Source organism: Klebsiella michiganensis, assembly GCF_002925905.1.
Taxonomy (GTDB): domain Bacteria; phylum Pseudomonadota; class Gammaproteobacteria; order Enterobacterales; family Enterobacteriaceae; genus Klebsiella; species Klebsiella michiganensis.
Genome location: NZ_PRDB01000001.1, coordinates 57,672 through 519,044 on the forward strand (window position 1 = coordinate 57,672; position 461,373 = coordinate 519,044).

The following is a 461,373-nucleotide window of genomic DNA, read 5'->3' on the forward strand; positions in this document are numbered from 1 at the left end:
TAAATGCCGTCAGGCAGGGCGTCTACGGCGGCATCGGGCTCCAGCTCAATGGTCGCCAGCACGCCGTCGGTGCCCGGCGTCACCGTCAGCGCCTGCAGCGTGCCCTGCGCCTGGTATGTTCCCCCCGGTACGACTGGCAGGATGCTCACCAGCTTGCCGCGAAAGACCTGTCCCGGCAGCGCGTTGAACACCGCTTCAGCATCGTCGCCCTTCTCCAGCCTGAGCAGCGAATTTTGGCGGAACTGCGCCACAATCAGCCGTTTTTGCTGGGGGATAAAGACCATCACCGGACGCAGCGGCAGCGAGGCGGCATAGGTCCCAGGACGAATTAACACCTGGGTGATATAGCCATCGCTGGGCGCGCGCACGGTCGTCTGATCGAGGTTATATTTCGCCTCCGCCAGCTGCGCGCGCAGGCTTACCACCTGCGACTGTTCGCCGTTTATCATGCTGTCGAGCTGGCTCTGAATTTGCGCCTGCTCCGCCACCGATCCTTTCACCATCGCATCCTGGGCGAGGTAGTTTTGCCGGGCATTATCGATATCGCTTTCCGAAAACGGATTGACCCGCGCCTGGCTTCCTTTCAGGTAGCGCTGATAATCCTTATACAGACGGTCGCGCTCCGCCGAAACGCGCGTGGTGTTGGCCTGAGCCTCAGAAAGCTGGGCTTTAAGGGTATTGATACTGTGCAGCGCGGTAACAAGGTCGGCCTGTAGCCGGTCCACCCGCGCCTGATAACGCACCGGATCGATGGTAAACAGCACCTCGCCCTTTTTAACCCGTTGATTTGCTTTATCCGTGACGCTGCTGACCACCCCGGTAACCTGCGGCGTAATAGGAATAGAAATAACCGCTTTTTGCGCGGTAAAGGTATACGGATGGTTGTAGTTCATTAATAAGATAAGCGCGCTAACAATAAATACGCCGCCCAGCGCCGCGGTGGGAACCGTCCATTTATTTACCGGGATCTTAAATATTTTAAATATCGACCAGGCAATCGCCACATAGGTCAAAATAATCAGCAGATCCATGAGTTATTTCTCCACCGAAGGAGGTTGAGCTGACGGTCTGAGACCGGTTATTTGCTGCTCGAGCGCGATAACCCGCCGGCGCAGTTCGCTGATGTCGTCCCCCTCTTCCGCCGCCTCAGACGGCGTCTCGTCCCGCCGATGCTGCATGCCCCAGCCGCGTTCTGGCCGGTAAAGCGTGGCCCAGATCCATAAAAACGGCCAGATGACGTGCAGCGTAAAAAGGCTCACCCAGCCCGCGACGTGAATCGCATCGGCATGCGGGTGATTACGTTTCTTCGCGATCAGGTAAGGAATATCATGAAGAATGATGATTCCATAAAAAATCACCAGAAATACAAAGATCAGAACGCCGAGCGCAAAATAATTGAGAAACATAATTTCCTCGGATTTACGCTAATTATTTTCAGGATGTGTGCCGGGCCGGATGAAAAAAAGGGCCGACAAAATGAGCATAATTCACCCGTATCATTTTCGCCATTGACGACTAAAATGTTCTTTAAGCGATTGCGTTACTGAGTGACGTATCGGCAAGCGGAACGCGGCATAACCTGCGCGAGATCACACCGGGCTAAATCCTGGTGAAAATATTTTGTGATGGACATCACAAACAAATAACAAAACGTCAAAGTAAATTTGTGATTTTCATCACATAAAAATGCATTATCCCCCCTTAAAACCCGGTCTGTTGTTTTTTTACACATCCATTTTGTGATTGAGATCACTACAAAAGACCGTCATCGCCCTATATTTGTGTGATCCAAATCACATAAAAATCCACCGACTGGACAGCTTAACGATTCAGTGCCAGATTTCGCACTATCACTCAGGGCCCGGCTACCTCTGCCGCCTTATTAACAACAAGCCTCGGGCTTTCAGCCTGCCGATAGCAAAAACAGAAGAAGGGGTGTTTTATGTCATCCGATATCAAGATCAAAGTGCAAAGCTTTGGTCGTTTCCTCAGCAATATGGTGATGCCAAATATCGGCGCGTTTATCGCGTGGGGTATTATCACCGCACTATTCATTCCGACAGGATGGTTACCGAACGAAACGCTGGCGAAGCTGGTCGGTCCGATGATCACCTATCTGCTGCCGCTGCTGATCGGTTATACCGGCGGTAAGCTGGTTGGCGGCGAGCGCGGCGGCGTGGTCGGCGCGATTACCACCATGGGCGTTATCGTCGGCGCGGATATGCCGATGTTCCTCGGCTCCATGATCGCCGGTCCGCTGGGCGGCTGGGCAATTAAAAAATTCGACGTCTGGGTAGACGGTAAGATCAAATCCGGTTTTGAGATGCTGGTGAATAACTTCTCCGCGGGCATCATCGGTATGATCCTCGCCATTCTGGCGTTCCTCGGTATTGGCCCGGCGGTTGAAGTCCTGTCGAAAATTCTGGCCGCAGGCGTTAACTTCATGGTGGCGCACGAGATGCTGCCGCTGGCCTCTATCTTTGTTGAACCGGCGAAAATCCTGTTCCTCAACAACGCCATTAACCACGGTATTTTCTCGCCGCTGGGTATTCAGCAATCCCACGAGCTGGGCAAATCCATCTTCTTCCTGATTGAAGCTAACCCGGGTCCGGGGATGGGCGTCCTGCTGGCGTATATGTTCTTCGGCCGCGGCAGCGCGAAACAGTCTGCAGGCGGTGCGGCAATCATCCACTTCCTCGGCGGTATTCACGAGATTTACTTCCCGTACGTGCTGATGAACCCGCGTCTGATTCTGGCCGTTATCCTCGGCGGGATGACCGGCGTATTCACCCTGACTATCCTCAACGGCGGGCTGGTCTCTCCGGCTTCTCCGGGTTCTATCCTCGCCGTGCTGGCGATGACGCCGAAAGGCGCTTACTTTGCTAACATCGCGGCGATTATTGCGGCGATGGCCGTCTCCTTCGTGGTCGCAGCCGTGCTGCTGAAAACCAGCAAAGTTAAAGAAGAAGATGATATCGAAGCCGCGACCCGTCGCATGCAGGATATGAAAGCGCAGTCCAAAGGCGGCGCCACGCCGCTGGCCGCTGGCGATGTCGCGAACGACCTGAGCCACGTGCGTAAAATCATCGTCGCCTGCGACGCCGGTATGGGCTCCAGCGCGATGGGCGCAGGCGTGCTGCGTAAAAAAGTGCAGGATGCCGGGCTGAGCAACATCTCCGTGACTAACAGTGCGATCAACAACCTGCCGCCGGATGTTGACCTGGTCATCACCCACCGCGACCTGACCGAGCGTGCGATGCGTCAGGTGCCGCAGGCGCAGCATATTTCGCTGACCAACTTCCTCGACAGCGGCCTGTACACCAGCCTGACCGAACGTCTGGTTTCGGCGCAGCGCCACACGGATAACGAAGAGAAAGTCCGCGACAGCCTGAAAGACAGCTTCGATGCGTCTGACACCAATCTGTTCAAACTCGGCGCGGAAAACATCTTCCTCGGTCGTAAAGCCGCGACCAAAGAAGAAGCGATTCTGTTTGCCGGCGAGCAGCTGGTGAAAGGCGGCTACGTTGAGCCGGAATACGTCCAGGCGATGCTGGATCGTGAAAAGCTGACCTCCACCTATCTGGGTGAGTCCATCGCGGTCCCGCACGGCACTATCGAAGCCAAAGATCGCGTTCTGAAAACCGGCATCGTCTTCTGCCAGTACCCGGAAGGCGTACGCTTCGGCGAAGAAGAGGACGAGGTGGCTCGCCTGGTTATCGGTATTGCCGCGCGTAATAACGAGCATATCCAGGTGATTACCAGCCTGACCAACGCGCTGGACGATGAATCGGTCATTGAGCGTCTGGCAAAAACCACCAGCGTTGAAGAAGTTCTGACGCTGCTGAAAGCGTAATCCGTCACCCGGCGGTACGCCGGGCAACGCCCCCCTCTCTCCTTATGCGTGGGGAGAGAGGGTTGGGGTGAGGGAAACGCCTGACCCCAGCCCTCTCAGGTAAAAACATTAATTGAAGGTTAATACTATGAAAGCATTACATTTTGGCGCAGGTAATATCGGTCGTGGCTTTATCGGCAAACTGCTGGCGGACGCGGGGATACAGCTGACGTTTGCGGATGTAAATCAGGTCGTGCTCGATGCCCTGAATGCCCGTCATAGCTACCAGGTTCATGTGGTCGGCGAGAATGAGCAGGTCGATACCGTTTCCGGCGTTGACGCCGTCAGCAGCATCGGCGACGAAGTTGTAGAGCTGATTGCCAGCGTGGATCTGGTGACCACCGCCGTCGGCCCGGTCGTGCTGGAACGCATCGCCCCGGCGATTGCCAAAGGCCTGGCCAAACGTAAGGCGCAGGGGATTACCGCCCCGCTGAATATCATCGCCTGCGAGAACATGGTCCGCGGCACCACCCAGCTGAAGGGTCACGTTTTTAACGCCCTCGCCGAAGAAGACAAAGCCTGGGTTGAAGCCAACGTCGGCTTCGTTGATTCCGCCGTTGACCGCATCGTTCCGCCGTCGGCTTCCGCCACTCACGATCCGCTGGAAGTCACCGTGGAAACCTTCAGCGAGTGGATTGTCGATAAGACCCAGTTCAAAGGCGAACTGCCGAACATCCCAGGTATGGAATTAACCGATAACCTGATGGCATTTGTCGAACGTAAGCTATTCACCTTAAACACCGGACATGCTATAACCGCCTACCTCGGAAAACTGGCGGGTCATCAGACGATTCGCGACGCGATTCTTGATGAGCACATTCGCGCCGTGGTCAAAGGCGCCATGGAAGAGAGCGGCGCGGTGCTGATCAAACGCTATGCCTTTGATGCGCAAAAGCACGCCACTTACATCCAGAAAATTATCGGTCGTTTTGAGAACCCGTATCTGAAGGATGACGTTGAGCGCGTTGGCCGCCAGCCGCTGCGCAAACTGAGCGCGGGCGACCGCTTAATTAAGCCGCTGCTCGGTACGCTGGAATACGGCCTGCCGCACCGCAATCTGGTGAAAGGGATCGCCGCTGCCATGCACTTCCGCAGCGAAGAAGACCCGCAGGCGCAGGAACTGGCGGCGCTGATTGCCGAGAAAGGCCCACAGGCCGCGCTGGCGCAGATTTCGGGTCTGGACGCAGCAAGCGAGGTGGTGGCGGAAGCCGTTAACGACTATAACGCCACCAAATGAGGCAAGACCTGGCGCGGTCCGAACCGCGCCCATTACTCATGTCAGATATGCAGGCAATAATGGAAGAAACACAGGCATTTGAAAACCGTGTGCTTGAACGTCTGAATGCTGGCAAAACCGTAAGAAGCTTCCTGATCGCCACCGTTGAACTGCTGACGGAAGCGGTCAATATTCTGGTGCTTCAGGTATTCCGTAAAGACGACTACGCGGTGAAATACGCAGTGGAGCCGTTGCTGGACGGCGACGGGCCGCTTGGCGACCTTTCTGTACGCCTGAAGCTGATTTACGGCCTTGGGGTGATTAGCCGCGCCGAATATGAAGACGCTGAACTGCTGATGGCCCTGCGCGAAGAGCTGAATCACGACGGTAATGAGTATAGCTTTACCGACGATGAGATCCTCGGACCGTTTGGCGAGCTGCACTGCGTCGCCGCCCTGCCGCCCACGCCGCAATTTGATGAGAGCGATGCTGAACTGCTGGCAATGCAAAAGCTGCGCTACCAGCAGGTCGTACGTTCCACAATGATGCTATCTCTGACCGAGCTGATTTCTAAAATCAGCTTAAAAAAAGCCTTTCAAAAATCAACGCTCTGATTCTGGCTCTTGCTGGTCGCACGTCGGCCGATAAAGCTGACGATAATACTCAAGACGCCGCAGAAATAGCGCTTCTTTATCTGCCGGGATATCCGGCGGTATATGCTGCAAACGCGGAGATTTTTTTAGATATTCCATAAAAGCCTGACTTGAAGCCATAAAATCTACGGCTTTATCAATAATGCGCGGTACGCTGTCGCCTATTTTCGCCATCACGCTCTCCTCTTTTGGGGGAATGATCCTATTAAGGATTAGCCAAAAACAGGGTTTCAGATGAGGAAAACGTGCTGAATGGCCGTCAGGCTTCACAGAAATGAATATTCGCCAACTCTGGATTAAAATAATTTTTATGTTCAATAAGTTATAATATGCCGCTGCGGTTGTTATGAGCAAAAAACGGCGACGTTTTGATAAATAACTACCCACAACCCAAGCGACAGCACATACTATAGTCTGATAACGCCCCTTTCTTAATAGATTAAGCCACCATGAAAGAAGTCGAAAAAAACGAAATTAAACGTCTGAGCGATCGTCTCGACGCTATCCACCACCAGCAGGCCGACCTGTCCCTGGTCGACGCCGCAGAAAAATACGCCGAGCTGGAAAAAGAGAAAGCCACCATTGAGACGGAACTCGTTCGCCTGCGTGAGGTTCAGGGCCAGAAGCTGAGCAAAGAAGCGCAAAAGCTGATGAGCATGCCGCATCGCCGCGCCATCACCAAAAAAGAGCAGGCCGATATGGGTAAGCTCAAGAAAAGCGTACGCGGTCTGGTTGTTGTCCACCCGATGACCGCGCTGGGCCGCGAAATGGGCCTTAAAGAGATGACCGGCTTCGCCAAAACCGCGTTCTGATATCTTCATCCCGTGAATCTCCCGGCTCGCGCTACGCTTAGCCGGGCTACGGGTTCACAGCCCTCTGCGAGAGGGTAGCCCGGACAGATGCGCAGCATCGCCTCCGGGACAGGCTCTGTTTCAAACGTCATTCCCCACTAATTGGCCCTACCAATGTTTTCTTAAATCGTCCAATGGTTCACATATCCATCATTTTTCGTCACAGACATATTGCTCATCAATAACATTTGATTAACCATTCGTTGTCGTTAATCCTACAATCGCAATTTGGCTGGGCCAATTTTACAAATGATGTGACCTGCTAAGAGCGCAAGACTCAGCACGACATCATAACGGCCCGATGGAGACCTGCATGAACCTCTGGCAACAAAATTACGATCCGGCCGGCAACATCTGGCTATCGAGTCTTATCGCATCGCTACCGATTCTGTTTTTCTTTTTTGCCCTGATAAAGCTCAAGCTGAAAGGGTACGTTGCCGCGACCTGGACCGTGCTCATTGCGCTCTCCGTCGCTCTGCTGTTCTACAAAATGCCGGTTGACCACGCGCTGGCCTCCGTCATCTACGGCTTCTTCTACGGCCTGTGGCCAATCGCATGGATTATTATCGCTGCGGTCTTCGTCTATAAAATCTCGGTGAAAACCGGGCAGTTCGACATTATCCGCTCATCGATTTTGTCGATCACCCCGGATCAGCGTCTGCAAATGCTGATTGTCGGTTTCTCCTTCGGCGCGTTCCTCGAAGGGGCCGCCGGTTTTGGCGCGCCGGTCGCCATCACCGCAGCGCTGCTGGTGGGGCTCGGCTTTAACCCGCTGTATGCGGCGGGCCTGTGTCTGATCGTTAACACCGCGCCGGTCGCGTTTGGCGCGATGGGCATTCCGATTCTGGTCGCCGGACAGGTGACGGGCCTCGACAGCTTCGAAATCGGCCAGATGGTTGGCCGTCAGCTGCCGTTCCTGACCATCATCGTCCTGTTCTGGATCATGGCGATTATGGACGGCTGGCGCGGTATTAAAGAGACCTGGCCTGCGGTCATGGTCGCCGGCGGCTCCTTTGCTATCGCTCAGTACCTCAGCTCTAACTTCCTCGGCCCGGAGCTGCCGGACATTATCTCTTCGCTGGTATCGCTGGTCTGTCTGACGCTGTTCCTCAAACGCTGGCAGCCGGTACGCATCTTCCGCTTCGGCGATATGGGCGCATCGCAGGTCGATATGAACCTGGCCCGCACGCATTACACGCCGGGACAGGTGATTCGCGCCTGGTCGCCGTTCCTGTTTCTGACCGCGACGGTGACCCTGTGGAGCGTGCCGCCGTTCAAAGCGCTCTTCGCCCCCGGCGGCGCACTGTACGATTTTGTGATTAATATTTCCGTGCCGTTCCTCGACAAAATGGTGGCCCGCATGCCGCCGGTGGTCAACGAAGCCACGCCGTACGCCGCGGTCTATAAGTTTGACTGGCTCTCCGCCACCGGCACCGCCATCCTGTTCGCCGCGCTGCTTTCCATCGTCTGGCTGCGCATGAAGCCAAAAGACGCGATCTCGACCTTTGGCAGCACGCTGAAAGAGCTGGCGCTGCCGATTTACTCCATCGGCATGGTGCTGGCGTTCGCCTTTATTTCCAACTATTCCGGTCTATCCTCAACGCTGGCGCTTGCGCTGGCGCACACCGGTCATGCATTTACCTTCTTCTCGCCGTTCCTCGGCTGGCTGGGGGTATTTCTGACCGGTTCGGATACCTCGTCTAACGCGCTCTTTGCCGCGCTGCAGGCTACGGCGGCCCAGCAGATTGGCGTCTCCGATATCCTGCTGGTCGCAGCGAACACCACCGGCGGCGTGACCGGGAAAATGATCTCTCCGCAGTCTATCGCCATCGCCTGTGCGGCGGTCGGTCTGGTAGGTAAGGAGTCCGATCTGTTCCGTTTTACCGTCAAACACAGCCTGATTTTCACCTGTATGGTCGGCGTTATCACCACGCTGCAGGCGTATGTCTTAACCTGGATGATCCCGTGATAGTGATGCCAAAACGCCTTGCCGACGACGTCGCCCGTCGCGTGCGGGCGCTGATTGAAGAACAAAAGCTGGAGGCGGGCATGCGATTGCCCGCCGAACGTCAGCTGGCGGCGCAGCTGGGCGTATCGCGCAATTCGCTGCGCGAAGCGCTGGCGATGCTGGTCAACGAAGGGGTGCTGCTCAGCCGTCGCGGCGGCGGCACCTTTGTGCGCTGGCAGCACGAAGCGTGGTCGGAGCAAAACATCGTTCAACCGCTGAAGACGCTGCTCTCCGACGACCCCGATTACAGCTTTGACATCCTCGAAGCCCGTCACGCCATCGAAGCCAGTACCGCCTGGCATGCGGCGATGCGGGCAACCGATGCCGAAAAAGAGAAAATCCGCCTCTGCTTTGAAGCCACCCAAAGCGAAGACCCTGACCTGGCCTCGCAGGCCGATGTCCGCTTCCATCTGGCGATCGCCGAAGCGTCGCACAACGTGGTGCTGCTGCAAACCATGCGCGGTTTTTTTGACCTTTTACAGTCCTCAGTCAAGGAGAGCCGCCAGCGGATGTATCTCGTCCCGCCGGTCTTCGCTCGCCTGACCGAACAGCACCAGGCGGTCATGGAGGCGATTATCGCCGGTGACCCGGAAGGTGCCAGACAGGCGATGATGGCCCATTTGGGCTTTGTTCACGCCACCATCAAACGCTTTGATGAAGACCAGGCCCGCCAGGCGCGAATTACCCGCCTGCCCGGTGACCATAACGAAAATTCCAGGGAGAACTTGTGATGATTATTTCCGCCGCCAGCGACTACCGCGCCGCCGCACAGCGTATCCTGCCACCGTTCCTGTTCCACTATATCGACGGCGGCGCTTACGCCGAGCACACCCTGCGCCGCAACGTTGAGGACCTGTCCGACGTCGCGCTCCGCCAGCGCATTCTGCGCAATATGTCGGACCTGAGCCTGGAAACCACCTTATTCAACGAGAAGCTGGCGATGCCAACGGCGCTGGCGCCGGTTGGGCTGTGTGGGATGTACGCCCGCCGCGGTGAAGTGCAGGCCGCCGGCGCGGCGGATGAAAAAGGTATTCCGTTTACCCTCTCTACCGTTTCCGTCTGCCCGATTGAAGAGGTCGCCCCGACCATTAAGCGCCCGATGTGGTTCCAGCTGTACGTCCTGCGCGACCGCGGTTTTATGCGCAATGCGCTGGAGCGGGCGAAGGCGGCGGGCTGTTCAACGCTGGTCTTTACCGTCGATATGCCGACCCCCGGCGCGCGCTATCGCGATGCTCACTCCGGGATGAGCGGCCCGAACGCGGCAATGCGCCGCTACTGGCAGGCGGTGACCCATCCGCAGTGGGCATGGGACGTCGGGTTAAACGGCCGTCCGCACGATTTGGGCAACATCTCCGCCTACCTCGGCAAGCCGACCGGTCTGGAGGATTATATCGGCTGGCTGGCGAATAACTTCGATCCTTCGATTTCCTGGAAAGACCTTGAGTGGATCCGCGACTTTTGGGACGGCCCGATGGTGATCAAGGGGATCCTCGATCCGGAAGACGCCCGCGATGCGGTGCGCTTCGGCGCTGACGGGATCGTGGTTTCCAACCACGGCGGCCGCCAGCTCGACGGCGTGCTCTCTTCCGCTCGCGCTCTGCCCGCGATTGCCGACGCGGTTAAAGGCGATATTACAATTCTTGCCGACAGCGGTATTCGCAACGGCCTTGATGTGGTGCGGATGATTGCCCTCGGCGCCGATAGCGTGCTGCTGGGCCGCGCTTATCTGTATGCGCTGGCCACCCACGGCAAACAGGGCGTCGCCAATCTGCTGAACCTGATAGAGAAAGAGATGAAGGTGGCGATGACGCTGACCGGCGCGAAAACCATCGGCGAAATCAGCCGTGAATCTTTAGTCCAGAACGCCGATGCGCTGCGGACCTTTGATGCGATCAAAGCGGGAAACGCGGCGGTTATCCCTGACCCTCTCCCACAGGGAGAGGGAACCGTCCGGCAGGCGGGTTAACGTCCTCATCAGGCCATCCGGCTCACAGGCCGGCGCCGGTTTTCTCCCGCCCCCTTTTCGGGAGAGGGGCGGGATGAGGGTTAACCAAATATCTGCTATCCTGCCCCCCGCAATTAAGGGGGCAGCATGCTTAACATCGTCTTATTCGAACCAGAAATCCCGCCAAATACCGGGAATATCATCCGCCTGTGCGCCAACACCGGCTTCAATCTGCATATTATCGAACCCATGGGTTTTGCCTGGGACGATAAGCGTCTTCGCCGCGCAGGTCTGGATTACCACGAGTTTGCCGCCGTCCAGCGCCATGGTGATTACGCCGCCTTTATTGAAAGCGCAAAGCCGCAGCGCCTGTTCGCCCTGACGACCAAAGGCACGCCGGCGCACAGCGCGGTAAGCTATCAGGACGGCGATTTTCTGCTGTTTGGCCCGGAAACCCGCGGACTGCCGGGCAGCATTCTTGATGCTCTGCCGGCAGAACAAAAAATCCGTATTCCGATGATGCCGGACAGCCGCAGCATGAACCTGTCAAATGCGGTGTCGGTGGTGGTCTATGAAGCCTGGCGCCAGCTGGGCTATCCCGGCGCGGTGCTGCGCAGCTGAGCTCGCTTTCTCCCGGAGGCGGCGCGTAGCGCCTGTCCGGGCTACCAGACAGCGCTCGGTTTTGTAGCCCGGACAGATGCGCAGCATCGCCTCCGGGAAATCAATCAAATACCGTCGCCGTACTCGAAGGTATGGTGTATGCCGTTAAAGTGCTGATCCATATCCATCGCGGGCTTATCGCTCTCCGGCTTGCCCACGATGCGGGCGGGAACGCCTGCGGCGGTAGTATGCGGCGGCACCGGCTGTAGCACCACCGAACCCGCGCCGATTTTTGCCCCGCGCCCGACTTCGATATTGCCGAGGATTTTCGCCCCGGCGCCAATCATCACCCCTTCGCGAATTTTCGGATGACGATCGCCGCTGGTTTTACCGGTACCGCCCAGGGTCACGGATTGCAGAATCGATACGTCGTCTTCAATCACCGCCGTTTCGCCGACGACGATGCCGGTGGCGTGGTCCAGCATGATCCCGCGGCCAATCTTCGCCGCCGGGTGGATATCCACCTGGAACGATACGGAAACCTGATTTTGCAGGAAGATCGCCAGCGCCCGACGCCCCTGATTCCACAGCCAGTGGCCGATACGATAGGCCTGCAGCGCGTGGAATCCTTTCAGATAGAGCAGCGGGGTGGAGTATTTATCCACCGCCGGGTCGCGCGTTCGCACCGCCTGAATATCGCAGGCGGCGGAGGCAATCATTTCCGGGTCGGCGGCGTAGGCCTCTTCCACCACTTCACGAATCGCGATGGCGGGCATGATCGGAGAAGCCAGTTTATTCGCCAGCATATAGCTCAGGGCGCTGCCGAGATTTTCGTGCTTGAGTAGCGTGGCGTGGTAAAAACTGGCGAGCATTGGCTCACAGTCAGCTAAAGCCCGAGCTTCGGCTTTAATATTATTCCAGACGATATACAGTTCTTCACACGGCATTGCTGACTCCAGACGATATAATAATGACCGGCCAGTTCTTTGCTGGCCGGGTCATTCAGGTGATCCAGGTTCCATCGCAGTTAGTTGCTACGCTCGTCCTTGCGTGCACGACCTAATAAGGTCAATGCTGCCTCGCGCGCAATTTTTCCGCAATACAATACCTGATAAATTTCCTCGGTTATTGGCATTTCGACGCCTAAACGCTGCGCCAGAACGCGAACCTCTTTGGTATTGCGATAGCCTTCAACCACCTGGCCAATCTTCTCCTGCGCGCTTTGCACATCCATGCCCTGACCGAGCATCATGCCGAAGCGGCGGTTACGCGACTGGTTATCGGTGCAGGTGAGCACCAGATCGCCTAAGCCCGCCATCCCCATAAAGGTCTCCGGATCGGCGCCCAGGGCCTCCCCGAGGCGCGACATCTCAACCAGCCCGCGGGTAATCAGCGCGGTACGCGCGTTGGCGCCAAAGCCGATGCCGTCAGACATGCCGGCGCCGATAGCGATGACGTTTTTCACCGCCCCGCCGAGCTGCACGCCGATAAAGTCCGGGTTGATATAGACGCGGAAGCTCTTGCCGCAGTGCAGCAGGCTTTGCAAATCGTCAGCGAACTGCGGATCCGTCGACGCCAGCGAGATCGCCGTCGGCAGGCCTGCCGCCAGCTCTTTCGCGAAGGTCGGGCCGGAAATCACCGCCAGGGGGATAGCGTCGCCCAGCGCTTCACGGGCCACGTCCTGCAGCAGGCGCCCGGTTTCCGCTTCCAGACCTTTCGTCGCCCACACCAGGCGAGCGTCGGGGCGCATCAGCGGTTTAATCTGCCGCAGCACCTGGCCGAAAACGTGGCTCGGCACGACGACGAGGATATCGCGGCTGGCCGCCAGCGCGGTCGCCAGATCGCTTTCCAGATGCAGCGTGTCAGGGAAAGGAACGTCAGGAAGAAATGCGGCGTTGCAGCGGTCGTGCTGCAGCGTCGCAATATGTTTCGGGTCATGGCCCCACAGCACAACGTGGTGGCCATTTCTTGCCAGGGTGATGGCAAGAGCGGTGCCGTAAGAGCCGGCACCGATCACAGTCATTGCAGCGTTAAGCGCGTTCATCAGGCATCCTGATGTTGTTCAGCACCTTCGCCAGCCTGCTGCTGCAGATAGTTCATAAACAGCGCATCGAAGTTCACTGGCGCAAGGTTCAGTTGCGGGAAGGTGCCGCGAGAAACCAGGCTGGTGATGCACTCACGCGCGTACGGGAACAGAATGTTCGGGCAGTATGCGCCGAGGCAGTGCGCCATCTGGGTGCCGTCGATGCCTTCGATGGAGAAAATACCGCCCTGCTGTACTTCGCACAGGAATGCGGTTTCTTCGCCCAGAGAGGCGGTTACGGTCACGCGCAGCACCACTTCATACACGCCTTCAGCCAGCTGGCTGGAAGCGGTATCCAGATCAAGTTTAACTTCCGGCTGCCAATCTTTCTGGAAAACTTGCGGCGCGTTCGGCGCTTCAAAAGAAATATCTTTGGTGTAGATGCGCTGAATCTGGAAAGTCATTTCGGTGCTGTTTTGTTCTGACATAGTAAAACCCTTTCGTGTTGTCCTTAAGTACGCCCGTCCAATGGGGATGAGCGCAAAAATTAGCGCAGGAGGGGATCGAGTCCACCACGTGAATCAAGCGCGTACAAGTCGTCACAGCCGCCAATGTGCTGCGCATCAATAAAAATCTGCGGAACCGTCGTTCGACCGCTGCGCTGAATCATCTCTTCACGCTTCGCAGCATCGCCATCGATAGGCAACTCGTTGAACGTCACGCCCTTGCTGTTCAGCAGCGCTTTTGCACGTACGCAGAACGGGCAGGTCGCTTTGGTATAGATATCAATATTGGCCATGACTTCACTCCTGTTTTTACCCCCGAGAGTTTTACGCCGCAGGCGTTGTTTTCCCGCTGACGAATAGCCGCCGCAGGGAAAACCGCGCTACGCCATAAAGACGCGGGTAAATTATTTACCGCGTACCAGCGGAAGGTTCTCGCCGCTCCAGCCAGCGATGCCTTCTTTCAGTACGAAGACCTTTTCAAAACCGGCTTTGTTCAGCGCGCTGGCGGGTTCTTGCGCCTGCATACCTGAGCCGTCTACCACTATAATGGGTTGTGCTTTGTGCTTTTCCAACTCGCCGACGTTATTTGCTTTGATATCGCTCGGCAGCAGGTTAATAGAACCCGCAATGTGGCCTTTACGGAAATCGTCACGCTGACGCAGATCGACAACCACGGCATCTTCTTTGTTGATCAGGCGCGTCGCTTCACCGCGGGTGATGACTTTAACTTTCGACATCAGCCCTTTAAAGGTGGTGAACAGCACCGCCACCAGCAGCGCGACCCACGCGATGCTCAGGACGGGGTGACGGCTGATGAATTGCATAATTTCTTGCATGGGGGGTTACAACTCCCGACTAAGTGATAAAAAAACCAGGGAAGGAGTATACCTGTGCATTGCGGCAAATACAGCCAGTGAGCGCGATGTAATGTATTTTCTGCGGCCCGTCACGAAAAAAAACCGCTCTCGCCGCGGCAATGCGCTCTGGCCGCCCTCTTTCTTTGATCTTTTACGGTGATTTGATCGATTCAGCTGTAGTAAAATTACGCAAATTTTCTGTCTTTGAGCATGAGGTTGTCGCAATGTCGGTTTCTAAAAAACCTATGGTACTGGTCATTCTGGATGGCTATGGCTACCGTGAAGACCAGCAGGATAACGCTATTTACAGCGCCAAAACCCCTGTTATGGACGCACTGTGGGCGAAACGTCCGCATACCCTGATTGATGCTTCAGGCCTGGAAGTCGGTCTGCCGGATCGTCAAATGGGCAACTCCGAAGTGGGCCACGTCAACCTCGGCGCGGGCCGTATCGTGTATCAGGATCTCACCCGCCTGGACGTTGAAATCAAAGAACGTACCTTCTTCGCCAACCCGGTACTGACCGGCGCGGTCGATAAAGCCGTTGCCGCAGGCAAAGCCGTGCATATCATGGGCCTGATGTCTCCGGGCGGCGTCCACAGCCACGAAGACCACATCATGGCGATGGTTGAGCTGGCAGCCGAACGCGGCGCGGATAAAATCTATCTGCACGCCTTCCTCGACGGCCGCGATACTCCGCCGCGCAGCGCTGAAAAGACGCTGGCGAAATTCGAAGACAAATTTGCCGCGCTGGGCAAAGGCCGCGTTGCCTCGATCGTTGGCCGCTACTACGCCATGGACCGCGACAACCGTTGGGACCGCGTTGAGCAGGCTTACGATCTGATGACCCTGGCAAAAGGCGAGTTCCAGGCCGATACCGCCGTTGCGGGCCTGCAGGCCGCTTATGCGCGCGATGAAAACGATGAGTTCGTGAAAGCGACCGTTATTCGCGCTGAAGGCCAGGCCGATGCGGCGATGGAAGACGGCGATGCGCTGATTTTCATGAACTTCCGCGCCGACCGCGCGCGCGAAATTACCCGCGCCTTCGTTAACGCCGATTTCGACGGCTTCGCCCGTAAGAAAGTGGTGAACCTCGATTTCGTCATGCTGACCGAGTACGCCGCGGACCTCAAAGTCGCCTGCGCTTATCCGCCGGCATCTCTGGTGAACACCTTCGGCGAATGGATGGCGAAGAACGACAAAACCCAGCTGCGCATCTCCGAAACTGAAAAATACGCTCACGTGACCTTCTTCTTCAACGGCGGCGTTGAAGAGCCGTTCAAAGGCGAAGAGCGCATTCTGATCAATTCACCGAAGGTCGCCACCTACGATCTGCAGCCGGAAATGAGCTCCGCTGAGCTGACCGAAAAACTGGTTGCCGCCATCAAGGGCGGTCAGTTCGACACCATCATCTGTAACTACCCAAATGGCGATATGGTTGGCCACACCGGCGTAATGGAAGCCGCCGTTAAAGCGGTCGAAGCGCTGGATGACTGCATCGACCAGGTGAGCAAAGCCGTTGAATCCGTTGGCGGACAGCTGCTGATCACCGCAGACCACGGCAACGCCGAGCAGATGCGCGATCCGGCCACCGGCCAGGCGCACACCGCGCACACCAACCTGCCGGTTCCGCTGATTTACGTTGGCGATAAAAACGTCAAAGCGGTCAACGGCGGCAAACTTTCCGACATCGCGCCGACCATGCTGACGCTGATGGGAATGGAAATCCCGCAAGAGATGACTGGCAAGCCGCTGTTCATCGTGGAATAATCCTTCCCCATGAGGGGAAAGGCGACGTATTCAACTACATGGATCGCAACGGCAGTTCGATCCGTCTTTTACGCCAGCGCGCTTAGCGCTGGCGTATTGCTGTGCGCCGCATCTGCTCACGCCGACGATCGCGACCAGCTTAAATCCATTCAGGCCGATATCGCCGCTAAACAACGGGCGATTAAGCAGCAGCAGCAGCAGCGCGCTTCCCTGGTCGCCCAGCTAAAAGCGCAGGAGGAGGCCATCTCCGCCGCCGCGCGCAAGCTGCGCGAAACCCAGGAAACGCTGAACCAGCTGAATAAGCAGATCGACGAAATGAACGCCGCGCTGGCCAAGCTGGAGCGTCAGCGCGCCTCGCAGGAGCGTAACCTTTCCGCGCAGCTCGACGCCGCGTTTCGTCAGGGGCCGCATACCGGCATCCAGATGATCCTCAGCGGCGAAGAGGGGCAGCGTAATCAGCGCCTGCAGGCCTACTTTGGCTATCTGAACCAGGCGCGCCAGGAAACCATCGCCCAGCTGAAGAAAACCCGCGAAGACGTGGCGGTGCAAAAATCGATGCTGGAAGAGAAACAGAGCCAGCAGCAAACCCTGGTGTACGAACAGCGCGCCCAGCAGAGCAAGCTGGAGCAGGCACGCAACGAGCGTAAAAAGACCCTCGCCAGCCTGGAATCCTCCATTCAGCAAGGCCAGCAGCAGCTCAGCGAGATGCGGGCTAACGAATCACGCCTGCGCGGCCGTATCGCCCAGGCGGCGGCGGCGGCCAAAGCGCGGGCGGATCGCGAAGCCCGCGAAGCGCAGGATGTGCGCGATCGCCAGCAGGAAGCCTCGCGTAAAGGCACCACCTACAAACCTACCGAAAGCGAACGCTCGCTGATGTCCCGCACCGGCGGACTTGGCTCACCGCGCGGCCAGGCATTCTGGCCGGTTCGCGGCTCAATTCTCCATCGCTATGGCGAACAGCTGCAAGGTGAACTACGTTGGAAGGGGATGGTTATCGCTGCGTCTGAAGGCACCGAGGTCAAAGCCGTTGCCGATGGTCGGGTTATTCTCGCCGACTGGCTGCAGGGCTATGGCCTGGTGGTGGTCGTTGAACACGGCAAAGGCGACATGAGTCTTTACGGCTATAACCAAAGCGCGCTGGTCAGCGTCGGCACTCAGGTCCGGGCGGGCCAGCCGATCGCTCTCGTAGGCAGCAGCGGCGGTCAGGGCCGTCCGTCGCTCTATTTCGAAATTCGCCGCCAGGGTCAGGCGGTCAATCCACAGCCGTGGTTGGGAAGATAAGTTTTGCTTCAATTTCGCAGAATTGCACTCGCGGTAACCGGTACGCTGGTTATGGCGTCCCCGGTATTTGCCGGCAAACTCTCCATTGTTATCGACGACTTTGGCTATCGTCCACAAACGGAAAACCAGGTGCTGGCGCTGCCAGCGACGATCTCCGTTGCCGTCCTTCCTAATGCGCCCCACGCCCGAGAAATGGCGACCAAAGCGCATAATCTCGGCCACGAGGTGCTCATCCACCTGCCAATGGCGCCGCTCAGCAAACAGCCGCTGGAAAAAGACACCCTCCGCCCGGATATGAACAGCAGCGAGATAGAGCGCATTATCCGTGAAGCCTACGGTAAGGTTCCGTACGCCGTGGGGCTGAATAACCATATGGGCAGCGCCATGACGTCGAATCTCTTCGGCATGCAGAAGGTGATGCAGGCGCTCGAGCGCTACAATCTCTACTTCCTCGATAGCGTCACCATCGGCAATACCCAGGCCATGCGCGCGGCGCAGGGCACCGGCGTAAAGGTGATTAAGCGTAAGGTTTTCCTCGACGATACCCAAAACGAAGCGGATATCCGCTATCAGTTCAACCGCGCTATCGCTTTGGCGCGGCGCAACGGTTCCGCCATTGCTATCGGCCACCCGCACCCGACGACGGTGCGCGTGCTGCAGCAGATGGTGTATAACCTGCCGCCGGATATCACTCTGGTTCGCCCGAGCAGCCTGCTCAACGAGCCGCAGGTGGATACCTCAACGCCGAACACCGCGCCGCCGTCCGTTCAGCCGTCGCGCAATCCGTTCCGCGGCGTGAAACAGTGCAAATCTAAGCGTCCGCCGGAGCCGGTCAACGCCAGCCGCTTCTTTACCATTCTGAGCGAAAGCATCACTCAGAGCACGCTGGTGCAGTATTACCAGCTGAAGTGGCAGGGCTGGGATAAGCCTACCAACTAAATCATCCGGGAGTCCGTGTGCTTATCCGCCGCGGATTCCGGCTTGTCCTGATGGGCATACCAGGCTTTAAAGTATTTAAGAAAGCTGTAAAAGGTCGCGTAAAGCCCGGTGACCACGCCAACCTTGCCCTTTCGCCACGCTCCGCTGAACAGGTACCACTTAAAGAAAGCGCCAACCGCGCTGATCGCTCCGCGCGCAAGAGACGGCCTGATTTTCTGGTGTTTAACCAGCCGCGTGGTGTAGCTATTGAGCTTACTAAACACTTCATGCAGGGAGTAGAAGGTATCGTGGCGCACGAATCCCGGTAGCCGGGCAGAGTGCGTAAAGCCAACCACCTGATCGTCTACCGGCCGATCGTTGAACCTGGCGACGGAGCGGTTAAACAAGCGAACCGGGAAATCCGGCGATGATACCGGATAAATGGTGCGCACCTCTTCACCCAGCACGAACCAGTAGCGCGGCAGACGCCATGCGCAGACGGGGTCCGGCTCATCGCCGGCCTTGAGCGCCAGAATTGCCGCCACCACCTCGTCGTCAAGGATCTCATCGCTGTCCACACACAGCACCCAGTCGTGGCGGGCCAGAGAGGTCGCATAATTCATCTGCGTACCGTGAGCGGTATAAGGATGATGGTGAACGGAGAGACCGAACTGTTGGCAAATCTGCAGCGTAGCATCCGTACTGCCTGAATCGATGACGATAAATTCATCAGCCACCCTGAGCAGCGGCGGTAATACCTCCCGTAATAAGCGGGATGAATTACAGGTCAATAAGCATACAGAAAGTTTAAGCATAATCTTTATAGGGTTAAACCATGGTTAAACTGACTGTATAAACGAATAGGCGAGAAAGCGATTTAGAAAAAGTGCGGAGTGGATTAAGTATCACAAAATTGTAGGATAACTCTCAAAAAAAGCGCCCGTGGGCGCTTTTTTAAACGGCAGACCGGGGCGGAATTAATCCCAGCTGAGAATGACTTTGCCAGACTGGCCGGAGCGCATCGCGTCAAAGCCCTGCTGGAAATCATCAATGCCAAAGCGGTGGGTGATGATCGGCGACAGATCGAGCCCGGACTGGATGAGCGCGGCCATCTTGTACCAGGTTTCGAACATTTCGCGACCATAAATCCCTTTGATAAACAGCCCCTTGAAAATCACCTTGGTCCAGTCGATAGACATATCCGACGGCGGAATACCCAGCATGGCAATACGCCCGCCGTGGTTCATGGTATCGAGCATGGTGCGAAACGCCGGCGGCGCGCCGGACATCTCCAGACCCACGTCGAAACCCTCGGTCATGCCCAGCTCGGCCATCACATCGTTAAGGTTCTCTTTCGCCACGTTCACCGCCCGGGTGACGCCCATTTTGCGCGCCAGCTCCAGGCGATATTCGTTAACATCGGTAATCACGACGTTGCGCGCGCCAACGTGTTTCGCCACCGCGGCGGCCATCACGCCGATCGGGCCGGCGCCGGAAACCAGCACATCTTCACCGACGAGGTCGAATGAAAGCGCGGTATGCACGGCGTTGCCAAACGGATCGAAAATCGACGCCAGATCGTCAGAGATATTGTCGGGGATTTTAAAGGCGTTAAACGCCGGGATCACCAGATATTCGGCAAAACAGCCCGGACGGTTGACGCCGACGCCCGTCGTATTGCGGCACAGATGCGTACGCCCGGCGCGGCAGTTACGGCAGTGGCCGCAGGTGATATGCCCTTCGCCGGAAACGCGGTCACCCAGCTTAAAGCCGCGAACTTCCTGACCGATACCCACCACTTCGCCGACGTATTCATGCCCCACCACCATCGGAACCGGAATGGTCTTTTGCGACCACTCGTCCCAGTTGTAGATATGCACGTCGGTACCGCAAATCGCGGTCTTGCGAATTTTAATCAGCAGATCGTTGTGGCCGACTTCCGGTTCCGGTACGTCGGTCATCCAGATGCCTTCTTCCGCCTTCAGTTTGGATAACGCTTTCATCTCACACCCTCAGGCAATGACGCCCAGTTGTTTACCGATGCGGGTAAAGGCTTCCACCGCACGTTCAATTTGTTCAGGGGTATGCGCCGCAGACATCTGGGTACGGATACGCGCCTGGCCTTTTGGTACCACCGGGTAGAAGAATCCGGTGACGTAAATACCTTCTTTTTGCAGCTCGCGCGCGAACTGCTGCGCCACGGTGGCTTCACCGAGCATCACCGGGATAATGGCGTGATCGGCGCCCGCAAGGGTAAACCCTGCCGCGGTCATTTTTTCACGGAACAGGCGCGCGTTAGCCCACAGGCGGTCGCGCAGCTCGCTGCCCGCTTCCACCATCTCCAGCACTTTGATGGAGGCGGCGACAATCGCCGGCGCCAGCGAGTTGGAGAACAGATACGGACGCGAGCGCTGGCGCAGCCACTCGACGACTTCTTTACGCGCGGCGGTATAGCCGCCGGACGCGCCGCCCAGCGCTTTACCCAGCGTACCGGTGATAATGTCGACGCGGCCCATCACGTCGCAGTACTCATGGGAGCCGCGGCCGTTTTCACCCACAAAACCCACGGCGTGCGAATCATCGACCATCACCAGCGCGTCGTACTTATCCGCCAGATCGCAGACGCCCTTCAGGTTGGCGATCACCCCGTCCATGGAGAACACGCCGTCGGTGGCGATCAGTACATGGCGCGCGCCGGCTTCACGCGCCTCTTTCAGACGGGCTTCCAGCTCCTGCATATCGTTGTTGGCATAGCGGAAGCGCTTCGCTTTACACAGGCGCACGCCGTCGATGATCGACGCGTGGTTCAGAGCATCGGAGATAATCGCGTCCTCTGCGCCGAGCAGGGTTTCAAACAGGCCGCCGTTGGCGTCGAAGCAGGAGGAGTACAGAATCGCATCTTCCATACCGAGAAAATCGGCCAGCTTCTTCTCAAGCGCTTTGTGGCTGTCCTGGGTACCGCAGATAAAGCGCACGGAGGCCATGCCGAAGCCGTGGCTGTCCATCCCGCTTTTCGCGGCGGCAATCAGTTCCGGGTGGTTCGCGAGGCCGAGATAGTTATTGGCGCAGAAGTTAATGACCTGGCTGCCGCCGACGGTGATATCCGCCTGCTGCGCCGAAGTGATGATCCGTTCTTCTTTAAACAACCCTTCCGCACGCGCGGTATCCAGGTCATTGGTTAACTGTTTGTAGAAATCCCCACGCATTGCAACTCTCCAGATTCGGCAAAATTTGGCACATATTACCCTAAATAATTCGAGTTTCAGGAAGGCGGTGACGCAGCGAATCCCCAGGAGCTTACTCTGGTAAGTGACTGGGGTGAGCGAGGAAAACCAACGTACCTGTAACTTGAAGTATGACGGGTATATTACCTAAAGATATACGCTGATACGAGATGATGCATTACTGCATGAATTATTTGCAGCATAAATCACGAGTCCCTCTCTACCTTATCGGCGAATGGCTGAAGCCTTTCCGATGTAGTGATATGATAGGAGTATTCATGTCCGGATTGTCTCTGGACTACCAACTTCAAAGGTTACAGTTATGATCATCGTTACCGGCGGCGCAGGCTTTATCGGCAGCAATATCGTTAAGGCGCTGAATGACCAGGGTATTACCGACATTCTGGTCGTAGATAATCTGAAAGACGGGACCAAATTCATCAATCTGGTGGATTTGAACATTGCCGACTACATGGATAAAGAAGACTTTCTGATCCAGATTATGGCGGGCGAAGAGTTCGGCGATATCGACGCTATTTTCCATGAAGGCGCCTGCTCTTCCACCACGGAGTGGGACGGCAAGTACATGATGGATAACAACTATCAGTATTCCAAAGAGGTACTGCACTACTGTCTGGAGCGTGAAATCCCGTTCCTGTACGCCTCTTCCGCAGCGACCTACGGCGGCCGCACCAGCGACTTTATTGAATCCCGCGAATACGAGCAGCCGCTCAACGTTTACGGCTACTCCAAGTTTCTGTTTGATGAATACGTCCGTCAGATCCTGCCGGAAGCGAACTCGCAGATTGTCGGCTTCCGCTATTTCAACGTCTACGGGCCGCGCGAAGGCCATAAAGGCAGCATGGCCAGCGTCGCTTTCCATCTGAACACCCAGCTGAATAATGGCGAAAGTCCGAAATTGTTCGAAGGCAGCGACGGCTTCAAGCGCGACTTCGTCTACGTCGGCGACGTCGCGGCGGTGAACCTGTGGTTCTGGGAAAACGGCGTTTCCGGCATCTTCAACCTCGGCACCGGGCGCGCGGAGTCTTTCCAGGCCGTTGCAGACGCAACGCTGGCTTATCACCAGAAAGGCAGCATCGAGTACATTCCGTTCCCGGATAAACTCAAAGGCCGCTATCAGGCGTTTACCCAGGCGGATCTGACTAACCTGCGCGCAGCGGGCTACGATAAACCGTTTAAGACCGTTGCCGAAGGCGTAACGGAATATATGGCCTGGCTCAATCGCGACAATCATGCGAATTCATAAAATCATTCGAGCGGTATCAAGGCGGCAACTCAGTGATTCTCCGGGAGCTGACTAAAGTCAGTGACCGGAGAGAACGCAGGCAGCCAACGCAGAGACAGCTTGAAGGATGGAATGAATGAAAATATTGGTGGTTGGCCCGTCATGGGTGGGCGACATGATGATGTCGCAAAGTCTTTACCGTACGCTCAGGGCGCGCTATCCCCAGGCGATAATCGACGTGATGGCGCCCGCATGGTGCCGTCCGCTGCTATCGCGCATGCCGGAAGTCAACGAAGCGATCCCGATGCCGCTCGGCCACGGCGCGCTGGAAATCGGTGAACGGCGTAAGCTTGGGCACAGCCTGCGCGAACGTCGCTACGATCGCGCTTTCGTGCTGCCCAACTCGTTTAAATCGGCCCTCGTGCCGTTCTTTGCGGGAATACCGCATCGCACAGGCTGGCTCGGCGAAATGCGCTACGGCCTGCTGAACGACGCCCGTAAGCTGGATAAAGACGCCTGGCCGCTGATGGTCGAACGCTACGTCGGTCTGGCCTACGACAAAGGCGTGATGCGCTGCGCGAAAGATCTGCCGCAGCCGCTGCTCTGGCCGCAGCTGCAGGTGCATGAAGGCGAAAAATCACAGGCCTGCAGCGCGTTTAATCTCTCAGCCGAGCGCCCGATTATCGGCTTCTGCCCCGGCGCAGAGTTCGGCCCGGCAAAACGCTGGCCGCACTATCACTACGCCGAGCTGGCGAAACAGCTGATCGACGAAGGCTTTCAGATCGTACTGTTTGGCTCCGCGAAAGACCACGAAGCGGGCAATGAAATCCTCGCCGCGCTCACGACCGAACAGCAGGCATGGTGCCGCAATCTGGCCGGCGAAACCCAGCTTGAGCAGGCCGTTATTCTGATCGCCGCCTGTAAAGCGGTGGTCAGCAACGATTCCGGCCTGATGCACGTCGCCGCAGCGCTGGACCGTCCGCTGGTGGCGCTCTACGGGCCCAGCAGCCCGGACTTCACTCCACCGCTGTCGCACAAAGCGCGCGTGATCCGCCTGATCAGCGGCTACCACAAAGTGCGTAAAGGCGACGCCGCCGAAGGCTATCATCAGAGTTTGATCGACATTACGCCGCAGCGCGTACTGGAAGAATTAAACGACCTGCTGCTGGAAAAAACGGAACAAGAGGAAGCCTGACGGATGCGGGTACTGATCGTAAAAACCTCGTCCATGGGCGACGTGCTGCACACGCTGCCCGCGCTGAGCGACGCCGCGCTGGCCTTTCCCGGCATTCGTTTCGACTGGGTGGTTGAAGAAGGCTTCGCGCAGATCCCTTCCTGGCATGAGAGCGTCGACCGGGTCATCCCGGTGGCGATTCGCCGCTGGCGCAAGGCGTGGTTTTCCGCGCCGATCAAAGCCGAACGCAAGGCGTTCCGCGAGGCCGTGCGCGCGGAAAAGTACGACGCTATCATCGATGCCCAGGGGCTGGTGAAGAGCGCCGCGCTGGTCACCCGACTGGCCCGCGGCGAGAAGCACGGTATGGACTGGCAGACCGCCCGCGAACCGCTGGCGAGCCTGTTTTACAACCGCCGTCACCATATCGCTAAACAGCAGCACGCCGTTGAGCGCACCCGCGAGCTGTTCGCGAAAAGCCTCGGCTACGCGAAGCCGGAAACCCAGGGCGACTACGCAATCGCCCGCCATTTTTTGCGTCAGGCTGACCCGTCCGCTGCGCCGTATCTGGTGTTCCTCCACGCCACAACGCGCGATGATAAACACTGGCCGGAAGAGAACTGGCGGGCGCTTATCGCCCTGCTTGCCGACAGCGGCGTACGTATCAAACTGCCGTGGGGCGCCCCCCATGAAGAGGCGCGGGCCGGACGCCTGGCGGAAGGGCACGATTTTGTCGACGTCCTGCCGCGCATGAGCCTGGAGCAGGTAGCCCAGGTGCTGGCCGGCGCGCGCGGGGTCGTTTCCGTCGACACGGGGCTGAGCCACCTCACCGCCGCGCTCGATAAACCGAACTTCACGCTGTACGGCCCGACCGATCCGGGGCTGATTGGCGGCTACGGTAAAAATCAGCACGTGGTGCGCCCGGAAAGCGGCAGCAGCACGGGAGATATTCCCGCGTCCCGGGTTCGGCAACTGTTGAAATCTCAGGAACTGGCTTAATGGGTTCATTATTTAAGCAGATCTATCGCTACACGCATCGACGCGCCTTTCGCCATAACGAAAATCTCTGGCCGTTTACCCATATCACGCGCGCGGCGAGCGGCGAAATCCGCACCCTGAAATACAAAGGGAAAGCGGTTCCGCTGGTCAATCTCAGCGAACTGAAGGATAGCGCTCAGGGCGAGGTGCTGCTGACCGCCACAGGCCCCTCTACGCGCCGCATCGATTTTACGCTGCTGCCGAAAAGTATTCCGGTGATGGGGGTGAACGGCGCCTGGCATCTCTCTGATAAAATTAAATTTTCGCTCTATACCATCGTGGATATGGAGTTTTACGATAAAAAACCGGACGTGATCCGTTCGGTGATTAGCCAGGCTGACATTGTGCTCTTCACCACCATGCACGGTATCGCCAAAATCCTCGACCGCCACGGCGCAGAGCTTCGCTGTCGTTTGGCATTAATTGAAGACGCCTGTTATAAAATTTATCAGCCTAAAGTCGCAAAAAACGCGATACAGCAGGCCTGGCGCGGCGTCCCCGCGCTACGCTTTCATCCGCAAAGGCAGGATATTTGCTTTAGCACCGACATTCGTCACGGCATTTTCGATGCCGGAACCGTGGTCTACTGGGCACTGCAAATTCTGATGTGGCTGGGATTTAAAACCATTCTGATAAGCGGGCTGGATATGAGTAATTTCAACCAGCCGCGATTCTACGAAACGGAACAGGATAAACTCCCCTCCTGGCTGGCAAATAAGGTGGATGACCTGGTCATGCCGTCCTTTTCGCACGCTGCCAACGTGCTGCAACAAAACCATATTCGGGTCGTCAACTTCTCTTTAGAAAGCGCGGTTCCGGAAACGATTTTCGAAAAGGTTTCTTTTGATGAGTACTTTAAAAATAAGTAATTACGCCAGACAGGGCTACACCGTTTTCTTCACTTTGTTTCTGTTTTTTAGTGCTATTTTCTGCGTATCAACCCGGACAAATAACCTCCTTCATTTATCTATTTTGCTCTTTTTGCTTTCACTGCTTAACAAAGACAACCGTCAGGCAATAGCGGAAAGCATCCGCCAGCGGTGGCCGGTTTATAGCCTGCTGGTCGTATTCTGCGTGTACTATGCGCTGAGCAATATTTGGGGGCAGACGCCGCAGCATATCGATTCCCCTCTGACCCACGGCACCTATTTAATTTTCTATCTTCTGCTGCTGACAACGCTACTTGGCCATCCCCGAACCCGACATCTGGCGCTGCTGAGCGTCGTGGCCGGGATCACGGTGCTCTCCGTCTGGACGATGGCGATCGACTTCACGCTGGTCCTCAAGGAACGCCTGGTTTCGCCGGAGAATCCCGGCCCGACCAACGTGATCGACCTCGCGGGCTATTGCGGTATCGGCATCCTTATTTGCGCGATGCTGCTGAAGGAGAAAGGCAGCCACCTGCTGTATGTGCCGATGGCCATCATGCTGGTGATGCTGTTTCTGACCCAAAGCCGCGGCCCGATTATCGCGCTGCTGGTGGCGTTTGTTTGCACCCTGCACCTGCACGTCTTTACCCGCCGCAACCTTCTGATTGTCGCCGCGTTAGCGTTGGTTCTGGGCGCGCTTTTCTTCTTTACGCCAACGGGAGACCTGCTGCTGGCGCGCTTTGAAGAGCTGGGCACCCAAAGCGGATTGCGCTTGAGTATCTGGCACCATACGGTACAGGAAGTGGCCAGCCAGCCGTGGCTGGGTCGTGGCTTTGACTACGAGCTGAACTTTACCAACTACAGCGGCGAGCATATCACTACCACCCACAGCGTCTATCTTGGTGCACTGTTGAAAGGCGGCATAATCGGCCTGGCGCTGCTGCTGGCGGTCATTGCCGGAGGGTTATGGCAGGCATGGCGTAAACAGCAGGATGGCCGCTACGGGCTGGCGATTTTTATCTATGCGCTGATTTTTATGGCCTCGCAGGGCATGTTTATCATCAGCAACCCTCGCGAAAGCTGGCCGCTGTTTTGGCTGCCGCTGGGCATCGCGCTGAGCGGCAGCCTGAAGGCGAAACGCTAAGAGAAGGGCCCGCAGCGGGCCCTTTTTTATGCCTGCTGGCGAGCGGCGATCAGGGCATCCACCTGCGCTTTGATCGCCGGCCAGACCGCGTCAATGGTCATGTCGGCGACGTTAGTCTCTTCGCAGACAATTTGTCTGGCCTTGTCATAACCCGGCGCCCAAATGGTATAGCCCGGCAAACCGGTATCTTTGAGTTTACGTTTGTTGTAAACCGCCACCATGGGCTTGTCGAACGCGCGAGCAATATGCACGATGGCGGTATCCGCCGTAATCACCAGATCGCAGTGGCGAACAATCTCAACCGCTGAATTAATATTGCTATCTGGCAGATGCAGCGCCGTTTCCAGATTAAGCTGACGAATTTTCTCGCTATGCCCGACCATCACGACGCTGATTTTATAAGGGAGCGTATATAAGCGTTCAATCAGAGCAGAAACCTGATGACGGCAAAAGTCTTTATCCGTTGAGGCGGTAAACGGGTTTATGGCAATACAGAGCTGACTCCCCTTGTGCTGAGCCAGCAGTGTTTTGACTCTTTCCCGCTCAAAAGCATCGCCGGGCAGATGATAGTGGTAATGAGGGTGTTCTATGCCAAATAGCCTGGCGACGGCTTTATAGCGCGCGGAAATATGGCTGCTGCTGTCCAGAAAAGGGATGGAGTGATCGTAAAGCTTATATTCTTGTTTATTAAAACCGATAACGCAGCCAAGGCGTAAATCAGCCAGCAGTTTAAAACGCTCGTAGGTTTTCACGTCATCAAAATCAACGACCGCGTCAAATCCTGCCGTACGCAGTGCGTTTAACGCCATCCGCGGCTGATATAAATAAACCTGCTCAAGAAAATCCGCACCGGCAAGCATCTGCTGACAGACCGGCCCGGTAAGCACCGAAACCTTAAAGCCCCGGTCAGCTAAAAGCTTTGCGCAGCCGGTCGTTACGACCATATCCCCAACTTTGTCATCCAGGCGCAATAATAAAACATGCTGAATCTTCGCGGTATTAAAGGGCTGGCGTGCGCTTTTATTTCTGTAACGATAGTTAATTAAATTAAACTTAATTTCGCGGAAGAAGGCATTTTTCTTCCGCGTAAACTGCTTCACGATACGCATACGGTACCTGGTTGTGATCTTTTATCGCTGTGTGAGTTTCTGTTGGTAGTACTCCGCCAACGTCATTCCCTTCACCTGCGGCGCCAGCCAGCTGAAAAAAGCGTCCAGATCGGCATATAAGCGCTCGATATCCTGCTCGTTTTTAAACGTTGGGCTGCCGCCGGGCATGTACTCTGAAGAGTGGAGCATATATTCGACGTAGTCATTACCCTGAGTCAACGTTTGTTCGACCACTTTTTTCATCGTCTCAACGTTGCCGCCCATCGGACGCAGCCAGTGTACCGACGGCGAGCGTACTTTGCCGCGCAGGCGATCGTAGCCCTGCTTCAGGCTATTCATCCACGCGGAATGCTTGTACTGAATGCTCATCGGCACTTCCAGCAGCGATGATTGCCCTTCACGACGGATATCATTCTCGTCAAGAAAATAGGCGTGCTGCGGGAAATGACGGTAATCGGTACCGCCGTCGCCCTGCGGCGCGCCTTTCGCCGTTTTCCAGTTCACCCTCGGGGTAACCGAGCAATCCACCAGATAGCCATACTCCACCAGCAGACGCGCGTAGCGCTCGTCAAACGCCCAGCGCCCGGCGCGATGGCTGACCATTTTGGTCTGAAAGGTGTCCTCCAGCAGGCGGGTCATATAGTCGACTTTTGCCCGCATCGCCGCATCGCTGTACTCGATCAAATACGGTTTATGTCGCCAGTCGTCATCGGTGAGCGGATCGGTCGGCGGGCTGTTCCACGCGTGGAGATGCATACCGATTTCCGCGGTTCCCCGGGCGATCGCATCTTTGGCAAATTCGATATAAACCGGATCGATGGCCATTTCATAGTTGGTCAACCAGACCGGTTTAAAACCATACTTTTCGCAAAGCTGCTGAAAACGCGGTAGATAGCGCGCATTCTCGGTGGTGATGCTGTCATGTTTTTGCCAGAGGTTATCACCCTCTGTATCAATGGTGATGAGAAATGCGGGTTTGTGCACGAAAACGTCCTCAGGCCATACGTATCGGGTCATGGTAGAGCAAGACAAGGCTTCTCTCAATCTATCTGATCCCCTAGAATCGGAGCCCTGCCCCTGAATGAAGAATAGAGAATGACGCCTGAAACCCGCACTTCCGGCCGCGTGAACCCGGCGCGAATCCTGGTTATTAAGCTTCGCCATCATGGCGATATGTTATTGATAACGCCGCTTATTCACGCACTTAAGCAGCAATATCCCGCCGCCAGCGTGGATGTGCTGCTTTATGAAGAAACCCGGGATATGCTCGCAGCGAATACGGATATCCGCCACATTTACGGCATTGACCGGCGCTGGAAAAAACAGGGCGCCGGCCATCAGCTGAAGATGGAGTGGCGGCTGATTCGCACGCTCCGCCAGCAGCGCTACGATATGGTGCTCAATCTTGCCGATCAGTGGCCCAGCGCGATCATCACCAAACTGACCGGGGCGGCCATCCGTATCGGCTTTGACTTTCCGAAGCGTCGCCACCCGGCCTGGCGTTTTTGCCATACCGCCCTCGCCTCAACCGAGCGGCATAACCAGCTGCATACCGTGCAGCAGAATCTGTCGATTCTGGCGCCGCTTGGGCTGGATATTGCTGACGCGCCGGCGACGATGGGCTACAGCGAGCAGGACTGGCGCGCCAGCCGCGCGCTGCTGCCGGCAGGATTTCAGGATAACTATATCGTCATTCAGCCAACCTCCCGCTGGTTCTTTAAGTGCTGGCGCGAAGGGCGGATGAGCGCCCTGATAAACGCGCTTTCTGAAGCAGGCTACCCGGTCGTGCTGACCTCCGGCCCTGACGCCAGAGAGAAGCAGATGATCGACACCATTATGGCGGGCTGCCCCAATGCTCGCCTGCACTCCCTCGCCGGGCTGCTCACCCTGCGCCGGCTGGCGTCCGTCATCGACCATGCCCGCCTGTTTATCGGCGTCGACTCCGTGCCGATGCATATGGCCGCCGCGCTCGGTACGCCGCTGGTGGCGCTATTCGGCCCCTCCAAGCTCACCTTCTGGCGTCCATGGCAGGCGCAGGGTGAGGTGATTTGGGCGGGTGATTTCGGATCGATTCCCGATCCTGACGACATTGATACCAACACCAACGAACGCTTTCTCGATTTAATCCCCACCGACGCGGTTATCGCGGCGGCGAAAAAGGTACTGGCATGAGTAAATTCAGGCTGGCTCTGGTACGCCAGAAGTATCGCCCGGACGGCGGCGCGGAGCGCTTTGTCTCCCGCGCGCTGGAAGCCCTCGACGACAGCGATCTTGAACTGAACGTCATCACCCGCGAATGGCAGGGGCCGGTGAAGCCCGAGTGGAACATCCACATTTGCAATCCGCGCAAATGGGGGCGGATCAGCCGCGAGCGAGGATTTGCCGACGCCGCCCGCCAGCTGTGGCAGCGCGAAGCCTTCGATCTGGTGCAAAGCCACGAGCGTATCCCCGGCTGCGACCTGTACCGCGCCGGAGACGGCGTGCACCGCCGCTGGCTGCAGCAGCGCTCGCGCATTTTGCCCGGCTGGAAAAGCCGCCTGCTGTTTGCCGACCGCTACCATCGTTATGTAATGCAGGCCGAGCGCGACATGTACCAGGACGCGCACCTGCGCGGCGTTATCTGCAACGCGGAGATGATTAAACGCGAGATTATTGAAGACTTCGGCCTGCCGGCGGAAAAAATCCACGTCATCTATAACGCTATCGATAACCAGCGTTTTCTGCCGCCGACGGAAGAAGCCTTTGTCGCGCTGCGCGCCAAATGGAATCTGCCGATCCAGGCGACCTGCCTGATCTACGTCGGCTCCGGCTTTGAGCGCAAGGGGCTGGATGCGGCGATCCGCGCCATCGCGCCGACCAACCGCTACCTGCTGGTGGTGGGCAAAGATAAAGAGCAGGGCCGCTATCAGCAGCTGGCGAAAACGCTGAACTGCGAGGAGCGGGTGCGCTTCTTCGGCATGCAGTCGGAAACCCTGCCGTTCTATCAGATGGCCGACGGCCTGCTGCTGCCGACGCTGTACGATCCGTTTCCCAACGTCATTCTCGAAGCGATGGCCTGCGGCCTGCCGGTGATTACCACTACCGGCTGCGGCGGCGCGGAGTTTATTGTTCAGGGCAGCAATGGCTACGTTTGCGATGCGCTGGATATCCCGGCCCTGCAGGAGTCGGTTAGCGCCCTGCCCACCCGGGCGTTAGGCTCTGCGCAAGGCGAACGCGCCCGCGAGCGCATCATGACCTGCACCAGCGAACGTCTCTCGGCGCAGCTGCTCTCCCTCTATCAGGATTTGGTGAAATAACGATGCGCATACTGTTTGTTATCGACGGCCTGCCCGGCGGCGGCGCGGAAAAAGTCGTGCTGACGCTGGCAGCGCATTTTCTTAGCCAGGGTGAACAGGTATCGCTTTTTTCCCTGCGCGACGTCTGCGATTATCCGCTGCCGGAAGGGCTGGATTATCAGGTCATCGACGATCGCTGCCGCAAGCCGTGGCGCAAGCTGACGGAGCTGTCCCGGCGCGCGCGCCAGCTTGATGCGGCAATCGAGAAAGCAGAACAGCAGGGCCGTTTCGATCTGGTGCTCTCGAATCTGCATAAAACCGACCGCATTGTCTCCCGCAGCCGCCTGCTGAACGGGCGCAACGTCTGGTTTTGCCTGCACGGCGTGTTCTCCGCGTCCTATCTCGGACACCGCAGCGGTTTTGACCGCTGGCTGAAACAGCAGAAAATCGGGCGCGTTTACCGGGGACGCAACGTCGTCGCCGTCTCCGATGCGGTAGGTCAAGACCTGGTCGAGCAGTTCGCTATTCGCCCTGCCCAGCTTAAAACCATCTATAACCCGTTTGATATCCCCGCGCTGCGCGCCGCGGCCGAAGAATCCAGCCAGCGCCCCGACGGCGACTATATTATCCACGTGGGCCGCTTTCATCCCGGTAAACGCCACGACCGCCTGATTGAGGCCTATGCGCAAAGCGGTATCGATGCGCCGCTGGTGCTGCTGGGGCAGGGAAAACCGGAACAAGAACAGCGCCTGCGCCAGCTGGCGCAGCAGCTACAGGTTGCCGATCGCGTCCTGTTTAAGGGCTTCCAGAAAAACCCGCTGCCGTGGATTAAAGGCGCGCGGATGCTGGTCCTCAGCTCCGATAGCGAAGGCTTTGGCAACGTGGTGGTTGAGGCGCTGCTGCTGGATACGCCGGTCGCCAGCACCCGCTGCCCGGGCGGCGTGACCGAGATCCTCACCGGCGAGCTGTCGCGTGGCCTGGCGGATCTCAACAGCCCGGCGCTGGCTCAGACGATGCAAAGCATTTACCATAGCCCGCCGGCCATCGACGCAGCGGCGCTGGAGAAGTTCAGCGTGGCATCGATTTGTCAGCAGTATCGTCAGCTGCGCAGCGCCTGACGCCGTTATTCAACCAGGATCGAATGAGTTATGAGTCAAACGCCTTTACTAAGCATCGTAGCCGCCGTCTATAACGGCGAAAAATTCCTTGCGCAATTCTTTGAGTGCCTTGAGCAACAGCAGCTGGAAAGCTATGAACTGATCCTGGTGAACGACGGGTCGACGGACGGCAGCCTTGCGGTTATCGACCAGTGGAAAGACCGCCTGCAAAACGTGCTCGTGCTGGAGCAGGAAAACCAGGGCGTGTCGGTGGCGCGCAATACCGGCCTCGCCGCGGCGACGGGTAAGTACCTGACCTTCCCGGATATCGACGATAAGCTTTACCCGGGCATGTACCGTACGCTTCTGGAGATGGCGGAAAAGGGCAATCTAGACGTCGCCACCTGCAACGGCCGCTACGTCTACGAGACGAAAAAAGATATCCATCCTATTTTCCCGCTGGACCGGCTACAGTCGACCGGCGTTTTGCCCGGCCACGTCTGGTTAAAGCAGGCGCTGGATTCTCGTAAGTTCCTGCATGTCACCTGGCTGAATATCTACCGCCGGGAGTTTATCGCCAGCCACCGCTTCCACTTTGAGCCTGGCCTGCGCCATCAGGATATTCCCTGGACCACCGAAGTGCTGCTGGCGGCAGAACGCGTGCAGTACACCAGCGAACAGTTCTACGATTACTATATTCACTCGGAATCGGTGTCGCATAAGCCGGACAACGACGACACGCTGATGCGTTCAGCGCGCCACTATATGAAGATTCTTGAGATGCTGGACGCCATCAACCAGCGTTATCCGGACAAGGTTCGCGATATTTCCGCCTGCCGCTGGCAGATCGCCAAAGAGGGGCTGGGGATTATTCATACCTTCGATAGCATGAAAGATGAGTCAAAAAAGCATATTATCATTAAAGAGTTCTTTGACCGCGGTATCTGGCGCCTGATCTGGAAAAACGCCCGTACGTTCCGTCTGCGCTGGCGTCTTGGACGCCGCTATCTGCGCATCAAGCGCTATCGCGACGCGGCTTAATACTGAATCCCTTAGTTTCCGCCAAAGAGATAGCTTTACGCGGGTTAAATGCTTAGAATTTGCCCGCAAAAACATAAATACGGATAAATCGCTTGGAATTGCTTTATACCGCCCTACTTTACCTCATTCAGCCGCTGGTGTGGCTGCGACTGCTGTTACGCAGCCGTAAGGCCCCTGCCTATCGTAAACGCTGGAAGGAACGTTATGGCTTCTGCCAGAACAAGGTAGAACCGGGTGGCATCCTGCTGCATTCCGTTTCCGTAGGTGAAACGCTGGCGGCGATTCCGCTGGTGCGCGCGCTACGCCACCGTTACCCCTATCTGCCGATCACCGTCACCACCATGACGCCAACCGGCTCTGAACGCGCCATGTCCGCTTTCGGCAAAGACGTGCATCACGTCTATCTGCCTTACGATCTGCCCGGCGCGATGAACCGTTTCTTCAATACCGTTCAGCCGAAGCTGGTTATCGTCATGGAAACCGAACTGTGGCCGAACATGGTCGCCACGCTGCATAAGCGTAAAATCCCGCTGGTAATCGCCAACGCCCGCCTCTCCGAACGCTCGGCGAAAGGCTATGCCAAACTGGGGAAATTTATGCGTCGGCTGCTGAGCCGCATTACCCTTATCGCCGCGCAGAATGAAGAAGACGCCAGCCGCTTTATCGCTCTTGGCCTGAAACGCAATCAGCTGGCGGTCACCGGCAGCCTGAAGTTTGATATTTCGGTCACGCCAGAGCTGGCGGCTCGCGCCATCACCCTGCGCCGCCAGTGGGCGCCGCATCGCCAGGTATGGATTGCCACCAGCACCCACGACGGCGAAGAACAAATTATTCTTCAGGCGCATAAGCAGCTGCTGGAGCGTTTCCCCAACCTGCTGCTGATCCTTGTCCCGCGCCATCCGGAGCGCTTCGGCGACGCCCGCGAGATGGTGCAGAAAGCGGGAATGAGCTACACCCTGCGCAGCACCGGCGAAATCCCGTCGAACAGTACCCAGGTGGTGATTGGCGATACCATGGGCGAGCTGATGCTGCTGTACGGTATTGCCGACCTCGCGTTTGTCGGCGGTAGCCTGGTGGAGCGCGGCGGCCATAACCCGCTGGAGCCCGCCGCCCATGCGATACCGGTACTGATGGGTCCGCACACGTTCAACTTCAAAGATATCTGCGCCAAGCTGCAGCAGGACGATGGACTGATTACCGTCACCGACGCCGACTCGCTGGTAACGCAGGTGTCTAACCTGCTGACCGATGAGGATTACCGTCTGTGGTACGGTCGCCATGCGGTGGAAGTTCTGCACCAAAACCAGGGCGCGCTCTCCCGTCTGCTACAGTTATTGCAACCCTATCTGCCGCAGCGGAGCCACTAATGTCGCCTCGACTCTCGGTCGTGATGATCGCCAAAAACGCGGCGGATCTGCTGCCTGATTGTCTGGCGTCGGTAAGCTGGGCCGATGAGATAGTGCTGCTGGATTCCGGCAGCAGCGACAACACCGTCGAACTCGCCCGCAGCCAGGGCGTTCAGGTGCATGTCGATCGCGACTGGCAGGGCTACGGTATTCAGCGCCAGCGCGCCCAGGCCTACGCCACCGGCGACTACGTGCTGATGATCGATACCGACGAGCGCGTCACTCCGGAGCTTGCGCAGTCTATCCGCAGCGTGCTGGCCGCGCCGCAAACCGGCGCGATATACAGCATCGCCCGGCGCAACTATTTCCTTGGCCGCTTTATGCGCCACAGCGGCTGGTACCCCGACCGCGTGATGCGCCTGTACGAACGCGACCGTTACCGCTATAACGATAATCTGGTCCACGAATCTCTCGACGCCCAGGGCGCGCGGGTTATCGAACTCGCGGGCGACCTGCTGCATCTGACCTGCCGTGATTTCTCCGGCTTTCAGCAAAAGCAGCTGGCCTACGCCGCCGCCTGGGCGCAGGAGCGCCATCAGAGAGGCAAAAAGACCTCGCTGGCCGCTATCTTCGGCCATACGCTGGGCGCCTTTGTGAAAACGCTGCTGCTGCGCGGGGGCATTCTTGATGGGAAACAAGGTTGGCTGCTAGCGGTGGTCAACGCGCAATACACGTTTAATAAATACACCGAGCTGTGGGCCCTGAGCCGCGGCTACTCGGAGAAAGTGTCATTATGAGCACAAAAGCGATCTATCCGGGAACCTTCGACCCTATCACCAACGGCCATATCGATATCGTCACCCGCGCGGCCAGCATGTTCGATAAGGTGCTGCTGGCTATCGCCGCCAGCCCGAGCAAAAAGCCGATGTTCACTCTCGACGAGCGCATCGCGCTGGCCACCCAGGCAACGGCGCATCTGGTCAACGTTGAGGTTATTGGCTTCAGCGATTTAATGGCCAATTTTGCCCGCGCGCAGCAGGCGAATATTTTAATTCGCGGCCTGCGGGCGGTGGCGGATTTTGAATATGAGATGCAGCTGGCGCATATGAACCGTCATTTGATGCCGACGCTGGAGAGCGTGTTTCTGATGCCGTGCAAAGAGTGGTCGTTTATCTCCTCTTCGCTGGTGAAAGAAGTGGCGCGCCACCAGGGCGATGTCTCTCACTTTCTGCCGGCAAACGTTCACCAGGCGCTGCTGAAGAAGCTGTAATCCTGCGCCATCGGGCTCTTCCCGGAGGCGATGCTGCGCATCTGTCCGGGCTACCGGACCAAGCGCAGCCCTGTAGCCCGGCTAAGCGCAGCGCAAGCCGGGTTCACGGCAACCCCCGCACTTTACTTCTGGCACTGGCGACAATAAAACGTCGCCCGTTGGGCGTGTTTACTGCCGATAACCGGCGTCCCGCAAATGCGGCACGGCTCGCCCTTGCGGCCATACACCTGCAGCTCCTGGGCAAAGTAGCCCGGTTTACCGTCGCTTTGCAGGAAATCTTTCAGCGTCGTCCCGCCCTGTTCGATGGAGCGCAGCAGGACCAGCTTAATCACTTTCACCAGCTGCTCGCACTCCTCGCGCGACAGCGAAGAGGCCAGCCTGTCGGGGTGAATACCCGCCGAAAAGAGCGATTCGCTGGCGTAGATATTGCCCACGCCAACCACCAGCTTATTATCCATTAGCCAGGGCTTAATCGCGGTTTTCTTCTTCGCGCACTTCGCCTGCAGATAATCGGCGTTGAACTCATCGCTCAGCGGCTCCGGCCCCAGATGCGCCAGCACCGGATGCCCTTCCAGCGCTTTGGTCCACAGCCAGGCGCCAAAACGACGCGGGTCGGTATAGCGCAGCACCTTGCCGTTACTCATCACCAGGTCCACGTGATCGTGTTTTTCCGCGGGCAGCTCTTCGCTCAGGATACGCAGGCTTCCCGACATCCCAAGGTGGACGATAATCCAGCCGTCGGGCAGTTCCAGCAGCAGATATTTAGCGCGGCGGCGTACGCTGAGCACCGGAACGTCGCTCAGACGATAGATCTCTTCAGAAACGGGCCAGCGCAGGCGCCCGTTGCGCACAACGGCGTGCAGGATGGTGGCTCCCACCAGGTGCGGCTCAATGCCGCGGCGGCTGGTTTCTACTTCAGGTAATTCAGGCATTCTTTTCTCGAACAAAAACGGCAGGATGCACTATCTTACCGCGTTCAGCGACGAGGTTCAGGGCAATTATTGTTCAGCATGCTCTTCCGCCTGGCGCAGGGGGTAAACGTTCGCCAGCGCCAACGGTGTAGACGGTAGCGTAGTCTTGATAACAAAAAACCCCGCCGAGGCGGGGTTTTTCTTTACAAGGAATCTAAAATTATTTGATTTTAGCTTCTTTGTATAAAACGTGCTGACGGACAACTGGATCGAACTTTTTCAGTTCCAGTTTTTCCGGCTTAGTACGTTTGTTCTTCGTGGTGGTATAGAAGTGACCAGTACCAGCAGAAGAAACCAGCTTGATTTTCTCACGAATACCTTTAGCCATGACTTATTTCCTCTAAGTACTTAGTACTTTTCGCCACGGGCACGCAGTTCGGACAGAACTGTATCGATGCCTTTCTTATCAATAACACGCATACCTTTAGCAGATACGCGCAGGGTGACAAAACGCTTCTCGCTCTCAACCCAGAAACGGTGAGAGTGCAGGTTCGGCAGGAAACGGCGTTTAGTCGCGTTCAGTGCGTGGGAACGGTTGTTACCGGTCACCGGACGCTTGCCAGTAACTTGGCAGACTCGGGACATGTCTATTCTCCAAAAATCAAATTAGCTCGAGCTTCGTATGGGGTATTGGCGCCTCGTCAGGCTTTACAGCCCGGTCATCGCAGTTCTAAGCGAACTCTCGATTGCCAGGCCCAAATGCCAAACCCGAGATTCTCAAAGGTGGCGTAGTATACGCTGACTCGGCGATGTGCTCAAGTCCCGAACAGACAAAGATCCCGATGGATCGCGCGATCGGGGCTAAATCCAGCCGCGTTCAGCAAAAGATACGTACGCTCCGCGGCCAATAACAAGGTGATCCAGCACACGTATATCCATGAATCGACAACATTTTATCACTCTTTCGGTAATCAACCTGTCGGCCTTGCTCGGCTCAGGACTACCGGATGGATGATTATGTGCCAGGATCACCGCGGCGGCGTTCACTTTGATGGCTTCGCGTACGATTTCTCGCGGATGCACCTCAACGTGGCTAAGAGTACCAGAAAAAAGGCGGCTATGTTTCAATACCCGGTTCTGATTATCTAAAAAGATCACCATGAAGATCTCACGCTCTTCGTCGGCCAGCTGGCTTTGCAGAAATTCCCGCGTCATCGACGGGGTAACCAGCGAGGGTTCTTCCGTCATTCGCAGGCTAAAATAGCGTCGCGCCAGTTCAGCAATCCCTTTTAGCTGCGCATATTTCGCCAGACCAATGCCTTCCACCTCTGCAAACTGCGACTCCTCCGCCGATAGCAGGCCGTACAGCGAGCCAAAACGCTGTAGCAGCTCCCGCGAAAATGTCATCACGTCCTGCGTGCGGGTACCGGTACGTAAAAATAGCGCCAACAGCTCAATATCCGACAAAACTTCGATACCGTAGCGCTGCATCTTTTCCCTCGGCATGAGGGATTCTTGTATTTCCATCGCGGCATCTCCTTCCCACTGCGCGCTATCCTGGCACAGCCTTTTTGCGCCGCCGAGACGCAAGTTTTATCCCTGCGTAGCGCCTCGCAAAGTGTATCTCCGCGAGGCACACGATGCCGTCAGGATTGTGATAAGATGCGCGAATTCTGGTGTACCGCAACAGGAAAAAATCATGATGAGTCTGGCTGGTAAAAAGATCGTTCTTGGCGTGAGCGGCGGCATTGCTGCCTATAAAACGCCGGAACTGGTGCGCCGCCTGCGTGACCGCGGCGCGGATGTCCGCGTCGCCATGACGGAAGCCGCAAAAGCCTTCATTACGCCATTAAGTCTACAGGCGGTATCCGGTTATCCGGTTTCCGACAGCCTGCTCGACCCGGCCGCCGAAGCGGCGATGGGCCATATTGAGCTGGGGAAATGGGCCGACCTGGTCATTCTCGCCCCCGCCACCGCCGACCTAATCGCTCGCGTCGCGGCAGGGATGGCCAACGATCTCGTTTCGACGATTTGTCTCGCTACGCCCTCGCCGGTCGCCGTCGTGCCCGCCATGAATCAGCAGATGTATCGCGCCGCCGCCACTCAGCATAATCTGGACGTCATTGCCGCCCGCGGTCTGCTGGTCTGGGGCCCGGACAGCGGCAGCCAGGCCTGCGGCGATGTTGGCCCGGGGCGGATGCTGGACCCGCTGACCATTGTGGATATGGCCGCGCAGCATTTCTCGCCTGTCAAAGATTTGCAACATCTGAACATCATGATTACCGCGGGCCCCACCCGCGAGCCGCTGGATCCGGTGCGTTATATCACCAATCACAGTTCTGGTAAGATGGGCTTCGCGATTGCCGCCGCCGCCGCGCGCCGCGGGGCGAACGTCACGCTGGTGAGCGGCCCGGTTTCGCTGCCTACGCCGCCGTTTGTACACAGAATTGATGTCACCACCGCGCTGGAAATGGAAGCCGCGGTGCAAAACAGCGCGCCTCAGCAGCATATTTTTATTGGCTGTGCGGCGGTCGCTGACTACCGTGCGGTCGCCATCGCCGAAGAAAAAATCAAAAAACAAGGTGATGAATTAACCCTGAAAATGGTTAAAAATCCGGATATCGTCGCAGGGGTCGCCGCGCTTAAGGCCAACCGCCCTTACGTCGTTGGGTTTGCCGCCGAAACAAATAATGTGGAAGAATACGCACGGCAAAAGCGAGCCCGCAAAAATCTTGATCTGATTTGCGCCAATGATGTTTCTCAGCCAAATCAGGGATTTAACAGCGACAGCAATGCATTACACCTTTTCTGGCAGGAGGGAGATAAGCGCTTACCACTTGAGCGCAAGGAACTCCTGGGCCAATTATTACTCGACGAGATCGTTACCCGTTATGATGAAAAAAATCGACGTTAAGATTCTGGACCCGCGTGTTGGTCAGCAATTTCCGCTGCCGACCTATGCCACCTCCGGCTCCGCCGGACTTGACCTGCGAGCCTGTCTCGATGACGCCGTAGAGCTGGCTCCTGGCGCAACGACCCTCGTGCCAACCGGTCTGGCGATTCATATTGCCGATCCCTCTCTGGCGGCGGTGATTCTCCCGCGCTCCGGACTGGGCCATAAGCACGGCGTCGTACTGGGTAACCTGGTCGGTCTGATTGATTCTGACTATCAGGGCCAGCTGATGGTTTCCGTCTGGAACCGCAGCCAGCAGAGCTTCAGCATCGAACCCGGCGAGCGTATCGCGCAAATGGTGTTTGTGCCCGTTGTGCAGGCAGAATTTAACCTGGTGGAAGATTTTGACGCCACCGATCGCGGCGAAGGCGGCTTCGGTCACTCAGGGCGTCAATAAGCCCGGCGATAGACAAAACTCTTTCGGGGCGCTGCCGGCAAAAGGGCTGCCTGAAGGATGAAGTGGAACCAGCATCGCAAAGCGCACTAATGCAATAACATCACCGCAGGCAACAGCTTGCGGTCGCTTTGTGGGTGCCTGCCTGACAAGTGCTTTTTTTCAGGGGTATTTTAAAACATGGCAGAAAAACAAACTGCGAAAAGGAATCGTCGCGAAGAAATACTTCAATCTCTGGCGCTAATGCTTGAATCCAGCGATGGAAGTCAGCGCATTACCACAGCGAAACTGGCGGCGTCCGTTGGCGTATCCGAAGCGGCTCTGTATCGGCACTTCCCGAGCAAGACCCGCATGTTTGACAGCCTGATTGAATTTATTGAAGACAGCCTGATTACGCGCATCAATTTGATTTTAAAAGATGAAAAAGACACCTCAGCGCGCCTGCGTCTGATTGTGCTGTTGATTCTTGGGTTTGGCGAGCGTAATCCTGGGCTGACAAGAATTCTGACCGGCCATGCGCTGATGTTTGAACAGGACCGTCTTCAGGACCGCATCAATCAGCTGTTCGAGCGCATTGAAGTTCAGCTGCGTCAGGTGTTGCGTGAAAAGAAAATGCGCGAAGGCGAAGGCTATACCGTCGATGAAGCCCTGCTGGCCAGCCAGCTATTGGCATTCTGCGAAGGGATGCTATCGCGCTTTGTGCGCAGCGAGTTTAAATATCGCCCGACGGACGATTTTGACGCCCGCTGGCCGCTGGTCGCCGCCCAGCTGAAATAATTCTCGCCGGTCTCTGTGCAGCCCGAAGGGCTGCATCTCTTCCCGCAGGAATGCCCGGCATTATCCGCATTGATACCCAGGCGCTCTTCTCGCCTCGGCTGGCCGTTTTGCCAGCAATCGACCCGACAGACCGTTGCCTGCCGGGCAGATGTTTATACGCCGTACGCTTCGCGATAGGCGCGAACGGCAGTCAGGTGTTCAGCCATTTCCGGCTTCTCTTCCAGATAGCTAATCAGGTCTTTCAGCGTCACGATGGAAATTACTTTACAGCCGTAGTCGCGCTCAACTTCCTGAATCGCGGAGATTTCGCCGCGTCCGCGTTCCTGACGATCCAGAGAGATCAGTACGCCGGCCAGCTCAGCGCCGTTGGCCTGAATAATTTCCATCGATTCCCGAATCGCGGTGCCTGCGGTAATCACATCATCCACCAGCATCACGCGGCCCTGCAGCGCACTCCCCACCAGGTTTCCGCCCTCGCCGTGAGTCTTCGCCTCTTTGCGGTTAAAGCAGTAAGGCAGATCGCGGTCATGGTGTTCCGCCAGCGCGACCGCCGTGGTAGTGGCGATAGGGATGCCTTTATAGGCCGGGCCGAACAGCAGGTCAAAATCAATCCCGGAATCCACCAGCGCTTCGGCGTAAAAACGGCCTAACAGTGCCAGATCGCGCCCGGTATTAAACAGGCCGGCGTTGAAGAAATAGGGGCTCTTGCGCCCGGATTTCAGCGTAAACTCGCCAAACTTAAGTACCTGCTTGTTAAGCGCAAACTCAATAAACTGGCGCTGATACGGTTTCATGGATTCGCTCCTCATCTTACTTTTCTACGGACAAAAAAAAGGCGACTTCTCAGTCGCCTTAAAAACTAGTTTTGCAACGCCGCCTTCTGCGTCGTGACAATGGATTCGATACCCCCCCGGGCCAATGCCAGCAGGGTGAGGAGTTCTTCATGGGTGAACGGCTCGCCTTCCGCCGTACCCTGCACCTCAATGATGCGGCCATCTTCGGTCATCACCACGTTCATATCGGTTTCCGCCGCGGAATCTTCAACGTATTCCAGATCGCAAATCGCTTCGCCATTCACGATGCCTACGGAGACCGCCGCCACCATTCCTTTCATCGGGTTGGTTTTCAGCTTACCGGCCGCGACCAGCTTATTCAGCGCATCGGCCAGCGCCACGCAGGCTCCGGTGATAGACGCGGTACGGGTGCCACCGTCTGCCTGCAGCACATCGCAGTCCAGAGTGATGGTGAACTCACCCAGCGCTTTCAGGTCAACCGCAGCGCGCAGCGCACGCGCGATCAGGCGCTGGATTTCCATGGTGCGTCCGCCCTGCTTACCTTTTGCGGCTTCACGCGCGTTACGCGTGTGGGTAGAACGCGGCAGCATGCCGTATTCGGCGGTGATCCACCCCTGGCCCTGGCCTTTCAGAAAGCGCGGCACGCCTTCATCAATAGAAGCGGTGCACAATACTTTCGTGTCACCAAATTCGACCAGCACGGAGCCTTCTGCGTGTTTTGTGTAGTTACGGGTCAGGGTTACTGGGCGCACTTGATTAGCGCTACGGCCTGCTGGACGCATGATGTTCTCCGGCTTGAAACGAATGTGGCTGCGCATTATACGGATAATGCGCGCTTATTCCTATCCTGATAAGGCCTCGAAAGCTATAATCCACCCCACTCTCCTTTAAAAACAGGAACGTCTATGATCCGCAGTATGACCGCCTACGCCCGGCGTGAAATCAAGGGTGAATGGGGTAGCGCCGCGTGGGAACTGCGCTCGGTAAACCAACGATATCTGGAAACCTACTTCCGCCTGCCGGAGCAGTTCCGTAGCCTGGAGCCCGTGGTGCGTGAACGTATTCGCTCCCGTCTGACCCGCGGTAAAGTCGAATGTACCCTGCGTTTTGAGCAGGACCCGAGCGCGCAGGGTGAGCTGATCCTTAACGAAAAACTGGCAAAGCAGCTGGTTAACGCCGCCAACTGGGTCAAAATGCAGAGCGACGAAGGCGAAATCAATCCGGTCGATATTCTGCGCTGGCCTGGCGTGATGTCGGCCCATGAACAGGATCTGGACGCCATTGCCGCCGAAATTCTGGGCGCGTTAAACGGTGCGCTGGATGACTTTATCGTCGCCCGCGAAACCGAAGGCCAGGCGCTGAAAGCGCTGATCGAACAGCGTCTCGATGGCGTGACGGCCGAGGTAGCTAAAGTACGTGCCCATATGCCGGAAATTTTGCAGTGGCAGCGCGAGCGTCTGGTTGCCAAGCTGGAAGATGCGGAAGTGCAGCTGGAAAACAACCGCCTCGAGCAGGAGCTGGTGCTGATGGCGCAGCGTATAGACGTCGCCGAAGAGCTGGATCGTCTGGAAGCGCACGTGAAAGAGACGTGGAATATCCTGAAGAAGAAAGAAGCGGTCGGTCGCCGCCTCGACTTTATGATGCAGGAGTTCAACCGCGAGTCGAACACCCTGGCGTCTAAATCAATCAATGCAGAAGTGACGAACTCCGCCATTGAGCTGAAAGTGCTGATCGAACAAATGCGCGAGCAGATCCAGAATATAGAGTAACGGTTTTTCGCTCGCCAACCCACGCACGGACAAAAGGCCATGGTAAATCATGGCCTTTTATTTTCACTGCGTTTCAGAAGGAATAGTTCTTATCCAATATCCGGCAGGTTAAAAATGCCCCTGCGGCGCACAGCAGCGTGGGGGCCAGATAGCTGTGATCCATGTGGGTGAACTCCATCACCAGCGCGACCGCCGTTAGCGGCATCTGCATGGATGCGGCGAGAAACGCCGCCGCGCCGACGAGAGCAAAACTGCCGTAATCTCCGCCGGGAAGCAGCTGTTGCCAGAGCATACACAGCAGCAGGCTGGTCAGGCCGCCGACCGCCAGCCCCGGCGTCAGCAGGCCGCCCTCCGCGCCGCCGCGCAGCACCGCCAGAATCACCACCATTTTCAGCGCCAGCAGCATCGCCGCCCTGGGGAAACCCAGTTCATCGCTGAGAGCCAGCTGCATAGGCCCTTTACCGTTTCCCGGAAGCTGGGGGAAATAGAGGCTGAGGACGGCAAGCAGGGAAAACGCCAGCAGACAGAAAACCGGCATCTGCCAGTTGCTTCGAACGCGCGAGCGGGCCGTGCTGGTCGCTTTGCGAAAGAGCCAGGCCCCGGCGCCAAGAATGGGGCCGGCGATAATCGCCCACCAGAGAAATGAATGCGGCAGGATGTCGGAAGTAAAATGGTATTGCGATTCCTCGCCTAACCCGAGCGTTGCCGTCCACGCGGCAATCGCCGAGGTGATAATCGCCGCCAGCGTTTTTTCCCAGCTAAACGACAGCAGCATTACCTCAAGGCTGAATAACGCACCGGCCAGCGGAACGTTATACACCGCCGCCAGGCCCGCACCGGCGCCGCAGGCAACCAGCGTTCGGGTTTCATCCGCCAGCAGTCCCAGCTTACGCGCCACCATCCCTGCCCCCAGCGCGCCCATTTCCCGCGGAGCGACTTCGCGGCCAAGCGGAGAGCCCAGCGCCACGGTGACGATCTGCAACAGGGCATGAATCGTTGTAGTACCCGCAGGCATTGCCACCGAAGGATTTGCCACCGCTGACGCTATTGAGACTCGCTTCTGCCCATAGCGCCCAAGGAGCCACCAGCCGAATCCTGCGATGGCTCCCCCCGCGACGATTGCCGAGAGGCGACGAGGCCAGGATGAATCCGTGACGCCCTGTAGAAATGACTCCGCGCTCACGATCTGCCCGGGGCTGTAGCCAAAGGCCAGGTGCTGAATCGCGTGTAAAATCAGCGCCAGAACCATGCCTGAGATGCCGGCAAGTAGCCCCGTCAGCACAACGGCAATCAGGCGGGTGAGATAGTTTTTATTGCCAGCTGCTGCAGTCATTTTCTCAGGCCCTGAAGGAGGAAAATAAAAGGATAAAGGTCGAGAGTTAAACAACAGGTATTCATCGCGTTTTCAATATCGATACGCATCGACGGCTTTCACATTACTTTTTATAATCACTAAAAATGAATAAATGACAAAGGAACCGTTAAATTCAGCCGATTTAAACCTATCATGCATTAGTTTAATCAGGTTAAATTCATTCGCTTTAGAAAATCTCAATCGTGATCTTGCGCACAAATCGTTAACCTTCCGCCATCACCGTGGGGGATTTATGCTGCTTCATATTCTTTATCTGATTGGGATTACTGCGGAAGCCATGACCGGCGCGCTGGCTGCCGGGCGCCGCCGTATGGATACGTTTGGCGTCATTATCATTGCCACCGCGACGGCCCTCGGAGGCGGTTCAGTGCGCGATATTCTGCTCGGCCACTATCCTCTGGGCTGGGTGCAGCACCCCGAGTACGTCATTATTGTCGCCATTGCTGCGGTCCTGACCACGATTGCCGCGCCGGTGATGCCGCATCTGCGCCGTCTGTTTCTGGTGCTTGATGCGCTCGGCCTGATCGTGTTCTCTATCATTGGCGCCCAGATCGCGCTGGATATGGGCCAGGGCCCGGTCATCGCCTCCATTGCCGCCGTCATCACCGGCGTTTTTGGCGGCGTGCTGCGCGATATGTTCTGCAAGCGTATCCCGCTGGTGTTCCAGAAAGAGCTTTACGCCGGGGTGTCATTCGCCGCCGCGATTTTATACATCGCGCTTCAGCATTACGTCAGCAACCACGATGTGGTGGTGATCTCTACCCTGCTGTTCGGCTTTACCGCCCGCATGCTGGCGCTGCGCTGGAAGCTGGGCCTGCCGGTATTTAACTACAACCATAGCGCACATTAATGCTTTCAGAATCCCGGAACGCGTTGCCCGCTTAGCCACTTCGCCAGTGCGGCAACATCCGGGTGATGTAAGAACGTCACCAGCTGCCGCGCTCTTTCCGCCCCGATCCCCGGCAGGCGCCGCCACTGCTCTTCGTTTCGCTCCTGCATCCGTCGCCAGTCATCCTCCTTCAGCCGGGCAAACGCCGTCTTCGGTATAGGGACTCCCATCGCCTGGATCCAGCGCAGAAAAGGCCGTTCGCGCGCAAGATTGAACTGGTGCCACAGCCTCTGCCCGCACAGCGTCGAGACCCCCGGTATGGCTTGCAGCCGCTCCGGCGTAAACGCCAGCCATGAAAAGAGATGCTCCATGCTGCGCGCGTCATGCAGGGACCGCCATAGCGCTTCTCCCGCGCCGTCAATATCGAGAACCGATCGGGATGAGAGCCAGACCAGCCGCGAAAGAAACTGTTCCGCACACTCGGGCGTGGCAAAATAGCAGGTTAAAGCATTGAAACGCGCCGCCGGTGGCTGGGGTTTATTACGCTGAGCCGTGCGCCAGACGACCGAATCGATGCGCGGTATCCCCTGCCCGGCAAGGCTGATTTGCAGCTGGTCGCCAATACCGATATCCAGATTGTACCAGCGGGATACCGAACCGACGCTCACCCGCTGCACGCGCTTATCGTCCAGCATCTGCGGCTCCAGATGCGCCACCACGGCTATTTTACCGCTGCGCCCGATGCTAAAGCTGATACGGCGAACCTCCATGACGCGTGAGGCGGGCGGGTATTTCCAGGCGATAACCCAATCGCCCTGACCCGGAACCCAGAAGCGCCCGGGAGATGCTTTTTCCCGCCGCACCACAACGCCATCGCTGGCAAAAGGCAGCGGTGAAGTGAACCAGCGCTGGCGCCACTGTTCAACCTGCTGCGCATCCGCGACAGGGTGCGAAAAAAGCGCGCTGTAAATAAAGCCGCCCTGCCGCAGCAGCGCCAGCCGCTGTTTCATATCCTGCGGCCCATCGGGCCATGCCCAGATAAAGAGACCCAGTTGATTAAGATCCGCCGCAGCCTGCTGGCGCATCATCATGCCGGCAACTTTTGCCCGCGCGTTCATGCCGCCCATCTGCTTTTGCACGTGCCCCTCGCGGAGCAGGAACAGCTCACCCTGTAGAACGCTATTCGCCAGTACGCCGTCAGAGACTTTAGGCACGGAGGGGATCTGCAAGACCCTGGCCGTCCAGTCTTCCCCGGCCAGGCCATTACCCCGGCTTATCGCCTGGGTCAGACGCCCCTGCCGATACACGAGCGTGACCGCGACGCCATCAACTTTAGGCTGCACCCACAGGCCGGATTGACCGCGCATCCAGCGCGCCACGTCGGCTTGATTTGCCAGTTTACGCACGCCGGTGTGCGCCACCGGATGTCTGGCCTCCCCTTTTAGGGGAGGAGACGCGTCGTGAGCGGGAGCCTCGCCGGTGAAGCAGCGCCGCCAGTACGCCAGCCGCTCCGCAAGCTGGTCATAGACCTCATCGCTTACCGTACTGCTCCCCTGCTGCCAGTAGGCGTTTTTCCATTCCGTTATCTGCTGGCTGAGACGTTCAATCTCCCGATCGGCCCTGGCCTGCGGCCATGCGGGGCAGGCTGCCTGCCCGTCTCCCACCAGCATCCACAGCACCAGCGCCCAGACTCCATTTTGCATCGCGATGCCCTCCTGTTTTCTCGTCACCAATTGTGCCGCAGGCGTATTTTCGTCCGCGAGGAGGGATTTTTAACGCTGCGAGCAGGCATCCAGGTTTTCTGCGTTGTTTCTGCAACGCCCGGAGAAATCAGGGAAACGGCAAGCAAAATGAAAGAAAGAACGCAAAAAGTGTGACAGGGACTGCGTCACGCGGTGCCGCCGTGTATAATAGGCTCGTATGTAAGCTCTATTTCGACCACCACATACAAAAGACACTCATGGCTCAAGGCACGCTTTATATTGTTTCCGCCCCTAGCGGCGCGGGTAAATCCAGCCTGATTCAGGCTTTATTAAAAACCCAACCGTTGTACGACTCTCAGGTTTCTGTTTCGCATACCACGCGCGCTCCGCGCCCGGGTGAAGTGCACGGTGAACACTATTTCTTTGTGAATCACGACGAATTCAGGACGATGATTGGCGAAGACGCTTTTCTTGAACATGCAGAAGTCTTTGGCAACTATTACGGCACCTCGCGCGAAGCTATCGAGCAGGTACTGGCGACCGGCGTCGACGTCTTCCTCGATATCGACTGGCAGGGCGCGCAGCAAATCCGCAACAGAATGCCCGGCGCGCGCAGCATTTTTATCCTGCCGCCGTCAAAAGATGAGCTTGATCGTCGCCTGCGCGGCCGCGGTCAGGACAGCGAAGAGGTTATCGCAAAACGTATGGCGCAGGCAGTTGCAGAAATGAGCCATTACGCGGAGTATGATTACCTGATTGTGAATGATGATTTTGATACCGCGCTGAGCGATCTGAAAATTATTATTCGCGCCGAACGTCTGCGCATGAGCCGCCAAAAGCAGCGACATGGCGCTTTAATCACCAAACTGTTGGCAGACTGAACCCACATTCAGTATCATGCCCAGTCATTTCTTCACCTGTGGAGCATTTTAAGTATGGCACGCGTAACTGTTCAGGACGCTGTAGAGAAAATTGGTAACCGTTTTGACCTGGTACTGGTCGCCGCGCGTCGCGCTCGTCAGATGCAGGTAGGCGGAAAGGATCCGCTGGTACCGGAAGAAAACGATAAAACTACCGTTATCGCACTGCGCGAAATCGAAGAAGGTCTGATCAACAACAAGATCCTCGACGTTCGTGAGCGCCAGGAACAGCAAGAGCAGGAAGCCGCTGAATTACAAGCCGTTACCGCTATTGCTGAAGGTCGTCGTTAATCACACTGCGGGTCGCCCTTGTATCTGTTTGAAAGCCTGAATCAGCTGATTCAAAACTACCTGCCCGAAGAGCAAATTAAACGTCTTCGGCAGGCTTATCTCGTTGCACGTGACGCTCACGAGGGCCAGACACGTTCAAGCGGTGAACCCTATATCACGCACCCGGTAGCGGTAGCCTGTATCCTGGCCGAGATGAAACTCGACCATGAAACGCTAATGGCCGCTCTGCTGCACGACGTGATAGAAGATACCCCCGCCACCTACCAGGACATGGAGCAGCTTTTCGGTAAAAGCGTTGCTGAACTGGTAGAGGGGGTGTCAAAACTTGATAAGCTTAAGTTTCGCGACAAGAAAGAGGCCCAGGCTGAAAACTTTCGCAAAATGATTATGGCGATGGTGCAGGATATCCGCGTCATCCTTATCAAGCTCGCTGACCGCACCCATAACATGCGCACGCTGGGCTCATTGCGCCCGGACAAGCGCCGCCGCATCGCCCGCGAAACGCTGGAAATCTACAGCCCTCTGGCGCACCGTTTAGGTATCCATCACATCAAAACCGAGCTCGAAGAGCTGGGCTTTGAGGCGCTGTATCCTAACCGCTACCGCGTCATTAAAGAGGTGGTTAAAGCGGCGCGCGGCAACCGTAAGGAGATGATTCAAAAGATCCTCTCCGAAATCGAAGGGCGCCTGCAGGAAGCGGGAATTCCCTGTCGCGTTAGCGGTCGCGAAAAGCATTTGTACTCCATCTACTGCAAGATGGTGCTCAAAGAGCAGCGCTTTCACTCGATTATGGATATCTACGCTTTCCGCGTGATTGTCCATGATTCCGACACCTGCTACCGCGTGCTTGGCCAGATGCACAGCCTTTACAAGCCGCGTCCGGGTCGCGTCAAAGACTATATTGCCATTCCAAAGGCGAACGGCTATCAATCTTTGCACACCTCGATGATCGGCCCGCACGGCGTCCCGGTTGAGGTACAAATTCGTACCGAAGACATGGACCAGATGGCGGAAATGGGGGTGGCGGCGCACTGGGCTTATAAAGAGCACGGCGGCGAGAGCAGCACCACGGCGCAAATCCGCGCCCAGCGCTGGATGCAGAGCCTGCTGGAGCTCCAGCAGAGCGCCGGTAGTTCATTTGAATTTATTGAGAGCGTGAAATCCGATCTGTTCCCGGATGAAATTTACGTTTTCACCCCGGAAGGGCGCATTGTCGAACTGCCCGCCGGCGCGACGCCGGTGGATTTCGCCTACGCGGTGCATACCGACATCGGCCATGCCTGCGTCGGCGCCCGCGTCGACCGCCAGCCGTATCCGCTGTCGCAGTCGCTCTCCAGCGGCCAGACGGTGGAAATCATCACCGCGCCGGGCGCACGTCCGAACGCCGCATGGCTGAACTTTGTCGTCAGCTCGAAAGCGCGCGCCAAAATTCGCCAGCTGCTGAAAAACCTTAAGCGCGACGACTCCGTAAGCCTCGGGCGCCGCCTGCTCAATCACGCCCTCGGCGGTAGCCGCAAGCTGGCCGAGATCCCGCCCGAGAACATTCAGCGTGAACTTGAGCGCATGAAGCTGACCACGCTTGACGATCTGCTGGCCGAAATCGGCCTCGGCAACGCCATGAGCGTCGTGGTAGCAAAAAACCTGCAGCAGGGTGAAACCACCGCCGTGCCTGTACAGCCAGCGCCTGTCGGCCATAATCATCTGCCGATTAAAGGCGCGGATGGCGTGCTGATCACCTTCGCCAAATGCTGCCGTCCGATCCCCGGTGACCCGATTATCGCGCACGTCAGCCCGGGCAAAGGCCTGGTTATTCACCATGAGTCCTGTCGTAACATTCGCGGCTATCAGAAAGAGCCGGAGAAATTTATGGCGGTCGAGTGGGACAAAGAGACGGCGCAGGAATTTATCACCGAAATCAAGGTGGATATGTTCAACCATCAGGGTGCCCTGGCGAATCTTACCGCGGCGATCAACACCGCTTCTTCCAATATTCAAAGCCTGAATACGGAAGAGAAAGATGGCCGCGTTTACAGCGCCTTTATTCGCCTTACCGCGCGCGACCGCGTGCATCTGGCGAATATCATGCGCAAAATTCGCGTCATGCCGGATGTAATAAAAGTCACCCGTAACCGAAACTAGCTCTTCCACAAAATCATTCGAATTGCGTCAAGGCGGCAAGCGAATGACAAATCTGCCGGGAGCAGATTTGAACGCTGCTTACAGCGGCCCCGTAAAGGGCAAGGCCCAGGAATGGGCCGCGTATTCCGCAGCGATTAAAGAGTCATTCGAAGGATGGAAGTATCATGAATTTACAGCGTTATGCGCGTATCTGCGAGATGCTCGCCAGGCGCCAGCCTGACCTGACAGTCTGCATGGAGCAGGTCCATAAGCCTCATAACGTCTCTGCGGTCATTCGTACCGCAGACGCCGTTGGCGTGCATGAAGTGCACGCCATCTGGCCAGGTAGCCGTATGCGTACCATGGCCTCCGCGGCCGCCGGCAGCAATAGCTGGGTGCAGGTCAAAACCCACCGTACTATTGGCGAGGCCGTCACCCATTTAAAAGGCCAGGGCATGCAGATCCTGGCGACCCATCTCTCTGATAACGCCGTCGATTTCCGTGAAATCGACTATACCCGTCCCACCTGTATCCTGATGGGGCAGGAGAAAACCGGCATTACGCAGGAAGCGTTAGACCTGGCGGACCAGGACATCATCATTCCGATGATTGGCATGGTGCAGTCGCTGAACGTTTCCGTCGCCTCAGCGCTTATCCTCTACGAAGCCCAGCGCCAGCGGCAGAACGCCGGCATGTACCGGCGCGAGAACAGTATGCTGCCGGAAGAAGACCAGCAGCGCCTGCTGTTTGAAGGCGGCTATCCGGTGCTGGCGAAGGTCGCTAAACGCAAGGGACTTCCCTACCCCCACGTCAACGAGCAGGGCGAAGTCGAAGCCGATGCCGCGTGGTGGGCCACCATGCAGGCGGCGAAGTAATCATGCAGGGCCGTCTGCTGGATGCGGTGCCGCTCAACTCCCTGACGGGCGTTGGCGCGGCCCAGAGCAGTAAGCTGGCAAAAATCGGCCTGCATACGGTACAGGATCTGCTTCTGCACCTGCCGCTACGCTACGAAGACCGCACCCATCTGTATCACATCGGCGAACTGCTGCCCGGCGTTTACGCCACCGTTGAAGGCGAAGTCCTCAACTGCAACATCACTTTCGGCGGCCGCCGGATGATGACCTGCCAGATAAGCGACGGCTCCGGCATCCTCACCATGCGCTTTTTTAACTTCAGCGCGGCGATGAAAAATAGCCTGGCAACCGGGCGCCGCGTGCTGGCCTACGGTGAGGCGAAGCGCGGTAAGCACGGGGCGGAGATGATCCATCCGGAATATCGGGTTCAGGGCGACATGAGTACCCCTGATTTACAGGAAACGCTGACCCCGGTATATCCCACCACTGAAGGCATCAAGCAGGCTACGCTGCGTAAGCTCACCGACCAGGCGCTGGAGCTGCTTGAAACCTGCGCGATCGCCGAGCTGCTGCCGCCTGAGCTGGCGCAGGGGATGATGAGCCTGCCGGACGCCTTGCGCACGCTGCATCGCCCGCCGCCCACGTTACAGCTTAGCGAGCTGGAAAGCGGCAAACATCCGGCTCAGCGGCGCTTAATCCTGGAAGAGCTGCTGGCGCATAACCTCAGCATGCTGGCGCTGCGGGCAGGCGCCCAGCGCTACCACGCCCTCGCGCTCAGCGCTAACGACACGCTAAAAGATAAACTGCTGGCCTCCCTCCCCTTTACGCCGACCGGCGCGCAGGCGCGCGTCACGGCTGAAATCGAGCGCGATATGGCGCTGGACGTGCCGATGATGCGTCTGGTGCAGGGGGACGTGGGCTCCGGTAAAACCCTGGTCGCCGCGCTTGCCGCCCTGCGCGCCATCGCCCACGGCAAACAGGTAGCGCTGATGGCGCCGACCGAGCTGCTGGCTGAACAGCACGCCAATAACTTCCGCAGCTGGTTCGAACCGCTGGGCATTGAGGTGGGCTGGCTGGCTGGCAAACAAAAAGGCAAAGCGCGCCTGGCGCAGCAGGAGGCTATCGCCAGCGGACAGGTACAGATGATTGTCGGCACCCACGCCATCTTTCAGGAGCAGGTCCAGTTTAACGGCCTCGCGTTGGTGATTATCGACGAGCAGCACCGTTTTGGCGTCCATCAGCGGCTGGCGCTGTGGGAGAAAGGGCAACAGCAGGGATTTCACCCGCACCAGCTGATTATGACCGCCACGCCGATTCCGCGCACCCTGGCGATGACCGCGTATGCCGACCTCGACACCTCGGTCATCGATGAACTGCCGCCGGGCCGAACGCCGGTTACGACGGTGGCCATTCCGGATACGCGACGCAGCGATATTATTGACCGCGTACGTCACGCCTGCACTCACGAAGGTCGCCAGGCCTACTGGGTTTGTACGCTGATTGAAGAGTCGGATCTGCTGGAAGCTCAGGCGGCGGAAGCCACCTGGGAAGAGCTGAAGCTCGCGCTGCCGGAGCTGAATATCGGCCTGGTGCACGGGCGTATGAAATCCGCCGAGAAGCAGGCGGTAATGAGCGCGTTCAAGCAGGGCGAGCTGCATCTGCTGGTCGCCACCACGGTGATTGAAGTCGGCGTGGACGTGCCCAACTCTAGCCTGATGATCATCGAAAACCCGGAGCGTCTGGGGCTGGCGCAGCTGCACCAGCTCCGAGGGCGCGTCGGGCGCGGTGCGGTAGCCTCCCACTGCGTGCTGCTCTATAAATCGCCGCTGTCAAAAACCGCCCAGAAGCGCCTGCAGGTTCTGCGCGATAGCAATGACGGTTTCGTCATCGCCCAAAAAGACCTGGAAATTCGCGGCCCCGGCGAGCTGCTCGGCACCCGTCAGACCGGCAACGCTGAATTTAAAGTCGCGGACTTATTGCGCGATCAGGCTATGATCCCGGAAGTTCAGCGCATCGCCCGCCATATTCACGAACGCTATCCCCAGCAGGCACAGGCGCTGATAGAGCGCTGGATGCCGGAAACCGAACGCTATTCCAACGCGTAGCGCGAACGTCATCTCGCCACGCTGCGCATAATTTTTATTCAGATGAGTGGATTATGAAACGAGAACTGGCCATCGAATTTTCGCGCGTCACCGAAGCCGCCGCGCTGGCAGGCTACAAATGGTTAGGCCGCGGTGATAAAAATACCGCCGACGGCGCCGCCGTCAACGCCATGCGCATTATGCTCAACCTGATCAACATCGACGGCACTATCGTGATTGGCGAAGGCGAAATCGACGAAGCGCCGATGCTGTACATTGGCGAGCGCGTCGGTACCGGCCACGGCGATGCGGTAGATATCGCCGTCGATCCCATTGAAGGCACCCGCATGACGGCGATGGGCCAGGCGAACGCGCTGGCGGTCATGGCGGTAGGCGATAAGGGCTGTTTCCTGAATGCGCCAGATATGTACATGGAAAAGCTGATTGTCGGCCCGGGAGCGAAGGGCACCATCGATCTGAACCTGCCGCTGGCGGAGAACCTGCATAACATCGCCCGCGCGCTGAATAAGCCGCTGAGTGAATTAACGGTCACCATCTTAGCCAAGCCGCGCCATGACGACGTCATTGTTGAGCTGCAAAAGCTGGGCGTGCGCGTGTTCGCCATCCCCGACGGCGACGTTGCCGCCTCTATTCTGACCTGCATGCCGGACAGCGAAGTTGACGTCATGTACGGTATCGGCGGCGCGCCGGAAGGCGTCGTTTCCGCTGCGGTGATCCGCGCGCTGGACGGCGATATGAACGGCCGTCTGCTGGCGCGTCACCACGTGAAGGGCGACAGCGAAGAGAACCGCCGCATCGGCGAAAACGAGCTGGCACGCTGTCAGGCGATGGGCATTGAAGCAGGCAAAGTGCTGCGCCTGGACGATATGGCGCGCAGCGACAACGTGGTTTTCTCGGCAACCGGCATCACCAAGGGCGATCTGCTGGACGGTATCACCCGTAAAGGCAATATGGCCACCACCGAAACCCTGCTGATCCGCGGTAAATCCCGCACTATCCGCCGTATTCAATCGATTCATTATCTCGATCGCAAAGACCCGGATATTCAGCTGCACATCCTGTAAAAACATTTGATCAATAGAGCTTTCCAGCCTTTTCGGGCTGGAAATCTGCTCTCGTCGCGGTGAAGATACGTTAACAGGATTGAGAGGAGAGTCGCTATGGCAAACTGGGTTACGGGCAAAGTGGTAAAAGTACAGAACTGGACTGATGCACTGTTTAGCCTCACCGTTCACGCGCCGGTTGCGCCCTTCACCGCTGGGCAGTTTGCCAAACTGGGGCTGGACGTAGACGGAGAACGCGTGCAGCGCGCCTATTCCTACGTCAACGCCCCCAGCAACCCCGATCTTGAGTTCTATCTGGTGACGGTTCCGGAGGGCAAGCTCAGCCCGCGGCTGGCGGCTCTGAAGCCGGGCGATGAAGTCCAGGTGGTCAGCGAAGCCGCCGGTTTCTTCGTGCTGGAAGAGGTGCCGGATTGCGACACCCTATGGATGCTCGCCACCGGCACGGCGATTGGCCCGTACCTGTCAATTCTGGAAGAAGGGAAGGACCTGGATCGCTTTAAAAACCTGGTACTGGTGCACGCCGCGCGCTATGCCGCCGACCTCAGCTATCTGCCGCAGATGCAGGCGCTGGAAGCGCGCTATGCGGGCAAACTGCGCATCCAGTCGGTCGTGAGCCGGGAAACCGCGCCGGGCATGCTCACGGGACGTATCCCGTTCCTGATTGAAACCGGCGCGCTGGAAGAGGCCGTCGGCCTGCCGATGAACGCCGAGAGCAGCCACGTCATGCTGTGCGGTAACCCGCAGATGGTGCGCGACACCCAGCAGTTGCTGAAAGAGACCCGGCAGATGAGCAAGCACCTGCGTCGCCGGCCGGGTCATATGACCGCCGAACACTACTGGTAATCAGGATTCCGCTTTCCAGCGCACGTCCAGCGTCTCTTTACCAAACTTATTCGCGCCCTGGGTACCGACAAACGCGCCCAGGTCGATCAGCATCATGACGATAATCAGCGTCGGTATAAACCGCCCGACGCCCCACTGCCAGACCCCAGGCAGCATCGACCAGTTGCCCGCCAGCAGCATCCACGCCAGAATCATCAGCAGCGCCCAGAGCCCGGATTTACCCCGATCGTGCAGGCGTTTAATGGTCACCGCCGCCGTCGGCCACAGCAGGCACACCAGAATAAAAGCCGCCGTCTGTAAATTGAGAAGGTTACTACCGGCCAGCGTGAACAGCGCGCTCATGGTCATTATCCAGATAGCGATCCAGATCCAGAAGTCGCGACGTCCAATCCGCCCTTTAATTGAGAATAGCCACTGCTGTAGGGTCATGTTTTATTCCTTATCATCATCACCGACGTAGTTTACCCTGAAGGCGTGACTTTTTGACAAGCGTGACGGTTCTCGTTTTAATCGTCAGCAGATAAAAAAAGGGAAGATGGGCATGAAGAAGTGGGCAACCTTATGTTTAATTGGGCTGGCGGCATTATCCGTCGGCCAAAAAGCGTTGTCCGCCGAGTCAGACGCCAGCGCTACGGCGCCCTATCTTCTCTCCGGCGCGCCGGCCTTTGATATTTCCATCAGCGAGTTTCGGGAAAAATTCAACAACGATAACCCGAAGCTATCGCTCAATGAATTTCGCGCCGTCGCCGCCAGCAAAGACCAGGCAAACCTGACCCGCGCCGCCACGAAGATCAATGAGAACCTTTACGCGTCGACCGCGCTTGAACGCGGCACGCTCAAAATTAAATCGATGCAGATCACCTGGCTACCGATTCAGGGGCCGCAGCAGAAAGCGGCGAAAGCGAGAGCCCAGGAGTATATGAGCGCCGTGATGCGCGCGTTCGTACCCACGCTCAGCCTGACGCAAAGCCAGCAGAAGCTGCAGAAACTGCTGACCGCCGGAAAAGGCAAACGTTACTTCTCCGAAACGGAAGGTGCTGTGCGCTATGTGGTGGCGGACAACGGCGAAAAGGGGCTGACCTTCGCTGTTGAACCGATTAAGCTGGCGCTATCTGAAACGCTGGAAAACAACAATAAATGACAAAAAGCAAAGCCTTTCCAGTGATGAATCTCTATACTGTTTCACAGACCATGCTGCCCGCGGGGGCGGCTATATTCCTTAATTCGCTTTAAAGCGTGGAGAATAAAAATGCGACATCCTTTAGTGATGGGTAACTGGAAACTGAACGGCAGCCGCCACATGGTAAACGAACTGGTCGCGAACCTGCGTACCGAACTGGCTGGCGTAACCGGCTGTGCAGTTGCCATTGCTCCGCCTGAGATGTACATCGACCTGGCTAAACAAGCCGCTGCGGGCAGCCACATTCACCTGGGCGCGCAGAACGTTGACCTGAACCTGTCCGGCGCGTTCACTGGCGAAACCTCTGCCGAAATGCTGAAAGACATCGGCGCTGAATACATCATCATCGGCCACTCCGAGCGCCGTACCTACCACAAAGAGTCCGACGAGTTTATCGCCAGGAAATTCGCGGTACTGAAAGAGCAGGGTCTGATCCCGGTTCTGTGCATCGGTGAAACCGAAGCGGAAAACGAAGCGGGCAAAACGGAAGAAGTGTGCGCGCGTCAGATCGACGCCGTTCTGAAAACCCAGGGCGCGGCGGCGTTCGAAGGCGCAGTTATCGCTTATGAACCCGTATGGGCGATCGGTACCGGCAAATCGGCTACCCCGGCTCAGGCTCAGGCTGTACACAAATTCATTCGCGACCACATCGCTAAAGCTGATGCGAAAGTGGCTGAACAAGTGATCATCCAGTACGGCGGTTCCGTTAACGCGGGCAACGCAGCAGAGCTGTTCACCCAGCCGGACATCGACGGCGCGCTGGTTGGCGGCGCATCCCTGAAAGCTGACGCTTTCGCGGTGATCGTTAAAGCAGCAGAAGCCGCGAAAAAAGCGTAATTCGCTTTAAGGCCTTTCCCCGGTCGCGCTTTGCAACCGGGGCTACTGACCAGAAATCTGCAATATTTGTAGCCCGGCTCAGCACAGCGCAAGTCGGGTTTTTTTACCTCGCTACAGTTTCCCCAACGCCTGATACCACAGGTAGTCCAGCGGCAGCAGAATCAAATAGCTTACCGCCGCCAGCGCGATACACAGCAGCATTCCCGCCCGCGCAGGCACTTTCCCTAGCCCCATCGCCACGACAATCGGTGACGCCTGATACGGCAGCAGCGGCGTGGAGTACCCCAGCACCTGAATCATAATCACGCTCAGCAGCGGGAAGCCGGTGGCATCGGAGAAGCTCTGCGCGAAGGTGGTATACAGCGCCGGTACGCCGTTAGCGGTCATGATAAAGTTCAGCGCGCTGGTAATGCCGGTCAACGCGAGAAAGCTGGTAAACGGGCTCTCTTTATCCAGCGGCATAATCTGCAGCAGGGCATTCCCCACCACGCCGCCGATACCGGTTTGCGTCACGGTGATAGCCAGCCCCAAAATCCCGGCGACGTAAATACAGGTGCGGATATTCACGCCGCTGGAAAACTCCTCGCCGCTGATAAAACCGACCCGCGGCAGCAGCGTTATCACCGCCGCCGCCAGCCCCGTCCAGGCCGGCCCCACGCCGTGCCAGCTCTCCGTCACCCAGAGCGTCAGCACTACCACCAGCAGCCACGCCAGGCGCTTCTCATCGCGGCTCATCGGCGGCAGCGGCGTCATGTCGCGCGGCGGGTACGGTTTTCCGGGAAACAGCCAGCATATCAGGGCGATCAGCACAGCCCCTTTGAGCCAGCCGAGCACAGGCGTATGCAGCAGTAAATAGGGAAGATAATTCAAATGGATACCATACGATCCCTCCGCCGCGCCGCTCATCACCAGATTCGGGACGTTGGCGGGCAGGATGGTGGCAGACAGCTGGAAGGTCCCGAACCCCACCGCCAGCGCCAGGCCAAACCACGGGCGCGTCCCCTCTTCAATGCCGGCACGCCTGGCCATTGCCGCCACAATCGGCATCAGCAGCGCGATACGCCCCATATTGGACGGCATCACAAACGCCAGCGCATAGCTGAGCAGCACCACGCTGCCGACCATCAGCGGCCAGGAGTCGGTCAGCCGTGACGAGAGCGACCGGGCCGCCCTGTCCGCCAGCCCGGTTTTGCGTATCGCGATCCCCAGCACAAATCCGCTGAACACCAGCCAGAACGCCGATGAGGCAAAGCCGCCAAAAATCACCTCCGGCGGCGCGATTTTGGCGATCATCGCTGCGGCAAAAAACAGCAGCGCAGTCATAAACTCCGGCAGTAGCGAAGTCGCCCAGAGGAGAATAGTGATGCCGACGATGATAGAAGGAAGGAACAGAGGGTGGGACAACCAGAGCGACATACCTGTCTCCTGTCGATTTTTTCAGCAAGAATACGACGGACAATAAGACAGGTAAACGCCAGATATGGTGGGGCTATTGCAGGATTGCGCAGCTGTGATCCTGAATCTCTTCCGCCGATGCGCGATTAAGCGTTAGCAGGTTACGCTCGGTGGCCAGCAGCACCAGCGAGCCATCGCTCTGCTTTGCCATCGCCAGCGCAAAACGGCCTATATGTTCACGCGCTTCCGGCACCTCTTCGGCCAGCATCAGGAACGGGCTGCGCTGCGCCAGCTCCGTTTCAGTGACCCGACGCGCCAGATATTCGTGGCCCAGTAGTCCGCCGGGCAGCGGCAACCAGCGGCTGCTGATAGCGGGTGCGTCCTTGTCCAGCTGGGTACGGACATCGGGACGCAGGCAGGAGATATGGATATGGAAATGATTTTGCGTGCGTCCGCTGCGCGAGTTGATGGTCAAGGAGACCGCGTCATCCGATACGGCGGAACCACGATGCTGGCTCATGATTTCGCGCCCCTGCCAGGCCTGCCAGAAGAAGTTCGGCGTCAGGGGATTAAGCAGCAGCGGACTTTCGGTGCCGTTAATACGGTAAGTCGGCATCAGCAGATACTGCAGCGGGCCATTGCGGTCTTTAAACAGCACATAGCCGCCCTTGAGGTTCACTTCCGCACAGGGCGCGGGATTCTGGTGCTGCTGTTGATTGGGGACGCACTGTTGCAGAACAATTTTGCGCAACGCATCAGGGTTGCCGGAATGAAGCCAGTAGTAGCCGCCGGCCATCGCCGCCACAACGACCACCAGCAGCGCTAATAAAAGGTATCGTACTCTTCGCATTATTTTTTCCTGTCTCAGCCAGAAACGGAAGAGTAACGCAGTTTGATGACCAAATGAAAACAGGAAGAGGTTCGGTGTGTTTTCCCGGAGGCGGCGCTACCAGACTTCTCAGCCCCGGGTCGCGGCTTACGTCTGTCCGGGCGACAAGAGTTGTATCCCCGCTAAGCGCAGCGCAAGCGGGGATAAGGATAGGCTATTTAACGCTGGTTTATCTGGTCGAAGGTGCCGCCGTTGGAAAAGTGCTCTTTCTGCGCTTTCGTCCAGCCGCCAAACACGTCATCGATGGTGAACAGCTTCAGTTTCGGGAACTCATTCGCGTATTTTTTCGCTATCTCAGGATCGCGCGGACGATAGAAGTTCTTCGCCGCAATCTCCTGGCCTTCCGGCGAGTAGAGGTACTTCAGATACGCTTCCGCCACCTGGCGAGTGCCCTTCTTGTCGACCACTTTATCCACCACGGAAACCGTCGGCTCGGCGAGAATCGATTCGCTCGGGGTCACGATCTCAAATTTGTCTTTACCCAGTTCGTTGGTCGCCAGCAGGGCTTCGTTTTCCCAGGCAATCAGCACATCGCCGATCCCACGTTCCACGAAGGTGTTGGTCGCACCCCGGGCGCCGGAATCCAGCACTTCGACGTTCTTAAACAGCGCTTTTACGAACTCTTGCGCCTTCGCCTGATCGCCATTGTTCTGGTGAAGGGCATAGCCCCATGCCGCCAGATAGTTCCAGCGCGCGCCGCCGGAGCTTTTCGGGTTCGGGGTAATCACCGACACGCCCGGTTTAATCAGATCGTTCCAGTCGTGAATCTGCTTCGGGTTGCCTTTGCGTACGAGGAACACAATGGTTGAGGTATACGGCGCGGAGTTATCCGGCAGACGCTTCAGCCAGTTTTTGTCGATTCGGCCACGCTCGGCAATCGCATCGACGTCATAGGCCAGCGCAAGGGTCACCACGTCGGCTTCAATGCCGTTGATCACCGAGGTCGCCTGTTTGCCGGAGCCGCCGTGGGACTGACGAATCACCACGTTGTCGCCGGTTTCTTGTTTCCAGTGCGCGCTAAAGGCTTTGTTGTACTGTTCGTACAGCTCGCGTGTTGGATCGTAAGAAACGTTTAATAGTTGAATGTCTTTTGCCAGAACGCTGGCGGATGCCAGCAACAGAGTTAACCCCACGCCCCACTTATTCATCGCACCGCTCTCTTTATGTAGTGTTGTGATGGATTAAGCGTGCCAGAAAGCGGACTGATGATTAAAGAATAAAAAAAGATTGGCTATAACTTGTGAGTATATAGAGCGGGGGAGAGTTTGCCCCCTCCCGAACGGGAGGGGGCGGGAAGCATCAGACTTCTTCCATGCGGCCCAGCAGCGCCTGCAGACGATCCTGCCAGCCCTGCTGCTGTTCTTTCAGCTGACCGTTTTCACGCTCAAGCTCTTCACGGCTGTGCTGCGCGCTCTGTACTTCCTGCGCCAGCGTGTTGTTCTTCTCTTTCAGCTCTTCGATTTCCATCTGTAACAGAGTGATGGTATCAATCGCCTGCTGAACTTTAGATTCTAATTTCTCAAACACTTCTAATGACATCGTCATACCTCTCCTGAACTTGCAAGGCGTTGATAGAAACCGTCCGTTTCGTATACGCGTTGACGCCTTAACGAAAATTAGCGCACTACAGTGGTGATGTAGTCGATTGTATGAAGCCCCGCCTCCCCTGTCCAGCGACAACCCGCGTAGATTGCGGTTTGCAACACTTTTCAGCCTTTACCTGGTCCGTTCGCCGCTTTTACCCGGTACTTTTTCGTAATTGTTAATCAACACGTAAAAAAATGTGCGGTGAAACGCTCCCGCAAAAGGCCGAACACGCGTTTATGGCGCGAAAACGCTCATTTTCTTGACGTGGTACACACATTTGAATTTCGATATTTCTCGTTTTTGTTCGTTAACGATAAATTAACACTATGCCTACATGGCAGCGTGGTCGCCTGCGACCTTCACACATACAATAATCATCACTACGCTTCAGGATTCGATTATGAGCCAAACATCAACACTAAAAGGCCAGTGCATCGCAGAGTTCCTCGGTACCGGGTTGTTGATCTTTTTCGGCGTTGGGTGCGTCGCTGCGCTTAAGGTCGCGGGAGCCAGCTTCGGTCAGTGGGAAATCAGCATCATCTGGGGTCTGGGCGTCGCCATGGCGATTTACCTGACCGCAGGGGTTTCCGGTGCGCACCTTAACCCGGCGGTCACCATCGCGCTGTGGCTGTTCGCCTGCTTTGACGGTCGTAAAGTTGTTCCATTTATCGTTGCGCAATTCGCTGGCGCCTTTTGCGCTGCGGCTTTAGTTTACGGGCTTTATTACAATCTTTTCTTCGATTTCGAACATACCCACAATATGGTGCGCGGTAGCGTCGAAAGTCTCGAGCTGGCAGGCATTTTCTCCACCTATCCGAATCCGCATATCAATTTTGTGCAGGCCTTCGCGGTAGAAATGGTGATTACCGCTATCCTGATGGGCGTCATTCTGGCGCTGACCGACGATGGTAACGGCGTGCCGCGTGGCCCGCTGGCGCCGCTGCTGATTGGTCTGCTGATCGCCGTCATCGGCGCATCCATGGGCCCGCTGACCGGCTTCGCCATGAACCCGGCGCGTGATATCGGACCGAAAGCCTTCGCCTGGCTGGCAGGCTGGGGCAACGTCGCCTTCACCGGCGGCAAAGATATTCCTTATTTCCTGGTGCCGCTGTGTGCGCCAATCGTCGGTGCTGCGCTGGGCGCATTCTGCTACCGCAAGCTGATTGGCCGCCACCTGCCTTGCGACACCTGCGTCGTCGAAGAGAAAGAAGCCGCATCCCCCTCTACGACGCAACACAAAGCTTCGCTGTAATCTGACTACGGGACTCATACTATGACCGACAAAAAATATATCGTAGCGCTCGACCAGGGCACCACCAGCTCCCGCGCCGTGGTAATGGATCACGATGCCAATATCGTCAGCGTTTCTCAGCGAGAATTCGAACAAATTTATCCGCGTCCAGGCTGGGTTGAACACGACCCGATGGAGATCTGGGCATCGCAAAGCTCTACGCTGGTCGAAGTGCTGGCAAAAGCCGATATCAGCTCCGATGAAATCGCGGCGATCGGCATCACCAACCAGCGTGAAACCGCCATCGTGTGGGAGCGCGAAACCGGGAAGCCGATTTATAACGCCATCGTCTGGCAGTGCCGCCGTACCGCCGAAATCTGCGAACAGCTCAAGCGCGACGGCATGGAAGAGTACATCCGCAAGGCCACCGGCCTGGTGGTTGACCCCTACTTCTCCGGCACCAAAGTGAAGTGGATCCTCGACCACGTCGAAGGCGCGCGCGAACGCGCTAAACGCGGCGAGCTGCTGTTCGGTACCGTAGACACCTGGCTTATCTGGAAAATGACCCAGGGACGCGTTCACGTGACCGACTACACCAACGCCTCGCGTACCATGCTGTTTAATATCCACGAGCTGGACTGGGACGACAAAATGCTCGACGCGCTGGATATCCCGCGTGCCATGCTGCCGGAAGTGCGCAAATCTTCCGAAGTGTACGGCCAGACCAACATCGGCGGTAAGGGCGGGACGCGTATACCGATCGCCGGCATCGCGGGCGACCAGCAGGCGGCGCTGTTCGGCCAGCTGTGCGTGAAAGAGGGGATGGCGAAAAACACCTACGGTACCGGCTGCTTTATGCTGATGAATACCGGCGAGAAAGCGGTGACGTCAACGCACGGCCTGCTGACGACTATCGCCTGCGGCCCGCGCGGTGAGGTGAACTATGCGCTGGAAGGCGCGGTGTTTATGGCGGGCGCCTCTATTCAGTGGCTGCGCGATGAGATGAAGCTGATTAGCGACGCGTTCGATTCCGAATATTTCGCCACCAAAGTGAAGGATACCAACGGCGTGTACGTCGTTCCGGCGTTTACCGGCCTCGGCGCCCCGTACTGGGACCCGTATGCCCGCGGCGCGATCTTCGGCCTGACCCGCGGCGTGAACTCCAACCATATTATTCGCGCCACCCTGGAGTCGATTGCCTATCAGACCCGCGACGTGCTGGAAGCGATGCAGGCTGACTCCGGGATCCGTCTCCACGCCCTGCGCGTTGACGGCGGCGCGGTCGCCAACAACTTCCTGATGCAGTTCCAGTCCGATATTCTCGGCACCCGCGTGGAACGCCCGGAAGTCCGCGAAGTCACCGCGCTGGGTGCAGCCTATCTGGCCGGTCTGGCGGTCGGTTTCTGGCAAAACCTGGATGAACTGCAGGAGAAAGCGGTCATCGAACGCGAGTTCCGTCCGGGGATTGAAACCACCGAGCGTAACTATCGCTACAGCGGCTGGAAGAAAGCGGTAAAACGCGCGCTGGCGTGGGAAGAGCACGACGAAGCGTAAGATGGGGGAAGTATTCCCGGCTGGCGGCGTAAACGCCTTAGCCTGGCTACCGCCCGCAGACCGCACAACCCCGTAGCCCGGCTAAGCGCAGCACGAGCCGGGGAGAAACCGCGTCGATATATAAATCCCGGGGTATCCCCGGGTTGCGGCGTAAACGCCTTACCCGGGCTACCGCCCGCAAACCGCACACCCCCGTAGCCCGGCTAAGCGCGGCGCGAGCCGGGGGGAAACCGCGTCGATGTATAAATCCCGGGGTATCCCCGGGTTGCGGCGTAAACGCCTTACCCGGGCTACAGCCCGCAGACCGCACACCCCGTAGCCCGGCTAAGCGCGGCGCGAGCCGGGGAGAAGCCGCGTCGACGCATAAATCCCGGGGTATCCCCGGGTTGCGGCGTAAACGCCTTACCCGGGCTACCGCCCGCAGACCGCACAACCCCGTAGCCCGGCTAAGCGCAGCGCGAGCCGGGGGGCAACCGCGTCGATATATATATCCCGGGGTATCCCCGGGTTGCGGCGTAAACGCCTTACCCGGGCTACCGCCCGCAGACTGCACACCCCGTAGCCCGGCTAAGCGCAGCGCGAGCCGGGGGGGAAACCGCGTCGATGTATAAATTCCGGGGTATCCCCGGGTTGCGGCGTAAACGCCTTACCCGGGCTACAGCCCGCAGACCGCACACCCCCGTAGCCCGGCTAAGCGCAGCGCGAGCCGGGGGGAAACCGCGTCGATGTATAAATCCCGGGGTATCCCCGGGTTGCGGCGTAAACGCCTTACCCGGGCTACCGCCCGCAGACCGCACAACCCCGTAGCCCGGCTAAGCGCGGCGCGAGCCGGGGAGAAACCGCGTCGATATATAAATCCCGGGGTATCCCCGGGTTGCGGCGTAAACGCCTTACCCGGGCTACAGCCCGCAGACTGCACAATTCCGTAGCGCACCGCCTCCGGGTTTTTATCAGCCAAATACCGGCAGCAGCAGATAGAGCTTAATCACCAGCGCGTTAACGATATCGATAAAAAACGCGCCCACCATCGGCACCACCAGAAACGCCATGTGCGACGGACCGAAACGGTCGGTAATCGCCTGCATGTTGGCAATCGCCGTCGGCGTCGCGCCGAGGCCGAAACCACAGTGGCCGGCTGCCAGCACCGCGGCATCGTAGTTTTTTCCCATCATCCGGTAGGTCACAAACACCGCATACAGCGCCATAGCCACTGCCTGAACCGCCAGAATAATAATCATCGGCAGCGCCAGCGACGCCAGCTCCCACAGCTTCAGGCTCATCAGGGCCATCGCCAGGAACAGCGACAGACTGACGTTACCCAGCACCGACACCGCGCGGTCGAACACGCGGTACAGGCCCAGCGCCGACAGGCTATTGCTCAGGATCACGCCGATAAACAGCACGCAAACGAAGGTGGGCAGTTCAAATACGGTTCCCGCCAGCAGTTGCGCAACGATCTTCCCTACCGTCAAACAGATGGCGATCAGCGCGATGCTCTCAATCAGCACCAGCGATGTGATCATGCGCCCCATATCCGGCTTTTCAAACGCGGTCGGCGCGAGCTGATCGTCCGGCGTACCGTCCGGGGAGGAAGAGTGCTTAACCAGATAGCGCGCCACCGGTCCGCCGATCAGGCCGCCCAGGACGAGGCCGAAGGTTGCGCAAGCCATGGCCACTTCGGTAGCGTTGGCAAAGCCATAGCGTTCAACAAACAATTTACTCCACGCCGCGCCGGTACCGTGGCCGCCGGAAAGGGTAATCGAACCGGCCAGCAGCCCCATCAGCGGGTCGAGGCCAAGCAGCTTCGCCATGCCGATTCCGAGCGCGTTTTGCAGCAGCAGCAGCCCCACCACCACAATCAGGAACGTCCCCAGCACTTTGCCGCCGGAGCGCAGGCTGGCGAGGTTGGCGTTCAGGCCGATAGTGGCAAAGAAAGCCAGCATCAGCGGATCTTTGAGGCTCATATCGAAATCGATTTCGATATCCATGCTTTTCTTTAATACCAGCAGCGCCAGCGCGACCAGCAGGCCGCCCGCAACGGGTTCAGGAATGGTGTATTTCTTCAGGAAAGGGACGGTTTGAACGAGTTTTCTACCCAGTAGCAACACGAGTGTTGCGGCAACGAGCGTCGATAAGGTATCGAGATGAAACATAAAAAAGAGCTCCTTATAGGCGCATGATCCATTCACACGCGACGGTATTCCCGGTGTCGATTGCTTCTCATCATGAGTAATCGGGAAGGGATTTTAAGCAGAAGTACGGAAAAAAGGACAGGAAAAGATATTTTGTAGGGATAATGATGCGATCAAGCATACAAAATGTTAATAAATATTTGACACTTATTCCCTGCTTAAATATTTGCCGCTAAAGAGTGGCAAACGTTTGCTTTTGGTCTACAGTCCGATAAAATCCCCGCTTTGCCACCTTTGGGATTGTTGTGATGTCCGTTAACACCGCAGAATCAGAAAATGCGCAACCGGTTGCGCATAAGCAAACCAGCGAATTAATCTACCGCCTTGAAGACCGCCCGCCGCTACCGCAAACCCTGTTCGCCGCTTTCCAGCACCTGCTGGCGATGTTTGTCGCGGTCATCACTCCGGCGCTGTTAATTTGCCAGGCTCTGGGCCTTCCGGCTCAGGATACGCAACACATCATCAGCATGTCCCTGTTCGCCTCCGGCGTGGCCTCCATCATTCAAATTAAAGCCTGGGGCCCGGTGGGGTCTGGTCTGCTCTCGATTCAGGGCACCAGTTTTAACTTCGTCGCGCCGCTGATTATGGGCGGGACCGCCTTGAAAACCGGCGGCGCCGATGTTCCGACCATGATGGCCGCGCTGTTCGGCACCCTGATGCTGGCCAGCTGCACAGAGATGGTTCTCTCCCGCGTTCTGCATCTCGCCCGCCGCATTATTACCCCGCTGGTCTCCGGCGTGGTGGTGATGATTATCGGCCTGTCGCTGATTCAGGTTGGCCTGACCTCCATCGGCGGCGGCTATGCCGCCATGGCCGACCATACCTTCGGCGCGCCAAAAAACCTGCTGCTGGCAGGGATCGTGCTGGCGCTGATTATTATCCTTAACCGCCAGCGCAACCCGTACCTGCGCATCGCTTCGCTGGTTATCGCGATGGCGGCCGGCTACCTGGCGGCATGGCTACTCGATATGCTGCCGGCCAATACCGCGCCGACGGAAAGCAGCCTGATTATGGTACCCACGCCGCTGTACTACGGGCTGGGCATCGACTGGAATCTGCTGCTGCCGCTGATGCTGGTGTTTATGATTACCTCGCTGGAAACCATCGGCGATATTACCGCCACCTCTGACGTCTCCGAGCAGCCGGTTTCCGGCCCGCTATATATGAAGCGTCTGAAGGGCGGCGTGCTGGCCAACGGTCTGAACTCGTTTGTTTCGGCGGTATTCAACACCTTCCCGAACTCCTGCTTTGGCCAGAACAACGGCGTGATACAGCTGACCGGCGTCGCCAGCCGCTATGTCGGTTTCGTGGTCGCGCTGATGCTGATCGTGCTCGGCCTGTTCCCGGCGGTAAGCGGCTTCGTGCAGCATATTCCTGAGCCGGTGCTCGGCGGCGCGACGCTGGTGATGTTCGGCACCATTGCCGCCTCCGGCGTGCGTATCGTCTCCCGCGAGCCGCTGAACCGCCGCGCGATCCTGATTATCGCCCTGTCGCTGGCCGTCGGCCTCGGCGTTTCCCAGCAGCCGCTGATCCTGCAGTTCGCCCCTGACTGGCTGAAGAATCTGCTCTCCTCCGGTATCGCTGCTGGCGGCATCACGGCGATTATTCTGAATCTGATTTTCCCGCCAGAGAAAAACTGATCCTTTCTGACGCTCCGGCCACGCGATGCTGGCCGGAGCGTCAGCATCATCAACCTCACATCATCTCATTACACAATTCCTGTCTTGAGGATTGCGCATAATTCGGGCATAACAGCCTTATGTGCCTCGCTCAGGATCGAAGACCATGAAATTTCTCAGAAAGCTGATTCTCTGGCTGCTGATTGCCCTGCTGGTGGTGATTATTGCCGCTTACTTCCTGCTGCAAACCCAGTGGGGCGGGCGCCAGGCCAGCGCCTGGCTAAGCGACGGTACCGGCTGGAAGGTCTCTTTCAACAAGATGGACCATAATTTCTCCTCGCCACTGCACCTGCAGCTGCAAAACGTCACCCTCGGACGCGACGGCAAACCCGCCACGCTGGTGGCGCAAACGGTGGATATCGGGTTTAGCAGCCGCCAGTTTAGCGACCCGCTGCATGCTGACGAAATCGTCCTCAGCGACGGCACGCTGAACTTCTCCCCTTCTTCCGCGGCGCTGCCATTCGCCGCCGACCGTCTCCAGTTGCGCAATATGGCGTTCAATAGCCCTGAGAGCGACTGGGATCTGAGCGCGCAGCGCGTCACCGGCGGCGTCAGCCCGTGGGCGCCGGAAGCGGGCAACGTGCTCGGCAAGAAAACGCAGATTCAGATGAGCGCCGGGTCGATGACGCTCAACGGTATTGAAGCCAGCAACGTGCTGATTCAGGGGAATATTGATAACGGCGAAGTGTCCCTCTCGACCATTGGCGCGGACGTCGCCCGCGGTACGCTCACCGGCACGGCGAAACGCAGCGCCGACGGCGGCTGGCAGGTCGATAATTTGCGGCTCAACGAGATTCGCCTGCAAAGCGATAAATCACTCGCCGACTTTTTCGCGCCTCTGACCACCCTGCCGTCACTACAGATTGGTCGCCTTGATGTGACCGACGCCAGCCTGCAGGGGCCTGACTGGGCGATCGCCGGCCTCGATCTTAACCTGCGCAACCTCACCCTGAGCCGCGGCGACTGGCAAAGCCAGGAGGGTACGCTGTCGATGAACGCTAACGAATTTATTTACGGCTCGCTGCACTTCCTCGACCCGATCCTTAACGCCGGATTCTCGCCGCAGGGCATCGCGCTGCGCCAGTTCACCTCACGCTGGGAGGGCGGGATGGTGCGCACGTCCGGCAACTGGCTGCGCGCCGGCCATGCGCTGGTGCTGGATGACGCGGCGTTCGCCGGGCTGGAATATACGCTGCCAACCAACTGGAAGCAGCTGTGGATGGCGCCGCTGCCCGACTGGCTGCAAAGCCTGACGCTGAGAAAGTTCAGCGCCAGCCGCAACCTGATTATCGATATTGAACCGGCGTTCCCGTGGCAAATCACCGCGCTCGACGGCTACGGCGGCGAGCTGCAGCTGGTGAAAAACCGCAGCTGGGGCGTGTGGAGCGGTAGCGCGACGCTGAACGCCGCCGCCGCGACCTTTAATCGTATTGATGTCCGCCGCCCGTCGCTGAAGCTGAGCGCCAATGCCTCCACGGTGAACGTTAACGAGCTCAGCGCCTTTACCGAGCGAGGGATCCTGCAAGCCACCGCGGCGGTGTCGCAGCTCCCGCAGCGCCTGGTCAACCTGAGCCTGAACGGTCGCGGCGTGCCGCTGAATATTTTGCAGGCCTGGGGATGGCCCGCGCTGCCGGTCTCCGGCGACGGTAACCTTCAGCTGACGGCGACCGGCAGCGTGCTGGCGGATGCGCCGCTGAAGCCGACCGTCAACGGCCAGCTGAGCGCGATAAATATGGAGAAACAGCAGGTGGCGCAGGTGATGCGCAACGGGGAGGTCACCAGCACCCAGCCCCCTTCAGCGCCGGCGACAACGACGCCCTGACTTTCCCCCTCCCTCTCCCCCACGGGAGAGGGGCCTGTTCCCTTCGCGAAACCTGTTGCCATTAAGCGGCTGTTTGTACCTATTTCCCGCAACCTGTTCCTTTCAAATAGCGGACTTGCTATAACAAAAATACTGGAAGTTAAAAAAATAATTAAAGTCCCTGAACCTACAAAAATAAAGGAACGACCATGTCTGTAATACGTCAACGTATTCTGGAGAATATGCAAAAATTCTCCAGAGCAATGATCGGTGCAGTATTGTTCTTGCCGGTCATCGGCTTAATTTTGGCACTCAGTTCAGTCTTAACTAACCCAACATTAATTTCGGAGACCAGTTTTTTACACCAGCTCGGACAGCTCCTCGGCGATACCTTCTGGCCATTATTTGGCAATCTGGGATTACTCTTTTGCGTCGGTATCAGCTATGGCCTGGCAAAAGATAAAAAAACCGAAGTGGCGCTGGTGTCGGTAATGTGTTTTATCATGTTTCTTGGCGCTAACCACTCGTGGCTGGAACATACCCACGGACTCGCGGAAAAAATTAACGGCGAATATTACGGTACCGGGCAGACTCAGCTGCTGGGGTTTGTGGTAGTCGATATGGGGGTCTTCCTCGGGATTATTCTCGGCTGCACCATCGCCTGGGTGCATAACAAAGTCTCGACGATTGAACTTCCCGGCGCGCTCTCCATGTACGGCGGAGCCAAGCTGACGCTGGTGGCGATGACCCCGGTCGTCATTTTCTACGCCATCGCCTTTACCTGGATCTGGCCGTTTATGACCCACGGCATCGCGGCGCTGACCGGCTTTATGAAAAATGCCGGCGTGGCGGGGGTCTTCGTCTATGGCTTCTTTGAAAAATTCCTCATCCCCACCGGCCTGCACCACTTCGTCTGGTCGCCGTTCCAGCTCACGCAAATCGGCGGTACGCTGAACGTCGACGGCCAGGTCGTCTCCGGCACCCAGGCGATTTTCCTCGCCTATATGCGCCACCCGGATTTAACCCCGGTGATGAACGAGGCGCTGCGCTTCTCGCAGCAGGGGATGACCACTATCTTCGGCCTGGCCGGCGCCTCGCTGGCGTTCTACCACACGGCGAAACCGGAGAAAAAAATGATGGCCAAAGCGATTCTGCTGCCGGCCATTATCACCTCCATGCTCACCGGCATCACCGAGCCGATTGAGTTTACCTTCCTGTTCGTTTCGCCGCTGCTGTGGGTGATCCACGCCACCTTAACCGCGGCCTCGCAGGCGATTTGCGACATCTTCACCGTGCGTCCCTGGGGCGCTTCCGGGCTGATTGAGTTCCTGATTTACAACCTGCCGCTGCCGGTCTCCCTGACGCGCTGGCCCGGCTACGTGCTTATCGGGATTGGTCAGTTCGCCGTTTACTACGTTATCTTCCGCACGCTGGTCGTTAAGTTGAATCTTAAAACGCCGGGTCGTGAAGACGATGAAAATGTGAAGTTATATAGCAAAGCTGATTACCGAAAAAAAATGGGCGAACCGCAGTCGGTGACCAACGAGATTATTAATGGTCTGGGTGGTAAAGAGAACATTATTTCCGTCGATAACTGTTTCACCCGCCTGCGCGTCGCTATTCATAATATGGATCTGGTTGACGATACGATATTAAAAAGCACCGGCGCAAATGGCGTAGTACGAAATCGAAATGAAGTTCAGGTTATTTACGGCGTCAAAGTGGGACAGGTTCGTTCCCGGGTTGATAGCTGGCTAGCAGAAAATTAATTGGGAGTGATTTATGAAATTAACCGTATTAGGCGGGGGCGGCGTTCGCTCTGCGTTTCTGGCGAAATCTCTGGCATATAACGCGCATCGCATTGGTTTAACGGAAGTGGTCTTTCTCGACAGCTCCGCGGAGAATCTGACAATATTCGGCGAGATCGCCCGCTATGTGTTTAATGCCATTCGCCCGGATATTCATTTCAGCGTAACCAGCGACCCGGTGCCGGCGCTAAAAAATAGCCACTATGTGATAACCACCCTGCGGGTGGGCGGCGATGAGAGCCGGATCCGCGACGAGCGTATCGCCCTGGCGCACAACACGCTGGGCCAGGAGACCACCGGCGCGGGCGGTTTCGCCATGGCGATGCGTTCCATTCCGGCGATTCTTCACTACTGCCGCCTGATTGAAGAGCACGCCGCCGAAGATGCCATTCTGTTTAACTTCACCAACCCGTCAGGGCTGGTCACCGAGGCGATTATCAAATCCGGCTTTAAGCGTCGGGTGTACGGCATCTGCGATGCCCCGTCGGAGCTGATTCGCGAGCTGCCCGAGATCCTCGGCTGCGACGAGCGCGATCTCGGCGTCGAGTGCTACGGGCTGAACCACTTCTCCTGGTTTACCCATTTCACCGTGCGCGGCGAGGATGTCACCGAGCGCCTGATCGCCAGCCCGGACCTGTATCGCAAGACGGCGATGCAGTACTTTTCGCCGGAGCTGGTTCAGCTATGCGATAAGCAGCTGCTTAATGAATATCTTTACTACTACTACTATCGCGAAGTGGCTTTGAAAGCGATTCAGAACGCGCCGGAAACCCGCGGCGAGCAAATTGCGCGCATCAATCACGATATGCGCGAAGCGCTGCTGACCGTTGATGTCAAAGCCAACCCGGAAGCGGCGTTTACCATCTGGATGAAGCACTATCTGCGCCGGGAAAATAGCTATATGCAGAACGAGTCGCAGCAGGAAAAATTCCATACCCGCGAGCCGTTGACCTTAAAGCAATTTATCGAGGAGCCGGATACCGGCGGCTACGCGGGCGTGGCGCTGGATATTCTGGAGGCAGTGAACAGCACCACCACCAAGCGCATCGTGGTATCGATGCCCAACAACGGCACGCTGGACTTCCTGCGCCCGGATGATGTGATTGAGATCAGCTGCGACCTGAGCAAAGAGGGCCTGAAGCCGGTGACGCCGAAGCATGTGCCGACGGCGCAGAAAAACATGATCGCCAGCGTGAAAGAGTATGAGCGGCTGGCGGTGGCGGCCATTCTGCAGCGCGATAAATCGCTGGCGGTACGGGCGCTGATGGCGCATCCGCTGGTAGGCTCTTATTCGCTGGCAAAAACGCTGGTTGAAGCCTATCTCGACGATAAGCAGTTCGCCGACTGGCAATAAACGCCCGGTGAAATCCCCCGGATGGCGGCTAACGCCTTATCCGGGCTACCGGATCGCAGCCGATAGCCCGGACAGGCCCTCAGGCGCCGCCTCCGGGGATCCCCGTCTGCATAAACCACATCTTCAGCAGCCGCTCAAAGCCGAGTATGCAGTAGCCAAAAAAGGGGTTACTCCAGTAAATATCATCATCGAACTTCTGCGGATCATGGATGATAAACGCCGTATCCGCCGCCTGCGCCAGCGGGCTTTGATAATCGCCGGTAAAGCAGACCAGGTTAATCTCCTTTCCTTCCAGCGCCTTCACCCAGTTCAGCGCCGAACTGCTGCGTCCGGATTTGGAAATAATCCAGATCGAATCAAATTTGGCGGCGTTCTTCTGCTCGAGGATTTCGTAATCCGGCCACAGCGCCAGGCTGGCATTCACCCCGGTCACCAAAAATTTATTATAAATATACTGGGCGATCAGCTGCGAAAAGCCGCTGCCGTGAATCAAAATGCGGTGATGTTGCAGGCTTTCCAGCAACGGCGTTATCCGCTCCACCGGCTGAATGCTCATATAATCGATGTCGTTGGTCACATCGAGTTTGGGCATAGTAATATTGAATTTAATAAAATAGACCAGCTCCAGCCAGCCGCTGAATTTCAGCTTTTTCGCCAGGCGTACCAGCGAAGAGGGATTGCTATAACAGTGCTCCGCCACGGCGCGGATCCCTTCGCGAACGCATTGCTCAGGATCGTTCTGAATAAAACGCAGCACGGTCATTTCCGTTTTGCTTAGCTTAACGTCACGAAAGATGTTTTCTAAATCCATACCGGGCTCCTCTCAGCGCTAAACTACGCTATCACCCGGCGGCGCTGGCGTCTGTGGCATCAATCACCAGAATGAAATGAACGTTACTTTTTTAGACAAAATGGAATAAAAAAACCCTCCGGTAAGGAGGGTGGTGGATTCGACAACGTCTATCTCTTTTCAGCGCCCGTACTCACTGCACAATAACCATTTTTTCGGTTCATCTTCCTGAATCATCGGGAAGCGGCCGCTATCTTCCAGAAAACGGTTGTCGCGCTTATCATCGTTCACCATCGAAATTTCCCAGCCCATCACCAGCGCGTTTTCAGCCCAAAAACGGTGGTACAGCGTGGGCGGCAGGCAAACGCCCTCCCCGGGGTTAAGAACCAGGGTTTCTCCCGGTTTCAGCGTGCGCTGGCGGCCATCAACCTCGACGCTCACGCTGCGCTGCATATCCAGCCGTTCATCTTCTGTCGCCCATGCCAGCTGCAGACAGAGCCGGCCGCCGCCGCGGTTCAGAATATCTTCCATTTTGTGATAATGAAAATGCCAGGGGGTTTGCTGATCCTGCTGAATCTGCAACATCTTCTCGGCGTAGGGCTTGGGATAGCGCGAATCGCCCGGCGCGCCGTTACGCAGGGTCAACAGCGTCAGTCCGGTTTCCTGAAAACGGCCGCTGCCAAAATCGGTAATATCCCAGCCAAGCTGTAGATCCCAAACTTCTCGCCACTCTTCAGTCCGCTTTTTCACCCAGATATCGGCGGTAAAGCAGGCAAACTCGGGTAAGCAAATGCGAAAGGACTCGGCGATAGCATGCGCTTTATCAATCGCGTAGTTAATCTGTGAACGTTTCATTTTCGACTCCGCTGCGGACGGCCAGCCAGGCTGCGCCGCGCATGCCGCTACTGTCACCATGTCGGGCAGGCACGATGGGGGTGGTGAAATGGTCGGTAAACACCAGCGGGGCGACATCCGCCTCCAGGTCGTTCACCAGCAGCGCTACGTTAGACAGACCGCCGCCGAGAACAATCACGCCGGGATCGATAAGATTCACCACCGTCGCCAGCGTCCGCGCCAGCTGCTGGCGAAAGCGCAGCACCTGCTCGCAGGCGGCATGCTCGCCCTCCAGCGCCCGGGCGATAATAGCCTGACTGCTGAGCGCCTGCCGGGTCATCAAACGATAGCGCGCGCTCAGCCCGGTGCCGGAAATAAAGGACTCGACGCAGTTATATTTTCCGCAGTAGCAGCGCTCGGGCGGCCCATCGTTGACCTCCTGATATCCCGGCAGCGTGATATGCCCGCACTCCGCCGCAATCCCTGACGCGCCGGGGAAAATCTGGCGATTAAGCGCAATACCACCCCCGCATCCGGTCCCCAGCGTCATGCCAAATACCAGCGAATAATCGGCACCTGCGCCATCGCAAGCTTCTGATAAGGCGAAACAGTTGCCATCGTTCGCCAGCACAACCGGCTGGCCCAGGCGCTGCTCAAGCTCATCCTGTAAGCGGCAGCCGTTGATGACCTGAATATTGGCATTGCGGATCTTGCTGGTCTGCGGGGAGATACTCCCCGGCAGGGCGATACCGATAGCCAAAGGCTGAGCCAGCTCATCCCCAATCGTGGTGATTAACGCCACCAGCGTTGCGATAAACTGCTGCCGGGTCTGTTTTCGCGTTTCAACGCGAAAACGCTTCCATTCATGGCCTTGTTCATCCATCACTACGGCGGCGATTTTGCTCCCGCCAATATCCAGCCCCAAATACTTCATACCGGCCTCCTTATTCATAGCGAGGCAGGTTTCCCCGCCCCGCCGGGGGATTAGTACAGGCTGGCCTTGCCGGTAGAGCCAAAGAGCTTCATTTTGTGGCGAATCACCTTCCGCGCGGCGTTAATCGGTTCCGGATAAATGACATTCGGATCCCACCATGTCTCTTTTGTCAGAATTTCGCGCACTTTCTGGAAATAGGCATATTTCATATCGCTGGAAATATTGATTTTGCCGACGCCAAGCGTAACGGATTCCGCAATTTCCGCATCCGGATTAGCCGAGCCGCCGTGCAGCACCAGCGGAATCGACAGACGCCCGGCGATATCGCGCAGAATGTGCATCTGCAGCTCCGGCTGCATCCCCTTCGGATAGATACCGTGCGCGGTGCCAATCGCTACCGCCAGCGTATCCACGCCGGTACGGGCGACGAAATCTTCCGCCTGCGCCGGGTCGGTATAGGTGACTTCTGACACGCCGCCTTCCACAGAGGTTCCGGTCTGGCCGATGGTCCCCAGCTCACCTTCGACCGACACCCCCACCGCGTGCGCCAGCCGCACCACTTCGCGGGTCAGGGCCACGTTTTCTTCATAAGGCAGCAGCGAACCATCGATCATGACCGAGGTGAAGCCACACTGAATGGCGCGCAGAACATGTTCCACCGAGGCGCCATGATCCAGATGCAGGGTGAAAGGCACGCGGCTGCGCTGGGTGATATCCCGCACGTAGCTAAAAAACGCGTCGCCAACAAAATCGTGCTCGCTGGGGTGAATGGAAATAATCGCCGGCGTATTTGTCGCTTCCGCCTCTTCCACCACGGCGCGAATAAAACAGCTATCCGCCACGTTAAATGCGCCGATAGCAAAACCATGTTCACGGGTGGGTTTAAGTAATTCGTGCATTGAAACTAACATCGTTATTCTCCAGTTTCAGGGTGTGGTAAGCCCTGCCAGGGCATACGGGCGCCGGCATGGAAGGCCTTACTGAGATTTAATCAGGCTTTGTTGATTGAGCCGGATGCGTGTAAATAGGGAACGATGGCGTCAGCGCTGGCCTGCTCCATCACCGATAGCGCATCGGCCAGCTCAATGGTGCTGTCGTGGCACAGGGTGTGCAGCAGCGCCGCTTTCCCCGCTTCAAATACCGCCGCCCCAACGTTGATTTTTGCGACCCCGAATTCCGGGCAACGTTGCAGCTGCTCGAACGGCGTACCGCTCCCGCCGTGCAGCGCCAGCGGCACGGATGACGCGCGCTGTATCTGCGCCAGGCGGTCGAAATCGAGCTTCGGTTTTACGCCGGGGGCGTACATACCGTGGGCGGTTCCCACGGAGACCGCCAGCAGATCAATCCCGGTCTGTTCGATAAAGGGAGGGACGTCCTGCGGCTGGGTCATTAAATCGGCATTGCTGGCCTGGTCGTAGCGCGGCGCATCCGCCAGGTGCCCCAGTTCGCCCTCCACGCACAGCCCAACGCTGGCGGCCAGTTCAGCGACCTCTCGGGTCTGGCGGATGTTCTCCGCCAGCGCGAACGCCGAAGCATCGATCATTAACCCGCTAAATCCGGCGCGGAAAGCCTGACGTATTTTTATCGGCTCTTTGCCGTGATCGAGACTTAACGTCACGGGTACGCTCGCTTCCTCCGCTAGTACCCTGACTACCGCCGCCGCCGTCGTCGCCGGAAAGTGCGACAGATGCCCCTGATACAGGTTGAGAATAATCGGCGCGCGATGTTTTTCCGCCACGCGCACCGCCGCGCGTGCGCTTTCCAGGTTCATGCAGTTAATCGCCAGCAGGGCATACCGTTCACGCCAGGCTTTGATCACCATACTTTTCATATCGGCAAACATAGGGCCTCCGTTTATTCGAGGGTAAAGGTGATTTCGTCGTCTTTGACCTTTTGGTCGTTCAGCTCATCAAACTCTTCATCGCGCTCGGTTACCGGCTTTTTCCACAGCGAGAGCATCACACCGCAAATCACGGTGCCAATCGCCAGAGAGAGGCAGAACAGCAGGGGATGCGTAAAGAGCGGCACCACAAACATTCCACCGTGCGGCACCGGACTCTCCACGCCCCAGGTCATGATCAGGCCACCGGCCACCGCTGACGCCACCACGCAGGATCCCACGACGCGCAGCAGATCGCGGGCGGCGATGGGGATCACCCCTTCGGTGATCATGCAGATCCCCATCGGGAACGCGGCCTTCAGGGCTTCGCGTTCAGCACGGGTATATTTATGGCGGGTCAGCAGGAACGAGAGGGTGATACCGAACGGCGGGATTATCGAACCCACAAACTTCACCGCTTCCGGGCCGTAAACGCCGCTGACCAGCAGACCATCGGCAAACAGCGACATGGTTTTATTCACCGGACCGCCGAAGTCGAAGGTCGCCATAGCGCCAAGGATGGCGCCCAGCAGGAAACGCGAGCCGCCCTGCATCGACTCCAGCAGGTGAATCAGCGCGTCCTGCAGCCAGGCAATGGGCTTGCCGATCAGGGTCATCATCAGCAAACCGCTAATGATGGTGCTTAATACCGGCAGCACCATAATCGGCATCAGCCCCTGCATCGACTTCGGCAGCCGAATATAGTGTTTTAGCGCCAGTACCGTGTAGCCCACGAGGAAGCCGCCCAGCATGCCGCCAATAAAACCGGTATGAATTTGCCCGCAGACAAAACCCACGATCAAACCCGGAGCGAATCCAGGACGATCGGCAATGGAGTAAGCGATAGCGGCGCAGATCAAGGGCACAATCAGCCCCATTCCCCAGCCGCCGATTTGGTTTAACATCCACGGAATGGTGCCGGTTTTCTCGCCAACGTTCGTCCCGCCAAGGACTTGTCCCAGCGCGATACAGATCCCGGCGGCGACGATCAGCGGTATCATCCATGAAATACCGGTTAATAAATGCTTCTTAATTTCCTGTGAGACGGGAATTTTATTCTCACTCATGGTAGATCCCTCCAGATTAAGGATCAGGCATTCGCTAAGGATTTTTCGACCTTTTCGATAAACTGAATCGGCGACTTAATCACGACTTCCGTTTTTACTCTGACAATCCGTTTATTTTTAAAACGCTCTTCGCCTTTAATTTTCACATCAATGGCAAGAATAACGACATCCGCAGCGTCAATATCTTCCGCCGCCAGTTCATTTTCAGTACCAATGGTTCCCTGGGTTTCGACTTTGACATTGTGGCCCAGCGCTTTCGCGCCTTTAATCAGCTTCTCACGTGCAATATAAGTATGAGCAATACCTGCGGTACAGGCAGCAACACAGACAATATTCATCTCGGACTCCGCTAGTTATTGTTAGTAAATGTCCGACTCGGCATATTGGTTAAACAGATCAATAATCCTCTGCGGACTGGTTTCTTTGAGCAGTTGTTCAATAATGTCATCATCCGCCAGCGCTCCGGCGACCTGGGACAACAGGCGAATATGGGTGGTATTTTGATCTTCCAGACGAACGGCAAATAAAATAATGCAGCGTACCTGGCTGCCGTCCAGCGTTTCCCAGGCGATATCCTGCCGGGTGCGACCAATGGCAAGGGTGGTATTAACAACGGCGGACGACTTTCCATGCGGGATCGCAATATGATTTTCAAACCCCGTTGAGCCTTCCGACTCACGCTGCCAGACATCCTGAATAAAGGTTTCTCGACAGCTTATCGCCCCGTCTTTTTGTAATAAGTCGGTTAACTCCTCGATGGCTTCCGCTTTATTCGTAGCGTGCATATCTAACAAAACGCGTTTGGTGTTTAAAATCCTGGTTATGTCCATATTCTTTACCTCATGGATATAAAACTTCATTATCTACAGCAGATATTGCCGCACGATGTAATTTGTCGGTAACGATTTTTTCCGTAACCCGTCGGATATCGGCATCATTAAAAAATGCGCTAACATAGACTACCGGCAAAGCTATTTCCGGCAGATTGATCGTCGAAATAACCAGTTCAATCTTGTCCTGCGGCTGAAGGGTATGCAGGCTGCTTGCCGAAACCACACCGACGATGGTCCAGTCAGGAAACGCTCTCAACACTCTACTTTTCAACAGGTGAGATGTGCCGATTCCGGTAGAACAAACCAGCAGAACTCGCTTGCTGGCGACCTGTCTTTCCATCGCCGCCTGGAAATGAACGGTGAGATAGCCAATCTCGTCGTCGGAAACCGCACGCTCGCCCCAGCGGCTAAAAACCTGATTGACCGCCCGCTGGGTGAGCGGCCACACGTCCGTCAGCTCGCCCTTGATATCCTCAAGCAGAGGGTTACGAATATAAATCCGAAAATTAAGGCGGTTAATGAGCGGCTTGATATGAATGAGCAGACCATCGTATAACGCGCGATCGGCGGTTAAATCGAGATCAATCATGGTGGAAAAAGCGCTAATCAGACGATCGGTAATTTGTCGGGCCTCATCGCTAGAATGCATATAGCGCACCATGCTGACATCATCTCGCTCTTCCACCACAACGCCAGAGGAGATGATGTACTGATAAATAAACCAGACTTCATCTTCCGGCAGCGAATGGTCAATACGGTGTTCAATTTTTCGCAGCATATTCTGAGCAACGCTAAATATCGTCTCATCAAAAATCTGCTGCCCCTGCTCACGCCGCGGTAAGGCATTCCCACGGGTAATGCGATACATCATAATGAGGATATGGGTAAAAATATTCACATAATACGGTTCGCCTAATGACCAGCACAGCTTGCGCTCCATTTCCTGTAATAATGACTGAACAAATAAAACGTCATCCTCACCAAAATAATGCACCAGCGCTTTATAGCTTCCTGAGTCCAGCCGGGAATGGATAATACAGCCGGGCTCATTATGATTAATCACTCCATTAATTAACGACGCCATCGCCTGGCGGACGCTGTTTTCGCTGCCTTCAATATGCGTCCCGCTCTGGCTACGAATCAGCGTTAAGCCGAGCGGAGCAATCCATGACTCAATAATTTTCAGATCATTAACGATAGATGCACTACTGATAAAATAACGCTCAGAGAGCTTATTAATTGATGTCTCCCGCGGAGTCTCACTTAAGAGCTGCGAAGCAATTTTCACGCGCCGGGAGTTATTCATCATGACATCGCTGTCCTCCCCCTCGTTACTAAGTAATTGGTCTAATTGCAGCAGATCCGTGACATTATCAGCGATCAGCATCACGCCGGTACCTGAGCGTTTGTCGATAGTCATTTTCCACTCAGATAACCACTGTTCTAAAAAGCGTAAATCACGCTGAACCGTTTTTTCTGACACATTTAAATATTCAGCAATTTTCAGCAGCGTAACGTATTCTCTGCGGGGCAGGAGAAATTTCAATAATCTGTTCTGTCGTGAGGTAATCATTTGCATTATTTACCCTTATTGCATACCAGATTAATGTCTGGAGGCCAGCGCGATACCACGCGAGCGCTACATAAATCATTGAGGATAAATATAAGTAGCAGAGGCGTAAACAACAATACTAAATTTTGTCCAGACATCCGGACAGAAATAAAACGAAGAGAGGGATTAAGGAATAATTATAATTCAGATCACATTTCAGGAAGAAATATACGTGATAGCGATCTCAATTCATCATAAGAATATACCCGGGAATGGTTAACCGCCTTTAGCCTGACAGCATTCCCGGAGGCGGCGCTTGACGCGCCTTGTCCGGGCTACGGCGTGCAGACGGCTGGAAACAGGTAGCCCGGCTAAGCGCAGCGCGAGCCGGGAAGCAGCTGCGCTGATGCATCAGGTTCGGCACCTTCCCCGGAGGCGGCGCTTGACGCGCCTTGTCCGGGCTACGGCGTGCAGACGGCTGGAAACCTGTAGCCCGGCTAAGCGCAGCGCTAACCGGGAAGCCGCAGCGCTGATGCAGCAGGTTCGGCACCTTCTTCCCGGAGGCGGCGCTTGACGCGCCTTGTCCGGGCTATCGGCGTGCAGACGGCTGGAAACCTGTAGCCCGGCTAAGCACAGCGCGAGCCGGGAAGCAGCTGCGCTGATGCATCAGGTTTGGCACCTTCCCCGGAGGCGGCGCTTGACGCGCCTTGTCCGGGCTACGGCGTGCAGACGGCTGGAAACCTGTAGCCCGACTAAGCGCAGCGCGAGCCGGGAAGCAGCAGCGCTGATGCATCAGGTTTGGCACCTTCCCCGGAGGCGGCGCTTGACGCGCCTTGTCCGGGCTACAAAGCGCTTACAGCGTAATCGTCAACGCATTGCCCTGCGCGGTCACCACCACGCCCAGCTCGCTACCCGCCTGAGCGCCGCCCTGCACGCCCGCCACCTGCTGGATGTTGCGCAGGCACAGCGTCCAGCCGCTGGCCTCGCCGTCACCGCTGACGGTGATGACGTTGCCCTGGCGTTTCGCCGTCAGGGTAAAGACCACCGACCCGTCCGCGGCCGGCACCTGACAGACGGCTTCGCGACCATCGTCGAGGCTAAACAGCTGGAAGGCGGTACCTTCGTTCCACGCGTAGTCTGGCTTCTGATCATTGTTTCCCAGCGCCAGCAGAGTGTTGTCACGCACGTACACCGGCAGGCTCAGCACATCGTGATTCTGCTTATGCCAGCGGCTACCCTGCGCTTCATCGTTATGCCACAGATGGGTCCAGCGGCCTTCCGGCAGCCAGAACTGGACGTCTCCCGCTTCGCTAAACACCGGCGCCACCAGCACGGAATCCCCCAGCATGTACTGCCGATCCAGATAGTCGCAGGCCGGGTCGTGCGGGAACTCCAGCATCATCGAACGCAGCATCGGCGTACCGAACTCATTGGCCAGCGCCGCCTGACGGTACAGATACGGCATCATGCGGCATTTCAGCTGCGTGAAGTGGCGCACCACATCGCAGGACTCGTCATCGTAGGCCCACGGCACGCGATAGGATTTGCTGCCGTGCAGACGGCTGTGGCTCGACAGCAGGCCGAAGGCGCACCAGCGCTTGTAGACGTGGGCGGGCGCGGTGTTTTCGAAGCCGCCGATATCGTGGCTCCAGAACCCAAAGCCGGACATGCCGATCGACAGGCCGCCGCGCAGGCTTTCCGCCATCGATTCATAGTTGGCGTAGCAGTCGCCGCCCCAGTGCACCGGGAACTGCTGTGCGCCCACCGAGGCGGAGCGCGCGAACAGCACCGCTTCTTTCTCGCCGACGGTCTCTTTCAGTACGTTCCACACCAGCTCGTTATAGATGAAGGCGTAGTGGTTGTGCATTTTTTGCGGATCGGAACCATCAAACCACTGCACGTCGGTCGGGATACGCTCGCCGAAGTCGGTCTTGAAGCAGTCAACGCCCATCGCTATCAGGCCTTTCAGCTTGTCGGCATACCACTGGCAGGCTTGCGGATTAGTGAAGTCATAAATCGCCAGGCCCGGCTGCCATTTATCCCACTGCCACAGCGAACCGTCCGGGCGTTTCAGCAGATAGCCTTTCTCCTGCAGCTCTTTAAACACCGGCGAACGCTGGCCGATATAGGGGTTAATCCACACGCAGACCTTCAGCCCTTTCTCTTTCAGGCGCTTAATCATGCCTTCCGGGTCAGGGAAGGTCACCGGATCCCATTCAAAATCGCACCACTGGAAAGCCTTCATCCAGAAGCAGTCAAAGTGGAACACGTGCAGCGGCAGGTTGCGCTCCGCCATGCCATCGATAAAGCTGTTAACCGTCGCTTCATCGTAGTTGGTAGTGAACGAGGTGGTCAGCCACAGGCCGAAAGACCAGGCCGGCGGCAGTGCCGGACGCCCGGTAAACCGGGTATAGCGGTTCAGCACCTCTTTCGGGGTCGGGCCGTCGATAACGAAGTACTCCAGGTATTCACCTTCGACGCTGAACTGCACCTTAGAGACTTTCTCGGAGCCGATTTCGAAAGAGACGCGCTCAGGATGATTCACCAGCACGCCGTAGCCGCGGTTGGTCAGATAGAACGGGATATTTTTGTACGACTGTTCGGTGCTGGTGCCGCCGTCTTCGTTCCAGGTGTCGACCGTCTGGCCGTTGCGCACCAGCGCGGTAAAGCGCTCGCCGAGGCCGTAAACGGTGTCGCCGACGCCGAGATCCAGGCGCTCAAACATATAGTTACGATGCGTTTTCGTATCCTGCACGTAGCCATCGTTTTTCAGCTGGCTACCGGTAATCCGCACGCCGTCGCGCAGGAAATCCAGCGACCAGAAGTCGCCTTTCGTGACGCGCGCGGTCAAATTGCCGCTCTTCAGCTCGGCATACTCAGCGCCGTTGTTAATCTCCACCTTGACGTCTTTCAGCACGTTCAGCGGATAGTGTGGGCCGTTGTTCAGCGCGCCCTGGAAGTGCTCCATGCGTACGCCGATCACCCCTTCCTGCGGAGAGAAGAAGCGCACGGTAAAGAGCGGAACGTCCAGCTGGGCGGCACGCTCGCGCACTTCGCGCGACGCGACGTAGACCACCATGTCGTTGCCCTGTTGCTCAACCTCGTACACCTGTACGGGTTGGATCAGATTGAGCCCTGGTTGAATAAGCCAGTTTCCATCACTGATTTTCATGAATAGCTTCCTCTTAGTTTTGCAATTCTTTGCCTGTCGGCGCTGAAGTGAAGTCGTGTTCGTTGCGGCGCGCGCCCTGAGCCAGCTCCGCCATCATCTTTTTCAGGAACGGGGTTTTCAGGGTGTAGTAGCGTTTCGCGATAACCGCGCTCAGCAGATAACAGACCGCCGGAGCGAGGGTGAACAATGAGATGATGATGGTGATAGTGGCGCTGTTCTGGGTTTTGGCCGCGGCATCGTAACCGCCGCCCGCCAGCATCCAGCCAATCAGCGCGCCGCCCAGCGCCAGGCCCAGCTTGAGCACGAACAGGGTGCCCGCAAAGCTGATACCGGTCAGGCGTTTGCCGTTACACCATTCGCCGTAGTCGACGGTGTCGGACATCATCACCCACTGAATCGGCGTCACCAGCTGGTGCAGCACGCCAATCACGAAGATAAAGGCGAACATGGTGATTTCGGCGTCCATCGGCACGAAGAACATCACTACGCTCAGCGCCGCCAGCAGGGCGTTAGTCCACCAGAAGACGCTGACTTTGCATTTCCAGTCGGTGAGCGGCTTCGCCAGCGCCGAGCCAATCAGGTTGCCGACGCAGTAGGTGGTGAGGAAGGCGGTGAACAGACCCGCGGACCCCATGATCCAGGTGGTGTAATACATCATCGCGCCGCCGCGAACGCAGACCGCGAGGATGTTGAGGATGGTCAGCAGACCAACGACACGCCACTGATCGTTGCGCCAGATATCGCGCAGGTCTTCCCGCATTGAGGTAGAGCTCGGCGGCGCTTCGACGCGCTCTTTGGTGGTGAAGAAGCAAAACGCCAGCATCAGGAAAGCGATCGCCGACAGCACCGCGATGCCGCCCTGAAAGCCAAAGGCTTTGTCTTCGCCGCCGATAAAGTTCACCAGCGGCATCATCAGGACGGTGGAGAGCATGCCGCCCGCCGTCGCCAGCACAAAGCGCCAGGACTGCAGGGAGATACGCTGCGTTGGGTTGTCGGTGATGACCCCGCCCAGCGCGCAGTACGGGATGTTGACCACGGTGTAGAGCAGGGTCAGCAGCGTGTAGGTGACCGCGGCGTAAATCAGCTTGCCGTTATGACTCAGGTCCGGCGAGCTGTAGGCCAGCACGCAGACGAGGCCGAACGGAATCGCGCCGAACAGGATCCACGGGCGGAATTTTCCCCAGCGGCTGCGGGTACGGTCGGCCAGCAGCCCCATGCAGGGGTCGGATATCGCATCCAGCGCGCGGGCCAGCAGGAACATGGTACCGACATAGCCTGCAGGAATACCAAAGATATCGGTATAGAAAAACATCATATACAACATGACGTTATCAAAAATGATATGGCTTGCGGCATCGCCCATGCCGTAGCCAATCTTCTCTTTGACGGACAAAATATGATCTTTCATCGCACACTCTTCTCTCAGCGCTGCCGCGGGTTGGTACCGGTTACATGCTTTGTAACCCATCCGCGCAGTAAGATGAATTGCGATATCTCATAATCAAATTACGTTTCTTGTTTTATGTGATCCCGGTAGCCTGAAAGAGTGTATAAAAGTGTAAGCCACGGATTTTGCAAGGAATTGTTTAAGAAGGTTCTGTAAAGTCCAGTTTTAACAGTAAAAAAGTGCGTTTGGGTATGTGGTTAATGCAGGAAAGTAGCTATAATGCGCCCCGCCTCCATGTAGCAATCGAGGCGCGGAAGATCGTCATCTCCGGTGAGGTGGCTGGACTTCAAATCCAGTTGGGGCCGCCAGCGGTCCCGGGCAGGTTCAACTCCTGTGATCTTCCGCCAGTTCAATCATTTTTATCCATGTGAACTTATCCAGAAAATCAGCCTTTCGGTTCAATACCTTTCGCTTTTAGCGCTTCTCGCCAGCTCTTTAAACCAGCTCGTAAGTCTCACCCTTTCCGGCAAGTGGTTACGCGCAGCGGGGTTCGATACCGGAAAGCGCTTCACGGTTAAGGTAATGGATGGCTGTATTGTGCTGCTGCCGCAGAGCGATAAGGAAGAAATGCTTAAAGCGGAGCTACTGCAAATTCAGCAATCCTTTAAAAGCGTCAACAACACGCTTCATCTCGTCTGACGCCCGGACATGTTCGCCTTCTGGATAGCCGCTCCCAAATGACGCCGGGTTAATCGTCCGTCTAATGAAATTTATGCTCTTCTGACATACTATGCGAACCAAAGCAGGTTAACCCGGAGGCTATATGGCAAATGAACATTTAACTTCGCCCCCAATAGGTGAATTCGTTATGTTTGCCAGCGGTGATGGGAAAGTACGCGTAGAATGCCGCTTTGAAAGCGATACGCTTTGTCTCCCTCAGGCATCCATCGCAAATCTTTATCAGATCACTCCCCAGGCAGTTACACAGCACATTAAAGCGATCTATGAAGAAGAAGAACTTGATCAAAACGCAACCTGTAAGTCTTACTTACAAGTTCAACAGGAAGGTCGTCGCCAGGTAAGCCGCAACCGGCTTCACTACAGCCTGCAAGTCATCCTTGCCGTTGGCTATCGCTTTTCATGCGGATTCTCCGCCAGCAGGCGAGAGCATAGCGCGGCGTTCTCACGCACATAGCGCTCGTATCCATCGCGCTGAATATATTGGCGAATATTTAAAATCTGCTCGCAAAATTCGCTATCGAGATCGATAAACCGGTAGCTCATCGCCTGCGCCAGCAGCGCTCCAACCGTGCTTTTTCCCACCCCGCCGGGGCCAATCAGAAATAGCGTATTCATCTTTATTCCTCGCGTCCGTGTGAAAGCATTATGTCAGCAGAATACGCCAAATAATGCCGCGATCGCGGCCGTTTTTTGTTCACTTTCATCTCCCCAGCCAATCATTTCCATCCAATGTTTGCGTTATTCCCTTCATCTTTAAATCCTTACACTAACGGGATAACGTGGCTTAGAAAGGAGACCAATGATGACACCCGAACTCGAACACAGCTTCTCTATCACCATTCAGGTAGACAAACCGGTCATCGTCTCCCGCAGCCCGCAGAGCGGGAAACGTCAGCTGATCCCAATCCTCAGCGGAACCGTACGCGGTGAGCTTAACGGCCACGTCTTACCCGGCGGCGTCGACAGCCAGATCGTCGAACCTGACGGCACCTGCCGCCTCTCCGCCCGCTATGCATTACACGTGGAAGAAGGCACCGTATACATCGAAAACAACGGCATTCGCCGCCTACCCGAAGAGTACATAGAGCGTCTTTTCGGCGACGATATGCGCTTTTTTAGCGATATTCCGCCGGAAGATATCTATTTTCTTACCGTACCGACTTTTGAAGTGGATGTGCCTGCGCTGCGCTGGCTCACAACCTCGCTGTTTATCTGTTCCGGCGGCCGCACGCAGGACGGCGTGATGCTCGATTTTTATCGCGTCCGCTGATTTTCACTTTTTCAATATAACTGTTATCGCCGTCGGGCCATTTTTCCCCCGCGTGCCGCGGTCTATCCTCAATACATTCAAACGATGAACCTTATTCAAAACCGGAGAGTGTATGAAAGCGATCGCCATTACCCGCGCGGCGGCAGAAGGCAGCAATATTCCTTTTTTAACCGACATCGAGCTGCCGCAGCCGGTTGCCGAGGGACATGACCTGCTGGTTGAAGTGAAGGCTATTTCCGTCAACCCGGTGGATACCAAAGTCCGCGCCGGGTTTAACGCCGATACCCCGCGCGTGCTGGGCTGGGACGCGGTGGGCGTGGTGAAAGCCGTCGGCAGCGCGGTGACGCTGTTCGCCGCGGGAGATGAAGTGTGGTACGCCGGCGCGCTGGGCCGTCCTGGCAGCAACAGCGAGTTTCAGTTAGTGGATGAGCGCATCGTCGCCCGCAAACCGCGTTCTCTGGATAATGCCGCCGCCGCCGCGCTGCCGCTCACCGCCATTACCGCCTGGGAGCTGCTGTTCCACCGTCTTGGCGTAGAGGAAGGCGGCAACGCGGGCGACACGCTGCTGATCGTCGGCGCGGCGGGCGGCGTCGGTTCGATACTGACCCAGCTCGCCAGCAAGCTCACCGGTATGACGGTCATTGGCACCGCCTCGCGTCCGGAAAGCCAGAAATGGGTACGGGAAGCGGGCGCGCATCATGTTATCGATCACAGCAAACCGCTCGCCGAAGAGCTGGCGCGGATTGGCGTCAAAGCGGTGACCCACGTCGCCAGCCTGACCAATACCGACCAGCACTATCCGCAGCTGATCGCCGCTCTCGCACCGCAGGGCAAGCTGGCGCTCATTGACGACCCGGAAACCCTCGACGTGGTGCCGCTGAAGGCGAAAAGCATCTCCCTGCACTGGGAATTTATGTTTACCCGCTCGATGTTCGCGACGCCGGACATGATCGCCCAGCATCAGCTGCTGACCCGCGTGGCGGCGCTGATAGACGACAACACCATTAAGACCACCCTCGGCGAGCACTACGGCGCCATCACCGCCGCCAATCTGCAAAAAGCGCACGCGCAGCTGGAAACCGGGCGCTCGGTGGGCAAAATCGTGCTGGAGGGTTTTTAAGATGAGCGGCGAGGCGATTTCATTTATCGCGGTGCTGACGGCGAAACCGGGCCACAGCGACGCGCTGCGCCAGGCCCTGCAGGCGCTGCTGCTGCCGACGCGTCAGGAGCCAGGCAACCTCGATTACGCCCTGTTTCAGCTGCGCGATGCGCCGGATACGTTCTATATGCGCGAATCCTGGCGCAATCAGGAAGCGCTGGACGCGCATATCGCCCTGCCTCACTTCCAGGATTTTATTGCGCAGATGGATAGCCTGCTTGCCGGGCCGCTGCGGCTGGATTATCTTACGCCCGTCGCGCCCTGATATTTTCTACATTCCATTTGCAGGGGTGAGCCTATCTTTAACCCTTTGAGCTCTCCCCCACCCATCGCGCCTCAACCAGGCTACGCTTGATCCTGCCGCTCAAAAAACGCTCTCCCCCCTCCGTTTTATTCAACGCCGTTATGTAGAAGAGGTTTTGCTATGCAGATCAACGCTATTGGAACGAACTCGGCCAGCCAGCCGTTGGGGTCTATGGCCATCACCCGCCGCGAACCGGGGCCGGACGATGTGCAGATCGCCATTGATTATTGCGGCGTCTGCCACTCGGATGTACACCAGGCCCGCTCCGAGTGGGCAGGGACGCTCTATCCCTGCGTGCCGGGCCATGAAATCGTCGGCCGGGTGACCGCTGTAGGCAGCCGGGTCTCCGGCCACGCCGTTGGCGATCTGGTGGGCGTCGGCTGTATGGTCGACAGCTGTAAAGAGTGCGAGGAGTGCCGGGACGGGCTGGAAAACTATTGCGATCGTATGGTGCTCACCTATAACGGCCCGACGCAGGACGCGCCCGGCCACACGCTCGGCGGTTACTCCCAGCAGATCGTTGTGCATCAGCGCTACGTGCTGCGCGTCCGCCATCCCAAAGAGCAGCTGGCCGCCGTCGCGCCGCTGCTGTGCGCGGGCATCACGACTTACTCGCCGCTACGCCACTGGAACGTCGGACCGGGCAAAAAAGTCGGCATCGTGGGCATTGGCGGGCTGGGGCATATGGGCATCAAGTTGGCCCACGCCATGGGCGCCCACGTGGTGGCCTTTACCACCTCGGAATCCAAGCGTGACGCGGCGCGGGAGCTGGGCGCGGACGAAGTGGTGGTCTCGCGCAACGAAAACGAAATGGCCGCCCACCTGAAGAGCTTCGACTTCATACTCAACACCGTGGCGGCGCCGCATAACCTCGATGCCTTCACCACCCTGCTCAAACGCGACGGCACCATGACGCTGGTGGGCGCGCCCGCCACGCCGCATCCCTCGCCGGAAGTGTTTAATCTGATCTTCCGCCGCCGGTCAATTGCCGGGTCGATGATCGGCGGCATCCCGGAAACCCAGGAGATGCTCGATTTCTGCGCCGAGCACGGTATCGTCGCTGATATTGAACTGATTCGCGGCGACCAGATTAACGAGGCCTGGGAGCGGATGATTAAAGGCGACGTGAAATACCGCTTCGTCATCGACAGCGCCACGCTCGGCAGCTAAGCCCCGCGACGAAAAGTGCGCCGCCACTCCGCCGGGCTGACGCCAAAGCGCGCTTTAAACTGCTGGCGCCAGGTTACGGCGGAGCGATAGCCCACTTCCTCCGCCACCTGCCCGACCGGTAAATCCCCGGCCTCCAGCAGGATCTGGCTGCGCCGCAGGCGCTCGGCGGCCAGCCAGTCGGCGATGCCCATGCCGGTCGCTTTGGCGAAATGGCGGGTCAGGGTTCGGCGGCTCATCGCCGCCACCTGCGCCAGCGAGTCGAGATTATGCGGTTCGCGGATGTGCTGCTGGAGATACTCAAGCAGGCCGTTTATCCGCGCGTCGCGGGTGTTTTTGGGTACCGGCTGAGCGATAAACTGCGCCTGGCCGCCCTCACGGTGCGGCGGGACGATCATCCGCCGGGCGATCTGATTGGCGACAAGGCTGCCAAAACGCTGGCGAATGAGATACAGACAGCAGTCGAGCGCCGCCGCGGTGCCCGCCGAGGTGATAATCCCCTCATCGTCAACGTACAGCGCGTTGATATCCAGCCGCACCTGTGGAAACAGGCGCTGAAAATCCTGCTCAAACTCCCAGTGGGTCGCCGCGCGCCTGTCGTCCAGCAGCCCGGCGTAGCCGAGTACAAACGCCCCGAGGCACAGGCCGACGATCTGCGCACCGTTATTGCGCGCGCGAACCAGGCCGTCAAGCAGCGGCTGCGGTGGGCGCTGATTCACCGCCCCCCAGTAAGGCACCACCACGATATCCGCCTGCGCCAGGAGGGAAAAATCGCCGCTGGCGTTCAGCGCGAAGCCGTCGCGGGCGCTGAGCAGCCCCGGCCGTTCGGCGCAAATATGCAGGTTAAAGCGTTTGGTTTCCGAGACCGTATCGCCAAACAGCATACAGGGCACCGAGTAGTGAAACGGGCTAAACCCGTCCACCGCCACAATCGCCACTTCCGTGAGTTTCATCGCCCGCTCCGCTTCTAAAAGACCATGCTTTCCCCATCCTGCGGGATGCTGACCGCTTCGGCAATCTGATTGTCAGCCACGTACTGGCGCAGCTCATCGCGGCTCAGCAGACAGTGGTTCACCGCGTCCATATGGCTGGCGACGATTTTGGCTTCCGGCAGGACGAAGTGCGCCTTCAGCACATCCTCTTTGCCCATGATGATCGGCCCAAAACCGATGACGTGCGCATACCCGGCATTCAGCACCACCACGTCAGGGCGCAGCCTGAGCATGTCGGCTTCCACTGCATCGCGCCAGATAGTGTCCCCCACCAGCCATAGGGTTTTCTCCTGCGGATGGCGCAGCACCACGCCGCAGGCTTCGCCCAGGCGCTCGGCCATTGCCGGCACCGCATAAGTGCGGTCGCTGCCGTGCTGGCCCGAGGTCGTTTTCACCAGCGCAACGTCAGCAAACGCGCTGTCCTCAGAGAGCAGACGAATATCGCAAAAGCCCTGGCCGCGCAGCAGCTGTCCGTCGGCATCATGCTGGACATAAACCGGCAGGGTTTTGGGGATCGCGGCGATCGCCGCCTCGTCCCAGTGATCCTGATGAGTGTGGGTGACGATAACCGCATCCACGTCAACGATCGTTTCGATGGAAAAAGGCAGTTCCACCAGCGGGTTACGCAACTCGCTGCGCGCGGTACCGGCAAAGCCCGCCCAGGCGCCCTTGGCTGAAAGCATCGGGTCAATCAGAAACTTTTTACCCGCATATTCAATAAGCTGGGTAGCATTACGCACATGGGTGATTTTCATGATGTTCATTCCTCTTCGCGGTTATCTGCTGAACATCGTACGTCCCACAAGCCTGGCGCAATATGGGCGTTTGGGCAATGAACGATGAAATCGGGCCAATCTGCGACGGTTGCCATCGGCTCCCGGCTATGGTGTGCTGAACGCTCAACTTTGAGGAACAGTGGCTACGATGAAAAAGAAACTCACCTCCGCCGATATGCACGATGTCGAGGTTCTGGCAGACACCCCATGGTTCAGCATGCGCAAGGTCGGAATTGATATGGCCCCCGGCGATCGGCGGGATTTTTACTCCATTCACTATCCTCGCCCGGCGGTGGGGATTGTGGCGATGCAGGATGACAAAGTGCTGCTGATTCGCCACTACCGTTACCTGATCGATCGGGTGGTGTGGGCGATTCCTTCCGGCGGCGTCGATGAAGGCGAAGACCCGCGCGCGGCGGCCCTGCGCGAGCTGCGGGAAGAGACCGGCTGGCAGGCGCAGCGCGCCGACGAAATTATCCGCTATAACCCCTCCTACGGCAGCAGCGACCAGCTGTTTATTACCTGGCTGGCCCACGATTTGACTTGGGTGGGAATGGATGAAGATCAGGATGAAGTGATGGAAACGGGCTGGTTTACCCTCGAAGAGATAGGCCAGCTGATCGCCCGCGGCGAGATGCCGGACGGGCTATCGCTGGTGCCGCTGCTGCATCTGATGGCGCAGCGGCGCACCGGTTTAGCGTAGCGGCTTCAGCATCCGCCAGCGGAACCACAGCTGAGCGACGAGGATCAGCAGGCCGCCGATAATTTTCTGCAGCGGTAGCTGTTCGCCGTACCACAGCGCGGCGGCAATCACCGTGAGCAGCGGTTCCAGCACCATAATAATCGCCGCGCTGGCGACCGCCGCGTACTTCTGCCCCTTCATTTGCAGGCCGAAGCGCAGGCTGGTGGCGATAACGATGCTGGCGAGCAGCCAGCCGAAGGTCGGCAGGGTAAACGGCTGAGTCCAGCTTTCAACGGCGGCGGAGATCCCCAGTCCGACAATGCCGGTAATGCCGAGCTGCACGGTGGTCAGCGGTATCAGCGGCACCTCGCGGGCGCTTTTGCTGGTGTAGCAAAACCAGATCGATTGCACCAGCGCGGTCAACAGGAACCAGCCCTGGCTGGGGTGAAACGCAATCGGCATATGCAGGCTGAGCAATCCGAGGCCGACAATGGCGATCGGCAGGCACTCCCAGTAGGCCCGCGCCGGCCGCGCCTTCATCATCACCCATGCGGTAAGCGGCACGAACAGCATCGACAGGCTCATGATAAACGCCCCTTCGCCCAGCGATGGGGTCGTTGATACCGAGTAGATCCACAGGCACAGGTTTAGCGCAAACCACAGGCCGCTGATAATCATGCGCGGCCACTGCTGCCTCTCGACGCGAAGGCCGCGGCAGAAAGGCAGCAGCAGCAGCGCGGCGAAGAAAAAGCGCAGGCCGAGGAAAGCGAAAACCGGCATGCCGGCAATCGCTTCCCGGGAAAAAATCCATCCGCAGGCGGCGATAACCGTCGCGGCTATGAGCAGCAAATCAGCCTGGCGTTGCCGGGTCATCGCCACGTCTCCTTGTGTGAGTGATTACCAGCCGGGCACCGCGCCGCCGTTAAAGATCGTCTCCGCCGCCTTCGCCACCTCCGGTGACTGGTAGGACTGGATAAACGCTTTGACGTTTTCCGCGTCTTTGTTGTCTTCGCGGGTCACGATGATGTTCACATAGGGCGAGTTTTTATCTTCAATAAAGATGCCGTCGCGTACAGGGGAGAGGCCGGTCTGCTGCAGGTAGGTAGTGCTGATGATCGCCACGTCGACCTTCGGGTCGTCGATGACGCGCGGCAGCTGTGCTCCTTCCAGCTCCATAATTTTCAGGTGATGCGGGTTGTCGATGATATCAACCGCCGTCGGCAGCAGGCCGGTGCCCGCTTTGAGGGTAATCAGCTTTTCCTGCTGGAGCAGAAGCAGCGCGCGGCCCAGGTTGGTCGGGTCGTTCGGAATGGCGATGGTCGCGCCGTCTTTCAGCTCGGCGACGGATTTTATTTTGCGCGAGTAGCCCGCCATCGGGAAGACGAAGGTGTTGCCCACCGCCACCAGGCGATAGTTGTGGGCTTTATTATCCTGTTCGAGGAACGGGCGGTGCTGAAAGACGTTGGCGTCCAGATCGCCGGCGTTGGTGGACTCATTCGGCAGCAGCGAGCCGCTAAAGCCCACCAGCTCCACGTCGAGGCCATATTTCTCTTTAGCCACTTTCTTCGCCACTTCCGCCACATCCTGTTCCGCGCCGTTAATCACGCCGACTTTAATGTGTTTCGCATCGCTGCCCTTCTGGTCGCAGCCCGCCAGCAGCAGGCCCGCCAGCACCACGGCGGCGGCTGTCCGTAAACGCAATTTCATTGTTATCACCCCGTCAGTCCATAGAAATCGTTATTATTTTTTCGTCTGAAACTATAACGACTTTGTGCTGGGGTTTTAAACGCAAAAACCGCAACCGGAAATAAAATCATCTTCCCCCTTTCTCCCGGGGGCGGCGCGATGCGCCTGCCCGGGCTACGGGTTCACCGTCGGCTGCAATCGAGTAGCCCGGACAGGTGCGCAGCGCCGCCTCCGGGGATCTCTTCAACGGTGAGGCTCGCTGCGCAGAACGGGGACGCGCCTTACAGCCCCAGCTCGCTCAGCCCCGGGTAATCGTCCGGGCGACGGCCCAGGGGCCAGTGAAACAGACGCTCGCTCTCGGTGATGGGCAGATCGTTGATGCAGGCGTAGCGCGTCTGCATCAGGCCGTGCCGATCAAACTCCCAGTTCTCGTTGCCGTAGGAGCGAAACCAGTTGCCGCTGTCGTCGTGCCACTCATAGGCAAAGCGTACCGCAATACGGTTATCGCTCCACGCCCACAGTTCCTTAATCAGCCGGTACTCCTGCTCTTTACGCCATTTCCGCTGCAGGAAGTCGATAATCTGCGTTCTGCCGTGAACAAATTCGCTGCGGTTACGCCATTCGCTCTCGACGGTATAGGCCAGCGCGACCTTAGCGGCATCGCGGCTGTTCCAGCCATCTTCAGCGGCACGGACTTTTTGTGCGGCGCTCTCGCGGGTGAACGGCGGCAGAGGCGGACGTTGTTCGGTCATCATGAATCTCCTGTATGAATACCCTTCATACTTCAAGTTGCTTATGTGTTGGCTACACTCGTTCACCCCAGTCACATAGTTATCTATGCTCCTGGGGACTCACTCCCTTGCCGCCTTTAAGCAACTCGAATTATTTTGGGTATATAAGCTGCTGCAGGCGCTGATTTTCCCGCTCCAGTTCGTCAATACGCTGTTGCAGCGTCTGGCTATACTCCGCCACCTGCCGGGCGGTGTAGCGGGGGGTAATATGCTGCGGGCAGTTCCAGTCAAAAGCCTGTAAGTGGAAACGGTAGATGCGCTCAATCCGGGCCCGATAGTTCTCCGGCGCGACCTGCGCCAGCAGCTGCGGGTCGGCATCCACCGCCACAACCTCTACGGTGGCGTAGATTTTCAGCCTGGCACGGCGCGGGTAATCCATCAAAAACAGACAGGCCCGATCGCTGCCGCGCAGGTTGCCGGTGGTGATGTACTGGCGATTACCGGAAAAATCCGCCATCGCCAGGGTGGTTTCATCCAGCAGATGCAGAAAGCCCACCGGGCCGCCGCGATGCTGAATATAGGGCCAGCCGGTTTGCGAAAGGGTGGCCAGATAGAAGCTGTCGCGGGTGGCAATCATCGCCTCCTCGCTGGCGCCGAAGCGCTCACCCCGGCGCTGGCGATGCGGCGACTGCCACAGCTCATCGCTGCCCATTTCATGCTGGACATCCATCACGTCCGGCGTCATGGCGATATCAAGAAATTCTGCTGGCATAGGTCCTCCCGATGCGTTGCGGCGTAACTCATCATGGACTGTGCTGACAGAAAAGATAATAGTGGCAATATGACAATCATCTTTCCGTAAAACGGGATAATTATGGACCGACTCAGCGCGATGGCGCTGCTGGTGAAAGTGGCCGAACTCGGCAGCATGTCGGCGGCGGCGCGGGCGCTGAATATGCCCCTGACCACCGTTAGCCGCCAGATTGGCGAACTGGAAAATACCCTCGGCGTGCGCCTGATGATCCGCACCACCCGCAAGCTGACGCTGACCGATGCCGGCGTCGATTATGTCGCCGCCGCGCGGCGCATTCTCGAAGAGGTGGAGAACGCCGAGCGCCAGGCGGCGGGCGAATATCAGGAGCCAAAAGGCGAACTGGTTCTCTCAGCCCCAACCATGTTCGGTCGTCAGCATGTTTTGCCGGTGGTGACGGATTTTCTCGCCCGCTACCCGCAGATTCGCGTCCGTTTACTGCTTAGCGACCGCAACGCCGATCTGGTGGGCGATCATATTGATTTAGCGGTGCGTATCGGCACGCTGCCGGACAGCGGGATGGTGGCCACCCGGCTGGGCGAGATGCGCATTGTGACCTGCGCGCACCCGGCTTTGCTGGAAAAACACGGCATACCCGAACGCCCGCGCGAGCTGGCCGCGCTACCGATCATTCGTATTGAATCGCCGATGCCTTATCGCGGCTGGCGCTTTAACGCCGAAGAGGCGGAGGACCGGCTGGTGGCGCTGCAGCCGGTGCTGTCGCTGACCACGCCGGAGAGCGCCGCCGACGCCGCCCGCCTGGGGGCCGGCGTGGCGCGCCTGCTGCATTACCAGGCGATCGACGGCCTGGCCCGCGGCGAGCTGAAGCTGCTCCTGCAGGCGATGGAACCAGAGCCTGCACCGGTGCACCTGCTGTACACCTCGCGGGATCTGGCTCCGCTTAAGCTGCGTAAATTTATCGATTTCGCCGCGCCGGCTCTGCGTCGGGCGCTGCTGCGTATTGCCGCCGCCGTCTAGCGTGTGCCGGTTTTCAGCGGCGCTTCTTTCAGTAGCCAGGAGAGGGCAAACGCCACCGCCATAATGCAGGCCGCCATCAGAAACGCCGCATGGATAGCGGACCCGAAGGCATCCAGATAATCGAGGCGGATCTCCGCCGGGAGATTCTGTACCGCCGCCGGGTTCAGCGTCCTCGGCAGCTGCGCGCCTTCCGGCAGCAGGCGCTGGAGATTGCTTTGCAGCACGTGAGTAAACACCGCCCCAAACAGCGCCACGCCGATGGAACCGCCAATCGATCGAAACAGCGTGACCCCGGAGGTCGCCACGCCGTACATCTGCGCGGGCATCGCGTTCTGTACCGCCAGCACCAGCACCTGCATCACCAGCCCCAGGCCCGCCCCCAGCACGCCGGTAAACAGGTACAGCTGCCACATCGCGGAGTGGATGGTGATGCGCGTCAGCAGCACCATGCCGACGACCCCCAGCAGGGTGCCGATAATCGGAAATACGCGATACTTGCCGGTGCGGCTGATAATGCGCCCGCTGACGATCGAGGTCAGCAGCAGGCCGCCCATCAGCGGGATCAGCTGCAGGCCCGCCTCGGTCGGCGTCGCCTCTTTGACCACCTGCAAATAGAGGGGCAGGAAGGTCACCGAGCCGAACAGCGCCATGCCGATAACAAAGCCAATCAGGCTGCACAGCAAAAAGCTGCGGTTGCGGAATAAGGAGAGCGGAATAATCGGCTCGCTGGCCAGCCGCTCTTCATGAATAAAGCCGACGATCCCGACCAGGCCAAACGCCAGGATGCACCACAGCTGCGGGTCGCTCCACGCGCGGACGCTGCCGCCCTCGGAGGTAAACAGGATGATGCACAGCAGCGCCATGCTGAGGTAAATCGCCCCCAGCCAGTCGATCTGGTGCTGGCTGCGCTTGTTGCTGCTGTGAAAAACCGCACCGATCACCAGCAGCGCAAACAGCCCCAGCGGCAGGTTGATGTAAAAAATCCAGCGCCAGGAGGCGTGCTGCACCAGGAAGCCGCCGATTAACGGCCCGATTACCGTCGCCAGGCCAAAGACGCCGCCGAACAGACCCTGATAGCGGCCGCGATTCGCCGGCGGGATGACGTCAGCCACCGCCGCCATGCTGATCACCATCAGGCCGCCGCCGCCCAGCCCCTGCAGGCCGCGCATCAGCACCAGCTGGGTCATATTTTGCGCCAGGCCGCAGAGGGCGGAACCGGCAAGAAACAGCACAATCGCCACCTGCAGAACGATTTTGCGCCCGAACAGATCGCCGAATTTGCCGTACAGCGGCACCGCGATGGTCGAACTCAGGATGTAGGCGGTGACCACCCAGGAAAGCTTATCCAGCCCGCCGAGCTCGCCGACGATGGTCGGTAGCGCGGTGGAAACGATAGTCTGATCCAGCGCCGAGAGCAGCATCACCAGCAGCAGGGCGCTGAAGAGCAGGCGGATCGAGGGCACCGCCGGTTGGCTGGCGATTTCAGATGTCATAGCATCACTCGCTTGAAATTAATTAAATGCATAATTAATATTTAGGGAAATGATGAATCTGGTCAAGGGATAGCCACAGGATGTCAGCACAAAAAGACAACGAAGCCCCGCGTCGTCCCGGTCGCCCGCGCGGGCAGAAATCCGGCTCCGCCAACCGCGAACAGCTGATGGATATTGCCCTGGCGCTGTTTGCGCGCCACGGGATCGCCCTCATTTCGCTGAACGCCATCGCCAAAGAGGCGGGGGTAACGCCCGCGATGCTGCACTACTATTTCAGCTCGCGCGAAGCGCTGGTGGAAAAGCTGGTCGAAGAGCGCTTTATGCCGCTACGCAGCGAGATCGGACAAATTTTTGTCGCGCACGGCGACGATCCGGTCACCGCTTTTACGCTGCTTATTGAAACCCTGGCGGCCATGGCGGAGAAAAACGCGTGGTTCGCGCCGCTGTGGATGCAGGAGATCATCGGCGAGATGCCGGTGCTGCGCCAGCATATGCACGCGCGTTTTGGCGATGAGAAGTACCACAAGATGCTGGAGACGGTGCGCCGCTGGCAGCGGGAGGGTAAGCTTAATCCGGCGCTCTCCCCGGAGCTGCTGTTTACCACCCTGATAAGCCTGGTGCTGGTGCCGTTTTCCCGCACCCACACCGATCCGCGGTTGCAATCGGTAGACCGGAAGATGATTGTCAGCCACGCCCTGGCGCTGATAGGCCGGGGGATCGGCGGCTAATTCCCCCGGCTCGCGCTGCGCTTAGCCGGGCTACAGGGCCGTGCGCTCCGGGGGTTTGGGGGTTCAAATCTGCATCCGCACTATTTCCTTCCCGGTGGCGCTGCGCTGACCGGGCTACAGGTTTACAGCCGTCTGTCAGGCGCACAGCGCCGCCTCCGGGAGGGTCTCCTGAAGCCAGGTTTACAATACTTTCGATAAATAGTGGCGCTGCATGCCCACGTGCGGAAAATCCGGCAGCGACATCTGCAGCTGATAGCCCAGCTTCTGATAAAACGGCAGCGCCTGAAAGCTGAACGTATCCACCAGCACGTGGCTGCAGCCGCGCGCCCGCGCCTGGTTTTCCGCTTCATACATCAGCTCGCTGCCAAGGCCGCTGCCGCGCGAGGCTTCGCTGACCCACAGATATTCAATACACAGCCAGCTGCCCTTGCGTTTGCCGATCAACCCGCCGCGCATCGCGCCAGCGTCATCGCGTGAATAAACGCCCAGCTCGCCGAACTGAGCCGGGTCCAGAAAGCGCAGATTGTATTCCCGTAGCCCCGCCAGCAGCTCTTCTTGATCGGCGGGATTAATGTTCTCTGTTATTATTAATGTCATTGATTATCTCCATCTTTTATTTTTCACAGACCATTCACCACCCTACTTTCACAAAATATCCTTTTTTTCTCCATTATTTCCTGACTAAATTCCCTGCACTAAATTTTGTGTAAAAAACCTTCCCATCATTCGGTACAGACGTATAATGGGGAAAAATGAGAACGATCATTCTCAAAACCAAAAACCATGGAGAACCCCACAAGTAATGCCCTGTAGCAGGCGTTATCGCTCGGTTCAGAGCCTGTAACCGCCGTCTGATGCCGTATTCGCCGCACGGGAAAATCTCGGAAAAACCGCTTAATCAATAGCGGTATTCACCGAGTTATTTACTGCAAACAGGAATATTTATTTCCCATTGGGTTATTTGTGCTTGCCCGGAGATGCATCATCGCCCGGCCCATCACCCCGCCAGTGAATTTGCGGGGCGGACGTCGTTCATCCTGAGAAAATATAATGAAATATACTTTAGCCCCCATCGCAGCAGCATTATTTCTCCTTAGCGGGTGCGATAATGCGCAAAACGCTTCCCCGCAGCAGATGACGCAGGAAGTGGGTGTCGTTACCCTGCACGGCCAGCCTGTCCCTGTGGTGAGCAGCCTGACCGGACGCACCACCGCCTCGCTTAGCGCCGAAGTGCGCCCGCAGGTCGGCGGGATCGTGCAAAAACGCCTGTTTACCGAGGGCGATATGGTCAAAGCCGGACAGGCGCTGTACCAAATCGACCCGTCAAGCTATCGCGCGACGTTTAACGAAGCCGCCGCATCGCTAAAACAGGCCCAGGCGCTGGTCATCGCCGATTGCCAAAAAGCCCAGCGCTACGCGGTGCTGGTCAAAGATAACGGCGTCTCCCGTCAGGACGCCGATGACGCGATAGCGACATGTAACCAGGATAAGGCCAGCGTCGAGTCGAAAAAAGCGGCGCTGGAAAGCGCGCGCATCAACCTGAACTGGACCACCGTGACCGCACCGATTGCCGGGCGCATCGGGATCTCTTCCGTCACGCCGGGCGCGCTGGTGTCCGCCGATCAGGATACCGCGCTGGCGACGATCCGCGGCCTGGATACGATGTACGTCGATCTCACCCGATCCAGCGTCGATCTGCTGCGCCTGCGTAAGCAAAGCCTGGCAAGCAACAGCGATACCCTTAACGTCACCCTGACTCTTGAAGATGGCAGCACCTACAGCGAAAAAGGTCGCCTGGCGCTGACCGAAGTGGCGGTGGATGAATCGACCGGCTCGGTCACGCTGCGCGCGGTCTTTCCCAATCCGCAGCACGTGCTGCTGCCGGGGATGTTCGTTCGCGCCCGCATAGACGAAGGCATCATGAACGATGCGATCCTCGCCCCGCAGCAGGGCATCACCCGCGATGCCAAAGGCGATGCCACCGCGCTGGTGGTTGACGCTAATAACAAGGTTGAACAGCGCAGCGTGGAAACCGGCGAAACCTACGGCGACAAATGGCTTATCGTCAACGGCCTGAAGAGCGGCGACAGGTTGATTGTCGAAGGAACCGGCAAAGTGGCGCCGGGCCAGCAGGTCAAAGCCGCCGAAGTCAAAAATGACGGAGGCAACGCCTGATGTTCTCCCGTTTCTTCGTGCGACGCCCGGTCTTCGCCTGGGTTATCGCCATTCTGATTATGCTCGCCGGGATTCTGGCTATCCGCACCCTGCCGGTCGCCCAGTATCCTGACGTCGCCCCGCCGGCGATAAAAATCTCCGCCACCTACACCGGGGCCTCTGCGGAAACCCTGGAAAACAGCGTCACCCAGGTTATTGAGCAGCAGCTCACCGGACTGGACAACCTGCTCTACTTTACATCCACCAGCAGCTCCGACGGCTCGGTCAGCATTACCGTCACCTTTGAGCAGGGTACCGATCCGGATACCGCCCAGGTTCAGGTGCAGAACAAAGTGCAGCAGGCGGAATCCCGTCTGCCGAGCGAAGTTCAGCAGTCCGGCGTAACGGTGGAGAAATCGCAGAGCAGCTTCCTGCTGATCCTCGCGGTGTATGACAAAAACAACAAAGCCACCAGCTCCGACATCTCCGACTGGCTGGTCAGCAACATGCAGGATCCGATGGCGCGTATTGAAGGCGTCGGCAGCCTGCAGGTGTTCGGCGCGGAATACGCCATGCGCATCTGGATGGACCCGACCAAACTGGCCTCATATTCGCTGATGCCATCCGATGTGCAATCGGCCATTGAGGCGCAGAACGTGCAGGTGTCCGCCGGTAAAATCGGCGCGCTACCCGCCTCCAACGCGCAGCAGCTGACCGCCACCGTGCGTGCCCAGTCGCGGCTGCAAACCGTCGCCCAGTTCAAAGAGATTATCGTCAAGAGCAAGAGCGACGGTTCGGTGGTGCGCCTGAGCGACGTCGCCCGCGTTGAGATGGGCAGCGAAGATTACACCGCCTCCGCCAATCTCAACGGCCATCCGGCTGCCGGGATCGCGGTGATGATGGCGCCGGGCGCTAACGCCCTGAATACCGCGACGCTGGTGAAAAACAAGATTGCCGAGTTCCAGCGTCAGATGCCGCAGGGTTACGATATCGCCTACCCGAAAGACAGCACCGAGTTCATCAAAATCTCGGTGGAGGATGTGATTCAGACGCTGTTCGAGGCGATTATCCTCGTAGTCTGCGTGATGTATCTGTTCCTGCAAAACTTCCGCGCCACGCTGATCCCGGCGGTGGCGGTTCCGGTCGTGCTGCTGGGCACCTTCGGCGTGCTGGCGCTGTTCGGCTACTCCATCAACACCCTGACGCTGTTTGCGATGGTGCTGGCGATAGGCCTGCTGGTGGATGACGCCATCGTGGTGGTGGAAAACGTCGAGCGTATCATGCGCGACGAGGGGCTGCCCGCCCGCGAAGCCACCGAAAAATCGATGGGCGAAATCTCCGGCGCGCTGATCGCCATTGCCCTGGTGCTCTCGGCAGTGTTCCTGCCGATGGCCTTCTTCGGCGGCTCAACCGGGGTGATTTATCGCCAGTTCTCGGTGACCATTATCTCGGCGATGATGCTCTCCGTGGTGGTCGCCTTAACCCTAACCCCGGCGCTGTGCGGCGCGCTGCTGAGCCATTCTAAACCGCATACCAAAGGCTTCTTCGGCGCCTTTAACCGCCTGTGGGGACGCACCGAGCAGGGCTATCAGCATCGTGTTGTTGGCGGCCTGCGCCGCTCGGCGATGATGATGGGCGCTTTTGTCCTGATTTGCGGCGGCATGGCGCTGGCGATGTGGAAACTGCCGGGCAGCTTCCTGCCGACGGAGGATCAGGGCGAAATCATGGTCCAGTACACGCTGCCCGCCGGGGCGACGGCGGTACGTACCGCCGAGGTTCGCCGCCAGGTCACCGACTGGTTCCTGACGAAAGAGAAAGCCAATACCGACGTGATCTTTACCGTCGACGGCTTTAGCTTTAGCGGCAGCGGACAAAACGCCGGGATGGCCTTCGTGTCGCTGAAAAACTGGTCCGAACGTAAAGGCGAAGAAAATACCGCTCAGGCCATCGCCCTGCGCGCCACCAAAGAGCTCGGCGGCATTCGCGACGCCACCCTGTTCGCCATGACCCCGCCGTCGGTAGATGGCCTGGGGCAGAGCAACGGCTTCACCTTCGAACTGATGGCCAGCGGCGGCACCGATCGCGATAGCCTGATGAAAATGCGCAGCCAGCTGCTGGCCGCGGCGAATCAAAGTACCGAGCTGCAGTCGGTACGCGCCAACGATCTGCCGCAAATGCCGCAGCTGCAGGTGGATATCGATAATAACAAAGCCGTGTCGCTCGGGCTGTCGTTAAGCGATGTCACCGATACCCTTTCCAGCGCCTGGGGGGGGACCTACGTTAACGACTTTATCGATCGCGGTCGCGTGAAGAAGGTCTATATCCAGGGCGAAAGCGACGCCCGCGCCGTGCCGTCCGACCTCGGTAAATGGTTTGTGCGCGGCAGCGACGACAGCATGACGCCGTTCTCCGCCTTCGCCACCACCCGCTGGCAATACGGTCCGGAAAGCCTGGTGCGCTACAACGGTTCCGCCGCCTTTGAAATCCAGGGTGAGAACGCCAGCGGCTTCAGCTCCGGCGCGGCAATGGACAAGATGGAGGCCTTAGCCAATAACCTGCCCGCCGGTACCACCTGGGCGTGGAGCGGCATGTCGCTGCAGGAAAAACTCGCCAGCGGCCAGGCGATGAGCCTCTACGCTATCTCGATTCTGGTGGTCTTCCTGTGCCTCGCGGCGCTGTATGAGAGCTGGTCGGTACCGTTCTCGGTGATCATGGTGATCCCGCTTGGGCTGCTCGGCGCGGCGCTGGCGGCGTGGATGCGCGGTCTGAGCAATGACGTTTACTTCCAGGTGGCGCTATTAACCACCATCGGCCTGTCGTCGAAGAACGCCATTCTGATCGTCGAATTCGCTGAATCGGCGGTGGAAGAGGGCTACTCCCTGTCGCGTGCCGCCATGCGCGCCGCGCAGACCCGTCTACGCCCTATTGTGATGACCTCGCTGGCGTTTATTGCCGGGGTGCTGCCGCTGGCGATCGCCACCGGAGCCGGGGCCAATAGCCGCGTGGCGATCGGTACCGGGATTATCGGCGGCACCCTGACCGCAACGCTGCTGGCGGTGTTCTTCGTGCCGCTGTTCTTTGTGCTGGTGAAACGTTTCTTCACCCGCCATCGTTCTTCTCAGGAGTAAGTTATGTTTCGTTTTACCTTAGTTTTTGTTGCGCTCCTGACGGCGGGCTGCGTCTCTCTCGACCCGCACTATGAACGTCCGGCCGCGCCTGTCCCGGCGACCCTGCCGGGTAGCCACGGCGAGGCAACCGCGGTAGTCAGCGACTGGCAGCAGGTAGTGAATGACGCTCGCCTCAAAAAAGTGGTGAACATCGCCTTGACCAGCAACCGCGACGTGCAGAAAGCGCTGGCCGATATTGAAGCCGCGCGCGCCCAGTTTGGCGAAACCCGCGCCTCGCTGTTTCCGACCCTCGACGCCGAGCTGAGCCATACCCGCAGTAAAACGGTGGCCAGCGGCCTCACCTCGTCAGCGGAAGCCGACGGCGCGGTTTCCAGCTTCGAGCTGGATCTGTTTGGCAAGAACCAAAGCCTGACGCGCGCGGCGCGGGAAACCTGGCTTGCCAGCGAATTCACCGCCCAGAATACGCGTCTGACGATGATCGCCGATCTGACCACCGCATGGATAACGCTCGCCGCGGACAACAGCAATCTGGCGCTGGCGCAGGACACCATGGCCAGCGCGGAGAACTCGCGCCGCATCGTCACCCGCCAGATGGAAGTCGGCACCGCCTCGGCAGGCGACCTGAGCGATGCCGAAAGCGTTTATCAGCAGGCGCGCGCCAGCGTCGCCAGCTACCGCACGCTGGTGGCGCAGGATAAAAACGCGCTCAACCTGCTGGCCGGAGAAACCGTGCCGGATAGCCTGCTGCCCGGCACGCTGGAAAGCCTTGGCGATCGGAGTATCACCCTGGTGCCGGCGGGCGTCTCTTCATCGGTACTACTGCGCCGCCCGGATATCCAGGAAGCGGAGCATAATCTGAAGAGCGCTAACGCCGATATCGGCGCGGCGCGGGCCAATTTCTTCCCGTCCATCTCGCTGACCGCCAGCGCCGGGGTCGGCAGCGACTCGCTCTCGTCGCTGTTCAGCCACGGCATGCAGGTGTGGTCATTCGCGCCGTCCATCAGCCTGCCGCTGTTTACCGGCGGCAGCAACCTGGCGCAGCTGCGCTATGCTGAAGCGGAGAAAAAGGGGCTGATCGCCACCTATGAGAAGACGATTCAGAGCGCCTTTAAGGATGTCGCCGACGCGCTGGCGCGCCGGGAAACGCTCAGCGAACAGCTGGACGCGCAGAATAAATACGTCGCGGCGGAGCAGAAATCGTTGAATATCGCGATGAAGAGCTATCAGGCCGGGGTCGGAGATTATCTGTCGGTGCTGACCGCCCAGCGAACGCTGTGGTCGGCGCAGGCCACGCTTATCTCCCTCCAGCAAACGGATCTGGAAAACCGCATTACCCTCTGGCAGTCGCTGGGAGGCGGCGCCAGCTAACGCTTTTGCCGGGCGGCAACGCCCGGTTTGATGACAAGGAGCCCGTTGATATGTCCCGAATTTCCCTCTCCTGGGTCGTGGTTCTCGGTTTGCTCAGCGCCATTGGGCCGCTGTGTACCGACTTCTATCTGCCCGCGCTGCCGGAAATAACCCAGCAGCTCAGCGCCACCGGCACGCAGACCCAGCTTTCGCTGACCGCGGCGCTGATTGGCCTCGGCCTTGGACAGCTGTTTTTTGGCCCGCTGAGCGACCGCATTGGCCGTAAAAAGCCGCTGGCGCTCTCCCTGCTGCTGTTTATCTTCTCCTCGGCGATGTGCGCGATAACCTACGATATCCATATGCTGATCGCCTGGCGCTTTCTGCAGGGCTTCGCCGGCGCGGGCGGCTCGGTGCTGTCGCGCTCCATCGCCCGCGACAGATATCAGGGTACGCTGCTGACCCAGTTTTTCGCCCTGCTGATGACCGTTAACGGCATTGCGCCGGTGCTTTCACCGGTACTCGGCGGCTGGATCATCACCGCCTTCGACTGGCGTATCCTGTTCTGGGCAATGGCGGCGATCGGCGTTGTCTTGCTGCTGCTCAGCCTGACGGTGCTGCACGAAACGCTGCCGGCCAAAAGCGCCGCCTCGGCTACGCGGCAGCAGGCTGATGCGCCGGTGCTGAAAAACCGCCGCTTTATGCGCTACTGCCTGATTCAGGCCTTTATGATGGCCGGGCTGTTTTCGTATATCGGCTCGTCTTCGTTCGTTATCCAGAGCGAATATGCCATGAGCGCGATGCAGTTCAGCCTGCTATTCGGCCTTAACGGTATCGGGCTGATTATTGCGGCGCTGATCTTTTCCCGCCTGGCGCGCCGCTTCAGCGCCGAAGCCCTGCTGCGCGGCGGCCAGCTGCTGGCGGTGGCGTTTGCCGCCATCACCCTGCTCTTCGCCTGGCTACCGCAGCCGACGCTGGCGCTGGTCGGCCTGTTTTTTACCGTTTCCATGATGAGCGGCATCAGTACCGTTGCCGGCTCGGAAGCGATGAACGCCATTCACGCCCGCCAGTCCGGCACCGCTTCCGCCCTGATGGGCACGCTGATGTTTGTGTTCGGCGGTATTGCCGCGCCGCTGGCCGGTCTCGGCGGCGAAACGATGCTCAAAATGAGCTTCGCGATGACCCTTTGCTATCTGGCCGCGCTGCTGATTGGCCTGAAAAAGCCGCGCCCCATCGCATAACCTCCTCCGGGGTAATAAAATATTCCAATTATATTACCCCTCTTTTTCCCGTCAGTACTGTAATCTCCTATTATTCCTTCAACACCAATCGTGATAACCTTCACAGGAAAGGAATAATTAATTCCTTATACTGCCCGCCACCGTGAATAAAGAGGTTCCTATGAGTATCGACCTGAGCAAACTGCTGACCGAGCGCCGCAACGCCAATAGCGCCAACATTGATATCCTCACCACCGAAGAGATGCTGACGGTGATTAACCAGGAAGACCAGCAGGTGGCTCACGCCATCACTCCCTATCTGCCGCAAATTGCCCAGGTGGTGGATAAGATCGCGGCGGCGCTGCAGGCGGGTGGTCGACTGATTTATATTGGCGCGGGCACTTCCGGGCGTCTGGGGATCCTTGATGCCAGCGAGTGTCCGCCGACCTTCGGCACCCGCCCGGAGCAGGTGGTGGGCATTATCGCGGGCGGCCATAAAGCCATACTGAGCGCCGTAGAGAACGTCGAAGACAACAAAGCGCAAGGGGCGATGGACCTGCAGAACCTGAACTTTAGCAGCCGCGACGTGCTGGTCGGCCTGGCCGCCAGCGGACGCACGCCGTACGTCATCGGCGCGATGGAGTATGCCCACAGCCAGAACGCTTTTGTCGCCATCGTCAGCTGTAACCCGCACGGCGAAATGGCCCAGCTGGCGGACGTCGCCATTACGCCGGTCGTGGGTCCGGAAGTGGTGACCGGCTCAACGCGCCTGAAGGCGGGCACAGCGCAGAAGCTGGTGCTGAATATGATTTCTACCGGGGCGATGATCCGCATCGGCAAGGTCTACAGCAATCTGATGGTGGACGTGGAAGCGACCAACGCCAAGCTTATCGAGCGCCAGGTGTCCATCGTCATGGAAGCGACCGAATGCGATCGCGCAACCGCCCAGAGCGCGCTGGAAGCCTGCGATCGCCACTGCAAAACGGCGATTGTGATGGTGCTGGCTGATTTAAGCGCCGCGGATGCCCAGGCGCTGCTGGCAAAAAATAATGGCTATATCCGCAAGGCGCTGAGCCACTCCTGACCGCTGACTCACGGGTAATCTGCAATGGCAAAAATAAATAAAGAGATGATAGCGCGGATCCTGCAGCACGTTGGCGGAGCCGGGAACGTCGCGCAGGCGGGCAACTGTATGACCCGGCTGCGCCTGACCCTGCGCGATGAATCACGGGCCGATAGCGCCGCCATCCGCCAGATTGACGGCGTAATGGGGGTGATCGTTAGCGATGAACAGTTCCAGGTCGTCCTTGGGCCCGGCAAGGCGCAAAGCGCGGCGGAAATGATGAATGCGTTACTGGAAGAGGCCCCGGCGGATGCGCCATCGCTGGCCGATGTCGCCGCCGAAAAGAAACAGGCGCTGAAGAGCAAGCAAACCAGCGGTATTCAAAAATTCCTCGCGAAATTCGCCACCATCTTCACCCCGCTCATTCCCGGCTTTATCGCCGTCGGCCTGCTGTTGGGGTTCGCGACCCTGGCGGAGCAGATATTTGTCCTCGAAAACGCGCATCCGAACGCGACATTGATGGCGCTGATCGGCTACATGAAGGTGTTCAGCAAAGGGATGTTTACCTTCCTGAGTATCCTGATCGGCTATAACGCCCAGAAAGCCTTCGGCGGCTCCGGGGTCAACGGGGCCATCATCGCTGCGCTGTTTGTTCTCGGCTATAACCCGGAAGCCACCAGCGGCTTCTATTCCGGGATTTCCACCTTCTTCGGCCACGGTATTGACCCGCGCGGCAATATTATCGGCGTGCTTATCGCCGCGATTATCGGCGCGTGGGTGGAACGACAGGTACGCCGCATCATGCCTGCCAACCTCGATATGATCCTCACCTCGGCGGTGACGCTGCTGATCATGGGCGCGATCACCTTTACCGTCATTATGCCTATCGGCGGCTGGCTGTTCACCGGGATGTCATGGCTGTTTCTGCACCTTAACGGTAACCCGTTCGGCTCTGCGGTACTGGCCGGCCTGTTCCTGCTGGCGGTGATGTTCGGCGTCCATCAGGGCTTCGTGCCGGTCTATTTCGCGCTGGTGGATGCGCAGGGGTTTAACTCGCTGTTTCCGATCCTGGCCATGGCCGGTGCCGGACAGGTTGGTGCGGCGCTGGCGCTGTTCTGGCGGGCGAAGCACGGTTCTCTGCTGCGCACGCAGATTAAAGGGGCGATTATTCCCGGCTTTCTCGGCATCGGTGAACCGCTGATTTACGGTGTGACGCTACCGCGCATGAAGCCCTTTATCACCGCCTGCCTCGGCGGCGCCTGCGGCGGTTTCTTCCTCGGGCTCATCGCCTGGCTGGGGCTACCGGTCGGCCTGAATACGGTATTTGGCCCGTCCGGGCTGGTGGCGCTGCCGCTGATGACCTCCGGCAGCGGGATCTACGCCGGAATGGCGGTGTATGCCGCCGGGCTGGCGGTCTCTTACCTGTGCGGCTTCGCCCTGACCTGGCTGTTCGGCAGTAAAAACGTTGATTTGAGCTAAGAGGCGCGTCCGGCGCATAAAAATTGAATCTTTTTTAACCCGCCGAATGGCGGGTTTATTTATTTCTGTGTAATCTACACGTGTAGATTACACAGGAGATTCCCTATGCCAGCCGCAAAACGCAATAAGCAGAACGTCAGCGTGACACTGGACCCAGGCCTGGTTAAACAGGCTCGTGAGGTCGGCATCAATCTGTCTCTAACGTTGACTAACGCTCTAAAAAGCGAAATCCACAGCCTCGAAATAGCCCGCTGGCAAAAAGAAAGTGCCCAGGCAATCGACTACCTCAATAATTTAACTGAGGAAAATGGACTTCTCTCTGATGAATACAGGACGTTCTAAATATGCAGTATTACGTTTATAAGAATACAGGTCGAATTGCTGCGTATCCTTACCTCCTTGATGTACAGAGTGACATTATCGGCAAGCGCAATACTCGGGTCGTGATTCCACTGTTTCCACTGAAAAACTATAAAGGTCCACGCGCCGATCGTTTAACACCGCTTGTCACCGTAGAAGGGGAAGAATACGTCGTGATGACTCACGAACTCGCCAGCATCCCACATCGTGTTCTGGGTGAAGAAGTTTGTAATCTGAATCACCAGCGCGAAGTCGTTAAAGCTTCAATGGATTTTCTTTTCGACGGGATCTAACTCGCTACAAGCTTACGCGTCAGATCGCCAAACCCAACGATCTTCCGCCGCAAGGGGCACGCAAATACTCCGACTACCCTTTCCTGCCCCGCTTCCCGCGCGTGCTCATGCTATGATACTGCTTTCGCGCTATTTTCACCTGAGGGAAAGATGGGCTCCAGCAAAAAAGGGATGCTGAACGTACTGATCGCCGCCGTACTGTGGGGCAGCTCGGGCGTCTGTGCGCAATATATTATGCAGCAAAGCCAGATGTCATCGCCGTTTCTGACCATGACGCGCCTGCTGTTCGCCGGCCTGATCCTTCTGATGCTCTCGTTCTTCCACGGCGATAAGATTTTCCGCGTCCTGCAAAACCGCAAAGACGCCGTCAGTCTGCTGATTTTTTCGCTGTTCGGCGCGCTTACCGTGCAGTACACCTTTCTGATGACTATCGAGCAATCCAACGCCGCCACCGCGACGGTGCTGCAGTTTCTGTCGCCGACGATTATCGTCGCCTGGTTTGCCATCGCCCGCAAAACGCGCCCCAGCCCGCTGGTGCTCGCGGCCATCGCCACCTCGCTGGCGGGCACTTTCCTGCTGGTGACCCACGGCAACCCGACGACGCTGTCGATTTCCCCCACGGCGCTGTTCTGGGGGATTGCTTCGGCGTTTGCCGCCGCTTTTTATACGACTTATCCTTCGACGCTGATTGCCCGCTACGGCACGCTGCCGATTGTCGGCTGGAGCATGCTGCTCGGCGGCGCGATGCTGCTGCCGTTCTACGCCGGACAGGGCAACCATTTTGTGGTGACCGGCGGCCTGCTGCTGGCCTTTTTCTACCTGGTGGTAATCGGCACCTCGCTGACCTTCAGCCTCTATCTGAACGGCGCGCAGAAGATTGGCGGCGCGAAGGCGGGGATCCTCAGCTGCGCGGAGCCGCTGAGTAGCGCCCTGCTCTCCCTGCTGCTGCTCGGCATCACTTTTACTCTCCCGGACTGGCTAGGCACGCTGCTGATTCTCTCGTCGGTGGTGCTGATCGCCATGGATTCGCGGCGGCGGGTTAAAACGGCCTGACGATTATCGGCCAGGAGATGCTGCGACCGGCGTTTGCAGCCTCTTCAGGTCGTCATCCGTCAGCTCGCAAGCCACCTGCACCAGCTCGCGCTCAAACCCCTGCTCCAGAAGTGAACGGGCAATACGCAACGCTTCTTCTAGTCTACCCTCTTGTTTACCTTCTAACTTGCCCTCCAACTTGCCTTCTTGTCTCCCTTCCTGCCGTAGCCTTTCCGCAATCGTCATGAGTACCTCCTTATGTTGAGGAACGCGCCGCTCGACCTCGTGAAGAAATTCACCAAAATGAGGCGCATCGCCGCACTGCAGCATGTAATTAAACAGCGCTTTCAACTGGCTGTCATTAGCGCAACCTTTAACCAACAGCTCGGCTAATCGCTCCACCAGGCCAAGTAAATCGCGCTGGCGAATATGCTTTTGAATCAGCTCCAGCAACGCCACGCGCCGGTGCTGCATAATGTCGTCATCCGGCACCACCGTAATATCCACCAGCGGGAAAGCGGCGGCATAAAGTCGTCGCGCTGTCTGCGTATCAGTAAACTCATCCAGCCAGCAAAGCGAGAAGGGATAGGGGCTTTTCGCGCCGTGATAAAACAGCATCGGCACCACCAGCGGCAACGTTTTATGCCCGGCATCCAGATGACGCTGCATCGCCGCCAGCGCGTAGCGCATCAGCCTGAAGGCCATATGCGCATCCGGCGTGCTCTGATGTTCAATCACCACATAGATATAGCCGTCACCGTCGCGGGTTTTCAGCGACCACAGTACGTCGGAGTAGCTGGCGCGCAAATCGGCCTCAATAAAGCTGCCGGACTCCAGCTTGAGCGTTTGCAGATTACACAGCTGGCGCAGCGAAGCGGGCAGATGAATCTCGATAAAATCCCTGGCGCACTCGGGATGCGATAAAAACTGTTTAAAAACCGCATCGTGTGGCGTCGAGGGGGTTCCTTTTTGCGTCATGGTCCGCCATCCCTGAAACGTAATGGCTGGAATATATCCGTCCCAAAAAGCGCAAACACCTGCGCATCAACGGCTTTGCTTGCCGCTACGAAAGATAAATTTCAGCGGCTGAAACAGACTCATTCTTATGGAAACCAGCGCGCAAAATGTTGGTTCAGGAATGCGTCTATAGTTAGAGGAACCCTTTAATAAAAATAAGGATATCCGTAATGAAGAGAATGAGTTTTGCGCTTTCGCTGGCAGCCAGTCTGATGTTCTCCAGCGTGGCGACAGCTGCACCGCTCTCCGGGCTGAAGTTTGAACAGCAAAAGCAGCAGATAGTGAAGGATGTGAGGAAAAATTGCCCTGCCAGCAGCGCGCTGGATGATACGCAGTTTGCTAACCGCGTGCTGGAATCAGCGGAAAATAAGACCGCCGTACAAAGCGCGACGCGGGCGCTGGATAAAAACAACAGCGCCGCTTATCAGAAGGCCATTAGCGGCATTCAGTGCCCAACGCCCTAGCACCGGGCGCGGAGGCGTCACCATTAGCGGTTCGGAATGATCAAATCTCCGCGCAGCGGGCTGCTAGCGAGCATTTGCGTCTTCTCGGTCAGCCAGTTGACTATCTGGCTGGCCATCGCGTCCATGGAATATTCAATCGCCGGAATCGTCGGAATACCGGGCAGCTGTAACGAGCCCGCCAGGCTGAACACCATGACTTTTTCCGGCACCGCGCGATTAAACGCCTGGAGCTGCGGCACCACCAGCTGCGCCTGCTGCTCGTTGGCAACCAATAACGCATTAAAATTCAGGGTGGTTGCGTTGTTCACCAGCTCCTGAACCGCCACGGACGGCGAATGGCTGTCGAGAAAAACCAGGTTGCGATTGAACGGCAGAAAATTCTTTTCCAGCGCGTGCTTGTAGCCCAGCAGAACCTGGTCAGCAAAGCCGTTAGCCTGAGGATGAATCAGCGCGATCTGCCGCCGCCCCTGGCTTATCAGATAGTTGCAGGCCGTTTCCGCCGCAAAGGCGTGGTCAAACTGAATGCTATTCGTTGCGTCGCTTTCCAGGCAGTCAATCAGCACTACGTCGGGCCGGTCGATATTGAGCGGAAACCGCGCGCCGATGATTAACACATTATCGCAGAGGCCGCAGGTCAACTCTTCCAGCGAATGGAGCACTCTGCCGCGGCTGTTGGCAAAACGCAGTAGCAGATGCATCTGGTGCTGGCTGAGCTGTTTTTCCAGCGCGTAGAGATAGCTGGTGGTTTGATTAATGTTGTCCTGGGCGCAAATGACGCCGATGCAGCCGGTGGTCTGACTCAGCAAAGATTGCGCGATCATATTCGGCCGGTAGTTAAGCGCTTCCGCCGCCTGCAATACCGCCTGTCGGCTGGCTTCCTTTACGCCGCGCGAACCACTCAACACCCGAGAGACTGTGGCTTTAGATACCCCAGCTAACCGTGATACATCGTTGATTGTAGACATTATTTTCCCCTGACAGGGCCAGTCCGATCCCTGTAAATCCTTAAACCTGAATCGCTTCAATAATAACCAGCGGCAGTATATCCGTTTCCCTTTTTATTTGGAAACCGATTTTCCGTTTCATGGAAAATCGTAGCAAAAACCAGGAAAATTTGTGAGCCAAATCTAATTAACACGTCCTTTGACTGACAGATCTTGACGGTTATCACAGTTCTGTTTTTTATAAATGGAAACCGGTTTCCGTCTGATATCAAATCATCCACGCAATAACTTTTTACATTTTGAGGACGATCGTCGATGTACAAGATTATGCTGTGCTGCTCTGCCGGAATGTCCACCAGCCTGTTGGTCAGAAAGATGGTTGATGCCGCGAAGGAACGTAACCTGCCGGTGCAGATTGACGCCTACGGAGTTTCCGAATTTGACATGCAGTTTCCGCAATACCAGGTGGTGCTTCTTGGACCACAGGTGAAATACATGCTGAAAAACTTAGCTGAGAAAGCCGCTCCCCTGAATATTCCGGTCCAGCCGATTAACGCCATGGATTACGGAATGCAGCGGGGAGACAACGTCCTGGATTATGCCCTGTCGCTGATTGAAGCGCATTAAGAGGTGTGCAAATGAGTTCTCTGTATCAGTCCATGATTGCCGCGATCGAGCAATCAATTACCCCGCTGGCAGGACGCCTTGGGCAGCAGAAATACGTTATCGCGATTCGCGATGGTTTCACTGCCGCATTGCCGTTTATGATCATCGGCTCATTCATGCTGGTATTTATCTTTCCGCCTTTTTCCCCGGATACCACTAACGGTTTCGCCCGCGGCTGGCTGGATTTCTCCCAGCAGTATCGCGAACAGCTGATGCTGCCGTTTAACCTCAGCATGGGCGTGATGACGTTCTTTATTTCGGTGGGGATCGGCGCCAGCCTGGGACGCCAGTTCCAGCTCGACCCGGTGATGTCCGGTCTGCTGGCGTTTATGGCTTTCTTACTGGTTGCCGCGCCGTACGCCGATGGCAAAATCTCCACCCAGTACCTCTCTGGTCAGGGTATTTTTACCGCCTTGATCACCGCCATCTATTCCACTCGCGTTTACGCCTGGCTAAAGCAGAACAACATTACGATTCGCCTGCCGAAAGAAGTGCCGACCGGCGTTGCGCGTTCGTTTGAAATCCTTATCCCGGTGCTGGTGGTGATCGCGACCCTGCATCCGCTGAATCTGTTTATCGAAGCGCAGACCGGTATGATCCTGCCGCAGGCGATTATGCATCTGCTGGAGCCTCTGGTTTCCGCCTCTGACTCCCTGCCGGCGATCCTGCTTTCCGTCCTGATGTGCCAGATCTTCTGGTTCGCCGGGATCCACGGCTCGCTGATCGTGACCGGCATTATGAACCCCTTCTGGATGGCCAACCTGTCGGCGAACCAGGCAGCGCTGGCGGCCGGTGCGGCTCTGCCGCATGTCTATCTGCAGGGTTTCTGGGACCACTACCTGCTGATTGGCGGCGTCGGCTCCACGCTTCCGCTGGCGTTCCTGCTGCTGCGTAGCCGCGTCACCCACCTGCGCACCATTGGCAAAATGGGTATCGTACCGAGCTTCTTTAATATCAATGAACCGATTCTGTTCGGCGCGCCGATTATCATGAACCCGATGATGTTTATCCCGTTCGTCTTTGTGCCGATGATTAACGCCGTTCTGGCTTACGGGGCGACGCGCCTCGGCTGGCTCAGCCAGGTCGTTTCGCTGACGCCGTGGACGACGCCGGCGCCTATCGGCGCATCATGGGCTGCAAACTGGACGCTAAGCCCGGTGGTGATGTGTTTAATTTGCATGGTGATGTCGGCGGTAATCTACCTGCCCTTCCTGCGCGCCTATGAACGCTCGTTAATGAAAACTGAAGTTGAAAAAGCAAAAGCCGCAGTGCCGGTTGCCGAAACGGTCAGCCAATAATTAATCTCTATATTTAATATTATATTTAAAATGACGGCATAAATAATGTGGAAAAGGGACTTTCACTGCATTATTTAAAGAATAAAGTTAATGACCTCAGGATCTATCATGATTGAATTAGAAGATGCGGTAATGGAAATTATCGTTAATGCGGGCCAGTCACGCTCATTATGTTTTGAAGCGCTCCATTGCGCCCGCAACGGTAATATAGATGAAGCGCGCTTGCTTCTGAATGAAGCCGATGGCTACGCCCGCCGGGCGCACCAGATGCAGACCCGGCTTATCGAGCAGGACGCTGGCGAAGCGCGCCAGCCGATGACGTTAATTATGGTCCATGCTCAGGATCACTTAATGAATTCACTGCTCGCCCGTGAATTTTCGGAAGAGTTAATTCATTTATACCAGCGTTAATTTATATCAATATTTAGCAACTGTACCCGAACTAAATATACCAGCTTATCCTGGCGGGATAGCTATTATCTAAATATATCCGTCATATTTCAAGCTGCATGTACGTTGGCTGCGCTCGCTTACCCGAATCACTTACCAAAGTAAGCTCATCGGGATTCACTCCCTTGCCGCCTTCCTGCAACTCGAACTATTTAGGATATATATAATTTATTAAAAGCGAGATAATGATGAAAACTGTAAAAATGCTGCCATTAACCATGGCGGTCGTCGCCGCGCTGTGCCCAATTTCCGTATTCGCACAAGAATTTACTCAAGAACAGATCGACGCCATTGTGGCGAAAGCCGTCGATAAAGCCCTGGCCGAACGCCAGGCGAAAATCGACGCCGCGGCTGATAAAAAAGTGGATGTTATCACCAACCCGCAGACCACCGCGGCCACGCCGGATATGGCGATCCCCTTCGGCCTGAAGTTCAGCGGCTACGCCCGCTACGGCGCGCAGTTCCAGACCGGCGATCAGAAGTTTGTCGGCGTGGATGGCTCCTATAACGGCGCTTCGGCGATCGGCCGTTTAGGCAACGAAGGCAACGGCGGCGAATTCCAGATAACCAAAGCCTTCAAGAGCAGTAAAGGCGCTATCTGGGATATCAACGTCATGTTTGACCACTGGAGCGATGAAGTTAACCTGAAAAAAGCCTACGTCGGCGTCACCAACGTGCTGGAGTCTAACCCCAACGCCTATATCTGGGCCGGCCGCGACTTCCATCAGCGCCCGCAACAGGGGATCAACGACTACTTCTGGATGAACCACGACGGCCAGGGCGCCGGGGTGAAGAACTTTGATATCGGCGGCGTGCAGTTTGACGTGGCGGGAGTGTCGCAGGTGGAGTCCTGTAGCCCGGAAGTGATGGCCGATGAGGCCAACCCGTCGCGCATCACCTGTACCGGCGGCTCCGGTACCGGCGATAACGGCCACTACGCCCTGACCACCAAAACCCACAACATCAAGGCCGGGCCGATCGACGTTGAGGTGTACGCCAACTACGGTTTCGATTCGAAAGCGGTGGACAGCGACGAACGTCTCGACGCCTGGCAGGGCGGGCTGGTGCTGAGCCACACCAACGACAGCGGCGTCAATAAAGTGATCCTGCGCTACTCCGATAACTCGGATAACAGCGTCTACAACAAAACCGATGACCTGACCGCGATTTACGCCAGCTTTGAAGGGCTGCATAAATTTACCCGGCAGGCGCAGATCGAATATCTGCTGGCCTTCCACGACTATGACAACGGCAAGGACAACACCGATAACCGTAAAAACTACGGCGCCATTGTCCGTCCGATGTACTTCTGGAACGATGTGCACTCCACCTGGCTGGAAGCGGGCTACCAGCGCGTCGATTACGACCAGGGCGGCGATAACCACGGCTGGAAGCTGACGCTGTCGCAGAACATCGCCATCGGTATGGGGCCGGAGTTCCGCCCGATGCTGCGCTTCTACGTGACCGGCGGCCAGGTGGATAACAAGCGCACCGCGAAGGTTAACGGCACCAAAGACGAGCAGCTGGATTCGCTGAACGTCGGCGGCATGTTTGAGGCGTGGTTCTAAGAGAGTGAAATCGCCCAGGGTCGCGGTGCCAGAGCCCGATCCGGGCTACCGCACTGTAGCCCGGCTAAGCGCAGCGCGAGCCGGGAAGAAGCCGCATCGATATATTCATCCCGGCGCATTCCCCGGGTTGCGGCGTAACGCCTTACCCGGGCTACCGCTGGCTTAGGTGATTTGCAAAAGTAACCGGAGATTACCTCTGGCTCATCCGGCGAGCGATGCGTTCAAGCTTAATCATCAGCAGCAACGTGACGCCCACCAGCACGATGGTCAGCGCCGAACCATCGGCAATATTGCCGCGATCGGTCAGGCTGAAAATCGTCACCGGCAGCGTTGTCCAGCCCGGCGGGTAGATCATCACCGTCGCGCCCAGCTCCCCCATCGACAGCGACAGGCTTAACGCCAGTGCCGAAATCATCCACGGCGTCATCAGCGGCAGCGTGACGTGGCGCAGACGATACCACGGCGATGCCCCGAGGCTGGAGGCGACGTTTTCAATATCAGCGGAAATCCGCGCCAGACCGGTGGAAACGTTGCTGAAGGTAAACGCGGAAATCAGCACGAAGTGCGCCGCCAGAACGATCCAAAAGGTGCCGTTCATCTGCAGCGGTCCCTGGCTGAAGGCCACCAGAATGCCAAGACCCACAGAAACGGATGGGATGGCGCTTGGCAGATAGAACATCAGCCCAAGGTATTTTTGCAGCTTCGCACCGTACTGCCGCAGGGACAGCGCAGCCCACATGCCGCACAGCAGAGCGAACAGGCTGGCGCAAAACCCGACCATCAGGCTGGAAAAGAGCGCATCCCACGCGGCGCCGCGAAACGCGTTAACAAAGTGTCCGAGGGTGAAGCCGGACGGCAGCAGGCCGTTCCACTGCTGGCTCAGGCTGGACATCAAAATCACCGCCAGCGGCAGGAAGAAAAACCCGGCAAACAGCGTCACCGCCAGCGCTCCCGCCGCCGTACGGCCTTTACGCGACCAAATCAACATCGTTAGCTCCTCACGCCGGTACGCGCGGCGGCCAGCCGATAGAGCATAAACAGCCCCAGCGACAGCAGAATATTAATCAGCGCAATCATGCAGGCGACGCTGTAGTCCGACTCGAGAATAGCCTTGCTGTAGACCATCATCGGTAGAGTATTTACCCCTTTGGCGCCGATAAACAGCACGATGCCGAACTCGTTGGTGGTCAACAGCAGACACAGGCTGCCGCCCGCCATTAGCGCCGGCAGCACCGCCGGAAAAATCACCTGGCCGATGACCCGCAGCGGATGCGCGCCGAGGATGCTCGCCGCTTCAAGCTGGCTTTTATCAATCTGCCGCAGCCCGGCCATCAGCGGGCGCATCACCAGAGGGGTGAAGACGGTCATTTCCGCCAGTATGACCCCCTGAATCGAATAGAGAAAATCCACCGGCGGCAGTTCAAAAGCAAATAGCGACATCAGCGTCCCGTTCAGCAGACCGGCGGAGCCGTAAATAAAGGTGAAAGCCAGGGTGATGAGAAAGGTCGGCAGCGCAATAAAGGTATCAATTATCCGGCTAATCAGCTGGCTACCGGGAAACGGGATAAACACCAGAATCAGCGCCAGCACGCTGCCGAGCAGCAGGCAGCCTGATGTCGCGATAACCGCGATTTGCAAGGTATTGAGCAATGCGCTGAGAAAGCGCCGGGACTCCACCACCTGCCAGAAGGTTTCAAGGCCCAGGTGGCCCTCGGTATCGCGCAGCGCCTGTTCGCCGATGAGCAGCAGCGGGTAGAAAAACAGGGTCGCCAGCACCAGCAGCGGCGGCAGCAGCCACAGTAAGGGCCGCAGATGAACAGAGCGGCGCGGGAGCGTTAAGATCTGCGACATTATGACACCTCAATCAGGACCGCATCGTTGGGTTCAAAATAGAGCGCCAGCCTGTCGCCCGCACGCGGCAGCGGATTCACGTGGGTCATCACGATACGCACCGCCTCCCCCGCCACGTCGCATAGCAGATGGGTCAAATCGCCCTGCCAGTGCACGGAGGTCAGGATGGCGTTCAGCCGGTTGCTGGTGGCCGATCGCGGCTCGAGACTCATATGCTGCGGGCGAATACACAGCAGCTTATTGTTGCCATGCTGGCCGCCGCGGCTGAACGCGGCGATCAATCCGCCGCCGCAGCTGACGCTGACCAGGCCAGGTCCCGCGGTATCTGTCAGCGCTGTCGCCTGCAGGATATTGGCACGCCCGAGAAACTCAGCGCTAAAACGATTAGGCGGATAGTGGTAAAGCTGATGGGTTTCGCCGTGGGCAATGAGCGAGCCGTCTTTCATGATGCCAATCTTGTCCGCCAGGGTCAGGGCTTCTGTCTGATCGTGGGTGACGTAGAGAATGGTCAGCTCCGGCAGTTCGCGGTGCAGACGGGCAATTTCCTCCACCATGTTGTGACGGATTTGCGCATCCAGCGCCGAGAGCGGCTCATCAAGCAGCAATACCCGCGGACGCACGGCGATGGCGCGGGCAATTGCGACGCGCTGCTGCTGGCCGCCGGAAAGCTGGTGCGGATAGCGGCTGGCGTAATCCGCCATGCCGACGATTTTCAGGGCTTCCTGAACCCGTTCAGCGATCTGCGCTTTGGGCTGCTTCTGCGCCCGCAGGCCGAAGGCGACGTTATCTTCTACCTTCATGTGCGGAAACAGGGCGTAGTTTTGAACCACCATACCAAGGCCGCGTTGATACGGCGGCAGGTGGGTGATATCCGTGTCGCCAAGCAAAATTCGACCACCGGCAGGCTGCACAAAACCGGCTATCGCCCGCAGCACCGTGGTTTTCCCGGAGCCCGAAGGGCCAATCAGCGCCAGCACCTCTCCGGGTTCAATGGTTAATGTCAGCGGCTTCAGCACCACGTTGCCGTGATAAGAAACGCGCAGCGCGTCGAGAGTAATTCCGGACGTCCCCGCCAGCGACGGGGTGGGGGCAACGGTCGTTTTCATTAACATCACGCTTACTCGCTGTCCGTCACTTTATGCCAGCGGGCAATATCCGCCGACAGCGAAACCGCAACGTCGTCCCAGTTGGGTTCCCAGCTTTTCACGCCGTCAAGCGCCGCTTTCGCCGCTTTAAAGTTAGCGTCTTCCGGCATCACGTCGCTGCGCACCGGCAGGCCCCAGGAGAGCGCGCTGACGCTGGACTGAGCGGACTTATCGAGCAGGAAGTTAATCAGCTTTTTACCGTTTTCGCCGTTCGGACCGTTCTGCACCAGGCCGATGGTATAGGGCAGCGCCAGCGCGCTGCGTTCGCCTTGCGCGTCCGCTGGCCAGAAGATTTGCACATTCGGATTACGCGCCATCTGCGACAGGTTCATTTGCAGATCGCCGTTAGCGATGTACAGCTCGCCTTTATTGACCAGCGCGGTCAACTTACCGGTGGAAGCAGACGGACCAACGTTATTGGCCTGGAGCTTACCGAGATAATCGAACCCCGCCTCTTTGCTCCCCATGCTGTGAAACGCCTGTAGCATGACCGCCGTACCGTCACCCGCCTGCCCCGGCGTCGAGTACTGCAGTTTGTTCCTGAAGCGGCTATCGAGCAACTCCTGCCAGCTGGCCGGTGCGGTTTTCAGCAGCTTACTGTTATAGATAAAGGTCAGATAGTTATTCACCAGCGGCGAGTAGCGGTCGTGTACGCCCGGGATCCGGGCGCTGTCCTGCGGCTGAAATTCGGCCAACAGCTGTTCTTTCGCGGCACGCTGGATAAACGGCGGCACCGTCACCAGCACATCGGCCTGAGGGTTGGTGCGCTCTTTTGCCAGGCGTTCAACAATCGCCCCGGAACCGCCTTCCACGTACTGCACCTTGATGCCCGTTGCTTTGGTGAAAGCGGCGAACTGGTGCTGGTACCAGCTGTTATCACCATCGTGCAGGCCGTCAGCGGAGTAAACCGTGACGATGCCATCTGCCCAGACCGGAGAGCTGGTCAGCGCGAACAGGGACAGCAGGGCAAGTCGGGAGAGTTTCATCGTATATGCCTCATCGGGTAGTTAGTCGTTCTGGTGTAGACCAGATTGTTTTCACGCTACCCGGGGTTTATGACAAAACGATGAATGAAGTGTGGCGAAAGGATGACGCCGGAGCAGAAGACTCCCTCCCGGAGGCGGCGCTTAACGCGCCTTTCCGGGCTACTCGTCCGCAGTCAGCGGTAAACCCGTAGCCCGGTCAGCGCAGCGCCACCGGGACGCCCGGCGCACACGCATTCAATACCTAGGCTTATCCCGGAGGCGGCGCTTGACGCGCCTGTCCGGGCTACCCGTCCGCAGACGGCGGTGAACCCGTAGCCCGGGTAAGGCGCCAGCCGCAACCCGGGAAAACGCTCGGGCAGGACCAATAAAATCAATGGGTATCGACTTCAATACGCAGGCTGTCGTGGCGCCAGTACTCGATATCGTAATCGAGAATTCGCCCGTGCTGATCGTAGTTGAGGCGGCGCAAGAGCAGCGCCGGCCGCCCTTCCATCACCCCCAGGGCTTCCGCGGCCTGGGGCGGCATTGAGGTGGGCCAGAACGACAGATGCATACTGGTATATATCAGGTCATAGTGGGTCTGATAAATTTCGGTCAGGCTGCCGTTTAAATCATGGCGCAGCAGCTCCGGAACCCTGGCCGGCAGGCAGTGATTTTCACAGTAGCAGATTGCCCGCCCGTCAGCATGGCGCAGTCGGGTGAGCAGGTAGATCTGGTCGAACGGCTGCAGCGCCAGCGGCGCCATAACGTCCAGCGGAACGGCGGCCAGACGACCGTCGAGCAGCACCGTTTTCGGCTCTCGTCCCTGTTCCAGGCACAGCTTGTGGAAGTTGGTATTCTGCGTCGGATCCAACCACAAGCGCTCCGGCGTAACAAACCAGCCGCGGCGGTCGGCGCGATAAATCACGCCGCTGGACTCAAGCTGCGCCAGGCTCTCACGCACCGTAATACGCGTGGTGTTGAACAGCGCGCACAGCTCGCGCTCGGACGGCAGCTTATCGCCGCTCTTCAACGCGCCGTTTTGAATACGCGCCTGAAGCTGCGCCTTGATCAGCAGATACTGTGGCGTCTCGCCAGAGGGTGATTTCATGTTCGCTCGCGGCCAAATTTGATGCGCTCATTATACATAACCAGATGAATTTTTTGTTGCAGCGCTACTTTCCCTTTGACCTTTTCGGGGCACGATCGTCATTATAAAAAACATCTGGTATAGACCAAATGGTGAAAACAATGACTTCGCGTAATTATCTGCTGCTGACGCCCGGACCGCTAACCACTTCCCGTACGGTAAAAGAGGCGATGCTGTTCGATAGCTGTACCTGGGACGACGACTACAATCTCGGCGTCGTTCAGGTCATTCGCCAACGGCTGGTGGAACTGGCGACGCCCGCTAACGGCTACACCTCAGTGCTGCTGCAAGGCAGCGGCAGCTACGCGGTTGAAGCGGTGCTCGGTAGCGCGATCGGCGCGCAGGGAAAAGTACTGATTATCAGCAACGGCGCCTACGGCGCGCGCATGATCGAGATGGCGAAACTGATGTGCATTGCGCACCATCCCTACGACTGCGGCGAAGTGGCGCGGCCGGACGCGGCGGCGATCGAACGGATCCTGCAAACCGACCCGGCGATCACCCATATCGCCATGGTGCATAGCGAAACCACGACCGGCATGCTCAACCCGATCGAAGAGGTCGCCGCGCTGGCGAAACGGTACGACAAACGCTACATCGTCGATGCCATGAGCAGCTTCGGCGGCATTCCCATGGACGTCGCCGCCCTGAATATCGATTATCTGATAAGCTCCGCCAACAAATGCATTCAGGGTGTGCCGGGCTTTGCCTTCGTCATTGCCCGGGAGGCGGAACTGGCAAACTGCCAGGGCCGCTCGCGCTCGCTGTCGCTGGATCTGTACGCCCAGTGGCGCTGCATGGAGGATAACCACGGCAAGTGGCGCTTCACCTCGCCGACCCATACCGTGCTGGCCTTTGCCCAGGCGCTGAAGGAGCTGGCGGAGGAAGGCGGCGTGCGCGCACGTCATCAGCGTTACAGCACGAACCAGCGCCGTCTGGTGGCGGGAATGCGTGCGCTAGGCTTTCAGCCGCTGCTCGACGATAGCCTGCACTCGCCGATCATCACCGCGTTTTACTCCCCGGATACGCCGCAGTATCGCTTTAAGGATTTCTATCAGCGGCTTAAAGAGCAGGGTTTCGTGATCTATCCGGGCAAGGTGTCGCAAAGCGACTGCTTCCGTATCGGCAACATCGGCGAAGTGTACGACGCCGACATCACCGCCCTGCTGGCGGCCATCAAAAACGCCATGTACTGGCAATGCTAAGGAACCGTCATGAACCGTATTAACGCCGTTATTCTTGATTGGGCAGGCACCACCGTCGACTTTGGCTCCTTCGCGCCGACGCAGATTTTCGTTGAGGCCTTTCGTCAGGCTTTTGCCGTGGAGATTACGCTCGAAGAAGCCAGGGTGCCGATGGGTCTCGGCAAATGGCAGCATATTGAAGCGCTGGGAAAACTGCCCGCCGTGGACGCCCGCTGGCAGGCGAAGTTTGGCCGGGCGATGAACGCTGCCGATATCGACGCGATCTATGCTGCTTTTATGCCGCTGCAGATTGCCAAAGTTGTCGATTTTTCTGCGCCGATAGCCGGGGTTGTCGGCACCATTGCCGCGCTGCGCGCCGAAGGCATAAAAATTGGCTCCTGTTCCGGCTATCCGCGTCCGGTGATGGAAAAGCTGGCGCCGGCCGCCGCCGCGCAGGGCTATGCGCCTGACCACTGGGTGGCGACGGACGACCTCGCCGTCGGGGGGCGGCCAGGCCCGTGGATGGCGTTACAGAACGTCATTGTCCTCGGCATCGACTCGGTAGCCCACTGCGTCAAGGTTGATGATTCCGCTCCCGGCATTACCGAAGGATTAAACGCCGGGATGTGGAGCGTGGGTCTGGCGGTTTCCGGTAACGAATTCGGCGCCAGCTGGGAGGAATATCAGCAGATGAGCGCCGAAGAGATCGCCGCCCGCCGCGAGCACGCCGCCGGGAAGCTGTACGCCGCCGGGGCGCACTATGTGGTGGATACGCTGGCGGATTTGCCGGGCGTGATTGCCGACATCAACCGTCGTCTGGCGCAGGGCGAACGCCCGTAGTTTTATTGACGATTCGCCTGACTGCGGCCCCATTACACTCGTACTTTCGTCGCCACCAGCAGGCCGGTCAGCAGCATCAACGTACCGGAGAGGACCAGCGGCGAGAGCAGACCAAGGTGATCCAGCGCCACGCCGCCAACCGCGGCGCCGCAGGTGTTGGCCAGCTGGATCACCGCCACCTGAATCGACCCGGCTTTCTCCGCCTGATCGGACAGGGAGCGGGTGATCCACGTTGACCAGCCAACCGGTATCAACGCGAAGGCAAAGCCCCAGATAACGGCAACCGTCGACGCCACGATTTTACTCTCCCCCCACAGCACCAGCACCGCCGCGCTGATGGCCAGCACCACCGGGGCAACCGCCAGCGCCGCTTTCACCGATCGTTTGAGCAGCATCGAAGAGAGCGAGGTGCCGACGAAGCTGGCAATGCCGAAGCTCAACAGCACCAGCGTCAGGCCGTCAACGTCAAAGCCCGCCAGCGTCATATACACCGGGCGAATATAGGTAAAGAAGGCGAACTGGCCGGCGAAGGCCATAAAAATGGCGCACATCCCGGCCATCACACCGGGGCGCTTTAGCAGGCCGAACATATTTTGCTGCGCCGAGGTGGACTCGCCCGGCAGAGACGGCAGCGCCTTCAGCACCCAAATCGTACAGACCACCCCCATCACCGCGGCGCCGTTAAAGACGTTACGCCAGCCGATAATCCCACCGAGGAAGCTGCCCAGCGGCGCGGCGATCACCAGCGCTATCGATACCGCGCCAAAAATAACCGACAGGGCTTTGGGCACCACGCGCATCGGCACAAGCCGCATGGTGAGCGACGCCGACATCGCCCAAAAGCCGCCCAGCGCCAGCCCGAGGCAGGCGCGGCCGAGCAGCAATAACGCAAAGCTGTTAGCAAAAGAGACCAGCAGGCAGGAAAGGGTCAGCAGAACCGAAAACAGAATCACCACGTAGCGGCGATCGGTACTGCGGATGATCGAGGTGATAAACAGGCTGGCGAACATCGCCACGAACGCCGTGGTGGTGACCGACTGTCCGGCAACCCCTTCAGAGATGCCTAAATCCTGCGCCATCGGTGTGAGCAGGCTTACCGGCAGGAACTCAACGGTAATCAGGCAGGCCACGCAGAAGGCCACCGCAAAAACCGCCGACCAGTTGGGTCGCGCCGCCTGATGAGCCTGTGGCGTAGAGGCATTCGAAGGAGTCATAAGTTACCTGCATGGTTGAACACGGGGAAGCCGCGCAGTGTAACATTTTAAATGTGACGAATTTAACGTTTTGACAACTTTTCAGACCTTGCAAAGCACCCGCGTAGCTGCTCGCATAACCGGAAAATCACGTTTTTAGGTATTTCAGAACAGTAAGAGGAAGAAATAACATAGCACTTGGTGCTATATTTATGGTTACAGGATGTCAGCCAATGCGTGTTTTTAAAACGAAATGGTTTACCAGGGAAGCCCGGGCCCATGCGATTGATGATGGCGAACTCTGCAAAGCGATTGAAGCCACTCTCCAGGGAAAAGCAGATAACCTTGGTGGCGGCGTTTACAAAAAACGCCTCAATAAAAATCGCGATCGCGCAATTATTCTGGCAAAGGGCGCTGAGCATTGGTTTTACACATTTTTATACGCCAAACAGGATATCGCCAATATCGATAACCGAGAACTCGCGGCGTTCCGTGAGTTAGCCAGGCATTATTCCCTTCTCAGCGAGGAGAAAATGGCGGCATTGGTTAAGAGAAAAGAATTGGTGGAGATTTGTCATGACTGCAAAAACTAAATTCAAAAGCCCCGCCTTTGAAGCTATCCATAGCGCTGCAGCAGGTTTATACAGTGTTGATGCGATCGCGCAGGAGACAATGCGCAGCTTTGATGAAACATGCATCAGCCGCGTAAGCGATTTCCAACCTGGTGAAATTAAGGCTCTACGTGACCAACTCAACGTCAGTCAGCCGGTTTTTGCCCGCTATCTGAACACCAGCGTTTCCACAGTCCAAAAATGGGAAAGCGGGGCAAAACGCCCCGGTGGGCTGGCACTGAAATTACTCACCATCGTGCAAAAACATGGGTTAGAGGTACTGGCATGATGGCTTTGTTGCGATGACTTATGCACCGGTGGCCCCGTCGGCGTGACGTTTAACGAAGCCAACAGCGCACCGGGAAGTGATATCAGTGCAGCCAGTGGACGCCATCCTCCGGTAAAAATAGCGCGTTATAGCGCTCCTGCAAAGCGTGCAGGTCGCTCACTTCCGGCTCCAGCTCGCGAAGAAAACCTTGTGCCAGGCGGATTTGCGCTTCGGTAATCGGCGCCGCGAGGCGGGACTTTTTCATCAACCGATACCAGTAGTGCAGGTTCTGCTCGCTGCCGTCGACGATAGCGACCTGCCAGATCAGCAGCACCTGCGCGGCATTTTGCAAATGCGCTTCATTCGGCCGCTCCAGGTAGCGCAGATACTCGTTGCCGGCGGTTTTTCCCAGCTGATCGATCATCGATTCCAGCGGTACCGGCGTAATGCCTAACCGTTCGCTCAGACGGCGAATCGCACGGCGTGAATCAGAGGTAAGTACCCGAAATCCCACAACAAATACCACTATCAGCGTGGCCAGTCCTAACCAGATCATGCATCCTCTCATTCAATCGCAGCCCCACTATCATAATGGGAAATTGCCCGCTGTCGACTGCCGGACGTACCAGAATGTGACTTATCGCGACACCGTCTCGCTATCATCAAACCGCCCGGCAAGAGGCATAAAAAAGCCCGGCGCAGGGGCCGGGCAACGTGACTCACACCCAATGACTCAGGCAGTCTGCAACGTTTGCGTCTTTTTCTGACGGCGGATTTTACGTTCCTCAAACACCGCGACGATGGCCATCAGGCAGATGCAGCCAATCGCCGCCGCATCCAGCGCCGCAAAGGTGCCCGCCCAGCCGGTGAGGCCGAAAATCGGCGTACCGTCGGCAATCATCCCGAGGCCGAGCTTGGCGAAGCTGTCGCCGATCAGATAGGCGAAGGTGCCCTTGATCCCGTCGGCAGCGCCAATCGCCTTTTTCGGCACGAAACCTACCGCGGCAACGCCGATCAGCAGCTGCGGGCCAAACACCAGGAAGCCCAGCGCAAACAGCGAGGCGAGATAAACGTACTGGTTACTGGCGTGCTGATAAACCCCCAGGGTGGCGATAATCAGCGCCAGCGCAATGCAGGCCACCAGCGCGCGACGACCGTTTGCCAGATCCGACAGCCAGCCCCACAGCAGCGTGCCGACCAGCGCGCCCACTTCAAACAGGGTAAAGCCCTGAATCGCCACCTCTTTGGAGAGCTTCAGCTCCTGGAAAGCGTAAACGGTGGACCACTGGTCGATACCGATGCGCACCACGTACAGGAAGATGTTGGAGAAGCACAGCAGCCAGATGACTTTGTTCTTCAGTACGTACTCGACGAAGATCTGCCATTTGGTCATGGCGTTCTCTTCCGTCTCTTTATCCTCTTCGCTGATCTCTTCGCCAAACAGCTCTTCGGCGTTACCGAGGCCGTAGGATTCCGGGGAGTCGCTGCCGAAGCGCAGGCCGATAAAACCGACGATCAGCGCGATAATCGACGGGAAGATAAACATCCCGATCACGTGGCCGTCGAACAGGTAGTTGGCGCCAAACAGCGCTACGCCCGCCGCGCCGGCGCCGCCGAGATTGTGAGAAATATTCCAGAAGCCGAGGAAGGTGCCGCGCTTACGGCGAGGCGTCCACTTGGTAATAGTCGAATAGCTGCATGAGCCGCCGGTGCTCTGGAAAAAGCCGCTCAGGGCGTAGAAGGCGATCATCAGGAACAGGCTGGTCGACCCCGCGCCCATGCTGGCGCTGAAGCCAAGCATACAGATGGCCGAAAGAATCAGCATAAACGGCAGAAACTGCTTGGTGTTCTTACCGTCTGCGTAGTAAGAAACCAGCGTTTTACCGACGCCGTAGGTGATTGAGAATCCGAGACCGATCATCCCCAGCTGCGTCATGCTCAGCCCGTAGGTGGAGATCATGTCGTTCTGCGCGATGTTAAAGTTTTTGCGGATCAGGTACATGGTCAGATAGCCGATGAAAACCACCAGATACGACTGCATGAACGGTTTGAACCACATTTTGCGCCGCGCTTCGAGCGGCAGGTCCAGGGTTGGCTTACGCACCTGGTTTAAGAAGGCCAGCATGATTGGGTGACTCCTGAGCTGATTTAGTACCTGCGAATGGCAGGCATTGTAAAAATCAGCCGGGAGACTCGCCTGAGACAGCGTCCAGGCGAAACCGGGAAAATTTCTTAGTTTTACGCCATTCGGCGAAGAAAGGTGAAGTGGGTCACGCTTCTCGCGGCGCCTGGGCGTTTAAAAACGGCAGCAGCAGCAGGGCGGAAATGCCGGCGGCAATGGCGATAACCACGAAAAAGCCGCTCCAGTGCCAGATTTCCATCACCTGCGCCAGCGGCCAGCCGGAGAGCGATGCGCCAAGATAGGCAAACAGGCCAACAAAGCCGGTTGCCGCCCCCGCCGCCTCTTTGTGCGAGCACTCCGCCGCCGCCATGCCGATCAGCATCTGTGGGCCAAAAACGAAAAAGCCGGTCGTGAAGAAGCAGGCCGCCTGCATCACGTAGCTGGCGAACGGCATCAGCCAGAGGCCACCCACCGACAGCAAAATACCGGCGGCGAAAATCAGGTTCATCGGCCCGCGGTTGCCGTTAAACAGTTTATCCGAGCCCCAGCCCGCCACCAGCGCGCCGATAAAGCCGCCCACCTCGAACATGGTGACCGCCGAATTCGCCGTGACCAGATCGACGCCGAGCGTTTCCGACATATACAGGTTGCCCCAGTCGTTAATCGCCGCGCGCACCACGTACACCAGCACGTAGCACAGCGAGAGCAGCCAGATATAGGGATTCAGCAGCACGTATTTGGTGAGGATCTCTTTACGAGTCAGGCCAGCCCCTTCCTGCTGCTGGGCAATCTCCAGCTCATCGTGCCGCCAGTCGCCCACGGCGGGCAGCCCTACCGCCTGCGGCCGGTCGCGCAGCCGCCAGCAGAGAAACAGTCCGGCGAGGATCGCCAGCATGCCGGCAATCATCATCCCCGTTCGCCAGCCGTAGTGCAGCGCCGCCGCGCCAACCACCATCGGGATCAGCGCCCCGCCGACGTTATGCGCCGTATTCCACAGCGCCCACCAGCCGCCGCGTTCGGTACGCGAATACCAGGTCGTCAGCAGACGGGCGCACACCGGCGAGCCCCAGCCCTGGAAGAAGGCGTTCAGCGCCCACAGCAGCGCGAAGGCCCACAGCGAAGTGGAAAAGCCAAACAGAATATTCACCACGCCGGTAGCGACCAGACCGATGCCCATAAAATAGCGGGCGTTAGAGCGGTCGCTGACGATACCGGAGAAAAATTTCGACAGCCCGTAGGTGATGTAGAACAGCGTTGCCAGCAGGCCGATATCGCTGCGCGTCAGCACGTTGCTGGCGAGGATTTCCGGCACGGCGGCGTTAAAGCTTTTACGCGTAAAATAAAACAGCGCATAGCCCAGCCAGATGGTCAGCAGAATATGCCGACGCCAGTAGCGGTAGCGCGCATCCAGCGCCGGTTTGTCGGTAATCGGCGGAGCATCGGGCGGGGATTTCAAAAAGGCAAACATCGTCGCTCCTCAGGCGTAGCGCAGCGGCAGGCTGACGCAGACGCGGGTGCCGTGGGTGCAGGAGATGGTTAAGGTGCCGCCCAGCGCGCTGACGCGCTCGCGCATGCCGGTCAGGCCGAAGCCCTGCTGACCGGAGCCCGGCGGCAGGCCGCAGCCGTCGTCCTCCAGCACCAGCATCAGCCGCTGCTCCTGCTGCCAGCCCTGCAGCGTGACGGCGCTGGCGCTGGCGTGTTTGACGATATTATTCAGCCCTTCCTGGCAGACGCGGAACAGGGTGACGCGCTGGTTTTCGCTCAGCAGCGACTCATCAATGCGCCACGCCAGATGGCTGACCATACCGCGGTCCTCCAGCTCCATTTCGCGCATCAGCGAACGCACCGCCTGTTCAAGCGTCAGGTCGTCCAGCTGGCGCGGGCGCAGGCGGCCCAGCAGACGGCGCACCGAATCATAGACGCCGAGCGAAAGCTGCTCAATCAGCTGGCCGCTCTGCCTGACGCTGGCGCTGTTGGGCGCCAGACGCTGGACGATCCCCGCCTGGGTGCGGATGGCGGTGATGGTCTGGCCGATATCATCGTGCAGCTCGCGGGCCACCTCGCGGCGCACGCTCTCTTCGGTTTCCAGCAGGCGTTCCGCCAGCCGCTGGTTACGCACCAGCTCGTTTTGCAGCGACTGATTCAGCTCGCGCAGCCGCTGAATGCCGGCGCCCAGCAGCAGGCCCGTCAGGCTTTGCGCCAGCAGCGAAAGCAGCAAATCCACCGGATGATCGTGCCAGCTCTGGCTGGCAATCAGCGCGATGGCGTTCATCAGGGTCGCGATCAGCGCGCCCTGCCAGCCGTAGTGCCAGGCCAGGGCGATAATCGGCAGCGCCAGGCAGAAGGGCGTAAATCGCGAGAGCTCGGCGGGCAGCCCCAGCTGGAGCCAGAGGCTGACGCTGAACAGCAGCAGATACCAGATAAGATGCCGCCCGCGCCAGTTTACCGGCTGCGAGACCAGCGATGGCCCCAGCGGCCGCCAGACGGTACTGGTAAGGTAGTGCCAGATAACCAGGCAGGTAGGCGCCAGCGTCAGGCCGCCGGTCAGGGTCAGCAGCAGCGCGTTCAGCCCCTCCTTGCCTTCCGGCAGCCACGGCAGCGACTGGAGCAGCGCAGCGGCGATCAGCGCCCCTCCCTGACGCAGCAGGGTGAGCCAGTCACGCTGCTGGCGATAGCGTGAGATCAGCGCCACCGGCAGCAGGGTCAACAGGCTTCCGGTCATCAATATTATCGGGTGCGCCAGCGCCACTTCCTGCGCCAGCCAGAAGATCAGCAGCCACTCAGCGCCCAGCAGAACCGGCCAGTAGCCGCGCGGACACTGCAGCATCAGGCCTAGACGCAGGCCAAAGGGGAAAAGCAGCACCGCAAGATCGGCACGCTCCACCAGGTGCAGGCTGATGCTCCACAGGCAAAACCACGCGGCGGAAAAGATAAAGCAACAGCCGATAACCGAGAGCAGCCGGGAGAGAAAGGCGTTCATTGCCAGCTATCGAACATGCGGCGCGCCAGCTCGACGTCGTTGCTGACGCCCAGCTTTTCCAGCAGATTGGCGCGATGAACGTGCACGGTTTTTGGCGACAGGCCCAGCTCGGCGGCAATCTCTTTTACCGCCATCCCCTGCGCCAGCTTTTCCGCCACCTCACGTTCGCGTTTGGTGAGCGGGTCCCGTCGCCCGGCCGCCAGCTTCATGGCGATATCCGGCGTCAGGTAGCAGCCGCCGGCCGCCACGGTGCGGACGGCGGCGATCAGCTCATCCGGGCTGCAGCGCTTGGAGAGAAAGCCGCGCGCGCCGGCGTTCAGCGCCTGCTCCACCAGCGCCGGGCTGTCGTGCACCGACAGCATCACGATCGCCATCCCTTTCGGCAGCTGGCTTAACAGCTCAAGCCCGGAGATATCCGGCATCGAGATATCGCAGATACAGACCTGCACGCCGCGGCCGGGCAGCCCCGCCAGCGCTTCGCGCCCGGAACCAAATTCGGCGACGACCTGAAAATCGGCTTCCAGCCCCAGCAGCTGGGCAAAGCCGGAGCGGACGATAAGATGATCGTCAATAAGGGCGATTGTGGTCATGGCGATTCCTGGGGAGGATAAAAAACGCGCTTACCTTAACGGTATAAACGTCATCCTTCAAGCTGCCTCTGTTCCCCCCAGTCACTGACTTCAGTCAGCTCCAGGGGGATTCTCAGAGTTGCCGCCCTGATGCGGCTTGAGTGATTTTGTTTATCGTGCGCAGCGGATCAAGCCGCGAGCGATTATTCGAAGAACACCGCGATTTTGCTGAACATAGAGGGATCGGACTGATTACGCACCACCTTCTCAACGTCTTCCAGCTTTTCGATCTGGCTAATCATCTGCCCGAGGCGCTGATCGTCGTTGACCAGTAGCCAGATGCGGCTCTGGTTGCTGTCCGGGATCGGCAGACAAAGAATGCCTTCCACGTTAAATGCGCGGCGGGCAAACAGGCCGCAAACGTGGGTCATCACGCCAGGATGGTTGCGCACGGTGAGCTGTAGAATAACGTTTTCATGAGTCGCTTGTTGCATGGCTTATTCCCCCACCATTTCAGTATTGGCCGCACCCGGCGGTACCATCGGATACACTTTTTCTTCGGCATCGATACGCACGTGGATCAGCGCCGGACCCGGGCGGTCGATAATCGCCTGCAGCGCCGCCTGCGGATCGGCTTCGTTATTTAAATCACAGGTTTGCAGACCAAAACCAGCGGCGATCTGCATAAAGTTGACCATGCCAGGATAGGTCGCGGCGAACACGCCCTGCTTATAGAACAGGCTCTGCTGCTGGTGAACCAGCCCCAGCGCTTCGTTATTCATCAGGATGATTTTTACGTCCAGCTGATTTTCCGCCGCGGTAGCCATTTCCTGAATGTTCATCATCAGGCTGCCGTCGCCGGAGAAGCAGATGACCTTGCGCTGCGGGTTAGCCAGCGCCGCGCCTATCGCGGCAGGCAGACCAAAGCCCATGGTGCCGAGGCCGCCGGAGGTCAGCCACTGGCGCGGACGGTTGAGCGGATACGCCTGCGCGACCCACATCTGGTGCTGGCCGACGTCGGTGGTCACGATTGCCTCATCGTCAACGCAGGCGGCAACGGCGTTAATCAGGCCATAGTGGGTAAGCGGGTCTTGCTCCTGCGGAATGGCGCAGGGGAACTCCCGCTGCAGATCGGCCACCAGCTGCAGCCATTCGCTGCGCGGCTGCGCCTCGACCTGCGGGATCAGCTGCGCCAGCACTTCGCCTACATCGCCCTGAATCGCCACGTGCGGCTGTTTGATTTTGCCCAGCTCAGAGCGGTCGATATCAACGTGGATAATTTTCGCGTTCGGGCAGAACTGCTCGGTTTTACCAATCGCCCGGTCATCAAAACGCGCGCCTAAAACAACCAATAAATCAGCCTCTTGCAAAATAAAATTGGTGCTGCGCGCGCCGTGCATCCCCAGCATGCCCAGCGACAGCGGATGCGCTTTCGGCAGCATCCCCAGCGCCATCAGGGTCTGGGTGGTTGGCAGGTTGGCTTTTTCCGCCAGCTGGCGAATGGGCTCAGGCGCGTTGATCACCCCACCGCCCAGATAGAGCACCGGACGCTGCGCGGCGTTAATCATCGCCGCCGCTTCACGCACGCTGGCGCTATCGAACGTCGGATGCGCCGTACGGGCGCCGGGTTCCGGCAGGGCGTCAAGCTCAATGGTCGCGGCCTGAACATCCTTAGGAATATCTATCCACACCGGCCCTGGTCGCCCGGACTGCGCGATGCGAAACGCGTCGCTTATCACCTGCGGCAGCTCAGCAATGTTGCGTACCAGATAGTTATGTTTCGTGATGGGGATAGAGATACCGTAGGTGTCGACTTCCTGGAAAGCGTCGGTGCCGATCATTGAGGCCGGAACCTGGCCGGTAATGCACACCAGCGGAATCGAATCCAGACGGGCGTCGGCGATAGCGGTGATCAGGTTAGTAGCTCCCGGGCCGCTACAGGCCATACACACCGCCGGTTTGCCCTCGGTGCGCGCCATGCCCTGGGCAATAAACCCCGCGCCCTGCTCGTGACGCGCCAGAATATGGCGGATCTGCGTGCTTTGGCTTAACGCATCGTAAATGGGAAGGATGGAGCCGCCCGGAATGCCGCTGACCGTGGTGATCCCCTGACGCTCCAGTAAATGAACGACTAACTGTGCGCCAGTGAAGCGCATTTTTTGTGATGTTGTGCCCGAACTTGCCATGCTCCAGTCCTTTTATTCTGGGCCGACTTACCGGGGGGCATGAAACGAAAAACCCCGCTCGGTTTGCGCCGGCGGGGTTTGGAATTCGTGTTGTTCCGGACCCTACGGCGCGTTGCCGACGACGACCACCACAGACACGACGACCACCGCGGCAGGCGCGGTTAGTAGTAGGGTCGAAGTCAGCGTGGTAGCGTTCATGAGGGACCTGTTGTCTCAAAAAAGGGAATGAATTTATACAAACACAGCTTTTGTCATTTCACAATGGATTTATTTTCAACCAGGAGAAACTGCGCGGAAGATCACATTAATTTGCGGCGGGATAAAAACAAAAAACCCCGCCGCGGCGAGGTTTTCTGTTCGGTGTTTTTACGGTTGGTAGCCGCAAGCACACTGTATTACGTCAACGAAAAAAGTATACGCGATCGGGGAAGAAGGCGCAATTTTCACGATGGTTTTCGCTGATTTAGAGTATGGATCGCGTATACAAATTTGTCCAAAAATGTCGCGGTAGGGATACCCGTTACCGGGTACCCCCCGCACAGATCCCGGCGTGCGCTATTCACGCACCGGGCTCCTGCCTTGGGTGTCTGGCGGTGAACCGCTCCACAGGCCATGGATGCAGAACCCGAACCTTCGGCAGCCATACGGCTGCCAGTCTGTTTGCTTTCGTCCATGTCGTATCATCCTGCTGGCTCCTGCGCCTCAGCGCCCGTCGCCAGAGGTCTGTTACGTATATCCTGAACTTCCGCATCATGGGATAGTTGCCCGGGACTGAGTGGTAGTTCAGGTATCCCTGAACCACTCTCCTGAGCCATTTTCCCTGTTCGGGGATTGAGTAATGCCAGCGCTTTCGTAGTCCGTCCTTGATCGCTTTCAGTGTCGCCGTCATCCTGTCCCGGCGTGTCTTTCGTATCAGCATGAACCTGCCACTACGATCTTTCCCACTGATATGCGTGAACCCGAGGAAGTTGAACGTTTCTGGTTTACCTTTTCCCCTGCTGGCGCGGTTTTCGGCTGCGAAGCGGCCGAACTCCATCAGTCGGGTTTTCTTCGGATGTACCGTGAGTCCGAACTCCTTCAGTCTGCGCTGCATGGCTATACGAAAGCATTGAGCGTCGATTCGCTTGTCGAACCCGATGACTATGTCATCTGCGTATCTGACCATGACCACATTGCCTGTGGCATGGCGGCGTCGCCACTGATGCGCCCACAGATCGAAGACATAGTGGAGGTAGATGTTTGCCAGCAGCGGCGAGATAACCGCACCCTGTGGGGTGCCTTCCTCCGATGCCCGCCATTCTCCTTCCTCTGAGGTCCCGGCTGTGAGCCACTTTCGTATGAGCCTGATTACCCTCTGGTCGCCGATTCTGTGTTCTATGAACCTGATTAGCCATTCATGGCTTACCTTGTCGAAGAACTGACTGATATCGGCATCCAGTACCCAGTTTACATTGGTCCGAACCAGCCCTGTGGCCAGTGCGTCCAGCGCATTGTGCTGGCTTCGCCCGGGTCTGAACCCGTATGAAAACCCCATAAAGTCATTTTCGTAGACTGCATTCAGGATCTTAACCAGCGCATACTGGACGATTTTGTCCTCCAGTGAGGCGATGCCGAGCGGGCGCTGTTTTCCATCCGCTTTCGGGATGTAGTGCCGCCTGCCGGGCTGAGCCCTGTAACTGCCCTGATGAAGCCTCCGGTGCAGATCTGCTATGTTGACCTTCAGGTTTTCGGCGTAGTCCTTCCACCTGACACCATCAACTCCGGCAGCCGCTTTCCTGCTCAGGGAGAGGAATGCGTTCTCCAGTGCCTCTGCTGTCAGGAGGTGGAACAATGCGGTAAACCGTTCTTTCTTCCGCTGCTTCGCAGCTTCCCGCACGCGTGACAGCCTCTGTGACATACTTTCCCGGCTCTGCGTCCGGCGCATGTGTGGCTGTTCCGCGTTTCCCTTGGCCCCGCTCCTTCGCTCCACTGACTCCGCTCCTTGCGGATTGTTCGCCAGCTTCGCAGCTACTATGAGCAAGTCCGACTTCTCCTCTCCGTACATCACCGGCTTCGGCTCCTCGCCTTCCCGGTGCGGGCCATCTCCGGCACTGGCAGATGGTCAGAGGGGAGATCTCCCGGTTCCCGCGTAAAGATCGTATTGACATGCCAGGGTCTCAGACCCCGCCGGGTCCATATGGCACTCGCAGTAACGCACCCTATGATGTTGCCTTCCGTAAACAGTACAACGTCGGCACCCGGGAATTTAATATACATTTCGTGGCTCAATGGCTGGCCTGTCAACACCCCTGTCAACGCTTCGCCCCATACCTCACGGTATACAACGCATGACTCAGGGACCCTGTGGATTGCTGGTCCTTCAATGGTCGGGGACTTTCACCCCTTGATCTTTACCGGTCTCCCGGCGCACACTGTTCATATATACAGTATTTATTCTATACTGAGGGGGTACGCAGGGGGAATCTGGGGCCGCACTTTTACCGGCGCAAAAAAGTCCTGGCTGAAACGGGTGGTGCCGTCAGCGCCTTAACCCCAGAAGAGCACACTGTGTTACGTCAACAAATACCCCGAATTATTGAGTCCGCCACCGGCAGGTGGCGCCTGAATATGACGGGTATACCCTGGCTGGCAACAGGCGGCGGAAAGGTACGCCAGCCGGTTGTGCTCCTGAACCAGAGGAGACGCGTATGGGCGGAGTGGATATCGTTGTTCTGATCCTGAAACTCATGGTTGCCGTGTTGCAACTACTTGATGCAGTCCTGAAGCAGTTCCGCTGATTCAGGTTCAAGTCGCACCTGAGAGGGGCGGGAAACCGCCCCTCTACAGGCTAACCTGACGGAGAAAAATTATGGCACCGTTGTTGATCGCCGCTATCACCCCGGACGAACCCGGTTTTTCGGCACTCCGCGCCGAAAGCCTGGCGCAAAACCTGAACATGCTGCGTCGCCTGGCGGAGAACTGGCAGAACGGGGAAAACCGTTTTAACGCGCCGGGAGAAAAGCTGCTGGGGGCTTTTGCGCACGGGCAGCTGGTGGGCGTGTGCGGGCTTAACATCGACCCTTTTAGCCAGCAGCCGCGGGCCGGTCGCATCCGCCATTTGTATATCGCCGAGCGCCATCGTCGGCAGGGGATCGGGCATCAGCTGCTGGTCTCGGTTATCACCCACTCCGGCAGCAGCTTTGATTTTCTCAACACCCATGCGCCGTCAACGGCCTGGTCGTTTTATGAAAATCTGGGATTTCGCCCGATATATGATGAACCCCGGGTCACCCATCGTCTGTTCTGTTCGCTCTAGCCGCCGCTGGCTGCTGAAGAGTGCGCATGTTACAGTCCGTTGACGATTTATTCCCCAGCGCCAGGCCGCAATGACCATTACCGTATTCTGTATTTTGCTGTTCGCCGCCCTGCTTCACGCCAGCTGGAACGCTATCGTTAAAGCCAGCGGCGATAAAATGTACGCGGCGGTAGGCGTTAGCGGCTCTGCCTCGCTCATCGCCCTGGTTCTGCTCCCTTTTGCCCCCCAACCCACGCTCGCCAGCGTGCCGTTTCTTGCCGTCTCCTGCGCGCTACAGGTGGTGTATACGGTGCTGGTGGCAAAAACCTATCAGGTCTCGGATATGAGCCAGACCTATCCGCTGATGCGTGGGACCGCCCCGCTACTGGTGGCGATAATCAGCGTCGCCTTTCTTGGCGACACACTCTCCCCGCTGGCGTGGCTGGGCATCGGCGTCATCTGCCTGGCGATTCTGGCGATGGCCTTTAACGGGCGCGCCAGTTCGAGCCAAGGTATCGTACTGGCGCTGATCAACGCCTGCTTCATTGCGGGCTACACGCTGGTTGACGGAACCGGGGTGCGGCTTTCAGAAACCGCGCTGGGCTATACCCTGTGGACCTTTTTTATGAACGGCTTCTGTCTGCTGGGCTGGGCGATGATTGCCCGACGCCCGCAGGCCAGCCGCTATCTGCGCCAGCACTGGAAGAAAGGCATGGTTGGCGGCGTCGGTACAATGGGCTCCTATGGCCTGGCGCTGTGGGCCATGACCCAGGCGCCGCTGGCGGTGGTGGCCGCCCTGCGCGAAACCTCAATTCTTTTTGGCGCGGTTATCGCGTTTATCCTGTTGAAAGAGAAGGTAGTTCCATTGCGCATCGCCGCCGCCTGCGGCATTGCCGCCGGGGCGATTCTGCTGCGGCTGTCTTAATCCACACATGGCAACATTAGTTGCCGACTTTCGTTTACAAAACCTGCCTGAGCATCCCCGACAATCCCCCCTTACAGGGTTGTTCTGTCATTTTTATGTGGTAGATTCCTCCATCGTTTAGCGGGTGTGCCAGTCACATATTCTTCATCTCCAACTTTATACAAAGTATTCATCGACATGAAACGGCATAAGAACTTCAATTTGTTGTTGATGCTGGTGCTGCTGGTGGCCGTAGGCCAGATGGCGCAGACCATTTATATTCCGGCGATTGCCGATATGGCGATAGCGCTCAACGTTCGCGAAGGCGCGGTGCAGAGCGTGATGGCCGCTTATCTGCTGACCTACGGCGTCTCGCAGCTTTTCTACGGCCCGCTCTCCGATCGCGTTGGCCGCCGCCCGGTGATACTGGTGGGAATGTCCATTTTTATGCTGGCGACGCTGGTTGCCATTACCACCCATAGCCTGCCGGTGCTGATTGCCGCCAGCGCAATGCAGGGGATGGGTACCGGCGTCGGCGGCGTGATGGCGCGAACCCTGCCGCGCGATCTGTATGAAGGGGCGCAGCTCAGGCACGCCAATAGCCTGCTGAATATGGGGATTCTGGTTAGCCCGCTGCTGGCGCCGCTGATTGGCGGCATTCTCGATACCTTATGGAACTGGCGGGCCTGCTTCGTATTCCTGCTGGTACTTTGCGCCGGCGTCACCTTCAGCATGGCGCGCTGGATGCCGGAAACCCGGCCCACCGGCGCGCCGCGTACCCGGCTCATCACCAACTATAAAACGCTGTTCGGTACCGGCGCGTTCAACTGCTATCTGCTGATGCTGATCGGCGGCCTGGCGGGCATTGCCGTGTTCGAAGCCTGTTCCGGCGTGCTGATGGGCGCGGTGCTGGGTCTGAGCAGTATGTCGGTCAGCATTCTGTTTATTCTGCCGATCCCGGCGGCGTTCTTTGGCGCCTGGTTTGCCGGCCGGCCGAACAAACGCTTCCCGACGCTGATGTGGCAGTCGGTGATTTGCTGCCTGCTGGCGGGGGTGCTGATGTGGATCCCTGGCCTGCTGGGCGTGATGACCGTCTGGACCCTGCTGGTTCCCGCCGCGCTGTTCTTTTTTGGCGCAGGAATGCTGTTTCCGCTGGCGACCAGCGGCGCGATGGAACCTTTCCCGTTCCTCGCCGGCACCGCCGGGGCGCTGGTGGGCGGGCTGCAGAATATCGGTTCCGGCGTGCTGGCGTGGCTGTCGGCGATGATGCCGCAAACCGGTCAGGGCAGCCTCGGCCTGCTGATGATGCTGATGGGATTGCTGATTCTGCTGTGCTGGCTGCCGCTGGCGTCGCGCTTTCATCAACACCAGCAGCCGGTTTAAGGCTTCTTTGCGGGTTCCCCGGGTCGCGACGCGGCGCGTCTTACCCGGGCTACAAAATGACGGACGCCGATGAACCCGTAGCCCGGCTAAGCGCAGCGTAAGCCGGGAAGCAGTGGCGAATTATCAGCCCCGGCATATTTCCCGGAGGCGGCGCCTGACGCGCCTGTCCGGGCTACCGGCACGCAGACGGAGGTGAACCCGTAGCCCGGTCAGCGCAGCGCCACCGGGATGAAACTAAGCCGGTCATCATAATTGCGCCTGACTCTGCAGCCAGTGGATAAAGGCGTCAATTTTCGGCCACTGGCGGCCCGGCAGGGTCGTCACGTAGTAGTGCTGATGGCACTTCAGGGTCATCTCGCCGAACGGTGCGATCAGCTCGCCGCTCTCCAGGCGCTTTTGCACCAGCCGCTTACGCCCCATCGCCACGCCAACGTGATTCATCGCGGCAATCACCGCTAAATCCGAACGATCGAAGCCAATACCCGACGATTGCGGCAAATCTACGCAAAATTTCTGCGCCCAGCTGAACCACTCATCGGTGCCGGAATCGTTGCTCCACGCCTGACGATCGTGCAGCAGCGTACAGTGACGAAGATTGCCGGGGTTCTGCTGTAGCTGATGCTGGCGCGCGTAATCCGCCGTGCAGACCGGTACGATGGCCTCATCCATCAGAAAATGGTGGCTCAGCTGCGAGGAAGGCGCATCATCGAAGTAGATTGCCAGATCGATGCCCGCGCGCTGCATATTGACGTTATCGTTGCCGGTCAGCACGGTAAGCGAGATCGACGGATAGCGGCGGGTAAAATCGCCGAGCGCGGGAACCAGCCAGCACTGGGCGATGGACGGGCGCGAATAGACCGTTAACGTCCCCGACAGCTCCTGGTTTTTAATATCCAGAATTTCCTGGTTCAGGCTATCCAGCGAGGACTTCAGCGCCCAGAACACCCGCTTACCTTCATGCGTCAGCTCTACTTTGCGGTGCGAGCGCACAAACAGCTGGATCCCCAGCTCTTCTTCCAGCTGATTGATACGGTGGCTCACCGCGCTGGGCGTCAGCGACAGCTCCTCCGCCGCCAGCGCAAACGACTCATGCCGGGCGGCGACTTCAAAGGTATACAGCTTCGATAGCTGCCAGCCGTTAAGCAGGCGAGTGCCTAACTCTTTTAGCGTCTCCATCTCTTACTCCTTCACTATTCCCCGCCGAGTGTAAGAAATTTTTCGCGCCAGCTGCGCGTTAAAGATGAATAAAAGTGATGCATAGCACACATAACAGACAATTTTAGAGCAAAATCACCTTTTTGATTCAATCTGATTCACCTGAAGGGCCATTTATATCGTTTGTCAGCGCGTGCCGTTTTTCTGTTCAATACCCATAGATTATTCACAGGCGAGGTGGGGTATGGAATCTCAGATCTGGGTTGTGAGCACGCTGCTGATCAGCATCGTGTTGATTGTATTAACTATCGTCAAACTGAAGTTTCACCCGTTTCTGGCGCTACTGCTGGCAAGCTTTTTCGTCGGCGCCATGATGGGCATGAGCCCGCTGGATATGGTTAACGCCATTGAGAGCGGGATTGGCGGCACGCTGGGCTTCCTTGCGGCGGTGATTGGGCTGGGGACGATTCTCGGCAAAATGATGGAGGTCTCCGGCGCAGCGGAACGTATCGGCCTGACGCTCCAGCGCTGCCGCTGGCTGTCCGCTGATGTCATTATGGTGCTGGTGGGCCTGATTTGCGGGATCACCCTGTTCGTTGAAGTGGGCGTGGTGCTGCTGATTCCGCTGGCGTTTTCCATTGCCAAAAAGACCAACACGTCGCTGCTGAAGCTGGCCATCCCGCTGTGTACGGCGCTGATGGCGGTGCACTGCGTGGTGCCGCCGCATCCGGCAGCGCTGTTCGTCGCCAACAAGCTGGGCGCGGATATCGGAACGGTGATCGTTTACGGTCTGCTGGTGGGCCTGCTGGCTTCGCTGGTCGGCGGCCCGCTGTTCCTGCGGCTGCTCGGCAACCGCCTGCCGTTTAAAGCGGTGCCGGCTGAGTTTGCCAACCTCGAAGTACGCAAAGAAGAGACCCTGCCGTCGCTGGGCGCCACGCTGTTTACGGTGCTGCTGCCGATCGGCCTGATGCTGGTAAAAACCATCGCCGAACTGAACATGACCAAAGGCGGCACGCTGTATATGCTGCTGGAGTTTATCGGCAACCCGATCACCGCCATGTTTATCGCCGTCTTTGTGGCCTACTACGTGCTGGGTATCCGCCAGAATATGGGTATGAGCACCCTGCTGACGCATACGGAAAACTGCTTCGGCTCTATCGCCAATATCCTGCTGATTATCGGCGCAGGCGGGGCCTTCAACGCCATCCTGAAGACCAGCGGTCTGGCCGATACGCTGGCGGTAATTCTGTCGAACCTCGATATGCACCCGATTCTGCTGGCCTGGCTGGTGGCGCTGATTCTGCATGCCGCCGTCGGTTCCGCCACCGTCGCCATGATGGGCGCAACCGCCATCGTCGCGCCGATGCTGCCGCTCTATCCCGGCGTGAGCCCTGAAATCATCGCTATCGCCATCGGCTCCGGCGCGATTGGCTGCACTATCGTGACGGATTCCCTGTTCTGGCTGGTTAAGCAGTACTGCGGGGCAAGCCTTAACGAAACGTTCAAATACTACACCACGGCGACCTTTATCGCTTCGCTGCTTGCACTGGCCGGTACATTCCTGCTTTCTTTCATCATCTGAGCGCAAAGAGACGTAATATGAAAAACGCTGACATGACCACTTTACTCGCCCAGTTTCCTCTACTGGAAGAGCTGATAGCCCTGAAAGAAACCACCTGGTTTAACCCGTCAACGACGTCGCTGGCGGAGGGGTTACCCTACGTTGGCCTGACGACAGAAGACGTTCAGGACGCCCACGCCCGCCTCGACCGTTTTGCGCCCTATCTGGCGGAAGCCTTTCCGGAAACCGCCGCCACCGGCGGTATTATCGAATCCGAGCTGGTGGCCATCCCGGCAATGAAGGCCCGGCTGGAAAAAACCTTTCGTCAGCCCATTGCTGGCGATCTGCTGCTGAAGAAAGACAGCCACCTGCCGATTTCCGGCTCGATTAAGGCCCGCGGCGGCATTTATGAAGTCCTGACCCACGCGGAAAAACTGGCGATCGACGCGGGATTGTTAAACACAGCCGACGACTACCGCAAGCTGCTGACCCCCGAGTTCAGGACGTTCTTCAGCCAGTACAGCATCGCCGTTGGCTCCACCGGCAACCTGGGGATGTCGATTGGCATAATGAGCGCGCGCATCGGCTTCAAGGTGACGGTCCATATGTCCGCCGACGCCAGGGCGTGGAAAAAGGCCAAACTGCGCAGCCACGGCGTGACGGTGGTGGAGTATGAAGAGGATTACGGCGTGGCGGTTGAGCAGGGGCGTAAAGCCGCCGAGTCCGACCCGAACTGCTTCTTTATCGATGATGAGAACTCGCGCACCCTGTTCCTCGGCTACTCCGTGGCCGGCGAGCGGCTAAAAGCGCAGTTTGCCCGCGAAGGGCGCGTGGTGGACGCCAGTCATCCGCTGTTTGTTTATCTGCCGTGCGGCGTTGGCGGCGGCCCCGGCGGGGTGGCGTTTGGCCTGAAGCTGGCGTTTGGCGATAACGTCCACTGCTTCTTCGCCGAACCGACCCACTCCCCTTGCATGTTGCTGGGGGTTTATACCGGCCTGCATGACCAGATTTCGGTTCAGGATCTGGGGATTGATAATCTGACCGCCGCGGACGGTCTGGCGGTAGGCCGCGCCTCCGGTTTCGTGGGTCGGGCAATGGAGCGACTGCTGGATGGGTTCTACTCTCTCGATGACCAGACCATGTACGATATGTTGGGTTGGTTAGCCGAGGAAGAGGGGATTCGCCTGGAGCCGTCCGCGCTGGCCGGCATGGCCGGGCCGCAGCGGGTCTGCGCCAGCCAGGCGTATCAGCAGATGCACGGTTTCACCGCCGGGCAGATGCGCAATGCGACCCACCTTGTGTGGGCAACCGGCGGCGGCATGGTGCCGGAAGAGGAGATGGCGCAGTATCTGGCAAAAGGACGGTAAACCTGCAGCCAGGGCAATACGATGGCGACGAAGGCTCTTTCGTCGCCATTTTTTTAGCGCAGCAGATGCATAAGCTCAACCGGCGAACGGTGCTGATTGAGTAGATCGCGCAGAACGCGCATATAGGGAGCGCTCCAGCTATAAAACTGCCGGTATCCTTCGCATAGCGCATTGGAGCCATCCTCCAGACGCAGCTGCGGGCAGCCCCCACCGCATAATCTTAGCCAGGCGCAGCCCGCGCAGGCTGGCCCCGGCGGATTGTTGGCATACTGCACAGACTCACCGCGCCAGGCGCGCAGCGTGGCCTCAAACAGCGGCACGACGATGCGGTTAGCATCTTCTTTAACCCAAATCGCAAACACCGCGCAGAGGAAATCCCCCCACAGCCGGGCGTCGGAAGGTTGCAGATGGGGAATAAACTTGATGGCCACGGCTCCCTGAGCGCTCAGCTGATGGTAGACACGCTCGGGGCGTTGGCACGCCTGACGATCGATAATGACTTCCTGTACCGGAAGGTCGCTCGCCAGCGATTTGCAGTTACCGCAGTGCCGATCGTCACCGTAATCGGCCTGACATCCTGTCATGTCATATCCTTAATAAACAAAATCACCTGTCGTATATGGGTTACAGCAAACAACAATGACAGGGAAAGTACTGCGAATGCGATCAAAAATTTGTCACGAACCGCCTGCGGCTGAGCAAAATCGCTTTGCTCAACGTTCATCAGATTGCGGCTGCGGGTATAGCGCCAGAGGATAAGGGCGGCGAACGGCAATATGCACAGCGAAATCCAGAATGCGATCCCCGCCTGATGCCAGTGGTGCTTAATCGCCAGCGCCAGCAGCGCGCCATAGCCTAAAAGGGTGCGAAACCAGGCCAGCGACGTACGCTCCGGCTGCAGGCCCGGATCGCTCTCGCGACGCGCCCGGCGATTATCCGGCATAGAGCACCAGCGCCATCACCACCACGATGACGAGGGTCAGCAGAATACTGATCAGCAGCAGCGTGCGGGTATAGGGAAGATCCTGTTTCAGCCGCATCGCCTTTTCGTTGCTCAGCCAGCGTATATAGCCGTAAATCGCCAGACCGCCGGCAAACAGGCACAGCAGCAGCGCCAGAATTTCGCGAATCATCGGCGTAGCGAAATCCGGCGCCAGCTGGTCCAGGCCGACGCCACCGGCTAAAAAGCCAAGCGAAGTGCGGATCCACGCCAGAAAGGTACGTTCATTCGCCAGCGAGAAGCGGTAATCCGGCGCTTCACCAAGGCGGGATATTTTCATCATGACTCCTTGATGGATTCCCGGTTGCGTAAAATACCGCCGATTCTACCTGACTGCCAAAGCGGAGGGCATTAATAATCGCCCCGTTTCAGAGGAAGCTCAGGCCTGATAACCGTATAAAGTCGGGCTATCAGGCCGATAAATGAATAACCGGCACCCTATGGCTGCCGGTCAGCAGGATTAATGCAGTTCCGGCCAGTACGCTTTATTGGCCGCAATCAGGTCATCAAGAATCGCTTTCGCAACGGATGCGCTCGGCACGGTTTTCGACAGCGCAATGGCCTGCCACAGCTTGTGATAAGAACGCTGTTCCCAGGCATCCACCACCAGTTTTTCCACCGCAACCTGCTGGCTCATCATCCCTTTCTGGAAGTGGGGAATATCGCCTACCGTCAACGGCTCCGGTCCGTTGTGGCCAACCAGGCACGGAATTTCCACCATCGCATCGGCGTCAAAGTTATGAATCGCCCCGTTGTTTGGCACAATCAGCAACATGCGTTCCTGAGTATTAAAGGCAATCGCCGCCGCCAGATCGACGATGTAGGACGCGTGTTCGTCAATTTCCAGATCGCCTGCGGAGGAGTGGCCCGCGGCAATAATGGCCCGGCAGGCGCTAAAGACGTTTTTCTCACGGTGGTCCATCACCTCGTTGGCGCGGGTGCGTTCCGGATTGGAGTGCGCCACGACGTAGTCCGGGAACAGATAATACTTAAGGTAAGTATTCGGCATCGTATCCGGATCCAGCGCCTGCACGTCCTTCGCCTTGGCGAAGGTGTCGTTCCAGCTCGCCTCGGTATGGGGATCGTTTGATGGCGGAACATAGCCGAATTTCGCCACATGTTCGCGCAGTTTCGGCATCAGATCGTTACCCTGTAGATCTTCAATCGAGGTCCACCAGCCGAAGTGGTTCAGCCCATAGTAGCGCACGCGCATCTGCTTGCGGTCCTTGAGGCCGACGATTTGCGCCATCCGCCCTTCGATACCGATCGGCATATCGCAAATGTTGAGAATTCTGGCGTTCGGACGCAGGCGACGGGTCGCTTCCGCCACAATGGCCGCCGGGTTGGAGTAGTTCAGCATCCAGGCGTTCGGCGAATATTTTTCCATATAGTCCACCAGCTCCAGGACGCCGCCGATGGAGCGCATACCGTAGGCGATACCGCCAGGGCCGCAGGTTTCCTGTCCCAGCACGCCGTGGCGCAGCGGAATTTTTTCATCTTTTTCACGCATCGGATATTTGCCCACGCGGATATGCGCCATCACGAAATCAACGTCGGTAAAGGCCGCCTGCGGATCAGTGGTGTAGCTGAACTCGATCTCCGGCGCCTGCTCTTTGAGGATCACTTTGCACGCCTCGGCAATGGTCTCCTGACGCGCGCCGTCGTTGTCGTAAAATTTCAGCGACCGCAGCGGGAAGCGATCCTGGTTCGCTAACAGCATCAGCACGATGCCCGGGGTGAAGGTACTGCCGCCGCCTGCGATAACAACTGAGAATTTTTTCATGATACTGCCTCCGTCATGGTGGTTTGTTCGGTCTGTAGAGAATCTTTGATGAGGGTTTCTAGCTGGTCGCGGACCTGAGGAACGTGCAGGCCGACGATGACCTGAATTCCGTTGCCGCGGCGGACTACGCCGTGGGCGCCCAGCGCTTTAAAGACGTCGTCGCTTTGCGTCTTCGCCATATCGACCAGCGCGATGCGCAGTCGGGTGGCGCAGTTATTGATGCTTTCGATATTGCCCGCTCCGCCCAGCGCCTGCAGGAAGCCGGCGGCCTGGCCCAGTTTGGTATCTGTAGTCCCCGCAACGCTGGTTTTTCCGCGCGCGGCCTGATAATCCGCTTTGCTATAGAGCTTAATTTCACTCTCTTCGCGGCCCGGCGTTTTCAGGTTCAGGCGCAGAATCAACGTGCGGAAGATGACGAAGTAGAGCGCGGTGAAGCACACGCCAACACCTATCTGGATAAACATCATTGAGGCGTGGTTGTGGAACATGGGGATCCAGTTTTGCGGCAGGAACTGGTCGAGCAGGCCGCCGCCAAAGTTGCCTACCACGCCGCAGATATACATCACCGTCGCCATAGTGGCCGCCAGCACCGCATGGACGGCAAACAGCAGCGGCGAGATAAACAGGAAGGTAAACTCTAACGGCTCGGTTATTCCCACCAGTACGGCGGTCAAGGTGGCGGGAATCAGCAGACCGGCGACTTTCACGCGATTTTCCGGCGCGGCGGTGTAGTAGAGCGCCAGCGCGATACCCACGGAACCAAAGACCTTCGAGTTACCGTGCAGCGCGAATCCGCCTTCCGGGAACAGAGTTTTCAGCGCCTCGGTACTCTGGCTGAACTCATGTAAATGCTGCGCCCAGTAAACCTGAATACCGCTTTCCACTACCGCCGGGCCGAAAATAAACGGTCCGTAGACAAAGTGATGTAAACCGGTCGGGATCAGAATGCGCTCAAGGAAAATATAGACCCAGACCCCCAGCGCCCCGGCCGAGCGTAAGAAGGCCTGCAGCGATTCAATGCCCATCTGCACTTTTGGCCAGCCCAGCAAGGTCAGCCAGGCGCAGGGGATCATCGCCAGGAAGGCGACAATCACCACAAACGAGGAGCCCTGGAAAATCCCCAGAAACACCGGCAGCGGTTTATCGAAGTAGCGGTTATGCAGGGCGGTCACCAGCCCGGAGATAACGATCGCGCCGATAATGCTGGTATCGAGCGTTTTAATCCCGGCCATCATCGTCAGGCCGCTGCCTGCCGTCGGCTCCACGGAAAAATCGACGCCGAAGAAGTGGCCCCAGGTCATCCCCATGGCGTTGATGAAGTAGTTCCAGGTGAGGAAGCTGACCAGTACCGCCAGGCAGGCCCGGCCCTGGGCCTGTCTCGCCAGGCCGATCGGCAGACCGACGGCGAAAATCAGCGGCATATTACGAAAGACGGTCCAGCCGCCCTCTTCAACAATGTGAACGATCTGAGCAAATAAACTATCGGGTGCTGTGAGCGCTTCCCCGACGAACATCGGGTTGCGCAGCATAATGGCGATACCCACCACGATCCCGGCGAAAGGAAAGAGTAAAACCGGGGTAAACATGGCGCCGCCAAAGCGTTGTATTTGACTGAGCATTTGAAAATCCTCATATAACAACTCATAGGGTGAGTGGCCTTATCCATACCCGGCATGCTTCACGTACCGCGGTGAATGATTCAGGGTAATTATTTGTACTGGCCTGAAACGAGAATAGAAATTTGCCCGGTCGACAACATGCGGCGCCGTTACGATTCGTGATCGCTTTCATGGTTTTAATTGCGCCAATGTTGTCTACTTTTTAATTAAAAATTAGACATTCTGAATTGCGCTGATTACGCCTCTGTAACGAAGCGTATTTATCCATATGTATTAACTCTATTTTTAAAGCTAATAATCCGTGCATCATCGTTTTCAACTGAGTGAATAGAGGTCTACTGGTGATCTACAAATCCATCGCCGACAGATTACGTTTGCGTCTCAACTCCTCCGATTTCGAAGTCGGCAGCCCGCTTCCCGGGGAAAAAAAGCTGGCGGAAGAGTTCGGCGTCGCGCGCATGACTATCCGCAAAGCCATCGATCTGCTGGTCACCTGGGGACTGGTGGTGCGTCGGCACGGCTCCGGCACCTACGTCGCCCGCAAAGACCTGCATCATGAAACCAGCAATCTGACCGGGCTGGCCGAGGTGCTGCGCAAGCAGGGTAAAGAGGTGGTCAGCCGGGTATTGGTTTTCGAGGTGATGCCCGCCCCCCCGGCTATCGCCAGCCTGCTGCGGATACAAATTGATGAACGGATCTACTTCTCGCGCCGGGTGCGCTATGTCGATGGCAAGCCGCTAATGCTGGAGGACAGCTATATGCCGGTGAAGCTGTTTCGCAATCTGTCGCTGGTGCATCTGGAAGGGTCGAAGTTCGATTACATCGAGAAGGAGTGTGGCATAACCATTAGCGGCAACTATGAAACGCTGTCGCCGGTGCTGGCGGACAGGCAGCTGGCGCAGTCGATGAACGTGCCGGAGCAGACGCCGCTGCTGCGTATAACCTCCCTTTCCTACAGCGACAGCGGCGAGTTTCTTAACTATTCGGTGATGTTCCGTAACGCCAGCGAGTATCAGGTGGACTACCACCTGCGGCGCGTCCAGGCGGAGAATCCGTTAACCTATCCCCCAGAACAGCACCGCCAGTAGCTGCGGCGTGATAATACGTAAGAACATGACCAGCGGATAAACGGTCGCGTAAGAGAGCGCCGCCGCGCCGCTGGTGGCATGCAGGTTGTTGGCAAAGGCCAGCGCGGGCGGGTCGGTCATTGAACCGGCCAGCATCCCGCACAGGGTCAGGTAGTTCATCTTCGCCAGCATCCGCGCCAGAATACCGACAGCCAGCAGTGGGATAGCGGTGATAAAGATGCCGTAGACAATCCAGCTCATGCCATCACCGTCAATCAGCGTCGCCACAAAATCGCCGCCGGATTTCAGGCCAACCACCGCGAGAAACAGCACAATGCCCAGCTCGCGCAGCGCAAGGTTAGCGCTGGGCGGCATAAACCAGTAGAGCTTACCGATGCTGCCGATACGCCCGAGGATCAGCGCCATAATCAGCGGCCCCCCTGCCAGGCCCAGCTTCAGCGCCGCCGGGAACCCCGGAATAAACAGCGGAATGGAGCCCAGCAGCACGCCCAGGCCAATACCGATAAATACCGGCAGCATCTGCACCTGCTGCAGTTTTTGCTGGGCGTTGCCCAGCTCGGCGGCCACCGCGTCAATCGCCTCCGGACGGCCGACGAGGTTAAGAATATCGCCGAACTGCAGGCTGGCATGGCTGCTGGCGACCAGCTCAACCCCGGCGCGATTGAGTCGCGAGATCACCACGTCATAGCGCTGTTTAAAGTGCAGATCGCGTATGCGTTTACCCAATACTTTTTCGTTAGTGACCACCACGCGCTCGACTTTCAGATCGGTACCGCGCGTGGAGAGCGAAGTGGAAACCTCCTTGCCAATCACCAGCTGGGCATTGTGTAAATCCTCCGGTCGCCCGACCAGGTGCAGCAGGTCCCCAAGCTGAATCAGGGTATTCGGCGCGGGCACCATTAGCATCTCCTCGCGCTTGAGGCGCGAGCAGATCAGCTTGTCGCTGTTAAGCATCGGCACATCCTGAATCGCCATATTGTTCAGGTTGGGGTTTTCGACCCGCACGTTGATGGTCTGAAGATGCGCGTGGCCGTTGCCGCTGATCTCGTCAAACTGCTGGGCTTCTTTCTCGACGTTGATGCGGAAAAACAGTCGCACCAGCCACATGGTCAGCAAAATGCCGCAGATGCCAAACGGATAGGCCATGGCGTAGCTCATCCCCATCTGATCGACGGTATCAAGCGGTACGCCAAGGTCGCGCAGGATCTGCTGCCCGGCCCCCAGCGCAGGCGTGTTGGTTACCGCGCCGGAGAAGATGCCGAGCACCACGGGAAGAGGGATATCGAACAGTTTATGCAGGACCGCGGTGACCAGGCCGCCGAGAATGACGATCAGAATAGCGAAGAGGTTCAGCCGCAGGCCGGAGACGCGCAGCGAGGCGAAGAAGCCCGGCCCCACCTGGATACCGATGGTATATACGAAGAGAATCAGGCCAAATTCCTGAATAAAGTGCAGCATAGGGCTGCTGAGCGTAATGCCCGCCTGGTCCACAAAGTGGCCGACGATAATACCGCCAAACAGCACGCCTCCGATACCGAAGCCGACACCGCGCACTTTTACATTGCCGATCCACAATCCGACGACCGCCACCAGCGCCAATACGCTAACGGTCAATGCTATATCACTCATCGTCTCTTCCCTGTGTATAACATTACTCACAATGAGGATTATGACCGGTACTCACCAGGCTGTATGCCGCCTGGCGCACAATAATCACGGGATCAGCCAACGACCATTTTGTTGAACACAGCAAGAAAGGACAAAGTAATGCGTATCACGCACAAAAAAGCCCCGAACATCGGGGCTTTATAGGTGGTTAGCTTAATTAGCTATCTAACGCGGGGCGCTCGCTGATGGCGATGCGCTGCGGTGCGATCTGTTCCGGCTCGTTGCGGGTCAAATCGATATGCAGCAGGCCGTTGGTAAAGGTTGCCCCGGAGACTTCCATATTTTCGGCGAGCGTGAAGCTCAGGCTAAACGCCTGGTTAACCAGCCCCTGATGCAGCCATTTGGTCTCTTTTTCCGGCTGCTGCGGCGCGCCTTTTACCGTCAGGCGCGTGCCTTCAAGCTGGATATCCAAATCTTCCTGACGGAAACCGGCCAGCGCAAGGGTAATGCGATAGTGGTTGTCGTCGCTTTTTTCGATGTTATAGGGCGGGAAGCTCTGGCTTTCACCGGCGGTTTGTAGCGCGTTGGCCAGTTTGTCAAAACCGATCCATTGACGCAGCAGCGGGGATAAATCGTAGTTACGCATAGTCTTTCTCCTTCTAAGAAGCGAGTGGATATCTGCAAATCCTGTGGATTCGCCTTTGCCCCCTGACGGCGGGCAGTTTTTTGAATGAATACCGGGCCGCCTTCGCGGCCCAACAAATTAGTTGATCTCGATACGGCGCGGCTTATTCGCTTCAGGAATAACTCGCTCAAGGTCGATATACAGCAGACCGTTTACCAGGTTGGCGCCGCGAATATGAATATTTTCCGCAAGCTGGAATTTACGCTCAAAATTGCGTTCAGCGATGCCCTGATACAGGTAAGTGCGCTCTTTCTGCTCGGCGGCATGGGCGCCTTTTACGATAAGCAGATTATCCTGCGCGGTAATTTCCAGTTCGCTCTCGGCAAAACCGGCAACGGCAATCGCGATGCGGTAGTTGTTCTCGTCTACTAACTCAACGTTGTACGGAGGATAGCCGCCATTACTCTGGCTTTGATTATTTTCTAACAGATTGAAAAGGCGGTCGAAACCAATAGCAGAACGATACAGCGGGGAGAGATCGAAATTACGCATAATACATAGCTCCTGAAATCAGCGAGAATTATCTGACCTTCCATCATGGACAGGCCGTTATTACCCGGAATACCCATTCGGCGTATTCTCCGGGAGACACATTCCTAAAATGGGTATATCCATGGCCTTTTCAAGGGGAAATGGGCAATTTTTTTTGCAGTTTGCGGTCTATTGCTTAGACTGGAGGGACAGCACAAAAGGCAAAGTGCGACGCCTGCCACAGTGCGGCGCAATGGCACTATGCATCCATGGAATGGCCCGATATAACCGATATGTACGCCATTCTTCAGGCCGCGGCTCTGTTGGCTGCGCCCTGCATGATTTTGTACATAGAAGGTTCTATCAACGCCCGTAACGATGACGGAAAAATGATGAAAAACGGTCTGTTAAAGCTGGTCCTGTTTAGCGGGATGATAAGTTTAGGCGGTTGCTCCAGCGTGATGTCACATACCGGCGGTAAGGAAGGAACCTATCCGGGAACGCGCGCCAGCGCGCAAATGCTGGGAGATAGCGATGCCAACTGGGGTACGAAATCCCTGGTGGCGCTGGATATGCCGCTCACGGCCGTTATGGACACGCTGCTGCTACCGTGGGATATGTTCCGCACCGATAGCTCGGTTAAATCGCGCGTGGAAAAGAGCGAGAAAGAGACGCTGGCGACCAACGCAGTGATCCCGCCAGCGCCAATGCCGAACCCCTGATTTAGCGCGCCGTTGCGGTTACCCACAGCTGGCGGTAACCGTCCACCTCCTCCATCCAGGCAAGCTGTTTGCCGTCTGGCGAGAAGACGACCGCGTCGGCCGAAGGCGGATTGGCATGCTCATCAGTCAAAAAGTCGATTTCCCCGCTCCGCGCATCACAAAGCGCGATGCGGTTTTCCAGCACAAAGCCCAGCCATTTTCCTGACGGATGCCAGTTAAACGCCGACTGGATATCGGATCGGTTGTGGGTCAGCTGCCGCAGCTTGTCTCCCTGCGCCGAGATAAGCCACATTTGCACCACGCCAGCCTCGTCGCGCATCAGAAAAGCGATGTCCGTTGCCGACGGATTAGCGCGCACCCAATGACGCGGCGTATTCACTAGTCCCGGGTAACGGCGTTGGTGGGTAAACGTTAAGCGACGCTGAACAACGCCGGCAGGGGGAGCCGGCATCGTGGTTTCCGTTCCTGCCAATGGCGCATCGCCAGACTGCTTCCAGCCCTGTTCGCTCTCCGGCAGCTCGACAATAAATAGCTCCGGCACTTTGTCGCCATTTACCGCCAGCGTATCGCCAATAAACGCCAGCGCCCGGTTGCCCACCCAGCCCTCTTCATAGGCGCGATTAATCTCGTCGCTGCCCGGCGCGGGAGTCGGCGTTGTGCGGCTGACCAGCACGCACCAGTGGCTGCCGCCGTATTCTCGTGGATGATCCCCACGTGGTACTACCGGGCCATAGGGAACCGCCACGCCAACGTTGCGCAAATCCAGCGCCGGATCGCGTTCATGCAGCACGTGGTCGTTATAGGTAAAGCTGACAAATTCGCCGTTCGGGCTGAAGACATGCACATGGCTGCCGCCGCGCAGCGCGCCGGGAGTATAGGGGGCGGAAATATCCATCGCATCGAGGTTGTGCGTTTCGCCCTGCCAGGAGACCACGCCGCGACGATGGTGGAAATCGTAATGCCAGCGCTCGTCAGGGTTTTCCGGCCCGTGGATGAAGACATATTTATCTATCGATGGATGAACGGTCACCACGCCAACGTACGCGCACTGTCCGGCACGGTAGAGGATCTCAACCTCTCCCGTCTCGACATTCACCCGCTCGATGGTTTCGCCGGTAAAAGAGGCGCCAGAGGGACGAACGTCAAAGACCAGCCACCGGCTGTCCGCCGTCCAGGCGCGCGTGTTGGTAAGCTGATGATGACGGGGAGCAAAGGTGACTTGTTTCATAAACATACCCTGATGCGAGACTTTCGCATCAGGGTATCGTATCGCAATGGATTAGCAAATACCCCGTAAACCCTGGCCCAATGCGGGCGGGGAGCAGTCACCCTACTCGTTTGACATCCCCCACCAGCAGGATGTAAGAGAGCGCGCCCACCAGCGCAATAACGGAAATATAAACCAGTGCAGGAGCAAAACCATAGTCCTGGGCCAGATAGCCCACCACCAGCGGGACGGTGATACCGCCCAGCCCGCCGACGAAATTAAACATCCCACCGGTCAACCCGATAAGCCGCATCGGCGCAAGCGAAGAGACCAGCGACCAGGTAATGGAAGCGAAGCCGTTACCGAAGAATGCCAGCGCCATCAGGGCCATAATCCACACCGGATCGTTGGTATAGTTTGCGCCCATGATGCAGATCGAGATCAGCAGGCCGCAGATAATCGGGGTTTTACGCGCGGCGCCTAATGAGAAACCTTTTCTCACCAGCCTGTCCGCCAGCCAGCCGGAGAGCAGCACGCCAACAAAGGCGGCAAGGAACGGAACCGTGGTCATAAAGCCCGCTTTCAGCGCCGTAATCCCCTTTTCCTGGGTCAGATAGTTGGGGAACCAGGTCAGGAAGAACCACAGCGTCGAGGTCACGGCAAACTGCCCAAGGTAAACGCCAATCAGTTTGCGATGGAATACCAGCTTCCAGTCGGCTTTGGTCAGCGGCTGCCGCGCCTCTTTTTTAACGGGCGCATCGCCGTCCACCAGACCACCGCCGTCGCGAATATAATCCAGCTCGGCTTTGCTGATGCTTTTCGTCAGACGCGGCGGCTGATAAACCTTAATCCAAATCAGTGACCATACGATCCCGATAGCGCCGGTAACGATAAATACCCAGTGCCAGCTCAGCATTTCCTGAATCCAGATTAATAGCGGGGTCAGGAATGCCAGCCCGACAAACTGGCCTGAGGTGTAAAAACCGACGGCTGATGCGCGCTCGTGCTCCGGAAACCAGCTGGTCACCATGCGATTATTGGTGGGAAACGCCGGCGCTTCAAATATCCCGGTAATCGCGCGCAGGCCAATCAACGACATCAGCCCCGTGGCAAATCCCTGCAGTAGCGTCGCCACCGACCAGCCAAAAATAGCGATAAAGTAGGTCAGCCTCGAGCCCACGCGGTCAAGGAACCAACCGCCGGGAATCTGGCAAAGCGTATACAGCCACGCGAAGGCGGAAAATACATATCCCATTTCCGCTTTGGTAATACCAAACTCTTCCTGAATATGCGCCGATGCCACCGCAAGGTTGGCGCGATCAACATAACAAATCACCACGGTAATAAAGATCATAATCAGCGTCAAATAACGACGACGCCCGGGTTTTGCAGCTGTAACTGAAATATCCATCGCAATCTGTCTCCAGATTTTGGGCATAGCGAGGCCGCTCACCATGCCCGGTAATTTACAGAGGGTGTGTTTAAAATTTATATTTTTGCTTACGAATGCTCTAAATAGTTCACGTTGCAGGAAGGCGGCAAGATTGCAAATCCCCGGGAGCTTACATTAGTAAGTGACCGGGGTGCGGCAATCGCAGCCAACGCACCTGTGGCGTGAAATATGAAGAGCATTTACCATTCCGCGACGCTACCATCCTCATGCCGCCACAACGGATTACGCCAGTCCGGCGCATTCTGACTTAATTCAATGACCCGCGCTTCATCGATTTCTACGCCAAGCCCGGGCTTCATTAATGGTTTAAAGAAACCGCCTTCCATATTGAAGTCGTCTTTATTTTTCACAAAGTCGAGTAATTCCGCGCCCTTGTTATAGTGAATGCCCATACTTTGCTCCTGGAAGACGGCGTTATAGGAGACAAAATCGACGTGCAGGCAGGCGGCAAGCGCAACAGGCCCCAGCGGGCAGTGCGGCGCCAGCGCCACGTCGTAGGCTTCGGCCATTCCGGCGATTTTATAGCACTCGGTAATACCGCCCGCGTGCGACAGATCGGGTTGGAGAATGGCCAGCCCACCGGCTTCCAGCACGCGTTTAAACTCGAAGCGCGAGAACATGCGTTCGCCCGCCGCGATAGGAATCGAGGTTTGCGCCGCCAGCCGCGGATAATATTCCGCCTGCTCGGCAAGAACCGGCTCTTCAATAAACAGCGGGCGATATTGCTCCAGCTCTTTAATCAGCACCTTCGCCATTGGCGCGCTAACGCGGCCGTGAAAATCGAGACCGAACTCAATTTCATTGCCGAACGCTTCGCGAATTTGCGCCACGGTATTCACCGCCGCATCCACCGCGCGAGAATTATCGATCAGCCCCAGCTCTTCGCAGCCGTTTAATTTGAAGGTATCAAAACCAATACCGCGCAGCTTCTTGATGCCATCAATCACCTCTGCCGGACGGTCGCCGCCAACCCAGCTGTAGGCTTTAATTTTGTCACGCACCAGGCCGCCCATTAGCTGCCAGACCGGCGCGTTCAGCACTTTGCCTTTAATATCCCACAGCGCCTGGTCGATACCGGCGATGGCGCTCATTAAAATCGGGCCGCCGCGGTAAAAGCCCGCGCGGTACATCACCTGCCACAGGTCGTTAATCCGCGCCGGATCCTGGCCTATGAGATATTCGCCGAGCTCATGCACCGCCGCCTCTACGGTGCGCGCGCGCCCTTCAATCACGGGCTCGCCCCAGCCAACCACGCCTTCGTCGGTTTCAATTTTTAGAAACATCCAGCGCGGGGGTAAACGATACGTGGTGAGTTTGGTTATTTTCATTGCACTGCCTCTCGATACGCTTTAACAAATGCTGCCGCCTGCCGTTGGGTACGCTCTACGGATTGGCCAGCGCGATAGAGATCGCTGCCCAGCCCGGCACCGGTACAGCCTGCGTTTATCCACTGCGCCAGATTTTCCGGCGTCACGCCGCCCACCGCAAAAACGGGCACCTCCGGCGGCAAAACGGCCTTTAGCGCTTTGATGTAGTCAGGGCCAAAAGCCGAAGATGGGAAGACTTTCAACGCCTGAGCCCCGGCGTCCAGCGCGGCGAACGCTTCCGTCGCCGTCGCGCATCCGGGACAAACCGTCATGCCGTAGCTCACCGCTCGGCGAATGACCTCGGGCTGAATATTGGGCGTGACGATAAGCCTGCAGCCCATTAGGGCAAGCTGGTCCACCCGCTCTGCATTAAGCACGGTGCCCGCGCCAATCAGCGCCTTATCACCATAAGCCTCAACAACGGCGGGAATACTCTTTTCCCACTGCGGTGAGTTAAGCGGAATTTCAACGGCGTCGAAGCCGGCGTCGATCGCCGCCCCCACGTGCGCCAGCGCCTCTTCCGGCGTAATCCCGCGCAGGATAGCGATAAGCGGTAAGTTAGTTTGCCACTGCATGGATGATGCTCCTTATTCCTGTCTGAAATGCGTTGTCGCCCGACACCACGGTGGTCTGACGGCCAATGGCGCTCAGGGCCTGCTGATAGCGGTTCGCCAGCGCCTCGCCGGCGACAATGGTGACCTGCTGGTCGCGAAAGCGTTGGCTCAGGGTGGCGACTTCCGCACCAATCAGCAGTCCCGACAGAAACTCGCCAACATGCGCGCGCGGCAGCGAACCCAGCACGTGTGAAGCGCGAACCTCAAAAAGCTGCGGCAGGATGTCTGGCGAATGCAGGCCGCGCTCAAGCCCGGCGTTAAACGCGTCAGGCGCGGAGACCTGCTCCGGTAACCCGGCGCCGACCAGCGAGTGGCGCAGCAGCAGGTGATGCAGTTCGCCGGTCATCACCGTGCGAAAGTCGTTAATTTGTTGGCGGTCTGCCTGCACCCATTTGCAGTGGGTGCCGGGCATCACGTAGACGGAAGAAGGGGCTATCGCCCGCGCGCCGAGGAGCTGAGTCTCTTCGCCGCGCATCACATTATGGTTATCGTCGCGAGAGACGCTGAGTCCGGGAATAATCCAGACGTTGTCGCTAACGGCAGTTAATTGTTCACCAATGGCGGAGAAATGAACGGGAACCGGCAAGTAGGGTACCGCCTGCCAGCCGACGTTACTGCCGACCATTCCTGCCATCACCGCCGGGGTCGCGCCGTCGCGCCAGCCCCGGGTTATTTCGCTAAACACCGCGGCGGGGGAGTGTCCGTTCAGACGCGTGACGCCTGCTTCCGATTGCCTGCTCTCCAGGCACCGTTCGCCCTGATAGAGCCAGGCGCGCAGGTTGGTCGATCCCCAGTCAATTGCGATGTAGCGAGATGTCATGTGATTTCCTTTAACCTTCGTGTCGAGCTGGCGATCATGGTGAGCGCCGCCTGCTCCGCCGCTTCGCTGTCCTGATGCCGGATGGCGTCAAACAGCGCCTTATGTTCCTGGAGCGTTTTCGGCATATTGGCCTCATCGCCCATCCACGTTCTTTCAAATACCGCCCGCTGTAGCGAGCTGATCGCCACGTTGAGCTGCTGCAGAACCGGGTTATGCACCGACTGCAGCACCGCCTCGTGATAGCGAATATCCGCTTCGTTAAACGCTTCCCTGTCCTGGTTATTGGCGATCATGTCGTTGAGCGCGTCTTCTATTTGCGCCAGGTCGCTCGACGTCGCGCGCTCTGCCGCCCAGCGGGCGATCGCGGGTTCAACCAGGTTACGTACCTCGCTCATCGCGCTAATCAGCCGCGGGTCGTAATCACTCTCCAATACCCACTGTAAAACGTCGGTGTCGAGATAATTCCACTGGTTGCGCGGGGTAACGAACGCGCCGCGATAGCGCTTCATTTCAATCAGCCGCTTAGCCATCAACGAACGGAACACTTCGCGAATGATATTGCGCGAGGTGGCAAACTCCTCACACAGGTCGGCTTCCGCGGGCAGCGCAGAGCCGGGAACGTATTTGCCGCTGACAATCTGCTTGCCCAGCGTGATGACGATGCGATCGGTTTTATTGAGAGTCATGGAAAGTCCTTGTGCTCTGGATGTCTCTCTACTTTACCGCGACAGACGGTTTTAACCGCAACTTTGTAGTACTAACGTGATGCCACTCGTCATTGCCATGAACACAATGTAGTACAACACAAACATGTTGTACTACAATTTAGATCACAAAAACGACAATTCGGTTTGGAGATTTTGCGGCGGGGTAAACTCAGGGCATAAAAAAACCCGCGATTAACGCGGGTTTTTCAGAAAGAGATTTTTAGTTTAAGACATATTTTTCAATAGCATATGCCACACCGTCTTCCAGATTGGATTTGGTGATAAAGTTTGCCGCTTCTTTGACGGCCGGAATCGCGTTATCCATCGCCACGCCGACGCCAGCGTATTCAATCATTGCGATGTCGTTTTCCTGATCGCCAATCGCCATCACCTCTTCCGGCTGGATGCCCAGCGCATCGGCCAGCGATTTCACGCCGGTACCTTTGGTGACGCGTTTATCAAGAATTTCAAGGAAGTACGGCGCGCTTTTCAGCACGGTGTACTTCTCTTTCACTTCAGCCGGAATGCGGGCGATAGCTTTGTCCAGAATCGCCGGCTCATCGATCATCATCACTTTCAGCAGCTGGATATTCGGATCCATCTTTTCGGCTTCGCAGAAGACCAGCGGGATCGTCGCCACGTAGGATTCATGTACCGTGTAATAGCTCACATCGCGGTTCGCGGTATACAGGGTGTTACGATCGAGCGCGTGGAAGTGGGAGCCGACATCGCGGGCCAGCTGTTCCAGATAGCGGTAGTCGTCGTAGCCCAGCGCGGTTTGCGCAACGGTACTGCCGTCGCTCGCCTTCTGCACTAAAGCACCGTTATAGGTGATGCAGTAATCTCCAGGCTGCTCCATATGCAGTTCTTTCAGATAGCTGTGCACGCCAGCGTAAGGACGGCCGGTGGTCAGCACCACGTTGACGCCGCGTTCACGGGCTGCGGCAATCGCGGTTTTCACCGCAGGAGAGATAGTGTGGTCAGGCAGCAGCAGCGTGCCGTCCATATCGATTGCAATCAGTTTAATAGCCATGAAATCCCCGGGTAAGATGAGTCCTTACTCATGCTAACGCGATTAAGCCCACAAAAATAGAGCTACATTGCGCAGCAGAACCCCCCCTTTTAGGCAAGATCCGGGGAACGGGGTCTTACTCGCGGGTGAGCACGATTTTGCCAAACGCACCGCGATCGAGGTGTTCAAGCGCCTGTGCAAGCTGGTTAAAGCGGTAACGGTGCTCAATCACCGGTTTCAGCCTGGTCACGTCAACGGCGCGGACGAAATCTTCCAGTGCGCGACGGTGCCCAACGCCAATACCTTGAATCACCGGGGATTTCAGCAACAGTTCGCCCGCGGGCAGCGAGATTTCACTGCCGGCCAGCACGCCGATGACCGAAATACGCCCATGAACCGCCACGGCGCGCAGGGAATGCCTCAGGTTCTCCCCGCCAACGGTTTCAATGATGTGGTCGATGCCGCGATCGTTCGTCAGTTCGTATATCCCTTCAGCCCAGTCGCCTTTAAGCCGGTTGATGCCATAATCGGCGCCGAGTTGTTTGGCCTGCGCCAGTTTTTCATCGCTCCCGGACGTGACAAAAACCTCTGCCCCCTGCGCTTTGGCAATTTGCAAAGCGAATATCGCCACACCGCCCGTGCCCTGCACCAGCACCGATTGCCCGGCGCGTAAATGACCGCGCTCCACCAGCGCGAACCATGCGGTAAGCCCGGCGCACGGTAACGTGCTGGCCTCGGCGTCATCCAGGGTTTCCGGGGCGGCCACCAGCCCGTTTTCATTCACAATCACGTACTCAGACAGCATGCCCTGGAAGTAACCGCCGGTCGTTTTATAGGGCAAAGTGCGGGCGTCCGCTGTTGGCCTACCGTCGACCCACTCCGGGAAAAAGGTCGAGATGACGCGAGCGCCGGGTGTGAAACGCGTGACGCCCTCGCCCGTACTTTCCACCACGCCCGCCATATCGGACGCCGGCGTAAACGGGAAGGAAAGCGCAATCGGCATGGTGCCTTCAATGACCATTTTATCGCGATAGTTGAGCGCAACGGCGTTCACCCGTACGCAGACTTCACCCGGCCCTGGCTGCGGAACAGGCGCCTGGATGAGTTTGAGGTTATCGCGCCCGAGGGCGTCCATGGACCAGCGTTGCATTGTCTCAGTCATTTTTTCTCTCCTGCCATTAAATAAGCTTCAGGAGCGACAGTCTACCGTTGACTCAGGGTCGCCAGTGGCGATAAGTTTTCCCATTATTGATGAAAGAAAAGATACAATCTATGACCGATACGCTGAAGGATATTCCGGTTTTTGTGGCCGCCGTTGAGGCGGGGAGTTTTGCTCAGGCCGCAATCCGTTTGCATTTGTCGCGTTCGGCGGTAGGAAAGAGCATCGCTCGCCTTGAGGAGCGACTGGGGGTACGTCTGTTTCAACGTACGACCCGCAGCCAAAGCCTGACCGACAACGGCGCCCTTTTTTATGAACACTGCCTGCGCGCGCTGGAGGAAATTCGGGGCGCAGAATCGCTGCTGGAAACGGGGAAACAGCAGGTCAGTGGCCGCCTGCGCGTGGCCATGCCGGTGCTGTTTGGCCGCCAGTGCGTCGCCCCGCTGCTGATCGCGCTGGCGCAGGAACATCCAGGCCTTGAGCTGGAGATGTCATTCAGCGATCGCGTGGTGGATCTCGTCGAGGAAGGGTTTGATATGGCGGTGCGTAACGGCACGCTTCAGGACAGCAGCGTTCTGGTCGCCAGAAGACTGGGAGAACACCGCATGGTGCTGTGCGCCGCGCCGGATTATCTGCTGAAGAAGGGCACGCCGCAAAGCGTTGATGATTTACCCCATCATGCGGCCATTAACTATCTGCAGGCAGGCAGAGTGCTCTCCTGGCAGCTGATGGATAGCGAAGGTGCCTCGCACACCTTCACTCCCCGTTCATCGCTCAATATGGATGATTTGCAGGCGATTTGCGACGCTGCGCTGGCCGGACACGGCATTGCATGGCTGCCCTGCTGGATGGTCAGCAAAGAAATTCATCAGGGAAAACTCGTTCCGCTGTTAAAGCAGGCGCCGGATGTGCGCTTCGACGTTCACGCGGTCTGGCAACAGACGCCGCATCTACCGCTGAGGGTGAGAATTGCCGTCGATACGCTCGCCAGCCGCTTACCGTCCGTGATGTCGCTGGACAGGCCTGAGCCCACAAAAAAGCCGCGCTAAACGCGCGGCCTGAGTATGGCGGTGTACGACGATTAAATATCGATGTTTGCCGCTTTGAGGGCGTTCTCTTCGATAAAGGCGCGACGCGGTTCAACGGCGTCCCCCATCAGGGTCGTGAACAGCTGGTCAGCGGCAATCGCGTCCTTGACGGTCACGCGCAGCATGCGGCGGCTGTCCGGATCCATGGTAGTTTCCCACAGCTGATCCGGGTTCATCTCACCAAGACCTTTATAGCGCTGGATAGAGAGGCCGCGACGGGACTCCTTCACCAGCCAGTCCAGCGCCTGCTCGAAGCTGGCCACCGGCTGACGACGTTCGCCGCGCTCGATAAAGGCATCGTCTTCAATCAGACCGCGCAGCGTTTCGCCCAGCGCGCAGATACGGTGGTATTCCGGCCCGGTGACAAACTCGTGATCCAGCGGGTAGTCGGTATCCACGCCGTGGGTACGCACGCGAACGATCGGCTCAAACTGCTGCAGCTCGGCGTTCTCGCGGACATCAAATTTCCACTGGCTGCCGTGCTGCTCTTTCTCGTTCAGCTCGCTCACCAGGGCGTTGATCCAGCGCGTTACGGTCTGCTCGTTCGCCAGGTCGGCCTCCGCCAGCGTCGGCTGATAGATAAGCTCTTTCAGCAGGGCTTTAGGATAACGACGTTCCATACGCGTAATCATTTTCTGCGTGGCGTTATACTCGGCAACCAGTCTCTCCAGAGGCTCGCCGGCTAAGGCCGGCGCGTTGGCGTTGGTATGCAAAGTGGCGCCATCCAGCGCGATGGAGATTTGGTACTGATCCATCGCTTCGTCGTCTTTAATGTACTGTTCCTGCTTGCCTTTCTTCACTTTGTACAGCGGCGGCTGGGCAATGTAGACGTGTCCGCGCTCAACGATTTCAGGCATCTGGCGATAGAAGAAGGTCAGCAGCAGCGTACGAATGTGCGAGCCGTCGACGTCCGCATCGGTCATGATGATGATGCTGTGGTAGCGCAGTTTGTCCGGGTTGTACTCATCGCGGCCAATGCCGCAGCCCAGCGCGGTAATCAGCGTCGCCACTTCCTGAGACGCGAGCATTTTGTCAAAGCGCGCTTTCTCAACGTTAAGGATTTTACCTTTCAGCGGCAGAATCGCCTGGTTCTTACGGTTACGCCCCTGTTTCGCAGAGCCGCCCGCAGAGTCCCCTTCCACTAAGTACAGTTCAGAGTGCGCGGGGTCGCGTTCCTGACAGTCCGCCAGCTTGCCCGGCAGGCCAGCCAGATCCAGCGCGCCTTTACGGCGGGTCATTTCACGCGCGCGACGTGCGGCTTCGCGAGCGCGCGCCGCGTCGATGATTTTACCGACCACGATTTTGGCGTCAGACGGGTTTTCCAGCAGGTATTCGTTCAGCAGTTCGTTCATCTGCTGTTCGACCGCCGATTTCACCTCAGAGGAGACCAGCTTGTCTTTGGTCTGCGAGGAGAATTTCGGATCCGGCACCTTCACGGAGACCACGGCAATCAGGCCTTCACGGGCATCGTCGCCGGTGGCGCTGACTTTCGCTTTTTTACTATAGCCTTCTTTATCCATGTAGGCGTTCAGGGTACGGGTCATTGCCGCACGGAAGCCTGCAAGGTGGGTGCCGCCGTCGCGCTGCGGAATGTTGTTGGTAAAGCAGTAGATGTTTTCCTGGAAACCATCGTTCCACTGCAGCGCAACTTCAACGCCGATGCCGTCTTTTTCGGTGGAGAAATAGAAGATATTCGGGTGGATCGGCGTTTTGTTTTTGTTCAGATATTCGACGAACGCTTTGATACCGCCTTCGTAGTGGAAATGATCTTCTTTACCGTCGCGCTTGTCGCGCAGGCGAATCGACACCCCGGAGTTCAGGAACGACAGCTCGCGCAGGCGTTTTGCCAGAATCTCGTATTCGAATTCGACCACGTTGGTAAAAGTTTCGTAGCTCGGCCAGAAGCGAACCATGGTGCCGGTTTTTTCGGTTTCGCCGGTAACCGCCAGCGGCGCCTGCGGCACGCCGTGGGCATAAATCTGACGGTGAATTTTGTTATCGCGCTGAATGACCAGCTCCAGCTTCTGCGACAGGGCGTTAACAACGGAAACGCCTACGCCATGCAGACCACCGGAAACTTTATACGAGTTATCATCGAATTTACCGCCCGCGTGCAGAACGGTCATGATCACTTCCGCCGCCGACACGCCCTCTTCCGGGTGAATACCGGTCGGAATACCGCGGCCGTCATCCTGTACAGAGACGGAGTTGTCGCTGTGGATAGTGACAACGATGTCTTTACAGTAACCTGCGAGCGCTTCGTCGATAGCGTTATCCACAACCTCGAATACCATGTGGTGCAGACCGGTGCCGTCATCCGTGTCGCCGATATACATACCCGGGCGCTTACGCACCGCATCCAGCCCTTTCAGGACTTTGATACTGGAGGAGTCATAAGAATTCGACATCAACGTTTCTCGCTCATTTCATCTTAGGTTAATCCGCTATTTTACCCTTTTCCACGGTAAACATCTTCGAATTTTCGTCCGACATGTCCATAACGTGTTCAGCGCTAATGGCGCTGACGAAAACCTGCGACTGCGTGGCTTTTAAGCGGCTGGCCAGCAGCCCGCGCCGCGCGTCGTCAAGTTCCGAGGCAAAATCATCTATCAGGTACAGGCAGCGCCGCCCGCTTTCACGGGTCAGAAACTCGCCTTGCGCCAGTCGTAGGGCGCACATCAGCAGCTTAAGCTGCCCGCGTGACAATGTATCCTCTACCGGCGCGCCGTCGGCACGAATGCGGAAATCCGCTTTGTGCGGGCCGTGGGCGGTATAGGTTAGCATGCGGTCGCGTTCGAAATTTCGCTCCAGCACCTCGGCATAATCCGTTTCTTTCTCCCAGCCGCGCTGGAAAGAGAAGGTGAGAGCAAACTCCGGTAAAAACTGCCGACAGGTATCCGCCATGTCTTCGACGATAGCGGCACTGTATTCGGCCCGCCAGCGGCTGATTTGCTCCGCCAGCGGTATCAGCTCCAGATCCCAGGGCCGCAGCTGCGCATAGCGGCTGACCTGACGCAGCGCGGCGTTGCGCTGCTTCACCAGGCGCTTCAGGTTGCTCCAGGCGGTAAAGAATCCGGCTTCGTTGTGGAAGCATCCCCAGTCAAGGAACGCTCTTCTGTATTTGGGGCCGCCGTTGAGTAAAGTAAACCCCTCGGGCGTAATCAGCTGCATCGGCATCAGGTGCGCCAGCTCCGCCACTTTATGCCCGTCGGTACCATCGATACGCACCTTGCTGTCGCCCTGCTTATCTTTTGTCAGGCCGATAGATACTTCTCGCTCTTCGCCCTGCAGGCGACCGTGCAGGACAAAGGACTCCTGCTCGTGACGAATCACGCGGCCAATCTGCAAACTACGAAACGCCCGACCGTGGCCAAGCGTGTAGATAGCTTCAAGTACGCTGGTTTTGCCGCTGCCGTTGGCGCCAACCAGGAAGTTAAAGCCGGGGGATAGGGCGAGATCCGCATTTTCAATATTGCGGAAGTCTTTGATTAGAAGTCGGGATAGCGACATATCAGCTCATAACCAGGGCGTTATCGGCGCAGTTAGTCTGGTTACGGCCAGCGCGCAGCAACCGGAGCGTACTAAAGTACGTGAGGATTGCGAGCACTGCCCGGAGCCAGAATAACAAGTAAGATAGCCCGATATTTTCTACAGCCTCATAGGCATGACGACATAGGCTGCGGATTGAGAAGCCGCATCCTCAATCTGCACGCTCGACACGGAATCGGTCAGCAGGATACGCACATTCTCGCACTTCAGCGCGTTAAGCACATCCAGTACATAGCTGACGTTAAAGCCGATTTCCATCTCAGTCCCGGCATAGGTGACGTCCAGAATCTCTTCCGCTTCTTCCTGTTCCGGGTTATTGGCGGTGATTTTCAGCTGATTTTCACTGACGTAAAGGCGCACGCCGCGGAATTTTTCGTTAGAAAGAATCGCCGCGCGGGCAAAGGCCTGCTTGAGAATATCGCAGCCGGCGTCCAGGTGCTTATCCGGGTTTTTCGGCAGTACGCGGCGATAGTCAGGGAAACGACCATCCACCAGCTTTGAAGTGAAGATAAAGTCGCCAACGTGAGCGCGGATATTGTTGCTGCCGATCTGCACGCGCAGCGGGGTATCGCCGCCGTCGAGCATACGCATCAGCTCAATCACGCCTTTACGCGGTACGATCACCGAATGATTGGGCAGGGACTCTTCCAGCGGCATCGAGCAAACCGCCAGGCGGTGGCCGTCGGTCGCCACGGTGCGCAGTTCGCTGCCTTCGGTTTCAAACAGCATGCCGTTCAAGTAATAGCGAACGTCCTGGTGAGCCATCGAAAACTGCGTCGCCTCGATCAGGCGCTTCATGGTCGCCTGCGGCAGGGTAAATTCAACTTCGCTCTGCCAGTCATCAAGGTTGGGGAAATCCGCTGCAGGCAGCGTAGAGAGCGAGAAGCGGCTGCGACCGGAACGCACCAGCATACGCTCGCCTTCCAGCTGTACCGCGATCTCCGCGCCTTCAGGCAGGCCGCGGCAGATATCAAAAAATTTACGCGCCGGAACGGTTGTTGCTCCCGCTTCGTGCGGCTGAATCAGCGCAACGCGCGCGACCATTTCCATTTCCAGATCGGTACCGGTCAGCGACAGCGCGCCATCGGTAACCTGAAGGAGCAGGTTGCCAAGAATCGGTAGCGTCGGACGACCACCTAAAGGACCGCTCACCTGTTGCAGCGGTTTTAATAAATGTTCACGTTCTACGGTAAATTTCATAGCGTCACGAGGATAATGTTCTGATTAAATTGGAAAAATCTTCTTTGATATCGTGGCTTTCTTCACGCAGTTGCTCAATCTTACGGCAAGCGTGCAGGACGGTGGTATGGTCGCGGCCGCCAAACGCATCGCCGATTTCCGGCAGACTGTGGTTGGTCAGCTCTTTTGCCAGCGCCATCGCCATCTGGCGGGGGCGCGCCACCGAACGGGAGCGGCGTTTAGACAGCAGGTCCGCTACCTTAATTTTGTAATACTCCGCCACCGTCTTTTGAATATTGTCGATGGTGACCAGTTTTTCCTGTAAAGCCAACAGATCGCGCAGCGCTTCGCGTACGAAATCGATGGTGATCGCCCGGCCGGTAAAGTTGGCGTTGGCGATAACGCGGTTCAGCGCCCCTTCCAGCTCACGTACGTTAGAGCGCAGGCGCTTGGCAATGAAGAACGCCACTTCGCCCGGCAGGCGGATGTCGTTTTCATCGGCTTTTTTCATCAGGATCGCCACGCGGGTTTCCAGCTCAGGCGGCTCGATCGCAACCGTCAGCCCCCAGCCGAAGCGTGATTTCAGACGATCTTCAACCCCGTTGATCTCCTTCGGATAGCGATCCGACGTCAGGATGATCTGCTGATTGCCTTCCAGCAGGGCGTTAAAGGTGTGGAAAAACTCTTCCTGCGAGCGCTCTTTATTAGCAAAAAACTGAATGTCATCGATCAGCAGTGCGTCAACGGAGCGGTAATAGCGCTTAAATTCTTCAATGGCGTTGTTTTGCAGGGCTTTTACCATGTCCTGTACAAAACGCTCGGAGTGCATGTAAACCACTTTCGCATTGGGTTTACGCGCCACAATTCCGTTACCCACCGCATGTAAAAGGTGCGTTTTACCAAGGCCGGTGCCGCCATAAAGAAACAGCGGGTTGTACGCGCCGCCGGGGTTATCCGCAACCTGACGCGCCGCCGCGCGAGCCAGCTGGTTGGATTTACCTTCGACGAAGTTATCAAACGTATGTTTGACGTTGACGTTAGAGCGGTAGGTCGGTTCTGCCGGCGCCGGAACGTTATCCCAGCCCGGACGCACGATAGTGGGCGCAACGCGCGCCGTCTGGATCTGCTGCGCAGGCGCTGCGGCCGCAACGCTTACCGTACCTCTCTGCATCTGAACGGCAGGCTTAGCGCCCACCTCAAACCGCAGCTGTGGGGCATCCGCACCGCAAAAATCATTGAGGAGTCCATTGATATTATTGAGGTATTTATCCCTTACCCAATCGAGCACAAAACGGTTTGGCGCATACAGTGCCAGCGTGTTATCGCTCAATTCCGCCTGCAAAGGGCGTATCCACATGCTGAATTCTGTGGCTGGTAACTCATCCTGCAATCGGGCAAGACACTGCTGCCAAAGCGAAAGTGACACGGCGGACTCCACTCGAACAAAAATCGATATATAAAGAGAAACTGAAACAATCGTGATTGTTGGCACACGTCGACAAGACCCTGCATAGCCGAAAAGCCCCTGCACAAAAGGGGTGACGTGCGAACCGCTATCTGCGGTTATTACCCGATGCGGATCTCTGGATCCCGATCGGGACCGGGGATCATAGCCTAAACTGAGAAAGAGATCTTGTGTTTCTCAACAGATTCTTCCCGATTTATCCACAGGAAGGATCGAAGCTGGGTAAGTGTAATCGATCCTGGCTGGAGTGGAGCACGATTTCAGCCGCATATTGGAAAAATTAATGAACTATCCTGGTTTTGGGCTTAATCGATCTAACAAAGATCCTTTGCGATCCTTGCGCTTTATCCACCAGGTCGTATAATCCACCACCCGGCGCGTAATGCCCGTTTTCCGCAGCGTGCCATCGCCTGTTTTTTGTGCGGCAAGGTGCGAGAAATAAGGAAAGAGAATTGACTCCGGAGTGTACAATTATTACAATCCGGCCTCTTTAATCACCCACGCTGAGGCGTAGGCCGTTCGAAATTCGTTCGGATTTACGCGAAAGTCAGTGAAATTATTCAAGTTTAGGTAGAAATCGCCATGAAACGCACTTTTCAACCGTCTGTACTGAAGCGCAACCGTTCTCACGGCTTCCGTGCTCGTATGGCTACTAAAAATGGTCGTCAGGTTCTGGCACGTCGTCGTGCTAAAAGCCGCGCTCGTCTGACCGTTTCCAAGTAATAAAGCTAACCCTGAGTGGTTAAGCTCGCATTTCCCAGGGAGTTACGCTTGTTAACTCCCAGTCATTTCACTTTCGTCTTCCAGCAGCCATTACGGGCTGGCACGCCGCAAATCACCATCCTCGGCCGCCAAAATTCGCTGGGGCATCCCCGCATCGGTCTTACCGTCGCCAAGAAAAACGTCAAGCGCGCGCATGAACGCAATCGGATTAAACGTCTGACGCGTGAAAGCTTCCGTTTACGTCAACATGAACTCCCGCCAATGGATTTCGTGGTGGTGGCGAAGAAAGGGGTTGCCGACCTCGATAACCGTGCTCTCTCGGAAGCGTTGGAAAAATTATGGCGCCGCCACTGTCGCCTGGCTCGCGGGTCCTGATAGGCCTGATTCGGGTCTATCAGCGCCTGATTAGTCCGCTACTCGGGCCGCACTGTCGTTTCACGCCGACCTGTTCTCAATACGGAATTGAGGCATTGCGCAGGTTTGGATTGATAAAAGGCAGTTGGTTGACGGTGAAACGCGTATTAAAATGCCACCCTTTACACCCTGGTGGTGACGATCCCGTCCCGCCTGGACCATTTGATACCAGAGAACACTAACGATGGATTCGCAACGCAATCTTCTTATCATCGCTTTGTTGTTCGTGTCTTTCATGATCTGGCAAGCCTGGGAGCAGGATAACAATCCTCAACCCCAGCAGCAGACCACGCAGACAACGACCACAGCAACGGGTAGCGCCGCCGACCAGGGCGTACCGGCCAGTGGCCAGGGGAAACTGATTACGGTAAAAACCGATGTGCTTGACCTGACCATCAACACCCGCGGTGGTGATGTTGAGCAAGCGCTGCTTCTGGATTATCCGAAAGAGCTGAAGTCAACTGAGCCGTTCCAGCTTCTGGAAACCACGCCGCAGTTTACCTATCAGGCGCAGAGCGGCCTGACCGGTCGTGATGGCCCGGACAACCCGGCTAACGGACCGCGTCCGTTGTATAACGTCGATAAAGATGCGTTTGTGATGGCTGATGGCCAGAACGAAATCGTCATTCCTCTGACGTACACCGATAAAGCAGGCAACGTATTCACTAAAACTTTCACCCTGAAGCGCGGTGAATATGCGGTGAACGTCGGCTATAGCGTGCAGAACGCCAGCGAAAAACCGCTGGAACTGTCGACCTTTGGCCAGCTGAAGCAAACCGCCAACCTGCCGACGCATCGCGACACGCAGACCGGCGGTCTGACGACGATGCACACCTTCCGTGGCGCGGCGTACTCAACGTCTGAAACAAAGTACGAAAAATATAAATTCGATACTATCGTCGATAACGAAAACCTGAACGTCAGCACCAAAAACGGCTGGGTTGCCATGCTGCAGCAGTACTTTACTACCGCATGGGTTCCGCAGAACACCGGTACTAACAACTTCTACACCGCGAATCTCGGCAACGGTATTGTGGCAATCGGCTACAAATCTCAGCCGGTTCTGGTGCAGCCGGGTCAAACCGATAAGCTGGAAAGCACCCTGTGGGTCGGCCCGGCCATTCAGGACAAAATGGCCGCCGTTGCGCCGCATCTTGACCTGACCGTCGACTACGGCTGGCTGTGGTTTATCTCTCAGCCGCTGTTCAAACTGCTGAAATGGATCCATAGCTTCCTGGGCAACTGGGGCTTCTCCATCATCGTCATCACCTTTATCGTTCGTGGCATCATGTACCCGCTGACTAAAGCGCAGTACACCTCCATGGCGAAGATGCGTATGCTGCAGCCGAAGATTCAGGCAATGCGCGAGCGTCTGGGCGACGACAAGCAGCGTCAAAGCCAGGAAATGATGGCCCTGTATAAAGCTGAGAAGGTTAACCCGCTGGGTGGCTGCTTCCCGCTGATTATCCAGATGCCAATCTTCCTTGCGCTGTACTACATGCTGAGCGCCTCGGTTGAACTGCGTCATGCGCCGTTTATCCTGTGGATCCACGACCTGTCTGCGCAAGACCCGTACTACATCCTGCCGATCATCATGGGCGCGACGATGTTCTTCATCCAGAAGATGTCTCCGACCACCGTGACCGACCCGATGCAGCAGAAGATCATGACCTTTATGCCGGTCATCTTTACGGTGTTCTTCCTGTGGTTCCCGTCAGGTCTGGTGGTTTACTATATCGTCAGCAACCTGGTCACCATTATTCAGCAGCAGCTGATTTACCGTGGTCTGGAGAAGCGTGGCCTGCATAGCCGCGAGAAGAAAAAATCCTGATTCTCTTCATTCTTCAAGCCGCAGATGCGTTGGCTTCGTTAGTTCGCCCCGGTCACTTACTTCAGTAAGCTCCAGGGGCCTCTCTAACTTGCCGCCTTCCTGCAACTTGAACTATTTCGAGAATCTACGGTAAAGTTAATGCCAGAGAAGGCGGTCAATAGACCGCCTTTTTTACATCTACATAGAGAGTCACCATGAGCCATAACGACACTATCGTCGCCCAGGCAACCCCACCGGGACGCGGTGGTGTGGGCATTCTGCGCATCTCTGGCCTGAAGGCGCGCGACGTTGCGCAGGCGGTGCTGAGCAAGCTGCCGAAGCCGCGCTATGCCGACTACCTGCCGTTTAAAGACAGCGACGGCAGCGCGCTGGATCAGGGGATTGCGCTGTGGTTCCCCGGCCCGAACTCCTTTACCGGCGAAGACGTGCTGGAGCTTCAGGGCCACGGCGGCCCCGTTATCCTCGACCTGCTTCTGAAACGCATTCTGACGCTGCCGGGCGTGCGCATCGCCAGGCCCGGCGAGTTCTCCGAGCGCGCGTTTTTAAACGACAAGCTCGACCTGGCACAGGCAGAAGCCATTGCCGACCTGATCGACGCCAGCTCCGAGCAGGCGGCGCGTTCTGCGCTGAATTCGCTGCAGGGCGCATTCTCCACTCGCGTAAACCATCTTGTGGAAGCGCTGACGCACCTGCGCATCTACGTGGAAGCGGCCATTGATTTCCCGGACGAGGAGATCGACTTCCTCTCCGATGGCAAAATCGAAGCCCAGCTAAACGACGTTATCGCCGATCTTGACGCCGTGCGCGCCGAAGCGCGCCAGGGTAGCCTGCTGCGCGAAGGGATGAAGGTCGTCATTGCAGGGCGGCCGAACGCCGGGAAATCAAGCCTGCTGAACGCGCTGGCGGGCCGGGAGGCGGCTATCGTCACCGATATTGCCGGTACCACCCGCGACGTGCTGCGCGAGCATATCCATATCGACGGTATGCCGCTGCACATCATTGATACCGCCGGCCTGCGCGATGCGAACGATGAGGTCGAACGTATCGGCATCGAACGCGCCTGGCAGGAGATTGAACAAGCCGATCGCGTGCTGTTTATGGTCGATGGTACCACCACCGATGCGACCGATCCGGCAGATATCTGGCCAGATTTTATCGCCCGTCTGCCGAAAAACCTGCCGATTACCGTGGTGCGCAACAAGGCGGATATCACCGGCGAAACGCTGGGGCTGAGCGAAGTGAATGACCACTCACTTGTTCGCCTTTCGGCGCGTACCGGCGAGGGCGTAGACGTGCTGCGTAATCATCTCAAGCAGAGCATGGGCTTTGAAACCAATATGGAAGGCGGCTTTCTGGCGCGCCGCCGCCATTTGCAGGCGCTGTCCGACGCCGCAGAGCATCTTCAGCAGGGTAAAGCGCAGCTGCTGGGCGCCTGGGCTGGCGAGCTGCTGGCGGAAGAGCTGCGCCTGGCCCAGCAAAGCCTGAGCGAAATCACCGGCGAGTTTACCTCCGACGACCTGCTGGGACGCATTTTCTCAAGTTTCTGTATTGGTAAATAAGCTCAGTATGTGAGCATTGACTAACCCGCATTAACTGATTGTTAATGCGGGTTTTTATTGTTTGTACTGGCGCGTAGTCGTGCGGGACCATCCGCGATTTTGTATTCTGAATTAAAAACGCTGTGTCATTGTTCACTTTTTACGCTAAAAATCACATCAAATGTTTAGCGGCAAGCAAAAGAACTCACGAACTGCACCTGCATAAATCATATCGAGATTTCATTACTGACCGCCTGCGGTCTGATGAAAGCACAGCGCGATAACCTGACAGGGCAGAAAAATATCTACCCTGTCATTTTCATTCATATGAGAGGGTATAAGTCGCCGTCGCATTCACCGTTCCGGGAACCACATCGCCTGTTCTGTAGAGTCTGGCGCCAAGAGTAATCACTTCGCTGGTCTGTGAATTTTCGATAATTGTCCAGGAACTCCCGAGTGGGACAGGCCTGTTGTTATTGTTGGGCTCCAGTAATTGCGTACCGACTCCCTCCGCGGTACCGGTATTTACCATGACCGTGTTATTGTCACTTACGCTGGTGCCGTCAATCTGTATTATTACTTTCGTACCGCTGATACAACTTAGCGGGATATTGAGTCCAACCTGATTAGCCGTTGAACCCACAGAAGGTAAATCCGCCCGGTCAACCGTACCCAAAGAAAGCGTAAAATCTGTAGCGCCATCTACTGTGCAGGATTGAGCCGTCAAATTTCCCGTAATATGAATATTGCCCCCGTCAGCCTCAGCCAGTGACGCTATCGCTAGCAGTAACAAAGGGAGAAAAAATAAACGCAGAAACATATTCATTCTCCTTAATCATAATCAAGCGTGTAGGTGGCGCTGGCGTCAACGGAGCCCGGGGTTAAGTCGCCCGTGCGAATATAACGCGCGGCGAGCGGTATTTTTGCCGTCGTCCCTGAACTGGTAATCGGCGACCAGCGGTAATTCAGATTGACCGGGTGATTACCGCCGCCATGCAGATCCATCACCTGCACGGAAAGTCCTTTAGCGGTGCCATTATTCTTTAATATACTGGTATCACTGGTGCCAGGTTCCTGTGTGCCGCTAAGGGTAAAATAGACATTCGTTCCGGCAGTACAGCTCAGCGATATATCTTTTTCACTGCTCTCTCCCCAGGTGCTCCCGACCGAAGGCAGTTCGCTTTTTTGCACATCATCAAGCGTAAAACTCAGATCCGAGCCGCCGGAGAGGGTACAGCCGCTGGCCGACAACGTGCCAGTGAAATTAATATCGATATTTGCCGATCCCTGGTTGCCGTTCGCCTGACCGTAACCAACCTTTCCGGAGAGCGTACCGCCGCTTACCGAATCGGCGATTTTAATTAAATTAAGCTTTGGGGTAATCGACATATAAATCATCGCCCCCCAACCGATACTGTCATCGGTTAACAGCTTTATTGACGAGCCGCTGGTTATCCAGCCGTTGCCCGAGGCCCCTTTCGTATCCGACATGCTGGCGCCAAGCTGAACGCCAACGCCGGACAAATTGGTTTTAAAAGTCAGTCGGCCGTTATAGGTTCCCGCCGAAGCCAACGACGAATAGAGATAACCATAAAAGTATTTCTCTACCGTAAATGAGGATTCACATGACGCAAACTGAACCGAATCAAACGTTTTATCGCCGCCGGTAATCGATTGTCCAACGGCCAGATCCGGCGACACCGATATCGTTTTCAGATCAACGCTCGTTGAGGCAACACTCGAGTAACACTCTGAAGCCCAGACATTCAGCGATAGCGTGCAAGCGCATCCAGCCATTACCGCCTGGCGAAAAAACCGTGTGTTTGCCTCGCGCTGCCCTGTCAACGGCGGCCTGCATGTTGTTCTGTTTTTCATTTCACCACCTTTTCTCTACTGACATTGCGCATCAAGATTAATTACGCCAGTTTTTTCACCCTCTTGCGGCAGCTGATAATGGGCATGGCACTGCGCATTTTTTCCTTTGCCCCACTGTGCCAGGATGTCGCCCTGCTGCGGCATCCCGGTCAGATACACTGAACCGCCGTCGCTAACGATGCTGTTGACGCTGTCGTCCTCTGCCAGCGTGACGGTGGCGCCGAAAGGAACGTCCGTACTCGCGTGATGCAGATGCATCAACACCCTCGCGCCGATATGCGTTTTAAACCCCGCCAGTACAATCGCCCCTTCCGTCGGCACCACCTGCGCCGTGGAGCTATCGACTTCCGCATTGTCGGCCAGGGTGCTGGTATCAAGCCTTACCGTCGTGCGGCGATACGGCGTCAGATAAGGTACGATGGCATAACCGCGCCAGTCGGTGCTGACCCCGGTGCCGTTTTCCACGGTCACATCGCTGACCCCCGGCGAGCGCACCAGCGCCAGCGACTGGATATCCTCACTCAGCGACTGCGAAAAGGTGACGCCGTAAGGGTGCACCACCACTCCGCCCTGCACGCCATAGTTCACCTGCCTGCTGTCCGGATCGTAGTTGTAACCCATGTTCGCTTCGCCCGCGCGACCGGTATAATCGACGGATAGCGTGCCGTTATTGCCGGAATTTTCATGGTTGCTGTAGCCTTCCATCACGCTATAGCTAAGGTTCGAATCCTTCAAAGCCGTACCGTACAAGCTGACCTGCTGGGTGGTGTCTCCGTGGCGGTTAGTGTTGAGGCTGTATCCGGCATAGGCTTTCGGCAGCCATTTACTCAGCGGGATACTGATATTCAACGCGCCCTGATGGTCGTCCTCTGTTCCCGGCATGCTGCTGAAGGTGTAGTTCAGGCCCAACGTCATGCCATCCCAGCTGGTGTCGTAGCCGAGGGACAGGTTTCGCTCATATCCACCTTCGTCCCAGTAATCCTGCTGGTAGCCGCTCGCATAAAGCGATCCCCAGCCCTCTGGTAGCGACTGACTGAGTGACAGCTGCCAGCGGGAACGTTTGTTATGGCTTAAGTCAAATTCATCCTGGTCGTTCAGGTCGTCATCGTGAGAATCATCGACGATTAGATCCGCCGCATCCTGAAAGCTGTAGTAGCCCTTAGTGGAATAACGGTATGCCGCCAGCGTGATCGTTGAGCCGGTGCTGAGCATACTTTTTGAGTACTGGGCGCGTATGGACTGCCCCTCTTTGTGCTCGTCATTGCTCAAATCGGCCGAGGAATAGGCCCCGTCAAAGGAGATGGAGCCCAGTTCACCGAGGGTGAATCCCATCCCCAACAGCCCGTTCTGGTAGCTATCCGCCAGCTGCGTACCGCCGTATATCGTCATATCGTACGGTAGGCCGTAGATCAGCGTCATCTGGGCGAACTTCGGCTCCTGACCATCGCTGTTGCTGCGGTATTTACCTCCGGTGAAGTCATACTTAAGATGCCCTTCGCGCTGCATGATTGCCACGCTGGAGAACGGCTGGACGAAGCTGCGTTCGCTGCCGTCTGACTCTTTAATCGTTACCAGTAGGTCGCCGTTTGTGGAGTTTGGGTAGAGATCGTCGATCTTAAACGGCCCCGGCGGTACCTGCTTCTGGTAAATCACGCTATTATTCTGGCGAATGGTGACCGTCGCGTTGCTGGTTGCAATGCCATGTACCGTTGGCGCAAAGTTGCGCAGACTGTCAGGCAGCATGTCATCGTCTGAAGAAAGCTGGACGCCGCGGAACGTAAAACCGTCGTAAACATCGGAAGGAGTGGTCGCATCGCCCAGCGTTAACAGCCCCTGTACGGCCTGCACGTCGCGTTGTAAAAAGGTGTTGATGGAGCTCCAGTCGCTTTCGCTGCTCCCGCCGCTGCTAACGTCTTCGCCGCTTGTGGTGTCGTGATATTCCGGCGATTTGCTGTAGGTCCAGGTGCTGTAGTTTCGCAGCCGCCACGCGCCCAGGTTAATGCCGCTGTGCAGGTTCAGAAAATAGCTATCTTCCCTTCCAGAATCGTTCTCGTCGCGCCAGGTGTTTGAACCGTTAAAGTCATAGCCCAGCAGCAGCGCCGGCACTCCTTCATCCCACAGCGTCGGGCTGACGGAATCCTGCGCCGCGCTGTTGACGTCAGCCTGCGGTATGGTGAGATCCAGACGCATCTGGCTGTAATCGAGTCTGATCTGGCTATCCGGGACGGTTGCAGCCAGATCGTTGATACTGTTCTTGTTCCGCAGCGTATCGATATCACCAATCTTAATACCCCACTGCGCCAACAGCGCGGGGGTCACCACAGGCGTAAGCTGCCCATGTTTATCCTGCACAAAGTCCAGCGTTTGCGTGTCAACCTGCTCATGGTTCACATAAACGTCTACGTGGTAGCGACCCGGTAGCTGTGAACCGGGTTGGGAAAACTGGCTGAGATCAACGTTAAGTTTGGGTCCACTGGTCTCCAGCGCCGCCATATCGAACTCATCCTGAGCCAGCGCGCCCTGCGTTCCATACAGCGCTAAAATAATAATGCAGGCAAGCGGTTGTAATAAAAAAGCGCTGCTTTTGCCCGCTACGTCTATGGATGGTTGAGACATGATTACCCTTTCCCGTCCAGAACCAACGATCCTGCGCCATAATCATTGATATATTGCCAGGTGATTTTCCCGCCTGCCCCTGCCGGAATGGTGTAATCAGTCGAACCGTGCGGCGCGACCATGGTAAACGCCGTATCGACCACTTTGTCACCGACGTTCAGCTTAAAGAAGCTCAGATACCAGGGGGTTGGATTGGTGACGGTCAGCTTGTTGCCCGTCCTGTGAAAACCGATCGCCTCCATTGCCTCACTGGTGGGATCGGCAACGCCTTTGGGACGATAAAAAAGTTTGATTCGGTTTTTCAGCGAAAAGCGCAGCACGTTCTTGCCCTTATCCGCCGGATTGTTTGCCGGTATCGCCTTCACATCCAGCCAGTAAACGCTTTCCCGATCTGCCGGGAAATTCCCCCCTGTTCTGACAACGCGAATCGTATTTTCTGAACCAGCATCCAGTCGAAACAGCGGTGGCGTAACGGTAAAGGGCAGCGAACCGGTGGTACCGGGACGATCTCCTTTCGGGCCTTTGTCATCGACAAAACTTTGAATAAGGTAGGGAATCTGACCGTTAGCGCTGTTCATCACCTGAATGGACGCTTCCTTATCGCCGCCGTGATAAACCAGTCTCGTACCGCCGATAACGACCCCTGCGTGCGCAGATGTTACGGCGCACATCGCAGCCGCCAGCAGACCGTAAATAACTGACTTTCTCATGAACCGTTGCATCCTCTTTCCTAATCGTTTGAAAACAAGGGCCTCCGTGCCCTGGCGTTCTCCCTGATACGGAGGGTTACTGGTAGCTGATGGTGTAGTCAGCGTGAGAAACCAGCGTACCGGCAGTTGCGGTATCAGCCACAGCAACCATACGAGCGGTGAATGGAATATGTGCTTCGGTAGTGGTAGCGTCCGCCGTCAGGAAAGAGCTAACGTCGACAGCAGAAGACGGGCTGACTTTGGCTGCAGATGCGTCGTACAGCTGAACGCCAACATTAGTAGCCGCGCCGCTGTCGCTGGACTCATTTTTGAACGCCGTGTTCATAGAGCCATCGGCATTGCCAGTAAAAGTCACGCTTGCTGCGGTAACCGTATTCGGGCAAGCGGTGAGATCCAGCGTAAAGTTCGTTGCCGGACCGGTGTCGCCAGCTTTCGCCAGATCAACCGTGTTCACGGTACCCAGGTTCAGGGTTGGGTTTGTCTGATCGTTGATATCCACGGTGCAACTGTCGGCAGTAACGGTACCGACGAAGTTGATCGTTCCATCAACCGCATGAGCCACACCCATCCCTACGCTGAACAATGCTGCCACAGCAGTCATTACAAATTGCTTTTTCATTATTTAATCCTTAATAAAAATATAATCATTACTCATTCATTCTTTTAAAATAGAACCATACAACGGTTCATTCAGGGAAGAATGACCCCTAAACACATTATTTAAGATGACAAACAGCGGAGTAAAATATTGAAAAAGAAAGCCCATGGCGCATTTCAATCAGCACCCTAATGCTTACACGCCAACTTCCTTATGTAATATTAATCTGCAAAAGATTATGAAATAGAACCCCCAACCATCTCAACAGAATATTTCATCCATTATTGGACTTCGCTCAACACCCCGAAAAAAACATCAAAACCACTAAAACATTTATTAAAAAACAACAAGATACATAAAATCACTCAACTATCATTTTAACCCCCCCCTGGTTATCCCAGTTCTAATATGTTCAGGTACTTGCTCGCTTTCTCTTAACGCACTACAAAATAACGCTTCACAACATTGCCTTTTTATACAGCCGAGCGTCGAGATTCCAGCATCGATCATGGCTGCTCTTTAAATAAAAAGTTGAATGCAGGCGGCTCTCAACCATCGCCTATTTATGGGGTCAGGATAAATGCAAAAAAAATATTATACGAGCCTCCAAAGCAGGGGTTCATAACACTCGGGGAGTCACTACTCGTATGCCATATGACGGTAGGTACTTGTGTCTTGAACAGCGCTTGCGCTGTTCCCGTAGGGGCGAGGTCTTAGGCCGAGTAACAAAGCCAACGCACATGCAACTTGAAGTATGATGGGCATAAACAGATAGTTGCGGAAAAAACACACCCTATCAGCAGGACATCAGGAATGAGATTAAATAAAGCGTACTCACTCGCCTTAACGTCCTGTTAAAGCGGGTTAATTATTTTCCTTTAGCGTCTTCACGGCGTATCGCTTTGTCTATTACCCTTATCGGTACTCCCACTTACCGGATACGACAATGATGGCTGATTACACGTTTATTGATACCGTCCCTTCGGCGGAAGATTTTTGTCGCCTGCGCGTCATATCAGGTATGTCGCCGCGCCCGCTGGAAGGCGCCCGCGCGGGTCTGCCGCGTAGCTGCTACGGCGTGCATATCCTCTATGCGGGCGTGCCCGTTGGTATGGGACGCATCGTCGGCGACGGCGCGCTGAACTTTGAAATCGTCGACGTCGCCGTGGACCCGGCCCATCAGGGAAAAGGTCTCGGTCGCCAGATCATGCAGAAAATCGTCTCCTGGCTGGATGAAAACGCGGTTAAAGGGGCATACGTCTCGTTGGTGGCGGATGTTCCCGAACTGTACGCCAAATTTGGGTTTTCCAGCGTCAGGCCAGAAAGTGAAGGTATGGCCAAGATCTGGAAATAATGCGGGACGCGATCGCTTGATTGGAAATATCAAAAAGCGATATAAAAACAAATAATTAAATTATCGCTGCACATCTTTCAACCGTTTTTCCTCCCAGGAAATCGTTGTTGTCCAAATGGCAACTCGTACTCCCGCACGAACCCCACTATTCTGTACCGCATTCTAATGCGAGGGGTTCTATGGCACGCTTTCTTATCTGCAGTTTTGCGCTGGTTCTGCTTTATCCATCCGGCATCGATATGTATCTGGTCGGTCTGCCGCGCATTGCGCAGGATCTGGGGGCCAGTGAAGCGCAGCTGCATATCGCCTTTTCAGTTTATCTGGCAGGAATGGCCGCGGCGATGCTGTTTGCGGGTCGTATCGCCGATAAATCAGGGCGCAAGCCGGTGGCGATTTTCGGTGCCGTTGTCTTCATACTGGCCTCCCTTCTCTGCTCGCAGGCGCAGGTCAGCGCCCACTTCCTGGCTGGGCGTTTTATTCAGGGGATCGGCGCGGGCAGCTGCTACGTCGTCGCCTTTGCGGTGCTGCGCGATACCCTCGACGATCGCCGCCGGGCGAAGGTGCTTTCCCTCCTTAACGGTATCACCTGCATTATTCCGGTACTGGCGCCGGTACTCGGCCACCTGATTATGCTGAAATACCCGTGGCAGAGCCTGTTCTATACCATGGCCGGCATGGGCGTTCTGGTGGGACTGCTCTCGGTCTTTATCTTGCGGGAAACGCGTCCCACAGCCGCGCCACATGCGGCGTTGCAGCAAAATAATGTCCCCGAGTCGCTGCTTAACCGCTTTTTTCTCAGCCGAATTATCATAACCACCCTGAGCGTGACGGCTATCCTGACTTACGTTAACGTCTCCCCGGTGATCATGATGGAAGTGATGGGCTTCGATCGCGGCACCTATTCCATGGCGATGGCGCTAATGGCGCTTGTTAGCATGGTGGTGTCGTTCTCAACGCCGTTCGCTTTGACGCTATTTAAGCCCCGCACCCTGATGCTGACCTCGCAGGTGCTGTTCTTTATCGCCGGCGTGATGCTGAGCCTCTCCACCAGCCAGACGATGACGATGCTGGGTCTGGGGCTGATTTGCGCCGGGTTCTCCGCCGGCTTTGGCGTAGCAATGAGTCAGGCCCTTGGGCCATTCACCCTGCGCGCCGGCGTGGCGAGTTCTGTTTTGGGAATTGCTCAGGTCTGCGGCTCTTCACTGTGGATTTGGCTGGCGGCTATCATCGGACTCAGCGCGATGAATATGCTGATCGGGATACTTATTGCCTGTAGCATAGTGAGCATTGTTCTGATTATGGTCACCTCTCCGGCGCGGGCCGCGCAACGCTATGAAGAAACCCCTGTCGAGTCTCGATCTTAACCTGCTGCTGTGCCTGCAGCTCTTAACCCAGGAGCTCAGCGTCACCCGCACGGCGAAACGGATGAACGTTTCGCCGTCGGCAGTGAGTAAATCGCTGGCCAAGCTGCGCGCCTGGTTTGACGATCCGCTGTTTGTCAAAACGCCTCTGGGACTGTCACCCACGCCGCTGATGAGCAGTATGGAGCAGGATCTGGCGGACTGGATGCAGATGGGTAATCAGATCCTCGATAAGCCTCATCACACCATGCCGAGCGGGTTAAAGTTTGAGCTGGCGGCAGAGTCGCCGCTGCTGATGATCCTGCTGAATACGCTTTCACAGCGGATCTACCAGCGCTATCCGCAGGCGCTGATCCGCCTGCGTAACTGGGATTATGATTCGCTGGATGCGATTATTCGCGGTGAAGTCGACATCGGTTTTTGCGGCCGGGAAACCCATCCTCGCTCCCGTGAACAGCTCAGCCTGCTGCCCTGGTATATCGATTTTGAAATCCTGTTTACCGATCTCCCGCAGGTATGGCTGCGCGCCGATCATCCCGCGCTGAACGAGGAGTGGAATCTGGAAACTTTCCTGCGTTATCCGCATATCAATATCTGTTGGGAACAAAGCGATACCTGGGCGCTGGATGATGTTCTGCACGATCTGGGGCATAAACGCACCGTAGCGTTGACCGTTCCGGGTTTTGAGCAGTCGCTGTTTATGGCGGCCCAGCCTCATAATACGATGTTGGCCACCGCCCCGCGCTATTGCCAGCGTTACAATCAACAGCACCATCTGCCGCTGGTTTCACTCCCGTTGCCTCTGGAGCCGTCCCTGCTGGAGAAAATACGCGTCCCCTTCACCCTCCTGTGGCATAAGCGCAACAGCTACAATCCGAAGATCGTCTGGCTGCGAGAAACGCTCAGGCAGCTCTATACTGAACCGCTCTAGCGTTGGATTAGCCCGTCTTGCGCAATAAATTGTAAAATTTATGCATTTTATTGCGCAAGGGGTGATTTCCGCATTAAAACCTGGCAATTCTGAGCGATAATATAATTCGCAATTTCTATCATTGACCATTAATCACGGAGCGACGAATGGCAACGCATTTTGCAAGAGGGATACTCAACACCCGGGAACCGCTATCAACACGCCTGTCAGCGGCCTGTCATCAATCCGCCAGCCGCCTGCCTGAGTACCGACAAAGCCGCTATCGCGCATCACGGTCACTCCTCGCAGAACTCCTCTTTATGCTGTACGGCATCAGCGAACTTCCTGAAATTATTGACGAAGAGAATGGAAAACCCGCTTTCCGCGACGAAAATCTCCCGCGTTTTTCCATCTCCTATGCCGGGAATATTGTCGGCGTCGCGTTATCCACCGAAGGTGATTGCGGCCTGGATATGGAATTACCGCACGCCTCCCGCAGTTTACATGCCTCGCCCGACGCCGACCGCTACGTCTTTAACAGTAATGAGCGGGTATGGATTAGCAACCAGCACGATCCTGATGAAGCGCGCGCTCAGCTTGACGCACTCCGCAAAAGCGTCATGAAACTGACCGGTGAAAACGCCGTTAACCTCCAGCTTCTTCCGGGCTCCGGACGATTACGGACAAGCGGGACGCAGTCAATCGAAGCGGTGTGCGATGCCGAAACGGTGCTGGTCTGGTCCATCGCCGCCAGTCCGGATATCGGCCAGCTGAAAGTCTGGGAATATAATGGTAAAGAGGGCTGGCGCAGCCTGCCCGACGCGCAGGCTCGCGCCAAAGAGCCGTCCGCCCGGCTGATGCGTTTCACTCATTTACCGGTAGAAAAAGCCTTCTCCCTCAACTGACCGGATAACCCGGCCATCATGATGCAAAGGAGCAATCATGTCTGATACGTTGAAAGTTGTTACGTTACTCGGAAGTCTGCGCAAAGGCTCTTTTAATGCCATGGTCGCGCGTACCCTCCCCGGCATCGCGCCCGCAGGAATGGCGGTTTCCGCGTTACCGTCCATTGGCGATATTCCTCTCTATGATGCCGACGTCCAGCAGGAAGAGGGATTCCCACAAAGCGTTCAGGATATCGCTCAGCAAATTCGCGAGGCTGATGGCGTGGTTATCGTTACGCCGGAATACAACTACTCGGTGCCCGGCGGCCTGAAAAACGCCATCGACTGGCTGTCGCGCCTGCCGGAACAGCCGCTGGCCGGTAAGCCGGTACTGATTCAAACCAGTTCGATGGGGGCTATTGGCGGTGCGCGCTGTCAGTATCACCTGCGTCAGATTCTGGTATTCCTCGACGCCATGGTGATGAATAAGCCCGAATTTATGGGCGGCGTGATTCAGAACAAAGTGGATCCGCAGGAGGGGAAAGTCGTCGATCAGAGCACGCTCGACCATCTGAGCGGACAGCTTAGCGCTTTTGCCGAGTATATTCAGCGAGTTAAAGCCTGATAGACGCCGTCACACTCGCCAGAACGGCTGAGTGTGACGGCGCGGGTATTAATGCGCGTCGATAAACACAATCTTCAGCACAAACAGCAGCGAAACCACAATCACGCATGGGCTGAGATCGCGCAGTCGACCGGTACCGATCTTCATTACGCAGTAAGAGATAAAGCCTAAGGCAATACCTTCCGTAATGGAGAAGCTAAACGGCATCATCACGGCGGTAATAAACGCCGGCACTGATTCGGTTAAATCATCCCACTTCACGCGCGCCAGGCTGGAGGTCATCAGGACGCCAACGTAAATCAGAGCGCCGGCTGCGGCATAGGCCGGGACCATACCCGCCAGCGGCGACAGGAAGATCACCAGCAGGAACAAGAGACCAACGACCACGGCGGTTAAGCCGGTACGTCCGCCTACGGAAACGCCCGAGGAAGATTCAATATAGGCGGTTACGGAAGAGGTGCCGATAAAGGAGCCCGCAACGGACGAGACGCTATCGACAAACAGCGCCTGCTTCATCCGCGGGAACTTGCCCTGCGCATCGGCCAGACCAGCTTTATCGGTCACGCCGATCAGGGTACCGGAGGAGTCGAACAGGTTCACCAGCATAAACGAGAAGATCACGCCCGCCAGGCCGAGATTCAGCGAGCCTGCCAGGTCAACATGCCCAATGACCGTCGTGACGCTCGGCGGCATGGATACGATTCCGGTGTAGTGAACGTCGCCCAGCAGCCAGCCCAGCAGCGTGGTAACCACGATAGAAACCAGCACCGCGGCGTGGATGTTGCGGGAAGCCAGAATCGCAATAATAAAGAAGCCAAGAATGCCCAGCAGTACGCTGTGGGACGTCAGGTTGCCGATGCTCACCAGGGTTTCCGGGTTGGCGACGATCACGCCGGCGTTCTTCAGGCCCATCATACCGATGAACAGGCCAATACCGCTGGTGATACCGATACGCAGGCTAACCGGGATATTGGCGATCATCCAGTAGCGTACGCGGAAAATCGTCAACAGCAGCAGGCCAACCGCCCCCCAGAAAATCGCGCCCATCCCGACCTGCCACGGCAGGCCCATTGCCTGTACCACGACAAACGCAAAGAAGGCGTTCAGTCCCATCGCCGGCGCCAGGGCCACCGGAAGGTTAGCGAACAGGCCCATCATGATGCTGCCGAACGCGGCGATCAGACAGGTTGTGACGAACACGGCGCTGGTATCCATACCCGCCACGCCGAGGATCTGTGGGTTAACAAAAACGATGTACACCATTGTCAGAAAAGTGGTGAAACCTGCAATCGCTTCGGTGCGTGCCGTCGTGCCGTGTTCACGTAGTTTGAACACGCGCTCCAGCAGACCCGGGCCAGATGACTGGCTGGTTTGTTGTTGACTCATTATCGGTTTCCGAACAAAGGAGGGAAAATTCGTCGCTATCCTATACCAAAATGCGACAATAAGGGCGGTTGTGAGATACTTTTTTTCATCGATTTTGCTTATACGGCAACGATTGCGTCTCACTAATCAGCAAGACGAAAACGTTAACTTATTAAAATGGAAACGACATGACCCAACCAGAAGCAGTATTTTTCGACTGTGACGGCACGCTGGTCGACAGCGAGGTGATCTGCTCCCGCGCCTACGTTCACATGTTCAGGGAATTCGGCATTACGCTGGATTTAGACGAGATTTTTAAGCGCTTCAAAGGCGTCAAGCTGTACGAGATTATCGACACCATTAACGCGGAGTACGGCGTTAATCTGGATAAGGCGACCCTTGAGCCGGTGTACCGCGATGAAGTCGCGCGCCTGTTTGATACTGAACTGGAAGTCATTTCTGGCGCACAGGCGCTGCTGGACGCGGTCAGCGTGCCGATGTGCGTGGTCTCCAACGGCCCGGTGAGCAAAATGCAGCACTCTCTCGGTAAAACCGCAATGCTGCACCATTTCCCGGAGCGTCTGTACAGCGGCTACGATATCCAGCGCTGGAAGCCCGATCCGGCCCTGATGCTGCATGCCGCAAAAGCGATGAACGTTAACGTCGAGAACTGCATTCTTGTCGACGACTCCAGCGCAGGCGCGCAGTCGGGGATCGCCGCCGGCATGGAAGTGTTCTACTTCTGCGCCGATCCGCATAATAAGCCGATCGAACATCCGAAGGTGACGACGTTTACCCGCCTCGAAGAGCTACCTGAGTTATGGCAGGCGCGCGGCTGGAATATAACGCGATAAACCTGGTGCGTAGCGCTATCAGGGCGCGTCCCGCCTGCGCTACGCTGAAAGTGGATTACGGTTGACTCAACTCCGCAGCCGCCGCTTTATCAGCCACAATCACCAGGGAAGGATGTAATTTCAGCACCGAAGCCGGAACCCGCTCGCTGACTTCGCCTTCAATCACCTGCCTTAGCGCCTGCGCTTTTGCCGCGCCGCTGACGATCAGCAGCAGGTTTTTCGCCGCCATGACGCTTTTTGGCCCCATCGTGACGTAGCTATCCGGCACCGCAGAGAAGTCGCCGTCCATCTCGCCGTGAGCGACAAGATCCACCATATCGCCGACGATAGAGACTTCCACCGTCGCATCGTGGAAGCGCGTGGTATTCGGCAAATTACCGCAAAAATGGCCGTCAGCGCCGAGGCCCATCACTATCAGATCGAGGCCCCCTTCGTCCTGTAACCGCTGGTCGTGATGCCTGAAGTTTTCATGGCTGAGCGGGTGGATATTCTCTTCAGAGATTTGCGCGGGGGTGAAAAACAGGCTGCGCAGATTGGAAATGGTCACGCCTTCACGATCCTGTCCGCGGAACGGAATCTCGTCAAAGTTGTAATAATGGACCTGAGAATAGAACGATTTACCTTTAACCGCGGCCGTCAGATGTTCATACATTTTCTTCGGCGTACTGCCTGCCGTTACCGCCAGGTTCACCCTGCGCGGCGCGGTGATGTAGCCCAGAACGTGATGGCTGGCGACCAGGCTCATCTCGGCATAATCTTCCGTCACGATTAATTTCATATTGTCTCCCTCAAGGTATTGAAGATAAGGAGCCAGCGAACTGGCTCCTTCATGCTATTTGAACAACTTCTGTACAAATTCGGCGTAGGCGGGACGCCAGACGTCCATTTCATGGTTCAGGCCCGGATACTCATGGTAATCAAAGTTGATTTTCTGCTTCTCCAGCTCCGCTTTCAGCCCGGCGATATCCTTGCCGGTAACCACGTCTTTCTCGCCCACGACGACGGTAAAGTTACGCAGCTGCTTGTTGATCGCCTGTGGGTTGTGTAGCTGCGCCTCGACGCCGGCATCCGGTACCGTGGTTGTCGTTACGCCGCTGAACGTCGCCAGCCAGCCGAAGCTCTCCAGATGGTTCATTCCGGAGACCAGCGCCTGATAACCGCCCTGCGACAGCCCGGCAAGCGCCCGGCCGTCCGCGTCTTTACGCACGTTAAAGCGCGCATCAATCAGCGGAATAATATCGTTCATCAGCTCTTTATCAGCCGCTTTCGCATTCAGCGGATAGAAGGTTTTACGCCGCTCCTGCGGCGGGAAGTTTTCCGCAATCGCGTCAGGAATATCGGTTTCGGTATCCGGCACCACCACCAGCATGGGCTTGATTTTGCCTTCCGCCAGCAGGTTATCCATGATTTGCGGAATACGGCCCTGGTCGATGGCCGACAGTCCGCTGTCGCCAAAACCGTGATAGAAATAGAGCACCGGCAGCGGTTCGCCGGTACCGGTATAGCCTGGCGGCGTCCACACGTAGACGCGACGCTCAGCGTTCAGCGCCTTTGAATGATAGGTCAGGGTTCGTAGCTCGCCGTGGGCGACCGCGCGATCGTCAAGAATGCTGCCGGGTACCAGGATCAGGCTGGTATTCACCTGACGCTGTGGCTTCTGATAGCGGCTACCGGTATCGACGGAACGGAATCCGTCGACATCAAAATAGTATTCGTAGAGATTGGGTGCCAGCGCATCGCTTTTCCATGTCCAGACCCCCTGCTCATCTTTGCTCATATCATGCGAGACAAAGGTATCCGGCGTTGCCCCCGTTACCACGGACACCCGTTTTGCATCCGGGGCAAACAGGCGGAAGGTGATACTCTTATCGGCGTTAACCTGCGTAATATACTGGCTGACCGGGATCGCCGCGCTCGGCGTGACCGGAAACGGCGCGGCATGAGCGGTAAACGCCGCGCCCGCCAGCGCCAGAGCGAAGTAAATAGCATGTCGTTTCATCTTTATTCCTCTTTAGAATTTTGTCCTGACCGTTGCCAGCCTTACCACCAGATTTCAGCCTGAGCGCCAACGGCAAACTGATCGTTCTTACCATCTTCAAAAATGCTGCTGGTATTGCTGTTAGCCGCCTTATCCAGGTCGATATCCTTCGCTTTAATATAAGTCGCATAGAAACGAATTTCCGGGCGGGAGGTCAGCATACTGGTATTCACTTTAAAGGTATGGAACAGGGTAGTTTTGTAGCCGGATTCGTTATATTTCTTGCCGGTACTATCTTTGTTCTGCTGCTTGAAATAGCCCAATTCAACGCCGGTCTGATTATATTTATCCCAGATCCAGGCCGGGCGCACGACGGCGCGAAGAGACTCAAAATCGGAGTGCGCGCCGGTCTCGTAGCTGTAGACATCATTACCAAAGGAGTAAACGATGGCGTTCGCCATAATAATGTCATCACTCAAATAGGTTTCCCCCTGCGAGGTCAAGCGAACGGCGGTGCCGTTGGTATGATCGCCATAGTATCTGCCGTTGAATGTGGTATACGGACTGGATCCCGCATAGCGCGAGAAGCTGCTGGCGATGGAGTTATTTGCCAGCAGGAAGGAAAATTCGTTAAATCCGCCGTTATCAAATTTCTGCGTTAACGACGTCCCCGCCATCCAGGTATCTTTCCATTCATAATATCCATTATTACCTTCATTATATTTCTCGGATGAACTCTGATTTGCCGCGACATACCGGCCGCTGACCATCAATGACGCCTTATCCCAAAGCGGGATCTCTTTATAACGAATATCAATAGTATTGGTGTTAATTTGCTGGCTTTTGGTCAACGTACGGTTGTAGTCATCAACGTCCTCGCGCACCAGCGCAATATCAAACTTACCCGCGCCCACCTTCCAGTTTTCAAGGCCAACGCCGGCTGCGGCATCGGTTCTTTGCGTTTTCCAGTCCAGCATCTGGATTTCAATTTTCGGCGCACCGTGCTTACCCACCCAGAAATCCGCTTCCGGCGCGAATGGCAGGAAACCTTTGGTGTTGACGTACATATCAGAGAACTGCATATAGTTCTCGCCGCCAGCGTTATCGCCAAACCAGCCGGAGGAATACTGCTGCCCGACGTTGCCGTCAAGCATCACGATCGCATCAACCCGCTTATTGCCTTCCTGATAGACCCGCTGCTTAAGTTGTAAATCAAACCAGCCCGAATATTCATTACCAAAGCGACCCAGCGAGCCAATCGCCCAGGACTTAGGTGAACCATGGGATGCGGTCCCCCAGCCGGAACGGTAATAGCCGTTATAGCTGAAACCAATTTCATCCTTCACAAACTTGCTGAAATCCTTCATTGTCATCGAACTATAAATGGACTCGCCGTTAGCCGCGGGCTGTTCGTTTTTCACCAGAACCGCCGCCGGTTTTGCAGCGCCGCCGGCCGGTGCGGGTGCGCTGACAACCTGCGCGGACGCACTCTGCTCAGGTGCGCCAGGCTGCGTACTGGCAATCCAGAGTCGATTTCTGGCCTTCTCTTCATCTTGATATTTTTTTAGTTCGCTCTGCGTATCCTTAAGCGCCTTCTCCAGAAGCTCAAGACGCTGTTCAACGGTTAGCGATTCCGCCATAGCATGGGTTGTATAAGCGAGCGGCGCCATAATAAGTATGGCCGAGGTAATCAGATTTATTTTAAACATAAGTTCCCTTTATATAAAAACAGGTGCAACTGAATATCGCGATAAAATGTCAACTAACGCGAAGGCGTATTTTTATTTTTCTATCGAATAAAGCTCGTTACCGAAAAGGTGTTCCCCTTCAGGAAAAAATAACGTTATTAAAACCAGCACTATTATTTATTCGGTTAATACCATCCTGGTTTACCCACAAACAGCCTTACATCAAATCAAAAAAACCTGAAGCAATCCCCCTGCAGAAAACAGAGGAGGCTTGCTTCAGGTTTTGCCCGCGCTGCGGTAACAATCCCTTTCATCGGCTGATGGCGGATTATCTGGCAAAAAAAAACCTGACATCACCAGGTTAACGGTGATGTCAGGTTTTGCCTGCTTGCGCAGTAACAATCCAGAGTTTTATTCGAGCCTTGCCGCAACAAGTCACCCGATTAATGTACCGCATTGTTACGCTATTAAAATCAAACCACAATTTATGAAATTATTATTTGTGACGACAATCGCACCAATTTTGTTAATTAAAAACAGGAGTAACATTAATCATAACTAATTCTGATAAATCCTTTATCAGAATTAGTCTCTGTGATTTATTACTCTTTAGGATCTTTCCCTGCCAGCAGTTTATCCAGCTCGTCGCCGCCAACGTGACGGAAATCCTGACCTTTGACGAAGTAGAAAATATATTCGCAGATGTTCTGACAACGGTCGCCGATACGCTCAATCGAGCGGGCGCAGAACAGGGCGGTCAGGACGCTTGGAATGGTGCGCGAATCTTCCATCATATAGGTCATCAGCTGGCGCACGATGCCTTCATATTCCTGGTCGACTTTCTTATCTTCGCGATAAATACGCACCGCTTCATCAAGGTCCATACGCGCAAAGGCGTCCAGCACATCATGCAGCATCTGCACGGTGTGGCGCCCCAGCGATTCCAGGCTCACCAGCAGCGGCTGATGCTGCTGGGAGAATTTTTCCAGCGCGGTGCGGCAGATTTTATCCGCGACGTCGCCGATGCGTTCCAGCTCGGCGATGGTTTTAATAATCGCCATCACCAGACGCAGGTCGCTGGCGGTCGGCTGACGCTTGGCGATGATGCGCACGCAGGCCTCATCGATCGCCACTTCCATCATATTGACCTGCTTGTCGCCGTCAATAACGCGCTTTGCCAGTTCGCTGTCCTGGTTATGCATCGCGGTGATCGCATCAGAAAGCTGCTGCTCCACCAGCCCACCCATGGTCATGACCTGGGTGCGAATGTACTCCAGTTCAGCATTGAACTGGCCGGAAATATGTTTGTTAAGATTTAGGTTATCCATAGTATCTCCTGATTGCCCAATAGGTTAGAGCCTGGTAGCAGAAGGGCAATCAACCGTAGCGGCCAGTAATATAATCTTCAGTTTGCTTCTTAGCGGGCTTGGTAAACAGATCGTCCGTGTTGCTGAATTCAATCAGCTCGCCAAGATACATAAATGCCGTATGGTCGGAGCAACGCGCGGCCTGCTGCATGTTGTGGGTCACGATAACGACGGTGTAATCCTGTTTCAGTTCAGTGATCAGCTCTTCAATACGCCCGGTAGAGATCGGGTCCAGCGCCGAGCAGGGCTCATCCAGCAGCAGAACTTCCGGACGAATAGCGATACCGCGCGCGATGCACAGACGCTGCTGCTGGCCACCGGAGAGAGAATATCCGCTCTGATGCAGTTTATCTTTGGTTTCATTCCACAATGCGGCTTTGGTCAATGCCCACTGCACGCGCTCATCCATATCCGTGCGGGAAAGCTTCTCAAACAGGCGCACGCCAAAGGCGATGTTGTCATAAATCGACATCGGGAACGGCGTCGGCTTCTGGAACACCATCCCCACTTTGGCGCGCAGCAGGGCGATATCCTGGGTGTTGGTCAGAATATTATCGCCATCGAGCAGAATTTCGCCTTCCGCACGCTGCTCCGGGTACAGCTCAAACATTTTGTTGAACGTACGCAGCAGCGTGGATTTACCGCAGCCTGACGGCCCGATAAACGCCGTAACCTGGTTTTTGGTAATATCCAGGTTGATGTTTTTCAGGGCATGGAATTTTCCGTAGTAGAAATTCAGGTTACGAACTGAAAGTTTACCCGGGGTCGCATTCACCATACTCATCTCGTTCTTTTCCTCATTCGGCGCCGCGTTTCGCCGCGCCGCAAAAATTAACCGTGTTTATTCTTCGCGAAAACAACGCGCGCCAGAATGTTCAGCAGCAATACGCACAGGGTGATAATCAAGACCCCGGCCCATGCCAGTTGCTGCCACTCCGCAAAGGGACTCATGGCAAATTTGAAAATCGTCACCGGCAGGTTCGCAATCGGCTGCATCATATCGGTGCTCCAGAACTGGTTGGAGAGCGCGGTAAACAGCAGCGGTGCCGTTTCCCCGGCGATACGGGCGATGGCCAGCAGAATACCTGTCATAATGCCCGATACCGATGCTTTCAGGGTGATCGCAGAGATCATGCGCCACTTCGGCGTACCCAACGCATATGCCGCCTCACGCAGGCTGTCCGGTACCAGCTTCAGCATGTTTTCAGTGGTACGAATAACGATAGGCACCTGCAGCAGCGCCAGCGCAATCACGCCCGCCCAGCCGGAAAAGTGCTGCATCTGCGCAACGACGATGGTGTAAACAAACAGACCGACGACAATCGACGGCGCGGAAAGCAGGATATCGTTAATAAAACGAATCACTTCGGCCAACAAGGATTTACGGCCATATTCCGCCAGATAAATCCCCGCCAGAATCCCCAGCGGGGTACCGATAACCGTCGACCAGAGGATCAGCAATCCGCTGCCCGCCAGGGCGTTTGCCAGACCACCGCCCGCCGTATTTGGCGGCGGCGTCATTTCAGTAAACAGCGCCAGGCTCATGCCGTCGATGCCGCGGGTGACGGTGGACATCAGGATCCAGATCAGCCAGAACAGACCAAACGCCATGGTCGCCATCGATAGCGTCAGGGCGAGACGGTTTTTCATGCGGCGTTTTGCCTGCATTTTGCGACGGGATTCCGCCAGCTCCGCGGTGGTTTGTAATTCAATCGTCGCCATTAGCGAGCCCCCTCATTCTTAGCCAGGCGCATGATCATAAACTTCGATGCGGCCAGAACAATAAAGGTGATAACGAACAGAATCAGGCCCAGCTCCATCAGTGCGGCAACGTGCAGTCCGGTTTCCGCTTCGGCAAACTCATTCGCCAGCGCGGAGGTGATGCTGTTGCCCGGCATATATAACGAAGCGCTATCAAGCTGGTAGGTGTTGCCGATAATAAAGGTCACCGCCATGGTTTCCCCCAGCGCGCGCCCCAGACCGAGCATTACCCCGCCGATCACGCCGTTTTTGGTGAAAGGCAGAACGATACGCCAGATAACTTCCCACGTTGTGCAGCCGATACCGTAGGCGGACTCTTTCATCATCACCGGCGTCTGTTCAAAGACGTCACGCATAACGGCCGCGATGTAAGGAATGATCATGATGGCCAGAATCACGCCCGCCGCCAGAATACCGATACCAAATGCCGGGCCCGCAAAGAGCGCGCCAACGAACGGAATGGTCGACAGAACGTTGCCAACCGGCTCCTGAAAATAGGTCGCAAACAGCGGGGCGAAAATAAACAGGCCCCACATGCCGTAAACGATACTGGGGATCGCAGCCAGCAGCTCAATAGCGATACCCAGCGGGCGCTTCAGCCAGGCGGGTGACAGTTCCGTCAGGAACAGCGCGATACCGAAGCTCACCGGTACGGCGATCAGCAGAGCGATAAATGAGGTGACCAGCGTCCCGTAAATGGGTACCAGGGCGCCGAAAATCTGGTTCGGCGCATCCCACTCTTTGGTCCACAGAAAGGCAAAGCCAAATTTCTCAATGCTTGGCCAGGACGAGATGATAAGGGAGACGATGATGCCGCCAAGCATCAATAGCACAATCAGCGCCGCCAGTTTTACCAGCACGCTGAAAATTATGTCACCCTTTTTCCCCGGAGGGTTAAATGCCGGCTTGGTTGCAGCCATAAGTTACTCTTCAGTTTCGGGCCAGAAAAAATCGTAGTTTACTGATCTTTCTGGCAAAGGTAATGCCATACCCTAAATAATTCGAGCTGCAGGCAGGCAGCTGGCTTGTGGATCCCCGGGAACATAGATGGGCTATGTGACCGGGGTGAACAAGCGCTGCCAACGCACCTGTAGCTCGAAGGCTGACGGGTATTAGTACAGCGCTTTACCGCTGCTGTCCTTTACGTTGGTCTTCCATGCCGCGCGAACTTGCTCAACCACGCTTTCCGGCAGGGTGGCATAATCCAGCGCGTTGGCTTCTTTACCGCCGTTTTTATACGCCCAGTCGAAGAACTTCAGCACTTCGGCGGTCTGCTCTGGCTTGTTGGAAGCCTTGTGAACCAAAATGAAGGTGGTTGAAGTGATCGGCCATGCGTTGTCGCCTTTCTGATTCGTCAGATCCTGTGCAAAGGATTTGCTCCAGTCGATTTCTTTCGCCGCGTTAGCGAAGTTATCTTCAGTCGGGCTCACCGGCTTGCCATCGGCGGACAGCAGTTTGGTGTAAGCGAGGTTGTTCTGTTTTGCGTAGGCATATTCTACGTAGCCGATAGAGCCCGGCAGACGCTGAACGAACGCGGCGATGCCGTCGTTGCCTTTACCGCCCAGACCGGTCGGCCAGTTAACGGTTGAGCCCGCGCCGATTTTAGATTTCCACTCTTCGTTCACCTTCGCCAGATAGCTGGTGAAAACGAAGGAAGTACCGGAACCATCGGCACGACGAACCACCGCGATGTTCTGAGAAGGCAGCTTCATGCCCGGGTTGAGCTTAGCAATCGCCGCGTCATCCCATTTTTTGATTTTGCCCAGGTAGATATCACCCAGCGTTTTACCGTCAAGCACCAGCTCACCGGATTTCACGCCAGGCAGGTTAATTGCCAGCACTACGCCGCCGATAACGGTCGGAAACTGGAACAGACCTTCCTGAGCCAGCTTGTCATCAGCAAGAGGGGCATCAGAAGCACCGAAGTCTACGGTGTTGGCCGTAATTTGTTTTACGCCGCCAGAGGAGCCAATACCCTGGTAATTGACTTTATTACCCGTTTCCTTGTTATAGGTATCTGCCCATTTGGCATACACCGGCGCGGGGAAAGTTGCACCTGCGCCAGTCAGGCTTGCTGCTGCAAAAACAGAGAAAGCGCTCATCGATAAGGTCGCGGCGACAACTGTTGCGACGGTGGTACGCATAACGTTCATAATGTCTCCTGCTGGATTCGTAAACCATTGTTTCGAAGCTATGGTGAGCAAAATAGGACAAACAGGTGACAGTAAAATGTACGAATTATTACAGTTTTATGACAAGCAAAAAGACGGGAATTTACGTTAAATAAAAACAATACAAATCATGTTGTTACTATGGTTAATGATAGAAAGATTAGCGGAAAATTTTATTTTTATGACAGCGCAAAAGCGTCTCAAAAATGACAGGCTGTCATAAAGCGGGTGGGATCTCGCTGTTCGCTGCAAATAACCGCAAATAAAAAGGGCCGCCGGACGGCAGCCCTTTCAGCGCTGTAAAATCGTTATTCCACGGTAACTGATTTCGCCAGGTTACGCGGCTGGTCAACGTCAGTCCCTTTGATCAGCGCGACGTGATACGCCAGCAGCTGCAGCGGTACGGTATAGAAGATTGGCGCGATCGCCTCTTCAACATGCGGCATCTCAATGATGTGCATATTGTCGCTGCCGGTGAAACCCGCATCGCCGTCAGCAAAAACGTACAGCTGGCCGCCGCGAGCGCGAACCTCTTCAATGTTGGATTTCAGTTTTTCCAGCAGTTCGTTGTTCGGCGCGACCACCACCACCGGCATTTCAGCGTCAATCAGCGCCAGCGGACCATGCTTCAGCTCGCCGGCAGCATAGGCTTCCGCATGAATATAGGAGATCTCTTTCAGCTTCAGCGCCCCTTCCAGGGCAATGGGATACTGATCGCCGCGGCCAAGGAACAGCGCGTGGTGTTTGTCAGAGAAGTTCTCAGCCAGCGCCTCAATACGCTTGTCCTGCGAAAGCACCTGCTCAATGCGGCTCGGCAGCGCCTGCAGACCATGCACGATATCATGTTCAATCGACGCATCCTGGCCTTTGAGTCGCGCCAGTTTCGCCACCAGCATCAGCAGAACGGTCAGCTGCGTCGTGAAGGCTTTAGTCGAGGCGACGCCGATTTCCGTCCCGGCGTTGGTCATCATCGCCAGATCGGACTCACGCACCAGGGATGATCCAGGCACGTTACAAATCGCCAGCGACCCCAGATAGCCCAACTCTTTCGACAGGCGCAGGCCGGCGAGGGTGTCCGCCGTCTCGCCGGATTGAGAGAGGGTGATCATCAGGCTGTTGCGACGCACGGCCGATTTGCGATAGCGGAACTCGGAGGCGATTTCAACATCGCACGGCACCCCTGCCAGCGACTCAAACCAGTAGCGGGACACCATACCTGAGTTGTAGGAGGTGCCGCAGGCGATGATCTGAATATGCTCGACCTTAGACAGCAGCTCGTTAGCCTGCGGGCCCAGCTCGCTTAAATCAACCTCGCCGTGGCTAATGCGCCCGGAGAGGGTATTTTTGATGGCGTTCGGCTGCTCGTAGATCTCTTTCTGCATATAGTGACGATAGATACCTTTATCGCCCGCGTCGTACTGCAGACTGGATTCAATATCCGGGCGCTGCACTTCGGCGCCGGATTTGTCAAAGAGAGTCACGGAACGGCGGGTGACTTCCGCAATATCGCCCTCTTCGAGGAAGATAAAGCGGCGGGTAACCGGCAGCAGCGCCAGCTGATCGGAGGCAATGAAGTTTTCCCCCATCCCCAGGCCAATCACCAGCGGGCTTCCTGAACGAGCGGCCAGCAGCGTACCCGGATCGCGGGAATCCATGATCACGGTGCCATAAGCGCCGCGCAGCTGCGGGATAGTCCGCAGAACCGCATCACGCAGAGTACCGCCCTGTTCCAGCTCCCAGTGAACCAGGTGCGCAATAACCTCCGTGTCAGTCTCGGAGGCGAAAACGTAGCCCCTCGACTGCAACAGCTCGCGCAGCGGCTCATGGTTTTCGATAATCCCGTTATGCACCACCACAATATGGTCAGAAACATGCGGATGCGCGTTACCTTCAGACGGTTCGCCGTGCGTCGCCCAGCGGGTATGGGCAATCCCGGTACCGCCGTGCAACGGATGTTCTTCCAGCGCCTGGGCCAGCATCTGTACTTTCCCGAGGCGGCGAACGCGGTTCAAATGACCTTCGTGATCGACGACGGCCAGACCGGCGGAGTCATAACCGCGGTATTCCAGACGACGTAAACCTTCGAGAAGGATTTCAGCAATATCACGCTGCGCGACTGCGCCAACAATTCCACACATAGTTTTTAATTCCGATTTTGGCTGTATGCCATACGTTGTCGGTCAACCTGTTTACCCGTATTTTCGGGCGCCCCGAGCCTTGTAGAGAGTGGGGTTATTTTTATGGGTACTGCCGTGGGGGGAGGATTATTTTATCCCCTCACCCCGCTCTTTCCCCGAAAAGGGCGAAAGAGAAATAGCGTTACTTTTTCTTCACCGGGCGCTGCCAGCCCTGTTTATGAACCTGCGGCACGCGGCTTAACACTAATTCATTATCGGCAACGTTACGCGTTACCGTTGTTCCTGCGGCAATGGTGACCCCCTTGCCGACGGTCACCGGAGCGACCAGCTGGCTGTCTGAGCCAACAAACACGTCATCGCCGATCACCGTTTTATGCTTATTTGCGCCATCATAGTTACAGGTGATGGTGCCCGCGCCGATATTCACGTTATCGCCTATCTCGGCGTCTCCGAGATAGGAAAGATGCCCGGCCTTCGTGCCTTTACCCAGACGCGCCTTTTTAATTTCAACAAAGTTGCCGACGTGCGCGCCTTCGAGAAGCTCAGCGCCTGGGCGCAGCCGCGCGAACGGCCCAATGGTACAGGCGGCTGCCAGATGAGCATCCTCTACTACGGTATAGGGGCTGATCTCGCAATCATCACCAATGATGCTGTTCTTGATGACGCAGCCGGTGCCAATCTTTACCCGATCCCCCAGCACCACGTCACCTTCGAAGATAACGTTAGTATCAATTTCGACATCGCGCCCGTGTTTCAGCACGCCGCGCAGATCAAAACGCGCCGGATCGCGCAGCATAACGCCCGCGAGCAGCAGTTCTTCAGCCTTTTCAGACTGCCAGACGCGCTCAAGCCGGGAGAGCTGCAGGCGGTTATTTACGCCTTCCACTTCGCTTAGACGCTGAGGATGAACAGCGGCAATTTCACGACCTTCTTCATAGGCCATGGCGATAATATCGGTGATGTAGTATTCACCCTGAACGTTGTTATTGGTGAGCTTAGCCAGCCAGCGTTTAAGATCCGCGCCATTGGCGACCAGAATCCCGGTATTAATTTCCTGAATCCGGCGCTGCTCGTCGCTGGCGTCTTTATGCTCGACAATGCCCGTCACCGCGCCGTTATCGCGCGTAATGCGGCCGTAGCCGGTCGGATCGTCAAGCTTCACCGTCAACAGACCGATGCCGCCCTGCGGTTTCGCTTCCCGCAGACGCTTCAATGTTTCGACGGAAATGAGCGGCACGTCGCCGTACAGCATCAGGATATCTTCATCATCGCTGAAGAACGGCGCCGCCTGCTGCATAGCGTGGCCGGTACCTAGCTGTTCGGCCTGCAGGACCCAGTTGAGGTTATCTTCGTGCAGCGTCTGGCGAAGCAGATCGCCGCCGTGCCCGTACACCAGATGTACGGCGGAAGCGCCTAATTCTTTAGCTGCATCAATAACATGCTGCACCATTGGCTTCCCGGCCAGCGAATGCAACACCTTAGGAAGATCGGAATACATGCGGGTACCTTTGCCAGCGGCAAGAATAACCACGCTCATCGGACTGTTTGACATACGCATCCTGACTGCTGTTGGAACGAAAAGTAAAAGCCTTTCACGTTGAAATATCTACATATTTTTCATCATGAAACGAGACGAAGATAAAACGCACAAGCGTAACGCTATACACCATTTTAGGTGGGTATTTTTAGTCAGCGCAAACCCGTTTAGCGCAAAAAAAGCATTTTAATGAGTGGCAATGCCGGCTATCCCTCTGCTTTTGCTGTTTTTTTGGCGGGTAAATAAAGAAAACCCATAAAATAAAACACAGTTTTAATATTCATTAATTGTGACGCGATAAATAGAAACGCCATTTCATTTTCCTGATAATGCCGGTTAATAATTACCCAGGAGAAAAGAATGAATAACAAAATACCTTTGGCATTAACCCTTTGCGGTACGATGATCGCGCTACCGCTGCAGGCCAACGAAGGTCATCAGTGGCGGGCAATCGCCTTTGGGCAATCTACCGACAGCAATTTTTCCTCGAATGTTCTGCCGAAAAAAATTGGCGTCAACGATGTCACCATCGCCGGAAAAAAACTGACGCCGCAGGACGTCGCCGACCTCAGCCAGCCCATTACCATCGAGAGCCGGGGAGGTAAAATAGCCAATTCTCACGACGGACTGACCTTCTTTTACACCCGGCTACCGACCAGCCAGAATTTTATCCTGCAGGCTACGGTGACCGTCAATCAGTTTGGCCCGGAAAATGGCGCGCGTCCTGCGGCACAGGAAGGCGCGGGACTGCTGGTCCGCGATGTAATAGGAGTTCCGCGTCAACAGCCGCTGAAGGTCGGTTACGAAGAGTTTCCGGCGGCATCCAATATGGTGATGAACGCCATTATGACGCAGGATAAAAAAGATGGCTCACATATCAAATTGCAGGCTATCAGCCGGGAAGGGATAACCCAACCGTGGGGCAATGCGGGCGCATCAATAAAGCGTCAGAGCTATAAAGAGAAAATCGATATCCAGCAAACGCCGACGTTCCAGCTCAGACTGGAACGCACCAACGACGGGTTTATTACCTCATGGGCAGCAACGGGCAGCGAGGAATGGGTGAGCCAGCAGGTTCCGCACGCCGATCTGGTTGCCCGGCAGGATAAAGAACATTACTACGTCGGCTTCTTCGCCTCACGTAATGCAAAAATCACCGTCAGCAACGCCTCGCTCACCACCTCAGCGGCAAAAACGGTTCCCTCCGCGCCGTATGTCGCTAAAGGCTGGCCGCCGGTTATGCAAATTGCTTCGGGAACAGTAAGCCAGAGCAAAGCTTACATCCTACAGGCGCGCACCAACAGCGACGGGCGCATCACCATTCGTCAGGATGAAGTGGTGATCGGGCAGGATAAAACCGTGAAGGCCGGAGAGATGTTTACCCAGCCTGCCGTACTGAAAGATAAAAGCACGTTCGAAATCCGCTTCACCCCGGCCACCGGCGCGGAAACGCTGACCCAGACGCTGACGGTTGAACAGAGTCCCCATGTGACAGGCAATACGCTCTACGCCGCGCCAGAAGGACAATCTCAGGCAAAAGGGACGGCGGACTCGCCGCTGGATTTCGCCTCCGCTATCAAACTCGTCCCGCCCGGCGGGCAAATTGTATTAGCCGCCGGAGATTACCCGCAAACGGCCATTCCTGTCAGCGCCAGCGGCCTGAAGGACAAAATCAAAACGCTAAAAGCCGACGGAAAAGCGGTGATTCACGGGCTGCTGCTGGATGCCAGCTACTGGCATATCGATGGGATTGAGATTACGGACAAGAGCCTGCGCGTACAGGGCAGCCATAACCTGATCGAGAACGTCACCGCGTATCGTAACGATGATACCGGCATTCAAATTTCCTCTCCGGCGGATGTTGGACGCCCGCTGTGGGCCAGCTTTAACCGGGTAGTGAATTCTGAATCCTTTAGTAACGAGGATCCGGGCAAAATTAACGCCGACGGCTTCGCGGTGAAAATGCGCGTAGGAGAGGGTAACCGGCTGGAGGGCTGTTACTCGCACGATAATATCGACGACGGTTTCGACCTGTTTAATAAAATTGAGGACGGTGCAAACGGCGTTGTGGTGATCGAGAACTCTATTGCCCGCAATAATACCAGTAACGGGTTTAAGCTCGGTGGGGAAGGGCAGCCGGTCGCCCACGAGGTACGTAACAGCATCGCCATCGATAACCATCTGGACGGTTTTACCGACAACTTTAACCCCGGCAAGCTGGTGGTGGTTAACAACGTCGCGGTAGATAACCAGCGCTTTAACTACCTGTTCCGCCCGAGTCCGTACGGTGCGCCGGAAACCCAGGGCACCTTCAGCGAGAACCTTTCCCTGCGCAGCCAGCCTGGGAAATATGACGATGCCGTTGTCGGGAATATTGACGATAGCAACTATTTTATCCACGGCGGCAGAAGCATCAACGCTCAGGGCAAGCGCATTAACAGCGCCGATTATCAGACGCTGGCGCTGCCGGATCCGCTGACGCGTGAGGCCGACGGCAGCTTCAACACCGGTAACTTCCTTAGCCGCAACTAACCCGCTATGCGTGAAAAACATAAAGGTCGCCCTGGGGCGACCTTTTCACTTTCTGTCTGCTTCACACCGCATGTGTTGTCGTTTTAGTTAGCGGTACAGCGCAAAAACAGTCTGGAAAGTTGACTTCTTAGTGGTTGAACGTACCGAAGGTTACGTTCATAGCACTGAAGAAAGCGACGATTTTATTAAGCAGTTTCATGATCTCTTCCTGGATAGCGATTACGTTTTTGATGAATTTTTTTGTGACTCATATCACAAAAACAAGTCTACGCTTCATCTTTTAAACGATCAACAAAAATGAGACATGTATCACAAAATTTTTAAACCCGCTTTTTAGTTTTGTTTTTTCTGAAACGAAGCCATAAAAAAAGCCAGCCTGGAAACCAGACTGGCTTTTAGCGTTCAAGCCGGTGTTACATCGCTTTTTTGGTCAACTCGATAACGCGCAGTTTAGCGATCGCTTTGGCAAGTTCCGCAGACGCCTGAGCGTAGTCCACGTCACCATGAGAGCTCTTAATGTGCTCTTCAGCCTTACGTTTCGCTTCCAGGGCTCGCGCTTCGTCGAGATCCTGGCCACGAATTGCCGTATCAGCCAGAACGGTCGTGCTACCCGGCTGCACTTCAAGAATGCCGCCTGACAGGTAGATAAATTCTTCGTGACCGTGCTGCTTAACGATGCGAATCATACCAGGCTTAATGGCGGTGAGCAGCGGCGCGTGCCCCGGGTAAATACCCAGTTCACCTTCGCTACCCGTTACCTGGATTTTCTCGACCAGACCAGAGAACATTTGTTTCTCTGCGCTGACGACGTCCAGGTGGTAAGTCATTGCCATATCACCCTCCGATTAAGGCGTTAAAGTTTTTTGGCTTTTTCCACGGCTTCGTCGATAGAACCGACCATGTAGAACGCCTGCTCCGGCAGGTGATCGTATTCGCCTTCCATGATGCCTTTAAAGCCACGGATGGTGTCTTTCAGGGAGACGTATTTGCCCGGAGAACCGGTAAATACTTCTGCCACGAAGAACGGCTGGGACAGGAAGCGCTGAATCTTACGCGCGCGAGCTACCACCAGCTTATCTTCTTCAGACAGTTCATCCATACCCAGGATGGCGATGATGTCTTTCAGTTCCTGATAACGCTGCAGGATGGACTGAACGCCACGAGCGGTGTCGTAGTGCTCCTGACCAACAACCAGCGGATCCAGCTGACGGCTGGTGGAGTCCAGCGGGTCAACTGCCGGATAGATACCCAGAGAAGCGATCTGACGGCTCAGTACCACGGTTGCGTCAAGGTGCGCAAAGGTGGTGGCTGGAGACGGGTCAGTCAAGTCATCCGCGGGTACGTATACCGCCTGTACGGAAGTGATAGAGCCGGTTTTGGTGGAGGTGATACGTTCCTGCAGAACGCCCATCTCTTCCGCCAGAGTCGGCTGGTAACCTACCGCTGAAGGCATACGGCCCAGCAGTGCGGATACTTCAGTACCGGCCAGGGTGTAACGATAAATGTTATCGACGAACAGCAGAACGTCACGACCTTCGTCACGGAACTTCTCAGCCATGGTCAGGCCGGTCAGCGCAACGCGCAGACGGTTTCCCGGCGGCTCGTTCATCTGGCCATACACCAGGGATACTTTATCGATAACGTTGGAGTCGGTCATTTCGTGGTAGAAGTCGTTACCCTCACGAGTACGTTCACCTACGCCCGCAAACACGGAGTAACCGGAGTGCTCGATCGCGATGTTACGGATCAGCTCCATCATGTTTACGGTTTTACCTACACCCGCACCACCGAACAGACCAACTTTACCGCCCTTCGCAAACGGACACATCAGGTCGATAACTTTGATGCCGGTTTCCAGCAGTTCCTGAGAGTTTGACAACTCTTCGTAGGAAGGTGCTGCGCGGTGGATAGCCCAACGCTCTTCTTCACCGATGTCGCCTTTCATGTCTACCGGTTGGCCCAGTACGTTCATGATACGACCCAGCGTTGCTTTACCTACCGGGACTTCGATCGGATGCTCGAGGTCTTTTACTTCCAGACCGCGACGCAGACCGTCGGAAGAACCCATGGCGATGGTACGAACAATACCGCCGCCGAGCTGCTGCTGAACTTCCAGCACCAGATTCTCACTACCATTTTGTACCTCAAGAGCCTCGTACACGCGCGGTACGGCATCCTGAGGGAATTCGACGTCGACCACGGCGCCGATTACCTGGACAATTTTTCCAGTAGCCATCTTGAATCCTCTACGAATTAACCTGGTTATACCGCGGATGCTCCACCGACGATCTCGGTGAGTTCCTGAGTAATGCTGGCCTGACGAGCTTTGTTGTATACCAACTGCAGCTCTTTAATCAGGCTGCCGCCATTGTCGGTCGCGGCTTTCATCGCCACCATACGTGCGGCCTGCTCGCTGGCCAGGTTTTCTACCACGCCCTGATAAACCTGAGATTCCACATAACGGCGCAGCAGGGTATCCAGCAGCGCTTTCGGATCGGGTTCATACAGGTAATCCCAGGATTTACGCTTCAACTCACCATCTTCTGAAGCCGGTAACGGCAGCAGCTGAGTGATGGTTGGAACCTGAGACATGGTGTTAATAAATTTGTTGCTGACAATATACAGCTTGTCCAGACGGCCTTCATCGTAGGCCTGCAACATCACTTTTACCGGACCAATCAGTTCGGACAGGGATGGGTTATCCCCCATACCCGTCACCTGGGCGACAACATTACCGCTAACGGAATTAAAGAACGACACGCCCTTGGAGCCGATCATTGCGAGTTCGCACTGAACGCCTTTATCGGACCATGCTTTCATTTCCGCCAGCAGCTTTTTGAACAGGTTAATGTTCAAGCCACCGCACAGACCACGGTCGGTAGACACCACCAGGTAGCCCACGCGTTTAACGTCGCGTTCTTCCAGGTAAGGGTGCTTATATTCCAGATTACCGTTCGCAAGGTGACCGATCACTTTGCGCATCGTATCTGCATAAGGACGGCTGGCCGCCATACGCTCCTGCGATTTACGCATTTTGGAAGCGGCGACCATTTCCATCGCTTTAGTGATCTTTTGCGTGTTCTGGACGCTTGCGATCTTACTACGTATCTCTTTTGCGCCGGCCATGAGCTTCTCCTCAATGCCTTGCGGCCTGCCCTAGAGCAAGCCGCCAGACTTTACCAGGATTGGGTTGCTTTGAAGGAATCGAGGATGCCTTTCAGCTTGCCTTCGATTTCGTCGTTATAGCCACCGGACTGGTTGATCTCTTGCATCAACGGAGCGTGATCACGGTCGACGTAAGCCAGCAGAGCGGCTTCAAAGCTACCGATTTTCGACAGCTCGACATCCGCCAGATAACCACGTTCTGCCGCGAACAGAACCAGAGACTGCTGCGCAACGGACATCGGCGCATACTGTTTCTGTTTCAGCAGTTCGGTCACTTTCTGACCGTGGTCCAGCTGCTTACGGGTTGCATCATCAAGGTCAGAGGCAAACTGGGAGAACGCCGCCAGTTCGCGATACTGTGCCAGAGCGGTACGAATACCACCGGACAGTTTCTTCATGATCTTGGTCTGAGCTGCACCACCAACACGGGATACGGAGATACCCGGGTTAACCGCAGGACGAATACCGGAGTTAAACAGGTTGGTTTCCAGGAAGATCTGACCATCGGTAATGGAAATTACGTTGGTCGGAACGAACGCAGAAACGTCACCAGCCTGGGTTTCGATAATCGGCAGCGCAGTCAGAGAACCGGTTTTACCCTTCACTTCACCTTTGGTGAAAGCTTCAACGTATTCGACGTTAACACGTGCAGCACGCTCCAGCAGACGAGAGTGGAGGTAGAATACGTCGCCCGGGAATGCTTCACGTCCAGGCGGACGGCGGAGCAGCAGGGAGATCTGACGATAAGCAACGGCCTGTTTAGACAGGTCATCATAAATGATCAGCGCATCTTCACCGCGGTCGCGGAAGTATTCACCCATTGCACAACCGGCATACGGCGCCAGGTATTGCAGTGCGGCAGATTCAGATGCGGTTGCAACCACAACGATGGTGTTAGCCAGCGCGCCGTGTTCTTCCAGTTTACGTACCACGTTAGAAATCGTGGACGCTTTCTGGCCGATGGCTACGTAGACGCACTTGATGCCGGAATCACGTTGGTTGATGATGGCGTCGATAGCCAGCGCGGTTTTACCGGTCTGACGGTCGCCGATGATCAGTTCACGCTGTCCACGACCGATTGGGATCATGGCATCAACGGATTTATAACCGGTCTGTACCGGCTGATCGACGGACTGACGTTCGATTACGCCCGGCGCGATAGCTTCAACGGCGGAGAAGCCGTCGTGCTCCAGCGGACCTTTACCATCAATCGGTGCACCCAGGGTGTTAACCACACGTCCCAGCAGGCCGCGGCCAACCGGAACTTCAAGGATACGGCCAGTACATTTAACCTTCATACCTTCGGCGAGGTCAGCGTACGGACCCATCACAACTGCACCTACGGAGTCGCGCTCCAGGTTCAGTGCGATAGCGTAACGGTTACCCGGCAGAGCGATCATCTCACCCTGCATACAATCGGCCAGGCCGTGAATGCGGATAACACCGTCACTTACAGAAACGATAGTACCTTCGTTATGAGCCTCGCTCACAACATTGAACTGAGCAATGCGCTGCTTGATCAGTTCGCTGATTTCGGTGGAATTCAGTTGCATGCTCCAGTCCCCTTAAGACTGCAAGACGTCTGCAAGGCGTTCAAGACGGCCGCGTACGCTACCATCAATGACCATATCACCCGAACGGATGATTACGCCTGCCATTACAGACTTATCGATTTTGCAATTCAGCTTAACTTTGCGTGACAGACGTTTTTCCATCGCGGCGGTAATTTTCGCAAGCTGTTCGTCACTCATTTGAGCGGCAGAAATAACTTCTACCTCTGCGGTTGCCTCACTGGCAGCGCGCAGGTGAATGAACTGCTCGAGAACATCAGGGAGCGCTTTCAGACGACCATTTTCAGCCATCACCCGGATCAGGTTTTGACCATTTTCGTCCAGTTGCTCACCACAAACCGCGATAAACACATCAGAGAGCGTTTCCGGCGCCAGTGCGCCAGAGAGTAGCTCTGCCATTTCTTCGTTTTTAGTCACTTCAGCAACAAACGCCAGCATATCCTGCCAGCGTTCAACGCTGTTGTGTTCGACGGCAAAGTCAAAAGCTGCTTTGGCGTAGGGGCGAGCTACCGTTACAAATTCAGACATCAGCCCCTCCCTCCTTACAGTTCAGCGACAAGTTTATCCACGATGTCGCTGTTAGCAGCTTCATCCACGGAACGTTCGATGATCTTCTCGGCGCCAGCAACAGCCAGGATAGCAACCTGCTTACGCAGCTCCTCACGGGCACGTTTACGTTCGGCATCGATTTCAGCCTGCGCCTGTGCGACGATTTTGGTGCGTTCCTGTTCTGCTTCCGCTTTTGCTTCATCCAGGATCTGAGAGCGACGCTTGTTCGCCTGCTCGATGATTACCTGGGCTTCCGCTTTCGCTTTTTTCAGCTGGTCGGTCGCGTTGGCCTGTGCAAGGTCCAAATCTTTCTTAGCGCGTTCTGCAGAAGCTAAACCGTCAGAAATTTCTTTCTGGCGCTTTTCGATGGCAGCCATTAAAGGCGGCCATACATACTTCATGCAGAACCATACGAAGATAACAAACGCGATGGCCTGGCCGAGGATTGTTGCGTTCATGTTCACAGCACAATACCTCTTAAAAAATAACTCTGTGGCTTAGGTTTCTTTCGAACAACTTACTACGCGACGGCGAACATCACGTACAGACCCAGACCTACAGCGATCATCGGGATAGCATCCACCAGACCCATAACGATAAAGAACTGAGTACGCAGCAGAGGAATCAGATCCGGTTGACGCGCTGCGCCTTCCAGGAATTTACCCCCGAGGATGCCGATACCGATCGCAGCACCGATTGCCGCCAGACCCATCATCACAGCGGCAGCCATGTACAGCAGATCCATATTCAGGTTTTCCATGACAGTCTCCAGTTTGTTTCAGTTAAAACGTAGTATGTTGGTAAAAATCAATGCTCTTCAGATGCCATCGACAGATAGACGATCGTCAGAACCATGAAGATGAAGGCTTGCAGCGTAATAATCAGGATGTGGAAAATGGCCCATGGCACATTCAGAATCCACTGTGACCACCACGGCAACAGGCCAGCAATCAGAATGAAAATCAGCTCACCGGCATACATGTTGCCGAACAGTCGCAGACCCAGTGATACAGGTTTTGACAGCAGGCTTACCCCTTCAAGGATTAAGTTGACAGGAATGAACGCCCAGTGATTGAACGGCTGCAGGGTCAGTTCTTTAACGAACCCGCCCACGCCTTTCATTTTGATGCTGTAGAAAAGAATCAGGATAAATACGCCAAGCGCCATCGACAGGGTGATGTTAACGTCAGCTGACGGCACCACGCGCAGAGCAGGCAGACCGAGAACGTGTTCGCCGATCCAAGGGATAAAGTCGATAGGCAGCAGATCCATCAGGTTCATCAGGAATACCCAGACGAACACGGTGAGGGCCAGCGGAGCAATGACCTTGCTCTTGCCGTGATACATATCTTTGACGCTGCCATGGACGAAGCCGATGATCATCTCAATGAAGGTCTGGAATTTACCAGGTACGCCGGTTGTCGCCTTTTTAGCCACGCTGCGGAACATAAACAGGAATAACAGACCGAGCACCACTGAGAAAAACATGGAGTCAATGTTGAGCGTCCAGAAGGTGGCCGGGGGGTTGTGCGGATCCACCAGCGAGAATGTACGCAGGTCCAGCTGAAGGTTGTTCAGATGGTGGCCTATGTAATCCTGCGGCGTCATATTTTCTGAAGCCATGATGCCTTTTACCCTTTGTTGTTAATTACAGCTGGCGCCAGAACTTGTACCACCAGCACCAAAACCCACGTCACTATCAGCGGCAAAAATACCACTTTCAAAACCGCCAGCGCCACCGCCAGAAAGGCGAAGGTCAGCAACACCTTGAAGGCTTCACCAATGGCGAAGGACCAGGCCACTCGGCCTTTAGCTGGTGTATGCGCCTGATGACGCCAGGCAAAAATCATAAATATCATGTTTGGCAAAAGAACCGCCAAACCTCCACTCACCGCGGAGATGCCCCAGAAAGGGTCTTTGAGGCTGAACAGCAGTCCACTTGCTATTACTGCCAGTAACTGAATAAACAGAAGCTTACGAGCAACGTTTCGACTCAAGAGCGACACTGACATCACGTTTTTACTCCTGCTCCCTTCGAGGTATGTCGCGTGTCGTATAAAACGTCCTTTAAGACGAAGAGTCAAGCATCAAAAAGCGGACAAATTATACGGTGACGCCTCGTGATTTCAAACAATAAGTAGCAAAATAGTGAATAAATGTTTAATTATTTTCCGACAGACAACTTTTCATGCATTTCACCGATCTGTGAGCCGTCATGCAAAACTGCAAATACCGCGAAAAATCGGCAATTAAAGCGTGCATCAGATCACATAATAAACATTTTTCGCGAAATCGAATTAATTCTGTACATAAAACTCAATTTTTTATCCGTTTGATATTCAACATAAAAACCAGGTATTCTTTCTAAAACAATCCCATATACAATAAAAACCTTTTATTGACATTCATAATAAAAATTTAACATCAGTATGAAGTGCAAGCAGCGAGATTTTTAGCGTACTGATATTTTCAATGTTGACTATTCTGTTGGTAAAGCAACAGGGCAAAGTTAACGGAAAGAAAACCCCTGGTAACCCCAGGGTTAAAGACAGTCCGATAATACCCTGCCGTGACTTTTATTTTTGTAACATCCACGGACCGTGTTTTTTTCACATTTTTTGATAAAAATTAAATCATTTTTGGCTGAATCACCACAAGGTGACGCTCCCCTTCCAGCTGAGGCACATGCAGTTCGACAACTTCCTTAATGACGACCCCTTCCGGCAGATTTGCCATTTCATCTTCCTGCGCTAAGCCCTTGAGCGCATAAAAGTGACCGTTCTCTGCAGGTAAATGATGGCACCAGCTCACCATGTCATTCAGCGACGCAAATGCGCGGCTAATCACGCCGTCAAACGGCGGCTCTGCCGGGAACTCTTCCACACGGCTTTGTACCGGGGTGATGTTATCCAGTTTGAGCTCATGCTGGACTTGCCGAAGGAAACGTACTCGCTTGCCCAGACTGTCCAGCAGGGTGAAGTGGGATTCAGGACGCACGATAGCCAGCGGGATCCCCGGCAGCCCAGGCCCCGTACCGACATCGATAAAACGCGTTCCTTTAAGGTATGGCGCAACAACAATGCTGTCGAGGATGTGGCGTACCAGCATCTCGTCAGGATCGCGAACCGAGGTCAGGTTATAGGCCTTATTCCACTTATCCAGCATGCCAACGTAGGCGACAAGCTGGTTTTTCTGGTGATCGGTAAGTGAAATACCTGCTTCATCAAGCAGACGAGAAAGTTTGTTGAGCACGATCTTTACCTGTTTAAAAACAATGAGCCCGGAGGCGATACGCTTACCGGGCTGAGAAATTGACCTGACGGATATCTGATGCGCTATTCGCCCATGTATCGTTCAGTGGAATATCAGGCGCTACGGCGCAGCATTCCCTGCTTTTTTAACCACACCAGCAAAATCGAGATTGCCGCAGGCGTAATGCCGGAAATACGCGATGCCTGCCCTATCGAAGACGGCTTATGGTCGTTCAACTTGGCAATGACCTCGTTCGACAGCCCATTCACCTGGCGATAATCAAGCGTAGCAGGCAGCAACGTGTTCTCGTTGCGCTGTTGTTTCTCGATTTCATCCTGCTGGCGCGCGATGTAGCCTTCGTATTTTACCTGAATTTCGACCTGTTCAGCCGCTTGCTTGTCCTCAAGACCCGGCGAGAACGGCGTCATCTGCACCAGCTGTTCGTAGGTCATTTCCGGACGACGGAGCAAATCTTCACCGTTAGCTTCACGGGACAAAGGCGCCGTCAGTCGAGCATTCACTTCCGCAGCGCTTTCCGCCAGCGGATTAACCCAGCTGGTTTTCAGACGCTGACGTTCACGTTCAATGCTCTCAAGCTTCTCGTTGAAACGCGCCCAGCGTTCGTCATCCACCAGACCCAGTTCACGACCTTGTTCGGTCAGGCGCAGATCGGCGTTGTCTTCACGCAGCATCAGGCGGTATTCCGCACGAGAGGTAAACATGCGGTACGGTTCTTTGGTACCGAGAGTACACAGATCGTCTACCAGGACGCCAAGGTAAGCCTGAGAGCGGCCAGGCGCCCACCCCTCTTTCTCGGCGGAGAAACGAGCGGCGTTCAGGCCTGCCAGCAGGCCCTGAGCGGCGGCTTCTTCATAACCGGTGGTGCCGTTAATCTGGCCGGCAAAGAACAGGCCATGAATAAATTTACTTTCCAGCGTCGGTTTCAGGTCGCGCGGGTCAAAGAAATCGTACTCAATAGCGTAGCCAGGACGAACGATTTTTGCATTTTCCATCCCCTGCATTGAGCGGACGATTTGCATCTGGACATCGAACGGCAGGCTGGTGGAGATGCCATTTGGATAAATTTCGTTGGACGTCAGGCCTTCCGGCTCGAGGAAAATTTGATGCTGGTTACGATCGGCAAAGCGCATGACCTTGTCTTCGATCGAAGGACAGTAGCGGGGACCGATCCCTTCAATCACGCCGGCATACATCGGGCTGCGATCGAGGTTATTACGGATCACGTCATGCGTTTTCTCGTTGGTATGCGTGACGTAGCACGGCACCTGACGCGGATGCTGCGAAGCATCTCCCATAAACGAGAAGACCGGCATCGGATTATCGCCGTGCTGCTGTGCCAGAACGCTGAAATCAATCGTCCTCGCATCGATACGCGGCGGGGTACCGGTTTTCAGGCGGCTGACGCGCAGCGGCAGTTCACGCAAGCGGCGGGACAGCGGGATCGACGGAGGATCGCCTGCACGACCGCCGCTGTAGTTATCCAGACCGATATGGATCTTACCGTCGAGAAAGGTTCCGACGGTCAGTACCACCGCTTTGGCGCGGAATTTAAGCCCCATCTGGGTGACGGCGCCAACAACACGATCGTTTTCGACAATCAGATCTTCCACCGCCTGCTGGAAGATCATTAAATTAGGCTGGTTTTCCAGCGCGGTACGTACGGCCTGCCGGTACAGCACACGGTCTGCCTGAGCGCGAGTCGCCCGTACGGCAGGGCCTTTGCTGGCGTTTAGTATCCTAAACTGGATGCCGGCATGGTCAATTGCCTTCGCCATCAGGCCGCCAAGCGCATCCACTTCTTTTACCAGGTGTCCTTTCCCAATGCCGCCAATCGCCGGGTTGCAGCTCATCTGCCCCAGCGTGTCGATATTGTGTGTCAAAAGCAGAGTCTGTTGACCCATTCGCGCTGCGGCCATCGCGGCCTCAGTGCCTGCATGACCCCCGCCAATGATGATGACGTCAAAAGGATCCTGATAAAACATGGTGGTATGCCTCGCATAAAGCGGTTTGAAAATAGAGTGAAGCCCGGGCCGTGGATTCTACTCAACTTTAGCCTTTCGAGAAAGCGCCGGGATCCTGAGTATTAAAAAGAAGATCTTTTATTTAGAGATCTGTTTTATTGTGATCTCTTATTAGGATCGGCTTGTCTTGTGGATAAGTCAGATCCGCGATTTAAGATCAAACGCTTAAGAAGGATCGCTTTCTGTGAATGATCGGTGATCCTGGTCCGTATAAGCTGGGATCAAAATGAAGGGTTATACACAGCACAAAAATCAGTCAAGGGTTATACTTTGGATAACTACCGGTTGATCCAAGCTTTTAAGCATAGTTATCCACAGAAGAAAGTATGATCTTTACAATTCTCAGAGCAAGTTTTTCCAGGATCCCAGCCAAATCTCGGCCGGATCTTCCGGAATTTCATGTTCGAGAACGTTAATTTTTAGCGTTTCACCGATCTGTTTTGCCCCGCAGGCGTTGAGCGCCGTCTCGAGCTTATCAATTGCTCCGCAGAAGGTATCGTATTCACGGCTACCGATGCCGACTGCGCCAAAACGGACCGCAGAGAGGTCGACCTGCTTCTCCTGAAGCGCTTCATAGAAAGGCAGAAGATTATCGGGAATGTCCCCGGCGCCATGCGTCGAAGAGATAACCAGCCAGATCCCTTCCGCCTGCAGATCGTCGATCAGCGGGCCGTGCTGAATAGTCGTGCTGTGTCCAGCCTCTTCCAGCTTTTCCGCCAGATGTTCTGATACATATTCTGCGCTACCCAGCGTACTGCCGCTGATAAGAGTTATCTCTGCCATGATCGCCCGCTCCACTATTCAGAGTGGCGTATTGTACGCTGTGAGCGAGCTGGGATCTACCTGTGGAAAAATGTGGGATTAAAAAGCCCGATCACGGGCGGATGGTACGCATAATCGGGTTTTGCAGGACGATCAGCGTTTCAGTGGACTGAATTTCATCAATTGTTTGGATCTTGTTGATAAGTACATGCTGGAGCGCATCAATCGATCGGCACATCACCTTTATAAAGATGCTGTAGTGTCCGGTGGTGTAATAGGCTTCAGTAACCTCATCCAGGCTGTTTAGCCTGGCCAGCGCGGAGGGGTAGTCTTTCGCGCTCTTCAGAATGATGCCGATAAAACATCCCACATCGTAACCCAGCTGCTTGGGGCTGACGTCGATGCGTGCGCCGGTAATAATTCCGGCCTGCTTCATTTTCTCTACCCGCACGTGAATGGTCCCCGGGCTGACGCCAAACTGTTTTGCCAGTTCAGCATAGGCGGTGCGCGCGTTGGCCATTAAGGCCTCAAGAATGCCGCGGTCCAGATTGTCGATCTGATAATTTTCCATAGGTTTTTCTTATGAAGTTTGACGAATATTTCTATTTTAGCCTCAAATTTTAATGAATCAAAATCGATGCAGGCTTTTTGTTGTTGGATTATTGAATTGCAGCGCTGTTTTGTTGCTTAATCAATGGCAACAGGACGCAGGAGTTATAAAAAATGAAAACCGCATACATCGCAAAACAACGCCAGATTAGTTTCGTTAAGTCACATTTTTCCCGCCAGCTTGAAGAGAAGCTCGGCCTGATCGAAGTCCAGGCGCCGATCTTAAGCCGCGTGGGCGATGGGACCCAGGATAACCTCTCTGGTTGCGAAAAAGCGGTTCAGGTTAAAGTGAAAACACTGCCAGACGCCCAGTTCGAAGTGGTTCATTCACTGGCGAAGTGGAAGCGTCAAACCCTGGGACAACACGACTTCAGCGCGGGCGAAGGGCTGTACACGCACATGAAGGCCCTTCGCCCCGATGAAGACCGATTAACTCCCATCCATTCCGTTTACGTTGACCAGTGGGACTGGGAGCGCGTAATGGGCGACGGAGAGCGCCACTGCGGCACGCTGAAAGCAACCGTTGAAGCGATCTATGCCGGGATCAAAGCGACCGAAGACGCCGTCAGTAAAGCGTTTGGCCTCACGCCTTTCTTGCCGGAGACGATCCAGTTTGTTCACAGCGAGGAGCTTTTAAGCCGCTATCCGGATCTTGATGCCAAGGGCCGCGAGCGGGCGATCGCGAAAGAGCTGGGTGCGGTATTCCTGATCGGTATCGGCGGCAAGCTTTCCGATGGCCAGCGTCACGACGTTCGCGCGCCGGATTACGATGACTGGAGCACGCCTGCCGCTGAAGGCTATGCCGGTCTGAACGGTGATATTCTGGTGTGGAACCCGGTGCTTGAAGATGCATTCGAGCTCTCTTCAATGGGGATCCGCGTGGATGCCGACGCGCTGAAGCGTCAGCTCGCGATCACCGGCGATGAAGATCGCCTGCAGCTGGAATGGCACCAGGCGCTGCTGCGCGGAGAGATGCCGCAGACGATTGGCGGCGGCATTGGCCAGTCTCGCCTGACGATGCTGCTGCTGCAGCTTGAGCATATCGGCCAGGTGCAGTGCGGCGTGTGGCCAACCCAGGTTCGTCAGAGCATTGCTGCGCTTCTTTAATCAGTGATTAACGCCGCCAGCGTCTCAGCAGGCGGCTACGCAACCCGGTATCAAAGCGCCAGATATGATCGAATACGCGCATAATGCCGGGCTTGCCGTGTACCGACATCGCCACCGCATGAAAACGATGTTGATGTTTATGCTGTAGCTCTCCCACCTTATTGATCACCTCATCCGGCAAGCGCTGGGCGATAAAATCAGAAATCACCACCGCATCAGCATCGACCCACTGCGGATTCTGCATACGCTCAATCACCGCCCGGAAGCAGCTGGCCAGATCGGTGCCGCCGCGAAAGCGCTGGCTCAAGAAACGAATCGCCTGTTCCAGCCCCTGCGGGCCGGTGAGTTCGTAGTGCACCACTTCGCTGGAAAACAGCATAATGAAGCAGCGGCGGTTATCCGCCAGAGCGACCCGCATCAGCGCCAGACAAAACGCCTTGGCGCACTGTTCATTGAAACCGCCCATTGAGCCGGAAGTATCGACGCAGACGATAAACGGCCCGCGCGGCTGTTCATCAACGTCCTGGCGCGTTACCGGCCGTTCGGTGATCTTTTCCTTCCACGCATCGCCGTGTAGTCGATAGGTCAGCAGCTGCTTTTCAACCAGCTTGCGGTAGAACTCAAACTCCAGCTCGGTGATGCCGAGGGTAGCCAGCTCAGGCGGCAGCAGACGTAGAATATCGTCGCTCTGCTGAAGACCGTCGACCTGCTCCGGTACGGTAGCCGGTTCGCGCACCAGGCTGCGGAAGGTCTCCATCGGCGCATCTTTTTTCGGCACCGCTTTCGCTTCACGCGAGCGCCCCAGCTGTTCGGCGAGCTGCATGAGTTCAGGTTGTTGGCTTAAAAAGTCCCCGTAGCGAACGATCAGCTGGTAATCGCCTCGCTTCAGCTCTCCGGCGCTCATGTCCCACAGGTGTCCCGCCGCATTATCATTCTCCACCAGCACGGGCTCGAGCTGGCCGCTGAGGGTCATGCGCTCCTGAACTTCGCTCAGCAGCTGATCGCGCTCTTCATCCAGCAGTTGCTGATTAAGAGAGGTTGCCTGCACCACCAGGCTCAGACGCCAGCGCTGAAGGAATAACGTGTGCAGCGCCGGCGTAAAGGTGCTGTTGTTGTCCACCAGCTGCTGCGCCTGGCTGGCAAAAGGGGAGTGCAGCTTATGCAGCTGGCTCAGAATTTGCGGCAGCTGGACGATAAACTGCGAGGTGGAAAGCCGCTGTGATTGCTGATAGCACTGAACTTCCGCATCCAGCTCGGGCGGGACGTTGGTCTCTTTTAGTCGCGATCTGACCGCTTCCCGCCAGCGAGGAATGTCGGCGGCGATAATATTTTTGAGCCGCGGAAATTTTTCAAAGAATACCGCGAGTTGAGGCGCTGCCAGCAGGGCCAGCAGCATCTCATCGATCATGCCCTCTTCGCCGACTGCCAGCATGACATTCAGCATGTCCAGCGTCATGACTGGCGGGCCTGTTTAATCTGCGTTCCCACGTCCTGCAGGCTGGCTTCAATGCGCCCCAGCCACTCGCCGGGAATAAACAGACATTTCTGCTGTTCGCTGAAGCGGTTATGTTGCTGATGCCATTCGTCGTCCAGCGCCTCCAGCTGTTGCCTGATTTCTGCCGGCATATTTTCCCGTGATTCGCTACCGGGCAGGGAGAGTCGCGACCCCTGCAGGCTCACATCGCGCACGACCAGATGCTGGCTGGTATCGACATCCATATTCAGCTGCTGGGCAAAACCAATGCCGTTGAGCTTGCCGCGGATCTCACCCCCTTTCTCCAGCCAGTGAGCAAGCTCTTCACGAACAAACGTAATATGAATCACTTCCAGGTCGTGCAGTTTTAGCGGCTGCTGGAGAAGCAGCGTTAGCGTGGGGGCCTGCACTTCAGCAGGCAGTTCATAATGAGGTTTACGGCTGAACATCCCGCCGAGACGGGTGACTTTTAGCGCGGTCTTATCGCTTTGCTGCTGTTGAAGCTGAATGCGCCGTTGAATAATCGACCCGAGGCGGGTGAGCATCGCCTGCTGCTGCCAGGCGTGGCTGGTCATTAAGGTCTCAATCTGCACGGACATCAGATTCATCGTCTCAATATTGTGCCACAGGCAATCCTTCAGCAGGATCAGGTCTATTGGCGCAATGGTGTCGCGGCCGCTGAAAAAGGCGCTGGCCTGCAGCAGACGAATGGCTTTTTTCCAGCGACGATCTGAGACGTAAGGCGCGTTTGGCAACGTATCCAGCTGCTGGCGCAGCTGGAAAATCAGTTCAAATACGCTGTCCGGTAGCTTCACGCTGCCGATATCCTGCTGCCATTGCAGAAATTCCTCGTCGCTGACCTGCAAACTCGCCGGGACAGGATTACTGTTCTCGTCCTGCTGGCTTATCAGCATTGAGCGGAAGTTCGTTTTATCCTGTACCTTATCCAGCCATAGGCGAATAAGCATACGATCGTATAAGGCTTCCAAACTGTTGTCTGCCTCCGGGAGCTCGTTCGACGCCGCCACCAGCAGGCGCATGGGGATCTTCTCTTCGGTCGCCCCGTTGCGGAAATGGCGTTCGTTTATCGCCGTAAGCAGCGTATTGAGAATCGCTGGGCCCGCTTTCCAGATCTCATCGAGAAAAACAATTTCAGCTTCCGGAAGATAGCCGGCGGTCAAACGTTCGTAGCGCCCTTCATCTTTCAGCGCCTGAATGGAGAGTGGGCCAAAGACCTCTTCCGGCGTGGAGAAACGAGTCATCAGGTATTCAAATGCGCGAGCCTGCTGGAAGGCGAACTTGAGGCGACGGGCAATCAGGCTTTTGGCGATCCCCGGCGGGCCCAGCAGAAAAACGCTCTCGCCGCTGAGGGCGGCAAGCAGGCAAAGGCGTATTGCGTGGCTGCGTTCGAAGAGTCCTTTTTCCAGCGCGGCGCTGAGCCGGGAAATTCTTTCTGCCAGTAAATGTGATTGAGCCATAATAGAGTTGCGTGCTTTTTAGAATGTCGTTGTTAGGTCGAGTATAGATGTTTGATTAGGGGTGGTAATAGCCTGAAGAATCGATTTATTTTCTTTGAGTCAGGTTAAGATGATGTCAGTTAGGGGTACGATTCAGCAAATAATCGTGCATACTGTGCGCTTTTTGTGGGCCAAGGGACTAGGCACACATTTGTTTTATAAACGAAAAGACTAGTCTATGAGCACTGATAATAAGCAATCGCTGCCGGCAATAACGCTGGCGGCAATCGGCGTGGTATACGGCGATATCGGCACCAGTCCACTGTATACACTTCGTGAATGTCTGTCAGGTCAGTTTGGCTTTGGCGTTGAGCGTGATGCTGTTTTTGGCTTCCTGTCGCTCATTTTTTGGCTATTAATTCTTACCGTTTCACTCAAATACATCACCTTCGTGATGCGGGCAGATAACGCCGGTGAAGGCGGGATCCTGACGTTAATGTCGCTGGCGGGGCGAAACACCTCCGCGCGCGCCACGTCCATCCTGGTGATCCTTGGGCTTATCGGCGGCAGCTTCTTTTATGGCGAGGTGGTCATTACCCCTGCCATCTCGGTGATGTCGGCGATAGAAGGTCTGGAAATTATCGCTCCGGACCTGGATACCTGGGTTGTGCCCATATCCATCATTGTCCTGACGCTGCTATTTGCCATTCAAAAGCACGGTACCAGCATGGTGGGTAAGCTGTTCGCGCCGATTATGCTGATCTGGTTCCTGCTGCTGGCGGTACTGGGCGCGCGCAGTATTTTCGCTAACCCTGAAGTGCTGCAGGCGTTGAACCCTTACTGGGCGGTTCATTTCTTCCTCGAATATAAAACCGTCTCGTTTGTGGCGCTGGGGGCGGTGGTGCTGTCGATTACCGGCGTGGAAGCGCTGTATGCCGACATGGGGCATTTCGGCAAATTGCCGATTCGCCTGGCCTGGTTTTCGGTCGTGCTGCCTTCGCTGGTACTGAACTACTTTGGTCAGGGGGCGCTGCTGCTTAAACATCCGGAAGCGATTAAAAACCCGTTCTTTCTGCTGGCGCCGGAGTGGGCGCTGATCCCAATGCTGATCATTGCCGCCCTGGCGACGGTTATCGCTTCCCAGGCGGTTATCTCCGGCGTCTTCTCTCTGACTCGCCAGGCCGTGCGTCTGGGGTACCTGTCGCCGATGCGTATTATTCACACCTCGGAAATGGAGTCCGGGCAGATTTACATCCCGTTTATCAACTGGCTGCTCTATATCTCGGTGGTCATCGTGATTGTTAACTTTGAGCACTCCTCGAATCTGGCGGCGGCATACGGTATTGCGGTGACCGGAACGATGGTGCTGACCACCATTCTGTTCACGACGGTGGCGCGGCAAAACTGGCACTGGAATAAGTTTATTGTGGCGCTGCTGCTGGTTGCCTTTATGTGCATTGATATCCCGCTCTTCTCCGCGAACCTCGATAAAATCGTCTCCGGCGGCTGGCTGCCTCTGACCCTCGGTCTGGTGATGTTTACCATCATGACCACCTGGAAAAGCGAGCGTTTCCGCCTTCTGCGTCGGATGCATGAGCACGGTAATTCTCTGGAGGCGATGATCTCTTCTCTTGAAAAATCGCCGCCGGTTCGCGTGCCGGGTACCGCTGTTTATATGTCCCGTGCGCTGAACGTGATTCCTTTCGCGCTGTTGCACAACCTGAAGCATAACAAGGTGCTGCACGAGCGGGTGATTTTGCTCACGCTGCGTACCGAAGACGCGCCGTACGTACATAACGTTCGTCGCGTGCAGATTGAACAGATATCGCCGTCGTTCTGGCGCGTCGTTGCCAGCTACGGCTGGCGCGAAACGCCGAACGTCGAAGAGGTTTTCCACCGCTGCGGGCTGGAAGGCCTGAGCTGCCGGATGATGGAGACCTCCTTCTTTATGTCGCATGAGTCGTTGATCATCGGCAAGCGGCCGTGGTATCTGCGCCTGCGCGGCAAGCTGTATCTGCTGCTGCAGCGCAACGCCCTGCGGGCGCCGGACCAGTTCGAAATCCCGCCTAACCGGGTTATTGAACTCGGCACCCAGGTTGAGATCTGATTCGCTAAGGCCCTTCTTGATGAAGGGCTTTTTTGTTTTATCTGCTCGCTTCAGACTTATCTCGCTGCTGCGTTGCGAAACGTTTCGATGACGATCACAATTCTCACATCTGGTGATGGTTTTCTGTTCTCTTATTGCTAATACTTATACCAGCGAAACGTTTCGCTAATGGAGCAAAAGAGAAAATGAAAAAAGGTACCGTCCTCAATGCTGATATCTCGTCGGTCATCTCCCGTCTGGGGCATACCGATACGCTGGTTGTTTGCGACGCTGGTTTACCGGTTCCCCGCAGCAGCGCGCGTATTGATATGGCGTTAACCCACGGGGTTCCCTCCTTTATGCAGGTTCTGGAGGTGGTGACGAGCGAAATGCAGGTTGAAGCGGCTATCCTGGCGGAAGAGATTAAAACCCTTAATCCGCAGCTCCATGCGACGTTGCTCACTCACCTTGAGCAGCTGCAGCAGCACCAGGGAAACACCATTGAAATTCGTTACACCAGTCATGAGCAGTTTAAAAAAGAAACCGCAGACAGTCAGGCGGTGATTCGCAGCGGGGAGTGTTCCCCGTATGCGAACGTTATTCTCTGTGCCGGCGTGACGTTCTGAGGTCGCCGATATGGAAGCCTTATTGCAACTAAAAGGGATCGATAAAGCGTTCCCTGGCGTCAAGGCGCTCTCCGGCGCCTCGCTAAATGTCTATCCAGGCCGCGTGATGGCGCTGGTCGGGGAGAACGGTGCCGGCAAGTCCACCATGATGAAGGTGCTGACCGGTATCTACTCCCGCGATGCCGGTTCGCTGCTGTGGTTGGGGAAAGAGACCACCTTCAACGGACCTAAATCTTCTCAGGAAGCCGGAATCGGCATCATTCACCAGGAACTCAACCTGATCCCCCAACTGACGATCGCCGAGAATATTTTCCTCGGTCGTGAGTTTGTGAATCGCTTTGGCAAAATTGACTGGAAAACGATGTATGCCGAAGCTGACAAGCTATTGGCAAAGCTGAACTTACGCTTCAACAGCCAAAAGCTGGTGGGCGATTTGTCGATCGGCGATCAGCAGATGGTCGAGATCGCTAAAGTGCTGAGCTTTGAGTCGAAGTTCATCATTATGGATGAGCCCACCGACGCGCTAACCGACACCGAGACCGAATCCCTGTTCCGCGTGATCCGCGAACTGAAATCGCAGGGGCGCGGTATTGTCTATATCTCTCACCGTATGAAAGAGATCTTCGAAATTTGCGATGACGTCACGGTCTTCCGCGATGGGCAGTTTATCGCCGAGCGCGAAGTGGCCAGCCTGGATGAAGATCTGCTGATTGAGATGATGGTCGGCCGCAAGCTGGAGGATCAGTATCCGCATCTGGACAAAGCCCCGGGCGCGGTTCGCCTTAAGGTAGACAACTTGTGCGGCTCAGGGGTGGAGAACGTCTCCTTTATTCTGCGTCAGGGCGAGATCCTCGGCGTTGCCGGGCTGATGGGCGCCGGACGAACCGAACTGATGAAGGTGCTCTACGGTGCGCTGCCGCGCAGCAGCGGATCGGTTACCCTGGATGGGCATGAGGTCATTACGCGTTCTCCGCAGGATGGCCTGGCCAACGGCATTGTTTATATCTCCGAAGACCGCAAGCGCGATGGTTTAGTGCTCGGCATGTCGGTTAAAGAGAATATGTCGCTCACCGCGCTGCGTTACTTCAGCCGCGGCGGCGGTAGCCTGAAGCATAAAGATGAACAGCAGGCGGTAGGAGATTTTATCCGCCTGTTTAATGTGAAAACGCCGTCGATGGAGCAGGCTATTGGGCTGCTATCGGGCGGTAACCAGCAGAAGGTAGCGATTGCCCGCGGCTTGATGACCCGTCCGAAGGTGCTGATCCTTGATGAACCGACCCGCGGCGTCGACGTCGGGGCGAAGAAAGAGATCTACCAGCTGATTAACCAGTTTAAAGCCGAAGGCCTGAGCATCATTCTGGTCTCTTCGGAGATGCCGGAAGTGCTGGGCATGAGCGATCGCATCATGGTGATGCATGAAGGGCACCTCGGCGGTGAATTCACACGCGAGCAGGCCACCCAGGAAGTATTGATGGCTGCCGCTGTGGGCAAGCTTAACCGTGTGAATCAGGAGTAAAAAAGATGAATAACCCGGCTGTTTCTGGTCGTCGCTACTTCACAAAAGCGTGGCTGATGGAGCAAAAATCGCTGATTGCCCTGCTGGTGCTGATTGCGATTGTCTCGACCATGAGCCCCAACTTTTTTACCGTGAATAACCTGTTCAATATTCTGCAGCAGACTTCAGTTAACGCCATTATGGCGGTCGGGATGACGCTGGTTATCCTGACTTCGGGCATCGACCTGTCCGTCGGTTCCCTGCTGGCGCTGACCGGCGCGGTGGCGGCTTCCATTGTCGGGATTGAGGTCAACGCGCTGGTGGCGGTGGCCGCTGCGCTGGCGTTAGGTGCGGCAATTGGCGCCGTGACCGGCGTGATCGTGGCGAAAGGGCGCGTACAGGCATTTATCGCCACGCTGGTCATGATGCTGCTGCTGCGCGGCGTGACGATGGTGTATACCAACGGCAGCCCGGTAAACACCGGCTTTACCGACAACGCCGATCTGTTTGGCTGGTTCGGGATTGGCCGTCCGCTGGGGATCCCAACGCCGGTGTGGATTATGGCGATCGTCTTCCTGGCCGCCTGGTACATGCTGCACCATACCCGCCTGGGTCGTTATATCTACGCGCTCGGCGGCAACGAAGCGGCAACGCGTCTTTCCGGCATCAGCGTGAATAAAGTTAAAATCATCGTCTATTCTTTGTGCGGCATGCTGGCCTCGCTGGCCGGCATTATTGAGGTCGCGCGTCTCTCTTCCGCGCAGCCGACGGCGGGCACCGGATATGAACTGGATGCGATTGCGGCGGTGGTGCTCGGCGGTACCAGCCTTGCGGGCGGTAAAGGCCGTATTGTCGGGACGCTGATTGGCGCGTTGATTCTTGGATTTCTGAACAACGGACTGAATTTATTAGGCGTTTCATCCTATTACCAGATGATCGTGAAAGCGGTGGTTATTTTGCTGGCGGTACTGGTAGATAACAAGAAGCAGTAACTGATAACTCTACAGGACATCTTAACTATGAATATGAAAAAACTGGCGACCCTGGTCTCTGCTGTAGCGTTAAGTGCGACCGTAAGCGCAAACGCGATGGCGAAAGACACTATCGCTCTGGTTATCTCAACCCTTAACAACCCGTTCTTTGTCTCGCTGAAGGATGGCGCGCAAAAAGAAGCGGACAAACTGGGCTATAACCTGGTGGTTCTGGACTCTCAGAATAACCCGGCCAAAGAGCTGGCTAACGTGCAGGATTTAACCGTTCGTGGTACCAAACTGCTGCTGATCAACCCAACGGATTCCGATGCGGTGGGTAACGCCGTGAAGCTGGCTAACCAGGCTAAAATTCCGGTTATCACCCTCGACCGTCAGGCGTCAAAAGGCGACGTGGTGAGCCATATCGCGTCTGATAACGTGCTGGGCGGTAAGATGGCCGGTGACTATATCGCGAAGAAAGTCGGTGAAAGCGCGAAGATCATTGAACTACAGGGCATTGCCGGGACGTCCGCGGCGCGCGAGCGTGGCGAAGGTTTCCAGCAGGCCGTTGCTGCGCATAAGTTTAACGTTCTGGCCAGCCAGCCGGCAGATTTTGACCGTACCAAGGGCCTGAACGTCATGCAGAACCTGCTGACGGCGCATCCTGATGTACAGGCCGTATTCGCCCAAAACGATGAAATGGCGCTGGGCGCGCTGCGTGCCCTGCAAACGGCAGGCAAATCTGATGTGATGGTTGTTGGATTTGACGGCACTCCGGATGGCGAAAAAGCGGTAAATAGTGGCAAACTGGCAGCGACCATCGCCCAGTTACCGGAGCAGATCGGCGTGAAAGGCGTTGAGACAGCCGATAAAGTGCTGAAGGGCGAAAAAGTGGAAACCAGCTATCCGGTTGAGTTGAAACTGGTCATTAAGCAATAATGTGCGATTCGGATCGGTGACGGTCCGAGGGACAACATAATAAAGAAAAGCAGGGCATGCGCCACCGGATTCCGGTGGCGCGCTTTCCGGGAATATTGATTATGAAAACCGCAGGCAAACTTGTCGTCCTTGGCAGTATCAACGCCGATCACATCCTGAATCTTGACGCCTTCCCAACGCCGGGTGAAACCGTTACCGGTCATCACTATCAGGTCGCTTTTGGCGGTAAGGGCGCAAACCAGGCGGTTGCTGCCGGACGCAGCGGAGCTAATATCGCCTTTATCGCCTGTACCGGCGATGACGATATTGGCGAACGCGTTCGTCGTCAGCTGGAAAGCGATAATATCGACGTCGCGCCGGTCAGGGCCGTTGCCGGAGAATCAACCGGCGTGGCGCTGATTTTTGTTAACGCTGAAGGTGAGAATACTATCGGTATTCATGCTGGCGCTAACGCCGCGCTCAGCGTGGCTCAGGTTGATGCGGAAAAAGAGCGTATTGCCGGCGCGCAGGCGCTGCTGATGCAGCTGGAATCGCCGCTGGAAAGCGTACTGGCCGCGGCGAAAATCGCTCACCAGAATCAAACCTCAGTTATCCTCAATCCGGCGCCGGCACGTGAATTGCCCGATGAACTGCTCACACTGGTGGATATCATTACCCCTAACGAGACCGAAGCGGAAAAGCTCACCGGCGTTCGCGTAGAAAGCGACGATGATGCGGCAAAAGCCGCCAAAGTGCTCCATGATAAAGGTATTGGTACGGTGATCATTACGCTTGGCAGCCGTGGCGTATGGGCCAGCAGCGAAGGTGAAGGTCGTCGGGTTCCCGGTTTTAAAGTGCAGGCGGTTGATACCATCGCCGCTGGCGATACCTTTAATGGTGCGCTGGTCACCGCGCTGCTTGAAGGTAGCGAACTGGCGCAGGCGATTCGTTTTGCCCATGCCGCCGCCGCTATCGCCGTCACCCGCAAAGGGGCTCAGCCCTCCGTGCCCTGGCGAAAAGAAATAGACGAATTTTTACGTCAACAGGGGTAACGATTGGCTACCATGAAGGATGTAGCCCGCATTGCGGGCGTTTCCACTTCGACGGTTTCTCATGTCATCAACAAAGATCGTTTCGTTAGCGAAGCTATTACCGCTAAAGTCGACGCCGCGATTAAGAGCCTGAACTATGCACCGTCCGCGCTGGCGCGCAGCCTCAAATTAAATCAAACCCGCACCATAGGCATGCTCATTACCGCCAGTACCAATCCGTTTTACTCGGAGCTGGTGCGCGGCGTGGAGCGCAGCTGCTTTGAACGGGGTTATAGCCTTGTGCTATGTAATACCGAAGGCGATGAACAGCGGATGAACCGTAATCTGGAGACGCTGATGCAAAAGCGCGTCGATGGTTTACTGCTGCTGTGCACTGAAACGCATCAACCTTCGCCGGAGATTATGCAGCGCTACCCTTCTGTACCGACGGTGATGATGGACTGGGCGCCGTTCGACGGCGATAGCGATCTGATTCAGGATAACTCTCTACTGGGCGGCGATATGGCGACGCAGTATCTGATCGACCAGGGCTATACGCGGATTGCCTGTATTGCGGGTCCGCTGGATAAAACTCCTGCTCGACTGCGCCTGGAGGGATATCAGGAAGCGATGGCCCGAGCCGGACTCACGGTACCTGAAGGATATGTGATTAGCAGCGATTTTGAGTTTGGCGGCGGTTTCAGCGCCATGCAGAAGCTGCTGATGCTGCCAGCGCTGCCGCAGGCGGTGTTTATCGGTAACGATGCGATGGCGGTAGGCGCCTATCAGGCCCTTTATCAGAGCGGTCTGCGTATCCCACAGGATATGGCGCTGGTAGGCTATGACGACATTGAACTGGCGCGCTATATGACGCCGCCGTTAACCACAATTCATCAACCGAAAGATGAACTGGGCGAGCTGGCCATCGATGTGCTGATTCACCGTATGGCTGACCCGGGACAAAAACAGCAGCGCGTACAGTTAACCCCCGAGCTGGTGGTTCGCGGCTCAGCCTAACGCTTGTGCCGCTCCTTAATCAGGTTGCGGCCATCTTTTGCTCTTAATAAGGTAAATACCAGCGCCGATACCACGGTGATAACCCCCATGGTAATAAAGGTGTAGTGAAACTGCTCGATGGTATTTGCGCTATCGAATCCTTCATAAAACCGCAGCACCGCCGCGCTAACGGCGACCCCGAGACTGATCGATAGCTGCTGCGTCACGGCCAACATGCTGTTGCCGCTGCTGGCGTTTTCATCGGTTAAATCGGCGAGCGTGATGGTGTTCATGGAGGTGAACTGGGTGGACATTGCCATTCCCAGAATGAAGAGCGGCAGCAGCAGCATCCAGATCGACATATCCGGCGATTGCAGCGAAAACTGAGCGATCATCAGGCCAATAAATATCGTGACCCCAACCAGCGTTTTACGGTAACCAAACCAGCGAAGAATCTGGGTGACGGTTGATTTCGCAATAATCGAACCGATAGCCGTAGGCGCTATCATGCAGCCAGCAATAATCGCCGGATAACCGAAGCCAACCTGTAACATCAGCGGCATCAGGAACGGAACGCAACCGGTACCCAGGCGCGTGGCCAGGTTGCCCGCAATCCCGACAGAGAAAGTATGCGTCTTAAATAAAGAAAGCGAAATGAGCGGCGTGGGATGGCGGCGAGCGTGACGAATATAGGCCCACAGTAAAACGATGCTCAGGGCGATAACCGCCAGAGCCATCCATGTGGCGACAATTTTCTCGCCAAACAGCTCAATTCCGCTGGAAAACAGAACCAGGCTCAGGCCAAACAGGATAAAACCGAGCGTGTCGAAGCGGCGCCGTGGCGTGGTGAAATCCGGCATATACTTGCGGGCATACACGATCCCGATAATACCGATGGGAATATTAATCAAGAAAATCCAGTGCCAGCTGGCCCAGGTCACCAGTACTCCGCCGAGCACGGGACCGAGGATAGGGCCGACCAGTCCAGGCATCGTGACGAAGTTGAGCACCGGCAGCAGTTCGCTGCGCGGATAGGCGCGCAGTAGCGCCAGCCTGGCTACCGGCATCATCATGGCCCCGCCGATGCCCTGAATGACGCGGAAGATAACCAGTTCCATCAGGGAGTTGGAAAGCGCGCAGGCCAGGGAACCGAGGGTAAACAGGCTGACGGCGATGATAAACACTTTTCGCGTGCCGAAGCGGTCGGCCAGCCAACCGCTGACCGGGATAAGCATGGCCACCGTCAGCGTATAGCTGATAATGGCCGACTGCATCGCTAGCGGTGAACGGTTGAGGCTATGAGCGATAGCGGGAAGGGCTGTATTCAGAATGGTGGCGTCGAGCGCCTGCATAAAAAAAGCCATCGCTGCGATCCATGGCAGCCCGGCCATACTGCGGGCTTTCTTTTTGGTCATTCGATACCCTTGCTATTTGTCGGAATGGTTGGGAGCGCTCAACAACGCCTGGCAGGCGCTCAGCGCCCGCAAACCGTCGCTATCCAGAATGGCATCAACGATTGCCTGGTGCAGATCCAGTTTCACCACTTCATTCTGCGTAATCGACGTGAAGTAGGTGTGATAGACAGAATGAAATAAAGAAGCGAAAGAGATCAGGAAAGGGTTGCCGCTCATTTCATATATATGTTCATGCCAGGCCATATCGACTTCAATCCAGCGTTCGCGCTGAAAGTTCCTCTTCAGCTCAACCATCTCCTCCATCAAAGCGTTGAGCTGGGCTTTTTGCTCCGGCGTCCCTGAGGTTGACGCCAGAAAACAGGCTTGAGGTTCCAGACTGCCGCGCATCACGAGGAAATGGCTGACAACATCGGAGAAGTTATCTTCTGTTAACCACCAGGCCAGGAGTTCTTTATCGAGAAAGTTCCAGCTGCTGCGTGGCATCACCCGCGTTCCGATGCGCGGTCGTGGTAAAAGCATGCCTTTTGCCGCTAGCGTCTTCACCGCTTCACGCACGGCGGTGCGGCTCACGCCAAACTGCTCGCCCAGTTCCATCTCGCCTGGAAGGATACTTTCTGGCTGATATTCACCGGTCAAAATTTTTTGAGCCAGCTTCTCCGCTAATACCCAGGAGATATTCTTTTGTGCCGCCAACTGCTGTGCGCTTAAAGACATACGTGCCGTTCCTTTCTCTTTTTTACCTTACCAGTATGCCATCTGGCGGCTTACTTCGTTGGTTAAAACGGCAAAACGCCGGTTTTTTGCTACATTACGCGCCGTAATGATGAAAAAAGAGGCGGTTAAAAAGTTTTTTGCATTTAGCCCTTGTCACTTCGGAATTACTCCCTATAATGCGCTCCCACTGACACGGAACAACGGCTTACAGCCCGCCGGGTCAGCGGGATTCAGCGATGAATACCGGCAGAGAAAAGCGGAATTAAACGCTTGACTCTGAATGAGGAAAGCGTAATATACGCCACCTCGCAACGGTGAGCGAAAGCCGCGTTGCACTGCTCTTTAACAATTTATCAGACAATCTGTGTGGGCACTCAAAGTGACATGGATTCTTAACGTCGCAAGACGAAAAATGAATACCAAGTCTCTGAGTGAACACGTAATTCATTACGAAGTTTAATTCACGAGCATCAAACTTAAATTGAAGAGTTTGATCATGGCTCAGATTGAACGCTGGCGGCAGGCCTAACACATGCAAGTCGAACGGTAGCACAGAGAGCTTGCTCTCGGGTGACGAGTGGCGGACGGGTGAGTAATGTCTGGGAAACTGCCTGATGGAGGGGGATAACTACTGGAAACGATAGCTAATACCGCATAACGTCGCAAGACCAAAGAGGGGGACCTTCGGGCCTCTTGCCATCAGATGTGCCCAGATGGGATTAGCTAGTAGGTGGGGTAACGGCTCACCTAGGCGACGATCCCTAGCTGGTCTGAGAGGATGACCAGCCACACTGGAACTGAGACACGGTCCAGACTCCTACGGGAGGCAGCAGTGGGGAATATTGCACAATGGGCGCAAGCCTGATGCAGCCATGCCGCGTGTATGAAGAAGGCCTTCGGGTTGTAAAGTACTTTCAGCGGGGAGGAAGGCGATAAGGTTAATAACCTTGTCGATTGACGTTACCCGCAGAAGAAGCACCGGCTAACTCCGTGCCAGCAGCCGCGGTAATACGGAGGGTGCAAGCGTTAATCGGAATTACTGGGCGTAAAGCGCACGCAGGCGGTCTGTCAAGTCGGATGTGAAATCCCCGGGCTCAACCTGGGAACTGCATTCGAAACTGGCAGGCTGGAGTCTTGTAGAGGGGGGTAGAATTCCAGGTGTAGCGGTGAAATGCGTAGAGATCTGGAGGAATACCGGTGGCGAAGGCGGCCCCCTGGACAAAGACTGACGCTCAGGTGCGAAAGCGTGGGGAGCAAACAGGATTAGATACCCTGGTAGTCCACGCTGTAAACGATGTCGACTTGGAGGTTGTTCCCTTGAGGAGTGGCTTCCGGAGCTAACGCGTTAAGTCGACCGCCTGGGGAGTACGGCCGCAAGGTTAAAACTCAAATGAATTGACGGGGGCCCGCACAAGCGGTGGAGCATGTGGTTTAATTCGATGCAACGCGAAGAACCTTACCTACTCTTGACATCCAGAGAACTTAGCAGAGATGCTTTGGTGCCTTCGGGAACTCTGAGACAGGTGCTGCATGGCTGTCGTCAGCTCGTGTTGTGAAATGTTGGGTTAAGTCCCGCAACGAGCGCAACCCTTATCCTTTGTTGCCAGCGATTCGGTCGGGAACTCAAAGGAGACTGCCAGTGATAAACTGGAGGAAGGTGGGGATGACGTCAAGTCATCATGGCCCTTACGAGTAGGGCTACACACGTGCTACAATGGCATATACAAAGAGAAGCGACCTCGCGAGAGCAAGCGGACCTCATAAAGTATGTCGTAGTCCGGATTGGAGTCTGCAACTCGACTCCATGAAGTCGGAATCGCTAGTAATCGTGGATCAGAATGCCACGGTGAATACGTTCCCGGGCCTTGTACACACCGCCCGTCACACCATGGGAGTGGGTTGCAAAAGAAGTAGGTAGCTTAACCTTCGGGAGGGCGCTTACCACTTTGTGATTCATGACTGGGGTGAAGTCGTAACAAGGTAACCGTAGGGGAACCTGCGGTTGGATCACCTCCTTACCTTAAAGAACCTGCCTTTGTAGTGTCCACACAGATTGTCTGATGAATGATGAATTTCAAAATGTACTGTGAAGTGCATTGTGAAATTTTGCTCTTTAAAAATCTGGATCAAGCTGAAAATTGAAACGACACACTGTTCAAGTGTGTTCGAGTCTCTCAAATTTTCGCGACACGACGATGTTTTACGAAACATCTTCGGGTTGTGAGGTTAAGCGACTAAGCGTACACGGTGGATGCCCTGGCAGTCAGAGGCGATGAAGGACGTGCTAATCTGCGAAAAGCGTCGGTAAGGTGATATGAACCGCTACAGCCGGCGATGTCCGAATGGGGAAACCCAGTGCAATTCGTTGCACTATCGTTTGATGAATACATAGTCAAACGAGGCGAACCGGGGGAACTGAAACATCTAAGTACCCCGAGGAAAAGAAATCAACCGAGATTCCCCCAGTAGCGGCGAGCGAACGGGGAGCAGCCCGGAGTCTGAATCAGCTTGTGTGTTAGTGGAAGCGTCTGGAAAGTCGCAGGGTACAGGGTGATACTCCCGTACACTAAAACACACAGGTTGTGAACTCGAAGAGTAGGGCGGGACACGTGGTATCCTGTCTGAATATGGGGGGACCATCCTCCAAGGCTAAATACTCCTGACTGACCGATAGTGAACCAGTACCGTGAGGGAAAGGCGAAAAGAACCCCGGCGAGGGGAGTGAAAAAGAACCTGAAACCGTGTACGTACAAGCAGTAGGAGCCCACTTGTTGGGTGACTGCGTACCTTTTGTATAATGGGTCAGCGACTTATATTCTGTAGCAAGGTTAACCGTATAGGGGAGCCGCAGGGAAACCGAGTCTTAACTGGGCGTTAAGTTGCAGGGTATAGACCCGAAACCCGGTGATCTAGCCATGGGCAGGTTGAAGGTTGGGTAACACTAACTGGAGGACCGAACCGACTAATGTTGAAAAATTAGCGGATGACTTGTGGCTGGGGGTGAAAGGCCAATCAAACCGGGAGATAGCTGGTTCTCCCCGAAAGCTATTTAGGTAGCGCCTCGTGAACTCATCTTCGGGGTAGAGCACTGTTTCGGCTAGGGGGTCATCCCGACTTACCAACCCGATGCAAACTACGAATACCGAAGAATGTTATCACGGGAGACACACGGCGGGTGCTAACGTCCGTCGTGAAGAGGGAAACAACCCAGACCGCCAGCTAAGGTCCCAAAGTCATGGTTAAGTGGGAAACGATGTGGGAAGGCCCAGACAGCCAGGATGTTGGCTTAGAAGCAGCCATCATTTAAAGAAAGCGTAATAGCTCACTGGTCGAGTCGGCCTGCGCGGAAGATGTAACGGGGCTAAACCATGCACCGAAGCTGCGGCAGCGACACTATGTGTTGTTGGGTAGGGGAGCGTTCTGTAAGCCGTTGAAGGTGGCCTGTGAGGGTTGCTGGAGGTATCAGAAGTGCGAATGCTGACATAAGTAACGATAATGCGGGTGAAAAACCCGCACGCCGGAAGACCAAGGGTTCCTGTCCAACGTTAATCGGGGCAGGGTGAGTCGACCCCTAAGGCGAGGCCGAAAGGCGTAGTCGATGGGAAACAGGTTAATATTCCTGTACTCGGTGTTACTGCGAAGGGGGGACGGAGAAGGCTATGTTGGCCGGGCGACGGTTGTCCCGGTTTAAGCATGTAGGCGGATGTTCCAGGTAAATCCGGAACGTTACTAACGCTGAGGTGTGATGACGAGGCACTACGGTGCTGAAGTGACAAATGCCCTGCTTCCAGGAAAAGCCTCTAAGCATCAGGTAACATCAAATCGTACCCCAAACCGACACAGGTGGTCAGGTAGAGAATACCAAGGCGCTTGAGAGAACTCGGGTGAAGGAACTAGGCAAAATGGTGCCGTAACTTCGGGAGAAGGCACGCTGATGGTAGGTGAAGTGACTTGCTCATGGAGCTGAAATCAGTCGAAGATACCAGCTGGCTGCAACTGTTTATTAAAAACACAGCACTGTGCAAACACGAAAGTGGACGTATACGGTGTGACGCCTGCCCGGTGCCGGAAGGTTAATTGATGGGGTTATCCGTAAGGAGAAGCTCTTGATCGAAGCCCCGGTAAACGGCGGCCGTAACTATAACGGTCCTAAGGTAGCGAAATTCCTTGTCGGGTAAGTTCCGACCTGCACGAATGGCGTAATGATGGCCAGGCTGTCTCCACCCGAGACTCAGTGAAATTGAACTCGCTGTGAAGATGCAGTGTACCCGCGGCAAGACGGAAAGACCCCGTGAACCTTTACTATAGCTTGACACTGAACACTGGTCCTTGATGTGTAGGATAGGTGGGAGGCTTTGAAGTGTGGACGCCAGTCTGCATGGAGCCATCCTTGAAATACCACCCTTTAATGGCTGGTGTTCTAACGTGGGCCCCTGATCGGGGTTGCGGACAGTGTCTGGTGGGTAGTTTGACTGGGGCGGTCTCCTCCTAAAGAGTAACGGAGGAGCACGAAGGTCAGCTAATCCTGGTCGGACATCAGGAGGTTAGTGCAATGGCATAAGCTGGCTTGACTGCGAGCGTGACGGCGCGAGCAGGTGCGAAAGCAGGTCATAGTGATCCGGTGGTTCTGAATGGAAGGGCCATCGCTCAACGGATAAAAGGTACTCCGGGGATAACAGGCTGATACCGCCCAAGAGTTCATATCGACGGCGGTGTTTGGCACCTCGATGTCGGCTCATCACATCCTGGGGCTGAAGTAGGTCCCAAGGGTATGGCTGTTCGCCATTTAAAGTGGTACGCGAGCTGGGTTTAGAACGTCGTGAGACAGTTCGGTCCCTATCTGCCGTGGGCGCTGGAGAATTGAGGGGGGCTGCTCCTAGTACGAGAGGACCGGAGTGGACGCATCACTGGTGTTCGGGTTGTCATGCCAATGGCATTGCCCGGTAGCTAAATGCGGAAGAGATAAGTGCTGAAAGCATCTAAGCACGAAACTTGCCCCGAGATGAGTTCTCCCTGACCCTTTAAGGGTCCTGAAGGAACGTTGAAGACGACGACGTTGATAGGCCGGGTGTGTAAGCGCAGCGATGCGTTGAGCTAACCGGTACTAATGAACCGTGAGGCTTAACCTTACAACGCCGAAGATGTTTTGGCGATTTGAGAGATTTTCAATACAGCTTGATACAGATTAAACAGAATTTGCCTGGCGGCGACAGCGCGGTGGTCCCACCTGACCCCATGCCGAACTCAGAAGTGAAACGCCGTAGCGCCGATGGTAGTGTGGGGTCTCCCCATGTGAGAGTAGGGAACTGCCAGGCATCAAACAAGTGAAGAGCCCATCCTGACGGATGGGCTTTTTGCGTTTTTGTCGCCTGAAACTATCAGCAGATGCCTTCAGAAGGCGCGATCATGGCTATATCTCTGCAATAACTATCGGTCCTCGTTAAACCCCGTTAACCACTGCATAATAAAAGCGGCTATTTGCGGGACATCATTTAAATCTAACAATGGAAGCGACGTCTCGACCGGCGTATCGCTGGCTATGGCAATCACATCATCGTCATAAGCTAATTCTTCAATACTATGTCCGCTGTTTTGCCGAAAAAGCAGGATTTTGGGCACAGCTTCATGCTTAAAACCCTCAACCAGGACTAAATCTAACGTTGATGCATCCATTCGGCTAACCAACCATTCCAGATCCAGCGGAGGCTCTTCGGGTGTTTCCGTCATTAATGCCCAACGCTGGGAGCTGGCGACAATCGTCTGAGCCGCTCCGGCTTTACGCAGTTCATAGCTGTCTTTACCGGGCTTATCCACGTCCATATCGTGATGAGTATGTTTAATTAGCCCTGGCCGTAAGCCTTCCGCGCGCAGTGCCGGAATCAGCGACTTCAGTAGGGTGGTTTTACCTGTACCGCTCCAGGCTGCGATGGCTAAAAGCGGGATCATGATGGCACCTGCATACGTTGCAAATCGTCGAGAGTATTGACGTTAATAAATGCTGATTTTACATCGCTAAAATCGACGCTATGACCGCCAATTTTGCGCAGAAATACCATTACCCGTCTTTCTCCTGCCGCCAGATACGTTTCCAGTTCGCCGATCGCCTCGCGATTCACCAGAGCAATGGCCGGATGGTCACGTTCACCATCGTGTACCCAAACGGCTGGAGAGGATTTTCTCTGCTGTGTTAAGCGCGTCGCCAGAAATGATGGGATAAATGGCGTATCACAGGGACAAAACAGAAACCACTCGCCCTCAACCTGATGCATTACGGAAAGCATGCCGGCCAACGGCCCGGGAAAGTCGTTCAGAGAGTCGGTAATAATCGGGTAGCCGCTGCTTCGCCAGCAATCAAGATTGCGGTTAGCGCTAATTACCAGCTTTGTAACCTGCGGCTGCAGCGCATCGGCGACATGACGCCACAGGGCTTTACCTTTCAGCAGCTGTAATCCTTTATCTATTCCTCCCATGCGCGAGCCTCTTCCTCCCGCCAGCACGACGCCGGTTATGACCTTGCCCTGCATATTAATATCGCCTCTTTCATTGTGGGATTGTCCCTGCTAACGTATTCCTATCAAGAGTAAGGAGCATTGCTATGAAATGTAAACGTCTGAATGAAGTCATTGAACTCCTCCAGCCAGCCTGGCAGAAAGAACCCGAGCTGAATTTAATGCAATTTTTGCAAAAACTGGCAAAAGAGGCCGGATACACCGGTGAGTTGAGCGATCTCTCTGACGATATTCTGATTTATCATCTGAAGATGCGCGACTCGGCAAAAGAAGCCGTTATTCCCGGGATTCAGAAAGATTATGAAGAAGATTTTAAAACCGCGCTGCTACGCGCTCGCGGCGTGATTAAAGAGTAAAAGGTTGTAAGCGCTGCCGCGGAATCGGCAATGAGATGATATCCTGTATCATTCGTACGATTATCGGATGTCAGGATGCACGATAAGGCTTTCACTTTTCAGACGCTTCACCCGGATACCATCATTGATGGCTTATTTGATCTGGGAATGCGGGTGGACTCCGGTCTCACTCCGCTTAATAGCTATGAGAACCGGGTTTACCAGTTTCAGGACGAAGATCTTCGCCGCTATGTGGTGAAGTTCTATCGTCCTGAGCGCTGGTCCGCCCAGCAGATCCTCGAAGAACATCAGTTTTCCCTCCAGCTCGTGCAGGACGAAGTCCCTGTAGCGGCGCCGTTGTCGTTTAACAACAGTACCCTTCATCAGCATCAGGGATTCTTTTTCGCCGTATTCCCAAGCCTGGGTGGACGTCAGTTTGAGGCGGATAACCTCGATCAGATGGAATGGGTTGGGCGCTACCTTGGCCGTCTGCATCAAACTGGACGCAAACAGCGTTTTGTCGCGCGTCCGGAGATAGGGACGAATGAGTATCTTCTTGAGCCACGCCAGGTCTTTGAGCTTTCCCCGCTGATACCTGCAGGTCTGAAAGAGGCTTTTCTCAGCGCTACCGATAAGCTGATTGATGCGGTAATGGCGCAATGGCACGGACGCGCCAATATTTTACGGTTACACGGTGATTGCCATGCGGGAAACATCCTCTGGCGCGATGGGCCACTGTTTGTTGATTTAGATGATTCACGTAATGGACCTGCTATCCAGGATCTGTGGATGTTGTTGAACGGCGATAAAGCCGAACAACGGATGCAGCTTGAGATGATCATTGAAGCGTATGAAGAGTTCAGCGCTTTCAATACCGATGAAATTGCCCTCATCGAACCTTTACGTGCAATGCGGTTAGTTTATTATCTGGCGTGGTTATTAAGGCGCTGGGAAGATCCCGCTTTTCCTAAAAACTTCCCGTGGTTAACCGGGGAAGATTACTGGCGCGGGCAGACAACAACTTTTCTTGAGCAGGTAAAGGTTCTGCAGGAACCGCCTCTTCAGTTAACGCCAATGTATTAATGTGATATATCCAGGAGAGAATTAATCATGAAAAAAATTTGGCTGGCGCTGGCTGGTATGATTCTGGCTTTCAGTGCATCCGCTGCCCAGATCACCGACGGTAAGCAGTATATTACCCTCGATAAGCCCGTTGCCGGTGAGCCGCAGGTGCTCGAGTTTTTCTCGTTCTACTGCCCGCATTGCTATCAGTTTGAGGAAGTTCTTCATGTATCAGATAACGTGAAGAAAAAGCTGCCTGAAGGCGTCAAAATGACGAAATACCACGTTGAGTTCCTGGGTCCGTTAGGCAAGGATCTGACTCAGGCGTGGGCCGTTGCGATGGCGCTGGGTGTGGAAGATAAAATTACCGTGCCGATGTTTGAAGCGGTACAGAAAAACCAGACCGTCCAGACCGTGGCCGATATCCGTAAGGTCTTCGTTGACGCCGGCGTTAAAGGTGAAGATTACGATGCAGCCTGGAACAGCTTCGTGGTGAAATCCCTGGTGGCTCAGCAAGAGAAAGCCGCCGCTGATTTCCAGCTGCAGGGCGTGCCGGCTATGTACGTTAACGGTAAATACCAGCTTAACCCGCAGGGTATGGATACCAGCAACATGGACGCATTTGTTGCCCAGTATGCCGATACCGTTAAGCAGCTCGTTGAGAAGAAATAAAAAATAAACGCCGGTTACTGACCGGCGTTTTTCTTTTCTGCGCCCACAATTATTTCTCTGCCTGCTGCATTATTTCCGTTAACTGCCGATCTTTCTCTTCCCAAAGCCTGTTTAGCCAGCGCTGAAAGCGTCGCTTAAAGTTTTTGTCATTTACATAATCGCCGTGCAGCTCTTCCGTCACAGGTTCAAGACTGACTCTCACCACAATCCGCGTCAATCGGCCGCTCAGCATGTCATAAAACGGCTTTTGGTTGTTTTCCGGATAGCATAACGTGACGTTCAAAAGCTTATCAAACTGCGAGCCGAGCACGCTTAATGCCATGGCAATACCCGCAGCCTTTGGCGATAACAGATTCTGGTAAGGCGAACGGGCCTGCTGTTGCTTTTCTTCCGTGAAACGAGAGCCTTCGACAAAGTTAACAATCGTTGTTGGATGCGCGCGGAATTTCTCGCAGGAGCGGCGAGTGGTTTCAACATCTTTGCCCCGGCGTTCTGGATGGCGGAGTAAGTAGCCTCGGGAATAGCGGCGCATAAAAGGCATATCCAGCGCCCAGCAGGCCAGCCCAATAAACGGCACCCAGGCGAGCTGTTGCTTGAGGAAATATTTATTCATCGGGATATGTTTGCGAAACAGCACGCAAAGCACCACGATATCTGCCCAGCTATGGTGGTTGCTGATGAGCAGATACCAGTTTTTCTTATTCAGGCCATCCAGGCCCTGTACATCCCATTTAAGCCAGGGATTAAGAGGCAGCAGCAGAGCCAGCCCTTCACACCAGCAGTACATCATGAAATTGCAAAAAACGGATATCGAGCGCCAGACCGCAGGAATAGGCACAAGAAGTTTAATCAGCCCGGCGACGATGATTGGCACCGAGCAGATTATGGTGACTATGATAGTCAGGGCGATACTCAGCGGGAGCGTTATCGCGGCGAGTAATCTCGACATAGTTAATTTATTCAGAAAGTTAGATTGACAAAGAACGCGTTTAAACGGCGCAAGAGGCTGATTTTACCAGAAAATAGCGTAAATAACGGGTCTTACCAGAACAGAAAAATTTTCGGATCTTATATCCACATGGAACATTGAGTCGCCATGGTGTTATTAAAGCAAATTATGCGTGTATAACTTAATGATAAATATGAAATAATTTGTTTATGGATGATTTAATTAACGATTGTTTGGCTGTCGTTATAAAAATATTCACAAAGTTATCCACAGGATAGCCCATAACGCGATCGAAAGGATCGCAGAATCTTTTCGACGAAATGCGGGAAAAATTCAGGATTTAATGCCCGTCTGTGGCATCCTTTACCGATAATCTGATAAACAGGCACGGAAATTATGGTTCAGATCCCAGAAAACCCTCTCATCCTCGTTGACGGCTCCTCTTACCTTTATCGGGCATATCACGCGTTCCCCCCGCTGACGAATAGCGCTGGTGAACCGACAGGCGCAATGTATGGCGTGCTGAATATGCTGCGAAGCCTGATCCTGCAGTATCAACCGACCCACGCTGTCGTCGTGTTTGATGCCAAGGGGAAGACTTTCCGTGATGAACTGTTTGAGCACTATAAATCTCATCGCCCGCCGATGCCGGACGATCTGCGTGCGCAGATCGAGCCGCTGCATGCCATGGTAAAAGCGATGGGCCTGCCGCTAATGGCTGTTCCTGGCGTAGAAGCCGATGATGTCATCGGTACCCTGGCGCGTGAAGCTGAAAAGGTCGGGCGTCCGGTACTGATTAGCACCGGCGATAAAGATATGGCCCAGCTGGTTACGCCGGGTATTACGCTGATTAACACCATGACCAACACTATCCTTGGCCCCGATGAAGTGGTGACGAAATACGGCGTACCACCGGAGCTGATCATCGATTTTCTGGCCCTGATGGGAGATTCATCGGACAATATTCCAGGCGTACCTGGCGTGGGAGAAAAGACAGCGCAGGCGTTACTGCAGGGGCTGGGTGGTCTTGATACGTTATACGCTGAGCCTGAAAAAATCGCCGGGCTGACCTTCCGCGGCGCAAAAACGATGGCCGCAAAGCTGGAACAGAATAAAGAGGTGGCGTACCTCTCTTATCAGCTGGCGACGATCAAAACGGACGTTGAGCTGGAGCTGGGCTGTGAAGATTTGCTGGTTGCGCAACCCGTCGCTGATGAACTGCTCACGCTGTTTAAAAAATATGAATTCAAACGCTGGATCACCGATGTAGAGTCCGGCAAGTGGATGCAGGCAAAAGGCGCTAAGCCTGCGGCAAAGGCGGTTGTAGCGGTGGCTGACGTGGCCGATGCGGAGGAGGAAACCGCGACGGCGCTCTCTTCTGAAAATTATGTCACGATCCTTGATGAAGAAACGTTGTTGACCTGGGTTGAGAGCCTGAAGAAAGCGCCGCTTTTTGCCTTTGATACCGAAACTGACAGCCTCGATAACGTATCCGCCAATATGGTCGGCTTATCCTTCGCCATTGAGCCTGGCGTAGCGGCCTATGTACCGGTTGCCCATGATTATCTGGATGCACCGGATCAGATCCCGCGCGACCGTGTCCTTGAACTGCTGAAACCGCTACTGGAAGATGACAAGGTTCTGAAGGTTGGGCAAAACCTCAAATATGACCGCGGTATCCTGGCTAACTACGGTATTGAACTGCGCGGTATTGCCTTTGATACCATGCTGGAATCCTACATTCTTGACAGCGTGGCGGGCCGCCATGATATGGATAGCCTCTCCGATCGCTGGCTGAAGCACAAAACCATTACCTTTGAAGAGATAGCGGGTAAAGGTAAAAACCAGCTCACCTTCAATCAGATTGCGCTGGAAGAAGCGGGCCGCTACGCGGCGGAAGATGCCGATGTCACGCTGCAGCTGCACCTCAAAATGTGGCCTGAACTTCAGCAAAATGAAGGCCCGCTGAACGTCTTTAAAAATATTGAAATGCCGCTGGTGCCGGTGCTATCCCGCGTGGAGCGTAACGGGGTGAAGATTGATCCGGCCGTGCTGCATGCGCATTCTCAGGAGATAGCCAAACGCCTGATTGAACTGGAGAAGAAGGCGTATGATATCGCGGGTGAGGAGTTTAACCTCTCTTCGCCGAAGCAGCTGCAAACCATCCTGTTTGAAAAACAAGGTATTAAGCCGCTGAAGAAAACCCCGGGCGGCGCGCCGTCTACCTCAGAAGAGGTGCTGGAAGAGCTGGCGCTGGACTATCCGCTGCCGAAAGTCATCCTCGAGTATCGTGGTCTGGCAAAACTCAAATCCACCTATACCGATAAGCTGCCGCTGATGATCAGCCCGAAAACGGGCCGGGTTCACACCTCTTATCACCAGGCGGTTACGGCAACGGGACGTTTGTCGTCTACAGACCCGAACTTGCAGAACATTCCGGTGCGCAACGAAGAAGGGCGGCGCATCCGTCAGGCGTTTATTGCTCCGGAAGATTATCTCATTGTCTCTGCCGACTACTCGCAAATTGAACTGCGCATCATGGCGCATCTTTCCCGTGACAAGGGTCTGCTGACCGCGTTTGCGGAAGGGAAGGATATCCACCGCGCGACGGCGGCAGAGGTCTTTGGTTTGCCGCTGGAGAGCGTCAGCAGCGAACAGCGCCGCAGCGCGAAGGCGATCAACTTCGGCCTGATTTACGGTATGAGCGCATTCGGCCTTGCGCGCCAGCTCAATATTCCACGCAAAGAAGCGCAAAAGTATATGGATCTCTACTTTGAGCGCTATCCGGGCGTGCTGGAGTATATGGAGCGCACCCGCACCCAGGCCAAAGAGCAGGGGTATGTTGAAACGCTTGATGGCCGTCGTCTCTACCTGCCGGACATCAAATCCAGCAACGGCGCACGCCGCGCCGGTGCCGAGCGTGCGGCGATCAATGCGCCGATGCAGGGAACCGCTGCCGACATTATTAAGCGCGCGATGATCGCCGTAGATAGCTGGTTATTAAGCGAAAAACCGCGCGTGCGGATGATTATGCAGGTACACGATGAACTGGTCTTTGAAGTGCATAAAGACGACCTTGAGGCGGTTGCGAAAAAGATCCACGAACTGATGGAAAGCAGCACGACGCTGGCGGCTCCGCTGCTGGTGGAAGTGGGGAGTGGAGAAAACTGGGATCAAGCGCACTAAGTATTCGGTAAGGAAGGTCATTTCTTGTAAGTGAGTAACATAACTTATCGCATTTTGTGATGATCATTTGAATTTGCTATGTAAAGAGTGAAAAAAAACTACAAAAAATGCTTTATCCGTAACCGAAAGAAGAGTAGAGTTAAAGACGTAGGGTACAGAGGTAAGATGTTCTATCTTTCAGACCTTTTACTTCACGTAATCGGATTTGGCTGAATATTTTAGCCGCCCCGGTCATTTATGACCGGGGCGTTTTTTATTGCGCGAAAGAAAATTTTTTGCGTATCGATGCTGATGAGGCGGGCTACCCGGATAGAGCCTCACGCGCCGCTATCCGGAGAGGTTAGCGAGATTATTCGCCGTCTTCAGAGGCTTCCTGAGGAGGGATATCGTTATACCAGCTATCCAGCTTCTGCCGTAGTTTATCCACGCCCTGCTTCTTCAGGGAAGAAAACGCTTCGACCTGCACATCTCCGTTAAAGGTGGTGACCGCTTCACGAACCATGGCGATCTGCGCTTTTCGCGCGCCGCTGGCCAGCTTATCGGCTTTGGTTAGCAGCACCAGTACCGGGATATCGCTTTCCACCGCCCATTGGATCATCTGCTGATCGAGATCTTTAAGCGGATGACGAATATCCATCAACACAACCAGCCCTTTCAGACAGAGGCGTTTCTCCAGATATTCACCCAGCGCGCGCTGCCACTTGATTTTCATCTCTTCCGGAACCTGGGCATATCCATAGCCCGGCAGGTCGACCAGGCGCTTGCCTTCAGCGACTTCAAACAGGTTGATAAGCTGCGTACGGCCTGGCGTCTTCGAAGTACGCGCGAGGCTTTTCTGGTTAGTCAGCGTGTTCAGCGCGCTGGATTTCCCGGCGTTAGAGCGGCCAGCAAAGGCCACTTCAATACCGGTATCGGCAGGAAGATGGCGGATATCTGGCGCGCTAGTGACAAAATGCGTCAGTTGATAATTCCAGTTGGTCAAGACGGTCGTCTCCGTTAAATCAGGCTTTGACGGGGATTATACCTGAACAACAGAAAAAGGCTGTTTTTACCGCACCTCATCGCTGTAAGTTAAAACCACAGTCTTTGTGAGACATTGGCTATTAGTTATATGCGAAATTCATGAGAAAAGTCTGATTAAAAATAATACAAAGTTATATAAATCATTGCGTTAAAATGAAAGAAAATTCTGAAACTCGTTTTTTTTCTGTACAGTCGGTTGTAGGTTTCCCGCAAACCAGTAAAGTAGCGGTCAAGGGCGAGGATGCTAACAGGATTATGACTCAGGATGAGGAGTCAGGAAGCGCCAGGAGGCGAAGACTACGGATTGTCAGGATGACAAACGTCTGGAGACGTTTTAAAAGGAAATGGATGTAACAGGGATCGTTGGTAGCTAAAGGAAAGACAGGGTGTGTCGTTAGCTAACATGGAAAGTAGAAGCCCATTAAGGGTTGTCAGTGCGGAAAAAGGCGACAGAGTAATCTGTCGCCTTTTTTCTTTGCTTGCTTTCTGCTAGATTCCGCCTCAATTCTATACTGAAGAAAACGGCCTGAAGATTACACAACATGAAAAAACCGACATCCGTACCTCGCGGCAAAAAAAATCGCAAAACGCGTGAAGAATTGAACCAGGAAGCTCGCGAGCGCAAGCATCAGAAGAAGCATCGCGGCCACGCGGCAGGAAGTCGTGCGACCGGCGGCGACACCGCTTCAGCAGGTAAAAAACAAGGTCAGCAGCAAGATCCCCGAATTGGCAGTAAAAAACCAATCCCGCTGGGCGTAACTGAGAATGCTCCGGCGATTAAGCAGCATAAACCAAAGAGCGAGAAACCTATGCTTTCACCGCAGGCTGAGCTGGATTTGCTGGAGAACGATGAGCGCCTGGACGCGCTGCTGGAACGTCTGGAAGAGGGCGGTACCCTGAATGCTGAAGAGCAAGCCTGGGTTGACGCTAAGCTGGATCGTATTGATGAGCTGATGCAGCAGTTGGGCCTCTCATACGATGATGACGAAGATGAAGAAGAGGAAGAGCGCAAAGAAGATATGATGCGCCTGCTGAAGGGTGGAAACTAACGTTTGCACCCCATCGGATTCCCGGTCCTGCTTATAACCCTTCTGGTTATATGTTATCTGCTGTGGTTATTCGTTAAACTACGACGGTTGTCGCGGCGTCAGAAATGGCTGCGCAACCGGCTCATTACCCGAGGTGCGGTTGGGCCGGGGCGGCGTACCCGCCGACGGTACCATCGGAAGGAGTGAGCATGTCTGTGCAGTTAATCGACTGGGATCTGGCCCTGATCCAGAAATATAACTATTCCGGGCCGCGTTATACTTCGTATCCCACCGCGCTGGAGTTTTCTCCAGAATTTGGCCCCGCTGAATTTGATGCGGCGGTAGCCCGCTATCCGCAGCGTCCCCTCTCGCTGTACGTGCATATCCCGTTTTGCCATAAACTCTGCTATTTCTGCGGCTGCAACAAAATCGTCACCCGTCAGCAGCATAAGGCCGACCAGTATCTGGATGTGCTTGAGCAGGAGATTATTCATCGCGCGCCGCTTTTTGCTGGCCGCAAAGTTAATCAGTTGCACTGGGGCGGCGGTACGCCAACCTATTTAAACAAGGCGCAAATTAGTCGTCTGATGGGTCTGCTGCGTACCCATTTCAATTTTAACGCGGGTGCAGAGATCTCCATTGAGGTTGATCCGCGCGAAATCGAACTCGATGTCCTGGATCATTTACGCCTCGAAGGCTTTAATCGCCTGAGTATGGGCGTGCAGGACTTTAACAAAGAAGTGCAGCGCCTGGTGAACCGCGAGCAGGATGAAGCGTTTATCTTCGCGCTACTCAACCACGCGCGCGATATCGGCTTTACCTCTACCAATATCGACCTGATTTACGGTCTGCCGAAGCAAACGCCGCAGAGCTTCGCGTATACGCTACAGAAAGTGGCGGAGCTCAATCCCGATCGTCTGAGCGTATTCAACTATGCGCATCTGCCAACGCTCTTTGCTGCGCAGCGCAAAATCAAAGACGCCGATCTGCCTTCTGCAGAACAGAAGCTGGACATTCTTCAGGAGACGATTGTTTCGCTGACGGCCGCGGGATATCAGTTTATCGGCATGGACCACTTTGCCCGTCCGGATGATGAGCTGGCGATAGCCCAGCGTGAAGGTATCCTGCATCGTAACTTCCAGGGGTATACCACCCAGGGAGACACCGATCTGCTGGGGATGGGCGTCTCGGCGATCAGCATGATTGGCGATTGCTATGCGCAGAACCAGAAAGAGCTGAAGCAGTATTATCAGCAGGTTGATGAAACCGGAACGGCGCTGTGGCGCGGTATTGCGTTGACGCGCGATGACTGCATTCGTCGCGACGTGATTAAGGCGCTAATTTGTCACTTCCGTCTCGACTTCGCTGCGGTAGAAGCGCAGTGGGATCTTACCTTCGATAGCTACTTTGCCGACGATATGAAATTGCTGGCGCCGCTGGCCAAAGATGGGCTGGTGGATGTGGATGAGAAGGGCATTCAGGTGACGCCGAAAGGCCGGCTGCTGATACGCAATATCTGCATGTGTTTTGATACGTATCTGCGCCAGAAAGCGCGGATGCAGCAGTTTTCCCGCGTGATATAAAGCATACCCCCACTCCAGGAAGGAGCGGGGGTATTATCAGCTAAACAGCCCAACCATCGCCGCGCACAGAACGGCAGCTACAGCCGTCTGCGGCGTATGACCCGCTGCAACACCGCTCGATATAATATTAATAAATGATTCAAGCATGATTTCTCCCCCGTCTTTCCGGGCAAGATCATACTCAACGCATGGCAACAGTAAAGTACAAAATAGCAGCAGTTTGCGCTGGATGACTATTTTTTACTCGCCGCCGCGCTGCTACTCCATTCCCAGCTCTTTTAGCTTACGCGTCAGGGTATTACGACCCCAGCCCAGCAGGCGAGCCGCCTCTTGTTTATGCCCCTGCGTGTGGCGTAACGCGGTGGTCAGCAGCGTGCGCTCCATCTCCGGCTGCGCTTCCGAGAGCAGGTTTTGATGACCGGAACGCAAAGCGCGATCGGCCCATTGCCCCAGCAGCGTGGCCCAGCTATCCGGCAGCATTTGCGTCGGGTTATCCGGTATCGCCGTTTCAAACAGCTCGCTGGGAAGATCCTGCGTCAGAACCTCCTGACCTGCGGCCATTACCGTCAGCCAGCGGCAGGTGTTTTCCAGCTGACGTACGTTGCCCGGCCATGCCAGCCGGGTTAACGCCATCTCCGTCTCCGGATGCAGCTGTTTGGCCTCCACGCCCAGCTCACGGGCGGCAATTTGCAGGAAATGTCTCGCCAGTCGCGGGATATCTTCCCGACGCTCGCGCAGCGGCGGCAGATGGACGCGAATCACGTTCAGGCGGTGGAATAAATCCTCGCGGAATTTTCCTTCCTGGACGCGCAGTTCAAGGTTCTGGTGGGTGGCGGCAATAATGCGTACATCCACCTTCACCGGCGCATAGCCCCCCACGCGATAAAACTGGCCATCGGCCAGTACGCGCAGCAGACGTGTCTGTACGTCCAGCGGCATATCGCCGATCTCGTCGAGGAACAGCGTGCCGCCGTCTGCCTGCTCGAAACGCCCCTGGCGCACGGTATTGGCGCCGGTAAAGGCCCCTTTCTCGTGGCCAAACAGTTCTGACTCAATCAGATCTTTCGGAATGGCCGCCATATTTAGCGCGATAAACGGCGCCTTGGCGCGCGGGCTGTGGCGGTGGAGAGCGTGGGCAACCAGCTCTTTACCGGTACCGGACTCGCCGTTGATCAGTACGCTGATTGATGAACGCGACAGGCGGCCGATAATGCGGAAGACGTCCTGCATGGCCGGCGCTTCGCCGATGATATCGGCCGTTGGGCTATTAATCGGCGCATTACGCGGCTGCTGCTGTTCCTGGTAATGGCTAATGGCACGATCAACCAGCGCCACCGCTTCATCGATATCAAACGGTTTCGGCAGATAATCAAAGGCGCCCTGCTGATAGGCGCTGACCGCCGCGTCAAGATCCGAATGCGCCGTCATTATGATGACCGGGAGCATCGGATGGCGCTGTTTAATTTGCTTTAGCAGCGCCAGTCCATCCATTCCCGGCATGCGGATATCAGACAGCAGCACATCCGGGGTTTTGGTCGTGAGGGCATCAAGCACCTCGTTGCCGCTTTCAAACGTTGTACAACTTAAGCCTGCCCCGGTGAGCGCGCGTTCAAGCACCCAACGGATGGAGCTATCGTCGTCAACGATCCATGCTATCCCTCGTTGCATAAACACCTCTACTTCCGAATAGGCAGGTACACCGAGAATTCGGTATGCCCTGGCCAACTGGTAAATTCAATTTTGCCGGAGTGCTGATCGATAAGGCTGCGGGCGATAGACAGCCCGAGTCCGGTGCCGCCTTCGCGCCCGCTCACCATCGGATAAAACAGCGTATCCTGTAAGTGAGACGGTATTCCCGGGCCGTTATCTTCAACGTCGATACGCGCAGCGAGGCGGTAGCGCACGCCGTGCAGGGTTAACTGAAAGGCCGTACGGGTGCGCAGAGTGATTTCGCCGCCCTCCGGTCCCAGAGCCTGCAGCGCATTTCGGACGATATTCAGCAGCACCTGTTCAATTTGGTCCGGGTCGTGCGGCAGTTCTGGCAGGCTGGGGTCATAGTCGCGAACCAGCTTGACGTTATCCGGCAGCTCCATCGACACAAGCTTTACCACCCGCTCAGCGACCTTGTGGATGCTTTCTGTTACGTGCATTCCGGGATGCTGTGGTCCCAGCAGACGGTCAACCAGATTTCTTAACCGATCGGCCTGTTCAATAATGACTTTGGTATATTCCATCAGCGCAGGATCGGGCAGCGCTTTGCTCAGCAGCTGTGCCGCGCCGCGCAGACCGCCCAGCGGATTTTTAATCTCGTGGGCCAGGCCACGCACTAAGTCGCGAGCGGCAATCTGCTGTGCGTGCTGTAGCTGCTCCTGGCTCAGACGGCGCTGATTATCCATCGGCGCCATTTCCAGCAGGATATAGCCTTCAGGCAGGCGTTGCGCCGTCAGGGAAAGGATGTGCGAGCGGCCATCAATGACCAGCGTCACTTCGTTATCGGTAAACCCTTGACCCGCAGCGAGGCTCTCCTGCATGAGGCCGATATTCAGCGAGAAATAGCTCAACAGCTCCGGCAGCGGCGTGCCGAATAATTTACGCGAACTTTGCGCCAGCAGCTGCTGCGCCGCCGGGTTCGCGTAATGCACCGCCAGGTCGTCATCGACCAGTAAGATACTGTTGATTAAAGAGTTAAGGATCTGCCCAGCATCGGGCAGTGTGCCTGTTGCCATTCGACAGTCTCCTGAAAATGAGTGCACTATTTTAGTGCAGTATAGCTTTTTATGTATAAAAAGCTCATGAGATCAGCGTGTTGGTGGAGAAAAAAGCCCATCCTGAGATGGGCTGAAAGTTTCCACGGCAACAAAACATCCTTGGTATCCCACGCCACAACACGGAATACCGCGGATTTACAGCAAAATTAGACGCTGTAGTACAGCTCGAACTCAACCGGGTGCGGAGTCATACGTACGCGGTCGTTTTCTTCAATACGCAGGGCGATGTAAGCATCGATAGCGTCGTTGGTGAATACGCCACCGGCGGTCAGGAATTCACGGTCTGCGTCCAGCGCGTTCAGTGCTTCTTCCAGAGAACCTGCAACCTGTGGGATCTCTTTCGCTTCTTCCGGCGGCAGATCGTACAGGTTTTTATCCATGGCTTCGCCCGGATGGATTTTGTTCTTGATACCGTCAAGGCCAGCCATCAGCAGCGCAGCGAAGCACAGGTACGGGTTAGCCGCCGGGTCCGGGAAGCGAACTTCGATACGGCGCGCTTTCGGAGAGGTGACAACCGGAATACGGATAGACGCGGAACGGTTACGGGCAGAGTAAGCCAGCATAACCGGCGCTTCGTAACCCGGGACCAGACGCTTGTAGGAGTTGGTGGTCGGGTTAGCCAGGGCGTTAATCGCTTTCGCGTGTTTGATAACGCCGCCGATGTAGTACAGCGCTTGTTCAGACAGGCCTGCGTATTTGTCGCCAGAGAACAGGTTTACGCCGTTCTTGGAGAGGGACATGTGGCAGTGCATACCGGAGCCGTTATCGCCAAACATCGGTTTTGGCATGAAGGTCGCGGTTTTGCCGAAACGGTGTGCGACGTTGTGCACAACGTATTTGTAAATCTGAATTTCGTCCGCTTTTTTGGTCATGGTGTTAAAGCGGGTAGCGATTTCGTTCTGACCCGCAGTCGCCACTTCGTGGTGGTGAGCTTCAACAACCAGGCCCATCTCTTCCATGATCATACACATGGTGGAGCGGATATCCTGAGAGGAGTCTACCGGCGGAACCGGGAAGTAACCGCCTTTCACGCCCGGACGGTGGCCTTTGTTGCCGCCTTCGTATTTGGTGGAGGAGTTCCATGCGCCTTCGATATCATCGATAGCAACGTGGGAACCGGAGATGGACGCACCAAAACGGATGTCGTCGAACAGGAAGAATTCTGGTTCTGGCCCGAACAATACGGTGTCAGCCAGGCCGGTAGAGCGCAGATACTCTTCAGCGCGCTTAGCAATGGAGCGCGGGTCACGGTCATAGCCCTGCAGCGTGCCGGGTTCCAGGATGTCGCAGCGGATGATCAGCGTCGGTTCTTCATAGAACGGATCGATCAGCGCGGTAGTTGCATCCGGCATCAGGACCATGTCGGATTCGTTAATACCTTTCCAGCCGCCAATCGAGGAGCCATCAAACATTTTGCCTTCTTCGAAGAATTCGGCATTTACCTGATGAGAAGGAATAGTAACGTGCTGTTCTTTACCTTTGGTATCGGTGAAGCGCAGATCGACAAACTTCACTTCATGCTCGTTCAGCATCGTCAAAACGTGTTCAGCGGACATACTTAAACTCTCCCGGATTGGTCATTGTCGTCGTGGAAACGAAAACTTTTTAACTACGAAAAGTGGCGTTGTTGCCTTAAAAAATATAAAGCGAAATCTGTGCCAACTTTTAAATTGCCCCCAAAAGGCGTTATCATGCACATCATCGTGCAAAAGGGCTGCACCAAAATGAATGCATTGCACCAATATAGTGCATTTGTGTGAACATTGGGCACTTATTTGGTGCAATTGACCTTTAATAACCCTTTTAACGCTCCGTGAAAGCGATCACAAAGAATCTCTGCAATACTTGTTTGCGGAGGATGTTTGTGATCCTGTTTTGTACTGCGATTAATCCGTGTACAATAACGCGCTATTTCTAATGCCTGAGGCAAAGTTGTGATCGAAAATTTGCGTAATATCGCCATCATCGCGCACGTTGACCATGGTAAAACTACCCTGGTTGATAAGCTGCTACAGCAATCCGGTACGTTCGACGCGCGTGCCGAAACTCAAGAGCGAGTGATGGACTCCAACGATTTGGAGAAAGAGCGCGGGATTACCATCCTGGCTAAAAACACCGCTATCAAATGGAATGACTACCGTATCAACATCGTTGATACCCCAGGGCACGCCGACTTCGGTGGTGAAGTTGAACGTGTCATGTCCATGGTTGATTCCGTTCTGTTGGTCGTTGATGCAATGGATGGTCCGATGCCGCAAACGCGCTTCGTGACCAAAAAAGCCTTTGCTCATGGCCTGAAGCCAATTGTTGTTATCAACAAAGTTGACCGTCCGGGCGCGCGTCCTGACTGGGTTGTCGATCAGGTATTCGACCTGTTCGTTAACCTCGACGCTACCGACGAGCAGCTGGACTTCCCTATCGTTTACGCTTCTGCGCTGAACGGTATCGCGGGTCTGGATCACGAAGATATGGCTGAAGACATGACGCCGCTGTATCAAACCATCGTCGATCGCGTACCGGCGCCGAACGTTGACCTTGATGGCCCGCTGCAGATGCAAATCTCCCAGCTGGACTACAACAACTACGTTGGCGTCATCGGCATCGGCCGCATCAAGCGCGGTAAAGTGAAGCCGAACCAGCAGGTCACTATCATTGATAGCGAAGGCAAAACCCGTAACGGTAAAGTCGGTAAAGTTCTGACCCATCTGGGCCTTGAGCGTATCGAGAGCGACGTCGCAGAAGCTGGCGATATTATCGCGATCACCGGTCTGGGCGAACTGAACATCTCTGACACCATCTGCGATACGCAGAATGTTGAAGCGCTGCCGGCGCTGTCCGTTGATGAGCCGACCGTCTCTATGTTCTTCTGCGTTAACACCTCGCCGTTCTGTGGTAAAGAAGGTAAGTACGTTACCTCTCGTCAGATCCTTGACCGCCTGAACAAAGAGCTGGTACATAACGTCGCGCTGCGCGTTGAAGAAACGCCGGATGCAGACGCATTCCGCGTTTCTGGCCGTGGTGAACTGCACCTGTCCGTTCTTATCGAGAACATGCGTCGTGAAGGTTTCGAAATGGCGGTTTCCCGTCCGAAAGTTATCTTCCGCGAAATCGATGGCCGTAAGCAAGAGCCGTTCGAAAACGTCACGCTGGACGTTGAAGAGCAGCACCAGGGTTCTGTGATGCAGGCGCTGGGTGAGCGTAAAGGCGATCTGAAAAACATGAATCCAGATGGCAAAGGCCGCGTACGCCTCGACTACGTGATCCCAAGCCGTGGTCTGATCGGCTTCCGTTCAGAATTCATGACCATGACCTCCGGTACCGGTCTGCTGTACTCCACCTTCAGCCACTACGACGACGTTCGTGCGGGTGATGTGGGTCAGCGTCAGAACGGTGTTCTGATCTCCAACGGCCAGGGTAAAGCGGTTGCGTTCGCACTGTTCAGCCTGCAGGATCGCGGTAAGCTGTTCCTGGGCCACGGCGCAGAAGTTTACGAAGGCCAGATTATCGGTATTCACAGTCGTTCTAACGACCTGACGGTAAACTGCCTGACCGGTAAGAAACTGACCAACATGCGTGCGTCCGGTACTGACGAAGCAACGGTTCTGGTTCCGCCGGTTAAGATGACCCTGGAGCAGGCTCTGGAGTTCATCGATGACGACGAACTGGTAGAAGTCACCCCGACTTCTGTCCGTATCCGTAAACGTCACCTGACCGAGAACGACCGTAAACGCGCGATGCGTGGTGCGAAAGAAGATTAATTAACGCTTTTTTCTACTATCTGAACCCTGCCTCAATGGCAGGGTTTCTTTTTTGTACAAAGCCCTGCCGCCCGTAGTCAAACTCCCCCTTTCCCGCTACAGTTAATTTTCCACGGTGCAAAAGGAGAGGACCATGCTCTATATCTTTGATTTAGGTAATGTGATTGTCGATATTGACTTCAACCGGGTGCTCGGGACGTGGAGTGATTTAACGCGCATTCCCCTTGCGACGCTGCAGCAGCATTTCACCATGGGCGAAGCGTTCCACCAGCATGAGCGCGGTGAAATCAGCGACGAAGATTTTGCGGCGGCGATGTGCCATGAAATGAACATGTCGCTAAGCTACGAGCAATTCTCCCACGGCTGGCAGGCGGTTTTCGTTGCCCTGCGCCCGGAGGTTATCGCGATTATGCAAAAATTACGCGAGCAGGGGCATCGCGTTGTGGTTCTGTCCAACACGAACCGTTTGCATACGACTTTCTGGCCGGATGAGTACCCTGAGATACGCGCCGTTGCTGATCATATCTATCTTTCTCAAGAGATGGGGAAGCGTAAACCGGAAGCGCGGATCTATCAGAGCGTCCTCGACGCTGAAGGTTTCGCCGCTGACGATACGGTCTTCTTCGATGATAACGCGGACAATATCGCCGGGGCTAACCAGCTTGGCATAACCAGTATTCTGGTGACCGGGAAGGAAACCATCCCCAACTACTTTGCTAAACTGCTATGCTAAAAACCGTTCATCAAAAAACAACGCGCCATCTGCGGCCGCTGGTCGCCTGGCTAAAGCTGTTATGGCGGCGTATTGATGAAGATAATATGACGACCCTGGCAGGCAATCTTGCCTACGTGTCGTTACTCTCCCTTGTGCCGCTGATTGCCGTCGTGTTCGCGCTGTTCGCGGCATTTCCGATGTTTTCTGATGTCAGTATTCAGATTCGCCACTTTATTTTCGCCAATTTCATTCCGGCAACCGGAGATGTCATTCAGGGCTATATTGAGCAGTTTGTCGCCAACTCCAGCCGGATGACCGCCGTGGGCGCTTTCGGCCTGATTGTGACATCGCTGCTGCTGATGTATTCGATTGATAGCGCGTTGAACACCATCTGGCGCAGTACCCGAACCCGGCCCAAAACCTACTCCTTTGCGGTTTATTGGATGATCCTTACCCTGGGGCCGCTGCTGGCGGGGGCCAGCCTGGCGATCAGCTCCTATCTCCTGTCGTTACGCTGGGCCAGCGACCTGAATAGCGTGATTGACGATGTGCTGCGTATTTTTCCGCTCATTTTATCCTGGGTGGCATTCTGGCTGCTTTACAGCATTGTGCCGACGGCCGAGGTGCGTAACCGCGATGCGATAATCGGTTCCCTGGTCGCGGCGCTGCTCTTTGAGGCGGGTAAGAAAGCTTTTGCTTTATATATCACTGCGTTCCCGTCATATCAGCTGATTTATGGCGTGCTTGCCGTGGTGCCTATTTTGTTTGTCTGGGTGTACTGGACGTGGTGTATCGTCTTGCTTGGCGCTGAAATTACTGTCACTCTCGGTGAATACCGCAAACTGAAAAAAGAAGAAACAGAACAATCATGATTGCATTAATTCAACGCGTATCCCGAGCTAGCGTTACCGTGGAGGGTGAAGTGACGGGCGAAATCGGCCCCGGGCTTCTGGTGCTGTTAGGCGTCGAGAGAGACGATGATGAGCAAAAGGCGAACCGCCTGTGCGAGCGCGTGCTGGGATACCGTATTTTTAGCGATGCTGAAGGCAAAATGAATCTGAACGTGCAGCAGGCTGGCGGCAGCGTGCTGGTGGTTTCGCAGTTTACGCTGGCAGCCGATACCGAACGCGGGATGCGTCCTGGTTTTTCGAAAGGGGCTGCACCGGATAAAGCGGAAGCGCTGTACGAGTATTTCGTTGAGCGCTGCCGCCAGCAGCAAATGAATACGCAGACCGGGAGATTTGCTGCCGATATGCAGGTTTCTCTGGTGAATGATGGTCCCGTGACCTTTTGGTTGCAGGTATGAGCCAGCTTCCGGGCAGGCTGCGGGTAACAAAAGAGAGTACAGCTATGTATCACCTTCGTGTACCGCAAACAGAAGAAGAGTTAGAGAGCTACTACCAGTTCCGCTGGGAGATGCTGCGTAAGCCGCTGCATCAGCCGAAAGGGTCCGAGCGCGATGCGTGGGATGCGATGGCGCACCATCAAATGGTGGTCGATGAAGAGGGCAATCTGGTTGCCGTCGGGCGGCTGTATGTGAATGCGGAAAACGAAGCTTCTATCCGTTTTATGGCCGTCCATCCGTCAGTACAGGATAAAGGGCTGGGAACCCTGATGGCGATGACGCTGGAGTCCGTCGCCCGTCAGGAAGGCGTTAAGCGCGTGACCTGTAGCGCCCGCGAAGATGCAGTGGAGTTCTTCGCTAAGCTCGGTTTTGTGAACCAGGGCGAAATCACGACGCCGACGACCACGCCGATCCGTCATTTTCTGATGATTAAGCCGATAGCCTCGCTGGACGATATTTTACATCGCGGCGACTGGTGCGCTCAGCTGCAGCAGGCCTGGTATCAGCATATCCCTCTCAGCGAGAAAATGGGCGTGCGCATTCAGCAGTATACCGGGCAAAAGTTTATCACCACCATGCCGGAAGCCGGTAACCAGAACCCGCACCATACGCTGTTCGCCGGCAGCCTGTTTTCTCAGGCAACGTTAACCGGCTGGGGGCTTATCTGGCTGATGCTGCGTGAGCGGCATCTTGGCGGCACAATTATTCTTGCCGATGCGCATATCCGCTACAGTCAGCCTATTAGCGGACGCCCCAGCGCCGTTGCCGATCTTGGCTCGTTAAGCGGCGATCTTGACCGGCTGGCGCGAGGCCGCAAAGCGCGCGTTCAGCTGCAGGTTGAGCTATTTGGCGACGAGCGGCTGGGCGCGGTTTTTGAGGGTATCTATATTGTTCTTCCCGCGAAACCGTTCGGCCCCTATGAAGAGGGCGGTAACGAAGAGGAGTAGTCTCCCTTTACGCTTAACTATCGGCCTGGTGTTTTAACCCGCCAGGCGATATCTCTCATCGCGCTGCCGGCCGCCGGGCTGATGCCGCCCAGCTGAAAGAAGCCGTGAATCACCCCGAGATAACGCTGACAGGTGCAGTCAACGCCCTGCTCAAGCAGGCGCTGGTAAAGCGCTTCGCCTTCATCACGCAGAGGGTCGTATTCCGCAGTCAGAATATGCACCGGCGGTAAGCCGTGAAAGTCTTTACGCCACAGCGGGCTGGCTTCCGGATGGTGGAGCGCCGTCGCGAAAAGGTACATTTCATAGCCGCTGAGCAGGGTATCTTCGGTGATGATGTAATCTTTACCGTTATCGATATAGCTCTTCATGCTGGCGGTGGCGTCCAGCATCGGGTAAATCAAAACCAGCTGCGCGGGTTGCCAGGCCTGTGCTGTTTTGAGCCGCAGGGCGGTCACTAATGCCAGGTGTCCCCCGGCGCTGTCGCCAGCCAGCGTAATACGGGAAGCGTCGATGCCTAACTGCTCCGCGCGGCGGTGAATAATCAGCGCGCCTCTCTCCGCATCGTCATGGGCGGTAGGGAAAGTATGCTCCGGCGCCAGCCGGTATTGCACGGCGATAACGCGGCAGCCGCTGTGGTATGCCAGCTGGCGGAGCTGATGGTCATGCGTGGCGAAACCGCCGCTGATAAAGCAGCCACCGTGGAAATAGATAATGGCAGGCAGTGCGCCGGAAGCGTTAAGGGGAGAGACAACGCGAAATGCCATGCCGTCGAGCTCGATATCTTCTACCTGAACGCGCTTTTCCTGTTCCCCAGCCAGTACCGTACTGGCGAGATAGCCGCGTCTCCGGTCATCAATATTCTGTTCGCGCGATGAGGGGCGGCCCGCATCGATAAATTCCCGCACCAGCTCTGCGATACCCTTTTCAAGCGCCATTTTTCATTCCCTTAAGCTGTTTGGATATACAGTGTTATAGCCTGATTGTGAGCAAAAGAAAACCGGGGATTTTCGTCGGGAAGTGATTCTGGAAAGCGGCTCGCAAAACCAAAGATTTTGCCGGCATACCGGGAGTGTTTACACCATTATCAATGGTGAGCCGGGCAGCAGGCGCCGCCCGACATGATGCCTGCCGTTATTCCCCTTCGCCAGGGAACAGGAACGGGTTGATGGAGCTGCGGGCGAAGCCCTCTTGTTCCATCCGTGCGTCCAGTACCAGCGAGGCGAGGTCGTCGGCTACGGCCTCCACTTTTGGGTCTTTTTCCTGATAGAGAATCTTCAGGTAGGTACCGCAGTCGCCGCAGGTTTCGGCTTTAATCGCCGACTGCTCGTTATCCAGTGACCAGTAGTGCAGATCGCGCGTCTGTTCGCAGTTGCTGCACTTCACGCGCACCACGTGCCATTCGGTTTCGCACAGGTTGCAGTGCAGATAGCGCAGGCCCTGTGTGGTACCAATTTGCACCATGCTGGAGACCGGCATCGAGCCGCAAACCGGGCAGAACTGACGCTGTTCACCATATTCAGCGCGGGCCTTTCCGGGGATCAGGCTGGCCATCTGCGCCCAATAGAGCGAAAGCGCGGCCCAGATAAACGGCGCTTTATCGCTGCTGACAGAGGCAAAATCGGACGCAAACAGCGCGCTTGCCATCAGTTCCAGCTCCTGCTCGGAGGCTTTTTCCAGATTCTCGATGACCGCCAGCGCCGGGCCGCTCATCTCCGGCTTCAGTTCGGCAATCAGCGAATGCAGCAGCTTGTGCCAGTGCTTATCGCGCGGCAAAACGTGGATATCCAACGGCGGTTTACCCTGGTCGTTCGCTTCTTTGATGCGCGCGGTGAGATCCATCTGCAGCGGATGGTCGTACAGCACCACTTCCTGCGCGTGGGCGATAAGCGCGGCAAAGCGCAGGTAATCACCCAGCGGGTTATTTTCAGCCAGTTCGCGCAGGCGTTCGGCGCGACGGTTATATAAATTTTTGAGCCGGGGAAACAACAACGGCGGGATCATATCCGTCGCGCGTTTCTCGCTCTTTTCCAGCTCATCTTGCGGGATGATACGAATGCTCATTCAGTCACTTCCTGGTTTCAGCAGATTCGGCGATGGTCGCGTCCGCTCTGCGATTTGGCGGGCATCATGCGCCCGCTCTGGTGATGTTATTAATGATAACCGCAATCGGCATACGGGATATAGCCACGACATCGCAATGTGTGCGCTACGATACCTGATATCGATACCCCCGACTATGCACCGTTAGGATTAGCTGCCCTGCGCCATGGCCTAAGCGAAACGGGAAACGTGCCGCTCCCGCCTGCGGCGCACTCTGGCTAACGTTGTCAAAACAGCGCGTTATCCGCAAAAAAATGGCGTCGATATACGACGCCATTTCAGAGACGAACAACGCGCTCGGGCCTACGACTGGCGCTTATCCTGCTTTTCGCGGACTTCACGATACCAGCGCGGGTGATGTTTCTTCGCCCAGGTCTTCGTAACCCAGCCTTCCACCATCGCGGTAATGGTGCCCTTCACCCACAGCGCAGCGTAAATATGCACCATGATCACCACAATCAGCGCCACCGCAGAGAAGGAGTGCAGCATCAGCGCGAAGCGGATAACCGGGATGGAGAAGGCCGGCGCAAAGTACGGACGCCAGATGATCACGCCGCTCACCAGCAGCAGAACCAGGAAGATAATCGCCGCCCAGAACACGCATTTCTGGCCGAAGTTATAGCGCCCGGTGTCGCCCACTTCCTCGTTGACGACAATCTTGCGAATATTTTTCGCCCAGAAAATATCGTCCCGGTTGATCAGGTTGTGGTGCCAGTAGCGGAAGAACATGATGATGAACGAAGCAAACATAATCACGCCCACGAACGGGTGCAGAATACGCGCCAGCTGCGGGGTGCCCATGATTTGCATCAGCCAGTTGAAGGACGGGAAGAAAAAGCCCAGCCCGCTCACCGCCGCCAGCACGAAGCAGAAGGCGGTGACCCAGTGGTTGATTCGCTCCGGCGCGGTGTAGCGCACGATGGTGTCACGTCTTTTCATTTGCGCACCTCGTCTTTCTCTTCATCCAGATTGTCCTCTTCCTCTTCCGCGCGGTTCGGACCGACGCCGACGTAGTGGAAGATACTGGCGGCGAAGGTGGCCGCAAAGCCGACCGCCGCGAGAGGCTTCCAGACCCCTTTCCAGAACTTAACCGTGGCGCTGATTTCCGGGTTCTCCGGCAGGCCGTGGTACAGATTCGGCTTGTCGGCGTGGTGCAGCACGTACATCACGTGCGTGCCGCCAACGCCTGCCGGATCGTACAGGCCCGCGTTGTCGTAACCGCGGGTTTTCAGCTCGGCGACGCGCTCGCCCGCCAGCGTTTTCATATCCTCTTTGGAGCCAAAGTGGATAGCGCCGGTCGGGCAGGTTTTCACGCACGCCGGCTCCTGGCCAACGTTAACGCGGTCCACGCACAGCGTACATTTGTAGACGCGGTTATCTTCCGGGTTCAGGCGCGGCACGTTGAACGGGCAGCCGGCGATGCAGTAGCCGCAGCCGATGCACTGCTCGGACTGGAAGTCGACGATGCCGTTGGCGTACTGAATGATTGCCCCTTCCGCCGGGCAGGCCTTCAGGCAGCCCGGGTCGGCGCAGTGCATACAGCCATCCTTACGGATGAGCCACTCCAGTTTGTCGTTCTGCTCCACTTCCGAGAAGCGCATCACGGTCCAGGATTTGGCGGTCAGGTCGGCGGGGTTATCGTACACCCCGACGTTGTGACCGACTTCATCCCGGATGTCGTTCCACTCGGAACAGGCCACCTGGCAGGCTTTACAGCCGATACAGGTGGTGACGTCGATAAGCTTCGCCACCTCTTCCTGATGGTCCCGCGCGCGCGGCGCGGGGGTGAAGCCGTTAGTCGCGGAACGACGGATAATGTCTTGCGATTGATAAGCCATAATTCGTCTCCGTTACGCCTTTTCCACGTTCACGAGGAAAGCCTTGAACTCCGGCGTTTGCGTGTTCGCATCACCGACAAACGGCGTCAGGGTATTAGCGATAAACCCTTTCTTCGCCACGCCTTCGTAGCCCCAGTGAATCGGAATACCGATAGTATCGATATCCTTACCGTCCGCTTTCAGCGTGCGAATACGCTTGGTCACCACCGCCTTGGCTTTGATATAGCCGCGGTTAGAGGAGACCTTCACGGTATCGCCATGGGCGATGCCGAGCTTGTTCGCCAGCTTCTCGCCGATCTCCACGAACTGTTCCGGCTGCGCGATGGCGTTAAGCAGCGCGTGCTTGGTCCAGTAGTGGAAGTGCTCGGTCAGGCGGTAAGTGGTACCGACGTAAGGGAATTTCTCCGCTTTGCCCATCTGCTCAAGGTCGCCTTTAAAGACGCGAGCAGCCGGGTTAGAGACCACGTTCGGGTGCAGCGGGTTGGTGCCCAGCGGCGTTTCAAACGGCTCGTAGTGTTCCGGGAACGGCCCTTCCGCCATCTTATCGATAGCGAACAGACGCCCCATCCCTTCCGGCTGCATGATAAACGGCCCGACATCGCTGTCCGGCGCCGCGGCGCTGTAGTCTGGAATATCCACGCCGCCCCACTTCGCGCCGTCCCATTTCAGGAGCTGGCGCTTCGGATCCCACGGTTTACCCTGCGGGTCCGCGGAGGCGCGGTTATACAGAATGCGGCGGTTAAGCGGCCACGCCCATGCCCAGCCCAGCGTATTGCCGAGGCCCGATGGATCGGCGTTATCGCGACGCGCCATCTGGTTGCCGTCAGGCGTCCAGCTACCGGCGAAGATCCAGCAGCCGCTGGAAGTCGTGCCGTCGTCACGCAGCTGCGCAAACGAGCTGAGCTGCTGGCCTTTCTTGACGATCACCGCCCCGGTTGCCGGGTCGGTAATGTCTGCCAGCGCCTTGCCGTTGCTCTCCATCGCTACTTCTTCCGACGCTGGTTCATGCGGCGTGGCGTAGTTCCACGTCATGTTCAGCACCGGTTCCGGCGCCGGCCCGCCCTGTTCGGCGTACATCTTGCGCAGGCGTAAGAAGATACCGGCGAGGATCTCACCGTCGGTGGTCGCAATCCCCGGGGCGTCCGCGCCTTTCCAGTGCCACTGCAGCCAGCGGCCGGAGTTAACGATAGAACCGTTCTCTTCGGCGAAGCAGGTGGACGGCAGGCGGAACACTTCGGTCTGGATTTTCGCCGGATCGACGTCGTTCGACTCCCCGTGGTTTTGCCAGAAGGTGGAGGTTTCGGTGTTGAGCGGGTCGATGGTCACCAGGAACTTAAGCTTCGACAGCGACGCGACAACCTTGTTTTTGTTCGGGAACGACGCTACCGGGTTGAAGCCCTGGCAGATATAGCCGTTCACTTTGCCCTGGTTCATCATCTCGAAATATTGCAGGACGTCGTAGCCCTTATCCCACTTCGGTAGCCAGTCAAAGCCCCAGCTGTTTTCCGCCGTGGCTTTATCGCCAAAGAAGGCCTTCATCATTGAGACGAAGAATTTCGGATAATTACCCCAGTAGTTCACCTGGTCCTTCAACAGCGGTTTCGGCGTGTTGGCGGCGAGGTAGGTTTGCAGGTCAGTCTGTTTCTCGCTCGGCAGCGTCATATAGCCAGGCAGGCTCTGCGACAGCAGTCCCAGGTCGGTAAGACCCTGAATATTGGAGTGGCCGCGCAGGGCGTTTACGCCGCCGCCCGCCATGCCCATATTGCCGAGCAGCAGCTGGATCATCGCCATGGTGCGGATGTTCTGCGCGCCGATGGAGTGCTGCGTCCAGCCCAGCGCGTAAAGGAACGAGGCGGTTTTATCGTGCGCGCTGGTTTCCGCGATGTACTCGCAGACTTTGAGGAAGTCAGCTTTTGGCGTTCCGCAGATGTTTTCGACAACTTCTGGCGTATAGCGGGAAACGTGCTGCTTCAGCAGGTTCCAGACGCAGCGCGGATGCTGCAGCGTGGTATCGCGTTTGGCAAAGCCGTTTTCATCCAGCTCATAGTTCCAGGACGTTTTATCGTACTTGCGGGCTTCGGCGTCGTAGCCGCTGAACAGACCGTCTTCAAAGCTGTAATCCTCACGCACGATCAGGCTGGCGTTGGTGTAAGCCTCGGTATATTCACGGTTAATTTTTTCGTTGTTCAACAGGTACAGGATGACGCCTGACAGGAAGGTAATGTCAGTACCGGAACGAATTGGGGTATAGAAATCAGCTACCGCCGCGGTACGCGTAAAGCGCGGATCGATCACAATCAGCTTCGCGCCGTTGCGAATCTTGGCTTCCATCGCCCAGCGGAATCCAACCGGGTGAGCTTCAGCGGCGTTGCCGCCCATCACCACGACGAGATTGGCGTTCTTGATGTCGACCCAGTGGTTGGTCATCGCACCGCGACCAAATGTTGGAGCAAGACTTGCTACCGTTGGTCCGTGTCAGACGCGCGCCTGGTTGTCGACCGCGAGCATACCGAGCGCGCGGGTAAATTTCTGGGTTAAATAACCGGTTTCGTTACTGGAGGCGGAGGCGCACAGCATACCGGTGGTCAGCCAGCGGTTGACGGTGGTGCCTTCGCTATTCTGCGCGACAAAGTTGGCGTCGCGGTCCTCTTTCATCAGCTTAGCGATGCGATCGAACGCTTCATCCCAGCTGATTTTCTGCCATTTATCAGAGCCTGGCGCACGGTATTCCGGAAATTTCAGGCGACTTTCGGAATGGATAAAGTCCACCAGACCGGCCCCTTTAGGGCAGAGCGCGCCACGGTTGACCGGATGGTCCGGGTCACCTTCGATATGGAAGATAGACGCTTTGGCATTTTTTGCGCCGTCGCCGAGGCTGTACATTAACAGCCCGCAGCCAACGGAACAGTAAGTGCAGGTGTTACGGGTTTCGCGGGTGCGCAGCAGCTTGTACTGCCGTGTTTCCGCGAGTGCTAAACCGGGCGCAAAGCCCAGCGCCGCTGCCGTGGTTCCTGCCATACCGCCAGCGCAGATCTTAAAGAACTGCCTTCTGCTGACCTGCATGGTTCGCTCCTTGTTTCGACATTGTCACGTATAGTTATTTGCTTTGCGGTAAGGGCCGCAAAGGTTCAGAATTGGGGGTAATTTCCCTCGTTCCCGAAGGGATATAAACAGAATACCACATTGTGTGTATGCCTGTTCCAATACGGTTAAGACAAAGTGAACAAGAAGCCTCTTGAACAAATCGAAAATGTGACAGATATCACAGGTTATCGCCAGGTGTCGCTCTGGAAGCGCCAAAATTTGCAACATCCTCAGCCAGACGAGTTAGCTGAAGAGGTACCCGTTGCGCTGGTTTATAACGGCATCTCGCACGTGGTGATGATGGCGACGCCGAAAGACCTGGCGCAGTTCGCCGTCGGCTTTTCCTTATCCGAAGGGATTATCGAAAACCGGGGCGAGATTTATGGTATGGACGTCGTTCAGGCCTGTAACGGCCTGGAAGTGCAAATCGAACTCTCCAGCCGCCGCTTTATGGGGCTGAAAGAGCGCCGTCGCGCGCTGGCCGGACGCACCGGATGCGGCGTATGCGGCGTTGAGCAGCTCAACGATATCGGGAAGCCCGTGCAGCCGCTGCCCTTTACCCAGACGTTCGATCTGGCGAATCTCGATCGCGCGCTGGCTCACCTGCATGATTTTCAGCCGATAGGCCGCCTTACCGGCTGTACTCACGCCGCGGCCTGGGTAAGTCCTTCCGGCGAGCTCGCGGGCGGCCATGAAGACGTGGGTCGCCACGTGGCGCTGGACAAGCTCCTGGGACACCGCGCGGAATCAGAAGGCGCCTGGCAGAACGGCGCGGCGCTGGTCTCCAGCCGCGCCAGCTATGAAATGGTGCAGAAGGCGGCCATGTGCGGGGTGGAAATCCTCTTTGCGGTCTCTGCCGCGACCACGCTGGCGGTTGACGTCGCCGAGCGCTGCAACCTGACGCTGGTGGGATTCTGCAAGCCGGGCAGGGCTACCGTTTACACGCATCCGCAGCGGTTAATCGCGGGTTAAATTTAAGTCAGTTTTTTTGAATGATGACAACAAATCCTTCCGCTTTTTGTTTGGCGATGTGAGGGCTACTATTTATCACATCAAGGCACGGCGCCTTATTCAAACAACTAACGTAAAGGGTTTATATCATAAAAAGCATCAAAACTTTTGTCGCAGTTATCGCTCTGGCCGCTTCTTTTGGTTCTTTCGCTGCGGAAACCGTGACCGCGACCGCCGCAACGATGGACGGTGCGGAAGCGAAAATCGCCGCTCAGGCCCAGGCCGCTGGCGCTTCATCTTACAAAATTACCGAAGCGTTTACCGGTAACCGCGTGCACATGACTGCGGAACTGAATAAATAAGCGTAAAGCTACTGTCGAAAGAGCGCCCTGGGGGCGCTTTTTTTGTGTCTGAGATTTATTCCCAGGGGGCTTAACGCAGGTGCCTTTGCCGTGAGGGGCGGCGATATCAGAATCAAAACAGGCTGAATGCAGCTTTACGCGTTGGTCCCTGCAAGAAGGCAGACAACAGATGAGAAAGCCGTGAACCTTCCTGACGCAAAAAAATGCGCTATTTATCACATTTCTGCCTTTTCATCATCGCTGGGTTTATGGGAGAAAACAGGCAGCCCACCCGCGCAATTATCGCTTCAAGCAACTTAATGATCTTAAAGAAAATAAAAAGATAATTGTTAAGGCGATCTCATTTTATAAAAGAGATGTGCATCACAAAAAATGAGGAAATAAACCCACTGTCAATATTAGGCTTGGAGGAATTTATCAGCATATTGTGATCTCTATTGCAAATAACGGTCTTGAACTCAGGGAAAAATGTGGGCAAGCAAAGCAACGGAGACAGGCAATGAAAATTGGCATGGTTATTAGCGGCGGCGATGTTTCTGGAATTAATAATTTTATATTCCAGATAGCCAGACTGGCGAGTGCCGATATCACCCTTTTTAATGGTGGAATACCCGGTCTGCTGGATAAAAATCATCACGAAGTCGCCTGGCGCGATCTGGTTGATTTCTCCATTGCCTCTATTCCGATCATCACCTCCGGGCGAACCAGCCGCAGGCTGCTGCGCAGTGAATATGAAACCATAGCTAAAAAAATTAAATCACTGCGCATTGATGTGCTGATTATGGCCGGCGGCGACGGCAGCCTGCAGTTTCTCAATACGCTGAGCGAATTTGATATTAACTGCTTTGGCGTCGGAATGACTATCGATAATGATGTGTACGGCAGCGATTATACCATTGGTTTTTCCACCGCCTGCGAGCAGATTATTAAAGAAGTTTCCCGTTTAAGAAATACCGGAAGAGCATTACCGGGCCGCGTCTTTATGGTCGAAATATTAGGAGGCTATTGTGGAGAGTTAACGCTGCAATCCGCGATTAAATCGAATGCTGATATCGCCCTGATTCCGGAATCGCAGATGCCGTTAGAAACGCTGGCCGAGCGGGTGAAGCATAAGCTGACACAGCAGAACAGCGTGGTGATCCTGTGCTCTGAAGGCTACACCAGGGAGTACTCCCCCGGCTTTCAGGGGGCCATTGATACCATGATTAAGCAGCTTGAACCGCAAATTGGCGTGCGTATTCGTAAAACCATCGTAGGCTACGGTTTGCGCAATGGCGATCCGACCTGCGAAGAAATTTACCAGGGCACGATTATGGCCAGTGAAGTGGTTCGCTGTATTCAGTCAGGGATGAAAAATAAAGCCATCATAATTAATTCAAGCAACAAACCTATTCCGATTGATTTAGTTAGTATGAAAAAACGTCTGGTCGACACTGAAGGACATCATTATAAACTTGCCAAACAACTCAATATTATTTGAGGAGACCCTACATGCTGAAAATTCTATGCGTATGTGGCTGCGGCCTCGGTTCAAGCTTTGCCATTGAAATGACGGCGAAGGCAGTTTTAAAGAAGCTGGAGATTCCCGCACAGATTGAACATACCACTATTTCCGAAGCTGGGGCGTTTAAATCAGATATGATTCTGACGCAAAAAACCTTCGCCGATATATTAACGGCGGATGCCAGTGCCGAGGAAATTAAACGCGTGGTGGTACTGCATAAGCTCACGGATAAAGATGAGATTGAAGCTAAGATCGTCGCATTCTTAAAAGAGCGTAACCTGAAGGTAGCGGACTATGAATAGCTTTGTAGAGTTTATCGTTAAAGATTTACTCGGCCAGGCTTCAATATTAATTGCATTTATTGCGATGCTGGGCCTGATTCTGCAAAAAAAATCAGCGGGCAAAACGGCGGAGGGGACGTTTAAAACGCTGCTCGGTTTCTTAATTATGATGGCCGGCATCAACATTATTGTCGCCACGCTAACGTTCCTTAACGATATCTTCACGCAGGGATTCGGCATGAAAGGCTACATTACCGATGTCGCCGCCATCGCCGGATTAGCCAACCGTGAATTAGGTTCCGAAGTCGCGCTGACCCTGTTGGTGATTTTTGCCGTCAATATCATTATCGCCCGCCTGACGCCGCTGAAATATATCTTTTTGACCGGCCAGGCGCTGCTGTGGATGGCGACCATCGGCGCGGTGATTGGCTATAAAGCCGGGCTGACCGGACTGCCGTTGATTTTAACCGGCGGTATTTTCGGCGGCGTGATGGCGGTACTGATGCCCGCCCTGGCGCAGCCGGTCGTCAGGCGCATCACCGGTTCCGATGACGTGGCGCTGGGGCATTTCTGCACTATCGGCTATCTGGTGCAGGCGGCGGTGGCTAAAGTGGTGGGTAAAGGTTCCCGCTCAACGGAAGATCTTGAATTACCGGATAACTTTAAGTTCCTCCAGGACACCTATCTCGCGATGGCGGTGGTGATGGTGCCGATGTACCTCATTCCCGCGATTGCGGCGGGCCCGGAATATATCACTCAGTTCTCCAACGGCATTAACTACCTGATGTACGCCTTTATGCAGTCCATTCAGTTTGTGGCGGGGGTATTCGTTCTCTACAGCGGCGTGCGCCTGTTGCTCAACGAGCTGGTGCCGGCATTTCGCGGGATTGCGATGCGCATTGTCCCGGACGCTAAGCCTGCGCTGGATTGCCCGGTGCTGTTCCCGTATGCGCCCAATGCGGTGATCGTCGGCTTCCTGGCGACGACCGTCGGCTCCATCATCGGCATGCTGGTGTTCCCGATGTTTGGCCTGGCGATGATCCTGCCCGGTCTGTTAACCAACTTTTTTGCCGGCGGTACGGCGGGCGTCTTCGGTAACGCGCTGGGCGGCCGCCGCGGGGCGATGATTGGCGGCGTCATTCACGGCCTGTTTATCACCTTCCTGCCCGCCATTTTGGTACCGATGCTGGAAAGCTATGGTTTTACCGGCGTCACCTTCAGCGATTCGGACGTTATTAGTTCCGGTCTGGTATTAGGCCACGCCTTCCAGAACAACTGGCTCTTTGTCGCCTTGTTCATTGTTTTTGTTGCCGCACTGGCATGGTTCGTAAACGGTAAATCAGCGAAGCCGAAAGGGGAAAATGTTCATGAGTCTGTATAACTTCAACGCTATTCTGAAAATTGCGCAGGAAAGAGATTTTAAAGCCATTGGCTCATTTAATTTGCACTGTATTGAAATGCTGCCCGCCTTTTTTAAAGCGGCGCAACAAAGCGATAGCCCATTAATGATTCAAATCTCTACCGGGACGGCGGAATATCTCGGCTATCGTTTACTGGTGGATGCGGTTCGTTCATTAGCGGAAAGTGAAAACGTGCCGACCTGCCTGCACCTGGATCACTGCTCTGATATCAGCGCCATTGAAACGGCCATGGATGCCGGATTTTCATCGGTGATGTACGACGGCTCCCATCTGGATCTGGAAGAGAATATTGGCAATACCCGCATCGTGGTGGAAATGGCGCGCCCGCGGAATATCACGGTAGAAGGCGAGCTGGGGGCGATTGGCGGATCGGAAGATGGCAAAGCCGTGGCCGCGGAGGATATCTGCTTCACCATGGTGGAGGACGCCAAACGCTTTGTGGAGGAGACGCAGGTGGATATGCTGGCGGTCTCCGTGGGCACGGTGCACGGCCTGTATACCGGTAAGGCGCAAATTCAGCACCAGCGGCTGAAAGAGATTAGCGCCGCGACCGGCGTGCCGTTAGTGCTGCACGGCGGCACCGGCGTCAGCGATGAAGATATGCGCCTGGCCGTCACTGAAGGTATCAACAAGGTGAACGTCGGCACTGAAATGAATGTGCAGTGGGTCGATCAATGTAAAAGCACGTTTGAAAAAGGCAAAGTGAACGACAGCGTGCGCAAATTTTTAATTCCGGCGAATAATGCGGTCACCCATGTATTAATGGAAAAAATCGCCCTGTTTAAATAAACGCATATTTTTAAACCGTATTCCGTTGCCCTGCTGTCCGTCGGGGAGGAGCTCGCTATGTTTGAATCTTTGAAAACGCTGTGGAAAAAAGAGAATCAACCCCCGCAGGATTATGACGAACAGTCTCGCCAGCTGGCGGGGGAAATTGCCAGGCTGGAAGGCGAGTTACGGGGCAACCCGGCTAATGGCGAAGTGCAGAAAGCATTAATGCTGATATATAACCGGGCGCTGTCGGTCTATGCCAAAAGTCATACGCATCGCGAGGAAATCGATGCGCTTTTTATGCGCATTGATGAGTTACGTAACATTATTCGCCATAATATATAGGAAGTGATAATGACGATAAAAGAACTGCTGATTGAGGCCGATGCGATTCAGGTCGGCGTCACGGAGTCCGACTGGCAGAAGGTGATCCAGCTGGCGGCCAGCCCGCTGGTTGCAAAAGGCTATATCTCGGCAGATTACGGCCAGGCGGTGATCGATAATACCCTGCATCATGGCGCCTATTACGTGTTTGATGAAGGTGTCGCCATCCCTCACGCCAGGCCGGAATGTGGCGTCAAACGCAACTGCTTCAGCCTTGTGGTGTTGAATAAGCCGATTCAATTTGCCGATAGCGAGAAGGCGGATATCGTCATTATGTTCGGCGCGCAGGACAGCAATGCTCATATTGAAGAGGGGATTCGGGCGATTGTCGCTCTGCTTGATAATAACGAGACCATGGCGAAGCTGCGGGCCGCCAGCAGCAGAGAGGAGGTCGTCGCGTTGTTATGAACAGACATCTCACACCCGGCTGCAAAACGGTGATTTTAATTAACGGTATTCCCGCATCGGGTAAAAGCACCGTCACCCGGCAGCTATCGGCAGCGTTTAATCTGCCGCAGCTGACCATCGACGGTATTAAAGAGCCGTTTATGGCGTGCTTTACCGGGATCGACCGGACCTTCAACCGGCAGCTGGGCTGCGCCGCGTATGAAGTCATCTGGTCGATCGTCGGCCAGTCGCCGGCAGGCTGTATCTGGCTTATTGACGCCTGGTTTGGCTTTCAACCGCGCGACACGCTACAGCAGCTGCTGCAACACGCGGGCGTTGAAAAAGTGCTGGAGGTCTGGAACCACATCTCGCCTGAGCTTGCGGTGTCGCGCTATGCCAGCCGGTTGCAGGATCGTAAGCCGGGGCATCCGGGCGAGGAGTATCTTCCGGAACTGGCGCAGCTGGCGCAGCAGGCGGAACCGATGCGGCTGGGGCCGGTGTTCACCGTGGATCAGCACAAGCCGCTGGATATGGCGTCCGCTACCCGTTGGATCGAAGCACAAATAGCGTAAGCCCTTAAGGGCAGCTGCCCGGCGGCGCTTTGCTGGCACGGCCTATAAAAATTGCATAACAACATGATGTTTCGCGTTTCGTAGGTCGGATCAGGCGACGCCCGCCATCCGCAGCAGCGCCGTCGCCACGGCGGCGGCGATAATTACCACGATCAGCGGCATCTTACGCCAGGCGAGGAACACCGCCAGGCCCACGCCCAGCACCCGCGCCATCCCGGCAAAATGTTCGCCTTCGTAAAAGGTGGTCGCCAGCGCCACGGAAAAGAGCAGCACCGTCGCCGCATCGGAAAGCAGCGCCTGGGCGCGCTCGGAAAACGCCAGCCGGCTGCCGAGCTTCGCCCCGCCTAAACGCATTAAGTAGGTGCCCAGTGAAAGAATCGCAATACCGGCGATAAATAGCGTCATATTGCCCATTATTTTTTCCTCGTCAGCAGGCCAAACAGCGACAGCAAAACCGGCAGGCCAACCGGTGCGAAAGGAACGGCGGCCAGCGACAGGGCCGCTCCGCTGCAGGCGCGGATCAGGGTGGTGCGGTTTTTAAAGGCCGGCACCACCAGCGCCAGCAGAATCGCCGGGAATACCGCATCGAGGCCAATGGTTTCCGGGGCCGGGAGCAGTTTGCCGACCCCCGCGCCCAGGAGCGCCCCCAACGGCCAGATCAGCGCCACGCCCAGACCGCACAGCCAGTAGGCGGCCCGCCGCTGCTCGGGGGTTTTCTGCGACAGACCAAACACCACGCTTTCATCGTTCATAATATGGCAGCCGAGGAAGCTGGCGGCGCGCTGGCCGACCAGGTCGCGAACCGTCACGCCGAAGGGAATATGCCGCGCGTTGACCAGCAAACCGGCCGCCGCTGCCGCCAGCGGGTTGCCGCCGCTGGCGACAATGCCGATAAACATAAACTCTGAGGCCCCCGCCAGGACGCAAACCGAAAGCACAAAGGGGACCCAAATCGGGAAGCCGTAGGCGACGGCCAGCGAGCCGTAGGACATCCCGACGATGCCTACCGCGAGGCAGACTAAAACAATTGCTCTGAGGGTGTCGCCTTTAAGCGTAGCGAAGTGTTGTTTCATACTCTTTAGCCATATCGAACGAGTTTCCATTATAATGAACGCAACAGAATCGCATTTCAAGACGAACGAAACGTTCGTTATAAAAAACACGGAGGGCTGTATGACTCAGCCAATTAGCCTGATTGCCAAAAGCCTGGTGCGGGAACGCGCGCGCACCGGTCTTTCCCTTGCCGAAGTTGCGCGACGGGCGGGAATCGCCAAATCAACGTTATCGCAGCTGGAGTCCGGCAACGGTAACCCGAGCCTGGAAACCCTCTGGGCGCTGTGCGTGGCCCTCGATATCCCCTTTGCCCGGCTGCTGGAGCCGCAGGTGAATACCACCCAGGTGATCCGCCGCGGCGAGGGAACGAAAGTGATCGCCGAGCAGGCAAACTATCAGGCGATTTTACTGGCCGCCTGCCCGCCGGGCGCGCGGCGCGATATTTATCTCCTGCTGACCCAGCCGGGCGCGGACCGCATTTCCCACCCTCATCCGCCGGGTTCGGTGGAGCATATTATTGTCACCCAGGGGCGCGCGCGGGTCGGCCTGACGGAAGCGCCGGAAGAGCTGGGGGAGGGAGATTACATCTGCTATCCCGCCGATCGGGAGCACGTTTTCCAGGCGCTGGAGCCGGATACCCAGGCGCTGCTGGTCGCCGAGCAGAACTAGTCAGGCCCGACACTGGGCCTTCGGTGTGCCAAAAACAGGCGTCAGATAAAAGGGATTGTCAGGCGCGCGCGTTATGATTGATATCGCCATCGGCCGTTTTCTGCAGGGCAATAGCGATAGGGCAGGAGAGGTCGAGCTGCCGGGGATGATAGCCGCGCTGCAGCAGCCAGAACCACTCTCCTCCGGCCGCTGGCTCCAGCCCCATATCGGTAAAACCTGCTCGCCGCAGCCTGGGTCGTAGCGACATCAGCGCGCCATCCACGCGCGCCCGGATATAAATCAGTTTACGGGCCGGCAGTCGGGAAATCTCGTCGACCATCTGTTGCGTTGATATATTCATCGTGACGTCCACCCGATCATCACAAAGGGCAATTTCAACGGGGGCTGCACAAGTTTCCCTGGCGGGCGGGATCTGCGCCGCGCCAAATTTTTCCTTTAGCAAGTTTATCCAACCATCATCACGGCTATCATCCGCGGTGAGCGGGACGGGGCGTGGCTGCAAGGGTAATACGCCGAGGATAATGCTTTCACGCAGGCCGGATTGAAAGGGGGAGGGGACGTAATCTCTGAGCAACCCCGTTGAGTAAAAGCCCAGCCTCTGCGCCAGGCGCTGCGAGTGTGGATGGCTGGATACCATTTTGATGGTTAGCGTGCCCAGGCCAAGCCTGCTTGCGGCAAGACGCAAATATTCCCCCAGTTGGGTGGCTACGCCCCGGTTTCTGAAGGCGGGGTGCACCGCGAACATGGCCAGTTCGGCCGTCTGCTTATCCGCGTGGTGCCGCCATAAGGCGGCATGCCCGATGATGATGCCATTCTGTTCGGCTATCGCGCTGTGCCATTCGTCCCGGGCGTTGCGCCAGCCAATCAGGCTGGGCATATAGATATCAGGATAGACATAGCGATCGCCATAAACCGTACGAAATAAGGCGCTGATGCCTTCGCCGTCTTGTCGCTGGAACGCTCTGATTTCAATCATTTCACCGCCTCCTGCGCGAGGTAGGCGCGTTTGTCGATCACCCGCTGCAGCTTACCTGTTCGGGTATTGCGGATAAGTTCCGCCTGGCTGCACCAGTGAACCTGAACGCACAGCTGGCCGGCAGCCTGTAGTTCTGCGAGAGCGTGATCCCTGGCGAGTAATTGACCGCAGAGCCTGTCGGCCTGCTGCCGGGTACCGGAAAAGGCGATACGTAAGCTCAAACGATCCCGGTTATCGGCGTGCTCCAGCATCAGCTGCCACTGCTGATGCCCCATCTCTTCCGTAATAAGGGCCGCTATTTCATCAGGAAATAGCGAGGCGTAACCTACCCGCAAGCGGTGCCCGAGGCTACTGCGTCCCTGCAAAATAAACTTGCGATGTTTGCTTCCCGGAGGTTCACGCCAGGCGGCCAAATCGCCTACCGGATAGCGAATCAGCGGCATCAGCGTGCGCGTAAGGCTGGTGACCACCAGCATTCCGGAACGATTGATTTCGTCGATCGGCTCGCCCGTCGCTTCATCAATAATTTCCACGATAGTTTCGGGTTCAAAGACCCGATGCTCGTCCGCCAGGCAATCCGGCGTGCTGAGTCCGATAAGCCCGGCATCCACGCAGGCGCAGCCGATAGAAGCAATACGGGCGTTGGGAAAGGCGGCTTCCAGCAGCTGTAGCTGTTCAGTAAAAAGACTCTCGCTGCCGTAAAGGATGGTCTCGATACCGGGCAGACGGCGGTTTTTTCCAGCGAGCTCTGCCGCATATTGCAGCAGCATCGCCGGGACGCCCACCAGTACGTTGATATCGTGCTGGACGATCTGTTCGGTGAGGGTGTGCGGTTCAAGCGATCCGGTGAAAGGGTACTCGCATACCGGTATCGACATGTGCGAAAGCGCGCCGTGGATAAATAAGAAGCTCGCGTACAAATCACCGGCGAAAAATAAATTTGCCACGCGCGCGCCTGGCTTGAGCTGGCTGGAGAGGCTGCGGCCAAAACTGGTGACGAACGCACGCCACTCCTGGCGGGAAAAAACCGACAGCTTGCCGCCGCCGGTGGTACCGCCGGTCTTAAAGACAATACCGTCCTCCACCGGCCCGGTGAGGACGGGCCAGTTTTTCAGGCCCTGGCTCCCCTCCCAGTAGCGTTCGGGATTAATAAGCGGCAGGTCCTTCAGCTGCCAGCCGCGGGTGGCGAGATGGCGATAGTGTTCGGCATAGAAAGGCGAGCGGCAGCGAACCCTCTCGACAAGCTGTTCGAGACCCGGTGGGCTTACGGCCACTTCTTCCGTTTGGGTGGATTGCGGATCAAGGCGACCCATCATTTTTGCTGTTGTCATATTCAAATATCCTTATTGTGAGCCGATCGGCGGGAGTGCGCTCAACGGCGTTTATCAATGACCAGCGGCGTCTTGCCGCTTTGCGGATGCCGTTCAAATTCGCTGAACGGGCGGCTGGTCACGGCTAACTCCAGCAAATGGGCGTCCAATGCCATTTTGAGCTCAGGGTCGGTGCAGACCCGCTGTTTGACGGTATTAATATTGCCGTCGGTGAAGATGTTGATGCATTCGAGCCCGCTGCGCGGGTTATGTTGAAGAATCAATTGAACAGGGGCATCGGCGAGCGTTGCCAACCGCTGGGGTTGAATAAACATCGTGCCGATACGCACCAGGCTGCCGTGGCGGCCTAAAAGCTCAAAGCGGGGGCTGGGGGCGCCGCAGGGGCATTCGCCCGGCAGCCAACGGCCCATATCGCCGATGTCATAACGAATCACCTTCTGACCTTCGCGGGCCGTCGAGGTAAAGAGCAGGCGGCCGGCATCGCCGGGCGCGACGGGCCGATCGTCGAGCGGGTCGACAATCTCCAGCCATTGAATATCCGTCATCAGGTGAAACACGCCATCCGGGCAATGCGTACAGGCATGTCCCAGCGGCCCGGCATCAACCGAACCATACAGCGCCGAGCGAATGGTTTTCACCCCGAAACCATGAATATAGTCACGCTGGGCGACGCCCATATGTTCGCCGCCCAGCAGCAGTTTCTGAATACCGCCGTAGTCGCGCAGAATGGCCTCTTCTCGCGTAAAGAGCTGATACAGCGTGCTTGGCATACCAATGAGCGTGGTAACGCCCTGATTCACAATGGTTCGGGCGATCTCGTGATAGTCATCATCATGGGGGCCGCCCATGGGAAGATGGGTCACTTCAAGCATTTCCAGTAGGGTGAAAAAGCTGAGTAAACCACCGTAGAGATTGCCCGCGTACATCAGATTGAGCACTTTGTCGTGGGCGGGATCTAGCCCGGCGGCGAACATGCCTGCGGCGGCGGCCTGCATCTGGCGGCGATAGTCGCGATAGGTAAACCCGGCGAGTTTAGGCACGCCGCTGCTGCCGCCGCTGCGAAAGAAAAGCTGGGCGCTGGGCCGCATTGCGTGCTGTAAGAATGCCGTTTTATCCATAATCGGCTGCTGCGCCGTCAGCATCGGCGGCGGCGGGTTCGGATCGAGCGTGGCCTGCTGCGGCAGGACATCGGCATCCAGCGTCACGGTGACGCGGCGAGCCAGCTGACTTAAGGCGTAAACGCCGTCATGCGGTTCGCCGTGATAGCCGTCATGCATTTTACCGACGGGGGTAATTCGATTGACGCCGGCTGCCAGCAGCAGTTGGCTGAGGGGGATTCTGTCCCGATCGGCGACAACCAGCCCGCAGGTTTGCAGGTGGGTTCGCCAGGGGCGCAGCGTTTGCATCACTTTATTTTGCGGTAGCGGCCGCAGCAGGACGGTTCGGAACAGCGGTGAAGGCGTTATGGCCGAGGTGTGTTGCTGAATGATGCGCCAGCCATCTCCTGCCAGCAGAGCGTTGTCAGCCCCGGCAAATACGGTGTCCAGCTGCGCGAAGGCGACGGCGCGGGTGATATCCGCCGCCGCCTTTTCATCGGGCATTAACGGTTGCCACCGTGCGTGACGGCGCCGCATGGCCTCCGCCAGTCTTTCGCCAATATCCTGCAATACCGCCGAAGCATCGCTATCAACAAAAACGATTTGCGGGCTGGAACAGGCCTGCTGGTCAAAACAGCAAACGTCATCCGCCAGCGCGAGAAGGCTTTCTTCATTAACGGCATCCGGTTGTAGCCAGGCAAAGCTGATTTTATGTCCCCATGGGATCCAGCGACACCCGCCAGGGAGCTGTTGACGAATCGCCTCGAGGGCGGTATCGCCACCCCAGGCCGATATACCATCGGCGTGGGTAAGCAGTAGGGAAAGGCGCGTGGTTTCGACGGGAACCACGGCGACGAAGTTAGCCAGCTGGTCCGTTAAATCGCAGTGGATAAACGCCCGTAGCAGATCGATTGTCATTCCTTGTTCGCTGGCGCTCGGGCGCAGCCAGTTAATATTCCCGACCAGCAGGCTCTCTATTATTGCGAAGAAGGGAAGCAGTTGCGCATTGGCTGGGGTGACATGCACCACGACGCCCAAAGGACGCCAGCCTTCAAACTGCGGTTCACGGTAGTTAATGCGGCGCACGGAAAAGGGGGTATCGCCCAGCTCATGCTCGAGTTTTTGGCGCAGCGCGTCCGGTTGGCAAAACTTTCTGACCTCTTCCCGATAAGCCGGGCCCAGTTGAGGAAGGAAAGCGTGGTCTTTTAGCTGTTCGATAAAACGGCCGGCGCAGGCAAGCACGGTTTCCGGACGCGGCGGTTGGCTCAGCGCGCTATCCAGCCCGCTCGTCAACATGGCGATGGCCTCTTCTGGCGTGAGCGAGGGATAGTTTTTTCCCTGAATGAGATACATATTAATTTCCCTTAATCAGTTCTGACGCCGCCAGTGCGCAGCTACGTGCTTTGCTATGGCTGGCCCGGCCCAGCAGCTCAAACCAATCGGTTGTCACACCGCATCCGCACTCTTCGGCGCGGTGCAATTGTGCAAGATCGCTCATGACCACGCTGTGCGCAGGGCAGGAGGTGATATAAGGCGACACAAACTGTATAAAACCGCGCTGCCCATAATCTTTCACCGCCAGAGAGGCGGTATCGCGGATCCAGGCGCGGGAATAAACGGGAATATGGAAATGGTGATGCGCGCATTCAATGTAGGGCACGCAGTGCTCCACGGAACCATAGCCGTCGCGGCATCGGCTATCGGGGATCCCGAGCTGTTGGGTCAGCCGCGCATAGAACGCGGATTTAGGGATTTCACGGTCGGCATGCGTTTTCCAGCCGCCGCCGAAAAAGGCCAGCGATTGATGATGAAGCTGGAGCGGCGGTAGCTGCATTTCTCGCATCCGTTCAAGTATGAACCACATAAATGCCGGGAAACCCAGGATTCGTACCGGTAACCCCTCTTCAGCAAACTCCTGTAAAGCGCGAATCACGCCGAAAGGGTCGAACTCATGCCCGCTCCCGGTGTGACGCAGCGCGTAAACGGCGCGTTTGACCGGCGCGTATTTACACAAGAACTGGTCGGTAAAAGAGGTGCCAAGCGTGATGATATCGGCGGGTTCGTAGCTGAGGAGCAGGTAGTTGCAGGGCGCATCGGGCGTTTCCCAGCCATAATGGCGGAAAATGCGATCGACCATTCCCTGGGCGGCTCCGATACTGCGCGCATCATAGAGCATTCGACTTTTCTGCCCGCTGGTACCGGAAGAGGTGAGTTCAAGCGCATCCACACCGGAGCGGCCGATCGGCAGATTCTGTTTGAAATAGTCGGCAAAGATCGGCGGCAGCTGCGACCACGAATCTATATTGGCCGCATCTGCCGGAATATTGTGGCGGGCCAGCCACTGGCGGTAGCCCGGCGTATTCATAACATGAAATGCAACGATTTCACGCATGGCTTCATCAAAGAGCCGTTGTGAATCGCTATCTTCATGATAAGGGCTGTCGAGTGCGCAGAGGGCATCGACGCAGGATAAAGTGTCCATTTTATTCATCCTTAATAAAAAGTCGTCCGTGAGTGATTAATGGCCTGAAGCTGTTATTTTCGTTTTACTCCTCTTCTGCCTGGTGAATATATTAACGATAATGAATAATGCTGCCAGCATCGGAATAGTGGCCGCGATAATATATGCGCTGAGGCTGTCGCCGGCGCCCAATCCGGCCATTAATGCCCCCCCGAGGCTAAAAATAGCGACGGAAATCATGCCTATCATTGCCGATACTGAACCTTTTCCATGCTCGCTGGAAAATAGCGTGAGGCGATACAGCGTGGCGTTGCAAATGCCCAGGCCAAAAGCATAAATAGCCATGCCGATAATCAGCGCAATAATATTTTGCCATATTAGCGTCATGACCAGCGCCAGCATTATGCCGATAAATATGGGAGAGAGTGAAAAGTATAATAACTGCTCCGGCTTAAATTTTTCAGCGGTAAAGTTAAGGACGATATTCCCCGCAATCAACGCCGCAAAAACAGGTAATTGCCATAGCGCGTACTCCAGCATACTCATTTGCAGATGATGCACCAGCAGCAGCGGGGAGAGCGCGATCCACGCCATCAGCGGCAGCCCGACGAGGCCAAGCGCAACGCTGCCGGATATACAGCGTGGGTTCGTAAGCAAATCGCCATAAGCGCGCGCAAGGGTTTTTACCTCGAGCGGCTGACATTCAATTTTACTGCCATCCTCGCGTACGACGCCGATCGTCTCCGGCATCCAGCGTAGCAAACCGAACCAGGTGAGCGCCGCCATCAACGCGATAGCAATAAAAAGCGTGCGCCATGACAGGTAAGCAAGCACAACGCTACCGACCAAAGGGCCAAACAGCGGCGACAGCAGCGCGATATTGGCAAACAGGGCAATTAAGCGGATCGCATCCGATTCGTTGAATGCTTCCTGCAGGGCCGGATAGCTCACCACCACCACAAACCCCAAACCTATTCCCTGAATAAACCGCAGGAGAGTAAAAACCTGGATATTGTCTACCCATGGCGTGGCCAGGCAGGAAACAGAAAAAAGCGCACAGCCGATGAGTAATAAAGGCCTGCGGCCAAATCTATCCGACGCCGGTCCAATAAGCCACTGAAAGCTGACGCCGCCAAGTAAATAGGCATTAAGTGACCACGGTACGTAATGCGGTTGAGCATTTAAATCTTTAATAACCGTTAGCATTCCCGGCATTACTACATCGCTGGCGACATAAGTTAACAGCTCGAATGTTGAAAGAAATAAACAAAAAAATAAAGCGTGCCGTGAAGAAACAGGCAGTAGTGAGTTATACATAAAACCCTGTTATTAACATATTCCATTATTTTGCTTTTATATCACTCCCTCTTTTTAAAAACTTTTATCAAGTGATTCTTAGTTGATAAATATCAATGAACAGACCGTGTTCATGTTTGTTTAAACTGCGAATTATAATTCCGATACATACTTCATATTTTAATTAAAAATAAATCGAATGATTTATGGGGATTAAATGTGCGTTTTCCAGACGCTGCGTTATTTTTCCAGGGTTGAGCGCTCAAGTCATTCATCTATCAACCATATGATTTGTATAGGGTAAACCTGTCGGATTCAAATATATTCAGCTTGGTGAATCACAGCGTATCTTCGTCTCTTTCTTATGAGGAAGGGGGCGTTTAATTTACCGCCACATTGAATAAACGGTCTTGCTGCCTCTCATTTCGTTGTGACGTATCATCAGACGCCGAGGGCCGCGGTGTTCAGGTATTGCCGCGCGGCGTCGCTCTTGCTGGACGCCATGCCCGTATTGCGGGACACTAGCCGCATTCTCCCGCGAAGACAGGGATACTTATGTCGCTGAAAGCCATTGCTAAAGAACTTGGGATCTCGGTAACGACCGTCAGCCGTGCGCTAAACGGCTATGATGACGTGTCGCAGGAGACGCGCGCCCGCGTGGAGGCCGAAGCCCAGCGCCGTGGATATCGGCCAAATACCTTCGCCCGCCGCCTGAAAATGGGCAAAATTGACGCCGTTGGCCTCGTTTTTCCCGTGCGTCCCGCGCCGTTGAATAACAACGTCTTTCTCGAAATGGTGGGAGAAATCAGTCACGAGCTGGCGCGCTATGAGATTGATTTACTGCTGATTGCCGACGATGAACAGGCCGATAAGCACGGCTATATGCGTATGGTGCAGAGTCGTCGCGTCGATGCGCTGATCGTGGCCCATACCCTGGACGACGACCCGCGCCTGATTCAGCTGCTCTCTTCCGGCTTTCCTTTTCTCGCCCTGGGGCGCAGCCGCCTGCCGCAGCCCTACGCCTGGTTTGATTTCGATAACCAGGCGGGAACGTACCGCGCCACCCGTCATCTGATTCGCCAGGGGCATCAGCGCATCGCGCTGCTGAGCGAAAATAACAATCAGGCGTTTATTACCCAGCGCCGCAACGGTTACCTGCAGGCGCTGCGCGAAGCGGGCCTGGCGGAAACCTGGCTGCGCAGCGTGCCGCCCACCCGCCGCGGCGGGTTTCAGGCAACGATGGAGCTGCTGCGCTTGCCTGAACCGCCAACGGCGATTGTCACCGATTGCAACACCCACGGCGACGGCGCGGCGATGGCCCTGGCTCAGCTCGGACGCCTCACCGGCGCCGATCGCGTCTCGCTGGTGGTTTACGACGGCTTGCCGCAGGACAGCATCATCGAAACCCCGGTGGGCGCGGTGGTTCAGTCCACCCGGCAGGGCGTGGGCCGCCAGATAGCCACCATGGTCCGCCGCTTAATCGCCGGCGAGGATCTCGCCTCTCTCCAGGTGCTCTGGCAGCCTGAATTTATTCCCGGCGAAACCGCCTGATTCTCCTCCCGTCAGATTAATTTCCTGAACTCGATCACGGATCCGAAACGTTTTGGTTGTCACCCGAAACGTTTCGGATCAACAGTAAGGCATTCCTTGTTGTGGAGATGTCTCATGTCTGATTCGATTTTACGTCTGCAAAGCGCAGCGGCTGATGTGGTGATCAAAACCCGTCCGTTCGCCGAAATTATCTACTGGGGGCCGCATTTAAGCCACTTTACGCCGCAGGATGCGGCCAGCATCGCCCGCCCGGTGGCCAATGGCCGCCTCGACGTCGATTCCCCGGTGACCTTAATGGCCGAACTGGGCCACGGCCTGTTTGGCGCGCCGGGCATTGAAGGCCACCGCCAGGGGCTGGACGCCTCACCGATGTTTACCACGACCGAGGTGGTGCAGGATGGGCAGAATTTAACCCTTCTCAGCGAAGACGCGCAGGCGGGCCTGCGGCTGTGCAGTGAAATTCAGCTTGATAGCAGCGGCGTGCTCAGCGTTCGTCATGGTTTAACCAACCTGCGCCCGCAGCCGTGGCAGGTGGACCGCCTGGCGGTCACGCTGCCGGTCGCCGAGCGCGCCCGCGAAGTCATGGCCTTTCATGGCCGCTGGATCCGCGAATTTCAGCCCCATCGTCTGACCCTTGAACACGACAGCTTTGTGCTGGAAAACCGTCGTGGACGCACTTCTCACGAACATTTTCCGGCGCTGATTACCGGCAGCCGCGCTTTTAGCGAGATGCAGGGCGAAGTGTGGGGCGTGCATTTGGGCTGGAGCGGTAACCACCGCCTGCGGGCGGAAGTGAAAACCGACGGTCGCCGCTATCTGCAGGCGGAAGCGCTCTATCTGGCGGGAGAAATGGCGCTGGCGGAAGGGGAAACGCTGTGGACGCCGAACCTCTACGCCAGCTATTCGGCGCAGGGGCTGAACGGCATGAGCCAGCAGTTCCACCGCTATCTGCGCGAACAGATTATTCGCTTCCCGGACAACAAACCGCGTCCGGTGCATCTCAATACCTGGGAAGGGATCTATTTCGACCACGACCCGCAGTACATCATGCGCATGGCGGATGAGGCGGCGGAGCTGGGCGTGGAGCGCTTTATCATTGATGACGGCTGGTTTAAAGGGCGCAACGACGACTGGGCGGCGCTCGGCGACTGGTATCTTGATGAGAAAAAATATCCTGACGGTCTGACGCCGGTTATCGACCACGTGAAGTCGCTGGGGATGGAGTTCGGCATCTGGGTTGAGCCAGAGATGATTAACCCGAACTCCGATCTCTACCGCGCCCATCCTGACTGGCTGCTGGCGCTGCCGGGCTATACGCCGATCCCCGGGCGTCATCAGTTTGTCCTGAACCTGAATATCCCTGAAGCCTTTGATTATCTGCTGGAACGGATGAGCTGGCTGCTGGGCGAGCACGCGGTGGACTATGTGAAGTGGGATATGAATCGCGAGCTGGTGCAGCCTGCCCATAACGGCAAAGCCGCCGCCGATGCGCAAACTCGTCAGTTCTATCGCCTGCTGGATACGCTGGTGGCCCGTTTCCCGCATATTGAATTTGAATCCTGCTCCTCCGGCGGCGGGCGTATCGATTATGAAGTGCTGAAGCGCAGCCATCGCTTCTGGGCTTCCGACAATAACGATGCCCTTGAGCGCAGCACCATCCAGCGCGGCATGAGCTACTTCTTCCCGCCGGAAGTGATGGGCGCGCACATTGGCAACCGCCGCTGCCACGCCACCTTCCGCCAGCACAGCATTGCGTTTCGCGGCCTGACGGCGCTGTTCGGTCATATGGGGCTTGAGCTGGACCCGGTGACCGCCGATGAGCAGGAGCGCGCGGGCTATCGCAAATACGCGGCGCTGCATAAGCAGTGGCGCGATGTCATTCATCACGGCGTGCAGTGGCGTATCGATATGCCGGACGCCACAACCCTCGCGCACGGCGTGGTGAGCGAGGATCGGCATCGGGCGATTTTCCTCGTCAGCCAGCTGGCGATGCCGGACTACACCCTGATGGCGCCGCTGCGCGTGGCGGGGCTGGACGCGGGCGCCCGTTACGAGGTGACGCTGCTCGACCATCCCGATATTCAGATTACGGGAGAGGGCGGCCATACCATGCGTAAGCTGCCGGAATGGATGACGACGCCGCAGACCGTCAGCGGTGAGTGGTTGCAACAGGCGGGGCTGGCGCTGCCAGTCCTCGATCCGGAAAGCGCCATTTTGATTGGCCTGCAACGCGTGTGATGACGATGGGCCGCGCGTCGGCCCTTTTTGAGGAATACACCATGAACCCGACCGTCTGTACCCATAAAAACAACCCCAATTTCTGGATTTTCGGGCTGTTCTTCTTTCTCTACTTTTTCATCATGGCCACCTGCTTTCCGTTTTTGCCGATCTGGCTATCGGACGTCATCGGCCTGAATAAAACCGAGACCGGCATTGTTTTCTCCAGCCTGTCGCTGTTTGCCATCTGTTTTCAGCCGATACTGGGCGTGATCTCCGATAAGCTGGGGCTGAAAAAGCATCTGATGTGGATCGTGACGGTGCTGCTGGTGCTGATCGCGCCCTTTTTCCTTTACGTTTTTGCGCCGCTGCTGAAAACCAATATCTGGCTCGGGGCGCTGAGCGGCGGGGCCTACATCGGCTTTGTGTTCTCCGCCGGCGCCGGGGCGATGGAAGCCTATATCGAACGCGTGAGCCGCAATAGCGGGTTTGAGTACGGCAAAGCGCGGACTTTTGGCTGCCTCGGCTGGGCGCTGTGCGCCACCACGGCGGGGATGCTGTTCAGCGTTAACCCCGAGTGGGTGTTCTGGATGGGGTCGGCCGCCGCGCTGGTACTGGTCGTGCTGGTGGCCATCGCGAAACCGCAGGCCAGCCAGACCGCACAGGTGATGGACTCGCTGGGCGCTAACCGCTCATCGGTGGATTTAAAAACCGCCGTACGCATGTTCCGTCAGCGCAAAATGTGGATGTTTATTCTCTACGTCATCGGCGTCGCCTGCGTCTATGACGTTTTCGATCAGCAGTTCGCCACCTTCTTTAAATCCTTCTTTGCCACCCCGGAATCGGGCACCCGCGCCTTTGGTTTTGCGACCACCGCCGGGGAAATATGCAACGCTATTATTATGTTCAGCTCGCCGTGGATTATTAACCGCATCGGCGCGAAGAATACCCTGCTGATTGCCGGCATGGTGATGGCGGCAAGGATGATCGGATCATCGTTCGCCACGACGGCCGCTGAAGTGGTGGCGCTGAAAATGCTTCATGCGCTGGAAGTCCCGTTCCTGCTGGTAGGCGCGTTTAAATATATTACCGGCGTGTTTGACGTCCGCCTGTCGGCGACGATTTACCTGGTTGGCTTCCAGTTTTCCAAACAGGTGGCGGCGATCTTTCTCTCCGCTTTTGCCGGGAATATGTATGACCGTATCGGTTTCCAGGATACCTATATGATCCTTGGCGGCATCGCCTTGAGCGTCACGTTAATCTCCGCCTTTACCTTATCGGGTAAGGCAACGTCGGAAAAGATGAGCGATAGCGCGATGACGGTGTAGAAAACAGTCCGATAATTCACAAGGATGTGATTGATAAATGAGGAAATATTGACCATGGATATGAAGGAAAGAATGAACAGCGGCGAGCTTTATCTTGATTCAGGATATGGGTTACCGCAGCAGCGGCTGATGGGCAAGGCGCGAGCTTACGAATACAACCACTCGCACCCCTTTAATCAGGAATTAAGAAACGACATTATTCAGCGGATGTTCGCCGCCGTGGGCGAGCAGTGCTGGATAGAGCCTCCGATTCATGTGGCCTACGGCACCCACACCACCATTGGCGATAATTTTTACGCGAACTTCAACCTGACGCTGGTCGATGATGCCGACATTATCATCGGCAATAACGTGATGTTTGCGCCCAACGTGACCATTTCCACCGCCGGCCATCCGATTCATCCGGATCTGCGGCACACCCAGCAGCAGTTCTCTCAGCCGGTGGTGATTGAAGACGGCGTCTGGCTGGGCACCGGGGTGATTATCAACCCAGGCGTCACCATCGGAAAAAACTCGGTCATTGGCGCCGGCAGCGTGGTGAACCGTTCCATACCGGCGAACGTGGTCGCCGCTGGGGTCCCCTGCCGGGTATTAAGAGCGATCGCCGATAGCGATAAAGAGAAATTTCAGCTGTTTACAGCGTAAATTATCGCGGCGCCGGGCGGGCGCTTCATGCCCCCTCCCGGGTAGACGTCGCGCAATCTGCCTGCGGGGACGCATTTCCGCCGGGACATCATGATGCTTTTGCCTGACTATTCATTGCCCGGGTACTGCGCGCGTTACGCAGAATGCTTATTTCCCGTGAAAGTTAGCCCCTTCCACTATAATCAGACAAACGTTTGCCATCGTTATTTTTCGATTTTTTATTCATTTTCTGCGTCTTTTTTGGCGGAGGAGAGCACGCGTTAATATGGTTATTTACTGGCTTATTAATTATCATTTTAGCCATTATTTTTTATGATAATGTGATTTTTTATAGCATTTTTATGTATTTTTTATGTGAATAAATTTATAGCTTATGGATGGCGAAAGTAATGGATTTCTCCCCGGTGAGCGTATTTTTTTCATGCAAAAAAAGAGAAATGCTTTTGTCGATATATCACCAGGGGTAGCGGCAACTTAAAAATAGAATGATGATGTTAAACTATTGAACTTAAAGGGTGTTTTAATTTTTTTTATTTCCTTTAAATTTGGTGCTAGTATTTTAATTGAGTAATGTCGCAGGCCAAAAATGAGATAAAAATGTTTATTATTGATGAAGATTTTGACCGTGGTGCCTTACGCTCCTTTGCGTTTGGCCGTAATACCCGGCCTTTGTTGGCGATCCAGCGTATTATGCAGGCGCTGCTGCCGGTTAGCACGCCGTTTGAGCTGCAGCCTGACGAGCGATTTGAATTTTGCGATACTGAAAATAACGCGAATATATTACTCCTGCTTGAGGGGACCGGCGTGGTTTGCCATAGTGAAAATAATATGGCGATAACCACGCTATTTTCCCCCTCGGTACTGGGGCTGATTGATGGATATAGTACCTTTTACGACGTAGAGGCCAGGCCGAAGCACTTTTTCTCTGCGGAAACATCTTGCTCTGGTCAATTGGTTCCGCTTGCTAAGTTTGTGGAGATTATGGACGAGCAAAATCTCTGGCATGATATCGCCCGGATTCTGGCCCATCGGTTATTGGTAATGGCCATCCGCGAGAAGGAGTTTATTGGCGTGGAATCATTCATCATGATCCGGACGTTGATCCTGGAACTCGGCTCCTATCCTGAGGAATATCGCGAGCAGATTAACGTGCTCAATTTTATCCAGCGGCGCACCAATCTTTCCCGCAGCGGAATACTGTACGTCCTGTCTGAACTGCGCAAGGGGGAGTACATCAGCGTCCATCGAGGCGTGCTGAAGGGAATTAATAAACGAATTCCTATCGATTTTTAAATAACTTCATAACAGTATACTAACAACAACGCCTGTTTTTTAGACGCGCCAGCTCTTTGCATTATTAACATCATGATTTTTATACGTAATTATCATTATTGACTTGCATCATTTTCGAATGTCCAGTTTTGGACGAAAAAATTGATTTAGATTAATAAAATTCTCTGTAAGAATTATTCCCAGGACAACACGGAGTGTCTTCTTATATTTAAACCGTCTTTTTTATCGCCGCGGGGAACGTTCCCTGGTAATTGCTTCGGCCATAAAAAAGTAAACGGTAATTAATGAGGGAATACAAAATCAATTTAATGTGTATGGATTAAAAATGAAAAAAGCATTTATGGTAAAAAGCGTCGTTCTGGCAATGGTTATGGCTGGCGGTATTTCTTCTGCGATGGCTGCTTTACCGACCAGCGGGTCTTCTTCCACCGTTCAGGGCGGCACCGTTGAGTTTAAAGGCTCTGTTGTCGATGCAGCCTGTGCGGTAACCGCAGACACCAGCAACCAGATTGTGAACATGGGTCAGGTTCGTCTGGCTGCCCTCACCGGTAAAGACTCCGTTGCTAACCAGAAAACCCCGTTCAGCATCAAGCTGGCTGACTGCGATACCACCGTCGCTTCTCAGGCATCTGTGACCTTCGACGGCAACGCGGCGGCGGGCGAAGCTGGCGTGCTGGACAACACCTCTGGCGCGGGTAGCGCGGCAGGCGTCGGCATCCAGATTTATGACAAAGACGGCTCTGCGCTGGATCTGGGTACCGCGTCTCAGGCAGTTACGCTGATCGACGGCGACAACACTCTGAACTTCTCCGCTGACTACTACCAGACTGCGGATACCGCGACTGCCGGTAGCGTGGACACTACTGCCACGTTCAACGTGACTTACCAGTAAGGTCGCGTCAGTCATTTTCATTTAGGGATCCTGTGCCAGGGACGGCGGCTGTGTCATTGAAAGGAGTAGATATGAATTTCACTACACAACGGCTGAAGGCGTTTTCCCTCGCGGGGGCGTTTTTGTTTCCCGCTCTGGCACAGGCGGGCAACCACCACGTGGTAACGGTAAAGGGCGGCGACGTTGAGTTTCAGGGCGCCGTGGTCAATGCCGCCTGCGCGGTGGATGCCGGTAGCGAGGATTTAACCGTTGAGATGGGGCAGGTGCGCTCCAATGAATTTCATGGGCTGGGAAGCTGGACAGATCCGCAGGCGTTTACCATTACGCTGAAGGATTGCGATACCACGGTGAGCCAGCAAGTTAGCGTGGCCTTTCGCGGCCTGACGGATGGCAAAGATCCGGGGGTACTGGCGGTGACCGACGGTGCGCAGAGCGCGCAGGGCGTCGGGTTAGGCATTTTTGATAATCAGGGAAATCAAATTATCCCGAACACGCAGCCGATGAATTTTACCGCTATTCAGGACAATACGACCGTACTCAATTTTGTCGCCAAATATCGCGCGACCTCGAGAACCGTCGTGGCAGGGGATGCAAACGCACAAACCTGGTTCACGTTAACCTATTTGTAATTTCCTGATGCCGTCCGCGGCAAATCTTTATTGTGAAAGGCACTTTATGTCCGTTATTTCTTTTTCCCGCCTGTCTCTGGTTGCGCTGGCGTTAGCCGGTGCCGGTCTGGCCGCGCCCGCGGCGCAGGCGCAAACCGAAACCCAGGCGCACGCCGCGGCGAACGGCGGGGTATCATTAGGTTCCACCCGCGTCATCTATCCGCAGGGCAATAATCAGGTCTCACTGGCGGTGAATAATACCGACCCGAAGGCCACCTTTTTAATTCAGTCATGGGTGGAAAACGCCAGCGAAAGCAAAAGCAGCGATTTTGTCATCACCCCGCCGCTGTTTGTGATGAAGCCGCAGAAAGAAAATACGCTGCGCATTATGTACGTCGGGCCGAATAATCTGCCGGCGGATCGCGAAAGCCTCTACTGGGTTAACGTCAAAGCGATTCCCTCGGCGGCAAAAGACACCAAAGGGAAAAATACCCTGCAGATTGCGGTGCTGAGCCGGATTAAACTTTTTGTCCGCCCGAAAAATCTGCCGATGGCCTCGATTGATGCGCCGGCGAAGCTGCGCTTCCACGAAAGCGGTAATACCCTGACGGTGAAAAACCCCACGCCCTATTATATGACGCTGGTACAGATACACGCCGGTACCGCAACGTTACCGACGACAATGGTGGCGCCGATGTCGCAGGCGGATTTAAAACTGCCGGCGAACGCGCAGGGAAATATCACCTTCCAGACCATTAATGATTACGGGGCAAACTCGCCCGAACAGAAAGCCATAATAGAATAATAAACAGGTCGGCAAAATAATGACGTTAAAAATAAAATATATCACCCTCGCGGTGATGCAGGTTCTATTTGCCCGGCGTCGGGTATACCGTATTATTTTGCCGGCAACCTTATCGGCATTACCGTTATCCGCGCTGGCGGATAACTATTTTAACCCCGCATTCGGCTTTGTTGAATAAATCAGATTTCGGGTAAGTCTCCCCCGTAGCGGGTTGTGTTTTCAGGCAATACGCACGCTTTCAGGCATACCTGCTTTCGTCATTTTGTTCAGCGCTCGTACCAGGGCCATAGCCTCCGCAACCTGACCATCGTAGTCACGCAGCGTCAGTGAACCCCCGAACAGCTGTTTTACCCGGTACATCGCCGTTTCCGCTATCGAGCGACGGTTGTAATCTGTTGTCCATTTCCACCGCGCATTACTCCCGGTCATTCGCTGATTAGCCACTGCACGGTTACGGTCTGCATATTCACCGGGCCAGTAACCCGCGCCTTTTCGGGGTGGGATAAGCGCGCTGATTTTCTTACGCCGCAGTTCATCATGACAGAGCCGGGTGTCGTAAGCGCCGTCTGCCGATGCTGCCCTGATTTTTCTGTGAGTCTGCCGGATAAGACCCGGGAAGGCTTCTGAGTCCGTCACATTGTTCAGCGACAGGTCTGCACAGATGATTTCATGTGTGTTGCTGTCAACTGCCAGATGCAACTTTCGCCATATACGACGGCGTTCTTTGCCGTGTTTTTTGACTTTCCATTCGCCTTCACCAAAGACCTTCAGCCCGGTGGAATCAATCACCAGATGCGCGATTTCACCCCGGGTGAACGTTTTGAAACTGACATTAACCGACTTTGCGCGCTTGCTGACACTGGTGTAATCCGGGCAGCGCAACGGAACATTCATCAGTGTAAAAATGGAATCAATAAAACCCTGTGCAGCCCGCAGGGTCAACCTGAACACGCGTTTAATGACCAGAACGGTGGTGATGGCGAGATCAGAATAGCGCTGAGGTCTTCCCCGTGATGAAGGCGTTGCCGACTCATACCAGGCCTGAATAGCTTCATCATCCAGCCAGAAAGTTATGGAGCCACGGTTGATGAGGGCTTTATTGTAGGTGGGCCAGTTGGTGATTTTGAACTTTTGCTTTGCCACGGAACGGTCTGCGTTGTCGGGAAGATGCGTGATCTGATCCTTCAACTCAGCAAAAGTTCGATTTATTCAACAAAGCCCCCGCATTCTTATCGGACGACCCTAACGCGGTGGCCGATCTTTCGCATTTTGAAAAGGGCGATAGCCAGGCCCCGGGTAAATATCACGTTGATATTTATCTGAATAAGCAGCTGGTCTCCACGGAAGACGTAAACTTTAAAGCGGCAAAAGGCGGCCAGGATGATACCGGGCTGGCGCCGTGCTTTACCACCGCGCGTCTGGAACAGATGGGGGTCAATACCAAAGCCTTCCCGGGCCTGGCGAAGCTGGCGCCGGAGCAGTGCGTGCCCTTTGCCGCCATACCGGAATCCTCCACCGAGTTCGACTTTGAGCATCAGCAGCTGAACATCAGCGTGCCGCAGGCGGCGCTGAAGCAGAGCGCGCGCGGGTATATCCCCCCGGAAGAGTGGGACCAGGGGATCAACGCGCTGCTGCTGAACTATGACTTCACCGGCGGCAACAGCGGGGGTGATACCAAAGAAGACAGCTACTATCTCAACCTGCAAAGCGGCCTGAACCTCGGCGCCTGGCGCCTGCGCGACTACTCCACCTGGAACTACACCAGCGGCGAGGGTGAAACGGAGAATAAGTGGGAGCATATCAGCACCTACGTCGAGCGTACGATTGCGCCGCTGAAGGCGGAGCTTACGCTCGGGGAAAGCTACACCCCGTCGGACGTTTTCGACAGCCTCGGCTTTCGCGGCGTCCAGATTGCCTCCGACGACAACATGCTGCCGGACAGCCTGAAGGGCTTTGCGCCGACGGTCCGCGGTATCGCGAAGAGCAACGCCAGGGTCACCATCAAGCAGAACGGCTACGTTATTTACCAGACCTACGTCTCGCCGGGCGCCTTCGCCATCAACGATCTCTACCCGACCTCGTCGAGCGGCGACCTGCAGGTGACGGTAAAAGAGAGCGACGGCAGCGAAAATACCTTTACCGTGCCGTACTCCGCGGTGCCGCTGCTGCAGCGCGAAGGACGACTGAAATACGCCCTGACCGCCGGTAAATACCGCAGCACCAACGATGATCAGGATGAGGTCAATTTTGCCCAGGGAACGGCAATCTACGGCTTGCCGCATGGCTTCACGCTGTACGGCGGTTCGCAGGTCAGCAACGACTACCACGCCTTTGCGCTGGGCGCCGGGCTGAATATGGGTGATTTCGGCGCGATCTCCGCCGATATCACCCAGGCCAACAGCACCCTCGCCGACGGCAGCCAGCACGACGGCCAGTCGGTGCGCTTCCTCTACGCCAAGGCGCTGAACGATCTCGGCACCAACTTCCAGCTGCTGGGCTATCGCTACTCGACGGAGGGGTTCTACACCCTCGACGAGACGACGTATAAAAGCATGAGCGGCTATACCGGCGACAATGAGTGGAAAGATGAGGATCACGACGGTAAGCAGGATAAGCCGGTGTGGACCGATTACTACGATCTCTACTACACCAAAAAAGGCAAAGCGCAGCTTAATATTTCGCAGCAGGTCGGCAAAATCGGCTCGATTTTTGTCACCGGCTCCGAACAGACCTACTGGCACACCGATGAGAAAGATCGCATGTTGCAGGTGGGCTATAACGGCAGCTGGAACGGCATCTCCTATAGCCTGACGTGGAACTATGACAAGTCGCCGGGGGAAGATGAGGCGGACCAGATCTACGCCTTTAATATTTCGCTACCGATTGGCCAGTGGCTCTCCAGCAACCATAGCGCGGATATCTACCGTTCGGCCAACACCACCAATATGAGCTTTGGCACCACCACCGATCAGCACGGTAAGACCACCGGGACGACCGGCATCAACGGTACGCTGCTGGCGGATAACAACCTGAGCTACAACGTGCAGGAGAGCGACGGCAACCACGGCACCAGCAACAGCGGTAACGCCAACATGAGCTATCAGGGCACCTACGGTAACCTGCAGGCCGGCTACAACTACAGCGACGGCTATCACCAGGTGAACTACGGGGTCAGCGGCGGCGTGGTGGTTCACCGCAACGGCGTCACCCTTAGCCAGCCGCTCGGCGACACCAACATTCTGGTGAAAGCGCCGGGGGCGGCCGGCGTCGAGCTGGAAAACGCCACCGGGGTGAAAACCGACTGGCGCGGCTACGCGGTGATCCCGTACGCCACCACCTATCGCCAGAACCGCGTAGCGCTGAATACCAACTCCATGGGACAGAACGTCGATATTGACGACGCGGTCACCAACGTGGTGCCGACCCAGGGGGCGCTGGTGCGCGCCGAATTTAACGCCCACGTCGGGGTGCGCGCGCTGATGACCCTGATGCATAACGGCAAGCCGGTCCCCGTTCGGCGCCACGGTCAGCCAGAAGGCGGGCAACAGCACCATCGTCGGCGACGACGGCCAGGCGTACCTCGCCGGGCTGCCGCTGAACGGCATGCTGGAAGTGCAGTGGGGCGAGAGCGCCGGACAGCACTGCGTGGTGAAATATCAACTTCCGGAGAGCGCGAAGCAGCAGCCGGTGAATAAATTAAGTGAAAGGTGTCAGTGATGCAATTATTTTCGCGGTTGTTTTTAATTCTGGGTGTAACCCTGGCGGGGTGGTCGTCGGTGGCATGGGGGTACACTTATGCGTGTGAGCCAGCTAGTAGTACTAGGGAAGGTGCGAACAAGTTCCTGATATGAGATCATCATATTCATCCGGAGCGCATCCCAGAGGGACATCATGAGCCATCAACTCACCTTCGCCGATAGTGAATTCAGCACTAAGCGCCGTCAGACCCGAAAAGAGATTTTCCTCTCCCGCATGGAGCAGATTCTGCCATGGCAGAATATGACCGCTGTCATCGAGCCGTTTTATCCCAAGGCGGGCAATGGCCGACGGCCCTATCCGCTGGAGACCATGCTGCGTATTCACTGCATGCAGCATTGGTACAACCTGAGCGACGGTGCCATGGAAGATGCCCTGTACGAAATCGCCTCCATGCGCCTGTTTGCCCGATTATCCCTGGATAGCGCCCTGCCGGATCGCACCACCATCATGAATTTCCGCCACCTGCTCGAGCAGCATCAACTGGCCCGTCAATTGTTCAAGACCATCAATCGCTGGCTGGCCGAAGCAGGCGTCATGATGACCCAAGGCACTTTGGTGGATGCCACCATCATTGAGGCACCCAGCTCTACCAAGAACAAAGAGCAGCAACGCGATCCGGAGATGCATCAGACCAAGAAAGGCAATCAGTGGCACTTTGGCATGAAGGCCCACATTGGTGTCGATGCCAAGAGTGGCCTGACCCACAGCCTAGTCACCACCGCGGCCAACGAGCATGACCTCAATCAGCTGGGTAATCTGCTTCATGGAGAGGAGCAATTTGTCTCAGCCGATGCCGGCTACCAAGGAGCGCCACAGCGCGAGGAGCTGGCCGAGGTGGATGTGGACTGGCTGATCGCCGAGCGTCCCGGCAAGGTAAAAACCTTGAAGCAGCATCCGCGCAAGAACAAAACGGCCATCAACATCGAATACATGAAAGCCAGCATCCGTGCCAAGGTGGAGCACCCGTTTCGCATCATCAAGCGGCAGTTCGGCTTCGTGAAAGCCAGATACAAGGGGCTGCTGAAAAACGATAACCAACTGGCGATGTTATTCACCCTGGCCAACCTGTTTCGGGTGGACCAAATGATACGTCAGTGGGAGAGATCTCAGTAAAAACCGGAAATAACGCCAGAAATGGTGGAAAAAATAGCCTAAATAGGCTGATTCGATGTGTTTGCGGGAAAAAAATCGGCCCAGATCCGCGAAATTTTAATCAGCGAGTCAGCTTGGGAAGAAATGACCTGCTTATTCGCACCTTCCTTAGGTATAGAAACGTCCTCAATTATTGCGGTCATCGGCGCGGCGGGGCTGGCGGTGGGGCTTGCGCTGCAGGGATCGCTATCAAACTTTGCCGCTGGCGTACTGTTAGTCACGCTACGTCCTTTCCGGGCCGGAAACCTGGTGCAGATCGGCGCCATTACCGGAGTGGTGGAAACCGTACATATATTTTCCACCACCTTACTCACCGCGGATAATAAAGACGTGGTGATCCCGAACGGCAAAATTATCGCCGACAGTATCGTTAACTATTCGCGCCATCCCTTCCGGCGTATCGATTTGATGATTAGCGTCGGCTACGATAGCCGAATTGCGGAAGTGAAGCGCGTTATTCTGGCGGTCATCGATGCTGACAAACGCATCGATCGGCAGCGTGATACCACCGTTCGTCTGGCCGAACTTGGCGCCTCGTCACTTAATTTTACCGTGCGCGTGTGGGTGAAAAACACCCACTACTGGGATACCTATTACGATCTGCTGGAGAATATTAAAGAGGCGCTGGACGAACATCATATTGCGATTCCTTATCCGCAGATGGATATTCGCGTCGCCGGCACGGTACCGACGTTATCCTGATGGCTGAGATGATATGAATGCGAAAGCGATGGTGTGTATGGCTGTCTGTTTCCTGCTGACGGGCTGCGGCAGCGTCATGGGAAGAACCTCTTTGGCGGAGGGCGAAACGTGGTATCCAGGGGTTAAAACGGATATCGCGGTGATCCGCGGTGACAGCGAGTATGATTATAATTATCTTCAGGGAACATTATGGACCCTGGATACGCCACTGTCGTTTATTGGTGATACGCTGATGCTGCCGATTGATTATTTTCACGGCCCGTGGTCAATTCACTCCGGAAAATAAAAAATATATTATAAAATGGTGTTAATTCATTATGAGTTCTATTTTAGATGTGGCCGTAATGTCCCCGAATCGCTATTTCTGTCTGGGGCTAAGTAGCCTGCAAGAACAAAAGTCACTGACCGCCATTCGGCTGCACTTTTGTCATGATCTGAAAAGCTTAAAAACGCTAATGGAGAGCATTGCGCTCTCCGGCGTGCTAATGGAAACGTTTGGTGAAGGAGAAAACATCTACGATGCGTTTGTTTTTGGCGATTATCTAAAAAGGCAGGCCAGAGACATCGCCGTGTTTGTTTTTCGCTCATTCTGGAGCAGCCTTTCTGATTTGCCGCACTATGCGCGCTATCATGTTTCCTCAACTGAAGATGAAATATGGCAATATTTTACACTGATACTGAAGGGCTACCATTGTAATAATTATATCTCCCGCTGGGAGGCCCTGCTGACCCATAAAGAGTATCAAGTTATCAGGATGCTGTGCTGCGGAAAGCAGTATCATCACATAGGGAAATCACTGGGTATTACGATTAAAACCGTGAGCACGCATAAAATCAAAGCGCTGAAAAAACTCGGCGCGCCCAGCATGTCATCTTTAATTCTACAATTTAAACGCTAATGGTCGCGCGCCGCAGGCTGCCGTGGCCAGGCGTTCATAGGCCATCCCCGGATCCCCGCATGCTGCGTATTTATCGCGCCAGCCAACGTCATCCCGCAGCAATAGCATAATCTCTTATTCTCCCTTCCTGTATTCTGCTTTCCTGTTGATGGTGTCCGTAATATATTCTCGCCAGGTTTTAATAAAAACCCCTAATAGGGTGATGAATTTGCGAAGGCTAAACGTGATTCCATGTAACAAAGCAACATGTGAACTGGCTTACATTTTCAACCGCGCTCGCCATTTATAGTGAGCGCCAGTGTTAGGGGGCGTATTCAATCATCATGGCATCCATTAAAGACGTAGCGAAAAGAGCTGGGGTCTCGACGGCGACCGTGTCGCGAGTGCTTAACAATCATCCCAGCGTCGTGCCGGAAACGCGGCAGGCGGTGCGTGATGCGATGGATTATCTCTGCTATGTCCCCAGCAAGAGTTCGTTTCAGCTTAGCGGGAAATGTTCAGGGCTGATTGGTGTGGTTTTGCCTAATCTGGTGAATCCTCACTTCTGCGAACTGTTGGCGACGGTGGAAGAAGAGGCCCGGTATATCGGCAAATCGGTGATCGTTAAAACGCATCAGAACCAGCCGCAGCAGGATAAACATATTATTCAGACCTTAGTGGGGATGGGCATTGACAGCTTGCTATGGGTGCCGACAGAGGCTGAAGCCGAACTTTCAGAATGGTTAAGCATTACCCGGATCCCGGTCGCCGTTGTCACCCAGGTGTCCCGGTTCTTCAATTCCGTATCGATTAACCAGGATCGGGGGGCGGAAAGTATTGCGGAACATTTTATTCATACGGGCCATCTTTCATTTGGCTTTGTTGCCCAGGAAGGGGTGGATAGCCGCAAGGTCTCGTCGTACAGCAAAAAAATATCGAGTCACGGTTTAAAGCTTGCTAGAGATAATTCGTTCTGGATAGCCAAAGGCGAGGGTGAAAAGATATCAGGCCATATTAGTATTCTTGATGACATTATCGAGAAACTCAGCGAGCCGACGCGAACCTGTACCTGTCTGTTAGTGTATAACGATATTGCGGCAAACTATATTATCGATGGGCTAAAAGAAAAGGGCATCTCCGTTCCTGAAGATATTGCAATTGCCAGCTTTGATAATACCCTGCTGGCGCAAACTAAAAAAATCACCAGCGTTGCACAGCCGGTAAATGAAATTGCTCACCTCGCGTTTCAGATGGTGAAACATCAACAGCAGCCGGACAGTATTGAAATGCACGAAATTGTCTCGCGGTTAATTATTCGTGAGAGCAGCGTAAAAATTAATATTACTTCCCTGTAAGGGATTTATGTTTAGAAATGGCGCGACATTTGGCGCCATGGGCTCCTTTTAACAAAAAATAGGTATATTTATGTCTGCTACCGCAATGGAAAAGCCAAGCGCTTATGAAAAGCTGGGGCTGAGGGAGAAGATCGGCTACGGCATGGGTGACGCTGGTTCAGGAATGATATGGAGCGTACTGGCCCTCTATCTGACGTGGTTTTATACCGATGTATATGGCCTGAACGCCGGGGTGGTGGGCACATTATTCCTGGTTATCCGCATCTTTGACGCTTTTAGCGATCCGCTGATGGGGGCCATCTGCGACCGCACCGTGACGCGCTGGGGAAAATTCCGTCCATGGATATTATGGATGGCGTTTCCGTTTGGTCTGGGCGCGGTACTGATGTTCACGACCCCAGAACTGAGCATGAACGGCAAGATTATCTATGCCTGGGTTACCTATCTGGTCATGTCGCTGATTTATACCGCGATTAATATTCCCTATTGCTCGGTCGGCGGCGTCATTACGCTCAATCAGAAAGAGCGCATGGGCTGCCTGTCGTGGCGCTTTTTCCTTAATGGCCTGGCAACATTAATTATCTCCTCCTCTATTCTGCCGTTAACGGACTGGCTGGGTAACGGCGACCGCGCCTCAGGTTTCCAGCTAACCATGATCATTATGGGCGGTGCGGCAACGCTGATGTTCCTGTTCTGCTTTTCCAGCATTAAAGAGCGGGTGGTGTCGGTTAAGCAAAACGAGTCGTTGAAGAAAGACCTGCGGGATATTATCAAAAACGATCAGTGGCTCTTGATGATCACTATTACCTTCCTGAACGTTTTCCCGGCATTTATCCGCGGCGGCGTCACTATCTATTATGCTACTTACGTCATGAAAGAGTCGGTCGGATTTATTACCTTCTTTATGGCGCTGGGCGTGGCCTGTAATATGCTGGGCAGCGTGCTTGCCAAACCGCTGACCGATCGCTTTGATAAGCTGGCGCTGTTCCGCATTATTAATATTATTCTCGGCATTCTCTCATTTGCGCTGTGGTTTGTTGATCCGCAATCCCTGACCCCGCTGATGACGCTATTCATCATTATTAACGTTCTGCATTTAATTCAGTCTGGCCCCATTCTGTGGGCAATGATGTCCGATGTCGATGACTACGGCGACTGGAAATTTGGTAAACGCCTGACCGGCATCTCCTTCGCGGGAAACCTGTTTATGCTCAAAATGGGGCTGGCGGTCGCCGGCGCTATCGTCGCCTGGATTCTGGCGTTTACCGGCTATGTCGCGAATGAGCCGCAGCAAAATTCGCAGACCATTCAAGGCATTATCATGATGTTCTCACTGCTGCCGATGGTGAGTTATTTCATCAGCGCGTATCTGGTGCGCTACTTCAAGCTGAATAACGCGTTCCTTGAGAAAATCAAAACGGATCTTGCAAAACGTGAGCTGGAAAAAGGTCGCGGTCAACCACAGGAGGTTCAGGATGTCCCTGTCATTTAATATTAAACAAGGTCAGCGCATTGATTTGTGGCTGAAAGCGTCCGAACCGGCGGCGCAACCCCTGTTTTCTATTCGCGTGAACGGTCAGGTTGTATTTAAGATTCAGGAGGCGCCGCGCTACTTCCAGTATTTTACCTGGACCTCGTTTCAGGACGGCGTTGCCACCCTGGAGTGGCTGCCGGAATATAGCGAGATATCGCTTTGTTACACCTGGCATCCGGATTCACTGCGCGCGCGCGGCGTTACCTTTATCGCGACAGCCGGGCAGGATTTGCGCCTGATGAGCGGTCAGGATATTGCTGACGAGTATCTGCGGGAGCCGCTGCGTCCGGCATTGCATTTCTCGCCCCGTACCGGCTGGATGAACGACCCTAACGGGCTGCACTACAAGAACGGCGAGTGGCATCTGTTTTACCAGTATCATCCGCACTCCAGCCAATGGGGCCCCATGCACTGGAATCATGCGGTGAGCCGCGATCTGTATCACTGGCGGCATTATCCGGTTTTCCTCCAGCCAGAGCAGAATCTTTCGGCGCTAGGCGCGACGGGCGGCGCGTTTTCCGGCAGCGCGTATATTGATAAACAAGGAAAAACCCGCTTCTGGTATACCGAACGGCTCCCGGCTTACGATCTGTATCGCGGCTACCGGGAAGTGCAGAAAATGGCCGTTGCGCACGACGACTACGATAAGCCGGAATGGGTGAAAACCGTCTTAACCGACCTGCCTGCGGGCGTGGACTGCGATTTCCGCGATCCAAAAGTGTGGTACGAAGAGGCCGATGCCACTTTTTATATGATCCTCGGCGCGTCGGTAAACGGCGATCCGGTGATGCTGCTCTTTCACTCTGCGGATAGTGAACGCTGGACGTTCCATCATGTGCTGTATGTCGCTCCCGGCTATTTTCGCGAAAACGGCGGTCGCTGCGTCGAATGCCCGGATTTCTTCTGCCTGGATGGCGTATGGGTATTAATTATCGGCGTCGTTGGCTATACGGAGCCGACAACCGGGCGGCATAATTTGCTTTTTGCCCAGACCGGTACTTTCCGGAACGGCTATTTCACGCCGTCCGAGCAGCCGCTACAGACTTTAGATTTCGGTACGGATTTCTACGCCCTGCAAACCTGGGGCGAGGACGACCGAAGAATCGGCTTTGCCTGGTTATATAACTGGGCGACGCAGAAACCGGTGGATTCCGCTTACTCGGGGGAAATGTCGCTCCCGCGTCGCTTTCATCTCAATACGCAGCAGCGGCTATGCATGATGCCGGAGCTGCCGCCGGAATCATTGGTCGTCAGCCGCCATGCGCTGGATGACGGTGAAATCTGGGTTAATGAGAAAGGCTGTAAAGCCGGCATTGTAACCTTTATGCCTGCCGGTGGTTTCCGTTTGACGTTAACGGGCGATAACGGCCAGCAAATCATCCTCGAACAGGAGGGTAAAAATCTGACGCTATATGAAAAAGGCCGGGACGATGGGCGTTACCGCGCGCCGGTGGCCGGCGTCAGCGACGTCACCCTGTGTTTTGATGCCGGGATTGTTGAGGTCTTCGCAAATCAGGGCAGCGTATGCGGTACGCGACGCTATTACTCATGCAGTCAGCTCACCCGGATCCAGCTCTCCGGCGCGCCGGCACAGCTTACGCAATATCGCTCGACGTATTCGCAGGAATAAGCAAAGTCAAATTTAAGCGTTGATGTTCGATTTCTTATTATCATTAGAGGCGGTTTTTCATGGTACGTAAAAATTATTATGATGTTACGCAGTGGCACGTCGGCAACCCGTATGAGGATATTGGCGAAGTCATTAACAGTATTCTCGCCGATATTAAATCGCGACAAACTGAAACCGATATTAACGACGGGGGTAAACCGGGCGCCGCGATTTATATTCCGCCTGGCGATTATCATCTGAAGACGCAGGTCTTAATTGATATCAGTTATTTAAAAATTATGGGTTCCGGGCATGGTTTTGTCTCCTCGAGCATTCGCTTTAATACGCCGGCGGACGAGTGGGCGAATTTGCACGATATATGGCCGGGCGGGAGCCGTATCCTGGTCGATCTCTGCCCGCAGCCCGGCGATGAAGAACACGCTGGCGCTGCATTTTACGTGAAACGCAGCGGGGCGCCGCGTATCAGTTCGGTGGCGTTCGAAAACTTCTGTATTGATGGTTTGCACTTTGTTGATGATGGGCTGGGAAACAACGACCCGGAAAATAGCTATACGAACGGCAAAACCGGGATTTATATCGCCAGCGCGCAGGACGCTTTCCGCATTACCGGGATGGGATTTATCTATCTGGAGCATGGCCTCACCACGTACAATAGCGATGCAATGGCGATCCATAATAACTTTATCGCCGAATGCGGTAACTGTATCGAGCTGCGTGGCGCCGGGCAGGCTTCAAAAATAACCGATAACCTGATTGGCGCGGGCTATAAAGGCTATTCTATTTACGCGCAAAACTTCGGGGGGTTATTGATTTCTACCAACAATATTTTCCCCCGTGGCGCAAGCAGCGTGCACTTATCGGGCGTGGTCCGCTCTAGCATCACCAGCAATCGATTCCATTCATTTTATCCGGGAATGCTCGTTCTCGAGAACAACTGTGCGGAGAATCTGATCTCGGCAAACCATTTCTTGCGCGATCGTGAACCCTGGCCGCCGATGCAGGCCTATGACAACGGCCTGGATGATGCCTATGGCTTGCTGCATATAAACGGCAGTAATAATTCGGTTATTGCTAATCATATTTCCGAAACGATTGATGTCCAGTATCTCAATCCGCAGGGAATAAAACCGGTCATCATTCGCCTTGTTTCCGGCAAAGGGAATTATATTGCGAATAACCATATCGTGGCGACCACGGAGACGTCAGCGGCGCAGTCGCAGCCCTCCGAAGAGGATGCCTGCTTTGCGGCGCAGGTCAGCGCTTTGCTGACGACGGCCAGGTTAAAAGAACTCGATGCGGTCGCCGTGCAGGTAGAAAAAGAATCCGTGCAAAACACGATACTTGATAGCGGCAGTGACGCACAGGTGGTCATAGACCGAGCGCGTAATGCCTTCAGGGCGACACCGGTTGCTGGAAATTAATATTCACTCTGTTTGTTAATCCGTATAGCGAATAACGTTATTTAAGGAGGCAGATTACACGTTATTTCATTCATTCTTCTGCTAAATAAAAATCAAAATATAAAAGGTGAATATTTTTATTCACCTTATCCCACCTTTTACCTCTGGGAAAATAAAAATGAATAAAACAACATTATCAATAGCGCTAGGCTTGTGTTTAATAACGGGATCGGCGGTCGGGAAAAATAATCAACTGACGCTGGAACAACGAATGGAACAGCTTGAAGCGCGGCTTGCCGCCGCGGAAAGCCGGGCGACGGTAGCGGAAGGCCAGGTGCGGGATTTACAGGCGAAGCAGAATGCCGCTATTCAGGCGGCGCAAACCCGTGTGCCGGTAAACAGCGCGGCGGCAACCGCGGAGAGTAAAAAGAATCTTAGCGTCCCGGAGCTGAAATTATCCGGCTATGGCGATCTGAAAATCTACGGCGACGTGGAGTTCAACATGGACGCGGAAAGCAAACACGGCCTGCTGGCGATGACCAACGCCGATGTCGGCAGCGATCCCACCTATGATAAGTGGGATTTAAACGGCCGTATCCTGCTCGGCTTCGACGGTATCCGCAAAACGGATAACGGCTATTTTGCCGGTTTCTCTGTCCAGCCGCTGGCGGATATGACCGGCTCGATGAACCTCGACGACGCGGTATTCTTCTTTGGTCAGGAGAACGACTGGAAGGTGAAAGTGGGGCGCTTTGAAGCGTACGATATGTTCCCGCTGAATCAGGACACCTTCGTCGAGCACTCCGGTAATACCGCCAACGACCTCTACAGCGACGGCCATGGCTATATCTATATGATGAAAGAGGGTCGCGGCCGCTCTGACGCAGGCGGCAACTTCCTGCTGAGCAAGCAGCTTGATAACTGGTATTTTGAGCTCAACACCCTGCTGGAAGACGGTACGTCGCTGTACGACAACGGTGGCTACCATGGTCGTGATATGGAGCAGAAAAAGAACGTCGCCTATTTGCGCCCGGTGGTGTCATGGGCGAAAGACGAATTTTCCGTTGCCGCGGCCATGGAAGCGAACGTGGTGCAGAACGCCTACGGCTATAAAGATGCCCAGGGCAACTTTATCGATCAGTCGGGGCGCACCGGCTATGGCCTGACCATGACCTGGAACGGCCTGAAGCGCGACCCGGAGGACGGGGTGGTGGTTAATCTGAACACCGCTTATATGGACGCCAGCAACGAACAGGATTTGACCGCCGGGGTGAACGCGCTGTGGCGGCGCTTCGAGCTGGGATATATCTACGCGCATAACAAAATCAGCGATTATGCCGGGGTGATTTGCGATAACGACTGCTGGATTAAGGATGAAGGCACCTACAATATTCATACCTTCCACGCGTCGTATCAAATTCCGAACGTGATGAATATGCAGAACTTTAATATCTATCTCGGCGCCTATTACTCCATTCTGGATAGCGACGAGAAGCTGAGCCAGGGGGATGATGACGATCGCTACGGCGCGCGGGTGCGCTTTAAGTACTTCTTCTAAGCGCTTGAAACGGCTGCCCCGCTCAGCACAACGGGGCAGCCATAGTTTTACTCCAGATAAAACACCTCTTTAAGCTCCGCGCTTACCGGACTGTTGTCCGGATTGGCAGGCATCACATCGCGCATATGCTGCCACCAGCGCTGGCATACCTCGGTCCCGGCGACGGCGTCCCAGCGCGCTTCGGATTCAATCTCCACCGTGGCGAACAGCAGATGGCGCTCTTTATCGAGATAAATCGCGTAGTGGTGCGCGCCGTGGGCTTTCAGCACCGCTTCCAGCTCCGGCCAGATGGGGTTATGACGGCGCTGATACTCTTCATGCGCGTCCGGGTTTACCTGCATCACGAAAGCTTTGCGGATCATAATGCCTCCAGATAGAGTTCGCGGACTTCATCGCGGCTGGCGGTGCGCGGATTGCACGGCGCGCACGGGTCGGCCAGCGCTTTATCCAGCCAGCCTTCAATATCGGCTTTGCTGACGCCAAGCTGGCTGAAGCCTCGCGGAATGCCGACGCGTTTGCTTAGCGCGCGGATGGCGTTGATGGCCTCCATGCTGGCCGCTTCATCGCTCATACCGCGGGTATCGACGCCCATCGCCTGCGCCACGCGCGCGAAGCGGGCAACCGCGTTCGGCCGGTTAAAGTTTTCGATGATCGGCAGCAGGATGGCGTTGCACACGCCGTGCGGCAGGTTGTGGGTAGCGCCCGGCTGATGGGCCAGCGCGTGCACCAGGCCGAGACCGGCGCTGTTAAACGCCATGCCCGCCAGATACTGGCCAAACGCCATCTGCTCGCGGGCTTCAAGGTGGTGTCCATCGTCGACGGCTTGCGGCAGCCACAGGTTGATCAGGCGAATCGCTTCCAGGGCGTTGGCATCGGTCAGCGGATGCGCGCCCACGGAAACAAAGGCTTCAATGGCGTGGGTCAGCGCGTCCATGCCGGTGGCGGCGGTAATGGATGGCGGGATATCCAGCATCACGCTGGCGTCATCGACGGCGATATCGGGAATGATATTGGGGTCGATAATCACCTCTTTTACCTGGCGCTCGGCGTCGATAATAACCGCGTTGCTGGTCATCTCCGCTGCGGTGCCGGCGGTTGTGTTGATGGCCACCAGCGGCACGCCGGCGTTTTTCACTTTGCCGACGCCGGAGTAGGCGGTCGATGGCCCCGGGTTGGCGGTGAGGATTTTTATCGCTTTGGCGGTATCAATCGGGCTGCCGCCGCCGAAGGCGATAAGGTAATCACACCCGGCCTCGCGATACGCCGCGTAGCCTTTTTGCACCAGCGCTTCCGTTGGGTTAGGGAACACCTCGTCAAACAGATGGTAAGACATCTGCTGTTCATCCAGGGCGGTAAACAGGCTGTCGAGCAGCCCCAGCTTCACCAGCTGACCGTCGGTGACGATCAGCGCTTTGCCCCAGCGTTTACCCGCCACCAGCTTGACCATATCGCCGATTGCGCCCGCGCCGTGGAGGCTGATTTTGGGCAGTGCCAACATAAAACTCATGATAATTCTCCTTAATGTTGATTTTGGGTAATCCGTTTCCCTTCACCCGCCCCCGGGTCGCGGCTGGCGCCTTACCCGGGCTACACGTACCGGTCAGATTAGGGTGAAGGGGAAATTAAATTCGTCTTCGCTGCATCATCCGCCGGGTAATAATCGGCAGCGAGATCACCACGATCAGCATCGCGCCGATAATGATCGACATCACGATCCCCGGCACGTTGAGCAGGCTCAGGCCAAACGTCACCAGCCCCATCAGGAAGGCGGCGATAATCACCCCCACCATGCTGCCGGAGCCGCCGAGAATATTGACGCCGCCGAGCACCGCCATCGTGACGACCGCCAGCTCCCAGCCCATCGCCAGCGTCGGGCGGGTGCTGCCGAGCCTCGAGGTCAGCAGGACCGCCGCCAGCCCGGCCATCAGCCCGACCAGCGCGAACAGCACCAGATTGTGGCGCTTGACGTTGATTCCGGAGAACCAGGCTCCGGTCGGGTTATTGCCGATGGCGTAGGTCCGGCGGCCAAAGTTGGTTTTATGCAGCAGGAAGGTAAAGGCGGCGGCGAGGAGGATAAACAGCGCGAACTCAAAAGAGAGCGCCCCCCACACGTAGCCCTGGCCGAACCAGGCGAAGCTGTCCGGGTAGTGATTGAGCGCCTTGTCGCCCAGCAGAATGTAGGTTATTCCGCGATACAGGCTCATGGTGCCGATGGTGATCACAATCGACGACAGGTTAAAGCGCGTCACCAGGATACCGTTGAACAGGCCGCACAGCAGCCCCACGCCCAGCCCGACGGCCACCAGCAGCGGCGTATCCATACCCGCCGCCGCGCAGAAGCCCATCGCCGTTGAGCTCAGCGCCATCGTCGAGGCTACCGAAAGGTCGATCTCTCTGGCGATAATCAGCATCGCCATCGGCAGCACGATGATCGCTTTTTCAGTAAAGTTAAACGTGGCGTCCGACAGGTTCCAGATATTAAGGAAGTAGGGTGACGCCAGGGCGTTAACCACGAATACCGCCAGGGTTACCGCCAGCAGAAACCCTTCCCAGCACAGCAAGCGGCGCAGCGGCGACGGCGCGGCCGGGGCGCTTTTCATCTCTTCAGATATCATTATTTTGCTCATGATTTCACCGCCTGTTTCTGCCGCGCCAGCGCCGCGTTGCGCAGGATTAATCGTCCGCTACCTTTATTACCGCGTTCGTTAAGCAGCACCGCAATGACGATCACCGCGCCGGAAATGGCCATTTGCCAGAACGGCGAAATGCCGATCACCGGCAGGGCGTTATTGATAACGCCGAGGAACAGCGCGCCGCACAGGCAGCCGAGCACGCGACCGGTTCCGCCCATGGTGCTGATGCCGCCGATGACGCAGGCGGCGACCACCTGCAGTTCAAAACCGTTGGCGACATCGACATAGGCGACGGCGAAGCGCGAGATCCACAGATAGCCGCAGAACCCGGCCAGCGCGCCGGAGAGGCAGAAGCTGACAAACTGCATTTTCCCGGCGTTAATCCCGGTGTAGTACGCCGCCGTCGCGTTGCCGCCCGCGGTGTACAAGGCCCGGCCGGTGCGGCTGTAGCGGAGGAAATAGCCCACCAGCAGCAGCGCGGCGATGGCGCACCAGCTCAGCAGCGGCAGCCCCAGCAGCGAGGCGCGCGGCAGGCCGAGAAAATCGGCGCTCATCTGGTGCGAGTTAACCCAGCCGCCGTCGGAAAGCAGGAAGATAATCCCGCGATAAATACTCATGGTGCCCAGCGTGACCACGATGGCCGGAATGCCGAGCCGCCAGACCAGCAGGCCGTTAATCATCCCCATCAGCAGGCCAAGCAGGGTCGCCAGTGCCAGCAGCGCCGCCACCGGGATACCCGGATAGTGGGCGTTGAGCAGCGCGACGATCATCCCGGTCAGCGCCAGATTGGCGGCCATCGACAGATCGATGCCTTTGGTGAGCAGTACCATCATCTGGCCGAGGGCGAGGACGATCAGAATGGCGGTGTCGTTAAACATCTCCACCAGATTGCCCGGCGAGACGAACGACGGCGCCCGGCTGCCGATAGCGCCGATCAGCAAAACGATCGCCGCCGCCAGCAACGCTTCGCGGTGTTTAAGCAGTTGTTTACCCATTACGCTGCCTCCCGACCGGCGCCGCTGGCGGCGCTGACGATGGTTTCCGCCGTCGCTTCACCGGCGCGATACTCGGCCACCATCAGCCCTTCGTGCATCACGATAATCCGGTCGGCCATGCCCATCACTTCCGGCAGCTCCGAAGAGACCATAATGACCGCCAGCCCCTGGCTGACCAGCTCGGACATAAACTGGTGCACCGCCGCTTTGGAGCCGATATCGATGCCTTTAGTCGGTTCGTCGAGGATAATCACCTCGGGATGGGTCGCCAGCCATTTGCCGATCACCACTTTTTGCTGATTGCCGCCGGAAAGGGTTTCCACCGCCTGCCGCCAGCTAAAGGCCTTAACCTGCAGGCGCGAGGCGTACTCGTCCGCCAGCCGCCATTCGCGGGCGTCGTTAAGCACGCCGCCGGGGTTCAGTTTGCTGAGCTGCGGCAGGCTGATGTTCTGGGCGATCGGCAGGGCGATAATTACTCCCTGCTTCTGCCGCTCTTCCGGCACGCAGACGATACCGGCGCCGATCGCGTCGGCCGGCTGGCGAAAGCGCATCGGTTTTCCCTTCAGCACGATATCGCCGGAAGAGGGATGCGAGACTCCGGAGAGCGCCTGCATCAGCTCGGTGCGCCCGGCGCCCACCAGCCCGTAAAAGCCAAGGATCTCCCCTTTGCGCAGGCTGAAGCTGATATGGGCGAACTCGGTGGGGTGGCAGAGGTCTTTCACCTCCAGCACCGTTTCCCCTGGGATACAATCGACTTTCGGGTAGGTTTGGGTAATCGCGCGGCCCACCATCATCGCCACCATCCGCTCTTCGGTGATGTCGTTAATCGCACCGGAGCTGACGTACACGCCGTCGCGCAGAATGGTGTAGTAGTCCGCCAGCTCGAAAATCTCATCGAACTTATGCGAAATAAACAGGATCGCTTTGCCGTCCTGCTTCAGGCGCTCAACGATCTGATAGAACTCCAGAATTTCATGCTGCGAGAGCGCGGCGGTCGGCTCATCGAGGATCACCACCTGAGCTTCAAAGGAGAGCGCCCGGGCGATGGCGACCATATGGCGCTGGGCGATACTGAGGGTTTTCAGCGTCGCGCGCGGGTCAATCTGTACCTCGAGGCGGGTGAGAATTTCGCTGGCTTTGCGGTGCATGGCGGGCCAGTCGAGCTTCTTCAGCAGGCCGCGATGCAGATACTGGCCGACGAAGATATTTTCGGTGACCGAGAGTTCGTCGAACAGCACGGTTTCCTGATGAATCGCGGTGATCCCGACCTTATGCGCCGACTCCGGGTTCGGCAGTTGGATAGGGATCTCTTTATAGAGAATCTCGCCCTCTTCGGGCTGATAAATGCCGGTCATCACTTTGACCAGCGTCGATTTCCCCGCGCCGTTTTCGCCGATTAAAGCGGTCACTTTGCCGGGCCAGAGATCGAGCTGTACGTTTTCAAGGGCGCGCACACCGGGAAAAACCTTGGTGATGCCCTTCAGCGACAGCAGTGGGGTGGATGCTGACATGATAGTTCTCCGTAAAATCACCCCTCACCCTAACCCTCTCCCCAAAGGGGCGAGGGAACCGTTCAGTGCTCGCTGGCAGCAGTGCGCAGAGGGCCTGACTTTCTCCCTCTCTTTTGGAAGAGGGCCGGAGTGAGGAAACAGGGTTAGAAAATTTTCGAGAACTTATCGATGTTGCTCGCATCGTAGACGAACGGTTCGGCCATCGCGCCGCTACCGTCGGCGTCCAGCTTCACTTTGCCCAGCTTGCCCATATTGGCTTCGGTTTTGGTCGCCGTGCCTTTGACTAAATCGTCGGCCAGATACGTGGCGGCGTAGCCGAGGTCAATCGGGTTCCAGATGGCGAAGCTTTTGCTGGCACCGGACTTAATCGCCCCGGCCATTTCCGACGGCAGCCCCAGCCCGGTGACGTAGACCTTGCCGATTTTGCCCTGATCTTTCACCGCCTGCGCGGCGGCCACGATCCCCACCGACGAAGGCGAAACGATCACTTTCAGGTCAGGATATGACTTCAGCAGGCCCACCGCTTCGCGGTAGCTTTTATCCGACAGATCGTCCCCGTAGGCGACGGTCACCAGATTGACGGACGGGTACTGCGGCAGCACCTTTTTCATCTCCTCAATCCAGATGTTCTGGTTGGTGGAGGTTGGGGTGGCGCTTAAAATCGCCACATCGCCTTTTTCCACGTTCAGCGCCTTCAGCGCATCGGCGGCGAGCTTAACGTTGGTTTCGCCAATCAGCGCGTTATTGGACGGATTAAGATGGATCTGGCGGCCCGCCGGCGCGACGCCGGAGTCCCAGGAGACCACCTTAATACCGCGCTGCATCGCTTTTTTCAGTACCGGCACCACGGCGTCGGGATCGTTAGCGGAAATGGCGATCGCATCCACCCCCTGGGCGATCAAACCATTCAGCACTTCGATCTGCGCTTCGGCGGTGGTGGTGGTCGGGCCGGTATAGATCACTTTGACATCGCCTAACTCTTTGGCCGCTTCCTGCGCGCCGACGTTCGCTGCTTCGAAGAATCCATTTCCCAATGATTTCGCCACGAGGGCGATTTTGACTTCGGCTAAAGCGGAACCGGACAACGCCAGGATGGCAACGGTGAGGATCAAGCTTGTGTTTGTTTTCATTGCTTTTACTCCACATGAGTTAGTTTGTAGGGTTTGCAGGTGATTTTTTCGCCCCGTCTCGGTGAGCGGGGCGCGATGTTGTTATGGATAAAGGTCTAACGCGGACTGCAGGGGTTGAACGTTGAAGCGTTTGCCAAGGGCGACCAGCTCTTCGCGGGTGATGGTTTGTTTCATCCCGCCCATTGAGTAAACTTTCACCAGCACCTCGGCGGATTTCTCAGCGGTATCGATCAGGCCGAAGGTTTCGTCCAGATTGGGGCCGCTGCCGAAAACGCCGTGGAATGGCCACAGCACCAGCGAATGTTTCTGCATCGCCTCGGCGGTGGCCTGGCCGATTTCGTCGGTGCCCGGCACCATCCACGGCAGGATGCCGACGCCGTCCGGGAAGACCACCAGGCATTCGGTACTCCCTTCCCACAGCTTGCGGGTAAACAGATCGCTGTTGTTCTCCAGCACGTAGGTCAGGGCGATCAGATTGGTGGCGTGGCAGTGCATGATCACCCGGTCTTTACCGTTGGTCAGCCGGATGCGCTCGCTGTGCGACAGGAAGTGCGCCGGCAGCTCGGATGTTGGCACCGCATCGTTGGTCAGGCCCCAAAGAATATGGTATCCCGCGCCGTCGCTGTCGACTTTCACCACCCCGAGGTTCGCCGCCGGGTCGAGCTGGACGTTACGGAAGAATTTACCGGAACCGGTGACGATAAACGGCTGGTTAGCCAGCGTCGGCATCGGCTGGCTCAGGGCGATATAGCGCGGTTTAGCGTGGAAATCCGCCGCGTAGGGTTCGATATCCGCTTCGTCCAGGCGCAGCGTCAGGTTGCCGCCGTTGCGCTCGTCCCAGCCTTTCAGCCAGGCGTCGGAAGTGGCTTTAATCATGCCCTGGACGAACCAGGCGTCGATAATGGTCTGCATAGTCTTGTCTTTCCTGTTGATTCGGCGCGGGGGTGGCCCCTCACCCTAAATATGTGCGAGCCCCGGATTGCGCCGTAAACGGCTTATCCGGGCTACCAGTTCGTAGCCCGGCCGCGACCCGGGGAACGTCCGGGCATTACCCGCGCTGGCTCAGAACCGCATTTTCATAAGCGCGTACGTTATCCAGCCACTGGCTGCCTGCCGGCGTATCGTGACGCTGACAGTACATCTCCCAGATGGCCTGCCACGGCAGGCACTTCTGCTCTTCCAGCAGCGCCAGACGGGCGGTGTAGTCGCCGTCGACTTCCAGCTGACGCAGCTGGGCGGTCGGTTCCAGCAGGGCGCGCAGCAGCGCTTTCTTCATATTGCGCGTGCCAATCACCCACGCCGCGATGCGGTTAATCGAAGCGTCGAAGAAATCGAGGCCGATATGCACGCGGTCGAACAGATCGTGACGGATGATTTCGCTGGCGATGGCCTGGGTTTCGTCATCCAGCAGCACCACGTGGTCGCTGTCCCAGCGTACCGGACGGCTGACGTGCAGCAGCAGGCGCGGGATATAGAGCATGGCGGCGGAGATTTTGTCGGAGATGACCTCCGTCGGGTGGAAGTGGCCGGCATCCAGGCACAGGGCGGTCTGGCGGCTGGTGGCGTAGCCCATATAGAACTCATTGGAGCCGACGGTGTAGCTTTCCGCGCCGATACCGAACAGTTTGCTCTCGACGGCATCAATGTGGTGCGCCGGGTCGAGTTTCTCGCTGATCACTTCATCGAGCGCGTTCAGCAGGCGCTGGCGCGGCGCGAAGCGGTCAACGGTAATATCCTTCATGCCGTCCGGGATCCAGATATTCATTACCGACGGCGTGCCCAGCTGCTCGCCGAAGTAAGCGGAAATACGGCGGCTGGCTTTGCAGTGATCGATCCAGAACTGGCGGATTTCATCGTTGGCGTGCGACAGCGTAAAGCCATCGGCGCTTAGCGGATGCGAGAAGCAGGAGGGGTTAAAATCGAGCCCCAGCTTGTTGGCTTTCGCCCACTCAACCCAGTTTTTAAAGTGCTCCGGCTTAATTTCATTACGCGGCACCGGCGCGTCGGATTCGAGATAGAGCGCGTGCAGGTTCAGGCGTTTTGGCCCGGGGATCAGGCTCAGCGCCTGCTCAAGGTCGGCGCGCAGCTCGCTGGCGTTACGCGCTTTACCCGGGTAGTTGCCGGTGGCCTGAATACCGCCGGTCAGGCTTCCTTCCGGGTTTTCGAAACCGACGACGTCATCGCCCTGCCAGCAGTGCATGGAAACGGGCAGGCGATCCAGCTGGCGCAAGGCCTCCTCGACGTCCACGCCGACGCTGGCGTAGCGCTGTTTGGCAATTTCCCAGGCTTGTTCAAGTTGAGTGGTCATGCGCAAAGCTCCTTGGTCTGTTGTGGCTGAAACTGCGCGACGAAGCGGGCAATTTCACTTTCAGGATTGGGGGTAAAGGTGGTGAGGGCGTAGTTTTGCCGCACCACCTGACGGAATTCATCGACGTTGTGCAGCTCGTCCAGGGTCATCAGCTGAATGCCGATATTGCCCAGGGTGGAGGCCTCAATCGGGCCGGCGGTCACGGTGATGCCGCAGGCGTCGGCGCACAGCTGGTTGAGCAGTTCGTTCTGGCAGCCGCCGCCGACAATATGCAGCTGGCTGAACGGCTGACCGCGCAGCGCCGCCAGCTCGTTGAGCACCCGGGCGTAGAGCAGCGCCAGGCTGTCAAAAATACAGCGCGCCAGCTCGGCGTCGGTATCGGGAACCGGCTGCCCGGCTTCGCGGCAGGCGGCCTGGATTTCCGCGCTCATGTTGTCCGGGTTGATAAAGCGGTCATCGTTGCAGTCAATGACGAAGCGGCAGGCCGGAAGCGCAGCGGTACGCGCGATCAGCGCCGGCAGGTCGCCGACGTTTTGCTCCTTGAGCACCCGCTGCAGCAGCCACAGGCCCATAATATTTTTCAGCACCCGATAGCGGCCTTCGGCACCGCCTTCGTTGGTGATATTGGCCCTTAGCGCCGCATCGCTGGTGCAGGGGGTTTTGCTTTCAAAGCCCATCAGCGACCAGGTGCCGGAAGAGAGATACGCGGCGTTTTTGCTGGCCAGCGGCGAGGCGATAACCGCGCTGGCGGTATCGTGGCTGGCGACGGCGACCACCGGGATGTTATTGCCCTGCGGGCAAATCCAGTGGCCAATAACGTTGCCGGGATGGGTCGGCGTACCGAACCATTCGCGCGGCGCGCCGCTCCAGTTCAGCAGATCTTCGTCCCAGTTATCGCTGTTGATGTTGACCAGCTGCGTGGTAGTGGCGTTGGTGTATTCCCAGTTCATGTTGCCGGTCAGGCGGAAGCTAAAGTAGTCCGGGATCAGCAGCGCGTGCGCGGCCTGGCTGACCAGCTCCGGCTGCTGTTCAACCAGCGCGCGCAGCTGATAAAGGGTATTAAACGGCAGAAACTGAATACCGCTGCGGCGATAGATCTCCGCCCGGCCCAGCTGCTCTTCGGCATGGCGCATCAGGCCCTGGGTGCGGGAGTCGCGATAGGAAACCGGCAGGCCGACGCGCTGACCCGCTTTATCCAGCAGGACATAATCCACGCCCCAGGTATCGATGCCGATGCTGTCGATCAGGATGCCCTGTTCGCAGACCTTCTCCAGACCGCGGCGAATTTCCCCTTCCAGGCTATCGAGATCCCAGCAGTCGAAGCCATCCACCTTTTGCAGGCTATTGGTAAAACGGTGAATTTCACGCAGCGCCAGCGTTTGCTGACCGGGCTGATAACCGGCGAGCATCACCCGCCCGCTGGAGGCGCCTAAATCGACGGCGACACAATGACGAAAACTCATGGGAAGATCCTTGTGAAAATCATTGCATGCAGTCTAAAAAAGTCGCGTCGGGCTCACCTTCTTGTTACTGACAGGGAAAATTGGCCGCTGGCAAGAAAGCAAAGGTGACCGTGAGGGAGGTCACAGTTTCGTTTTCTCCGCGCTGGGGTGAGGGATGTGATGTTGTCCGCAGTTCCCGATCTTTCCCGTCATTTCTTGAAAAAGCGGCAGGCTTTACGAATTTTGCGGTCAAAAATTGAAGGCCGGATCGCCGACCCTTAATTACTATTTGCTCCACTGATTGATAACTTTTCTCATCTCGAGGAGCGGCTATGACTATGTTGCACAGTGTGGATTTCTTTAAGTCCGGCGTTTCAGCTGTCGCCATTGAGCCGCGGCTCCCGCAATCCGCTTTTCCTGAGCATCACCATGATTTTCATGAGATTGTTATTGTGGAGCACGGCACAGGGATTCACGTTTTCAACGGCCAGCCCTACACCATCAGCGGCGGCTCGGTCTGCTTTATCCGCGATCACGATCGCCATCTCTACGAGCATACGGATAATTTATGCCTGACTAATGTGCTCTATCGCGCGCCGGACGCGTTTCGCTTTTTGTCCGGCCTGAACGAGCTGCTGCCGCAGGAGCAGGAGGGGAACTACCTCTCGCACTGGCGGGTGAATCAGAATGCGTTGCAGCAGGTGCGCCAGATTGTGGAGCAGATGGAGAACGTTGGCGCGGATGCGGATATGCACGCCATCGCCAGCCGCGAGATTTTATTTATGCAGCTGCTGGTGCACCTGCGTAAAAGCAGCCTCGCCGAAGGGGCCGCCAACAACGACGCGCGGCTCAACCATTTGATGGCCTGGCTGGAAGACCATTTTGCTGAAGATATCTGCTGGGAAGAGGTGGCGGCGCGCTTTTCGCTCTCCTTGCGAACCCTGCACCGTCAGTTAAAACAGCAAACCGGGCTGACGCCGCAGCGCTATCTGAATCGGGTGCGGTTGATGAAAGCGCGCCATCTGCTGCGCCATAGCGATGATAGCGTGACCGATATCGCCTATCGCTGCGGATTCGGCGACAGTAACCACTTTTCGACGCTTTTCCGCCGCGAGTTTGACTGGTCTCCGCGCGATATTCGCCAGGGGCGCGACGCCATTCTTCAGTAACGGGAGAGCAGTCAACGTTTTGACAGACATAAACGCGAATAATGAAACGTTATTCGCGTCCGGAGTTGATGTCGTGGCAGGTCAGCTGATTCTTCGCAAAGATGAATTTTTTGCCTCTCCCGCTCAGGCGGTGGCGGTGGCGGATCGCTATCCGCAAAACGTCTTCGCCGAGCACACCCATGAGTTCTGCGAACTGGTGCTGGTGTGGCGGGGTAACGGCCTGCACGTCCTGAACGATCGCCCGTGGCGCATTACCCGCGGCGATCTGTTCTATATCCGCGCGGAAGATAAACACTCCTACGCCTCGGTGAACGATCTCGTCCTGCAAAACGTCATTTATTGCCCGGACCGGCTGCGGCTTAACTTTGACTGGGCGGCGCACATTCCCGGCCTGTTCGGCACCCCGTGGGTTCCGCACTGGCGGATTGGCAGCAGCGGCATGGCCCAGGTCAGGCAGGTGATTACCCAGCTGGAGCATGAAAGTAGCCGCAGCGATGCGCAGGCCAATAATATGGCCGAACTGCTGTTTGCGCAGCTGGCGCTTATTCTTCAGCGCTATCGCTACGCCACCGATAATCTGGCGGCAACCCAAAGCGAAGCGCTGCTCGATAAGCTGCTCACCGAGCTGGCGGGCAGCCTCAATCGTCCTTTCTTTCTTGACCGTTTTTGCGAGCGCGAAGGGTGCAGTGAACGCGCGCTGCGCCAGCAGTTTCGTCAGCAGACGGGGATGACCATCAACCACTACCTGCGCCAGCTGCGCATCTGTCACGCGCAGTATCTGCTGCAGCATACCGAACGGCTGATTGGCGAAGTGGCGATGCAGTGCGGGTTTGAAGACAGCAACTACTTTTCGGTGGTGTTTAACCGCGAGATAGGCATGACGCCGGGGCAGTGGCGGCAGCGCAGTCGCACCGCCGCCTGACGACGCTAGTTCGCCATTCCCAGACCAACGATATTGGCGGCGATAATAATCACCACGCAGCCGAGGCTGAGGACGCCCACCGGACGACGACCGGCGTTGTTCCACTCTTTCAGTATCAGACCCACGAGGCCGCCGCACAGCACGTAGAAGCTCATATGCAGCATCCAGCTCATGTAGTCGTACTGCGCCGGAATGCTGGCGTGGCCCCAGGCGTAGAAAAAGAACTGCAGATACCACATCAGGCCGCCTAACGCCGAAAGCAGGATATTGCTGATGATGAGCGGTTTTGCCAGCGAGAAGTCGGCTTTTATCGACAGGTTTTTTACTTTTGCCAGGCGGATAAAGCAGAAGCCGAGGTTGACCAGCGCGCCGCCGCCCATGATCACCACATAGCTTGGCAGCGCGGTGTAGAGCGGATCAACGCCGAGCGCGGCGGCGGCTTCATGCATCGGCTTGGCGGCGTTCATGGCGAACGACATACCGGCCGAGAAGATGCCGCACATCACCGCCAGCAGCAGCCCCTTTTTCAGGTTGAAGTCTTCGGCTTTGATGCCCATTTTGCGCTCTTTCAGCTGGCCTGCACGGGTGACGATACCCACGCCAATCACCGCGACCAGCACGCCGAGCAGCGTCATCTGGCCGCCTTTAGTGTTAATGAGAACATCAAACTGACCGTTAAGAATCGGCGTCATTAACGTGCCGACAATCAGCGTGATACCAATGGCGATGCCGATCCCCATCGACATCCCCAGGTAACGCATCGTCAGGCCGTAGTTGATATTACCGATACCCCACATGGCGCCGAACAGGAAAACGGGCAGCAGAGTGGAGGCGTTAAAAGAACCGTAATAGGCCCAGAAATCGGGCAGCAGCATGGCGCTGATGGCCCAGGGGAGGATCAGCCAGGAGACAATACCGCCGATAGACCACATGGTTTCCCAGGACCAATGTTTAACTTTCTTGAACGGGGCATAGAAACAGGCTGCACTGGCCGCACCTATCAAATGCCAAAAAATACCCATCGTAATCGCGTGATTCATTGATTTTATCCTCATCTATTTTTTATCGGATAAATCTTCTTCCGACCCGATGAGTGTAAAAATCGGTCAGTTTTTCCGCCTTTAAGCTGTTGCCACCCGAAGCCTGAACCTGGCAACCAAAAACTTAATTAGTTGTTCTGTATCACAAAACGACATCTATTACCCGTTGTTATAACCTTATTAAAAATACGGCATTGATAAGCGTTTTCAATATCATTTAATTAACTATAATGAACCAACTGCTTACGCGGCATTAACACTTTCCGCCGCTCGACAATAATGGAGATGATTATGAGTTATACACTGCCTGCCCTGCCGTACGCTTATGACGCCCTGGAACCGCATTTTGACAAGCAGACGATGGAAATCCATCACACTAAACACCACCAGACCTACGTAAATAACGCTAACGCAGCGCTGGAAAGCCTGCCTGAGTTCGCGAGCCTGTCCGCAGAAGAGCTGATTACCAAACTGGATCAGCTGCCGGCAGACAAAAAAACCGTGCTGCGTAACAACGCAGGCGGCCACGCTAACCACAGCCTGTTCTGGAAAGGCCTGAAAACCGGTACCACCCTGCAGGGCGACCTGAAAGCGGCTATCGAGCGTGATTTCGGTTCCGTTGACAACTTCAAAGCGGAATTTGAAAAAGCGGCGGCGACCCGTTTCGGCTCCGGCTGGGCGTGGCTGGTGCTGAAAGGCGACAAGCTGGCGGTGGTTTCTACCGCTAACCAGGACTCCCCGCTGATGGGCGAAGCGATCTCCGGCGCTTCCGGCTTCCCGATTATTGGCCTGGACGTGTGGGAACACGCTTACTACCTGAAATTCCAGAACCGCCGCCCGGACTACATCAAAGCGTTCTGGGACGTGGTGAACTGGGACGAAGCCGCAGCGCGTTTTGCCGCCAAAAAATAAGGTTGCATTGTGCTGAGCGAGAAGCGAGTCTGATGACTCGCTTTTTTTATATCCGCAGCAAAGGAGCAGCGATGCACTATCCGGTGAATGTCTTTGTGGGCAAGGTAAGGGATTATGACGGCAGCCGTCCAAGCGCCATCGGTAAAATTCAGGTCGATGGTGAACTGACCCTCGGCGATTTGGGGCTGGAGGGCGATGAGCAGGCGGAGAAGAAAATTCACGGCGGGCCGGACCGCGCGCTGTGCCACTATCCCCGTGAACACTACGCCCACTGGGCCCGTGAGCTTCCGCAGCAGGCGGATCTTTTCTGCGCCCCGGCGTTTGGCGAAAATCTCTCGACCGAAGGGCTGACCGAAAAAAACGTCTACATTGGCGATATCTTCCGCTGGGGAGAAGCGCTGATTCAGGTCACGCAGCCGCGATCGCCGTGCTTCAAGCTCAACTATCACTTTGCCGTCAGCGATATGGCGCAGCTTATGCAAAACAGCGGCAAAACCGGCTGGCTGTATCGGGTGGTGGCGGGCGGGCAGGTGTCCAGCGATGCGCCGCTGGCGCTGGTTTCCCGGCTCAGCGACGTGAGCGTTCACGAAGCGGGCGCCATCGCCTGGCAGATGCCGTTTGATGATGAGCAGTACCATCGTCTGCTCTCCGCGGCGGGGCTGTCGGTAAGCTGGAGCCGTACCATGCAGAAACGGCGCCTGAGCGGGAAGATCGAAAATAATTCGCGGAGATTGTGGGGAAAATAGCGCTTCCGTGCGCGTTCCCGGATGGCGGCGCGTTGCGCCTTATCCGGGCTACCCGTTTCGAACCCGGCCCGGCGAAGCCAGGTCGGGGGATCAGGTGCGCTTGTACAGCGGCAGCCAGAGGGTTAAGCGCAGGCCGCCCAGCGGGCTGTCGTCGGCCTTCACCCAACCGCGATGCTGTTGAATCGCCGCCTCGACAATCGCCAGCCCCAGGCCGGTACCGCCAGACTCGCGGTCGCGCGCCTCATCGGTACGGTAGAACGGACGGAAAATCTGCTCGCGATCCTCCGGACTCACGCCCGGGCCGTCATCATCGACGTTCACCGTGATGCCGTCTTTATCCACTGAGAAGCTTACCGAAATTTTAGTATGTGAGTAGCGCAGCGCGTTACGCACGATATTCTCCAGCGCGCTTTCCAGGGCATTGGGGTTACCGTACAGCGGCCACGGCCCCGGCGGATACTCGACGGTGAACGATTTCCCCATCTGTTCGGCTTCAAAGGCGGCGTTATCCAGCACCTCGCCCCACAGCTGGTTGGCTTTCACCGTTTCGCTGACCAGCGCGGTTTTCGCCTGATTGCGCGACATCACCAGCAGGTCGTTGATCATGCTATCCAGCCGGTGCGCTTCCATCTCAATACGCTCCAGCTCTTTGCTTTCCCCGCTGCGGCGGCGCAGCAATGCGGTGCCTAACTGCAGGCGGGTCAGCGGCGTGCGCAGTTCGTGCGAGATATCGGACAGCAGACGATGCTGGCTGGACATCATGCGCTCCAGCGCGGTCACCATCTGGTTAAAACTGGTCCCGGCGGCTAAAAACTCCTGCGGGCCGGCTTCCAGCTCCGGATGCTGACGCAGGTTGCCCTGGGCGACTTCATCGGCGGCATTTTTGAGCTTACGCGCGGGTTTCGCCAGGCTCCACGCCAGCCATAGCAGCAGCGGGGCGCTGACTAACATCGTGACGATCAGCAGCAGTAGCGGCCGGTCGAACAGCAGATTGATGAAGTCTGATTGTGACGTATTGGCAGGACGAATCAGATAGAGCTGGTAGTTATCTTCTCCATCCCTGACGGAAAAAGGCCCGACCATTTCCAGACGACCATAGCGCTTTTTCTGCGGATGGTCGGCGTTATCCGCCTGGCCGATAAAGTTGCGGATAATCTGCATTTCGTTGCGTTCGGCACCGATAACGCGACCTTCGCTGGTGACCAGCAGCAAACGCTGGCCCGGCGGAGCCCACTTATCGATGGCGCGAAACAGACGACGCCACCACATCAGGTCGTTTGGCGGATCGTTCGCCAGTTCGGCCTCGACGTGCTGTTCAATCATGATGCCCTGACGTTGCTCGCTCTCCAGCAGCTCGGTCATCTGGCGCGAGTCCAGCTTAGGCAGCATCAGAACCAGCATCAACACCAGCGCCAGCGTGAGCCAGAAAATAGCGAAGATGCGTGCGGTTAAACTTCCAATCATGAAGCCGATACCATCAGATAGCCGCGTCCGCGCAGGGTTTTAAACCACGGATGGCCGTCTTTGCGCTCCGGCAGCTTGCGCCGCAGGTTGGAGATGTGCATATCGATTGCGCGATCGAATGGCGTCAGGCGTTTACCCAGCACTTCCTGGCTAAGATGCTCACGCGATACCACCTGGCCAAGATGCTGCGCCAGAAGATAGAGCAGGGTGAACTCGGTGCCGGTCAGCTCGAGGGTCAGACCATCGAAGCTGGCTTCCTGGCGGCCGGGGTTAAGGCTTAGCGCATCCACTTCCAGCGTCGGTGAACCGGCTTCGGTTGTCTGCTGCTGCTCGCTCCAGTGCGACCGGCGCAGAATCGCGCGTATACGCGCCACCAGCTCACGATCGTTGAACGGCTTAGGCAAATAATCGTCCGCGCCCAGCTCGAGGCCGAGAACGCGATCCAGCTCGCTCCCGCGGGCCGTTAGCATGATAACCGGGGTCTGGTGTGTCTGACGCAACTCTTTGAGCGTGTCGATACCGTTTTTCTTCGGCATCATCACATCAAGCAAAAGTAAATCGATGCTGTCGTCCAGAAGGGCCAGCGCCTGTTCCCCATCATGGGCGACGAGCACATTAAAACCTTCCATATCGAGCAGCTCTTTTAACAGGGAGGTGAGCTCCCGGTCATCATCTACTAACAGGATTTTATTCATTGTTTAAATACCTCCGAGGCAGAAATTACGTCATCAAGGCTCGCTAATCCATGACTTTACGTTGTTTTACACCCCCTGACGCATGTTTGCAGCCTGCATCGTAAACTCTCTCTCGTTGAATCGCGACACAAACGTTTTGGGAGTATGTGATGCGCAATGTTATCGCTGCCGTCATGGCCTCAACGCTGGCGCTAAGTGCATATAGCCAAGCCGCTGAAGTCGTCACCAGCGTTAACTGGCTTCCCGGAGACGAAGGGGTCCAGCGCAGCAGCCAGAGCCATATGTTTGACGGCATAAGTTTAACTGAACAGCAACGGCAACAGTTACGAGATCTTATGCAGCGGGCACGCCACGACAGGCCACCCGTTAATGTTAGCGAAATGGAGACAATGCATCGCCTTGTCACCGCAGAAAATTTTGATGAAAACGCTGTACGCGCTCAGGCAGATAAGATGGCGCAGGAACAGGTTGCCCGCCAGGTTGAAATGGCAAAAGTTCGCAACCAGATGTATCACCTGCTAACGCCAGAGCAGCAAGCGGTTTTAAACGCTAAGCACCAGCAACGAATGGATCAGTTGCGTGAGGTTGCACGGATGCAAAAAGGCTCAGCGATGATGCTTTCGAGTAGTAGCAATACCCTGCAACCCCAGTAACAACCCTGTTTTCCTTGCCATAGACACCATCCCTGTCTTCCCCCACATGATGTGGGGGTTTTTTTTGCCCGTTATTCAGCGCCCTCCTGCCTCCCCGTCCCGGTAAAAGATCGGGTTATACTAAGCGCATCGCGAAGTAAGGAGCGTTTATGAATCAATCTTATGGGCAGCTGGTGAGCCGCGCGGCGATTGCGGCAACGGTGATGGCCTCTGCGTTACTTTTGATCAAGATTTTTGCATGGTGGTATACCGGGTCTGTGAGTATTCTGGCGGCGCTGGTTGATTCACTGGTGGATATCGCCGCCTCGTTGACCAACCTGCTGGTGGTGCGTTATTCGCTGCAGCCTGCCGATGAAGAACATACCTTTGGCCATGGTAAAGCGGAATCGCTGGCCGCGCTGGCGCAAAGTATGTTTGTCTCCGGCTCGGCGCTGTTTCTGTTCTTGACCGGTATTGATCATCTCGTTCGTCCTGAGCCGATGAATGCGGCGGGCGTAGGGATGGTGGTGACGCTGATTGCGCTGGTCAGCACGCTGCTGCTGGTCACGTTCCAGCGCTGGGTAGTAAGAAAAACACAAAGTCAGGCGGTACGGGCGGATATGCTTCATTATCAGTCTGATGTTATGATGAACGGCGCAATTCTGGTGGCGCTGGCCCTCTCCTGGTACGGCTGGCACCGTGCTGATGCGCTGTTTGCATTAGGTATAGGCGTCTATATTTTATATAGCGCGCTGCGCATGGCTTATGACGCCGTTCAGTCGTTGTTAGACCGCGCGCTTCCTGATGAGGAACGCCAGGAAATTATCAATATCGTGACCGCGTGGCCAGGCGTCAGCGGGGCGCACGATCTACGAACGCGGCAGTCAGGGCCGACTCGCTTTATTCAGATTCATTTGGAAATGGAAGATAACCTCCCGCTGGTTCAGGCACACGTGATTGCCGACCAGGTGGAGCAGGCGCTGTTGCTCCGTTTTCCCGGGTCCGATGTCATTATCCACCAGGACCCCTGCTCTGTGGTGCCGTTAGGGCGGCAGGGTGTTTTATGATCTTTAGGTTATAGTCTGTAAACTCGATGTAAAAGTGTGGGGCGGATCGGCATTTTTTGTATAAATTACCGCCATTTGGTCTGACCTGAATCAATTCAGCCAGAAGCGTTTGATATACTATTGCAATTATCGTTGTGCACTCCTCGTGAGGGGCGCTTCAGGCAACAGGATTATTTTTTGCTTCCTAAGTTCAGAGGTAGTCATGATTAAGAAAATCGGTGTGTTGACAAGTGGCGGTGATGCCCCGGGCATGAACGCAGCAATTCGTGGCGTTGTGCGTGCGGCATTAACGGAAGGTCTGGAAGTTTTTGGAATCTATGACGGTTACCTCGGCCTGTATGAAGATCGTATGGTTCAGCTCGACCGCTACAGCGTTTCCGACATGATCAACCGCGGCGGCACCTTCCTGGGGTCGGCGCGTTTTCCAGAATTCCGCGAAGAACATATTCGCGCCGTCGCGATTGAAAATATGAGAAAGCGCGGCCTGGATGCGCTGGTGGTTATCGGTGGTGACGGTTCCTACATGGGTGCCGTGCGTCTGACTGAGATGGGCTTCCCCTGCATCGGTCTGCCGGGCACCATCGACAACGATATTAAAGGCACCGACTATACCATCGGCTTCTTTACCGCATTGAGCACCGTGGTAGAGGCCATTGACCGCCTGCGTGACACCTCTTCCTCCCACCAGCGTATTTCCGTTGTTGAAGTGATGGGCCGCTACTGCGGCGATCTGACCCTGGCGGCAGCTATCTCCGGCGGCTGTGAGTTCATCATGGTGCCTGAGGTTGAATACACGCGCGACGACCTGGTTTCAGAAATTAAGGCGGGTATCGCAAAAGGCAAAAAACACGCGATTGTGGCGATCACCGAGCATATGTGCGACGTCGACGAGCTGGCTCACTACATCGAGAAAGAGACCGGCCGTGAAACTCGTGCCACCGTACTGGGCCACATTCAGCGCGGCGGCTCTCCGGTTCCTTATGACCGTATTCTGGCATCCCGCATGGGCGCGTACGCGATTGACCTGCTGCTGCAGGGCTTCGGCGGCCGCTGCGTTGGTATTCAGAACGAGAAGCTGGTTCACCACGACATTATCGACGCTATCGAAAACATGAAGCGTCCGTTCAAAAGCGACTGGCTGGATTGCGCTAAGAAGCTGTACTAAGCCTCCGGCGGAAATAAAAAGGCCTTCTCAGAGAGAAGGCCTTTTTTATGGGCGGGACGCTACTCGATATCCAGGGCATCCTCGGAGAGGATAATCCCGGTATTATCGGCGTAGAGATGGTCGCCGGAAAAGAAGGTGACGCCGCCGAAGTTGACGCGCACGTCGCTTTCGCCGATACCTTCACCTGCGGCCCCTACGGGGATGGCCGCCAGCGCCTGGATGCCGATATCCAGCTCTTCCAGATCGTCAACCTGACGCACAGCGCCATAGACGACCAGTCCTTCCCACTCGTTTTGTACGGCCAGACGCGCCAGGTCAGCGTCAATCAATGCGCGTCGAACGGAACCACCGCCGTCAACCAACAGGACATGACCACGGCCGTTCTGTTCGAGCATATCGTAGAGCAACCCGTTATCCTCGAAACATTTTACCGTGATGATTTGTCCACCAAACGACGAGCGCCCCCCAAAGTTGGAGAACAGAGGTTCCACGACGTTGACATCCTCCTGGTAGATGTCACAAAGCTCGGAAGTATCGTATTTCATAGGCTTAACGTTCAGTTGCTGCGAGAATTTTCAGTATATCGCGTGAATCGTACTGTTGGCAAAATCATCAATTGTTAATTGATATTTGTCAGTTAACCCACAAGCCGGCTGCAAATAATTCCGATAACAAACAGCAGGTTGGTCAGCAGCGCCCCTTTAACCGTTCTTTCGAGCATTGGACGCATGGCGACAGGGTCGCGTTCGCGCATCACATAACGCGCCTGTTTGACCAGCAGCGGCGTTGCCAGCAGGAACAGCCAACCCCACGGATTATGCAGCGAGAGAAGGTTAAACAGCGCCAGGCACAGCGGCGCGCCAAACAGCAGGCAGGCGTGGTAGCGGCGAGCGTTAACCGGCCCCAGGCGCACGGCGAGGGTGTTTTTACCGTTTTCACGATCGCTGTCGATATCACGCAGGTTGTTAATATTCAGCACCGCCGTTGCCAGCAGGCCGCAGGCGGTGGCGGGTAAGAAAATAACCGCTTCAACGCTGTGCGCCTGGAGGTACCAGCTCCCGACCACGCTAAGCCAGCCGAAGAACACCAGCACGGAGATATCGCCAAGGCCGATGTAGCCGTAAGGACGAGTGCCGACGGTGTAGGTAATGGCGGCCACGATCGATAGCCCGCCAAGCACCATAAAACCGATAAAATCGGCCATGGTCTGCCAGGCCAGGAACAGCAGCGCCAGGCCAGAGAGACAAATCAGCGCCACGGTGAGAATCAACGCGCGTTTCATCTGCGCCTGGGTGATTGCCCCTTTCTGCATCCCGCGCAGGGGGCCGATACGGTCAGGTTTATCGCTGCCTTTTACCGCGTCGCCATAATCGTTGGCCAGATTGGAGAGGATTTGTAATAAACCTGCGGTGATGATGGCCAGCAGGGCAACCCAGGGATCGAAGCTGCCCTGATGCCAGGCAAGCGCGGAGCCGACAATAATGGCGGCAAAGGCCAGAGGTAGCGTTTTGGGGCGCAGGCTTTCCAGCCAGGCCTGGGTGCGAGTGATAGCGTGTTCGGTCATAAGTCCCGGCCAATAAAAAATGGGGCTCTACCCTTCATACTTCAAGCTGCAGATGCGTTGGCGACGCGCATTCACCCCAGGCACTGCCGGGATAAATGAGGGCCCTCAGCCAACGGCTGCCTTCCCACAACTCGAATTATTTAGGGTATCTATAGCCCCATCTATAGTGATGAAAATATATTGAACCGGATTATAAGATAAAACGGCTCAGATCTTCATCTGCCACCAGAACATCCAGATGCTTACCGACATATTCCGCATCGATGGTGACGGTTTGGCCATTCATTTCGCTGGCATCGTAGGAGATGTCTTCGATCAGACGCTCCAGTACGGTATGCAGACGACGCGCCCCGATGTTCTCGGTGGTTTCGTTGACCTGCCACGCGGCCTGAGCGATACGCTTGATGCCATCTTCCGTGAACTCGATATTGACGCCTTCGGTGGCCATCAGCGCTTTATACTGCACGGTGATGGACGCGTTCGGCTCGGTCAGGATGCGCTCGAAGTCGTGGGTGGTCAGCGCTTTCAGCTCAACGCGAATCGGCAGACGACCCTGCAGCTCCGGGATTAAGTCAGACGGGCTGGCCACCTGGAACGCGCCGGAAGCGATAAACAGAATATGATCGGTTTTCACCATGCCGTGCTTGGTGGAGACGGTGCAGCCTTCAACCAGCGGCAGCAGATCGCGCTGTACGCCTTCACGGGATACGTCCGGGCCGGAGGAGTTGCCGCCGCGCTTACAGATTTTATCGATTTCGTCGATAAACACGATACCGTGCTGCTCAACGGCGTCGATGGCATCCTGCTTCAGCTCTTCCGGGTTGACCAGCTTCGCCGCTTCTTCTTCAATCAGCAGCTTCATCGCGTCTTTAATTTTCAGCTTACGCGGTTTTTGCTTCTGGCCGCCCAGGTTCTGGAACATGGACTGCAGCTGGCTGGTCATCTCTTCCATGCCCGGAGGGGACATGATTTCAACGCCCATCGGCGCAGCAGCGAGATCGATCTCAATCTCTTTATCATCGAGCTGCCCTTCGCGCAGTTTTTTACGGAAAGACTGACGCGCGGCGGACGGTTCCTGAGGCTGTTCAGCCTGGCCCCAGTTGTTTTTCGCCGGCGGGATCAGCACGTCAAGGATGCGCTCTTCCGCCAGTTCTTCCGCACGATAGCGGTTTTTGTCGATGGACTGCATGCGCACCATTTTGATCGCCGCATCGGTCAGATCGCGGATGATGGAGTCCACTTCTTTACCAACATAGCCCACTTCGGTGAATTTCGTCGCTTCAACTTTTATGAACGGCGCGTTGGCAAGCTTTGCCAGACGACGGGCGATTTCCGTTTTACCGACGCCGGTCGGGCCGATCATCAGAATGTTTTTGGGCGTGACTTCGTGACGCAACTCTTCGTTGAGCTGCATACGACGCCAGCGGTTACGCAGAGCGATGGCGACGGAGCGCTTGGCTGCGTCCTGGCCGATAATGTGTTTGTCCAGTTCGCTGACAATTTCGCGTGGGGTCATTTCAGACATGGGAGATCCTTACGCTTTAGACGGTAATTCTTCGATGGTATGGAAGTGGTTGGTATAAATGCAGATATCACCTGCAATATTCAACGCTTTCTCTGCGATATCGCGTGCGCCCATATCGGTATTTTCCAGCAGGGCGCGAGCCGCGGCCTGGGCGTAAGGACCGCCGGAGCCGATAGCAATCAAATCGTTTTCTGGCTGCACCACGTCACCGTTACCGGTGATGATAAGCGATGCGTTTTCGTCAGCCACGGCCAGCAGCGCTTCCAGCTTGCGCAGCATGCGGTCGGTACGCCAGTCTTTCGCCAGCTCAACGGCGGCCTTCACCAGGTGGCCCTGATGCATTTCCAGCTTACGTTCAAACAGTTCGAACAGCGTGAAGGCGTCAGCGGTGCCGCCCGCAAAGCCGGCGATCACTTTGTCGTTGTACAGGCGGCGCACTTTTTTGACGTTGCCTTTCATTACGGTGTTGCCCAGCGTGGCCTGGCCATCACCGGCAATAACGACATGGCCGTTACGGCGAACACTTACAATTGTAGTCACGAGCAGACCCCTTGGTTGCAAAAGCGGAATAGGGGCCCCGCGGTTACGCGGGGCAGAATGCAATTATAGATGGGGGGGATTTTGAGGGTTTCAACCCCTGGCGGCGAGACGAATGCAGTTTGCGTGTCCGGCCATTTTCAGCCGTTCAATCATATTGCTGGCGTTTTCTTTGCCTTTCAGCGGCCCAATCACCACGCGGTTCCAGCCGTTATTGGTGGTGATGTGCGAGGCGAAGCCTTCAAACGCCAGCTGCGCGCGCACGGTTTCCGCCTGCTCAGCGCCTTTAAAGGAGCCGCACTGGATCATCCAGCTGCGATCGTCTTTTTTCTCCGCGGCGGCGGTTTTTGGCGCCTCTTCAACGCGGGTTACCGGCGCGGCGGCCTGGGTTTTAGGCTGCGCGGTACTGGTATGCGCCGGCGTTTGCAGCAGATCCTGATACGGCTGCTGGTTCGACGCCGTTTGCTTCGGCGGCTGCTGCACCGGTTTCGGCTGCTCGACGGCCCGCGGCTGGGTTCGCGGTTGCTGTACCTGCGTCTGTGTCTGCTGCTGCACCTGCGCGAGCTGCTGCTGCTGAACTAAACGCTGACGCTGCAGGGTCTGCTGGCGCTGCGCCGGGGTTTGTTCATTCCACGGCACTTCGGTCAGCTGCGTAGGCTGCTGACGCATATCGGCCTGCATTTGCGCCAACAGCTGGCGCTGTTCGTCCGTCAGCTGCTCCGGCTTCATGACTTCGCCGCCTGCCGTGGGTTCCGTAGGCGCACGTACGCCGGGCTGACGGCTCTCCAGCTCTTTAATATAGCGCCAGCGCTCTTCCGGCTTCGGCGGGAGGCCGTTGCCAGCGGCCTGCCGGTTTTGCAGCGCTTCAGCTTCTTCTTTCTTGTGGTGCGTGATGAAGTACAGTCCACCGATAAAGGCCACCAGCACTGCCGCAGCGATCGCCACCATAGTCGGTGAAACCGCCGAAAGGCCGCCTTGCTTGTTCCTTGAGCTTCGGGTATTGCTCTTTTTGCGCCGCGAAGAAGCCGGTTGGCTGCGGCGTACATAATCTCGTTGTGCCACTATCGTTTCGCTGTCTTATTCGTTTTTCAGCCCGCCATGTTACTTAAGCGGCGGGCCTTTGACCAGAAGGGCAGGCCCGAAAGCCTGAAGGTTATGTTCGGATTTTTCGCGTACTGCCGCGAACGATAAGCTCGCAGTCGAGTAATCGTGAACCGCTGCTGACGCTGTGACCGTGTAGTTGATCCAATAAAAGCAGCATCGCTTCGCGGCCAATATCAAAACGTGGTTGCGCGACGGTCGTCAATGGCGGATCGCAAAATTCAGACAAAGAGATGTTATCGAAACCAATAATAGACAGATCTTCAGGAACTTTCAGGCCGCGACGTTTCGCCAGCGATAATGCCCCCAGCGCCATAATATCGCTATGGCAGAAAACAGCCGTCGGCGGTACCGGCAGCGCCAGCAGCTGTTCGAGGGCGTTGGCACCGGCTTCATAGGTAAAATTGCCGCGGGCGATATAGTGCGGATCGACGGTTATCCCGCTACGACGCAGCGCCTGGACATAGCCCTGCAGGCGATAATGGCACAGCGGCATCTCTTCCGGGCCGGCGATACAGCCGATGCGGCGATGCCCCAGCTCGTGCAGATAGTTAACGGCGTTAAAGGCGGCGGTGAGGTTATCGATATGCACCGTCGGCAGCTCAAGCTCGGGAGCGAATTCATTGGCCATGACCATCGGCGGCAGATTGCGCTGCTCCTCTACGCCCGCATCGAAGGGCAAACGGGAGCCAAGCAGCAGCATACCGTCGATCTGCTTGGTAATGATCAGGTCGATAAAGGTCTTTTCCTGACGGTTCTGGTGGGCGCAATCGCCAATCAGCACCAGGTACTCCTGTTCCGCCGCGGTGACTTCAATACCGCGAATGATCTCGCTGAAAAAGGGGTCGCAGATATCCGGCACAATCACCAGAATGGTGCGTGACTCGTTGCGCTTCATATTGCGCCCGAGCGATTGCGGTAAATAGCCGACTTCCAGCGCGGCCTGCTCGACCCGGTTACGGGTGCTCTGCGAAACCTTATCGGGATTCATTAACGCTCGGGATACGGTTGCCGTGGAAACGTTTGCCTTTTGGGCAACGTCTTTCATAGTGGCGGCAACGACCTGTTTTTTGGGCTTCACCTGATTTCTCCTCGCTGACTGGCGCAGACACATCCCTGGCGTTCTGACATCAGCAACATTTTTAACAGATAGTACATCCAGAGAGTTACAGAATTTTCATGAAAAACGTGACGATGGTTGAATTTTTCGATCCGCCTCGCAAGAGAAGCCTTAACCTTCAATAGGATCGACGTCCAGAACCCATTTCACTTTTCGCGCTTCCGGCAGCGTGTTAATCAACGCCAGCGTTCCGCTGACGATATGCTGTAGCTGAACGCGCGACGGATGCTGGAGGAGAATTTGCCAGCGCCAGCGGCCGCCACGCTTTGGCGCCAGCGCCGGAACCGGCCCGAGCACCCACAGTTTCTTATCGGCCAGCGGGCTGGCCTGCAGCAGGTTGCGCAGCTGTTGTAAAAAAAGCGGCGCCTGCTGGTTGTTATGATCCTCGGCGCGAATCAGCACGTGGCTGGTCCACGGCGGCAGCTGCATGCTTTGCCGTTCCGCCAGCGCCTGCTCGGCAAACGCGTCGTATCCTTTATAAAGCAGCGTTTGCAGCAGCGGGTGTTCCGGGTGGTGGGTCTGCAGGATCACCTCGCCCTGTTTGCCCGCCCGGCCTGCGCGGCCTGAAACCTGCGTGTAGAGCTGAGCGAAGCGCTCCGCCGAGCGGAAATCGGCGGAAAACAGCGCGCCGTCAACGTCCAGCAGGGAAACCAGGGTGACATCCGGGAAGTGGTGCCCCTTCGCCAGCATTTGGGTGCCGATAAGAATGCGCGCGCCGCCGCGATTGACGTCGGCAAGATATTGCTCAAGCGCGCCTTTGCGGCTGGTGGTATCCCGGTCGATACGGGAAATCGGGATATCGGGAAACAGCGGTCCCAGCGCCTGCTCAAGCTGTTCGGTCCCCAAACCTACCGGTACCAGATGCGTTGAGCCGCAGGAGGGGCACTGGCGCGGAATCGGGCGCTGGCTGTCGCAGTGGTGGCAGCGCAGATGATGCTGAGCCTGGTGCAGCGTGTAGTAGCTGTCGCAGCGCGGACACTCCGCTATCCAGCCGCAGTCGTGGCACAGCAGCGCCGGCGCGAAGCCGCGGCGGTTCAAAAACAGAATCACCTGGTTATCGGCCTGCAGATGCTGGCGCATGCGGCCAATGAGCGCCGGAGACAGTCCGGCCTGCAGCTGCTGGCCCTTTAAATCCAGAACGTGCTGCTGAGCCGGGCGCGCATTGCCCGCTCGTTTGGTGAGCTTCAGCTGGCGATACTTGCCCTGGCGGACGTTATGAAGCGTCTCCAGCGCCGGGGTCGCCGAGCCGAGGATAATTGGAATTTGTTCGCTGTGGGCGCGCCAGACCGCCAGATCGCGGGCGTGATAGCGCCAGCCTTCCTGCTGTTTATAAGAGCTGTCGTGCTCTTCATCGATGACGATGACCCCGAGGTCTTTAAAAGGGGTAAATAGCGACGAGCGGGTACCGATAACAATCGCCGCTTCGCCGTTTTTGGCTTTTAGCCACGCGGAGAGGCGTTCGCTGTCGTTCAGTCCGGAGTGTAGCACTTCCACCGGGGCGCTAAAGCGGTGGCGGAAACGGGCGATTGTCTGCGGCGTCAGGCCGATCTCCGGCACCATCACCAGCGCCTGGCGCCCCTGCGCCAGTACGTTTTCAAGGACGCTCAGATACACTTCCGTTTTGCCCGAACCGGTGATCCCGGCCAGCAGCCAGGCGGAAAAGCTGTCCGAGGCGCTGTGAATCGCGCCCACGGCGGTGGCCTGTTCGGTATTGAGCCGCAGGCGCTCGCCGGGTACCGAGAAGCCCGTGCGCCAGTCGGCGATCGCGGGCGCTTCGCTGGCGAGTTCGGCCAGACCTTTACCCCGCAGCGCCTGCAGGGCGGCGTCGTTAAATTCGAGTTCGGCAACCTGATGGCGCCAGATCTTGCCCTGACGCAGCGCAGCCAGCGCCTGCTGCTGTTTCGGTGAGCGCTTAAGGCTGTTGATATCAACCGCTTGCCCCTGTTCGGTGGCAAACCAGTACCACATTGGCGCCGCGCTGGCGGGCTTCCCCTGGCGCAGCACGATCAGTAGCGCGTGAAACAGCACATCGCCGATGGGATGATGGTAGTAGTCCGCCGCCCACAGCAGCAGCCGCCAGACCGAAGCGGAGAAGACCGGCTCGGCATCAAGAACTTCGGCCACTGGCTTGAGTTCGTCGAGCGGCAGTTCGCTGCGCTCACTGACCGCCGTTACGATACCTATCCGCTCCTGTTTGCCGAACGGGACGCGCACGCGACAGCCTGCTTTGACCGGCATGCCGTCAGGCAGCAAATAGTCAAAAGTGCGGGGCAGCGGAACGGGCAGGGCAACGTGAGCGACGGGCATTTAATCTTCCTGACTTGAAATCTGGCGGGTTAGTATACACATTGTGATAAGGGCTCGCGGATCAGTTTGCATATGCTGGTCAAATTCTGTATGATTCGCCGCCTTTGATGCGCTTTGTGCGACATCAAAATCTATTACCCGGGAATTTCGCTTCGCGCAATCGCACCGGGAAATTATTAACATCGCGTGGTGTCTGGCGTTAGGGCTGGAAGAGCGACGCGGCCTTAACTGAGGTTCTCCCATGAAAAAAGATATTCATCCGAAATACGAAGAAGTTACTGCTTCCTGCTCTTGCGGTAACGTCATGAAAATCCGTTCTACCGTAGGTCACGACCTGAACCTCGACGTGTGCGGTAAATGCCACCCGTTCTACACTGGCAAACAGCGTGATGTTGCTACCGGTGGCCGTGTTGACCGCTTCAACAAGCGCTTCAGCGTACCGGGTACCAGCAAGTAATTTGCTGAAGAAGCCGCCTCAGGGCGGCTTTTTTGTTTCTCTTGCGCTAAACGCGAGAAAAAAGGGCAGAAGATTTCTTCTGCCCTTTTTTATGGTTTTAGTATTCCCACGTATCCGGGTCGATGCCCAGTTCGCGCATAATCTCTTTCGCCGCTTCCGGGATTTCATCGCTGCGCTCTTTACGCAGGTCTTCATCGTTAGGCAACGGTTGACCGGTAAAGGCATGCAGGAACGCTTCGCACAGCAGTTCGCTGTTAGTCGCGTGCCGCAGGTTATTCACCTGACGACGCGTGCGTTCATCGGTGAGGATTTTTAACACCTTCAGAGGAATGGAAACCGTAATTTTTTTTACTTGCTCACTCTTCTTACCGTGCTCAGCGTATGGGCTGATATATTCGCCGCTCCATTCAGCCATGAGTTACCTTTAATCCTCTATTCATTAGTTAAGGGCCTGAACGCGAGTCCTGGCCATAATTGCGCGTAGTTTACCGTAGAGGGGCGCGTCTGGCACCAAACAAGCCGCTACGGATGTGCGCTAATGCATATAATTTTAACGGCTATTTCCAGTTTGCTCAATCTATACGCAAAGAAGTTTAGATGTCCAGATGTATTGACGTCTATTATAACAATGATTACTCTGGAGCCTGACTTTTCACCGACTCAGCCCAGGAACTCCCCAACATGACGCGTAAACAGGCCACCATCGCAGTGCGTAGCGGTTTAAATGACGACGAGCAGTACGGTTGCGTTGTCCCGCCCATTCATCTCTCCAGCACCTATAATTTCACCGGATTTAACGAACCTCGCGCCCACGACTACTCTCGTCGCGGTAACCCGACCCGTGATGTGGTGCAGCGTGCGCTGGCGGAGCTGGAGGGCGGCGCGGGGGCGGTTCTGACCAATACCGGCATGTCGGCCATTTTGCTGGTCACCACCGTATTTCTGAAACCGGGCGATCTGCTGGTGGCGCCGCACGACTGCTACGGCGGCAGCTACCGCCTGTTTGACAGCCTGGCGAAGCGCGGCTGCTATCGCGTGCTGTTTGTCGATCAAAACGACGAGCAGGCGCTGAGCGCCGCGCTGGCGGAAAAACCGAAGCTGGTTCTGGTCGAAAGCCCAAGTAATCCATTGCTGAGAGTTGTGGATATTGCGAAAATCTGCGGTCTGGCGCGTGAGGCCGGAGCGGTCAGCGTGGTTGATAACACCTTCCTGAGCCCGGCTTTGCAGAATCCGCTGGCGCTGGGCGCCGATCTGGTGTTGCATTCGTGCACTAAATATTTGAACGGCCACTCTGACGTCGTGGCCGGGGTGGTGATCGCTAAAGATCCGGCGACCGTCACCGAACTGGCATGGTGGGCGAATAATATCGGCGTCACCGGCGGAGCGTTTGATAGCTATCTGCTGCTGCGCGGCTTACGTACGCTCTCTCCGCGTATGGAAGTGGCGCAGCGTAACGCGCTGGCGATTGTCGACTATCTGAAATCCCAGCCGCTGGTGAAAAAACTGTACCATCCGTCCCTGCCGGAAAACCAGGGGCATGAGATTGCGGCGCGTCAGCAAAAAGGTTTTGGGGCGATGTTAAGCTTCGAACTGGATGGCGATGAGCAGACGCTGCGTCGTTTCCTGAGCGGGTTATCGCTGTTTACGCTGGCGGAATCGCTGGGCGGCGTGGAAAGTCTGATTTCCCACGCAGCGACGATGACCCATGCGGGCATGGCGCCTGAAGCGCGTGCGGCCGCCGGGATCTCAGAAACGCTTCTGCGTATTTCGACCGGTATTGAAGATGGTGAAGATTTAATTGCCGACCTGGAAAATGGCTTCCGGGCAGCAAACGAGGAATAAACATGAGTGTGATTGCGCAGGCAGGGGCGAAGGGTCGTCAGCTGCACAAATTTGGTGGGAGTAGTTTAGCGGATGCGAAATGTTACCTGCGCGTCGCGGGTATTATGACGGAGTATTCGCAGGCGGGCGACATGATGGTCGTCTCTGCCGCCGGCAGTACCACCAACCAGTTGATCAGCTGGCTGAAGCTCAGCCAGACCGATCGCCTTTCTGCGCATCAGGTGCAACAATCGCTCCGTCGTTATCAGATGGAGCTCATCTCCGGACTGCTGTCACCAGACGCTGCCGACACGCTGATTGCCATCTTTATTCAGGATCTTGAGCGCCTTGCCGGGCTGCTTGACGGCGGCGTCACCGACGCGGTATACGCCGAAGTCGTCGGTCACGGCGAAGTCTGGTCGGCCCGCCTGATGGCGGCGGTGCTGAACCATCTTGGCGTAGAAGCCGCCTGGCTGGATGCGCGTAGCTTCCTGCGCGCCGAGCGCTCCGCGCAGCCGCAGGTGGATGAAGGCTTATCCTATCCGCTTTTGCAGCAGCTGATAGCGCAGCACCCGAACAAGCGTCTGGTGGTGACCGGCTTTATTTCGCGTAACAACGCCGGGGAAACTGTCCTGCTGGGGCGTAACGGTTCCGACTATTCCGCCACCCAAATCGGCGCCCTGGCCGGGGCGTCTCGCGTCACTATCTGGAGCGACGTGGCCGGGGTCTACAGCGCGGATCCGCGTAAAGTGAAAGACGCCTGCCTGCTGCCGCTGCTGCGCCTGGATGAGGCCAGCGAACTGGCCCGCCTGGCGGCGCCGGTGCTGCATGCCCGTACGCTGCAGCCGGTCTCCGGCAGCGATATCGATTTACAATTACGCTGTAGCTACACCCCGGATCAGGGCTCAACGCGCATCGAACGCGTGCTGGCTTCCGGTACCGGGGCGCGTATCGTGACCAGCCATGATGATGTCTGCCTGATTGAGTTCCAGGTACCCGGCGGCCAGGATTTCAAACTGGCGCATAAGGAGCTGGACGCTATTTTAAAACGCGCCCAGCTGCGTCCGCTGGCGGTTGGCGTACACGCCGACCGTAAGCTGCTGCAGTTCTGCTACACCTCTGAAGTGGCCGACAGCGCGCTGAAGCTGCTGGACGAAGCGGGGCTGCCGGGCGAGCTGCGCCTGCGTCAGAAACTGGCGCTGGTGGCGATGGTTGGCGCTGGCGTGACCCGCAATCCGCTGCACTGCCACCGTTTCTGGCAGCAGCTGAAGGGCCAGCCGGTAGAGTTTACCTGGCAATCAGAAGAGGGCATCAGCCTGGTCGCGGTGCTGCGCGCCGGGCCGACGGAAAGCCTTATTCAGGGGCTGCATCAGTCGTTGTTCCGCGCGGAAAAACGCATTGGCCTGGTGCTGTTTGGCAAAGGTAATATCGGGTCCCGCTGGCTGGAGCTGTTCGCTCGCGAGCAGACCACGCTTTCCGCCCGCACCGGGTTTGAATTCATCCTTGCCGGGGTCGTGGATAGTCGCCGTAGCCTGCTTAATTACGAAGGCCTTGACGCCAGTCGCGCGCTGGCTTTCTTTAATGATGAGGCTGTTGAGCAGGATGAAGAGTCGCTGTTCCTGTGGATGCGCGCGCATCCGTACGATGATTTAGTGGTGCTGGACGTAACCGCCAGCGCGCAGCTGGCCGACCAGTACCTCGATTTCGCCAGCCATGGTTTCCACGTTATCAGCGCGAATAAGCTGGCTGGCGCCAGCAGCAGCAGTAAGTATCGCCAGATCCACGACGCGTTCGAGAAGACCGGGCGCCACTGGCTGTACAACGCCACCGTCGGCGCCGGTTTACCGGTCAACCATACGGTGCGCGATTTGATTGATAGCGGCGATACCATTCTGGCGCTGAGCGGTATTTTCTCCGGCACCCTTTCATGGCTGTTCCTGCAGTTTGACGGCACCGTGCCGTTTACAGACCTCGTCGATCAGGCCTGGCAGCAGGGGCTGACGGAACCGGACCCGCGCGTCGATCTCTCCGGGAAAGACGTCATGCGCAAGCTGGTGATCCTGGCCCGTGAGGCGGGTTACAACATCGAGCCGGATCAGGTGCGCGTTGAGTCGCTGGTGCCCGCCCACTGCGAAGAGGGGTCGGTCGATCACTTCTTTGAGAACGGCGAAGCGCTGAACGAGCAGATGCTGCAGCGTCTGGAAGCGGCGCGCGAAATGGGCCTGGTGCTGCGCTACGTCGCGCGCTTTGACGCTAACGGTAAAGCCCGCGTCGGCGTTGAAGCGGTGCGCGAAGAGCATCCGCTGGCGGCGCTGCTGCCGTGTGATAACGTCTTTGCTATCGAGAGCCGCTGGTATCGCGATAACCCGCTGGTGATCCGCGGTCCGGGCGCCGGTCGTGATGTGACCGCCGGGGCGATTCAGTCGGATATCAACCGTCTGGCGCAGCTGCTGTAGCCATAAATTAAAGACCAGGCAACGCCTGGTCTTTTCACCTTAGTGCGCCGCGAAGACTTCTTTGGCGGCAAACAGGCCATTCAGGGCCGCCGGGAATCCGGCATAGACCGCCATCTGCATGATCACTTCCGTAATCTCTTCCTGCGTCAGCCCGACATTTAACCCGGCGGCAATATGCACTTTTAGCTGCGGCGCGGCGTTACCGAGCGCCGTGAGCGCGGCGATAGTGGCAATTTCACGGCTGCGTAAATCGAGTCCTGGCCTGGCGTAAATATCGCCGAAGGGGAACTCAATCAGATAGCGGGCAAAATCGGGGGCGATATCCTTCAGGCTGTTGACGACGGCGTCGCCGCCTTTGCCGTCCACGCGCTGTAGCATTTCTCGTCCGATGGTATAACGTTCGCTGGTCATGGCTTTTCCTCAGTGTGATGATGCGTAATGAGGAAGGTTAGGGAAGTTTTCCTGACTTGAGTAATACCCTTTTCGTGATACCTTTTCAGTATGACAAATTCACGTTTACACACTCTGGATATTCGCCTGCTGCGCTACTTTGCGGTGGTGGCGGAGGAAAATAACATCAGCCGGGCCGCGCAGCGGCTATTTATTTCGCAGCCGCCGCTGAGCCGTCATATTCGCCATCTGGAAACGCAGCTGGGGGTAACGCTATTCTTGCGGCATACCAAAGGTCTGATCCTTACCGACGAGGGAAGACGGGTGCTGGATATCATTCGGCCTCTGCTGGCGCTTCAGGATCGCACCCTGGCGGCGTTGAGCCAGCTCTCTGCGCCCGCGCAGCAGCCTCTGCGTCTGGGGTTGACCACCGCCTTTGAGCAAGGCGTTTTCGCCGCCGCGGAATCCGCTCTGGGTGAGTACACCGGCGCGTTGCACATCACTCGTCAGTCATCACCGGCATTGGCCCAACTGGTGCGAAAGGGCAAGCTGGATGCGGCGCTGGTGGCGCTGCCGCTGAATACCGAGGGGCTTCACCTGCATCCGTTGCCGTATGGCGAGCCGCTTATCGCGGCGCTACCCGCATCCTGGCCGGAGGCCGCCAGGGCGGAGCTGACGTTAAGCGCACTCAATCATCGGTCGCTGTTCTGGTTTAAACGCGAGCGTAATCCCGATTTTTTTGACTATACGCGACGTATTTTTGACCGGGCAGGCTATGTGCCCACCTACGTGGAGGAGCCTGCCGAGCATGATGTTCTGCTGGCGCGGATTGCGCGCGGAGAAGGCCTGATCCTCCTGCCGGCCTCTTTTTCCGCGATTCAGCGGCAGGGGGTCGTCTTTTGTCCTTTGCAGGATGCCAGCCAGCAGCTTCCGCTTAGGCTGGGAATGGTGACGCTGCCCGCAAATGAGAGGGTCCGGGAAAGGGTAACAGCAGTCGTTGAAAAATCATTGCCTTAGCGAAAAAGAGATGAATTAATTTCATCCTGGCTGAATATTCCTCACTGTTTACGCTGATTTTTCTATTGACGCGGATGCCCTTTTCCGTCATTTTTACATCTGGACGTCTAAACGTATAGAAGTTCGCGAAACAACAAACAATAAAATGCGATTGATGAGGTAAGGTATGAGCTTTTTTCACGCCAATCAGCGGGAAGCCCTGAATCAGAGCCTGGCGGAAGTGCAGGGCCAGATTAACGTCTCCTTTGAATTCTTTCCGCCGCGCACCAGTGAAATGGAGCAAACCCTCTGGAAATCCATCGATCGCCTGAGCAGCCTGAAGCCGAAGTTTGTCTCCGTGACCTACGGTGCTAACTCCGGTGAACGTGACCGCACCCATAGCATTATCAAAGGTATTAAAGAGCGTACCGGTCTGGAAGCCGCCCCGCATCTGACCTGTATCGATGCCAGCCGCGATGAGCTGCGTACCATTGCTAAAGATTACTGGGATAGCGGGATTCGCCATATCGTTGCGCTGCGTGGCGACCTGCCGCCTGGCAGCGGTAAGCCGGATATGTACGCGGCCGACCTGGTGACTCTGCTGAAAGAGGTCGGGGACTTTGATATTTCCGTTGCGGCTTATCCGGAAGTCCATCCGGAAGCCAAAAGCGCGCAGGCCGATCTGCTTAACCTGAAGCGCAAGGTCGAAGCCGGAGCAAATCGCGCGATTACCCAGTTTTTCTTTGATGTTGAAAGCTACCTGCGTTTTCGCGACCGCTGCGTCTCTGCGGGTATCGACGTCGAAATTATTCCGGGCATTCTGCCGGTCTCTAACTTCAGGCAGGCGAAAAAATTTGCCGATATGACCAACGTGCGTATCCCGACGTGGATGGCGAAAATGTTCGAAGGTCTGGACAATGACGCCGAAACCCGCCAGCTGGTGGGGGCGAACATCGCCATGGATATGGTGAAGATTCTCAGCCGCGAAGGGGTGAAGGATTTCCATTTCTATACCCTGAACCGCGCGGAAATGAGCTACGCGATTTGCCACACTTTAGGCGTGCGCCCGGCGTAAGCAGGCTTCATATTTCCCCGTCCTTCTCTTCTCTCTGCGGCGTCAAAACATCTTCGGCGCCGCTTGTTCTGGTTATTTCCTTAACACATCTTTACGGGCGGTAGAACGGGGTGCCTGTGCCATCAGAGGTGACTATCCGCCAGCAGCAGCGGTACGTTTTGCGTTTGCATCAGAGAGAGGATATCGGGGGAGAGGCCGGTCTGGCTGATAACGAGGTCAAGGTCTGCCAGGCGGGCATGGCCTGCAAGGAACGTTTGACCAAATTTACTGCTGTCCGCCAGCAGGATTTTTTGCCGCCCGGCGCGCATCAGCGCTTGTTTGACGTGGGCATCGGTCATTTCAGGAACCGTCAGCTCTCCAAGATCGTTGACGCCCTGAGTGCTGAGGAAGACTTTGTCGGCGTGGATATGACGAAAGAAGTCGGCGGTACTGAAAGAGACCATTCCCTGGCTGGCGTCTTCATATTCACCGGGCGCGACGATCAACTTGATATTTTTTCTTCCTTTCAGGAGATTAACCACCGGAATGGAGTTGGTTATCACCATGATTTTCTTATCGAAAATAAAATGAGCGAGCGCCAGCGGCGTGGTGCCGCAGTCGATAATAATCGTGTCGCCATCTTCAACCTGCTCGGCGGCTTTCTGGCCAATCAGGTGCTTATCATCGGCCATTTGTATCGATTGCAGCTGAAAGCCGGGCTCGACGCTGGCACCGCGGGTTAAGTAGGCTCCACCGTAGGTTGTTTTTACAATACCTTGTTTTTCAAAGAAAGAGAGATCGCGACGGATGGTCATTTTGGTGACGCCGAACTTTTCGGCGAGGTCATTGACGACGACTTTTTTGTCCTGTTGCAAAATGGCGTAAATGCTCATTCTTCGATTTGATGACTGCATATCTACGATTCACCCAAAGGAAAATCGCACTATAAAATACATCGTTTTGGCGGGCAATGGTGGGCGAAAAGAACATACCCGCCTGCTGGCGGGTATGTCGCGAGGGTTTATTCCCACTCTTGCAGGAAGCGTTGACCGTACTGGTCGGCCACCAGAAGCGCGGCATAGACCTGATCCGGCGTCGCGCCGCCGGGCATATTGTGGATGGTTTCACCTTCCGCGCAGGCGGCTTCCGCCACGGTACGCATTTTGCCCGGGATATCGACTTTAATATCCAGCTGCGCCAGGGTGATAGGCAGCCCGACGCTATGGCACAGCGCCGCTACGGTTTCGATCTCTTCCACCGGCGCGTTTTCCAGTACCAGCTGCGTAAGCGTACCGAAAGCCACTTTTTCACCATGGTAGTAGTGGTGAGCGTCCGGAATAGCGGTCAGACCGTTATGGATAGCGTGCGCAGCCGCCAGGCCGCCGCTTTCAAAGCCGACGCCGCTCAGATAGGTGTTGGCTTCAATAACCCGTTCCAGCGCCGGCGTCACCACGTGCTGCTCCGCCGCCAGCATCGCTTTTTCGCCCTCTTCAACCAGCGTGTTGTAGCACAGTTCAGCCAGCGCCAGCGCCGCCTGGGTGCATTTTCCGCCCGCCATGGTGGTCGCGCCGCTGCGGGAGCAGGCACGCGCTTCAAACCAGGTCGCCAGCGCATCACCGATACCGGCTGCCAGCAGGCGCGCCGGGGCGCCTGCAACGATTTGCGTATCGACAATGACCATGTTCGGGTTGCGCGGCAGCATCAGGTAGCTATCAAACTCGCCGTCATCGGTATAGATGACCGAGAGCGCGCTGCACGGCGCGTCGGTGGAGGCAATCGTCGGGGCAATAACCACCGGCAGATTCATAAAATGTGCTAATGCTTTTGCGGTATCCAGCGTCTTGCCGCCGCCGATACCCAGCACGGCGGTGCAGCGGGCGGAACCGGAAATATCACGCAAGCGGTTGATTTCGTTATGTGAGCATTCGCCGCCAAACGGTGCGATTTCGCCAGCCAGCCCCGCATCCGCCAGGCTTTTACGCAGTTTTTCTTCGGCAAAACCGAGTACGAATTTATCGCCCACGATGAGCCAGCGTTCTGCCAACGGCTTGAGGTATCCACCAAGGCGGGTAATGACGTCCGCGCCCTGAATGTACTTACCGGGTGATTGAATAATGCGATCCATTTCTATTCCTCCTGGATGACCGTGATGCCACCCCCCTGGGCAGCTCGCCGATCGGGTTACAGGTTTAGCGTTCCAAAAGCGTTATTCCAGTCCTGCTCAAACTTCTCAATAGCTGACTCTACCGCAGGGGTACCGAGCATTTGTTGCGCTACATCTAACGGAAGGGTGATCGCTTCGCAGCCTGCTAACAGGCAATCCAGCACCTGGCGCGGCGTCTTAAAGCTGGCGGCCAGCACTTTGCTTTCCGGCGCATGCAGCTCCAGCAGGGACTGCAGCTCCTGGACCATGCGGATGCCGTCACCGCCCTGGGCGTCGACGCGGTTGACGTACGGCGCCACATATTTTGCCCCGGCCAGCGCGGCCAGCAGGCCCTGAGATGCGCTATATACCGCCGTACCCAGCGTGGGGATACCTTCTTTTTTCAACAGTTTGATAGCGGCAAGGCCTTCGGCGGTGACCGGGATTTTTACCACGATACCGGGGACGGCGTTGCTCAGGCGTTTGGCTTCTTCCACCATGCCCTTCGCGTCGCGGCTCATGGTCTGGGCGAACAGAATACCTTCCGGACCGACGGCTTTTTGCAGGCGCGGAAGAACATCCCAAACCGGCGTTTTACCGGCTGCGATAATGCTCGGGTTGGTGGTCACGCCGGCCAGCGGGTAGATGCGCGCCAGGCGTTCAACTTCTGCTACGTTTGCGGTGTCCAGATAGAGTTCCATGATGCTTTCCTCAATGCTTAATTCGGTAGTGTCGTTGAGGAAAGAATACGGCTTTCACGCGGAGGGTCGCCAGATGACAAATTTGCCAAAAACTGGATAAATGTACGCATTGCGGTTAATGATGATTTAGATCACATTTATCCCGCCACCCGGATTAAAATGGGAAAATAAGAGCGCACAAAAGTCAGGTTTAACACACAAAAATCTAGTTTTTTAGCGAAGCCGTTTTTTCCGTCAGCTGGCTGTGATACTGACGGCGATACTCCGACGGCGAGCGCTCGGTGTTTTTGCGAAACAGGCGGCAGAAGTAGTTGCTGTCGGCGAAACCACAGGCGTGGGCGATATCTTTCACTTTCATATCGTGGCCTTTTAGCAGCATTCTGGCCTGCTCCAGACGGATGTGATTCAGGTATTCGTTAAAGCCCATTGGCCCGCATTTCTGGAACAGATGGGAAAGATAGTTTGGTGAGAGATAAAACGCCTGCGCCACCGACTCGCGGGTTAACGGGTCGGCAAAATGGGCATCAATATGTTTACGAATCGCTTCAAAAAGCGCCTGGCTGCGCGATGACGTTTGTACCTGGCTGCCCAGCAGATCGGCACAGTGGCTGAGCAGGCTGGTGACAATACAGCGGGCCGTATGCTGTTCCTGCGGCTGCATCTGCATTTCATTCAGCGCCTGCAGCAGAAACGATCCAACCCGGGGGCCGCGGCGAGGAACCTGCTGTTTATCCAGCACGTTAAGCGCGCTGCCGTCCCAGTGGCGTAGAACGAATTCCAGCTGCTGCTTACCAAATAAGACAGTTAACAGCGTGGAGGGCATCAGCCACTGCGGGTCATTCCATCCGCCTGCGGGGACGTACAGCACATCGTGCGGCGTCAGCTGCGCCTGGTCGGCCTTAATCGCCGGATCGCGAAGCTGCCCCGCAAGCATGATTTCGAGGCGCGGAAAATCGACGCTTAGCGCTTTCTCAGAAGCCGGTCTGGATTCTGTGGAAAAGTGGACTTTGCCGATTACCGCCGGGCCTTTAATAAAAGAATCAATGGCCTGATTAATGTCGCTATCCATTCTCTCTCCGCGTCGCGCGATCCCGTTTCATCATACCTAACAAACTGGCAGAGGGAAAAGCCGCGCGATTTTTCTGCGAAGAGAGTTGTAAGATTTGATTGATATGTTATATCGTAACACATTATTGCAAACCTAAACTCAGGAGAGAGTGATGACCCGAAAGATTTCCGCGCTTATGCTTGGTGTAAGCCTGGTCCTGGCGAGCAGTCAGGCGGTCGCCCACGGCCACCATAGCCATGGCCCGGCGCTGACCGAAGCGGAGCAGAAGGCGAGTGAAGGCATTTTTGCCGACCAGGACGTAAAGGACAGGGCGCTGAGCGACTGGGAGGGTATCTGGCAGTCGGTTAATCCCTATCTGCTGAACGGCGATTTAGATCCGGTACTGGAGCAGAAGGCCAAAAAAGCCGGTAAAAGCGTGGCGGAATATCGGGAGTATTATAAGAAGGGCTACGCTACCGATGTGGACCAGATTGGTATCGAAGATAACGTCATGGAGTTTCACGTCGGGAAAACCGTCAACGCCTGCCGGTACGCCTATTCCGGCTACAAAATTCTGACCTACGCATCCGGTAAAAAAGGCGTGCGCTACCTGTTCGAATGCCAGCAGGCGGATTCAAAAGCGCCGAAGTTTGTTCAGTTTAGCGATCACACCATCGCGCCGCGCAAGTCCCAACATTTCCATATCTTTACGGGCAATGAGTCCCAGGAAGCGCTGCTGAAAGAGATGGATAACTGGCCAACCTACTATCCTTATGCCCTGCATAAAGAGCAGATTGTCGACGAAATGCTGCACCACTAATAAAAAAAGCTCCGGTAAACGCAATGCTTACCGGAGCTATGGTTTTTAACCCGGCTCGCGCTACGCTTAGCCGGGCTACAGGTTTCTCAGGGCGAACTAGCCGGTGTTACGCATGCCTGCCGCAACGCCTGCGATGGTGACCATCAGCGCTTGCTCAACGCGCGGGTCCGGTTTTTCACCTTTCTCTTCCGCCAGACGTGAACGATGGAGCAGCTCGGCCTGGAGCACGTTCAGCGGGTCGGTATAGATATTACGTAGCTGGATGGACTCCGCGATCCACGGCAGGTCGGCCATCAGGTGGGAGTCGTTGGCGATTGCCAGTACCACGTTGATATCGGCGGACAGCAGTTCACGCAGCTCTTCGCCCAGCTTCCACAGTTCCGGTTTCACCAGACGCTGATCGTAATATTCCGCCAGCCACAGGTCGGCTTTTGAGTAGACCATCTCCAGCATGCCGAGGCGGGTAGAGAAGAACGGCCAGTCGCGGCACATGCTTTCCAGCTCGCTCTGCTTGCCGCCTTCAACGACTTTTTGCAGCGCGGCGCCGGCGCCCAGCCAGGCTGGCAGCATCAGGCGGTTTTGCGTCCACGCAAAGATCCACGGAATGGCGCGCAGCGACTCGACGCCGCCGGTCGGGCGACGTTTGGCCGGACGCGAGCCCAGCGGCAGTTTGCCCAGCTCCTGCTCCGGCGTCGCGGAACGGAAGTAAGGAACAAAATCTTTATTTTCACGCACGTAGCCGCGATACATCTCGCAGGAGACGTCGGACAGCTCGGCCATGATGTCGCGCCATTGCGCTTTTGGCTCCGGCGGCGGCAGCAGGTTGGCTTCCAGAATCGCGCTGGTGTAGAGCGACAGGCTGCTGATGGTGACTTCCGGCAGGCCGTATTTAAAGCGGATCATCTCGCCCTGTTCGGTAACGCGCAGGCCGCCTTTCAGGCTTCCCGGAGGCTGAGAGAGCAGGGCCGCGTGCGCCGGCGCGCCGCCGCGGCCGATAGAACCGCCGCGACCGTGGAACAGCGTCAGCTCAATGCCGGCTTTTTCACAGGTCTTAATTAACGCGTCCTGCGCCTGATACTGCGCCCAGGAGGCGGCCATCACGCCCGCATCTTTCGCCGAGTCGGAATAGCCGATCATGACCATCTGCTTGCCCTGGATAAAGCCGCGATACCAGTCGATATTCAGCAGCTGGGTCATAACGTCGTCGGCGTTATTCAGGTCGTCCAGCGTTTCGAACAGCGGGGCGACCGGCAGCGCGAAGCCGATGCCGGCCTCTTTCAACAGCAGATGCACGGCCAGGACGTCTGACGGCGTTTTCGCCATCGAAATCACGTAGGCCGCAATAGAGCCGCGCGGCGCTTCGGAGATGACTTTGCACGTCTCGAGCACTTCGCGCGTTTCTTCGCTTGGCTCCCACTGGCGCGGCAGCAGAGGACGCTTGGAGTTCAGTTCGCGGATCAGGAAGGCCTGTTTATCGGCTTCTGACCAGCTTTCATAGTCGCCGATGCCGAGATAGCGGGTCATTTCGCCCAGCGCTTCGGTGTGGCGGGTGCTTTCCTGACGGATATCGATACGCACCAGCGGTACGCCAAAGGCTTTTACGCGGCGCAGGGTATCGAGCAGCTCGCCGTTGGCGATAATGCCCATACCGCAGGCTTGTAGCGACTGGTAACAGGCGTAAAGCGGTTCCCACAGCTGCTCGTTTTGCGTGATAAGGCCCGCCGGTTTCGGCAGTTTCTGTCCTTTCAGGCGCGCTTCCAGCCAGGCCTGGGTCTCCATCAGCTGCGTGCGCAGTTTTTTCATCAGGTAACGATAGGGTTCCTGAGCGCCTTCCGCGCCTGCCAGCTCACGCAGCTCGTCGGTGCACTCAACCATCGACAGCTCGGAAATCAGCAGCTGGACATCTTTCAGGAACAGATCGGTTGCCTTCCAGCGGCTGAGCAGCAGGACGTGGCGGGTAATGTCGGCGGTCACGTTCGGGTTGCCGTCGCGGTCGCCGCCCATCCAGGACGTAAAGCGAACCGGAACAAAATCGACCGGCAACCGATAGTTCAGGTTATCTTCCAGCTGTTCATTCAGCTCGCGCAGGTAGTTCGGTACGCCTTCCCACAGGCTATTTTCGACAACCGCGAAGCCCCATTTGGCTTCATCCACCGGGGTAGGGCGATGCTTGCGGATTTCATCGGTGTGCCACGACTGGGCAATCAGCTGGCGCAGACGGCGCATGACCTGATGACGTTCATAGTCCGCAATGTCGTTGTTATCGAGCTGCTTCAGGCAGCTGTTGATCTCGCCCATCTTGTGGATCAGCGTACGACGCGTGATTTCGGTCGGGTGCGCGGTCAGCACCAGCTCCAGCGACAGGGATTCAACGGCTTGTTTAATAATCGTTTCGTTGAGATTGGGTTGCTCTTTGAGCTTTCTCAGGGTACGGGCAATCACTTCCGGATTACTGGCCGCTTCGCCTTTTGGCGAAATGCTGTGGTATTGCTCAGCGGTATTCGCCAGGTTCAGAAACTGGCTAAAGGCGCGCGCCACCGGCAGCAGCTCGTCGTTGGACAAGTTTTGCAGCGTGGTGAGCAGCTCCTGGCGGTTGGCTTCATTGCCAGCGCGAGAAGATTTGGACAACTTACGGATAGTTTCGACACGATCAAGAATGTTTTCTCCCAGCGCATCCTTGATGGTGTCGCCCAGCACCTTACCGAGCATACTGACATTACTACGCAAAGCGGAATATTGTTCGTTCATGTTACCCCAGACACCCCATCTCATTTTATTTTGTTATATCCGGCGCTCGATAATTTGAGCAGTGGATAAGCAACCGTCTTTTATAAAGCCACGTAAAAACCCCCACGTCAATTGTTGCGAAATCGCTTCAGCAAACGAATAAATGGCGGCAATTTGCGAAATTTAACTCGGAGGTCGCTTGATAAGCGTTGCTTATGAAAATGTGATAATTGTCACCCTCTCGCGCCGATGAAATCGCACGAGAGAATGGGTATTTAATGCCAGCAAAAATGGTGAACCACCTGAGTGATGAGCTCGCGGGTCGGCTTAATAAAGCGCGTTTCCAGGTACTCATCCGGCTGGTGGGCCTGGTTGATAGAGCCCGGGCCTAACACCAGCGTTGGGCAGAGGGTCTGAATAAACGGCGCTTCGGTACAGTAGTTGACCACGTCGGTTTGCGCGCCGAGGAGTTTTTCGACGACCTCAACCAGCTTATGGTCCGGCGGGCATTCGTACCCGGGGATCGGCGGATGCAGTTCAGCAACGGTCAGGCGTCCAGGCCAGCGCTCGCTCACCGGTGCCAGCGCTTCGTTAAGGAGCCCGTTGAGATCGTTGAGCGTCATTCCGGGCAGCGGACGAATATCCATATGCAGTTCGCAGCAGGCGCAAATGCGGTTGGAGGCATCGCCGCCGTGAATTGCCCCGAGGTTAAGTGTGGGATACGGGACGGTAAAGGCGGCATAGTGATAACGCTCTTTTAAGTCGTCGCGCAGCTGCATGATGCGGCCAATGGCGTCGTGCATCAGTTCAATCGCGTTGACGCCGCGTGCCGGGTCGCTGGAGTGGCCCGACTGCCCCTGAATGCGAACCGCGTTGGACATGTGGCCTTTGTGCGCGCGTATCGGCTGCAGCGACGTGGGCTCGCCAATAATGGCGCAGTCCGGTCGCAGCTGGGTCGTCTCGGCGAAGTAGCGGGCGCCGGCCATGCTGGTCTCTTCATCGGCCGTCGCCAGAATATAGAGCGGCTTTTTCAGCTGAGTGACGTCAACGTCGCGCAGGGCGTCGAGAATAAAAGCGAAGAAGCCTTTCATATCCGCGGTGCCGAGACCGTACAGCTTATTGTCGTGCTCGGTCAGGGTAAAAGGGTCGCGGTTCCAGCGGCCATCATCAAACGGGACGGTATCGGTGTGCCCGGCAAGCAGCAGGCCGCCAGCGCCGTGGCCGCTGCTGGCCAGCAGGTTGAATTTATTACGCGTATCCGGGACTGGCTGAACTTCAACATTAAAGCCGATATCGCGGAACCAGCCTGCCAGTAAATTGATTAAAGACTCATTGCTTTGATCCAGCGCCTCTTCGGTTGCGCTGATGGAAGGTGTGGCGATCAGCGCGCGGTAAATCTCGATAAAGGGCGGTAATTTGTTTTTCATTGTTGACACACCTCGGGTCGTGATAGTATCAATATTCATGCATTATTTGTGAATAAAAATACATTATCGTTGAGCGTAAGAAAACCCATCGAATGTAAGGATGATGCTCTTACGGCTCAACAGGGTGGGGAAGGCAACGGTCTTCCAGGGCAAATATACGTAAGCAAGAAGGTGAAGAGCCCCAATGTTGAACACGCTGATTGTGGGCGCCAGCGGTTATGCCGGCGCAGAGCTAGTGGCCTATGTAAATCGCCATCCTCATATGACCATAACCGCATTGACGGTCTCCGCGCAAAGCAATGATGCGGGAAAATTAGTTTCCGATTTGCATCCGCAGCTGAAAGGCATTGTCGATCTGCCGCTGCAGCCGATGTCCGATATCAGCGAGTTTAGCGCCGGAGTCGATGTCGTTTTTCTGGCTACCGCGCACGAGGTAAGCCATGACCTGGCGCCGCAGTTTCTCGCCGCTGGCTGCGTCGTGTTCGATCTCTCCGGGGCGTTCCGCGTTAATGACGGCGCCTTCTATGAAAAATATTACGGTTTCACTCATCAGCACCCTGAACTGCTGGAGCAGGCGGTTTACGGCCTGGCCGAGTGGAGCGTCGAAAAGCTAAAAGAAGCCAATCTGATCGCCGTACCGGGCTGCTACCCGACGGCGGCTCAGCTATCGTTAAAACCGCTGATCGACGCGGGGCTGCTGGATCTTAACCAGTGGCCGGTGATCAACGCGACCAGCGGAGTCAGCGGCGCCGGGCGTAAAGCCTCTATCGGCAATAGCTTCTGCGAAGTCAGCCTGCAACCCTACGGCGTTTTCAACCACCGTCATCACCCGGAAATTTCAACCCACCTGGGCGCGGACGTTATTTTTACTCCGCATCTGGGCAATTTTAAGCGCGGGATTCTGGAAACCATTACCTGCCGTCTGAAGCCTGGCGTGAGCAAAGAGCAGGTGGCGGCGGTATTCCAGCAGGCCTATGCGGATAAGCCGCTGGTACGTTTATACGATAAAGGTGTCCCTGCATTGAAAAATGTCGTGGGTCTGCCATTCTGTGATATCGGTTTTGTGGTCCAGGATGAACATATCATCGTGGTGGCGGCGGAAGATAACCTGCTGAAAGGCGCGGCCGCGCAGGCCGTGCAGTGCGCAAATATTCGTTTCGGCTTCGCTGAGACGCAGTCTCTTATTTAAGGTGTGATGATGAATCCTTTAATTATCAAACTTGGCGGCGTCCTGCTGGACAGCGAAGAAGCGCTTGAGCGCCTGTTTACGGCACTGGTGAACTACCGCGAATCCCATCAGCGCCCGCTGATTATTGTGCACGGCGGCGGCTGCGTGGTGGATGAACTCATGAAGCAGCTCAACCTGCCGGTGAACAAGAAAAACGGTCTGCGGGTCACGCCGGCGGATCAGATCGACATTATTACCGGCGCGCTGGCGGGAACCGCCAACAAAACGCTGCTGGCGTGGGCGAAGAAGCACGGCCTGGCTGCCGTTGGGCTATTCCTCGGCGATGGCGATAGCGTCAAAGTGACGCAGCTTGATGAAGAGCTGGGTCATGTCGGATTCGCTCAGCCAGGTTCTCCGGCGCTGATTAACACGCTGCTGGCGGGCGGTTATATGCCGGTCGTTAGCTCCATCGGCGTCACCGATGAAGGCGAGTTGATGAACGTTAACGCCGACCAGGCGGCGACCGCGCTGGCGGCAACGCTCGGCGCAGACCTGATTCTGCTGTCTGACGTAAGCGGCATTCTTGATGGCAAAGGGCAGCGCATCGCGGAAATGACCGCCGAGAAGGCTGAACAGCTGATCGAGCAGGGCATTATCACCGACGGCATGATCGTCAAAGTGAATGCGGCCCTGGACGCGGCGCGGACATTAGGCCGTCCGGTCGATATCGCCTCCTGGCGCCACGCGGAGCAGCTCCCTGCGCTGTTTAACGGCACGCCGATCGGCACGCGTATACTGGCATAATCAATTTATCATTTTGTCGGCCCGGTAAGCGTAGCGTCGCCGGGTAATAAAATTCAAAGATATTAAGGAAGCATGTTATGGCACTTTGGGGTGGGCGTTTTACTCAGGCAGCGGATCAGCGGTTCAAACAGTTCAACGACTCTTTGCGCTTTGACTATCGCCTGGCGGAGCAGGATATCGTTGGCTCTGTTGCCTGGTCCAAAGCGCTGGTGACGGTGGGCGTACTGTCCGCCGATGAGCAGCTACAGCTGGAAGAGGCGCTGAACGTTCTGCTGGAAGACGTGCGGGCTAACCCGCAGCAGATCCTTGAAAGCGATGCGGAAGATATTCATAGCTGGGTGGAAGGTAAGCTAATCGACAAGGTCGGCCAACTGGGCAAAAAGCTGCACACCGGACGTAGCCGTAATGACCAGGTGGCGACCGACCTGAAGCTGTGGTGCAAAGATACCGTGATGGAACTGCTGTCGGCGAATCGTCAGCTACAAAGCGCGCTGGTTGAGACGGCGGAGAATAATCAGGACGCCGTTATGCCGGGCTATACCCACCTGCAGCGCGCGCAGCCGGTGACGTTTGCCCACTGGTGTCTGGCCTATGTCGAAATGCTGGCGCGTGATGAAAGCCGCCTGCAGGATGCGCTTAAACGTCTGGACGTCAGCCCGCTGGGCTGCGGAGCGCTAGCGGGTACCGCCTATGAAATCGATCGTGAACAGCTTGCCGGCTGGCTGGGCTTCGCATCGGCGACCCGCAATAGTCTGGACAGCGTGTCCGATCGCGATCACGTACTGGAACTGCTGTCCGATGCCTCAATCGGTATGGTCCACCTGTCGCGTTTTGCTGAAGATCTGATCTTCTTCAATACCGGCGAAGCGGGCTTTGTTGAGCTTTCTGACCGCGTGACTTCTGGCTCATCCCTGATGCCGCAGAAGAAAAACCCGGATGCGCTGGAGCTGATCCGCGGTAAATGCGGCCGCGTGCAGGGTGCGCTGACCGGCATGATGATGACCCTCAAAGGGCTACCGCTGGCCTACAACAAAGATATGCAGGAAGATAAAGAAGGCCTGTTTGACGCGCTTGATACCTGGCTCGACTGCCTGCATATGGCGGCACTGGTGCTCGACGGTATTCAGGTAAAACGCCCGCGTTGTGAAGAAGCCGCGCAGCAGGGTTACGCCAACGCCACCGAACTGGCGGATTACCTGGTTGCCAAAGGCGTACCGTTCCGTGAAGCGCACCATATTGTCGGTGAAGCGGTAGTGGAAGCCATTGCCCAGGGCAAGCCGCTGGAGGATCTGCCGCTGGCCGATTTGCAGAAATTTAGCCCCGTGATTGCGGATGACGTCTATCCGATTCTGGCGCTGCAGTCGTGTCTGGATAAGCGTGCGGCTAAAGGTGGCGTTTCTCCTCAGCAGGTGGCTCAGGCGATTGCCGACGCTAAACAGCGTCTGGTGTGATCCGCCTGCGGGGCTGCTTTTAAGGCGGTAAATAAACGAAGCTCGGGTAACTCCGGGCTTTTTTATGCAAAAAAAAGCGGACACAAGGTCCGCAAAAGTTCACGTTGGCTTTAGTTATCCGGGTAGAGAGGTGATGAGGAAGCTCAATGATTTTCTGAACTTTTCCTCATTTATGGGTTTATTATTGAACAGAAACCTTGATAGGGATAATCGTTCGTTGCTATTCTATCTATCGCCATGGACTATCGTGGCGATGGAGGATGAATAATGAATATTCGCGATCTTGAATATCTGGTAGCGCTAGCCGAACACCGCCACTTCCGCCGTGCGGCGGATTCTTGCCACGTCAGCCAACCGACGCTCAGCGGGCAAATCCGTAAGCTGGAGGATGAACTCGGCGTGATGTTGCTGGAGCGCACCAGCCGTAAGGTTCTGTTCACCCAGGCAGGGCTGCTGCTGGTGGATCAGGCGCGTACCGTGCTACGAGAAGTCAAAGTGCTTAAGGAAATGGCGAGCCAGCAGGGAGAGACCATGTCCGGGCCGCTGCATATTGGACTGATCCCGACGATTGGCCCTTATCTGTTGCCGCTGATTATCCCGATGCTGCACCAGACCTTTCCCAAGCTGGAAATGTATCTGCATGAAGCACAAACCCATCAGCTTTTAGCGCAGCTTGATAGCGGTAAGCTCGACTGCGCGATTCTGGCGCTGGTCAAAGAGAGCGAAGCGTTTATTGAGGTGCCGCTGTTTGATGAGCCCATGATGCTGGCTATCTACGAAGATCACCCGTGGGCGAACCGCGAGTGCGTGCCGATGTCGGACCTGGCCGGTGAAAAGTTGCTGATGCTGGAAGATGGGCACTGCCTGCGCGATCAGGCGATGGGCTTTTGCTTTGAAGCGGGCGCCGATGAAGATACCCATTTCCGGGCGACGAGCCTCGAAACGCTGCGTAACATGGTGGCTGCCGGTAGCGGCATCACGCTGTTGCCAGCCCTGGCCGTACCGCAGGAGAGAAAGCGCGATGGCGTGGTCTATGTGCCCTGCATCAAGCCGGAGCCGAGACGTACCGTGGGGCTGGTTTATCGCCCGGGTTCGCCGCTGCGTAGCCGCTATGAACATCTGGCGGAGGCCATCCGCAGTAAGATGGATGGCCATTTCGACGCCGCGTTAAAACAGGCGGTTTAAGCCATTTAACGCCGCGACCCGATAGGCTTCCGCCATCGTCGGATAGTTAAAGGTGGTGTTAACGAAGTACTCAATGGTGTTACCACCGCCTTTCTGCTCCATTATCGCCTGGCCGATGTGAATAATTTCGGCCGCGCGCTCGCCAAAGCAGTGAATCCCGAGGATCTCTTTCGTTTCGCGATGAAAGAGGATCTTCAGCGTACCGACGCTCATGCCGACGATCTGCGCCCGGGCCAGATGTTTGAACTGCGCGCGACCCACCTCGTAAGGCACCTTCATTGCCGTCAGCTGCTGCTCGGTTTTACCGACGGAGCTGATTTCCGGAATGGTGTAAATCCCGGTAGGGATATCCTCAATCAGGTGCGCCGATGCCTCGCCTTTCACCAGCGCTTGGGCAGCGATGCGGCCCTGGTCGTAGGCGGCGGAGGCCAGGCTTGGATAGCCAATCACATCGCCGACGGCATAAATATGCGGCAGGGCGGTTTGATACATGCTGTTGACCTTCAGCTGGCCGCGGCTGTCGGTTTGCAGACCGATATTTTCCAGCGCCAGTGAGTCGGTGTTCCCGGTGCGGCCGTTAGCGTACAGCAGGCAGTCCGCTTTGAGCTTTTTGCCGGATTTCAGATGCATGATGACGCCGTCATCAACGCCCTCAATCTTTTCGTACTCTTCATTGTGGCGAATGACCACGCCGCTGTTCCAGAAGTGATAGGAGAGCGAGTCGGACATCTCCTGATCGAGGAACGCCAGCAGACGATCGCGGGTGTTGATCAGATCCACTTTGACTTCCATTCCCCGGAAGATCGACGCATATTCGCAGCCGATCACCCCGGCACCGTAGATGATCACATGGCGCGGTTCGTGATGCAGGCTGAGAATCGAGTCGCTGTCATAAATGCGCGGATGATGGAAGTCGACGTCTGCCGGATGGTACGGGCGTGAACCACAGGCAATCACGAACTTTTCCGCCGTCACCGTTTCCACGGTACCGTCGTGGCACTCCAGCGCGATAGTGTGTTCATCAACAAAATGGGCATTGCCCTGCAGGATTTCGCAGTGGTTACGCTCATAGAAACCCTGACGCATATGGGTTTGCTGGTTAATGACGCTGTCGGCATGGTTCAGGATGTCGGCGAAGGAAGAACGAAGAAGACGGGAATGGTCGCTGTAGAGGGGATTTTGGTTAAACTCGATAATACGGCTGACGGCATGGCGGAGGGCTTTTGACGGGATGGTCCCCCAGTGGGTACAACCGCCGCCTACGTTATGGTAGCGCTCAATGACGGCAACGCGTGCTCCCTGTTTCACCAGCCCCATGGCGGCGCCTTCTCCGCCAGGACCGGAACCAATCACAATTGCATCATAATCCCAAGAGTGTGACATGGCATTACTCACCTGTTTTATACATAAAATAAACACGATGATAACATTCGCCGCGCTTTAACCCAATTATCGTTGTGCTTTTTTGCGGCATAAAAGCAGAAACAGCTCGTAAACAATCATTCACAATCCAGTGTAAACCGATTAGTTCTAATCTCTGGTATAGTGCCGGAAGGGCTTATGGAAGGATTCAGACAACGTGATGGGCGTAAGAGCGCAACAAAAAGAAAAAACCCGGCGTTCGCTGGTGGAAGCGGCATTCAGTCAGCTGAGTGCTGAGCGCAGTTTTGCCAGCTTGAGCCTGCGCGAAGTGGCGCGGGAAGCGGGGATCGCCCCGACGTCCTTCTATCGTCATTTTCGCGATGTCGATGAGCTGGGTCTGACCATGGTGGATGAAAGCGGGCTCATGTTGCGCCAGCTGATGCGCCAGGCGCGCCAGCGTATCGCTAAAGGCGGCAGCGTCATTCGTACCTCTGTTTCCACCTTTATGGAATTCATTGGCAACAACCCGAACGCCTTCCGCCTGCTGCTGCGGGAACGCTCCGGTACCTCCGCGGCGTTTCGTGCCGCCGTGGCGCGTGAAATTCAGCATTTTATCGCGGAACTTGCCGACTATTTAGAAATCGAAAACCATATGCCGCGCGCCTTTACCGAAGCGCAGGCTGAAGCTATGGTCACCATCGTATTTAGCGCTGGCGCCGAGGCTCTCGATGTGGGCCCGGAGCAGCGTCGACAGCTGGAAGAACGCCTGGTGCTGCAGCTCAGAATGATCTCGAAAGGCGCGTATTACTGGTATCGCCGTGAACAAGAAAAAATATCAAATCATTCCGAATAACGTGAAGGACGAGCAATGAAACACTCAGTACAAGATAGAGGTACGCTGCTGCTGGCGCTGATCGCAGGTTTATCCATTAATGGTACCTTCGCCGCGCTGTTCAGCTCCATTGTCCCTTTTTCCATCTTCCCCATTTTGTCGTTGGTGCTGACGGTTTACTGCCTGCATCAGCGCTATCAGAATCGTAGTATGCCCGTGGGTTTGCCGGGGCTCGCCGCTGCCTGTTTTATTCTCGGGGTGCTGGTTTACAGTACCGTCGTGCGCGCGGAATATCCGGACATCGGCTCTAATTTCTTCCCGGCGGTTCTGTCGGTGATTATGGTGTTCTGGATTGGCTACAGGTTACGCAACCGCAAGAACGCGGTCGCTGAATAATCTCTCACCCGGCAGCAGCGCTGTTGCCGGGTTTTCTCGCGCAGCTTTACTTCTTCGTTAGCAGCACGCCGCATTCCATATGATGGGTATAGGGGAACTGGTCGAATAGCGCCAGGCGCGCGATCTCGTGGGTCTCACTGAGCGTTTCCAGGTTCTGGCATAGGGTCTCCGGATTGCAGGAGATATAGAGAATACGCGGATACGCCTGCACCATTTTCTCCGTTTCGCTATCCAGCCCGCTGCGCGGCGGATCGACGAAAATCGTCTCGCACTGATAGCTCTTCAGGTCGATTCCCTGCAGGCGGTTAAACTCCCGCACGCCGTTCATCGCCTGGGTAAACTCTTCCGCCGACATGCGGATAATCTGCACGTTATCAATGTGGTTCGCTGCAATATTGTATTGCGCCGCCGCGACGGACGGTTTGGCGATTTCCGTTGCCAGCACGCGTTCGAAATTACGCGCCAGCGCCAGCGAAAAGTTGCCGTTGCCGCAGTACAGCTCAAGCAGGTCGCCGGTTGCGCCTTTAGTGGCGTCGATAGCCCACTCCAGCATCTGAATGTTCATCGCCGCATTTGGCTGGGTGAAGCTATTCTCAACCTGACGATAGATCATTTCACGCCCGCCAACCGGCAAGCGTTCATCGATATAGTCTTGATCCAGCTCGATTTTAGTTTTCGTGGCGCGGCCAATCAGGTGCACATTCAGATTTTGCGCCCGCAGCGCATCGCGCAAGCGCGACGCGTGCTGACGCCATTCATCGTCGAGCTTTTTATGATACAGCAGCGATATCACGGCCTGGTTACTCAGGGTGGTGAGATAATCCACCTGAAACAGTTTGTGGCGCAGTACCGGGTTATCGCGTACGCCCTCAATCACCGCGGCCATCAGCTGATTAATCAGCTCGCTGGCAGCCGGGAAAGTCTCGACGCGGATCCGGGATTTGGTCTGCTGGTCGAACATAATGTGGTACAGATCGTCGCCATCGTGCCACAGGCGAAACTCTGCGCGCATGCGGTAGTGGCTGACCGGCGAACGAAACACTTCCGGAACCGGGGCGCTAAAAGGCGCCATCATTTTCTGCAAACGGACGACTTTTTCTGCCAGCTGCGCTTCATATTGTTCGGTAGGAAGGTGTTCGGGGGTCATGATGCATCCTGAATAAAATAAGTACGCGGGGATTGTAGGGAAAGCGCCGGGGATGTCCAGCCCTGATGATATAAGGAAATATAACGGTAGAAGTCTGGACATCTATATGTTTCTGATTATAGCATCGTGCTACCGGTCCTATGAGTTAATAGGGAATCCAGTGTAAATCTGGAGCTGACGCGCAGCGGTAAGGAAAAGTGGGATGAGCGCATTATGCAGACACTGCGGCTATTTAGCGGGAAGTCCTCGTCCATTAAACACTCCAAGCCCGAAGACCTGCCGGAATACGTCGCATTTGGTTTCTATCATCGCGTGCTACTGATAGAGCCGGCGGCATCCTTTGTTTATTACGGATGCTTTAAAAATGATTAAAAAAGCTTCGCTGATGACGGCGCTCTCCGTCACGGCATTTTCCGGCTGGGCGCAGGACAGCAATTCAGATACGTTAGTGGTCACAGCAAACCGTTTTCAACAGCCGGTCAATACGGTTCTTGCGCCGACCGATGTGGTTACCCGGGAAGATATCGATCGCTGGCAGGCGAAAGATTTAAACGATGTGATGCGCCGATTGCCTGGCGTGGACGTCGCGCAAAATGGTGGCATGGGTCAATCTTCCTCTCTGTTTATCCGTGGTACTGAAGCCAAACAAGTTCTGGTGCTGGTTGACGGCGTTCCCATGGCCCGACCGGGCATTACAAATAACCCCGATCTGAACCAGATCCCTTTGTCGCTGGTGCAGCGCGTCGAATATATCCGCGGCCCGCGTTCAGCGATTTATGGTTCCGGGGCAATGGGCGGCGTGATTAACGTCATTACGCATTCCGATAAAGAACAATCCAAAATTACCGCTGGGGTAGGATCGAAAGGCTACCAACAATATGACGGTACCCTGCGCCATCGCTTTGGCGATACGGTGGCGACGGTTGCGGGTTCTTATGAGGGTAATAAAGGCTTTAACGTTCAGCCCGATTCAACCTGGGATCACGACGGCGATCGCGACGGTTTTCGTAATAAAACGTTTTGGGGCAGCCTCGAGCATAAATTTAACGAGAATGTTGACGGTTTCTTCCGCGGACACAGCTACACCAACAACTCTGATTACGATCTGGGAAGCCCGCCGTATAGCCCGGCCTACAGCGCCGATGAAAGCCAGCTCTATAACCAGAGCTGGGATGCGGGGCTGAACTTTAATTCCGGAATTTATTCCTCCCAGCTCATCGCCAGCTATCAGAAGATAAAGGACTACAACTACAGCAGTATTTATGGCCGTTATAATGATGGGACGACGCTCGACAGGATGACGCAGCGTAACCTGCAGTGGGGCAATAACGTTATTGTCGGCCATGGCTCTGTCAGCGCTGGGGTGGACTGGCAGCAGCAGCGGTTAACTTCATCAGACACGGCGATGTCGGATACCTACAAACGTGACAATACGGGACTGTACCTGACGGGCCAGCAGCAAGTTGGCGACGTGACCCTCGAAGCGTCCGGACGTGAAGACCACGATGAGCAGTTTGGCTGGCACGGTACCTGGCAGACTACCGCAGGCTGGGAGTTTGTCGAAAATTATCGCCTGACTCTCGGCTATGGTACCGGCTTCCTCGCGCCTTCTTTAGGGCAACAGTTTGGCTCCACTCGATTTGGTATCAACGCGAATCCTAATCTGAAACCTGAAGAGTCGAAACAGTGGGAAGCTGGGCTGGAAGGGCTCACCGGTCCCGTGGACTGGCGCTTGTCCGCGTACCATTACAAAATTACTAACCTGATTACCTATTATTCCGATCCTGTTACCTATGACGGGGAGTACGACAATATCAATGCCGCGACGATTAAAGGCGTGGAATGGACGGGAAGTATCGATACCGGTATTTTCAGCCATCGCGTAACGTTGCAGTATGTCGATCCGCGCAACGATGATAACGGTGAAGTGCTGGCCCGACGTTCTAAACGACAGGCAAAGTATCAGCTGGACTGGTCCATGTTTGATGTCGATATGGATGTGTCCTGGCAGTATTATGGGAAGCGTTACGATAACAACACCTCCCAGTACAACAATACGCAAAGAATTTTGCCGAGCTACAGCACGGTAGACGTTTCTGCATCGTATCCGATCACCGATCGCCTGACAGTTCGTGGTAAAATAGCTAACCTGTTCGATAAAGATTACGAGACAGCTTATGGCTACCAAACTGCAGGACGAGAATACTACTTGTCTGGCAGCTACACCTTCTGATCCACGTCCCACCGTGCTGGTGTTTGATTCCGGCGTCGGTGGGCTGTCGGTTTACAATGAGATTCGGCAGCTTCTGCCGAATCTGCATTATATCTACGCTTTCGATAACGTTGCTTTCCCCTACGGCGAGAAGAGCGAAGAGTTTATTGTTGAACGCGTCCTGGAGATTGTGACAGCGGTTCAGCAGCGTTACCCTCTGGCGCTGGCCGTTATTGCCTGTAACACCGCAAGTACCGTTTCCCTCCCCACCTTACGCGATAAATTCGCCTTTCCGGTTGTCGGCGTCGTTCCGGCGATAAAACCGGCGGCCCGCTTAACGGCGAATGGCGTTGTTGGCCTGCTGGCGACGCGCGGAACGGTAAAACGCCCTTATACGCGCGAACTGATCTCCCGTTTTGCGAATGAATGCAAAATAGAAATGCTGGGGTCGGCAGAGCTGGTAGAACTGGCAGAGGCCAAACTGCACGGTGAACCGGTCCCGCTGGATGAACTGCGGCGTATCCTGCGTCCCTGGCTACGAATGCAGGAACCACCTGATACGGTTGTGCTGGGGTGTACGCATTTCCCTCTAATACAAGAAGAGCTGCAGCAGGTTCTGCCGGAAGGGACGAGAATGATCGACTCCGGAGCGGCGATTGCGCGTCGCACCGCCTGGCTATTAGAGCACGAAGCGCCTGACGCAAAATCGAGTGATGCCAATATTGCGTACTGTATGGCGCTGACGCCTGAAACTGAGCAGCTTTTGAGCGTTTTGCGGCGCTATGGCTTCGAGTCGCTGGAAAAACTGGCGCTTTCATAGCGTTTTGCACAAAAAAGAGACGGTTGAAAGATTTTTTGAAAACAGGGCTTGTCAACGTCTCAGAACTCCCTATAATGCGCCTCCACTGACACGGAACAACGGCTTACAGCCCGCCGGGTCAGCGGGATTCAGCGATGAATACCGGCAGAGAAAAGCGAAAATAATCGCTTGACTCTGAATGAGGAAAACGTATTATACGGGACCTCGCGACAGAGCGCTGAAGCGCGTCGCAACTGCTCTTTAACAATTTATCAGACAATCTGTGTGGGCACTCAAAGTGACATGGATTCTTAACGTCCTCGGACGAAAAATGAATACCAAGTCTCTGAGTGAACATACGTAATTCATTACGAAGTTTAATTCACGAGCATCAAACTTAAATTGAAGAGTTTGATCATGGCTCAGATTGAACGCTGGCGGCAGGCCTAACACATGCAAGTCGAACGGTAGCACAGAGAGCTTGCTCTCGGGTGACGAGTGGCGGACGGGTGAGTAATGTCTGGGAAACTGCCTGATGGAGGGGGATAACTACTGGAAACGGTAGCTAATACCGCATAACGTCGCAAGACCAAAGAGGGGGACCTTCGGGCCTCTTGCCATCAGATGTGCCCAGATGGGATTAGCTAGTAGGTGGGGTAACGGCTCACCTAGGCGACGATCCCTAGCTGGTCTGAGAGGATGACCAGCCACACTGGAACTGAGACACGGTCCAGACTCCTACGGGAGGCAGCAGTGGGGAATATTGCACAATGGGCGCAAGCCTGATGCAGCCATGCCGCGTGTATGAAGAAGGCCTTCGGGTTGTAAAGTACTTTCAGCGGGGAGGAAGGCGATAAGGTTAATAACCTTGTCGATTGACGTTACCCGCAGAAGAAGCACCGGCTAACTCCGTGCCAGCAGCCGCGGTAATACGGAGGGTGCAAGCGTTAATCGGAATTACTGGGCGTAAAGCGCACGCAGGCGGTCTGTCAAGTCGGATGTGAAATCCCCGGGCTCAACCTGGGAACTGCATTCGAAACTGGCAGGCTGGAGTCTTGTAGAGGGGGGTAGAATTCCAGGTGTAGCGGTGAAATGCGTAGAGATCTGGAGGAATACCGGTGGCGAAGGCGGCCCCCTGGACAAAGACTGACGCTCAGGTGCGAAAGCGTGGGGAGCAAACAGGATTAGATACCCTGGTAGTCCACGCTGTAAACGATGTCGACTTGGAGGTTGTTCCCTTGAGGAGTGGCTTCCGGAGCTAACGCGTTAAGTCGACCGCCTGGGGAGTACGGCCGCAAGGTTAAAACTCAAATGAATTGACGGGGGCCCGCACAAGCGGTGGAGCATGTGGTTTAATTCGATGCAACGCGAAGAACCTTACCTACTCTTGACATCCACGGAACTTAGCAGAGATGCTTTGGTGCCTTCGGGAACCGTGAGACAGGTGCTGCATGGCTGTCGTCAGCTCGTGTTGTGAAATGTTGGGTTAAGTCCCGCAACGAGCGCAACCCTTATCCTTTGTTGCCAGCGGTTCGGCCGGGAACTCAAAGGAGACTGCCAGTGATAAACTGGAGGAAGGTGGGGATGACGTCAAGTCATCATGGCCCTTACGAGTAGGGCTACACACGTGCTACAATGGCATATACAAAGAGAAGCGACCTCGCGAGAGCAAGCGGACCTCATAAAGTATGTCGTAGTCCGGATTGGAGTCTGCAACTCGACTCCATGAAGTCGGAATCGCTAGTAATCGTGGATCAGAATGCCACGGTGAATACGTTCCCGGGCCTTGTACACACCGCCCGTCACACCATGGGAGTGGGTTGCAAAAGAAGTAGGTAGCTTAACCTTCGGGAGGGCGCTTACCACTTTGTGATTCATGACTGGGGTGAAGTCGTAACAAGGTAACCGTAGGGGAACCTGCGGTTGGATCACCTCCTTACCTTAAAGAACCTGCCTTTGTAGTGTCCACACAGATTGTCTGATGAAAATGTAGCAGTAAAAAATCTCTGCAGGCTTGTAGCTCAGGTGGTTAGAGCGCACCCCTGATAAGGGTGAGGTCGGTGGTTCAAGTCCACTCAGGCCTACCAAATTCGCTCCCGTGCTGCGTTGTGAAATAACTCGCATACTTCAGTATGCTTCGTTCTTCCACGCCTTGCCCGGAATCGAATTACGGTAAATGAGATTAACTACGATGGGGCTATAGCTCAGCTGGGAGAGCGCCTGCTTTGCACGCAGGAGGTCTGCGGTTCGATCCCGCATAGCTCCACCATCTTTACTGCACAACACAAGAAAACTTCAGAGTGTACCTGAAAAGGTTCACTGCGAAGTTTTGCTCTTTAAAAATCTGGATCAAGCTGAAAATTGAAACGACACACAGTTAATGTGTGTTCGAGTCTCTCAAATTTTCGCGACACGACGATGTTTTACGAAACATCTTCGGGTTGTGAGGTTAAGCGACTAAGCGTACACGGTGGATGCCCTGGCAGTCAGAGGCGATGAAGGACGTGCTAATCTGCGAAAAGCGTCGGTAAGGTGATATGAACCGTTATAGCCGGCGATGTCCGAATGGGGAAACCCAGTGCAATTCGTTGCACTATCGTTTGATGAATACATAGTCAAACGAGGCGAACCGGGGGAACTGAAACATCTAAGTACCCCGAGGAAAAGAAATCAACCGAGATTCCCCCAGTAGCGGCGAGCGAACGGGGAGCAGCCCGGAGTCTGAATCAGCTTGTGTGTTAGTGGAAGCGTCTGGAAAGTCGCAGGGTACAGGGTGATACTCCCGTACACTAAAACACACAGGTTGTGAACTCGAAGAGTAGGGCGGGACACGTGGTATCCTGTCTGAATATGGGGGGACCATCCTCCAAGGCTAAATACTCCTGACTGACCGATAGTGAACCAGTACCGTGAGGGAAAGGCGAAAAGAACCCCGGCGAGGGGAGTGAAAAAGAACCTGAAACCGTGTACGTACAAGCAGTAGGAGCCCACTTGTTGGGTGACTGCGTACCTTTTGTATAATGGGTCAGCGACTTATATTCTGTAGCAAGGTTAACCGTATAGGGGAGCCGCAGGGAAACCGAGTCTTAACTGGGCGTTAAGTTGCAGGGTATAGACCCGAAACCCGGTGATCTAGCCATGGGCAGGTTGAAGGTTGGGTAACACTAACTGGAGGACCGAACCGACTAATGTTGAAAAATTAGCGGATGACTTGTGGCTGGGGGTGAAAGGCCAATCAAACCGGGAGATAGCTGGTTCTCCCCGAAAGCTATTTAGGTAGCGCCTCGTGAACTCATCTTCGGGGGTAGAGCACTGTTTCGGCTAGGGGGTCATCCCGACTTACCAACCCGATGCAAACTACGAATACCGAAGAATGTTATCACGGGAGACACACGGCGGGTGCTAACGTCCGTCGTGAAGAGGGAAACAACCCAGACCGCCAGCTAAGGTCCCAAAGTCATGGTTAAGTGGGAAACGATGTGGGAAGGCCCAGACAGCCAGGATGTTGGCTTAGAAGCAGCCATCATTTAAAGAAAGCGTAATAGCTCACTGGTCGAGTCGGCCTGCGCGGAAGATGTAACGGGGCTAAACCATGCACCGAAGCTGCGGCAGCGACACTATGTGTTGTTGGGTAGGGGAGCGTTCTGTAAGCCGTTGAAGGTGGCCTGTGAGGGTTGCTGGAGGTATCAGAAGTGCGAATGCTGACATAAGTAACGATAATGCGGGTGAAAAACCCGCACGCCGGAAGACCAAGGGTTCCTGTCCAACGTTAATCGGGGCAGGGTGAGTCGACCCCTAAGGCGAGGCCGAAAGGCGTAGTCGATGGGAAACAGGTTAATATTCCTGTACTCGGTGTTACTGCGAAGGGGGGACGGAGAAGGCTATGTTGGCCGGGCGACGGTTGTCCCGGTTTAAGCATGTAGGCGGATGTTCCAGGTAAATCCGGAACGTCACTAACGCTGAGGTGTGATGACGAGGCACTACGGTGCTGAAGTGACAAATGCCCTGCTTCCAGGAAAAGCCTCTAAGCATCAGGTAACATCAAATCGTACCCCAAACCGACACAGGTGGTCAGGTAGAGAATACCAAGGCGCTTGAGAGAACTCGGGTGAAGGAACTAGGCAAAATGGTGCCGTAACTTCGGGAGAAGGCACGCTGATGGTAGGTGAAGTGACTTGCTCATGGAGCTGAAATCAGTCGAAGATACCAGCTGGCTGCAACTGTTTATTAAAAACACAGCACTGTGCAAACACGAAAGTGGACGTATACGGTGTGACGCCTGCCCGGTGCCGGAAGGTTAATTGATGGGGTTATCCGTAAGGAGAAGCTCTTGATCGAAGCCCCGGTAAACGGCGGCCGTAACTATAACGGTCCTAAGGTAGCGAAATTCCTTGTCGGGTAAGTTCCGACCTGCACGAATGGCGTAATGATGGCCAGGCTGTCTCCACCCGAGACTCAGTGAAATTGAACTCGCTGTGAAGATGCAGTGTACCCGCGGCAAGACGGAAAGACCCCGTGAACCTTTACTATAGCTTGACACTGAACACTGGTCCTTGATGTGTAGGATAGGTGGGAGGCTTTGAAGTGTGGACGCCAGTCTGCATGGAGCCATCCTTGAAATACCACCCTTTAATGGCTGGTGTTCTAACGTGGGCCCCTGATCGGGGTTGCGGACAGTGTCTGGTGGGTAGTTTGACTGGGGCGGTCTCCTCCTAAAGAGTAACGGAGGAGCACGAAGGTCAGCTAATCCTGGTCGGACATCAGGAGGTTAGTGCAATGGCATAAGCTGGCTTGACTGCGAGCGTGACGGCGCGAGCAGGTGCGAAAGCAGGTCATAGTGATCCGGTGGTTCTGAATGGAAGGGCCATCGCTCAACGGATAAAAGGTACTCCGGGGATAACAGGCTGATACCGCCCAAGAGTTCATATCGACGGCGGTGTTTGGCACCTCGATGTCGGCTCATCACATCCTGGGGCTGAAGTAGGTCCCAAGGGTATGGCTGTTCGCCATTTAAAGTGGTACGCGAGCTGGGTTTAGAACGTCGTGAGACAGTTCGGTCCCTATCTGCCGTGGGCGCTGGAGAATTGAGGGGGGCTGCTCCTAGTACGAGAGGACCGGAGTGGACGCATCACTGGTGTTCGGGTTGTCATGCCAATGGCATTGCCCGGTAGCTAAATGCGGAAGAGATAAGTGCTGAAAGCATCTAAGCACGAAACTTGCCCCGAGATGAGTTCTCCCTGACCCTTTAAGGGTCCTGAAGGAACGTTGAAGACGACGACGTTGATAGGCCGGGTGTGTAAGCGCAGCGATGCGTTGAGCTAACCGGTACTAATGAACCGTGAGGCTTAACCTTACAACGCCGAAGATGTTTTGGCGATTTGAGAGATTTTCAATACAGCTTGATACAGATTAAACAGAATTTGCCTGGCGGCGACAGCGCGGTGGTCCCACCTGACCCCATGCCGAACTCAGAAGTGAAACGCCGTAGCGCCGATGGTAGTGTGGGGTCTCCCCATGTGAGAGTAGGGAACTGCCAGGCATCAAATTAAGTAGTAAGCCGGTGCATAAATCCGGTGGTTACAGAAGTATTCGGTGGAGCGGTAGTTCAGTCGGTTAGAATACCTGCCTGTCACGCAGGGGGTCGCGGGTTCGAGTCCCGTCCGTTCCGCCACTTATTAAAAAATTAAGCCTGCTGATTAAGCAGGCTTAATGATAAGAAACTTTAGGGGCGTAGCTCAGTTGGTAGAGCACCGGTCTCCAAAACCGGGTGTCGCGAGTTCGAGTCTCTCCGCCCCTGCCATATATAATCCTTTGCTCAGGCAAAGGATTTTTTTTGCTTTAAATTTCCCGCCGATCGTCCTCCATCCCTGGAGGAGTGCGTTTATCCCAATATATTGTGCTTCAGGATCTCCCGAATCTGCGCTTGTTTATCGCTGTTCTGTAGCCAAATCGCATAGAGAGGCCTTGAAAGCGTCGCACTGTCGGTCACCGTATGCAGATTATTTTTCCCCTGTGCCCAGAGCACGGGCAGCCATGTACAGCCCTTAAGCGCGCTGAGCTGTTGGTAAGCTAACTCGGCAGAACTGGTGGTCAGCAGAGGAATATCATCATTTCCGATCAATCCCGCTTCGTTTTGTTGGAAATCGGGCCCCCATTCCAGGCGTAAATAATTCAATTCATTTGTGTATTTAGCCGGAGAGGCACAATAAAGCGCCAGGGTAAAATTACCCAGCAACTGGCTGCTTAGTTCATCCATCTTCGGCGATTCTGTCGTGATCAGGAGATCAAGCTGACGTTCGTGCAGCTGTTTGACCAGCGATTGCCGCTGCGCAATCCGCGCCTCAAACTGTAGGTTATAGGGCTCTGTATAGAGCTTTCCCAGCCATCCATTAAGCAGGCATTCCCACAGAGAAGCGCTGGCACCGATCGAAAATTCATTATGGCGGGAAGCATTCGCGACCTCCTTGCGCGCAGCTTGCCAGGTATTCATCAGGGTTTCGGCGTAGGGTAGCAGTTTCTCTCCGGCTGAGGTCAGACGGATATTATTACGATGACGGGTAAAAAGATTTACCCCCAGCTGGTTCTCCAGCTGACGAATACGAAAGCTAACTGCTGACTGCGTCAGATAAAGCGCCTCTGCGGCTCGGCCAAAGTGGCGAGTTCTGCTCACCTCAAGGAAAGTCTTGAGCAATTCCGTATCCACACTCTTCTCCGCAAAATTATTTGTCGTGATGATTTAAATGTTTTGTTTGACGCTCTGTCAAGCGTAACTAATACTCCGCGCCATAATTAGCTCGGCCAAAGAATCAGGAGCGTGTAGGATGGCGGAAAGCTTTACGACAACTAATCGTTTTTTCGACAATAAAAATTATCCGCGCGGGTTTTCCCGTCATGGAGATTTCACCATCAAAGAGGCGCAACTGCTGGAACGTCATGGTTATGCCTTTAATGAACTCGAACTAGGTAAACGCGAGCCTGTCACCGACGATGAAAAACAGTTTGTTTCGGTATGCCGTGGTGAACGTGAGCCCGCAACGGAAGCAGAACGCGTCTGGATTAAGTACATGGCGCGCATTAAGCGTCCGAAGCGTTTCCATACCCTGTCCGGCGGCAAGCCGCAGGTGGAAGGTACGGAAGATTACACAGAAAGCGATGATTAAGAAAAAGGGCGTAAGCCCTTTTTTTACGCCATCATTTTTTGTAGATGGCTCAACATTCTGTCTATTGCCCGATAGCCGAGAGCCTCCTGCAAATGATGACGTTCGATGCGTTCGACTGCCTCAATATCGGCAATAGTTCGGGAAACTTTAATCAGGCGCTGCCAGGCGCGGATTGAAAGACCGAGCTGTATTAGCGTCTGCTCCAGCCAGACAGCGTCATCTTTATGAAGCCGGCAGCAGATTTTCATCTCATCATTTCCCAGATGCGCGTTAAGTTTTTTCTGCCGCGATAGCTGCCTTTCGCGTGCGGCCAGAACACGTTGGCGTACGCAGGCGCTACTTTCCTCTTCGTTTGTTCCCTGGCTGAGCACCCCCGGCGGCGGAAGCGGGATCTCCAGGGAGAGATCGAATCGGTCAAGAAACGGGCCGGATAAACGACCCAGGTAGCGTAGCGTCTGTTCCGGTGAAGCGCGATTATGCTGGCCCTGATAGTGTCCTGTCGGGCTGGGATTCATCGCTGCAATAAGCTGGAAACGGGCTGGATAATCGATTTTGGCGCGCGTGCGTGAGATATGGATAACCCCTGACTCAATGGGTTCGCGTAACGCATCCAGCACCCTGCGTTCGAATTCAGGCAGCTCATCCAGGAACAGGACTCCGTTATGGGCAAGGGAGATCTCTCCCGGTGCCGGAATTGAGCCTCCGCCCACCATGGCCGCCAGGGAGGCGCTATGATGCGGGGCACGAAAGGGCCTGCGGCGCCAATTTTTCATGGCATGCCTGGAATCGACCAGGCTAAGTATTGCCGCGCTTTCCAGCGCTTCCTGATTACTCAGCGGCGGCAGTAGTCCCGGTAATCGACTGGCGAGCATCGTTTTTCCTGTGCCGGGCGGGCCTATCATCAGCAGGTTGTGACCACCTGCAGCGATGATTTCCAGCGCTCGTTTCCCCTGCCGCTGGCCAATAACATCACGCAGATCAACCGATGTTTCATCCGAATATTCCCCTTCTGGAAGGGGGTTAGCCAGGGTATGTCGACCTTCGAGAAAAGCGCAGACTTCCTGGAGATCGGTGGCGATAAGGCAGTCACTGCCGCCGATTAACCCCACCTCTGGAGAATTCTCATTAGAGATAACAATCTTCCGCCCCGCTTTTATGGCCTCCATGGCGCTGGATATGGCCCCAGGAACGCCACGCAGAGCGCCTGTAAGCGCCAGCTCGCCGACAAACTCATATTGATTTAGCCTGGGGGCCTTTAGCTGCTCTGAGGCCACCAGAAGCGCGAGAGCGATAGGTAAATCATATCTTCCCCCTTCTTTTGGTAGATCGGCCGGGGCCAGATTGATGGTGATTTTTTTCGCCGGATAAGCGTAACCGCTGTTGATAATCGCACTACGTACCCGGTCACGCGCTTCTCTAACCGTTGTTTCAGGCAGTCCTACCATTGTCAGACCTGGGAGCCCGTTGCTGATATGAACTTCAACCATGATAAGCGGGGCACCGATCCCGAGAGCGGCGCGGGTGTAAACAATGGCGAGTGACATAACACCTCCTGAGTACCGGGATTATGTCGGGGATTTGCTGTTGAGTAATTCGGCAATATTAAATTCTGCATGCTTGCTCCCAGCCAATTTTCCGGCAATTTCCGCTTTGCACTGGTGATGGATGCCGGCTCGTAAAATGCTGTCATCAGGCAACAAGATGAGAAAGTGCTGTGGAGCACGCCACAAATTGAAATATTTTCATTTCATATTTTTCCCATTAAAAACAATTGTTTTTTCTTAAATGGTTAGCAAGGTAAGAAATGAGGTCATAAAAAAATCTTGTGTTTAACGCGAAGTCTGTGGTAACTCTTTAGGTATTCCTTCGAACATGAAGCCAGAAAGAACATAAAATGACAGCCCTTCTACGAGTGATTAGCCTGGTCGTGATTAGCGTGGTGGTGATTATTATCCCACCGTGCGGGGCTGCACTTGGACGAGGAAAGGCTTAAAAAACAAGCCTTAACGAACTAAGACCCCCGCACCGAAAGGTCCGGGGGTTTTTTTATAACTTAAAAACAGAAAAGAGGAGCAGACGATGGCTGGTAGCATAAAATTCTGTTTCTCTCGATCTACGACGGGGAAGTAACTATGAATGGGGCGCGGTGGGTGGTACATGCTTTGCGAGCACAGGGAGTCGATACCGTTTTTGGCTATCCGGGTGGAGCAATTATGCCGGTTTACGATGCATTGTATGACGGCGGCGTGGAACACCTACTGTGCCGGCATGAACAGGGCGCGGCTATGGCGGCTATTGGCTATGCCAGGGCTACCGGCAAAACCGGGGTGTGTATCGCCACTTCGGGGCCTGGCGCAACCAACCTGATCACCGGCCTCGCCGACGCGCTGCTTGATTCCGTTCCCGTTGTTGCTATCACCGGCCAGGTTGCGGCCCCGTTCATTGGCACCGACGCATTCCAGGAAGTTGATGTCCTCGGTTTATCGCTGGCATGCACCAAGCATAGTTTCCTGGTGCAGTCGCTGGAAGAACTGCCGCGCATCATTGCCGAAGCTTTCCACGTAGCAAACTCCGGGCGTCCCGGTCCCGTGCTGGTCGATATCCCAAAAGACATCCAGCTGGCTCAGGGCGATCTCGATCCGCATTTTTCCATGGTAGCCGACGACGTTGATTTTCCATATGCGGATATCGAATACGCTTTGCAGATGCTGACCCAGTCGCAGAAGCCGATGTTATACGTTGGCGGCGGCGTGGGGATGGCGCAGGCGGTACCGGCGCTGCGCGAATTTCTTGCCGTTACGCAAATGCCCGTGACGTCTACCCTGAAAGGGCTGGGTGCGGTAGCGGCGGATTATCCCTACTATCTGGGCATGCTGGGGATGCACGGTACTAAAGCGGCCAACCTTGCAGTACAGGAATGTGACCTGCTGATCGCGGTAGGCGCCCGTTTTGACGATCGCGTCACCGGCAAGCTGAATACGTTTGCCCCGCACGCCAAAGTTATCCATATGGATATCGATCCGGCTGAACTGAACAAGCTCCGTCAGGCACATATCGGCCTGACCGGCGATTTGAATGTGATGCTGCCCGCGCTCCAGCAGCCGCTGTCTATCGACGCCTGGCGCCAACGTAATGCGCAGCTGCGCGCTGAGCATGACTGGCGCTACGACCATCCGGGAGACGCTATCTACGCCCCGCTGCTGCTGAAGCAGCTTTCCGATCGCAAACCCGCAGACTGCGTCGTGACAACCGATGTGGGCCAGCATCAGATGTGGTCAGCGCAGCATATGACCTATACGCGCCCGGAGAATTTCATCACTTCCAGCGGATTAGGCACTATGGGTTTCGGCTTGCCCGCAGCGGTAGGCGCGCAGGTGGCCCGTCCAGACGATACGGTTATCTGTATCTCCGGTGACGGCTCCTTCATGATGAACGTGCAGGAGCTGGGCACCGTAAAACGCAAGCAGCTGCCGCTGAAGATAGTCTTACTGGACAACCAGCGTTTAGGAATGGTTCGACAATGGCAACAGCTGTTTTTTCAGGAACGTTATAGCGAAACCACCCTTACCGATAACCCCGATTTCCTTACTCTGGCCAGCGCCTTCGGCATCCCTGGTCAACATATCACCCGTAAAGACCAGGTTGAAGCGGCACTCGACACCATGCTTTCGAGCCAGGGGCCTTACCTGCTTCATGTCTCAATCGACGAACTTGAGAACGTCTGGCCGTTGGTACCGCCCGGTGCCAGTAATGCAGAAATGCTGGAGAAATTATCATGATGCAACATCAGGTCGCCTTGCAGGCTCGCTCTAATCCAGAAACGTTAGAACGCGTGCTGCGCGTCGTGCGCCATCGCGGGTTCCAGATTTGCGCGATGAATATGGCAACCGCCGCCGATGCCCGGAATATTAATATTGAACTGACCGTTGCCAGCCAGCGGCCCGTCGAATTACTGTTTAGTCAATTAAGCAAACTGGTGGACGTCGCCTGCGTCGAGATCCAGCAACCTACATCACAACAAATTCGCGCCTGAGCGCAAAGGAAGAACAATGACGACGAAAAAAGCTGATTACATTTGGTTCAATGGTGAGATGGTTCCGTGGGGCGAGGCGAAGGTTCACGTGATGTCCCATGCGCTGCACTACGGGACTTCCGTATTTGAAGGCATCCGTTGCTACGACTCTCACAAGGGACCGGTGGTGTTCCGTCACCGTGAACATATGCAGCGTTTGCATGACTCAGCAAAAATCTATCGTTTCCCGGTTTCTCAGAGCGTTGATGAGCTGATGGAAGCCTGCCGTGAAGTCATTCGTAAAAACAGTCTGACCAGCGCCTATATCCGCCCGTTAGTCTTCGTCGGCGACGTGGGCATGGGCGTCAACCCGCCTCCGGGCTATAACACTGACGTGATCATCGCGGCGTTCCCGTGGGGCGCCTACCTGGGCGCCGAAGCGCTGGATCAGGGGATCGATGCGATGGTTTCTTCCTGGAATCGCGCGGCGCCAAACACTATTCCGACCGCGGCCAAAGCCGGCGGTAACTATCTCTCTTCGCTGCTGGTCGGCAGCGAAGCGCGTCGCCATGGCTATCAGGAAGGTATCGCGCTGGACGTGAACGGCTACATCTCTGAAGGCGCCGGTGAAAACCTGTTTGAAGTGAAGGATGGCGTGCTGTTTACCCCGCCGTTCACCTCTTCCGCGCTGCCTGGCATCACCCGCGACGCTATCATCAAGCTGGCGAAAGAACTCGGCCTGGAAGTCCGCGAGCAGGTATTGTCCCGCGAGTCCCTGTACCTGGCCGACGAAGTGTTTATGTCCGGTACTGCCGCAGAGATCACGCCGGTACGCAGCGTTGATGGTATTCAGGTGGGTGAAGGCCGCTGCGGCCCGATCACCAAGCGCATTCAGCAAGCATTCTTTGGCCTCTTCACCGGTGAAACCGAGGATAAATGGGGCTGGTTGGATCAGGTTAATCAATAAGCATAAAAAAATGGGGCGACACGCAACGCCCCATTTCACCGAAACTGGGAGTAACTAAAGCATGCCTAAGTACCGTTCCGCCACAACCACTCACGGCCGTAATATGGCGGGTGCCCGCGCGCTGTGGCGCGCCACTGGAATGACCGACGATGATTTCGGTAAGCCGATTATCGCCGTGGTGAACTCTTTCACCCAGTTCGTGCCGGGCCACGTTCACCTGCGCGATCTCGGCAAACTGGTTGCTGAGCAAATCGAGGCCGCTGGCGGCGTCGCCAAAGAATTCAACACCATTGCGGTGGATGATGGGATCGCGATGGGCCACGGGGGTATGCTTTATTCACTGCCATCCCGCGAACTGATCGCCGACTCGGTTGAGTATATGGTTAACGCCCACTGTGCTGATGCGATGGTCTGTATCTCCAACTGCGACAAAATCACCCCGGGGATGTTAATGGCGTCTCTGCGCCTGAATATTCCGGTCATTTTTGTTTCCGGTGGCCCGATGGAAGCCGGGAAAACCAAACTGTCCGATCAAATCATTAAACTCGACCTCGTTGATGCGATGATTCAGGGCGCTGACCCGAAAGTCTCCGACGATCAGAGTAATCAGGTTGAGCGTTCCGCCTGCCCGACGTGCGGCTCTTGTTCGGGAATGTTCACCGCGAACTCCATGAACTGCCTGACCGAAGCGCTGGGCCTGTCGCAGCCGGGCAACGGCTCGCTGCTGGCGACTCACGCCGATCGTAAACAGCTGTTCCTCAATGCGGGCTCACGTATCGTTGAGCTGACTAAACGCTATTACGAGCAGGACGATGCCTCTGCGCTGCCGCGTAATATCGCCAATAAGGCGGCGTTTGAAAACGCCATGACGCTGGATATCGCCATGGGCGGTTCCACCAATACCGTACTGCATCTGCTGGCGGCGGCGCAGGAAGCGGAAATCGACTTCACCATGAGCGATATCGATAAACTTTCCCGCAAAGTGCCGCAGCTGTGTAAGGTCGCACCAAGTACGCAGAAATATCATATGGAAGACGTGCATCGCGCGGGCGGCGTATTGGGTATTTTAGGTGAACTGGATCGTGCCGGGCTGCTGAACCGCGATGTGAAAAACGTGCTTGGTTTGTCCCTGCCGCAGACGCTGGAGCAGTACGATATCACCGTCACGCAGGATGAAGCGGTTAAGAAGATGTTCCGCGCTGGCCCTGCGGGTATCCGCACAACGCAGGCTTTCTCTCAGAACTGCCGTTGGGACACCCTGGATGACGATCGCGCAGAAGGCTGTATCCGCTCGCTGGAACATGCTTACAGCAAGGACGGCGGTCTGGCGGTTCTGTACGGCAACTTTGCCGAGAACGGCTGTATCGTGAAAACCGCCGGCGTTGACGACAGTATCCTCAAGTTTACCGGCCCGGCGAAGGTATACGAAAGCCAGGACGCGGCTGTGGATGCGATCCTCGGCGGCAAGGTGGTCGCCGGTGACGTAGTCGTCATCCGCTATGAAGGGCCGAAAGGCGGGCCGGGGATGCAGGAGATGCTCTACCCGACGACCTTCCTGAAATCAATGGGCCTGGGTAAAGCCTGTGCGCTGATTACCGACGGACGCTTCTCCGGCGGTACCTCGGGTCTCTCTATTGGTCACGTTTCTCCGGAAGCGGCCAGCGGTGGCAATATCGCGATCATTGAAGATGGCGACATGATTGCTATCGATATCCCGAACCGCGGCATTCAGCTGCAGCTAAGCGATGCCGAGATTGCGGCGCGCCGCGAAGCTCAGGAAGCGCGCGGTGATAAAGCATGGACGCCGAAAGATCGCGAGCGTCAGGTTTCCTTTGCCCTTCGCGCCTATGCCAGCCTGGCAACCAGCGCCGACAAAGGCGCGGTGCGCGATAAATCGAAACTTGGGGGTTAATGATGGCCGAGTCTCAACCCCTCTCCGCCGCCCCCGAGGGGGCGGAATACCTCAGAGCGGTACTGCGCGCGCCGGTATACGAAGCCGCGCAGATCACGCCGCTGCAAAAAATGGAAAAGCTCTCGTCGCGCCTCGATAACGTTGTGCTGGTGAAGCGTGAAGATCGTCAGCCGGTGCACAGCTTTAAGCTGCGCGGAGCCTACGCGATGATGGCGGGCCTGACGGAAGAGCAAAAATCGCATGGCGTGATTACCGCTTCGGCGGGTAATCATGCGCAGGGCGTGGCTTTCTCGGCATCTCGCCTGGGCGTGAAGGCGCTCATCGTCATGCCAACCGCCACCGCGGATATCAAAGTTGATGCGGTGCGCGGCTTCGGCGGCGAAGTGCTGCTGCACGGCGCGAACTTCGATGAAGCCAAGGCCAAAGCCATCGAGCTGGCGCAGCAGCAGGGGTTCACCTGGGTTCCGCCCTTCGACCATCCGATGGTGATTGCCGGGCAGGGGACGCTGGCGCTGGAGCTGCTGCAGCAGGATGCCCATATCGATCGCGTATTTGTCCCGGTCGGCGGCGGCGGTCTCGCGGCCGGCGTGGCGGTGCTGATCAAACAGCTGATGCCGCAGATCAAAGTCATTGCGGTTGAGGCCGAGGATTCTGCCTGTCTGAAAGCCGCGCTGGATGCGGGTCATCCGGTCGATTTACCCCGCGTTGGGCTTTTTGCCGAAGGCGTGGCGGTGAAACGCATCGGCGATGAGACTTTCCGTCTGTGCCAGGAGTATCTCGACGACATCGTTACCGTCGATAGCGATGCCATCTGCGCGGCGATGAAAGACCTGTTTGAAGATGTGCGTGCGGTAGCAGAACCTTCCGGGGCGCTGGCGCTGGCGGGGATGAAAAAATATATCGCTCAGCATAATATTCGCGGCGAACGCCTGGCGCACGTGCTTTCCGGCGCGAACGTCAACTTCCACGGCCTGCGCTACGTTTCCGAACGCTGCGAGCTGGGAGAACAGCGCGAAGCGCTGCTGGCGGTCACCATTCCGGAAGAGAAGGGCAGCTTCCTCAAGTTCTGCCAGCTGCTGGGCGGCCGTTCGGTGACCGAGTTCAACTACCGCTTCGCGGATGCGAAAAATGCCTGCATTTTTGTCGGCGTGCGCCTGAGCCGGGGGCTGGAAGAGCGGAAAGAGATCCTCAACCTGCTGCACGACGGTGGCTACAGCGTAGTGGATCTCTCCGACGATGAAATGGCCAAGCTACACGTGCGCTACATGGTCGGCGGGCGTCCGTCTCAGCCGCTGCAGGAGCGTTTGTTCAGCTTCGAGTTTCCGGAATCGCCCGGCGCGCTGCTGAAGTTCCTGCATACGCTGGGCACCCACTGGAACATCTCTCTGTTCCACTATCGCAGTCACGGTACCGATTACGGCCGCGTGCTGGCGGCATTCGAATTGGGCGATCACGAGCCTGACTTCGAAACCCGCTTGCATGAGCTGGGCTACGATTGCCATGATGAAAGCAATAATCCAGCGTTCAGGTTCTTCCTCGCCGGTTAAGAAGCGCTGTGCTTGTCAGGCCTGCGGTCGGGCTGTAGGCCTGAGCAGGCCCGGCATTAGTGGCCAGGCAGCAAATTCCAGAACGCATTAATCAGCGGCTCATGCAGCCGCTTTTTTGGCGCGCAGACGCCCAGCTCAAACGGGGTTTTCTCGTCGCTACGCTCCAGAATCATCACGCGATTGCGCACTGGCTCAGGGCTGTTTTCCAGCACCACCTCCGGCAGCAGCGCGACGCCGCAGCCGAGCGCCACCATGGAGACCATGGCTTCATGCCCGCCCACCGTGGCGTAAATTGACGGATTACTGATTTTATGGCGGCGAAACCATAGCTCAATGCGGCGACGCACGGGGCCCTGGTCGGCCATAATAAAGGGTACCGTTGCCCAGTCAGGCTTCTCCACTGAGACCTGGTTACGAACCGGACAAGGCAGCGCCGGGGCGATCAGCACCACCGCCAGATTCTCCAGCATGGAAAAAGCCACCGCGCCGGGCAGCGTTTCCGGTTTCCCGGCAATCGCCAGATCGGCCTCACCCGTCACCACTTTTTCCATCGCATCAGCGGCATCGCCGGTGGTGAGCTTTATTTCCACCGAGGGATGCTCGGCGCGGAAACGATCGAGAATCGGTGGCAGATGGCTATAAGCGGCCGTCACCGAACAGAAGATATGCAGTTCGCCCGACAGCGACGGACCTTGCTGATCGATAGTGTGGCGCAGCTGCTGATACTGCAACAGCGTCTGCTGGGCAAACGTTCGTAGCTCTTCTCCCGCTTCGGTAAGCGTTACCGTGCGGTTATCGCGGACAAACAGCGGCTGCCCGAGGTCTTCTTCCAGGCGCTGAATTTGTCGGGAAAGCGTGGAGGGGCTGACGTGCATCGCCCGCGCGCTGCGGCCAAAATGGCGGCTTTCAGCCAGATGCAGGAAGGTTTTCAGATCGCGTAAATCCACCGGCGACACTCCACGATTTTACATTGCAGAAATTGCAACGTGACGTTGTGAATATATCAATTTCCGCAATAAATTTCCTGTTGTAATGTGGGTACATTCTCGCTGAAAGGCGAACCGAACAAAATAAGACACACAACATCACGAGGTATCACCATGGCTAACTACTTTAATACACTGAACCTGCGCCAGCAGCTGGCGCAGCTGGGCAAATGTCGCTTTATGGGTCGCGACGAATTCGCCGATGGCGCAAGCTACCTTCAGGGTAAAAAAGTGGTCATCGTCGGCTGTGGCGCTCAGGGCCTGAACCAGGGTCTGAACATGCGCGACTCCGGTCTGGATATCTCCTACGCGCTGCGTAAAGAAGCGATTGCCGAAAAGCGCGCATCATGGCGCAAAGCAACCGAAAATGGCTTCAAGGTGGGTACCTACGAAGAGCTGATCCCGCAGGCCGATCTGGTGGTTAACCTGACGCCGGACAAACAGCACTCTGACGTTGTACGTTCCGTTCAGCCGCTGATGAAAGACGGCGCGGCGCTGGGCTACTCTCACGGCTTCAACATCGTGGAAGTTGGCGAGCAGATCCGTAAAGATATCACCGTCGTGATGGTGGCGCCGAAGTGCCCGGGTACCGAAGTACGTGAAGAGTACAAACGCGGTTTCGGCGTTCCGACCCTGATCGCGGTTCACCCGGAAAACGATCCGAAAGGCGAAGGTATGGCCATTGCTAAAGCCTGGGCTGCGGCGACCGGCGGTCACCGTGCGGGCGTGCTGGAATCGTCCTTCGTTGCCGAAGTGAAATCCGACCTGATGGGCGAGCAGACCATCCTCTGCGGTATGCTGCAGGCCGGTTCTCTGCTGTGCTTCGATAAGCTGGTGGAAGAGGGTACCGACCCGGCATACGCCGAAAAACTGATTCAGTTCGGCTGGGAAACCATCACCGAAGCGCTGAAGCAGGGCGGTATCACTCTGATGATGGATCGTCTGTCTAACCCGGCTAAGCTGCGTGCTTACGCGCTGTCCGAACAGCTGAAAGAGATTATGGCGCCGCTGTTCCAGAAGCATATGGATGACATCATCTCCGGTGAATTCTCCTCCGGCATGATGGCTGACTGGGCCAACGACGATAAAAAACTGCTGACCTGGCGTGAAGAGACCGGCAAAACCGCGTTCGAAACCGCACCGCAGTTTGAAGGTAAAATTGGCGAGCAGGAGTACTTCGATAAAGGCGTTCTGATGATCGCAATGGTGAAAGCGGGCGTTGAGCTGGCGTTTGAAACCATGGTGGATTCCGGCATCATCGAAGAGTCCGCTTACTACGAATCACTGCACGAGCTGCCGCTGATCGCCAACACCATCGCTCGTAAGCGTCTGTACGAAATGAACGTGGTTATCTCCGATACCGCTGAATACGGTAACTACCTGTTCTCTTACGCCTGCGTACCGCTGCTGAAAGAGTTCATGACCACCCTGCAGACCGGCGACCTGGGCAAAGCGATTGCCGAAGGCGCGGTAGACAACGCTCAGCTGCGCGACGTGAACGAAGCCATTCGCAGCCACGCTATCGAGCAGGTTGGTAAGAAACTGCGCGGCTATATGACCGACATGAAACGCATTGCGGTAGCGGGCTAATTCCCCGTCGTCTTTCAACTTGCAGATGCGTTGGCTGCGTTCGTACACCCCAGTCACATAGTTATCTATGCTCCTGGGGCTGTACTCACTTGCCGCCTTCCTGCAAGCTGAAATCCTTAGGGGAAAGCTGTGAGATAAAAAACCGGTGCAATAAGACACCGGTTTTTTTAATTGCGGTACAGCACCTTGATGATGTGATAACCAAACTGGGTGTGCAGCGGGCCGGTCGGCTCCAGCACCGGGCAGGAGAAGACGACTTTATCAAACGCCGGCACCATCTGGCCCTGGCGGAATTCACCTAAATCGCCACCGCGTTTGCCTGACGGGCAGATCGAGTGCTTCTTCGCCAGTTTACCGAAATCGGCGCCGTTTTTAATTTGCTCCAGAAGATCCAGTGCCAGCTGCTCTTCTTTAACCAGGATATGCAGTGCTGCTGCCGTTTTTGCCATGATCGTACCTTGATGGAATAGGAGATGAATCAGGGCGCAATAGTAGCATGGGCTAGCGGCGATACAGCACCTTAATGATGTGGTAGCCGAATTTGGTTTTGACCGGTCCGTAAGGCTTGAGCAGCGGGCAGCTGAAGACCGCCTGATCGAACGGCCCGACCATAACGCCTTGATTAAACTCCCCGAGATCGCCGGCGTTGCGTCCGGATGGGCACTTTGAATAGCGCTTTGCCAGATGATCGAAGCTCACGCCACGTTCCAGTTTGGCGAGGATCTCTTGCGCCAGCTTCTCTTCTTTTACCAGGATATGCAGGGCTGCTGCGCTCTTTGCCATTATTTTGCTCTCATGTCTCAAAGATATCCCGTTACTTTACCATCCGCTTTGGTCGCGGACCTATACTCTTCGCCATCGCGGGACAGGTGTCTCGCCTGATAGACGGAAGCGGGAGATGGGCAACACTTTTCTTCGGCGTTTTCCTTCTGGCCGGGGACAGCCGTCCTGTCCTTATCGTCGTGGAGCGAGATAACATGGATACAATGAAAAAACCTGAATTTTCAGTCGGCTGGCTTTCCGGGCTGAGCGAGATTGTGCGCGATCCGCTGCTCTATGAATTACTGAAATATTGTCCTCTGGAGATCATGCGGCGCTGGCGCTTCGAAGACATTCCGCGCGGTGATTTTATCTGCCGACAGGGGGAAGTGTGCCAGCGTTTTTCGCTGATTATCGCCGGTGAGGTAGACGTTTTCTATGAGGCTGAAGACGGGCGCCGCTACCGCCAGGCCCGCTACCGTAAAGGCGACATGGTGGGCGAACTCGAGATCTTTGAGTCGCGTCATTACATCTGCTCGGTGGTGGCGGTGGACCATGTGCAGCTCCTGAGCCTGTCGCAGGAACATTTCTGCCGCTGGCTGGCGCTGGATAACCACTTTAACCAGCGGATGCTGCGCTTCTTTAGCCAGCAATATTATCAGCTATCGAAAAAGGCCAGCAGCGACAATCTCTACTCGCTGCATCAGCGGGTGTGTCAGGCGCTATGGCTGCGTTATCAACAGGATGGCGCGAATGAAATCTTGCTGGATAAGCAGAATCTCAGTCAGGAGTTCGCGGCGACGACCCGCAGCATTAACCGTATTTTGCATGACCTGAAAGCGCTACAGATTATTGATACCGATGGTGAACGCATTGTGTTGTTAGCTCCTGAAAAACTGAAGCAGGAGGCTGATATCGGATAACCGCAAGAGTAAGGAGGCGGGAGAATGTCGCTGCAACCCCATATCCAGTTAAGCAAAGAGATGACCGGCGCGCGGTACGCGCTGCTGCCGGGCGACCCGCAGCGGGTCGACCGCATCGTCAAGTTTCTTGATAATCCACAGCGGCTCGGTCAGAACCGGGAGTTTCGCGCCGCGCGCGGCTGGTATCAGGGCATCGAGATTTTGGTGCTCTCCACCGGAATCGGCGGACCCTCCACGGCGATCGCCATTGAAGAGCTGCGCCAGATTGGCGTAACAACCCTGATTCGTATCGGCAGCTGCGGCGCATTGCAGGATAATCTTGCGCTCGGCGATGTGATTATCGCTCACGCTGCGGTGATGGATGATGGTACCAGCCGAACCTATGCGCCGGCGGGCTATCCGGCCTGCGCCGACCCGCTGCTGACCTGGGAACTGGTGGCGCAGGCGCGGCAAATGAACATCCCCGCCGCGTGCGGGCTGGTGCGCAGCCACGACAGTTTCTATACCGATCGTGAGGCGGAACTGGATGCGCAGTGGTCGGCGCGAGGCGTTCTGGGCGCGGATATGGAGAGCGCCGCTCTGATGACTATCGGCGCGCTGCGCGGCCTACGTACGGCATCATTACTCAACGTGGTTGTTGCCCACAACGGTTGCCTGGATAGCAGCATCAATGATTATGTCCAGCAGGAGGCGCTGTGCCAGCAGGGCGAAGAACGGCAAATTACCCTGGCGCTGCGCGCCATTTATTCCGCTAGCCAGCAAGGAGGTCTGTGATGGACTTTTTTAGCATTAACAATGTGATGGTCAACATTCCTCTCGGCGAAGGCGGCTATGCGCTATCGTGGATTGAGGCTATCGGTACCGTATTCGGCCTGCTGTGCATCTGGTGCGCCAGCCGGGAAAAAATCATCAACTATCTGTTTGGCCTGATTAACGTCACGCTGTTTGCGGCGATCTTTTTCCAGATCCAGCTCTATGCCAGCCTGCTGCTGCAGGTCTTTTTCTTCGCTGCCAATATTTACGGCTGGTACGCGTGGAGCCGGCAAAACGAGGCGCAGGAGGCCGCGCTCAAGGTACGCTGGCTTTCCCGTCAGCAAACGCTGGCGCTGGGCGGCGTCTGCGCGGTGGCGATTGTGCTGATGACGCTGTTTATCGATCCGGTGTTCGCGACGCTCACTCGTATCATGATTGCTCTGCTGCAAACGTTCGGTATGCAGGTCGCGATGCCCGACCTCCAGCCAGACGCCTTCCCGTTCTGGGATTCCACCATGCTGGTGTTGTCGATTGCCGCCATGGTGCTGATGACGCGTAAATTCGTCGAAAACTGGCTGCTGTGGGTGGTTATCGACGTGATTAGCGTGGTTATCTACGCGGTACAGGGCGTTTACGCCATGTCGCTTGAGTATGTCCTGCTGACGGCGATCGCGGTAATGGGTTCATACAGCTGGATCAAGAGCGCACAGCGTAACGGCTATACGCCGCTTGCCGCGGCCGCATCCTGATTGACCGATTTCCAGGCTGCCTGAATGGGCAGCCTGTTGCTCTCTGTGCCCCTCTTTCTGCTACAATCCCCACCCCGTTCGAAGATTGAGCAAAAGACTCCCATGCGTTTAAATCCTGGCCAACAACAAGCCGTCGAATTCGTTACCGGACCGTGCCTGGTGCTGGCGGGTGCCGGTTCCGGTAAGACCCGCGTGATTACCAATAAAATCGCCCACCTGATCCGCGGCTGCGGCTATCAGGCGCGTCATATCGCGGCGGTCACCTTTACCAACAAGGCGGCGCGCGAAATGAAAGAGCGCGTCGGGCAAACGCTGGGACGCAAAGAGGCGCGCGGCCTGATGATTTCCACCTTCCACACGCTGGGGCTGGATATCATCAAACGCGAATACGCCGCGTTAGGGATGAAATCAAACTTCTCGCTGTTCGACGATACCGACCAGGTGGCGCTGTTAAAAGAGCTCACCGAAGGGCTGATCGAAGACGATAAAGTGGTGCTTCAGCAGCTGATCTCGACGATCTCCAACTGGAAAAACGATCTGCAAACCCCTGCTCAGGCCGCCGCTGGGGCGAAAGGGGAGCGGGATCGGATCTTTGCTCACTGCTACGGGCTGTACGACGCGCACATGAAAGCCTGCAACGTACTCGACTTTGACGATCTGATCCTGCTGCCAACGCTGCTGCTGCAGCGCAACGAAGAGGTGCGGGAGCGCTGGCAGAATAAGATTCGCTATCTGCTGGTGGATGAATACCAGGACACCAACACCAGCCAGTACGAGCTGGTGAAACTGCTGGTGGGACAGCGGGCGCGCTTTACCGTGGTCGGCGATGACGATCAGTCGATCTACTCCTGGCGCGGCGCGCGGCCGCAGAACCTGGTCCTGCTAAGCCAGGATTTCCCGGCGCTGCAGGTGATCAAGCTGGAGCAAAACTACCGTTCTTCCGGGCGCATCCTGAAGGCGGCTAACATCCTGATTGCCAATAACCCACACGTTTTCGAGAAGCGTCTGTTTTCCGAACTGGGCTATGGCGTAGAGCTGAAGGTGCTCTCTGCCAATAACGAAGACCATGAGGCGGAGCGCGTTGCCGGTGAACTGATCGCGCATCACTTTATTAATAAAACCGCCTATAAGGACTACGCGATCCTGTATCGCGGCAACCATCAGTCGCGGGTTTTTGAAAAGATGCTGATGCAGAACCGCATCCCGTACAAAATTTCCGGCGGCACGTCGTTCTTTTCCCGCCCGGAAATTAAAGACCTGCTGGCCTATCTGCGCGTGCTGACTAATCCCGATGATGACAGCGCTTTCATGCGCATCGTCAATACGCCAAAGCGTGAAATCGGTTCGGCGACGCTGAAAAAGCTGGGTGAATGGGCGATGGGGCGCAATAAAAGCATGTTTACCGCCAGCTTCGATATGGGCCTGACCCAGACCCTGAACGGACGCGGCTATGAGTCTTTGACCCGCTTTACCCACTGGCTGCGGGAGATCCAGCAGCTTTCAGAGCGTGAACCGATTGCCGCCGTCCGCGATCTGATCCGCGGCGTGGATTATGAATCCTGGCTCTATGAGACCTCGCCCAGCCCGAAAGCCGCCGAAATGCGGATGAAAAACGTCAATACGCTGTTCACGTGGATGACCGAAATGCTCGAAGGCAGCGAGATCGATGAACCGATGACGCTCACTCAGGTCGTTACCCGCTTTACCCTGCGCGATATGATGGAGCGCGGCGAGTCGGATGAGGAGACGGATCAGGTGCAGCTGATGACGCTTCACGCGTCAAAGGGGCTGGAGTTCCCCTACGTCTACCTGGTTGGTATGGAAGAGGGGCTACTGCCGCACCAGAGCAGCATTGATGAAGACAACGTCGATGAAGAGCGCCGTCTTGCCTACGTGGGTATCACCCGTGCGCAGAAAGAGCTGACTTTTACCCTGTGCAAAGAGCGCCGTCAGTACGGCGAGCTGGTGCGGCCGGAGCCGAGCCGTTTCCTGCTGGAACTGCCGCAGGACGACCTGATTTGGGAGCAGGAGCGCAAAGTGATTTCGCCGGAAGAGCGCATGCATAAAGGCCAGGCGAACGTCGCCAACATCAGGGCGATGCTGGCGAAAGCGCGTAAATAGCGGCTAGCGGCTGTTTTGCTGTTGAATCTGGAACTGACGTAGCGCTTTGCGACCGGGTGCGCCGTCTGAACCGGGTTGACTGACGACAATGGCCGCCACTTCATTGCCCAGCCGCGTTGCCTGCTGCAAATCCATTCCACAGGCCAGCCCGGCGATCGTACCGGCACAGTGGCTGTCTCCTGCGGCAATCGTGTCGTGGACCTTCACGCGGCAGGCCGGAATATGCTGCGGTGCTGCGTCAGGTTCAACCACCCATGCGCCATCCTTATCAAACCGACAGATCGCCCGAATATGCCAGTCGCTGGCGAGCCGTGAGGCGGCATCAAGGGTCGCGCTATCCAAATCGTATAAACGCGCGCACAGCACGCTGAGTTCATCGCGATTCAGGGTGAGCAGGGGGCGTTTGCGCAGCAGCGCCTGGATAAAGTGAATATCCAGGTCGCACAGACGCGGGCCAAAATCGACGAACAGCGTTTTATCTTCCGTCTGGGCAAGGATCCACTGGCGCAGCGCTTCGCTGGCCAGTTCGTATCCCGAGACGTAAATAATCGCCTCCTTCGGCAGCGGTATTTGCGCTAATAGTTCATCAGTCCAGTGCTGTTCGCAGCCCTCAATGGTGATAAACGTCCGCTCTTTGCTGGCTTCGACAAGAGCCAGACACCAGCCGTTATCGTGGGTGGGATGGCGCAAGAGGACGGGCAAGTTTTCCAGCGCCATTTTTTGCGCAACGGCCTGCCCCCAATCGCCATTGCCTACCGGTATGGCGTTAATGGGAAACAGTTCGAGGCGCGAGAGCGCGCGGGCGACGTTGAACGCACAGCCGCCAATCTGCCGTCCGCCGTCGCGGGCGGAGACATCGCTACCGCTTTGCGGCAGCGCATCGAGATGGAGAATAATGTCGCCAAAAGCGGCGCCGATAACCACGATCGGCCGCTGAGGCGATAGCAGGTCAGCGCTGATTGTCACGGCAGGCCCCCTTTCTCGTTCCGAAGGCGAGATACAGCGCCAGGCTCAGAATAAAAGAGACGAATAACCCGAGGCTGGAGTCCGCGAAAATACCGACCGCGAAAGGTCCGTCGATAAAACCGGTTTTAGAGACCATCAATCCTGCCAGCGCACCGACAATCCAGCAGCCCAGCGCGGTACGGTTTGCGCCGCTCTCCCTGAATAAATCAGCTTCAGGATATCCGGCACGGCGGCGCAGCCGATAAAAATCGACCATAAAGATGGCGGCCCAGGCGGCCAGAAATACGCCGCAGAAAATCAAAAACGCGATAAACGGCCCGAGAAAATCTTTCGAGACAAACAGCACGTAGAGGGCAATCCCCAGCACCAGCACGGCGTCGAGGGCCACGGCGGAACGCTGCTGTAGCTTAATCCCCATGCTTAACAGGTTAAGGCTGGCGGAATAGAGGCTCAACACGGCGATGGTCACGACCCCGGCGGTAGCCGCGGCCAGATAGGGGATTGCCATCCACGAAGGCAGCAGTTTACCGATCGCTGAAATGGGGTTCTCGCTGGAGGCCAGATCGGGGATCTGCGCGGTAAGCAGTATTCCGGTGAGCATCAGCAACAGCAGCGGGAGGGCGGCGCCGCTGACCACGGCGAGAAAAATAGGCTTTTCCCCGGAGTCAGGGCGCTGATCGCGACTATAGTCGGCGCCGGCGATAGCCCAGCTGATGCCGGTGCCTGCGGCAATAATAGACACGGCAGGCAGAAAGCCGGTCAGCCAGCTGCCTGAAGGCAGCGCGAGGATGGCCTGCCAGTCCGCGGTGAAGAGTAAATAGATCACCACCAGCAGCGTCATGGCGCCAAAGATCCGGGTGATCCATTTTTGCATCATCAGCACGGCGTTTTGCCCGAGCACGCTGACCAGTACGGTCAGCCCGCCAAACAAGAAAAGCGACAGCGCGGTGGTGGTCAGACTCTCTTCAAGACCCATGGCGGCAAACAGCGCAACGAGGGTGAGCGTGCCGGTAATGATATTGACCGCTTCCCAGCCCATCAGATTCACCCAACAGAAGCTGGTGGGGGCGATATTACCGCGTTTGCCAAAAATGACGCGGGAGAGGGTTAGCGTCGTCGTACGACCAATTTTCCCGGCGATGCTGGTGATGCCGACCAGCGCAAAGGAGGCGACGCCCGCCACGGCGGCAAGAATCGCCTGCCAGAATGAGAGGCCGAACGACACAATCACCGCGCCGTAAACGACGCCAAGAATGCCAATATTCGCGGCGCACCAGACGAAAAACAGCTGGACCGGTTTCTGGGTCTGGTGGACCGGGGGGACCAGACCGATCCCTAATTCTGCCATTCCGGGATCTGCCGCCTGGATATTTCCATCGTATGAAGCTTTGCTGTCCATAGTGATACCCTCTGTGAATTATGCGAAGCGGTAGCCTGCAAGCCGCTGTGCGTAAGGCGTGAAGTCGATGCTGTTGGCCTGCTTAATCCGTTGTATATGTTCTTCAGGAAAAGCCTCTATGCCATGAAGCGCGCCGCAGATGGCGGTGGCCATCGCGCCAATGGTGTCGGTGTCGCCGCCTAAATTGGCTGCCAGCATAGCGCATTTCATAGGCTGCGTTTTTGCCAGCTCAACCAGAGCAATCGCTGCGGGGACGGACTCGATAATATCCATACCGGCGCCGATGTCCTCATAAATCCGTTCAATACCCGTCAGATGGTCAGTCTCCCCGGCGATCGTTTCCAGCGCCAGGTGGATACGGTTTCCCAGTAGTGGACTAAAAGTGGACTCATAATGGCGCTGCGTCTCATTGGCGAGCGACGCCAGCTCCGTTTTAATTAACGGCCATTCGGCCCCTTCAATGGCGCGGCCGATCGCCCAGGCAATGACCACCGCGCCGGCGATAGCGATATCTGATTTATGCGTCGGCAGGCAGGATAGCCGCACTTGCTCAATGAAAAACGTTCTGTCCCCGGTGGGCAGTAGACAGCCCATCGGCGCCACGCGCATTGCCGCGCCGTTGGTTACGCCGTTGGCCGCGATCTCCTCCAGCGGCTGCCCCTGTTCAAGCGCGATCAGGGAAGCCTTCGAGGTCGGGCCAAGAATATTTTTTTCAAAGGCCTGACAGCGTCTGGCCCACAGCAGAATATGCCTGGCGATGACCAGTGGATCGGTCACGCCGTTGGTTTCATTCAGGGCATCCATGAGTGCGATGCACTGATGGGTATCATCGGTGAACTCAGCGGCGCGAAATTCGCAGGCCGCAATATTCTCTTTCGGTCCGGGGAGGAAGCGCTCAATCCAGCCAAAATGGTTGATAATTCGGCGCTTAGGCCACAGTTCGGAAGGCATACCCATCGCATCACCGATGGCTTGCCCATAAAGGCAGCCGAGGATGCGGTTTTCGGTGGTATAGGTAGGGTGAATAGCAAACATCATCGGCTCCCTGGAAGAAATGAATAAAAGTTATACTAAAAGTAGATCCAGATTAAGTCCAGTTAAAGTCCTTTGTGGCCACGCTGTGATCGAAGACGCATTCTGAAAGAAAAGTGAGAAGCTAAAAAAGGGTGGGGAGACGTTATGAGGGGGCTATTGATTCCAGTATGGATCCACTATGATAAATCCACTGCCACTGAATTCCGGAAGACTACGACATTATGCCGCAATCGCTGCTTGAGTATATAAAAGGGCGTCTGAATACAGAGGCTCCCGCGCCGCTTTATATTCAACTTAAACAAGCTATTGAAGCGGCAATGACCGAGCGGTTGCTGACGCACGGCAGCATCCTGCCTTCCGAACGCAAAATGTCGCAGACGCTTGAGCTATCGCGCGTGACGGTCGTGAAGGCGCTTGATGCGCTGCTGGAGGCCGGGCTGGTTATTAAACGCCACGGAAAAGGGACCGAGGTGAATCTGCCGGTAAGCTATAACCTTGCCAGCGGCGGATTTTCTGCCCAGCTACAAAATTCAGGCACGGTGTCCAACCGATGGCTGGTGAGGGAAAAGCTGGCGGCGGATGATTTTCTGGCCCGTGAGCTGGAGATCGCGGTCGGCGATCGGGTGGCGAAAATCAAACGCGTCCGTCTGGTCGATGCCCTCCCGGTGTCTCTCGAAACCATGTTTATCCCCGAGCGTTTCTTACCCCGCCCGGATCTACTTGAAGGTTCGCTGTACGCGCACTGGGCGGAAAATGATATTTATCCCGATCTTCAGGATTACTCACTGACGGTGCATATTCCTTCGGCGGAAGAGTTGAATTTGCTCGACCTGCCGCAAGGCGTGCCATTGATGAAAATTACGCTGAAAAGCCGCAATGCTCAGGGAGAGGTGCTTGAGTACGGAACCGCATTCTGCCTGAGCAATTACTTTAATTTTGATTTCAGAGTGAAGCTGCAATAAGCGCTTTGGCATGGCCGGTGTATAAAACCCGCCATCGCTTTATGCGAGAGCGGATCGTAGCCGACTACTGCTCGTTAAGCCGCAGCGGCCAGTGAACGTAGCTCTGCCACTGGCACTCCTGTTCGACCATTTCCCGGCCCAGCGGATGATTCTCCAGCCAGCCCTGCGGCAGCGTTAACGTCAAATTTTCATCTTCGGCAGCCAGCGTAAGCATCGGCAGCAGATCGTCGCGTCGGCGGCTGGCAAACAGAATCGCCAGACGCAGCAGACGGCACATATGCTCCGCGACTCTCGGAGGCACCGCGTTTTGTTGATGAATGGATGAAAGGTCGACGGCGTTGGTTTGGTTTAACAGCAGCGTCGCCAGCAGCTTCTTTTGTGCGGGGGTAAAGCCGGGCAGGTCAAGATTGCGCACCAGCCAGGCGGCGTGCAGGGGGGCCTGCTTGTACTCCACGCTCAGACCAATTTCATGCAGCTGGCAGGCACTTTGCAGCAAATCGAAGCATAGCGGCTCAATTTCCCAGCTGTTTTCCACCTGATGAACGAAATGGGCGGCCAGTTGGGCAACGCGCTGTGCCTGTTCAGTATCAACCAGAAACCGGCGCTGAATATTGCGTAAGGTACGACTGCGAATATCCTGATCGATCGACAGGTGCAGCATGCCGTAGACCAGACCTTCACGCAGCGCGCCGCCGGCGAGCGTCATACACTGAATATTCAGCTCGCTGAAGATGGCCATAAGAATCGCCAGCCCGCTGGGAAAGACGAGCGCCCGTTCAAGCGTCAGGCCTTCGATCTCCAGCTCTTCCAGACGACCGCACTGAATGGCGCGCTGTTTGAGCTGCTGTAGCTTGGCTAAGGTGATGCGTTCATCCATCCCCTGCGCCATCATGATTTCCTGTAACGCCTGAACCGTACCGGACGCCCCGACGCACACTTTCCAGCCGTGATAGCGCAGCACATCGGCGACGGGACGCAAAACTTCACGCGCGGCGGTTTCGGCCTGGTCAAAGTTCTCTTTGGTCAGGCTGCGATCGGCAAAGTAGCGTTCCAGCCAGGTCACGCAGCCCATGGACAGGCTGAAAAGCGAGGTGGTTTGCGCACCGGTACCGGTAACCAGTTCGGTGCTGGCGCCGCCAATATCCACGACCAGACGCTGATCTGCGCCGCCTGTTGTATGCGCAACGCCCTGATAAATCAGGCGCGCTTCCTCTTCACCGCTGATAACCTGAACCGCGCAGCCGAGAATTTCCCGCGCTTTCTCCAGAAACTCACCGGCGTTAACCGCCAGGCGCAGCGTCGCTGTGGCGACCACGCGGATTTGCGTCGGGGGGATATCCTGCAAACGCTCGGCAAACAGGCGTAAACATTGCCAGCCGCGCTCCATGGCTTCCGCCGAGAGCGTATTGTCGCCGCTGAGTCCAGCGGCCAGACGGACTTTGCGTTTGATACGACTCAGGGTCTGGATGCTTCCGGCAACCTCGCGTACAACCAACATATGAAAACTATTGGAGCCAAGATCGATAGCGGCATAGAGCGAGGTGGAGCTCATACACTTCATCCTTCAAGTTGCCTCTGTGTTGGCTGCGTTCTCTTACCCGAATCACTTACCAGCGTCAGCTTGCCGCGATTCGCTTTCCTGCGGCCTTGATGCAACTTGAATGATTTTGTGTATGGCATAGTGCTTTAACCTGAACGACGACGATTACGTGGCGGACCGTTACGACGCGGGCCGTTGCCTGGGCGCGGGCGCGTAAGACGTAGAGGTCTGGGCAGTTCAGTCATCAGCGCGTCCGAATTGTATTTGCTGACCGGAATTGAATGACCGATATAGGTTTCAATTGCCGGCAGATTCAGCGCGTACTCTTCACAGGCCAGGCTGATGGAGTGACCGCTGGCGCCAGCGCGGCCGGTACGGCCAATACGGTGAACGTAGTCTTCGCAATCGTCCGGCAGGTCGTAGTTAAAGACGTGCGTAACGGCCGGAATATGCAGACCGCGGGCGGCAACGTCGGTTGCGACCAGAATGTCGATATCGCCGCGGGTAAATTCATCGAGAATGCGCAGGCGTTTTTTCTGCGCAACGTCGCCGGTTAACAGACCAACGCGATGGCCGTCCGCCGCCAGGTGACCCCAGATATCTTCACATCGATGTTTGGTGTTGGCGAAAATAATCGCGCGATCCGGCCACTCTTCTTCCAGCAGCGTCTGCAGCAGGCGCATTTTTTCTTCGTTGGAAGGATAGAACAGCTCTTCTTTAATACGGTGGCCCGTTTTCTGCTCAGGCTCAACTTCGACGTACTCGGCGTTGTTCATTTGTTCGAACGCCAGTTCACGGACGCGATAAGAAAGGGTGGCAGAGAACAGCATGTTCAGGCGCTGATTCGCTGGCGGCATACGGCGGAACAGCCAACGGATATCTTTAATAAAGCCGAGATCGTACATGCGATCGGCTTCGTCAAGCACGACAACCTGAATGGCGCCGAGGTTAATATGGTTCTGTTTGGCGTAGTCGATAAGGCGACCGGTGGTACCGATCAGAATATCCACGCCGCTTTCCAGCACTTTCAGCTGCTTATCGTAGCCGTCGCCGCCGTAAGCCAGGCCGAGTTTCAGACCGGTAGCCTGCGCCAGCGGTTCGGCGTCAGCGTGGATCTGAACCGCCAGTTCACGCGTCGGCGCCATGATCAGCGCGCGCGGCTGGTTGACCTGGCGGTCAGCGATCGCCGGGTGAGTGAGAAGATAATGAAACGTTGACGTCAGAAACGCCATCGTTTTACCGGTACCGGTTTGCGCCTGCCCGGCGACATCGCGACCTTCCAGCGTAAGCGGGAGGGCGAGTGCCTGAATGGGTGTACAATTATGAAACCCTTTCTTTTCAAGGGCTTCAATCACTGCCGGGTGCAGGGCGAAGTCGGAAAACTTCTGTTCTGTTAAATGTGTTTTGCTCATAGTGTGGTAGAATATCAGCTAACTATTGCATTAAGAAAGCGTATCCGGTGAAATAACGTCAACCTTTCGTTGGCTATGTATGAAATTATTCAAGGTGCGTCTGCGGCAACTGAACGAATCTTCGAAAGCTTAGACTACTAAGCGAGGCGAGGGTGACAAATCTGCGATAAGCCGGTTTGAACGCTGGTTGCTTTATCTTTTGCGGGGCAAAGTTCATGATGGGCATTGTGATGCAGAGAGATAAAAGAGGCATTCTGAAGAACAGCGTGCATAACGTAGCATCGACACGTCGTTGATGGCCGCGACACCAACACACCAGGCTTATTCCTGTGGAGTTAAATATGAGCGATAAAATTATTCACCTGACTGACGACAGTTTTGACACGGACGTACTCAAGGCTGACGGGCTAACCCTCGTCGATTTCTGGGCAGAGTGGTGTGGTCCGTGCAAAATGATCGCCCCGATTCTGGATGAGATCGCTGAAGAGTATCAGGGCAAACTGACCATTGCGAAACTGAACATCGATCAGAACCCGGGTACTGCGCCGAAATACGGCATTCGCGGCATCCCGACCCTGCTGCTGTTCAAAAATGGCGAAGTGGCAGCGACCAAAGTTGGCGCGCTGTCCAAAGGACAGCTGAAAGAGTTCCTCGACGCCAACCTGGCGTAAGCGGCTTGTTCTCCCGGCGTCCAGCGTCCAATTTTTTGCGGATCTCTGGACGCCCGGCGAGAGTCGTGCTAAGTTAATCTCAGACTTCGTTTTAAACATACCTTTGTTTGAATCTTGTTTTACCCAAAGCGTCCCGCAAAAATGCGCGTGAGGCTTATAATCCGGGCTTATCACTCATTCCGTTTAGTCGTTTCAGTTCTGCGTTCTTTCCTGTGACCAGGCAACGTACAGACACGAGATGAAGGCCGTTAACAGGCATGGATGTTCCTGCCATACCATTCACAACATTAAGTTCGAGAATTACCCCGAGTTTAAGAACCCACACCATTATGAATCTTACCGAATTAAAGAATACGCCGGTTTCTGAGCTGATTACTCTCGGCGAAAATATGGGGCTGGAAAACCTGGCCCGTATGCGTAAGCAGGATATTATTTTTGCCATCCTCAAGCAGCATTCAAAGAGTGGCGAGGATATCTTTGGCGATGGCGTACTGGAGATACTGCAGGATGGATTTGGTTTCCTCCGTTCAGCAGACAGCTCCTACCTCGCCGGTCCCGACGACATCTACGTATCCCCCAGCCAAATCCGCCGCTTCAACCTCCGCACTGGTGACACCATTTCCGGTAAGATTCGTCCTCCTAAAGAGGGTGAGCGTTACTTTGCGTTGTTGAAAGTTAACGAAGTTAACTACGATAAGCCGGAAAACGCGCGTAACAAGATTCTGTTCGAGAACTTAACCCCTCTGCACGCAAATTCACGTCTGCGTATGGAGCGTGGTAACGGCTCAACGGAAGACTTAACCGCTCGCGTCCTGGATCTGGCATCGCCGATCGGCCGCGGCCAGCGTGGTCTGATTGTTGCGCCGCCGAAGGCCGGTAAAACCATGCTGCTGCAGAATATCGCGCAGAGCATTGCGTACAACCATCCTGATTGCGTTCTGATGGTACTGCTGATCGACGAACGTCCGGAAGAAGTGACCGAGATGCAGCGTCTGGTTAAAGGCGAAGTTGTCGCTTCTACCTTTGACGAGCCGGCATCTCGCCACGTTCAGGTTGCCGAGATGGTTATCGAGAAAGCGAAGCGTCTGGTTGAGCATAAGAAAGACGTTATCATCCTGCTCGACTCCATTACCCGTCTGGCGCGTGCCTACAACACCGTCGTCCCGGCTTCCGGTAAAGTGTTGACCGGTGGTGTGGACGCCAACGCCCTGCATCGTCCGAAGCGTTTCTTCGGTGCCGCGCGTAACGTGGAAGAGGGCGGCAGCCTGACGATTATCGCTACGGCGCTGATCGATACCGGTTCTAAAATGGACGAAGTTATCTACGAAGAGTTTAAAGGCACCGGTAACATGGAGCTTCACCTCTCTCGTAAGATCGCAGAAAAACGCGTCTTCCCGGCTATCGACTACAACCGTTCCGGTACCCGTAAAGAAGAGCTGCTCACCACTCAGGAAGAGCTGCAGAAGATGTGGATCCTGCGTAAAATCATTCACCCGATGGGTGAGATCGACGCGATGGAATTCCTCATCAATAAACTGGCGATGACTAAAACTAACGATGACTTCTTCGACATGATGAAGCGCTCGTAAGCTAAAAACGCCAGAGAACGCCACGCTATTGCGTGGCGTTTTGTTTTCCGGGTTTGTATGATCCAGGAAGGGAAAACAAAATGGGTCTTAACGTATGATATGCGCAGGATGATGGCAGGCAGAGACGGCTTTAACAGTCTAAAATTTCTACAATAAATTTGTAATGTTCTGCTTTGCCCCTTCTGGAGTTGAGGCATCATCGTTATACTTCCCGGATTAACTATGCTGAGAGCACATGCGTTGTGAATTTACTCACTGCTATTACTGAATTAATCAGTATTTTCTTATTCACCACCCTGTTTATATTTATCGCTCGCAAGGCGGCAAAAAGAGTTGGGCTGGTGGATAAACCTAACTATCGCAAACGGCATCAGGGTTTGATTCCGTTAGTCGGTGGTATTTCAGTTTTCGCAGGTATTTGTTTTACGTTTGCTATCGCCGATTATTACATTCCCCACGCTCGGTTATACCTGGGATGTGCCGGGGTGCTCGTGCTGGTCGGTGCGCTGGACGACCGCTTTGATATCAGCGTAAAAATTCGCGCGGTAATTCAAGCCGCTATCGCCGTCATTATGATGATGGTGGGTAATCTTCATCTTAGTAGCCTCGGTTTTATATTCGGCTCATGGGAGCTGGTGCTCGGCCCTTTTGGCTTCTTCCTCACGCTGTTCGCCGTCTGGGCGGCGATCAACGCCTTCAATATGGTTGATGGTATCGATGGGCTGCTTGGCGGTCTGTCGTCAGTCTCTTTCGCGGCAACGGGCATTATCCTGTGGTTTGATGGCCAGTACAGCCTGGCGATGTGGTGTTTTGCGATGATTGCCGCCATTTTGCCCTATATTTTACTTAACCTCGGTGCGCTTGGTCGTCGCTATAAGGTCTTTATGGGTGATGCCGGCAGCACCATGATTGGCTTCACTATCATCTGGATCCTGCTGGAGACCACGCAGGGAAAAACGCATCCAATTAGCCCGGTCACGGCGCTGTGGATTATCGCTATTCCGTTGATGGATATGGTGGCGATTATGTACCGTCGCCTGCGCAAAGGGATGAGCCCATTCTCCCCGGACCGTCAGCATATTCATCATTTAATCATGCGCGCCGGGTTTACTTCCCGTCAGGCGTTTGTGCTGATCACCCTGGCCGCCGCGCTGCTGGCCCTGGTTGGCGTGGTGGCGGAATACACCCGCATTGTTCCTGAATGGGTGATGTTAATACTCTTTTTGTTAGCCTTCTTTCTTTATGGCTACTGCATTAAACGCGCCTGGAAAGTGGCGCGCATGGTTAAGCGCATTAGACGCAGAATACGGCGACACAGCGGCAATAATCCAAATTAACCAAGTCAATCTGGGGACGTGATGACTCAACCATTACCGGGAGCACAAACAGTGAACGTTGAGAACGAGCTGGATATTCGCGGGCTGTTTCGCGCCTTATGGGCCGGAAAAAGCTGGATAGCAGGTATCGCAGTGCTCTTTGCACTGATTGTTCTGGTTTATACCTTTTTTGCTCGTCAGGAGTGGAGCGCGACGGCGATTACCGACCGACCGACGGTGAACATGCTGGGGGGATACTATTCACAACAGCAGTTCTTACGCAATCTCGATATCAAGGCCAATCTCGTCTCTGTCGATCAGCCTTCGGTCATGGACGAAGCATATAAAGAGTTCATCATGCAGCAGGCGTCGTGGGATACCCGCCGCGACTTCTGGTTGCAAACGGACTACTACAAGCAGCGCCAGTCGGGTAACGCTCGCGCCGATGCCGCGCTGTTGGATGACCTGATTAACGATATCCAGTTCATGCCCGGCGATGCGCTAAAAAGCATCAACGATAGCGTGAAGCTGACGGCAGAAACCGCGCCTGATGCCAACAATCTGCTGCGCCAGTATGTGGCTTTCGCCAGCCAGCGTGCGGCAGGGCATCTGAATGATGAGCTCAAAGGCGCCTGGGCCGCGCGTACCGTACAGATGAAAGCGCAGGTGAAGCGCCAGGAAGAGGTGGCGCGAGAGATTTTCAATCGCCGCATGCACAGCGTGGAACAGGCGCTGAAAGTCGCGCAGCAGCACAACATCTCCCGCAGCGAAACCGATATTCCACCAGATCAGCTGCCGGATTCCGAGCTGTTTTTACTGGGGCGTCCAATGCTGCAGGCCCGGCTGGAAAATCTGCAGGCGGTGGGGCCGCAGTACGATCTTGATTATGACCAAAGCCGCGCCATGTTAACGACGTTGAACGTGGGGCCGACCCTGGACCCGCGTTTTCAGACTTACAGGTATTTGCGAACGCCTGAAGAACCGGTAAAACGCGATAGCCCGCGCCGCGTGTTTCTGATGGTGATGTGGGGGATTGTGGGCGCGCTCATCGGCGCAGGCGTTGCGTTATCGCGTCGCCGTGTCCAGTGAATGCGGCCTGTGGTGAAGGACATTCAGCCTTTATCACCTAATCGAAGAGAATCGATGTGAAAGTACTAACGGTATTTGGCACGAGACCAGAAGCTATCAAGATGGCGCCTCTGGTTCATGCGCTGGCAAAGGATCCTCATTTTGAGGCGAAAGTTTGCGTGACCGCGCAGCATCGGGAGATGCTCGATCAGGTGTTGAAACTTTTTTCTATTGCTCCGGAATACGACCTTAACATTATGCAGCCGGGTCAGGGATTGACGGAGATTACCTGTCGCATCCTTGAAGGTTTAAAGCCGGTGCTGGAGTCGTTTAAGCCAGACGTGGTGCTGGTGCATGGCGATACCACCACGACGATGGCGGCAAGCCTGGCCGCTTTCTATCAGCGGATCCCGGTAGGGCACGTGGAAGCCGGGCTGCGCACGGGCGATCTGAGCTCGCCGTGGCCGGAAGAGGGGAACCGTACGTTGACCGGGCATCTGGCGACGTACCACTTTGCGCCGACGGAAACCTCAAGGCAGAACCTGCTGCGGGAAAACATCGCCGACAATCGGATCACGGTAACCGGTAATACGGTTATTGACGCGCTATTCTGGGTGCGCGACCGGGTGTTGAGCGATGAAGCCCTGCACAACGAGCTGACTCAGCGTTATCCCTTCCTCGCCAACGGCAAGAAGATGATTCTGGTCACCGGACACCGTCGGGAAAGCTTTGGCCGCGGTTTCGAGCAAATCTGCCATGCGCTGGCGGAGATCGCCGCGAACAATCCGGACGTACAGATCGTCTATCCGGTGCATTTGAATCCGAACGTCAGCGAACCGGTGAAGCGCATTCTCGGCCACGTTGAGAACGTCATACTTATTGAGCCGCAGGATTATTTGCCGTTTGTCTGGCTGATGAACCGCGCGTGGTTGATCCTGACCGATTCCGGCGGTATCCAGGAAGAGGCGCCCTCGCTCGGGAAACCGGTGCTGGTGATGCGTGAAATGACCGAGCGCCCGGAGGCGGTCAGCGCGGGCACCGTGTGCCTGGTGGGTACCGATAGCCAGCGCATCGTCAATGAGGTCACGCGCCTGCTGCAAGATGAGTCCGCGTATCAGGCCATGAGCCGGGCGCATAACCCGTATGGCGATGGACATGCGTGTCATCGTATTTTGTCTGCACTTAAAAATAATCAGGTAACGCTATGAATTTTTCTACCATTTCAGTGATTGGCCTTGGATATATTGGCCTGCCAACCGCTGCCGCGTTCGCCTCCCGGCAAAAGCGGGTGGTCGGCGTTGATATCAATCAACACGCCGTGGAGACCATTAACCGTGGTGAAATTCATATCGTGGAGCCGGATCTGGCGAGCGTCGTCAAAACAGCGGTCGAGCAGGGCTACCTGAGCGCCACTACCGCGCCGGTAGAAGCCGACGCTTACCTGATTGCGGTGCCGACGCCGTTTAAAGACCTGCATGAACCGGATATGGTTTTCGTCGAGTCGGCGGCGAAATCTATCGCACCGACGCTGAAGAAAGGGTCGTTGGTTATCCTTGAGTCCACCTCGCCGGTGGGTTCAACCGAGCAGATGGCGGGCTGGCTGGCGGAAATGCGCCCCGATCTGAGCTTCCCGCAGCAGGTTGGCGAAGCGGCGGATGTCAATATCGCCTACTGTCCGGAGCGCGTGTTGCCGGGACAGGTGATGGTTGAGCTGATTAAAAACGATCGCGTGATTGGCGGTATGTCGCCGGTTTGCTCAGCCCGCGCCAGCGAGCTGTATAAAATTTTCCTCGAAGGCGAATGCGTGGTGACCAACTCGCGCACCGCCGAGATGTGCAAGCTGACTGAAAACAGCTTCCGCGACGTTAATATCGCTTTTGCCAATGAACTTTCGCTAATTTGCGCCGATCAGGGGATCAACGTCTGGGAACTGATTCGCCTGGCGAATCGTCATCCGCGCGTCAATATCCTCCAGCCGGGGCCGGGCGTTGGCGGCCACTGCATCGCGGTCGACCCGTGGTTTATCGTGGCGCAAAACCCGCAGCAGGCGCGGCTTATCCGGACCGCGCGTGAAGTCAACGACCACAAACCAGAATGGGTGATCGATCAGGTCAAAGCGCGGGTCGCCGACTGCCTCGCCGCCAGCAACAAACGCGCCAGCGAGCTAAAAATCGCCTGTTTTGGCCTCGCGTTTAAGCCGAATATTGATGACCTGCGCGAAAGCCCGGCCATGGCCATTGCCGCGCAGATCGCCCGCTGGCACGGCGGCGAAACCCTGGTCGTTGAGCCAAATATTCATCAGCTGCCGAAAAAGCTCGACGGACTGTGCGCTCTGGCGTCGCTGGACGAGGCGCTGGCGAGCGCCGATGTGCTGGTGATGCTGGTCGATCATAAAGAATTTAAAGCGGTTGGCGGGGAGAGCGTTAGTCAGCAGTTTATCGTCGATACCAAAGGGGTGTGGCGGTGAGAGGGCGTCTGGTAAAAGATGAAAGTGTTCGCAGCTTCGCGCGCTTTCATCGTGACCAAAACTTAACAGATCTATTTTATGTTCGCCCGCGCCAGTATTGAGCCCCTTGAGTGGGAAAACCGCTTCTTCGGCGTCAATAGCGCCATTCTCCGCTTTGGCGACGATGCGCCGCCGCTGACGGTGCAAGCGCTGGCGGGATGGTCGCGGGTGCAGGCGAAAGTCGCGGCGGATGATGCCGCGCGCCTGGATGCGCTGCAGGCATTAGGCTTCCGGCTGGTGGAGGGCGAGGTCGATCTTGCGCTTTCGCCCGCGGCTTCTGATGATATCGGCGCCGAGCCGGCGACCGAGGTGGATATCCCCCGGCTGCGCGAACTGGCGGCGCTGGCCTTTGCGCAGAGCCGTTTTCGCGCCCCCTGGTACGCCGACGATGCCAGCGGTCGTTTCTACGCCCAGTGGATTGAAAATGCGGTGCGCGGAACCTTCGATCACCAGTGTCTGGTGCTTCGCGCCCCTGACGGCGATATCCGCGCGTTTGTCTCCCTGCGCCAGCTCAGCGAGCGCGAGGCGAGGATTGGCCTGCTGGCCGGACGCGGCGCCGGAGCGGAATTAATGCAGGCGGCGCAGCGCTGGGCCGCGCTGCGCGAGCTGACGACGCTGCGGGTGGCGACCCAGATGGGCAACACCGCCGCGCTTAAACGTTACATTCTTAGCGGTGCCAATGTCGAAAGCACCGCGTACTGGTTATACAGGTGACATGATGATTCCATTTAACGCGCCGCCGGTGGTGGGTACCGAGCTTGATTATATGCAGTCCGCAATGGGGAGCGGCAAGCTGTGCGGCGATGGCGGTTTTACCCGCCGCTGCCAGCAGTGGATGGAGCAGCGTTTCGGCACCGCGAAAGCGCTGCTGACGCCATCCTGCACCGCTTCGCTGGAAATGGCCGCGCTGCTGCTGGATATTCAGCCGGGCGATGAAGTGATTATGCCGAGCTATACCTTCGTCTCCACCGCCAACGCCTTTGTGCTGCGCGGCGCGAAAATCGTCTTCGTTGATATTCGTCGCGATACCATGAATATCGATGAAACGCTGATTGAAGCGGCCATCACCGAGAAAACCCGCGCGATTGTACCGGTCCACTACGCCGGCGTGGCCTGCGAGATGGACACCATTATGGCTATCGCCAGCAAGCATAATCTGTTTGTGGTGGAGGATGCTGCTCAGGGCGTGATGTCGACCTATAAAGGCCGGGCGCTCGGCACTATCGGCCATATTGGCTGCTTCAGCTTCCATGAAACCAAAAACTACACCGCGGGCGGTGAAGGCGGCGCAACGCTGATTAACGATCGCACGCTGATAGAGCGCGCGGAGATCATTCGTGAAAAAGGCACCAACCGCAGCCAATTTTTCCGTGGCCTGGTGGATAAATATACCTGGCGCGATATCGGCTCCAGCTACCTGATGTCCGATTTACAGGCGGCCTATCTGTGGGCGCAGCTGGAAGCGGCGGAGCGGATTAACCAGCAGCGTCTGGTGCTGTGGCAGAACTACTACGACGCCCTGCTGCCGCTGGCGCGCGCCGGGCGTATCGATCTGCCCATCGTGCCTGCCGACTGCGGGCAAAATGCGCATATGTTCTATATCAAGCTGCGCGATATTGACGATCGCAGCAAGCTGATCGCCTGGCTGAAAGAGGCGGAAATTCTGGCGGTATTCCACTATATCCCGCTGCACAGCTGCCCGGCCGGGGAGAACTTCGGCGAGTTCCACGGGACGGATCGCTACACGACCCAGGAGAGCGAACGCCTGCTGCGCCTGCCGTTATTCTACAATTTGTCGAACGTTAACCAGCGCACGGTGATTAACTCGCTGCTGAGCTATTTCTCCTGATATGTCGCTGGCAAAAGCGTCTCTGTGGACCGCGGCGTCCACGCTGGTCAAAATCGGGGCCGGTCTGCTGGTGGTAAAACTGCTGGCCGTGTCGTTCGGCCCGGCTGGCGTGGGGCAGGCGGGTAACTTCCGCCAGCTGGTGACCGTGCTTGGCGTGCTGGCGGGGGCCGGGATATTCAACGGCGTCACGAAGCTGGTGGCGCAGCATCATGACGATCGCCGGCAGTTGAACAACGTCGTTGGCACCGCTTCAGCGATGGTACTCGGTTTCTCCACCCTGCTGGCGCTGATCTTCCTGCTGGCGGCCGCGCCAATAAGCCAGGGGCTATTCGGTCATCAACATTACCAGAATCTGGTACGGCTGGTGGCGCTGGTGCAGATGGGGATTGCCTGGGCGAATTTCCTGTTAGCGCTGATGAAAGGCTTTCGCGATGCGGCGGGTAATGCGCTGTCGCTTATCGCCGGGAGCCTGATTGGCGTGGCGGCGTACTATGCCTGCTACCGTTTTGGCGGCTATCAGGGCGCATTGCTGGGGCTGGCGCTGGTGCCGGCGCTGGTGGTGGTGCCGGCTGCTATCGTACTGTGGCGTCGCGGCAATATTCCGCTAAGCGCGCTGCGCCCGCGCTGGGACAACGGCCTGGCGGGGCAGCTGTCGAAATTTACCCTGATGGCGCTGATTACCTCGGTGACGCTGCCGGTCGCCTACGTGATGATGCGTAACCTGCTGGCGGCCCACTATGGCTGGGACGCGGTGGGGATCTGGCAAGGGGTGAGCAGCATCTCCGACGCCTATTTGCAGTTTATTACCGCGTCATTTAGCGTTTATCTTTTACCGACGCTGTCCCGTCTGACGGCGAAAGCGGATATCACCCGCGAGATTGGCAAATCGTTAAAATTTGTCCTCCCGGCGGTGGCGGCAGCGAGCTTAACGGTGTGGCTGCTGCGTGATTTCGCTATCTGGCTACTTTTTTCCGACCGCTTTACGGCGATGCGCGATCTGTTTGCCTGGCAGCTGGTGGGCGATGTGTTAAAGGTCGGGGCTTATGTTTATGGCTATCTGGTGATCGCCAAAGCCTCGCTGCGTTTTTATATTCTGACGGAAATCAGCCAGTTCACGCTGTTGACCGCATTCTCGCACTGGCTTATCCCGGCGCACGGCGCAATCGGCGCGGCGCAGGCGTATATGGCTACCTATATTGTTTATTTCGCCCTCTGCAGCGGCGTGTTTTTACTTTGGCGTAAACGGGCATGACAGCACTGATACATGTACTGGGATCGGATATCCCGCACCACAACCAGACCGTGCTGCGGTTCTTTAATGATGAGCTGGCCGTGGATGACGAACAGGCTCGCCTGTTTATGGTCGTCGGTGATGCGACAGAAATTTCCGCCGCTTATCCCGCACTCTCCATTCGCTGCTATCCGGGGAAAAAGTCGCTGGCAAAGGCGGTTATCGCGCTGGCAAAGGCGAACCGGCAGCAGCGCTTTTTCTTTCACGGCCAGTTTAATACCGGCCTGTGGCTGGCGTTGCTCAGCGGCGGGATCCGCCCGGCGCAGTTTAACTGGCATATCTGGGGAGCGGATCTGTACGAGAACTCCGCCAGCCTGAAGTTTCGCCTGTTTTATCCCCTGCGGCGCCTGGCGCAGGGCCGGGTAGGTCGTGTGTTTGCGACCCGGGGCGATCTGAGCTGGTTCGCCGCCCGCCATTCTGGCGTAGCGGGAGAGCTGCTCTACTTTCCGACCCGCATGGATCCGGCGCTGAATTCGCTCGCCGATAGCGCACCGCGCGGCGACACGCTGACTATCCTGGTGGGTAATTCCGGCGACCGTAGCAACGAGCATATTGCGGCGCTGCGTGCGATTCGCCAGCAGTTTGGCGATACGGTTAACGTTGTCGTGCCGATGGGTTATCCGGCAAATAACGGCGACTACATCAACGAAGTCCGCGCGGCCGGCGCGGCGCTGTTCAGCCCGCAGCATTTCCAGGTATTGAGCGACAAGCTGGCGTTTGATGACTACCTTGCCCTGCTGCGCCGCTGCGATCTTGGCTACTTCCTGTTTGCCCGCCAGCAGGGTATCGGCACGCTGTGCCTGCTGATTCAGGCGGGGATCCCCTGCGTGCTGAACCGGGAGAATCCCTTCTGGCAGGATATGTCGGAGCAGCATATTCCGGTACTCTTTACCAGCGATACGCTGGACGTGAGCGTTGTGCGTGAAGCGCAGCGCCAGCTGGCTGGCGTGGATAAAAATCAAATCGCCTTCTTCCGGCCGAATTACCTGACGGGCTGGCGACGAGCGTTGCGAATTGCTGCGGGGGTGGACGCATGACATTAATGCAATTTAGCGGGCTGCTGCTGGTCTGGCTGCTGTCGACGCTATTTATCGCCACCGCCACGTACTTTGAATTTCGTCGCGTACGCTTCAACTTCAACGTCTTTTTCTCGCTGCTGTATCTGCTGACGTTTTTCTTTGGCTTCCCGCTGACCAGTATTCTGGTGTTCCGCTTTGACGTCGCGGTCGCCCCGCCGGAAATTCTGCTGCAAACCCTGCTGGTTTCCGTCTGCTTTTATGCGGTTTATTACGTGACTTATAAAACGCGGCTACGGTCGGCGACGCACGGTCATCCGCATCGTCCGCTGTTTACGATGAATCGCGTGGAGACCCACCTCACCTGGGGCATTTTGCTGGGGCTGGCGCTGCTTTGCGTCGGCATCTTCTTTGCGCATAACGGCTTCCTGTTATTCAAGCTCAACTCCTACAGCCAGATCTTCTCCAGCGAAGTCTCCGGCGTGGCGCTAAAGCGCTTCTTCTACTTTTTCATCCCGGCAATGCTGGTGGTCTATTTTCTGCGTCAGGATTATAAAGCGTGGATATTCTTCCTTGTCAGCACCGTCGCCTTTGGCCTGCTGACCTACGCCATCGTTGGCGGCACCCGGGCGAATATCATTATCGCGTTTGCCATCTTCCTGTTTATCGGCATCATTCGCGGCTGGATTAGCCTGTGGATGCTGGCGGCGGCGGGCGTGCTGGGCATCGTCGGTATGTTCTGGCTGGCCCTGAAGCGCTATGGCATGAACGTCAGCGGCGATGAGGCGTTTTATACTTTCCTCTATCTGACCCGCGACACCTTCTCGCCGTGGGAGAATCTGGCCCTGCTGCTGCAAAATTACGACAAGATTGAGTTCCAGGGGCTGGCGCCAATCATCCGGGATTTTTACGTCTTTATCCCCAGCTGGTTGTGGCACGGTCGTCCGACAATGGTGCTCAATACCGCGAACTATTTCACCTGGGAAGTATTGAATAATCATTCTGGTCTGGCGATTTCGCCGACCCTGATTGGCTCGCTGGTGGTGATGGGCGGCGTCTGGTTCGTCCCGCTGGGCGCGGTGGCGGTTGGGCTGATTATTAAATGGTTTGACTGGCTGTACGAGCTTGGCAACCGGGAAACGAACCGCTATAAAGCGGCGATTCTGCACAGTTTCTGTTTTGGCGCTATCTTCAACATGATCGTGCTGGCGCGTGAAGGGCTGGATTCATTTGGCTCTCGCGTGGTTTTTTTCCTCGTTATCTTTGGGATCTGCCTGCTGGCGGCAAAACTGCTGTACTGGTTCCTGGATAGCGTGGGGCTGATTCACCGGCGGGCCAAACCGCTGACGCAACCTCAAGTCTGATAAGGGTGTACATGACTGAGACCACATCCGCGCCGTTGTACCTGCTGAGAGGGCTACAACTCATTGGTTGGCGCGATATGCAACACGCTCTGGATTATCTGTACGCCGATGGTGAGATCCGCACGGGAACGCTGGTGGCGATTAATGCAGAGAAGATGCTGGCGGTAGAAGACAGCCCCGAAGTCCGGGCGCTGATTGAAGCGGCAGAATTCAAATACGCTGATGGCATCAGCGTAGTACGTTCATTACGTAAAAAATACCCTCAGGCTCAGGTCTCGCGCGTCGCCGGAGCCGATTTATGGGAAGCCCTGATGGCGCGCGCAGGCGCTCAGGGAACGCCGGTATTTCTGATCGGCGGCAAGCCCGAGGTGCTGGCGCAGACGGAGCAGCAGCTTCGCCAGCGCTGGAACGTGAATATCGTTGGAAGCCAGGATGGCTATTTTGCCGCTGACCAGCGTCAGGCGCTATTTGAGCGTATCCGCGATAGCGGGGCGAAGATCGTCACGGTGGCGATGGGCTCGCCGCGTCAGGAGATCCTGATGCGCGACTGTCGGGACGTTTATCCGCAGGCGCTGTATATGGGCGTGGGCGGCACCTACGATGTTTTTACCGGCCACGTTCAGCGGGCGCCGAAGTTCTGGCAGGACCTGGGTCTGGAGTGGTTCTATCGCCTGGTTTCGCAGCCGAGCCGCATAAAAAGGCAGGCGCGCCTGCTGCGCTATTTACGCTGGCATTACACCGATAAGCTGTGACATTCCACTGCAAGCGGGCGGGTTTACCTGGGTATTCTGTGTAATGTCTTCACTCGCCTGATACTTTATTTGCCATTTCCCTCAAATTCATTAACCATTCGCATGCTTAAAACGCGACGGTCAGTTTACCGTCGCGCAGGCAGGGCTATTCATTCAATAAAAATAACCGGCATAGACACATCCCGGTTGGGATGCGCTTAAACCCGGAGCAGGGCAAACACAAGAGGCTATATGACTGAGAAAAAAGCGGAACTTCAGCGGGGACTGGAGGCGCGGCACATTGAGCTAATCGCTCTTGGTGGGACAATTGGCGTCGGGTTATTTATGGGCGCGGCCAGTACGCTGAAGTGGGCCGGACCTTCGGTTCTGCTGGCGTATATTATCGCCGGGCTCTTTGTCTTCTTCATCATGCGTTCGATGGGCGAAATGCTGTTCCTCGAACCGGTAACCGGATCGTTCGCCGTTTACGCACACCGCTATATGAGCCCATTTTTCGGCTATCTCACCGCCTGGTCCTACTGGTTTATGTGGATGGCGGTCGGGATATCGGAGATTACGGCTATCGGGGTTTATGTGCAGTTCTGGTTCCCGGATATGGCGCAGTGGATACCGGCGCTGATTGCCGTCGGGCTGGTGGCGCTGGCGAACCTCGCGGCGGTACGGCTGTACGGCGAAATTGAATTCTGGTTTGCCATGATTAAGGTCACCACCATTATTGTGATGATCGTGGTGGGGCTGGGCGTTATTTTCTTTGGCTTTGGCAACGGCGGGCACGCCATTGGCTTTGGCAATCTGACCGAGCACGGTGGCTTCTTCGCCGGCGGCTGGAAGGGCTTCCTGACGGCGCTGTGCATCGTGGTCGCGTCTTATCAGGGCGTCGAGCTTATCGGGATTACCGCCGGTGAAGCGAAGAACCCGCAGGTTACGCTGCGTAGCGCGGTTGGCAAGGTACTGTGGCGAATCCTGATTTTCTATGTAGGGGCGATTTTTGTGATCGTCACTATTTTCCCGTGGGATCAAATTGGCTCCAACGGCAGTCCGTTCGTACTGACCTTTGCCAAAATCGGCATCACCGCGGCGGCGGGCATTATTAACTTTGTGGTGCTCACGGCGGCGCTTTCCGGCTGTAACAGCGGTATGTACAGCTGCGGCCGCATGCTCTACGCGCTGGCAAAAAACCGTCAGCTGCCCGCGGCCATCGCCAAAGTCTCGCGCAACGGCGTGCCGTCAGCGGGCGTGGCGCTGTCGATCCTGATTCTGCTGGTCGGCTCGTGCCTGAACTACATTATCCCTAATCCACAGCGAGTTTTCGTCTACGTTTACAGCGCCAGCGTGCTGCCGGGGATGGTGCCGTGGTTTGTGATTCTGATTAGCCAGCTGCGTTTTCGTCTCGTGCATAAAGAAGCGATGGCCAGCCATCCGTTTCGCTCGCTGCTGTTCCCGTGGGCGAACTATTTGACCATGGCGTTCCTGATTTGCGTGCTGATAGGGATGGGATTTAACGACGATACGCGTATGTCGCTCTTTGTCGGAATGATTTTCCTCGCCGCCGTGACGCTTATTTATAAGGTATTTGGCCTTGGCCGACGCGGAAATGTTGATAATGTGGCGCAATAAGCAACAAAACGCACAAAGCATGAGCAAACAATAATTTTCTTTAAAAAGGCACTAGACAGCGGGGTAGGAAGTCCGTATTATCCGACCCCGCAACGGCGCTAAGCGCCCGTAGCTCAGCTGGATAGAGCGCTGCCCTCCGGAGGCAGAGGTCTCAGGTTCGAATCCTGTCGGGCGCACCATTTACCCGGTGCTGGAGCTGCGGTGGTTTCAATACCGCGTAAAAGATTTGCAGTGGTGGCTATAGCTCAGTTGGTAGAGCCCTGGATTGTGATTCCAGTTGTCGTGGGTTCGAATCCCATTAGCCACCCCATTATTTAGAAAGTTGTGATATTGCGAAGGTGGCGGAATTGGTAGACGCGCTAGCTTCAGGTGTTAGTGTTCTTACGGACGTGGGGGTTCAAGTCCCCCCCTCGCACCACGACTTTATAAAGAATTGAACTAAAAATTCAAAAAAGCAGTACATCGGCGAGTAGCGCAGCTTGGTAGCGCAACTGGTTTGGGACCAGTGGGTCGGAGGTTCGAATCCTCTCTCGCCGACCAATTTTGAACCCCGCTTCGGCGGGGTTTTTTGTTTTCCGCTTTTGCAAAAACGTTCCTATCTCCCTGATATCGCAAAAAATATCTCGCTAATCAGCATGCGATTTATTGTCCAGAATAGTCCCAATTCCTTGTGCGGATAGATGCATTTTCTACCGATCCTGTGCGATAATAAACGGGTAGATGCTCATTCCATCTCTTATGTTCGCCTTAGTGCCTCATAAACTCAGGAATGATGCAGAGCCGTTTTACGGTGCTTATCGTCCACTGACAGATGTCGCATTTTATATGCTAAATCATTCATGATGTGTCGAGACGGCCAGCACGGGAATCCCCCGGAGCTTACAAAGGTAAGTGACTGGGGTGAGCGTGTGCAGCCAACGAAGAGACAGCGTGAAGGATGAAGCATATAGCCTCATCAAACACCATGGACACTACGTTGAGTGAAGCACCCAATTTGTTGTCAAACAGACCTGTTTTAACGCCTGCCCTGGTTTCAGAGCAGGCGTTTTTTTCTTTTCAGGGATAGAGAAACGCTCAGGCGGGAAGAGAAGAGATTCTCGCCCCGATGGAGGCGAGAAGGGCATTACTGCTGCGGGTTGTTTTGCAGGGTTAACAGCAGGCCGTCGCGACGCATCGTCGCCGCTTCTTCCGGCTGATGCAGGCGGTCAAGTGTATCGGCCAGCCACGCGTAGTCAAACGCATCCGGGCGCTGCTTGAGCGCTGCGCGGAACGCGATGCTGGCTTCCTGCCACTCGCCGTGACGCATGAGCGATTGCCCCAGCGTACTCCACAGCAGCGGACGGTCGCCGACCGTTTTGATCTGCTGGCGCAGCACCTTTTCCAGCTGTTCCGGATTATTCGTTTTCAGCCGCGGGATCGGCATCACCAGACGATCGTCGTAGTGCTTTTTCAGACCTTCGATAATAATCTGCTGCGCGGTATCATGGTCGTCGCTTTCGATAAGGCGATTAGCCATTGCCACCTGTAGCGCCACCTGGCTGCGGGTTTTTCGGTTCTGGCTTTTCCACCAGTCGCGCAGACCTTCGCTGCCGCCGTCGGCCAGCGTTTTATCCATCAGGCCAATCCACGCCAGCTGTTCCAGTTCGGCACGGTGCTCCTCATCGCTGACGTTGGCTTTCGCCATTGATGGAAGAATATCCAGCAGCGAATTCCAGGCGCCGGTACGAATGTAGGCCTGCTCGGCGAGGCGCAGGACCTCCGGATGACGCGGCGTGATCTCCAGCAGCTTGTCGATGCCGTGGCGGGCGGCGTGGTTTTCATTACGCGCCAGCTGCAGGCGTACGCGGGTGATTTCGACAGGTATCAGGTCGTCGCCGGCGAGCTCTGTCGCGCGCTCCAGATGCTGGTTGGCGCGGGCTTCATCGCCACGCTGCTGGGCGGCTTCTGCCGCCAGCAGGTAGTTCACAACGGGCTGCTCAGCGTGATCGGCATTTTTCGCCATCAGCTTCTCAACCTGCTGATAATCGCCCTCCGCCAGCTTCAGCAGCGCCTGCTCGGTTTGCTTACGCGCGCGGCGACGCTTGCGGCCCACGAACCAGCCGCGGGTATGCGCGCCGGTGCGGAAAATGCGCCGCAGCAGCCACTCAATGGCAAACAGCACCACCATGGTGAGGATCATGATGATCGCTAACCCGGTGACGCTGGTTTCAATGTTGTAATTATCGGTCTGGATCAGGACGTAGCCCTGATGACCCGCGATCATCGGACCGACCACGATCCCGGCAAGCAGCAGCGCGAAGAGTAAGAGAATTTTCAACATGCGTTACTCTCCTTGTGGCGCAGGCGTTGGCGCGTGGGCAGCAGGTGCCGGCGCGGGAGCCGGGGCGCTGGCCTGGGTTTCAGCCGGCTGCGCCATCAGATTACGTACCCGCGTTTGCATCAGTTTCTCAAGCAGCGCCTGGCTCTGCAGGCTCTCCGGTACGTTCATGGTGATGGTTTGCTGGCTGAGCTTATCCACGTCCTCAAGGAAGGCTTTGGTGGTGGCATCTTCAGTGTCGTAGTAAGCACGAACCCACGTCGAGACGTTATCCAGAGCCTGTTTGTAGGTTTCTTCCTGATGACGCGGAACCGCCTGCGCCGCGACCAGCAGACGGGAGCGGATGTTTTCGCGCAGATAAACGTCCTGGTTTGGCGCCAGCAGCGGCACGGCGGTCTCATCGCGGCGGCGAACGGTAATAAAGCTGTCCATAAAGTTCTGCCAGCTTTTTTGCAGGTTTACCCGCCACTCGCTAATGGAGCTGGATAGCTCATCGCTATCGGAATCCATCGGGGTGTCATCGTCGTTGTTGTCCGCCAGGCGTAAATTATCGATCTGGTTGGCGAGCTGGTTCACTTTCAGAATGATGCCGTCGTAGTCGACCTGACTCACGGCGGAAAGCGAAGCAATATCGTCGGTAATGGCGCGACGGGCGGAAATCAGGCTCGGATCGTTCATATCGGCGAGGCTGGCATCAGCGCTTTTCAGCAGTGCGGCGGCGGTCGTCACGTCCTGATCGCTCCACAGCTTACGTCCGGCCAGTTTTACGAGGAAATCAGCCTGCGCGAGCAGCCAGGTTTTTGCATCGCTGCCGGAAATGACCGCGACCTTCTCCTGCACTTCTTCCAGCTTCTTCGCCAGAGAATCCTGCTGACGCTGCGCTTCCGTCAGCTGGTCGGCCTGCTGCTTGATGATGCCTTCAAGCTCGCTTTTTTGGCTCTCCTGCGCTTTTTGCAGCGCGGCGATCTGGCTGGATAGCCCGGCGCTGGCTTCGCTCTGGCGGGTTGCCTGAGTCTTCGTCAGACCATAAAGGCCTACGCCAGCGGCGAGGGCGATAGCGATAGCTATAGCGCTCAGGGCGAGGCTGGTTTTACTGCCGCCGTTTTTCTTTTCGACATTCTTCTCTGGCTGTGGCGTCGTTTCCACGGCCTCCCTGGTCTCTTCAACCACGGCGGATTGATTCTGTTGTTCCGTCATTATGGCTTCCAATGTTGAGAGTTATTGTAATGCGCGTAGCAGCGCATCGTTGTCGGCGCTATCGGCAACCTGGATATCCTGCCAGCCCAATTCCCTGGCCTGCTCGGCCAGACGTTCACTGACAACGAAAATGCGACAGCTCAGGAGCCAACGTTCGCGATACCACTGTGGTATTAGCGTCCAGAGCTGCTGCAGCATCTCGCCGCTGGTGATGACCAGCGTCGAAACCCCGCGAGACTGCCAGCGCATTGCTTCTTCTGCGCCATCGTAGTGCCTTGCACTACGTTGATAACATTCACAAAAAGTGACATCAGCACCGCGTTCGCGAAGCGTGTCACCGAGTAATTCCCGCCCGCCGTTGCCGCGCAGGATGAGCGCTTTTTTCCCCGCAATGTTTTGTAATTCAGGTAATTGTAGCAAGACTTCGCTGATTTCCCGATCTAACGGGTAGCGAACTTGTCGATTACTGACCTTATGCAGGGCCAGCGCGGTGGTGCGGCCAATGGCAAAATAGTCGGGCGCCGTGGGCCAGCGCAGCCCCTGCTGCTGGAGGCGAGCGTGGGCAAACTCGACGGCATGCTGAGATAGCGCGAAGAGCAAATCGCCTGCGGCGAGGCTTGCCAGCTGGCCGCCCAGCTCAGGGAGCTGACGGCCCGGGGTAAACTCAATGAGCGGAAAGCTCCAGGCCACGCGTCCCAGCGCGCGCAGGCGGCTGACTAACTCTTCGCCTTGCGGCAGCGGACGGGTAACCAGAATGCTCATTGAGGCGCTTCTCCTGCGTAGACGACGGCGAGAATGTCGCGAGCGCCGTTATCCAGAAGTTCTTCGGCAAGGGCGACGCCCAGCGTTTCGGCATCTTCCGGGCGACCGCGCCGCTCGCCGCGTACCGTGTGTGAGCCATCCGGCGCGCCAACCAGCGCGCGCAGCCATAGCTCACCGTCGATCAGTTCGGCATAGCTGCCGATAGGTACCTGACAGCCGCCTTCAAGCCGGGTGTTCATCGCCCGTTCAGCGCGGACGCGGATGGCCGTTTCCGTATGATTCAGCGGGGCCAGCAGCGTTTTGGTCCATTCGTCGTCAAGGCGACACTCAATGCCGACCGCGCCCTGGCCGACGGCGGGCAGAGATTGCTCCGGGGACAGCGGTTGACGAATACGCGCCTCAAGGTTCAGGCGCTTAAGCCCTGCGGCGGCCAGAATAATGGCGTCGTACTCGCCGCTATCAAGCTTGCCCAGACGCGTGCCAACGTTGCCGCGCAGGGAGCGGATCGTGAGATCCGGCCGCGCGGCGGCCAGCTGACACTGACGGCGTAAACTTGAGGTGCCAACGATGCTGCCGTGGGGGAGTTCATCAATGGAAGCGTAGTGATTCGAGACAAAGGCATCGCGCGGATCTTCGCGTTCACAGATGGTCACCAGCCCCAGCCCTTCGGGAAACTCCACCGGCACGTCCTTCATAGAATGGACGGCAATGTCGGCGCGACCTTCCAGCATGGCCAGCTCTAACTCTTTCACAAAGAGGCCCTTACCGCCCACTTTTGCAAGGGGCGTATCAAGGATCACGTCGCCGCGGGTGACCATAGGCACCAGCTCAACGGAAAGCCCCGGATGACAGGACTCCAGGCGCTCTTTCACATAATGTGCCTGCCATAGCGCAAGCGGGCTTTGCCGTGTGGCAATTCTCAAAACTTTGTCTAACATGCTTGTTACCGTCATAGTCGACCACTAACCATCCTAACATTGTTGTCTTAGGGATGTTAGTTTTGTGGGGTTAAGGGTCGCGGCCATTTTTTTAGCCTTTCATGCGTTTGCGGGTTGCCGCAAACGTAGTGAAGAATTTACACGTAGTAAAGGGTGCTACACTTGTATGTAGCTCATCTTTCTTTACGGTCAATCAGCAAGGTGTTAGATTGATCACGTTTTAAACCATTTGTCAGTCAGCAGTTCATCACAACCACACCGACGACGAATGGTGACGGTTTTTGTTGAAATACTGAAACTCTCCGTACTATTGTACGTCGGGTTTTTGAACATCAGGCGATATGTCTTGTACCTCTATATTGAGACACTGAAACAGAGACTGGATGCCATCAACCAATTGCGCGTGGATCGCGCCCTTGCTGCCATGGGACCCGCTTTCCAGCAGGTTTACAGTCTACTGCCGACATTACTACATTATCATCATCCGCTGATGCCGGGTTACCTTGACGGTAACGTTCCCCGTGGCATTTGCCTCTACACGCCTGATGAAACCCAACGTCACTATCTTGATGAACTCGAGCTCAACCGTGGAATGCTGGCCAAAGAGCCGCCGAAAGGCGAGCTGCCGATCACCGGCCTTTACTCTATGGGTAGTACTTCTTCCGTCGGCCAAAGCTGCTCTTCCGACCTGGATATCTGGGTTTGCCACCAATCCTGGCTGGATAGCGAAGAGCGCCAGCTGCTGCAGCGCAAATGTAGCCTGCTCGAGAGCTGGGCGGCGTCGCTGGGCGTTGAGGTCAGCTTCTTCCTGATCGACGAAAACCGCTTCCGCCATAACGAAAGCGGCAGCCTGGGCGGTGAAGACTGCGGCTCAACTCAACACATCCTGCTGCTGGATGAGTTTTACCGTACCGCGGTGCGCCTGGCCGGGAAGCGTATTCTGTGGAATATGGTGCCGTGCGATGAAGAAGAGCATTACGACGATTACGTGATGAGCCTCTACGCGCAGGGCGTGCTGACGCCGAACGAATGGCTGGATCTCGGCGGCCTGAGTTCCCTCTCGGCAGAAGAGTACTTCGGCGCCAGCCTGTGGCAGCTGTATAAAAGCATCGACTCGCCCTATAAGGCGGTGCTGAAGACGCTGCTGCTGGAAGCGTACTCCTGGGAGTATCCCAACAACCGTCTGCTGGCGAAAGATATCAAGCAGCGCCTGCATGATGGTGAAATCGTATCGTTTGGCCTTGACCCTTACTGCATGATGCTGGAGCGCGTCACGCTCTATCTGCAGGCCATCGAAGATGAAACGCGCCTCGATCTGGTGCGTCGATGTTTCTATTTAAAAGTGTGCGAGAAGCTGAGCCGCGAGCGCGCCTGCGTCGGCTGGCGCCGTGAAGTCGTCAGCCACCTGGTGAAAGAGTGGGGCTGGGATGAAAAGCGTCTGATGATGCTCGATAACCGGGCCAACTGGAAGATTGACGAAGTCCGTAAAGCGCACAACGAACTGCTTGATGCGATGATGCAGAGCTATCGCAACCTGATTCGCTTTGCGCGCCGTAATAACCTGAGCGTTTCCGCCAGCCCGCAGGATATTGGCGTGCTGACGCGTAAGCTGTACGCCGCCTTTGAAGCGCTGCCGGGGAAAGTGACCCTGGTAAACCCGCAAATTTCGCCGGATCTGTCTGAGCCGAATCTGACTTTCATCCACGTGCCGCCGGGCCGTGCCAACCGTACCGGCTGGTATGTCTATAACCGCGCGCCGGACATGGAGTCGATCATCAGCCATCAGCCGCTGGAATATAACCGTTATCTTAATAAGCTGGTGGCCTGGGCCTGGTTTAACGGCCTGCTGACGTCACGTACGCGCCTGTTTATTAAGGGCAACGGCATTGTCGATCTGGCGAAGCTGCAGGAGATGGTGGCCGATGTGGCGCATCACTTCCCGCTGCGCCTGCCGTCTCCGACGCCGAAAGCGCTGTATAGCCCCTGCGAAATTCGCCACCTGGCGATTATCGTCAACCTCGAATATGACCCGACGGCGGCCTTCCGCAATCAGGTGGTGCATTTCGACTTCCGCAAGCTGGATGTTTTCAGCTTCGGCGAAGAGCAAAAGTGCCTGATTGGCAGCATCGATCTGCTGTATCGCAACTCGTGGAACGAGGTGCGTACGCTGCACTTTAACGGCGAGCAGGCGATGATCGAAGCGCTGAAAACCATTCTTGGCAAGATGCACCAGGACGCCGCGCCGCCGGATAGCGTGGAAGTTTTCTGCTATAGCCAGCATCTGCGCGGCCTGATTCGCACTCGCGTGCAGCAGCTGGTGTCTGAATGCGTTGAGCTGCGTCTTTCCAGCACCCGCCAGGATACCGGCCGTTTTAAAGCGCTACGCGTTTCCGGGCAGACCTGGGGACTCTTCTTCGAGCGTCTTAACGTCTCGGTACAGAAGCTGGAAAACGCCATCGAATTCTACGGCGCGATTTCGCATAACAAACTGCACGGCCTGTCGGTGCAGGTGGAAACCAACCACGTCAGGCTGCCGCAGGTGGTGGATGGTTTTGCCAGCGAAGGGATTATTCAGTTCTTCTTTGAAGATGCGGATAACGATAACGGATTTAACATCTATATCCTTGATGAGAGCAACCGCGCCGAGGTGTATCACCACTGCGAAGGCAGCAAAGAAGAGCTGGTACGCGACGTCAGCCGCTTCTACTCTTCGTCGCATGACCGCTTTACCTACGGCTCCAGCTTTATCAACTTTAACCTGCCGCAGTTTTATCAAATCGTCGACGTCGACGGTCGCGAACAGGTGATCCCGTTCCGCAGCCAGGTGATTGCCGCGGCGACCCTTGCTGCAGGTGAGGATTCCGCGACATCATCGATGTTGCAGCACTACTCATGACCCGCCGCGTAGACCTGTCATTCGGCGCAGGTGAATTTCCCGGGGGCGCTTCGCTTGCCTGGGTTTCGGGGTGATATGGGTTTTGTCGCCCGGATACGGCGTTAGCCGCAATCCGGGGAACTCGAATCACGCGCGTTTAGCGAAAACTCACCGCTTCACCGGCCTGCGCGGTCGCCGCCTGTTCCAGCAGATCCCAGAAGGTTTCGCCGCTGCGGTCGCATACCCACTCGTCGCCTTTCAAGTCGAAATGGTAGCCGCCTTGTTTTGTCGCCAGCCACACCTGGTGCAGCGGCTCCTGGCGGTTGATAATAATTTTGCTGCCGTTTTCAAAGCTGATAGTCAGCACGCCGCCGTTGATTTCGCAGTCGATATCGCTGTCGCCATCCCAGTCGTCGAGACGCTCTTCGATGGTCATCCACAGGGTATCGGCCAGGCGATGGAATTCACTGTCGTTCATGGTTCTTTCCCGCTTTTTTGATCGTGGCGGCAGTATAGCGCAATCTACGATGACTTCGGCAGATGGCGAAGGCGGATCAGCAGTAGAGACGTCACGATCGCCATCGCCAGCAGCCCGTAACGGGCGCTCAGCATCCGGCTCTGTTGATAATGCTGAAGAAGGCCAGAGAGATCGCCGGGCGCCAGGTTTTGTGACTGGATAAGCTGATGGAAAGTCCGATCGCTCGTCCAGGGGATAAACGTGAGATGGCCGATGGCCTGTCGGGCGGCCAGGCCCATTGCCGGGTCGTGCTGTACCTGATATTTCATCAGGAAGGTCAACACCGTGAGCATGACGGTACTGATTAACGCCATTCCTAATGCCTGCCCGATATCGCGCGAGGCGGCCTGAACGCCGCCGGACTGTTCGGCGTGCCGATTCCCTGCGCCAGTGGTAACCAGTATCGGGGCATTGGCCGCGATGGTGCCCATCCCCGCGCCGATTAAACAAAGCCCTGACGCCATCAGTACAGGGGTAAATCCCGTTACGTGCAGCGCCGCGGCGGCGACCAGAGCGCCGGCGATTCCCGCCGTCAGCCCCATCTGGCACTGGCGGCGAGGGTTTCGCTGCTGAATAAACAGCGGCAGGCCCAGCGAACAGGCGGCGAGACATATCGCAAAAGGGAGTATCAGCAGCCCTGTTTCCATCGCCGATACGCTTTTAACAATCTGCGCAAAACTCACCACGGTAAAAATAGCCGAACTGTAGGCAAAAAATATCCAACCGGTGAGATAGAGCCCGTGGCGCACCAGGCGGGTTTTCAGGAAAACCGCGGGGAGCAGAGCGTGGCCGGTGGTGGCTTCAAAATGACGTTCCCAGCGCAGCATCATCACCAGCACCATCAGGCCGCAGAGAATAACGAAAGGGGCGGGGCTCAGGCCGAGAACGCTCACTGCCGGGTCGAAGGGCATAACCAGTCCCCAGACCGGGATGCGCAGAATACCGAAAATCGTCAGGAACAGCCCCAGGGTGCCTAACAGAAAGCCCGGGGTATCGAAGGCGATAGCGGCGCGTTTGTTTTCTGATGCCGGGATGATGACGGAGCAGAGCAGGATAAGCAGCGCCAGCAGGCCAAGCGAGGCAAACGCGATGCGCCAGCCGACGTGGTCCAGCAAATATCCGCATACAATTGGACCACAGGCGAATGAAATGCCGCTGGAGGCGCCCAGAGCGCCAAAGGCGGCAACCCGTCGTCGCTGCTGATACAGGGCAGAGATCAGGCCAAAAACGGCGGGGATCATCAGGCTACCGCCTATCCCGGCGGTCAGACGCGCGCCCCAGGTGAAGAGCGCGATCGATGGCGAAAAAAAGGCGCAGGCTTCGGCGAGGATAAAAATCAGGCAGCCGATGCGAAACAGCATTCGCCAACCCCAGATACACCCCAGCATTCCGCCTGCCACCATAAACGTGCCCGCAATCAACGGATACATGGTATTCGCTGTACTGACCTGCCCAAGCGTGGCGTGCAGATCGTTCATTAGCGCCTGCGTGGCGATACTTAACGTCACGTTATCGGCGGAAGCCAGAAACTGTGCGCAGCATAAGACAACCAAAGGTAACCAGTTTGTCGGTGTAGGGTTGGTGGTCACAGCGTGTTCCTTTTTGATAGAAACGACAAAACGCGCCCTTCCTCGCGGGAGGGGCGCGTTATTGTTAGTTATCTTTCGATCTTAACTCAGATTTTCGACTTCTTCGCACGCGGCTCTTCTCCTGCTGCGTCATCAGAACCCCTGGCGCGGACGGGAAGATTGCGCGTCCCGAATAAAAACAGCAGCGTCATGACCGCGGTGGCGACCATACCCGCTCGCGTGGCTTTCAGGCGGGCGGTTTTATAGACCTGGTTGAGTTCCGTTACATCCTTCTGATTCACGCCCTGGTCCAGCATCAGCGTTGAGAAACCCGTATCGCTGAGATAAGGAATAACGGAGAGATTTGCCACCTTCTGCTGTGTATCCTGGCTTAGCGAAGCGTCGTGGCTGGCCATATCCTGTACCGTCATGGTGACCGCCGTCAGCATCACCATACCGCAAACCGCTACGCCGATTGCCTGGCCGACGTTACGCGAAGTCGCCTGCACGCCGCCGGACTGCTGCGCATCGCGCGCCGGCAGGGCGCTGGTAACAATATAGCTGGAATAGGCGGAAACGATGCCCATACTGACGCCAATCAGACACATCCCTACCGGCACGATCATGCTGAAATCGGACGGGCCGAAGCCGAAGATGCACAACACGGAGCCCAGCGTGCCGATGAGCAGCGCGCTCTGGCACATCCGTTTCGGATTCGCGTTTTTCCAGACGATCGGCAGCCCCAGCGAAAAGACCACGACGCCCAGCGCAAACGGCAGAATGAGCAAGCCGGTTTCAATGCCGTTCAGCCCGGCAACCACCTGTACAAAGCTCACGGTCACAAAAATACCGGAACCGTAGGCGAGGAAGATAAACGCCGTCAGATAGAGACCGTTACGCACCTGCGGCGTTGCGAGGAACGACAGCGGGATCAGCGCGCTGCCGGTGGTGGCTTCGCGATGGCGCTCCCACTTCAGCATAATCGCCAGCACGATCAGGCCAAACAGGACGAGGAACGGCGCCGGGCTAAGACCCATGACGGTGAACGGCGCGTTAAACGGCGTAAACAGACCCCAGCTCGAGACTTTCAGGAAGCCGAGGATCACGCTGAACAGGCCGATTACGGTCAGGACGACGCCCGGCAGATCGAACACCACTTTGCGTTCAGGTTTTGCCGGCGTAGGGACCAGGAAGGAGCCGCTGAAGATAACGATGCACAGGCAGGCGATAGCGGCAAACGCGGCGCGCCAGCCGAGGTGGTCAACCAGCAGGCCGCAAATCAACGGGCCGGCGGCGAAGGAGACGCCGCTTGCCGCGCCGATAGCGCCAAAGGCGATCGCCTGCTGGCGGCCTTTATAGTTACTGGCGATAAGCCCCAGCACCGAAGGGATCATAAAGCTTCCGCCAATACCGGAAAGCAGACGGGCGCCGTAGGTGAAGACCAGCATGTTCGGTGAGAAATAAGCGGTCAGCTCGGCAAGAAACAGCAGCGCGCAGCCGATGCGGAAGGTTTTCTTCCAGCCGACGATAAGCCCGGCCATCCCGGCGGCGACCATCAGAGAGCCCGCGGCCAGCGAATACATCGCGTTGGCGATGCTGATGAGATCCATTGACGCGTGCAGGTCTTTGACCAGCGCGCCGGTAGCGATGCTCAGCGTGGCATTATCGCCGGATGTCGAGAGCTGAGCGAGGCACAGCACCAGCAGCGGCAACCATTTCATCGCCGTATCGGCGGCCGCGTTGCGCGATATGCCGGGAGAGTTAATTACTGAATTTGTCGTCATGATCGTGTTCTGTGGTTAATTTCAGGCAATCTACACATCATCCTTCTAGCTGCCTCTGTGCTGGCTGCCTGCGTTCACCCCGATCGCTTACTGTAGTAAGTGACCGGGGATTCTCTCAGGTGCCGCCTTGATGCAACGTGAATGATTTTGTGCAATAGCTATCCGCCCGACGTCGCCGCCGGGTGGATAATGTTCGCAACAGGATTACTGGATTTGCTGTTTCTTACCGCCCAGCACGGTGCCCCAGACCTTCACATCTTTAAGCTGAACCGGCTCGATGGCCTGCGGATCGTCTTCCAGCACGGTGAAGTCGGCATATTTACCGCATTCGATGCTGCCGATCAGATGGTCCATTTTCATGGTCCATGCCGCGCCGAGGGTCATCGCGTGCAGCGCTTGATCGACGGAGATTTTTTCCGCTTCGCCCAGTACGCGCCCGGATGCCGTCAGGCGGTTCACCGCGCACCAGCCGGTGAACAGCGGGTTGATGGGGGTGATGCCGCAATCGCTGTGGAAGGCGAAAGGAATACCGTGGCGCACCGCGCTGCCGCAGGCGTCCATACGCATTGCGCGCTCCGGGCCCATGGTTTTGCTGTAGTGCTGATCGCCCCAGTAATAGATGTGGTTGCTGAAAAAGTTCACGCCCATACCCATCTCTTTGATGCGTTTGAACTGATCTTCACGCAGCATCTGCGCGTGCTGCATCACCGCGCGGTGGTTCACTGCCGGAATACGATTCAGGGTTTTCTCGACGGTTTTAATGAACGCTTCCGAGGCCTCGTCGCCGTTACAGTGGCAGTGAACCTGGTAGCCGCGGGACATGATGTCGTAGACCTGCTGCTCCACCTCTTCCGGCGTAGCGTTCCACGCGCCGTTGTGGCCATCCAGATAATAGAAGGGCTCCAGCATCCGTCCTGACCCACCCTGGATAGAGCCGTCGAGGAAGATTTTCATCGGGCCGAAGTGCATTTTTTCGTGCCCGTGACGCATGACGTCCGGGGCGAAATCCAGCGCTTCCTGGAAGGTTTTTTTGACGAAAGGAGGACCGTAGGCCACCAGCAGACGAATCGGGAAGTCCTCTTCACGGGTCATGCGGATGTAGTTGGTCATCAGCTCGGGATTGCTGAAATCGGTCAGACCCATATCGGCTGCGCTGGTGCAGCCTGCGCGAAACGCTTCCTGGCCGAAATTGGCGATGGCGATTTCGGTGGTGAGTTCGTCCCAGAAACCATATTTATTCAGGATTGGCCCCATGGCGGCGAACTCCACCAGCTCGCCGTGCAGCGTACCGTCCTGATTTTTCACCACGCCTTCAATCTGGCAGTCGTCAAATATTCCGCAGTCGTGCAGCGCGGCGGTATTGGCGCCCATCAGGTGGATGCTCATATGGATAACCGCGACCGGACGGGTGGTTGAGACGCGGTCCAGATGTTCGCGACCCAGCTTTTCGCTGCCGAAATAAATGGGATCAACGCCCCATGCGATCAGCGGCGCGTGCGGATCGGTCATCTCACGTTCCACCGCCTGCAGCGCGCTGACGACGTCGTCAAAAGAGCGGCAGCCTTTCCAGACTTTACCGGTATGGTCCGGGCGATCGTAGTAACCCACATAGGGGAATTGCCACATACCGCCGCCGGTGACGTGCGAGTGGGCTTCAATCAGGCCGGGCATTAACACTTTATCGGCAAAGGTCTCGTCCAGCTGGTATTCGCCAAAGCCGGTGAGTTCTTCAAGCGTGCCGGTGCCTAAAATACGGTCGCCGCGCACCGCGACATGGGTGGTCTCCGGGCGGTTCGGGCACATCGTAATGATTTTTTTAGCGGCAAAAATCGTGATTTCTGATGCTGACATAGTAGGCTCAATCATTCAGGGTTCAGAGAGCAATGAAAGGTGTCGCTTTCATCATGAGTATTAATGCGCCTATGCTAATTGTCATATTGGATGTATAACAGGACCAAAAACCCACGATATTAAGGTGCCAATTTGTCGGTTGCTCTGCCTTTTGATTTAACGGGAATAAAGCTGGATGCTGGCAGAAAGCGTAGCGAGCAGCTTTATCGCGCCCTGAGAGAGAAGATGGTGAATACGCCCGGTCTTCACGGGGCTAAACTACCCGCGACGCGTGAGCTGGCGCGGCTGCTGGGGGTTTCTCGCAATACGGTAGTCTCGGTCTACGAGCGTTTATATGCCGATGATTTAATTGAAACCCGACAGGGCGACGGCACCTATATACGTTATCGCGGGCAGGAGGTTGACGAAGGCCCCGACGTCCCTGAAATTCCTGCCTTACGCGTCGACTCGCGCCTGCCGCTGACGGCGCGGTTTAATCGCCATTTTGTGCACGATGGCCCGCCGAAGGCTTTTCGCATCGGCATGCCCGCGATTGACCATTTCCCGTTTGATACCTGGTCGCGCCTGCAAAACCGCTTCTGGCGGCGGCGACCCATTGCGCAAATGGGTTACGGCGTTCCGGCGGGCGATTTACAGCTGCGCGAGCTTATCGCCAGCTATCTGCATACCTCGCGCGGCCTGAAGTGCGATCCGGCTCAGGTGATTATTACCCTTGGCGCACAACAGGCGATAATGCTCTGTTCCGCGCTGCTGCTGCGCGCCGGGCAGGACGTCATTATGGAAAACCCCTGCCACTGGGCGGCGGCGGGCGTATTCTCCTGCCTTGGTTTGAATATTAAAGCGATTAACGTTGATGATGAGGGGCTTCAGACGGCGCAGTTGACTGATTATCCCGACGCCCGGATGGTCTACGTGAGCCCGTCATGCCAGTACCCGACGGGCGCGACGCTCTCGCTATCGCGGCGGATGACGCTGCTGGAGTGGGCCAGAAAGCATCAGGCGTGGATTATGGAGGATGATTACGACGGCGAGTATCGCTATAACGGCACGCCGCTGATGCCGCTCGCCGCGCTGGATAACCGCCATCGGGTGATTTATATCGGTTCGTTTTCCAAAGTGATGTATCCCGCGCTACGCCTGGGCTACATGGTGGTTCCGCAACAGCTGGTGGAACCGCTGAACCTGCTGCGTACGCTATCCACCCGCCAGCCGCCAATGAACGACCAGCAGGTGATGGCGAGCTTTATTTCGGAGGGTCATTTCCAGCCCCATATCCGGCGAATGCGCAGAATCAGTAAAAGCCGTCGCGATCTGCTGCTGGCCGAATGGAATCAGCATCTGAGCCATATTGGCGTGATGCCGGAAGTGGCCTCGGGGCTACATGCGGCGATTACGCTGGATGATGCTGAAACAGAAACCCGTCTCGTTAGCCAGGCCCAGGCGGCAGGCGTGGAAATTACGCCGCTGAGCGCATTGTGGATCCCCGGTACGCCTGAAAGCCGCCATCATTACGGCGTGGTGCTGGGATTTGCCGGCGTGATGGAAGCGGATATTGTGCAGTCGATACAGGTGCTAAAAAAATGCTGGCAGTGACCCTGCTAAAATGAATACTCAGCGTATATCCACCAACGCGTTTGCGCTGTAACCCTGGTGGAAAGCCGCTTTTCAGATGTCATAAAGCTGCCCTAAACGCTTGCTTTTACGTCTTCTCCTGCGATGATAGAAAACAGAAAGAATGAATTACGGGCTACTATCCATGAAAAACGTTTTCCCAGCGCTTGCCGTTTTATTTGCGGTCCTCAGCCTCACCGGCTGTGGTCTGAAAGGGCCGCTCTATTTCCCGCCAGCGGATAAAACGGCGCCTCCGCCGACTAAACCGGTTGATAGCGGTATCCAGAGCTCTACGCCGGATCGTAACGATCGCGGTGATAGCGGTGGTCCGACCCAGGTGAATTACTGACAGTTCCGCGCTGCTGGAGTAGATGATGCAGTTCTCTAAAATGCATGGCCTTGGCAATGACTTTATGGTTGTTGACGCGGTAACTCAGAATGTTTTTTTCTCACCGGAACTGATTCGTCGTCTGGCGGATCGGCATCTTGGCGTGGGCTTCGATCAGCTGCTGGTGGTTGAGCCGCCCTACGATCCGGAGCTCGACTTCCACTATCGTATCTTCAATGCCGACGGTAGCGAGGTGGCGCAATGCGGCAACGGCGCGCGCTGTTTCGCCCGCTTTGTGCGGCTGAAAGGCCTGACCAATAAACGTGACATCCGCGTCAGTACCTCGAACGGCCGTATGGTATTAAGCGTAACGGAAGACGATCTGGTGCGCGTGAATATGGGTGAGCCAAACTTCGAACCGTCGCAGGTGCCGTTCCGCGCCAACAAAGCGGAAAAGACCTATATCATGCGCGCCGCTGAACAGACAGTATTGTGCGGCGTGGTGTCGATGGGCAACCCGCACTGCGTTATCCAGGTCGATGATGTGGAAACCGCGACGGTGGAAACGCTCGGCCCGGTGATGGAAAACCACGAGCGCTTCCCGGAGCGGGCGAACATCGGCTTTATGCAGGTGGTCAGCCGCTCCCATATTCGCCTGCGCGTGTATGAACGCGGCGCGGGTGAAACGCAGGCCTGCGGCAGCGGCGCCTGCGCGGCGGCGGCAGTCGGTATCCAGCAGGGGTTACTGGGCGAGGAGGTCCGCGTGGAATTACCCGGCGGGCGTCTTGATATCGCCTGGAAAGGTCCGGGCCAACCGCTGTATATGACTGGCCCGGCGGCACATGTCTATGACGGATTTATTCATTTATGAAACAAGTCGGGGAAGAACAGCAGGAACTCGCCAGCGAGCTGAACGATCGCGCAGTGGTGGACTATCTGTTGCAACATCCTGAATTCTTTATTCGTAATGCGGCGCTGGTGGAGCATATGTCGGTGCCGCATCCGGTACGTGGTTCGGTCTCGCTGGTGGAATGGCACATGGCGCGGGCGCGGAACCATATCAACGTGCTGGAAGAGAATATGACGCTGCTGATGGCCCAGGCGACGGCTAACGAAAGCCTGTTTCAGCGCCTGTTTGATCTCCAGACGCGGCTGGCGGCGGCCGATAGCCTTGATGAAATGCTGAACCGCTTTCATCGCTGGGCGCGCGAGCTGGGGCTGGCGGGCGCCACGGTGCGCCTGTTTCCCGACAGCTGGCGGCTCGGCGCGCCCTCCAAATTCACTCATCTGGCGATAAGCCGTCAGGCGTTTGAGCCGATTCGCATTCAGCGTCTTAGGCAACAGCGCCATTATCTTGGCCCATTAAACGGCCCGGAACTGCTGGTGGTGCTGCCGGAAGCAAAAGCCGTGGGTTCGGTGGCGATGTCGCTGCTGGGGGGAGATGAAGCGCCCGGCGTGATGCTGTTCAGCAGTCGCGACCCTCAGCACTATCAGCAAGGTCAGGGAACGCAGCTTTTGCAGGAAATTGCGTCGATGCTCCCGGGGTTGCTGGAGCGCTGGATCGAGCGCGCATGACCGACTCGCCGCTGTTTACGCCCGTAGAACGCTTTTTACGCTATCTCGGCGTGGAGCGTCAGCTGAGCCCGATAACGCTGCTGAACTACCGCCGCCAGCTTGAGACGCTTATCGCGCTGGCGGATAGCGCCGGGCTGAAAAGCTGGCAGCAGTGCGATGCTGCCCAGGTCCGTAGCCTGGCGGTGCGCAGCCGTCGCCAGGGGCTGGGGCCAGCCAGCCTGGCTTTACGTCTCTCCGCCTTACGCAGCTTCTTTGACTGGCTGGTGAGCCAGGGCGAACTGGCCGCGAATCCGGCGAAGGGGATTTCGGCGCCGAAAACACCGCGCCATTTACCAAAAAATATCGACGTCGACGACGTTAACCGACTGCTGGATATCGATCTTAACGATCCGCTGGCGGTACGCGACAGGGCGATGCTGGAAGTGATGTACGGCGCGGGACTGCGTCTCTCGGAGCTGGTGAATCTCGACATTAAGCACCTCGATCTGGAATCCGGCGAGGTGTGGGTGATGGGCAAAGGCAGCAAAGAGCGCCGCCTGCCGATTGGCCGCAACGCGGTGGTGTGGATTGAGCACTGGCTCGACCTGCGCGGCCTGTTCGGCGCTGATGAAGGCGCCCTGTTCTTATCAAAGCTGGGTAAGCGAATTTCCGCGCGTAACGTGCAAAAGCGCTTTGCCGAATGGGGCATTAAGCAGGGCCTCAACAGCCACGTGCATCCGCATAAGCTGCGCCACTCTTTCGCGACCCATATGCTGGAGTCGAGCGGCGATCTGCGCGGGGTGCAGGAGCTGCTGGGTCATGCGAATCTGTCCACCACTCAAATTTATACCCATCTTGATTTTCAACACCTTGCGTCGGTGTACGATGCGGCGCATCCGCGCGCCAAACGGGGGAAATAATGCGTTTTTACCGACCTCTGGGCCAGATTTCAGCACTGACATTTGACCTGGACGATACCCTTTATGACAACCGTCCGGTGATTGACCGAACGCTGCATGAGTCGCTGAGCTTTGTGCGCAGCTACCACCCGTCGCTGAGTCAATTTGACGCCAGCGAACTCAACCGGCTGCGCCAGACGCTGCTGGCGTCAGAGCCGGAAATTTACCACGATGTCACCGAGTGGCGCCGCCGCGCGCTGGAGCTGGGGATGATCAACGCCGGGCTTTCTGCGGCGCTGGCGAAAACGGGGGCCGAGGAAGCGATGGCGAACTTCGCCCACTGGCGCAGCCTGATCGATGTCCCGCAGGAAACGCACGATACGCTGGCGCAGCTGGCGGAAAAGTGGCCGCTGGTGGCCATTACCAACGGTAATGCCCAGCCGGAGCTTTTTGGCCTGAGCGACTACTTCCGCTTCGTGCTGCGCGCCGGTCCGGACGGGCGCTCTAAGCCTTTTGCCGATATGTATCATCTCGCAGCCGAGCGGCTGGCGCTGCCGCTGGGGCAGATTCTGCACGTCGGGGACGATCTGACGACCGACGTGGCGGGCTCCATTCGCTGCGGCATGCAGGCCTGTTGGATCAAACCGCAGGGCGCAGACCTGATGCGCACCGCCGACAGCCGCCTGTTACCGCACATCGAAATTTCACGGTTGGCATCTCTGACCTCGCTGATATAATCGTCAGTAGTTCTGTATAAATTAACAGTAGCCCGGTGGACTGAACGTTGCCGGGCGTCTCATTTCCGGCGGTGCCAATGGACGTTTCTTATCTGCTCGACAGCCTTAATGACAAACAGCGTGAAGCCGTTGCGGCATCACGTACTAACATGCTGGTTCTGGCAGGCGCGGGCAGCGGTAAGACGCGCGTACTGGTACACCGCATCGCCTGGCTGCTGAGCGTTGAGCACTGTTCCCCTTACTCCATTATGGCGGTGACCTTTACCAACAAAGCGGCGGCGGAAATGCGCCATCGTATTGGCCAACTGATGGGTACCACCCAGGGCGGTATGTGGGTTGGCACTTTCCACGGGCTGGCGCACCGGCTGCTGCGCGCTCATCACCTTGACGCCAACCTGCCGCAGGACTTCCAGATCCTCGACAGCGAAGACCAGCTGCGCCTGCTCAAGCGTCTGATTAAGGCGATGAATCTCGATGAGAAGCAGTGGCCGCCGCGTCAGGCGATGTGGTACATCAACGGCCAGAAAGATGAAGGGCTGCGCCCGCACCATATACAGAGCTACGGTAACCCGGTTGAGCAGACCTGGCAGAAGGTTTATCAGGCCTACCAGGAGGCCTGCGATCGGGCGGGGCTGGTGGATTTCGCCGAACTGCTGCTGCGCGCCCACGAACTGTGGCTCAACAAGCCGCACATTCTTCAGCACTACCGCGAGCGCTTTACCAATATCCTGGTGGACGAATTTCAGGATACTAACAACATTCAGTACGCGTGGATCCGCCTGCTGGCGGGCGATACCGGCAAGGTGATGATCGTCGGCGATGACGATCAGTCCATTTACGGCTGGCGCGGCGCGCAGGTGGAGAACATCCAGCGCTTCCTCAACGATTTCCCCGGCGCGGAAACTATCCGTCTCGAGCAAAACTATCGCTCGACCAGCAATATCCTCAGCGCGGCCAACGCCCTGATTGAAAACAACAGCGGGCGCCTGGGGAAAAAGCTGTGGACCGATGGCGCCGACGGCGAGCCGATTTCGCTCTACTGCGCGTTTAACGATCTTGATGAGGCGCGCTTTGTCGTCAACCGCATCAAAACCTGGCAGGAAAACGGCGGGGCGCTGGAGCAGTGCGCGATTCTGTATCGCAGCAACGCCCAGTCGCGCGTGCTGGAAGAGGCGCTGCTGCAGGCCAGCATGCCGTATCGTATTTATGGCGGCATGCGCTTCTTCGAACGCCAGGAGATCAAAGATGCGCTCTCCTATCTGCGCCTGATCGCCAATCGTAATGACGACGCGGCCTTTGAGCGCGTGGTGAATACCCCGACGCGCGGTATCGGCGATCGCACGCTGGACGTGGTGCGCCAGACCTCGCGCGACCGTCAGCTGACGCTGTGGCAGGCCTGTCGCGAGCTGTTAAAAGATAAAGTGCTTGCCGGACGCGCCGCCAGCGCCCTGCAGCGTTTTATGGAGCTCATTGACGCCCTGGCGCAGGAAACCGTCGATATGCCGCTGCACGTGCAGACCGATCGGGTGATTAAAGACTCCGGCCTGCGCATGATGTACGAGCAGGAGAAAGGCGAGAAAGGCCAGACGCGCATTGAAAACTTAGAGGAGCTGGTGACGGCAACGCGCCAGTTCAGCTACAACGAAGAAGATGAAGATTTGATGCCGCTGCAGGCGTTCCTCTCGCATGCGGCGCTGGAAGCGGGAGAAGGGCAGGCGGATACCTGGCAGGATGCGGTACAGCTGATGACCCTGCACTCGGCGAAAGGGCTGGAGTTCCCGCAGGTCTTTATCGTCGGCGTGGAAGAGGGGATGTTCCCGAGCCAGATGGCGCTTGATGAGGGCGGCCGCCTGGAAGAAGAACGCCGTCTGGCCTACGTCGGCGTCACCCGTGCGATGCAGAAGCTCACGCTGACCTATGCGGAAACCCGCCGCCTGTATGGCAAAGAGGTTTATCACCGTCCGTCGCGCTTTATCGGCGAGCTGCCGGAGTCGTGCGTGGAAGAGGTGCGGCTGCGCGCCACGGTGAGCCGTCCGGTCAGCCATCAGCGGATGGGGACGCCGATGGCGGAAAACGACACCGGCTATAAGCTGGGCCAGCGCGTGCGCCATGCCAAGTTTGGCGAAGGCACGATCGTGAACCTCGAAGGCAGCGGCGAACACAGCCGCCTGCAGGTTGCGTTTCAGGGGCAGGGGATTAAATGGCTGGTCGCGGCGTATGCCCGGCTTGAAACAGTGTAACAGTAAGAAAAGTATCATTATTTTGTAATATTCTGCTACCTTTATACGTTAAGGAGCTTGATTTGCTCTTTAGCGCTCCGTTGCGTGTTGACGCCGTTTTTGCGCTGGCGTAACATGCGCGCACGATTACGCTAAGAGGACATTCGCCTTGGACACACCCAGTAGATGCTGGCTCAATTTCCTGCCCATCAGGAACAACTCCTAAGGCTATCCTCTTATGCTGATAGCCTTAGCGGTTGTCGGCGACCCGTTCTATTCCCGTCGCTCTGAGTCAGGCTTAATGGTCTGAAACCCAAATTGTTTCTGTGTGCCCACCGAACTGTCCGATAATTTTTTGCATTGGGAGTCCCGGTCATGCTGAGCGCATTTCAACTGGAAAACAATCGTTTAACACGTCTGGAAGCCGACGAGATCAAGCACCTCGCCAGTTCGGTGTGGGTCGATCTGGTCGAGCCTGACGACGATGAACGAAGCCGCGTGCAAACGGAATTGGGTCAGAACCTGGCGACGCGCCCGGAGCTGGAAGACATCGAAGCGTCAGCGCGTTTCTTTGAGGATGAAGACGGCCTGCATATCCACTCATTTTTCTTTTTTGAAGATGCAGAGGATCACGCCGGTAACTCTACCGTCGCGTTTACTATCCGCGAAGGGCGTCTGTTCACCCTGCGCGAACGGGAGCTGCCCGCTTTCCGCCTCTATCGCATGCGCGCCCGCAGCCAGTCGATGGTGGACGGCAACGCTTACGAGCTGCTGCTGGACCTGTTCGAAACCAAAATCGAGCAGCTGGCGGATGAAATTGAAAACATCTATAGCGACCTGGAAAAGCTCAGCCGGGTGATCATGGAAGGCCGTCAGGGCGATGATTACGATGAGGCGCTCTCGACGCTGGCGGAGCAGGAAGATATCGGCTGGAAAGTCCGCCTGTGTCTGATGGATACCCAGCGTGCGCTGAACTTCCTCGTGCGCAAAGCCCGCCTTCCGGCCGGTCAGCTGGAGCAGGCGCGGGAGATCCTGCGCGACATCGAATCCCTGCTGCCGCACAACGAGTCGCTGTTCCAGAAGGTTAACTTCCTGATGCAGGCGGCGATGGGTTTTATCAACATTGAGCAGAACCGCATCATCAAGATCTTCTCGGTGGTCTCCGTGGTGTTCCTGCCGCCGACGCTGGTGGCTTCCAGCTATGGGATGAACTTTGAGTTTATGCCTGAACTGCACTGGAGCTTTGGCTATCCCGGCGCGATTGTCTTTATGATGCTCGCCGGCCTGGCGCCGTATCTGTACTTTAAGCGTAAAAACTGGCTGTAAAAAAAGGAGCTTCGGCTCCTTTTTTGCGTACCAGCTTGGTTTTATGCCCTACGCGTACGGCGTATTGTGTAAACCGCATCCATCACGAAAATCGCCAGCGCCACCCAGATAAAGGCGAAGGTTACCATTTTATCCGCGCCCGGCACTTCGCCGTAGAAGGTTACCGCCAGCAGGAACATCAGCGTCGGGCCGATATACTGGAAAAATCCCAGCGTGGAGAGGCGCAGACGCGTCGCCGCGCCGGTAAAGCACAGCAGCGGGATGGTGGTGACCACGCCCGCCGCCATCAGCAGCAGGTTCAGCGACCACGGATTCTGCCCCATGTGGCTGGTCGGGCTATCGGCAATACCAAACAGATAAATCGCAGCAACCGGCAGCAGCCAGAGCGTCTCAAACAGCATCCCGGTTTGCGCATCCACGGCGATCTTTTTACGCAGCAGGCCGTAAAAAGCGAAGCTGAACGCCAGGCCCAGCGCGATAATCGGCAGCGAGCCGAAGGTCCAGAGCTGTACCAGCACGCCGCAGGCGGCCAGCAGCACCGCCAGCCACTGCATCCGGCGAAAGCGCTCCCCGAGGAAGATCATCCCCAGCAGAATATTCACCAGCGGATTGATAAAATAGCCCAGGCTGGCTTCCAGCATATGATGGTTATTCACCGCCCAGATAAACAGCAGCCAGTTGCCGCCCACCAGCACCGCAGAGAGCGCCAGCAGGAACACCTTTTTCGGCGTTTTCAGCAGCCTTTTGACCTGCGGCCACTGACGGCTGATGCTGATCAGCGCGACCATGAAGAAGAAGGACCAGATCACGCGGTGAGTCAGAATTTCATCGGCGGGAACATAGTAGATAAGCTTGAAGTACGCCGGCGCGATACCCCAGATAAAATAGGCGGCCAGGGCCAGAAGAATCCCCACCCGCGTTTGTTTAGCGTCCATCGGTACAAATCCATTGCCAAAGAGAGAGATGTTACTCGATTTAGGCCGATCAACCCACCATATACGTCGCCGTGGCGCTGGCGATATACACCTGCTCTTCGTTATGCAGCTCGACGCGGGCCACCGCCACTTTATTACCGGCTCGCAGCAGGCTGCTGGTGGCGGTAAAGCGTTCCCCGCGGCCCGGACGCAGGTAGTCGACGCGCAGATCGATAGTGCCCATCCGCGACAGGCGCTGGCGCAGCTCTTCTTCATTGATGGTGTCGTGGCGAGTCAGCGTGCTGCCGACGCATACCAGCCCCGCAGCGACGTCCAGCGCTGAGGCGATCACGCCGCCATGTAAAATGCTCTGCGCCCAGTTGCCCACCATCATCGGCTGATTGTTGAAACTCAGCTGGGCAAACTCCTTTTCATAGCGCTCCAGCTCCAGCCCTAAGGCACGATTAAACGGCATATGGTAGACGAAGATCTCTCCCACCAGCTTCAGGGCGGCGGCGGCGGTCAGTTCAGACATAACAACACTTCCATAAGTTAATGAAATGTTGATTTTATGCTTCTAAAATATTGATTTCTACTTTAAGAACGGATAACAGGTCAGATGCCGCATAAATAGGTAGAATGCTGCCTGGGTTAAACAGAAATAATAAATATCCATCCAGGAGAACAGCAATGCGTATCTCTTTGGCCTGCCTGCTGGCGCTTGTTGCGCTTCCGGCCGGCGTTCTGGCGCAGGACGCGCCGGTGAATAAACAGGTCCACGACGCTCCGGTCGTTCGCGGGAGCATTATCGCCAACCTGTTACAGGACCATGATAATCCGTTCCTGCTCTATCCCTACGAGAGCAACTATCTGCTCTATACGTGGACCAGCGATCTCAATAAAGAAGCGATTCGTAGCTACGACTGGGCCGAAAATGCGCGTAAAGATGAAGTGAAGTTCCAGCTCAGCCTGGCGTTTCCGCTGTGGCGAGGGATCCTCGGCGAGAATTCGCTGCTGGGCGCTTCTTATACGCAAAAATCCTGGTGGCAGCTCTCCAACAGCAAAGAGTCCGCGCCGTTTCGCGAAACCAACTATGAACCGCAGCTGTTCCTCGGGTTTGCGACCGATTACTCGTTCGCCGGCTGGACGCTGCGCGACGTTGAGATGGGTTATAACCACGACTCTAACGGCCGTTCCGATCCCACCTCCCGCAGCTGGAACCGCCTCTATACCCGGCTGATGGCGCAAAACGGCAACTGGCTGGTTGAGGTGAAGCCCTGGTACGTGATTGGCAGCACCGACGATAACCCGGATATCACCAAATATATGGGGTATTACCGGCTGAAAGTGGGCTATCAGCTGGGCGACGCCATCCTCAGCGCCCAGGGGCAATATAACTGGAATACCGGCTACGGCGGCGCCGAGCTTGGGGTGAGCTATCCGATCACCAAACACGTGCGCGTCTATACTCAGGTCTATAGCGGTTATGGCGAGTCGCTCATCGATTATAACTTCAATCAGACCCGCGTCGGCGTCGGGCTGATGCTCAACGATCTGTTTTAATCGTTGCACTCTGGCTCTCAGGCGCTGAAAATAGCGCCTGTTTTCTTTTCAGGCATATGGGGTCAACGTGGCGCAGGCGGAAGTATTGAATCAGGAATCGCTGGCTAAGCAGGTTTTACAAGAGACCTTCGGCTACCAGCAGTTTCGCCCGGGCCAGGAAACCATTATCGATACGGCGTTGGCCGGGCGCGATTGCCTGGTGGTGATGCCAACCGGCGGCGGCAAGTCGCTGTGTTATCAGGTTCCGGCGCTGGTACTGGGCGGTCTCACCGTCGTGGTGTCGCCGCTTATTTCCTTGATGAAGGACCAGGTCGATCAGCTGCTGGCTAACGGCGTGGCGGCGGCGTGCCTGAACTCAACCCAGAGCCGGGAGCAGCAGCAGGAGGTGATGGCCGGCTGCCGCAGCGGGCAGATTCGCCTGCTGTATATCGCCCCGGAGCGCCTGATGCTGGATAACTTCCTTGAGCATCTTACGCACTGGAATCTGTCGATGGTGGCGGTGGACGAGGCGCACTGTATTTCCCAGTGGGGGCACGATTTCCGTCCGGAATACGCCGCGTTAGGGCAGCTGCGCCAGCGGATACCGCAAATCCCGTTTATGGCGCTGACCGCCACCGCCGATGACACGACGCGTCGCGACATTGTTCGCCTGCTGGACCTAAACGACCCGCTCATTCAGGTCAGCAGCTTCGACCGACCCAACATCCGCTATATGCTGATGGAGAAGTTTAAGCCGCTGGATCAGCTGATGCGCTACGTGCAGGACCAGCGCGGTAAGTTGGGCATTATCTACTGCAATAGCCGCTCAAAAGTGGAAGACACCGCCGCTCGCCTGCAAAGCCGCGGTATCAGCGCCGCGGCCTATCACGCCGGGCTGGAAAACCATATCCGCGCCGACGTGCAGGAAAAATTCCAGCGCGACGACCTGCAAATCGTGGTGGCGACGGTAGCCTTCGGTATGGGTATCAACAAACCGAACGTCCGTTTTGTGGTGCATTTCGATATCCCCCGCAATATTGAATCCTATTACCAGGAGACCGGCCGCGCCGGGCGCGATGGGCTGCCTGCCGAGGCGATGCTGTTTTACGATCCGGCGGATATGGCGTGGCTCCGACGCTGCCTTGAGGAGAAACCCGCCGGGCCGCTGCAGGACATTGAACGCCATAAGCTCAACGCGATGGGGGCCTTTGCCGAAGCGCAAACCTGCCGCCGTCTGGTGCTGCTCAACTACTTTGGCGAGGGGCGCCAGGAGCCCTGCGGCAACTGCGATATCTGCCTCGACCCGCCGAAACAGTACGACGGTTTAATGGACGCGCGTAAGGCGCTGTCGACGATTTACCGCGTCAACCAGCGCTTTGGTATGGGGTACGTGGTGGAAGTGCTGCGCGGCGCCAATAACCAGCGTATTCGCGATATGGGGCACGACAAGCTGCCGGTCTACGGCATTGGGCGCGAACAGAGCCACGAGCATTGGGTCAGCGTTATCCGTCAGCTTATTCATTTAGGCCTGGTTACGCAGAATATAGCCCAGCACTCTGCGCTACAGCTTACCGAGGCCGCGCGTCCGGTCCTGCGCGGCGACGTGACGCTACAGCTTGCCGTGCCGCGTATTGTGGCGCTGAAGCCGAAAGCGATGCAGAAATCCTTTGGCGGTAATTACGATCGCAAGCTGTTCGCCAAGCTGCGCAAACTGCGTAAGGCGATTGCCGACGAAGAGAATATCCCGCCCTACGTGGTGTTTAACGATGCGACGCTAATTGAAATGGCTGAGCAAACGCCGCTGACGGCCGGGGAGATGCTCAGCGTCAACGGCGTTGGCACGCGTAAGCTTGAGCGTTTTGGTAAAGAGTTTATGGCCCTGATCCGCGCTCACGTGGATGGCGATGATGAGTAGTCAGCCAGACGAAAAAGTGTAAATATAGTTTTCGTCCTGACTATTTTCCTGCGAGTTAATTATGTTGACGCTTTTTTTCACCGTGGCGCTGGTGCATATCATTGCGCTGATGAGTCCTGGCCCGGACTTCTTCTTTGTTTCACAAACCGCCGTTAGCCGCTCCCGCAAAGAGGCGATGATGGGCGTGCTGGGGATCACCTGCGGAGTGATGGTATGGGCGGGCGTAGCGCTGCTCGGCCTGAACCTGATTATCGAGAAGATGGCCTGGCTGCATACCATTATTATGGTCGGCGGCGGTCTGTATCTGTGCTGGATGGGCTTCCAGATGCTGCGCGGCGCGCTGAAAAAAAGCGAAGCGGCAGCGGCGGTAGAGCCTCAGGTCGAACTGGCGCGCAGCGGCCGGAGCTTCCTGAAAGGGCTGCTGACCAATCTGGCTAACCCAAAAGCGATTATCTATTTTGGCTCCGTGTTCTCGCTGTTTGTCGGCGACAGCGTCAGTTCCGGCGCGCGCTGGGGGATTTTCCTGCTGATTGTTCTGGAGACGCTGGCCTGGTTTACGGTGGTCGCCAGCCTGTTCGCCCTCCCGGGCATGCGCCGTGGCTATCAGCGGATGGCGAAGTGGATAGACGGCATTGCCGGTACTCTGTTTGCCGGGTTTGGTATTCACCTGATTATTTCGCGCTAAGCGTTCTGCGGCCCGCCCAAGGGTTATGGGCGGGCCGGATATTAATGACGCAGCTGCTGCAAATCGTCGGACGTCAGACCGGTCATTTCCATAACCGCAGTAGTATCAATGCCCCGCTCGAGCATGGCCTTTGCGACGTTAAGAAGCGCAGCGCGTTTGCCCTCTTTTATGCCTTCCTTAATGCCCTTCTGCATACCTTCCTCAAGCCACTTTTCTGCCAGAGTCATCAGTACACCTCCATGTTGCGGCACCCGCTGTGCCAGCTCATATAATAGCGGCCGAACATCCTGCTCTTCTCCCGCCAGGGCCATATATTTTATCAGTACGGTAATTTGTTGTCTGCTCATCTGTTCCAGCAACAGCAGGCTGGTGAGCTTGTCGACGAGCTCGGCCATATCGCGCTGCCATATATGCTTTTGTACCAGCGTCAGGGCCGCCATACTCCGGTGCTCCATGATTTCGTCATCGGGAATAACGGTGATGTCCACCAGCGGAAAGGCGGTGGAGTAAATCTGGCGCGCAGTATCCGGATCGGCAAAGTTCTCCAGCCAGCCCAGCGACCAGGGATAGGGGCTTCGCCGTCCCTGATAAAAAAGAATCGGGATCACCAGAGGTAGCGTTTTATGCCCTTCTTCTATGTGCCGCTGCATAGCAGCGATGGCATAGCGCATTAAACGAAACGCCATTAATTTATCTGGCGAACTTTGATGTTCAATCAGAACGTGAACATAGCCGCAACCACTGGTCGTTTCCAGAGAATAGAGGATATCGCTGTAGTAGGGGCGCAGATCATCTTCAATAAAGCTTCCTGACTCAAGGCGTAGGGTATCCAGTTTGCAAATTTGCATGAGTGAGGGGGGCAGATGGATCTCGATAAAATCCCGTGCGGTTTCCACACGGGAGAGAAAAGTTCTGAATACCGCATCGTGAGGGGTTGCCGCTTCCGCCATCGTTTTCGTCCATGAAGAAGAGAATCTGGCGGCATTCTGGCACTGGCGCTGCGAGTTCAACAGCGGGCAAAAAAATTATCTTTGTTCTTTGCCCGCCTGCTCGGCTGAGGATGTCGCTATACCCGCAAAGCTAACGATAATTTGCGAGCGTGCTTCCATCCATCACGCGTGGCGCGCGGAGGCCAGCAGGGCGCCGACCAGCATAAACAGCGATCCAAAAACCTTGTTTAGCGCCTTCATCTGTTTCGGCCCCTTGATCCACGCGGCGATGCGCTGCGCCAGCGTGGCGTAGCCAATCATCACGATAATATCGACCACGATGGTGGTGACGCCGAGCACGAGGTACTGCATCACCTGGGGCTGGTGCGGTACGATAAACTGCGGGAAGAGCGCGGCGAGGAACACGATGCTTTTTGGGTTGGTCAGGTTGACGAACACCGCGCGCTTAAAGAGTTTGCCGCGGCTCTGCGCTTGCGCAAGGGTATTCAGATCGAGAGAACCCGCGGCTCGCCACTGCTGAATGCCGAGCCAGATAAGATAAGCGGCGCCCGCCCATTTCAGGATTTCAAAGGCCAACAGCGAACGGGAAAAAAGCGTACCCAGGCCAACGCCCACCAGCACGATATGAATGCCGAGCCCGGTCTGTAGCCCGGCAATAGAAGCCGCCGCGCCGCGATAACCGTGGTTGATTGAGGTGGTCATGGTATTTATCGCCCCGGATCCCGGCGACAGGCTGAGAATAAGAGATGTCAGCAGATAGGCAAACCACCACTCGAACGTCATGAGAAACTCCCTGATTGTCTGTTTTTATGCCACAATACGCTATTGTGTAAGCATTGTGTGATGCACGATAAAAAAACGATTTTCAGCGGTTATCAGGGGTGTAAGCCCGATGTTTTTGCAGCAAAAGGACTGGGAAACACGAGAAAACGCGTTTGCGGCCTTTACCATGGGGCCACTGACCGATTTCTGGCGTCAGCGGGAAGAGGCTGAATTTACGGGCGTGGATAACGTTCCGGTGCGCTTTGTTCGCTTCTGCGCCAAAAGTCATGACCGGGTCGTGGTTATTTGTCCGGGTCGCATTGAAAGCTACGTTAAGTACGCCGAACTGGCTTACGATCTTTTCCGCAGCGGTTTTGACGTGATGATTATCGATCATCGCGGCCAGGGGCGCTCCGGACGCATGCTTTCAGATACCCACCGCGGGCACGTCGTTAATTTCAGCGATTACGTCGACGATCTCGCCGCGTTCTGGCAGCAGCAGGTGGCGCCCGGACGCTGGCGGAAACGGTTTATACTGGCCCACTCCATGGGCGGCGCCATTGCGACGCTATTTTTGCAGCGCTACCACCAGCATTGCGACGCGATGGCGCTCTGTGCGCCGATGTTCGGCATCGTTATGCGCCTGCCTGACTGGATGGTGCGCCATATTCTCGATTGGGCTGAGGGCCATCAGCGCATTCGTGAAGAGTATGCCCTCGGTACCGGCCGCTGGCGGGCGCTGCCCTTTGCGGTTAACGTACTGACGCACAGCCGTCAACGCTATCGCCGCAACCTGCGCTTTTACGCCGATGAGCCGCAGCTGCGGGTCGGCGGGCCGACGTTCCACTGGGTGCGCGAGGGGATCCTCGCCGGCGAAGAGGTGCTGGCCGGTGCGGAGAAAGACGTCACGCCAACATTATTGCTCCAGGCGGAAGAAGAGCGGGTGGTCGATAACCGTATGCACGATCGCTACTGTGAACTTCGCGCCGCTGGCGGTCATCCCTGTGAAGGGGATAAGCCGTTTGTCATAGAAGGGGCATACCATGAGATCCTTTTTGAAAAGGACGCAATGCGCTCGGTCGCGCTAAACGCTATCGTCGATTTTTTTGGTCGACACACTTAATCCGGCGAAACGCTCGTCGCCCTGCTTAGAGGTTAAAATTTTTATGTACCAGGTTGTTGCGTCTGATTTAGATGGCACGCTGCTTTCTCCCGATCACTGCTTAACTCCTTACGCCAAAGAGACGCTGAAGCTGCTTACCGCACGCGGTATCAACTTCGTGTTCGCGACCGGCCGCCACTACATCGATGTTGGGCAAATTCGCGATAATCTCGGCATTAAATCCTATATGATCACCTCGAACGGCGCTCGCGTACACGATAGCGAAGGGAAGCAGATCTTCGCCCACAACCTTGACCGCGATATCGCCGCCGACCTGTTCGAAATGATGCGTAACGATCCGGCGATTGTGACCAACGTCTATCGTGAAGATGAGTGGTATATGAATCGCCATCGTCCGGAAGAGATGCGCTTCTTCAAAGAGGCGGTGTTTAACTACAAGCTGTACGAGCCGGGCGAGCTGGATCCTGAAGGGATCAGCAAAGTCTTTTTCACCTGCGATAAGCATGAGCATCTGCTGCCGCTGGAGCAGGCGATCAACGCCCGCTGGGGCGATCGGGTGAACGTGAGCTTCTCTACCGTTACCTGCCTCGAAGTGATGGCGGGCGGCGTGTCGAAAGGGCATGCGCTGGAGGCCGTGGCGAAAATGCTCGGCTATAGCCTGAAAGAGTGTATCGCCTTCGGCGACGGTATGAACGATGCGGAAATGCTGTCAATGGCGGGCAAGGGCTGCATTATGGCCAACGCGCACCAGCGGCTGAAAGACCTGCATCCTGAGCTGGAAGTGATCGGCAGCAACGTCGATGACGCCGTTCCCCACTACCTGCGTAAACTCTATCTTGACTAAAAAAGATTGACGATTGTTTAATTAATGAGCAGTCGTCAACCTATCACTCCGCTACAATGCGTGTTCTTTACTCTATGAGACATTCATTGTGGCGCTACTGATTATCACCACCATTCTGTGGGCCTTTTCCTTTAGCCTGTATGGCGAATACCTGGCAGGCCACGTCGACAGCTATTTTGCGGTGCTGGCGCGCGTTGGCCTGGCGGCGCTGGTGTTTTTGCCCTTCCTGCGCACCCGCGGGCAGAGCCTGTCAACCATCGGCCTGTATATGCTGGTGGGGGCGATGCAGCTCGGCATTATGTATATGCTGAGTTTCCAGGCCTATCTGTACCTGACGGTATCGGAGCTTCTGCTGTTTACCGTCCTGACGCCGCTCTATATCACGCTGATTTACGATGTGATGAGCCGCCGTCGCCTGCGCTGGGGCTACGCCTGCAGCGCGCTGCTGGCGGTAATCGGCGCGGGCATCATCCGTTATGACCAGGTGACCAACCATTTCTGGACCGGTTTGATCCTGGTTCAACTCTCCAACATCAGCTTCGCGATTGGCATGGTGGGATACAAGCGCCTGATGGAAACGCGTCCGATGCCGCAGCATAATGCCTTCGCCTGGTTCTACATCGGGGCGTTTCTGGTGGCGGCGGTTGCCTGGTCGATGCTGGGTAACGCGCAGAAAATGCCGGAAACTTCGCTAGAGTGGGGCATCCTGGCCTTTCTTGGCGTGGCGGCATCCGGGATTGGTTACTTTATGTGGAACTACGGCGCCACCCAGGTGGATGCCGGTACGCTCGGCATCATGAACAATATGCACGTGCCTGCCGGGCTGCTGGTGAACCTGGCCATCTGGCAGACGCAGCCCCGCTGGCCGAGCTTTATTATTGGCGCTCTGGTGATCCTGGCCTCGCTATGGGTCCATCGACGCTGGGTCGCTCCGCACTCCGCACAAACGGTAAATGATCGCAAGCGTGGTTCCGCGCTGAGCGAATAAACGCCTCGGTAACCGGCTGGCGCTGCTCGCCGTCGCGCACCGCGGCGTACAGTCGGCTCCACAGTCCCTCGCCCAGGGTTTTGGTCACCACCAGGCCCTGGCGCTCAAAGCTTTCCACGACCCAGTGCGGCAGGGCGGCGATGCCCATTCGCGCCGCCACCATCTGAATTAACAGCAGCGTATTGTCGACGCTCTTCAGCTGCGGGCTAATCCCGGCAGGCTGCAGGAAGTGACGCCAGATATCCAGACGTGCGCGCTGGACCGGATAAATCAGCAGCATTTCGGTCGCTAAATCCTCGGGCGCGATGCGCGCCTTTGTCGCCAGCGGATGATCCGGCGCCATCACCAGGCGTACTTCGAAATCAAACATTGGCGAATAGTGCAGTCCGCTGCGCGGCAGGATATCGGAGGTCATCACCAGATCCAGCTCGCCCTGCTGCAGGCCCGGCTGCGGGTCGAAGATCACCCCGGACTGAAAGTCCACCTCCACATGCGGCCAGCGGGCGCGGAAACTCTCCAGCGCCGGCGTGAGCCACTGAATACAGCTATGGCATTCGATGGCGATACGCAGCCGGGTTTGCTGCGGCTCATTGCAATCCTGCAGGGCGCGGCTGATTTGCGGCAGGACCTGATTGGCCAGCTGCAGCAGGATCTCTCCCTGCGGCGTAAAGCGCAGCGGCTGACTTTTACGTACAAACAGACGGAAGCCGAGGCGCTGTTCCAGATCGCTGAACTGGTGGGACAAGGCGGATTGGGTCTGGTGCAGGGCCGCCGCCGCGCCTGCCAGAGAGCCGCTATTCCGCAACGCCTGGAGCGTTTTCAGGTGTTTAATTTCGATCATGAAAGTCCTTCACTTCGGCATGAATAATTTGCGCTTGAGGAATATACAGTAACTGCCAATTATGGATGTGTAAACATCTGGACGGCTAAATCCTTTATCTTTCGAATTTATGGCAGCGTTGGCTGCACTTCCTCACCCCAGTCACTTACTTCAGTAAGCTCCTGGGGATGAGCAAGTTTGCCGCCTTCCCTAAATCCGAAATCTTTCGGATTGCAATTATGAGGCTCAAAAAATGACAATTATTAACCACACCCTCGGTTTCCCTCGCATTGGCCTGCGCCGCGAGCTGAAGAAAGCGCAAGAAAGCTACTGGGCGGGCAATACCAGCCGCGAAGAATTGCTGGCCGTTGGCCGCGAACTGCGCGCTCGCCACTGGGAACAGCAGAAGCAGGCGGGCATTGACCTGCTACCGGTGGGCGATTTCGCCTGGTACGACCATGTTCTGACCACCAGCCTGTGGCTTGGCAACGTGCCGGCTCGTCATCAGAACAAAGACGGCTCCGTTGATATCGATACCCTTTTTCGCATAGGCCGCGGCCGCGCGCCGACCGGCGAACCGGCCGCGGCGGCGGAAATGACCAAATGGTTTAACACTAACTACCACTACATGGTGCCGGAATTTGTGAAGGGCCAGCGGTTCAAACTGAGCTGGACCCAGCTGCTGGATGAGGTGGACGAAGCGCTGGCGCTGGGCCACAAGGTGAAGCCTGTTCTGCTGGGGCCGGTCACCTACCTGTGGCTCGGTAAGGTGAAAGGCGAGCCGTTCGACCGCCTGAGCCTGCTGAACGATATTCTGCCTGTTTACCAGCAGGTGCTGACTGAACTGGCAAAACGCGGCGTTGAGTGGGTGCAGATTGATGAACCGGCGCTGGTGCTCGAGCTGCCGCAGGCGTGGTTGGATGCCTTCAAACCGGCTTACGCGGCCCTTAGCGGTCAGCTTAAGCTGCTGCTGACTACCTACTTTGAAGGCATTACCGATAACCTCGACACCATTACCGCACTGCCGGTACAGGGCCTGCATGTGGATCTGGTCCACGGCCAGGACGATGTCGCCGAACTGCATAAGCGCCTGCCTGCCGACTGGCTGCTCTCCGCGGGGCTGATCAACGGCCGCAACGTCTGGCGCGCCGATCTGAGCGAGAAGTACGCGCAGGTTAAAGATATCGTCGGCAAACGTGAACTGTGGGTAGCCTCTTCCTGCTCCCTGCTGCACAGCCCGATCGATCTGAACGTGGAAACGCGGCTCGATGCCGAAGTGAAGAGCTGGTTTGCCTTCGCCCTGCAAAAATGCCGGGAGCTGGCGCTGCTGCGCGATGCGCTGAACAGCGGCGACACCGCGGCGATTGCTGACTGGAGCGCGCCGATCCAGGCACGTCGCCAGTCAACCCGCGTGCACAACGCTGCGGTAGAGAAGCGTCTGGCGGCCATTACCGCTCAGGACAGCCAGCGTCAAAGCGTCTACGAAGTTCGCGCCGAAGCGCAGCGCGCCCGCTTTAAGCTGCCGGCCTGGCCAACCACCACCATCGGCTCCTTCCCCCAGACCACCGAGATCCGCGGCCTGCGTCTGGACTTCAAAAAGGGCAATCTCGATGCTAACCGCTACCGCACCGGCATCGCCGAACACATTAAGCAGGCGATCGTTGAGCAGGAGCGACTGGGGCTGGACGTGCTGGTACACGGTGAAGCCGAGCGTAACGATATGGTGGAATACTTCGGCGAACACCTGGACGGCTTTATTTTCACGCAGAACGGCTGGGTACAGAGCTACGGCTCCCGCTGCGTCAAACCGCCGGTGGTCATCGGCGACATCAGCCGCCCGGAGGCGATCACCGTCGAGTGGGCAAAATACGCTCAGTCCCTGACCGACAAACCGGTAAAAGGCATGCTGACCGGCCCGGTGACCATTCTTTGCTGGTCCTTCCCGCGTGAGGACGTCAGCCGTGAAACGATTGCGAAACAGATAGCCCTCGCGCTGCGCGATGAAGTGGCGGATCTGGAAGCCGCCGGTATCGGTATCATCCAGATCGACGAACCGGCCCTGCGGGAAGGCCTGCCGCTGAAGCGTAGCGACTGGGATGCGTATCTGGCATGGGGGGTGGAAGCTTTCCGTATCAATGCCGCGGTGGCGAAAGACGACACGCAGATCCACACCCATATGTGCTATTGCGAGTTCAACGACATCATGGATTCCATCGCCGCGCTGGATGCGGACGTGATTACCATCGAAACCTCGCGCTCTGATATGGAGCTGCTGGAGTCGTTCGAAGCGTTCGACTACCCGAATGAAATCGGGCCGGGCGTGTACGACATTCACTCCCCGAACGTGCCGAGCGTGGAGTGGATTGAAGCGCTGCTGGAAAAAGCCGCGCAGCGTATCCCGGCAGAGCGCCTGTGGGTGAACCCGGACTGCGGCCTGAAAACCCGCGGCTGGACGGAAACGCGCGCCGCGCTGGCCAACATGGTCAAGGCCGCGCAAAACCTGCGCCAGGCGTAATATAAATCACACTTGTGGGAGGCCCCGGCCTCCTTTTTTGGTTTCTTCTCTTCGCTGGCAAAACCGAATGTGAAGAACTGTTCGGCGTGAGGCGGCAGCGTCTGGACAACGTCCACCCGCTCCCGGCTGTTGCTCAGGACGGATGTCTTTGACTACAGTTAAGCGTTCCCTGAACCGAAGCTGTGATAACTCTCCTGAGGTGAAAGATGATTGAACACCACGATCAAAAAGGGTATTTGCGTTTTGCCATTAATCTGGGTAATCCGGTGCTTACGACACTGCTGCCGGATGGGTCTCCGGGGGGGATTACCGTCGAGCTGGCAAAGAAACTGGCTGCAGAGAGCCAGCGCGAAGCGCGGTTTGTGACCTGGCCGACGGCCGGGCAGGTAGTTGACGCGGCGCTGCAGGATCAATGGGATATCGCCTTTCTGGCTATCGACCCGGCGCGGGAAGATAAGCTTCGCTTTACGCCATCCTACGTCACTATCGAAAGCTCGCTGATGGTGAAAAAAGAGAGCCAGATTCAATCGGTTCAGGAGATGGACCGCGCAGGCGTGGTAATTAACGTGGGCAAAGGCGCGGCCTACGAGCTGTATCTGATTCGCACGCTGCAGCATGCGACGATGCGCCAGTACGCCACCTCACAGGAGGCTATTCAGGCGTTTATCAACGGCGAAGGCGATTGGGTGGCCGGTATTCGCCAGCCTCTGGAGAAAGCCGCGCAGGAGAATCCGCAGTTTCGCGTTCTGCCCGACAGCTTTAGCCAGATACACCAGGCGATATGCGTACCGCGCAATGCGACGCAGCACTATGAATTTATTTGCCGCCGCCTCTCTTCCTGGATAGCGGACGGTACTATTGCCGGGATGGTGAGCCGCCATATCGGCAATAGCTGATCGTTAACCGCGCTTACCGCCATACTGCGCAAACCAGGCCAGCATCCGCTGCCAGCCGTCTTTTGCCGACTCTTCATGATAGCTGGCGCGATAGTCGGCATTAAAAGCGTGGTCGGCGTGCGGGTAAACCACGATTTCCGCCGTGGCGTTGGCCGCCCGCAGCGCCTGACGCATCGTTTCCACCGTGTCCTGCGGGATGCTGTCATCTTTCGCGCCATAAAGCCCTAACACCGGCGCGTTAAGATCGACGGCAATATCGACCGGATGCTTCGGCGAATTCAGCGTTTTCTCGCCGACCAGCTTGCCGTACCAGGCGACGGCGGCTTTTAACTGCGGATTATGCGCAGCGTACAGCCAGGTAATACGCCCGCCCCAGCAGAAGCCGGTAATCAGCAAGCGATGGGCATCGCCGCCGTGGCGGTAGGCCCAACTGGCCACGTGATCGAGGTCGGCCAGCACCTGAGAATCCGGCACCTTTTTGACCAGTCCCTGGAACAGAGAAGGGATGTCGCTGTAATCATTAGGATCGCCCTGGCGGAAGTAGAGCTCCGGTGCGATAGCCAGATACCCCTCCTTTGCCAGACGGCGGCAGATATCGCGGATATGTTCATGCACGCCGAAAATTTCCTGGACCACGATAACGACCGGCAGCGGACCGTCGACGCCGCGCGGGCGAGCATGGAACGCCGGCATGTTATCTCCCTGTGAAGGGATGGATGTCTCCCCGGAGACGATGTTCTCATCTGATGTGTGAACGGCAGTTGAGGCGTGCGGCGTGGCTGCAGGTGCAAAGCCGGTTTGCTTAATTGTCGTCATGGTATTCTCCGTACCCTCAATTTATTAGCGCATCAATAACTATAGCTGCTCTGGACAGGACGTTAATCAAACACAGTGCCCGAAACAGGCTATCTTTTGTTCAGGCTTCTGCGATTTAGCTTGTTAATGTGATGTATATCACTATTTTATGGAAAGTTATTGCAATGAATTTCATTCATGGTGATTGTGGTCACAAAATTGAGCCGACAGCTTCTGTAAAGTACCGTTTTGCTTCTGCTGATAATTCGACCCACAGAGGAGTTTTTTATGTCCAAGTCTGATGTTTTTCATCTCGGCCTCACCAAAAACGATTTACAAGGGGCTACGCTGGCTATCGTCCCTGGCGATCCGGAGCGTGTGGAAAAGATCGCCGCGCTGATGGATAAGCCGGTTAAGCTGGCATCTCACCGTGAATTCACCACCTGGCGCGCTGAGCTGGATGGTAAAGCAGTGATTGTCTGCTCTACCGGTATCGGCGGCCCATCGACCTCTATCGCCGTGGAAGAGCTGGCCCAGCTGGGCATCCGTACCTTCCTGCGCATCGGCACCACCGGCGCCATTCAGCCGCATATTAATGTCGGCGACGTTCTGGTGACGACCGCGTCCGTCCGTCTGGACGGCGCAAGCCTGCACTTTGCGCCAATGGAGTTCCCGGCGGTGGCTGACTTTGAATGTACTACCGCGCTGGTTGAAGCGGCGAAGTCTATCGGCGCGACCACCCATATCGGTGTCACCGCCTCTTCCGACACCTTCTATCCGGGCCAGGAACGTTACGATACCTTCTCCGGCCGCGTTGTTAGCCGTTTTAAAGGCTCGATGGAAGAGTGGCAGGCGATGGGCGTGATGAACTATGAAATGGAATCCGCCACGCTGCTGACGATGTGCGCCAGCCAGGGCCTGCGCGCCGGGATGGTTGCCGGAGTTATCGTCAACCGTACCCAGCAGGAAATTCCGAACGCGGAAACCATGAAGCAAACCGAAAGCCACGCGGTGAAAATTGTCGTGGAAGCGGCGCGCCGCCTGCTGTAGTTACCCTTTCTTCTGCCAGGGGTCGGACTCTCCGGCCCTTCTTTTTTGCGTAGCGCCTCGCAGGAAAACCCTTTCAAACTGGACGTTTGTACAGCACAATTCTATTTTGTGCCGTAAGTCGTTGCCGCAGGGGGCGTTGTGGATATCTCAATTATTATTAGTGCCGTTGTGGCGCTGGCCGTCGGGCTGATTGTCGGCTGGCTGGCGACCAAAGCGCACGCCGATCAAATTCGCGCCGATCTTATCGATGAGCGGCGCGAGCTGGATATTGAGCTGAGCGCGGCCCGCCAACGTCTGGTGCAGGAGTCACACTGGCGAGAAGAGTGTGAACTGCTCAATAACGAACTGCGCAGCCTGCGCGATATCAACGCCTCGCTGGAAGCCGATCTTCGCGAAGTGACCACCCGACTTGAATCCACTCAGCTGCATGCGGAAGACAAAATTCGCCAGATGGTGAACAGCGAGCAGCGTCTTAGCGAACAGTTTGAGAATCTGGCAAATCGCATTTTTGAGCACAGCAACCGGCGGGTGGATGAGCAGAATCGCCAGAGCCTGCACGGCCTGCTGACGCCGCTTCGCGAACAGCTGGATGGCTTTCGTCGGCAGGTGCAGGATAGCTTTGGTCAGGAAGCGCGGGAGCGCCATACTCTGGCCCATGAAATCCGCAATCTTCAGCAGCTGAATGCGCAAATGGCCCAGGAGGCGCTAAACCTGACGCGCGCGCTCAAAGGCGATAACAAAACCCAGGGCAACTGGGGCGAGGTGGTGTTGACCCGCGTGCTGGAAGCGTCCGGACTGCGGGAAGGATATGAATATCAGACCCAGGTCAGCATCGAAACGGACAACCGCGCGCGGATGCAGCCCGATGTGATTGTCCGTTTACCGCAGGGGAAAGACGTGGTGATCGATGCCAAGATGACCCTGGTGGCCTATGAGCGCTATTTCAACGCCGAAGATGATTACACCCGTGAAGCGGCGCTGCAGGAGCATATCGCTTCGGTACGCAACCATATGCGCCTGCTGGGGCGTAAAGACTACCAGCAGCTGCCGGGGCTGCGTTCGCTCGACTACGTTCTGATGTTTATCCCGGTGGAGCCCGCCTTCCTGCTGGCTATCGATCGTCAGCCAGAACTCATTAGCGAAGCGCTGAAGAACAACATCATGCTGGTGAGCCCAACCACGCTGCTGGTGGCGCTGCGGACTATCGCCAATCTCTGGCGCTATGAGCATCAGAGCCGTAACGCGCAGAAAATTGCCGAAAGAGCGGGGCGGCTGTATGACAAGATGCGCCTGTTTGTCGATGATATGTCCGCCATCGGACAGGGCCTGGATAAAGCTCAGGATAACTACCGCCAGGCGATGAAAAAGCTCGCCTCCGGACGAGGTAACCTGCTGGTACAGGCGGAATCATTCCGTGAGCTGGGCGTGGAGGTTAAGCGTGAGATTAATCCTGAGTTAGTTGAACAGGCGACGGCCCAGGATGAAGAATACCGCCTTGCGCAGGGGGGTAACCCGCCGGAAGATAACGATATTTCATCCGATCCTACGGCTACTGCCATGTTTGGGGGCGGCTCCCGGCCACGTTGAAGCGTATGGGAAGTGCGCTAAACCTGTTACACTCAACGAACATTTTCTTGATAAGCAAGCAGGCATTGAGATGGTTGAGGATTCACAAGAAACGACGCATTTTGGCTTTCAGACTGTCGCCAAAGAGCAGAAAGCTGACATGGTGGCGCATGTATTTCATTCTGTGGCCGCAAAATATGACGTAATGAACGACCTGATGTCGTTCGGTATTCATCGTTTGTGGAAGCGTTTCACCATCGACTGCAGCGGCGTCCGCCGCGGGCAAACCGTATTGGATCTGGCTGGTGGTACCGGCGATCTGACGGCGAAATTCTCTCGCCTGGTGGGTGAAACCGGCCGCGTGATGCTGGCGGACATCAACGACTCTATGCTGAAAATGGGCCGCGAAAAGCTGCGTAACATTGGTATTGTCGGCAACGTGGAATACGTCCAGGCAAACGCTGAAGCGCTGCCTTTTGCAGACAACACCTTTGATTGCATTACGATTTCTTTCGGTCTGCGTAACGTGACCGACAAAGAAAAAGCGCTGCGCTCAATGTATCGCGTATTAAAGCCGGGCGGCCGCCTGCTGGTGCTGGAATTCTCAAAACCGATTATTGAGCCGCTCAGTAAAGCCTACGATGCCTATTCCTTCCATATCCTGCCGCGCGTGGGTGAGCTGGTTGCTAAAGATGCCGAAAGCTATCGTTATCTTGCTGAATCTATTCGAATGCATCCCGATCAGGACACGCTGAAAGGCATGATGCAGGACGCAGGGTTTGAAAGCGTCGACTACTACAACCTGACGGCAGGTATCGTTGCGCTACACCGCGGATATAAGTTCTGACAGGAGGGACGCTATGCCTTTCAAACCACTGGTCACCGCCGGTCTTGAGACGGTCCTTAACACCTTCCTCTGGCGCGATCGGGCGCTGAAACCCGCGCGCCAGCGCCTGCTGGGGAAAGTGCTGCGCATCGAGCTGCAAGAGCTTTCCGATCCTGTGGTGCTGGTTTTTAGCGAACGTCAGCTGGACGTGCTGGGCGCGTGGGAAGGTGAGGCTGATTGCACCGTACGTACCCGCCTTAGCGTGCTTCCGCAATTGCGCAATCGCCAGCAGCTTACCGCGCTGATTCGCAGCGGCGATCTTGAAGTGCAGGGCGACCTGCAGGTGGTGCAAAATACCGTCACGCTGTGCGATCTGGCAGAGTTCGATCCGGCTGAACTGCTCGCCCCGTATACCGGTGATGTGGTTGCGGAAGGCTTTAGTAAAGTATTCCGCGGCGGCGCTCGCTTTCTTCTGCATGGCGCTCAACGCCAGCAGCGCTATGTCGCGGAAGCGATTACCGAAGAGTGGCGCCTGGCGCCGGGGCCGCTGGAGCTGGCCTGGTTTGCAGAGGAAACCGCTGCGGTAGAACGAACCCTGGCCGCGCTGGAAAAACGGCTGGACACGCTGGAGGGCAAATGACGCCAGGAGAATTACGGCGCCTGTATTTTATCGTCCACACCTTTTTGAGCTACGGGCTTGATGAGCTCATTCCCAAAATGCGTATCACGCTGCCGCTGCGAATCTGGCGGCGGATGCTGTTCTGGATGCCCAACCGCCATAAAGATCGTCCTCTTGGCGAGCGACTGCGCCTCGCATTACAAGAACTGGGGCCGGTGTGGATCAAGTTTGGTCAGATGCTCTCGACCCGTCGCGACCTGTTTCCGCCGCACATTGCCGATCAGCTGGCCATGCTGCAGGATCGCGTCGCGCCCTTTGACGGTCTGCAGGCCAAAAAGCAGATTGAGCAAGCCATGGGCGGCCTGCCGGTAGAAGCCTGGTTTGATGACTTCTCTGTTGAACCGCTCGCTTCCGCTTCTATTGCCCAGGTGCATACCGCGCGTCTGAAAGAGAACGGTAAAGAGGTGGTCATTAAGGTGATCCGCCCGGATATCGTGCCGGTTATCAAAGCGGATATGAAGCTTATCTACCGTCTTGCCCGCTGGGTGCCGCGTCTGTTACCGGACGGCCGTCGCCTTCGCCCGCAGGAAGTGGTTCGCGAATATGAAAAAACGCTGCTGGATGAGCTCAACCTGCTGCGTGAATCGGCTAACGCTATCCAGCTTCGCCGCAACTTCGACGAGAGCCCAATGCTTTATGTCCCGGAAGTTTATTCGGACTACTGTAGCGAAGGCATGATGGTGATGGAGCGGATTTACGGGATCCCGGTGTCCGACGTCGCCGCGCTGGAAGCGCAGGGGACTAACATGAAGCTGCTGGCCGAGCGTGGCGTGCAGGTCTTCTTTACGCAGGTTTTCCGCGACAGCTTCTTCCATGCCGACATGCATCCGGGCAATATTTTTGTCAGTCGTCATCATCCGGAAGATCCGCAGTACATTGGTATTGACTGCGGTATTGTCGGTTCGCTGAACAAAGAGGATAAGCGCTATCTGGCGGAGAACTTCATTGCCTTCTTCAACCGCGATTATCGCAAAGTTGCGGAGCTGCACGTTGATTCCGGCTGGGTTCCCGCGGATACCAACGTTGAAGAGTTCGAGTTTGCTATTCGTACCGTCTGCGAGCCTATCTTTGAAAAACCGCTGGCGGAAATCTCGTTTGGCCACGTGTTGTTGAACCTGTTTAATACGGCGCGACGTTTCAATATGGAAGTGCAGCCGCAGCTGGTTCTGCTGCAGAAGACATTACTTTACGTAGAAGGTGTAGGTCGCCAGCTCTATCCTCAGTTAGACTTGTGGAAAACGGCGAAACCGTTCCTTGAATCGTGGATCAAAGATCAGGTGGGCATTCCGGCTCTGGTGCGGGCGTTTAAAGAAAAAGCGCCGTTCTGGATCGAAAGAATGCCGGAAATACCGGAGCTGGTTTACCAGAGCCTGCAGCAAAGCAAGCAGCTGCAGAATAGCGTCGATACCATCGTGCGCGACATCCAGGTGCGGCACGTGCGCCAGGGTCAGTCCCGCTATTTGTTCGGTATAGGCGCGGTTTTATTACTGAGTGGTACGCTGCTATTCATTCATCGTCCCGAGTGGGGCATGATGCCAGGCTGGCTGATGGCCGCTGGGGTCGTAACCTGGCTTATCGGCTGGCGAAAGACGAACTGACGGCGGCCGCCTTTATCACTGCGCATAATGTGTATAATGCGTCCTAATAATTCATCATCTGTCATAGGGGAATGTGTATGGGTGGTATCAGTATTTGGCAGTTACTCATTGTTGTCGTCATCGTGGTTCTGCTTTTTGGGACAAAAAAGCTGAGCTCGCTCGGTTCAGATTTAGGGGCGTCGATCAAAGGCTTTAAAAAGGCCATGAGCGACGAAGAGAAACCGGAAAAATCCTCCGCGCCGGATGCAGATTTCGCGGCGAAGACCCTTGCTGATAAGCCGGATGATGCAAAGAAAGACGAGACTAAACGCCACGACAAAGAGCAGGTGTAATTCGTGTTCGATATCGGTTTTAGTGAGCTGCTGCTGGTATTCGTGATTGGCCTCATCGTTCTGGGGCCACAGCGACTACCGGTAGCGGTAAAGACGGTGGTGAGCTGGATCCGCACGCTGCGGTCGCTTGCGGCTACCGTACAAAATGAAATTACCCAGGAATTAAAACTGCAGGAGTTTCAGGAAAGCCTTAAAAAGGTGGAAAAGGCCAGCCTGGACAACCTGACGCCCGAGCTAAAAGCTTCAATGGATGAACTGCGTGAAGCGGCTGAATCTATGAAGCGATCCTACTCCGCCCACGATCCTGAAAAAGCCAGCGATGAAGCCAATACCATTCACAACCCGGTCGTAAAAGGGAGTGAAGAGCAGCGCAAGGACGTGACGCCAGCGACGGCTGAACATCAGGCCAGTGCGCCAGAGCATGCGCCTGACTCCGTGTCTGAAGAACTCCCCGCTTCGCAGAGTGAAATCCCGGCAGCGAAAGTGAAAGCTGCCGTGTCGGCTTCCGATTCCTCCTCCCCTGTACCGAGTGATAAACAGTAAAAATGGGCGTAGACGATACTCAACCGCTAATTACGCATCTGATTGAGCTGCGCAAGCGCTTGATCAACAGCATTCTTGCGATTCTGGTGATTTTCCTGGCGTTAGTCTATTTCGCCAACGATATCTATCAGCTGGTTTCCGCGCCGCTGATTCGGCAGATGCCGGTCGGTGCGACCATGATCGCCACGGATGTGGCCTCGCCTTTCTTCACGCCGATCAAGCTGACCTTTATGGTATCGATAATTTTGTCGGTCCCGGTCATTTTGTATCAGGTCTGGGCCTTTGTGGCGCCAGCGCTGTATAAGCATGAACGTCGGCTGGTTATGCCGCTGCTGGTCTCCAGTACGCTGCTGTTCTATATCGGCATGGCCTTTGCCTACTTCGTCGTTTTCCCGCTGGCGTTTGGTTTTCTGACCCACGCGGCGCCGGAAGGCGTACAGGTCTCTACCGATATTCGCAGCTACCTCGACTTTGTGATGGCGCTGTTTATCGCCTTTGGCGTCTCATTCGAGGTTCCGGTGGCCATAGTCCTGCTGTGCTGGATGGGCGTCACCACGCCGGACGACCTGCGTAAGAAACGCCCCTACGTACTGGTTGGCGCATTCGTTGTCGGGATGCTGCTGACCCCGCCGGACGTGTTCTCGCAAACCCTGCTGGCGATTCCGATGTACTGTCTGTTTGAGGTCGGGGTCTTCTTCGCGCGGTTCTACACCGGTAAACGCCTGACGCGTGATGAGGATGCCGCTGCCGAAGAGGCGCAGGGCAAAGAAGAATAACGTTCAACCGCCCGCCAGGGCGGTTGCCGTATGGGAGCGATGATGTTTGATATCGGCGTAAATCTGACCAGTTCGCAGTTTTCCCGCGATCGCGACGAGGTGGTTTCCCGGGCCCGGGCGGCGGGCGTCAGCGGGATGCTATTGACGGGAACCAACCTGCATGAAAGCGCGCAGGCGCAGCAGCTGGCGCGCCGTTATTCCGGGTGCTGGTCAACGGCCGGCGTTCATCCCCACGACAGTCGCAGCTGGACGGACTCGGCGGCGGCAGCGGTCTATGCGCTGGCTCGCGAGCCGGAAGTCGTTGCGGTGGGTGAGTGCGGGCTGGATTTCAACCGCAATTTTTCGACGCCTCAGGAGCAAGAAGCGGCGTTTAGCGCTCAGCTGGCGCTGGCCGCGGAGCTGTCGATGCCGGTATTTCTGCACTGCCGCGATGCGCACGAGCGCTTCCTGGCCCTGCTGGTGCCCTGGCTTGATAAGCTCCCGGGGGCCGTTGTGCATTGTTTTACCGGTAGCCGCGAAGAGATGCGCGAATGCGTGGAGCACGGTTTATTTATTGGTATCACCGGCTGGGTATGCGATGAGCGTCGGGGGCTGGAGCTGCGAGAGCTGCTGGTCGATATTCCGGCAGAGCGCCTGCTGATTGAGACCGATGCGCCGTACCTGTTGCCGCGAGATATGCTGCCAAAACCCGCTTCTCGCCGCAATGAGCCCGCCTACCTGCCGCATATTCTGACCCGCATCGCGCAATGGCGTGGGGAGGAGGCGCAATGGCTGGAAGACGTGACTGATGCTAACGTCAGAAGACTTTTTGGCGTGGGTTTTTAAGCGCCGTCAGATTTTATAAAAGTCAGTATTTTTAACGCTCTGGAGCACCTGCTTGTTAAGCAGATTCAGCAGCAGCATCGAGCGGGCTTCGCCGTCCGGTTCGGTAAAAATAGCCTGCAGACCCTCAAAAGCGCCATCGGTAATCAGCACGCTGTCGCCTTCGTGCGGCGTTTCAGGATCGGTGATACCTTCCGGTTTGTAGATGGAAAGCTGATGAATGACGGCAGATGGCACGATAGCGGGCAGCGCGCCGAAACGCACAAAACTGTTCACACCGCGCGTGGCGCTGATGGTAGTGGTATGAATCACTTCCGGGTCGAACTCGATAAACAGATAATTTGGGAACAGGGGCTCGCTGACCGTCGTGCGTTTACCGCGGACGATTTTTTCCAGCTCGATCGTTGGCATCAGGCAATTGACGGCCTGCCGTTCAAGGTGTTCCTGGGCTCGTTCAAGTTGCCCACGTTTGCAATAAAGTAAGTACCAGGCTTGCATAATGACTCTTTCCAATGCTACTAGCTGCAAGCATAACAAAAGCCCGGTACGATCGCGAAATCATTGCGGGTGAAAACTAAATTTCAGCGTTCTTTCACGCTAATTTAACAAAAATACAGCATAGCTCCGGCGAACGCCGTATAATCACCCGCCTGTATAGAGGTCAATAACAACTCCATGAAATACCACGATCTACGCGAATTTCTGACATTACTGGAGCAGCAGGGGGAATTGAAACGGATCTCCCTGCCGGTCGATCCTCACCTGGAAATCACCGAAATTGCCGACCGCACTTTGCGAGCTGGCGGTCCGGCGCTGCTATTCGAAAATCCCAAGGGCTACGCCATGCCGGTGCTGTGTAATCTTTTTGGCACGCCGCGGCGAGTCGCGCTGGGGATGGGGCAGGAGGATGTCAGTTCTCTGCGGGAAGTGGGTAAGCTTCTGGCATTCCTGAAAGAGCCGGAACCCCCAAAAGGCTTCCGCGATCTGTTTGATAAGCTGCCGCAGTTCAAACAGGTGCTGAATATGCCGACTAAGCGTCTGCGCGGAGCGCCGTGCCAGCAAAAAATCATTCAGGGTGATGAAGTTGATTTGACTCGTATCCCGATCATGACCTGCTGGCCGGAAGATGCCGCGCCGCTGATCACCTGGGGTCTGACGGTGACCCGCGGCCCGCATAAAGAGCGGCAGAATCTGGGCATTTATCGCCAGCAGCTGATTGGCAAGAACAAGCTGATTATGCGCTGGCTATCGCATCGCGGCGGCGCGCTGGACTTCCAGGAGTGGTGCGCGGCGCGTCCTGGCGAGCGTTTCCCGGTCTCCGTCGCGCTGGGCGCCGATCCGGCAACCATTCTCGGGGCGGTGACTCCGGTTCCGGATACTCTTTCCGAATACGCTTTTGCCGGGCTACTGCGCGGCACCAAAACCGAAGTCGTGAAGTGCATCTCTAACGATCTTGAGGTGCCCGCCAGCGCGGAGATCGTGCTGGAAGGGTATATTGAAGCCGGAGAAATGGCGCCGGAAGGCCCCTATGGCGACCATACTGGCTACTACAATGAAGTGGATAACTTCCCGGTCTTTACCGTTACCCACATTACTCAGCGTGAAGATGCCATCTATCACTCGACCTATACCGGGCGCCCGCCGGATGAGCCGGCGGTACTGGGCGTTGCGCTGAACGAAGTGTTCGTCCCCATTCTGCAAAAGCAGTTTCCTGAAATCGTGGATTTCTATTTGCCGCCTGAAGGCTGTTCCTATCGCCTGGCGGTCGTCACGATGAAGAAGCAGTACGCCGGTCACGCGAAACGCGTCATGATGGGCGTCTGGTCGTTCCTCCGCCAGTTCATGTATACCAAGTTCGTTATTGTCTGCGATGACGATGTCAACGCGCGCGACTGGAATGATGTGATTTGGGCGATTACTACCCGTATGGACCCGGCGCGTGATACGGTACTGGTAGAAAATACGCCAATTGATTATCTGGATTTTGCCTCACCGGTTTCCGGTTTGGGTTCAAAAATGGGGCTGGATGCCACAAATAAATGGCCTGGAGAGACCCAGCGCGAGTGGGGTCGTCCGATCAAGAAAGATCCTGAGGTGACGGCGCGCGTCGACGCCATCTGGGATGAACTGGCTATCTTCAAATAACAGTAAGCGGGGCTACGCCGCTGTTTTGCACAATAGACCCGACAGAGGGGACGCATGACAACCTTAAGCTGTAAAGTGACCTCAGTGGAGGCGATTACCGATACTGTGTATCGCGTTCGATTAGTGCCGGAAGCGGCGTTTTCCTTCCGTGCCGGTCAGTATCTGATGGTCGTGATGGACGAACGCGATAAGCGCCCATTCTCGATGGCCTCCACGCCGTCGGAACAGGAGTTTATCGAGCTGCATATCGGTGCATCTGAACTGAACCTGTATGCGATGGCGGTGATGGATCGAATCCTGAAAGAGCGTCAAATCGAGGTCGATATGCCGCATGGCGAAGCCTGGCTGCGCGATGATGAAGAACGTCCTCTGATTTTAATCGCCGGGGGAACGGGCTTCTCTTACGTGCGTTCGATTCTGCTCACCGCGCTGGCGCGCAATCCGAATCGCGATATCGCCATCTACTGGGGCGGGCGCGAAGCGAAACATCTCTATGACCTGGCCGAGCTCGAAGCGTTAAGCCTGCAGCATCCGGGCCTGCGCGTCGAACCCGTTGTTGAGCAGCCTGACGCCGAGTGGCGTGGCCGTACCGGAACCGTACTCACGGCGGTTCTGCAGGATTACGGTACGCTGGGCGAGCATGATATCTATATCGCTGGCCGCTTCGAGATGGCGAAAATTGCCCGCGACCTGTTCTGCAACGAGCGCGGCGCGCGCGAAGATCGCCTGTTTGGCGATGCCTTTGCGTTTATCTGATAGCCGCTCTGCCGGCATCCGGGCTTTTGGCCCGGATGCTGTTGTTACCGGGCATCGCTGAAGTAAACGTACAGCGGTCGCTCGTTTTCCAGCAAACAGAGCATTTTCCCTACCGGGTTCCCTTCTTTTTCCAGCGTGGCGGCTAGCTGCGTCGCGATATGCTGGCTGCCTATCTTCTCATCATAGCGTTCGGTAGTGATATCGGTGACGGTCAGATCCTTGAACCGCTCGCTTTGCGGATCCTGCGCCATTTTACCGATCCCCCATGAGAGGCAGGCCTGAGCGTTATCCTGTTCGCTGGCGAGCGCTGCGGCAGGGAACGTCGTTAGCAAAAAAATGATGGGGATTATTTTCATGACTCTTCATTATCCTTAATGAGCGTGACGTATCCGGTGATAATAACCGAATAGCGGAAATAAAAAACCCGCCCCTGACAGGCGGGAAGAACGGCAACTAAACCCTCTCTCTTCGCCATTGTCACCATAACTGCGTTGGCTGCATTCATTCACCCGAATCACTTACTATATGTAAGCTCATCGGGATTCATTCACTTGCCGCCTTGTTCTGGCACTAATGGCTTTGAGATGACTCTTTGATTAAACCCGCTCGAATACCGTCGCGATACCCTGACCTAAACCAATACACATCGTCGCCAGGCCGAACTGCGCGTCTTTGCGCTCCATCTGGTTGATCAATGTGGTACTAATGCGCGCGCCGGAACAGCCGAGCGGATGACCCAGGGCGATCGCGCCGCCGTTGAGGTTGATCTTCTCGTCGATCTGTTCCATCAGTCCCAGATCTTTAATGCACGGCAGGATCTGCGCGGCAAAAGCTTCGTTCATTTCGAACACATCGATATCGCTGGTGGAGAGCCCGGCTTTTTTCAGCGCCAGTTTTGACGCGGGAACCGGACCATAGCCCATTATTGACGGGTCGCAGCCGACGACAGCCATCGAACGCACGCGAGCGCGGGGCTTCAGGCCCAGTTCGCGGGCGCGGCTTTCGCTCATTAACAGCATGGCTGCGGCGCCATCGGAGAGGGCGGATGAGGTTCCCGCCGTCACGGTACCGGTTACCGGATCGAAAGCGGGTCTAAGCGCGGCCAGCGCTTCAACCGTTGTCTCCGGGCGAATCACTTCGTCGTAGCTGTAAGACTTCAGCACGCCGTCGGCGTCGTGACCGCCGGTCGGGACAATTTCCGCTTTGAATGCGCCGGATTGCGTCGCGGCCCAGGCGCGGGCGTGGGAGCGAGCCGCAAACTGGTCCTGCATCTCGCGGCTGATGCCGTGCAGGCGCGCCAGCATTTCTGCCGTCAGCCCCATCATTCCGGCGGCTTTGGCGACGTTACGGCTCAGGCCCGGATGGAAATCTACGCCGTGGCTCATCGGGACGTGGCCCATATGCTCTACGCCGCCAATCAGGCATACGCTGGCGTCGCCGGTCATGATCATGCGTGCCGCGTCGTGAAGCGCCTGCATGGAAGAACCGCACAGCCGATTGACCGTGGTGGCGGGTACCGAATGCGGGATTTCCGCCAGCAGTGCCGCGTTGCGGGCAATATTGAAGCCCTGTTCCAGAGTCTGCTGAACGCAGCCCCAGTAAATATCGTCAATCGTGCTGGCTTCAAGGGATGGGTTGCGTGAAAGCAGGCTACGCATCAGGTGCGCGGAGAGATCTTCTGCGCGCACGTGGCGAAAGGCGCCGCCCTTTGAACGGCCCATCGGGGTACGAACTGCATCGACAATGACAACCTGTTCCATTGTGACTCCTTAAGCCTTTTTCAGGTCGCCTGGCGCACGGGCAGGCTCAACCGGTGGATAGTACGGTTCGTTATGACGCGCTTTGCTGCGCAATCCTTCCGGCACGTCGTATAGCGGGCCGAGATGCTGATACTGCTGGGCCATATCGAGATATTTTGCGCTACCGAGCGTATCCAGCCAGCGGAACGCGCCGCCGTGGAACGGAGGGAAGCCCAGGCCATAAACCAGCGCCATATCGGCTTCTGCCGGGGTGGCGATAATGCCCTCTTCGAGACAGCGCACCACTTCGTTGACCATGGGGATCATCATGCGGGCGATAATCTCTTCATCGCTGAAATCACGCTTCGGCTGGCTGACTTCCGCCAGCAGGCTATCGACTGCGGTATCCTCTTCCTTCTTCGGCTTACCTTTACTGTCTTCTTTGTAGCGCCAGAAGCCGAGGCCATTTTTCTGGCCGAAACGGTTAGCGTCGAACAGCGCATCGATCGCATCGCGATAATCTTTCTGCATCCGCTGCGGGAAGCCCGCCGCCATGACCGCCTGCGCGTGATGCGCGGTATCAATGCCAACGACGTCCAGCAGATAGGCCGGGCCCATCGGCCAGCCAAACTGCTTCTCCATTACTTTATCGACTTTGCGGAAGTCCGCGCCGTCGCGCAGCAGCTGGCTGAAACCGGCGAAGTAGGGGAACAGCACGCGGTTAACAAAGAAACCGGGGCAGTCGTTGACCACAATCGGCGTTTTGCCCATTTTGCCGGCCCAGGCGACCACTTTCGCAATGGTTTCGTCCGAGCTTTTCTCGCCGCGAACGATCTCGACCAGCGGCATCCGGTGCACCGGGTTAAAGAAGTGCATACCGCAGAAGTTTTCCGGGCGCTTCAGTACGCTGGCCAACTCGCTGATGGGAATGGTGGAGGTATTCGAAGCCAGCACGGTATCCGGGCGGACTTTGTCTTCCGTTTCCGCCAGCACCGCTTTTTTCACTTTCGGATTCTCAACAACGGCTTCGACCACGACGTCCACGCGTTCAAAGCCGGCGTAATCCAGGGTTGGCTGAATAGTAGAAATGACGCCAGCCATCTTAAGACCGTCGATTTTGCCGCGCTCAAGCTGTTTATTCAGCAGCTTGGCCGCTTCGGTCATGCCCAGCGTCAGCGATTTGTCGTTGATATCTTTCATGACGACCGGCACGCCTTTCCAGGCTGACTGGTATGCAATGCCGCCGCCCATAATTCCCGCGCCCAGCACGGCCGCGTGTTTTGGCGTGTCGATATCTTTCGTCAGCTTCTTCGCTTTTGCTTTGACGTACTGATCGTTAAGGAAGATACCTACCAGCGCACGCGCCTCGTTGGTATGCGCCAGCGGGACGAAACTTTTATTTTCCAGATCCAGCGCTTCTTCGCGACCAAAGCGGGCGGCGGCTTCGATGGTTTTAACGGCGGTAATCGGGGCCGGGTAGTGCTTCCCGGCGGTTTGCGCCACCATGCCTTTGGCGATGGTAAAACTCATCGCGGCTTCAATTTTACTCAGATGCAGCGGCTCCAGCTTCGGCTGGCGCTTCGCCTTCCAGTCCAGGTCGCCTTTAATAGCCTGACGCAGAATCGCGACCGCGCCATCGATCAGTTTTTCATGCTTAACCACGCCATCGACGAGGCCGATTTTTAAGGCCTGTTCGGCGCCAACGTCTTTACCGGCGGCAATGATTTCCAGCGCGCTGTCCGCGCCAAGCATCCGCGGCATCCGCACCGAGCCGCCAAAGCCCGGCATGATGCCCAGCTTCGTTTCCGGCAGACCAATGCGCAGATCCGGCGTCGCCAGGCGATAATCGGTCGCCAGCACGCATTCGCAGCCGCCGCCCAACGCATAGCCGTTGACGGCGGAGATGGTCGGAACCGGCAAATCTTCCAGGCGATTAAATACGCTATTAGCGAAATGCAGCCACTGGCTGAGCTGTTCTTCGGGAACCAGGAACAGAGAAAGAAATTCGGTGATATCCGCGCCGACAATAAAAGCGGCTTTCTCGGAGCGTAGCAGCAGCCCTTGCAGATCTTTTTGTTTTTCGAGTACGTCCAGCGCTTCACCGAGGCTGGCTACGGTTGCGGTATCGAGCTTGTTGACCGAGCCGGGGGCATCAAATACCAGTTCGGCAATGCCGTCTTCCCGCCAGTCGAGGTACAGGGTGTCGCCTTTGTAGAGCATGTCAGTCTCCTGAATCCAGCAATATGATCTGGTCGTACCAGATGAGACGGAGTGTGGATTTTATGTTAAGAAATTGCAAATAAGACTTTAAATAAATGCTGGTCGGATCACACCCGGTAGAGATCACCCCGTTTGAGGTCATTGTGCTAAGATGCGAAGCATCACGATCTCATAAAATCAAAGGATAAATGATGGAATCCCTTGCCGGTCTCTATAAAAATCATATCGTTACCTTACAAGAACGCACCCGCGATGTTCTGGCCCGCTTTAAGCTGGATGCCCTGCTGATCCACTCCGGTGAACTGGTCAACGTCTTCCTTGACGATCATCCGTATCCGTTCAAGGTCAATCCCCAGTTCAAAGCCTGGGTGCCGGTTACGCAGGTCCCTAACTGCTGGCTGCTGGTGGACGGCGTCAATAAACCCAAACTGTGGTTCTATCTGCCGGTCGACTACTGGCATAACGTGGAACCGCTGCCGACCTCATTCTGGACCGAAGAGGTGGATGTGATTGCCCTGCCGAAAGCGGATGGTATCGGTAGCCAGCTGCCTGCCGCGCGCGGCAATATTGCCTATATCGGGCCGGTGCCGGAACGTGCGTTGGGGTTAGATATCGCGGCGGATAAAATCAACCCGAAAGGGGCGATCGATTATCTGCACTACTATCGTTCTTATAAAACTGACTATGAGCTGGCCTGCATGCGCGAAGCGCAGAAGTCAGCGGTTAACGGTCATCAGGCCGCTCATGAAGCGTTCCTCTCCGGGATGAGCGAGTTTGATATCAACCAGGCCTATCTGACCGCGACCGGCCATCGCGACACCGATGTACCGTACAGCAACATTGTGGCGCTGAACGAACATGCCTCCGTGCTGCATTATACGAAGCTGGATCATCGCGCGCCGGCGGAATTGCGCAGCTTCCTGCTGGATGCGGGCGCGGAATATAACGGCTATGCGGCGGATCTGACGCGTACCTGGGCGGCGCATGGCGATAGTGACTATGCTCAACTGATTAAAGACGTTAATGAGGAACAGCTGGCGCTGATTAGCACCATGAAGGCGGGCGTGAGCTACGTGGATTATCATGTCCAGTTCCATCAGCGTATTGCCAAACTGCTGCGCAAACATCAGATAGTCAAAGATATGAGCGAAGAAGCGATGGTGGAAAACGACCTGACCGGACCGTTTATGCCACACGGCATTGGTCATCCTTTAGGTCTCCAGGTTCATGATGTCGCGGGTTTTATGCAGGATGATTCGGGTACCCATCTGGCCGCGCCGGCAAAATATCCTTACCTGCGCTGCACGCGCGTACTGCAGCCGCGGATGGTATTGACGATTGAACCGGGCATCTACTTTATTGAATCGCTGCTGGCGCCGTGGCGCGAAGGGCAGTTCAGCAAACACTTCAACTGGCAGAAAATTGAAGCGCTGAAACCGTTTGGCGGTATTCGTATTGAAGACAACGTCGTGATCCACGAAAACAGTATTGAAAACATGACGCGCGATCTGAAACTGGCGTAATGGAAAGCTGGTTGATACCGGCCGCGCCGGCCACCTTTGTGGAAGAGATCAAAAAGAGCCGCTTTATCACGCTGTTGGCGCACACCGACGGCGTAGCGGCGGCAAAGGCGTTTGTCGAGTCAGTCAGGGCGGATCACCCGGATGCCCGTCACCACTGCGTGGCGTGGGTCGCCGGGCCTCCGAATGACTCGCAGCAGCTGGGGTTTTCCGACGATGGCGAACCGGCGGGGACGGCGGGTAAACCGATGCTGGCGCAGCTGATGGGTAGCGGCGTCGGCGAGATAACCGCTGTCGTCGTGCGCTACTACGGTGGTATTCTGCTGGGCACCGGCGGCCTGGTCAAAGCGTACGGCGGCGGTGTGCACCAGGCGCTTGCGCTGCTGACAACACAGCGCAAGACGCCGCTGACCGCGTATACTTTGCAGTGTGAATACGGGCAGTTGGCCGGGATTGAAACGCTGTTGGCTCAGTTCTCAGGGAAAATTGTCGAAAGCGAATATCAAGCGTCTGTTCAGCTGCGCGTGGCGCTTCCTCAGGCTGAAGTGGCGCTATTTTCAGCAAAACTGGCTGATTTTAGTCGCGGTTCGTTGCAATTACTGAAGATTGACGAATAATCCCCACCTGATTTTTTTGCATATCAAAGGAAGCGCCAGAGATGCATTTTCGCGCGATAACCCGAATCGTTGGACTGCTGGTCATTTTGTTTTCGGGGACAATGATCCTCCCGGGATTAATAGCCCTGATATATCGCGATGGTGCGGGGCGGGCGTTTACCCAGACCTTTTTTGTTGCCCTGGCGATCGGTTCGCTGCTGTGGTGGCCCAACCGTCATGAGAAGGGTGAACTGAAATCCCGCGAAGGGTTTCTCATCGTCGTGCTGTTCTGGACGGTGCTCGGAAGCGTCGGTTCGCTGCCCTTTATCTTCTCTGAACAGCCCAACCTGAGCATTACGGATGCCTTCTTTGAATCCTTCTCGGGTCTGACAACGACCGGGGCAACCACGCTGGTTGGGTTAGATTCGTTACCCCACGCCATTCTTTTCTATCGTCAGATGCTGCAATGGTTTGGCGGGATGGGGATCATCGTGCTGGCGGTAGCGATACTGCCGATACTGGGCGTCGGGGGGATGCAGCTGTATCGGGCGGAAATGCCCGGGCCGCTGAAAGATAACAAGATGCGGCCGCGCATTGCTGAGACGGCGAAAACGCTGTGGCTTATCTATGTCTTACTGACGGTGGCCTGTGCGCTGGCGCTGTGGTTTGCCGGCATGCCGGCGTTCGACGCCATCGGGCACAGCTTCTCGACGATTGCGATTGGCGGATTCTCCACCCATGACGCCAGCGTGGGCTACTTTAATAGCCCAACGATTAACTCCATTATTGCGATTTTCTTGCTGATATCGGGCTGTAACTACGGCCTGCACTTTTCATTACTCAGCGGGCGTAGCCTGAAAGTGTACTGGCGCGATCCCGAATTCCGCATGTTCATCGGCGTGCAGCTCACGCTGGTGGTGGTATGTACCCTGGTGCTGTGGCTGCATGACGTCTACAGTTCGGCGCTCATGACGGTGAATCAGGCGTTCTTTCAGGTTGTATCGATGGCGACAACGGCGGGCTTCACGACCGACAGCATTGCGCGCTGGCCGCTATTTTTACCGGTCCTCCTCCTCTGTTCGGCTTTTATCGGCGGCTGTGCCGGGTCGACTGGCGGTGGTTTGAAGGTTATCCGTATTCTTCTGCTTTTCAAGCAGGGTAACCGTGAGCTTAAACGGCTGGTACATCCTAACGCGGTATACAGTATTAAACTGGGGAACCGCGCGCTGCCGGAACGTATCCTGGAAGCCGTCTGGGGATTCTTCTCCGCCTATGCGCTGGTGTTTATCATTAGTATGCTGGCGATTATCGCCACCGGCGTGGATGATTTCTCGGCCTTTGCTTCGGTCGTTGCGACGCTGAATAACCTTGGCCCTGGGCTGGGCGTTGTGGCGGATAACTTTGCGACGATGAACCCTGTCGCAAAATGGATCTTGATTGCTAATATGCTGTTTGGTCGTCTGGAAGTGTTCACCTTGCTGGTGCTATTTACTCCGACTTTCTGGCGCGAATAACAGGAGTGCCTGTGAAAACTTTGATTCTCTTTTCTACCCGCGACGGACAGACGCGTGAAATCGCCTCCTATCTGGCATCTGAATTAAAAGAGCAGGGGATTGATGCGGACACGATCGATCTCAACCGCACCAATGAAGTGGAGTGGCCCTTATACGATCGTGTCGTCATCGGCGCATCAATCCGCTATGGTCATTTTCATCCCGCCTTAGAACGGTTTGTAAAAACGCATCTTCAGTCGCTGCAGGCGCTACCGGGCGCCTTTTTCTCGGTCAACCTCGTCGCGCGTAAGCCAGAAAAACGAACGCCGCAGACCAACAGCTACACCCGCAAGTTTCTGCTTAACTCGCCGTGGCAGCCGCAGCACTGCGCGGTGTTTGCCGGCGCGCTCCGCTATCCACGCTATCGTTGGTACGATCGGTTTATGATTCGCCTTATTATGAAGATGACCGGCGGCGAAACGGATGTCACTAAAGAAGTGGTGTATACCGACTGGCAGCAGGTGGGCAGATTTGCGCGGGAAATTGCGCAAATGACCAGCAAATAGCGCGTTAAATCACCCTGGTGATGGAAAGTTGAGCGAACGAAAAGTTTTTTGAAATTTCCCCTTGTCACTTCGGAATTACTCCCTATAATGCGCTCCCACTGACACGGAACAACGGCTTACAGCCCGCCGGGTCAGCGGGATTCAGCGATGAATACCGGCAGAGAAAAGCGAAAATAATCGCTTGACTCTGAATGAGGAAAACGTATTATACGGGACCTCGCGACAGAGCGCTGAAGCGCGTCGCAACTGCTCTTTAACAATTTATCAGACAATCTGTGTGGGCACTCAAAGTGACATGGATTCTTAACGTCCTCGGACGAAAAATGAATACCAAGTCTCAAAGAGTGAACACGTAATTCATTACGAAGTTTAATTCTACGAGCATCAAACTTAAATTGAAGAGTTTGATCATGGCTCAGATTGAACGCTGGCGGCAGGCCTAACACATGCAAGTCGAACGGTAGCACAGAGAGCTTGCTCTCGGGTGACGAGTGGCGGACGGGTGAGTAATGTCTGGGAAACTGCCTGATGGAGGGGGATAACTACTGGAAACGGTAGCTAATACCGCATAACGTCGCAAGACCAAAGAGGGGGACCTTCGGGCCTCTTGCCATCAGATGTGCCCAGATGGGATTAGCTAGTAGGTGGGGTAACGGCTCACCTAGGCGACGATCCCTAGCTGGTCTGAGAGGATGACCAGCCACACTGGAACTGAGACACGGTCCAGACTCCTACGGGAGGCAGCAGTGGGGAATATTGCACAATGGGCGCAAGCCTGATGCAGCCATGCCGCGTGTATGAAGAAGGCCTTCGGGTTGTAAAGTACTTTCAGCGGGGAGGAAGGTGTTGAGGTTAATAACCTCAGCAATTGACGTTACCCGCAGAAGAAGCACCGGCTAACTCCGTGCCAGCAGCCGCGGTAATACGGAGGGTGCAAGCGTTAATCGGAATTACTGGGCGTAAAGCGCACGCAGGCGGTCTGTCAAGTCGGATGTGAAATCCCCGGGCTCAACCTGGGAACTGCATTCGAAACTGGCAGGCTGGAGTCTTGTAGAGGGGGGTAGAATTCCAGGTGTAGCGGTGAAATGCGTAGAGATCTGGAGGAATACCGGTGGCGAAGGCGGCCCCCTGGACAAAGACTGACGCTCAGGTGCGAAAGCGTGGGGAGCAAACAGGATTAGATACCCTGGTAGTCCACGCTGTAAACGATGTCGACTTGGAGGTTGTTCCCTTGAGGAGTGGCTTCCGGAGCTAACGCGTTAAGTCGACCGCCTGGGGAGTACGGCCGCAAGGTTAAAACTCAAATGAATTGACGGGGGCCCGCACAAGCGGTGGAGCATGTGGTTTAATTCGATGCAACGCGAAGAACCTTACCTACTCTTGACATCCAGAGAACTTAGCAGAGATGCTTTGGTGCCTTCGGGAACTCTGAGACAGGTGCTGCATGGCTGTCGTCAGCTCGTGTTGTGAAATGTTGGGTTAAGTCCCGCAACGAGCGCAACCCTTATCCTTTGTTGCCAGCGGTCCGGCCGGGAACTCAAAGGAGACTGCCAGTGATAAACTGGAGGAAGGTGGGGATGACGTCAAGTCATCATGGCCCTTACGAGTAGGGCTACACACGTGCTACAATGGCATATACAAAGAGAAGCGACCTCGCGAGAGCAAGCGGACCTCATAAAGTATGTCGTAGTCCGGATTGGAGTCTGCAACTCGACTCCATGAAGTCGGAATCGCTAGTAATCGTGGATCAGAATGCCACGGTGAATACGTTCCCGGGCCTTGTACACACCGCCCGTCACACCATGGGAGTGGGTTGCAAAAGAAGTAGGTAGCTTAACCTTCGGGAGGGCGCTTACCACTTTGTGATTCATGACTGGGGTGAAGTCGTAACAAGGTAACCGTAGGGGAACCTGCGGTTGGATCACCTCCTTACCTTAAAGAACCTGCCTTTGTAGTGCTCACACAGATTGTCTGATGAAAATGTAGCAGTAAAAAATCTCTGCAGGCTTGTAGCTCAGGTGGTTAGAGCGCACCCCTGATAAGGGTGAGGTCGGTGGTTCAAGTCCACTCAGGCCTACCAAATTCGCTCCCGTGCTGCGTTGTGAAATAACTCGCATACTTCAGTATGCTTCGTTCTTCCACGCCTTGCCCGGAATCGAATTACGGTAAATGAGATTAACTACGATGGGGCTATAGCTCAGCTGGGAGAGCGCCTGCTTTGCACGCAGGAGGTCTGCGGTTCGATCCCGCATAGCTCCACCATCTTTACTGCACAACACAAGAAAACTTCAGAGTGTACCTGAAAAGGTTCACTGCGAAGTTTTGCTCTTTAAAAATCTGGATCAAGCTGAAAATTGAAACGACACACAGTTAATGTGTGTTCGAGTCTCTCAAATTTTTGCGACACGACGATGTTTTACGAAACATCTTCGGGTTGTGAGGTTAAGCGACTAAGCGTACACGGTGGATGCCCTGGCAGTCAGAGGCGATGAAGGACGTGCTAATCTGCGAAAAGCGTCGGTAAGGTGATATGAACCGTTACAGCCGGCGATGTCCGAATGGGGAAACCCAGTGCAATTCGTTGCACTATCGTTAACTGAATACATAGGTTAACGAGGCGAACCGGGGGAACTGAAACATCTAAGTACCCCGAGGAAAAGAAATCAACCGAGATTCCCCCAGTAGCGGCGAGCGAACGGGGAGCAGCCCGGAGTCTGAATCAGCTTGTGTGTTAGTGGAAGCGTCTGGAAAGTCGCAGGGTACAGGGTGATACTCCCGTACACTAAAACACACAGGTTGTGAACTCGAAGAGTAGGGCGGGACACGTGGTATCCTGTCTGAATATGGGGGGACCATCCTCCAAGGCTAAATACTCCTGACTGACCGATAGTGAACCAGTACCGTGAGGGAAAGGCGAAAAGAACCCCGGCGAGGGGAGTGAAAAAGAACCTGAAACCGTGTACGTACAAGCAGTAGGAGCCCACTTGTTGGGTGACTGCGTACCTTTTGTATAATGGGTCAGCGACTTATATTCTGTAGCAAGGTTAACCGTATAGGGGAGCCGCAGGGAAACCGAGTCTTAACTGGGCGTTAAGTTGCAGGGTATAGACCCGAAACCCGGTGATCTAGCCATGGGCAGGTTGAAGGTTGGGTAACACTAACTGGAGGACCGAACCGACTAATGTTGAAAAATTAGCGGATGACTTGTGGCTGGGGGTGAAAGGCCAATCAAACCGGGAGATAGCTGGTTCTCCCCGAAAGCTATTTAGGTAGCGCCTCGTGAACTCATCTTCGGGGGTAGAGCACTGTTTCGGCTAGGGGGTCATCCCGACTTACCAACCCGATGCAAACTACGAATACCGAAGAATGTTATCACGGGAGACACACGGCGGGTGCTAACGTCCGTCGTGAAGAGGGAAACAACCCAGACCGCCAGCTAAGGTCCCAAAGTCATGGTTAAGTGGGAAACGATGTGGGAAGGCCCAGACAGCCAGGATGTTGGCTTAGAAGCAGCCATCATTTAAAGAAAGCGTAATAGCTCACTGGTCGAGTCGGCCTGCGCGGAAGATGTAACGGGGCTAAACCATGCACCGAAGCTGC

415 protein-coding genes, 11 tRNA genes, 8 rRNA genes, 3 pseudogenes, 1 riboswitch and 1 other annotated feature (2 of these 439 running past the window's edge) are annotated in these 461,373 nt (G+C 56.2%); of the genes and pseudogenes, 240 read left to right on the forward strand and 197 right to left on the reverse strand.

Features of this window, described 5'->3' with window-relative positions:
- Positions 1 to 1,031, reverse strand: partial view of an HlyD family secretion protein gene (locus CDA56_RS00275; RefSeq protein WP_004855442.1) — the 5' portion only. Its footprint begins 106 nt before the window's first position; 1,031 of the gene's 1,137 nt are visible here — the first part of the coding sequence; the start codon lies at positions 1,029 to 1,031; its stop codon lies off the left edge, out of view.
- A 3-nt stretch (positions 1,032 to 1,034) separates the two neighbouring features.
- The gene (locus CDA56_RS00280) at positions 1,035 to 1,406 is read right to left on the reverse strand and encodes a DUF3302 domain-containing protein (protein WP_103814471.1); all 372 of its coding nucleotides are present in this window, start codon (positions 1,404 to 1,406) and stop codon (positions 1,035 to 1,037) included.
- Between the two features lie 536 nt (positions 1,407 to 1,942).
- Here CDA56_RS00280 and mtlA point away from each other — a divergent pair.
- The 3 genes from mtlA to mtlR all read left to right on the forward strand — a co-directional run bounded on the left by mtlA (position 1,943) and on the right by mtlR (position 5,722).
- On the forward strand, positions 1,943 to 3,853 hold the full coding sequence (gene mtlA, locus CDA56_RS00285; protein WP_004855446.1) for a PTS mannitol transporter subunit IICBA: 1,911 nt from the start codon (positions 1,943 to 1,945) through the stop codon (positions 3,851 to 3,853).
- Positions 3,854 to 3,980: 127 nt separating this feature from the next.
- On the forward strand, positions 3,981 to 5,129 hold the full coding sequence (mtlD, locus tag CDA56_RS00290; RefSeq protein ID WP_102803682.1) for a mannitol-1-phosphate 5-dehydrogenase: 1,149 nt from the start codon (positions 3,981 to 3,983) through the stop codon (positions 5,127 to 5,129).
- Complete coding sequence (gene mtlR / locus CDA56_RS00295; protein WP_014227228.1) at positions 5,126 to 5,722, forward strand: mannitol operon repressor MtlR; 597 nt, start codon at positions 5,126 to 5,128, stop codon at positions 5,720 to 5,722. Before mtlD ends, mtlR begins: the two co-directional genes overlap by 4 nt.
- On the opposite strand, the gene CDA56_RS00300 is transcribed toward mtlR, so the two are convergent.
- On the reverse strand, positions 5,711 to 5,935 hold the full coding sequence (locus CDA56_RS00300) for a hypothetical protein (RefSeq protein WP_004855451.1): 225 nt from the start codon (positions 5,933 to 5,935) through the stop codon (positions 5,711 to 5,713). The two genes, mtlR and CDA56_RS00300, sit on opposite strands and share 12 nt — an antisense overlap.
- A 275-nt stretch (positions 5,936 to 6,210) precedes the next feature.
- On the opposite strand from CDA56_RS00300, the gene CDA56_RS00305 reads away from it, so the two are divergent.
- From CDA56_RS00305 to trmL, 5 genes are all read left to right on the forward strand, one after another.
- Positions 6,211 to 6,573: a YibL family ribosome-associated protein gene (locus tag CDA56_RS00305; protein ID WP_004855454.1), complete on the forward strand. Its 363-nt coding sequence runs from the start codon at positions 6,211 to 6,213 to the stop codon at positions 6,571 to 6,573.
- Between the two features lie 352 nt (positions 6,574 to 6,925).
- Positions 6,926 to 8,581 (forward strand): L-lactate permease, encoded by a 1,656-nt coding sequence (gene lldP / locus CDA56_RS00310; protein WP_004855455.1) that lies wholly within the window; start codon positions 6,926 to 6,928, stop codon positions 8,579 to 8,581.
- Positions 8,578 to 9,351, forward strand: a complete 774-nt coding sequence (gene lldR, locus CDA56_RS00315; protein ID WP_014227231.1) for a transcriptional regulator LldR — start codon at positions 8,578 to 8,580, stop codon at positions 9,349 to 9,351. Before lldP ends, lldR begins: the two co-directional genes overlap by 4 nt.
- Positions 9,351 to 10,586: an FMN-dependent L-lactate dehydrogenase LldD gene (gene lldD / locus CDA56_RS00320; RefSeq protein WP_025106767.1), complete on the forward strand. Its 1,236-nt coding sequence runs from the start codon at positions 9,351 to 9,353 to the stop codon at positions 10,584 to 10,586. The genes lldR and lldD overlap by 1 nt, the downstream gene beginning before the upstream one ends.
- A gap of 126 nt (positions 10,587 to 10,712) precedes the next feature.
- Entirely contained in the window at positions 10,713 to 11,186 is a 474-nt protein-coding gene (gene trmL, locus CDA56_RS00325) for a tRNA (uridine(34)/cytosine(34)/5-carboxymethylaminomethyluridine(34)-2'-O)-methyltransferase TrmL (protein WP_014227233.1), read from the forward strand.
- A gap of 104 nt (positions 11,187 to 11,290) precedes the next feature.
- On the opposite strand, the gene cysE is transcribed toward trmL, so the two are convergent.
- The 5 genes from cysE to CDA56_RS00350 form a co-directional block, all read right to left on the reverse strand.
- Complete coding sequence (cysE, locus tag CDA56_RS00330; protein ID WP_103814469.1) at positions 11,291 to 12,112, reverse strand: serine O-acetyltransferase; 822 nt, start codon at positions 12,110 to 12,112, stop codon at positions 11,291 to 11,293.
- Between the two features lie 80 nt (positions 12,113 to 12,192).
- Positions 12,193 to 13,209 (reverse strand): NAD(P)H-dependent glycerol-3-phosphate dehydrogenase, encoded by a 1,017-nt coding sequence (gene gpsA, locus CDA56_RS00335; RefSeq protein ID WP_004855462.1) that lies wholly within the window; start codon positions 13,207 to 13,209, stop codon positions 12,193 to 12,195.
- Entirely contained in the window at positions 13,209 to 13,676 is a 468-nt protein-coding gene (gene secB / locus CDA56_RS00340) for a protein-export chaperone SecB (protein WP_004106849.1), read from the reverse strand. The genes gpsA and secB overlap by 1 nt, the downstream gene beginning before the upstream one ends.
- A gap of 59 nt (positions 13,677 to 13,735) precedes the next feature.
- Positions 13,736 to 13,987 (reverse strand): glutaredoxin 3, encoded by a 252-nt coding sequence (gene grxC, locus CDA56_RS00345; RefSeq protein WP_004106850.1) that lies wholly within the window; start codon positions 13,985 to 13,987, stop codon positions 13,736 to 13,738.
- A 111-nt stretch (positions 13,988 to 14,098) separates the two neighbouring features.
- On the reverse strand, positions 14,099 to 14,530 hold the full coding sequence (locus CDA56_RS00350; protein ID WP_004126582.1) for a rhodanese-like domain-containing protein: 432 nt from the start codon (positions 14,528 to 14,530) through the stop codon (positions 14,099 to 14,101).
- 245 nt (positions 14,531 to 14,775) lie between these two features.
- Here CDA56_RS00350 and gpmM point away from each other — a divergent pair, with 245 nt between their 5' ends.
- The 3 genes from gpmM to CDA56_RS00365 are packed head-to-tail and all read left to right on the forward strand — an operon-like array spanning position 14,776 to position 18,540.
- Positions 14,776 to 16,320, forward strand: coding sequence for a 2,3-bisphosphoglycerate-independent phosphoglycerate mutase (gene gpmM, locus CDA56_RS00355; RefSeq protein ID WP_103814467.1), 1,545 nt, complete (start codon positions 14,776 to 14,778; stop codon positions 16,318 to 16,320).
- Positions 16,321 to 16,329: 9 nt separating this feature from the next.
- A complete protein-coding gene (envC, locus tag CDA56_RS00360) occupies positions 16,330 to 17,601 on the forward strand; it encodes a murein hydrolase activator EnvC (RefSeq protein WP_025107808.1) in 1,272 nt (423 codons plus the stop codon).
- A 3-nt stretch (positions 17,602 to 17,604) separates the two neighbouring features.
- Positions 17,605 to 18,540 (forward strand): divergent polysaccharide deacetylase family protein, encoded by a 936-nt coding sequence (locus CDA56_RS00365; RefSeq protein WP_048262728.1) that lies wholly within the window; start codon positions 17,605 to 17,607, stop codon positions 18,538 to 18,540.
- Here CDA56_RS00365 and CDA56_RS00370 read toward each other — a convergent pair.
- The 3 genes from CDA56_RS00370 to kbl all read right to left on the reverse strand — a co-directional run bounded on the left by CDA56_RS00370 (position 18,537) and on the right by kbl (position 21,725).
- Positions 18,537 to 19,334, reverse strand: a complete 798-nt coding sequence (locus tag CDA56_RS00370; protein WP_103814465.1) for a glycosyltransferase family 2 protein — start codon at positions 19,332 to 19,334, stop codon at positions 18,537 to 18,539. The two genes, CDA56_RS00365 and CDA56_RS00370, sit on opposite strands and share 4 nt — an antisense overlap.
- 162 nt (positions 19,335 to 19,496) lie before the next feature.
- Positions 19,497 to 20,522, reverse strand: coding sequence for an L-threonine 3-dehydrogenase (gene tdh / locus CDA56_RS00375; protein ID WP_004855475.1), 1,026 nt, complete (start codon positions 20,520 to 20,522; stop codon positions 19,497 to 19,499).
- A gap of 9 nt (positions 20,523 to 20,531) precedes the next feature.
- Entirely contained in the window at positions 20,532 to 21,725 is a 1,194-nt protein-coding gene (kbl, locus tag CDA56_RS00380) for a glycine C-acetyltransferase (protein ID WP_014227238.1), read from the reverse strand.
- A gap of 340 nt (positions 21,726 to 22,065) precedes the next feature.
- Here kbl and rfaD point away from each other — a divergent pair, with 340 nt between their 5' ends.
- The 5 genes from rfaD to CDA56_RS00410 all read left to right on the forward strand — a co-directional run bounded on the left by rfaD (position 22,066) and on the right by CDA56_RS00410 (position 27,211).
- A complete protein-coding gene (gene rfaD, locus CDA56_RS00385) occupies positions 22,066 to 23,010 on the forward strand; it encodes an ADP-glyceromanno-heptose 6-epimerase (protein ID WP_014227239.1) in 945 nt (314 codons plus the stop codon).
- Between the two features lie 115 nt (positions 23,011 to 23,125).
- Positions 23,126 to 24,184, forward strand: coding sequence for an ADP-heptose--LPS heptosyltransferase RfaF (gene rfaF, locus CDA56_RS00395; RefSeq protein WP_014227240.1), 1,059 nt, complete (start codon positions 23,126 to 23,128; stop codon positions 24,182 to 24,184).
- A 3-nt stretch (positions 24,185 to 24,187) separates the two neighbouring features.
- Positions 24,188 to 25,159, forward strand: coding sequence for a lipopolysaccharide heptosyltransferase RfaC (gene rfaC, locus CDA56_RS00400; RefSeq protein WP_103814461.1), 972 nt, complete (start codon positions 24,188 to 24,190; stop codon positions 25,157 to 25,159).
- Positions 25,159 to 26,067, forward strand: coding sequence for a sugar glycosyltransferase (locus CDA56_RS00405; protein WP_014839787.1), 909 nt, complete (start codon positions 25,159 to 25,161; stop codon positions 26,065 to 26,067). The genes rfaC and CDA56_RS00405 overlap by 1 nt, the downstream gene beginning before the upstream one ends.
- The gene (locus CDA56_RS00410) at positions 26,045 to 27,211 is read left to right on the forward strand and encodes an O-antigen ligase family protein (RefSeq protein ID WP_014227242.1); all 1,167 of its coding nucleotides are present in this window, start codon (positions 26,045 to 26,047) and stop codon (positions 27,209 to 27,211) included. The genes CDA56_RS00405 and CDA56_RS00410 overlap by 23 nt, the downstream gene beginning before the upstream one ends.
- A gap of 26 nt (positions 27,212 to 27,237) precedes the next feature.
- Here the strand turns inward: CDA56_RS00410 and CDA56_RS00415 are convergent, their stop codons facing one another.
- The gene (locus tag CDA56_RS00415) at positions 27,238 to 28,320 is read right to left on the reverse strand and encodes a glycosyltransferase family 9 protein (RefSeq protein ID WP_103814457.1); all 1,083 of its coding nucleotides are present in this window, start codon (positions 28,318 to 28,320) and stop codon (positions 27,238 to 27,240) included.
- 21 nt (positions 28,321 to 28,341) lie between these two features.
- Positions 28,342 to 29,304 carry a polysaccharide deacetylase family protein gene (locus tag CDA56_RS00420; protein ID WP_004855488.1) on the reverse strand — a complete coding sequence of 321 codons (963 nt, stop codon included), beginning with the start codon at positions 29,302 to 29,304 and terminating at the stop codon, positions 28,342 to 28,344.
- A 111-nt stretch (positions 29,305 to 29,415) separates the two neighbouring features.
- Here CDA56_RS00420 and rfaQ point away from each other — a divergent pair, with 111 nt between their 5' ends.
- The 7 genes from rfaQ (at position 29,416) to coaD (ending at position 36,349) form a co-directional block, all read left to right on the forward strand.
- Positions 29,416 to 30,492 (forward strand): putative lipopolysaccharide heptosyltransferase III, encoded by a 1,077-nt coding sequence (gene rfaQ, locus CDA56_RS00425; RefSeq protein ID WP_103814454.1) that lies wholly within the window; start codon positions 29,416 to 29,418, stop codon positions 30,490 to 30,492.
- Positions 30,489 to 31,616: a glycosyltransferase family 4 protein gene (locus CDA56_RS00430; protein ID WP_064374915.1), complete on the forward strand. Its 1,128-nt coding sequence runs from the start codon at positions 30,489 to 30,491 to the stop codon at positions 31,614 to 31,616. The genes rfaQ and CDA56_RS00430 overlap by 4 nt, the downstream gene beginning before the upstream one ends.
- A 2-nt stretch (positions 31,617 to 31,618) precedes the next feature.
- Positions 31,619 to 32,713, forward strand: coding sequence for a glycosyltransferase (locus CDA56_RS00435; protein ID WP_103814452.1), 1,095 nt, complete (start codon positions 31,619 to 31,621; stop codon positions 32,711 to 32,713).
- Positions 32,714 to 32,743: 30 nt separating this feature from the next.
- Positions 32,744 to 33,733, forward strand: coding sequence for a glycosyltransferase (locus CDA56_RS00440; RefSeq protein ID WP_032751704.1), 990 nt, complete (start codon positions 32,744 to 32,746; stop codon positions 33,731 to 33,733).
- Positions 33,734 to 33,825: 92 nt separating this feature from the next.
- Positions 33,826 to 35,100, forward strand: coding sequence for a lipid IV(A) 3-deoxy-D-manno-octulosonic acid transferase (gene waaA, locus CDA56_RS00445; protein ID WP_014227249.1), 1,275 nt, complete (start codon positions 33,826 to 33,828; stop codon positions 35,098 to 35,100).
- Positions 35,100 to 35,876: a glycosyltransferase family 2 protein gene (locus CDA56_RS00450; protein WP_046876802.1), complete on the forward strand. Its 777-nt coding sequence runs from the start codon at positions 35,100 to 35,102 to the stop codon at positions 35,874 to 35,876. Before waaA ends, CDA56_RS00450 begins: the two co-directional genes overlap by 1 nt.
- Positions 35,873 to 36,349 (forward strand): pantetheine-phosphate adenylyltransferase, encoded by a 477-nt coding sequence (gene coaD / locus CDA56_RS00455; protein WP_004106901.1) that lies wholly within the window; start codon positions 35,873 to 35,875, stop codon positions 36,347 to 36,349. The genes CDA56_RS00450 and coaD overlap by 4 nt, the downstream gene beginning before the upstream one ends.
- A gap of 122 nt (positions 36,350 to 36,471) precedes the next feature.
- On the opposite strand, the gene mutM is transcribed toward coaD, so the two are convergent.
- The 4 genes from mutM to radC all read right to left on the reverse strand — a co-directional run bounded on the left by mutM (position 36,472) and on the right by radC (position 38,787).
- Positions 36,472 to 37,281 (reverse strand): bifunctional DNA-formamidopyrimidine glycosylase/DNA-(apurinic or apyrimidinic site) lyase, encoded by an 810-nt coding sequence (gene mutM, locus CDA56_RS00460; protein ID WP_014227251.1) that lies wholly within the window; start codon positions 37,279 to 37,281, stop codon positions 36,472 to 36,474.
- Positions 37,282 to 37,480: 199 nt separating this feature from the next.
- The gene (gene rpmG, locus CDA56_RS00465; RefSeq protein ID WP_003024094.1) at positions 37,481 to 37,648 is read right to left on the reverse strand and encodes a 50S ribosomal protein L33; all 168 of its coding nucleotides are present in this window, start codon (positions 37,646 to 37,648) and stop codon (positions 37,481 to 37,483) included.
- 20 nt (positions 37,649 to 37,668) lie between these two features.
- A complete protein-coding gene (gene rpmB, locus CDA56_RS00470; protein ID WP_002436699.1) occupies positions 37,669 to 37,905 on the reverse strand; it encodes a 50S ribosomal protein L28 in 237 nt (78 codons plus the stop codon).
- A gap of 216 nt (positions 37,906 to 38,121) precedes the next feature.
- Positions 38,122 to 38,787 carry a RadC family protein gene (gene radC / locus CDA56_RS00475; RefSeq protein WP_004126657.1) on the reverse strand — a complete coding sequence of 222 codons (666 nt, stop codon included), beginning with the start codon at positions 38,785 to 38,787 and terminating at the stop codon, positions 38,122 to 38,124.
- Positions 38,788 to 38,962: 175 nt separating this feature from the next.
- Here radC and coaBC point away from each other — a divergent pair, with 175 nt between their 5' ends.
- The 3 genes from coaBC to slmA all read left to right on the forward strand — a co-directional run bounded on the left by coaBC (position 38,963) and on the right by slmA (position 41,384).
- The gene (gene coaBC, locus CDA56_RS00480) at positions 38,963 to 40,174 is read left to right on the forward strand and encodes a bifunctional phosphopantothenoylcysteine decarboxylase/phosphopantothenate--cysteine ligase CoaBC (RefSeq protein WP_014227252.1); all 1,212 of its coding nucleotides are present in this window, start codon (positions 38,963 to 38,965) and stop codon (positions 40,172 to 40,174) included.
- Positions 40,152 to 40,610, forward strand: a complete 459-nt coding sequence (gene dut, locus CDA56_RS00485) for a dUTP diphosphatase (protein WP_004855506.1) — start codon at positions 40,152 to 40,154, stop codon at positions 40,608 to 40,610. Before coaBC ends, dut begins: the two co-directional genes overlap by 23 nt.
- A gap of 177 nt (positions 40,611 to 40,787) precedes the next feature.
- A complete protein-coding gene (slmA, locus tag CDA56_RS00490) occupies positions 40,788 to 41,384 on the forward strand; it encodes a nucleoid occlusion factor SlmA (protein ID WP_004855507.1) in 597 nt (198 codons plus the stop codon).
- A gap of 152 nt (positions 41,385 to 41,536) precedes the next feature.
- On the opposite strand, the gene pyrE is transcribed toward slmA, so the two are convergent.
- Positions 41,537 to 42,178, reverse strand: a complete 642-nt coding sequence (gene pyrE, locus CDA56_RS00495) for an orotate phosphoribosyltransferase (RefSeq protein WP_004855508.1) — start codon at positions 42,176 to 42,178, stop codon at positions 41,537 to 41,539.
- A 65-nt stretch (positions 42,179 to 42,243) separates the two neighbouring features.
- Positions 42,244 to 42,960 (reverse strand): ribonuclease PH, encoded by a 717-nt coding sequence (gene rph / locus CDA56_RS00500; RefSeq protein ID WP_004106921.1) that lies wholly within the window; start codon positions 42,958 to 42,960, stop codon positions 42,244 to 42,246.
- Between the two features lie 123 nt (positions 42,961 to 43,083).
- On the opposite strand from rph, the gene CDA56_RS00505 reads away from it, so the two are divergent.
- Positions 43,084 to 43,947 (forward strand): YicC/YloC family endoribonuclease, encoded by an 864-nt coding sequence (locus CDA56_RS00505; protein WP_004126669.1) that lies wholly within the window; start codon positions 43,084 to 43,086, stop codon positions 43,945 to 43,947.
- A 73-nt stretch (positions 43,948 to 44,020) separates the two neighbouring features.
- Here the strand turns inward: CDA56_RS00505 and CDA56_RS00510 are convergent, their stop codons facing one another.
- Positions 44,021 to 45,280, reverse strand: a complete 1,260-nt coding sequence (locus CDA56_RS00510) for a chloride channel protein (RefSeq protein ID WP_102803689.1) — start codon at positions 45,278 to 45,280, stop codon at positions 44,021 to 44,023.
- Positions 45,281 to 45,554: 274 nt separating this feature from the next.
- Between CDA56_RS00510 and CDA56_RS00515 the strand changes: the two genes are divergently transcribed.
- Positions 45,555 to 46,172, forward strand: a complete 618-nt coding sequence (locus CDA56_RS00515; RefSeq protein WP_014227255.1) for a trimeric intracellular cation channel family protein — start codon at positions 45,555 to 45,557, stop codon at positions 46,170 to 46,172.
- Between the two features lie 5 nt (positions 46,173 to 46,177).
- On the opposite strand, the gene ligB is transcribed toward CDA56_RS00515, so the two are convergent.
- A complete protein-coding gene (ligB, locus tag CDA56_RS00520; RefSeq protein ID WP_102803690.1) occupies positions 46,178 to 47,854 on the reverse strand; it encodes an NAD-dependent DNA ligase LigB in 1,677 nt (558 codons plus the stop codon).
- A 257-nt stretch (positions 47,855 to 48,111) separates the two neighbouring features.
- On the opposite strand from ligB, the gene gmk reads away from it, so the two are divergent.
- The 7 genes from gmk (at position 48,112) to fpr (ending at position 56,049) form a co-directional block, all read left to right on the forward strand.
- Positions 48,112 to 48,735, forward strand: a complete 624-nt coding sequence (gene gmk / locus CDA56_RS00530) for a guanylate kinase (RefSeq protein ID WP_004106926.1) — start codon at positions 48,112 to 48,114, stop codon at positions 48,733 to 48,735.
- 54 nt (positions 48,736 to 48,789) lie between these two features.
- Entirely contained in the window at positions 48,790 to 49,065 is a 276-nt protein-coding gene (gene rpoZ, locus CDA56_RS00535; protein ID WP_004106927.1) for a DNA-directed RNA polymerase subunit omega, read from the forward strand.
- Positions 49,066 to 49,083: 18 nt separating this feature from the next.
- Positions 49,084 to 51,204, forward strand: a complete 2,121-nt coding sequence (spoT, locus tag CDA56_RS00540) for a bifunctional GTP diphosphokinase/guanosine-3',5'-bis pyrophosphate 3'-pyrophosphohydrolase (RefSeq protein WP_004855514.1) — start codon at positions 49,084 to 49,086, stop codon at positions 51,202 to 51,204.
- Between the two features lie 164 nt (positions 51,205 to 51,368).
- On the forward strand, positions 51,369 to 52,058 hold the full coding sequence (trmH, locus tag CDA56_RS00545; protein ID WP_004855515.1) for a tRNA (guanosine(18)-2'-O)-methyltransferase TrmH: 690 nt from the start codon (positions 51,369 to 51,371) through the stop codon (positions 52,056 to 52,058).
- 2 nt (positions 52,059 to 52,060) lie between these two features.
- Positions 52,061 to 54,142 carry an ATP-dependent DNA helicase RecG gene (gene recG / locus CDA56_RS00550; RefSeq protein ID WP_064357634.1) on the forward strand — a complete coding sequence of 694 codons (2,082 nt, stop codon included), beginning with the start codon at positions 52,061 to 52,063 and terminating at the stop codon, positions 54,140 to 54,142.
- 53 nt (positions 54,143 to 54,195) lie between these two features.
- Positions 54,196 to 55,206 (forward strand): class II fructose-bisphosphatase, encoded by a 1,011-nt coding sequence (glpX, locus tag CDA56_RS00555; RefSeq protein WP_014227259.1) that lies wholly within the window; start codon positions 54,196 to 54,198, stop codon positions 55,204 to 55,206.
- A gap of 96 nt (positions 55,207 to 55,302) precedes the next feature.
- The gene (fpr, locus tag CDA56_RS00560) at positions 55,303 to 56,049 is read left to right on the forward strand and encodes a ferredoxin--NADP(+) reductase (RefSeq protein ID WP_014227260.1); all 747 of its coding nucleotides are present in this window, start codon (positions 55,303 to 55,305) and stop codon (positions 56,047 to 56,049) included.
- On the opposite strand, the gene CDA56_RS00565 is transcribed toward fpr, so the two are convergent.
- On the reverse strand, positions 56,050 to 56,478 hold the full coding sequence (locus CDA56_RS00565) for a DUF805 domain-containing protein (RefSeq protein ID WP_004126694.1): 429 nt from the start codon (positions 56,476 to 56,478) through the stop codon (positions 56,050 to 56,052).
- Between the two features lie 112 nt (positions 56,479 to 56,590).
- Here CDA56_RS00565 and CDA56_RS00570 point away from each other — a divergent pair, with 112 nt between their 5' ends.
- Positions 56,591 to 57,190, forward strand: a complete 600-nt coding sequence (locus CDA56_RS00570; RefSeq protein WP_004855520.1) for a DUF1454 family protein — start codon at positions 56,591 to 56,593, stop codon at positions 57,188 to 57,190.
- Between the two features lie 108 nt (positions 57,191 to 57,298).
- Positions 57,299 to 58,066: a triose-phosphate isomerase gene (gene tpiA, locus CDA56_RS00575; RefSeq protein WP_004855521.1), complete on the forward strand. Its 768-nt coding sequence runs from the start codon at positions 57,299 to 57,301 to the stop codon at positions 58,064 to 58,066.
- Between the two features lie 111 nt (positions 58,067 to 58,177).
- On the opposite strand, the gene CDA56_RS00580 is transcribed toward tpiA, so the two are convergent.
- From CDA56_RS00580 to zapB, 4 genes are all read right to left on the reverse strand, one after another.
- Entirely contained in the window at positions 58,178 to 59,482 is a 1,305-nt protein-coding gene (locus CDA56_RS00580) for an SLC13 family permease (protein ID WP_102803691.1), read from the reverse strand.
- 73 nt (positions 59,483 to 59,555) lie between these two features.
- Positions 59,556 to 60,311, reverse strand: a complete 756-nt coding sequence (locus CDA56_RS00585; protein ID WP_102803692.1) for a CDP-diacylglycerol diphosphatase — start codon at positions 60,309 to 60,311, stop codon at positions 59,556 to 59,558.
- 197 nt (positions 60,312 to 60,508) lie between these two features.
- The gene (locus CDA56_RS00590; RefSeq protein ID WP_004126718.1) at positions 60,509 to 61,498 is read right to left on the reverse strand and encodes a sulfate ABC transporter substrate-binding protein; all 990 of its coding nucleotides are present in this window, start codon (positions 61,496 to 61,498) and stop codon (positions 60,509 to 60,511) included.
- 151 nt (positions 61,499 to 61,649) lie between these two features.
- Positions 61,650 to 61,895 (reverse strand): septal ring assembly protein ZapB, encoded by a 246-nt coding sequence (zapB, locus tag CDA56_RS00595; RefSeq protein ID WP_009652751.1) that lies wholly within the window; start codon positions 61,893 to 61,895, stop codon positions 61,650 to 61,652.
- 442 nt (positions 61,896 to 62,337) lie between these two features.
- Here zapB and CDA56_RS00600 point away from each other — a divergent pair, with 442 nt between their 5' ends.
- Both CDA56_RS00600 and glpK read left to right on the forward strand, forming a co-directional pair.
- Entirely contained in the window at positions 62,338 to 63,189 is an 852-nt protein-coding gene (locus CDA56_RS00600; protein WP_004855525.1) for an MIP/aquaporin family protein, read from the forward strand.
- A 21-nt stretch (positions 63,190 to 63,210) separates the two neighbouring features.
- Positions 63,211 to 64,722, forward strand: coding sequence for a glycerol kinase GlpK (gene glpK, locus CDA56_RS00605; protein WP_004126722.1), 1,512 nt, complete (start codon positions 63,211 to 63,213; stop codon positions 64,720 to 64,722).
- Between the two features lie 950 nt (positions 64,723 to 65,672).
- On the opposite strand, the gene gltS is transcribed toward glpK, so the two are convergent.
- Positions 65,673 to 66,875, reverse strand: a complete 1,203-nt coding sequence (gene gltS / locus CDA56_RS00610) for a sodium/glutamate symporter (RefSeq protein ID WP_014227262.1) — start codon at positions 66,873 to 66,875, stop codon at positions 65,673 to 65,675.
- A gap of 287 nt (positions 66,876 to 67,162) precedes the next feature.
- On the opposite strand from gltS, the gene CDA56_RS00615 reads away from it, so the two are divergent.
- The 4 genes from CDA56_RS00615 to CDA56_RS00630 all read left to right on the forward strand — a co-directional run bounded on the left by CDA56_RS00615 (position 67,163) and on the right by CDA56_RS00630 (position 73,556).
- Complete coding sequence (locus tag CDA56_RS00615) at positions 67,163 to 68,554, forward strand: nucleobase:cation symporter-2 family protein (RefSeq protein ID WP_004855527.1); 1,392 nt, start codon at positions 67,163 to 67,165, stop codon at positions 68,552 to 68,554.
- A 145-nt stretch (positions 68,555 to 68,699) separates the two neighbouring features.
- Positions 68,700 to 70,415: an AsmA family protein gene (locus CDA56_RS00620; RefSeq protein ID WP_014227263.1), complete on the forward strand. Its 1,716-nt coding sequence runs from the start codon at positions 68,700 to 68,702 to the stop codon at positions 70,413 to 70,415.
- Positions 70,416 to 70,603: 188 nt separating this feature from the next.
- Positions 70,604 to 72,163, forward strand: a complete 1,560-nt coding sequence (locus CDA56_RS00625; protein WP_004855529.1) for a PTS transporter subunit EIIC — start codon at positions 70,604 to 70,606, stop codon at positions 72,161 to 72,163.
- Between the two features lie 13 nt (positions 72,164 to 72,176).
- Entirely contained in the window at positions 72,177 to 73,556 is a 1,380-nt protein-coding gene (locus tag CDA56_RS00630) for a family 4 glycosyl hydrolase (RefSeq protein ID WP_014227265.1), read from the forward strand.
- A gap of 79 nt (positions 73,557 to 73,635) precedes the next feature.
- On the opposite strand, the gene CDA56_RS00635 is transcribed toward CDA56_RS00630, so the two are convergent.
- The 12 genes from CDA56_RS00635 to CDA56_RS00685 all read right to left on the reverse strand — a co-directional run bounded on the left by CDA56_RS00635 (position 73,636) and on the right by CDA56_RS00685 (position 86,025).
- Positions 73,636 to 74,367: a MurR/RpiR family transcriptional regulator gene (locus CDA56_RS00635; protein ID WP_014227266.1), complete on the reverse strand. Its 732-nt coding sequence runs from the start codon at positions 74,365 to 74,367 to the stop codon at positions 73,636 to 73,638.
- Positions 74,368 to 74,526: 159 nt separating this feature from the next.
- Positions 74,527 to 75,201 (reverse strand): D-lyxose/D-mannose family sugar isomerase, encoded by a 675-nt coding sequence (locus CDA56_RS00640; RefSeq protein WP_102804063.1) that lies wholly within the window; start codon positions 75,199 to 75,201, stop codon positions 74,527 to 74,529.
- Positions 75,182 to 76,114, reverse strand: coding sequence for an ROK family protein (locus CDA56_RS00645; protein ID WP_064405997.1), 933 nt, complete (start codon positions 76,112 to 76,114; stop codon positions 75,182 to 75,184). Before CDA56_RS00645 ends, CDA56_RS00640 begins: the two co-directional genes overlap by 20 nt.
- A 50-nt stretch (positions 76,115 to 76,164) precedes the next feature.
- A complete protein-coding gene (locus tag CDA56_RS00650; RefSeq protein WP_004855534.1) occupies positions 76,165 to 77,025 on the reverse strand; it encodes a ketose-bisphosphate aldolase in 861 nt (286 codons plus the stop codon).
- A gap of 80 nt (positions 77,026 to 77,105) precedes the next feature.
- Entirely contained in the window at positions 77,106 to 77,957 is an 852-nt protein-coding gene (locus CDA56_RS00655) for a class II fructose-bisphosphate aldolase (protein ID WP_025107611.1), read from the reverse strand.
- Positions 77,958 to 77,968: 11 nt separating this feature from the next.
- Entirely contained in the window at positions 77,969 to 79,060 is a 1,092-nt protein-coding gene (locus tag CDA56_RS00660) for a PTS fructose transporter subunit IIC (RefSeq protein ID WP_064406000.1), read from the reverse strand.
- A 23-nt stretch (positions 79,061 to 79,083) separates the two neighbouring features.
- A complete protein-coding gene (locus CDA56_RS00665; protein ID WP_004126741.1) occupies positions 79,084 to 79,398 on the reverse strand; it encodes a PTS fructose transporter subunit IIB in 315 nt (104 codons plus the stop codon).
- 21 nt (positions 79,399 to 79,419) lie between these two features.
- Positions 79,420 to 79,890, reverse strand: coding sequence for a PTS sugar transporter subunit IIA (locus CDA56_RS00670; RefSeq protein ID WP_004126743.1), 471 nt, complete (start codon positions 79,888 to 79,890; stop codon positions 79,420 to 79,422).
- A gap of 10 nt (positions 79,891 to 79,900) precedes the next feature.
- Positions 79,901 to 81,472, reverse strand: coding sequence for a BglG family transcription antiterminator (locus CDA56_RS00675; RefSeq protein ID WP_032751857.1), 1,572 nt, complete (start codon positions 81,470 to 81,472; stop codon positions 79,901 to 79,903).
- A gap of 259 nt (positions 81,473 to 81,731) precedes the next feature.
- On the reverse strand, positions 81,732 to 81,995 hold the full coding sequence (locus CDA56_RS30610; protein WP_133163263.1) for a hypothetical protein: 264 nt from the start codon (positions 81,993 to 81,995) through the stop codon (positions 81,732 to 81,734).
- 303 nt (positions 81,996 to 82,298) lie between these two features.
- Complete coding sequence (yicI, locus tag CDA56_RS00680) at positions 82,299 to 84,617, reverse strand: alpha-xylosidase (protein WP_103814449.1); 2,319 nt, start codon at positions 84,615 to 84,617, stop codon at positions 82,299 to 82,301.
- 13 nt (positions 84,618 to 84,630) lie between these two features.
- Positions 84,631 to 86,025: a glycoside-pentoside-hexuronide family transporter gene (locus CDA56_RS00685; RefSeq protein WP_025107606.1), complete on the reverse strand. Its 1,395-nt coding sequence runs from the start codon at positions 86,023 to 86,025 to the stop codon at positions 84,631 to 84,633.
- Positions 86,026 to 86,316: 291 nt separating this feature from the next.
- Between CDA56_RS00685 and CDA56_RS00690 the strand changes: the two genes are divergently transcribed.
- From CDA56_RS00690 to CDA56_RS00700, 3 genes and pseudogenes are all read left to right on the forward strand, one after another.
- Positions 86,317 to 86,411: transfer RNA gene (locus tag CDA56_RS00690), tRNA-Sec, on the forward strand.
- The gene (locus CDA56_RS31175; protein ID WP_224243645.1) at positions 86,398 to 86,703 is read left to right on the forward strand and encodes a SymE family type I addiction module toxin; all 306 of its coding nucleotides are present in this window, start codon (positions 86,398 to 86,400) and stop codon (positions 86,701 to 86,703) included. Before CDA56_RS00690 ends, CDA56_RS31175 begins: the two co-directional genes overlap by 14 nt.
- A gap of 124 nt (positions 86,704 to 86,827) precedes the next feature.
- A pseudogene (locus CDA56_RS00700) lies at positions 86,828 to 87,139 on the forward strand (virulence RhuM family protein); the annotation flags it as partial.
- Here the strand turns inward: CDA56_RS00700 and CDA56_RS00705 are convergent.
- Positions 87,133 to 87,360 carry a shikimate kinase gene (locus CDA56_RS00705; protein ID WP_224262165.1) on the reverse strand — a complete coding sequence of 76 codons (228 nt, stop codon included), beginning with the start codon at positions 87,358 to 87,360 and terminating at the stop codon, positions 87,133 to 87,135. The pseudogene CDA56_RS00700 and the gene CDA56_RS00705 sit on opposite strands and share 7 nt — an antisense overlap.
- A 187-nt stretch (positions 87,361 to 87,547) precedes the next feature.
- Between CDA56_RS00705 and CDA56_RS00710 the strand changes: the two genes are divergently transcribed.
- The 4 genes from CDA56_RS00710 (at position 87,548) to CDA56_RS00725 (ending at position 90,648) form a co-directional block, all read left to right on the forward strand.
- Positions 87,548 to 88,015, forward strand: coding sequence for a DUF3237 domain-containing protein (locus tag CDA56_RS00710; protein ID WP_103814446.1), 468 nt, complete (start codon positions 87,548 to 87,550; stop codon positions 88,013 to 88,015).
- 112 nt (positions 88,016 to 88,127) lie between these two features.
- Positions 88,128 to 89,135: a zinc-binding alcohol dehydrogenase family protein gene (locus CDA56_RS00715; protein WP_048262771.1), complete on the forward strand. Its 1,008-nt coding sequence runs from the start codon at positions 88,128 to 88,130 to the stop codon at positions 89,133 to 89,135.
- A gap of 1 nt (position 89,136) precedes the next feature.
- Positions 89,137 to 89,439, forward strand: coding sequence for a putative quinol monooxygenase (locus tag CDA56_RS00720; RefSeq protein ID WP_064357607.1), 303 nt, complete (start codon positions 89,137 to 89,139; stop codon positions 89,437 to 89,439).
- A 159-nt stretch (positions 89,440 to 89,598) separates the two neighbouring features.
- Entirely contained in the window at positions 89,599 to 90,648 is a 1,050-nt protein-coding gene (locus CDA56_RS00725; protein ID WP_103814444.1) for an NAD(P)-dependent alcohol dehydrogenase, read from the forward strand.
- Here CDA56_RS00725 and CDA56_RS00730 read toward each other — a convergent pair.
- The gene (locus CDA56_RS00730) at positions 90,645 to 91,598 is read right to left on the reverse strand and encodes a GlxA family transcriptional regulator (RefSeq protein ID WP_032751845.1); all 954 of its coding nucleotides are present in this window, start codon (positions 91,596 to 91,598) and stop codon (positions 90,645 to 90,647) included. The genes CDA56_RS00725 and CDA56_RS00730 overlap by 4 nt on opposite strands.
- Positions 91,599 to 91,612: 14 nt before the next feature.
- Positions 91,613 to 92,392, reverse strand: coding sequence for an MBL fold metallo-hydrolase (locus tag CDA56_RS00735; protein ID WP_025107598.1), 780 nt, complete (start codon positions 92,390 to 92,392; stop codon positions 91,613 to 91,615).
- A 169-nt stretch (positions 92,393 to 92,561) separates the two neighbouring features.
- Here CDA56_RS00735 and CDA56_RS00740 point away from each other — a divergent pair, with 169 nt between their 5' ends.
- The gene (locus CDA56_RS00740; protein WP_025107597.1) at positions 92,562 to 93,116 is read left to right on the forward strand and encodes an NUDIX hydrolase; all 555 of its coding nucleotides are present in this window, start codon (positions 92,562 to 92,564) and stop codon (positions 93,114 to 93,116) included.
- On the opposite strand, the gene CDA56_RS00745 is transcribed toward CDA56_RS00740, so the two are convergent.
- The 4 genes from CDA56_RS00745 to CDA56_RS00760 form a co-directional block, all read right to left on the reverse strand.
- Positions 93,108 to 93,968: a DMT family transporter gene (locus tag CDA56_RS00745; protein WP_025107596.1), complete on the reverse strand. Its 861-nt coding sequence runs from the start codon at positions 93,966 to 93,968 to the stop codon at positions 93,108 to 93,110. The genes CDA56_RS00740 and CDA56_RS00745 overlap by 9 nt on opposite strands.
- A 24-nt stretch (positions 93,969 to 93,992) precedes the next feature.
- Positions 93,993 to 94,802: a lipoprotein NlpA gene (gene nlpA, locus CDA56_RS00750; RefSeq protein ID WP_025107595.1), complete on the reverse strand. Its 810-nt coding sequence runs from the start codon at positions 94,800 to 94,802 to the stop codon at positions 93,993 to 93,995.
- A 260-nt stretch (positions 94,803 to 95,062) separates the two neighbouring features.
- Positions 95,063 to 95,533 (reverse strand): nuclear transport factor 2 family protein, encoded by a 471-nt coding sequence (locus tag CDA56_RS00755; protein WP_064357605.1) that lies wholly within the window; start codon positions 95,531 to 95,533, stop codon positions 95,063 to 95,065.
- 130 nt (positions 95,534 to 95,663) lie between these two features.
- A complete protein-coding gene (locus CDA56_RS00760) occupies positions 95,664 to 96,284 on the reverse strand; it encodes a pyridoxamine 5'-phosphate oxidase family protein (protein WP_025107593.1) in 621 nt (206 codons plus the stop codon).
- Positions 96,285 to 96,386: 102 nt separating this feature from the next.
- Here CDA56_RS00760 and CDA56_RS00765 point away from each other — a divergent pair, with 102 nt between their 5' ends.
- Positions 96,387 to 97,301 (forward strand): LysR family transcriptional regulator, encoded by a 915-nt coding sequence (locus tag CDA56_RS00765; protein WP_014227289.1) that lies wholly within the window; start codon positions 96,387 to 96,389, stop codon positions 97,299 to 97,301.
- On the opposite strand, the gene CDA56_RS00770 is transcribed toward CDA56_RS00765, so the two are convergent.
- Entirely contained in the window at positions 97,298 to 98,794 is a 1,497-nt protein-coding gene (locus tag CDA56_RS00770) for an MDR family MFS transporter (RefSeq protein ID WP_025107592.1), read from the reverse strand. The genes CDA56_RS00765 and CDA56_RS00770 overlap by 4 nt on opposite strands.
- 80 nt (positions 98,795 to 98,874) lie before the next feature.
- Between CDA56_RS00770 and CDA56_RS00775 the strand changes: the two genes are divergently transcribed.
- On the forward strand, positions 98,875 to 99,522 hold the full coding sequence (locus CDA56_RS00775) for a TetR/AcrR family transcriptional regulator (RefSeq protein WP_103814442.1): 648 nt from the start codon (positions 98,875 to 98,877) through the stop codon (positions 99,520 to 99,522).
- 180 nt (positions 99,523 to 99,702) lie between these two features.
- Here the strand turns inward: CDA56_RS00775 and CDA56_RS00780 are convergent, their stop codons facing one another.
- Positions 99,703 to 100,119 (reverse strand): GNAT family N-acetyltransferase, encoded by a 417-nt coding sequence (locus CDA56_RS00780; RefSeq protein WP_103814439.1) that lies wholly within the window; start codon positions 100,117 to 100,119, stop codon positions 99,703 to 99,705.
- A 453-nt stretch (positions 100,120 to 100,572) separates the two neighbouring features.
- Between CDA56_RS00780 and CDA56_RS00785 the strand changes: the two genes are divergently transcribed.
- From CDA56_RS00785 to CDA56_RS00825, 9 genes are all read left to right on the forward strand, one after another.
- A complete protein-coding gene (locus CDA56_RS00785) occupies positions 100,573 to 101,697 on the forward strand; it encodes an efflux RND transporter periplasmic adaptor subunit (protein WP_014227293.1) in 1,125 nt (374 codons plus the stop codon).
- Positions 101,697 to 104,804 carry a multidrug efflux RND transporter permease subunit EefB gene (eefB, locus tag CDA56_RS00790; protein ID WP_049078925.1) on the forward strand — a complete coding sequence of 1,036 codons (3,108 nt, stop codon included), beginning with the start codon at positions 101,697 to 101,699 and terminating at the stop codon, positions 104,802 to 104,804. The genes CDA56_RS00785 and eefB overlap by 1 nt, the downstream gene beginning before the upstream one ends.
- Positions 104,805 to 104,807: 3 nt before the next feature.
- Entirely contained in the window at positions 104,808 to 106,172 is a 1,365-nt protein-coding gene (locus CDA56_RS00795; protein WP_014839827.1) for an efflux transporter outer membrane subunit, read from the forward strand.
- 50 nt (positions 106,173 to 106,222) lie between these two features.
- Positions 106,223 to 107,389, forward strand: a complete 1,167-nt coding sequence (locus tag CDA56_RS00800; protein WP_014227296.1) for a multidrug effflux MFS transporter — start codon at positions 106,223 to 106,225, stop codon at positions 107,387 to 107,389.
- A gap of 160 nt (positions 107,390 to 107,549) precedes the next feature.
- Positions 107,550 to 108,452 (forward strand): N-acetylmuramic acid 6-phosphate etherase, encoded by a 903-nt coding sequence (gene murQ, locus CDA56_RS00805; protein WP_103814437.1) that lies wholly within the window; start codon positions 107,550 to 107,552, stop codon positions 108,450 to 108,452.
- A 24-nt stretch (positions 108,453 to 108,476) separates the two neighbouring features.
- On the forward strand, positions 108,477 to 109,910 hold the full coding sequence (gene murP, locus CDA56_RS00810) for a PTS N-acetylmuramic acid transporter subunit IIBC (protein WP_032718833.1): 1,434 nt from the start codon (positions 108,477 to 108,479) through the stop codon (positions 109,908 to 109,910).
- 105 nt (positions 109,911 to 110,015) lie between these two features.
- Positions 110,016 to 110,252 (forward strand): type II toxin-antitoxin system CcdA family antitoxin, encoded by a 237-nt coding sequence (locus tag CDA56_RS00815; RefSeq protein ID WP_102803532.1) that lies wholly within the window; start codon positions 110,016 to 110,018, stop codon positions 110,250 to 110,252.
- A 2-nt stretch (positions 110,253 to 110,254) separates the two neighbouring features.
- Entirely contained in the window at positions 110,255 to 110,563 is a 309-nt protein-coding gene (locus tag CDA56_RS00820) for a CcdB family protein (protein WP_014227299.1), read from the forward strand.
- A gap of 150 nt (positions 110,564 to 110,713) precedes the next feature.
- Positions 110,714 to 111,616: a DMT family transporter gene (locus CDA56_RS00825; protein ID WP_009654083.1), complete on the forward strand. Its 903-nt coding sequence runs from the start codon at positions 110,714 to 110,716 to the stop codon at positions 111,614 to 111,616.
- 3 nt (positions 111,617 to 111,619) lie between these two features.
- On the opposite strand, the gene CDA56_RS00830 is transcribed toward CDA56_RS00825, so the two are convergent.
- A complete protein-coding gene (locus CDA56_RS00830; RefSeq protein ID WP_032751828.1) occupies positions 111,620 to 112,573 on the reverse strand; it encodes an Rpn family recombination-promoting nuclease/putative transposase in 954 nt (317 codons plus the stop codon).
- A gap of 209 nt (positions 112,574 to 112,782) precedes the next feature.
- Here CDA56_RS00830 and CDA56_RS00835 point away from each other — a divergent pair, with 209 nt between their 5' ends.
- Positions 112,783 to 113,076: a YicS family protein gene (locus tag CDA56_RS00835; RefSeq protein WP_014227302.1), complete on the forward strand. Its 294-nt coding sequence runs from the start codon at positions 112,783 to 112,785 to the stop codon at positions 113,074 to 113,076.
- A gap of 23 nt (positions 113,077 to 113,099) precedes the next feature.
- On the opposite strand, the gene CDA56_RS00840 is transcribed toward CDA56_RS00835, so the two are convergent.
- Positions 113,100 to 114,041, reverse strand: a complete 942-nt coding sequence (locus tag CDA56_RS00840) for a LacI family DNA-binding transcriptional regulator (protein ID WP_025107585.1) — start codon at positions 114,039 to 114,041, stop codon at positions 113,100 to 113,102.
- 294 nt (positions 114,042 to 114,335) lie between these two features.
- On the opposite strand from CDA56_RS00840, the gene CDA56_RS00845 reads away from it, so the two are divergent.
- The 4 genes from CDA56_RS00845 to CDA56_RS00860 all read left to right on the forward strand — a co-directional run bounded on the left by CDA56_RS00845 (position 114,336) and on the right by CDA56_RS00860 (position 118,002).
- Positions 114,336 to 114,647: a PTS sugar transporter subunit IIB gene (locus tag CDA56_RS00845; RefSeq protein ID WP_014227304.1), complete on the forward strand. Its 312-nt coding sequence runs from the start codon at positions 114,336 to 114,338 to the stop codon at positions 114,645 to 114,647.
- A gap of 11 nt (positions 114,648 to 114,658) precedes the next feature.
- Entirely contained in the window at positions 114,659 to 115,984 is a 1,326-nt protein-coding gene (locus CDA56_RS00850; protein WP_014227305.1) for a PTS sugar transporter subunit IIC, read from the forward strand.
- Between the two features lie 108 nt (positions 115,985 to 116,092).
- A complete protein-coding gene (locus CDA56_RS00855; protein WP_004855598.1) occupies positions 116,093 to 116,395 on the forward strand; it encodes a PTS lactose/cellobiose transporter subunit IIA in 303 nt (100 codons plus the stop codon).
- 227 nt (positions 116,396 to 116,622) lie between these two features.
- Positions 116,623 to 118,002: a carbohydrate porin gene (locus CDA56_RS00860; protein WP_004855601.1), complete on the forward strand. Its 1,380-nt coding sequence runs from the start codon at positions 116,623 to 116,625 to the stop codon at positions 118,000 to 118,002.
- Positions 118,003 to 118,192: 190 nt separating this feature from the next.
- Here CDA56_RS00860 and phnV read toward each other — a convergent pair whose 3' ends face one another.
- The 5 genes from phnV to phnR form a co-directional block, all read right to left on the reverse strand.
- On the reverse strand, positions 118,193 to 118,990 hold the full coding sequence (gene phnV / locus CDA56_RS00865; RefSeq protein WP_025107577.1) for a 2-aminoethylphosphonate ABC transport system, membrane component PhnV: 798 nt from the start codon (positions 118,988 to 118,990) through the stop codon (positions 118,193 to 118,195).
- Between the two features lie 2 nt (positions 118,991 to 118,992).
- Entirely contained in the window at positions 118,993 to 119,853 is an 861-nt protein-coding gene (gene phnU, locus CDA56_RS00870) for a 2-aminoethylphosphonate ABC transporter permease subunit (RefSeq protein ID WP_004855607.1), read from the reverse strand.
- Positions 119,853 to 120,965, reverse strand: coding sequence for a 2-aminoethylphosphonate ABC transport system ATP-binding subunit PhnT (phnT, locus tag CDA56_RS00875; RefSeq protein WP_103814435.1), 1,113 nt, complete (start codon positions 120,963 to 120,965; stop codon positions 119,853 to 119,855). Before phnT ends, phnU begins: the two co-directional genes overlap by 1 nt.
- A gap of 5 nt (positions 120,966 to 120,970) precedes the next feature.
- Complete coding sequence (gene phnS, locus CDA56_RS00880) at positions 120,971 to 121,984, reverse strand: 2-aminoethylphosphonate ABC transporter substrate-binding protein (RefSeq protein WP_103814433.1); 1,014 nt, start codon at positions 121,982 to 121,984, stop codon at positions 120,971 to 120,973.
- Between the two features lie 370 nt (positions 121,985 to 122,354).
- Entirely contained in the window at positions 122,355 to 123,074 is a 720-nt protein-coding gene (phnR, locus tag CDA56_RS00890) for a phosphonate utilization transcriptional regulator PhnR (protein WP_009653851.1), read from the reverse strand.
- A gap of 140 nt (positions 123,075 to 123,214) precedes the next feature.
- On the opposite strand from phnR, the gene phnW reads away from it, so the two are divergent.
- Together phnW and phnX are read left to right on the forward strand one after the other, a co-directional pair.
- The gene (gene phnW / locus CDA56_RS00895; protein WP_103814431.1) at positions 123,215 to 124,318 is read left to right on the forward strand and encodes a 2-aminoethylphosphonate--pyruvate transaminase; all 1,104 of its coding nucleotides are present in this window, start codon (positions 123,215 to 123,217) and stop codon (positions 124,316 to 124,318) included.
- Positions 124,319 to 124,327: 9 nt separating this feature from the next.
- Positions 124,328 to 125,137, forward strand: a complete 810-nt coding sequence (gene phnX, locus CDA56_RS00900) for a phosphonoacetaldehyde hydrolase (RefSeq protein ID WP_103814429.1) — start codon at positions 124,328 to 124,330, stop codon at positions 125,135 to 125,137.
- Between the two features lie 32 nt (positions 125,138 to 125,169).
- Here phnX and nepI read toward each other — a convergent pair whose 3' ends face one another.
- On the reverse strand, positions 125,170 to 126,351 hold the full coding sequence (gene nepI, locus CDA56_RS00905) for a purine ribonucleoside efflux pump NepI (protein WP_014227312.1): 1,182 nt from the start codon (positions 126,349 to 126,351) through the stop codon (positions 125,170 to 125,172).
- A 212-nt stretch (positions 126,352 to 126,563) separates the two neighbouring features.
- On the opposite strand from nepI, the gene CDA56_RS00910 reads away from it, so the two are divergent.
- Positions 126,564 to 126,923: a type II toxin-antitoxin system RelE/ParE family toxin gene (locus CDA56_RS00910; RefSeq protein WP_025107572.1), complete on the forward strand. Its 360-nt coding sequence runs from the start codon at positions 126,564 to 126,566 to the stop codon at positions 126,921 to 126,923.
- Positions 126,907 to 127,230: a helix-turn-helix domain-containing protein gene (locus CDA56_RS00915; RefSeq protein ID WP_004126838.1), complete on the forward strand. Its 324-nt coding sequence runs from the start codon at positions 126,907 to 126,909 to the stop codon at positions 127,228 to 127,230. The genes CDA56_RS00910 and CDA56_RS00915 overlap by 17 nt, the downstream gene beginning before the upstream one ends.
- 82 nt (positions 127,231 to 127,312) lie before the next feature.
- Here the strand turns inward: CDA56_RS00915 and CDA56_RS00920 are convergent, their stop codons facing one another.
- From CDA56_RS00920 to ltrA, 9 genes are all read right to left on the reverse strand, one after another.
- A complete protein-coding gene (locus CDA56_RS00920) occupies positions 127,313 to 127,765 on the reverse strand; it encodes a DUF1198 domain-containing protein (protein ID WP_009653860.1) in 453 nt (150 codons plus the stop codon).
- Between the two features lie 177 nt (positions 127,766 to 127,942).
- A complete protein-coding gene (uhpT, locus tag CDA56_RS00925) occupies positions 127,943 to 129,334 on the reverse strand; it encodes a hexose-6-phosphate:phosphate antiporter (RefSeq protein WP_004107098.1) in 1,392 nt (463 codons plus the stop codon).
- 145 nt (positions 129,335 to 129,479) lie between these two features.
- Entirely contained in the window at positions 129,480 to 130,799 is a 1,320-nt protein-coding gene (uhpC, locus tag CDA56_RS00930; protein ID WP_032751824.1) for an MFS transporter, read from the reverse strand.
- A gap of 9 nt (positions 130,800 to 130,808) precedes the next feature.
- Positions 130,809 to 132,290, reverse strand: coding sequence for a signal transduction histidine-protein kinase/phosphatase UhpB (uhpB, locus tag CDA56_RS00935; RefSeq protein WP_162097182.1), 1,482 nt, complete (start codon positions 132,288 to 132,290; stop codon positions 130,809 to 130,811).
- A gap of 17 nt (positions 132,291 to 132,307) precedes the next feature.
- Complete coding sequence (uhpA, locus tag CDA56_RS00940; RefSeq protein WP_004107112.1) at positions 132,308 to 132,901, reverse strand: response regulator transcription factor UhpA; 594 nt, start codon at positions 132,899 to 132,901, stop codon at positions 132,308 to 132,310.
- Positions 132,902 to 133,083: 182 nt separating this feature from the next.
- On the reverse strand, positions 133,084 to 133,374 hold the full coding sequence (gene ilvN / locus CDA56_RS00945; protein WP_004855635.1) for an acetolactate synthase small subunit: 291 nt from the start codon (positions 133,372 to 133,374) through the stop codon (positions 133,084 to 133,086).
- Positions 133,375 to 133,377: 3 nt separating this feature from the next.
- Positions 133,378 to 135,066, reverse strand: a complete 1,689-nt coding sequence (gene ilvB / locus CDA56_RS00950; RefSeq protein WP_103814427.1) for an acetolactate synthase large subunit — start codon at positions 135,064 to 135,066, stop codon at positions 133,378 to 133,380.
- A 102-nt stretch (positions 135,067 to 135,168) separates the two neighbouring features.
- A complete protein-coding gene (ivbL, locus tag CDA56_RS00955) occupies positions 135,169 to 135,264 on the reverse strand; it encodes an ilvB operon leader peptide IvbL (protein WP_004107123.1) in 96 nt (31 codons plus the stop codon).
- Between the two features lie 361 nt (positions 135,265 to 135,625).
- A complete protein-coding gene (ltrA, locus tag CDA56_RS00960; protein ID WP_161952885.1) occupies positions 135,626 to 137,113 on the reverse strand; it encodes a group II intron reverse transcriptase/maturase in 1,488 nt (495 codons plus the stop codon).
- Between the two features lie 640 nt (positions 137,114 to 137,753).
- Here ltrA and tisB point away from each other — a divergent pair.
- From tisB to emrD, 4 genes are all read left to right on the forward strand, one after another.
- Positions 137,754 to 137,843 (forward strand): type I toxin-antitoxin system toxin TisB, encoded by a 90-nt coding sequence (gene tisB / locus CDA56_RS00970; protein ID WP_004107126.1) that lies wholly within the window; start codon positions 137,754 to 137,756, stop codon positions 137,841 to 137,843.
- A 71-nt stretch (positions 137,844 to 137,914) separates the two neighbouring features.
- The gene (locus CDA56_RS00975) at positions 137,915 to 138,361 is read left to right on the forward strand and encodes a GNAT family N-acetyltransferase (protein WP_004855646.1); all 447 of its coding nucleotides are present in this window, start codon (positions 137,915 to 137,917) and stop codon (positions 138,359 to 138,361) included.
- A gap of 70 nt (positions 138,362 to 138,431) precedes the next feature.
- A complete protein-coding gene (locus CDA56_RS00980) occupies positions 138,432 to 139,265 on the forward strand; it encodes a DMT family transporter (RefSeq protein ID WP_014227319.1) in 834 nt (277 codons plus the stop codon).
- A gap of 177 nt (positions 139,266 to 139,442) precedes the next feature.
- Positions 139,443 to 140,627 (forward strand): multidrug efflux MFS transporter EmrD, encoded by a 1,185-nt coding sequence (gene emrD, locus CDA56_RS00985; RefSeq protein WP_103815133.1) that lies wholly within the window; start codon positions 139,443 to 139,445, stop codon positions 140,625 to 140,627.
- A 246-nt stretch (positions 140,628 to 140,873) separates the two neighbouring features.
- On the opposite strand, the gene dsdC is transcribed toward emrD, so the two are convergent.
- Complete coding sequence (gene dsdC, locus CDA56_RS00990) at positions 140,874 to 141,803, reverse strand: DNA-binding transcriptional regulator DsdC (RefSeq protein WP_032751820.1); 930 nt, start codon at positions 141,801 to 141,803, stop codon at positions 140,874 to 140,876.
- 223 nt (positions 141,804 to 142,026) lie between these two features.
- Here dsdC and dsdX point away from each other — a divergent pair, with 223 nt between their 5' ends.
- A complete protein-coding gene (gene dsdX / locus CDA56_RS00995; RefSeq protein WP_004116631.1) occupies positions 142,027 to 143,364 on the forward strand; it encodes a D-serine transporter DsdX in 1,338 nt (445 codons plus the stop codon).
- A 17-nt stretch (positions 143,365 to 143,381) separates the two neighbouring features.
- Entirely contained in the window at positions 143,382 to 144,710 is a 1,329-nt protein-coding gene (gene dsdA, locus CDA56_RS01000; protein WP_014227321.1) for a D-serine ammonia-lyase, read from the forward strand.
- A 53-nt stretch (positions 144,711 to 144,763) separates the two neighbouring features.
- Here dsdA and CDA56_RS01005 read toward each other — a convergent pair whose 3' ends face one another.
- From CDA56_RS01005 to CDA56_RS01025, 5 genes are all read right to left on the reverse strand, one after another.
- Positions 144,764 to 145,294 (reverse strand): radical SAM protein, encoded by a 531-nt coding sequence (locus tag CDA56_RS01005; protein WP_004855659.1) that lies wholly within the window; start codon positions 145,292 to 145,294, stop codon positions 144,764 to 144,766.
- A complete protein-coding gene (locus CDA56_RS01010; protein WP_014227322.1) occupies positions 145,291 to 145,653 on the reverse strand; it encodes a DUF202 domain-containing protein in 363 nt (120 codons plus the stop codon). Before CDA56_RS01010 ends, CDA56_RS01005 begins: the two co-directional genes overlap by 4 nt.
- Positions 145,643 to 145,990, reverse strand: a complete 348-nt coding sequence (locus CDA56_RS01015; RefSeq protein ID WP_103815131.1) for a YidH family protein — start codon at positions 145,988 to 145,990, stop codon at positions 145,643 to 145,645. Before CDA56_RS01015 ends, CDA56_RS01010 begins: the two co-directional genes overlap by 11 nt.
- Positions 145,991 to 146,170: 180 nt before the next feature.
- Positions 146,171 to 147,493, reverse strand: coding sequence for a 6-phospho-alpha-glucosidase (locus CDA56_RS01020; RefSeq protein WP_004855669.1), 1,323 nt, complete (start codon positions 147,491 to 147,493; stop codon positions 146,171 to 146,173).
- Entirely contained in the window at positions 147,490 to 149,112 is a 1,623-nt protein-coding gene (locus CDA56_RS01025) for an alpha-glucoside-specific PTS transporter subunit IIBC (protein WP_103815128.1), read from the reverse strand. The genes CDA56_RS01020 and CDA56_RS01025 overlap by 4 nt, the downstream gene beginning before the upstream one ends.
- A gap of 341 nt (positions 149,113 to 149,453) precedes the next feature.
- On the opposite strand from CDA56_RS01025, the gene CDA56_RS01030 reads away from it, so the two are divergent.
- A complete protein-coding gene (locus CDA56_RS01030; protein WP_014227323.1) occupies positions 149,454 to 150,200 on the forward strand; it encodes a GntR family transcriptional regulator in 747 nt (248 codons plus the stop codon).
- Here CDA56_RS01030 and CDA56_RS01035 read toward each other — a convergent pair.
- The 3 genes from CDA56_RS01035 to ibpA form a co-directional block, all read right to left on the reverse strand.
- Complete coding sequence (locus CDA56_RS01035; RefSeq protein ID WP_004855675.1) at positions 150,168 to 151,829, reverse strand: putative transporter; 1,662 nt, start codon at positions 151,827 to 151,829, stop codon at positions 150,168 to 150,170. The two genes, CDA56_RS01030 and CDA56_RS01035, sit on opposite strands and share 33 nt — an antisense overlap.
- Positions 151,830 to 152,025: 196 nt before the next feature.
- Positions 152,026 to 152,454, reverse strand: coding sequence for a small heat shock chaperone IbpB (gene ibpB / locus CDA56_RS01040; RefSeq protein ID WP_014227324.1), 429 nt, complete (start codon positions 152,452 to 152,454; stop codon positions 152,026 to 152,028).
- 117 nt (positions 152,455 to 152,571) lie between these two features.
- Positions 152,572 to 152,985, reverse strand: a complete 414-nt coding sequence (ibpA, locus tag CDA56_RS01045; protein WP_004126917.1) for a small heat shock chaperone IbpA — start codon at positions 152,983 to 152,985, stop codon at positions 152,572 to 152,574.
- Positions 152,979 to 153,053, reverse strand: a sequence feature (ROSE (Repression Of Heat Shock gene Expression) occurs in the 5'-region of heat shock genes and acts as an RNA thermometer to modulate expression.). Its footprint overlaps the gene before it by 7 nt.
- 300 nt (positions 153,054 to 153,353) lie before the next feature.
- Between ibpA and CDA56_RS01050 the strand changes: the two genes are divergently transcribed.
- Positions 153,354 to 153,686, forward strand: a complete 333-nt coding sequence (locus tag CDA56_RS01050; protein WP_025107564.1) for a YceK/YidQ family lipoprotein — start codon at positions 153,354 to 153,356, stop codon at positions 153,684 to 153,686.
- 1 nt (position 153,687) lies between these two features.
- On the opposite strand, the gene CDA56_RS01055 is transcribed toward CDA56_RS01050, so the two are convergent.
- The 8 genes from CDA56_RS01055 to CDA56_RS01090 all read right to left on the reverse strand — a co-directional run bounded on the left by CDA56_RS01055 (position 153,688) and on the right by CDA56_RS01090 (position 162,028).
- Positions 153,688 to 154,914 (reverse strand): YidR family protein, encoded by a 1,227-nt coding sequence (locus tag CDA56_RS01055; protein ID WP_103815126.1) that lies wholly within the window; start codon positions 154,912 to 154,914, stop codon positions 153,688 to 153,690.
- A 97-nt stretch (positions 154,915 to 155,011) separates the two neighbouring features.
- Complete coding sequence (locus tag CDA56_RS01060; RefSeq protein ID WP_103815124.1) at positions 155,012 to 156,349, reverse strand: MFS transporter; 1,338 nt, start codon at positions 156,347 to 156,349, stop codon at positions 155,012 to 155,014.
- A 176-nt stretch (positions 156,350 to 156,525) separates the two neighbouring features.
- Positions 156,526 to 157,674: a galactonate dehydratase gene (gene dgoD / locus CDA56_RS01065; RefSeq protein WP_025107562.1), complete on the reverse strand. Its 1,149-nt coding sequence runs from the start codon at positions 157,672 to 157,674 to the stop codon at positions 156,526 to 156,528.
- Entirely contained in the window at positions 157,671 to 158,288 is a 618-nt protein-coding gene (locus CDA56_RS01070) for a 2-dehydro-3-deoxy-6-phosphogalactonate aldolase (protein WP_103815122.1), read from the reverse strand. Before CDA56_RS01070 ends, dgoD begins: the two co-directional genes overlap by 4 nt.
- Positions 158,272 to 159,147, reverse strand: coding sequence for a 2-dehydro-3-deoxygalactonokinase (locus CDA56_RS01075; RefSeq protein ID WP_103815120.1), 876 nt, complete (start codon positions 159,145 to 159,147; stop codon positions 158,272 to 158,274). The genes CDA56_RS01070 and CDA56_RS01075 overlap by 17 nt, the downstream gene beginning before the upstream one ends.
- A complete protein-coding gene (gene dgoR / locus CDA56_RS01080; RefSeq protein ID WP_032751803.1) occupies positions 159,144 to 159,833 on the reverse strand; it encodes a D-galactonate utilization transcriptional regulator DgoR in 690 nt (229 codons plus the stop codon). Before dgoR ends, CDA56_RS01075 begins: the two co-directional genes overlap by 4 nt.
- 241 nt (positions 159,834 to 160,074) lie before the next feature.
- The gene (gene yidA / locus CDA56_RS01085) at positions 160,075 to 160,887 is read right to left on the reverse strand and encodes a sugar-phosphatase (RefSeq protein WP_004855697.1); all 813 of its coding nucleotides are present in this window, start codon (positions 160,885 to 160,887) and stop codon (positions 160,075 to 160,077) included.
- A 115-nt stretch (positions 160,888 to 161,002) separates the two neighbouring features.
- Positions 161,003 to 162,028 (reverse strand): zinc-dependent alcohol dehydrogenase family protein, encoded by a 1,026-nt coding sequence (locus tag CDA56_RS01090; RefSeq protein ID WP_103815118.1) that lies wholly within the window; start codon positions 162,026 to 162,028, stop codon positions 161,003 to 161,005.
- 110 nt (positions 162,029 to 162,138) lie between these two features.
- Here CDA56_RS01090 and CDA56_RS01095 point away from each other — a divergent pair, with 110 nt between their 5' ends.
- Positions 162,139 to 163,074, forward strand: a complete 936-nt coding sequence (locus tag CDA56_RS01095; RefSeq protein WP_046877132.1) for a LysR family transcriptional regulator — start codon at positions 162,139 to 162,141, stop codon at positions 163,072 to 163,074.
- Between the two features lie 32 nt (positions 163,075 to 163,106).
- Here the strand turns inward: CDA56_RS01095 and gyrB are convergent, their stop codons facing one another.
- From gyrB to dnaA, 4 genes are all read right to left on the reverse strand, one after another.
- Complete coding sequence (gyrB, locus tag CDA56_RS01100) at positions 163,107 to 165,521, reverse strand: DNA topoisomerase (ATP-hydrolyzing) subunit B (RefSeq protein WP_004126944.1); 2,415 nt, start codon at positions 165,519 to 165,521, stop codon at positions 163,107 to 163,109.
- Positions 165,522 to 165,549: 28 nt separating this feature from the next.
- Positions 165,550 to 166,623 (reverse strand): DNA replication/repair protein RecF, encoded by a 1,074-nt coding sequence (recF, locus tag CDA56_RS01105; RefSeq protein ID WP_004126948.1) that lies wholly within the window; start codon positions 166,621 to 166,623, stop codon positions 165,550 to 165,552.
- Between the two features lie 138 nt (positions 166,624 to 166,761).
- Positions 166,762 to 167,862: a DNA polymerase III subunit beta gene (gene dnaN / locus CDA56_RS01110; RefSeq protein ID WP_004107206.1), complete on the reverse strand. Its 1,101-nt coding sequence runs from the start codon at positions 167,860 to 167,862 to the stop codon at positions 166,762 to 166,764.
- A gap of 4 nt (positions 167,863 to 167,866) precedes the next feature.
- Entirely contained in the window at positions 167,867 to 169,267 is a 1,401-nt protein-coding gene (gene dnaA, locus CDA56_RS01115) for a chromosomal replication initiator protein DnaA (RefSeq protein WP_004871826.1), read from the reverse strand.
- A gap of 322 nt (positions 169,268 to 169,589) precedes the next feature.
- On the opposite strand from dnaA, the gene CDA56_RS31635 reads away from it, so the two are divergent.
- The 6 genes from CDA56_RS31635 to mnmE all read left to right on the forward strand — a co-directional run bounded on the left by CDA56_RS31635 (position 169,590) and on the right by mnmE (position 173,833).
- Positions 169,590 to 169,670, forward strand: coding sequence for a hypothetical protein (locus tag CDA56_RS31635; protein WP_418271147.1), 81 nt, complete (start codon positions 169,590 to 169,592; stop codon positions 169,668 to 169,670).
- A 218-nt stretch (positions 169,671 to 169,888) separates the two neighbouring features.
- A complete protein-coding gene (gene rpmH, locus CDA56_RS01125) occupies positions 169,889 to 170,029 on the forward strand; it encodes a 50S ribosomal protein L34 (RefSeq protein WP_004871828.1) in 141 nt (46 codons plus the stop codon).
- Between the two features lie 15 nt (positions 170,030 to 170,044).
- Positions 170,045 to 170,404 carry a ribonuclease P protein component gene (gene rnpA, locus CDA56_RS01130; protein ID WP_004871829.1) on the forward strand — a complete coding sequence of 120 codons (360 nt, stop codon included), beginning with the start codon at positions 170,045 to 170,047 and terminating at the stop codon, positions 170,402 to 170,404.
- Positions 170,368 to 170,625, forward strand: a complete 258-nt coding sequence (gene yidD / locus CDA56_RS01135) for a membrane protein insertion efficiency factor YidD (protein ID WP_004871831.1) — start codon at positions 170,368 to 170,370, stop codon at positions 170,623 to 170,625. Before rnpA ends, yidD begins: the two co-directional genes overlap by 37 nt.
- 2 nt (positions 170,626 to 170,627) lie before the next feature.
- Entirely contained in the window at positions 170,628 to 172,274 is a 1,647-nt protein-coding gene (gene yidC / locus CDA56_RS01140) for a membrane protein insertase YidC (RefSeq protein ID WP_004855708.1), read from the forward strand.
- Positions 172,275 to 172,468: 194 nt separating this feature from the next.
- Positions 172,469 to 173,833, forward strand: coding sequence for a tRNA uridine-5-carboxymethylaminomethyl(34) synthesis GTPase MnmE (gene mnmE / locus CDA56_RS01150; protein ID WP_048262964.1), 1,365 nt, complete (start codon positions 172,469 to 172,471; stop codon positions 173,831 to 173,833).
- 298 nt (positions 173,834 to 174,131) lie between these two features.
- Here the strand turns inward: mnmE and CDA56_RS01155 are convergent, their stop codons facing one another.
- The 5 genes from CDA56_RS01155 to CDA56_RS01175 form a co-directional block, all read right to left on the reverse strand.
- Positions 174,132 to 174,632, reverse strand: a complete 501-nt coding sequence (locus CDA56_RS01155) for a fimbrial protein (RefSeq protein ID WP_165795138.1) — start codon at positions 174,630 to 174,632, stop codon at positions 174,132 to 174,134.
- A gap of 11 nt (positions 174,633 to 174,643) precedes the next feature.
- Complete coding sequence (locus CDA56_RS01160; RefSeq protein WP_025107556.1) at positions 174,644 to 175,513, reverse strand: fimbrial protein; 870 nt, start codon at positions 175,511 to 175,513, stop codon at positions 174,644 to 174,646.
- Between the two features lie 189 nt (positions 175,514 to 175,702).
- Positions 175,703 to 178,303, reverse strand: coding sequence for a fimbria/pilus outer membrane usher protein (locus tag CDA56_RS01165; RefSeq protein WP_064375114.1), 2,601 nt, complete (start codon positions 178,301 to 178,303; stop codon positions 175,703 to 175,705).
- Positions 178,304 to 178,305: 2 nt separating this feature from the next.
- Positions 178,306 to 179,013: a fimbrial biogenesis chaperone gene (locus CDA56_RS01170; protein WP_032751796.1), complete on the reverse strand. Its 708-nt coding sequence runs from the start codon at positions 179,011 to 179,013 to the stop codon at positions 178,306 to 178,308.
- Between the two features lie 76 nt (positions 179,014 to 179,089).
- On the reverse strand, positions 179,090 to 179,632 hold the full coding sequence (locus tag CDA56_RS01175; protein WP_025107553.1) for a fimbrial protein: 543 nt from the start codon (positions 179,630 to 179,632) through the stop codon (positions 179,090 to 179,092).
- Positions 179,633 to 180,557: 925 nt separating this feature from the next.
- On the opposite strand from CDA56_RS01175, the gene CDA56_RS01180 reads away from it, so the two are divergent.
- The 5 genes from CDA56_RS01180 to CDA56_RS01200 all read left to right on the forward strand — a co-directional run bounded on the left by CDA56_RS01180 (position 180,558) and on the right by CDA56_RS01200 (position 184,745).
- The gene (locus tag CDA56_RS01180) at positions 180,558 to 180,965 is read left to right on the forward strand and encodes a GNAT family N-acetyltransferase (protein WP_014227336.1); all 408 of its coding nucleotides are present in this window, start codon (positions 180,558 to 180,560) and stop codon (positions 180,963 to 180,965) included.
- A gap of 179 nt (positions 180,966 to 181,144) precedes the next feature.
- Positions 181,145 to 182,329 (forward strand): MFS transporter, encoded by a 1,185-nt coding sequence (locus CDA56_RS01185; protein WP_102803548.1) that lies wholly within the window; start codon positions 181,145 to 181,147, stop codon positions 182,327 to 182,329.
- Positions 182,298 to 183,257, forward strand: a complete 960-nt coding sequence (gene yidZ, locus CDA56_RS01190) for an HTH-type transcriptional regulator YidZ (RefSeq protein ID WP_103815116.1) — start codon at positions 182,298 to 182,300, stop codon at positions 183,255 to 183,257. The genes CDA56_RS01185 and yidZ overlap by 32 nt, the downstream gene beginning before the upstream one ends.
- 146 nt (positions 183,258 to 183,403) lie before the next feature.
- Positions 183,404 to 184,141: a 4'-phosphopantetheinyl transferase family protein gene (locus CDA56_RS01195; protein ID WP_014227339.1), complete on the forward strand. Its 738-nt coding sequence runs from the start codon at positions 183,404 to 183,406 to the stop codon at positions 184,139 to 184,141.
- A gap of 37 nt (positions 184,142 to 184,178) precedes the next feature.
- A complete protein-coding gene (locus CDA56_RS01200) occupies positions 184,179 to 184,745 on the forward strand; it encodes an NADPH-dependent FMN reductase (protein WP_004855733.1) in 567 nt (188 codons plus the stop codon).
- Between the two features lie 48 nt (positions 184,746 to 184,793).
- Here CDA56_RS01200 and adeP read toward each other — a convergent pair whose 3' ends face one another.
- The gene (adeP, locus tag CDA56_RS01205; RefSeq protein WP_014839859.1) at positions 184,794 to 186,131 is read right to left on the reverse strand and encodes an adenine permease AdeP; all 1,338 of its coding nucleotides are present in this window, start codon (positions 186,129 to 186,131) and stop codon (positions 184,794 to 184,796) included.
- Positions 186,132 to 186,298: 167 nt separating this feature from the next.
- Here adeP and yieH point away from each other — a divergent pair, with 167 nt between their 5' ends.
- Positions 186,299 to 186,964, forward strand: a complete 666-nt coding sequence (gene yieH, locus CDA56_RS01215; RefSeq protein ID WP_032718760.1) for a 6-phosphogluconate phosphatase — start codon at positions 186,299 to 186,301, stop codon at positions 186,962 to 186,964.
- Between the two features lie 55 nt (positions 186,965 to 187,019).
- Here yieH and CDA56_RS01220 read toward each other — a convergent pair whose 3' ends face one another.
- The 10 genes from CDA56_RS01220 to glmU all read right to left on the reverse strand — a co-directional run bounded on the left by CDA56_RS01220 (position 187,020) and on the right by glmU (position 199,619).
- The gene (locus tag CDA56_RS01220; RefSeq protein ID WP_025107547.1) at positions 187,020 to 187,742 is read right to left on the reverse strand and encodes a glucosamine-6-phosphate deaminase; all 723 of its coding nucleotides are present in this window, start codon (positions 187,740 to 187,742) and stop codon (positions 187,020 to 187,022) included.
- Between the two features lie 54 nt (positions 187,743 to 187,796).
- The gene (locus tag CDA56_RS01225; RefSeq protein WP_102803551.1) at positions 187,797 to 188,963 is read right to left on the reverse strand and encodes an alpha/beta hydrolase-fold protein; all 1,167 of its coding nucleotides are present in this window, start codon (positions 188,961 to 188,963) and stop codon (positions 187,797 to 187,799) included.
- 41 nt (positions 188,964 to 189,004) lie between these two features.
- Positions 189,005 to 190,651 carry a carbohydrate porin gene (locus CDA56_RS01230; RefSeq protein WP_102803552.1) on the reverse strand — a complete coding sequence of 549 codons (1,647 nt, stop codon included), beginning with the start codon at positions 190,649 to 190,651 and terminating at the stop codon, positions 189,005 to 189,007.
- A gap of 581 nt (positions 190,652 to 191,232) precedes the next feature.
- Complete coding sequence (gene phoU / locus CDA56_RS01235; protein WP_004107251.1) at positions 191,233 to 191,958, reverse strand: phosphate signaling complex protein PhoU; 726 nt, start codon at positions 191,956 to 191,958, stop codon at positions 191,233 to 191,235.
- Between the two features lie 49 nt (positions 191,959 to 192,007).
- Complete coding sequence (gene pstB / locus CDA56_RS01240) at positions 192,008 to 192,781, reverse strand: phosphate ABC transporter ATP-binding protein PstB (protein WP_004855746.1); 774 nt, start codon at positions 192,779 to 192,781, stop codon at positions 192,008 to 192,010.
- A gap of 47 nt (positions 192,782 to 192,828) precedes the next feature.
- Positions 192,829 to 193,719, reverse strand: a complete 891-nt coding sequence (gene pstA / locus CDA56_RS01245) for a phosphate ABC transporter permease PstA (RefSeq protein WP_004855748.1) — start codon at positions 193,717 to 193,719, stop codon at positions 192,829 to 192,831.
- Positions 193,719 to 194,678 carry a phosphate ABC transporter permease PstC gene (gene pstC / locus CDA56_RS01250; protein WP_004107261.1) on the reverse strand — a complete coding sequence of 320 codons (960 nt, stop codon included), beginning with the start codon at positions 194,676 to 194,678 and terminating at the stop codon, positions 193,719 to 193,721. Before pstC ends, pstA begins: the two co-directional genes overlap by 1 nt.
- A gap of 192 nt (positions 194,679 to 194,870) precedes the next feature.
- The gene (pstS, locus tag CDA56_RS01260; RefSeq protein WP_004127017.1) at positions 194,871 to 195,911 is read right to left on the reverse strand and encodes a phosphate ABC transporter substrate-binding protein PstS; all 1,041 of its coding nucleotides are present in this window, start codon (positions 195,909 to 195,911) and stop codon (positions 194,871 to 194,873) included.
- Between the two features lie 326 nt (positions 195,912 to 196,237).
- Positions 196,238 to 198,067 (reverse strand): glutamine--fructose-6-phosphate transaminase (isomerizing), encoded by a 1,830-nt coding sequence (gene glmS / locus CDA56_RS01265; protein WP_102803553.1) that lies wholly within the window; start codon positions 198,065 to 198,067, stop codon positions 196,238 to 196,240.
- 181 nt (positions 198,068 to 198,248) lie between these two features.
- Positions 198,249 to 199,619, reverse strand: a complete 1,371-nt coding sequence (gene glmU / locus CDA56_RS01270) for a bifunctional UDP-N-acetylglucosamine diphosphorylase/glucosamine-1-phosphate N-acetyltransferase GlmU (protein ID WP_025107543.1) — start codon at positions 199,617 to 199,619, stop codon at positions 198,249 to 198,251.
- 345 nt (positions 199,620 to 199,964) lie between these two features.
- Between glmU and CDA56_RS01275 the strand changes: the two genes are divergently transcribed.
- Positions 199,965 to 202,136, forward strand: coding sequence for a right-handed parallel beta-helix repeat-containing protein (locus CDA56_RS01275; protein ID WP_103815114.1), 2,172 nt, complete (start codon positions 199,965 to 199,967; stop codon positions 202,134 to 202,136).
- 413 nt (positions 202,137 to 202,549) lie between these two features.
- Here the strand turns inward: CDA56_RS01275 and CDA56_RS01280 are convergent, their stop codons facing one another.
- The 13 genes from CDA56_RS01280 to asnC form a co-directional block, all read right to left on the reverse strand.
- Positions 202,550 to 202,969, reverse strand: coding sequence for a F0F1 ATP synthase subunit epsilon (locus CDA56_RS01280; protein WP_004107274.1), 420 nt, complete (start codon positions 202,967 to 202,969; stop codon positions 202,550 to 202,552).
- A gap of 20 nt (positions 202,970 to 202,989) precedes the next feature.
- Positions 202,990 to 204,372 (reverse strand): F0F1 ATP synthase subunit beta, encoded by a 1,383-nt coding sequence (gene atpD / locus CDA56_RS01285; protein WP_004107276.1) that lies wholly within the window; start codon positions 204,370 to 204,372, stop codon positions 202,990 to 202,992.
- Positions 204,373 to 204,398: 26 nt separating this feature from the next.
- Entirely contained in the window at positions 204,399 to 205,262 is an 864-nt protein-coding gene (atpG, locus tag CDA56_RS01290) for a F0F1 ATP synthase subunit gamma (RefSeq protein WP_004107278.1), read from the reverse strand.
- A gap of 50 nt (positions 205,263 to 205,312) precedes the next feature.
- A complete protein-coding gene (atpA, locus tag CDA56_RS01295; protein WP_004127029.1) occupies positions 205,313 to 206,854 on the reverse strand; it encodes a F0F1 ATP synthase subunit alpha in 1,542 nt (513 codons plus the stop codon).
- Between the two features lie 12 nt (positions 206,855 to 206,866).
- The gene (gene atpH, locus CDA56_RS01300) at positions 206,867 to 207,400 is read right to left on the reverse strand and encodes a F0F1 ATP synthase subunit delta (protein ID WP_004855764.1); all 534 of its coding nucleotides are present in this window, start codon (positions 207,398 to 207,400) and stop codon (positions 206,867 to 206,869) included.
- A 14-nt stretch (positions 207,401 to 207,414) separates the two neighbouring features.
- Positions 207,415 to 207,885 (reverse strand): F0F1 ATP synthase subunit B, encoded by a 471-nt coding sequence (gene atpF, locus CDA56_RS01305; protein ID WP_004107293.1) that lies wholly within the window; start codon positions 207,883 to 207,885, stop codon positions 207,415 to 207,417.
- Positions 207,886 to 207,941: 56 nt separating this feature from the next.
- Entirely contained in the window at positions 207,942 to 208,181 is a 240-nt protein-coding gene (gene atpE / locus CDA56_RS01310) for a F0F1 ATP synthase subunit C (protein ID WP_000429386.1), read from the reverse strand.
- A 47-nt stretch (positions 208,182 to 208,228) separates the two neighbouring features.
- Complete coding sequence (gene atpB, locus CDA56_RS01315) at positions 208,229 to 209,044, reverse strand: F0F1 ATP synthase subunit A (RefSeq protein ID WP_004127037.1); 816 nt, start codon at positions 209,042 to 209,044, stop codon at positions 208,229 to 208,231.
- Positions 209,045 to 209,052: 8 nt separating this feature from the next.
- Positions 209,053 to 209,433: a F0F1 ATP synthase subunit I gene (gene atpI / locus CDA56_RS01320; protein WP_004127040.1), complete on the reverse strand. Its 381-nt coding sequence runs from the start codon at positions 209,431 to 209,433 to the stop codon at positions 209,053 to 209,055.
- Between the two features lie 616 nt (positions 209,434 to 210,049).
- Entirely contained in the window at positions 210,050 to 210,673 is a 624-nt protein-coding gene (rsmG, locus tag CDA56_RS01325) for a 16S rRNA (guanine(527)-N(7))-methyltransferase RsmG (protein ID WP_064377608.1), read from the reverse strand.
- Between the two features lie 113 nt (positions 210,674 to 210,786).
- Positions 210,787 to 212,676, reverse strand: coding sequence for a tRNA uridine-5-carboxymethylaminomethyl(34) synthesis enzyme MnmG (mnmG, locus tag CDA56_RS01330; RefSeq protein ID WP_004855773.1), 1,890 nt, complete (start codon positions 212,674 to 212,676; stop codon positions 210,787 to 210,789).
- Positions 212,677 to 213,057: 381 nt separating this feature from the next.
- On the reverse strand, positions 213,058 to 213,498 hold the full coding sequence (gene mioC, locus CDA56_RS01340; RefSeq protein WP_009653317.1) for an FMN-binding protein MioC: 441 nt from the start codon (positions 213,496 to 213,498) through the stop codon (positions 213,058 to 213,060).
- Between the two features lie 91 nt (positions 213,499 to 213,589).
- Entirely contained in the window at positions 213,590 to 214,048 is a 459-nt protein-coding gene (asnC, locus tag CDA56_RS01345; protein WP_004107306.1) for a transcriptional regulator AsnC, read from the reverse strand.
- 152 nt (positions 214,049 to 214,200) lie between these two features.
- On the opposite strand from asnC, the gene asnA reads away from it, so the two are divergent.
- Entirely contained in the window at positions 214,201 to 215,193 is a 993-nt protein-coding gene (gene asnA, locus CDA56_RS01350; RefSeq protein ID WP_102803555.1) for an aspartate--ammonia ligase, read from the forward strand.
- Positions 215,194 to 215,200: 7 nt separating this feature from the next.
- Here the strand turns inward: asnA and viaA are convergent, their stop codons facing one another.
- A complete protein-coding gene (gene viaA, locus CDA56_RS01355) occupies positions 215,201 to 216,649 on the reverse strand; it encodes an ATPase RavA stimulator ViaA (protein WP_014839869.1) in 1,449 nt (482 codons plus the stop codon).
- Entirely contained in the window at positions 216,646 to 218,145 is a 1,500-nt protein-coding gene (ravA, locus tag CDA56_RS01360; RefSeq protein ID WP_088168017.1) for an ATPase RavA, read from the reverse strand. The genes viaA and ravA overlap by 4 nt, the downstream gene beginning before the upstream one ends.
- A 217-nt stretch (positions 218,146 to 218,362) precedes the next feature.
- On the opposite strand from ravA, the gene kup reads away from it, so the two are divergent.
- The 7 genes from kup (at position 218,363) to rbsR (ending at position 226,268) form a co-directional block, all read left to right on the forward strand.
- A complete protein-coding gene (gene kup / locus CDA56_RS01365) occupies positions 218,363 to 220,231 on the forward strand; it encodes a low affinity potassium transporter Kup (RefSeq protein WP_014227355.1) in 1,869 nt (622 codons plus the stop codon).
- A 185-nt stretch (positions 220,232 to 220,416) separates the two neighbouring features.
- Positions 220,417 to 220,836 carry a D-ribose pyranase gene (gene rbsD / locus CDA56_RS01370; protein ID WP_004855789.1) on the forward strand — a complete coding sequence of 140 codons (420 nt, stop codon included), beginning with the start codon at positions 220,417 to 220,419 and terminating at the stop codon, positions 220,834 to 220,836.
- A 10-nt stretch (positions 220,837 to 220,846) separates the two neighbouring features.
- Entirely contained in the window at positions 220,847 to 222,352 is a 1,506-nt protein-coding gene (gene rbsA / locus CDA56_RS01375) for a ribose ABC transporter ATP-binding protein RbsA (protein WP_104011286.1), read from the forward strand.
- 5 nt (positions 222,353 to 222,357) lie between these two features.
- The gene (rbsC, locus tag CDA56_RS01380; protein WP_004855792.1) at positions 222,358 to 223,323 is read left to right on the forward strand and encodes a ribose ABC transporter permease; all 966 of its coding nucleotides are present in this window, start codon (positions 222,358 to 222,360) and stop codon (positions 223,321 to 223,323) included.
- A gap of 27 nt (positions 223,324 to 223,350) precedes the next feature.
- Positions 223,351 to 224,241: a ribose ABC transporter substrate-binding protein RbsB gene (rbsB, locus tag CDA56_RS01385; RefSeq protein ID WP_004855794.1), complete on the forward strand. Its 891-nt coding sequence runs from the start codon at positions 223,351 to 223,353 to the stop codon at positions 224,239 to 224,241.
- A 98-nt stretch (positions 224,242 to 224,339) separates the two neighbouring features.
- Entirely contained in the window at positions 224,340 to 225,272 is a 933-nt protein-coding gene (rbsK, locus tag CDA56_RS01390) for a ribokinase (RefSeq protein ID WP_161506359.1), read from the forward strand.
- A 3-nt stretch (positions 225,273 to 225,275) separates the two neighbouring features.
- Positions 225,276 to 226,268 (forward strand): ribose operon transcriptional repressor RbsR, encoded by a 993-nt coding sequence (rbsR, locus tag CDA56_RS01395; RefSeq protein ID WP_014227359.1) that lies wholly within the window; start codon positions 225,276 to 225,278, stop codon positions 226,266 to 226,268.
- Here rbsR and mdtD read toward each other — a convergent pair.
- Positions 226,265 to 227,662 (reverse strand): multidrug transporter subunit MdtD, encoded by a 1,398-nt coding sequence (gene mdtD, locus CDA56_RS01400; RefSeq protein ID WP_014227360.1) that lies wholly within the window; start codon positions 227,660 to 227,662, stop codon positions 226,265 to 226,267. The genes rbsR and mdtD overlap by 4 nt on opposite strands.
- 12 nt (positions 227,663 to 227,674) lie before the next feature.
- Positions 227,675 to 228,376, reverse strand: coding sequence for a FadR/GntR family transcriptional regulator (locus CDA56_RS01405; protein WP_004855803.1), 702 nt, complete (start codon positions 228,374 to 228,376; stop codon positions 227,675 to 227,677).
- A gap of 478 nt (positions 228,377 to 228,854) precedes the next feature.
- Between CDA56_RS01405 and CDA56_RS01410 the strand changes: the two genes are divergently transcribed.
- The 3 genes from CDA56_RS01410 (at position 228,855) to rrf (CDA56_RS01420) (ending at position 233,691) form a co-directional block, all read left to right on the forward strand.
- Positions 228,855 to 230,394 (forward strand): 16S ribosomal RNA (locus tag CDA56_RS01410).
- A gap of 206 nt (positions 230,395 to 230,600) precedes the next feature.
- Positions 230,601 to 233,505: ribosomal RNA gene (locus CDA56_RS01415) — 23S ribosomal RNA — on the forward strand.
- 70 nt (positions 233,506 to 233,575) lie between these two features.
- Positions 233,576 to 233,691: ribosomal RNA gene (gene rrf, locus CDA56_RS01420) — 5S ribosomal RNA — on the forward strand.
- The 16S, 23S and 5S rRNA genes sit together here, the layout of an rRNA operon.
- Before the next feature lie 112 nt (positions 233,692 to 233,803).
- Here the strand turns inward: rrf (CDA56_RS01420) and mobB are convergent.
- On the reverse strand, positions 233,804 to 234,322 hold the full coding sequence (gene mobB / locus CDA56_RS01425) for a molybdopterin-guanine dinucleotide biosynthesis protein MobB (RefSeq protein ID WP_032751769.1): 519 nt from the start codon (positions 234,320 to 234,322) through the stop codon (positions 233,804 to 233,806).
- Entirely contained in the window at positions 234,319 to 234,900 is a 582-nt protein-coding gene (gene mobA / locus CDA56_RS01430; protein WP_049084533.1) for a molybdenum cofactor guanylyltransferase MobA, read from the reverse strand. Before mobA ends, mobB begins: the two co-directional genes overlap by 4 nt.
- Before the next feature lie 71 nt (positions 234,901 to 234,971).
- Here mobA and CDA56_RS01435 point away from each other — a divergent pair, with 71 nt between their 5' ends.
- The 3 genes from CDA56_RS01435 to dsbA all read left to right on the forward strand — a co-directional run bounded on the left by CDA56_RS01435 (position 234,972) and on the right by dsbA (position 236,954).
- Positions 234,972 to 235,241 carry a YihD family protein gene (locus CDA56_RS01435; RefSeq protein WP_025106520.1) on the forward strand — a complete coding sequence of 90 codons (270 nt, stop codon included), beginning with the start codon at positions 234,972 to 234,974 and terminating at the stop codon, positions 235,239 to 235,241.
- 75 nt (positions 235,242 to 235,316) lie between these two features.
- On the forward strand, positions 235,317 to 236,303 hold the full coding sequence (locus CDA56_RS01440; protein WP_025106521.1) for a serine/threonine protein kinase: 987 nt from the start codon (positions 235,317 to 235,319) through the stop codon (positions 236,301 to 236,303).
- Positions 236,304 to 236,330: 27 nt separating this feature from the next.
- Positions 236,331 to 236,954, forward strand: a complete 624-nt coding sequence (dsbA, locus tag CDA56_RS01445) for a thiol:disulfide interchange protein DsbA (RefSeq protein ID WP_004855816.1) — start codon at positions 236,331 to 236,333, stop codon at positions 236,952 to 236,954.
- 49 nt (positions 236,955 to 237,003) lie between these two features.
- Here dsbA and CDA56_RS01450 read toward each other — a convergent pair whose 3' ends face one another.
- The gene (locus CDA56_RS01450) at positions 237,004 to 237,903 is read right to left on the reverse strand and encodes an acyltransferase (RefSeq protein WP_049084531.1); all 900 of its coding nucleotides are present in this window, start codon (positions 237,901 to 237,903) and stop codon (positions 237,004 to 237,006) included.
- Between the two features lie 396 nt (positions 237,904 to 238,299).
- On the opposite strand from CDA56_RS01450, the gene polA reads away from it, so the two are divergent.
- Positions 238,300 to 241,089: a DNA polymerase I gene (polA, locus tag CDA56_RS01460; RefSeq protein ID WP_103815305.1), complete on the forward strand. Its 2,790-nt coding sequence runs from the start codon at positions 238,300 to 238,302 to the stop codon at positions 241,087 to 241,089.
- A 165-nt stretch (positions 241,090 to 241,254) separates the two neighbouring features.
- Positions 241,255 to 241,302: a small protein SpfP gene (spfP, locus tag CDA56_RS31750; RefSeq protein ID WP_071892919.1), complete on the forward strand. Its 48-nt coding sequence runs from the start codon at positions 241,255 to 241,257 to the stop codon at positions 241,300 to 241,302.
- A gap of 136 nt (positions 241,303 to 241,438) precedes the next feature.
- Here the strand turns inward: spfP and yihA are convergent, their stop codons facing one another.
- Positions 241,439 to 242,071: a ribosome biogenesis GTP-binding protein YihA/YsxC gene (gene yihA, locus CDA56_RS01470; protein WP_102803629.1), complete on the reverse strand. Its 633-nt coding sequence runs from the start codon at positions 242,069 to 242,071 to the stop codon at positions 241,439 to 241,441.
- 583 nt (positions 242,072 to 242,654) lie between these two features.
- Between yihA and yihI the strand changes: the two genes are divergently transcribed.
- Together yihI and hemN are read left to right on the forward strand one after the other, a co-directional pair.
- Complete coding sequence (yihI, locus tag CDA56_RS01475) at positions 242,655 to 243,161, forward strand: Der GTPase-activating protein YihI (RefSeq protein WP_014227367.1); 507 nt, start codon at positions 242,655 to 242,657, stop codon at positions 243,159 to 243,161.
- Between the two features lie 188 nt (positions 243,162 to 243,349).
- Positions 243,350 to 244,723, forward strand: a complete 1,374-nt coding sequence (gene hemN / locus CDA56_RS01485) for an oxygen-independent coproporphyrinogen III oxidase (protein ID WP_102803630.1) — start codon at positions 243,350 to 243,352, stop codon at positions 244,721 to 244,723.
- Between the two features lie 36 nt (positions 244,724 to 244,759).
- On the opposite strand, the gene CDA56_RS01490 is transcribed toward hemN, so the two are convergent.
- From CDA56_RS01490 to glnA, 4 genes are all read right to left on the reverse strand, one after another.
- The gene (locus CDA56_RS01490; RefSeq protein ID WP_004855828.1) at positions 244,760 to 244,870 is read right to left on the reverse strand and encodes a YshB family small membrane protein; all 111 of its coding nucleotides are present in this window, start codon (positions 244,868 to 244,870) and stop codon (positions 244,760 to 244,762) included.
- 111 nt (positions 244,871 to 244,981) lie between these two features.
- Entirely contained in the window at positions 244,982 to 246,391 is a 1,410-nt protein-coding gene (glnG, locus tag CDA56_RS01495; protein ID WP_004107350.1) for a nitrogen regulation protein NR(I), read from the reverse strand.
- An 8-nt stretch (positions 246,392 to 246,399) separates the two neighbouring features.
- A complete protein-coding gene (gene glnL, locus CDA56_RS01500; protein ID WP_004127098.1) occupies positions 246,400 to 247,449 on the reverse strand; it encodes a nitrogen regulation protein NR(II) in 1,050 nt (349 codons plus the stop codon).
- 188 nt (positions 247,450 to 247,637) lie between these two features.
- A complete protein-coding gene (gene glnA / locus CDA56_RS01510; protein WP_004127100.1) occupies positions 247,638 to 249,047 on the reverse strand; it encodes a glutamate--ammonia ligase in 1,410 nt (469 codons plus the stop codon).
- 378 nt (positions 249,048 to 249,425) lie between these two features.
- Between glnA and typA the strand changes: the two genes are divergently transcribed.
- The 5 genes from typA to fabY all read left to right on the forward strand — a co-directional run bounded on the left by typA (position 249,426) and on the right by fabY (position 254,256).
- Positions 249,426 to 251,249 carry a ribosome-dependent GTPase TypA gene (gene typA / locus CDA56_RS01520; protein WP_004127103.1) on the forward strand — a complete coding sequence of 608 codons (1,824 nt, stop codon included), beginning with the start codon at positions 249,426 to 249,428 and terminating at the stop codon, positions 251,247 to 251,249.
- Positions 251,250 to 251,382: 133 nt separating this feature from the next.
- Positions 251,383 to 251,982, forward strand: coding sequence for a glucose-1-phosphatase (yihX, locus tag CDA56_RS01525; RefSeq protein ID WP_104011287.1), 600 nt, complete (start codon positions 251,383 to 251,385; stop codon positions 251,980 to 251,982).
- A complete protein-coding gene (locus CDA56_RS01530; protein ID WP_004127107.1) occupies positions 251,976 to 252,836 on the forward strand; it encodes a virulence factor BrkB family protein in 861 nt (286 codons plus the stop codon). The genes yihX and CDA56_RS01530 overlap by 7 nt, the downstream gene beginning before the upstream one ends.
- A complete protein-coding gene (dtd, locus tag CDA56_RS01535) occupies positions 252,833 to 253,270 on the forward strand; it encodes a D-aminoacyl-tRNA deacylase (RefSeq protein WP_014227372.1) in 438 nt (145 codons plus the stop codon). The genes CDA56_RS01530 and dtd overlap by 4 nt, the downstream gene beginning before the upstream one ends.
- Before the next feature lie 44 nt (positions 253,271 to 253,314).
- On the forward strand, positions 253,315 to 254,256 hold the full coding sequence (gene fabY, locus CDA56_RS01540) for a fatty acid biosynthesis protein FabY (protein ID WP_009652900.1): 942 nt from the start codon (positions 253,315 to 253,317) through the stop codon (positions 254,254 to 254,256).
- A gap of 17 nt (positions 254,257 to 254,273) precedes the next feature.
- Here fabY and CDA56_RS01545 read toward each other — a convergent pair whose 3' ends face one another.
- From CDA56_RS01545 to fdnG, 5 genes are all read right to left on the reverse strand, one after another.
- Positions 254,274 to 255,191 (reverse strand): alpha/beta hydrolase, encoded by a 918-nt coding sequence (locus CDA56_RS01545; protein WP_104011288.1) that lies wholly within the window; start codon positions 255,189 to 255,191, stop codon positions 254,274 to 254,276.
- Between the two features lie 196 nt (positions 255,192 to 255,387).
- Positions 255,388 to 256,317: a formate dehydrogenase accessory protein FdhE gene (gene fdhE, locus CDA56_RS01550; RefSeq protein WP_004132861.1), complete on the reverse strand. Its 930-nt coding sequence runs from the start codon at positions 256,315 to 256,317 to the stop codon at positions 255,388 to 255,390.
- 342 nt (positions 256,318 to 256,659) lie between these two features.
- Entirely contained in the window at positions 256,660 to 257,295 is a 636-nt protein-coding gene (gene fdoI / locus CDA56_RS01555; RefSeq protein ID WP_004107380.1) for a formate dehydrogenase cytochrome b556 subunit, read from the reverse strand.
- The gene (gene fdxH / locus CDA56_RS01560) at positions 257,292 to 258,194 is read right to left on the reverse strand and encodes a formate dehydrogenase subunit beta (protein WP_102803633.1); all 903 of its coding nucleotides are present in this window, start codon (positions 258,192 to 258,194) and stop codon (positions 257,292 to 257,294) included. Before fdxH ends, fdoI begins: the two co-directional genes overlap by 4 nt.
- Before the next feature lie 12 nt (positions 258,195 to 258,206).
- Positions 258,207 to 261,257: a formate dehydrogenase-N subunit alpha gene (gene fdnG, locus CDA56_RS01565; RefSeq protein WP_014837000.1), complete on the reverse strand. Its 3,051-nt coding sequence runs from the start codon at positions 261,255 to 261,257 to the stop codon at positions 258,207 to 258,209.
- 156 nt (positions 261,258 to 261,413) lie between these two features.
- Here fdnG and fdhD point away from each other — a divergent pair, with 156 nt between their 5' ends.
- The 9 genes from fdhD (at position 261,414) to CDA56_RS01610 (ending at position 267,911) form a co-directional block, all read left to right on the forward strand.
- Positions 261,414 to 262,250: a formate dehydrogenase accessory sulfurtransferase FdhD gene (gene fdhD / locus CDA56_RS01570; RefSeq protein WP_025106528.1), complete on the forward strand. Its 837-nt coding sequence runs from the start codon at positions 261,414 to 261,416 to the stop codon at positions 262,248 to 262,250.
- A gap of 128 nt (positions 262,251 to 262,378) precedes the next feature.
- A complete protein-coding gene (locus CDA56_RS01575) occupies positions 262,379 to 262,591 on the forward strand; it encodes a YdgH/BhsA/McbA-like domain containing protein (RefSeq protein ID WP_004127125.1) in 213 nt (70 codons plus the stop codon).
- A gap of 499 nt (positions 262,592 to 263,090) precedes the next feature.
- The gene (locus CDA56_RS01580; protein ID WP_004855882.1) at positions 263,091 to 264,071 is read left to right on the forward strand and encodes a 6-phosphofructokinase; all 981 of its coding nucleotides are present in this window, start codon (positions 263,091 to 263,093) and stop codon (positions 264,069 to 264,071) included.
- A gap of 11 nt (positions 264,072 to 264,082) precedes the next feature.
- On the forward strand, positions 264,083 to 264,397 hold the full coding sequence (locus tag CDA56_RS01585; protein WP_004855885.1) for a PTS sugar transporter subunit IIB: 315 nt from the start codon (positions 264,083 to 264,085) through the stop codon (positions 264,395 to 264,397).
- Positions 264,390 to 265,757 (forward strand): PTS sugar transporter subunit IIC, encoded by a 1,368-nt coding sequence (locus CDA56_RS01590; RefSeq protein ID WP_102803634.1) that lies wholly within the window; start codon positions 264,390 to 264,392, stop codon positions 265,755 to 265,757. Before CDA56_RS01585 ends, CDA56_RS01590 begins: the two co-directional genes overlap by 8 nt.
- Entirely contained in the window at positions 265,744 to 266,586 is an 843-nt protein-coding gene (locus CDA56_RS01595) for a class II fructose-bisphosphate aldolase (RefSeq protein ID WP_025106529.1), read from the forward strand. The genes CDA56_RS01590 and CDA56_RS01595 overlap by 14 nt, the downstream gene beginning before the upstream one ends.
- A 57-nt stretch (positions 266,587 to 266,643) precedes the next feature.
- Complete coding sequence (locus CDA56_RS01600) at positions 266,644 to 266,913, forward strand: hypothetical protein (RefSeq protein ID WP_014227380.1); 270 nt, start codon at positions 266,644 to 266,646, stop codon at positions 266,911 to 266,913.
- 9 nt (positions 266,914 to 266,922) lie between these two features.
- Positions 266,923 to 267,360 carry a PTS sugar transporter subunit IIA gene (locus CDA56_RS01605; RefSeq protein ID WP_014227381.1) on the forward strand — a complete coding sequence of 146 codons (438 nt, stop codon included), beginning with the start codon at positions 266,923 to 266,925 and terminating at the stop codon, positions 267,358 to 267,360.
- Positions 267,357 to 267,911, forward strand: a complete 555-nt coding sequence (locus CDA56_RS01610) for a P-loop nucleotide/nucleoside kinase family protein (RefSeq protein ID WP_025106530.1) — start codon at positions 267,357 to 267,359, stop codon at positions 267,909 to 267,911. The genes CDA56_RS01605 and CDA56_RS01610 overlap by 4 nt, the downstream gene beginning before the upstream one ends.
- 90 nt (positions 267,912 to 268,001) lie before the next feature.
- Here the strand turns inward: CDA56_RS01610 and CDA56_RS01615 are convergent, their stop codons facing one another.
- Both CDA56_RS01615 and CDA56_RS01620 read right to left on the reverse strand, forming a co-directional pair.
- Positions 268,002 to 268,325: an AzlD domain-containing protein gene (locus CDA56_RS01615; RefSeq protein ID WP_009653628.1), complete on the reverse strand. Its 324-nt coding sequence runs from the start codon at positions 268,323 to 268,325 to the stop codon at positions 268,002 to 268,004.
- A complete protein-coding gene (locus CDA56_RS01620) occupies positions 268,325 to 268,984 on the reverse strand; it encodes an AzlC family ABC transporter permease (RefSeq protein ID WP_009653646.1) in 660 nt (219 codons plus the stop codon). The genes CDA56_RS01615 and CDA56_RS01620 overlap by 1 nt, the downstream gene beginning before the upstream one ends.
- A 100-nt stretch (positions 268,985 to 269,084) precedes the next feature.
- Here CDA56_RS01620 and CDA56_RS01625 point away from each other — a divergent pair, with 100 nt between their 5' ends.
- Positions 269,085 to 269,633: a helix-turn-helix domain-containing protein gene (locus CDA56_RS01625; protein WP_004855902.1), complete on the forward strand. Its 549-nt coding sequence runs from the start codon at positions 269,085 to 269,087 to the stop codon at positions 269,631 to 269,633.
- Between the two features lie 58 nt (positions 269,634 to 269,691).
- Here CDA56_RS01625 and CDA56_RS01630 read toward each other — a convergent pair whose 3' ends face one another.
- From CDA56_RS01630 to CDA56_RS01650, 5 genes are read right to left on the reverse strand one after another with little or no spacing between them, the layout of a single operon-like run.
- Entirely contained in the window at positions 269,692 to 270,609 is a 918-nt protein-coding gene (locus CDA56_RS01630) for a GNAT family N-acetyltransferase (protein ID WP_032693306.1), read from the reverse strand.
- A complete protein-coding gene (locus tag CDA56_RS01635; protein ID WP_102803636.1) occupies positions 270,606 to 271,940 on the reverse strand; it encodes a phenylacetate--CoA ligase family protein in 1,335 nt (444 codons plus the stop codon). The genes CDA56_RS01630 and CDA56_RS01635 overlap by 4 nt, the downstream gene beginning before the upstream one ends.
- Before the next feature lie 41 nt (positions 271,941 to 271,981).
- On the reverse strand, positions 271,982 to 274,390 hold the full coding sequence (locus CDA56_RS01640) for an acyl-CoA reductase (protein ID WP_102803637.1): 2,409 nt from the start codon (positions 274,388 to 274,390) through the stop codon (positions 271,982 to 271,984).
- A 1-nt stretch (position 274,391) separates the two neighbouring features.
- Positions 274,392 to 275,519, reverse strand: coding sequence for a LuxE/PaaK family acyltransferase (locus CDA56_RS01645; protein ID WP_103815303.1), 1,128 nt, complete (start codon positions 275,517 to 275,519; stop codon positions 274,392 to 274,394).
- 36 nt (positions 275,520 to 275,555) lie between these two features.
- Positions 275,556 to 276,815, reverse strand: coding sequence for an MFS transporter (locus CDA56_RS01650; protein WP_047722768.1), 1,260 nt, complete (start codon positions 276,813 to 276,815; stop codon positions 275,556 to 275,558).
- A gap of 534 nt (positions 276,816 to 277,349) precedes the next feature.
- Between CDA56_RS01650 and CDA56_RS01655 the strand changes: the two genes are divergently transcribed.
- From CDA56_RS01655 to CDA56_RS30825, 9 genes are all read left to right on the forward strand, one after another.
- On the forward strand, positions 277,350 to 278,345 hold the full coding sequence (locus CDA56_RS01655) for a substrate-binding domain-containing protein (protein WP_025106535.1): 996 nt from the start codon (positions 277,350 to 277,352) through the stop codon (positions 278,343 to 278,345).
- A 114-nt stretch (positions 278,346 to 278,459) separates the two neighbouring features.
- Positions 278,460 to 280,583 (forward strand): alpha-galactosidase, encoded by a 2,124-nt coding sequence (locus CDA56_RS01660; protein ID WP_102803639.1) that lies wholly within the window; start codon positions 278,460 to 278,462, stop codon positions 280,581 to 280,583.
- 41 nt (positions 280,584 to 280,624) lie between these two features.
- Positions 280,625 to 281,890, forward strand: a complete 1,266-nt coding sequence (locus tag CDA56_RS01665) for an MFS transporter (RefSeq protein WP_032751995.1) — start codon at positions 280,625 to 280,627, stop codon at positions 281,888 to 281,890.
- Positions 281,891 to 281,944: 54 nt separating this feature from the next.
- Entirely contained in the window at positions 281,945 to 282,535 is a 591-nt protein-coding gene (locus CDA56_RS01670; protein ID WP_032751746.1) for a DapH/DapD/GlmU-related protein, read from the forward strand.
- Between the two features lie 597 nt (positions 282,536 to 283,132).
- On the forward strand, positions 283,133 to 283,828 hold the full coding sequence (locus CDA56_RS01675; RefSeq protein WP_029946898.1) for a winged helix-turn-helix transcriptional regulator: 696 nt from the start codon (positions 283,133 to 283,135) through the stop codon (positions 283,826 to 283,828).
- 325 nt (positions 283,829 to 284,153) lie between these two features.
- Positions 284,154 to 284,720 (forward strand): fimbrial protein, encoded by a 567-nt coding sequence (locus tag CDA56_RS01680; RefSeq protein ID WP_025106540.1) that lies wholly within the window; start codon positions 284,154 to 284,156, stop codon positions 284,718 to 284,720.
- Positions 284,721 to 284,791: 71 nt separating this feature from the next.
- Positions 284,792 to 285,349 (forward strand): fimbrial protein, encoded by a 558-nt coding sequence (locus tag CDA56_RS01685; RefSeq protein WP_014227395.1) that lies wholly within the window; start codon positions 284,792 to 284,794, stop codon positions 285,347 to 285,349.
- A 46-nt stretch (positions 285,350 to 285,395) separates the two neighbouring features.
- Positions 285,396 to 286,133 (forward strand): fimbria/pilus periplasmic chaperone, encoded by a 738-nt coding sequence (locus CDA56_RS01690; RefSeq protein ID WP_025106542.1) that lies wholly within the window; start codon positions 285,396 to 285,398, stop codon positions 286,131 to 286,133.
- Positions 286,134 to 286,152: 19 nt separating this feature from the next.
- A complete protein-coding gene (locus CDA56_RS30825; RefSeq protein ID WP_165795148.1) occupies positions 286,153 to 286,311 on the forward strand; it encodes a hypothetical protein in 159 nt (52 codons plus the stop codon).
- Between the two features lie 41 nt (positions 286,312 to 286,352).
- Here the strand turns inward: CDA56_RS30825 and CDA56_RS01695 are convergent, their stop codons facing one another.
- Complete coding sequence (locus CDA56_RS01695) at positions 286,353 to 287,321, reverse strand: IS5 family transposase (protein WP_023279773.1); 969 nt, start codon at positions 287,319 to 287,321, stop codon at positions 286,353 to 286,355.
- A 62-nt stretch (positions 287,322 to 287,383) separates the two neighbouring features.
- On the opposite strand from CDA56_RS01695, the pseudogene CDA56_RS31180 reads away from it, so the two are divergent.
- The 10 genes and pseudogenes from CDA56_RS31180 to CDA56_RS01750 all read left to right on the forward strand — a co-directional run bounded on the left by CDA56_RS31180 (position 287,384) and on the right by CDA56_RS01750 (position 300,101).
- A pseudogene (locus CDA56_RS31180) lies at positions 287,384 to 289,850 on the forward strand (fimbrial biogenesis usher protein).
- 174 nt (positions 289,851 to 290,024) lie between these two features.
- A complete protein-coding gene (locus CDA56_RS01705; RefSeq protein ID WP_000019441.1) occupies positions 290,025 to 291,005 on the forward strand; it encodes an IS5-like element ISKpn26 family transposase in 981 nt (326 codons plus the stop codon).
- A 147-nt stretch (positions 291,006 to 291,152) separates the two neighbouring features.
- A pseudogene (locus tag CDA56_RS01715) lies at positions 291,153 to 291,746 on the forward strand (mechanosensitive ion channel domain-containing protein); the annotation flags it as partial.
- Between the two features lie 13 nt (positions 291,747 to 291,759).
- Positions 291,760 to 292,032 (forward strand): YceK/YidQ family lipoprotein, encoded by a 273-nt coding sequence (locus CDA56_RS01720; RefSeq protein WP_032751740.1) that lies wholly within the window; start codon positions 291,760 to 291,762, stop codon positions 292,030 to 292,032.
- Between the two features lie 31 nt (positions 292,033 to 292,063).
- Positions 292,064 to 292,645 (forward strand): helix-turn-helix domain-containing protein, encoded by a 582-nt coding sequence (locus CDA56_RS01725; RefSeq protein ID WP_032751739.1) that lies wholly within the window; start codon positions 292,064 to 292,066, stop codon positions 292,643 to 292,645.
- A gap of 323 nt (positions 292,646 to 292,968) precedes the next feature.
- Positions 292,969 to 293,979: a LacI family DNA-binding transcriptional regulator gene (locus CDA56_RS01730; RefSeq protein WP_064375288.1), complete on the forward strand. Its 1,011-nt coding sequence runs from the start codon at positions 292,969 to 292,971 to the stop codon at positions 293,977 to 293,979.
- A gap of 70 nt (positions 293,980 to 294,049) precedes the next feature.
- A complete protein-coding gene (locus tag CDA56_RS01735; RefSeq protein WP_032751738.1) occupies positions 294,050 to 295,471 on the forward strand; it encodes a glycoside-pentoside-hexuronide (GPH):cation symporter in 1,422 nt (473 codons plus the stop codon).
- The gene (locus CDA56_RS01740) at positions 295,455 to 297,143 is read left to right on the forward strand and encodes a glycoside hydrolase family 32 protein (RefSeq protein ID WP_102803642.1); all 1,689 of its coding nucleotides are present in this window, start codon (positions 295,455 to 295,457) and stop codon (positions 297,141 to 297,143) included. Before CDA56_RS01735 ends, CDA56_RS01740 begins: the two co-directional genes overlap by 17 nt.
- 59 nt (positions 297,144 to 297,202) lie before the next feature.
- Entirely contained in the window at positions 297,203 to 298,564 is a 1,362-nt protein-coding gene (locus CDA56_RS01745; protein ID WP_103815184.1) for a NosD domain-containing protein, read from the forward strand.
- A gap of 157 nt (positions 298,565 to 298,721) precedes the next feature.
- Positions 298,722 to 300,101 (forward strand): carbohydrate porin, encoded by a 1,380-nt coding sequence (locus CDA56_RS01750; protein WP_025106557.1) that lies wholly within the window; start codon positions 298,722 to 298,724, stop codon positions 300,099 to 300,101.
- 47 nt (positions 300,102 to 300,148) lie between these two features.
- Here the strand turns inward: CDA56_RS01750 and rhaM are convergent, their stop codons facing one another.
- From rhaM to rhaB, 9 genes are all read right to left on the reverse strand, one after another.
- On the reverse strand, positions 300,149 to 300,463 hold the full coding sequence (gene rhaM, locus CDA56_RS01755; RefSeq protein WP_014227413.1) for an L-rhamnose mutarotase: 315 nt from the start codon (positions 300,461 to 300,463) through the stop codon (positions 300,149 to 300,151).
- A complete protein-coding gene (fucO, locus tag CDA56_RS01760; protein WP_064378058.1) occupies positions 300,460 to 301,608 on the reverse strand; it encodes a lactaldehyde reductase in 1,149 nt (382 codons plus the stop codon). The genes rhaM and fucO overlap by 4 nt, the downstream gene beginning before the upstream one ends.
- 115 nt (positions 301,609 to 301,723) lie before the next feature.
- Positions 301,724 to 302,728 (reverse strand): ABC transporter permease, encoded by a 1,005-nt coding sequence (locus tag CDA56_RS01765; protein ID WP_102803644.1) that lies wholly within the window; start codon positions 302,726 to 302,728, stop codon positions 301,724 to 301,726.
- Complete coding sequence (locus CDA56_RS01770) at positions 302,725 to 303,729, reverse strand: ABC transporter permease (RefSeq protein ID WP_032751732.1); 1,005 nt, start codon at positions 303,727 to 303,729, stop codon at positions 302,725 to 302,727. The genes CDA56_RS01765 and CDA56_RS01770 overlap by 4 nt, the downstream gene beginning before the upstream one ends.
- A complete protein-coding gene (locus tag CDA56_RS01775; RefSeq protein ID WP_102803645.1) occupies positions 303,729 to 305,240 on the reverse strand; it encodes a sugar ABC transporter ATP-binding protein in 1,512 nt (503 codons plus the stop codon). The genes CDA56_RS01770 and CDA56_RS01775 overlap by 1 nt, the downstream gene beginning before the upstream one ends.
- Positions 305,241 to 305,383: 143 nt before the next feature.
- Positions 305,384 to 306,370 (reverse strand): rhamnose ABC transporter substrate-binding protein, encoded by a 987-nt coding sequence (gene rhaS, locus CDA56_RS01780; protein ID WP_004127197.1) that lies wholly within the window; start codon positions 306,368 to 306,370, stop codon positions 305,384 to 305,386.
- Positions 306,371 to 306,451: 81 nt separating this feature from the next.
- Positions 306,452 to 307,282 carry a rhamnulose-1-phosphate aldolase gene (gene rhaD / locus CDA56_RS01785; protein WP_032719438.1) on the reverse strand — a complete coding sequence of 277 codons (831 nt, stop codon included), beginning with the start codon at positions 307,280 to 307,282 and terminating at the stop codon, positions 306,452 to 306,454.
- 136 nt (positions 307,283 to 307,418) lie between these two features.
- Complete coding sequence (gene rhaA / locus CDA56_RS01790) at positions 307,419 to 308,678, reverse strand: L-rhamnose isomerase (RefSeq protein ID WP_025106561.1); 1,260 nt, start codon at positions 308,676 to 308,678, stop codon at positions 307,419 to 307,421.
- Entirely contained in the window at positions 308,675 to 310,141 is a 1,467-nt protein-coding gene (rhaB, locus tag CDA56_RS01795) for a rhamnulokinase (RefSeq protein ID WP_104011290.1), read from the reverse strand. Before rhaB ends, rhaA begins: the two co-directional genes overlap by 4 nt.
- Before the next feature lie 311 nt (positions 310,142 to 310,452).
- Between rhaB and rhaS (CDA56_RS01805) the strand changes: the two genes are divergently transcribed.
- Together rhaS (CDA56_RS01805) and rhaR are read left to right on the forward strand one after the other, a co-directional pair.
- The gene (gene rhaS, locus CDA56_RS01805) at positions 310,453 to 311,289 is read left to right on the forward strand and encodes an HTH-type transcriptional activator RhaS (protein ID WP_004107487.1); all 837 of its coding nucleotides are present in this window, start codon (positions 310,453 to 310,455) and stop codon (positions 311,287 to 311,289) included.
- Between the two features lie 73 nt (positions 311,290 to 311,362).
- The gene (gene rhaR / locus CDA56_RS01810; protein WP_004127212.1) at positions 311,363 to 312,211 is read left to right on the forward strand and encodes an HTH-type transcriptional activator RhaR; all 849 of its coding nucleotides are present in this window, start codon (positions 311,363 to 311,365) and stop codon (positions 312,209 to 312,211) included.
- Between the two features lie 5 nt (positions 312,212 to 312,216).
- Here rhaR and rhaT read toward each other — a convergent pair whose 3' ends face one another.
- Positions 312,217 to 313,251, reverse strand: coding sequence for an L-rhamnose/proton symporter RhaT (gene rhaT, locus CDA56_RS01815; RefSeq protein WP_004107493.1), 1,035 nt, complete (start codon positions 313,249 to 313,251; stop codon positions 312,217 to 312,219).
- Between the two features lie 291 nt (positions 313,252 to 313,542).
- Here rhaT and sodA point away from each other — a divergent pair, with 291 nt between their 5' ends.
- Both sodA and yiiM read left to right on the forward strand, forming a co-directional pair.
- Entirely contained in the window at positions 313,543 to 314,163 is a 621-nt protein-coding gene (sodA, locus tag CDA56_RS01820; RefSeq protein ID WP_004127220.1) for a superoxide dismutase [Mn], read from the forward strand.
- Positions 314,164 to 314,234: 71 nt separating this feature from the next.
- Entirely contained in the window at positions 314,235 to 314,909 is a 675-nt protein-coding gene (gene yiiM / locus CDA56_RS01825) for a 6-hydroxyaminopurine reductase (protein WP_014227423.1), read from the forward strand.
- Positions 314,910 to 314,999: 90 nt separating this feature from the next.
- On the opposite strand, the gene cpxA is transcribed toward yiiM, so the two are convergent.
- Positions 315,000 to 316,373 carry an envelope stress sensor histidine kinase CpxA gene (gene cpxA, locus CDA56_RS01830; protein ID WP_004107505.1) on the reverse strand — a complete coding sequence of 458 codons (1,374 nt, stop codon included), beginning with the start codon at positions 316,371 to 316,373 and terminating at the stop codon, positions 315,000 to 315,002.
- The gene (gene cpxR, locus CDA56_RS01835) at positions 316,370 to 317,068 is read right to left on the reverse strand and encodes an envelope stress response regulator transcription factor CpxR (protein ID WP_004127228.1); all 699 of its coding nucleotides are present in this window, start codon (positions 317,066 to 317,068) and stop codon (positions 316,370 to 316,372) included. The genes cpxA and cpxR overlap by 4 nt, the downstream gene beginning before the upstream one ends.
- A gap of 149 nt (positions 317,069 to 317,217) precedes the next feature.
- Between cpxR and cpxP the strand changes: the two genes are divergently transcribed.
- From cpxP to pfkA, 3 genes are all read left to right on the forward strand, one after another.
- Positions 317,218 to 317,721, forward strand: a complete 504-nt coding sequence (cpxP, locus tag CDA56_RS01840) for a cell-envelope stress modulator CpxP (RefSeq protein ID WP_049082048.1) — start codon at positions 317,218 to 317,220, stop codon at positions 317,719 to 317,721.
- Between the two features lie 149 nt (positions 317,722 to 317,870).
- Positions 317,871 to 318,767 carry a CDF family cation-efflux transporter FieF gene (gene fieF / locus CDA56_RS01845; protein ID WP_014227425.1) on the forward strand — a complete coding sequence of 299 codons (897 nt, stop codon included), beginning with the start codon at positions 317,871 to 317,873 and terminating at the stop codon, positions 318,765 to 318,767.
- A 202-nt stretch (positions 318,768 to 318,969) separates the two neighbouring features.
- The gene (pfkA, locus tag CDA56_RS01850) at positions 318,970 to 319,932 is read left to right on the forward strand and encodes a 6-phosphofructokinase (RefSeq protein ID WP_004127238.1); all 963 of its coding nucleotides are present in this window, start codon (positions 318,970 to 318,972) and stop codon (positions 319,930 to 319,932) included.
- Positions 319,933 to 319,991: 59 nt separating this feature from the next.
- Here the strand turns inward: pfkA and rraA are convergent, their stop codons facing one another.
- From rraA to priA, 7 genes are all read right to left on the reverse strand, one after another.
- Positions 319,992 to 320,477 carry a ribonuclease E activity regulator RraA gene (rraA, locus tag CDA56_RS01855; protein ID WP_004127241.1) on the reverse strand — a complete coding sequence of 162 codons (486 nt, stop codon included), beginning with the start codon at positions 320,475 to 320,477 and terminating at the stop codon, positions 319,992 to 319,994.
- A 92-nt stretch (positions 320,478 to 320,569) separates the two neighbouring features.
- Entirely contained in the window at positions 320,570 to 321,496 is a 927-nt protein-coding gene (gene menA / locus CDA56_RS01860) for a 1,4-dihydroxy-2-naphthoate polyprenyltransferase (protein WP_014227426.1), read from the reverse strand.
- A 190-nt stretch (positions 321,497 to 321,686) separates the two neighbouring features.
- Complete coding sequence (hslU, locus tag CDA56_RS01865) at positions 321,687 to 323,021, reverse strand: HslU--HslV peptidase ATPase subunit (RefSeq protein ID WP_004127247.1); 1,335 nt, start codon at positions 323,019 to 323,021, stop codon at positions 321,687 to 321,689.
- A 9-nt stretch (positions 323,022 to 323,030) separates the two neighbouring features.
- Positions 323,031 to 323,561, reverse strand: coding sequence for an ATP-dependent protease subunit HslV (gene hslV / locus CDA56_RS01870; protein ID WP_004107530.1), 531 nt, complete (start codon positions 323,559 to 323,561; stop codon positions 323,031 to 323,033).
- Positions 323,562 to 323,651: 90 nt separating this feature from the next.
- Positions 323,652 to 324,620, reverse strand: coding sequence for a cell division protein FtsN (gene ftsN, locus CDA56_RS01875; protein ID WP_071846047.1), 969 nt, complete (start codon positions 324,618 to 324,620; stop codon positions 323,652 to 323,654).
- 91 nt (positions 324,621 to 324,711) lie between these two features.
- The gene (gene cytR, locus CDA56_RS01880) at positions 324,712 to 325,740 is read right to left on the reverse strand and encodes a DNA-binding transcriptional regulator CytR (protein WP_004856005.1); all 1,029 of its coding nucleotides are present in this window, start codon (positions 325,738 to 325,740) and stop codon (positions 324,712 to 324,714) included.
- Positions 325,741 to 325,890: 150 nt separating this feature from the next.
- Complete coding sequence (gene priA, locus CDA56_RS01885; RefSeq protein ID WP_102803647.1) at positions 325,891 to 328,086, reverse strand: primosomal protein N'; 2,196 nt, start codon at positions 328,084 to 328,086, stop codon at positions 325,891 to 325,893.
- 241 nt (positions 328,087 to 328,327) lie between these two features.
- On the opposite strand from priA, the gene rpmE reads away from it, so the two are divergent.
- Positions 328,328 to 328,543: a 50S ribosomal protein L31 gene (rpmE, locus tag CDA56_RS01890; RefSeq protein WP_004107543.1), complete on the forward strand. Its 216-nt coding sequence runs from the start codon at positions 328,328 to 328,330 to the stop codon at positions 328,541 to 328,543.
- Between the two features lie 97 nt (positions 328,544 to 328,640).
- Here rpmE and metJ read toward each other — a convergent pair whose 3' ends face one another.
- Complete coding sequence (metJ, locus tag CDA56_RS01895) at positions 328,641 to 328,958, reverse strand: met regulon transcriptional regulator MetJ (RefSeq protein WP_004107547.1); 318 nt, start codon at positions 328,956 to 328,958, stop codon at positions 328,641 to 328,643.
- Positions 328,959 to 329,224: 266 nt separating this feature from the next.
- Between metJ and metB the strand changes: the two genes are divergently transcribed.
- The gene (metB, locus tag CDA56_RS01900) at positions 329,225 to 330,385 is read left to right on the forward strand and encodes a cystathionine gamma-synthase (RefSeq protein WP_014227429.1); all 1,161 of its coding nucleotides are present in this window, start codon (positions 329,225 to 329,227) and stop codon (positions 330,383 to 330,385) included.
- A gap of 2 nt (positions 330,386 to 330,387) precedes the next feature.
- Positions 330,388 to 332,820 carry a bifunctional aspartate kinase/homoserine dehydrogenase II gene (locus tag CDA56_RS01905; RefSeq protein ID WP_014227430.1) on the forward strand — a complete coding sequence of 811 codons (2,433 nt, stop codon included), beginning with the start codon at positions 330,388 to 330,390 and terminating at the stop codon, positions 332,818 to 332,820.
- 39 nt (positions 332,821 to 332,859) lie between these two features.
- Here CDA56_RS01905 and CDA56_RS01910 read toward each other — a convergent pair whose 3' ends face one another.
- Positions 332,860 to 333,231 (reverse strand): carboxymuconolactone decarboxylase family protein, encoded by a 372-nt coding sequence (locus tag CDA56_RS01910; RefSeq protein ID WP_004856015.1) that lies wholly within the window; start codon positions 333,229 to 333,231, stop codon positions 332,860 to 332,862.
- Positions 333,232 to 333,321: 90 nt separating this feature from the next.
- Here CDA56_RS01910 and CDA56_RS01915 point away from each other — a divergent pair, with 90 nt between their 5' ends.
- A complete protein-coding gene (locus CDA56_RS01915) occupies positions 333,322 to 334,227 on the forward strand; it encodes a LysR family transcriptional regulator (protein WP_102803648.1) in 906 nt (301 codons plus the stop codon).
- A gap of 166 nt (positions 334,228 to 334,393) precedes the next feature.
- Positions 334,394 to 335,281, forward strand: coding sequence for a methylenetetrahydrofolate reductase (gene metF / locus CDA56_RS01920; RefSeq protein WP_004856019.1), 888 nt, complete (start codon positions 334,394 to 334,396; stop codon positions 335,279 to 335,281).
- 122 nt (positions 335,282 to 335,403) lie between these two features.
- On the opposite strand, the gene CDA56_RS01925 is transcribed toward metF, so the two are convergent.
- The 4 genes from CDA56_RS01925 to CDA56_RS01940 form a co-directional block, all read right to left on the reverse strand.
- Positions 335,404 to 336,153, reverse strand: coding sequence for a DeoR/GlpR family DNA-binding transcription regulator (locus CDA56_RS01925; protein ID WP_014227432.1), 750 nt, complete (start codon positions 336,151 to 336,153; stop codon positions 335,404 to 335,406).
- A gap of 128 nt (positions 336,154 to 336,281) precedes the next feature.
- Entirely contained in the window at positions 336,282 to 337,385 is a 1,104-nt protein-coding gene (gene gldA, locus CDA56_RS01930; protein ID WP_102803649.1) for a bifunctional L-1,2-propanediol dehydrogenase/glycerol dehydrogenase, read from the reverse strand.
- 56 nt (positions 337,386 to 337,441) lie between these two features.
- Positions 337,442 to 338,104, reverse strand: a complete 663-nt coding sequence (fsa, locus tag CDA56_RS01935) for a fructose-6-phosphate aldolase (protein WP_102803650.1) — start codon at positions 338,102 to 338,104, stop codon at positions 337,442 to 337,444.
- 205 nt (positions 338,105 to 338,309) lie between these two features.
- Positions 338,310 to 339,173 (reverse strand): AraC family transcriptional regulator, encoded by an 864-nt coding sequence (locus CDA56_RS01940; protein WP_025106568.1) that lies wholly within the window; start codon positions 339,171 to 339,173, stop codon positions 338,310 to 338,312.
- Positions 339,174 to 339,324: 151 nt separating this feature from the next.
- On the opposite strand from CDA56_RS01940, the gene zinT reads away from it, so the two are divergent.
- Positions 339,325 to 339,972: a metal-binding protein ZinT gene (zinT, locus tag CDA56_RS01945; RefSeq protein ID WP_102803651.1), complete on the forward strand. Its 648-nt coding sequence runs from the start codon at positions 339,325 to 339,327 to the stop codon at positions 339,970 to 339,972.
- A gap of 96 nt (positions 339,973 to 340,068) precedes the next feature.
- Here zinT and ppc read toward each other — a convergent pair whose 3' ends face one another.
- Together ppc and argE are read right to left on the reverse strand one after the other, a co-directional pair.
- On the reverse strand, positions 340,069 to 342,720 hold the full coding sequence (ppc, locus tag CDA56_RS01950) for a phosphoenolpyruvate carboxylase (protein ID WP_004856030.1): 2,652 nt from the start codon (positions 342,718 to 342,720) through the stop codon (positions 340,069 to 340,071).
- A gap of 254 nt (positions 342,721 to 342,974) precedes the next feature.
- Positions 342,975 to 344,126, reverse strand: coding sequence for an acetylornithine deacetylase (gene argE / locus CDA56_RS01955; RefSeq protein ID WP_103815528.1), 1,152 nt, complete (start codon positions 344,124 to 344,126; stop codon positions 342,975 to 342,977).
- Between the two features lie 184 nt (positions 344,127 to 344,310).
- Between argE and argC the strand changes: the two genes are divergently transcribed.
- The 4 genes from argC to oxyR all read left to right on the forward strand — a co-directional run bounded on the left by argC (position 344,311) and on the right by oxyR (position 348,734).
- Positions 344,311 to 345,315 (forward strand): N-acetyl-gamma-glutamyl-phosphate reductase, encoded by a 1,005-nt coding sequence (gene argC, locus CDA56_RS01960; RefSeq protein WP_104011291.1) that lies wholly within the window; start codon positions 344,311 to 344,313, stop codon positions 345,313 to 345,315.
- A 6-nt stretch (positions 345,316 to 345,321) separates the two neighbouring features.
- The gene (gene argB, locus CDA56_RS01965) at positions 345,322 to 346,098 is read left to right on the forward strand and encodes an acetylglutamate kinase (RefSeq protein WP_086544362.1); all 777 of its coding nucleotides are present in this window, start codon (positions 345,322 to 345,324) and stop codon (positions 346,096 to 346,098) included.
- 77 nt (positions 346,099 to 346,175) lie between these two features.
- Complete coding sequence (argH, locus tag CDA56_RS01970; protein WP_014227439.1) at positions 346,176 to 347,549, forward strand: argininosuccinate lyase; 1,374 nt, start codon at positions 346,176 to 346,178, stop codon at positions 347,547 to 347,549.
- A gap of 267 nt (positions 347,550 to 347,816) precedes the next feature.
- On the forward strand, positions 347,817 to 348,734 hold the full coding sequence (gene oxyR / locus CDA56_RS01980; RefSeq protein WP_004107578.1) for a DNA-binding transcriptional regulator OxyR: 918 nt from the start codon (positions 347,817 to 347,819) through the stop codon (positions 348,732 to 348,734).
- On the opposite strand, the gene sthA is transcribed toward oxyR, so the two are convergent.
- A complete protein-coding gene (gene sthA, locus CDA56_RS01985; protein WP_004116922.1) occupies positions 348,717 to 350,117 on the reverse strand; it encodes a Si-specific NAD(P)(+) transhydrogenase in 1,401 nt (466 codons plus the stop codon). The two genes, oxyR and sthA, sit on opposite strands and share 18 nt — an antisense overlap.
- 196 nt (positions 350,118 to 350,313) lie before the next feature.
- Between sthA and fabR the strand changes: the two genes are divergently transcribed.
- Both fabR and CDA56_RS01995 read left to right on the forward strand, forming a co-directional pair.
- Positions 350,314 to 350,949 carry an HTH-type transcriptional repressor FabR gene (fabR, locus tag CDA56_RS01990; protein WP_004107582.1) on the forward strand — a complete coding sequence of 212 codons (636 nt, stop codon included), beginning with the start codon at positions 350,314 to 350,316 and terminating at the stop codon, positions 350,947 to 350,949.
- A 15-nt stretch (positions 350,950 to 350,964) separates the two neighbouring features.
- A complete protein-coding gene (locus CDA56_RS01995; RefSeq protein ID WP_004856046.1) occupies positions 350,965 to 351,324 on the forward strand; it encodes a YijD family membrane protein in 360 nt (119 codons plus the stop codon).
- A gap of 46 nt (positions 351,325 to 351,370) precedes the next feature.
- Here CDA56_RS01995 and trmA read toward each other — a convergent pair whose 3' ends face one another.
- Complete coding sequence (gene trmA, locus CDA56_RS02000) at positions 351,371 to 352,471, reverse strand: tRNA (uridine(54)-C5)-methyltransferase TrmA (RefSeq protein ID WP_032719444.1); 1,101 nt, start codon at positions 352,469 to 352,471, stop codon at positions 351,371 to 351,373.
- A gap of 116 nt (positions 352,472 to 352,587) precedes the next feature.
- Positions 352,588 to 352,769: riboswitch (cobalamin riboswitch) on the forward strand.
- A 66-nt stretch (positions 352,770 to 352,835) separates the two neighbouring features.
- Between trmA and btuB the strand changes: the two genes are divergently transcribed.
- The 9 genes from btuB (at position 352,836) to CDA56_RS02045 (ending at position 361,282) form a co-directional block, all read left to right on the forward strand.
- A complete protein-coding gene (gene btuB, locus CDA56_RS02005; RefSeq protein ID WP_004856052.1) occupies positions 352,836 to 354,704 on the forward strand; it encodes a TonB-dependent vitamin B12 receptor BtuB in 1,869 nt (622 codons plus the stop codon).
- Positions 354,649 to 355,503, forward strand: a complete 855-nt coding sequence (gene murI / locus CDA56_RS02010) for a glutamate racemase (protein WP_102803652.1) — start codon at positions 354,649 to 354,651, stop codon at positions 355,501 to 355,503. The genes btuB and murI overlap by 56 nt, the downstream gene beginning before the upstream one ends.
- A gap of 378 nt (positions 355,504 to 355,881) precedes the next feature.
- Positions 355,882 to 357,421: ribosomal RNA gene (locus CDA56_RS02015) — 16S ribosomal RNA — on the forward strand.
- Between the two features lie 71 nt (positions 357,422 to 357,492).
- Positions 357,493 to 357,569: transfer RNA gene (locus CDA56_RS02020), tRNA-Ile, on the forward strand.
- Positions 357,570 to 357,675: 106 nt separating this feature from the next.
- Positions 357,676 to 357,751: transfer RNA gene (locus tag CDA56_RS02025), tRNA-Ala, on the forward strand.
- A 178-nt stretch (positions 357,752 to 357,929) separates the two neighbouring features.
- Positions 357,930 to 360,835, forward strand: a 23S ribosomal RNA gene (locus CDA56_RS02030).
- A gap of 70 nt (positions 360,836 to 360,905) precedes the next feature.
- Positions 360,906 to 361,021: ribosomal RNA gene (gene rrf, locus CDA56_RS02035) — 5S ribosomal RNA — on the forward strand.
- 55 nt (positions 361,022 to 361,076) lie between these two features.
- A tRNA-Asp gene (locus CDA56_RS02040) sits at positions 361,077 to 361,153 on the forward strand.
- 53 nt (positions 361,154 to 361,206) lie between these two features.
- A tRNA-Trp gene (locus tag CDA56_RS02045) sits at positions 361,207 to 361,282 on the forward strand.
- An 81-nt stretch (positions 361,283 to 361,363) separates the two neighbouring features.
- Here the strand turns inward: CDA56_RS02045 and hdfR are convergent.
- Positions 361,364 to 362,185: an HTH-type transcriptional regulator HdfR gene (hdfR, locus tag CDA56_RS02050; protein ID WP_004097454.1), complete on the reverse strand. Its 822-nt coding sequence runs from the start codon at positions 362,183 to 362,185 to the stop codon at positions 361,364 to 361,366.
- Positions 362,186 to 362,303: 118 nt separating this feature from the next.
- Between hdfR and CDA56_RS02055 the strand changes: the two genes are divergently transcribed.
- Complete coding sequence (locus tag CDA56_RS02055) at positions 362,304 to 362,642, forward strand: MaoP family protein (protein ID WP_004097464.1); 339 nt, start codon at positions 362,304 to 362,306, stop codon at positions 362,640 to 362,642.
- A gap of 23 nt (positions 362,643 to 362,665) precedes the next feature.
- On the opposite strand, the gene CDA56_RS02060 is transcribed toward CDA56_RS02055, so the two are convergent.
- Positions 362,666 to 364,186 (reverse strand): YifB family Mg chelatase-like AAA ATPase, encoded by a 1,521-nt coding sequence (locus CDA56_RS02060; RefSeq protein ID WP_102803847.1) that lies wholly within the window; start codon positions 364,184 to 364,186, stop codon positions 362,666 to 362,668.
- Between the two features lie 350 nt (positions 364,187 to 364,536).
- Between CDA56_RS02060 and ilvL the strand changes: the two genes are divergently transcribed.
- The 6 genes from ilvL to ilvA all read left to right on the forward strand — a co-directional run bounded on the left by ilvL (position 364,537) and on the right by ilvA (position 371,080).
- On the forward strand, positions 364,537 to 364,635 hold the full coding sequence (gene ilvL, locus CDA56_RS02065) for an ilv operon leader peptide (RefSeq protein WP_001311244.1): 99 nt from the start codon (positions 364,537 to 364,539) through the stop codon (positions 364,633 to 364,635).
- Positions 364,636 to 364,774: 139 nt separating this feature from the next.
- Positions 364,775 to 366,421, forward strand: a complete 1,647-nt coding sequence (gene ilvG, locus CDA56_RS02070) for an acetolactate synthase 2 catalytic subunit (protein WP_064375197.1) — start codon at positions 364,775 to 364,777, stop codon at positions 366,419 to 366,421.
- Positions 366,418 to 366,675, forward strand: a complete 258-nt coding sequence (gene ilvM / locus CDA56_RS02075) for an acetolactate synthase 2 small subunit (protein ID WP_004097471.1) — start codon at positions 366,418 to 366,420, stop codon at positions 366,673 to 366,675. Before ilvG ends, ilvM begins: the two co-directional genes overlap by 4 nt.
- 16 nt (positions 366,676 to 366,691) lie before the next feature.
- The gene (locus CDA56_RS02080) at positions 366,692 to 367,621 is read left to right on the forward strand and encodes a branched-chain amino acid transaminase (RefSeq protein WP_064375199.1); all 930 of its coding nucleotides are present in this window, start codon (positions 366,692 to 366,694) and stop codon (positions 367,619 to 367,621) included.
- Positions 367,622 to 367,682: 61 nt separating this feature from the next.
- On the forward strand, positions 367,683 to 369,533 hold the full coding sequence (gene ilvD / locus CDA56_RS02085; protein ID WP_004097475.1) for a dihydroxy-acid dehydratase: 1,851 nt from the start codon (positions 367,683 to 367,685) through the stop codon (positions 369,531 to 369,533).
- A gap of 2 nt (positions 369,534 to 369,535) precedes the next feature.
- Complete coding sequence (ilvA, locus tag CDA56_RS02090) at positions 369,536 to 371,080, forward strand: threonine ammonia-lyase, biosynthetic (RefSeq protein ID WP_014227448.1); 1,545 nt, start codon at positions 369,536 to 369,538, stop codon at positions 371,078 to 371,080.
- A 56-nt stretch (positions 371,081 to 371,136) separates the two neighbouring features.
- On the opposite strand, the gene ilvY is transcribed toward ilvA, so the two are convergent.
- On the reverse strand, positions 371,137 to 372,027 hold the full coding sequence (gene ilvY / locus CDA56_RS02095; RefSeq protein ID WP_004097479.1) for an HTH-type transcriptional activator IlvY: 891 nt from the start codon (positions 372,025 to 372,027) through the stop codon (positions 371,137 to 371,139).
- A gap of 153 nt (positions 372,028 to 372,180) precedes the next feature.
- Here ilvY and ilvC point away from each other — a divergent pair, with 153 nt between their 5' ends.
- Positions 372,181 to 373,656, forward strand: a complete 1,476-nt coding sequence (gene ilvC / locus CDA56_RS02100) for a ketol-acid reductoisomerase (RefSeq protein WP_003018001.1) — start codon at positions 372,181 to 372,183, stop codon at positions 373,654 to 373,656.
- Positions 373,657 to 373,823: 167 nt separating this feature from the next.
- Here the strand turns inward: ilvC and ppiC (CDA56_RS02105) are convergent, their stop codons facing one another.
- Together ppiC (CDA56_RS02105) and ppiC (CDA56_RS02110) are read right to left on the reverse strand one after the other, a co-directional pair.
- Entirely contained in the window at positions 373,824 to 374,105 is a 282-nt protein-coding gene (ppiC, locus tag CDA56_RS02105) for a peptidylprolyl isomerase PpiC (RefSeq protein ID WP_004097481.1), read from the reverse strand.
- A 52-nt stretch (positions 374,106 to 374,157) separates the two neighbouring features.
- Positions 374,158 to 374,439, reverse strand: coding sequence for a peptidylprolyl isomerase PpiC (gene ppiC / locus CDA56_RS02110; protein WP_103815084.1), 282 nt, complete (start codon positions 374,437 to 374,439; stop codon positions 374,158 to 374,160).
- A gap of 194 nt (positions 374,440 to 374,633) precedes the next feature.
- Between ppiC (CDA56_RS02110) and CDA56_RS02115 the strand changes: the two genes are divergently transcribed.
- From CDA56_RS02115 to rep, 4 genes are all read left to right on the forward strand, one after another.
- On the forward strand, positions 374,634 to 375,338 hold the full coding sequence (locus CDA56_RS02115) for a Crp/Fnr family transcriptional regulator (RefSeq protein ID WP_004097483.1): 705 nt from the start codon (positions 374,634 to 374,636) through the stop codon (positions 375,336 to 375,338).
- Between the two features lie 24 nt (positions 375,339 to 375,362).
- Positions 375,363 to 376,112, forward strand: a complete 750-nt coding sequence (locus CDA56_RS02120; protein ID WP_165795136.1) for a nucleoside phosphorylase — start codon at positions 375,363 to 375,365, stop codon at positions 376,110 to 376,112.
- On the forward strand, positions 376,112 to 376,840 hold the full coding sequence (pnuC, locus tag CDA56_RS02125) for a nicotinamide riboside transporter PnuC (protein ID WP_004097491.1): 729 nt from the start codon (positions 376,112 to 376,114) through the stop codon (positions 376,838 to 376,840). The genes CDA56_RS02120 and pnuC overlap by 1 nt, the downstream gene beginning before the upstream one ends.
- Before the next feature lie 102 nt (positions 376,841 to 376,942).
- Positions 376,943 to 378,961, forward strand: a complete 2,019-nt coding sequence (rep, locus tag CDA56_RS02130) for a DNA helicase Rep (RefSeq protein WP_014227450.1) — start codon at positions 376,943 to 376,945, stop codon at positions 378,959 to 378,961.
- 3 nt (positions 378,962 to 378,964) lie between these two features.
- Here rep and CDA56_RS02135 read toward each other — a convergent pair whose 3' ends face one another.
- From CDA56_RS02135 to CDA56_RS02145, 3 genes are read right to left on the reverse strand one after another with little or no spacing between them, the layout of a single operon-like run.
- A complete protein-coding gene (locus CDA56_RS02135) occupies positions 378,965 to 379,927 on the reverse strand; it encodes a PfkB family carbohydrate kinase (protein ID WP_025108416.1) in 963 nt (320 codons plus the stop codon).
- Positions 379,911 to 381,326: a purine-cytosine permease family protein gene (locus CDA56_RS02140; protein ID WP_102803849.1), complete on the reverse strand. Its 1,416-nt coding sequence runs from the start codon at positions 381,324 to 381,326 to the stop codon at positions 379,911 to 379,913. The genes CDA56_RS02135 and CDA56_RS02140 overlap by 17 nt, the downstream gene beginning before the upstream one ends.
- A gap of 18 nt (positions 381,327 to 381,344) precedes the next feature.
- The gene (locus CDA56_RS02145) at positions 381,345 to 382,361 is read right to left on the reverse strand and encodes an ADP-ribosylglycohydrolase family protein (RefSeq protein ID WP_102803850.1); all 1,017 of its coding nucleotides are present in this window, start codon (positions 382,359 to 382,361) and stop codon (positions 381,345 to 381,347) included.
- Positions 382,362 to 382,582: 221 nt separating this feature from the next.
- Between CDA56_RS02145 and CDA56_RS02150 the strand changes: the two genes are divergently transcribed.
- Complete coding sequence (locus CDA56_RS02150; protein ID WP_064406517.1) at positions 382,583 to 383,323, forward strand: GntR family transcriptional regulator; 741 nt, start codon at positions 382,583 to 382,585, stop codon at positions 383,321 to 383,323.
- A 64-nt stretch (positions 383,324 to 383,387) separates the two neighbouring features.
- Here the strand turns inward: CDA56_RS02150 and gppA are convergent, their stop codons facing one another.
- Together gppA and rhlB are read right to left on the reverse strand one after the other, a co-directional pair.
- Positions 383,388 to 384,884 (reverse strand): guanosine-5'-triphosphate,3'-diphosphate diphosphatase, encoded by a 1,497-nt coding sequence (gppA, locus tag CDA56_RS02155; RefSeq protein ID WP_160743202.1) that lies wholly within the window; start codon positions 384,882 to 384,884, stop codon positions 383,388 to 383,390.
- A gap of 125 nt (positions 384,885 to 385,009) precedes the next feature.
- A complete protein-coding gene (rhlB, locus tag CDA56_RS02160; RefSeq protein WP_004127388.1) occupies positions 385,010 to 386,275 on the reverse strand; it encodes an ATP-dependent RNA helicase RhlB in 1,266 nt (421 codons plus the stop codon).
- A 341-nt stretch (positions 386,276 to 386,616) separates the two neighbouring features.
- Here rhlB and trxA point away from each other — a divergent pair, with 341 nt between their 5' ends.
- The 17 genes from trxA (at position 386,617) to CDA56_RS02245 (ending at position 401,854) form a co-directional block, all read left to right on the forward strand.
- Positions 386,617 to 386,946 (forward strand): thioredoxin TrxA, encoded by a 330-nt coding sequence (gene trxA, locus CDA56_RS02165; protein WP_004097507.1) that lies wholly within the window; start codon positions 386,617 to 386,619, stop codon positions 386,944 to 386,946.
- A 329-nt stretch (positions 386,947 to 387,275) separates the two neighbouring features.
- The gene (gene rho / locus CDA56_RS02170) at positions 387,276 to 388,535 is read left to right on the forward strand and encodes a transcription termination factor Rho (protein ID WP_002883293.1); all 1,260 of its coding nucleotides are present in this window, start codon (positions 387,276 to 387,278) and stop codon (positions 388,533 to 388,535) included.
- A 242-nt stretch (positions 388,536 to 388,777) separates the two neighbouring features.
- Entirely contained in the window at positions 388,778 to 389,872 is a 1,095-nt protein-coding gene (gene wecA, locus CDA56_RS02175) for a UDP-N-acetylglucosamine--undecaprenyl-phosphate N-acetylglucosaminephosphotransferase (RefSeq protein ID WP_004097511.1), read from the forward strand.
- A 21-nt stretch (positions 389,873 to 389,893) separates the two neighbouring features.
- On the forward strand, positions 389,894 to 390,940 hold the full coding sequence (wzzE, locus tag CDA56_RS02180; RefSeq protein WP_014227454.1) for an ECA polysaccharide chain length modulation protein: 1,047 nt from the start codon (positions 389,894 to 389,896) through the stop codon (positions 390,938 to 390,940).
- A gap of 56 nt (positions 390,941 to 390,996) precedes the next feature.
- Positions 390,997 to 392,127, forward strand: a complete 1,131-nt coding sequence (wecB, locus tag CDA56_RS02185; protein WP_075209427.1) for a non-hydrolyzing UDP-N-acetylglucosamine 2-epimerase — start codon at positions 390,997 to 390,999, stop codon at positions 392,125 to 392,127.
- Positions 392,124 to 393,386, forward strand: a complete 1,263-nt coding sequence (wecC, locus tag CDA56_RS02190) for a UDP-N-acetyl-D-mannosamine dehydrogenase (protein ID WP_014837068.1) — start codon at positions 392,124 to 392,126, stop codon at positions 393,384 to 393,386. The genes wecB and wecC overlap by 4 nt, the downstream gene beginning before the upstream one ends.
- 78 nt (positions 393,387 to 393,464) lie before the next feature.
- Positions 393,465 to 394,139, forward strand: coding sequence for a dTDP-4-amino-4,6-dideoxy-D-galactose acyltransferase (gene rffC, locus CDA56_RS02195; RefSeq protein ID WP_064358781.1), 675 nt, complete (start codon positions 393,465 to 393,467; stop codon positions 394,137 to 394,139).
- A gap of 4 nt (positions 394,140 to 394,143) precedes the next feature.
- Complete coding sequence (gene rffA, locus CDA56_RS02200) at positions 394,144 to 395,274, forward strand: dTDP-4-amino-4,6-dideoxygalactose transaminase (protein WP_102803862.1); 1,131 nt, start codon at positions 394,144 to 394,146, stop codon at positions 395,272 to 395,274.
- 1 nt (position 395,275) lies between these two features.
- A complete protein-coding gene (gene wzxE / locus CDA56_RS02205; protein WP_014227457.1) occupies positions 395,276 to 396,526 on the forward strand; it encodes a lipid III flippase WzxE in 1,251 nt (416 codons plus the stop codon).
- Positions 396,523 to 397,602, forward strand: coding sequence for a TDP-N-acetylfucosamine:lipid II N-acetylfucosaminyltransferase (locus CDA56_RS02210; protein WP_103815089.1), 1,080 nt, complete (start codon positions 396,523 to 396,525; stop codon positions 397,600 to 397,602). The genes wzxE and CDA56_RS02210 overlap by 4 nt, the downstream gene beginning before the upstream one ends.
- Entirely contained in the window at positions 397,599 to 398,945 is a 1,347-nt protein-coding gene (gene wzyE, locus CDA56_RS02215; protein WP_014227459.1) for an ECA oligosaccharide polymerase, read from the forward strand. The genes CDA56_RS02210 and wzyE overlap by 4 nt, the downstream gene beginning before the upstream one ends.
- An 11-nt stretch (positions 398,946 to 398,956) precedes the next feature.
- Positions 398,957 to 399,697, forward strand: coding sequence for a lipopolysaccharide N-acetylmannosaminouronosyltransferase (wecG, locus tag CDA56_RS02220; RefSeq protein WP_014227460.1), 741 nt, complete (start codon positions 398,957 to 398,959; stop codon positions 399,695 to 399,697).
- A 231-nt stretch (positions 399,698 to 399,928) separates the two neighbouring features.
- Entirely contained in the window at positions 399,929 to 401,314 is a 1,386-nt protein-coding gene (gene thrP, locus CDA56_RS02225; RefSeq protein ID WP_014227461.1) for a bifunctional threonine/serine APC transporter ThrP, read from the forward strand.
- Between the two features lie 102 nt (positions 401,315 to 401,416).
- Positions 401,417 to 401,493: transfer RNA gene (locus tag CDA56_RS02230), tRNA-Arg, on the forward strand.
- 55 nt (positions 401,494 to 401,548) lie between these two features.
- A tRNA-His gene (locus tag CDA56_RS02235) sits at positions 401,549 to 401,624 on the forward strand.
- A gap of 22 nt (positions 401,625 to 401,646) precedes the next feature.
- Positions 401,647 to 401,732, forward strand: a tRNA-Leu gene (locus CDA56_RS02240).
- 45 nt (positions 401,733 to 401,777) lie between these two features.
- A tRNA-Pro gene (locus CDA56_RS02245) sits at positions 401,778 to 401,854 on the forward strand.
- A 583-nt stretch (positions 401,855 to 402,437) separates the two neighbouring features.
- Here CDA56_RS02245 and hemY read toward each other — a convergent pair.
- Genes hemY through hemC form a run of 4 tightly spaced genes read right to left on the reverse strand, consistent with a single transcriptional unit; the run spans position 402,438 to position 406,528 of the window.
- A complete protein-coding gene (gene hemY / locus CDA56_RS02250; protein ID WP_048263613.1) occupies positions 402,438 to 403,634 on the reverse strand; it encodes a protoheme IX biogenesis protein HemY in 1,197 nt (398 codons plus the stop codon).
- 3 nt (positions 403,635 to 403,637) lie between these two features.
- Positions 403,638 to 404,828, reverse strand: coding sequence for a uroporphyrinogen-III C-methyltransferase (hemX, locus tag CDA56_RS02255; RefSeq protein WP_102803853.1), 1,191 nt, complete (start codon positions 404,826 to 404,828; stop codon positions 403,638 to 403,640).
- A 21-nt stretch (positions 404,829 to 404,849) separates the two neighbouring features.
- Complete coding sequence (hemD, locus tag CDA56_RS02260; RefSeq protein WP_004097542.1) at positions 404,850 to 405,590, reverse strand: uroporphyrinogen-III synthase; 741 nt, start codon at positions 405,588 to 405,590, stop codon at positions 404,850 to 404,852.
- On the reverse strand, positions 405,587 to 406,528 hold the full coding sequence (gene hemC / locus CDA56_RS02265; protein WP_025108409.1) for a hydroxymethylbilane synthase: 942 nt from the start codon (positions 406,526 to 406,528) through the stop codon (positions 405,587 to 405,589). The genes hemD and hemC overlap by 4 nt, the downstream gene beginning before the upstream one ends.
- Before the next feature lie 346 nt (positions 406,529 to 406,874).
- On the opposite strand from hemC, the gene cyaA reads away from it, so the two are divergent.
- Positions 406,875 to 409,424 (forward strand): class I adenylate cyclase, encoded by a 2,550-nt coding sequence (cyaA, locus tag CDA56_RS02270; RefSeq protein ID WP_009651720.1) that lies wholly within the window; start codon positions 406,875 to 406,877, stop codon positions 409,422 to 409,424.
- A gap of 136 nt (positions 409,425 to 409,560) precedes the next feature.
- Here the strand turns inward: cyaA and cyaY are convergent, their stop codons facing one another.
- The 4 genes from cyaY to CDA56_RS02295 form a co-directional block, all read right to left on the reverse strand.
- On the reverse strand, positions 409,561 to 409,881 hold the full coding sequence (gene cyaY, locus CDA56_RS02275) for an iron donor protein CyaY (protein WP_004097546.1): 321 nt from the start codon (positions 409,879 to 409,881) through the stop codon (positions 409,561 to 409,563).
- Positions 409,882 to 409,925: 44 nt separating this feature from the next.
- Entirely contained in the window at positions 409,926 to 411,509 is a 1,584-nt protein-coding gene (locus tag CDA56_RS02280) for an MFS transporter (RefSeq protein WP_102803854.1), read from the reverse strand.
- Positions 411,510 to 411,595: 86 nt separating this feature from the next.
- Positions 411,596 to 413,272, reverse strand: coding sequence for an MFS transporter (locus tag CDA56_RS02285; protein ID WP_102803855.1), 1,677 nt, complete (start codon positions 413,270 to 413,272; stop codon positions 411,596 to 411,598).
- A gap of 204 nt (positions 413,273 to 413,476) precedes the next feature.
- Positions 413,477 to 415,123, reverse strand: a complete 1,647-nt coding sequence (locus CDA56_RS02295) for an amidohydrolase (RefSeq protein WP_103815091.1) — start codon at positions 415,121 to 415,123, stop codon at positions 413,477 to 413,479.
- A gap of 132 nt (positions 415,124 to 415,255) precedes the next feature.
- On the opposite strand from CDA56_RS02295, the gene pdxR reads away from it, so the two are divergent.
- The 9 genes from pdxR (at position 415,256) to corA (ending at position 423,797) form a co-directional block, all read left to right on the forward strand.
- Positions 415,256 to 416,716, forward strand: a complete 1,461-nt coding sequence (gene pdxR, locus CDA56_RS02300) for a MocR-like pyridoxine biosynthesis transcription factor PdxR (RefSeq protein ID WP_009651706.1) — start codon at positions 415,256 to 415,258, stop codon at positions 416,714 to 416,716.
- 163 nt (positions 416,717 to 416,879) lie between these two features.
- Positions 416,880 to 417,083, forward strand: a complete 204-nt coding sequence (gene lptM / locus CDA56_RS02305) for an LPS translocon maturation chaperone LptM (RefSeq protein WP_009651708.1) — start codon at positions 416,880 to 416,882, stop codon at positions 417,081 to 417,083.
- 25 nt (positions 417,084 to 417,108) lie between these two features.
- On the forward strand, positions 417,109 to 417,933 hold the full coding sequence (dapF, locus tag CDA56_RS02310) for a diaminopimelate epimerase (RefSeq protein ID WP_004127458.1): 825 nt from the start codon (positions 417,109 to 417,111) through the stop codon (positions 417,931 to 417,933).
- The gene (locus CDA56_RS02315; RefSeq protein WP_102803857.1) at positions 417,930 to 418,637 is read left to right on the forward strand and encodes a DUF484 domain-containing protein; all 708 of its coding nucleotides are present in this window, start codon (positions 417,930 to 417,932) and stop codon (positions 418,635 to 418,637) included. The genes dapF and CDA56_RS02315 overlap by 4 nt, the downstream gene beginning before the upstream one ends.
- Positions 418,634 to 419,536, forward strand: a complete 903-nt coding sequence (gene xerC / locus CDA56_RS02320) for a tyrosine recombinase XerC (protein WP_064375211.1) — start codon at positions 418,634 to 418,636, stop codon at positions 419,534 to 419,536. The genes CDA56_RS02315 and xerC overlap by 4 nt, the downstream gene beginning before the upstream one ends.
- Entirely contained in the window at positions 419,536 to 420,252 is a 717-nt protein-coding gene (gene yigB / locus CDA56_RS02325) for a 5-amino-6-(5-phospho-D-ribitylamino)uracil phosphatase YigB (protein ID WP_014227468.1), read from the forward strand. Before xerC ends, yigB begins: the two co-directional genes overlap by 1 nt.
- A 77-nt stretch (positions 420,253 to 420,329) precedes the next feature.
- Complete coding sequence (uvrD, locus tag CDA56_RS02330) at positions 420,330 to 422,492, forward strand: DNA helicase II (protein WP_102803858.1); 2,163 nt, start codon at positions 420,330 to 420,332, stop codon at positions 422,490 to 422,492.
- 148 nt (positions 422,493 to 422,640) lie between these two features.
- Positions 422,641 to 422,697, forward strand: a complete 57-nt coding sequence (gene ysgD, locus CDA56_RS31640; RefSeq protein ID WP_349817343.1) for a YsgD/CorL family protein — start codon at positions 422,641 to 422,643, stop codon at positions 422,695 to 422,697.
- A 149-nt stretch (positions 422,698 to 422,846) separates the two neighbouring features.
- Complete coding sequence (gene corA, locus CDA56_RS02335; RefSeq protein ID WP_004097564.1) at positions 422,847 to 423,797, forward strand: magnesium/cobalt transporter CorA; 951 nt, start codon at positions 422,847 to 422,849, stop codon at positions 423,795 to 423,797.
- Positions 423,798 to 423,838: 41 nt separating this feature from the next.
- On the opposite strand, the gene rarD is transcribed toward corA, so the two are convergent.
- Positions 423,839 to 424,732, reverse strand: coding sequence for an EamA family transporter RarD (rarD, locus tag CDA56_RS02340; protein ID WP_014227470.1), 894 nt, complete (start codon positions 424,730 to 424,732; stop codon positions 423,839 to 423,841).
- A 49-nt stretch (positions 424,733 to 424,781) separates the two neighbouring features.
- A complete protein-coding gene (yigI, locus tag CDA56_RS02345) occupies positions 424,782 to 425,246 on the reverse strand; it encodes an acyl-CoA thioesterase YigI (RefSeq protein ID WP_004097567.1) in 465 nt (154 codons plus the stop codon).
- A 155-nt stretch (positions 425,247 to 425,401) separates the two neighbouring features.
- On the opposite strand from yigI, the gene pldA reads away from it, so the two are divergent.
- From pldA to rhtC, 3 genes are all read left to right on the forward strand, one after another.
- A complete protein-coding gene (gene pldA / locus CDA56_RS02350; protein WP_004097569.1) occupies positions 425,402 to 426,274 on the forward strand; it encodes a phospholipase A in 873 nt (290 codons plus the stop codon).
- A 67-nt stretch (positions 426,275 to 426,341) separates the two neighbouring features.
- The gene (gene recQ / locus CDA56_RS02355; RefSeq protein WP_103815093.1) at positions 426,342 to 428,168 is read left to right on the forward strand and encodes an ATP-dependent DNA helicase RecQ; all 1,827 of its coding nucleotides are present in this window, start codon (positions 426,342 to 426,344) and stop codon (positions 428,166 to 428,168) included.
- Positions 428,169 to 428,229: 61 nt separating this feature from the next.
- A complete protein-coding gene (gene rhtC, locus CDA56_RS02360; RefSeq protein WP_004097571.1) occupies positions 428,230 to 428,853 on the forward strand; it encodes a threonine export protein RhtC in 624 nt (207 codons plus the stop codon).
- 41 nt (positions 428,854 to 428,894) lie between these two features.
- On the opposite strand, the gene CDA56_RS02365 is transcribed toward rhtC, so the two are convergent.
- Positions 428,895 to 429,803: an Rpn family recombination-promoting nuclease/putative transposase gene (locus CDA56_RS02365; RefSeq protein ID WP_104011292.1), complete on the reverse strand. Its 909-nt coding sequence runs from the start codon at positions 429,801 to 429,803 to the stop codon at positions 428,895 to 428,897.
- 162 nt (positions 429,804 to 429,965) lie between these two features.
- Positions 429,966 to 430,586 carry a homoserine/homoserine lactone efflux protein gene (gene rhtB / locus CDA56_RS02370; protein WP_014227472.1) on the reverse strand — a complete coding sequence of 207 codons (621 nt, stop codon included), beginning with the start codon at positions 430,584 to 430,586 and terminating at the stop codon, positions 429,966 to 429,968.
- 109 nt (positions 430,587 to 430,695) lie between these two features.
- On the opposite strand from rhtB, the gene pldB reads away from it, so the two are divergent.
- From pldB to CDA56_RS02385, 3 genes are all read left to right on the forward strand, one after another.
- Positions 430,696 to 431,688, forward strand: a complete 993-nt coding sequence (pldB, locus tag CDA56_RS02375) for a lysophospholipase L2 (protein WP_004097574.1) — start codon at positions 430,696 to 430,698, stop codon at positions 431,686 to 431,688.
- Positions 431,689 to 431,731: 43 nt separating this feature from the next.
- Complete coding sequence (gene yigL, locus CDA56_RS02380) at positions 431,732 to 432,532, forward strand: sugar/pyridoxal phosphate phosphatase YigL (RefSeq protein WP_025108397.1); 801 nt, start codon at positions 431,732 to 431,734, stop codon at positions 432,530 to 432,532.
- Between the two features lie 88 nt (positions 432,533 to 432,620).
- Positions 432,621 to 433,520: a carboxylate/amino acid/amine transporter gene (locus CDA56_RS02385; protein ID WP_032720768.1), complete on the forward strand. Its 900-nt coding sequence runs from the start codon at positions 432,621 to 432,623 to the stop codon at positions 433,518 to 433,520.
- Here the strand turns inward: CDA56_RS02385 and metR are convergent.
- Positions 433,408 to 434,361: an HTH-type transcriptional regulator MetR gene (metR, locus tag CDA56_RS02390; protein ID WP_004097578.1), complete on the reverse strand. Its 954-nt coding sequence runs from the start codon at positions 434,359 to 434,361 to the stop codon at positions 433,408 to 433,410. The genes CDA56_RS02385 and metR overlap by 113 nt on opposite strands.
- A 232-nt stretch (positions 434,362 to 434,593) precedes the next feature.
- Here metR and metE point away from each other — a divergent pair, with 232 nt between their 5' ends.
- Together metE and CDA56_RS02400 are read left to right on the forward strand one after the other, a co-directional pair.
- Positions 434,594 to 436,855 (forward strand): 5-methyltetrahydropteroyltriglutamate--homocysteine S-methyltransferase, encoded by a 2,262-nt coding sequence (gene metE / locus CDA56_RS02395; protein ID WP_064375213.1) that lies wholly within the window; start codon positions 434,594 to 434,596, stop codon positions 436,853 to 436,855.
- 206 nt (positions 436,856 to 437,061) lie between these two features.
- The gene (locus CDA56_RS02400) at positions 437,062 to 437,751 is read left to right on the forward strand and encodes a transporter substrate-binding domain-containing protein (protein ID WP_025108394.1); all 690 of its coding nucleotides are present in this window, start codon (positions 437,062 to 437,064) and stop codon (positions 437,749 to 437,751) included.
- Between the two features lie 3 nt (positions 437,752 to 437,754).
- On the opposite strand, the gene CDA56_RS02405 is transcribed toward CDA56_RS02400, so the two are convergent.
- Positions 437,755 to 438,567, reverse strand: coding sequence for a dienelactone hydrolase family protein (locus tag CDA56_RS02405; protein ID WP_004097582.1), 813 nt, complete (start codon positions 438,565 to 438,567; stop codon positions 437,755 to 437,757).
- A gap of 267 nt (positions 438,568 to 438,834) precedes the next feature.
- Here CDA56_RS02405 and udp point away from each other — a divergent pair, with 267 nt between their 5' ends.
- The 9 genes from udp to tatD all read left to right on the forward strand — a co-directional run bounded on the left by udp (position 438,835) and on the right by tatD (position 446,741).
- Complete coding sequence (udp, locus tag CDA56_RS02410) at positions 438,835 to 439,596, forward strand: uridine phosphorylase (RefSeq protein ID WP_004097583.1); 762 nt, start codon at positions 438,835 to 438,837, stop codon at positions 439,594 to 439,596.
- A gap of 138 nt (positions 439,597 to 439,734) precedes the next feature.
- Positions 439,735 to 441,183 (forward strand): DNA recombination protein RmuC, encoded by a 1,449-nt coding sequence (gene rmuC / locus CDA56_RS02415; protein ID WP_046878124.1) that lies wholly within the window; start codon positions 439,735 to 439,737, stop codon positions 441,181 to 441,183.
- A gap of 70 nt (positions 441,184 to 441,253) precedes the next feature.
- Positions 441,254 to 442,009 carry a bifunctional demethylmenaquinone methyltransferase/2-methoxy-6-polyprenyl-1,4-benzoquinol methylase UbiE gene (ubiE, locus tag CDA56_RS02420; RefSeq protein WP_004097585.1) on the forward strand — a complete coding sequence of 252 codons (756 nt, stop codon included), beginning with the start codon at positions 441,254 to 441,256 and terminating at the stop codon, positions 442,007 to 442,009.
- A gap of 13 nt (positions 442,010 to 442,022) precedes the next feature.
- A complete protein-coding gene (gene ubiJ / locus CDA56_RS02425) occupies positions 442,023 to 442,628 on the forward strand; it encodes a ubiquinone biosynthesis protein UbiJ (RefSeq protein WP_014227479.1) in 606 nt (201 codons plus the stop codon).
- The gene (gene ubiB / locus CDA56_RS02430; protein WP_025108392.1) at positions 442,625 to 444,265 is read left to right on the forward strand and encodes a ubiquinone biosynthesis regulatory protein kinase UbiB; all 1,641 of its coding nucleotides are present in this window, start codon (positions 442,625 to 442,627) and stop codon (positions 444,263 to 444,265) included. Before ubiJ ends, ubiB begins: the two co-directional genes overlap by 4 nt.
- A gap of 77 nt (positions 444,266 to 444,342) precedes the next feature.
- A complete protein-coding gene (gene tatA, locus CDA56_RS02435) occupies positions 444,343 to 444,597 on the forward strand; it encodes a Sec-independent protein translocase subunit TatA (RefSeq protein ID WP_025108391.1) in 255 nt (84 codons plus the stop codon).
- A 3-nt stretch (positions 444,598 to 444,600) separates the two neighbouring features.
- On the forward strand, positions 444,601 to 445,140 hold the full coding sequence (gene tatB, locus CDA56_RS02440) for a Sec-independent protein translocase protein TatB (protein ID WP_014227481.1): 540 nt from the start codon (positions 444,601 to 444,603) through the stop codon (positions 445,138 to 445,140).
- A 2-nt stretch (positions 445,141 to 445,142) separates the two neighbouring features.
- Entirely contained in the window at positions 445,143 to 445,916 is a 774-nt protein-coding gene (gene tatC, locus CDA56_RS02445; protein WP_004097593.1) for a Sec-independent protein translocase subunit TatC, read from the forward strand.
- Between the two features lie 30 nt (positions 445,917 to 445,946).
- A complete protein-coding gene (gene tatD, locus CDA56_RS02450) occupies positions 445,947 to 446,741 on the forward strand; it encodes a 3'-5' ssDNA/RNA exonuclease TatD (RefSeq protein WP_162934418.1) in 795 nt (264 codons plus the stop codon).
- Positions 446,742 to 446,747: 6 nt separating this feature from the next.
- On the opposite strand, the gene rfaH is transcribed toward tatD, so the two are convergent.
- Entirely contained in the window at positions 446,748 to 447,236 is a 489-nt protein-coding gene (rfaH, locus tag CDA56_RS02455) for a transcription/translation regulatory transformer protein RfaH (protein WP_004097595.1), read from the reverse strand.
- A 177-nt stretch (positions 447,237 to 447,413) separates the two neighbouring features.
- Here rfaH and ubiD point away from each other — a divergent pair, with 177 nt between their 5' ends.
- Entirely contained in the window at positions 447,414 to 448,883 is a 1,470-nt protein-coding gene (ubiD, locus tag CDA56_RS02460; protein ID WP_014227483.1) for a 4-hydroxy-3-polyprenylbenzoate decarboxylase, read from the forward strand.
- 54 nt (positions 448,884 to 448,937) lie between these two features.
- Positions 448,938 to 449,639, forward strand: coding sequence for an NAD(P)H-flavin reductase (gene fre / locus CDA56_RS02465; RefSeq protein ID WP_014227484.1), 702 nt, complete (start codon positions 448,938 to 448,940; stop codon positions 449,637 to 449,639).
- A 44-nt stretch (positions 449,640 to 449,683) separates the two neighbouring features.
- On the opposite strand, the gene CDA56_RS02470 is transcribed toward fre, so the two are convergent.
- The 3 genes from CDA56_RS02470 to fadB form a co-directional block, all read right to left on the reverse strand.
- Entirely contained in the window at positions 449,684 to 449,995 is a 312-nt protein-coding gene (locus CDA56_RS02470; protein ID WP_025108389.1) for a hypothetical protein, read from the reverse strand.
- A 240-nt stretch (positions 449,996 to 450,235) separates the two neighbouring features.
- Positions 450,236 to 451,399, reverse strand: a complete 1,164-nt coding sequence (gene fadA / locus CDA56_RS02475; protein ID WP_004097616.1) for an acetyl-CoA C-acyltransferase FadA — start codon at positions 451,397 to 451,399, stop codon at positions 450,236 to 450,238.
- 9 nt (positions 451,400 to 451,408) lie between these two features.
- Positions 451,409 to 453,598: a fatty acid oxidation complex subunit alpha FadB gene (gene fadB / locus CDA56_RS02480; protein ID WP_025108388.1), complete on the reverse strand. Its 2,190-nt coding sequence runs from the start codon at positions 453,596 to 453,598 to the stop codon at positions 451,409 to 451,411.
- A 191-nt stretch (positions 453,599 to 453,789) separates the two neighbouring features.
- Between fadB and pepQ the strand changes: the two genes are divergently transcribed.
- From pepQ to CDA56_RS02525, 8 genes are all read left to right on the forward strand, one after another.
- Positions 453,790 to 455,121 (forward strand): Xaa-Pro dipeptidase, encoded by a 1,332-nt coding sequence (pepQ, locus tag CDA56_RS02490; protein WP_009652560.1) that lies wholly within the window; start codon positions 453,790 to 453,792, stop codon positions 455,119 to 455,121.
- Positions 455,121 to 455,735 (forward strand): IMPACT family protein, encoded by a 615-nt coding sequence (locus CDA56_RS02495; RefSeq protein WP_014227487.1) that lies wholly within the window; start codon positions 455,121 to 455,123, stop codon positions 455,733 to 455,735. The genes pepQ and CDA56_RS02495 overlap by 1 nt, the downstream gene beginning before the upstream one ends.
- 41 nt (positions 455,736 to 455,776) lie before the next feature.
- On the forward strand, positions 455,777 to 457,228 hold the full coding sequence (gene trkH, locus CDA56_RS02500; protein WP_025108386.1) for a Trk system potassium transporter TrkH: 1,452 nt from the start codon (positions 455,777 to 455,779) through the stop codon (positions 457,226 to 457,228).
- Between the two features lie 11 nt (positions 457,229 to 457,239).
- The gene (gene hemG / locus CDA56_RS02505; protein WP_025108385.1) at positions 457,240 to 457,773 is read left to right on the forward strand and encodes a menaquinone-dependent protoporphyrinogen IX dehydrogenase; all 534 of its coding nucleotides are present in this window, start codon (positions 457,240 to 457,242) and stop codon (positions 457,771 to 457,773) included.
- A 392-nt stretch (positions 457,774 to 458,165) separates the two neighbouring features.
- Positions 458,166 to 459,705, forward strand: a 16S ribosomal RNA gene (locus tag CDA56_RS02510).
- A gap of 71 nt (positions 459,706 to 459,776) precedes the next feature.
- Positions 459,777 to 459,853: transfer RNA gene (locus CDA56_RS02515), tRNA-Ile, on the forward strand.
- Positions 459,854 to 459,959: 106 nt separating this feature from the next.
- Positions 459,960 to 460,035 (forward strand) — tRNA-Ala (locus CDA56_RS02520).
- Between the two features lie 178 nt (positions 460,036 to 460,213).
- Positions 460,214 to 461,373: ribosomal RNA gene (locus CDA56_RS02525) — 23S ribosomal RNA — on the forward strand (it continues 1,746 nt past the right edge of the window).

Bases quoted from the DNA above. Each gene is read 5' to 3' on its own strand.
- rhtC (WP_004097571.1), top strand. From the start codon at position 428,230: ATGTTGACGCTTTTTTTCACCGTGGCGCTGGTGCATATCATTGCGCTG.
- CDA56_RS01640 (WP_102803637.1), bottom strand. From the start codon at position 274,390: ATGTATCTCATTCAGGGAAAAAACTATCCCTCGCTCACGCCAGAAGAG.
- CDA56_RS01680 (WP_025106540.1), top strand. From the start codon at position 284,154: ATGAAAAAAGCATTTATGGTAAAAAGCGTCGTTCTGGCAATGGTTATG.
- gyrB (WP_004126944.1), bottom strand. From the start codon at position 165,521: ATGTCGAATTCTTATGACTCCTCCAGTATCAAAGTCCTGAAAGGGCTG.
- CDA56_RS02150 (WP_064406517.1), top strand. From the start codon at position 382,583: ATGCCGCAATCGCTGCTTGAGTATATAAAAGGGCGTCTGAATACAGAG.
- phoU (WP_004107251.1), bottom strand. From the start codon at position 191,958: ATGGATAACCTAAATCTTAACAAACATATTTCCGGCCAGTTCAATGCT.
- yihI (WP_014227367.1), top strand. From the start codon at position 242,655: ATGAAAAAACCGACATCCGTACCTCGCGGCAAAAAAAATCGCAAAACG.
- CDA56_RS31635 (WP_418271147.1), top strand. From the start codon at position 169,590: ATGAACTATCCTGGTTTTGGGCTTAATCGATCTAACAAAGATCCTTTG.
- mdtD (WP_014227360.1), bottom strand. From the start codon at position 227,662: ATGACCAAAAAGAAAGCCCGCAGTATGGCCGGGCTGCCATGGATCGCA.
- wecC (WP_014837068.1), top strand. From the start codon at position 392,124: ATGAATTTTTCTACCATTTCAGTGATTGGCCTTGGATATATTGGCCTG.
- CDA56_RS02405 (WP_004097582.1), bottom strand. From the start codon at position 438,567: ATGACGACAATTAAGCAAACCGGCTTTGCACCTGCAGCCACGCCGCAC.
- CDA56_RS00635 (WP_014227266.1), bottom strand. From the start codon at position 74,367: ATGGATTTAGAAAACATCTTTCGTGACGTTAAGCTAAGCAAAACGGAA.
- thrP (WP_014227461.1), top strand. From the start codon at position 399,929: ATGACTGAGAAAAAAGCGGAACTTCAGCGGGGACTGGAGGCGCGGCAC.
- phnW (WP_103814431.1), top strand. From the start codon at position 123,215: ATGACTTCGCGTAATTATCTGCTGCTGACGCCCGGACCGCTAACCACT.
- phnT (WP_103814435.1), bottom strand. From the start codon at position 120,965: ATGTTAATGAAAACGACCGTTGCCCCCACCCCGTCGCTGGCGGGGACG.
- viaA (WP_014839869.1), bottom strand. From the start codon at position 216,649: ATGACGCTGGACATGCTGAATGTCATGCTGGCAGTCGGCGAAGAGGGC.
- CDA56_RS00975 (WP_004855646.1), top strand. From the start codon at position 137,915: ATGGCACCGTTGTTGATCGCCGCTATCACCCCGGACGAACCCGGTTTT.
- CDA56_RS00780 (WP_103814439.1), bottom strand. From the start codon at position 100,119: ATGACATTAATAATAACAGAGAACATTAATCCCGCCGATCAAGAAGAG.
- rfaH (WP_004097595.1), bottom strand. From the start codon at position 447,236: ATGCAAGCCTGGTACTTACTTTATTGCAAACGTGGGCAACTTGAACGA.
- zinT (WP_102803651.1), top strand. From the start codon at position 339,325: ATGACCCGAAAGATTTCCGCGCTTATGCTTGGTGTAAGCCTGGTCCTG.
- uhpA (WP_004107112.1), bottom strand. From the start codon at position 132,901: ATGACCACAATCGCCCTTATTGACGATCATCTTATCGTCCGCTCCGGC.
- pldA (WP_004097569.1), top strand. From the start codon at position 425,402: ATGCGTATCTCTTTGGCCTGCCTGCTGGCGCTTGTTGCGCTTCCGGCC.
- CDA56_RS01670 (WP_032751746.1), top strand. From the start codon at position 281,945: ATGGATATGAAGGAAAGAATGAACAGCGGCGAGCTTTATCTTGATTCA.
- CDA56_RS00715 (WP_048262771.1), top strand. From the start codon at position 88,128: ATGAAAGCGATCGCCATTACCCGCGCGGCGGCAGAAGGCAGCAATATT.
- yidA (WP_004855697.1), bottom strand. From the start codon at position 160,887: ATGGCTATTAAACTGATTGCAATCGATATGGACGGCACGCTGCTGCTG.
- dgoD (WP_025107562.1), bottom strand. From the start codon at position 157,674: ATGAAAATAACCAAACTCACCACGTATCGTTTACCCCCGCGCTGGATG.
- glpX (WP_014227259.1), top strand. From the start codon at position 54,196: ATGAAACGAGAACTGGCCATCGAATTTTCGCGCGTCACCGAAGCCGCC.
- cyaY (WP_004097546.1), bottom strand. From the start codon at position 409,881: ATGAACGACAGTGAATTCCATCGCCTGGCCGATACCCTGTGGATGACC.
- CDA56_RS00785 (WP_014227293.1), top strand. From the start codon at position 100,573: ATGAAATATACTTTAGCCCCCATCGCAGCAGCATTATTTCTCCTTAGC.
- sthA (WP_004116922.1), bottom strand. From the start codon at position 350,117: ATGTCACACTCTTGGGATTATGATGCAATTGTGATTGGTTCCGGTCCT.
- atpE (WP_000429386.1), bottom strand. From the start codon at position 208,181: ATGGAAAACCTGAATATGGATCTGCTGTACATGGCTGCCGCTGTGATG.
- ilvL (WP_001311244.1), top strand. From the start codon at position 364,537: ATGACAGCCCTTCTACGAGTGATTAGCCTGGTCGTGATTAGCGTGGTG.
- hslU (WP_004127247.1), bottom strand. From the start codon at position 323,021: ATGTCTGAAATGACCCCACGCGAAATTGTCAGCGAACTGGACAAACAC.
- yidZ (WP_103815116.1), top strand. From the start codon at position 182,298: ATGAAGAAACCCCTGTCGAGTCTCGATCTTAACCTGCTGCTGTGCCTG.
- CDA56_RS00305 (WP_004855454.1), top strand. From the start codon at position 6,211: ATGAAAGAAGTCGAAAAAAACGAAATTAAACGTCTGAGCGATCGTCTC.
- hemN (WP_102803630.1), top strand. From the start codon at position 243,350: ATGTCTGTGCAGTTAATCGACTGGGATCTGGCCCTGATCCAGAAATAT.
- hemC (WP_025108409.1), bottom strand. From the start codon at position 406,528: ATGTTAGACAAAGTTTTGAGAATTGCCACACGGCAAAGCCCGCTTGCG.
- rph (WP_004106921.1), bottom strand. From the start codon at position 42,960: ATGCGTCCAGCAGGCCGTAGCGCTAATCAAGTGCGCCCAGTAACCCTG.
- mnmG (WP_004855773.1), bottom strand. From the start codon at position 212,676: ATGTTTTATCAGGATCCTTTTGACGTCATCATCATTGGCGGGGGTCAT.
- CDA56_RS01165 (WP_064375114.1), bottom strand. From the start codon at position 178,303: ATGTCTCAACCATCCATAGACGTAGCGGGCAAAAGCAGCGCTTTTTTA.
- CDA56_RS00795 (WP_014839827.1), top strand. From the start codon at position 104,808: ATGTTTCGTTTTACCTTAGTTTTTGTTGCGCTCCTGACGGCGGGCTGC.
- ilvM (WP_004097471.1), top strand. From the start codon at position 366,418: ATGATGCAACATCAGGTCGCCTTGCAGGCTCGCTCTAATCCAGAAACG.
- CDA56_RS00820 (WP_014227299.1), top strand. From the start codon at position 110,255: ATGCAGTATTACGTTTATAAGAATACAGGTCGAATTGCTGCGTATCCT.
- CDA56_RS01005 (WP_004855659.1), bottom strand. From the start codon at position 145,294: ATGACAGGATGTCAGGCCGATTACGGTGACGATCGGCACTGCGGTAAC.
- uvrD (WP_102803858.1), top strand. From the start codon at position 420,330: ATGGACGTTTCTTATCTGCTCGACAGCCTTAATGACAAACAGCGTGAA.
- fadB (WP_025108388.1), bottom strand. From the start codon at position 453,598: ATGCTCTACAAAGGCGACACCCTGTACCTCGACTGGCGGGAAGACGGC.
- CDA56_RS01585 (WP_004855885.1), top strand. From the start codon at position 264,083: ATGCTGAAAATTCTATGCGTATGTGGCTGCGGCCTCGGTTCAAGCTTT.
- nepI (WP_014227312.1), bottom strand. From the start codon at position 126,351: ATGACTCCTTCGAATGCCTCTACGCCACAGGCTCATCAGGCGGCGCGA.
- dsdX (WP_004116631.1), top strand. From the start codon at position 142,027: ATGGAATCTCAGATCTGGGTTGTGAGCACGCTGCTGATCAGCATCGTG.
- phnR (WP_009653851.1), bottom strand. From the start codon at position 123,074: ATGAAATCACCCTCTGGCGAGACGCCACAGTATCTGCTGATCAAGGCG.
- fdxH (WP_102803633.1), bottom strand. From the start codon at position 258,194: ATGGCTTATCAATCGCAAGACATTATCCGTCGTTCCGCGACTAACGGC.
- fieF (WP_014227425.1), top strand. From the start codon at position 317,871: ATGAATCAATCTTATGGGCAGCTGGTGAGCCGCGCGGCGATTGCGGCA.
- CDA56_RS01185 (WP_102803548.1), top strand. From the start codon at position 181,145: ATGGCACGCTTTCTTATCTGCAGTTTTGCGCTGGTTCTGCTTTATCCA.
- mobA (WP_049084533.1), bottom strand. From the start codon at position 234,900: ATGCAGGGCAAGGTCATAACCGGCGTCGTGCTGGCGGGAGGAAGAGGC.
- fpr (WP_014227260.1), top strand. From the start codon at position 55,303: ATGGCAAACTGGGTTACGGGCAAAGTGGTAAAAGTACAGAACTGGACT.
- priA (WP_102803647.1), bottom strand. From the start codon at position 328,086: ATGCCCGTCGCTCACGTTGCCCTGCCCGTTCCGCTGCCCCGCACTTTT.
- secB (WP_004106849.1), bottom strand. From the start codon at position 13,676: ATGTCAGAACAAAACAGCACCGAAATGACTTTCCAGATTCAGCGCATC.
- rhlB (WP_004127388.1), bottom strand. From the start codon at position 386,275: ATGAGCAAAACACATTTAACAGAACAGAAGTTTTCCGACTTCGCCCTG.
- CDA56_RS01580 (WP_004855882.1), top strand. From the start codon at position 263,091: ATGAAAATTGGCATGGTTATTAGCGGCGGCGATGTTTCTGGAATTAAT.
- uhpT (WP_004107098.1), bottom strand. From the start codon at position 129,334: ATGCTGGCCTTCTTAAACCAGGTGCGTAAGCCAACCCTGGACCTGCCG.
- rfaQ (WP_103814454.1), top strand. From the start codon at position 29,416: ATGACGCCTGAAACCCGCACTTCCGGCCGCGTGAACCCGGCGCGAATC.
- fsa (WP_102803650.1), bottom strand. From the start codon at position 338,104: ATGGAACTCTATCTGGACACCGCAAACGTAGCAGAAGTTGAACGCCTG.
- ppiC (WP_004097481.1), bottom strand. From the start codon at position 374,105: ATGGCAAAAACGGCAGCAGCACTGCATATCCTGGTTAAAGAAGAGCAG.
- CDA56_RS00725 (WP_103814444.1), top strand. From the start codon at position 89,599: ATGCAGATCAACGCTATTGGAACGAACTCGGCCAGCCAGCCGTTGGGG.
- CDA56_RS01665 (WP_032751995.1), top strand. From the start codon at position 280,625: ATGAACCCGACCGTCTGTACCCATAAAAACAACCCCAATTTCTGGATT.
- hemX (WP_102803853.1), bottom strand. From the start codon at position 404,828: ATGACGGAACAACAGAATCAATCCGCCGTGGTTGAAGAGACCAGGGAG.
- glnG (WP_004107350.1), bottom strand. From the start codon at position 246,391: ATGCAACGAGGGATAGCATGGATCGTTGACGACGATAGCTCCATCCGT.
- CDA56_RS01605 (WP_014227381.1), top strand. From the start codon at position 266,923: ATGACGATAAAAGAACTGCTGATTGAGGCCGATGCGATTCAGGTCGGC.
- CDA56_RS01035 (WP_004855675.1), bottom strand. From the start codon at position 151,829: ATGAGTGATATAGCATTGACCGTTAGCGTATTGGCGCTGGTGGCGGTC.
- pstB (WP_004855746.1), bottom strand. From the start codon at position 192,781: ATGAGTATGGTGAATGCGACCCCGGGTAAACTTTCAGTTCGTAACCTG.
- CDA56_RS00760 (WP_025107593.1), bottom strand. From the start codon at position 96,284: ATGCCAGCAGAATTTCTTGATATCGCCATGACGCCGGACGTGATGGAT.
- ilvB (WP_103814427.1), bottom strand. From the start codon at position 135,066: ATGGCAAGTTCGGGCACAACATCACAAAAAATGCGCTTCACTGGCGCA.
- CDA56_RS00600 (WP_004855525.1), top strand. From the start codon at position 62,338: ATGAGCCAAACATCAACACTAAAAGGCCAGTGCATCGCAGAGTTCCTC.
- eefB (WP_049078925.1), top strand. From the start codon at position 101,697: ATGTTCTCCCGTTTCTTCGTGCGACGCCCGGTCTTCGCCTGGGTTATC.
- dgoR (WP_032751803.1), bottom strand. From the start codon at position 159,833: ATGACTCTCAATAAAACCGATCGCATCGTCATCACGCTGGGCAAGCAG.
- emrD (WP_103815133.1), top strand. From the start codon at position 139,443: ATGAAACGGCATAAGAACTTCAATTTGTTGTTGATGCTGGTGCTGCTG.
- CDA56_RS01025 (WP_103815128.1), bottom strand. From the start codon at position 149,112: ATGCTCAGTCAAATACAACGCTTTGGCGGCGCCATGTTTACCCCGGTT.
- dsdC (WP_032751820.1), bottom strand. From the start codon at position 141,803: ATGGAGACGCTAAAAGAGTTAGGCACTCGCCTGCTTAACGGCTGGCAG.
- CDA56_RS00570 (WP_004855520.1), top strand. From the start codon at position 56,591: ATGAAGAAGTGGGCAACCTTATGTTTAATTGGGCTGGCGGCATTATCC.
- CDA56_RS00280 (WP_103814471.1), bottom strand. From the start codon at position 1,406: ATGTTTCTCAATTATTTTGCGCTCGGCGTTCTGATCTTTGTATTTCTG.
- CDA56_RS01915 (WP_102803648.1), top strand. From the start codon at position 333,322: ATGACAAATTCACGTTTACACACTCTGGATATTCGCCTGCTGCGCTAC.
- rho (WP_002883293.1), top strand. From the start codon at position 387,276: ATGAATCTTACCGAATTAAAGAATACGCCGGTTTCTGAGCTGATTACT.
- CDA56_RS01220 (WP_025107547.1), bottom strand. From the start codon at position 187,742: ATGAAATTAATCGTGACGGAAGATTATGCCGAGATGAGCCTGGTCGCC.
- ibpB (WP_014227324.1), bottom strand. From the start codon at position 152,454: ATGCGTAACTACGATTTATCCCCGCTGCTGCGTCAATGGATCGGTTTT.
- lptM (WP_009651708.1), top strand. From the start codon at position 416,880: ATGAAAAACGTTTTCCCAGCGCTTGCCGTTTTATTTGCGGTCCTCAGC.
- ubiE (WP_004097585.1), top strand. From the start codon at position 441,254: ATGGTTGAGGATTCACAAGAAACGACGCATTTTGGCTTTCAGACTGTC.
- rhaS (WP_004107487.1), top strand. From the start codon at position 310,453: ATGACTATGTTGCACAGTGTGGATTTCTTTAAGTCCGGCGTTTCAGCT.
- CDA56_RS02080 (WP_064375199.1), top strand. From the start codon at position 366,692: ATGACGACGAAAAAAGCTGATTACATTTGGTTCAATGGTGAGATGGTT.
- CDA56_RS00630 (WP_014227265.1), top strand. From the start codon at position 72,177: ATGAAATTAACCGTATTAGGCGGGGGCGGCGTTCGCTCTGCGTTTCTG.
- xerC (WP_064375211.1), top strand. From the start codon at position 418,634: ATGACCGACTCGCCGCTGTTTACGCCCGTAGAACGCTTTTTACGCTAT.
- CDA56_RS02055 (WP_004097464.1), top strand. From the start codon at position 362,304: ATGGCGGAAAGCTTTACGACAACTAATCGTTTTTTCGACAATAAAAAT.
- CDA56_RS00765 (WP_014227289.1), top strand. From the start codon at position 96,387: ATGGACCGACTCAGCGCGATGGCGCTGCTGGTGAAAGTGGCCGAACTC.
- CDA56_RS01170 (WP_032751796.1), bottom strand. From the start codon at position 179,013: ATGAGAAAGTCAGTTATTTACGGTCTGCTGGCGGCTGCGATGTGCGCC.
- gmk (WP_004106926.1), top strand. From the start codon at position 48,112: ATGGCTCAAGGCACGCTTTATATTGTTTCCGCCCCTAGCGGCGCGGGT.
- CDA56_RS01010 (WP_014227322.1), bottom strand. From the start codon at position 145,653: ATGCCGGATAATCGCCGGGCGCGTCGCGAGAGCGATCCGGGCCTGCAG.
- CDA56_RS01530 (WP_004127107.1), top strand. From the start codon at position 251,976: ATGCTAAAAACCGTTCATCAAAAAACAACGCGCCATCTGCGGCCGCTG.
- ppc (WP_004856030.1), bottom strand. From the start codon at position 342,720: ATGAACGAACAATATTCCGCTTTGCGTAGTAATGTCAGTATGCTCGGT.
- ilvG (WP_064375197.1), top strand. From the start codon at position 364,775: ATGAATGGGGCGCGGTGGGTGGTACATGCTTTGCGAGCACAGGGAGTC.
- rhaD (WP_032719438.1), bottom strand. From the start codon at position 307,282: ATGCAGACCATTATCGACGCCTGGTTCGTCCAGGGCATGATTAAAGCC.
- CDA56_RS01075 (WP_103815120.1), bottom strand. From the start codon at position 159,147: ATGACATCTCGCTACATCGCAATTGACTGGGGATCGACCAACCTGCGC.
- CDA56_RS02365 (WP_104011292.1), bottom strand. From the start codon at position 429,803: ATGGCGGAAGCGGCAACCCCTCACGATGCGGTATTCAGAACTTTTCTC.
- CDA56_RS01545 (WP_104011288.1), bottom strand. From the start codon at position 255,191: ATGGCGCTTGAAAAGGGTATCGCAGAGCTGGTGCGGGAATTTATCGAT.
- CDA56_RS01910 (WP_004856015.1), bottom strand. From the start codon at position 333,231: ATGACCAGCGAACGTTATACCATCGGACGAGAAATGCTACAGCGCGTG.
- tatA (WP_025108391.1), top strand. From the start codon at position 444,343: ATGGGTGGTATCAGTATTTGGCAGTTACTCATTGTTGTCGTCATCGTG.
- yigL (WP_025108397.1), top strand. From the start codon at position 431,732: ATGTACCAGGTTGTTGCGTCTGATTTAGATGGCACGCTGCTTTCTCCC.
- yihX (WP_104011287.1), top strand. From the start codon at position 251,383: ATGCTCTATATCTTTGATTTAGGTAATGTGATTGTCGATATTGACTTC.
- CDA56_RS00645 (WP_064405997.1), bottom strand. From the start codon at position 76,114: ATGAAGTATTTGGGGCTGGATATTGGCGGGAGCAAAATCGCCGCCGTA.
- coaBC (WP_014227252.1), top strand. From the start codon at position 38,963: ATGAGTCTGGCTGGTAAAAAGATCGTTCTTGGCGTGAGCGGCGGCATT.
- cpxA (WP_004107505.1), bottom strand. From the start codon at position 316,373: ATGATTGGAAGTTTAACCGCACGCATCTTCGCTATTTTCTGGCTCACG.
- atpD (WP_004107276.1), bottom strand. From the start codon at position 204,372: ATGGCTACTGGAAAAATTGTCCAGGTAATCGGCGCCGTGGTCGACGTC.
- CDA56_RS00980 (WP_014227319.1), top strand. From the start codon at position 138,432: ATGACCATTACCGTATTCTGTATTTTGCTGTTCGCCGCCCTGCTTCAC.
- pnuC (WP_004097491.1), top strand. From the start codon at position 376,112: ATGGACTTTTTTAGCATTAACAATGTGATGGTCAACATTCCTCTCGGC.
- mioC (WP_009653317.1), bottom strand. From the start codon at position 213,498: ATGGCAGAGATAACTCTTATCAGCGGCAGTACGCTGGGTAGCGCAGAA.
- zapB (WP_009652751.1), bottom strand. From the start codon at position 61,895: ATGACGATGTCATTAGAAGTGTTTGAGAAATTAGAATCTAAAGTTCAG.
- grxC (WP_004106850.1), bottom strand. From the start codon at position 13,987: ATGGCCAATATTGATATCTATACCAAAGCGACCTGCCCGTTCTGCGTA.
- metB (WP_014227429.1), top strand. From the start codon at position 329,225: ATGACGCGTAAACAGGCCACCATCGCAGTGCGTAGCGGTTTAAATGAC.
- CDA56_RS00825 (WP_009654083.1), top strand. From the start codon at position 110,714: ATGGGCTCCAGCAAAAAAGGGATGCTGAACGTACTGATCGCCGCCGTA.
- tdh (WP_004855475.1), bottom strand. From the start codon at position 20,522: ATGAAAGCGTTATCCAAACTGAAGGCGGAAGAAGGCATCTGGATGACC.
- CDA56_RS02285 (WP_102803855.1), bottom strand. From the start codon at position 413,272: ATGACGACAAATTCAGTAATTAACTCTCCCGGCATATCGCGCAACGCG.
- rhaS (WP_004127197.1), bottom strand. From the start codon at position 306,370: ATGAAAACAAACACAAGCTTGATCCTCACCGTTGCCATCCTGGCGTTG.
- CDA56_RS00770 (WP_025107592.1), bottom strand. From the start codon at position 98,794: ATGACATCTGAAATCGCCAGCCAACCGGCGGTGCCCTCGATCCGCCTG.
- rffA (WP_102803862.1), top strand. From the start codon at position 394,144: ATGATTCCATTTAACGCGCCGCCGGTGGTGGGTACCGAGCTTGATTAT.
- CDA56_RS01705 (WP_000019441.1), top strand. From the start codon at position 290,025: ATGAGCCATCAACTCACCTTCGCCGATAGTGAATTCAGCACTAAGCGC.
- CDA56_RS00300 (WP_004855451.1), bottom strand. From the start codon at position 5,935: ATGGCGAAAATAGGCGACAGCGTACCGCGCATTATTGATAAAGCCGTA.
- CDA56_RS00915 (WP_004126838.1), top strand. From the start codon at position 126,907: ATGACTGCAAAAACTAAATTCAAAAGCCCCGCCTTTGAAGCTATCCAT.
- CDA56_RS01995 (WP_004856046.1), top strand. From the start codon at position 350,965: ATGAAACACTCAGTACAAGATAGAGGTACGCTGCTGCTGGCGCTGATC.
- CDA56_RS00565 (WP_004126694.1), bottom strand. From the start codon at position 56,478: ATGACCCTACAGCAGTGGCTATTCTCAATTAAAGGGCGGATTGGACGT.
- radC (WP_004126657.1), bottom strand. From the start codon at position 38,787: ATGGAAATACAAGAATCCCTCATGCCGAGGGAAAAGATGCAGCGCTAC.
- rhaB (WP_104011290.1), bottom strand. From the start codon at position 310,141: ATGAGTTTTCGTCATTGTGTCGCCGTCGATTTAGGCGCCTCCAGCGGG.
- CDA56_RS00625 (WP_004855529.1), top strand. From the start codon at position 70,604: ATGTCTGTAATACGTCAACGTATTCTGGAGAATATGCAAAAATTCTCC.
- rhtB (WP_014227472.1), bottom strand. From the start codon at position 430,586: ATGACGTTCGAGTGGTGGTTTGCCTATCTGCTGACATCTCTTATTCTC.
- CDA56_RS01765 (WP_102803644.1), bottom strand. From the start codon at position 302,728: ATGAGCAAAATAATGATATCTGAAGAGATGAAAAGCGCCCCGGCCGCG.
- CDA56_RS00755 (WP_064357605.1), bottom strand. From the start codon at position 95,533: ATGACCGAACAACGTCCGCCTCTGCCGCCGTTCACCCGCGAGAGCGCC.
- dut (WP_004855506.1), top strand. From the start codon at position 40,152: ATGATGAAAAAAATCGACGTTAAGATTCTGGACCCGCGTGTTGGTCAG.
- ppiC (WP_103815084.1), bottom strand. From the start codon at position 374,439: ATGGCAAAGAGCGCAGCAGCCCTGCATATCCTGGTAAAAGAAGAGAAG.
- dsdA (WP_014227321.1), top strand. From the start codon at position 143,382: ATGAAAAACGCTGACATGACCACTTTACTCGCCCAGTTTCCTCTACTG.
- menA (WP_014227426.1), bottom strand. From the start codon at position 321,496: ATGACCGAACACGCTATCACTCGCACCCAGGCCTGGCTGGAAAGCCTG.
- rhaA (WP_025106561.1), bottom strand. From the start codon at position 308,678: ATGACCACTCAACTTGAACAAGCCTGGGAAATTGCCAAACAGCGCTAC.
- CDA56_RS02495 (WP_014227487.1), top strand. From the start codon at position 455,121: ATGGAAAGCTGGTTGATACCGGCCGCGCCGGCCACCTTTGTGGAAGAG.
- CDA56_RS00430 (WP_064374915.1), top strand. From the start codon at position 30,489: ATGAGTAAATTCAGGCTGGCTCTGGTACGCCAGAAGTATCGCCCGGAC.
- CDA56_RS00835 (WP_014227302.1), top strand. From the start codon at position 112,783: ATGAAGAGAATGAGTTTTGCGCTTTCGCTGGCAGCCAGTCTGATGTTC.
- CDA56_RS00505 (WP_004126669.1), top strand. From the start codon at position 43,084: ATGATCCGCAGTATGACCGCCTACGCCCGGCGTGAAATCAAGGGTGAA.
- CDA56_RS01095 (WP_046877132.1), top strand. From the start codon at position 162,139: ATGACCGATACGCTGAAGGATATTCCGGTTTTTGTGGCCGCCGTTGAG.
- pepQ (WP_009652560.1), top strand. From the start codon at position 453,790: ATGGAATCCCTTGCCGGTCTCTATAAAAATCATATCGTTACCTTACAA.
- rpmE (WP_004107543.1), top strand. From the start codon at position 328,328: ATGAAAAAAGATATTCATCCGAAATACGAAGAAGTTACTGCTTCCTGC.
- dtd (WP_014227372.1), top strand. From the start codon at position 252,833: ATGATTGCATTAATTCAACGCGTATCCCGAGCTAGCGTTACCGTGGAG.
- CDA56_RS01225 (WP_102803551.1), bottom strand. From the start codon at position 188,963: ATGAAACGACATGCTATTTACTTCGCTCTGGCGCTGGCGGGCGCGGCG.
- yidD (WP_004871831.1), top strand. From the start codon at position 170,368: ATGGCGCCGCCACTGTCGCCTGGCTCGCGGGTCCTGATAGGCCTGATT.
- CDA56_RS01180 (WP_014227336.1), top strand. From the start codon at position 180,558: ATGATGGCTGATTACACGTTTATTGATACCGTCCCTTCGGCGGAAGAT.
- metR (WP_004097578.1), bottom strand. From the start codon at position 434,361: ATGATCGAAATTAAACACCTGAAAACGCTCCAGGCGTTGCGGAATAGC.
- CDA56_RS01055 (WP_103815126.1), bottom strand. From the start codon at position 154,914: ATGAAACAAGTCACCTTTGCTCCCCGTCATCATCAGCTTACCAACACG.
- ivbL (WP_004107123.1), bottom strand. From the start codon at position 135,264: ATGAACGCTACCACGCTGACTTCGACCCTACTACTAACCGCGCCTGCC.
- yidC (WP_004855708.1), top strand. From the start codon at position 170,628: ATGGATTCGCAACGCAATCTTCTTATCATCGCTTTGTTGTTCGTGTCT.
- glnA (WP_004127100.1), bottom strand. From the start codon at position 249,047: ATGTCCGCTGAACACGTTTTGACGATGCTGAACGAGCATGAAGTGAAG.
- CDA56_RS01590 (WP_102803634.1), top strand. From the start codon at position 264,390: ATGAATAGCTTTGTAGAGTTTATCGTTAAAGATTTACTCGGCCAGGCT.
- ilvN (WP_004855635.1), bottom strand. From the start codon at position 133,374: ATGCAACAAGCGACTCATGAAAACGTTATTCTACAGCTCACCGTGCGC.
- CDA56_RS00665 (WP_004126741.1), bottom strand. From the start codon at position 79,398: ATGAATATTGTCTGTGTTGCTGCCTGTACCGCAGGTATTGCTCATACT.
- ibpA (WP_004126917.1), bottom strand. From the start codon at position 152,985: ATGCGTAATTTCGATCTCTCCCCGCTGTATCGTTCTGCTATTGGTTTC.
- CDA56_RS01155 (WP_165795138.1), bottom strand. From the start codon at position 174,632: ATGTTTCTGCGTTTATTTTTTCTCCCTTTGTTACTGCTAGCGATAGCG.
- CDA56_RS00740 (WP_025107597.1), top strand. From the start codon at position 92,562: ATGAAAAAGAAACTCACCTCCGCCGATATGCACGATGTCGAGGTTCTG.
- ilvC (WP_003018001.1), top strand. From the start codon at position 372,181: ATGGCTAACTACTTTAATACACTGAACCTGCGCCAGCAGCTGGCGCAG.
- mtlD (WP_102803682.1), top strand. From the start codon at position 3,981: ATGAAAGCATTACATTTTGGCGCAGGTAATATCGGTCGTGGCTTTATC.
- rpoZ (WP_004106927.1), top strand. From the start codon at position 48,790: ATGGCACGCGTAACTGTTCAGGACGCTGTAGAGAAAATTGGTAACCGT.
- CDA56_RS30825 (WP_165795148.1), top strand. From the start codon at position 286,153: ATGACGTTAAAAATAAAATATATCACCCTCGCGGTGATGCAGGTTCTA.
- CDA56_RS02315 (WP_102803857.1), top strand. From the start codon at position 417,930: ATGAAACAAGTCGGGGAAGAACAGCAGGAACTCGCCAGCGAGCTGAAC.
- CDA56_RS01595 (WP_025106529.1), top strand. From the start codon at position 265,744: ATGAGTCTGTATAACTTCAACGCTATTCTGAAAATTGCGCAGGAAAGA.
- CDA56_RS01620 (WP_009653646.1), bottom strand. From the start codon at position 268,984: ATGAAACAACACTTCGCTACGCTTAAAGGCGACACCCTCAGAGCAATT.
- ilvD (WP_004097475.1), top strand. From the start codon at position 367,683: ATGCCTAAGTACCGTTCCGCCACAACCACTCACGGCCGTAATATGGCG.
- metE (WP_064375213.1), top strand. From the start codon at position 434,594: ATGACAATTATTAACCACACCCTCGGTTTCCCTCGCATTGGCCTGCGC.
- CDA56_RS01405 (WP_004855803.1), bottom strand. From the start codon at position 228,376: ATGTCTTTAAGCGCACAGCAGTTGGCGGCACAAAAGAATATCTCCTGG.
- dnaN (WP_004107206.1), bottom strand. From the start codon at position 167,862: ATGAAATTTACCGTAGAACGTGAACATTTATTAAAACCGCTGCAACAG.
- CDA56_RS01440 (WP_025106521.1), top strand. From the start codon at position 235,317: ATGCACGATAAGGCTTTCACTTTTCAGACGCTTCACCCGGATACCATC.
- rfaD (WP_014227239.1), top strand. From the start codon at position 22,066: ATGATCATCGTTACCGGCGGCGCAGGCTTTATCGGCAGCAATATCGTT.
- CDA56_RS00860 (WP_004855601.1), top strand. From the start codon at position 116,623: ATGAAAACTGTAAAAATGCTGCCATTAACCATGGCGGTCGTCGCCGCG.
- murQ (WP_103814437.1), top strand. From the start codon at position 107,550: ATGAGTATCGACCTGAGCAAACTGCTGACCGAGCGCCGCAACGCCAAT.
- CDA56_RS00590 (WP_004126718.1), bottom strand. From the start codon at position 61,498: ATGAATAAGTGGGGCGTGGGGTTAACTCTGTTGCTGGCATCCGCCAGC.
- CDA56_RS00585 (WP_102803692.1), bottom strand. From the start codon at position 60,311: ATGCGAAGAGTACGATACCTTTTATTAGCGCTGCTGGTGGTCGTTGTG.
- CDA56_RS02120 (WP_165795136.1), top strand. From the start codon at position 375,363: ATGTCGCTGCAACCCCATATCCAGTTAAGCAAAGAGATGACCGGCGCG.
- dsbA (WP_004855816.1), top strand. From the start codon at position 236,331: ATGAAAAAAATTTGGCTGGCGCTGGCTGGTATGATTCTGGCTTTCAGT.
- CDA56_RS00670 (WP_004126743.1), bottom strand. From the start codon at position 79,890: ATGGACATAACCAGGATTTTAAACACCAAACGCGTTTTGTTAGATATG.
- CDA56_RS02140 (WP_102803849.1), bottom strand. From the start codon at position 381,326: ATGGACAGCAAAGCTTCATACGATGGAAATATCCAGGCGGCAGATCCC.
- CDA56_RS02210 (WP_103815089.1), top strand. From the start codon at position 396,523: ATGACAGCACTGATACATGTACTGGGATCGGATATCCCGCACCACAAC.
- ilvA (WP_014227448.1), top strand. From the start codon at position 369,536: ATGGCCGAGTCTCAACCCCTCTCCGCCGCCCCCGAGGGGGCGGAATAC.
- phnV (WP_025107577.1), bottom strand. From the start codon at position 118,990: ATGTTGATTTGGTCGCGTAAAGGCCGTACGGCGGCGGGAGCGCTGGCG.
- CDA56_RS00920 (WP_009653860.1), bottom strand. From the start codon at position 127,765: ATGATCTGGTTAGGACTGGCCACGCTGATAGTGGTATTTGTTGTGGGA.
- CDA56_RS01740 (WP_102803642.1), top strand. From the start codon at position 295,455: ATGTCCCTGTCATTTAATATTAAACAAGGTCAGCGCATTGATTTGTGG.
- rbsC (WP_004855792.1), top strand. From the start codon at position 222,358: ATGAATAACCCGGCTGTTTCTGGTCGTCGCTACTTCACAAAAGCGTGG.
- CDA56_RS01660 (WP_102803639.1), top strand. From the start codon at position 278,460: ATGTCTGATTCGATTTTACGTCTGCAAAGCGCAGCGGCTGATGTGGTG.
- CDA56_RS00370 (WP_103814465.1), bottom strand. From the start codon at position 19,334: ATGCTTAAACTTTCTGTATGCTTATTGACCTGTAATTCATCCCGCTTA.
- metF (WP_004856019.1), top strand. From the start codon at position 334,394: ATGAGCTTTTTTCACGCCAATCAGCGGGAAGCCCTGAATCAGAGCCTG.
- CDA56_RS01905 (WP_014227430.1), top strand. From the start codon at position 330,388: ATGAGTGTGATTGCGCAGGCAGGGGCGAAGGGTCGTCAGCTGCACAAA.
- phnS (WP_103814433.1), bottom strand. From the start codon at position 121,984: ATGAAACTCTCCCGACTTGCCCTGCTGTCCCTGTTCGCGCTGACCAGC.
- trmH (WP_004855515.1), top strand. From the start codon at position 51,369: ATGAATTTACAGCGTTATGCGCGTATCTGCGAGATGCTCGCCAGGCGC.
- CDA56_RS00730 (WP_032751845.1), bottom strand. From the start codon at position 91,598: ATGAAACTCACGGAAGTGGCGATTGTGGCGGTGGACGGGTTTAGCCCG.
- sodA (WP_004127220.1), top strand. From the start codon at position 313,543: ATGAGTTATACACTGCCTGCCCTGCCGTACGCTTATGACGCCCTGGAA.
- CDA56_RS00515 (WP_014227255.1), top strand. From the start codon at position 45,555: ATGCTGCTTCATATTCTTTATCTGATTGGGATTACTGCGGAAGCCATG.
- CDA56_RS00705 (WP_224262165.1), bottom strand. From the start codon at position 87,360: ATGAATACGCTATTTCTGATTGGCCCCGGCGGGGTGGGAAAAAGCACG.
- nlpA (WP_025107595.1), bottom strand. From the start codon at position 94,802: ATGAAATTGCGTTTACGGACAGCCGCCGCCGTGGTGCTGGCGGGCCTG.
- CDA56_RS02400 (WP_025108394.1), top strand. From the start codon at position 437,062: ATGATTGAACACCACGATCAAAAAGGGTATTTGCGTTTTGCCATTAAT.
- CDA56_RS01635 (WP_102803636.1), bottom strand. From the start codon at position 271,940: ATGACAACAGCAAAAATGATGGGTCGCCTTGATCCGCAATCCACCCAA.
- ubiJ (WP_014227479.1), top strand. From the start codon at position 442,023: ATGCCTTTCAAACCACTGGTCACCGCCGGTCTTGAGACGGTCCTTAAC.
- CDA56_RS00660 (WP_064406000.1), bottom strand. From the start codon at position 79,060: ATGAGTGAGAATAAAATTCCCGTCTCACAGGAAATTAAGAAGCATTTA.
- fdhE (WP_004132861.1), bottom strand. From the start codon at position 256,317: ATGAGCATTCGTATCATCCCGCAAGATGAGCTGGAAAAGAGCGAGAAA.
- hemY (WP_048263613.1), bottom strand. From the start codon at position 403,634: ATGTTGAAAATTCTCTTACTCTTCGCGCTGCTGCTTGCCGGGATCGTG.
- CDA56_RS01655 (WP_025106535.1), top strand. From the start codon at position 277,350: ATGTCGCTGAAAGCCATTGCTAAAGAACTTGGGATCTCGGTAACGACC.
- envC (WP_025107808.1), top strand. From the start codon at position 16,330: ATGAGGGGAAAGGCGACGTATTCAACTACATGGATCGCAACGGCAGTT.
- argC (WP_104011291.1), top strand. From the start codon at position 344,311: ATGTTGAACACGCTGATTGTGGGCGCCAGCGGTTATGCCGGCGCAGAG.
- tatD (WP_162934418.1), top strand. From the start codon at position 445,947: ATGGGAGCGATGATGTTTGATATCGGCGTAAATCTGACCAGTTCGCAG.
- fadA (WP_004097616.1), bottom strand. From the start codon at position 451,399: ATGGAACAGGTTGTCATTGTCGATGCAGTTCGTACCCCGATGGGCCGT.
- CDA56_RS00815 (WP_102803532.1), top strand. From the start codon at position 110,016: ATGCCAGCCGCAAAACGCAATAAGCAGAACGTCAGCGTGACACTGGAC.
- asnC (WP_004107306.1), bottom strand. From the start codon at position 214,048: ATGGAAAATTATCAGATCGACAATCTGGACCGCGGCATTCTTGAGGCC.
- yiiM (WP_014227423.1), top strand. From the start codon at position 314,235: ATGCACTATCCGGTGAATGTCTTTGTGGGCAAGGTAAGGGATTATGAC.
- CDA56_RS01770 (WP_032751732.1), bottom strand. From the start codon at position 303,729: ATGGGTAAACAACTGCTTAAACACCGCGAAGCGTTGCTGGCGGCGGCG.
- ravA (WP_088168017.1), bottom strand. From the start codon at position 218,145: ATGGCTCAATCACATTTACTGGCAGAAAGAATTTCCCGGCTCAGCGCC.
- fre (WP_014227484.1), top strand. From the start codon at position 448,938: ATGACAACCTTAAGCTGTAAAGTGACCTCAGTGGAGGCGATTACCGAT.
- trxA (WP_004097507.1), top strand. From the start codon at position 386,617: ATGAGCGATAAAATTATTCACCTGACTGACGACAGTTTTGACACGGAC.
- cysE (WP_103814469.1), bottom strand. From the start codon at position 12,112: ATGCCGTGTGAAGAACTGTATATCGTCTGGAATAATATTAAAGCCGAA.
- pstC (WP_004107261.1), bottom strand. From the start codon at position 194,678: ATGGCTGCAACCAAGCCGGCATTTAACCCTCCGGGGAAAAAGGGTGAC.
- hemD (WP_004097542.1), bottom strand. From the start codon at position 405,590: ATGAGCATTCTGGTTACCCGTCCGCTGCCGCAAGGCGAAGAGTTAGTC.
- fucO (WP_064378058.1), bottom strand. From the start codon at position 301,608: ATGAGTTTTATGTTGGCACTGCCCAAAATCAGCCTCCACGGCGCGGGC.
- kup (WP_014227355.1), top strand. From the start codon at position 218,363: ATGAGCACTGATAATAAGCAATCGCTGCCGGCAATAACGCTGGCGGCA.
- oxyR (WP_004107578.1), top strand. From the start codon at position 347,817: ATGAATATTCGCGATCTTGAATATCTGGTAGCGCTAGCCGAACACCGC.
- gldA (WP_102803649.1), bottom strand. From the start codon at position 337,385: ATGGATCGCATTATTCAATCACCCGGTAAGTACATTCAGGGCGCGGAC.
- mnmE (WP_048262964.1), top strand. From the start codon at position 172,469: ATGAGCCATAACGACACTATCGTCGCCCAGGCAACCCCACCGGGACGC.
- CDA56_RS01015 (WP_103815131.1), bottom strand. From the start codon at position 145,990: ATGAAAATATCCCGCCTTGGTGAAGCGCCGGATTACCGCTTCTCGCTG.
- CDA56_RS01730 (WP_064375288.1), top strand. From the start codon at position 292,969: ATGGCATCCATTAAAGACGTAGCGAAAAGAGCTGGGGTCTCGACGGCG.
- ligB (WP_102803690.1), bottom strand. From the start codon at position 47,854: ATGCAAAATGGAGTCTGGGCGCTGGTGCTGTGGATGCTGGTGGGAGAC.
- mtlA (WP_004855446.1), top strand. From the start codon at position 1,943: ATGTCATCCGATATCAAGATCAAAGTGCAAAGCTTTGGTCGTTTCCTC.
- CDA56_RS01435 (WP_025106520.1), top strand. From the start codon at position 234,972: ATGAAATGTAAACGTCTGAATGAAGTCATTGAACTCCTCCAGCCAGCC.
- CDA56_RS00800 (WP_014227296.1), top strand. From the start codon at position 106,223: ATGTCCCGAATTTCCCTCTCCTGGGTCGTGGTTCTCGGTTTGCTCAGC.
- CDA56_RS01195 (WP_014227339.1), top strand. From the start codon at position 183,404: ATGGCAACGCATTTTGCAAGAGGGATACTCAACACCCGGGAACCGCTA.
- CDA56_RS01645 (WP_103815303.1), bottom strand. From the start codon at position 275,519: ATGGACACTTTATCCTGCGTCGATGCCCTCTGCGCACTCGACAGCCCT.
- CDA56_RS00410 (WP_014227242.1), top strand. From the start codon at position 26,045: ATGAGTACTTTAAAAATAAGTAATTACGCCAGACAGGGCTACACCGTT.
- CDA56_RS01610 (WP_025106530.1), top strand. From the start codon at position 267,357: ATGAACAGACATCTCACACCCGGCTGCAAAACGGTGATTTTAATTAAC.
- CDA56_RS00415 (WP_103814457.1), bottom strand. From the start codon at position 28,320: ATGCGTATCGTGAAGCAGTTTACGCGGAAGAAAAATGCCTTCTTCCGC.
- rraA (WP_004127241.1), bottom strand. From the start codon at position 320,477: ATGAAATACGATACTTCCGAGCTTTGTGACATCTACCAGGAGGATGTC.
- recF (WP_004126948.1), bottom strand. From the start codon at position 166,623: ATGTCGCTATCCCGACTTCTAATCAAAGACTTCCGCAATATTGAAAAT.
- CDA56_RS00675 (WP_032751857.1), bottom strand. From the start codon at position 81,472: ATGCAAATGATTACCTCACGACAGAACAGATTATTGAAATTTCTCCTG.
- rhaM (WP_014227413.1), bottom strand. From the start codon at position 300,463: ATGATCCGCAAAGCTTTCGTGATGCAGGTAAACCCGGACGCGCATGAA.
- CDA56_RS01020 (WP_004855669.1), bottom strand. From the start codon at position 147,493: ATGAAAAAATTCTCAGTTGTTATCGCAGGCGGCGGCAGTACCTTCACC.
- wzzE (WP_014227454.1), top strand. From the start codon at position 389,894: ATGACTCAACCATTACCGGGAGCACAAACAGTGAACGTTGAGAACGAG.
- argB (WP_086544362.1), top strand. From the start codon at position 345,322: ATGATGAATCCTTTAATTATCAAACTTGGCGGCGTCCTGCTGGACAGC.
- atpA (WP_004127029.1), bottom strand. From the start codon at position 206,854: ATGCAACTGAATTCCACCGAAATCAGCGAACTGATCAAGCAGCGCATT.
- CDA56_RS01230 (WP_102803552.1), bottom strand. From the start codon at position 190,651: ATGTTTAAAATAAATCTGATTACCTCGGCCATACTTATTATGGCGCCG.
- CDA56_RS01280 (WP_004107274.1), bottom strand. From the start codon at position 202,969: ATGGCAATGACTTACCACCTGGACGTCGTCAGCGCAGAGAAACAAATG.
- rpmB (WP_002436699.1), bottom strand. From the start codon at position 37,905: ATGTCCCGAGTCTGCCAAGTTACTGGCAAGCGTCCGGTGACCGGTAAC.
- CDA56_RS00735 (WP_025107598.1), bottom strand. From the start codon at position 92,392: ATGAAAATCACCCATGTGCGTAATGCTACCCAGCTTATTGAATATGCG.
- phnU (WP_004855607.1), bottom strand. From the start codon at position 119,853: ATGTCGCAGATCTTAACGCTCCCGCGCCGCTCTGTTCATCTGCGGCCC.
- CDA56_RS02295 (WP_103815091.1), bottom strand. From the start codon at position 415,123: ATGTCAGCATCAGAAATCACGATTTTTGCCGCTAAAAAAATCATTACG.
- CDA56_RS00720 (WP_064357607.1), top strand. From the start codon at position 89,137: ATGAGCGGCGAGGCGATTTCATTTATCGCGGTGCTGACGGCGAAACCG.
- gpsA (WP_004855462.1), bottom strand. From the start codon at position 13,209: ATGAACGCGCTTAACGCTGCAATGACTGTGATCGGTGCCGGCTCTTAC.
- CDA56_RS00510 (WP_102803689.1), bottom strand. From the start codon at position 45,280: ATGACTGCAGCAGCTGGCAATAAAAACTATCTCACCCGCCTGATTGCC.
- CDA56_RS01200 (WP_004855733.1), top strand. From the start codon at position 184,179: ATGTCTGATACGTTGAAAGTTGTTACGTTACTCGGAAGTCTGCGCAAA.
- ubiB (WP_025108392.1), top strand. From the start codon at position 442,625: ATGACGCCAGGAGAATTACGGCGCCTGTATTTTATCGTCCACACCTTT.
- CDA56_RS00640 (WP_102804063.1), bottom strand. From the start codon at position 75,201: ATGAAACGTTCACAGATTAACTACGCGATTGATAAAGCGCATGCTATC.
- corA (WP_004097564.1), top strand. From the start codon at position 422,847: ATGCTGAGCGCATTTCAACTGGAAAACAATCGTTTAACACGTCTGGAA.
- mutM (WP_014227251.1), bottom strand. From the start codon at position 37,281: ATGCCTGAATTACCTGAAGTAGAAACCAGCCGCCGCGGCATTGAGCCG.
- CDA56_RS00405 (WP_014839787.1), top strand. From the start codon at position 25,159: ATGGGTTCATTATTTAAGCAGATCTATCGCTACACGCATCGACGCGCC.
- rarD (WP_014227470.1), bottom strand. From the start codon at position 424,732: ATGGACGCTAAACAAACGCGGGTGGGGATTCTTCTGGCCCTGGCCGCC.
- wecG (WP_014227460.1), top strand. From the start codon at position 398,957: ATGACTGAGACCACATCCGCGCCGTTGTACCTGCTGAGAGGGCTACAA.
- yigI (WP_004097567.1), bottom strand. From the start codon at position 425,246: ATGTCTGAACTGACCGCCGCCGCCGCCCTGAAGCTGGTGGGAGAGATC.
- yieH (WP_032718760.1), top strand. From the start codon at position 186,299: ATGACCCAACCAGAAGCAGTATTTTTCGACTGTGACGGCACGCTGGTC.
- dapF (WP_004127458.1), top strand. From the start codon at position 417,109: ATGCAGTTCTCTAAAATGCATGGCCTTGGCAATGACTTTATGGTTGTT.
- ubiD (WP_014227483.1), top strand. From the start codon at position 447,414: ATGAAATACCACGATCTACGCGAATTTCTGACATTACTGGAGCAGCAG.
- wzxE (WP_014227457.1), top strand. From the start codon at position 395,276: ATGTCGCTGGCAAAAGCGTCTCTGTGGACCGCGGCGTCCACGCTGGTC.
- kbl (WP_014227238.1), bottom strand. From the start codon at position 21,725: ATGCGTGGGGATTTCTACAAACAGTTAACCAATGACCTGGATACCGCG.
- murI (WP_102803652.1), top strand. From the start codon at position 354,649: ATGGCTACCAAACTGCAGGACGAGAATACTACTTGTCTGGCAGCTACA.
- CDA56_RS00685 (WP_025107606.1), bottom strand. From the start codon at position 86,025: ATGAAAGATCATATTTTGTCCGTCAAAGAGAAGATTGGCTACGGCATG.
- pstS (WP_004127017.1), bottom strand. From the start codon at position 195,911: ATGAACGTTATGCGTACCACCGTCGCAACAGTTGTCGCCGCGACCTTA.
- CDA56_RS00440 (WP_032751704.1), top strand. From the start codon at position 32,744: ATGAGTCAAACGCCTTTACTAAGCATCGTAGCCGCCGTCTATAACGGC.
- glpK (WP_004126722.1), top strand. From the start codon at position 63,211: ATGACCGACAAAAAATATATCGTAGCGCTCGACCAGGGCACCACCAGC.
- murP (WP_032718833.1), top strand. From the start codon at position 108,477: ATGGCAAAAATAAATAAAGAGATGATAGCGCGGATCCTGCAGCACGTT.
- CDA56_RS00655 (WP_025107611.1), bottom strand. From the start codon at position 77,957: ATGTTTGCCGATATGAAAAGTATGGTGATCAAAGCCTGGCGTGAACGG.
- mobB (WP_032751769.1), bottom strand. From the start codon at position 234,322: ATGATCCCGCTTTTAGCCATCGCAGCCTGGAGCGGTACAGGTAAAACC.
- CDA56_RS00845 (WP_014227304.1), top strand. From the start codon at position 114,336: ATGTACAAGATTATGCTGTGCTGCTCTGCCGGAATGTCCACCAGCCTG.
- CDA56_RS00830 (WP_032751828.1), bottom strand. From the start codon at position 112,573: ATGACGCAAAAAGGAACCCCCTCGACGCCACACGATGCGGTTTTTAAA.
- CDA56_RS01070 (WP_103815122.1), bottom strand. From the start codon at position 158,288: ATGCAGTGGCAAACTAACTTACCGCTTATCGCTATCCTGCGCGGGATT.
- argH (WP_014227439.1), top strand. From the start codon at position 346,176: ATGGCACTTTGGGGTGGGCGTTTTACTCAGGCAGCGGATCAGCGGTTC.
- atpB (WP_004127037.1), bottom strand. From the start codon at position 209,044: ATGGCTTCAGAAAATATGACGCCGCAGGATTACATAGGCCACCATCTG.
- CDA56_RS02145 (WP_102803850.1), bottom strand. From the start codon at position 382,361: ATGTTTGCTATTCACCCTACCTATACCACCGAAAACCGCATCCTCGGC.
- gltS (WP_014227262.1), bottom strand. From the start codon at position 66,875: ATGTTTCATCTCGATACCTTATCGACGCTCGTTGCCGCAACACTCGTG.
- trmA (WP_032719444.1), bottom strand. From the start codon at position 352,471: ATGACCCCCGAACACCTTCCTACCGAACAATATGAAGCGCAGCTGGCA.
- gppA (WP_160743202.1), bottom strand. From the start codon at position 384,884: ATGAAGTGTATGAGCTCCACCTCGCTCTATGCCGCTATCGATCTTGGC.
- btuB (WP_004856052.1), top strand. From the start codon at position 352,836: ATGATTAAAAAAGCTTCGCTGATGACGGCGCTCTCCGTCACGGCATTT.
- CDA56_RS01940 (WP_025106568.1), bottom strand. From the start codon at position 339,173: ATGGATAGCGACATTAATCAGGCCATTGATTCTTTTATTAAAGGCCCG.
- CDA56_RS01675 (WP_029946898.1), top strand. From the start codon at position 283,133: ATGTTTATTATTGATGAAGATTTTGACCGTGGTGCCTTACGCTCCTTT.
- CDA56_RS01750 (WP_025106557.1), top strand. From the start codon at position 298,722: ATGAATAAAACAACATTATCAATAGCGCTAGGCTTGTGTTTAATAACG.
- pfkA (WP_004127238.1), top strand. From the start codon at position 318,970: ATGATTAAGAAAATCGGTGTGTTGACAAGTGGCGGTGATGCCCCGGGC.
- CDA56_RS01690 (WP_025106542.1), top strand. From the start codon at position 285,396: ATGTCCGTTATTTCTTTTTCCCGCCTGTCTCTGGTTGCGCTGGCGTTA.
- glmS (WP_102803553.1), bottom strand. From the start codon at position 198,067: ATGTGTGGAATTGTTGGCGCAGTCGCGCAGCGTGATATTGCTGAAATC.
- CDA56_RS02115 (WP_004097483.1), top strand. From the start codon at position 374,634: ATGGATACAATGAAAAAACCTGAATTTTCAGTCGGCTGGCTTTCCGGG.
- fabY (WP_009652900.1), top strand. From the start codon at position 253,315: ATGTATCACCTTCGTGTACCGCAAACAGAAGAAGAGTTAGAGAGCTAC.
- recG (WP_064357634.1), top strand. From the start codon at position 52,061: ATGCAGGGCCGTCTGCTGGATGCGGTGCCGCTCAACTCCCTGACGGGC.
- CDA56_RS01275 (WP_103815114.1), top strand. From the start codon at position 199,965: ATGAATAACAAAATACCTTTGGCATTAACCCTTTGCGGTACGATGATC.
- CDA56_RS01775 (WP_102803645.1), bottom strand. From the start codon at position 305,240: ATGTCAGCATCCACCCCACTGCTGTCGCTGAAGGGCATCACCAAGGTT.
- udp (WP_004097583.1), top strand. From the start codon at position 438,835: ATGTCCAAGTCTGATGTTTTTCATCTCGGCCTCACCAAAAACGATTTA.
- yigB (WP_014227468.1), top strand. From the start codon at position 419,536: ATGCGTTTTTACCGACCTCTGGGCCAGATTTCAGCACTGACATTTGAC.
- cpxP (WP_049082048.1), top strand. From the start codon at position 317,218: ATGCGCAATGTTATCGCTGCCGTCATGGCCTCAACGCTGGCGCTAAGT.
- atpG (WP_004107278.1), bottom strand. From the start codon at position 205,262: ATGGCCGGCGCAAAAGAGATACGTAGTAAGATCGCAAGCGTCCAGAAC.
- CDA56_RS01650 (WP_047722768.1), bottom strand. From the start codon at position 276,815: ATGTATAACTCACTACTGCCTGTTTCTTCACGGCACGCTTTATTTTTT.
- CDA56_RS00435 (WP_103814452.1), top strand. From the start codon at position 31,619: ATGCGCATACTGTTTGTTATCGACGGCCTGCCCGGCGGCGGCGCGGAA.
- tpiA (WP_004855521.1), top strand. From the start codon at position 57,299: ATGCGACATCCTTTAGTGATGGGTAACTGGAAACTGAACGGCAGCCGC.
- CDA56_RS01600 (WP_014227380.1), top strand. From the start codon at position 266,644: ATGTTTGAATCTTTGAAAACGCTGTGGAAAAAAGAGAATCAACCCCCG.
- lldP (WP_004855455.1), top strand. From the start codon at position 6,926: ATGAACCTCTGGCAACAAAATTACGATCCGGCCGGCAACATCTGGCTA.
- CDA56_RS01625 (WP_004855902.1), top strand. From the start codon at position 269,085: ATGACTCAGCCAATTAGCCTGATTGCCAAAAGCCTGGTGCGGGAACGC.
- CDA56_RS02470 (WP_025108389.1), bottom strand. From the start codon at position 449,995: ATGAAAATAATCCCCATCATTTTTTTGCTAACGACGTTCCCTGCCGCA.
- rhaT (WP_004107493.1), bottom strand. From the start codon at position 313,251: ATGAATCACGCGATTACGATGGGTATTTTTTGGCATTTGATAGGTGCG.
- uhpC (WP_032751824.1), bottom strand. From the start codon at position 130,799: ATGTTTGCCTTTTTGAAATCCCCGCCCGATGCTCCGCCGATTACCGAC.
- CDA56_RS00580 (WP_102803691.1), bottom strand. From the start codon at position 59,482: ATGTCGCTCTGGTTGTCCCACCCTCTGTTCCTTCCTTCTATCATCGTC.
- CDA56_RS01490 (WP_004855828.1), bottom strand. From the start codon at position 244,870: ATGCTTGAATCATTTATTAATATTATATCGAGCGGTGTTGCAGCGGGT.
- CDA56_RS00910 (WP_025107572.1), top strand. From the start codon at position 126,564: ATGCGTGTTTTTAAAACGAAATGGTTTACCAGGGAAGCCCGGGCCCAT.
- argE (WP_103815528.1), bottom strand. From the start codon at position 344,126: ATGAAAAACAAATTACCGCCCTTTATCGAGATTTACCGCGCGCTGATC.
- CDA56_RS01630 (WP_032693306.1), bottom strand. From the start codon at position 270,609: ATGATTGAAATCAGAGCGTTCCAGCGACAAGACGGCGAAGGCATCAGC.
- fdoI (WP_004107380.1), bottom strand. From the start codon at position 257,295: ATGAAAAGACGTGACACCATCGTGCGCTACACCGCGCCGGAGCGAATC.
- CDA56_RS00775 (WP_103814442.1), top strand. From the start codon at position 98,875: ATGTCAGCACAAAAAGACAACGAAGCCCCGCGTCGTCCCGGTCGCCCG.
- trmL (WP_014227233.1), top strand. From the start codon at position 10,713: ATGCTTAACATCGTCTTATTCGAACCAGAAATCCCGCCAAATACCGGG.
- CDA56_RS01735 (WP_032751738.1), top strand. From the start codon at position 294,050: ATGTCTGCTACCGCAATGGAAAAGCCAAGCGCTTATGAAAAGCTGGGG.
- trkH (WP_025108386.1), top strand. From the start codon at position 455,777: ATGCATTTTCGCGCGATAACCCGAATCGTTGGACTGCTGGTCATTTTG.
- CDA56_RS01685 (WP_014227395.1), top strand. From the start codon at position 284,792: ATGAATTTCACTACACAACGGCTGAAGGCGTTTTCCCTCGCGGGGGCG.
- rffC (WP_064358781.1), top strand. From the start codon at position 393,465: ATGTTCGCCCGCGCCAGTATTGAGCCCCTTGAGTGGGAAAACCGCTTC.
- tisB (WP_004107126.1), top strand. From the start codon at position 137,754: ATGGGCGGAGTGGATATCGTTGTTCTGATCCTGAAACTCATGGTTGCC.
- rbsD (WP_004855789.1), top strand. From the start codon at position 220,417: ATGAAAAAAGGTACCGTCCTCAATGCTGATATCTCGTCGGTCATCTCC.
- CDA56_RS01060 (WP_103815124.1), bottom strand. From the start codon at position 156,349: ATGGTGAGCGGCCTCGCTATGCCCAAAATCTGGAGACAGATTGCGATG.
- pyrE (WP_004855508.1), bottom strand. From the start codon at position 42,178: ATGAAACCGTATCAGCGCCAGTTTATTGAGTTTGCGCTTAACAAGCAG.
- wzyE (WP_014227459.1), top strand. From the start codon at position 397,599: ATGACATTAATGCAATTTAGCGGGCTGCTGCTGGTCTGGCTGCTGTCG.
- gpmM (WP_103814467.1), top strand. From the start codon at position 14,776: ATGTCGGTTTCTAAAAAACCTATGGTACTGGTCATTCTGGATGGCTAT.
- rfaC (WP_103814461.1), top strand. From the start codon at position 24,188: ATGCGGGTACTGATCGTAAAAACCTCGTCCATGGGCGACGTGCTGCAC.
- rbsB (WP_004855794.1), top strand. From the start codon at position 223,351: ATGAATATGAAAAAACTGGCGACCCTGGTCTCTGCTGTAGCGTTAAGT.
- rpmG (WP_003024094.1), bottom strand. From the start codon at position 37,648: ATGGCTAAAGGTATTCGTGAGAAAATCAAGCTGGTTTCTTCTGCTGGT.
- tatC (WP_004097593.1), top strand. From the start codon at position 445,143: ATGGGCGTAGACGATACTCAACCGCTAATTACGCATCTGATTGAGCTG.
- cpxR (WP_004127228.1), bottom strand. From the start codon at position 317,068: ATGAATAAAATCCTGTTAGTAGATGATGACCGGGAGCTCACCTCCCTG.
- CDA56_RS00745 (WP_025107596.1), bottom strand. From the start codon at position 93,968: ATGACCCGGCAACGCCAGGCTGATTTGCTGCTCATAGCCGCGACGGTT.
- polA (WP_103815305.1), top strand. From the start codon at position 238,300: ATGGTTCAGATCCCAGAAAACCCTCTCATCCTCGTTGACGGCTCCTCT.
- CDA56_RS01050 (WP_025107564.1), top strand. From the start codon at position 153,354: ATGATGAAAAACGGTCTGTTAAAGCTGGTCCTGTTTAGCGGGATGATA.
- coaD (WP_004106901.1), top strand. From the start codon at position 35,873: ATGAGCACAAAAGCGATCTATCCGGGAACCTTCGACCCTATCACCAAC.
- mtlR (WP_014227228.1), top strand. From the start codon at position 5,126: ATGAGGCAAGACCTGGCGCGGTCCGAACCGCGCCCATTACTCATGTCA.
- glnL (WP_004127098.1), bottom strand. From the start codon at position 247,449: ATGGCAACAGGCACACTGCCCGATGCTGGGCAGATCCTTAACTCTTTA.
- asnA (WP_102803555.1), top strand. From the start codon at position 214,201: ATGAAAACCGCATACATCGCAAAACAACGCCAGATTAGTTTCGTTAAG.
- CDA56_RS00350 (WP_004126582.1), bottom strand. From the start codon at position 14,530: ATGCAAGAAATTATGCAATTCATCAGCCGTCACCCCGTCCTGAGCATC.
- yicI (WP_103814449.1), bottom strand. From the start codon at position 84,617: ATGAAAATCAGTGATGGAAACTGGCTTATTCAACCAGGGCTCAATCTG.
- CDA56_RS01720 (WP_032751740.1), top strand. From the start codon at position 291,760: ATGAATGCGAAAGCGATGGTGTGTATGGCTGTCTGTTTCCTGCTGACG.
- metJ (WP_004107547.1), bottom strand. From the start codon at position 328,958: ATGGCTGAATGGAGCGGCGAATATATCAGCCCATACGCTGAGCACGGT.
- adeP (WP_014839859.1), bottom strand. From the start codon at position 186,131: ATGAGTCAACAACAAACCAGCCAGTCATCTGGCCCGGGTCTGCTGGAG.
- CDA56_RS00450 (WP_046876802.1), top strand. From the start codon at position 35,100: ATGTCGCCTCGACTCTCGGTCGTGATGATCGCCAAAAACGCGGCGGAT.
- glmU (WP_025107543.1), bottom strand. From the start codon at position 199,619: ATGTCAAACAGTCCGATGAGCGTGGTTATTCTTGCCGCTGGCAAAGGT.
- CDA56_RS00650 (WP_004855534.1), bottom strand. From the start codon at position 77,025: ATGTTAGTTTCAATGCACGAATTACTTAAACCCACCCGTGAACATGGT.
- CDA56_RS00850 (WP_014227305.1), top strand. From the start codon at position 114,659: ATGAGTTCTCTGTATCAGTCCATGATTGCCGCGATCGAGCAATCAATT.
- CDA56_RS01725 (WP_032751739.1), top strand. From the start codon at position 292,064: ATGAGTTCTATTTTAGATGTGGCCGTAATGTCCCCGAATCGCTATTTC.
- CDA56_RS01450 (WP_049084531.1), bottom strand. From the start codon at position 237,903: ATGTCGAGATTACTCGCCGCGATAACGCTCCCGCTGAGTATCGCCCTG.
- lldD (WP_025106767.1), top strand. From the start codon at position 9,351: ATGATTATTTCCGCCGCCAGCGACTACCGCGCCGCCGCACAGCGTATC.
- CDA56_RS01925 (WP_014227432.1), bottom strand. From the start codon at position 336,153: ATGAGCATTTACGCCATTTTGCAACAGGACAAAAAAGTCGTCGTCAAT.
- CDA56_RS01090 (WP_103815118.1), bottom strand. From the start codon at position 162,028: ATGACTGAGACAATGCAACGCTGGTCCATGGACGCCCTCGGGCGCGAT.
- rfaF (WP_014227240.1), top strand. From the start codon at position 23,126: ATGAAAATATTGGTGGTTGGCCCGTCATGGGTGGGCGACATGATGATG.
- rep (WP_014227450.1), top strand. From the start codon at position 376,943: ATGCGTTTAAATCCTGGCCAACAACAAGCCGTCGAATTCGTTACCGGA.
- rpmH (WP_004871828.1), top strand. From the start codon at position 169,889: ATGAAACGCACTTTTCAACCGTCTGTACTGAAGCGCAACCGTTCTCAC.
- pldB (WP_004097574.1), top strand. From the start codon at position 430,696: ATGTTTTTGCAGCAAAAGGACTGGGAAACACGAGAAAACGCGTTTGCG.
- phnX (WP_103814429.1), top strand. From the start codon at position 124,328: ATGAACCGTATTAACGCCGTTATTCTTGATTGGGCAGGCACCACCGTC.
- CDA56_RS00620 (WP_014227263.1), top strand. From the start codon at position 68,700: ATGAAATTTCTCAGAAAGCTGATTCTCTGGCTGCTGATTGCCCTGCTG.
- atpH (WP_004855764.1), bottom strand. From the start codon at position 207,400: ATGTCTGAATTTGTAACGGTAGCTCGCCCCTACGCCAAAGCAGCTTTT.
- CDA56_RS02060 (WP_102803847.1), bottom strand. From the start codon at position 364,186: ATGTCACTCGCCATTGTTTACACCCGCGCCGCTCTCGGGATCGGTGCC.
- CDA56_RS00840 (WP_025107585.1), bottom strand. From the start codon at position 114,041: ATGTCTACAATCAACGATGTATCACGGTTAGCTGGGGTATCTAAAGCC.
- CDA56_RS00710 (WP_103814446.1), top strand. From the start codon at position 87,548: ATGACACCCGAACTCGAACACAGCTTCTCTATCACCATTCAGGTAGAC.
- slmA (WP_004855507.1), top strand. From the start codon at position 40,788: ATGGCAGAAAAACAAACTGCGAAAAGGAATCGTCGCGAAGAAATACTT.
- CDA56_RS01175 (WP_025107553.1), bottom strand. From the start codon at position 179,632: ATGAAAAAGCAATTTGTAATGACTGCTGTGGCAGCATTGTTCAGCGTA.
- CDA56_RS01745 (WP_103815184.1), top strand. From the start codon at position 297,203: ATGGTACGTAAAAATTATTATGATGTTACGCAGTGGCACGTCGGCAAC.
- CDA56_RS00615 (WP_004855527.1), top strand. From the start codon at position 67,163: ATGTCCGTTAACACCGCAGAATCAGAAAATGCGCAACCGGTTGCGCAT.
- atpI (WP_004127040.1), bottom strand. From the start codon at position 209,433: ATGTCAGTGTCGCTCTTGAGTCGAAACGTTGCTCGTAAGCTTCTGTTT.
- rbsA (WP_104011286.1), top strand. From the start codon at position 220,847: ATGGAAGCCTTATTGCAACTAAAAGGGATCGATAAAGCGTTCCCTGGC.
- pstA (WP_004855748.1), bottom strand. From the start codon at position 193,719: ATGGCGACGATTGAATTACAAACCACCGCGGAGCTGGCGGAATCCCGT.
- CDA56_RS01615 (WP_009653628.1), bottom strand. From the start codon at position 268,325: ATGGGCAATATGACGCTATTTATCGCCGGTATTGCGATTCTTTCACTG.
- CDA56_RS00855 (WP_004855598.1), top strand. From the start codon at position 116,093: ATGATTGAATTAGAAGATGCGGTAATGGAAATTATCGTTAATGCGGGC.